Origin of the sequence: Gemmatimonas phototrophica, from assembly GCF_000695095.2 — a bacterium.
GTDB lineage: Bacteria > Gemmatimonadota > Gemmatimonadetes > Gemmatimonadales > Gemmatimonadaceae > Gemmatimonas > Gemmatimonas phototrophica.
The window spans coordinates 1,781,833-2,243,205 of record NZ_CP011454.1; the positions used below are offsets into that span (position 1 = coordinate 1,781,833).

Below are 461,373 nucleotides of genomic sequence, written 5' to 3' on the forward strand. Positions count from 1 at the left end.
CGGGCGTTTCGCGAGAGGCGCAGGATGCCTTTGCGGCCGGCTCGCACGCCAAGGCGGTCGCAGCGCAGCAGGGCGGCAAGTTTGCGGCGGAAATTGTGCCGGTGGAGATCCCCGGTCGCAAAGGCCCCACGGTGGTGGATACCGACGAAGGGCCACGTGCCGACACCACCGCCGACTCGCTCGCCAAGTTGCGGCCGGCCTTCCCGGGCAAGGGCGACAACAGCACGCTGTCGGTGACAGCAGGTAACGCCTCGTCGCTCAATGATGGAGCGGCGGCAGTGGTGGTGACCAGCGAGGCGTACGCCCGCGAGCATGGCCTTACGATTCTCGCCCGCATTACGGCGTATGCCACCGGCGCCGGCGATCCGCGTGACCTGTTCTTTGCGCCCATTACGGCGGTGAAGAATCTCATGGCCAAGGCCGGCACCACCATGGGTGATTACGATCTCATCGAAGCCAACGAAGCCTTTGCCAGCCAGGCGCTGGCTGACGGTCAGGGGCTCGAGTGGGATGCCAGCCGCGTGAACGTGAACGGCGGCGCCATTGCGTTGGGCCATCCCATTGGGGCCAGCGGCACCCGTGTCCTGGTCACGCTGCTGCACGCGCTCATTGACCGCGACCTGCGCACCGGATTGGCCACGCTCTGTCTGGGTGGTGGCGACGCGGTCGCGTTGTCGGTGGAACGGGTTTCCTGATCCGGCGTCACTGGTCGTGAAGGTCGCCGCGCGCGTCCTCTGGCGACTGGGCAGTTTCGCCGTGGCCTGGATCCTCGCCCAGGGGATCTTTGAGTCACTGGCGGCGCCGCTCTTTGCGATGCTGTCGCGCGCGCTGGGTGAGCCCATTCCGCTCTATCCGTTCAGCATGCTGGTGGGGGTGTTGGGGGGCTGCTGGGTGGGCTTTCGATTCATGGACGAGGTGCCGTGGTCGCTCATGGGGCTGGGCGAGGGCGTCTGGCGCCTGCGTCCGGTGGTGGGCGGCGCCCTCGTGGGAACCGCCGCGATCGTGGTGACCGCGGCGGTGCTCTGGATGGCTCGGCAGTTGCGCTTCGAGACGGTGGATGCGCTGGCCTTTGTGGGGGAGAGTTGGAGTGGCACGGCGCTGCGGCTGGCGATCGTGCTGGCACCGGCCGCGCTGTGGGAGGAACTGGCCTTTCGCGGCTACCTGTACGGGGTGGCCGTGGAGGCGACCCCGGAGGGGCAGGGGCCGTGGTTGGCACGTGCGGCCAGCAGTGTGGCGTTTGGTCTGGTGCATCTCACCAATCCCGGCGCTGGTGTTCGCACCACGCTCATCGTGATGCTGGCTGGCTGGTGTCTGTGTCTGGTGCGTGAGCGGGTGGGGCTGCCCGGTGCGTTTACCGCGCACTTCGCCTGGAACTGGGTCATGGCCGCGGTGCTGCATGTGCCGGTCAGCGGGTTGCCCTTCTCCACACCGGGGTACCGAGCCGTCGTCAGTGGACCGGAGTGGTTGACCGGTGGCAGTTGGGGACCGGAAGGCGGACTGGTGGCAGCACTCGTTATGGGCGCCGCCGCGATCTGGTCTGGCAGAACACAACAGCAGGTTCAGACAGCACACCCTTCGTTGATGATCAGGAGCTGAAGCGATATGTCCGAGTCGGTGAATGCCGTGCAGCGCGCGGCGGTGGTGGGAGCGGGGCAGATGGGCAATGGCATTGCCCATGTCTTTGCCGTCAGTGGTCATGACGTGACCATGATTGATGTGAGCGCCGATGCGCTGGCCCGCGGCCGCGACACCATTGCCAAGAATCTCGATCGGCAAGTGAAAAAGGGCGCTCTCGAGTCCAGTGCGGCAGAAAGCGCGTTGGCGCGCATTCACACCGCCACCGCGCTCGACGCCGTTGCCGATGCCCAGATCGTGGTGGAAGCGGCCACGGAACGCACCGACCTCAAGTTCCGCATCTTCGAAGACCTTGATCGACTGGCTCCCGCCGGCGCCATCCTGGCCAGTAACACCAGCTCCATTTCCATCACGGAAATCGCCGCGCGCACCAAGCGCCCCGAACTGGTGATTGGCATGCACTTCATGAACCCCGTGCCGGTCATGCAGCTCGTGGAAGTCATTCGTGGCCTCGCCACGAGCGACGACACCACACAGCAGGTCATGGCGCTGTCGCGCGCGCTGGGCAAGACGCCGGTGGAAGTGAATGATTTCCCGGGCTTCGTGGCCAATCGCATTCTGATGCCCATGATCAACGAGGCCATCTACTGCGTCATGGAAGGGGTGGGGACACCCGACGCCATCGACACGGTCATGAAGCTCGGCATGAACCATCCCATGGGACCGCTGACGCTGGCCGATTTCATTGGCCTCGATACCTGCCTGGCCATTCTGGAAGTGCTGCACGAAGGGCTGGGTGACCCCAAGTACCGCCCGTGTCCGCTGCTGCGGAAGTACGTGGCGGCTGGTTGGTATGGTCGCAAGAGCGGCCGCGGCTTTTACCAGTACTAACGCATGTCACTCATTCAGCTCACCGACACGCAGCGCGACATTCAGCAGCTCGCCCGCGACTATGCGCAGCGTGAGCTCGTAGCGCTGGCGGGCGAACGCGACCGCGAATCCCGCTTCGACCGCGTGATGATCACGCAAATGGCCGAAATGGGTTTTCTCGGCATGCTCATTCCCGAGCAGTACGATGGCCTTGGCCTCGACGCCCAGAGCTATCTGCTGGCGCTCGAAGAAATTGCCGTGGGCGATGCTACGGCGGCGGTCACACTGAGTGTGCACAATTCGCTGCCCACGCAGATGATTCTCAACTTCGGTAACGACGCGCAGCGCGCCCAGTTCCTGCCGCCCATGGCGCGCGGCGAATTGTTGGGCGCCTTTGCGCTTTCGGAACCCGAGGCCGGTTCCGATGCGGCCAGTTTGCGCACGCAGGCAATACGCGATGGCGACAGCTGGGTGCTCAATGGCACCAAGGCGTGGGTGTCGCACGGCAACGAAGCCGGGGTCATTCTGTGCATGGCGCGCACCGATAGCTCCGACGCCCGCAAGGGTACCAAGGGGATCAGCACGTTCATCCTCACCCCCGACCTGCCGGGCTTCCATCTCACCAAGAAAGAAAACAAGATGGGGCTGCGGGCATCGCCCACGCTCCAAATCGTGCTCGACAACTGCCGGGTACCGGCAGACCGTTTGCTGGGCGACGAAGGCAAAGGGCTCACCTACGCGCTGGGCTCCCTCGACCACGGGCGGCTGGGCATTGCCGCGCAGGCCATTGGCATTGCGCGCGCCGCGCTTGAGGCCAGCATCAAGTACGTGGGTGAGCGCAAGCAGTTCGGCAAGAACATCGGCGAGTTTCAGGCCATTCAGTTCAAGATTGCCGATATGGCCACTCGCATTACGGCCTCCCGCACGCTGTTGCATGCCGCGGCGGCCGCCAAAGAGCGCGGTGAGAAGATCACGCGCTTCAGCAGCATGGCGAAGCTCTTTGCCACCGAGACCGCCATGTGGGTCACCACGCAGGCCGTGCAGATTCACGGCGGCTATGGCTACGTGACCGACTACCCCGTCGAGCGCCACATGCGCGACGCCAAGGTGACGGAGATCTACGAAGGCACGTCGGAGATCCAACGCATTGTCATCTCGCGTGAAACGCTGGCCGCTGCGGCGGCCGCCGACGGATCACTCCCCGACTGATCTTTTCGAGTCTTTCATGCATTACTTCGACACCATCGCCGAGATGGGTCATGAGCAGGTGGTTTTCTGCCACGACAAGGCGTCCGGCTATCGCGGCATCATTGCCATTCACGACACCACACTCGGCCCCGCCCTCGGCGGCTGCCGGTTCTGGAACTACGCCTCCGACGAAGAAGCCGTCATTGACGCGCTGAGACTGTCGCGGGGGATGACCTACAAGAACGCCGTGGCCGGGCTCAATCTGGGCGGCGGCAAGTCTGTCATCATTGGCAACAACAAGACGGCGCAGCGCGAGATGCTCTTCCGTGCGCACGGCCGGTTTGTGGATTCGCTGGGCGGCCGGTATGTGACGGCCGAAGACGTGGGCACGACCGTGGAAGACATGGACTTCGTGCATATGGAAACCACCCATGTCACCGGTATCGGTTCCAAGTCGGGCGATCCGTCCAGCGTGACGGCCCGTGGGGTCTTCCGCGCCATCCAGGCTTCGGCCTTCCAGAAGTGGGGGAGCAAGGAGCTCACCGGGCGCACGGTCGCCATTCAGGGGCTGGGGCACGTGGGCTATTATCTGGCGCGCGAACTGCATGTTGCCGGGGCCCGTCTGCTGGTCACGGATATCGATGCCGGTCGCATCGACCGCGTGGTGCAGGAGTTCGGCGCCACCTCGGTGGCGCTCGCCGATATCTACGCCGCCAAAGCGGATATTTTCGCTCCCTGTGCGTTGGGCGGTATCCTCAACGACGACACCATTCCGCAGCTGAGCGTCGAGATCGTTTCGGGCGCGGCCAACAACCAGCTGCTGGAAGACCGTCACGGCGACGAGCTGGAAAGCCGGGGCATTCTGTACGCTCCCGACTATGTGGCCAACGCCGGTGGTGTGATCAACGTGTACAGCGAACTCACCGGCTGGAGCGCCGATCGCTCCCTGCGCAAGGCCGACGAGATTTACGAGACCGTGCTCAGCGTCTTTACCCTGGCCAAAAGCACGGGAATTCCCACGTACAAGGCCGCTGATCGGGTGGCTGAGCAGCGCATTGCCGCGGTTCGCGGTATGATGAGGACGTGGCCGCAGTATCCCAACAAGGAAGCCTGACCCCGGCGCATCCCGCCGTCGGGTGTGATTTTTACACCTCTACGCCCAGTGAGCTGACCCATGGTTGACGTCGCACGCCCCGGAGAGCGCATCCCCATTGCCTCTGACCACGCCGGATTTGAACTCAAGGAACGGCTGCGGGTGGTGCTGGGGGAGCTGGGCTACGAGGTGGAAGACATTGGGACGCACAGCACGGCCAGCACCGACTACCCCGACTATGCGCACCCGCTCTCGCAGCAGGTGAGCGATGGCGCGGTGGATCGCGGCATTCTGCTGTGCGGCACCGGCCTGGGCATGAGCTACGTGGCCAACCGGTATCCGGGGGTCCGCGCGGCGGTGGTGTGGAACCCCGAGATTGCCGGTCTCGCCCGCAAGCACAATGACGCGAACGTTTTGGTGCTCCCGGCGCGTTTCGTTTCAGACGAAGACGCCGTGGCCATTCTCAAGACGTGGCTGGAAACGCCGTTTGAAGGCGGCCGCCATGGCACGCGCGTCAACAAGATCGAACAGACGAACGAACAGAATGGGGCCGAGTCCCCGGGGAGCGCGTCATGAGTGAAGGAGCCAGCGCACACTGGTCGCAGTGGGATCGCCTGCCACCCGGTGATGCGCTGATGGCCGTAGATCCGGACATTGCTCACCTCATTGTTGAGGAAACGCAGCGGCAGAGCGATGGTCTGGAACTGATTGCCAGCGAAAACTTCGTGTCACCGGCCGTCATGGAAGCCGTGGGCTCAACGCTCACCAACAAGTACGCCGAAGGGTTGCCGGGCAAGCGCTACTACGGTGGGTGCGAAGTGGTGGACAAGGTGGAGCAGTTGGCCATCGATCGCGCCAAGCAGCTCTTTCGTGCCGATCATGCCAACGTGCAGCCGCACAGCGGGGCCTCGGCCAACGCGGCGGTGTTCCTCGCGTTCATGAAGCCGGGCGAGACGTTCCTCGGGATGGACCTGTCGCAGGGCGGGCACCTCACGCACGGCTCGCCGGTGAATTTTTCCGGGCTGTTGTACAACGCGGTGTCGTACGGTGTCACGGGCGACGGGCTTATTGACTACGACCATATGCGCGCGCAGGCACGTGAGCATAAGCCCAAGATCATCATTGCCGGATACAGCGCGTATTCGCGAGTGATCGACTGGCAGGCGTTTGCCGATATCGCCAGGGAAGTGGGCGCGCTGTTCTGGGTGGACATGGCGCACTTTGCCGGTCTGGCGGCCACGGGGATGTATCCGTCGCCCGTGCCCTTTGCCGATGTGGTCACCAGCACCACGCACAAGACGCTGCGCGGCCCGCGTGGTGGCATCATTCTGTGCAAGGCGGAGCATGCCAAGGCCATTGATAAGGCCATGTTCCCCGGCATGCAGGGTGGTCCGCTGGAACATGTCATTGCGGGCAAGGCGGTGGCGTTCCACGAGGCATTGCAGCCGTCGTTCACGGCGTATTGCCGGCAGGTGGTGCAGAACGCGCAGGTGCTCGCGCAGGCGCTGGTCGATCGCGGTTATCACATCGTGAGTGGCGGTACCGACAATCACCTCATGCTGGTGGATCTGCGCAACAAGGGACTCACCGGCAAGGTGGCGGAAAAGGTGCTCGACCAGGCGGGCATTACGGTGAACAAGAACACCGTGCCCAACGAAACGCAGTCGCCGTTTATCACGAGCGGTATTCGCATTGGCACGCCGGCCGTCACCACGCGCGGCATGGATGCCGACGCCATGCAACAGATTGCGGCGCTTATTGATCGGGTGCTCAGCGCACCCGACGATGCGGCATCGGTGGAGGCTGTCAAGGCCGATGTCAAGGCGCTCGCCGATCGATTTCCGTTATACCGGGCGGTCTCGCGCGTCTGATTGATGGACGTTCGATAACTCCCTCGCACAGCGTCGGTTCCATGCGGCGCCATCACAAAGCTGTGTGTGGGTGGTGACCGAAGCAGGTTGCGGGCGGCCAACAGGAGTTGTGGCCGCCCGCTTCTGTTTGCAGTATTCACGACGATCAATCGTGGCCGTTCTACTTGAGGAGCAGGATAGCGTGACCGAGCTGGCGTTCCGTGAAGGCATCATGGATCAGATCCGACTGCGTGAGCAGCGGTTCGATGAGCGCGCGTATCTGTTTGTGCTGTCGGCACTCGAGCACAGCCAGACGAAGCTCACGGAACGGCGGCACATCACCGGTCCCGAACTGGCGCACGCCTGTCGCGATCTGGCGTTGCAGCGCTTCGGCGTGATGGCCAAGGTGGTGCTCGACCACTGGGGCATCCGCTCCACGCTCGATATTGGCGACATCGTGTTCACGCTGGTCGATCTCGGCCTGCTTATCAGCCAGCCGCAGGATTCGCGCGACGATTTTTACGGTGTCTTTGACTTCGCGGACGCGTTTGATCGCGAGTATCCGTGGAGTACCACGCACGTCTGATACCTTTCGGTCGCGCCGGTAGACCCCGCTATGCGAGCCCCGCGCGTCACCACCGCCTCCGAGGCCGCCGCGCGCGATCACGCCGCCATTCATGGTGGCACGCCATCGTTCGTTTTGATGCTGCAGGCGGGCACCGTTGCCGCCGCGTATCTGCTGCGGGAGCACGCTGATCGGCTGTCCCATGGCGTAGCGCTTTTTGCCGGCACCGGCAACAACGGCGGCGATGCGTACATCATAGCCGCGCAACTTGCGCGGGCCGGGGTTGCAGCACGTGTGCATGCGGCCTTGCCGCCAAAGAGCGCCGACGCGCATCGCGCCGCGCAGCTGGCCGCGCCGTATCTGGAACACGGGGCCCCCACCGGTCACGAGCGGATCGTGGTGGATGGGTTGCTGGGCACCGGCCACGAGGGGGAGTTCCGCGGCGGGATCTGGGCCGAGTGTGCACGCCTGGCCATGGCGCAGGACGGTGGAGCGCTGGTGGTGGCCCTCGATGTGCCAAGTGGTCTCAACGCCACCACCGGCGACGTGGCGCACGGCAGTGTGGCCGCGGATGTCACGTTGAGCTTTGGCACCTACAAACGTGGGGCCCTGCTGCAGCGCCGTCACTGCGGGCAACTCGTGTTGCTGGATATCGGACTGCACGGCTTTGCCGACGTGCCTGGTCATGTCGATGATGACGCGTGGCGATGGGCGGATGCCCGCCAGGTGCACGAATTGCTGCCCGACATCGCGTGGAACGCCCACAAAGGGACTCGCGGTCGTGTTGGAGTGGCCGGTGGTGATGTGGGCATGGCGGGAGCCATCGTGCTGGCCGCCCGCGCCGCGTTGGCCACCGGGGCCGGGCTGGTACACGCCATTGTTGATGAACCCAGCATTCTCCCGGTGCAGGCGCTGGTCCCGCAGGCGCTGGCGCATCGTTGGCCGGCGTTACCCACCAGTCGCCGCGCCGATGAGCGACCGGAGGGCGTATCGCATCCCACGCCCAGTCAGGCCAACGCCGACCCGCGCTACGATGCCCTGGCTATTGGCCCGGGGCTTGGTCGCGGCAAGCACTCGGCCACCGTGATGCAGCGACTGCTCGATGAGTATCGGGGGACGCCGATGGTGCTCGACGCTGACGCCCTCTGGCTGGCGGCCGATGCGGCCAATGCCCTTGGCACCGACACGGCGAGCATGCTGCGCCACTGGACACGCGATACGGAGCAGGTGGTGTGTACGCCGCACCCCGGGGAGTTCGCGCGCCTGCTGGGAGTCCCTCTCCCCGATGACGTGGAGGAACGGGCCAGACAGCTGCAGCAGTTTGCCACGCGCGCCAATTGTACCGTTTTGCTCAAGGGCACGCCCACGTTGATTGCGGACGCCACCGGTGAGCCGCTCTGGGTGGTGCCGCACGGCACACCCATGCTGGCCACCGGCGGCAGTGGCGATTGCCTGAGCGGCATTATTGCCACGCTGCTCGCGCAGGGTTGCTCTGCCCGAGATGCGGCGGTGGTTGGCGCCACCGTGCACGGCCGCGCCGCCGAAGCGGCCACGGTGCAACTGGGCGGTGTGCGTGGTGGCACGCTGGACGACGTGCTGGCCGCGCTGCCACTCGTTTGGACGGAGCTGGGTCGTGAGCGGGATACCGCTGCCCCCGGCGTGCTGGCGGTGCTGCCGGCCGTCTAGGCTGGTGCACCAGGTACATTGGGGCATGCCAATCCCGCTGCGGTTCGCGCCCCTGTGCGCGCTGCTTGCCGTTTCCTGCGCCCCGCTTCCGCCGGGTGCCGGAGGCAGTGCCATGGGCAACACGGGTAGCGGGAGTTACGCACGTCAGGATGAACGACTGCGCATTGGCAGCTACTCGGTGGTGCAGGGCGTCGCGGTGTCGCGCCGCTACGTGTTTGCCGCCAGCAGCGGCGGCATTGCCATTTACGATCGCTTTCAGGAGCGCTGGCTGCCGCCGCTCACGCGCGACCTGGGGATTGCCGAACAGCAGATCACGGTCATGGCCGGTGACCCGGTTGAAGACGCGCTCTGGTTGGGTGTGCCGGGCGGAGTGCTCATGTATCGTCCGCTTACTGAACAGCTGCAGCGCAGCATCATAACCGGCGTACCGCAGGTCATTGCGTTTGACCGCTCCGGTACGGGCGACGCGCTGGTGCGCAGTGGCGGCCAATGGACGCGGGTCTCACGGGTGGGGATCACCACGCCCATGAGCGGGGCTCCGGCCGCGGCGCAAACCATTGTGCCCCGCACGCTGGGGGATTTGTACGCCCAGTATCCCACGTTGCGCACGCAGCCGCAGATGCTTGTGCGTGCTCAGCAAGCGAATCGTCCGTTGCGGCCTTTCGGACTCCTGGCCGGCGCCGCGTCGCCCGACCGCCTGAGCGAAGTGTGGCTGGGTACCGACGGCGACGGGTTATTTAGACTCGATCCCAATTTCCTGCAGGGCACGTCGCTCCCCTACGGTTTGCTGGAGCCCGGTGTGGGCGCCCTCGCCCCCGCCGCCAACGGTGTCTGGATGGCCGGACTGGGGCAGTCTGAGCGACGGGGCGGGTTGACCTTTGCCACCAGCGACCTGCAGCGCTGGCGCTGGATTGAAGGCACCATCGCCGTGCCAATGATCGGGGTGCGCACCTACGCCATGGCCACGCGCGCGGAACGCGCCTGGCTGGGGACCGACCGTGGTCTCGTGCGGGTCCGCCTCGATGGCAGCAACGAGATCACGTCGTGGACGTTGCTCGATGGCCTGGCGGATGAACGGGTGCTGGCCGTGGCACCGCGAGGCGATGGCGTGTGGGCCGGCACGCTGCGGGGGTTGGTGTATGTGAACGACACCAGCGACAGCAAAGCGCCGCGCACGCGTGGCATTGGCGCGCAATTGCTCAACAACACGCCGGTGTACGCGCTGCAGTTCACCGGTGATACGCTGTGGGTGGGCACCGACGCCGGGTTGTTGGCTATCCCGTCGCCCAATACGGCGGCCGGTGGGTCGCTCATGCGCCCCGACGGCGCCGATCCCGCGCTGCGTCGCGCCATTCGCAGCCTGGCCTGGAGCGACACGGTGCTGCTCGCCGCCACCGACGACGCGGTGCTCGCGCTCGCTCCCAAGGGTGGCGTTGAACCCACACGGGTGCGCGCACTCGATGTGTTGCAGGTGGGGCGTCCGCTGCGCGTTGCCATTGACGAGCGGGCCATGTGGCTGACGGGGACCGACGGGGTCATCATGCAGTCGCGCGTCAGCGGTGCCGTTCGGGTGCTGCGCGTGCCGGTGGATCTGCCAGGGCCGGTGCTCGATGTGCTGGCCCAGCGCGATTGGCTCTTTCTGGCCACACCGCAGGGGCTGGTGCGTTATCGCCGTACCGCCGACGGCCTCGTGCCGTAACGTCACAGAACGATCCATGTTCAATACCCACGGTTCCTCTCCGCACGCGCCCACCGGCAATGTCTCCACCCGTCATGGTTTTCGCGACCATCAGACCATGGGGCAGGGCTCGGAGTTCGACATCATCCGTCAGCTCATGGCCCAGTGGGGCCCGCTGGCCGTCGATATTGGCGACGACGCTGCGGTACTGCCGCCGTTGGCTGCGGGCCGCCGCGTGGTGAGTACCGATGCCTGTGTGGAAGGAGTGCATTTCGTCCGCGAATGGCTCACCCCGTTCGAAGTGGGCGCCCGTGCCGCTGCGGCCGCGTTGAGCGATCTGGCGGCCATGGGAGCGGCCGCCGAATGTGTGCTGGTGGCGCTGGTGGTCCCGCCGTCGTGGGAGTCGGAGCTGGCCGCCGTGGCCGATGGGCTGGGTGATCAGGTGCGTCGCGCCGGCGCGCGCATTGTGGGGGGCAACCTTAGCCGGGGGGCCACCTTTGCGCTCACGCTGACGGTGATTGGGGTGGCCGAGCGCGCGGTGCCGCGGGGCGGAGCACAGGTGGGCGACCTGGTCGTGGTGACTGGGCGTCTGGGTGGCCCCGGTGCCGCGCTGGAGGCCTTTCTTGGCGGTGCCGCACCGTCGGGGTGGGCCCGTGATCGTTTTGCCGCGCCTCAGCCTCGGCTGCGCGAGGGGCAGGCGCTGGCCGACGCCGGCGCATCGGCCATGGTGGATATTTCCGATGGCCTGGCTGCCGACGCACGTCATGTGGGCGCCGCCAGCGGTGTGGTACTGCAACTCGACCCCGCACGGGTACCAGTGGGGCCAGGTGTTTCCCCCGCCAATGCCCTCGTGAGCGGCGAAGAGTACGAACTGCTGGCCACGATAGCGCCGGCTGCTTTTGAGGCCCTGGCGGGGCGCTGGGCGGCCGTGTCGGGGGAGCCGATCACCGTGGTGGGGATCGTCGTGGCGCCAGACGACACCCACTTGCCCCCAAAGTCGCTTCCCGGTCACGATCACTTCACCACGCGTTGATTACGCGCGGCCATCCGGCGACTTTTCAGGGAATGGTCCGGACCGCCCTCACTTTCCTCGCGCTGCTGATCGGGACACTTGTCTTCGGTGGCATCGTGCTGCTCGCGCAGCTGTTTGGCGTGCAGCAGGGGCCCGACAGCATTTACGAAAAGTGCCCGCGCTGGTGGGCGTGGTGGCTGCTCCGCGCCGCCGGCGTCAAGGTGGTGTTGCACGGCGACCAGCAACTCGTGTCGGGGGCACCGCGACTCTACGTGGCCAACCACGTGAGCTGGTTCGACATTCCCGCCATGATTGAAGTGCTGCCGCACTACGGTTTCGTGGCCAAGCGGGAACTTGAAAAAATTCCCATCTTCGGTCCGGCGGCGCGCGGGGTCGGAGTCATCTACATCGACCGCGAGAATCGCAAGGCCGCCTTTGGCGCCTACGAAGACGCGGCCCAGAAAATCCAGCAGGGCAACGCCGTGCTGGTGTATCCCGAAGGCACCCGCGGGGGCAGCTACACACTGCGACCGTTCAAGAAGGGCCCCTTTGTGCTAGCCATTGCCTCCGGTGCGCCAATTGTTCCGGTGGTCATTCACGGCACGATCGAGGTGAATCCGCGCGATGAATTCCGCGCGTCACCCGGTACCGTGCACGTCCACCTGCTGGACCCCATTCCTACGGCTGGACTCACGTACGGCGATCGCGAAGCCCTCGCTGAACAGGTCCGCGAGCGAATGGCGCACTGCCTGAACACTGTCTACGGCGTCGAGCCCGCTCTCGAAGAGCGCGCCTCTCGCCCGCCTGCCGTCGTGGAAGCTCACCCGTCCACCGCCTGAGTCAGCTATTCTGATGTATCTGCTCACTGCCGTCTGTCGTACCTGTCGTCTGCCGTCTTTCCGCTAAGCCCAGCATCCACGCTCCCCATTCCAAATACCATGGCTCCCATCGTCTCCGTCTCCGCCCGCGAAATCCTCGACTCGCGCGGCAATCCCACTGTCGAAGTGGACGTCATTCTCGAGACCGGTGCGGCCGGCCGCGCGGCCGTGCCCAGCGGCGCCAGCACGGGTGAGCGGGAAGCGGTGGAGTTGCGCGACGGTGACGCCGCGCGTTACGGCGGCAAGGGCGTGCTGCAGGCGGTGAACAATGTGAACACCGAAATCGCCGAAGCCCTCGAAGGCATGGATGCCACCGATCAGATCGCCATCGACCGCGCGCTGCTCGATCTCGACGGCACCGAAAACAAGGGCCGCCTGGGAGCCAACGCTACGCTTGGCGTGTCCATGGCCGTGGCGCGTGCCGCCTCCATCGAAGTGGGTCTGCCGTTGTATCGCTACCTCGGCGGCCCCATGGCGCGCACGTTGCCGGTGCCCATGATGAACATCATCAACGGCGGCGCGCACGCGACCAACACCGTGGACTTCCAGGAGTTCATGATCATCCCCGTCGGCACCGATTCGTTTGCCGACGGCCTGCGCATGGGCACGCAAGTGTTCCATCAGCTCAAGAAGGTGCTGGTGGCGCGCAAGCTCTCCACCGGTGTGGGCGATGAAGGCGGTTTCGCTCCCAATCTCGGCAGCGACGAAGACGCGCTCAAGATCATCATCGAAGCCATCGAAGCCGCCGGCTTCACGCCGGGGCAGGACATTGCGCTCGCGCTCGACGTGGCGGCGAGTGAGCTGTACCGCGATGGCCAGTACCACTTCAAGAAGAGCGGCGCCGCGTCACGCTCGCCGGAAGCCATGGCCGAGCTGTACGCCGGCTGGCTGGAGCAGTATCCCATCGTGTCCATCGAAGATGGCATGGCCGAAAACGACTGGAAGGGATGGAAGCATCTCACGGAACTGATCGGGGATCGCTGCCAGCTGGTGGGCGACGACCTGTTCTGCACGAACAGCGAGATCCTGGCCAAGGGCATTGAAGAAGAAGTGGCCAACGCCATTCTGATCAAGGTGAACCAGATCGGCACGCTCACCGAAACGCTGGAAGCCATCGAGCTGGCCAAGAGCGCCGGCTACAACTCCATCATTTCGCACCGCAGCGGCGAAACCGAAGACACGTTCATTGCCGATCTCGCCGTGGCCACGCAGGCGGGGCAGATCAAGACCGGCGCGCCGTCGCGCAGCGACCGTGTGGCCAAGTACAACCAGCTGTTGCGTATCGAAGAGCAGCTCGAGGGCTACGCCGAGTATCCCGGCGGCGCCATCTTCGGCATTTAAGGAGCCCGCACGTGGCAGGGAAAAGTCAGAAGCCCGGTCGCGTGCTGGTCCGGCGCCTCGCCTGGGGCGCCGGTGCGGTGTTCGTCCTCTGGGCCTTGGTGGAGGGGGGCGAATACGGGACCACCGACCTGCTGGCTCAGCGGGAGGAGAAAGCGCAGCTCGAGGCCGATCTCGGGCTGCTGCGTGACACCGTGGCGGCACTTGATGCGACGCTCAAGCAGGTGAGCACCGACGACTTCACGATGGAACGCATTGCGCGTGAAGAGCACGGGTTGGTGAAGAGCGAGAAGGAGTTGCTCTACTGGATTGACGATCCGTCGCAGAAAGCGCGCGCGGACAGCGTGCGGGCCGATAGTACAACCACCGATTGAGTCGGATAGACGCGCTCGGGGTTGACTCTCAGGGTTTGCCGACTAATATCCCAAGACTGCCGCGGGGTGGAGCAGCCTGGTAGCTCGTCGGGCTCATAACCCGAAGGTCGCGGGTTCAAATCCCGCCCCCGCCATAGCATCTGGCCAGTCCGAAAGGGCTGGCCATTTGCGTCCTGAAATTACCGTCACTGCTCGATGGTAACCGTTTTGGGGCTGGGTAGCTCAGCCGGTTAGAGCGCACGACTCATAATCGTGAGGTCGGGAGTTCGAGTCTCCCCCCAGCTATCGCTGCAAAAAATACGAAGTCTCTCATCAGCGGCTGACTCATCACGAGTCAGCCGCTTTTGTGTTGTGACCGTGAGGCGTGGGCTCGGCCGACCACCAACACCTTCGGGGGGAACGCGCCACTGCCAGAAAGGGAGGCCGTCCAACGCCGACGCTGTAACGGTCCGGCTCGCTAAGTGACGGCCCCAGCAGTACTTCCAAAAAAAGTTGGGACGAATTGACGAATGGTCTGGTACTTTTGACTGGCCCGATCGTATGATGTTTGGGTGTTCACAGTATTCAATGTCTGTCCCATTGCAGCATCGCGTCGCGTTCGCGGCGCGAATACCGGGAGAATCTCCTTATGAGTCAAAAACTGCAGGATAGTCCACACCGACTCGGTGTCACCTTTGCCACCGTGGTGGTTCTGGTCGGCATGGCCGTGCTCGTCACCGACATGCTCCGCGGGGCCGCGCCGCGTGATGTGGCAGCCGTGGGCGCCTACACCGCCGGTATTGCAGCGCTTTGCTACGTGGTCGTCCGGCTGGTGGGATGGGCGTTCGCGGAAGCCATGATTACCACACGCGAACACAAGGCCCGCGGCTCCTGACGCGGAGGGCGGTTTCCGCTCACAACGACCGCCGCACGAAAAAGGCCACCCGGTTCCGGGTGGCCTTTGCCATATCATGTGACCGCTCCGGGCCGGTGCTTACTTCGCGCTCCACTCAGCGGAGAGAAATACCGTACCCCACGCAATGGTGAGCTCACCCTTTTGCACACCGGGCGCGGTAGACGGCACGAGCGTAATGCTGAGGCTCTCCATCCCGTGCATGAGCGTGCTGGCCTTGAGCGGAATGCGCGCGTAGTCCTTGGCTATGTCATACGCCGCCACGTTCACCTGCGCGGCCCCGGTGGTTTCCTGCTGCAGAATGAGCGTCCAGCCGGTGGTTTCCGGGAGCAGCTGCGCCACGTAGCGGCCCTTGGCCACGTCCTTGCCGCCAATCACCAGATCGGCGTCGGTGGTGAACAGCGTGGCGGCGTTGGCCCCCAAACGCCACACCTTGCCCATGGGGACCAGGCTGTCGGTGAGCAGCTTGCGGCCACGCAGATGCGGCTGGCCATAATCGATACGCACCAACGCCGGCTTGCCGGCGGCTCGCTGGGCGGCGGTATCGGCAAAGGTGAGCGACATCTCGGCAATGGCACGCGTGCTGGGCGCGGCACGACGGGCGCCGGCCTGGGCAAAGGCCGACGTGGCCGTGAGCGTGAGGGCAACGCCGGCAAGCATCAAGGAGCGCATGGAGAGTGTGGGGCGGGAGGGATATCAGGGAACCGCGCCATGCATCGACACGGTCGAGTTATTGGAGATGCTGAACGTTACGGCCGCAACGCTTCCCGCTGCAGTGCCAACTTCACGGCGGCGTAGGCGTCAATAACCCCGCCGGTACGCGACAGACCGGCAAAAGGCGCCTTCTGCCCGTCGCTTCCGGGCAGCGTAACCGTGAGCCCGGGAAACGTCCGTACCGACTGCACGATGATGTCGCGCACCTCGGTCGGCGTGAGCTTGGGGAAATACGTGAGCAGCAGCGCCGCCACCCCCGACACCACTGGGGCGGCCATGCTGGTGCCGCTTTCGCGCTTCACGCCTCCGCCCGGCGCGGTGCTGAGAATGTCTTCGCCCGGGGCAAAGAGATCCACCTGTTGCTTGCCATAGTTGCTGAAGCTCGTGGCTAACGTGCTCGTGCCCTTCCACGAGCTGGCGCCCACTTCCAGCCACAACGACGCGCGGGCATTCGTACCCAGTGTGGGGGTGGGGAACGACGGCACCACATCGTTGTTCTCCCCATCGTTGCCGGCGGCGTGTACCAGCAGTACCCCCTTGCTCTCGGCGTAGCGCACCGCGCTGTCAACTGAAGCTTTGCGTGGTGAGTACGCCTTGCCGAAGCTCATGTTGATCACCATTGCCCCGTTATCCACGGCATAGCGAATGGCGCGGGCCACATCTTCGTCGCGCTCGTCGCCATCGGGCACGGCGCGCACGGCCATGAGCCGCACGTTGGGGGCAATGCCTTGCACGGCGTTGCCTGCCGTTCGCTCCGCGCCAATGATGCCCGCCACGTGGGTGCCGTGCAGCGCATCGGGGCCGGTGACATCACCGGAGCCCACCACGCCCACGGCGCGTGGATAGTACGTGGTGTCGAGGCCGTACGTGGCCTGGTTCTGGTAGGCCTTGAGCGCGTCGGCAATGGCGTCCTCGCCCAAGCCGTTGGCATCAAGGGAGAGCCACGTCTGTTTGGCGTTCGTCTGCGCCGCGTTGGCCGGCGCGAATGCCACCACCCGCGCCCGCGTGAGCGGCCCCGGGCCCATGGCCTGCGTGAGGACTGCGGTTACCTGTGAAAGGGCGCGCTCGATGTTGCGAATCTGGCTGAGCGTGCCGTTCACTTCGGCGCTCTTTTCGAGATACGTGCTTGCCAATGAATCGCAGCGCGCGGCCGATGGCTTGGCAATGCCACGACCCGCCGCCGTTCCGCGGCAGGCGGCATAGATCCGGGTGAGTTCAAACGTTTCCGCACCAACGGCAGCGCCGGTGGGCGTCACCATCAGGTTCCACCCCCAGACGTCGTCGGTGTAGCCGTTCTTGTCGTCGTCCTGCCCGTTGCCGGCCACTTCGGTGCGGTTCTTCCAGAGGCGCGAGCGCAGTGACACGTGCGCCGTATCAATGCCGCCGTCGATCACCGCCACGATCACTTCGCGCTGCGGGGTGCGTGAACTCAGCAGTTCACGCAGCGCCCGTTCCGAGCCCACACCCAACACGCGGTCGGCGTCGTAATCCAGGCGGTGCCAGTCGGCCCGCGCCGTATCCGGTGCCGTGGGCGTAGGCGTGGGGGCCTGCGGCGGTGGCGCGACCGTAATGGGCGGCTGCTGCACTGGCCGCAACGCCGGCTCCGGCGTGGGCGCAGGGGTCGTGGTCGCGCGAGCACAGGCCGACAGCAGCAGCGCCGCAATCACCAGGCGGGGATAGGACGAAACAGAACGAGCGAGCATGGCACACCGGTACAAGGAAACGTGCAGGCGGGACGAAATGCGGTGATCGAGCTGCCATGGAGTCTGGAGGGCTCCGTGGTATTGGGCAATAACGTACACTGCTGGCGCCGAACGGTGCCGACCGCGAGCATTAGCCATGGCCTTTGTTGCGATGGTATGTGCGGTCACCACCGTGCTCTTTGCGCTGTTGTACCAGCGGGAGCGTGCGCGCCGAAAGGGGCAGGGATTGTTGGGGGCGTGGCCTATTCCGGTCATGCCGCTGCCCCAGCTGTCACCGGTCTTTGCCACCGGTCCCTACGGCCCCACGCGGGAAGCGGAGGTGTCGTTCATTGGGCGCGGGCCGCTGGTGGTCCCCGGTGGCACCAGCGATGGCGAGGCGTGGATTCTGGCCGTGCTGGCCACCAAGGCTTCGCGCTGTTTCGAGTTCGGCACCTGTACCGGCAAGACCGCGTACCTCTGGGCCCGCAACGCGCCGGCGCAGGCGCAGGTGGTCACGCTCACGCTGGCGCCAGAGCAGGCGGCTGCCTACGCGCGGGGGGCCAGCGATACCGACGAAGACACGAAGTTTGCGCTGGCCGAGTCGGCGTTTACCGAGTTTCTGTACAGCGGGACCCCCGAGGCGGCGCGCATTACGCAGGTGTACGGCGACAGCAAGACGTTCGATGAGTCACCGTATGTGGCGTGGGCTGACCTGGTGTTTGTGGACGGGTCGCACGCCGAGTCGTATGTGGAGAGCGATTCGGCCAAGGCCATGCGCATCGTGCGGCCGGGTGGGCTGGTGGTGTGGCACGACTACGCCGGTCCCTCCCATGCTCCCGGGGTGTTCACGGCACTCAACCGGCTGGCACAACGGGTACCGTTGCACCGGGTGGATGGCACCACGTTTGTGGTGTGGCGGGCGCCGGTGGTATGAGACGCGCCGCTGCCGCATGGCGCCTGATGGTTTGCGCCTGGCTCTTGCTGTGTGCTCCTGCTGCTGGGGTTGCACAGAGCGCAGCGAGCGGCACCGTGCGCGGCGTGGTGCAGGCCGCGCCCACCAACGTGGCGCTGCCCTATGCGGTGGTCAGTATTCCATCGCTCAATATCGAGCGCTTCTCGGGCGCCGAGGGTCAATTTCTGCTGTCGGCCGTGCCTGCTGGAACGTATGAACTCATGGTTCGGCGCATCGGCTTTGTACCGCAGCGTCAGCGGATCACGGTTGCGGCCAACAGAACCACCACGCTTTCGATAGCGCTCATTCAGGTGCCGGTCCGGCTCACCGGCATGACCGTGCGCCCCACCGACCCGTGTCGCTTGCCGGGACTCCCCGACAGCAGTCGATTCCCGGAGGTCGCACAGCTGGTGGGGTTGCTGCGCGAAAACGCCGCGACGTATCGCACGCTCGTGCGGCGCTTCCCGTTCGTGTATGCGCAGGTGCGCGCGCTGGGTGAGTACGACGATGGCACCATGGCCGTACGCTCCGTAGACACACTCGCCGTACCGGCGCAGCCGACGGTGCGCTATGAACCTGGGCGGGTGGTGCAATCCACGCGCGGAACGATTGCGCGCGAAACGTTCATGGCGATTCCGTCCATCATCGATCTGGTGGATCCGTCGTTCGTAAACAACCACTGCTTCATCTACGCCGGTGCCTCGGTGCAGGGAAACGAGACGTGGTTCCGATTGGATGTGCGCGCCAGCGAACGGCTGCGGACGCCTGACGTACACGGCGCCTTCTTTCTGGACAGTGCGACGGCGCAGCTGCGGCGCATGGAGCTGGAGCTCAGTCGTCCCGAGCGATTGCCGGCCTCGCTGCGTGGCGTGCGCAGTGTGATTGCGCACAGCACGTTCGTGGAAATCGCGCCGGGGTTGTCGATCTTGGAGTCGGTGTGCGCCATCAACTGGCAGAAGCCCCGGCAGGGCACCCGCGTATTTCATGGCGCCGAGTTGCAGCATACGCTGGCTTGGGAGTTCACCATCGCGCCGCCTGATGTGGAGCGAGTGACCGTTCGCACCGGGCCCCCGTGGCACCCGGCCACGCGGTTGCCGGGGGCGTCTTTGCCCTGTGCCGGAGCTGAGCCATAGGCCAGATTGGGGCCGCGGGGCGATTGGCTATCGAGTGGATGCATTGAAGGGCGTCTTGCGCGACCCATGCTGCTGCCATACGCGGCGAGACACGCCTTGCTGCTGCGCCGCTTGTTTGAGCGTGTGCAACGTATCCCGCGCGTGCGTATACGACGCTTCGTGCGGCACAATGGGCCGCGGATAGTCACGACCAATGTGCATACCGTGCATCTGCTGCATGAGCGGCGGTGCGTCCCAGGGGCGCAGCAGGTCGGCGGTCGGAAGCGCCGAAAGCTCCGGCACCCACCGGCGCACAAAGTCGCCCGCGGCATCATGCTCGGCGGCCTGCTTGATGGGGTTGTAGATGCGGATGGTGTTGATCCCCGTCACACCGGCCTGCATCTGGCACTGCATCCAATGAATGCCCGGCTCGTAATCGGTGAAGGCCCGCGCCAACACCAGCCCCGCCGGGCGCCAGTGCAGCCACAGGTAGTGCGAGGCAAAGCTCATCACCATGGCCCGCATGCGAAAGGTGAGCCACCCGGTGGCGTGTACGCTGCGCATGCAGGCGTCTACCAGCGGATACCCGGTGCGCCCTTCGCGCCAGGCATCCAACCGTTCGGCGTCTGGCTCCAGTGACCACACGTTGTCAAAAATGGGCGCGTACGAACGGTACTCCAGCGCCGGTTCCGACTCGAGCTTTTGTATGAAGTGATCGCGCCACTCGATACGCGAGGCAAAACTCACCAGCGACTGCTGCCAGCGCGCTAGCGTTTCACGTTGCGAGAGGTTGCTCGCTGTGCGACCGAGCCCCTTGAGTTCGTCCCGCAATTGGGCGGCGCGACCGCGTGCGGCCTGATACGCCTCGCGCACCGACAGGGTGCCCCACGTGAGATGCGGGCTGAGGCGGCTACAAGCGTCAATTGCCTCGCTGGGGCTGGACATGGCCACGCGATAATGCTCACCGCGTTCCTGCAGAAAGCTGCCGAGCAAACGCTCGGCGTGGGTGCGGCCGCCGGTCTGACGCTCCACCATGCCAGGCACGTGCATTGGCGGAGTTGAAGCGTTGCGCGGGGCCACGAATTGCTGCGGCACCCGCGAGAGTTCGTCCGCGGTGGCCCCCGTTATGCGCAGCGGGGTCGCGGCACGCGGTGCGCGCACGTGCTGCAGCCATTGTTCGTGCCAGCCGTCTCGCGATGCCAGGCGTCGCACCACGCCGCTTCCCTGGAACTCGTGCATCGCGAGGCCGCGCCGCCTGGCCCAGGCGCGTACGCGCCGGTCGCGCGCGTAGCTCGTGCCGTTACCGCACTCCTCGTGGGCGTAGATCGCGGTAATGGGCAACTGTTCGCACAGTGCCTCAAACACATCGGGCAGAACGCCGTGGGGCTCCAGCAGCGGTGCCCCTCGTTCGGCCAGCGCTACGCGCAATTCCTGCAGGCACTCTTCGACAAAGGCGGCGTGTCGAGGGTCGTGATCGGTGGTGGTGAGCAGCTCGGGTTCATGCACATACACCGGCAGTACACGCCCCGCCGCTGCCGCGGCCGCTAAGGGGGCGTGATCATGAAGGCGAAGGTCTCGTTTGAACCAGAGGAGTTGCAGCACAGCACACCCAGCGGAAGGACGGTGCGGAGCGACGTGATGCGCCCCGACGGATCGAACCGGTATTGCACCAGCTGGGAGGGGCCACTGGCACTGGCCACCTGCAGAATGGCCATCACGCGCGCACGGCTAGCGGCCAGAAACCGGGTGGATCCCCCCGTGCCATGAAGCGCCTGCACCTGTTGCAGGTTCCGCTTGGCGGCCAGCGATGTGCGCTGTACGCCATCATCACGCGGGACGCGTTTGGCGAAGCGCTCTTCGTTGTGCACAAAGAGCTCAAGGGCGGTGGCGTCTCCGTTGGCGTCGTGCACGACGGCCAGCAGCGCCGGGCCGTGCTCGCCCGCGTCGCCCAAGGGGAGCGGGACGACCCACGCCGCTTCGTGCGCCCCCAGGACGAATGCCGGCAACGTCTTACGCAGCTGCTCCCAGTGAATACCCATGGCGAGCAGGTGCCCTTGCACCGTGTCGCGGCCACTGAGCGCGGCGGCGAATCGCGAGTTGCCGGGGATGCTGAGTGTCACGTTGGGGTGCAGGGCAGGGCCCGCTCCATACTGGCGCAGCTGCCGTGCCTGCGCGGCGGACCACGGCATCAGGGCCAGGAGCACCAGTGCGGTGAACGCACGCAGACGCCTGACCCAGGATGTGGTGTACTGATGCGGTGTGAGAGACATCGTATTGTATCAGATAGTGTTACAAATTGAGGTGCGACACATCGTGAAAGGTCCTGCGTTGATGCTCAGGCCACGTGCGCTGATGCGCCGCGACAGCTCCGCACGCGCGTCATGACCTCGCGTGACATGGCGTCGACGGTGACTTCGCCGAGGGTGCGCTTGAGCGCCTCTTCGGCTTCCACGTACAACCCATCCAGGTACGAGGCAATCACCGGCGCTACGGGACACTCGGCGCCTACAGCGCTGGCATGGCGGCCAATGAGCGTGCAGGCGTCGTCCTCGACCGCTTCGTACACTGCCCGCAGCGTGATGTCGCGCGGGTCGCGACTCAGCACGGAGCCGCCGCCCGCGCCACGGCGGGTGTCCACAAGGCCCGCACTTTTGAGCTGCCCCAGCACCCGCCTGATGACCACGGCATTCGTCCCGACGCTCTGCGCCAGTTCGTCGGACGTGGCCCCGCGCCCCTCCTCACGTTCGAGGTAGGAGATCATGCCAAGCACATGGGCGGCGACGGTAAGGCGGGAGTTCATTTTTGAATTGTAACTGTATGGGTGACAAATGGCAAATAGGGATCCGGTTGACCACGGCCACACTCCCGTTCGTCACGGATGCCTTGCGTGGCGGCGCCGAGAAGCGAATCATGCGGGATCAGCCCCTGCCATGGAGGACCAAATGCCGGTGGCCAAATCACGAACTCGCGTAGCGCTGCGCGCCTTTGAATCCACGCGGCGGTTTTCGTGGCACGCGTTGGTGCAGCAGGCGGTGGGGGTGAGCGCCGAGCTGCTCATTGTGGTGGGCTTTGTCGCGGCTGGGTGGCTGGAACGTCGCGCATTGGCGAAGGAGCAGAGCCAGCAAGCCGACGAGTCTGTGTCGTTCTTGGCGCCGTTCCGCCGCTACTCGCCGCCGCCCTCTGAGGAGCGTTTGTCATTCGTCGGGCTGGGGGGCGCCGCTGTTTCCGCCACCGGTGAAGTGGCGGTGCCAACCGATCAGGGCCGTCAACCAGTGGCCGTCTCGCAGCAGGGGGCACAGCTGGTTACGGAAACTTCGCCGACGCCGTCGGAGGTCTCGTCGCCGCAAGCGATGACCGAGATTGAAGTGGACTCCACCGCCGCGCTCGACCCCACGGCCGAAGGGCCAGTGTACCCCAAGGCGCTGATGGACGCCGGCGTGCAGGGAGTGGTGTACGCCCAGTTCATCGTGGACAGCACCGGCTACGCCGACACCCTCACCATGCAGGTCCTGGAGATAGTGGACCCGCAGTTCGTGAGCGCCGTACGCGCCGCCCTGCCGCGCATGAAGTACAAAGCGGCGATGTTTGCGGGCAGGCGCGTAAACCAACTGGTGCAACAGGCGTTTGTTTTTCGGATACAACCGTAACAGCGTAACGGCGTTATGCTAGCCGCGTTATGGGTTATCTGGTTTCCATAACGGTGCAACTTCGTAACGGCGTTATGATAACCGCGTTATGGGTTATCAGGTTACCGAGCAACTGCGGACCGGCGGTACCGCTTACCGCGGTAGCAGTACCCGATAACCCGATAACCCGTGACGCCGTTATCATAACGCCCTTACGCCGTAGCGCTTTTACGCTAACCGGTGGCCCATAACGCGGTTATCATACCGCCGTTACGCTGTGCCAAACCGACCCTCTTCAAAAAGCGAGTCCGCGCGCGTGTCTACTCCTCTCGATTTTCTCGAGCATGCTCAGGCTGAGCTGGCGGCCATGGACTACGACGAAACGGCGACGGGGTTGCCGCGTCGTGAGTTCATGTTCCGCTCCCTCGTAGCGGCGGCGGCCAGCACGTTTGGTGTGCGGGCAGCCGGAGCGCAGTCTCCGCGCGCGTACTTTGACGCGACGGCGAGTGTGTGGAGTACCATGCAACCGCCGGTGCAGCAGTCGGCTGTGCCACTGGGTAATGGCGAGGCGCCGGCATTGCAGTTCATGCCGTACCCCGAGGGGACCGGTGCGCTCATGGAAAAGATGGTCGCCAAGTACGGCGTGAATGCGTTCAAGCGCAGCACGTTTACGGTGGAGCCGTTTACGGGTGCGGTGCCAAGCAATCCGGAAGATCTCGCGTTCCTGCCGGCGCATCGAATTGCGGCGCTGATTAAGGCACGCAAGATCACGTCGCGCCAAATCACCGACATCTACCTCGAGCGCATGGAGCGGCTCAACCCCACGCTCAATTGCGTGGTGACGCTCATGAAGGAGTCGGCGCGCGCCGAGGCGGACGCCATGGACAAGGAGCTTGCCGCCGGCAAGTACCGCGGCCCGTTGCATGGTGTGCCGTACGGTATCAAGGATCTGTTTGCCACGAAGAACGCGCCCACGTCGTGGGGCTCGCCGGATTACAAAGACCAGACGCACGATTACGACGCCGAAATTGTGGTGCGGTTACGCAACGCGGGTGCGGTGTTGCTGGCCAAGCTTGCCACGGGGTTGTACGCACAGAACGACTGGTGGTTTGGCGGGCGCACCAACAATCCGTGGAACACCAACATCGGATCGAGTGGCTCATCTGCCGGGCCAGGCTCGGCCACGGCTGGTGGCGTGGTAGCCTTCTCCATTGGCACCGAAACGCAGGGTTCCATTGTCTCACCGGCCATTCGCAACGGCATCAGCGCGCTGCGTCCAACGTACGGCCGGGTGAGTCGTCATGGTGGCATGGTGCTGAGCTGGTCGCAGGATCGTGTGGGTCCCATGTGTCGCACCGCCGAAGACTGCGCGATGGTGTTCAACGTGCTGCACGGTGTTGACCCCAAAGACGCCAGCACGGTGACCACGCCCTTCACCTTCGATCGCAACATCAAGCTCGCGTCGTTGCGCATTGGCGTGGATCCCAACGCGCCCAAGGAGTTAGTGGAGAAGCTCACGGCGCTGGGCATGACCCCCAAGACCATTGGCGCGCGTCCCACGGTGCCGGGCATGGGGGGTGGTGGACTGAACGCCGAGTATGCCGCGGCCTTTGACAGCTTTGTGCAGAAGAAGGCCAAGGAGTTCAACCTCGATCTCAACGCGCTCCCCGAACGCCCGGCCAGTGGCCCGGGGGCCAACGGTCCGTTTGGCAATACACCGCCGGCGCGTCCCAAGGGCATCAACGAAGGGGAGCCCAACCCCATGGCGGCAGCGGACTGGAACCCCCGCTTTGTTGGCGGGCGCAACACCAAGGCGTTTGACTTCATCAACAATCAGCGTCGTCGGCTCATGCTGGTGCAGAAGTGGGGCGAATTCTTGAAGGACCTCGACGGCTTCATTGGCGCGCCCAATGCCGATATTGGTCCTAACGCGCAAACCGGCCATCCCTGCGCCGTGCTGCCATTCAAGTTTGATGTACCCAACTTTGGTGGCGGCGGACCACGCAACAACGACTCCACGCCCGCGCCCACGTACAAGGCGCAGCCCATTTGTGGCGTGATTACCGGCAACCTGTACAACGACGACATCATTCTGTCGGTGGCGCACCAGTTCCAGAAGGCGACGGACTTTCACGCGCGGCGGCCGGCGCTGTAAGGGCGCCGAAACTGCAGGGACGGAACCGCGTAGGACAGATGACGGCAGCCACACAGATGGCAGTTGGGAGTAGGCGTTCCTCCTCACTGCCGGCTGAGTGGCTGCCGTCTGCCGTTCAGCAGTTCCCAAACCCAGCCACACGATGAATTCCCCCTACGCCCCCATCCCCATCTCCAACGCGCATCGTGACCGGGTCACGCGGCTGTTGTCGGCGGCGTTCGCGAATGATCTGCTGAGCATGGAGCAACTCGACCAGCGGCTGGCGGCGGTATATCGCGCACAGACCCCGGCCGAGTTGCAGCAGCTGCTGATGGATCCCAGCGATCCATCGCGGTCACTGGACGACTGGCAGCGCTACTCCACCACCGACTCGCTGGTCCCCGAGCGCGGGGTCGCCGTGGCCGTGATGGGCGGCTTTGGGGTCAAAGGCGGCTGGATGGTGCCTCGGCATCTCAAAGTGTGGGCCGTCATGGGCGGCGGTGAGCTCGACCTGCGCGAAGCGCGCTTCTCGCCGGGAGTTACGCACATCGAGATTGTCGCCTGCATGGGCGGTGTGGAACTCACGCTCCCCGAAGGCGTGCGTGTGGAGGTCGTGGGCGGAGCGTTCCTGGGCGGTTTTGAGCACAAGGCCGGCACCCCTATTGAAGACCCCGAGGCCCCGGTGGTGCGGGTGAGTGGGGTGGCGATCATGGGAGGCGTGGACATCTCCCGCATGCGGCGCGAATACAAGAACGAGCGGCAGTACCTCGCCGCACTCGCGCGGGCCACGGAGATCCAGCGGGGGCGTTGACGGGTTAGTGTTCCACAGCGAGGCTTTGGGGTAGCGACACCTGCCATCTGGGTGGCTGCCGCCTGCCGTCTTGCTGTGAGCCCTCCACCACCGCCTGCCCCCCGCACCAATGTCCCAGCACCCGCTCCCCAGCCGCCACGCCATGCAGGGCCCCGAGCGCGCGCCGCATCGCGCGTTCTACTATGCCATGGGGCTCACGAGTGAAGAGATCGCTCGGCCGCTGGTCGGAGTGGTCTCCAGCTGGAATGAAGCGGCACCGTGCAACATCTCGCTCAAGCGCCAAGCCGAGGTGGCCAAGCGCGGTGTGATTGCCGGCGGTGGCACACCACGTGAGTTTTGCACCATTACCGTGACCGACGGCATTGCCATGGGTCACGCGGGCATGAAGGCCTCGCTGGTGAGTCGCGAAATCATTGCCGACAGTATCGAACTCACCGTGCGCGGACACTGCTACGACGCGCTGGTGGGCATTGCCGGCTGCGACAAGACGCTCCCCGGCATGATGATGGCCATGGTGCGCCTCGATATTCCAAGCGTGTTCCTCTACGGCGGCTCCATTTTGCCGGGGCGCTACCAGGAGCGCGACGTTACGGTGCTCGATGTATTCGAGGCAGTGGGCTCGTACGCGGCAGGCAACATGTCGCTCGAAGAGCTGACCGCATTGGAGAAGGTTGCGTGCCCCGGCGCCGGCTCCTGCGGCGGACAGTACACCGCCAACAGCATGGCGTATGTGTCAGAGGCCATGGGGCTCGCATTGCCTGGCTCCTCCAGCCCGCCAGCGGCGTACGAAACGCGCGACGTGCACGCCGAGCGTGCCGGTGAAACGGTTATGCGCCTGCTGCGTGAGGGGCTGCGTCCGCGGCAGATCGTGACGCGTCGCGCGCTGGAGAATGCCGCGTCCGTGGTGGCAGCAACGGGTGGCTCAACCAACGCCACGTTGCACTTGCCGGCCATTGCGCACGAAATGGGGATCGACTTCGATCTCTTTGACGTCGCCGAAGTGTTCAAACGCACACCACTCATTGCCGATCTCAAGCCGGGCGGCAAGTATCTCGCGAAAGACGTGCACGACATTGGTGGCGCCACGGTCATTCTCAAGGTGCTGCTGGATGGCGGCTTTTTGCACGGCGATTGCATCACGGTGACGGGTAAGACCATTGCGGAGAATCTGGCCGATGTGGTGTTGCCCAGTGATCAGAAGGTGGTCATGCCCGTCTCGCAGGCTATCTCGCCAACCGGTGGCCTGGTGGGACTGAGCGGCAACCTCGCCCCCGATGGCGCCATCGTGAAGGTGGCGGGGCTATCGCACCTTACGCACAGTGGCCCGGCGCGGGTCTTTGACAGCGAAGAGGCATGCTTTGCCGCCGTCATGGAGCGTCGCTACGAAAAGAACGATGTGCTGGTCATTCGCTACGAGGGGCCGCGCGGTGGCCCGGGCATGCGCGAAATGCTCAGTACCACCAGCGCGATTTACGGGCAGGGCATGGGCGAGCATGTCGCGCTCATTACCGATGGCCGTTTCAGCGGTGCCACACGCGGGCTGTGCATTGGTCATGTAAGCCCCGAGGCCGCCGTTGGTGGACCACTTGCACTGATTCGCGAGGGGGACATCATCGACATTGATGCGGGTGCGGGCACGTTGCACGTGCAGTTGAGCGACGAGGAACTCGCCGCTCGGCGCGCCGAATGGACGCCACGCGCCACGGATTATCAGAGTGGTGCGATCTGGCGCTACGCGCAGACCGTAGGCTCGGCGCGTCACGGCGCCGTGGTGCATCCGGGTGGCAAGGCCGAGACGCATGTGTATGCGGATGCGTGAACACTCGGGTGCGCGCGAGGCGCCCCGGCGACACCGCTCACGCCGTTCGCGAATGCTCTTCGGGGGTGGCCGAGCCCGCGCTGACGCGCGCGCCGGCGTCACCCCCTCAGGGATTCGCTCACTGCCGTGAGCGGCGCCGCCGTGGCTTGCGTCGTGGTGAGCCACGTTGCGGTTTGCCTGAGCGCTTGCGCGCTAGTGCAACAACGCCGGAACTGCCGCAACTGCGCTTCTTCCAACGCGCATCGCGCATACTCTCCGGCGGCCCCGCCGCCCCGGGGAGCGAATCCCTGAGGGGGTGACGCCGGCGCGCGTAAGCGCGCTCGGCCACCCCCGAAGAGCATTCGCGACCGGGGTGGCGGGGCCGCTGAGAGCCACCGCGTGACCTACCGCACGACCCACCGCACGCCCACTGTACGAGCGACCCCCAAGCAATTCAGAATTCCGCGAATGCCAACGCAACTCACCATCGCCTTGTCGCTCGTCTGCACGCTGGTCGCCGCGTACTTCTGGAAGTCGCGGCCACAAAAGCGTTCAGCCGCGCTCTTTCCGCTTGGCATTAGCGCCGTGCTCGGCTCCTCGGTTGCGAAGGACTCAAACGTGTGGTGGTCCATGGCGCTCAGCGTATTGGCCATCGCGCTGTTCCTCACCGCCCTCTGGATGCAAAAGTCCGAGCCAAAGAACTAGCGATGGCACCGCGCGCGCAGAGCGCCGCGCCCAACCAGCACCACGAAACCAGCCCCGGCGGCCCCGCCGCCTCGTGAGCGGATCCCTGAGGGGGGGGCCGCCGGCGCACGTCAGTGCGCTCGGCCACCCCCGAAGAGAGCAGCGAACGGGGTGTGCGGGAGCCACCGGGGAGTCTCGCGCGCATCGAGTCCGCCAGCCACCGAGGCGCCTCGCGCGCACCGAGTCTGCAAGCCGACGTGATTGGCCGTACGTCGGGCGACGTATGGTCGAGACCTCTGGGCGCCGGCATCGTGTGGCACACCCTGCGCGCGCCGACATCTGGAGAGAGGACATATCGTGCCAACAACCATCGGAATTGCCCGAAACGTGTGCAGCCGCGCAGTTGGCGCCTTGCTGCTATTGTCGCTGTGGCGCGCGTCGGAGCTCGAGGCTCAAGTGCGAACCGCCTCAGCGCTGTCGCTGAACGAATCCGCACGGCAAACAGCCGTTGCCCAGCGCGTCGACAGCGCTACTGCAACCTTGCGGCAATTCTCCAATATGCCGGAGACAAACAGTTCACGTGCCCCACTCATCGGAGCCCTGATTGGCAGCACCCTGATGACCGCGTTTGCTGCGGACGAATGCTCACGCCTCGGGTGCATGTCCCCGCTGCCGTTGGTCTTGGCCGCAGGTGCCGGGGCCATGGCGGGTGCCAGTGTGGGGTGGATCGTGAAACGCTTGAGCGCACCACTTCCGGCCGAAGTCCCACCCGGTTCGATGACTCGGCCCGATAACCAACTCGGCGACCTCCCCCAACCGCGCGCGCAAAGCGCCGCGCCTCCATGAGTACGTCACGGAGCAAGCCCCGGCGGCCCCGCCGCCCCGTGAGCGGATCCCTGAGGGGGTGACGCCGGCGCACGTCAGTGCGCTCGGCCACCCCCGAAGAGAGCAGCGAACGGGGTGAGCGGGAGCCACCGGGGCGCCTCGCGCGCACCCACAGCGTCACCCAATCGGCTTCTTGGGCACAAACACGTTCGGCACACCCAGCCGAGACAGCAGCGCGTTGAACTCCGAAAGCTCCTTGTCCTCGAGCCCCTGCAACGTCTTCAGCTGTACATCGAGCTTGCCGCCCAAGTCACTCGTGATCTCCCCGTGCTGACGCGTGGGCGGGTTCGTGCCCTCGAGCACCTGCGCGTTCAACGAGATGAACATCTGATACAGCTTGATCGGATAGTTCAACGTCGCCTGATCTGCCTTGGTGTACACCTCGTAGATCTCGGCGCGCACCGCCTCCAGCTTCTTGCGCAGTGCCGTCGACGCATCGCGCACCTCCTTGGCGTACGCCTGTGAGCTGGCCTGACGCGCGCGTTCATCCAGCTGACGCTGCAGGTCCTGCACGCGCTGCACCGTTTCCGTGATGCTCGTGATGCGCGCGCCCACCGCGTTGGCCGCATCGAACTGCGCCTTGTACTCGGCGGCCGTCATGTTCAAGCGCGGATCCGGCTTTACCGCAAACGCACGCGTAAGCGTATCCTTGCCCACGATGAGCCGTACCGCGTAGTCACCAGGCACCGCCACCGGACCGTCGGTGGAGCCGTCGTCCACAATGGCCCCCGGAATGGTCTTGGGCGCCGGGTAGCTCAGGTCCCAGATGAAGCGGTTCGTGCCGGCGCGTGCATGCACCACCGAATCCGCCGCCTCGTAGCTCAACGCTTCGGCGCGCTGCTCCAGGCGAATCTTGGCGGCAGCGGAATCGGCCGCCGGGTTCCCCGTGCTGTCCTTTCGCGGGGCATCCGCGCTGCTGAACGTACGCACCACCTTGCCCGACGCTTCGAGGAACTGCACCGTGATGGGTGACGACGGCGCGCTCTTGAGCCAGTAGTCCACGCTCACGCCGTACCGCGGGTTGGCGCCGGCGTTGCCGCCGCCACGACCACCGCCCATGCTCGTCCAGCGAATGGCCGAGGCTGGGGCAAACAGGTGCACCGGCTTGGTGGTAATGGAGTCGGCCAGTGTGCGCAGCGGCGAGATGTCATCAAGTGACCAGAAAGCGCGCCCGTGTGTGGCCACAATGAGATCGTTGTCGTGCACGCGAAGGTCACGCACCACGGCCCGCGGCAGGTTGAGCTGCATGGGCTCCCACGCCGCGCCGTCGTTGAACGAGACGTACACGCCCGTTTCCGTTCCGGCAAAGAGCAGGCCGCGGCGTTTGGTATCACTGCGAATGGCGCGTGTATACGAGCCCATGGGAATCCCCGCGTCAATGCGCGTCCACGTGGCTCCGTAATCAGTGGTCCTGTACAGATACGGCGCGAAGTCGTCCTGCTGATACCGATTGGCGGCGACGTACGCTGTGCCGGCATCGAAGGGCGACGCTTCAATGATCGACATGCGCGCGAACGCCCCCATTCCCTTGGGCGTCACGTTGGTCCAGGTGGCACCATTGTCGCGTGACACATGCACCAGGCCGTCGTCGCTTCCTGTCCAGAGCACACCCTTGGCTACCGGCGATTCGGCAAAGGCAAAGATGGTCGCGTACCACTCGGTGCCGGTCATGTCACCGGTTACCGGGCCACCACTGCGCCCCAGTGTGGCCGGGTCATGTCGCGTGAGATCACCCGAGATCTTTTCCCAGCTGCCGCCCTGATTGCGCGAGCGCCAGAGAAACTGCGACGCCGTGTACAGCACGTCGGGGTCGTGCGGCGAGAAGTGAATGGGGAACGTCCACTGAAAACGCTGCGGTACATCAGCGGCGGCCATACCGTCGTAGTTGCCCAGCCACACCGACACATCGCGACGCATGTTCGTCTTCTTGTCGTGACGGGTCAGCTGGCCCATGTAGCAGCCACCAAAGGTCACGTTGGGGTCGCGCGGGTCCACGGCAATGTAGGCGTTTTCACAGCCGGCCACCGGCCACCAGTCGCGCTCCGTAATGCGCCCATTGTCGGAACGGTGCGCAATGTTCACCGACGTGTTGTCCTGCTGCGCGCCCAGAATGCGATACGGCACCGACTGGTCGGTGGTCACGTGGTAGAACTGCGACGTGGGCTGGTTGTCCTGCGAGCTCCACGTGCGCCCACCGTCGAGCGATACCGACGCGCCACCGTCATTGCCGTTGATGAGCCGCTGCGGGTTCTTGGGGTCCACCCACATGATGTGCGTGTCGCCGTGTGGCACCCGCGTGGTGACAAACGTTCGGCCGCCATCAATGCTGCGGCTTACCTGCAGGTTCATCACGTACACGGTGTTTTCGTTCACCGGGTCGGCCGTGATGCTCATGTAGTAGAACGGGCGCACGACAAACTTCTGATCGCTGTTGGTGCGCGTCCAGGTGGCGCCGGCGTTGTCGCTGCGGAATACGCCACCCAATGAGTCCTGCGCTTCAATGTTGGCGTACACGCGCTGGCCATTGGCGGGCGAGACACTCACGCCAATCTTGCCGATGAGCCCCTTGGGCATGCCGGGATTGTAGGTCAGTTCGCTCCAGGTATCGCCACCGTCGGTGCTCTTCCAGAGTCCGCTGCGTCCGGCGCCGGCGTTCATCCCCCAGGGCGTACGCTGGAACTTCCACATTGAGGCGTACAAAATGCGCGGGTTGGTCACATCCAATGACAGGTCGGCGGCGCCGGTGCTGTCGTCGATGAACAGCACCTTCTTCCACGTCGCGCCGCCATCCAGCGTACGAAATACACCGCGATCGGGCGACGGGCCAAAGGCATGACCCAGCGCGGTCACGTACGCCACATCGGGGTTGGTGGGGTGCACCCGCAGACTGGTGATGTGCTGCGTGTTGGCGAGTCCGCGCGGAGTCCACGTGTCACCACCGTCGGTGGTGCGATACACACCCGTGCCGTACGTGATGTCTTCGCGCGGCTTGCCTTCGCCGGTGCCTACCCAAATCACATTCGGGTCACTGGGGGCCACCGTAATGGCGCCCACCGACGAAATGTCGGTCTTGCCATCGGTAATGTTTTCCCACGACTGCCCGGCGTTGCTGGTCTTCCAGACGCCACCGTTCACGGCGCCAAAGTAGAACACCAGCGGACGGGTGGGGTCGCCGGTCACCGCCGTGGAGCGGCCGCCGCGGAAGGGGCCCACCAGGCGCCAGCGCAGCGACTTGAGCGCGTTGTTGGTCTTGGTGCCGTCGGTGTAGAGCGCCGGGTCGTACGTCGGGCGCTCGCCGGCGGACGGGCGGGGGGCGCGCTGGGCGCCAGCAGAGCATGGGACCGTCAGCGCTAACAGTGCCGCGGTCGTAGACAAAGTGGCGCACGCGCCACGGAGCAGAGTGCGGGGAAAGGGCATGCGCTCACGTTGCTCGCCGCGTGCATTGGGTGCAAGATGGAAGCGCTCCCCCCATCCCTATTTGCCGGAGTACCACGCCATGTCGGTTCGGAAGTCCTCGCTGGTGGTCTCGCCCCTCGTGCTGTCCCTGCTTGCTGCGCAGTGGCTCGGCGCGCAGGGTGCCGCGGGCAAGCGCCCCATGACGTTCCTCGATCAGCAGTACCTCAAGAACGCCGGCAGCCCCGCCGTCTCCCCCGACGGCAAGCAGCTGCTGTACACCATCAGCACCCCCGACTGGAAAGAAGCCACCAGCCAGTCGGACATCTGGGTCTCCCCCACCGACCGTGGCGTGGCGGGCACTCGGCAGCTCACCTTTACCACCGCAAAGAACGAAGGCGCCCCCCGCTGGGCCCCCAAGGGAGGCTGGTTCGCCTTTACCAGCAACCGGGAAGCGCCGGCGGCCAATGGCGGGCAGCAGCAGCTGTTTGCCATGCGTGCCGACGGTGGCGAAGCGCGCCGCGTGACCAACGCCCGCGAAGGCGTTTCCAATTACGCCTTTACCAAAGACGGGCAGTGGCTGGTGTACCGCAGCGGCAAGAACGGCGAGGAGCAGCTGTACGCCGTAGCCGTGGCCGCCATTGAGAAGGGCACCCCGCTTGACTCCCTTACGGCCACGCCGCTTACCAAGCACCCCACCGGGGTGGGCGAATGGATCGCGGCCCCCGATTCGCGCCGCATCTATTTCCTCTCGGCCGACACCACTGACACCGACGAAAAGCTGCGCCGCGAGAAGAAGTTCACCGTGAATGTGCGCAACGCCGGCACTCCCACGGTGTCGCTCTGGGCCGTGGAGCTGTCGGGGCCGTCGTACCCTATGTCGCGGCTCACGCGCGACCCCAACATGGCGGTCACCGACTTCACCATCTCCCCCGATGGCCGGTATGTGGGCTTCAATGCGGTGCCCAACGACCGCTACAAGCGCAACATCACCGAAGAGGGGATCTACGCCGACGTCTTCCTGCTGGACACGCAGGGCAACGCCGTTGAGCGGCTCACCACCAACGACGAAACGTCGGAAAGCGGCCTCAGCTTCTCCCCGGACAGCCGTACGATTGCCTTCTCGGCGTCGGACGACATGACGAAGTACAACATGAAGAACCGCCGCGTGTACGTGCGTGACGTGGCCGCCAAGGGCGGGGCGTTCCGCAAGATCGGCGATTGGGATGGCGACCACTCGGTGGGCTTCTGGTCGGCCGACGGCAAGACCATTTACTTCAATACCGGCTTCAAGGCCACGACGCAGCTGTTCGCGCTTGATGTGGCCTCGGGCAAGGTCAAGCCGGTCACCAACGTGCAGGGGGTGGTGAATGTGTCGCAGGACCAGGATACCAAGCGCCTGCTGCTCAACTATCAGGATCCCACGAGCCCGGGGGCCATTTACACGGTGAGCTCCATGCTTGACCTCCCCAAAAAGGCGGCGTGGGTGCAGCTCACCGACGCCAACCCGTGGGTGCGTGAGCAGATCGCGCTCGGCGAAGAGACCGAAGTAACCTGGACCTCAAAGGACGGCAAGCCGGTGGGCGGCGTGCTCGTGAAGCCGGTGGGCTACCAGCCGGGCAAGAAGTATCCGCTGCTGGTCGCCATTCACGGCGGCCCGGCAGCGGCCGATCTGCTGGGCTTCAACGGCGGCTACGGCGCGCAGGCGTACGCAGGGCAGGGGTGGGCGGTGCTCATGCCCAACTACCGCGGCAGCACCAACTACGGCGAAGCGCACAAGAACGGCATCGTGGGCAACTACTTCGATCCGGGCTATCAGGACATCATGACCGGCGTGGACCACCTCATTGCCACCGGCCTGGTGGACAGCACCAAGATGGGCGTGCTGGGGTGGAGCGCTGGTGGTCACTGGAGCAATTGGATTCTCACGCACACCGACCGCTTCAAGGCCATCTCCAGCGGCGCTGGTACCTCCAACTGGATTTCCATGTACGCGCAGTCCGACGTGCAGCGGAACCGCCAGCACTACCTGGGCGACAAGCTGCCGTATGACGACTTTGACGCCTACTGGCGTCAGAGCCCCATCCAGTTCATCCGCAATGCCAAAACGCCCACGATGATTCACGTCGTGGAGGGCGACCCGCGCGTGCCCAGCCCGCAGAGCGTGGAGCTGCACATGGGGCTCAAGCGGGTGGGCGTGCCCACCGAGCTCTACATGTACCCAGGCGCCTCGCACGGTATTCCCGACGCCCGCAACCGCCTCGTAAAGAGCGTATCCGAGCAGGCCTGGATGGACTACTACGTGCTCGGCAAGGGGAACAAGTTCTCCTGGCGCCAGGTGCTGGAGACGCTGGAGGACTCGAAGGCGGAGAAGAAGGTGGATATCAAGGGGAATAACAACTGAGGACTGAGAACTTGAACCGAAAACTGAAAACTTCGACTGAAAACTGAAAACTCCTTTTGCCCCGGGAATCGCCAGAGGGCCGGGAAGTTTTCAGTCGTCAGTTTGAGTGTTCAGTTCTCAGTTGGAGTCTTCAGTCCTCAGTTAAATGCCCCAAACGCAAAACCCACCGTCCGTTACCGGCCGGTGGGTTTCTTGCTTCTCACCGCTCACTTCTCACCCCGCCATCAACCCCGGAAGCGGGCTCGGCGCCGTAAGCGCTTCCTGGGCCGCGGCAATGACCGACGCGGGCAGGGGAGCCCCGCCGGCGCGGCGGGCGGCTTCGACGACCATGCTGAGCGCACGGGCCTGGGCCGCGTAGGCGGCAATGAGGGCGCCGCCTGCGCCGGGGGTGGCCATGATGTCCTGCGCCAGCGAATCGAGTTGCTGGACCAGGGCATGGTTAGGGGTTGTAATGGATGAGTCTGCTCGGTCGGCGCGCGCCTTGGATGCCCCCTTGGCAGTTGCGCTCAGCCCCGGAAAACCCGATGGAGCCAATGCTTCCTGAATGCGGCCATTGGTAGCGGCCAAGGCGGCCAACCGGCGGCGCGCCCCCTGCGACGACTCAAATCCCACGTCAAATCTCCCGAAAGGGCCCCTGAAGAGGACAGGATCGCGCCACTCCTCTTGACAGATGCCTACCTGTTACATAAATGCGACAGTGATAGCGATGCAGAGCACGCGGGAAACCCGCATGCTGTTGTGTTTCTTGTTGTTGGGTCGGTGTTACAGCCGTGTTGGTGCGGTACTTCCTGCAGGACCCCGTTCGAGCTCTCCCTTTATGGAGGCTGGATGCACGTCCTCGTCCCGGTAGCAGATCGAGACCTCGCCGCGCGGGCGCTGGCCGACTTGGCCAGAACCACGCTTGACGAGCATTGGGCCGTCGCCGCCATCCCCACCGAACGTCGGGGATTGCTGCTCGAACGGGCCGATGCGGCCGCGCTGCTCCCTGGAGATGGCCTTGGCGAACCCATAGCCGACGGCCTGGCACTGTTGGGTACGGCGTACGAACTGGCTGCCCTGGGGCAGTTGGATGCGGCGCTCCAGCCCACGCCCAGTGCGGCACGTGATCTGGCGCAGGCGGTGCTGGCGCTGGGAGCCGCCCGGGCCTTCCGGTGCTCCGCCGCGCTCCGCCCCCCCATCGACGATGGGGAGCTGTCCATCAAGTGGGCTCTCAAGCTGGGCGCTCTGGCGCTCGTCTCCCGGCAAACCGAGAGTTACGAACGCTGGTGGGACGCCCGGGCCCACGTTGCTGACGTGGTCAAACGCGCCGCTCACAGGCTCGACGCCGAGCCGTGGGAGCCCTACGCGCGTGGCACCCTGTGGATGGCCTGGCTGGGACTCATGGGAGCCCCGGTGGCTGTCCTTCCCGAGAATGCGGCCGACGAGTTGCCGATGCTCTCGGCCACTCGCAGTCGCCTCGCTGCCTTCCGCGAGCGTCGGGCCGACCACGAAGTCCCCGGAGAGGGACCCGTGCTCAATGCCGTGGCGCTGCGCGCGCGCATGACGGAGTTCGCCATCCGACACCTGGCCGACGCGACGGAACTGCTCACGGTGGCGGTGCTGAGACGGACGCTCCCCGATGTGTCGGCCGAGTTCAAGCTGCACCTGAGTGCGGCTCGCTCCGCGATGGCGGGCGATCATGGGCAGGACGTGCTGCTGGCGTGGTTACAGGCTGCCGGCGTTACGCTGGCAGGCGGCGTGACCGCGCAGCTCGAACTCCCAGGATTCTAGTACGGCCTGACGCGCCCTTGGCGCCACGCCATACCCGGTAGGTGCGACGCCCGGTGCTGCCCACCGGGAACGCCACGCGTCCCCCTCCAAGGGGGATGATGTCGGCCAGCAGGGCGCCGAGCGCCGTCCGGGCCTCCAGGGACGCCTCATCGAGGTCGCCCGGCTCCGCCATCTCTCCGGTGTCGATGCGATACCAGACGACGCCATGGGCGCCTTCGGCTCGCACTACGTACTGATCATCATCCGTCCAGAACGCACTGATCCGGTCGCTGGCGATATCCGTGTGGATAGCAAGGCTTGTGATGGGCGCAAGCTCCATCGGACCGATCGGGGCGTCTACGGCGACGACGTGCATAGTTCTATTCCGTGAGGGGGCAGGAACGTGATCACCGATTTCCCGTTACAAACTGGTTCGTCGATGGGCGGGGATGTTATGACGATTCAGGCGCCCACGCAATACGTGAAATGCGAGCTAAGTTGTTGACAGTATTGTCGATATGTGTGGGAATCGATGTGGAGAACCGGCTAAGTGCCACTCCCGGCACCATCTGGGAGCCGCAGCGGTGTGGAAAAACGGCTTCGTGATGCCGCAATATTTTCTGGCGGAAGGGGGAGGTTTGTCCACATGGAGTGGCCTCACAAAATTGCTCTTTTCTTGTTTGCCAACACGAGTTTTCGGATGACGCGGTCTGTTTCATTGTTCCATTTCTCCTGCTGGCGCACTCGGCCTTCTTGCCCCATAGTGGCGAGTCATCACGCACATCCTCCGGAGCCTCGTCGTGCCCATCGAACCACGCATTGGATTGCTTGTCGGGCGGGAATGGTCCTTCCCCCCCGCATTTATCGACGCCGTCAGCCGCCGCCAGTCGGGGGTCACCGCCGACTACATCAAGCTGGATGCCACACGCATGCAGCAACCCGTGCCGTACACCCTCATCATTGACCGCATCAGTCATGAGGTGGGCTTCTACCGCACCTTCCTCAAGCATGCGGCACGCATGGGCGTCACGGTCGTCAACAACCCGTTCATGTGGTCGGCCGACGACAAGTTCTACGACGCCACCATGGCCATGCAGCTCGGCGTAGCGCACCCCAAAACGATGGTCCTCCCCAACAAGGACTACATCCCGGGGATCTCGCACTCCGAATCGCTGCGCAACCTCTCCTACCCGCTCAACTGGGCCGGCGTCGCAGAACACATCGGCTTCCCCTGCGTACTGAAAGACGCCCATGGCGGCGGCTGGCGCGACGTCTACATCTGCCACTCCATGGAGGAGCTGCTGGCCGCCTACAACAGCAGCGGCCTGCTCACCATGGTCGTGCAGGAGTTCATCAAGTGGGACGCCTACGTCCGCTGCATGGTGCTGGGACGCGACAAAGTCCTCCCCATGCCCTACGACCCGGGGCAGCGGAAGTACATCCCGGACCCCGGGTATCTCGGCAAGGAGCTCGAGGATCGTTGCGTCCGTGACGCGCTGACCCTCTGCCGCGGACTGGGCTACGACATGAACACCGTAGAGTTCGCGGTGAAAGACGGCATTCCCTACGCCATCGACTTCATGAACCCGGCCCCGGACATGGACATCAACTCCCTCACCCCCAGCTATTTCGAGTGGGTGGTGGAGCACATGGCCGACCTGGCTATCACGCTGGCCACCGCGCCCCGCCCCGAGGTCCCCACGGGCCCCATTATCTCGGCACCGCCAGTCCTCACAAAGTAGCAATGTCCACAGACGCCATTTCCCGGTATCACGACACGCTCCAGCAGGGCACGCTGGCAGCCGATTCGGATGCCGTGTTGACACAGCAACTCCGTGATCAGGGGCTCTTCTTCGGAGACCGCCCCCTGTGTGGAGTACTGCGGCCACGCTTTCTGACGCTGGACGAGTACCGGCTCATTGGCCGCGCCTGCGGTCTGGTGGGATCGGCATTCGAAAAGGTGCGGGCGGCCGCCATGGCCGACGCGGCGTTGCGGGCGCAGTTCGGGCTGACAAGCTGGGAAGAGCAGGTGATCCATGCCGATCCCGGCTTCCCGTCGGCCAGCCCTACCTCCCGGCTTGATGCCTTCTATGCCCCGGGGAAAGGCGACAGCGGACTCAAGTTCACGGAGTACAACGCCGAAACGCCGGCCGGCGCCGCCTACAATGACGCGCTGTCCCGCGCCTTTCTGGCGCTGCCGGCCATGCAGGCCTTTACGCGCAGCCATCTGGTGCTCCCCATCCCGGCCGCGGCGGGGGTGATCGACGCGTTGCTGCAAGCCTATTCGGCATGGCGGGGAACGAGCGAAAAACCGTCGGTGTGCATTCTGGATTGGAAGGAAGTCCCCACGTACAGCGAGTTCGTGCTGTTCGAAAAGGAATTCCAGGCCCGCGGGATAGACGTGTTTATTGGCGATCCGCGGGACGCCGAGTACGCCAACGGCCAGCTCACGGTGGCCGGCAAGCGGGTGACGCTCATTTACAAGCGAGTGCTCATCGACGAGCTGGTGACGCGCGCCGGGCTCGATTCTCCGGTGGTGCGGGCTGTCAGAGACGGTGCGGTGTGCATGGTAAACCCGTTTCGCTGCAAGCTCTTACATAAGAAGGCCTCACTTGCTGTGTTAAGTGATGAACGGCAGGCGCCGCTGTTCACCAGCGAGGAGCGGGCGGCCGTCCTGGCGCATGTACCATGGACACGTGTGGTGGAAGCGCGACACACGCAGTATCGCGACAGTGGCGGCGACCATACGGTCGACCTGTTGCCCTTTATCGCCGAGCGTCGGGAAACCATGGTGCTCAAGCCGAACGACGAGTACGGCGGCAAGGGCATTGTGCTGGGCTGGACGGTGGACGACGCCACCTGGCAGGCTGCCATCCAGACAGCCCTTGATGAACCGTATATCGTGCAGGAGCGTGTGGAGGTGCCAAGTGAGCCCTGGCCGGCCATGGTCAATGGCGAGGTGCACATTGGCGACCGCATGCTGGACACGGCCCCGTTCCTCGCGAACGGCACCACCGTGAACGGCTGCCTCACGCGCATTGCCACGGATCCGCTCCTCAACGTCACCGCTGGGGGAGGTTCGAACGTCCCCACTTTCCTTGTAGAGAAGCGTTGATGCCGTCCTCGTATCGCCCGACCATCGGGCTCACCACACAGACGCTGCACTCCATAGACGGCATTCCACCGGCCCTGCCATCGTCGTGGGTCATGAATCAGCGGTACTTTCTGGCGGCTACGGCCGCCGGAGCGGTGCCTTGGATGATCCCGCTGCTCGATGATGATATGGAAACGCTGCGGGCAATCTACGACCGATTGGACGGGGTGCTCATCCCCGGCGGCGTGGATATCAACCCGGCGGAATACGGCGAAGCAGTACGTCCGGAGTGTGGAAATCTCGATCCCGCCCGCGACCGCGTGGAACTGCAATTGGTGCGCTGGGCCATCGAAGAAGGCAAGCCGGTGTTGGGGCTGTGCCGCGGGATGCAGATCATTAACGTGGCGAAGGGCGGTACCATGTGGCAGGACCTGGCATCACAAAAGCCGTCCTTCCACAAGCATGACTTCTTCCCCACGGCCGGCTTCGAGCGCGATCATCTCGCGCACGAAGTGGACGTCGTGCCCGGGACGCGGCTGTCGCATTACCTCGACGGCGCCCGCTGCCCGGTGAACAGCATGCACCACCAGGGCGTGAAAACGCTCGGCCAGGAATTGCAGGTCTCGGCCACCGCCGATGATGGGCTCATTGAAGCCATCGAGACCATGGGTGAGAGTTTTTGCATCGGGGTGCAGTGGCACCCGGAAGTGTTTGAAATGACGGACCCACACACCCGACAGCTGTTTGGCGGCTTCATGGCCGCCGCCGTTGAGTGGTCAACTGCCAACGCTGCGCCCCGTGCGGGCGTGGGGGGATAAATGAAGGGACCCACCCTGACGGTTGGTATCGAGGAAGAGTACCAGATCATCGACCCGGTCACCCGTGACCTGTCACCGGGGTTCGACGCGCTGGTGACCTCCGCGTTTGCCACGGAAGCCGACGTAAAGGCCGAACTGCATCAGTGCCAGGTGGAAATTGGCACGAAGCCGTGTGCCACCATTGCCGAGTTGCGCACGGAACTGGTGAAGCTGCGCAGGCTGACCATCAAGGCGGCCGGTGAACACGGGCTGACCATTGCGTCGGCCGGTACGCATCCGTTCTCCAACTGGATGAACATGGAAATGACGCCCAAGGAGCGATACCTCGGCGTCAAGATGGAGCTTCAGGATCTGGCCCATCGCCTGCTCATTTTTGGGACGCATGTGCATGTGGGCATTGAAGATCCGGAATTTCGCATCGACTGCCTGAACGCCGCGCGGTACATCCTGCCTCACATTCTGTGTTTGTCCACATCCTCGCCGTTCTGGTTTGGGCGCAACACGGGCCTGCATTCTTATAGAAGTATTGTCTTCAAAAACTTCCCACGGACCGGGGTGCCACGCATCCTGAACGGGTGGAGTGATTACGCCGATCTGGTGGATACGCTGGTCAAGACGCACAGCATTCCTGACGGCTCCAAGATCTGGTGGGATGTGCGCCCGCACCATCTGTATCCCACGCTGGAGTTCCGTTGCTGCGACGTGAACACCAAGGTGGACGAGGCGGTGTGCATCGCGGCCATGTTGCAGGCCGTGGTGGCCAAGATGTGGAAGCTGCGGCGCGACAACATGACCTTCCGCGTCTACGCCGCCGATCTCATTGAAGAGAACAAGTGGCGCGCCGTGCGCTACGGCATGGGCGGCAAGCTTATCGACTTCGGCAAGAAGGAAGAGTTGCCCACGTCGGTGCTCATCCGTGAGCTCATTGAGTGGTTCCTGGACGACGTGCTCGATGAATTGGGGACGCGCAAAGAAGTGGAGTACGCCTTCAAGATCATGGAGGAGGGCTCCAGTGCGCAGCGCCAATTGGCGACCTATGCCCGCACGGGCGATTTGCGCGCGGTGGTGGACCAGCTCATTCGGGAAACGGCCGAGGGGGTGTGCGACCCGGTGCTGGGGCCGCCGCTGGATTCACTCGATCAGGCCATCTCGGCGCAGCCGTCGACAGGCCCCACCCCCACGGGGATGCCTGCCGTTCGGGGGCAGTCCATCCCGTAAGCGTCCCGTATCTGCAGCGGGGGGCTCAGGGGTCCTGCGCCAGCCCGCTCAGATATTGGATGGCCGTATTGGCCATGCCGGCCCGGGAGTACACATCGGGTCGGCGATCGGTAATGACCTGGGCAATGACGTCAGCCACCTCTTCCGCGCTTTGGGAGTTGGGCAGCGTGTGCGAGTCCGGACCACCGTGCAGGGCGTTGGCGCCAAACGCCGTGCGCACCACGCCGGGAGACACGAGTGAGAACTGAATGTCAGGGTGCGTTTCCTGCACCTCGGTGCGCATGTTGGCGGTGAGCGCGTTGAGGAAGTGCTTGGAGGCACTATACGCCGACCGGAAAGTGGCCATGGGGACGCGCCCCAGCATGGAAGAGACGTTTACCACATGTCCGCGCCCTACCAGCTGAAAGTGCGGCAATACAGCCTGCATGCCGTACAGCGCACTCTTGACGTTGATGCGAAGCATGTCGTCGAGGTCGTCGTCGGTCAGTGCTGACGGGGCGCGGGTAATGCCGCGGCCCACGTTGTTCACCCACACGTCCAAACGGCTGAACTGGGCCAGGGTCGTCTCCACAATGTCGTCCACCTGATTGCGTACGGTGACGTCGGCCGTGATGGTGACCGTATTCGCGGCGGGCAGGCTGGCCGCCACCTGCCGAAGGGCGTCGGCCCGACGCGCCACCAGCACGAGGCTATGGGTGGGGGCGAGCCGGTGGGCGAGGGCGGCACCAATGCCAGTGCTGGCGCCGGTGATTACCACGACCGGGCGGGCAGGGGGCGTTTGTGAGATCGACATGGCCTGCAAGCTACTCATGCGGGCGCTACGGCGTTTCCCTGACAAGGGCCTCGTAACAAATACGAATGCAACCACAATTGTCGGGATTGTAGGATCACGCATGCGTACTTCTCACATGCTTCCGACACTTCCGGCGCTCTGCAGCGTCCTGAATCTTCGCCGCGCCCTGCGCGTGGCCTTCGCTCCCGTAGTTGGGATGGCTCTGCTTACCGCCTGTGAAGGCGAGGCCGATCCCACCGGCCCTGGCGGGCAGATCCGCGAACCGGCCATCAACGAAGTCATCACCTCGGCGCCGCTCAACGCGAGCAGCAACGATACGCTGGTGTACTTCAGCTTCAATACGGGCACACTCGTATCGCGCACGGCCGACTGGGATCTCGCGTTGCGCCGCTACGAAGTGCGGCTCAATTCGCCCGCCAACGGCGGCACGAAGAACGTGTTGGGCTACGCGCTGGCCAACAATCAGAACGCCACCAACGCCGAAGTGCTGGCGTTCACGCGGGCCGGTACGTTGGCGGCGTTTGATGCGCTGCGCGACGCACAGATTCCCGCGGACAGCCAGTTCGTCACCGATCGTCTGGCGAACAGCCCGCAGGCGCACATTGTGTTGGGCGGTATTCCGGTGGCCAATGCCGCGCAGTTCTGGAAGGTGCGCCTGTCCAACGGACAGTTTGCCGTCATGCGCAACGCGCGCATCAAGTTCACCGGCTTTGTCACCGATACGATTTACATCGAGTCGCGATTGCAGACGGGCAGCACCTTGGGGCCGGTACAGACCGTGGCGGTGGCGCCCGGTGGGACCACGCGCGCGATCAGCCTGACTACCAACGCCGTGGTGACACCGAACGGCTGCAACTGGGATGTGCAGTTCAATCCCGACCAGCGTCAGCTGGCCATTACCGTGAACACGGCGTGCAATGTGGGCACGTTCCCCGGTACGGCCTCGCCCACCTTTGCCGCTGCCACGTCGGCCAGTGATGCGCCGCAGTATGCCGCGTATCTGTCACAGCTGGTGGGGCCCATACCCAACTCCATTCTCGACACCAAGGCCCCGTTCCGATACGACCTCACCGGTCAGCAGCGTTTGCATCCGGCATTCAACACGTATTTCGCCAAGATCGATACGCGGGTGTGGAAGTTCCAGGTGATCGACTACTACAGCAACACGGGCGTCGCCGGCTATCCGACGATTCGCTACTCACGCATTCGATAAATACGTGTTTCCGGTGCTCTTTCGCTGCGCGCAATACGCCCTGCTGACGTGCCTGCTCCTGCTGGTACCGACTGGTGTGCCAGTCCTGGCGCAGGCAGGTACCGGTGCAGTGCAGGGCGTGGTGCTGTCGCGCGGTGATGGAGCGGCCGTTACCTCTGCGGAAGTGCGGCGAGTGGGGAGTACGATGCGGGTCCGCACCGACGACCAGGGGCGGTTCGTCATCACTGCTCGTGTTGGCGATACGTTGCATGTGCGCGTGCTGGGCTTTCGCGAACGTCGGGTGCCGGTGGTGAACACGGACGCCGGCAGCATCCTGCGCGTGATGCTCGAGCCATTGGCCACGGTCCTGCCGGTGTTCACCACCACGATGGGGCAGCGCGTCATTCGCGCCAGCGATTCGCCGCGTAGCGTCACGGTGCTCGACCGCAAAGAGATCGATGCCGTTGCTGCCGTCTCGGCCAATCAACTGTTACGGCAGTTGCCGGGGTTGCAGGAACTCCCCGCACCGCCCAGCAAGACGAGCATTTCCATCCGCGGCTTTGACGACTCGCGCGTGCTCGTGCTGGTGGATGGCGAGCCGGTGGCGGGGTCGCTCATTGAAAGCCGCGACATTGGGCGTTTGAGCACCATTGCCACCGAGCGTATCGAGGTGACCAAGGGCCCAAGCAGTGTGGAGTTTGGCAGTGATGCGCTGGGCGGCGTGATCAACATTGTGCAGGCCGCGCCCACCAAGGCGCTTACGGTAGATGGACTGCTGCGACAGGGCGGTCTTGGTCGTGAAGAAGCCACGCTGGGCATGAGCCAGACCGTGGGACGCGTGGGCTATCGCCTGAATGGCGGCTGGCGGCAGTCGGATCGTGTCACCGGCTACAATGCCGCGGGTTCCACGTTCAACCGCATTTTCGATCTGCGCAGCGACGTGCGCGTAGCGCTCTCCGAGCGCTGGACGGCGCGTCTTGATGTACAGGGATCGCAGGAACGTCAGCGCTTCCCGCTTGATGCGAACTTCAACGGCTTCATTGATAATCGCGGGGCACAGGGCTTTGCCGAAGTGCAGGGGCCGGCCATGGGTGGACGGCTGCGTGCGCGCGCGTTTCAGCAGCGCTTTGTGTATCAGTACCGGCAGTCGCGGGAGCTCCTGCCCATTCGCGGGTCGGCCGATTCGCTGGAGCAGCAGGAACGCCAGGGGCGGTATCTGCTCGCGTACTCCAAGGCGGCGGGCCAGCATGTATTTGATGCCGGCGTGCAGCATTCACGTCGCACGCTCATTGCCCCCACCAAGGTGGATGGTGACAGCGCCAAGGAAAACATTACCGAGGTATTCGCTCGCGATAGCTGGACCGTGGGGCCGGTGCTTCTCACCGCGGGCGCGCGTCACACCTCCAGTACCCTGTGGGGCAGCAGCACCAACCCATCGGTAGGGTTGGCGTGGCAAACCACCTCGGCGTTGCGGTTACGTGGCAATGTGGCGCGCGGCTTTCGTGCTCCCGGGTTCAAGGAAATTCGGTACACATTCTTCAATCCCGCCGGTGGGTACGAGATCATTGGCAACGCCGAATTGCGCCCGGAGAGTTCGGTGAGCGGCAGTGTTGGCGGCACCTGGGCGCCGTCCACGAGTGCATCGCTCGATGTGGAATTGTATCGCAACGACGTGAAGGACCTGGTAGACTGGAGCTTCCGTGGCAACAACGCGGCGGGTTTTCAGCAGTACGCCAATGTGAATGTGGCCGAAGCGCGTACCCAGGGCCTTGAAACCAACGCGCGCATTCTGGTGCTGGGCACCGAACTTACGGCCGGCTACGACTTTCTGCGCGCGCGAAACCTGCTCACGGGTTTGCCACTCACGCGGCGGGCGTCGCATACAGCGCGGCTGCGGGTATCCCGCAGCTTCAACCTGTTGCGTGGTCTGTTGGGCGATCTCTCGGTGCGCTACACCGGCGGCGCGCCGCTCATAGGCATCCCCAGCGGTGCTCCCATTACAGGGCCGTTCTCCACGGAGCAGGGTGTGGTAGGGCAGCAGGGAGCGCTGCTCTCAATGGACGCGCAGTGGCGGCTTCAGCTCACGTCGCGCGCCGAGCTCTCGTTGGGCGGCAACAACCTGCTCGGACAGCGTCCGGCGTTGTGGACGCCGGCGTTTGATCGGCAACTGTTTGTAGGGCTGCACGTGCGGTGGAGCGGGTCGGAGTAGTTTCCGCGGACGTGGTACTGAGGTTCGGGGCTGGCAACGGCTACCGGGACAACATCATGCAGTAGCTCATGCAGTTGTCGCGCCCAACGGGTGCCTAGCTGTTGCGGTAAACCCGGGCCGACCGTTACACCGGCGCCAGCAACGCGCTGTCCTCAGCCCGTGATTGGGTCAGTAACGCACGCGCAGCCGTCTCCGGGAATTCGTGCGGACGTACCTCTTCCCACGCGCCATCGCCGTGCGCCGTGTTGTGCAGTCGCACGACGAGTGCCGTGCTGTCGCCGGCTACGGTGCCTGTGAAGCCAGCGGTGGTCCCGGTACGTCTATGCGTTACCCGCACCTGCCACAACGATGCATCACCACTCGTCTCCACATCGAACGTCGCCAACCGGCTGACCGGTGTGCCCGTCGCTGCACAGGCCATGGCCGCCGCCGCCACGCACAGCGCCTGATCACGGTGGGGCAGTGCTTCGCGCACAAACACGTCGCTCGCACTGGAGGCTCCCGGAATTCCGCTGGTGGCGGCCGACAGCCACTGCACGAAATCGGGCGTCATACGAGCTGCCGCCCCACCCAGCTCAAGACACCGCGCCGCGTAGCGCAGCACCTGTCGCACTTCAATGCGATCCACCTCGTCGAAGAACCACGCACACGAGGTGAACAACCGCAACGTGGCGCGCTGCAACTCCAGCAGCTCCCGCGCGCGCTGCAGCTGCTGGTCATTGCTCCCTTCGCGCAGCTGCGCCCGCGCAAACGTCGCCAGTGCCTCTCCGTCCCGCGCCACCACATCACCGTAGGCATCACGCACCTCCCACGGGTCGTCGCGGAAGAGTGCCGATCCTTCCCGCTCGTACACCTCGTTGGCATGGGCGGCCAGCCGCTCCAGAGCGTGGCGCAACGGCCCTCGCCACTGCTGCAACAACGGCTTGCTGCCATCAAGCCGGCATCCACAATTGCTGCGCCACCGCTCCACGCCATGCGCACAGCTCCACGCCGAGGGCGACACCAAACGAATTTCCTCGGTTGGTGGATGCTGGGCGACCAGCGCCGCGGCGTTCGTGATGCGGGTGCCCGGGACGTGGGCAATCAAGGCCAGCGCTTCAAGCAGCGTGGAGTCGCCCGCCTTGTGATGATGCCCAAACGTTTCGCCGTCCGTCGCCAGGGTCGTACAGCGCGGCGACGTCAGCATGGCGTCACGATACGGCGTGAACCGGTGCGCCAGCGCTTCCGCATTGCGCAGCAATCCCCCAAACGCCACATCACCCGCCAGCGATCCGTCGTACGGCACAATCGTGAGCGTTCGCCCCGATGCGCCACGCCAGCGCACCGGCATGCCGCTGCCGTTGTGCCCCTGTACCTGATACGGCGCGAGGATGGTGAACTGCACGCCTTCCGCCGCAACCGCATCGAGGGTGTCTTCGTCGGCCGCACACTCGGGGAGCCAGATCCCTTCGGCATCACGTCCGAATCGCCGACGGAAATCGCGCAACCCCCAGCGAATTTCGGTGCGCCGTTCACGGGGCGACGCCAACGGCAGGATCACGTGATGGTATGGTGCCGCAATGGCATTGCCATGTCCCCACCGCTTCACACTCGCGGCGTCGCCTTGCTGCATGGCCCGCAGCGTGTCCGGTGCTTCGTTGTCCAGCCACTCGCACAGCGTGGCCCCCACATCAAACGAGCACCACGCGTACAGATTCACCACGCGTGAAATGCCCGCGCGTGCATCCGGATCGCGGGCCGCGGCGCGCGCATCTCGACGGAACGCCTCGGCCTTCGCCAGACGCGCGTAGCACTCGCGGTTGATGCGCGTATTCCAGTCGTGCTCCGGAGCCGCCGACGGTTCCGTCTGTACGACTTCCAGCCACGGATCTTCGCGTGGTGGCTGGTAGAGGTGCTGGTGCACAATGAGCGAATGGGGCTGATGACTCATGTACGCTTCCGGGCAATGTCCGTGGCACGCCGATAGACCTCGGCATATCGCTCCGCCGATCGCTCCCAGCCGAAATCACGACGCATGGCGGTTTTCATGCGCGGCTCCCAGGCCGCCGGATCATGGAACCGCGCCAGCGCTCGCGAGATGGCGTGGTCGAGCGCGCCGGCGTTGAATGCATCAAAGAGAAACCCCGTGGCGTCGTCTTCCACTGTATCGGCAATGCCGCCCACGCGACGACCAATCGGCAACGCGCCGTAGCGCTGCGCTCGCAGCTGCGTAAGCCCACACGGTTCGTACTGCGAAGGCATGAGGAACAGATCGGCGCCCGCCATGAGCCGATGTTCCAGACGATCGGTAAAGTCGAACTGCACCCCCACATTTCGCGGACGTCGGCGGGCCAGTTCACCGAGGGCGCGTTCGTAGCGCGCTTCGCCAGCCCCCAGAAAAACAAACTGCGCGTCGAGATTCCACACGAGATGCGACGCCAGAATGAGATCGAGCCCCTTCTGCGTCACCATGCGCCCCGTGAAGCCAAAGAGCGGCGTGCGGCGACGCTGTGGCAAACCGAACGACCGTTGCAATGCCGCTTTGCAGCGCGCCTTATTGGACGGATCGTCGTCACTGTAGTGGGCCGTGATCTGATCGTCGGTGCTCGGGTCCCAGAGCGTCTGATCAATGCCGTTGATGATGCCGGTAAAGCGATTGCCGAGCCACTGAAACACTTCCTGCAACCCGAAGCCACCATCGGGGGTGCGCAGTTCGGTGGCATGATTGGGACTGACCGTCACCACCATGTCGGCGTGCGTGAGTCCCGCCTTGAGGAAGTTGATGAGGCCATACCACTCTACGTGCCGGAAGGTGAACAGCTCCGGCGGGATGCCGCAGTCGTTGAGCAGCGAGGCCGAGAAGTGGCCCTGATAGCCGCCGTTGTGCACCGTCAGCACCGTGGGCGTGGTGGCAAAGCGTTCGCGCAAATCGGCGTAGCTCCGCATGTACATCAGCGCGAGCGAGGTGTGCCAGTCGTGCGCGTGCACCAGAACCGGGCCCGCTATCAGGCGCGGAATGGCGTCCAGCACGGCGCGGGAGAAGAGGGCAAAGCGGCGCGCATTGTCGGTGTAGTCGCGTCCCCCTTCGCCGTAGAGCCCGCCACGCGAGAAGGCCGACGGGATGTCCACGAACACCACCTTGGGCCCTTTGGGGGCGTGCACTTCCCGGAAGAAGCGCACCTCTTCCGTGCGGAAGCCGAGGCTGACCGGAATGGGGCGGCCCAAGGGGGCCAGATCAGGGGCGTGGTCGCGCACCGTGCGGTAGAGCGGGAGAAACACCACCACATTGGCCCCGCCCTTTACCTGCACATTGGCCAGCCCCATGACCGCTTCAGCTAATCCGCCCGAACGAGCGAAGGGGCTGTATTCGGCCGTGAGATGCACGATGGTTGGCGCACCGGTCCGCGGCGCACGAACGAGGGGCGAGCCCCAACTGGGGGTGGGCATCGATGGGGATGTCATACGTTCAATTCTAACGTCGGGGAACAAGAATCCCGCGCGGTGTCTCGGAAGCACCGGGACACCGCGCGGGATGGTCATGAGGCTGCAGGCACGGAATATCCGGATCCGGCACTCACGCGAGTGGCGGATCGTCCGGCAAGGAGTCGCCGAGAATGGAGGGGGCGTAGTACGCACGAGCGTACTGCTCCACCATGCGACGGGCCGTAAACTGCTGGCCCCCCACCCGGATGGCATGCTTCATCATGGTGAGCCAACGACGCGGCAGTTCGCTCTTGTCGCGATCGTAATAGCGGGGTACCACTTCCTGCTCGAGCAACTCGTACAGACGATTGGCCGTGTTCAGGCCGGCGTCGTCATCCACTTCCGGCTCAATGGCCCACCCGTTGTTGCCTTCGTAGCCTTCTTCCCACCAGCCGTCGATTGTGGAGAGCTGCGGCACGCCGTTGAGGGCGGCCTTCATACCGCTGGTGCCCGACGCTTCGAGGGGCACACGCGGCATGTTCATCCACAGGTCCACACCCTGCACCAGCAAGTGCGCGAGGTGCATGCCGTAGTCTTCCACGAAGGCAACTCGCCCCTCGAACTGCGGATCACGCGTGAACTGATAGACGTTCTGCAGGATCTGCTTGCCCGGCGTGTCCGCCGGGTGCGCCTTGCCGGCAAAGACGATCTGTACCGGGCGCTGCGTGTTGGTCACGAGACGCTTGAGGCGCTCGACATCACGGAAGATGAGGTTGGCGCGCTTGTACGTGGCGAAGCGGCGCGCGAAACCAATGGTGAGCGTATTGGGGTCGAGCAACGTCCCCGCACCCACCAGCTGCGTGGTCTCCATTTCGCGGGCAGCAAAAGCGCGTCGCGCCTCTTCGCGTACCATGCGCATGAAGGTGTTCTTGAGACGCTGGTGCGTGTACCACAGGGTCTCGTCGTCGAGCGTGAGCACCTGTTCCCACAACGCCGGGTCACTGCTGTGACCCCACCCCGGTCCGAGGTGCTCGTCGAGCATCTTCATGATGGGGTTGGACATCCACGTCGCGAGGTGCACGCCGTTGGTGACATGCCCCACCGGAATCGACTCGGCCGGGCGATTGGGCCACAGCGACCGGCTCATCTCGCGGGTGACGATCCCGTGGCGGCGCGACACCGCGTTCACGCGACGCGACAGACGCACCGACGCGGCGGTCATGTGGTACACCCCCGAGCCAGACTCCGGATGATACCCGATGCGCAGAAACGCCTCGGCATCAATGCCCATTTCCTGCCAGTAGCCGTTGGCGCACTGCCGCACTTCGTCGACGGAGAAGTGGTCGTGGCCGGCCGGTACCGGTGTGTGGGTGGTGAAGACGCTGCAGTTACGCACCTGCTTCACCGCATCGGCGTATGACAGTCCGTTGGCGACCAGTTCGCGGGTACGCTCCACCATCATGAACGCCGCGTGTCCTTCGTTGGCATGCCAGGCGGCCGGATCAATACCCAGCGCGCGGAGCGCCCGCACACCGCCTACGCCCAGCAACCATTCCTGACGCAGCCGCATGGCCGGTCCGCCGGAATAGAGCTTGGAGAGCAGAGGACGGTCTTCGGGGTGATTCTCCTCGAGATCGGAATCGAGCAGGTACACCGGCACGCGCCCCACCTGCATCTTCCAGACACGAATGTGAATGTCGCGTCCGAAGGTGTTCACCGTGACGAGGTGGCGGGCACCGTTGCGCCCCGGCAACGGCACCAGCGGCACGCCGTCAAACTCAATGCGGGCGTCGCTGTCTTCCTGCCAGCCATCCACCCGGATGCGCTGATCGAAGTAGCCGTTGCGGTAGAGAATACCTACCGCCACCAGAGGAATGCCCAGATCGGAGGCCGTCTTGAGATGGTCACCGGCCAGCACGCCGAGTCCACCCGAGTAGATGGGCACCGAGTTGTGAATACCGAACTCGGCGCAGAAGTACGCCACTGTGCGGCCCCGGAGTTCGGGGAAGGTGCGGGCGTACCACGTGTGCTCGTCCGAACGCTCCGAGGCGAGCCACTGCATGGCGCGGTCGTAACGCGCACAGAAGACCGGGTCGGTGGCCAGTGTGTCCAGGCGCCCGGGCTCGACGAGCTGCAGCAGGCGAATGGGATTGTGGCGGGTGCGATTCCAGAGGCTTTCGTCGATGGCCTTGAAAAGCGACCGGGCATCACGATTCCAGCTCCAGGCGAGGTTCTGGGCCAGGTGCGCCAGACCAGCCAGGCGTCCGGGGAGGGCCGGGGGGGTCTGGATGAAGGGGATCTGGGGCGCGTCGGCGAGTAATGTCATGAGAAGGGAGCAGTTTTGTTTCTGAAACAGCCTGATCTGAGTTTAGCACCGGTACACAGGAAAGGTATGCCCGTGTACGCGGGTGTGGACAGGGAAAGCGGGCGGGGCTAGTGTCGAATGGTCCCGGTCCGTCCCGCCGAGACACGACTCGCCACTGACTCTTCAATGCCTGCTCGCGCCACCAAATCCTCCCGCCCGGTCAAGAAATCGGCGGTTGACGTCTTCAAGTTTGGCGGGGCGTCGCTGGCCGACGCGTCCGCCGTCCGTCACGCCATTGGCATTATTCTTTCGCCTCGCCCTTCTAGAACTGTTACAGTGGTGTCGGCGTTGGCGGGTGTCACCGATGCGCTGCTGGCCATTGCCGAATGGGCGCGGGTGGGAGACACCAAGGCCGTCGATGTCGCCGTGGACCGGCTCCGCGCCCGGCACCGGGCTGTTGCCGAGGGGATTCTGACCACCCAGCGGGCACGTAAAGCTTTGGTCAAGGAGTTGGATACCGCGTTTGACGAGCTACGCACCCTGGCCCACGGGGTGGCCACCTTGCGCGAACTCACCCCCCGCACGCGCGACTATCTCGTGGCCCGCGGGGAGCAGCTCTCGGCCCAGCTGGTGGTAGCCGGGCTGCTTGGGCGCGGTGCCAAGGCGCAGTATGTGGAGGCTGCCGAACTCATCCGTACGGATGGTGTGTTTGGCAACGCCTTTCCCGATCTGGCGGCGACCGACCGCGTGGTGCGGGAGCGGCTCACGCCGCTGCTCCGACGCAAGGTCTTGCCCGTCATTCCCGGCTTCGTGGGGGGCGGGGCGGAGGGCGCATTGGTGACGCTTGGCCGCGGCGGGAGTGATCTCACCGCCACGGTGCTGGGGCGGTCGCTCAAGGCGCAGCGCATCACGTTGTGGAAGGATGTCCCGGGGCTCATGACCACTGACCCGCGCCTCGTGCCCAGCGCCCGCATTGTGCCGCAACTCAATGTGCGGGAAGCTGCGGAGCTGGCGTATTACGGCGCCAAGGTGCTGCACCCGCGGGCGCTCATTCCGCTGGCGCACATTTCGGTCCCGGTGTTCGTGCGTCCCTTTGCCGACCCCGGCGCCCCCGGTACCGAGATCTCCACGCGTCACACGTTGCAACGGTATCCGGTGAAGGCGCTGAGCATCGTGCGTGGGCAAGCGCTGGTCACGGTCACGGGCAACGGCATGCTTGGTGTGCCAGGAATTGCGGCGCGTACGTTTGCGGCGCTGCAGCAGGCCGGCATCAGTGTCACGCTCATCACGCAGGCGTCGTCGGAGCATTCCATCTCGCTGTGCGTGCCGGCCGAACGCAGTGCCCACGCCCGCGCCGCGCTGGAACAGACGTTCGCCCTTGAGCTGTCGCGTCGAGAGCTGGAAGGGATGGACGTGAAGACGGGCATGGCCACCCTTGCCGTGGTCGGGCTGGGTATGGCCGGATCGCCCGGCATTGCGTCACGCATGTTCACGGCACTCTCCCAATCTGGAGTGAACATCGTGGCCATTGCGCAGGGGTCGAGTGAGCTCAACATCTCCGTGGTCATTGCCGAACGGGATGCGGAAGCGGCCGCGCGCTCGGTGCACGATGAATTTCAGCTGGACAAGATCGGTGGCGGCGGTGTACGCAGCGACGATCGACTTGATGTGGTGCTACTGGGCGTCGGACAGATTGGTCGTGAGTTGCTGCGCATCCTGCCGCGCACCCGACGTCGCGTGAAGCCCACCATTGTGGGGTTGATCGATCGCAGCGGCTATTTGTTTGATCCGGAAGGATTGTCGCCCAAGCAATTACTGGCCGCGGTGGCGCACAAGGAATCCGGTGCGGCGCTGACGTCCATGCCCAACGCTATCCGCGCGAGTGCGCCCGAGGCCGTGGCACAGATTGCCCGTCACGCCCTCTCGAGACCGGTGCTGGTGGATCTCACCGCCGACGAAACGCTCCCTGCCATTCGCAAAGCCCTCGCGGCCGACTGGGACATCGTGCTGGCCAACAAGAAGCCGCTGTCGGCACCGCGTGGCGAAGTGCAGGCGCTGCAGGCGCTGGCCAAGCAGCATGGCGCCCGCATCCTGCACGAGACGACGGTGGGCGCTGGGCTCCCCGTCATGGATAGCTACGCCAAGCTGGTGGAAACCGGTGACAAGGTGTTGCGCGTGGAAGGGTGCACCAGTGGCACGTTGGGGTTTCTGCTCACCGAAATCGGCAAGGGGCGTCCGTTCAGCGAAGCACTCGGCGATGCCATGCGTCTGGGCTACACGGAGCCCGACCCACGCGATGATCTGTCAGGGATGGATGTTGCCCGGAAGGCGCTCATTCTCGCGCGCCTCATTGGCTTTACGGGTGACCTGACCGATGTGACGGTGGAGTCGCTGGTTCCTGAAGCCTTTCGCAGCATGCCGGTGGCGAAGTTCAAGAGCACGCTCACGCAGCAGGACAAGATGTGGGCCGACCGTCAGGGCACGGCCACACGACAGGGACGCGTCCTGCGCTATGTGCTTCGTGCGACGCCCACCGCCGTGAAGGTGGGGCTGCAAGCCGTACCGCCCTCGCATCCGCTGGCCGGATTGCGCGGCACCGACAATCAGATTGTGTTTACGACCATGCGTTATCGTGAGCATCCGCTGGTCATCACCGGGCCGGGCGCCGGTCCGGCGGTCACCGCAGCCGGTGTGCTCAACGACATTCTTCAGCTCACGCCTGCCTGATCATGGCTGTCAACGACACGATCTTTCTGAGCGCACACGAGGCCCCGGGGCAACACAGTGTGCAGCGGTGCGACGACTGTGGGCAGGATCTGCATGAGCGCGATGCCAGCCCCGCTTGTCCGCAGTGCGGGGGGCTGCTGGCCATCATTCATCGGGCGCCGCTCGACATCATGGGGGCGCCGCTCGAACCCAAGGCCATTCACCACACGTTCGCGCAGCATTGCTGCGCCATGCCGATGGGGCATCCATCGGGGGTGTGGCGGTTTGAATCGCTCGTCATGCCCACCGCCGGCGAGGCGATCACCAGTCATCCCGAAGGCAACACCCCGCTCATGACGCGGCGCGTGGTCTCAGAGTGGGCCGGGTGCGACGGGCTGCTGCTCAAGCACGAGGGCTACAACCCCACCGGATCCTTCAAAGACCGCGGGATGACGGTGGGCACCACGCAGGCCGTGCGCACGGGTGCCACCGCCGTAGCCTGTGCGAGCACGGGGAACACCTCGGCCTCGCTGGCCAGCTACGCCGCGCAGGCCGGCATTCCGGGGCTGGTGTTTGTGCCGGCCGGGAAGGTGGCGCTTGGCAAGATGGCGCAAACTCTCGCGTACGGGGCAAAGACGCTGTTGGTCAAAGGAGACTTTGACACCTGTCTGCGTCTGGTACAGGAAGCCTCGCGCGAATTGGGGATCTATCTGCTCAACTCCATCAACCCGTGGCGGGTGGAGGGGCAGAAAACCATCGTGTTCGAAACGCTGCAGCAGCTCGGGTGGGACGCGCCGGATTTCATTGTGCTTCCTGCGGGTAACCTCGGGAACACGGCGGCCTTTGGTAAAGCGCTGCGCGAGGCCAAGGCGCTGGGGCTCATCTCCCGTGTGCCGCGATTGGTATCGGTACAGGCTGCGGGCGCCGCGCCCTTTGCCAAGGGGTTCCGCGACCACTTTGCGCAGCGCTACACCGTGCAGGCCGAAACCATTGCGACGGCCATTCGCATTGGCGATCCGGCCAGTTGGGATCGCGCGGTGCGGGCCATTCGCGAAACCGATGGGCTGGTGCTCAGCGTGACCGACGATGAGATCATCGACGCCAAGGTGCGCATTGATGCCGCTGGTGTTGGCTGTGAGCCGGCCAGTGCCGCCAGCGTCGCCGGGGTACGGCAGCTTGTCCGCGATGGTATCATCCGGTCGGGCGACCGCGTGGTGGCCGTGCTGACCGGACATGTACTCAAGGATCCAGGGATGCTTGTGGAGTTGCATCAGGAGCGGACGGATTTTGCGCAGGCCAACCGGCCCGTGGAGATTGACGCGACCGTCAAGGCGGTCGCCGACATCATTGCTGCATCCAGAGGAGCAGAGGCATGAACGCCGTCAGTCCGCGCCGCACGCTGGTGACCGGCGCCGCCAAGCCGCTTGGGGTAGAGCTGGTCCGTCAGGCCTTGCTGCGTGGCGACAAGGTGTACGCGGCCTGTCGCAATCCGGCACGGGTGCCGGTGCTGGCCGATTTGCGCGCCGAGTTTGGAGGTCTCGAACTTCTCGCGCTCGATCCGGCCGATCCGTCCAGTGTGGCCGATGCCGTACCGGTACTGGAGAGCCTGACCGACTCACTCGATATGCTCATTCTCGGGCCCGCCGAAGCCGGGCCACACGAGACGCTGGCCAGTGCCGAACGCGACGAGCATCTGCAGTCACTCACCGGCACCGGGCTTACGGAGCACTTCCGTCGTCATGCGGTGGCGCCGCTGCTGCTCGTGCGCACGCTGCTCCCCTGGCTGGCCAAGGGTGACAAGGCCCGCGTGCTCGTGATCAGTACGTGGCTCGGGTCGCTTGCCGGAAAAACGCAGGGAGGCGATTACGCGACCTGCGCCAGTGCCGCCGCACTCAACATGCTCACGCGTACCGTGGCGCATGATTTGTCGCAAGAAGGGATCGTGGTGTGTCTGGGCAACCCCGGCAACTACGCCACCTCTCCCGACGGTCCTGCCTTCCGCGTGCCCATCGATGAAGCCGCACTGGGGCTGATCATGCAGACGGAACGCCTGCCGTTGGACCGATCCGGATCGTTTGTGGACTGGACGGGTGCAGAACGTCCGTGGTAGTCCGGTGGTAGTACGGTGATGCGTTTCCGGTGGAAGGCAATGTGGAGTGTGTGTCTGGGTGCGGTAGCGGGGTGCACCGGTAATCCGGCGCCCGCTCCGGCCCCTGTACCTGCTGGCGTTGAGGGGGGGGCTCTTGCCGCCCCACCAACGCCGGTGATGAACGCCGGGTTGGCGATTGTCCCGGTACAGGTGACCTACGTGTTGCGGGCGCTGCGCCCCACGTTGGACTCCATCTTTCCGGTGCGCGACTCCCTGTCGGCGGCGCGCTGCGCCAATGCCGCCGGACTGGTCTGCCATCAGTACGTGTATCGCCGCGACCCATTGCAGCTGCGCGGTGAGGGCAACCGTTTGTTCATCACCACCGAGCTGGCGTTTCGTGCGCGCCTCGGTGTGGTGGGAGGCGCCCGGGTGGCCAGCTGTGGATACGACCCCGAAGCGATGCGGCGCGCGTCGCTGGCCATGAGCACGGCCCTGTACTGGCGCCGCGATTGGCGTATCGGTGCGCAAGACTCCCGGCTCGCCGCCACGCTGCGTGATCCGTGTCTCGTCACCGCCTTTGGTGTAAACGCGACGCGCACGCTGCAGAACGTGGTGGACCGGCAGCTCGAGACCTTCGCCGCCGATGCCGACACGGCCATTCCCGTTGCGGCGGATTTTCGCCCCCTCGCCGATTCCCTGTGGCGGAGTTTTCTCGAGCCCACCGCGCTGGATTCACTGAACAGCCTGTGGCTGCTGCTGGAACCTGAAGCGGTGCGGGTCACGCCGTTCGTTGGCAATGGGATCAACATCACCACGACCATGGTGCTGTACGCGCGGCCGCGGGTGGTGGCCGGTAGCAAACCCGTCGTTCGTCCCCGTCCGTTACCGGCGTTGGCGCTGGGGCAGGCTCCGCGAGACTTCACCGTGCCCGTCACGGTGGAGCTTCCCTTCGCGGAAATGGCGCGCCGCGCGACGCAGCTTCTGGCCGAGGAAACGGCACAGCAATCGGTGAAGATTGATTCCGTCTTCGTGCGTGGAGCAGGGGATACCGTGCTGGTTGATCTGGCGGTGTCCGGTGCGCTCCGTGGACGGCTTGGACTCACCTCGCGTTTGCGATGGGATGCCACGGCGCGTGAACTGCGGCTTGATGATCTGGACTGGACGCTGCAGAGTCGCGGGGCGCTGTCGCGGGTGAAGACCACGTTGGCCACTCCGCTGGTCGCGCTGGCGGTACGCCGCGCCACCAGTGGCGGGCGTGTGCCGCTGGGCGCGCAGCTCGATTCGGTACGGGCCGAATTGCTCTTCAAGCTGAATGGCACGTTGGCCCCCGGCGTGGTTATGGGCAGCAGCGTGCGGGACGTGCAGATTCTGCAGGTAAGTACCACTGCCAGCGCCATCGTGGTGCGGGCGCTCCTGACCGGACAGAGTGGAGTATGGATTCAGTGAAGCGTCAACGGATGTACGCGGGCGCACTCGCCCTGCTGCTGGCGGTCGCGCCGTCGCTCCGCGCCCAATCGCGTCCGGTTGGTCAGGATAGCGTCACGTCGGTGCTCATGCGGCGATTGTCTGCGCTCGCGGCCGACAGCATGGAAGGGCGTCGGGCCGGAACGCCCGGGGGGGCGCGGGCACGTGCCTGGATTATTCGCGAGTTGCAGACCATGGGGGTACAGCCACTTGGCCCCCGTTTCGAAATGCCCTTTGCCCTGCGTATGCGCACGCCGGGTCCGGATTCGGTGGGCACCAACATCGTGGCGCGGATTCCCGGCACCGGTGGCTCGGGCAAGACACTCGTGCTCAGCGCGCATTACGATCACCTGGGCATTCGCAATGGCGAGGTGTTCAACGGCGCCGACGACGACGCCAGTGGCTGCGTGACGTTGCTCATGATTGCCGAACGCCTGCTGGTACAGCCGCCACAGCATGATGTGATTCTGGCGTTCTTCGATGCGGAGGAAGGGGGACTGCAGGGGGCGCGCGCCTTTGTCGCCACCCCGCCGTTGCCGCTGGAGCGTATTGGCGTGAACCTCAACCTCGATATGGTGGCCCGGCAGGATGGGGGGGCACTGTGGGTCTCTGGTACCGCACACTATCCATCACTGCGGCCTGTTGCCGAAGCGGCCGCCAAAGAGAGCCGCATTCCCATTCGGTTTGGTCACGATACGAAAGACCTCAAGCCCGGCGACGACTGGACCAACTCGTCGGATCATGGCGCGTTTCACGCCAAGGGTATTCCGTTTCTGTATCTCGGCGTTGAAGACCATCCGGACTATCACAAGTCGGGGGACGATGCCGACAAGGTGGATCCGACATTCTTTCGGGCGACCATGGAATTTGCCGCCGCCCTCGTGCGACGGCTCGACGACCTGCTGGGGCGCTGACTAGCGGAGACACGCCACGCGCCGCACGTTAGGAGCGATTCTCCCGGTTCGTCCCCTCGAACACCGCTCCTCATGCGCCTCGTTTGCCGCCCACTCCGTGAGGCCGCGATCGCCGCGGCTGTCCTGGTTCCGCAGCTCCTGCGCGCCCAGGCTCCCGAGCCCGTCAAGTTTGCGCGCTACGCGCACGTGGCCAACGACGGGACCATTGCGTTCACCTATCAGGACGATATCTGGCTGGCCAGCGCGGACGGGACGAATCCTCGGCGACTGACGGCCCACGTGGCGCGGGATATTATGCCGCGCTTCTCCCCGGATGGACGCTGGATTGCGTTTACGAGCAATCGATTGGGCAACAACGATGTGTATGTGGTCCCCGCCGCCGGTGGCGAACCGAGGCAGCTCACCTGGCACTCCGGTGATGATCAGGCCCTGTACTGGACCCCTGATGGCCGCGAGATCGTCTTTTCGAGCGCGCACGGGACGCATCCCTTTGGCGCGCCGCTGTATCGGGTAACGCTCGATGGGTCGGCACCGCGTGCGATGTCCATGGATATGGGTCGCGCCGGCATGATCAAGCAGGATGCTACCAAGATTGCCTTCAATCGCACGCTCCCCAGCTATTGGCGCAAGGGATATCGCGGCAACAGCAACGCCGACATTGCCGTGCAGGATCTCAAGACCGGTGAGATCACCGAGCTCACGGACACCAATGTGAAGGCCTATCAGTCGGCTGTGCACGACGTGCATCCCATGTGGGGCGCCGATGGCTTGATTTATTTCGCGTCGGAGCGTGATGGCACCTTCAACATCTGGCGGGTGGCGCCCACAGGCGGTACGCCGCAGCAGGTGACAAAGCACACGGAGGATGGCGTGCAGTTTCCGGCCATTTCTCCCGATGGCCGACGGGTGATCTACGAGAATGACTTCGAGTTGTGGACGCTCGATGTTCCGAACGGAACCCCAAAGAAGCTCGCCATTCAGATGGCGTTCGATCCGAAGGAGAACGACATCGAGCTGATGACGACCACCAACCGGGCGGACGGATTCTCCCCCTCGCCGAACGGCGACTACCTCGCGGTGGACTTTCATGGCGAGGTCATGATCGTGCCCACGGAACCGGGCGTGGGCGAGCGCACGCAAGTGACGAACTCTCCCTGGCGTGAGCGCTCGCAAGTGTACAGCCCAGATGGACGTCGGCTGGCGTACCTCTCCGACGAGTCGGGGGACGAAGAGATCTGGATCTACGATCTCGCCACCGCGCAGCGGCGCAAGCTCACCACGCAGGCGTCCATCAAGGCAGATCTCACCTGGGCCCCCAACTCGCAGAAGCTGGCGTATACCGGCGCCAACCACCTGTGGGAGGTGGACGTGGCCGGCGGTGCCCCGCGCGAGCTGGCCTTCAACCAGGCAGGCGGATTCACCATTGGCACCTATGCCAATGACGGGATGGCCCTGAGCTACATCAAGCGCGACGACGACCAGAACGCCGATGTCTTCGTGTTCGATGTGCGGTCGAAGAAAGCAGTGAACGTGACGCGCAATCCGTTTACTGACGGGAATGGCATGCTCACTCCCGATGGGCGTCACGTGGTGTTCACCTCCACGCGTGATGGTGGGGTGTCTCAACTGTTCGTGGTGTCACTGGCTCGCCTGACCGACGATCCCAACGATCCGCTGGTGCGCGAGCGTCAGCGCCGAGCCACGGGCGGCACGAATGGCGCCCGTGCCGATCGTAGTGACTCCTCGGCGGCCCCCGCGGCCCCCGTGTCGGCGTCCGCCGCGCCCATGCGCATCGACGACGCGGGCATTGAGCGTCGCGCCATGCAGCTCACGCGGGGGACGCTCCCGGTGGGCGCGTTCTTTCTGTCGCGCGATGGGCGGACCATCATGTTCACCGTTGGCGGTGGCGGTGGCCCCGGTGGCGGACAGAATGCCGCACCCGTTGATCCCGAGAATCCCAACGTCGGACTCTTCAGCATGGGCATCGATGGCCAGAACCGGCGGCGTATTGCCGGTGGCATCTATCCAGGTATGGTCCCCACCGCAGACCGTCGCGCCATCTACTTCCGGCGCCCCGCGCGTGCGGGAGAGGCAGGTGCCGCGCCGGGAACGGAGATTGCCAAACTGGTTATTGCCACACCGCAACGCACGGAGCCGGTTGCTTTCACCTTTGGCGTCCGGGTCGATCGGCGCGCCGAATGGAATCAACTCTTCGAAGAGTCGTGGCGCGTGATGAAGTACCGCTTCTACGACGAGAAGATGCACGGTCGCGACTGGGACGCGATCAAGGCACGCTACAAGCCGCTGCTGCGCTATGTCGGGACCAACGAAGATGTCTACGATCTTGCCAACGAAATGATTGGTGAGCTGAACGCATCACACACCGGTGTGAACGGTCCCCCGACGCGCGCCATGCCCCGCGTGTACACCACGCGCTTCCTCGGAGTTGAACTCGAACCGACGGATGCGGGTCGCTATCGCATCGGGCACATCTATCGCGACGGACCTGCCGACAAGGAGTGGTTGGGGCTTGCCACCGGCGACTATGTGCTGGCCATCAACGGGCAGGACGTGAAGTCGGGAGACAACTACTGGAAGATCCTCAGCAACACCGTGAACGAGTACATCCCGCTCACGATCGCGAAGGCTGCCAGCGGTGACGGCGCGCGAACAGTGCGCATCCAGAGTGTTACGTCGCTCACCGACATCAAGTACCAAGAGTGGGTGGAGAACAACCGCGATGCGGTGGAGAAGGACACCAAGGGCGATATCGCCTACGTCCACATTCGCTCCATGGACCAACCATCGCTGGCACGCTTCCGCAATGAGATCGATCGGTTCTCCAACAAGAAGGGGATCATTGTCGACATCCGCTTCAACGGCGGTGGGAATATCGATCAGGAAATCATCGATATTCTGGAGCGGCAACCGTACCAGTTCTGGAACCAGCGCACCGGGGCCCGTACCTGGGGCCGTCGGCCACGGCAGGCTATCGCCGGCCCGAAGGTCATGATGATCAACGCGCGCTCGGGCTCTGACAGCGAGGTCACGCCCATGGCGTTCCGGCAACTTGGACTGGGCCGGATCGTTGGCAATCCCACTGCTGCCGCCGTCATCGCCACCGGCAGCTACGCACTCATCAACGGCGGTACCATCCGGACCCCCGGCTCCCTGGTCATTACCTACGATCCCAGCAAGCCGAACAACTACGGGGTGAATCTCGAGAACCTGGGCGTACCTCCCGATGTCTGGGTGAAGAACACGCCCATGGACGAAATGCAGCGCATCGATCGGGAGCTCAAGACCGCCATCGAAGAAGCGTTGCGCATGCTCAAGGAAAGCCAGCCCCGAAAGATCACCGGCGAGAACTGAAGACCGGCTGTCATTCGGCATGCCGGCAACGACGAAGGGCCGCCCGTTCGAAAACGGGACGGCCCTTCATGATTTCCCTGCCGGCTCGAGGAGACCCTGAACCGGAAGAACCCGTGTTACCGGGCGCCGATCAGGAGATCGCGTGCCCAGGACGAGCCGGCAAAGGGACTGGAACTAGACAAATGATCACCTCCTCGAGATAGGATGAAACATCGGGCGTGAACTACCAACGATAGACCGCCGATCTTGCTACGCCGCCCTTCTGAAACAGCACTCCGGCTGGCTGCCGGGGCCGGATGGTCCGGTCGGTTACGCGGCCGCTCCTCCGCGATGCCAGACATGCTAGGGCACGGACCGCCGAAGAGCAATACCGGAAATGTCCAAATGTCACATTCCTGACCTGTCCCGTCATTTCGGAAGCTGATGGCAGGCCCTGAGTTGAGCGGTTTGTCCCTGCTCACCCTGCAAGACGGTTCCCCAGAGGGAATGCGGGGGCTGGGGTTGCCCCCGAGGTCCTCTCCTCGGCATGATTCGCTCGCATTCCTGTCTTCGAAAGTGCCGGCGCCGGTGCTCCCCCCTCGTCCACTTTGTGACCCTTCCGTCGCACGTTTCTGACCAACTCGGCAACCGCTTCGTTATCGAGCGGGAGCTTGGTCGCGGCGGTATGTCCACGGTGTATCTGGCGCAGGACCGAAAGCTCGGCCGACCGGTCGCCCTGAAGGTGCTGCGCAGCGATATCGCAGTGGAACCGGCCCGTTTTGCGCAGGAAATCCGGGTCACCGCCCAGCTGCAGCACCCGCACATTCTGCCGCTGCTCGACGCCGACGACATAGGCGGATACGCCTACTATGTCATGCCCTACGTTGAGGGCGAATCGCTCCGCGACAAGCTCAAACGTGATGGACGCATGTCGCTGCTCGACGCCGTCCGTTTAGCCAGGGAAGTGGCTGGTGCGCTCGAGCATGCGCACAAGCGCGAGATCGTCCACAGGGACATCAAGCCGGAGAACATCCTGATCTCAGCCGGCCATGCCTTGGTGGCAGATTTCGGCATTGCCCGGATTGCCTCGTCGGCGCCCACCCAGGAGCCGGGCATCACACAGGCCGGGCTGGCCGTCGGCACCCCGGCCTATATGAGTCCCGAGCAATCGCTGGGCGATGAGGTGGATGGGCGGACCGACATCTTCTCCTTAGGGTGTGTGCTGTACGAGATGCTCACCGGCCGGCTCCCCTTTGGTGGCGGGAATGCCATGGGCATGCTGTCGGCAAAAATGTCAGGCGAGGTAACGCCACTCACGCAGTGGCGCGACGACGTCCCGGAGGCGGTGGATGTCGTATTGCAGCGGATGCTGGCGCGCGATCCGGATATGAGGGTGCCGCGAGCGGCCGATGTGGCCTCCGAGCTTGAAGCTGCACTGACTGGTACCGTGCTCACGCCGCTCCCCAAACCGGTCAAGCTTCCGGCCAATGCGGTGGCCGTATTGGCGTTCGCCAGCATGAGTCCCGACACCGGTGATGAGTATCTGGCGGAGGGGATCAGCGAAGCGATCATGCACGGCTTGGCCCGTGTACCCGGGCTGCGCGTCATCGCCCGAACGTCCGCCTTCGCCCTCAAGGGGCAGGCCCTGGATGTCCGCGAGATCGGTGCGCGCCTCAAGGTGCGCCGCGTCGTGGAGGGCAGCGTGCGCCGCGCCGGACAACGGTTGCGGGTGACTGCCAAGCTGATCGACGCCGAGACGGCACACGAAGTGTGGTCGGAGCGTTTCGACCGCACGCTCGATGACGTGTTCGCCCTTGAAGATGATCTGGCAGGCGCAGTGGCAGCGCAGCTGCGGACGTTGCTCATGGCGGAAGAGGGTGAGCGCTTGCCCACGCGCCAGCCTCAGGTGGCGCCCACAACCAGCGTGGCGGCGTACGAGCAGTATCTGAAGGGGCGCTTCTGGTGGGGGCAGCGCACCAAGGCGGCCCTGGAGCGCAGTGTGGAGCATCTGCAGGATGCGCTGCGCATAGACTCCCGCTTTGCGCTGGCCTACGCCGCGCTTGCCGAGTCGTACGCCACCATGGGACTGTATGGCATGGCGGCCCCACACGAAGTGGCGCCTACCGCACGCGAGGCGGCCAATCGCGCGCTGGCCATTGATCCGCATTCGGCCGGCGCGCTGTGCGCCCGCGCCTGTATGCGGGCCTTCTTCGAATGGGACTGGGAAGCGGCCGAGCAGGACTTCAAGGCCGCCATGAGCGCCGATCCGCAGTATCCGACGGCCTACCAGTGGTATGCGAGCACGGTGCTGGTGCCGCTCGGCCGGTTCGCCGAAGCACAGCACATGCTGTCCAAGGCGCACGATCTCGATCCGCTCTCACTGTCCATTGTGGTGAGCCGAGCGGCGGCCGCGTACTACGCGCGTCTGCCCCTCGAGGCCGAACGCTATGCGCGCGAAGCACTCGCCGTCGATGACCGGTTTGCCATGGGACACTTCTTCCTGGGGCTTGCCCTCGAGCAGTCCGGAGCGTTGCCCGATGCGCAGGCTGCCCTGCAGCGCGCGGTGGATCTCTCCGGGAGTGTTGAGGCCATGGCGGCATTGGCCTCCGTGCTGGCGGCGCGCGGGGAGCGTGCCGAGGCGTTGGCGTTGACGCAGGCGCTTGAAGGGCAGGCGCGATCCGAATACGTGTCGCCGGTTTTGCTGGCGCAGATCTCGGTACGCACCGGTGATGTGCAGTCGGCGCTGTGGCATGTGCAGCGGGCCATGGAGTTGCGGGCGGCAGATCTATTGTGGGTCGGGGTTCGCCCCGTATTTGATCAGTTGCGCCGGCACCCCACCTGGACGGGACTCCTGGCCGAGCTCCGGCTTCCTGGTACGGTAGGGCCACTCAGTAGCTAGTTCCGCAGGTTCCCCCCCCACCCGCATTCCCAATGCGCTCCTCTCCTGTGTCTCTGCGCGTCGCCCTCGTGGCGATGGCGTCGCCGTTCGCCGTTGTTGCTCCCGCGTTGCTGGGTGCGCAGGCCGTCCCCCGCAGCGCGACCGGTGCAGCCGCCGTTGCACCGCTCCCCAAAGGACCGCGCGCCATGGTGCTTGGCGACTGGTATCGCGTGGTCAACGTGAGCTCGCCGGCGGTCTCCCCCGACGGTAAGCGTGTGGCGATGACCGTGACGCGTGCGGTGGAAAGCGAAAATCGTCGTCACAGTGAGGTGTGGGTCGTAAACACGGCGGGTGGTGAACCGCAGCGATGGACGGCGCCCAGTACGGAAAGCAGCACCCCGCGGTGGTCACCCGACGGCAAGTACCTGTTCTTCGCGTCAACGCGTGCCGGTGGGCGCGGCAACACGTGGGCCATCCGGTTGGACATGCCCAGTGGCGAAGCGGTGCAGGTACCGGAGTACCCCACCGGGTCCATGCCAACGGACGGTTCGTTCGCCGTGTTTACCGATGCGGCGGTTCCCGCGCCGCAGGTGCCGTCTGCCGATCCGTTCAATACCATGCCGGCCATGGCCCGTCCGCCTTTCGACGCCATTACGCGTCCGGCCGCGGCGGCCCGCTTTGATGGACGTCATGTCGTGGACATGAACTACAAGAACAACGGGACTGGCTTTGTCCCGGGACGGCGCGTGCCGCGCACGTGGCGCCCGCAGCAACTGTTCCGGCAGTCGGTGGGTGATACGAGCAAGAAGCAAATCACGTCCACCGCGTATTCGCATCGTGGCGCGGTGGTGAGCCCCGATGGCAAGTGGGTGGCGTTCATCGCTGATGCGCGCCTCCGTTCCGACAGCGTGGCGGACCTCGAGCGTGATTCGCTCGCGCGGCTGCCGTACGACAAGGTGCGTGATGAAGCCGAGCGCAACGACGCCGACATCTACGTGATTGACGCCAATGGCGGCACGCCACGAAAGGTGATCGACTGGATGGGGGCCGAATCGGCGCTGACGTGGTCTCCCGACGGCAAGTCACTGGCGTTCATCGGGCGTCCGGTGCGTACGAAGAGTGCCCGCATCTATACCGTGAGCGTAGCGGGTGGTGCACCGCGGAATCTGTTGGGTGACTGGCAGTACGAGCCGTCGGATATGGATTGGCTTTCGACGGGGGCGATTCAGTTCACGGCCGACATTGGTGGCCGTTCGGCGTTGTTGCGCGCTGACCTCACGGGCAAGACGGCGCCGAAAGAACTGGTAGGCGGTCGGCGCCAGCTGCGCGGTGCCAGCTACGATGCTGCAGGCAAGATCGTGGCGTATACCGCCACTTCCATGACCAAGCCCACGGAGTTGTTCGTCGCCAATGCTGACGGCACCGGCGAGCGCCAGCTGACGTCATTCAACAAGGATGTCAACGCCGATGTCGTGTGGAGCGATGCCGATCGCTTCACGTACAAGAGCGTGGGCAACATGGAAATTGAAGGCTGGCTCATGAAGCCGTACGGCTACGAGGCCGGCAAGAAGTACCCGATGGTGATCTACATTCACGGCGGTCCGCACTCGGCCTACGGTGAAGGCTGGTTCGACGAGTTCCAGAATCTCGCGGCACAGGGGATGTTCGTGCTCTTCACGAATCCGCGTGGATCAAGCGGCTACGGCGCCGACTTCACCTACAGCACGCGCGGCCGCTGGGGCATGGAAGACTACGACGACCTCATGAAGGCCGTGGATATTGTCGCCGCGCGTCCCGACGTGGACAGCACGCGGATGGGCGCCACGGGCGGCTCCTATGGCGGCTTCATGACCACCTGGATGGCCACCAAGACCACGCGCTTCAAGGCCATTCAGACCGATCGGACCATTACCGACTGGACCTACTGGTACGGCGCCAGCGATGCCCAGGGACTCACCGAATTTGAGTTCTACGGCAAGCCGTGGGACAATCAGGCGCTGTACGATACGCTCTCGCCCATTCGCTACGTGAACAAGGTGAAGACGCCCATGCTCATCGTGCAAAGTGAAGAAGATCACCGCACGCCCATGGGCAGCGCGGAGATCTGGTTCATGTCCCTCAAGAAGCAGGGGGTTCCGGTGGAGCTGGTGCGCTACCCGCGCAGCAATCATGATCTCAGCCGGACCGGAGAACCCTGGCTCCTCGTCGACCGCCTCGGGAGACTGCGGCAATGGTTTTCGCACTGGCTGATTGGGAAAAACTGAGAACTGAGATCGCCGATCTCCGATCTGGACGATGAGAGTGCTGCGACGATCGAAGTGCGATGGATATCGAGGGTGAGAGGCCCGATAACCACGACGATGAGAAGGCCGAGTGCTGACGTCTGCACTGGAAGTGCCCCACACCACCGCAGTTCAACCACGGTGGTGTGGGGCACGGTCGCGCGGACGAAGTGCTCGGACCTCTCAACTCGCTTTCATCGGGCCTCTCACCCTCGATATCCATCGCACTTCGATCGTCGCAACGCTCTCACCTCAACATCACGACTCGGCGGTCGGCGATCTCAGATCCCAGATCTCAGACGGCGAAGCAGTAGAAGAGGCCGTTGCCTCCCGTTGCCTGCAGATTTTTCTGGCCGCAGCCGCGTGAGGGATGTGAGAAGACCCAGCTGGTGGGGTTCACGCCGCCGCCCTGGCGATCGTGATGACCCACGGACGCGCTACCCGTTTCGCCGTTGCTCGTCCAGTTGCTGCAGGTGCTGTCACCGTCGCCCGGTTGCACCCGGCCGTCCAGCGTGGAGCCGGTGAGGATATCGTGCATGTTGGGCGTGTCGCCGCGGCCATTCACCGGCTGGCCCTTTTCCGTGAGGCTGTTGTCCTTGGACAGCTTGTTGGCGTCGCTGTGCAGATCGTCCACGCTGGTGGCGACCACTACACCCTTGGCGTTCTTCCAGGGGCCGGCGCCGATGCGATCGCGCGCATTGATGGCCGTCTTGCCGCCGGCGGCCTGTTGACTGAGGTAGGCGTGCCACGTCTTGCCGCGTACGCCAGCCGCTTCCGCCAGCTTTCCGCAATGCGCGTCGGCTCCGGCGAGCCCACCAAGATTTGCACCGTCCCCGGATCCTGCGCTCGTGATGAAGAACGACATGTCCTGCTGCGCAAAGGTGGGCAGGGCGCGCGTGGCAGGGGCTGCCGCCAATGAGGCGGCTGCGAGAACTACCGGTAGGGTAAGAGCGAACATGGAGCGTCCTCTGGAGTGAAAGGGTTACTTCGGGGAGAGCACAACAACGTCCGCGGTACGGGCCTTTACCGCCGCCGGACTATAGGGCATGGGCACAAAGGTGTTGGCGGCCCAGAGCGAAAACAAATTGGTGTAAAACGGACTGCGGGGATCGCCACTCTGTCCCGGCGTATTGGTGGCGATGGCGCTGTCCCAGTTGGCGAGATCCATCACCACACGCAGGCTGGCGCCATGCGTCTGGTTGTCGGTGTTGCCACTGGCGAGCAGCGTGTTGCCGTTGCCACCGCGCGGTACGGGCCCCGGAGACAGGACCCGCTTGAGGGAGTCGTTCACGAGGGCATCAAGCGGGTGGGCAATGCGCGCGTGGTGCAACCTGGCATCGCCGTAGTGCCACGTACTGATGGTGTCGCCGAAACGACGCCGCAGATCCGACACCGCTTCGTTGAAGGCGCGGAAGAGTATGAAGTTGCGCGCATCCACCGGACGATCCCCCAACAGCGAATCGGGAGCGGTCAGCCATTGGATGGTGCGGGTCAGTGGTACCGAGCGCAGAATGGGGCGCACATCCAGCGGCAACGCGATGTCGGCGGTGTGCGACAGCAGTCGGCGTTCCCACGCCGCGTAAATCGCGCCGGCGCGCGAGGCGGCCGACAGTTCGTAGTTCCACGCCAGCAGGGTATCCCTGGCCGCTTTGGCTAGCGGCGACTTGAGCTCCACCGACTGCAATAGCGGAACCAGTGCGCGGGCCGCGAGCACCGTGGCATCGTGCTGGAGCGCTCCGGAACTCTGCACCGTAGCCGCACGCGTGCTGTCGAGTACTTCCTGCAGTCGATCGTGACGGAACGGTTCCGCCCAGGAGCGCGCCAGCGCATCAAACCGTGTGTACGACGGCGCCACATTGAAGGCGTTCGCGGTACCCACAAACCCACGCGAAGGATTGGTCTCACTCGGCAGCTGCGCGATGGGGAGAAAACCGTCCCACTCGTAGCGGCCATCACCCGGAACCGGCATCAAGCCATCCCAGTTCTTGCGCACCGGGGCAATGCCCGCCGTCTGCCAGCCAATGGTGCCGCTGGTATCGGCCCAGATCCAGTTGAGCGTGGGCATATGCGCATAGGTGAGCGCTGCCTTCGCCTCGCTCCATGTGCGCGCCTGATCGAGACGAAGGCTTGCCAGATACGGCGCGCCCCCCTTTTCCAGCCAGCCGGCGCGCAACGCCACCGCAACATGGCGCGCGCTGTCGACATACAGCACCGGACCATGCCGAGTGTACTGCAAGGCCACCGACTGCGTGGACGCGCCCTTCACGCGCACCGAGTCGCGCAGGGTGGTAAAGGGGACAAACGACTCGCCATACCGGTACGCACTGTTCGTGCTGTTGAGGGCGTACACATACAAATCTTCGGAATCGATGCCGAAGATGGTCAGCCCCCACGCGCCATGCTGATTGTGGCCAATGGCCACGCCGGGAATTCCCGGTTCACCACCGCCAATGACATCCCACCCCGGGGCCTTGAGGTGCACCATGTAGCGCAACGATGGTACCGTGATGCTGCGGTGGGGGTCGTTGGCGACAATAGGCCGACCGCTCGCGGTCTTGCTGCCGCTTATCACCCAGCTGTTGCTTTCCCACCGATCGGCTTCCCGACCGTCGGTGCTGTCCGTTGCGGCGGCCGACGGCTTGCGCCACGACGCCTGGAGTTCGTTCGCGCGAAAGGTTGGCGAATTCCGCGAGCCACTGTATGCCGCCAGCATGCGCGCGTCCGTGGCATCGCCCACCAGCTGGGCAACCAGGGAATCCAGCACCAGCTGCACATTCGCCGGCTGAAAGAGGCGACGACGCTGCACCGCTTCTGCACCTATGGCACGCACCGCGCGTGCCACGTTGCTTTCGTCACTGGCATTGCTGGCCAGGGCGTTATGCCGCGATACCACCACCGCTGGCGTCCACGCGCCCGGCGTGATCCTCAGCGCGGCCAGATCCGGTGGCAGGAGCGTGGGGTCTGTCTTCACCCGCTCCACCCACGCGTTCACTCCGTCCACAAACGCCTGGATAATGGCACCGCCGCGCGGATGATAATGCGCCAACTCGGCCGCCATATCGCCGCGGTATTGCATCAGTCGCGCGGCACGGTCACGCTCCACCCACCTCGCCCCCAGCGCTTCCGCCATCGTGCCGGTTGCCTGCCGACGCCACAGCTCCAGCTGAAAGAGCCGATCGCGGGCCGCGCTGTACCCTTGCGCGAAAAACAGGTCGTGCTCGTTCTGCGCCTCAATGTGCACGATGCCGGCACTGTCACGGGTGAGCGTGACCGGGGCCGTGAGCCCCGACACCAGCACCGCGCCGCGCGCGGCGGGCTGCGCGCCCACAGTGATGGAGGGCGCGTACAGCAACGCGGCACAGAGGAGGAGTGATCGCATGGCGGGTCTTATCCGAGAGGGGATGGCGCAAGTGCGGCGGCAAATTGTGCGACAATCTCACTGGCCGGACGGATGTCATGAATGGCGTCCACACTGCGTCCCGCTTGCCAGTAGTCTCCATTGGCGCCGTCCACACTCGAGCGCTTCAACTGGCGCAGAGACCGCAACGCGTACCAGGTGCGCATCCAGTGTTTTGTCTTGCGCCCCTTGAACAGCAGCCGGGCGACGGGACCAATACTGGTGCCCAGTCGCTGCACGTAGGGGGTGCGGAGCACCGAGACCGGCACGCCGGTGAGGCGTTCGGTGAGCACGACATCGCTGCTGGTGGCCTTCACGATGGCCTCCTTATAGCGCTGGTCCGAATTGCATTCGGTCGTGGCAATGAAGCGTGTGCCCAGCTGCACCCCCGCATACCCCATCTCGAGCAGCAGCCGGAATTGTGCGGGGGAGCCCACGCCACCCGCCGCGACTACGGGCAATCCGAGATCGGCCACTTCATCCAGCAACGCCCGGGCATCGCGCGAGCCCGTGTGCCCGCCCGCTTCGCGGTTCACCGCCACCAGCCCGTCCACACCGCCATCGCGTCCCTTCAGCGCCCACTTCTTCTCGGTGACGTCGTGGTACACCACGCCTCCCGCCGCGTGTACACGTTCGCACACCCATCGCGGGTTGCCGAGGGAGGTCAGAAAGAATCGCACGCCCTCTTCCAGTGCCGTCTCCACCCAGCGCACCATGCGATTGTGATACGTCTTGCTGGAGGCTTCGATGAGGGCGTTGAAGCCAATGGGTGCCCCACCGCTTAATGCGTTGATGCGGCGCAGGCCGTCACGCAGATCGAAGCCATGCACATACATGAGCGAAATGGGCTGCACGACTCCCAGGCCGCCGGCTTTGCTCACCGCCGCCACCAACTCGACGTTGCTGCACGGATACATGGGCCCGCAAATGAGGGGCACCGAAATGTGGGCGTGCCGGGTGAGCGGCGTGTCGGTCAACGATGGTGGGGGCGTCAGGCTCGTCATACGTCAGACCGGTGGAGGAGACAGGCGCCAATGCACCGTGGCCTGTGCCACGATATCGCCCTGTGCATCGGTAATGGTGGCCTGCACATCGTGCGTCAGGTGATCCGATACCGCAGCCGGCACGTCGGCGTGCGTTTCGCACACCAGCCGACCGCGTGCCTTCTTGAGATACGCAATAGACAGCCCCGTCACGATACCGCGGGCGCCCGGCGGAAGCGCCGTCATGAGCGCCACGCCGCTGGTCATTTCGGCCAGATTCACCAGCGCGACAGCGTGAATCGATGCAAGGTGGTTACGGACTGCCCGCCGATCCGCCAGTTCCACCCGGGCATATCCGGGGCGGACGTCGGTATACACTCCTCGCACCGAACCGGTATACGGTGCAGTCTGCCCTACCGCCCAGCTGAAGATCCGCTTGCCGAAGGGCAGAGGGGCAAGGCGTTTCCAGTTGGCAAGCAACTGGCGACCAGGGGAAGGATTAGCGCGAGACACGGCGGCGGGAGGGGAGAAACCCGGAAACAGTCGGGGGACTACAGGAGAGGCTACCCGCCGGGACCCAAACTCGCCACCTTCCCATTGGCCCCGGGGAGCCTCGGCCGACGCGCGCCGTGGCGGCCCCGGCGGAACCGGCAGGGGTACTTCCCCGGTTTACCTCCGGGCGGCGGGCCCGTTCCCGCGCTGTCTCCCTCGACTTCTCTCCGGGTAAGCAATGGTTCCGGCACGTCCGTTCGGTGGTCCTCACAGTCACTCGGTGCCAGCTGTGCACCGCGTCTCCATCGCCCCATGACTATGGTGGACGTGGCCCGCGGCGTGGGTATCGTGCTCCTGGCCATTCAGGTGTGGCTGCTGCTGGTCCTGCTCGTTCGGCTCATGCCGGGCTATTCGCGTCGGCCGCCCATTGCCCCCCGTACCACGCCGCGGACGGATACCACCGTCACCGTTATGGTGACCACGCTGAATGAAGTGAACCGCGTGGCGCCGTGTCTGGAGGGGCTCATGCAGCAGCAGGCTCCGTTACTGGAGGTGCTGGTGGTGGACAGCCGGTCTACTGATGGGACACGGGAACTGGTGCAGGCATTTGCCGACCGTGACCCGCGCATCCGGCTGGTGACCGATGAACCGCTCCCGCCAGGGTGGGTGGGGAAGGTGTGGGCGCTGGAGAACGGCCTGCGAGAAGCCAAAGGCGACTGGGTGCTGGGCATCGATGCCGACACCGTGCCGGCGCCGGGACTCGTGGGCGCCGTGGTCGACGCCGTAGAGCAGGATCGCTACGATGTGGCCAGCTTCTCTCCGCAATTCCGCGATCAAACGGCCGCCGAACGTTTCGTGCAGCCAGCCATGTTGTGTACGCTTGTGTATCGCTGTGGGGCGGCCGGGGCCACGCAGCCGCCACCAGACCGGGTGCTGGCCAACGGTCAGTGCTTCATTGCGCGACGAGACTTGCTGCTCAAGCATGGCGGCTATTCGTGCGCCAAAACGTCTTGGTGCGACGACGTCACACTGGCGCGGCACTTGGCGGCCAACGGCGCCCGCGTGGGCTTTCTCGATGGCTCCAACATCATTCAAGTGCGCTCGTACGCGTCGCTCGGCGAAATGTGGCGCGAGTGGGGACGCAGCTTCGACTTGAAGGACGCCACTCCCATGTGGCGTCGCTGGCTCGATGTGGCACTGGTATGGGCGGTGCAGGGCTTGCCGCTGCCGATTTTACTGGTATTGGGGGCCCTCATCGCCACTGGTGTGGTCAATCCCATGACGTCGCCCAACGCTATGCTCTGGCAGGCGTTACTCCTTGTGAACGGATCCGCGTTGTTTATCCGCCTGTTCATGCTGGTCGCGCTGAGCGGCTCGTATGCCGAACGCGGTCTGAGTTTCTGGCTGTCGTGGCTTTCCGATCTGGCCGCGGCTTGGCGGTTGACGCTCAGTACCGCGAAACGCCCGAAGGCTTGGCGTGGCCGGTCGTTTGAACGTCTTGCCGCGTCGTGACGACATCGCTCGTTGAACGTGACGATCGCGTAATGCGGTGTGGACCCGTCAAGCGAGAACTCTCAACGACCGACACTCTTTCTCTATGAGACTCACGAGATTCACCGACAACGCGTTGCGCTGCCTGATCGTGCTCGGCCTGGAGCCCGAACAGTGCATTACGGTGCAGACCGTTGCCGAGCGCATGAACATGTCGTACGAGCACTTGGTCAAAATCGTGCAACGGCTGGCCGAACTCGGCTACGTCGAAACCGTACGCGGGCGAAATGGTGGTGTCCGTCTGCTTCGACCGGCGCACGAGATCTTTATCGGGAAGCTGGTCAGGGAAACCGAAGAGAACCTTACGCTGGTGGAATGCTTCGATCCGATCAGCAACACCTGCCCCATCGCGCCGGTCTGTGCGCTGTCGGGGGTTCTTGACCAGGCCCTGCAGGCCTTTCTGGCTGTCCTCGAAGACAAGACCTTGGCTGATGCACTTGGACCGCGGGAACAGCTCGTGCCGCTGTTGCGCCAAAACGCGGAAAATCGGAAGGCACAGCAACCTGTCGCTTAGCGGCGTCCAGCCGTTGCACTGAAGGCAAATCCACGGCCGTACGCTCAGGCCGGCGCCGGAAGGGCCGCAAGCACCTGTTGCATGAAGGCAGGCAGGTCCTTCGGCACGCGTGCCGACACAATACGGCCGTCGGTCACCGCCGGGGCATCCACCCAAATGGCGCCGGCATTTTCCAGATCGTCCTTGATGCCCAATGAGCCGGTCATGCGATGGCCTCGCACGATCCCCGCCGAGATGAGGATCCAGGGGCCATGGCAGATACTGGCCACCAGGCCGCCCTGCGCATAGACGCTCCTGACCAGCGACAGCACGTCCGGATCCCGACGCAATTTGTCGGGCGCCCATCCTCCCGGTGCAACAATACCGGCCAGAACGGTCGCATCGAGGTCGCGCACATGCCCGTCGACCGGGCAGGGGTACCCGTGCTTCCCGGTGTACGACGGCGCCCCGGTACCGAGGAGGGGCGACTGAAAGCCCGCTTCCTCGAGCCGCAACTTGGGATACCACACTTCCAGGTCTTCGTATTCCGGACCCACGAGAACCGGAACGATCTGTTTTGAGTTCATAATCGGGAACGGAATGAGTTCAGAAGGCGGCTGACAAGGGGAGTGCGCTGAACGGTATTTGTTCGGGGGGTGGTGCTTGTGTGCGGTGATGCGGTTGGAAACGTGCAGGGAGTGCGCGAAAGTCCGTGCGTTCCTGCTGTTTCGGTTGGGAAACTGTCCTTCCTGTATTACGATTCGTGCTAAATATGCACGGAAACGGTAACGCTCGGCGTCTCGGGCGTCCCACATTCACCGGTATCCCATGAAGCTCATTGTTGCCGTGATCCGGCCGGAAAAACTGGCGGATGTCAAACGTGCCCTGTTTCAGGTGGGCGTCACCGGCATGACGCTCTCGCGTGTCAGTGGACACGGCGGTGAGCGTGATGTGGTGCAGCAGTATCGCGGCGAGTCCGTGGTGTTGGAGTTTCACGAAAAAGTCCGCATCGAAATGGCCTGCTCCGAGGAGTATGTGGAGCGCACGATCCAGGCCATCTGCGACGGCGCCCGCACCGGCGACGTGGGCGATGGAAAGATCTTCGTGCTGCCGCTCGACCATACCGTCCGCATCCGGACCGGCGAGCGGGACAACAATGCCCTGACGGCGGTCAACGCCGATGAGGTTATGCGCCAGACGCAACTCGAAATGCGTGTGCCCACACGGGGAGACTACTGATGCCCTTTGGGAGCTTGTCGGCACTGCCGCTGCTGGCGTCAGTGCAGGAACCGGTCGCGTCCACCGTATCGGCCGGTGATACCGCCTGGGTCCTCATAAGCACCGCGCTGGTCCTGCTTATGGTGCCCGGCCTCGCGTTCTTTTACGGCGGACTGGTTCGCACCAAGAGTGCGCTCAACACGATGCTCATGAGCCTGGGGGCGCTGGGAGTCGTGACGGTACAGTGGGTCCTCTTTGGCTACAGTTTGGCCTTCGGGCCGGGAACGTCGTGGATTGGCGGCTTCGAATGGATTGGGTTCATGGGCGTAACCGGGGCCCCCAATCCCACCTATTCGCCGCTGCTGCCACACCTCTTGTTCGCGGCGTTTCAGGCCATGTTTGCCGGTATCACGGTGGCGCTTTTTTCGGGAGCCATCATCGATCGCATGCGCTTCGTGGCCTATTTGACGTTCGGCGTGCTGTGGACCACGATCATTTATGACCCGCTCGCTCATTGGGTGTGGGGCGACGGCGGTTGGCTGCGTCAGCTCGGCGCGCTCGACTTCGCCGGCGGCACCGTGGTGCATATCTCCGCCGGTACCACGGCCGTCGTGCTCGCGCTGTTCCTCGGCCCCCGTCGGGACTTCAAGCGCATTCCCAATGTGCCCCATAACGTGCCGTTCGCGCTCCTCGGCGCGGGATTGCTGTGGTTCGGCTGGTTCGGTTTCAACGCCGGATCGGCGCTGGCAGCTGACGGCATTGCGGCCAATGCGCTGGTCACCACGCATTCCGCGGCCGCGGCCGGCATGATTACGTGGCTGGTGCTGGAATTGGTGAAAGGAAAGCGCGCCACCGCCGTGGGCGCCGCAACCGGTGCCGTGGTGGGACTGGTCGCCATTACCCCCGCCGCTGGCTTTGTCACGCCGCTTTCTGCGCTCGCCATGGGCGCACTCGCCGCGCCGTTCTCGTTCTTCGCGCTGCATTACCGCCCCAAGACGCGGCTCGATGACACGCTGGACGTCTTCGCCTGCCACGGCGTAGCGGGCATCATGGGCGCCGTCCTCACCGGGGTCTTCGCCAGTAAAACGGTGAATCCCCTTGGCGCCGACGGCCTGCTGCATGGCAATGCGTCGCTGATCGGGGTGCAGGTGCTCGCCGTTGTGGCCACCATCGCGTTCGCCGCCATTGCCAGCACCGGCATCCTGTTCGCCATGCAGGCGGTGATGCCGCTGCGCGTGACGGTCGATGTGGAAGTGCAGGGCATCGATATCTCCGAGCACGGCGAAGAAGCCTACCACGGTGGCGATCTTTCCGATCTCACCGGGCGCAAAACCGCCCTCGGCGATGCCGTGGTGCTCTCGGCCTCGGAGCTTTCTGGTATGCCGCGCGTGGCGTAGGTCGCAGCAACCGAATGCTGGTGATGCGCAAAGTGGCCTGCCTCACGTGAGAGGTGGGCCACTTTGTTTCATGCCGCACGGTCGTTCGGTACCGATATTGACGGCATAGTCGTCCGCGAGGCCGGCCGAAAACAGAAGCCCGCTCCAACGAGGAGCGGGCCATCGATGGTGCTAGCGTAGGGCGGCGAGTCTTAGGACTCGAAGCCGCCCTGCTTCTGCTTGAGCCACGTGAGCGGAATGACAAACAGCGGCGACAGGAACAGGCCGAGCAGGATGTTGATCCAGGTGAGCGCCATGTAGTAGGCGGTCATCCCGAACGAAGCCCAGATAGTGCCGAGGGTGCCGTGCGATTCCACTGTGGTTCTCCGGAAACGAATGATGGCGACGCAGAGCGCCGGAACACGAAAAGAGTAGTCGAGACCCGGCCCCGATGGTAGGGGTTTGGCGCCGCCAGTTGACGCCATGGGGCCACGAGGCTTTTGTGCAAAATGGATCGGCTGCCCCCGGAGTTCCCCACCGACGACATCGCCCCCGGCGACCTGCTGCGCGCCGTACTGGACGTGGCGCTGCAGGGGGTGGATGGCCCGCTCGTGCTGGCCGTCTCCGGCGGACGGGACTCCATGGCCTTGCTGCACGCCATGGCACGCTGGGCGCCCGGGCGCATCGCGGCGGTCGCCACCTTCGATCATGCCACTGGCAGCTACGCCACCGAGGCCGCCAGTCTGGTGGCGGCCCAGGCCCGCCGGCTGGGACTGACCGTGGTGCGGGAACGGGCCCGCGCCACCGGGCGCAGCGAGGCTGCCTGGCGAGACGCCCGTTGGAGCTTCTTGCGCCGGGTGGCTCGCGGCTTCAAGGCCCGGGTGGTTACCGCCCACACGCGTGACGACCAGCTGGAAACCATTGTCATGCGCGCGCTGCGCTCGAGCGGGGCCCGGGGGCTGGCGGCGCTGGCCGCCCCCACCTCGGTGCTGCGTCCCTGGTTGGGCGTGTCGCGGGCCGAACTGGCGCGGTGGGTGGAGAGCGAGGGGCTTTCCTATCTCGAAGACCCCATGAATGCCTCCCGCGACTTCCTGCGCGGGCGGGTCCGGCACGAACTGCTGCCGGCCATTGCCCAGGCCGCGCCGGCATTTGCCGAGGCCATGCTGGCCATCGGGGAGCGAGCGGCCCAGTGGCGGCGGGACGTTGAACGCCATTTGGACAGCTGCGGCGTGTCCCTGAACGCCGATGGCACCCGACTCACCGTCCCCACGCGGGTGCTGGAACAGACGACCGCCGAAGGACAGGCGGTCTTGTGGCCGGCGCTCTGTGCCCGGGTGGGCGTCACGCTCAACGCCAACGGAACCCGGGAAGCGGTCCGGTTTACCATGTCGCGGCGAAGTGGTGCCCATATCAGTCTGGCTGGTGGGGCCACCATCGCTCGGCGCCGCGACGCACGTGGTGAACTGTTCGAGGTGCGTCGGGATGCGCCGCACCACGCGACCTGGACGGTGTACGACGGATCGTCCGATGCGCTGCCACCCCGGTTCGGGCGGTGGCGTTTTCGACGTCTCGGCGTGGAGCCTCTGGCCAAGGATGCCTGGTGCATCGGGTTGCCCGCGGCCACACCGGTCGTCGTCCGGCCATGGAAGGAGGGCGATCGCATCAGAACGGCGGGGGCACCAGCAGGGAGGCGCGTGACTCGGTATTTTACGGAGTCCCGGGTTCCCGTCCTGGATCGCCCCTTCTGGCCGGTGCTGCTGGTGGAGGGGGAGCCCCTGTGGATCCCAGGAGTTTGCCGCGGTCTTGCGGCGCCGTCCCGGCCCGGAAGGCCGGAACTGATTTGGTACCGGTGTGAGCGCGAGTTTGACTGAGAGTTCCAGCCCTTCTGTTGATCCCCGTCTGGACGGCCGAGCCGTCAAGCGCATCGTCTACGACGCTGCCGCCATTGAGCAGCGCGTGCAGGAACTGGGGGCGGACATCACGGCGGCCTACCCCGATGGGGACTTGCTGGTGCTTGGGCTGCTCAAGGGCAGCTTTATCTTTCTGAGTGATCTCGTGCGTCACGTGGCACGGCCGCTGCAGGTGGATTTTCTGGTCGCCTCGTCCTACGGCGATGCCATGGAATCCAGCGGCGTGGTACGTTTGCTCTACGATCCGGAAACGGAATTGGAAGGCAAACACATTCTACTTGTTGAAGACATCGTGGATTCCGGCCGCACGCTCAACCGTCTCATCGAGCTGCTTGGTGAACGGAAGCCGCGCTCGCTGGAGATCTGCACGTTGTTGCACAAGCACATTGCGACTGAGCTCCATCACCCCACGCGGTTCATCGGGTTCGATGCCCCGCACGAATTTCTGGTCGGGTACGGGTTGGATCATGCCGAGAACTTTCGGCACCTGCCGTACGTGGCCAGTCTGCAGTAAGGCGGTTATCCCATGGCACCAAACATGACGCCCTCGCCGAAGAAGCCCACCAACTGGGGCAGAATCTCCAAAACGGTCTCGTTCTGGATTCTGGTTCTCCTCATTCCGGTGGCGTTCCTGTCATACGGCAATGGCCGCGAAGCGGCCGCGCCGGAGATCGGCTATTCCGACTACCGCCAACAGCTGGCCGCCGGCAACATCAAGACGGCCACGTTCACGGACAATGTCCTCAGCGGGCAGTTCAACCAGGAAGTCCGCATTTCCAACCGGCCGGCCAAGAAGTTTACAGTGCGGCTGGTGAACGGCATTGCCCCCAAGGAGCAGGAAGATCTGTACAAGGCCGGCGTCAAGACGGCGGCGGCCGAGCCGCGCGCCAACTTCGGCAGCCTGCTCATCACGATGCTGCCGTACCTGCTGCTCATCGGCTTCTGGATCTTCCTCTTCCGCCAGATGCAGGCCGGTGGCAACAAGGCGTTCTCCTTTGGCAAGTCCAAAGCCAAGCTGCTCAGCGGCGACACCCCCAAGGTGACGTTCGCCGATGTGGCGGGCGCCGATGAAGCCAAGGTCGAACTTCAGGAAATCATCGAATTCCTCAAGGACCCGCAGAAGTTCACCAAGCTGGGTGGCCGTCTGCCCAAGGGTGCGCTGTTGGTAGGGCCGCCGGGTACCGGCAAAACGCTGCTCGCCAAGGCCGTGGCCGGTGAAGCGGGCCGTCCCTTCTTCAGCATGTCGGGCTCCGATTTCGTCGAAATGTTCGTCGGGGTGGGCGCCTCGCGTGTCCGCGACCTGTTCGAACAGGGCAAGGCGCACGCGCCCTGCATCATCTTCATCGACGAAATCGACGCCGTTGGTCGCCATCGTGGCGCCGGTCTTGGCGGTGGTCATGACGAGCGCGAGCAGACGCTCAATCAGTTGCTCGTCGAGATGGACGGCTTCGAGTCCAACGACGGCGTCATCCTGATTGCGGCCACCAACCGGCCGGACGTGCTCGATCCCGCGTTGCTGCGCCCGGGCCGTTTCGACCGCCAGATCGTGGTGGACGCGCCGGACCTCCGTGGTCGCGAGGGCATCCTCAAGGTGCACTTGCGCAACAAGCCCATTGCCGACGACGTGAGCGTCACCTCGCTCGCGCGCGGAACTCCGGGCATGGCTGGTGCCGACCTCGCCAACCTCGTGAACGAAGGCGCACTGCTCGCCGCGCGCAAGAATCACGACAAGATCTTCATGAGCGATCTCGAAGAGGCGAAGGACCGAGTCATGCTGGGCGCCGAGCGCAAGTCGCTGGTCATGAAGGAAGACGAGCGCCGCCTCACGGCCTTCCACGAAGCCGGTCATGCCGTCTGCGCCATGATGGTCTATGGCAACGATCCGCTGCACAAGGTCACCATCGTACCGCGTGGTCGGGCCTTGGGTATCGCCTTCACGTTGCCGGAAGATGATCGTGTGTCCGTCACGCGTGAGCAGCTCGAGGCGCGGTTGGTCATGGCCTACGGTGGGCGTGCCGCCGAAGAAATCGTGTTCGGGCACAACCGGGTGACGACTGGCGCGGCCAGCGACATTCAGCAGGCCACTAACATTGCGCGGCGCTACGTCACGCAGTGGGGACTCTCCGATACCATTGGCCCCATTCTCGTGGGGGACAACGAGCAGGAGCTGTTCCTGGGGCGTGAAATCCAGTCGCGCCGTGAAGTGTCGGAACAGACGGCGCAGCTGGTGGACGCCGAGGTGAAGCGGGTGGCGTTCGAAGCGCACGCTCGCGCCGTGGCGGTGCTGACGGAGCACCGGGCGCTGCTCGATCAGGTGGCCATGAATTTGTTGGAGCGCGAAACCCTCACGCGCGATGACATCCTCGTGCTCAAGGACGGGCGCACGCTGCCACCGCGCACTGGCCCCGATTTCCCGTCGGCACCGGCGGCGCCGCTGGCCCCGCCAGCCGTTCCCACCTCGCGTCCAGTGGTACCGCCGCTCCTGGGCGGCCCTGAGGTCTCGCCGGCGTAAGTTGTCGCCGCGTTGAACGCACCTCGTCGTTTTACCGTGCCGTACCCCATCGTCGCCGCAGTCGTGGCGACGATGGTGCTTTTGGGCATCTATCTGTCCACCGCCGCCCCCGATCTCACGTTTTGGGACGCCACGGAACTCATGGCGGCGGCGCACACGATGGGCATTCCCCATCCCCCCGGCACCCCGCTCTGGGTGTTGGTGGGGAAACTGGCGTCGATGCTCTTCAGCAGCGCCGCTCCGCCACGGGCCATTACCCTGCTGTCGGTGTGGAGTGCGGCGCTCACCGGTGGAGCGGCGGCGTACATGGCGGCCCGCTGGCTCGGCGCGCGAGGCGCGGTGGTGGCTGCCGTAAGTGCCGGCACCATGCTGACCGTCTGGAACAACGCGACCGAAACCGAAGTGTACGCGCTGTCGCTCCTGGTCAGCGTGCTCCTGCTCGTGACCGGGGAGTTCGCCGGGCGCCCCGATACGGACGATCACGAGCGACGCCGCGCCCGGGCCCTCATGGCCTTTGTGTGTGGGTTGGCGGTGCCGCTGCATCTCACCGTGCTCGTGGCGTTGCCGGCAGCCGTGGCGTTCGCCTGGCGCGGACCGCGTCCCGTTTGGCGTGAGGTGGTGGCGTGGGTGGCCCTGGCCGCGTTGGGGCTGTCCGCCATTGCTGTGCTGCCGCTCTTCTCGGCGCAAAATCCCACCCTCGACTCCGGGAATCCCGAGAGCTGGCGGGCGTTGGTGTCGGTGTTGCGGCGCGAACAGTACGCCGTTGCTGGACTCTGGCCGCGTCAGGCGCCCCTCTGGTTGCAGTTGGGGAATGTCTTTCAGTGGTCCGACTGGCAGGTCGCCTACGGACTGCATCCGTTTCCCACGGCTCATCCGGTGCGCACGGCGCTCACGGTGCTTTGGGCGTGGCTGGCGGTACTTGGACTGCGTCGCCTGTGGCGGCATGACCCCCGGGTGGGGCGTGCCATGCTCCTGCTCGTGTTAAGCGCCTCGTTAGGTGTGGCACTGTGGCTCAACATGCGGGCCGGTCCCACCTTTGGCGTGGGACTGCTCCCCAAGGGCACGCCGCATGAGGCGCGGGAGCGCGACTATTTTTTTGTCCTTGCCTTCTGGGGCTGGGGACTGCTCGCGGGAGCGGGGCTGTCCGCCATAGCCAGTGCGCTGGGGCGCCGTCTCCCGGCACCGGTTGCCATGCTCCCACTGGCGCTGGTGGTCGTACCGCTGCTGGCCAATCGTGCCGTGGCCGATCGCTCCAGAGAGCCTGTTGCCTCGCTCCCCCGCACCTACGCCCGGCTCCTGCTTGATGCCGTGCCTCGTCGCGGGGTGCTCTTTGCTGGCGGGGACAACGACAGTTTTCCGCTCTGGTATTTGCAACAGGTGGAAGATTACCGCCCCGACGTCACCGTGATCACGGTCCCGCTGCTCGGAGCACAGTGGTATCGCGAGAGGTTGGCCGCCCAGCAGCTCCTCGAGGTCGCAGCCGTTGCGCGGTGGCCTGGGCAGGGCGCGGTCCTGCGTTCACTCGTGATACACGCGGAGGGTGCCCGACGCGCCGTTCGCGTGAGCACCCTGCTGGAACGGTCGGATCGGCTGCAGCTGGACCCTGGGGGTGGGTGGGCGCTGCAGGGGCTGGTGTATGCGCCCGACCGTCAGCTTGGGGCGGGGCAGACGGGGCTCGATCTGCCAGCCCTGCGGCGGCAGCGCAGCATGGTGCCCATGGGGGCGCTGGCGCCACTTCCCCCCGGTGCCGATCCGGCCGCGCAAACGGCGCAGGAACTGCTGCAGTGCACACAGGTGTTGGGCCCCGCCGACTCGTTACTTGTGTCGGGGTGTGGCGGTGTCTAACCTTATGTGCTATGCCAATTTCCGACCATGTCACGGCCGTGTTGCGGGGGGCCGTTCAGGATGCGGTGGCGGAGGTGCGTACGCGCATCGCCGACGCCCGCGCCCGTGGCGGACATGGACAGGAAGTGACGCTGGTCGCGGTGACCAAAACGCACGGGCCAGAAGCGGTTGAAGCGGCCTATGCCGCGGGTGTCACCGATGTGGGTGAGAACCGCGTGCAGGAAGCGGAGGCCAAGATGGCGCAGGTCACGGTCCCGGTACGTTGGCACCTCATTGGACATCTGCAGCGCAACAAAGCCAGGAACGCTCTGCAATTTTCACTGATCCATGGCATGGACAGTGAGCGGTTGGCGGTCGCGCTCCATGACGAGGCCACCAGGGCTGGGCAGTCGCTGGACGTGTTGGTACAGGTCAACGTGAGTGGCGAGACAAGCAAAAGCGGTGTGGCGCCGGTTGACGTTCCGGCGTTCGCGGAACGGCTGCACCGTCTGCCGGCGCTGCGAGTGCGCGGGGTCATGACCATGGCGCCCTTCGATGCCGACGAGCGGGTGTTGCGCGAGGTGTTCGCCGGCGCTCGCGCCGTTCGCACGGCGCTGCAATCGGCTGGTCATGCGGCGGAGTGGCTGAGTATGGGGATGTCCGGCGATTACGAAATCGCCGTGGAGGAAGGGGCCACGCATGTGCGCCTCGGTACTGTGCTTTTCGGCAGTCGGACCTGACGCACCCGGGATAGCGAATGACCGACGAAAGTCACCAGGGGTTTCATCTCACCGCGCTTGATGCGCGTCGCTACGACTTTGGCAACGCGCTGCGGGGCTATGATCGCGCGCGCGTTGACCAGTTTCGTGAACAGGTCGCCGAAGAACTCGAGCGGTTGGCGCGCGCCAACCAAGAGCTCGACCAGAAGGCGCGCAATTTTCACGAGCAGCTCAAGTCGTTCCGGGAGCGCGACAAGGCGTTGAACGAGGCCCTCGTGAGTGCGCAGCAGCTGCGCGGAGACATCCGCGAGCAGGCCGAGCGCGAGGCGCAGCTCATTGTGCGCGAGGCCCAACAGGAAGCAGACCGTCAATTGCAGTCGGTGCGCGACGAAGTCGCTCGTGCGCAGCAGGAACTGCAGGCCCTCTGGCGTACGCGGCGGTCGTACCTGGCCCAACTGCGCAACCAGCTGGAACGTCAGCTCGCTGAGCTCAGCTCCGCGGAGCAGGAGCCGGTCCCCGATTTCACCACACCGCGAACCGGTTCAGCGGTTGAGCCGGATCCGTCGGTGGTGAGCCAGATCCGTCAGCTGCCGCAACGGAACATGGCGCCAACGCCTTCCTGGCTCGATGCCATCGTGGAGGATGAACAGCGATGAGTGGTGCCGGGAAGGCTCCGCCGGCTTCGCGGCCGCAGCTGCAATACACGCAGGAACACAACGCCGTCGGACTCTCGCATCCTGCCCTCGGGCTGCACGCGCGGGAGCGCATCGCGGCGTGTGCGCAGGCGGTGCGCGCGCGCTTTGCCAAGCCGGTGGAGGCCGCGATCATTCTGGGCACTGGCCTCGGGGGATTGGCCGAGGAAATCCAGGTGGAGCAGGTCATCGACTACAGTGACCTCCCCAACTTTCCGCTCTCCACGGTCGAGTCCCACAAAGGCCGCTTGCTCTGTGGCACGCTGGGCGGGAAAACGATTATCGCCATGCAGGGCCGTTTTCACGCGTACGAGGGCTATTCGCTCCAGCAGGTCACCTTCCCGGTGCGCGTGCTTCGTGCGCTGGGGGCACAGACGCTGATTGTGAGCAACGCGTGCGGTGGGATGCATCCGTTGTGGGCGCCCGGTGATCTCATGCTCATCGCCGATCACATCAATCTGCTGGGCGACAATCCGCTCATCGGTCCGAATGACGAAACACTCGGACCGCGGTTTCCCGATATGTCGGAACCCTACGATGCCGGCCTGCGCACGCTGGCCCGCGCCGTGGCGCTGGAGCATGGGGTCGCGTTGCGCGAAGGCGTCTACGTGGCGGTGCAGGGGCCCAACCTCGAAACGCGCGCCGAGTACCGATTCCTGCGCGGTATCGGGGCCGATGTCGTGGGCATGAGCACGGTGCCGGAAGTCATTGTCGCGGTCCATGGCGGCATGCGGGTACTGGGTCTGTCGATCATCACCGATCAGTGCCTCCCCGATTCGCTCAAGCCAGCCCATCTCCCCGACATCATTGCGGTGGCGAAGGGGGCGGAGCCCAAGCTGTCGGCCGTGGTCAAGGGCGTGCTCGCCCAGCTGTAGCACTTTCTGTTCGTCGCTTTCCTCTTCTGGTGACTATGACGCAGGACGCCGTGCTGTACCCGTTGCTCCCCGAAACCAACGCTGACGCGCTTGAGCGCGGCATTCTCGCGCAGTGGGATACCGAGAAGCTGTTCGAACAATCGCAGGCAGCGCGTGCGAACGCGACGCCGTTCGTATTTTTCGAGGGCCCGCCAACAGCCAACGGACGTCCGGGCATTCACCACGTGTTTGCCCGCACCATCAAGGACCTGTTCTGCCGCCACCGCGCCATGCAGGGGTACTACGTGCCCCGCAAGGCCGGCTGGGATACGCACGGGTTGCCGGTGGAAATCGAGGTCGAAAAGGAGCTCCAGCGCGAAGAGGCGGAGCGGCAGGGCGTTGATCCCAGCGAGATCGCAAAGCTTGGCGGCAAGCAGCTCATCGAGCAGGTGGGCGTGGCGGAGTTCAACCGCCGGTGCCGCGAAAGCGTGTGGAAGTACCGCGGCGAATGGGAGAAGCTGTCGCACCGCACCGCCTATTGGCTCGACTACGACAATCCGTACGTCACGTACTCGCACGATTTCGTGGAGAGTGTGTGGTGGGCGCTACGCACGATGCACGAAAAGAGTTTGCTCGTGCGTGGCCACAAGATTCTGCCGTATTGCGCGCGCTGCGGCACGGCGCTGTCCAGTCACGAGGTGGCGCAGGGCTACGATGACGTCGAAGATCCCAGCGTCTACGTGGCGCTGGATCTGCTCGACGCCAACGGCAATCCGCCCGCCATGCGGCGACGCATCCTGGTGTGGACCACCACCCCCTGGACGCTGGTGTCCAACACCGCGCTGGCGGTGCACCCCGATCTCACCTACGCCGAGCTGCGCAAGAAGTCCGGGGCGGAATTCACCATCATCCTCGCGGAAGCGCGTGTGCCCGGTGTGCTGGGCGGCGACTGGGCCGATCGGTGGGATGTGGTTGGCACCATGAAGGGCACCGACCTGGTCGGGCGTCGTTATCGTCGGCCACTCGACTGGGTCGAGTATCCGGCGGAAGGACAGCACGAAATCATCGTGCCCGAGGAGTTCGTGTCGGCCGAAGATGGCTCCGGCGTGGTGCACATGGCCCCCGCGTTCGGCGCCGACGACTATGCCGCCGGGCAGCGCCACGGGTTGGCGTTCGTGCAGCCGGTCAATGCGCGCGGCGAGTTCGTGGAAGGCACGCCCGAAGTGGCTGGATTGTTCGTGAAGAAGGCCGATGCCCGCATTCTGGAAGTGCTCAAGGAACGGGATGTCCTGTGGAAGGCCAGCCAATTTGTGCACTCATATCCGCACTGCTGGCGCTGCGGCACGCCGCTGCTGTACTACGCGCGCGGCTCGTGGTTTGTGCGCACGACGGCGCTGCGCGACGCGCTGCTCAGCCGCAACGCCAAGGTGAACTGGAATCCCACCGAGGTGGGCACTGGTCGCTTTGGCGAGTGGCTGTCCAACAACGTGGACTGGGCCATCTCGCGCGATCGCTACTGGGGCACGCCGTTGCCGGTGTGGGTCAACGATGAAGATCCGACCGACATCGACGTGATTGGCAGCTATGCCGACCTCGCCGAGCGCATTGGCCGTCCGCTGCCAGAGGATTTCGATCCGCACAAGCCGCACATCGACCAGTACACCTGGCCGGCCAAAAGCGGTACGGGTACCATGCGCCGCGTCCCTGAAGTCATTGATACCTGGTTCGACTCAGGGTCCATGCCCTTCGCGCAGTGGCACTACCCGTTCGAGAACAAGGACATCGTGGCCGCGCAGTTCCCCGCCGACTTCATCTGCGAAGGCGTGGACCAGACGCGCGGGTGGTTCTATTCGCTGCTCGCCATTGCCACCACCCTGGGCGATGCGCTGCCAAACAATGGGCACGACCAGGCCGCACCGTATCGCAACGTGGTGGTGAATGACCTCGTGCTCGACGCGCAGGGACAGAAGATGTCCAAGTCGAAGGGCAACGTGGTCAACCCGTGGGATGTCATGGAGCGCCACGGTGCCGACGCGGTACGGTTGTTCCTCGTGGCCTCGAGCCAGGTGTGGGTGCCGCGGCGCTTCGACGAGAACGCCATTCGCGAAACGGCGGGGCGCTTCCTGCTCACGTTCCGCAACGTCTACAACGGCATCTTCGCGCAGTACGCCAACTTCGGATGGCAGCCCAGCGCGAACGATCCGGTCGTGGCGGAGCGTCCGGCGCTCGATCGCTGGATTCTGTCGCGGCTCACGCGGGTGGAGCGCGAAGTCAACGCACACCTCGACAACTACGACGCCACGCTGGCGGCGCGTCGGGTCATGCAGTTCATGGACGACGATGTGTCCAAGTGGTACGTACGGCAAAGCCGCGCGCGCTTCTACGATGTGGAAAATGCCGACAACCGCGCGGCCTTTGCGACGTTGCATGAAGTACTCACCGTCACGTGCCGGCTGCTGGCGCCGTTTGCCCCGTTCATGACCGACGCGGTGCACCGGGCGCTGACCGGAACTTCGGTGCACCTCGCGCCGTACACGCGTGAGCACCCCACGCCGGTAGACGAAACGCTCGAGACAGCCATGGATGATCTCCGGACGCTGGCCGGGCTGGCGCACGCCGCGCGCGATGTGGCCGACGTGAAGGTGCGTCAGCCACTGCCGTCGCTGCAGTGCGTGGTGCCGGGCAATGTGGAGGCGGTGTCGGCGCTGGGCGGGCTGCTGGCGTCGGAGTTGAACGTGAAACGGGTGGAGTTTGTCACCTCGACCGACGCCCTGGTGTCGCTGGAGGCCAAGGCCAACTTTCGCACGCTGGGCAAGAAGTTCGGGAAGGAAACGCCGCTGGTGGCCGAAGCGGTCACGGCGTTGGCGGCCGATCAGCTGCGTCCGCTGGCGGCCGGGCAGTCCATTACCATCGAGGTTGCCGGGGCTGAGCGCTTGATTGCCCCGGAGGACGTCGCCATCATCCGGCGCGCGTCCGGCGCAGCGGTCGTTCAGGAGAACGGCGGGTACGGGGTCGCCCTCGACCCCACCATTACCCCCGAACTCCGCGAAGAAGGGTTGGCCCGGGAAGTCATCAGCCGGGTGCAGCGCCTTCGCAAGGAAGCGCAGTTGGCGGTCAGCGATCGCATTGTGTTGGCGGTGTCGGGAGATGTTGAGGTGGAAGGCGCCGTGGCTGCTCACCGCAGCCGTATCGCTGAAGAGGTGCTCGCCGCGCGATTGCTGCTCGGCGATGAGGTGGGTTCGCCGCTCTCCGGCACTGGAGACGGCGCCATGTGGACCGCTACGCACGCTGGCGACGTCGATGGACGTTCGATCCGGCTTGCGCTCACCAAGGAAGGGTCGTGATGGCCGAATCGAAGTCTGCGTCGACGAAGGACGCCACCAAGAAGCCCAAACCCATGCCCAAGAAGCAGCTCCAGCACTTCGAGAAGCGGCTGCTCGAAGAGCGGAAGCGCGTGCTCAAGGAGCTCGGCCACCACAGCGATACGCTGGGCCCCAACGGCGAGGCCAGCGAAGGGGACAACAGCGCCTACTCGTTCCACATGGCCGACCAGGGGACTGACGCCATGGAGCGCGAGAAGGCCTTCCTGTTTGCCTCCAAGGAAGGGCGCTTTCTGTTCCACATCGACCAGGCCCTCCGTCGGTTGTACAAGGCGCCGGAAATGTTCGGCAAGTGCCATCAGTGTGGCGAGGAAATCGCATTCGAGCGTCTCGATGCGCTGCCCAACGCCCGGTATTGCATCGCGTGCAAGCAGCGCGAGGAAGACTCGAAGAAGGGATGACGTGAAGGCGATCGTCGCGTTCCCCGTCTTCCTTGTCGTCGTCATTCTCGATCAGATCACCAAGTTGGTGGCCGAGAACACGATGGTCACCGCGGGTACCCCGAAGTCGGTCTTCGGGGAGTGGTTTCGCTTTGCCCTCGTGTACAACCCCGGGGCAGCCTTCGGGCTGAACCTGGGGCCGTACTCGCGGTGGATTTTCATGGGGCTCACCTGTGGCGCGCTGGTGATCCTGGGCAAGTTGTATCAGCAGACGGAAGACGGTGACTTTCGTCGCGTCCTGGCCATTTCGCTGGTGGCGGCCGGCGCAGTCGGAAACGTCATTGACCGCATCCGATCGGAATTCGGTGTCGTGGACTTTATCGATATCGGTTTCGGGACCCATCGCTGGCCTACATTCAATGTGGCCGATATTGCGGTGAGTAGCGGTGCCATCCTGCTCGCCCTCGTCCTCTGGCATGAGGAGCGCCGCGAGATCGCGGCGTTGGAAGCGGCGGCACGCGAAAACGCCGCCTCGTCTGACTCGCGCGACCTCGTTCCCTGATCACTGTGCCGTCATGAAGCCGAACACCCGGGCGCCCATTGCGCGCGCCGCTACCGCCAGCGCCGTCATCAACGATGTGCCTACGGCGCCCATGACCCTGCGGTTCTGGGTGTTGGTGGTCGTGACCGTCGGGCTCGACTTCTTCACCAAGGCGCTGGCCGTGGAGCACCTCGTGCCTCGGCACATGCCCCATCGCATTCTTGGTGATGTGGTGCGCTTTACCTTGGCCTACAACCCGGGGGCGGCCTTTGGCATGCACCTCGGACCTGGCTCCCGGTGGATCTTTGCCGCGCTGAGCATCGTGATTGTCGTCGTCCTCATGCGAGCCACGGCCGACCTCACCCGCATCTCGAAGGTGGCGGCGTTTGGGGTACCGGTGATCGTGGGCGGGGCCATTGGTAACCTGCTCGACCGCATTCGGCTCCGCGAAGGCGTCGTGGATTTCATCGATATCGGCATTGGGTCCGTGCGCTTCTGGACGTTCAACGTGGCCGATACGGCCGTGACCATTGGGGCGGCCTGTCTGGTCATTGCGCTCTGGCATGAAGACAAGGCGCAGCAGGATGTGCTCAAAGCACGGGAAGAGGCCACCTCGTGAGTGCTGGCCTGACGTTCTCGTTCACCGTGGCGGATAACGCCGGTGAGCGGTTGGATCTGCTGGTGGCCCGGCACGGTGACCTGTCGCGCACGCAGGCGGCCACCCTCATTGCCAACGGCACGGTCCTGGTGAATGGGGAGCGGCAGAAGGCCAGCTACCGCGCCGAACCGGAAGATGCGGTCGTGGTCACCGTCCCCCCGCCGCCCGGGCGTGATGTGGTGCCGGAGCAAATTCCGCTCGACATCGTGTACGAGGATGAACACCTCCTCGTGGTCAACAAGGCCGCCGGCATGGTGGTGCATCCGGCTCCGGGCAACTGGTCGGGTACGCTCGTGAACGCCCTGATGGGGCGCGGCGAACCGCTGGCCGAAGGGGGCGGGGAAGACCGGGCCGGGCTGGTGCACCGCCTCGACAAAGACACCTCCGGTCTGCTGGTGGTCGCCAAAACCGACGAGTCGCACCGTATTCTGAGCGGCGCGCTGGCGGCCCGGCAGGTTACCCGGCGCTATGTGGCCGTCTGCTGGGGACACCTGAATGCCGACTCGCTGACGGTGGATAAGCCGATCGCCCGTGATCCGCGAGACCGGACGCGTATGGCAATCGTCCAGACAGGGAAGGCAGCACGTACGGACTTCACACGGCTGGCCCGCTTCGACAGCGTGGACCTGCTGCGCGCGCACCTGCACACCGGGCGTACGCACCAGATCCGCATCCACCTGTCGAGTGTGGGACACCCGGTCATTGGTGATGACACCTATGGCGGGGGCGGGGGGCGCAAACTGGCCGGACTCCCTCCGCGTCGTCATTTCCTGCATGCCGCCTGGCTTCGCTTCAAGCACCCGGTGTCCGGGGCCATTGTCGATCTGCGGTCACCTCTGCCTACGGACTTACGGCAGTCGCTCGCCGCACTCAGTGACATGCCGGAACTCGCCACGCATCAGGACCCGCTCGATGTCTTCGGCTTCTACCATACCGACGAATCCGTCGGAAGCGCCCGCGGGGCGGCTTCCGACTGAGCTCTCCGACGACGACGATGACCACCGGCCGCAATGGCTGGTGGTCGCGTCGGCGGGCGTGTTGTGGGGCATACCCGTTGAGCAGGTTCGTGAGGTCGTCCGCCCGGCCGGCTTGCGCCCGGTCCCCGGATCGCCTGTCATCCAGGCCGGGATCGTCAACGTGCGGGGCGCCATCGTCACAGCCTTGGACCTGCAGGCGCTCCGAACGGGAGAGCGTGCCGTTACGCCGGGATCAATCGTCTTGCTTCAGCACGGGGCCCGGCCAATCGGGCTCGTCGTGGATACCGTGCACGATGTGCGAGGCGCGACGCCGGAGTCTCCGGATGCCCCCGCCGGCGTAACGGTTCTGGACGCGGTCGCGCTCTGCGCGCGGTATCTGCACTCAGCTGAGGAGAGAGCACGGTGAGCAAGACTGTTCTGATCTGCGACGACGCGATCTTCATGCGGACCATGGTGGGGGACATCCTCACACAGGCGGGCTTCGAGATTGTCGGTGAGGCCGAAACGGGGATGCAGGCGGTGGAGAAGTACAAGCACCTGCGCCCTGATCTGGTCACCATGGACATCGTGATGCCCGACATGGGCGGCATTGACGCGGTGCGCGAAATCACGAAGCTCGACCCACAGGCTCGCGTGCTCATGTGCAGCGCCATGGGCCAGCAGGCGTTGGTGGTGGAAGCCATTCAGGCCGGCGCCAAGGATTTTGTTGTGAAGCCGTTCCAGCCGAGCCGGGTGCTGGAAGCGGTGAACCGCGTGCTCGCCGCATAAGAGCGGTTCCCATGGACGCGGCGCGCTATGCGGCGTTGTTTCAGGCCGAGGCGCGCGAGCATCTCGCCGAACTCGACGCCGCGCTGCTCGCGCTGGAGGCGTCGGTGCGCGACGGAGCGGATGCGGTGGTCACCAGTGCGCACGTGGCCACCCTGTTTCGTGGTATGCACACGATCAAGGGCATGGCCGGATCCATGGGCTACACGGCCGTGGAGAAAGTGTCGCACGCCCTCGAGTCCCGGTGCGAGCCACTTCGCAGTGGGGATGAGCCGCTACACGCCGATCTACTGGCCCTGATCTTTGAAGGCACCGATGTGCTGCGCACCGCCATCGATGACGCCGCGCGGGGGGTCGAGACCCCATCCGCCACGATTGGCTCGCTGCTCGTGCGACTACGCCGTCCGGTGTCCACCGGCGCAGCGCCTGTAGGCGGCACACCAAGCGTAGTGTCTGCCGATTCTGCGACACGAGTGGGGATGGCCGATTCGGCACCTGACGTGGCGAACGTGCGGCATGTGGACGTGCGCCTCGTCAGCGATTGTCCGCTGAAGGGTGTGCGGGCCATGCTGGTGCTGGCCAAGCTCGGACCGTTGGGGCAGGTACGCGCCACGCACCCCGAGCAATCCCGCTGGCAGGAGGACGGCTTCGACGGCGTCTTCCGGGTGACGCTGGTGAGCGACGCGGCCGAAGACACCCTCGTACAAGCCGCCATGGCCGCCGGCGATGTGTCACGCGTGCAGGTCCGGTTGCCGGCGCTCACGTCGCAGGTGGCGCGACAGGCGGCCGATGCGGCCAGTGTGCCAGAGGCCACGCGTACCGTGCGCATTGATGCGCGGCGCCTAGATACGCTGCTCGATCTGGTGGGCGAACTGGTCATTACCCGCGACCGGTTGCTGCGGGCCATTGAGGCCGAGGATCATCCCGACCGAGACGTGCAGCGGGCGGCTCGTGATGCGGCCCGCCTGGTGAGTGCCATGCAGGACGAAGTGCTGCAGGCACGACTGCTGCCGGTTGGACAAGTATTTGATCGGTTTCCGCGACTGGTACGCGATGTCTCGCGTGAACTGGGGAAAGACGTGTCTTTCGTCATGGAAGGCCGCGAAATCGAACTGGATCGTTCGCTGCTCGACGCTATTGGCGACCCCATTCTGCACCTGCTGCGGAACGCGCTCGACCATGGCATTGAAGAGCCGGCCGTGCGTGAGGCGGCGGGCAAAGCACCGCGTGGTGAACTCATTCTGCGCGCGGCCCGCGATCGGGCCGCCGTGATCATTCAGGTGCAGGATGACGGACGCGGCATTCATCGCGAGACGGTGCTGCACCGCGCGCTGGAGCAGGGACTGGTGCCACCGGACACCGCGGTGCTCACCGATGAACTGCTGCTGCAGGTCATCGCCCATCCCGGCTTCTCCACCGCCCGACGGGTCACCAACCTCTCCGGTCGCGGCGTGGGAGTGGATGTCGTGAACACGCGCGTGCGCGCGCTGGGCGGTCAACTGGAAATCGAATCCATCGAAGGCCTGGGCACGGTGGTGACGCTGCGGTTGCCGGTCACGCTGGCCATTACCCGTGCGTTGCTGGTGGAGGTCCGCGGCAGCACCTTTGCGCTGCCGGCCACCCATGTGGAAGAGGCCATGGAGTATCACGAATCCCTGCGGGTGCATCACGCCGGTGGGCCTGCCGTCACCATTCGTGACGAAGTTGTTCCGCTCGTGGCGCTCGGTGAACGGTTTGGGCTGGTTCGCTCGTCAACGTTGGAGAACGTGAATGCTTCCGCCCCCGGCAGTGGTGTGGATCAGCATCTCGCAATCGTGGAGGCCGGGGGACGCCGGGTGGCGTTGCTCGTGGATGCCTTGGTAGCACAGCAGGACATTGTCGTGAAGCCGCTCGATGTGGTACGCGGAGCCTCCCCGTGGTTCAGCGGAGCAACCGTGCTGGGTGATGGCAGCCCCGCGCTGATCATTGATGTACCGAGTGTCGTATAAAGCAGTCCCTGTAGTGCAGACTGGTGGTAGGAACGATGGCAGCAAGGGCGAGGAACCACTCATGGCGGAAATGACCATGCAGGACAACGAGGTGGGCCAATCACAGCCCGACGGTGCACCGCGCTCGGTGGTGCGTTCGCTGAAGGGCATTCAGCTGGACGCCTTGCGCGAAATTGCCAACATGGGCGCGGGGCATGCGGCAACAGCGCTCTCGCAGATGACCGGCAGTACGATCATGATCAAGGTGCCGGCCATCAGCGTGGCCAGCATTGAAGAGCTGCCGGCGCAGTTTGCTCCCCATGAGGAGCCCGTGGCAGCCGTCATGATGCACATGCTCGGCGATCTCACCGGACGTACGTTGCTGGTGTTTCCCAAGCCGACGGTCATGCGACTGGCGGAGCTCATGCTGCGACGCCCGGTCGGGTCGTCGGTCGCCTTCAGCGAACTCGAGTCGTCGGCCATCAAGGAAACCGGCAATATTCTGAGTGGTGCGTACATGAACGCGCTAAGTGATTTTCTGGGCATGTTGCTGCTGCCGTCGCCCCCCACGCTGGTGATCGATATGTCCACCGCCGTGCTGGCGAGCGCCTTCGGAGAATTCGCTCCCGATCCCGACTCCGTCCTCTGTGTGGAGAGCGAGTTTCTGTTGCGTGAGACGGATCTCACGCTGCGGGGATTCTTCCTGTTGCTCCCCGATCCGGCGTCGCTGCAGGTCATGCTGCGCGCGCTCCGTCTGGCGTGACGTTCGTCAGACCACGCGGATGAACGCCAGTCAGAACGCTTCCGATGTTGGACTCCTGCGCACGCTGGTCGATCGCATCGACCCGCGTGATCCAGGAGCGTTCAACAATCTGGGGGTGCTGTATCACACGCGCGGCCTGCACGCCGAGGCCGTGGATGCCTTTCTGCGCGCGTTGGCCATTGACCCGCGCATGCGCACGGCCGCACGGAATCTTGAACTGGCTGCCGCGCTGCCCGGCGCCTGCGATGCGCGTCGGCAGCGGCTGGACGAGCGCATTGCGCAGAATCCCGATGATCGGTCTGCCTTGCGCGATCTGGCGCAGCTGACGCGGCTCATTGGCCACACGGCCGATGCCATTCGTCAGCTCGATGCCCTGATCGCCGAAGATCCCGATGACGCGGACGCGCTCTTCGAGCGCGGGCTCATTGAACAACGCGCCGGCGATCTGCGGCGAGCCCAACGCTGGTTTGAGCGCGCCGTCAATGCCGGAACGCTCGGCAACGCCCGGCTGCATCTCGCCGAAGTGCTGTATCAGCGTGGACAGAACGAGCAGGCCATGGAAGTGCTGGATCAGCTGCTTGCGCAGCACCCCGAGCACGCCGATGCGCATCTGCTGCGAGGGTTCGTGCTTGGCGACATGGGGCACCACGAATCCGCCATTGCCGCGTCCCGTCGCGCCGCACAGCTCAACCCGGCGCTGGAAGCGCTGCAGGGCGATCTGGTGATTGAACCCGCGCCGGGCGCCTCGGCTGTCGAAACGCGCGTGCTGTCGGTGGAGCCCGATGGCGCCCTCGCGCGCTACGGTTTGGGACTGGCTTTCCGGCAGCGCGGATACTTTCGCGAGGCCCGGCAGGAGTTCAACCGGGCCTTCGCGCAGGGGGAAGATCCGCGTCTGGTCCAGCACGCCCTCGCGGAACTGGATCTGCTCGATGGCGATTCCACCTCTGCCCGCTCGCGCTACGAAGCGCTGCTCAGCGACGAGGAATCCGCACGCTGCTGGAACGAACATGGTGTCGCGCTGCATCAGGCGGGTGATGTGGCGGCCGCGGCGGACAGCTATCGGCGTTCGTTGCGCATCGATCCGCGCCACGCCATTGCCTACAACAACCTTGGCGTGGCCCTAGCGGATCGCGGTGACAGCACCGCCGCGCGGGAAGCCTTCACGCGCGCGGCCGAATTGGATCCCACCTTGGTCCTGGCCCGACTGAATCTGGCCCGGTGGCAGGCCAGGCATCGCGATCCCATGGCCGCTCTCGCCCTGCTGCGGGAGCTGGCGGAATTTCATCCGGGTGAGGCCGAAGTGTGGCACACGCTGGGGCGTGTGCTGGTGCAGATGCAGCGTCCCGAAGAAGCGCGTGACGCCCTCGTCAAAGCCGTGGAGGTGCGCTCCACGCATGCCGAAGCCCGGTATGCCCTGGCGCAGGTGTTGGAAGCGTTGGGTGACCAGGACGGTGCAGTGCGTGAAACGCAGCAGGCCCTTACGCTGTCCCCCGTCCGCAAGGATGCCCGATTGTCGGTGGGGATCGACCTGCAGCGGGAATGCCCTGACGCCGTAGGCCCCGTTGATTTGCTCAGCCTGTTGGGCGGTACACCGCTCACCGGGGTCGAGCTGGGCGACGACGCGGTGGATCGTCTGTTGCCCGAGCAACCGCATGCCGTCGTCCCCGTTCCGGCACTGGAGGAACGGGTCGCCGCCGCCTGTACTGCGGCCGATGACTTTGCGGTGCGTACGCTGCACGGCGAAGCGGTTGAGCGCTATCGCGATGCGCGCACGCTGCTCGATCAGGCCATGAGTACGGCCCCCGCCGACTCCCTCATGGCCCTCTGGCATCGCGCCGCCCTTGGGGAAGCCCGCTCCTGCTGTCTGCTGCAGAAGGCGGCCGAGGCATTGCCCCTCTTGCGTCGCGTGGTGGCCTGGATGCCGGACGCGCCGGAAGCCCTGGTGCTCTATGCCGCGGCCTTGGCCGATCATGATGGGACGGCGCTGCGCGACGAGGCCCGGAGTGCCTTGCTGCGCATCATGCGACAGGATCTGGAGAGCGCCGCGATGCTGCACTTTGCCGGCGATATCGCGCTGCAGTTGCGTGATGAATCGTTGGCCCTTGGCTTCTATCGCCGGGCGCTGGCCAATGACCCCATGCGCCCCACCCCGCGTGTGGCCATCGCGCGTTTGTTGCGGGAGCGCGGCGATCTGTTGGCGGCCCGTCTCGAACTGGTGGCGGCGCTCACCGCTGTTCCGCACTGGCGCGAGGCCCTCGTGGAGCTCGCGCGGGTGCATCAGGATGCCGGCCGGCATGCGGACGCGCGTCTGGTGCTCGCCGACCATCTGCGCCGCATTCCCACCGATCTCGACGCACTGACCCTGTTGGCCGAAGTTCTCGTGGCCGAAGGGCGTACCGACGACGCGCGGGTGGCCGTGGAGCGATTGCTGCGCCACGACCCCGACCACGCGCCGGCTCTCTGGCTGGACGGTGTGCTGCTCACGGATCAATCGCGTCTGCGCGATGCCATGGCGCGATGGACACGCCTGTCGCAACTCGCGGATGCTGAACCGTATCGCTCGCGGGCACGTGCGGCGCTCGCCCGGGCCCCCCTCGCTCGCGATGCCGAAGAACATGACATCGTGTTTGACCTCGCCATCATCCCCGACGCTCCTTCTCCCGCCGTGCGTGTGGACGAGCCGGTGGTAAACGTCGCGTGAGAGACTGACCATGGCACTCGAAGGCCGACTTCGCGATCTCGCCCTCACCGAGGTGCTGCAGCTGCTCGCGTTGGGGCGCAAAACCGGGGTGCTGCATTGCCACGCCCCATTGCAGGGGCGGCGAGCCCAGATTGCCTTCAACAGCGGCGCCATCATTGACGCCGATGTCGCGGGAGTGGATCGGGTCAACGATCTTGCCGCGCCACGCCGTCGCACGTCGGACCGCACCGCCATGGAAGACGCGGTGCAGGATGTCTTGCTCTGGCGCGACGGTACGTTCCGGTTTGCTCCGGGCGAACGGCCCACGCACGACACCACCGTGCGCCTGGCGGTCGAACCGCTGCTCATGGACGCGGCCATGCGCGCCGAGGTGTGGCGGCACATTGAATCGCGGGTTCCCCATGCCCGCGTCATTCCCGCGTTTGTTGAGGTGGAGCCGCAGCAATTGCCGCTGTTGCGCCTCTCGCCGCCCCAGTGGGAAATCCTTACCTGTGTGGACGGGCAGCGCGATCTGATGGCGCTGGCCACGGCCATGCAGCGCGACGTCACCGAAGTGGCCAAGCTGGTCTTTGATCTCATGGGATCGGGACTCCTGACGCTGCGGGAAGGGCAGACGGCGCCGCGCCAGAACCCCACCCCTCCGGCCACTCCCGCCGTCCCGACGGTCATCCCGGCCCCGCCCGGTACCGATTCGGCGTTCACCCCCGGGAGTGCCACCGCCGTAACGGCGCCGGACCTGTGGATCCCGTCGTTGAGCGGGGGGCTGCCCGCACAGCCCTTTGGCGACCTCGACGAAGACTCGCTCTTTGATCCCATCGCCCTCGGCGTACTCACCCCGGAGGGGCTGCCGAGACAAAACACACCGTGGCCTCCGGCGGCGTCGGTTGCGCCAACCCCCATTGAACCGTCCTTCCCGGGAGAGCAGCAGGAGGTCGTGGCGACGGGTGCCACGCTGACGCAGGATGGACGGATGTTGTGCCAGCAGGGTGACGAACTGGCACGCGCTGGCGATCTTGTGGGAGCGATGGCGCACTGGAACGCGGCCTTGCGGGCACCCGCTCCTTTGCCGAACGCCGAACGCGTTCGCGAGGCGGTGGCCCTGGCTGCTCGATTGCACGCGCTGCTGCACTCCTGAGTCGGGGTGCGGGAACGCATCGTCCAGGAGGAGGACGCGCCGGTGATGTTGCCGGCGTATGGCGAGGGAGAGGAGCGGGCGCATGCCCATTGTCGATCACGCCACACGGCTGATCACCTGCAAGCTGGTCTATTACGGGCCCGGTCGGTCCGGCAAGACGACGAATCTCACGTACCTGCATTCGGCGTTGCCGAGCGGGCAGGTGGGATCACTCACGTCGCTTGCCACCCGTCGCGACCGCACGCTCTTCTTTGACTATCTCCCAGTGGACCTGGGGACCGTGGGGGCGTACAAAGTGCGCTTCCAGCTCTATACCGTCCCCGGGCAGCCGTACTACAAGGCCATCCGGCAGCTCGTGCTGCAGGGCGCTGACGGTGTGGCGTTCGTAGCCGACAGCCAGCGCCACCGGTGGGACGACAACATCGAAAGCCTGCAGGACATGCACGCCAACCTGGCCGAGCACGGGGTTGATGCGCGAGACCTGCCCATCGTCCTGCAATACAACAAGCAGGATCTGCCGCCGTCACTGGCGGCCAGTGTGGCTGATCTCTCGGCGGCGCTCAACTTTCGTGGGGTTCCCGAGTTTGCCGCCGATGCCCTGAACGGGGTTGGGGTGTTTGATTCGCTGCGTTCGCTTGGTCGCAAGGTGCTGCGCCGTCTTGGCGCCGAAGATGGCACACCGGCCGGACAGCGAGCCAATGCCGCGCTGCGCACGCCCGCGTATGCGCCGGCGCTGACGGAGGGATCGTTGGAAGGAGCCGTGGCTGAACCGCAGGGATCCGGAGTGGCTGCGTGAGCACCTCCATGGATCGCACCCTGCGATTCGACACCTTCGTGGTTGGCGCCTCCAATCGACTGGCCGTCTCAGCGGCACGCGCGGTAGCCGAAGCGCCCGGGCAGGCGTACAACCCGCTGTTCATCTACGGCGGGTCCGGGCTCGGCAAGACCCACCTCGTGGCGGCCATTGCACATCGTGCGCGTGAGATGCAGTCGGCGCTGCGCGTACGGTTCTCGTCGGGAGAAGAAGTCGCGGAGCTGTTGCATCAGGCCGTGGCGTCGGGACAGCCGCAGCAGTTCCTCGAAGAGTTCGGTGAGGTGGATCTGCTCATCCTCGACGATGTGCAGTTCCTCACCGGCCAGAAGGAAACGCAGAGCGAACTGCTCCGGCTGTTGAACGTGCTGCTCACCCGTGGACAACAGCTGGTGCTGACCAGTGATCGTCAGCCGTCGGAAATTCCCGATGTGGATCAGCGACTGCTGTCGCGGCTGAGTGGTGGACTGGTCGTGGATGTCGGCGCCCCCGACTTCGAAATGCGCCTGGCCATTCTGCGCAATGTCGCGGGCGATCGACAGGTCGATTTTGGCGACGGCGTGCTCGATGAAGTGGCCCGCTTGCCCTTTGGCAATGTCCGCGAGCTCAAGGGCGCGCTGAACAAGATCACGGCGTATCAGCAACTCGACGGCACGGCGGTGTTGGCCACCGATGTGCGAGCGGTGCTGGGCGTGACCGTCGCACCCCTCCCGCCCACCCCGCCGGATCGCATTCAGGCCATCATTCCCAACGGCACCGACTACGAAGGCTTTCTGGCCGACGTGCTGCACGAGGTCGAGGAGCGGGTGGAGCCGTGGCGCGTCCAGATCGGCGAAGCGATCGCCACGTATCGCCCGGAAGGGTGGAACGTGGGCGTGCTGGAGCGCGCCATGACGCTCCCTCAGGCGCCTGAGGTGGACGGGCTGCTGCGGGCTTATGCCGCGGCCGTCGAGCATATGCGCGGGTTGGAAGCGCAGGCCGCCAGTTTTGACGCGTCATGGCGTGGACACGCCGCCTTCCGGAATGTCGAAGCCATTCCCGCAGCACAGCAGTTGGTGCAGCAGGCGATCGCCTCGGCCTTGCCACTTCCTCAGCCGTCGCCGGGCTTTACCCGCGCCGCCCTGCAGGTTGGCCCGGATAACCAACTCGCCGTGCGCGCCCTCGACGCGGTCGTGGAGCAGCCAGGGAAGGGCTACAATCCCTTGCTGCTGCACGGCCCCGCCGGCAGCGGCAAAACGCATTTTGCCCACGCCATTGGCAACGCGGTCAAAGAACGCTGGCCCCGCCTCGCGGTGGCCTGCGTATCGGCCAAGGTGTTTGTCGAAGAGTATATCGCGGCCATGCAGGAAGGCGGCGTGGAACGGTGGCGTTTGCGCTACCGGCACGCGGATCTGTTCATTCTCGATGACTTGCAGGTGCTCGAAGGCAAGGAACGCACGCAGGAAGAGCTCTTCCACCTCTTCAATCAGCTCGTCGGGCGCAACGCGCAGGTCGTGCTGACCAGCACGCGGGCCCCCAAGGAGATGATGGGGTTGGCCGACCGGTTGCGTTCACGGTTTGAAGGCGGACTCGTGGTGGTGCTGCCGGCCCGCGAGCGTCAGCGCCTGGAGCAGCTGGCCGGACGCACGCCGGGTGAGCCGGACCGATTCTTTGAAGATCAGGAAAAGACCATGTGGCACTGGCCCGACCTGGGCGGGCGCCTCATTGAGGAGTACCGGTAATGGCCATTCGCGGTAATCTCAGCGAAGCGAGCCTCGCCGACGTGCTGCAATTGCTGGCACTCGGGCAGAAAACCGGCTGCCTCAGTATTGCGCGTGACGGCAGCTTCGGGACCATCCATTTCGCGGATGGCCGCGTGGTGCACGCGTCCATCGTGAATCGGCGTGATCGGCTTGGCGATCGCCTCGTGCGCCTTGGCGCCGTCGAGGCGGATGAACTGGCCCGCCTGTCTGCGCGGGTAGGACCACAGGATGATCGTGACCTGGCCAAGGCGCTGCTGGCGGGAGAGCGCATCGACCGTGAGTTGCTCGTTCAGGTCTATCGCACGCAGGTCGAAGAAGCCGTCTACCATCTTTTCAGCTGGTCGCAAGGCACCTTCACCTTCGAGCCGGACGACGAGATTTCGCTGGATACGCCACTCTTTTCCATCAGCGCCGACTCCCTGTTGCTCGAAGGGGCGCGCCGCGTGGATGAGTGGTCGCTGATCGAAAAGAAGGTCCCATCGTTCGATCTCATCTTCGAGGCCGACGCCGCCCGTGTCACTGCACGGGAAGTGCCGCTGTCAGTGGAGCAGGAACGCATCCTGCCGCTGCTCGACGGCACGCACGATGTGCACGCCATCCTTGAACGGTCCGGCCTCAGTGAATTTGATGCCGGCAAGGCGCTCTACGGGCTCCTGTCGGCCGGGTATGCGCAACGCGTCGGACGCAGTGCCGCGCGGCGTCAGCCACCGCCGGAGAGCCGGGTGGCGGAACATCGCAATCTCGGCATTGCCTTCTACAAGACCGGCATGCTCGATGAGGCGTCGCGCGAGTTCCGTCGGGTGCTGGAGCTGCGCGACTCCGACGGGATCTCCCGGTTCTACATCGGACTGGTTCACGCGCGGCGCGGTGAATGGGCCGACGCCGTGAGCACGTTTGCCCGCGCGGCGCAGGAGCCCGACGCCCCCTCGGCGGTGTTGCACAATCTGGCGTTCGCGCTCGAGCGTACCGGCGAGCACGCACAGGCGTCATTGGCACTCGACGAAGCCCTGCGCCGTGCGGCGGGCATGCCGGATCCCCGGCTGGCGCTGTCCCGCGCCACGAGTTTGCTGGAGGCCGGCGATCTGGGCGGTGCCGAAGCCCAGCTGGCCGAGGCTCGGGCACTCTGGGGCGCCCGTCAACCGTCCGCGGCATGGTTTCATGCAGCCGGCCTCGCGGCGGCACTGGGTGGGGACAGCTTGCGTGCGGCGGCACTGCTGGAAGAAGGGCTCGCGGTCTATCCGCACGCCGTGCCGTTGCACAACAATCTGTCGGTGGTGCAGGAGCGGCGCGGGAGCTATGAGCTGGCAGCGCGCACGCTGGAGCATGCCCTGCTCGAAGACGCCAATTGCGCGCACCTGCACAAGAACCTCGGCGACTATCTGTATCGCGCCCAGCGGTACGATGAAGCCTTCGATGCGTTTACGCGAGTGGTCCGCCTGGCGCCGGCGCATGGCCCCGATGTCTATCTCAAGCTGGGCAACATCCACTATCGTCGTGGAGCCCTTGACGCGGCGCACGACGCGTGGGAGCAGGCGCTCGTGCTGGATCCTGAGAATCGGATTGTGAAAGCCAATCTCTCGGCGCTGCCGCGGACCGCGCCAGCTGAGGTGGTCGAAACCGCCATCATTGGCGCGGCCGTCGCGGCCGTGCATGCCGTGGAGACTTCGGGCACCGATGCGGCCGCCGTGCCGACGGCGGCCGAAGGGGACGATGCCATGGCGGCGTTTGGGATGGACGCATGACGACGCTGATCAACGTGCCCATTGCCGATCTCGCGGTGGCCACGGCCGACAGTACGCTGGTGACCACCGGGCTGGGGTCCTGCGTGGCGATCGCGCTGCACGACGCCCGGCAGCAGGTGGGCGCTCTGGCGCACGTGTTGTTGCCGCATGCCGCGCTGTCGTCACAGGCGCCGCGTGAGGGAAAGTTTCCCTCCACCGCTGTGCCGGCCATGCTGGCGCGCATGCGCGCCCTCGGGGCCACCGGGGAGATTCACGCGCGGCTGATTGGCGGGGCATCCATGTTCGGACCGCTGTTGCCGGCCGGCGCCGTGGGACTCGGGGTCCGCAACGTGAAAGCGGCGCGACAGGCCTGCGCCGACCACGCTGTCCCCATCGTTGGTGAAGAGGTTGGCGGGACCATGGGCCGGTCGGTGTATTTCCATGTCGGCACGGGGGCCGTGCAGGTGCGCACGGTGCGAGGTGATCATGTCGAGCTGTGAACCAGGATTCGGTGCCGCCTCTCCTCGCGACCCGCGCCGAACGGTTCTTGTAGTGGACGACAGCGCCTTCATGCGCAAGCTGGTGAGTGAGGTGGTGGAATCCAGCGGTGAGTTTCGCGTCGTGGGGACGGCGCGCGACGGACAGGATGCGCTGAAGCAGGTGGCAACGCTCAATCCCGATCTCGTCACGCTCGATGTGGACATGCCGGGACTCGACGGTCTGGCGGCGCTTGAGTTTCTCATGCGTGACCATCCCCGACCGGTGGTGATGTTGAGTGCCGGTGGTAGCGATGGTGGGGCCGATGCCACTTTGCGCGCCCTTGAACGCGGCGCCGTGGACTTCGTGCGAAAGCCGTCGGGGGCGATCAGTCTCGATCTGGATCTGGTGCAGGAGCAGCTGCTGCAGGCCCTGCGGGCGGCGGCCACGGTGCAGGTGACGTCGCATCCGTTGTTGGCCTCGGGACACACGCCCGCACCACCGCGCGCGGTGCCGGCGCAGATTCCGCTGGCCGGTGCGCCCGCGCGCGTGGTGTGCATTGCCGCGAGTACCGGAGGGCCCGCGGCACTCGCGCAGCTGCTGCCGGCGCTGCCCGCCTGGAACGACACGGCCGTGCTCATTGTGCAGCATATGCCACCGGGCTTTACCGGCAGCTTTGCCCGACGCCTCGATGCCGCGTCAGCCCTCACCGTGCACGAAGCCACCGACGGCGCGCCGTTGCGGGCCGGGCATGCCTACGTCGCGCCGGGCGGGCTGCACCTGCGGGTGCAGGGGCCGCGTGAAGTGCCCCGTCTCGTGCTGAGCAATGATCCCAGCGTATGGGGGGTGCGCCCCGCGGCCGATCCGCTCTTTCACTCCGCCGCGAGCGTCTACGGCGCACAAGCGGTGGGGTTGGTACTCACCGGCATGGGACGCGACGGCGCCGAAGGGTTGCGTGCCATTCGCACGGCGGGCGGGCGTGGCATCGTGCAGGATCATGCGTCGGCCATCGTCCCGGGGATGCCCGATGCGGCCCGCCAGTTGGCCGGCGCCGACGCCGTGGCCTCATTGCAGGACCTGGCAGCGGTCGTGGTCGCGCAGGTGGACGCCTTGCAGCAACGGCCGCCTCTCCAGGAATCCGCATGAGACCCCCCCGGTGACCCACACCTTTCGCTCCATCAGCGGCCTCGCCTCCCGGCGTCGTGCGCGCCCGGCTGTGGAGCGGGCGACCTTTGTGGTGGCGGCCATTGGTGCCTCACGCCTCGCCTTTCCCGTGGAATGGGTGGAGCGGGTGCTGCGCAACACCACGGACAGCGCCGACGCTCCCCTCGCGTACGGGCATCGTGCGCTCACGGTCTGTGATGTGGCCGCGTCCCTCGGCCTGACGGCGGCGCCGGTGCCGTCGGTAACCCGCCGTGTGCTGGTGCTCCGTGATGCCTCGCTCGCCGCCGATGGGTGCGCCGTCCTGGTGGATAGCGTCCATGAGGTCTTCGCGGTGGAAATCGCGCATATTCGCCCGGTGACCGACGGTGCGACGGCCGATATCGCGCGGCACTCCGCCATTCGTGGCGTCTTCGAACGCGACGCACACGAGGTGTGGGTGCTGGATCCGTCACGACTGCTGCGAGAGGTTGCGTGAATCCGCACGACTCGGGGACACCGCGCCACATGCCGGCGCATCAGGCGTATACCCTCGCGGAACGGCTGCAGGCATTGCGGGAGGCCCTCGATCAAGCCTGCCAGGCGCACACGCTGCAGCCCGTCACCCCCGATCAGCGCGAACTGCTCAAGCAGCAGATCATCGCGCTCTTCCGCGAGGCGGACGCCGCGCTGCAGCAGGCGCAGGCCATGAAGGAGGCGGTGAAGGGGCTGGCCGACCAATGGAAGCATCTGGACGGGCGCGGCGTGGGGACCGTTCCCGGCGCGGGTGCCGAGGTGCACCGACCGACGCCGGTGGCGTCAACCACCGTGTCCGCCACGACCGGGCGCGTCGATCATCTGGGCGCCTCCACCTTTCTTGAGAAAGGGTGGAGCAAGCTGGCGCTGCTGGATGCCCCTGGCGCCGAAGCGGCGTTCAGGCGGGCGCTCGACTTGGCCCCGGGGAGCCTCGAAGCGCAGTCGTTGCTGTGCTGGGCGCAGATGCAGCAGGAGAACTACGATGCCGCTCTGCTGACGCTGCAGTCGGTCTTGTCGCTTGATCCCCATAACGCCCTGGCCCACGCAAACCTGGGGTATATCTGCCTCCGGCGGAAAGCGTATGGGGAAGCCATTGAGCACCTCTCCACCGTCATCCGCGCCGACGCCGATCGCCGCGCCGTACTCTACGCCCACCTGTATCTGGGCATGGTGTACCGGGAGCGGGAGATGTACGACGACGCCGAGGCGTTCTTTATGCGCGCTCTGGAACTGGGACCCAACCTGCTGCAGGCGTGGTACGAGCTCGGACGGGCCCGGTGGTTTGCCGGCCGCCCGGATGAGGCGAGGCAGGCGTGGAAAACGGGGAGCGAGGCGAACAAGTTCAGTCCATGGGGCAAACGCTGCGCGGAGGTGCTGCAGATGGTGGAGCAGGGGGGCGCGCCCTCCCGCGAGGGATAGCGCGCGGCGTTTGGCGCATGGTCGCGCGCGGGCTGGGCCTATTCAGTCGTGCCCTGATGTTGCTGGTGGTGGTGGCGGGAGCGGGCGCGGCCCAGCCGTCAACGGCAAGCGGCGTTCGTCTCGATGGCGGCCGGTTTACTGTGGTGGCGCAACCGCGCGACGAACGACTGGCCCGCTCGCTCCTGCAGGAAGCGCAGCGCCGCGACACGTTCCCCGGTCTTCCCCGGCCTCGCGAGCGGGTGCTCATTGCCATCGCGCCCGATGCCCCGACGCTACGCGCCTGGGTTGGCCCCAATGCCCCCGAGTGGGGGGCCGCCTTTGCCTTTCCCGACCAACGCAAGATTGTCATGCAGGGGAGCCGCGCCAATTCCGACGCAGGCGATCCGCGTGTGGTCCTGCGTCATGAACTGGCCCACCTGGCGCTCTACGAAGCCATGGGGCGATTGCCCCCCCGCTGGTTCAACGAAGGCTACGCCAGCGTGGCTGCGGGAGAATGGACGCGGGAACAGGCGTTCGAAACATCGTTGGGTATGGTCTGGCGCACATTGCCAACGCTGGAGCAGCTGGAGCAAGGCTTTGCCGGAGGCGGCATGGAGGCCTCCTGGAGCTACGCCATGGCGCACCGGGTGGTGAGCGAACTGGAGACGCTGGGGGGCCCCGCCGGTCTTGCCAACCTGCTGGCGTATTGGAAGGAGACCGGCTCGCTGGAGAAGGGGATCCGGTCGGCGTATGGCATGACCGGTGACGGCTTCGAGAAGCACTGGCGGGCTCAGACGCGCTCGCGATATGGCGCCCTCGCCTTCGTCACGAACATGTCGTTGATCGTGGGGTTCTTCTCGCTGGTCATGGTGCCGCTCTTCATCCAGCGCCGGCGACGGGACCGCGTCAAGCTCGAGGCCATGCGGGCCGCTGACGCGCAGCAGGAACGTGAAGCCCGCGAGAGCGCCCTGCAGGCCATTCTGGAAGGGGCAACCTGACCGCCGGTCCTTGCCGGACGGGCGCTTTCCTCAGTATCCTCCCGCATGACCTCGAACGACACCCCGCGCTCGCGCCCCCTCCTGTTCTGGGGGCTGGCGGCTGCCTCCCTCCTGCTCGGCTACGTGGACCTTGCCCGTGGCGGCGAGACCATTGCTCCGATCCTGCTGGTCCTGGGGTATTGCGTGTTGGTACCGCTGGCCATTTTCAAGGGCTGACGGCTCGGGGGCTCGCGTTTTCCTACCGATGGCAGGGACCAACCCCCGCCGAAACGTGACAATCCGGTTAAAGTTCGTCTCAATCAGGAACCGTCCCCGCCGCACGATGTAGTTTATTTCAGCGGGCGGTCCTGGCGAGGCGTAACACGGGCGAATAGCTCAGCTGGTTAGAGCACCTGTCTTACACACAGGGGGTCGGGGGTTCGAATCCCTCTTCGCCCATCCCGTCTCCTCGGGGCTGGCAAAAGCTTGCCGACCGCCGCAGGTAGCCGCAGTTTCCCAGCTTCACCCCCCCAGACCCGCGTGACTTCGCCGTCAACGGGTTGTTCCATCCCCCGGGTTTTCCTGTACCACGGCTCAGTTGCGGAGGTTACGACATTGATGTCACGGCATTTCCAGGCGATCGCAGGGATCGGTTTGGCCCTCGGAGGCACGCTGGTGCCCTCGGTGGCTTCGGCCCAGTACAACCGGGTCCCCGATCCGAATGCGAAGCGCGTCATGGTGGCGGTGTTCCGCAGCGGCGAGAAGGGCCTGGGGGTGCAGGCTGCCGACGCGGTACGCTCGCGCATGAACAGCGAGTTCCCGTTCAAGCAAGTCTATGTACTGCCCAAGCAGGACATCACGGCCACGCTTGAAGCCTCAGGCTTCCCGGTAACGGAAGCGCTCGAGCCGCACGACCAGAAGGCTCTCGCCACCCTGCTGCGCGCGGACGAATACGTCACCGGCACGGTGAGCAAGACCGCCACGGGTGTAAAGGTGGAGGCCAGCTTGGTGCTGGCCCGCGACAACTCGCTCGTGCAGCCGCTAGGTACGTATGAGGCCAAGAGCGTCGGTGACGCGTCCAGCCTCATTGCCAAGGAGCTCAAGGAAGCGCGCAAGCAGCTCGAGTTCGAGCAGAAGTGTACCAACGCCGGCCGTCAGGGCCAGTATGACGCCGCGATCGCGGCGGCCAAGGAAGGCATCACGGCCTACCCCAAGGCCACGCTGACGCGCATCTGCTGGGCCAATGTGCTCATCACGCAGAAGGCGCCGGCCGCGCAGCAGCTCGAGATCGCCAAGGAAATCACGAGCATCGATCCCAAGAGCCGTCCGGGTCTCGCCATTCTGGCCCAGTCGTACCGTGACACCAATCAGGGCGACTCGGCGGTCGTGACGCTCACGCGTCTGCTGGCCACTGACCCCAAGAACCCGCGTCTGCAGAAGGACGTGGTGGACGCGCTGGTCGTGCTGGCCAACCCCAAGGTGGCCCGCCCGGTGATCGACGAAGCCGTGCAGGCCAACCCGGGTGACCCGGAACTGCTCAAGCTGCGCTGGTTCATCCTGCTCGCCACCCGCGAGTTCAAGGAAGCCTTTGCGCAGGGCGACGAGCTGGTCAAGCTCGACACGTCCTTCGCTGACACCACGTACTTCATCCGGACGGCGCGCGCCTACACGGCCGACAGCCAGTTCCAGAAGGCGGCGGAGACGGCCGCGAAGGGTGTGGCGAAGTTCCCCACGAATTCGGCGCTGATCTACGAGCAAATCGTCGGACTCCGTGCGGCGGGCCAGAACCAGCAGGCCCTCGAAGCGCTCGACAAGGCCATTGCGGCCAAGCAGCCGGTTGAAGACGCGTCGACGCTCCGCATCACGCTCCTCAAGGACCTTGGCAAGGCCGACGAAGTACTGCCGGCCATCAAGGCGGCCATCGCCGCCGGTGATACCACCTCCAACCTGCGTCTCCTTGCCCTGCAGAGCGGCAATGAGGCGTACCGGAAGGCGGCAGGCAGCAAGAGCCTCGAAGACTTCGCGGTGGCGGTGGATGTGCTCAAGTACGCGGAGTCGGTCGCGCCCAACACCCTGAAGGCGCAGGCGCAGTTCCTGCTCGGCGCCACGTATGTACAGTTCGGACAGGCGAAGCTGTCGGCGGCCGATGCGGCCAAGAGCTGCCCGTTGACCAAGGAAGCCAAGGACTTGTTCGTGGAAGCCCAGATCATGCTGCCGCGTGGTGGCTCGTTCGCCCCGGAACAGATGCGCACCCTCATGGGGGCCGTCATGCAGCTTGATCCTGCCGCGGACGCACGTCTCAAGGTGTACTGCAAGTAATCAGCACCAGCTGGTTAGTACGGGCCCGCCGTCTACGCGACGGCGGGCCCGTTCTTTTTTCACTCGGGAAAATCAGGATGGACCGTTGCGCCATCACATCCGTGCGAGTGTACGGGTAATGCACATTTTTGCACGCGTCGCCATCTGTTGACGCTGCCGTCTGTTTCTCACTATCATGCCCGTCGCGACGCTCTTCTACGCGCCCGTCGAGGCGCCTTTGCCGTATCCATGACGCGCCTGTTCGTTTGCCCAATCCGCGCGTGAGCCCGAATCGAACGCCCTCAGCGGCGCGCGTCGGCGCGTATCACGTTCCCGTGCTGTTGCACGAAATTGAGGATCTGCTCGCCAACGCCTCCACGGTGCTCGACTGCACCCTGGGCGGGGGTGGGCACTCGGCTGCCTTCCTTGAGCGCGGCATGCGGGTAACCGGGGTGGACCGGGACCCGCGGGCGCTGGCCTCTGCGCGTGAGCGGCTGGCCGACTACGAACGGGCTGGGCAGTTCCGGGCCCTGCTTGGCAACTATGCCGATCTCAGCGGGGCCGGCCTGGCCGACGTGGAGAAGTTCGACGGCATTCTGCTGGATCTTGGTGTGTCGTCCCACCAGTTCGACGACCTGTCGCGCGGCTTTTCGTTCCGCGAAGGTGCCCCGCTGGACATGCGTATGGGGACCGACGCCGATCTCGATGCGGCCGAACTGCTCAATACCATCGACGAGGTGGATCTGTCGGCGCTCCTGCGGGCGTACGCCGACGAGCCGCGCGCCGCGCGCATGGCCCGGGAGATCATCCGCCGTCGTGAGAGGCGCCCCTTTGCTACCGCCGACGATCTGGTGGATGCCATTCGGGCCGTTTTGGGACCGCGCAGCGGCGCCCCCGATTTCGCGCGCATCTTTCAGGCCGTGCGTATTGCCGTGAACGATGAACTGGCCGGCCTCGAGCGCGCGCTGCCCGCGCTTCGCGAGCGGCTCACGCCCGGAGGCGTGCTGGCCATCATCTCGTACCACTCGGGTGAAGACCGCTTGGTGAAGAACGCGTTTCGTGACTGGAGCGCCAGCTGCACCTGCCCGCCACGGCTCATGATGTGCGCGTGCCGTGGTGTGCCGCTGGGGGAGACCCTGACGCGGCGTCCCGTCAATGCCACCGATGACGAAGTGGAGTCGAATACGCGCGCCCGCAGTGCCCGCCTCCGTGCGTGGAGGCTGGCCCGTTAATGGCTGCCACGCGCCGCACCAGCACCCGCAAAACGCGAACCCCGCTCAAAGGGCGGGCGCTGGTGGCTATCGGTCTGGCGATTTTTTTCATCATCACTACGGCGATCGTGACGCGGCGTTCGACGGGGATCGAGACGGCGCGGCAATTGGGCCGGTTGCGTGAAGAGCAGCGCACACTCCTGGCGCAGGAAAAGTTCTTTGAAAACGAACTCCGGAAAGCCACCAGTCGCCGCTCAGTGGTGCAGGAAGCGCAGAAGCGTTTGAACATGATTCGCCCCTCCGAAGCGCAGGTACGCTTTCTGGTAGCGCCAGCCGGGAGTGCCGCCGCGCCGGACAGTGTGGAGCAACCATGACCAGCACCGTAGAGCCCGAAGGGCACGCGCTCAGTCGCGGCCGCGCGTCGTTTGTGCATATCACGCTGGTGCTCTTTGCGGCGGCCGTCGTGGCCCGCTCGGCCCAGCTGCAGGTGGTGGAGCATGCACATTGGCAGCAGGAAGCCGAGCGGCAGCATGTGAGGGACGTGGCCGTCACGCCGCCGCGTGGCGCCATCCTGGATGCCACCGGCGTGGTGCTCGTGGAAACACGCGAGCAGATGCACATCGCGGTGGAGCCGCATAACCTTGGCGAGTTCAAGCGCAAAGGGGCAGACGGCAAAACGCGCACGCTTGATTCGCGGACCATTCTGCGCAAGGCGCTGAAGGATTTGCGCGTGCCCGACATGTGGATCAAGCGGTCCTTCGACCGCAAGAAATACAAGTGGGTGGAGATCCCACAGAAGTTTGCCCCCGCCGACGTGCAGCGCCTGCAGAACGTCAAAGGTGTCAAGCTGATCTCCAGTCTCAATCGCATCAACTCCACGCCGCAGGGGCTGGCCGGTATCGTGGGCGTGGCGTCCACGGCCACCGGTGCGCGCAGCGGCTTGGAGAGCGAGTTGGACGAGTTGCTGCGCGGACAGGCCGGACTCGATTCAGTGGTGCGCGATGGCGTCGGCGGTCGGATCGGGTCGCCCATGCTGTCGGCGATCGCGGCGCGACCTGGGCACAACGTTACGCTCACGATCAATCAGCAGCTGCAGGAAATCGCCGAAGAAGCGTTGGCGAATGCGCGCGCGCGCACCGACGCCACCGGCGGTGATGTGCTCATTCTCGATCCGCGGGACGGCGCCGTATTGGCCATTGCCGGTATTCGCAACGGCAAGGCGGCGTATACCGGTAACGGACTCACCGAGGCCTTCGAGCCCGGGTCGGTCATGAAGCCGTTCATCGTGGCGCGGTTGCTCGATTTGCAGCGCGTGACGCCGGATGAGGTGTTTAATACCTACAACGGCAAGTGGAAGCTCGGCCGCAAGGTGTACGACGATACACACAAAGCCGAGCAGATGACGTTGCGTGATGTCGTGCGCTTCTCCAGCAACATCGGCACGGTGCAGGCCTCGCTCAAACTATCGGATGGCGAAGAATACGAGGCGCTTCGCGACTTCGGCTTCGGGGTCCCCACGGGGATCTCCTATCCGTCAGAATCACGCGGCGACGTGAAGCGCCCGCCGTACTCGCAGCTCAATCATGCGCAGATGTCCATTGGGTATGCCATGAGCGCCACGCCGCTGCAGATCGCCACGGCGTATGCCGCGATTGCCAATGGCGGTGAGCTGTTGGAGCCGGCGTTGGTGCGTGAGGTGCGCGACGCCGATGGCAAGCTGGTGCACCGCCACACACGCACCGTGGTGCGCCGCGTCATCTCGACGGAAGTGTCGGAGATCATGCGGGACATGCTCAAGAGCGTGGTGGATAGCGGCACATCTACCGCGGCCGACATGCAGCAGTTTGATGTAGGCGGAAAGTCGGGGACGGCGCGGCGCGTGCGGGACAACGGTCGCGGCTATGAGCTCGGCAAATACAACTCGAGTTTTGCCGGCATGTTTCCGGTGGAGAAGCCGCAGTACGTCATCGTCGCCCGTCTCATCGATCCCCAAGGCACGTACTACGGTGGCTTGGTCTCGGGCACCATGGTGAACGATCTGCTGCAGTCGGCCATTGCCACTCGTGACGCGTCGCTCGACCGCGGCGAACTGGCCCGGCTCGCGCGCCCGGTGCAGGCACCGCTCCCCAAGCCTCGCACTCCCGAACAGCAGCGCATCGCCGAGCGTGACTCGGCGCGCTTCGATTCGCTCAAGGCGCCAGCGCCACCCAAAGTAGAACCCGTGCCCATGCCCTCGCGCATCGTCGTGGACCTGCCTTTTGCTGCGAAGAGTGGGGCACGTCGTAAGATCACATCCGACATACGCACCGTGCCTTCGGTGTACGGATTGTCGGCGCGACAGGCGGCGCGCACTCTGTACGCCGCCGGCTTTCAGGTGAGCGTGGTGGACGGCAGCAGCGTGCGCACCCGTCCCGCTGCGGGGGCTGCGCTCCGCGCGGGATCCACCGTGCAACTCGAGTCTCCCCGGTGATTGCCCAGTGAACAGTGACCAGGCGGCGGACGTGGCCCACGGTGAACCTGTGTCCGTGACCATTCTGCTCGACGCGCTGCGTGAGGCCGGGCTGCTGGTTTCGCACAGCGAGGCGTTGCCCTCTACCCTGAGTGATCTGGTAGACGACAGCCGGCGAGTTCGCGATGGCTCGGCGTTTCTGGCCATCAAGGGTGCTGCGCAGGACGGGCACGCCTGGTTGCCCACCGCACACACCGCCGGGGCCACGTTGGCCATTGTCGAAGATGCCGCGGCAGCCGAAGCGGCCGCGCTCCCTTTTGTGCAGGTGCGCGATGGCCGACGTGCCGCTGCGCTCTGTGCCGCCGCCTTCCACGGCTGGCCGGCGCGTGCGCTCACGTTGGTGGGCGTCACCGGTACCAACGGCAAAACCACCACGGTTGGATTGCTTCGCCACCTGCTCGATGGGCCCGCGCACCGCGCCGCCTCCATTGGCACGCTGGGCGTGCTGCTGGGCAGCGAGGGCACACCCATGCCGGGCGGCGGCGGTCTCACCACGCCCGGGCCGGTGGAGCTGCAACGGTTGTTGCGCGCGCTGGTTAACGCCGGGGTGTCGCGGGTGGCCATGGAAACGTCGTCGCACGCGCTCGATCAGCGCCGCGTGGACGGGCTCACCTTTGCCGCCGCGGTCTTTACCAACCTCACGCGCGATCATCTCGACTACCACGTCACCATGGAGGCGTATCGCGCCGCCAAGTTGCGACTGGTTGGTTTGCTCGCGCGTGATGGCGTCGCCGTCTTCAACGCGGACGATGTGGCCTGGAAGGGCGTGACGCACGCCCCGCGTACCATCACCTTTGGCACGCACGACGCCAGTGCCCAGGTGGCCGCGCGGGATGTGCAGTTCGGGGCCACGGGCAGCCGCTTCCTGCTGGTGACCCCCACGGGAGCCCACCCGGTGGAGCTGCCACTCATTGGCGATTTCAACATCGCCAATGCGCTGGGCGCTGCAGCGGTGGCACTGTCGCTCGGCATGCCGGTGCAGGACATCGCTCAAAAACTGTCGCATGCCCCGCAGGTGCCGGGACGATTGGAACGGCTGCGCACCGCGCCGACCGTACTGCGCGACTATGCGCACACCCCCGATGCCCTCGATCGTGCGCTGCGGGCGGTGCGTCCGTTTACGCGCGAAACGCAGGAGCAGTCCAGCCGCCTGCTTGTGCTCTTTGGCTGTGGCGGCGACCGTGATCGCGGCAAACGACCCGAGATGGGACGCATTGCGGAAGCGCTGGCCGACGTCGCGATTGTCACCAGCGATAATCCGCGCACCGAAGATCCCGAACGAATTCTCGACGATATCGAAGCCGGCATGAGCCGCCGCGATCATCTGCGTATCACCGATCGTCGCGATGCCATTGCGCAGGCGCTGCGACTGGCTGGTCCGCACGATGTGATTGTACTCGCCGGCAAGGGCCACGAGACCTATCAGATTCGTGGGACCATATCGTATCCCTTTGATGAGAGTGAAATCGTGGCCGAGCTGTCACGTGAAATAGCCGCTGAGCGGGAACGCGACGTGCATCGCGATGCCATCGGCGAGGTGGGCTCATGACCAGCGGCTTGAAGGCTGGCACGGCATTCGCGGCCGTACCGGCCGTGACGCCTTCCATGGCGCACCCGTATTGGACGTTCGAGCGGGTAGCACAGGCGCTCGGCACGGGCCCCAGTATGCCCAATGCCCTCGCCGGCGTGAGTACGGATACGCGCCACATCGGACGTGGCGATCTGTTTGTCGCGTTGCGCGGCGAGCACTTTGACGCGCACGATTTTCTCGCCCAGGCCCGTGAGGCCGGCGCCGCCGCGTTTGTGGTGAGCGATGCCACCAAGGCCGTTGGATTGGGGGTCCCCACCTATGTCGTCCCCGACACCCTCGTCGCGCTGGGGCAACTCGCCACCGCGTGGCGCAAGGCGTGGGGGCGCAGCGTCATTGCGGTTGCCGGTTCCAATGGAAAAACCAGCACCAAGGAACTGCTCAAGGCGGCGTTCTCGCGCACGTTTGCCGTGCATGCCACCACGGGCAATCTGAACAACCTCATTGGCGTCCCGCTCACGTTGCTGGCCATCCCCAGCGACGCTGAGGTAGCCATTGTGGAGTTGGGCACCAACACCCCGGGGGAAGTGGCCACCCTGCGCGCCATGACCGCTCCTGATGTCGCGGTGCTCACCAGCATTGGCGAGGAACATCTGGAGGGCCTCGGCGATCTCGCCGGCGTGTTGCGCGAAGAGAGTGATGTGTTTCATGGCGTCACGCTGGCCATCATTCCGGCCGCCCATCCCGAAGTGGAACCACTCGCCCACAGCCGTGCCCGCGCGGTGATCAGCGCCGGGCTGACCGGACAGGGTGTGGTGCCCGAAGCCTGGGGGCTGGACGCCGAAGGACGACCGTGGCTGGATGTGGACGGCACCCGCATTGCGCTGCCACTGCGCGGGGCGCATCAAGCGGCCAACGCCATGCTGGCCATTGCGGCGGCGCAGGCCTGCGGGGTGCCGCTCGCGCAGGCTGCCGAAGGACTGGCCGCCATGCCCGTGCCCAGCATGCGTGGCGTGTGGGAAACATTGGGCTCGGCCACGCTCATCAACGATGCGTACAACGCCAATCCTGCCTCCATGCGCGCCGCCATTGCCTTGCTGGGTGATGTGGGGCAGGGGAGGCAGCGCGTGGCCATTCTCGGGTCCATGCGTGAACTCGGTGCTCAGGCGGCGCAGCAGCATCGCGAGGTGGCACAGGCGGCGCTGGCCTCACCGGCCGATCTCGTCGTTGGCGTTGGCGACTTTGCAGCCGCGTTGACGGAGCTGGCTCCCAACGACCAGCGCGTGGTCGTCAGCAACGACCTTGACGCCCTGTGGCCGCTGCTCGCACCACGACTGCACACGAACGCCGTTATTCTCCTCAAGGCGTCACGAGGAATGCGTCTCGAACGCCTCGTGCCGCAGCTCACCGCCTGGGCCACCGCGTAACCAAACAGCGTGCTCTACTACCTGCTGCAACCGCTCGCACGTGATGGTGGCGTGCTGAACCTGCTCAACTACATCACCTTCCGGGCGACGGCGGCATTCGTCACGGCGCTGTTACTCTGCTTTGTCTTCGGACCGGCCATCATTCGGCGGCTGCAGGCCATGGCGGTGCATCAGGTGGTGCGTGCCGGTACCCCCGACTCCCATGCGGGGAAGGGCACCACGCCCACCATGGGCGGGATCATCATTCTGGTCGCGACGTTTCTCCCGGTGCTGCTCTGGGCGCGTCTCGACAATCGCTACGTGGTGCTGGCGGTCGCCGTGACGGCATGGATGGGAGTCATTGGGTTCCTCGACGACTATCTCAAGCTCAAGCAGAAGCGCGAAGGGCTCAAGAACGAAGGGCTCGTCGAACGGTACAAGCTGGCCGGACAGATCACCTGCGGACTTGGCCTCGGCACGTACCTTCTGCTCGATCCCATCTCGACGCTCCCCGGCGCCAGCACCACGCTGCCGTTCTTCAAATACATCCTGGTCGTGCCGGCCGTGGCGTGGGCCGCCTGGTTGTACATCCCGTGGGTCACGTTCATCCTCACCGGCGTCAGCAACGCGGTGAATCTCACCGATGGCCTGGATGGCTTGTCGTCGGGGCTGGTGGCCATTGCCGTGCTCACGCTGGGCATCTTCGCCTATCTGATTGGGCGCGTCGATACCAGCGCACACCTCCTCATTTTCTATCTGAGAGGGGCCGGTGAGCTCACGGTCTTTTGCGCGGCCATCGTGGGCGCCTGCATAGGGTTTCTGTGGTACAACGCCCATCCGGCGCAGGTGTTCATGGGGGACACCGGCTCATTGGCGCTAGGCGGAGCGGTTGGTGCCGTGGCCATTCTGCTCAAGAGCGAGTTTCTGCTGCTCTTCGTGGGTGCGGTGTTCTTCGCCGAAACGGTGTCGGTCATTCTGCAGCGGACGGTGTTCAAGTATCGCCGACGGAAGTTCGGTCTGGAGTACGCGCAAAAGCACCGGGTGTTTCTTCGCGCGCCGTTGCATCACCACTTCGAGATGAAGGGGTGGCCGGAAACGCAGGTGGTGATCCGCTTCTGGATCATTGGTATTCTGTGCGCCTTTGTGGCGCTCAGCACCCTCAAGCTCCGTTAACGGGGGCACCATGGCGCACTCCCTCGCTCCACACGAAGTCGCCGCCCTCGTGGCGCGTAGACTGGCGGAACGTACCGGCGAATTTGCCGTGATCGGGCTGGGACGCAGTGGCGTCGCCGCGTCACGCCTCCTTCGGAAGGCTGGCATCTCGGTGTACGCCTCCGATGCCTCGGCCACCGACGCCGTGCGCACCACGGCGGCCGAGCTCGAGCGCGATGGGGCCAGCGTGGATGTCGGGCTGCACAATCTCGAGCGCATCGCCCACGCCGCCGTTGTCGTGGTGAGCCCGGGGGTACCGCCGGGCGCGCCGCCTCTGGTCGCGGCGCGAAAGGCCGGGCTGCCTATTGTGAGTGAGGTGGAGGTGGCCCTCCGTCTCATGCCGCAGTTGCGCTACATCGCCACCACGGGCACCAATGGAAAGACCACCACCACCGCGCTCGTCGGCCATCTGCTGCGCGCGCTGGGCCACGATGCCGCGGATGTGGGCAACATTGGTACGCCGGTGTCCGAACTGGCACTGCGTGACGCCCCCCCCACCTGGGCCGCGCTGGAGATGTCGAGTTTCCAGCTGCACGACACCCCGGGCGTCACGCCCGACGTGGGCATCCTCACCACGCTCAGCCCCGATCACCTCGATCGCTACGATAGCGTGACGGAGTACTACGCCGACAAGAAGCTGCTGTTCGCCAATGCCGCCGTGCCATCACGATGGGTCACGACGGCCGACAGCACCGACGTGCACCAGCTGGTGCGTGGCGTGCAGGGGAACTGGTATCACTTCTCCACGCAGCGTAGCGATGTGGATGCGTGGTATGACCGCGATCGCGGTGAGTTGCACGTGCTGGGGGCACCGCTCATGGCGCGTCGCGATGTGGCGCTGGCCGGTGACCACAACGTGGCCAATGTGCTGGCCGCTGTGCTGGCGGTCATGGTGGCCGATACCGAACACCGGACGCCGCATGCACGGGCCGTGCTGGCCAAAGCCGTGCGCGAGTTCCGCGCGCTGGCACATCGGCTCGAGCCGGTGGGGGATCGCCACGGCGTCCTCTGGCTCAACGACTCGAAGGCCACCAACGTGGCGTCCACGCAAGTGGCCATCGATGGCATGACCCGCCCTACCGTGCTGCTGCTCGGAGGACGGCACAAAGGCGAACCGTACACGTCACTGGCCCCGTCGCTGCGTCAGCATGCGCGCGTTGTGGTGGCCTACGGCGAAGCGGGCGCACAAATCGAAGCCGATCTTGCGCCTGCCTTGGGAGATGCCGTGCCGGTGGTGCTCATGCCCATGGGCAGCACCTTTGACCAGGTGGTGTCGCGGGCGCGCTCCCTCGCGAAGGCCGGGGATGCGCTCCTGCTGTCACCGGCGTGCTCGAGCTACGACATGTTCCGCAATTATGAGGAACGCGGGCGCGCTTTTGCGCGCCTTGCCGAGGCGCTGACATGACCGTCATGGGGGCGGATTTCTCATCGGATATGGCGCCGTCGCCGTCGGCGCGCGGGGCAAGTCTGGCCGGCACGCGCGAGCGCTGGCGCATGTCCATTGAGGCCCGGGCGTTGGTGCTGGTCACGGCCGTGCTGGTCACCTTCGGACTGGCGGTGCTGTACAGCGCCAGCGCGCTCGTGGCGGGCAACAGCGGCAGTCCCGGCTACCATTTCGTAGTGCGCCAGGGACTCGGTGTGCTCGTTGGCGCGGTGGCGTTTGCGGTGCTTGCCAAGCTGGATGCCGAGATCTGGCGCCGCTTGGCGTGGCCCATCATGATCATCAGCATTCTCTTGATGATTCTCGTGGTCCTCCCCGGGACCGAAGCCATTACCGGCAAGTTCAACGGCTCTCGCCGCGCGCTGTTTGGTGGCTCCATCCAACCGTCAGAGATTGCCAAGTTTGCCATCCTGGTGTGGACCCCCATGCTGTTGGTGAAGAAGGGGGCACGCGTGAAGGATGTCCGCAAAGGGTTACTGCCATTTGCCGTGGTCATTGGCAGTCTGTGTGTCCTCGCCATCCTCGAGCCCGACTACTCAGTCGCGATGATGTTCTGCTTGCTGATGGCGGTGCTGTTATTTGTTGGCGGGGCGCGTATTGCACACTTCGTTTTCTTCGGCGCGGTGGGAGCCCTGCTGTTGGGCGTGATCATTTCCGACAGTCGGTACGTACGGGAGCGGCTGCGCAGCTTCTCGGCGGGCGAGCAGGCATCAGCCAACCGCAAGAGCCCAACGGGCGACCAGCAGTACCAGTCACTCGTTGCCGTCGGCTCCGGTGGCGTGCTGGGGGTCGGTTTTGGCCAGGGGAATCAACAGCGTGGCTGGCTCCCTCTCGCCTACAACGACTTCATCGGCTCCATCGTCGGCGAAGAGTTTGGCTTTCTCGGGTTGGCGGGCATCACGATACTGTTCGCGCTGTACGGCTGGCTCGGGTTCCGCATTGCTCGCGAGGCTCGAAGTCCCTTTCTCACGCTCGTCGCCGTTGGGTTGACGTTCACCACCGTCTTCACGGCCTGCATCCATTTGGGGGTCGTGATTGGCATGCTGCCCAACACCGGCCTGACGCTGCCATTCGTGAGCTACGGTCGTTCCAACCTGGTCATCACGCTGGCCATGACGGGCATTCTGGTGAACATCGGCAGTGCCCGCGAACGCGTGTATGGTGTGTCGGCCACCGACCCGCTGGTTTCCCCGTCGCTGTGATGCACGGGGCATGAGTACCCGCATCTTCTTTGCTGGTGGAGGGACGGGCGGGCACCTCTATCCGGGGCTCGCCATCGCGCGCGCCATGGTGCGTCTCAATCCGCAGGTCTCCCCGCATTTCATCGGGGCGCGTCGCGGCATTGAACGCGATGTGTTGCCCACCACCGAATTTCCGTACACGCTGCTCGAACTGCACCCGCTGTATCGACAGCAGCCGTGGAACAACTGGAAGACGGTGGCCGGAGCTGTGAGCGCGTGGCGGGCCATCTCCGCGCTCGCTCACGAGCAGCAACCGGCCGCAGTGGTTGGCACCGGTGGCTACGCGGCGGGAGTGGCCCTCGCCTGGGGACGCGCCCACGGTGTGCCCACGATGCTTCACGAACCGGACAGTCATCCGGGGCTCACCACGCGGGCGTTCGCGGGTGGCGCCCGGGCGCTGTACCTCGGGTTTCCGGAAGCAGCCACCCGACTCACGGCTGGCACGCGCACTGACGTGCAGCCACTGGGGTGTCCCATTGAGCCGCCGCCAACGCCACGGATCTCGCGGGCCGAGGCGCGCCGTGTCTGGGATCTGCCCGAGGACGCGTTTGTCGTGCTCGCCTTTGGGGGCAGTCAGGGGGCGCGTGCGCTCAACGAGGTGGTGGCCGCCTGGATTGATCGTGGCTTGCCAGACAACGTGGCCGTTATCTGGGGCACCGGAAAACAGCAGGCCGCCGCGTACCTTGATCGTGAGCGGCACATGGTGCGCGTGCGACCGTATCTGACACCCATTGCGGATGCCTATGCGGCCGCCGATCTGGCGGTGGCCCGCGCTGGTGCCATGTCCATTGCCGAACTGTGTGCGTGGGGCGTTCCACAGTTGCTCATTCCACTTCCCACCGCGGCGCAGGATCATCAATCCCACAATGCGCGCGCCACGGCTGCCGTGGGCGCGGCCCTGCATGTGCCACAAGCGCAATTCAGCGTGGATCTGCTTGACAGCACCGTGCGCGAACTCGTGCGGGATCCGGCGCGGCTACAGGCCATGCGGACCGCTGCCGCCGGGCGCGCGCATCCCGGCGCGGCCGACGCCATTGCGCGGCACATTCTGCAGATCGTGACGTCCCGCTGACCTTCCGGTGACGACTGACGGCGCGCGCTTCTGACGCCGCGCCTTCGTCGCCATATTTCACCGATGGCTCACTCGGACGTCTCCCCCCAGCAGGACTCGCCCTCGCGGTCCGTTCTCCTCGACGCTACGGACCCGCGTCCGGTGCATTTCGTTGGCATTGCCGGCGCCGGCATGAGTGCACTTGCCGAATTGCTCGCACGCCGCGGGGTCATCATCCAGGGGACCGACGCCAATCCCGGCGGGGCACCGGATCTGGCCAAGTATGGCATTACCGTTCGCGAGCACGATGCCGCCATGGTAGCCGCGGCGCGCGCGCTGGTCTATTCGTCAGCCATTCCCGTCTCGCATCCCGAAATGGTGGCCGCGCGCGCGGCCGGCATTCCCGTCATTCGTCGCGCGGAAGCGCTGGCCGATGCGGTGAGTGGCGGTACGCTGGTGGGTATTGCCGGCACGCACGGCAAAACCACCACGACGGTCATGACCACGGAAGCGCTGGTCAGCGCCGGTCACGATCCCACGGGGGTCGTGGGCGGGCGCGTGGGCTTGTGGGGCGGTAACCTGCGGCTGGGTGGCAAAACGTTCGTGGTGGAAGCCGACGAGTATGATCGGTCGTTTCTGGCGCTTGAGCCGGAGGTGGCCGTCGTGTTGAACGTGGAAGCGGATCATCTCGACATCTACCGCGATCTCGACGACATCACGCGCGCGTTCGAGATGTATCTGTCACCGGCCAGGGCGCTGGTGCGCTGTGCCGACGATGCGGGGGCGATGTCGCTGCGCGTGGCATCGAGCCGCGAGGTCATTGCGTATTCCGCCACCGCCCCTGGGACGGCGCCATCGGCGCATGCCGGCGATGCCCGACTGATTGCCGACGCGCTGGTGCTCGATACCGCCGGTTCGCGCTTCACCGTGCGGTTTGACGGCGAAGCGCTGGGCGATGTTCAGTTGGCGGTGCCAGGGGTGCACAATGTGCGCAACGCGCTGGCGGCCATTGGCGCCGGATTGGCGCTCGGGGCGACGGTCCCTGCCATGGCCCCCGGTCTGGCGGCCTTCCGCGGGGTGGAGCGTCGCTTTCAGCGTCTCGGCAGCGAGCGTGGCATTGAGGTGGTGGATGACTACGCGCATCACCCCACCGAAGTGCAGGCCACCATTGCGGCAGCCCGCCATGCCTTCCCTGGGCGCCGATTGGTACTGGCCTTTCAGCCCCATCTCTATTCGCGCACGCGCGACCTGCAGGTGGAATTCGCGGACGCGCTGAGCGCCGCGGATGTGCTGATGCTCTGCGATATCTACGGCGCCCGGGAGCAGCCTGAGCCCGGCGTGACCTCGGCGTTGATTGGCAACCGCGTTTCACCATCTGTCCTGCGCTGGCAGGGGCCTCGCGCCGATGCCGCGGCGGCGGCCTACGGCATGGTCCAGGAAGGCGATGTGGTGGTCACCATGGGCGCCGGCGACATCACCCGTACCGGACCGGAACTGCTCGATCGTTTGCGCGCGACGGCTTCACACCACTGAGTCGCGTGGCCACTCGTACGCTCACTCCCTCCGCCACGACGGCGGACTCATCCAACGATGGCACGCGGCCCCTCTGGTGGCGTGTGCTGCGCCGGGTGCTGTTAGTGGCGCTTGTTGGCGGGGTGCTGGCCAGTCCCTGGTGGGGACCGCGGTGGCTCTCCACCCTCGAGTTCTTCCGGGTTCGGCGAGTGGTGTTCGAAGGCATGCGCTATACGCCCCGCAGTGAGGCCATGGCGTTGCTTAAGGTGGACACCACGCAGTCGGTGTGGCAGCCACTGCCGCCGCTGGCGGGGCGGTTGCAGGACCATCCCCTGGTGCAGAGTGTAACGGTCGAGCGGCAGTTGCCGGGCACCATGCTGGTCCGGGTCGTCGAACGCGAACCCGTGGCGCTGGTGCGTCGCAAGGGAGGGCGGCTGGACCCGGTGGACGGGGCAGGGCACCGCTTGCCCATTGATCCCACCGAGGTGCCCATGGATGTGCCGCTGTCGGTTTCGGCCGACAGTACCCTGATGCACCTCCTGGAGGGGCTCCGGAGCTCCGAACCCGGACTCTTTGCCCGAGTGGAGCGCGCCGACCGGGTCAAATCGGGCACAGCGCCCGATGAATTTCGCATCAAGCTCGACGCATTTGTGGTTCGGACCACCCCCGAGGTGACCGTAGCCCGCTTCAAGGACATATTACCGGTGGAAGCCGACCTCGCGCGCAACCGCCTGCGCGCCGTGGAGCTCGACCTGCGCTTCCGTAACCAGGTGATCGCCAGACAGCCATGACGTCCGAACCCATTGTAGCCGCCCTCGATATTGGCACCGCCCACACCACCGCCCTCGTGGCCGCGGTCCATGGGGATGTGCCGCGTGCGCCGCGGTTGAAGGTGCTCGGCGTGGGCACGACGCGCACCATGGGATTGCGACGCGGTGTCGTGAGTGACATCGAGGAAGCCACCCGCTCCATCCGGCAGGCGGTCGAAGAAGCGTGTCGTGTGGCCGGTGTGCAGCCCGACGGCTTGTATGTGGGCATCGCCGGCGAACATGTGCGGGCCATGTGCTCCACCGGTGTGGTGGCCATCAGCGGCGATGAAATCACGCGCCCCGATGTGGAGCGCGTCAACGAAGTGGCGCGTGCCATGGCCATTCCGCAGGACCGCGAACTGCTGCACGCCATTCCGCAGGAGTATCGCGTGGACAAGGCCGACGGCATTCGTGACCCCGTGGGCATGATCGGAACGCGGCTCGAGACGGAGATGTATCTCGTCACGATCGGCAGCTCGCCGGCCATGAACCTGCGCAAGGCCATCGAACGCGCCGGCTACAAGACGCGCGAGCTGGTGCTCGAGCCGTTGGCCAGTGCATTGGCGGTCCTCACCGAGGAAGAGAAAGAATTGGGGGTCGTGCTGGTGGAACTGGGCGCCGGTACCACCGATCTGGCCATCTTCCACGAAGGAAAAATCCGGCATCTTGGCACCATCCCGTATGGCGGCAACAACGTCACCAGCGATCTGGTGCAGGGGCTGGGCATTACGCAGCACGATGCCGAGCAGCTCAAGGAAGCGTACGGGTGTGCCTACGAGCCGCTCATCGATCCGGAGCAGGTCATCGCCATGCCGGCGTCTGGGTCGCACGGGGAACGCCACATCTCGCGCGAGCTCATGACACACATCATCCATCAGCGCATGGATGAGATCTTCGACAAGGTCGTGCGCGAAGTGCAGCAGGCCGGTTTCAAGGGCAAGCTCAACGCCGGCATTGTGCTGACCGGCGGTGGCGCTTCGCTCGAAGGTATCAACGAACTCGCGGCCGATGTCTTTGGCCTCGGCGTGCGCATTGGCGTACCCGGCGCCAAGCTCGATGGGCTGGTGGAGAACGTTGCCGATCCGCGCTTTGCCACCGTGACCGGACTGGCCTTGTACGGCGCACATCGCGCAGCTCTGGGCGGCGTCGTTTCGCGCCGTACGTCTCTCAGCGGCGGTGGTGGGGTGGACAAGTTCGCGTCACGTGTAAAAACCTGGCTGCAGGACTTTTTCTAGTCGCATCAGCAGGGAGGCCGCCGCCTGCATGCGCCGGCGGCACGTTCGTCTTGACGGTGGTAGCCGAACGCCGGTCCGCAATGTTGCGTAAAGGAGAAGATACTCTTTTCGCACCCATCTACCGGCCCCCGTGTCCACTCTCACTGCCACTCTTCGGCGCTGCGTCACCGGTCTGCTCATTGCCGCGCCGCTCAGTATTCCCGCCCAGCAGCTCACGCTCGATACGCGTGATCCCGCCCAGAAGCAGGATCCCACTTTTGAGCAGAGCATCAAGGAATGGCTGGCCAATGCCAAGCATTCCAGCCCCCTGGTAGATCACCTGCCACTGGTGCCCGGCATTCCTACGCCGCGTGATGTACTCGGCTATCACGTGGGCGCGCCCCGCATCCTCACGTATTACGACAAGCAGCTCGCCTACTATCGTGCACTTGAAAAGGCGACGCCACGCGTCAAGGTCGAAACCATTGGCCGCTCTGACGAAGGACGCGAGCTGGTCGTGGTCTGGATCTCCAGCGAAGCCAACATGCAGAAGGTCGCGCAGAACCGCGCCAACCTGAAGCGCATCGCCGATCCGCGCGGCATGACGGAGGACCAGGTCAAGTCCTTGTTGGCGCAGACCAAGCCGCATTATCACCTCATGGGCGGACTGCACTCGGGAGAAACGGGCCCCTCCGAAACACTCATGGAGCTTGCCTACCGACTTGCTGCTGAGACGTCGCCCATTATCAGTCAGATCCGCGAACAGCTGTATGTCTCCATCACGCCGGCGGCCGATGCCGATGGGCGTGATCGCAACGTCGATTGGTTCCTGCGCAACCTCTCCATGGCGCAGCCTACCGTGACGGCGCAGGCACCGAGTGCGGCGGCGCCCAATGACACCACACGCCGCGCGCCGGCGGCCCCCACCGCTCCCGCTCCGGGTGGCTTTGCGGGCGGACAGGTGCCGTACTGGGGCAAGTACGTGTATCACGACAACAATCGCGACATCAACATCAAGTTGGTGCAGATGCGCGCGATCATTGATTGGTATTTCACCGCGTACCCGCCCATCATGCACGACCTGCATGAAGCGCAGCCGTTGCTCTATACGTACACCGGTGGACCGCCGCAGAACCCCAATCTCGATCCCATTCTGTTCGCCGAACTGCCGTGGTTCGGCAATTGGGAAATGGCGCAGATGACCAAGTGGGGCATGCCCGGCGTGTACACGCACGCCTTCATGGATGGCTGGTCGCCCGGCTATCTCGGCTCGGTGGCGTACAACCACAACGGCCTCATGAAGATGTACGAAACACAGTCGGGGCGAGACCTCGACAGCACCGCGATGGCCAACGCGCGCCGTGGCATGGCGGTGGGGGCGGCTTCTGCGAGTGGTGGTTTTGGCGGGCGCGCTGGTGCCATCCCAACGGGTCGGGGCGGCGCGCAGGATCGCGAGTGGTATCGCGGCAATCCCATTGGCTTCAACGACATTGCCACGTTCACCCGTCGCTCCAACGCCAACTACATGCAGACCGGCGTCATCTCGGCGTTGCAGCTGGCCAGCATGTTCCCGCAAACGGTGCTGGAGAACTTCTACATCAAGACGCGGAACAGCATCGAAGAAGGGAAGAACAAGGCGCCATACGGATTCGTCATCCCGGTGCAGCGCGACATGACGCGCGTGATCGAAATGGTGAACCTGCTGCGGGTGCAGCGGATCGAAATCGGTCAGGCCACGGCACCGGTGAAGGTGGGCAACACCACGTATCCTGCCGGTTCGTACATCATCAAGCGCGATCAGCCGTATGGCCGCCTCGCCAAGAATTTGCTGGAGAAGCAGCAGTATCCTGACGCGCGACTGAACACGTACGACGACAGCGGCTGGAGCATGGGCTTTGCCATGGGCGTCGATGTACTGGAAGTCGGCGACTCCAGCATTCTCAAGACTCCGGTCACCAACGTTGATCGCGCCATTGCCAAGGGGACACTCGCGGGCACCGGTGGCAACACCATTGCCGTGGCGCATCTGGGCAGCAACCACATGGTCACCTTCCGCTATCTCCTGCGCAGCGTGCCCATGAAGGTGGCAGAGCAGGGCTTTGCCGCCGGCGATACCACGTATCCGGCAGGATCGTTCCTTATCGAGGCCAAGCACGCGACGGTGGTACGCAAGCTGGTGGATTCGCTCGGTCTCACGGCGGCATATCTGCCGTCGGTGCCGACCGTGCGAACGCACAATGCCGAGGCGCCACGGGTGGCCATCTATTCGCAGTGGAGCGGCACGCAGAACCTCGGCTGGTATCGGCTCACGTTTGACGAATTCAAGATCCCCTTCACGCTCGTCTACAAGGAGCGGCTGATGCAGGGCAACCTGCGCCGGGATTTCGATGTCATTCTGATGGCCGAGCAAAATCTGTCGAAGACCACGGTGATGCAGGCGCCCGCCGCGCGCCCCGTGCCGTACAAGAAGGACCCCAAGTACCCGTTCCTGGGCATGTACGGCGAGACGGACAACATCACGGGTGGCTTTGGCCAGAAGGGCGTTGATGCCGTAGCCAGCTTCTTAGAGGAAGGCGGCACACTGATCGCCATTGGCGAGAGCGCGCGACTGCCCATCGAGTTTGGCTGGGCGCGCACGGTGGACAAGACCCCGGTGGTGGGGCTCACGGCGCAGCGGCCGCTGGTGGAAGCCACCATTACGCGCCCGGAGCATCCGGTGTTCTACGGGTTCGGCAAGACGACCATTCCCGTGAAGTACGTGGGCGGCACCCCGTTCAAGGTGGGGATCGCGGATGAAGGGAACGTACTGGCGCGCTACGTGGGGGGGGACAAGGCCGTGTTGTCAGGGCTGATGACCGGCGCCGACTCTCTCAGGAGCCGCCCGTTCGCGGTGGATGTACCGCAGGCGGTAAACGGACGTGGTCGGGTGATCCTGTTTGCGAACAACCCCATTTACCGCTGGCAGAACCACGGGGAGTTCAACATGGTCTTCAACAGCCTGATCAACTGGAACGACGTGGTGGGGCCCAAGAAGCCGTAGTTGGGCCGGAGACCGTACCACCCAACACCACAAACCCGAACCGCATAACCCGAAACTGATCAGTTCCGGGTTGTGGGTTCGGGTTTGTGGTTCACGGTTGCATGGCGACCCATCGATTTTTCCGTGGCGCTCTTCCGATGTTCGCCGGCCCACCGACGAACCGCGAAATGCCCCTGTACATCGTGTTCAGACGGCGTTGATCACATCGGGGAATTGTTCACACGGCAATCGCCATGTCAAATGTCACGAACCATCGCGAGTTGCTTTTCTGTGGATAACTATTGGCCGAATTTGTGACGCTCCGGACCGTCGGCAAAAAGCGCCAACTTCAACAAAATCCAGTGCTTGCGCGTGGCAATCGAACGTGTATTCTAGGGGAGCTTCCGTACCACGAACTGCTTCCTCCACATTTGCACATTGGTCAGGAGCGCGGTCCACCAACGCCGGTGGAGCTCGCCGCAACCTGACCGCGAGGCGTCCCCTCACCCCGGATGCCTGCGTCATTCACTCCTTGCGCCGGCCAGCCTGTTTATGGAACTCCCCCGGATGACCTTCGAGTTCGAAGAGAGCGGATCCCAGAACGCTCGCATGAAAGTGGTGGGCGTTGGCGGTGGCGGCGGCAACGCCGTGAACCGCATGATCGAGGAACACCTCGAAGGGGTGGAATTCATCTCGGTCAACACCGACGCGCAGGCCCTCATGAATTCGAAGGCCGACGTCAAGATTCAGATCGGCAAGAAGCTCACGCGTGGTCTCGGTGCCGGTGCCCGTCCTGAAATCGGGCGTCAGGCCATTGAAGAGAACCGCGAAGACACCAAGCGTGTGCTCGGCAATGCCGACCTCGTGTTCATCACCTGCGGCATGGGTGGCGGTACAGGCACGGGCGCCGCACCGGTGGTGTGCCAGCTGGCGCGCGAGGCTGGCGCCCTCACCGTTGGCATCGTGACGCGTCCCTTCCTCTTCGAAGGGCGCAAGCGTATGCGTCAGGCCGAAGAAGGCATCAACGAAATGCGCAAGCATGTGGACACGATGATCATCGTGCCCAACGAGCGCTTGCTGGCGGTCGTGGGCAAGGGCATCCCATTCCACGAAGCCCTCAAGAAGGCCGACGAAGTTCTGCTGCACGCCACGCAGGGCATCTCCGTGCTCATCAGCGAAACGGGTATGGTGAACGTCGACTTCGCCGACGTCCGCACCGTGATGCAGAACGGCGGGTCGGCACTCATGGGCACCGGCATCGGGCGCGGCGAAAACCGCGCCACCGAAGCGGCCCAGCAGGCCATTGCCTCGCCGCTGCTCGACAACGTCTCCATCTCCGGCGCCACGGGCGTGCTGGTCAACATCACCGGCGGTGAGGATCTCACGCTCGGCGAAGTGCACCAGATCAACGACATCGTGCATGACGCCGTGGGCGACGACGCCGAGATCATCTTCGGGGCCGTGCATGAGCCGGCCATGATGGGGGAGATCCGGGTCACGGTCATTGCCACCGGCTTTGATCGCTATTTGCAGGGGACTCAGCCAACGGTAGCGGCCCCGGCTGTCACAAATAGCCCCTACGCCCCTTCCCCCCGGGCCGCGGCTGCCCCACATTCTGATGTTCAGACCGGTGGAGCCAAAGCCCCGTCCGTGTTGCCATTCCCCACCGGCACCCGGCCCGCGGCGAGACCTCCAGTTCCACCAGCTCGTCCTGCCTGGGAAGGGGTGCCCCCGCGCGCCCCGCGTGTTCCACCGACTACCACATCGTCCAGCCCTGAGCTCGACGATATGGAAATCCCGACGTTCATACGGAGACAGATGGATTGACTTCCTCGCGAAAGCTGCTCGTCGCCGCCGGTTGCCTGGGCATCGGAGCGGCTGTTATCGCGCTGGGACGTCCCGTTCAAGAGCGCCCCGCGGCCAGTGTTCTGGCGGCGGGGCCTCGTGTTTCCGTTGCTGCCCGCTGGCGTACCAAGACCGACACTATCCGTCGGGGGGAACCGCTCTCCGCGGCCCTTGAGCGGGCCGGGCTGGCACCGAAAGAGGCCGCTGAAGCCCTGAGTGTCGCCTCCGCGCTCGACCCCACCAAGGTCCGGGCTGGCGCCACCATTACCACCAAGGTGGACCCGGACTCCGGCGCCTCCGAAGTCGTGCTGCAACTGGCCATCGATCGCGTAGTGCGCTTCACGCGCTCGTTCGGCAGTACCTGGGTTGAGAAGGAAGAAAAGCTCCAGTGGACCACGGATACCGTTGTCGTTGGCGGAGTCATCACTTCCAGCCTCACCTCGGCCATTGCCGCCGGCGCGGATGCCTTCCCGGAGCGGCAGCGTACTGAGCTCGCCTATGCCTTGGCCGATATCCTGGAGTACCGCGTCGATCTCAGCCGTGATCTGCAAAAGAACGACTCGGTCCGTGTACTGGTGGAGCGTCAGAGGGCTCCCAACGGCCTTGTTCGTCCGGGCAACATCATTGCCGCTCGCCTGACCGTGGCCGGCAAGCCCGTGGAAACCATGCGCTTCACGCAGGGCACCCGGGTGGCCTATTTCGATGGCGAAGGGAAGTCCATGCGCGCGGCCTTCCTGCGAGCGCCGCTCGCCTTCCGTCGCATTTCCAGTGTGTTCGGCCTCCGGCGCCATCCCATTCTGGGCACCGTGCGCCGGCATCAGGGCATGGACTACGCCGCGGCGTCGGGAACGCCCGTCCGCGCGTTGGGCAACGGCCGCGTGATCTTTGCCGGCTGGAAGGGTGGGTACGGCAAGACCATCGAAATCCGGCACACCAACGGTGTGGTCACCCGCTACGGGCATTTGCGCGCCATCAACGTGCGCTCCGGACAGTCGGTCAGCATCTCGCAAACGGTCGGGCAAGTGGGTACCACCGGGCTGTCCACGGCGCCGCATTTGCACTTCGAAGTGTTGGTGAAAGGCGTGCACAAAGATCCCCGCATTGCCCTGCGCAACGAGACCGGTGAACCGCTCGCCGCCGCACAGCGTAGCACCTTCGCCCAACTCAAGGCCCGGCTGTTCGCCCAGCTCGATCAGCCCGCCGCGGCGACGGCCGTTCGCAGCGGCGCCCAGCGCCCCAGCGGCGACTGATTTACTCCCCGCCGCCTCGCCACGAGCAAATCTCGCTGGCACTGCGTAACAGCACGGGAGTCGTTGCTCCCACCGGTGGGGCAGGAGAATCACCATTCTTCTGCCCCGCGCCCTTTCTCTGGTCCGCGCCCCCTGTGAGCGTTTCTTCGTGATTCGTTGGCTCATTGCCGTAGCCCTTGGCCTGCTGGCGGCGTGGTTCGCCTACGGACGTTCCGTGGGGACGGCACGTTCGCCACAGTCGGCACTGACCTGGTTGCTGGCGCTCCTGCGCGGCGCTGCCGTTACGGTTGTGGCGGCGCTGTTGCTGTCGGCCCCCCTGGGGCGGGCCACCCCGCGGGCGCCGTTGGTGGCCATCGATGTGTCGGCCTCATGGCGACGCGCAGTGGGCGATGAAAGCACCTATGTGCGCACCTGGCGCCAGCAATTGGCCGACTCGGTATTTGCCGGGCTGCCGGGTGATGCGCCCGTGGTCTTCGTGGGCGATTCGCTGCGCGACGCCAGTACCACGGACGCAGCACAGCTTACTCCGCAGGATCTGTCCACACGTTTACGGCCGGCCGTGGACCGTGCCGCCTCGTTGGGACGCAGTTTGGTCCTGGTCACCGACGGCGAAGTCGATGACGCCGACGCCCTGTCTGAAGCGCCTCCGGGATCGCGAGTGCTGCGCCTCGCACACGCGCCACGACGTGACGTTGGGCTGGCCGATCTTGCGGTGCCGGTGTCCGCCACAGGCGCCGACACTATCGCCATCGCCGCCACGGTCGCCGCCGGAGGTGTGGCGACCCCCGACGGTACGCTGCACATCCGTCTTGATGGTACCGAAGTCGCCACCGCTGCCGTCCCGGCGCTGGCGCCCTATGCGAACACCCGTATCGCCATTCCGGTCGTTGTGCCACGCGGCGACCGCACTGCCATCGTGCAGGCGGTCCTCGACATTGCGAGTGATGTGGAGCTGCGGAACGATACGCTCACGGTGGCCATGGATGTGGGTGACAAACCCACCGCCGTGTTTGTTTCCACCGCGCCCGATATCGACGTGCGGGAAGTGCTCACGGTTCTCCGCGGCGCCCTCGATGTGCCCACCCGGGCCTACCTGCGCATCGCACCCAATGTGTGGCGCGTGGAAGGCTCACTCGCCCCGATCAGCGAAGCCGAGGTCAAGGTGCGCGCGGCTGCGGCCGGCATGCTGATCGTGCACGGCGACACCGCCTGGCGACCGGCACCGTCGGCATCGGCGACGACCGCGCGGGCTCTCTGGGTGCCAGCTCCCCCCACCCAGATTGCGCGCGCCGGGGAATTGACGCGCACGCCCGAGTGGTACGCGGCCGCGGCCCCGCCGTCGCCGCTCATGGCGGCGCTTTCGGCCCTGCCGTTTGATTCGTTGCCCCCGGTCACGCTGGCCGGACCGGCGCAGGGTACGGAAACCGTGCTCACCATGCGCCTTGGCAAGCGTGGGGACGCGCAGCCCGCCATCGCGACGCGCGAGGCGGGTGGTACGCGCACCGTGGTCATTTCGGGCTCCGGCTACGCCGGATGGTCGCTGCGGGCCGGCCGCAATCGCGACGCGTTCACGGCGCTGTGGGGGGCTATATTCGACTGGGTCTCCGCTGGTCGTGGCGACCTGCGCGCGGCACGGCCGGTACCGGGAGTGCAGCGCGCTGGTGAGCCGGTGATGTGGCGTCGCGGAGGAGCCGACTCGGTGGTCCCGGTGCGGCTTGCCAGGCGGGCCTCGGCGGGCGCCTCCCGTGATTCCGTGGCGGTACGCTTCGGGACACGCTACGAGGCCACGTCGGCCATGATTCCGGCTGGTGTGTACGATGTGCAGGCAGCAGGGGGGGCCAGTGTGCTGGTGGTCAACGCGTCACGTGAATGGGTGCCCAGAGCGCCCGGCGTGCAGGCGGGGCCGTTGGCGCGAGGCGTCGCCGGCTCTGATGCGCCCCGTCTTGCCGACGCGGGCTGGCCGTTTGTGCTGGCGCTGTTGTTGCTGTGCGCGGAATGGCTCGCGCGTCGCGCCGCAGGGCAGCGTTAACGGCTGACTTTATCGCTTTCTTTCAGGTTGCAGGCATATGGCTCGACTGTTCCGCCGAAAGGATGACGTTCCCAAGCGCTCTCTCTGGCAGCGCATCAAGGACGTGGTGCGCACCGATGTGTCCGTGCTGTTCAAGGGGGTGGACGAAGGCTCCCTCGAGGCACTGGAAACACTGCTCATTGAGAGCGATTTCGGCGTCCCCACCTCGTTGGCGCTGGTGGCCGAAGTGGAGCGTCGCCACAAGCGCGGCGACGTAAAATCGGAAAGCGAGTTTCGCCAGGCGCTCGCCGATGGCGTTGAAGCGGCGCTGCGGAAGGGGAACAGCGACCCGGCGTTGCGTACCAATCCGGGCGGGCCCACCGTGGTGCTGGTGATTGGTGTCAACGGGGCCGGGAAAACCACCTTCATTGGCAAGCTGTCCGCCGCGTTTCGCGCTGAAGGCAAACGCGTGCTGCTGGGCGCCGCCGATACCTTTCGCGCCGGAGCCATTGATCAGTTGCGCGTCTGGTCTGAGCGCGCCGGCGTCGATTTCGTGGGCGGCGCCCCCGGGAGTGATCCGGCCAGCGTGGCGTTCGACGCCGTCGACGCCGGTGTCACCCGCGGGGTGGACGTGATCATCGTCGATACGGCGGGACGGCTGCACACGAGTGACGACCTGATGACGGAGTTGCGCAAGATTCACCGGGTGATTGGCAAACGACTCCCCGACGCGCCGCACGAAATTCTGCTCGTACTCGACGGCACCATCGGTCAGAACGCGCTGTCGCAGGCGCGCACCTTCTCGGCCGCGGTACCCGTGACCGGCATTGTAGTCACCAAACTCGATGGCACGGCCAAGGGGGGCATTGTGGTGGCGGTGCACGAGGCGCTCGACGTGCCCATCAAGTTCGTTGGGCTGGGCGAACAGATCGGCGATCTGGAGCCGTTCGACGCCGGTGATTACGCACGGGAGCTGGTCGAGACGTGACGTTCCGCGGCGACTCGGATGCGCAGGAGCGTCGGCGACGCCCGCCCGCGCGCCCGGCGCCGCGACTGACGTTGGACACCCCGGTTACGTACCTCAAGGGGATCGGATCGGCGCGTGCCACGCTGCTGGCCAAGCTGGGCATTACGATGGCGGGCGATCTGCTGCGGCATGTCCCCCATCGCTACGAAGATGCCACCACGGTCACGCCATTGGCCAATGCGGACGTGGGCGCCGACGTCACCGTACTCGGGCGGGTGATCGCCAAAGGCGTGCTGCCAACCCGCAAAGGGCTGCGTGTCTTCCAGGCGGTGATTCAGGACGCCACCGGCATGCTGGAAATCGCCTGGCCGGGACAGCCGTTTCTCGATCGCACCATCAACAAGGACGACTGGCTGCTGTGCACCGGACCGGTGCGCTTTTTTCACGGACGTCGGCTCCAGCCGCGCGAGTTCGTCAACCTCGGTCCCGAGGAAGAAGGGACCGGTGAAGGGCGAGTGCTGGCGGTCTATCCCGGTACCGAAGGACTGTCCGTTCGCTTGCTGCGGGCCATGGTGCAGCAGCATCTCGATGCGCTGTTGCCACTGGTGCAGGAGCCGCTCCCGCCCGAGGTGCTGCAGGCGGCCGATGTCCCGTCGTTGCGCGATGCCATGCGCATGGTGCATCGACCGACCAGTGTGGCAGAAGCCGTGCGCGGACGTTCGCGGCTGGCCTTCGAAGAACTGCTCTGTGTGCAACTGCTGCATCGTCGGGCCAACATGATGGCGCGTGACGCGCGCGGTGGCCGGCAGTTCACGAACAGGCGGCAACTCACCAGTCAGTTGCGCACGGCGCTCCCCTATACGCTCACGCACGCGCAGGTGCGCGCCATCCGTGAAATTGTGCAGGATATGGAGAGCCCGCGGCGCATGCATCGCCTCTTGCAGGGGGATGTCGGTGCCGGCAAAACGGTGGTGGCGGTATTCAGCGCCCTGCTGGCCATGGAGAACGGGGCGCAGGTGGCACTCATGGCCCCCACGGAACTGCTGGCGGAACAGCACGCGCGCAGTATTGGTACCCTGCTCGCTCCGCTGGGCATTACACCGCTGTTGCTCACCGGGCGACTGCCAGCCGGCGAGAAGCGACTCGCCCTCACGCGATTGGCCAGTCCTGACGCCGTCCTCGTGATCGGCACCCACGCGCTGTTGCAACCGGATGTACGCTTTGGCAATCTGGGGCTCGTCATCATCGATGAGCAGCACCGCTTTGGGGTGGAGCAACGCGCCGTGCTGAGCGGCAAAGGGGAAACACCCGATGTGCTGCTCATGAGTGCGACGCCCATTCCGCGTTCGCTCGCGCTCACCATGTATGGCGATCTCGATGTGAGCGTGCTCGACGAGCGTCCCCCCGGACGGCAGCCCGTTACCACGGTCGTGCGGCCGGAAAGTGGACGCGCCAAGGTGTTCGAGTTTGCCAATACGCAACTCGATGCCGGGCGACAGGTCTACGTGGTGTACCCGCTCATTGAAACAAGCGAGAAGATCGATCTCAAGGCGGCGACAGTCATGTACGAGGCCTTGGTCACCGGTCCATTCGCCGCGCGACAGGTAGCCTTGCTGCACGGGCGATTGCCGGCCGAAGAGCGGGACGCCATTATGCGCCGGTTTGTGCAGGGAGAGGTACAGGTGCTCGTGGCCACAACGGTCATCGAGGTGGGGATTGATGTCGGCAATGCCACCGTCATGATCATTGAGCATCCCGAACGCTTCGGACTTTCGCAATTGCATCAGCTGCGTGGGCGGGTGGGACGGGGCGGCGAACAATCGTATTGTGTGTTGCTGGGAGATGTCGGCACCGAGGCTGCCGAACGCCTGAGCATGTTCGCGTCCACGGAGGATGGATTCGAGATCGCACGCGCCGACCTGCAACTGCGTGGCATGGGCGATCTGTTCGGGGCAAAGCAACACGGGCTACCGGCGTTTCGGATTGCCGATCCGTTGCGGGACGAAGCGCTCAACGAAACCGCGCGAACCGTGGCAGACCGTCTCCTTCGTGACGATCCCTTGCTGGAACTACCCGCGCACCATGCGCTGCGGCACCAGTTGACGGTGGGCTACGCCCGTGCCCTCGAACTCTTTCAGATTGGCTGATCGTCCCAAACCGCCGTGGCTGTTCCGAGCCGCTGTGGCGGTCCGCCCGTGAGCTACGTCACCGCAGAGATCGGCGAACACGTGCGACTCTTCTGTATCGCGAAAGTAGGTGGGACGGGTGGCGGTTGGCTTGTGGTGGTTCGCGGGCGCCGTCGGTAACGTCAGACGACAGGGAGTGCACAACGCGCCGATGCCGGCCGGCTGGCACAGTGGGCGGCACTGAGAGGTCTTGTGACAGCTGGGGCAACACATCGCGTGCGCTCAATCAGCGCGGCGCTCATGGTGGGCATCGCGGGGGTGATGGTGGCCATCGCCTTCGACCGGTGGTACGCGCAGTCGCTCATTGCGCGCGAGGGCGACCGTATTCAGGCGCTGGCCGCGCCCTATACCAAGCAAATCTCCGGCTTTTTTGATCGGCGGGTCAGTCGTCTCGATGCGTTGCGCGCCTTCGTGGAGGCCGAACCCGCCATGCCAAGCCTCAACGCCGATTTCCCGACCTTCGCGGAGGGCTTGAGCAGCGCGGCGTCGGGGGTGCGGGCGTTTCAGCTGGTCCGCAAGGGGCGCATTATGCGCTCGTGGCCCGACTTTGACGATTCGTTGCTGGTGGGCGTGGACCTGTACCAGCACCCCAATCCGGAAGTGTCGGACGGCGTTCGCCGGGCCATGCAGACTCCATCGGTCGTCCTCACAGGGCCCATCAGTCTGCTGCAGGGCGGCGTGGGGTTCATTGCCCGCCAGCAGTTGCGTCCGTTCGGCCCGGAAGGGCCGGACATGGTGGCCATGGTGCTTGACCTGGAGTCGATGATCAGCGAGGCGGCACTGGCCACCATTCCGGCCAGCATCGCCTATGCGCTCCATGATCACCGGGGGCGACTGCTGGTGGGGCGTGACTCCATTGCAGCGCCCATCCGCGTCGTACTCCCTATTGCCGATGTGTCGTGGACGTTGCGAATGGCGCCCGCGGCTGGCTGGCGGGCGGCGGTTGAAACGGAACTCCGCACCACGCGCACGGCCTCCGCACTGCTGTGGGTGATGCTGATGTACATCAGCCTCACCATCATCACCCGCCAGCGGGCGTTGGCGGGGGCCGTGGAAGATCGGACCCGCGAGCTTGAACAGGCCAACGCCGAGTTGCGGCGCGAAGTCGCGGAACGACTGCAGCTCGAAGAGCGGCTGCTCCATTCGCAAAAAATGGAGGCCGTGGGGACGCTGGCCGGCGGAATTGCGCACGATTTCAACAACCTGCTGACGGCCATTACCGGCTTTGCGCAGCTCTCCGACCAGCACTCCGCTGAACTGCAGGAACGCACCCCCAGCGACGATGAGCGCGAACAGCTGCAGGAGCTGCGCACTGATCTCGGGGAAATCCTCAAGGCCGCCGACCGCGCTTCACTGCTCACGTCCCAACTGCTCGCCTTCAGCCGGCGCCAGAAGGTCACACTCGATCGCCATGACGTGAACGGCATCGTGCATGATCTGGAGCGCATGCTGCAGCGGCTCATCGGGGAACGGGTGGATCTGCTCACCGAGGTGGAAGCGGGACCGCTCTGCGTGCTGGTTGACAATGGTCAGCTGTCGCAAGTGCTCATGAATCTGGTGGTCAATGCGCGTGACGCCCTGCCATCGGGGGGCACGGTCCGCATTGCCACCCGCCCACTGCATATCGGGGAGGACCCTGCGGAACCCTTTCGCGCGTTGCCTCCGGGCGAATGGGTGGTGATCGAGGTGCAGGATACCGGCGTTGGCATGTCCCCGGAGATCATGTCCCGCATATTCGAGCCGTTTTTCACCACCAAGCACATCGGCGATGGAACCGGGCTTGGCCTTTCCATGGTGTACGGAATTGTCACGCAGGCCGGAGGGCAGGTGTTCGTGGACAGCACCCCCGGCGTGGGCACGACGGTGTCGGTGGTCCTGCCGCGCATCATGGGCGCCCCGCAACCGGTCGCACTGGAACCGGAAATGTCCCGCCGCTCTGATGGCGAACTGGTACTCGTGGTGGAAGACGAGGCCGGCCTGCGACGACTCGTCGGGGAAATCCTGCGGCGCAAGGGCTTCCGGGTGGAAGTGGCCCCCGATGGTCGCGACGCCCTGGAGCTGCTCACACAGATCGACACCATGCCTGATCTCGTGCTGACGGATGTGGTCATGCCGCGCATGGGTGGATGGGAACTGGCCGCCGCCCTCGAACAGCGGGGGGTCCTGGTGCCGGTGCTGTTCATGTCCGGCTATCAGGATGGCGAGGAGATGCCTGACGATGCCCGGTACACCTACATCGCCAAGCCCTTTACCCCGGATGCCCTGGTGGACCGGGTACGAGCGGCCCTCGGCCTGCCGGTGTAGCCTGCGGCAGTCCCTCCGGCTGCCCTCTGCGTGCATTATTCACCGCAGTCGTACGGGCCCGGTTGGCTGGTAGTGCCGGCGCGCGTCCTTGTCTGTCCGCTCTCACCTGCCGGATCCGTGAACAAGTCCACCACTCGCATTGCCGATCTCAAGCACCATGTAGGTGCCACCGTAACGGTGCGCGCCTGGGTCACTCACCTTCGTTCCAAGGGCAAGCTCGGATTCGCCGTCATGCGCGATGGAACGGGCATCATGCAGGCCGTGGTGGTGAAGGCCGAGGTGTCGGAGGCCGCGTGGGAGTCCTTCACGCAGCTGACGCAGGAAGCGAGTGTCGCACTGGTGGGCGAAGTTCGGGCCGATGCGCGTGCACCCGGTGGCTTTGAAATGGGCGTAAAGGAGCTCACGCTCATTGGGGCGAGTCCGCTCGATTACCCCATTCAGCCCAAGGAACACGGCATCGACTTCCTGCTCGACAACCGCACCTTCTGGCTGCGCAGTCAGCGGCAAGGCGCCATCATGCGCGTGCGACACGAGCTGGAACAGGCCGTGCACGACTTCTTTTATTCCCGGGATTTCATTCGTTGTGACACGCCCATTCTGACGGCCGCCATTGGCGAACGCGCTGGGCTCTTCAGCACCGAATACTTCGAAGAAGGCCCCGCGTACCTTGCGCAGACCGGACAGTTGTACGGCGAAGCGCTCGCGGCATCGCTGGGACGTATCTACACGTTCGGGCCGACGTTCCGCGCCGAAAAGAGCAAGACGCGCCGCCATCTCACCGAGTTCTGGATGATTGAACCGGAAATGGCGTGGTACGACCAGGACGACAACATGGATCTGCAGGAGGACTTCGTCCGCTATCTGGTGGAGCGCGTCCTCGAGCGGCGACAGGAAGAGCTCAAGGTGCTGGAACGTGACACCAGCAAACTGGATTGCGTGTCGCAGCCGTTCATGCGTCTCGACTACGGAGACGCGGTGAAGTTGGCCCAGAGCAAGGGCAGCGATATCACGTGGGGGGACGATTTGGGCGCGCCCGACGAAGCGCTCATTGTAGACGAGTACCAGCGCCCCGTCTTCGTGGTGAATTACCCGAAGGAAGCGAAGGCGTTTTACATGAAGGAAAACCCGGCCGATCCGCGCACGGTGCGCTGCGCCGATCTGCTGGCGCCCGAAGGCCGCGGCGAAATCATTGGCGGGTCACAGCGAGAAGATGACTACGACAAGATTCTCGCCCGCCTGACCCACGAAGGGCTCCCCGTTGAGGCTTACGGCTGGTATCTCGATCTTCGCAAGTACGGGACCTTCACGCATTCCGGCTTCGGCCTCGGCCTTGAGCGCACCATCGCCTGGATTTGCGGCATCGAACATATCCGCGAGTGCATCCCCTTCCCGCGGTTGATGGGGCGGATTGCGCCGTAAAGGTGGCAACTGACAACTGATTACTTGAACTGACTACTGAAAACTCTGACTGAGAACTGACAACTCATCGCGGTGCGGAACGTTGTCAGTTGTGAGTGGGAGTTTTCAGTTGTCAGTTCGAGTTCTCAGTTGTTAGTCCTACTTCTCCCCCCGCTTCACCGCGTCCCAGTACTTGTCCTGCTCCTCCAGCGACAACGCGGTCAACGTGCGGCCATCCGCTGCCGCCAGCCGCTCCATCGTCGCGTAGCGCCGCACGAACTTCGCATTGGTGCGGTCCAGCGCCAGCGCTCCGTGCACCCCGGTCTTGCGGCACAGATTCACGACGGCAAAGAGCAGGTCACCCAGCTCGGCCTCAAAGGCATCGCGGTCTTGTACGGTACCGGTATCGGGATCCACCAACTGTGCCACCTCCTCCACTTCCTCCCGTACTTTGGCGAGGGGGCCCAAGGCATTGTCCCAATCAAAGCCCACCCCCGCAGCGCGATCCTGCAGCCGGTGCGCGCGGTGCAATGACGGGAGCCCCGCCGGCAGCCCCTCCTCAAGCGTGGAGCGATTGGCCTTCTGCGCCTTCATGCTTTCCCACGGCCGCTTGATCCCATCGCCGTACAGGTGCGGATGCCGCGCATGCATCTTGGCGATGAGCGCTCCCGCGACATCCTGCATGGTGAATGCTCCCCGGTCTTCGGCCACGACCGCGTGAAAAAGTACCTGCAGCAGCAGGTCCCCCAACTCGTCGCGCAGCACCGCGTCGTCGCCACCGGCAATGGCGTCATCCACTTCGTGCGCTTCTTCAATCAGATAGGGGCGGAGCGTGGTGTGGGTCTGGACCCGGTCCCAGTCGCAGCGGGCCCGCAGATCCTTCATGAGGGCCAGCGCGTCATCGAGCGAGCGCGGGGCAGGGGAGTTCTCCCCAGTGGGACCTTCGGAAGACGAGGCGTCCATCGTTGTGCGGGCTGCGTGAAAGCGCTTAGGATTGCCGGTATGGCTGCCTCGCCAATATACCCGACCCGCGACGACGATTTCGCTCGCGCCTGGCTCGATGTCGACCTCGGCGCCCTGCGCCACAACGCCGGCGTTCTGCGTGCGCGGGCCGGCGTGCCGTTGCTGCCCATGGTAAAGGCCAATGGCTATGGGGTGGGAGCAGTGGCTGTCGCCCGGGCACTGGGTATGGCCTTTGACGACCAGCCCGCACTCGCCGACGCCCCCTGGGGGCTGGGGATCGCGTCGCTCGACGAAGCGGAACTGCTTCGCGAGGCGGGCTGCCTGGGGCGCATCGTCTGCCTGCAACCCCTGCTGCCCAACGAGTTGGTACGCGCGCACGCGTTGGGGGTTACCCCGGCATTGCATCGCGCCGCCGATATCGCCCGGTGGACCACCCTCGGGGCACCGGAGGCACTGGCGCCCTACCACCTGTCCGTGGATACCGGCATGGCCCGAGCCGGTATTCGGTGGGACGAGGTGGATTCGCTCCGCGATGCCATGCGACAGGCGCCCCCTCAGGGCGTCTTTACACACTTTCACTCCGCCGACGAATCGCTCGCTTCACGCGACGAACAGGACGGCCGTTTTGCCGACGCCCTGGCGGTCTTGCACGATGTCCTCCCCCCTGACGTCCTGCGGCACAGCGACAACAGCGGTGCGATTGCCAGCCGCCACGCCGGGTCACCGGGGCATCTCGCCCGTCCCGGTATTGCCCTCTATGCCGGACTGTTCAGTGAGGAGCTCGGACTGCAGCCGGTGGTGCACCTGCGGGCCCGGATTATCGATCTCCGCGCGGTTCACGAGGGGGAGTCGGTATCTTACGGCGCAACCTGGCGGGCGCCCGGCCCACGCCGGATCGCCACCATTGCCTGCGGCTATGCCGATGGCTATCGGCGGCATCTTTCCAACGCCGGCATGGTACTCATCAACGGAGTGCGCTGTCCGGTCGCGGGACGGGTCACCATGGACATGATCATGGTGGATGTCACCGCCGTGGACTGCGACCTGGGACAGGTGGCTACGCTGCTCGGGTACGACGGACAGGACTGTCTGACCGTCGAAACCGTGGCCGGGCTGGCTGGCGTGTCTCCTTACGAGTTGCTCGTCGGGCTCACTCTGCGGGTACCGGCGGTCTACCATGCCTCCATTCGTTCTTCCATTCCATCCTCGGTCTGAATCGCGCCTCGCATGACAGCAACACCCCCCACCACAGTCTCCGCTGCCGATCCGGCGCTGCGACGGGCCATCATTGTCATTCTTGATGGCGTTGGTTGCGGTGCCGCGCCCGATACCGAGGCCTATGGTGATACCGGGAGCGACACCCTCGGCAACGTGGCGCGGGCGGTAGGGGGGCTCTCGCTCCCGAACCTGCAGCAACTGGGGCTGGGGACGGCAACGGACGTACAGGGGGTCCCTCCCGTCCCCCGTCCGGCCGGTGCCTGCGGGGTCATGTTGCCGCGGTCGGCTGGCAAGGACTCCACCACCGGTCATTGGGAGATCGCCGGTTTGCATCTCGAGATGCCGTTCCCCACCTACCCGAACGGCTTTCCCCCAAGCGTCATCGACGCCTTTGTGCAGGCCACCGGTCGACCGGTGATTGCCAATTGCGTCGCCAGCGGAACGGCCGTGATTGCCGACTGGGCAGAGGAGCAGCAGCGGTCCGGAGCCTGGATTGTGTATACCAGCGCCGATTCGGTCTTTCAGGTGGCCGCTCACGAAGAGTGGATCCCGCTCGAGGAGCTGTACCGGGCCTGTGAAGTGGCCCGCACGCTCCTGGTGGCCCCGCACGATGTCTCCCGGGTCATTGCCCGCCCGTTTCGCGGTACCCCGGGAGCGTGGGCGCGAACTGCCAACCGGCGCGACTACTCCATTCAACCCCCTGGCATCACCCTGCTGGACGTCCTGGAGGCGGCCGGTGTCCCCCGCAGCGGTGTCGGCAAGGTGGACGATCTTTTCGCCGGTCGGGGCATCCGGTCGCGGCATACCCAGGACAACGCTGAAGGCCTGGAGGCCATTCTTCACTGGCTGAATACGGCCCCGCGTGGGTTCTGCTTTGCCAACTTGGTAGATTTCGACCAGCAATTCGGGCATCGCAACGATGTCCCGGGTTTTCAGGGGGCGCTCGAGGCGTTCGATCGAGCGCTCCCTTCACTGCTTACTGCCCTCCGGGAGGACGACCTGCTGTTCATTACGGCTGACCATGGCAACGACCCGACCACGCCGTCAACGGACCACGCGCGCGAGCGCGTACCGCTGCTCGTCGCGGGCGCCCGTGTGCGCGGTGGTTCGCTGGGAACGCGGGACACTTTTTCGGATCTGGGGGCCACGGTGGCCGACTGGTTCGGGCAATCGTGGCGCGGACGCGGCACGTCGTTCCTTCCTGAACTGCTGCACGCGTGACCCCGTTGCCATCACACATCACGCGTCTGCGCGAACTGGCCGATGCGGCCCGCGCCAACGCCTGGGCTCCGTACTCGGAGTTCCCGGTCGGTGCGGCGCTTGAAACCGAAGACGGGCAGGTCTTTGCCGGCTGCAACGTGGAGAACGCCTCGTATCCGGCGGGGACCTGTGCGGAGCGCGTCGCGCTCGGCTCAGCAATCGCGGCCGGTGCGCGGAAGTTTGTGCGCGTAGTGATCACGTCACAGCAGCATGAGCCCACGCCCCCGTGTGGCATTTGTCGTCAGGCGTTGGTGGAATTCGCCCCTGCGCTGGAAATCGTTGCCGTCACGCCCGATGGGCGTGCGGCTCGCTGGTCGCTGGCAGAGTTGCTGCCCGCACCATTCACGCCTGCTTCGCTCGAGAATGTCTGAGCGCGTTCGTTGGTCGTGGTCGCGTCTTCGCGCCCCGTTGCTGGTGTTGTCGATGATCACGGCGTCAGCCGTCACGGCCGCCTGTACCGAAAATCTGGAGGGAGGCGCTGCCTGCCCTTCGCTCTGCCCCGAACAATCGGAGCAGTTCCGCGACACCACGTTCGAGGCTGTTGTCCTCGACACGTCGCTCGGGGGCTATCCCGCTCTCGGACTTGGCACCAATCTCCTGCTCGCCAACCGGCCCGACACGCTGGTCACGCGCGCCATCATGCGGTTTGATCTGCTGACGACCGCATACTTCCCCAACGGCACCGGCGCCCTCGACTCCATCAGTACCGTGGATTCGGTGTTCCTCAAGGTGCCCCTCGACACGACCGGCCGCCTCGGTACCACGCCGGTCACGCTGGAGGTCTACGATGTCGATACCACCGCCAGTGACACCGTCCCGGCGGTTTTACGGGCGCTGTTCCGCCCCGATCGGCTCATTGGATCGCTGACGCTGACGCCCAACGCCACCAGCGACACGATTCGCATTCCGATCAGCAAAACCGTCATGCAGGCCAAGATTGCGGCCAAGAGCCGGTTGCGAGTGGGCATGCGGCTCAGTGGGGCCGGCCAACTGCGGTTGCGGGCCTTTACGTTCGGGGCCGGCAGCACCACGCTGCAGTATGACGCGGCCACCGACACGTCATACCGCCCCATCATTGTCACCGCGGGCACCACGCTGCCCAATGCGCCAGATGATGTGAACCAAGCGTACTCGGTGTACGCCCTTACCGATGTGGGGTCGTTGCCACCGGAGACCACCGGGCTCGTGGTGGGTGGCTATCCGGCCTATCGGACCTACATGCGGTTCAACGTGCCACTGCGCATTACCGATTCCAGCACCATCGTGCGCGCTGACCTGCTGCTCACGCAGCAGCCCAGCCGCTTTGGGAACGTCGCGGATTCTGTCGCTGTCTTTCCGCTCGTGCCCACGACGACATCGGAGATTAGCGACCTCCGGCGCGTGCTGGATCTGGCATCGGAAGGAACGCTTACCGGTATCGACACCACGCGACTGGTGCCTCGCGATAGTGGCCAGAAGGCGCTCAACGTGTTGGCCCTTGCCCGCTCGTGGCGCACGCTGCCTACCAGTGTCCCACGCGCCTTTGCGCTGCGTATTGCGCTGGAAGGTGCGCAGCCGGCGGAGTTGCGGTTCTTCAGTAGTCGCGCGTCTGCCTCGTTGCGTCCCAAGTTGCGCATCACTTACCTGCCGAAGTCGGAGTTTGTCCTGCCATGACGCGCCTCCGCCCGATGAGTTCATCGTTGCGCCGTCCGGCGCTGGCTGTGGCCGGATTGGTAGCGGCCGCGTTGTCAGCGTCGCCCCAGGCTGCTCTGGCCCAAGGGTCTCTGGGAGCGCTCGGATTTGGCTATCCTGTGAACGGCATGAGCACGCGCGCGTCCGGCACCGCCGGCGCGTTTGTCGAGTTTGACGCGCTCACCCCCATCAACCCGTCCGCCATTGGCGGGCTGGGACGCACGGTCCTCAGTGCCCAGGTGGAACCGGAGTATCGCACCCTCACCTTGGGCGCGGTGCGTGAAAAGACGGCGTCGCAGCGCATCCCGCTGATTACCGTGGTCTTTCCGGCCCGTCGTGGTTTTGCGGTGGCGTTCAGCGCTCGCGGTTTTCTCGATCGCTCGTATACCACGACGACGACCGGCTCCGCCGTGATCGATGGCAATACGCTCCCCACCAGCGAAGTGCTCACGATGCGTGGTGCGATCGGTGATATTCGCGGCGCGTTGGGATGGCAGATCAATCCGCGTTTCCGGGTCGGGCTGGGCGGGCACATCTTCACCGGCGACAATACCGCGTCCCGTGAACGAACGTTTGCCGACACGCTGCAGTTCGGCAGTACACTCGATTCCTCCAAGGTCACCTATATCGGCACGGCACTCTCGTTTGGTGGCGAAGCGCGTCTCTTCAGCGGACTGTCGGCCATCCTGTCGTACCGTATGGGCAACGACCTCGATGCGCGCATCCGTGATACGACGCGCGCGAGCGGTGGAGTGCCGACCCGTGTTGGTGGGGCCCTCCGCTACGACGGCATCCCCGGCTCGGTGTTCTCCGTGGGATTCGAGCAGGTCAAGTGGTCGGATATGCAGAGCATTGCCTCCAGTCGCACCGTCGCCAGCGATGCCCAGAACGTCTATGTGGGTGCCGAAGTCGCCGGTCCACGACTGCGCGGCTTTCCGGTCATGGTGCGCGCCGGTTTCTCCCGCAACCAGTTGCCATTCAGCATCTCGGCTGAGCAGGTCACGGAGTCGCGCATCGGTGGTGGCATCGGTATTCCCATTGCCCGTGATGCCGCGTCCATCGACTTTTCGCTGCAACGTGCCAATCGCTCGCTGGGCGGTTCGTCCATTAAGGAGTCGGCGTGGTTGCTCGGTGCCGGCATTCAGATCCGCCCGTAAGGTGATCCCGTCATGACCGTTCCCGTTCTCCACTTCGATGATGCCGTGCCGGTGCCTGGCACGCCCAAGCCCACGGTGTACATCGAGACCTATGGCTGCCAGATGAATGTGGCCGACTCGGAACTGATGTACGGGAAGTTGGCCGCGCATGGGTACGAGCCGGTGGATCTGCCCGACGGCGCCGATGTGATTCTGGTGAACACCTGCGCCATTCGCGAGAATGCCGAAACGCGGGTGATTGGCCGGCTCGGTGAGCTCAAGCGGTTCATGAAACCGGACACCATCGTTGGGGTGACCGGCTGCATGGCGCAGCGCCTCGGACCGCGCGTGCTCGATCAGGCCAAGCATGTGTCGCTCGTGGTGGGGCCGGATGGCTATCGGGCACTGCCGGCGCTCCTCGACGGCGCACGTCGCGGCGAAAAGTTCACCGCCACCGATTTCGATCTCGAAGAGCACTACGAAGATGTGGTGGCTCGCCGGTTTGAAGGGGTCAAGGCGTGGATTCCGGTGCAGCGCGGCTGCGACTACCGGTGCACCTACTGCATTGTGCCCACGACGCGTGGGCCGGAACGCAGTCGCAAGCTCCCTGATGTGGTGCGTGAAGTGCAGCAGGTGGTGGAGCAGGGGCTGTCAGAGGTCGTGTTGCTCGGCCAGACGGTCAACTCCTACACCGATGGCACGCATGATTTTGCGGATCTGTTGCGGGCTGTCGGGGCCGTGGACGGTATTCGGCGCGTTCGCTACACCAGCCCGCATCCCAACGACTTCAGCGACCGGGTGATTGCCGCCATGGCGGAAACGCCCACGGTGTGCGAGCACATTCACCTGCCCATGCAGAGCGGATCCACCAGCATGCTCAAGCGCATGCTGCGTCGGTACAGCCGCGAGGAATACCTCGAGTGCGTGGCCCGCATGCGGGCCGCCATTCCCGGGCTCGCCCTCACCACGGACATCATCGTGGGGTTCCCAGGAGAGACCGACGAGGAATTTGAGGACACGCTGTCGCTGGTGCGCGAAGTGCGCTTCGACGATGCCTTCATGTTCAAGTTCTCACCGCGCGAAGGTACGCCGGCTACGCGGATGCCTCCTGAATGGACCATTCCGGATGCGCTGGTGGCCCAACGGTTCGAACGGCTGGTCGCCACGGTGCGCGGGATTTCGCGTGAGAACAACCTCAAGCGGCTTGGCGATACCACGGAAGTGCTCGTGGAAAAGGTGGCGCGCGATGGTGAGCTGCTGCAGGCCCGTTCCCGTGATTTCAAGACGGTGATGGTGCCCGCCGACTCGGCTCGCATTGGTGATTACCTCACGGTGCAATTGACCGGTACCACTGGCGCCACGTTTACGGGAACGCCGGTCGGCGACAAGAAGGAGCGCGTACCGCTACCCATGGCCACGTTGTAAACGTGAACGCCCGCGCTGCGCGCGCGGGGCATCGGGTGCGCATTCCGGATGACGTGCGCAAGGAATTGATGACAGTCCAACGGCATGCCGCATGCACCATGCAGCATGCCGTTGCTCATTCATGCCGTCGCCTGGTGGTTGGCCGGGCTCTTTGTCGCCGAGTGGCGGCATACGCCTGCGCCGTGGCTGCTGCTGGCGGGAGCGTTGGCGGTGGTGGTGCGGGCGCGGCGCGTGGAGCCGCTGCTGGCCATTGCCGGCATGGTGGTGGCGACGAGTGCGCAGGTGGAGCTCACTCGGTGTCAGGGGCTGTTGCATGCGTCGCTGCAACGGGGAGACACCGTCTGGATCGCGTTGGCGGAAACACACCCGTCGCGTGGTCGCCGGGCTGCTCAGGGGCGAGGGGTCGTGCACGAACGTGTACACGCCCCGCGTTGCCGTGTCCCTGCCACGGTGCAGTGGAGTCCCCTCGACAGCCAACCGCTGCCGGCGGCGGGGAGCACCGCAGGCATTGCCGCTATGTCGCTGCGGACCAACGGTGCGCTGCGGCTCAGCATGGCGAGAACCACGCGTGCCACTGGTGTTCGAAATCCGTGGCGGGCCTGGCAGGCCAGACTTGGTCGCACGATTGACGAGGCGTTCCGGCAACGTGCCCCCCTGGTTCGCGCACTGCTGATTGCGGACCAACGCGGTATCGCGCCTGAACTTCGCGACCTGTATGCCGATGCCGGGTTGGTGCATCTGCTCTCTGTGAGCGGAATGCATGTGGCTATCATCGCCGGCGCCTTGTTGACGCTCGGCGGAGTACTGCGGCTTCCACGCGCCGCCGTGGAGCCGGCTGCGATGCTGCTGGTCGGAGGCTACGTGCTGCTGCTGGGATGTCCGGCTCCCGCCGTGCGCAGCGCCGTCATGCTCGGAGTCATGTCGCTCACCGCCCGCCTGCAGCGCCCCGTGCATGAATGGACCGCGCTGGCCCTCGGCGCTGTCATCCCCACCCTCGATCCGCGCGTGGTGCACGACCTCGGGTGGCAGTTGAGTGTGAGCGGCATGGCCGCCCTGGTCGCTGCGCGTGCCCTCAAGCGGCGCTGGCGACATCAGGCCAGACAGGGGCCATTGTCCCAGCCGTCGCTGACGGGACGGCTGACGAACGGCTGGCGATGGGCGCTCGCGCGCCAGGGGATTGGCGGTTGGATGGTTTCCGAAGTGCTCACCGGGGTCATCGCTACGCTCGTCACGGTACCGGTGATTGCGTGGACTTTTGGCCGAATCAGTCTCATCGCTCCACTGTCCAACCTGGCAGCAGGGCCGGTGGTGGGTGTCATGCAGCCCGCCTTGTTCCTCGCGTTACTCTGGGCGCAACTGGCCCCGCCGGCGCTGGCAAAGTGGTTACCGGATGCGACGCAGCCACTCATGGCGCTCCTCGATCTGATCGCGTCGTACTCGGCGGCAGTGCCCGGCGCCGTCATGCCCGTGGCGCCAACCCTGTGGACGGCCGTGGGAGCGGGGGGAGCAGCGGCCCTGGTGGTACGGGGCACGGCTGATCGGCGAAGCACCCCATGGTACGTGGCGGCTGCCGGGCTGCTGGCCGTCACTCTGTGGGGACCCGTGGTTGCGCGCGGGAGCGGGCAATTGGAACTCCATGTACTTGATGTGGGGCAGGGCGATGCCGTTGCCCTCCGCACCCCGAAGGGGCGCTGGGTGCTCGTTGATGCCGGTCCGCGGTGGAACGGTGGTGATGCCGGACGACGCACGGTCGTGCCGTATGTGCGGCGACTCGGTGGCGAGGTGGCACTCTTTGTCATGACTCATCCGCACGACGATCACGTTGGCGGTGCGGCGTCGGTGGTGCGGGCGCTCGAGGTACCGCGCTGGTGGGAGCCCGCCTTCGTGGCGGCCAGCCCGGGCTACCGCGCGGCGCTTCAGGCGCTGCAGCAGCAGCGCAGTGCCTGGGAACGGGTGCGTCCCGGGGCCGAATTCACACTCGACGGGGTCACGCTCACTGTGCTGGCGCCCGACTCGGCGTGGACGGCCGCGCAATCTGATGCCAATGAATCATCGGTGGTACTCCGTGTCGCCTATGGACGCCACAGCTTCCTGCTCACCGGAGATGCGGAACGGGAGGAAGAGGCATGGATGCTGGCGCACGTGGATCATGCGCTGCTGCAGGCCGATGTACTGAAAGTCGGACATCACGGCAGCCGGACCAGCTCATCCGCGCCATTCCTCGCCGTGGTAGCTCCGCGGCTGGCCATTGCCTCGTTGGGGGCCGGTAACCGGTACGGGCACCCCGCCACGGAAACAGTGGCGGCGCTGCTCCAGCAGGGGGTTCCTCTGTTGCGTACCGATCACGAAGGGACGGTGGTGGTACGCAGCAACGGTGAGCGGCTGGCCGTGCAGGCGGGCGCTGATCACTGGATCATTCCCCCCGCTGCGCGTGTTTGGTGACCAGGTGGACGGCTGGAGCGTGTGTGGATGCTTGTTACATGCGTTTCAGTCGATTTGCCGACGAAAAACCGTGGCGTTGCTCTTGCACGAGCTTGCCCGCACATCACAGCTTTCCGCGCAGCGCACGCGGCGTCACGCAACGGCCGCGGCAAGCGTCTCGCGTTCACCCTTCGGGGGTCCTACCGTGGTCAAGCATACTGCGACGTCGGTCGTCACCATCGAGCGCTTTATCATTGAGCAGGAGCGCATGTTTCCCGAGGCCACCGGCGAACTGTCCGGTATCCTCTACGACATGGCGCTCGCCGGCAAAATGATCGCCAACAAGGTGCGCAGCGCCGGGCTCGCCGACATTCTCGGGGCGACGTCCAATGAGAATGTGCAGGGCGAAGTGCAGCAGAAGCTCGATGTCATCGCCAACGAGATCATCGTCAAGGCGTTCGATCACGGGGGGCGGCTCTGTGCCATGGCGTCTGAGGAAGAGCCCGACATCATCCAGATCCCCGAAGGTTTTCGCAGTGGCAAATATGTGCTGCTGTTCGATCCGCTTGATGGATCATCCAACATCGACGTCAACGTCCCTGTCGGCACCATTTTCTCCGTGTTCCGCAAGATCACTCGCGGGGCGCGCGGCGAAATGGAAGATCTGCTGCAGCCGGGGCGTCGACAGGTGGCGGCGGGCTACATCCTGTACGGCTCGAGCACGATGCTGGTCTACACGACCGGGCAGGGGGCGCACGGATTTACCCTCGACCCATCCATTGGGGAATTCCTGCTTTCGCATCCGAACATCCGCATTCCCGAGCGGGCGCGCTATCTGTCCGTGAATGATGCGTACGAACAGGATTGGCCCGAGCCTACGCGCGCACTCATGCGCCGGTATCGTGGCCTCGACGGACAGAAGAAAGCACTCAACGTGCGCTACGTCGGCTCGTTGGTCGCCGACTTTCATCGCAACCTGCTCGGGGGCGGGGTGTTCTGTTATCCCGCCAACGAAAAAGCCAACCGTGGCAAGTTGCGGTTGCTGTACGAAGCCAATCCGCTGGCGTTCATCGCTGAGCAGGCCGGTGGCCTTGCGACCGACGGCTACGGGAGCATTCTCGATGTCGAGCCCACAGAGTTGCATCAACGCACGCCCCTGTACATCGGCAGCAAGACCGAAGTGGAACTCGTCAACGAATTCCCGCTGCCCAAGTACGTGGCCCCCGGCATTCCCGAACGACGGGGAGCAACCCGGGGCGCGCCGTCCCCGCTGTCAGCGTCCTGAGATTTCACGGCTCGTGACACAGAAGCCCGTCAACTCCATTCGCGAGTTGACGGGCTTCTGTTGTTTGCGCCGGGCATGGCTCAGTTGATCACGTCGGCCGGCTGATCGTTGGCACAGCTCACCGCGGGATTCCAGTCGGCAAACAGGCCGCTGGGATTGTTGCTCGGGACCCAGATGTGCAACACCCAGAGACCGTCGCGGGTGTTCTTGTGGAACGGCAGCCCATGGATGTCCGGTGGCGTCTCGCCCTGCAACGGCACACCCCATTCCACACCAATCAGCCGCTTCCTGCCATTCTGCTGCGTTTCGTACATGAGAATGTTCGGCCGGAGCTCATCTATCACCCCGTTTTTCACCATCTCGAAATTGATGTAGTGCACGCCCTGGCTTCCTGCCCCGGACTTCTCTCGGCAATTGATCACCACGTTCCAGCCTTGCTCCTTCATCGCGTTGGCGTCCTGCATGGTCGTCACGGCATTCCGGAGGCGCCCGAGATACGCCCGTTGCTGCGCCGACAGATTTTTTTCATTGATGATGTTGTGCGTGGCATGGCCAAAAGTCTCCTCCGCTACGGCAGACGGCTCGGTTGCCGCCTCCTTCGTTTCGGTGCAGGCGGCAATGGCAACGACCACAATGGGCACGAGCAACCACGACAGGGCATGATGGGGACGCATGGTGTTCTCCAGTTGGTCAGCACGGGAAAGGGGATGTAGTGTGGGACACACAAGGAGGCGGAAGGCAAACCGGATTTGGCTCATGGCCCATTGCCGGAGGGTCGTCTCCTCGGCGCAGCATGATAGATTCCGGAAATGAGCGAGCGACTCTCCCCTTCCGGCATCCCCATCCCGGCCGTCGTGCGGCCCGGTGACGTGCACACTGACTACGCCCGTGATCTCGGTGATCCCGGACAGTTCCCCTTTACGCGTGGCGTCCAGCCCAGCATGTACCGTGGGCGGCTGTGGACCATGCGACAGTACGCGGGCTTCGGAACCGCCAAAGCGACCAATGAGCGTTTCCGGCTGCTGCTCGATGCCGGTCAGACGGGGCTGTCCGTGGCGTTCGACTTGCCCACGCAAATGGGCATCGATTCGAGCTCGCCGCGGGCCACGGGGGAGGTTGGACGCGTGGGGGTCGCCATCGATACCGTGGACGACATGCACCTGTTGCTCGATGGCATTCCGCTTGACAAGGTCTCCACGAGCATGACCATCAACGCCACGGCCTCCACGCTGCTGGCGATGTATATCGTGGTGGCCGAAGAACGTGGCATCGCACGCGCCGCCCTGTCCGGGACCGTTCAGAACGACATCCTCAAGGAATACATCGCGCGCGGCACCTACATTTATCCGCCCGCGCCCTCGTTGGCGCTCACAGCGGAAATGTTTCGCTTCTGTGCCGCCGAGGTCCCGCAGTGGAATCCCATTTCCATCAGCGGCTACCACATTCGCGAGGCGGGCGCCACCGCTGTCCAGGAAGTGGCGTTCACCTTCGCCGACGCCTTGGCCTATGTGCAGCAGGCGGTCAGTGCCGGACTGGCTGTAGACAGCTTTGCGCCGCGTCTTTCGTTCTTCTTTGCGGCGCACAACGATCTGTTCGAAGAGGTCGCCAAGTTCCGGGCGGCCCGTCGCCTGTGGGCGCGCCTCATGCGAGATCGCTTCGGCGCCAACGATGCCAGCTGTCGCATGCGCTTCCACACGCAGACGGGCGGCGTGACGCTCACCGCACAGCAGCCGCTCAGCAACGTCGTACGTGTCACCGTGCAGGCGCTGGCCGCCACGCTCGGCGGTACCCAGTCGCTGCACACCAACGGCTATGACGAAGCGCTCGCCCTTCCCACAGCGGAAGCCGCCACGCTGGCGCTGCGCACGCAGCAGATCGTGGGCTACGAGTCCGGCATTGCCCAGACCGTGGACCCGCTCGCCGGCAGCTGGTACGTGGAGCAGCTCACCGACACCATCGAAGCCCGCGTAGTCGAACTGCTTAATAAGGTGGACGAACTGGGCGGGGCGGCCGAAGCCATCAAGGCCAGCTTCTTCCAGGAGGAAATTGGCCGGAGCGCCTACGAGTATCAGCTCCGTGTGGAGGCGGGCGAAACCGTGGTGGTGGGCGTGAACAAGTTCGGTGATGGTCAGGAGCCGCCCATTATTCCCGCCCCTGACTTCAAGGAACTCGAGCGTGATCAGGTGGCGCGTCTTGCGGAGGTCCGCGGACAGCGTGACAATGAGGCCGTGCACGCCGCCCTCGCCCGCATCGCCGATGCCGCGCCTGAGTATCTCCCGGCCCACACGGGGCCACGTACCCCGCTCATGCCGCGCATCATTGATGCGGTGCGCCTGCGGGCATCGGTGGGAGAAATCGCCGACACGCTGGAGTCGGTCTGGGGCCGGTACCAGCCGTCCCTGTAATCGACCATGACGCCCGACGCCGCTGACTCCGCTGCTCCCCCGTCGGCCGCACCACGCCCTCTGGCCGTGGTGCGGGCCATGATCGATGCGCTCGATCGCGATCTGATGCAGATCCTTGCCCGTCGCATGGCGCTGGTGGCGGAAGTGGCGGCGTACAAGCGCCAGCATGGCATCAAGATTCGCGATGCGCAGCGGGAGCAGGAGGTCCTGCGTGATCGTCACGAACGCGCGCTGGAACTTGGGCTGCCGGCGGGCGAAATCGAGTCCATCTTTCGGGTCCTCCTCCGCTCCAGTCGGGATCATCAGGCCGCCTTGCGGGCGGAGGTCCCCGCCTCGGAAACGCCGTACACCATCTCCATCATTGGTGGCCACGGAAAGATTGGACGCCTGCTGGCCCGGCTGTTTGGCGATCTCGGGCACCGCCTGCTCATCGTCGATACCGATACCACACTGGAGGCCGCCGAAGCCGCGGCTGCATCCGATGTGACGGTCATCAGTGTCCCGATTGACCGTACCGAGGAGGTCATTCGCGCGGTAGGGCCGCACGTGCGGCCGGATGCCCTGCTCATGGACGTCACGAGCATAAAGTCGGCGCCTATGGAGGCCATGCTGGCCAGCACGACTGGCAGTGTGGTGGGCACCCATCCCATGTTCGGTCCCAATGTGCACACGCTGCAAGGACAACGCGTCGTGGTGTGCCGCGGGCGTGGTGATCGCTGGGCCGATTGGGTGACGCACAGCTTCACCGCACGCGGTCTGGTCATTACCGAAACCACTGCACAGCAGCATGATCGTGCGATGTCGGTGGTGCAGGTGCTGACACATTTCCAGACGCAGGTGCAGGGGCTGACGCTGGCCAGGCTGGGGGTCCCCCTCGCCGAGACCCTTCCTTTCACCTCTCCGGCCTATCTGTTGGAGTTGTATGTGACGGCGCGGCACTTTGCGCAGGACCCGGGACTCTACGGGCCCATCGAAATGCGCAATCCGCGAAGTTCCGACGTCACGGCTGCTTTCGGCACGGCCGTGCAGGAGCTGGCGCAGGTCATTGCCGGAGGGGATCAGGCGGCGTTCACCCGCCTGTTTGAGGAAGTCCGGGCGTTCTTTGGGGACTTTACGGCCGAAGCGTTGGTCCAGTCGAGCTTCCTGATTGATCGCATCGTGGAGCGCAGCTGAATGCGAAGCGGGATCCAATTCATGGCCTGCGTTGTTGTTCTCGCATGAGTCGCACGCAAGGGCGCCTATCGCTCAATCCCCTCCGCTGGTTCCGTCAGATCGAAGACGGACTCTTCCGTTTGGCCGCGGAGGCCGAATACCGGCTCAGGCTGGTGCCGCGAGGCACTCGCATTATCCCCAGCGACTTCGATCGCCGCATGATCCGGATGTTTCTGGTCGTCATGCCCATGCTGGTGGGTTCGCTCTTCATCGATGATCGGCAATTTCGCACGCGACTGCTGGTGCTGGCGTTCGCCGTGGTGTTATTCACGGTTGTGCTGATCTTTGTGCTTGACGCACGTTCTTCCAACTACACGGGCCGGGGCCGTCCATTGCCGACGCCCAAGCCCCGAAAACCGGTTCCGCCTCCCACTCAGCCGCACTGGACGCGTCGTCGTCCGTAGCGGTGATGTTTGCTTTGCCACTCGATTACGAGCGTTACCTATGCGCGCCGTCGGCACCGCACTGACCATCACGTTGATCGCCGCCTCCACGGCATCGCTCATTGCCGCCACGCCCTATGTCCGCCTTTCCCAGGCGAACTGGGTGGCCGCGCTCACCGGCAAGGACGGACGCAAGGTCACGGGGAAGGCCACCGCGGCACCCACCGCAGATGGCACCGGCACGGTAGTGACTGTGTCATTTGAGGGGGATACGCCCGGAGCCACGCGCCCCTGGCACGTACACACCGGCTCCTGCGCAAAGAGTGGCGGTGTCGTGGGCGGGGGGCGTGTCTACACACCGTTGGCCGTTGATGCCAAGGGACAGGCCAGCGGTAAAGCCACGCTGGCGGTGCCGCTGGCCGACACCACCACGTATTACGTGAACATCCACGACAGCGCCGCGGCCATGGGCATCATTGTCGCGTGCGGAGATCTGGCCAAACGGTAGACCGGATGCGCACCGTGCGCTCAAGATCGTCGCGCGCCTGAAGCACTTTCTGACGGAGATCGGGAGCCAACGTTGCATGGCCGGCGAGCCAGGCATCCACCGTCTCCAGTGCGGCGCGGTCAGTTTGCCCGCTCAGCGTCGCCCCCAGCCAACTCCCCAGGAAAAAGATCCGACGGTTGGCCTGAATCCAGGGCAGCGTATCCAACGCCGCCGTCAGGTACGGTCGCGACAGACGCTGCTGCTCCGGATCGTGAAAGCTGCGGAGGCTTGAGGTCACCCACTCCTCGTTCAATGCGGCGTCGCGGAACCAGCGGGAGAACAGATGCGCCTTCGTGGCGCTGTCCGGCTTCGCCGCCGTAGCGACAAACGCCTGGCGTTGCCCCTCGGTCGTTGCATCGCGCTGCGACTCGGCCGCAATCAGTGAGTCCGAGTCGGAGGCGCCGCGGGCGACCAGTCGCGTCACCAGCGACCAGCGGGTAGGCGCACGGACCGCGAGCCCCAGGGCACTGTCGGCCCTCAGCCATCCACGAAGCTGGGCCAGGGCGGCCGGACGTTGCGCGAGGCCGATGTACGCATCGAGGTGGGCCTTGCGCGTGCCGTAGGGGCGCGTCGCATCGCCCGCACCACGCAGCAGGAGTGCCTCCACCTCCGGCAGGATCTCCTCCCGTACCGGTGCCGGACTGTAGCGACTGACTGCCGTCGTAAGGCGCCCTACCAACGTGCCGGCCAATTGCTCATCCCGTTCCGTGGGGAGCGACTGCAGCGCCATACGGACGAAGCGCCCGGGGGCCAGACGTGCCTCGCGCACCAGATCCCACAGCGAGCCCCACAACATCGCCCGCAGAAAGTCGTCGTCAACTGATGCAATCTGCTGCTCAAGCCAGTTCACGCTCATCGTATCGGGCAGCACAATCGCGTAGCCATAGTCCCCTTCGTTGGCATACACGAACGCCGGGGCCTCTCTGCCCACCGCATCACGCACAATGGTGGTATCACCGCGCAGCTCCACGGGGATCTGCACCGGCGGGCGATTCGGATAATGCAACCGTACCTGCATCTTGAGTGGCCACGCGCCGGCGCCGGACAGCGCCGGTTGGGCCGGCCGCTGCACGAGCCGCAATTGCACAATACGGCCGTCGCGCACGTCCAGCTGTTGCTCCACGATGGGCATACCCGGGCGCAGCATCCATTGTTTGCCCCAGGCGGTCAGATCACGACCCGACGCCACCCCGATGCTGGCGAGCAACTCCTGCCAGGTCGCGTTCCCATAGGCATGCTCCCGCAGGAAACGCTGCACGCCACGCTGGAATGCTCGCGCACCCACCAGATACTCAAGCTGCTTGAGCAGTGAAGGCGCCTTGTTGTACACAATGGGCCCATAGTTGCTCTTGGCTTGATCCAGATTGGCCAACGATTGCCACACGGGCGTGGTCCCCGACGTGGCATCTGTTCCGTACGCCGTGGGTTTGTTGCGCAGATAAAAAGTCTTCCACGCATTGGAGCTCGGCTCGAGCGAGGCCTGCATGCGCGCCGCCATGAAGGTGGCAAAGCCTTCCTTGAGCCACAGATCATCGAACCAGCGCATGGTCACGTAATCGCCAAACCACTGGTGCGCCACCTCATGAAACGTGGTGGCTTGCCGCCCCAGCAACTGCGACGTCGTCGGGCGCTCCCGATAGATGAAGCTCTCCTCGTTGTAGAACACCGCGCCCGGGTGCTCCATACCGCCAAACGGGAAGGCCGGAGCGAGCAGGGCATCGTACTTGTCGAATCCGTACGCCACGCCGAAATATTCGCCGAGCCACCGCAATGCCCGCGCATTCATGGCCAGCAGCGTATCCGACTCCGCTTCCTTGGCTCGCGACGCGCGCACGTACAACGACATCGGCACCGGTGCGCCACGCGGCACGATCACGTCGCGTCGCGTGTGCACCTGCCACGGCCCCGCCGCAAAGGCCATGAGATAGGTGCTCAGCGGCTTGGTGTTCGCAAAACGATGCGTGCGACGATCGCCCGCACTGTCCACACCGATCAGGGCCCCGTTGGCCAGAGCCCGCCATCCGCGCGGTGTCGTGAGCGTCAGTTGCAGTCGCGCTTTCAGGTCCGGCTGGTCGAACGACGGGAACAGCAGATTCGCATCCGATGGCACGAGCAGCGTGTACAGATACGTTGCACTGTCCGTTGGATCCGTGGTGCGAATGATGGCGGCACCGGCAGATGCCACCGGGGTCAGGAACTCCACTGTGACCGTATTCCGCCCGGCCCGCAGCAACCCACTCGGCACGGTGATGTGGTGGCGGTTCCAGGCACTGGCGGCCCCAGCCCACGGTCGTCCGTTCACCGCTCCGCCAAGTACGGCAGTTCCCCGGAAGTCGAGGATTACATCGCCCGCGCCCCGCCGCAGAAACGACAGGGTGACGGCGCCGGAGGCGGTATCCGCCGTCCCGACCGTCAACGCCAGATCGTAGCGCACCGCGCTCACCTGGCTGCGCCGACGCGCGGCCAACTCGGCTGACACCCCGGGTCCGGCGAGCCCGCCGGCGGACTGGGCCGGTACCGAAGAAACGGACAGGACACCGGCCAGCATGGCCAGCGACAGCACGAGGAGCATTCGAGAAGTCATCACTGGAATTAGTCCACGAGCAACGCGTCGGCAATCGCCAACCGGACCCTCGATCATCTTACGAAGCGGACCGCTCGTGGAATACCATTTTACCGTGCCGTGCTGCACACTTCATGCGAGCGCCTGTTCGATGCGTCGTTCCCGAGCTGAACCCCGCCCTTTGCCCCACGCCCATGTCGTCGGAAATCCGTCCTGAACACCCGGCTCCTTCGTGCGCCGGATGCGCTCGTGTCGACCGGCGCCAGTTTCTTGCGTCGGCATCGGTCCTTTCGTTGGGCGCGCTGGCCACGGCGGCCTGCGGTGACGGGGTGTTCAGCGGTCCGGAAACGGTGCCGGCGTTTCCTTCCACTCCGTTTACACTCGACCCCCGCACCGTCACCGCGTTGCAGCAGGTGGGAGGGCGCACCGTGGTGCAGAACGGCACCACATCGCCGGTGCTGGTGGAGCGGGTGGGGGCGTCGCAATACCGGGCGCTCTCGCTGGCGTGCCCGCATCGGGGGACGATCGTGAATGTGCAAGCCGACGGGTTTCTCTGCCCCAACCATGGCGCCCGCTTCGCGGCCGACGGTACGTGGCTGGGTGGGCAGGAAACGGTGGACCTCGCGCCTGTTGCCGTACGGGTCAACCCCGATGGCACCCTCAGCATTGGGGGAGCCCCACCACCACCGGCCATCGGGTTGGGAGCCACCTCGGCGGTCTTTGTGACCACGACGACCGGAAACAACCCGGCCGGCCAGACGATAGCGATTTCCAATGCTGGCGGCGGGTCGCTGGGAGGGCTGCAGGTTGGGTTGGCCTACGCCCCCAACCAACGCAGCGGCTGGCTGTCGGTGCAACTCAATCAGGCCACCGCGCCGGCCCTGCTGACCCTGGGGGCCAGCAAAGGCACACTCCCGGCCGGCATCTACAACGCCACCGTTACGGTCAATGCCACTGGCGCGACCAACGGGGCGCAGACCATTGCCGTCTCCTTTCTGGTCCAGGACCCCACAACGCCGGCGTCGCTCCAGCTGTCGGCCACAGCGCTCGCGTTCTCGGCTCCACTGGGCACCGCCCCGGCCGCCCAAACCGTCCAGTGCAGCAATGCCGGCGGAGGCAACGTCACGGGGCTGGCCGCGCAGGTGGCCTACGGCGCCGGTGCCACAGGCTGGCTGAGCGTGACGCTCAACCAGACCACGGCCCCGGCCATCCTCACCGTACGCCCCACCAGCACCTCTCTGTCACCCGGCACATATACCGCTACGGTGACCATTTCGGCCACCGGGCTCGCGCCGCGTACCCTCGCCATTGCGCTGACCGTGACGCCTGGCGGTCTGGTGGTGAACCTGGCCGCCTGGCCCGCCCTGGCCAATGTGGGGGGCGTTGCCGGCAGCGTTGGGAACGTGAACGGCGGACCGGTGGCGGTCGTACGTACTGGCACCAGTAGCTTCAGCGCGTTCTCCATGGTGTGCCCGCATGCCGGCACGACCATCAACGTGGTGAATGGCGCCAGCTTCCGCTGCCCCAACCACGGGGCCCTGTTCAATGCCAGCGGCGACAATCTGCCAAACTCGCCGCAACGCACCGACGACCTCACCCGCCTCACCGTGAGCTACACCCCAGGCGCGTCCACGCTGATCGTGACCTGACCGCGCGAAACCGGGGAGTGGGGGGATTGCCGTGGAAATGCCCCGGCAACCCAATTGAACCCCACCCCCGAATTGGCTATGTTTCGAGGCTGTTTGACCTTAGCCAACTTTCGTAGCCATGCCAACTTACGAGTTTCGCACGCCCGACGGCTCCATCATCGAGCGGATCTTCAAGATCAGCGAAGTCCCTGAATCCGTCGAGTTGCCCGACGGCAGTGTGGCCACACGCATCATCTCCGGTGGTGCCGGCCTGCTGTTCAAGGGCTCCGGGTTCTACATCACCGATTACGGCAAGGACGGCAAAAAGGACCAGCGTCCAGCCGCCCCCGCCTCCAGTGATTCCAAGCCTGCGGCGCCTCCGGCGCCCAAGGCCGAGTGACGCCGGCCGTTGTGCACGCCTCCGTGCATGACGGCCGAGTGCCGTCCTTTCTCTCTCTGAACACTCCGTGACTCAGGCTGACGCCCTGCGTGCCGAACTGGCGCGCGCGGCGCGCACTCTTGGTGCGCCCGACGACGTGTCCCCCATTCTCGAGCGGCCGCGTGATCCGTCGTTCGGCGACTGGGCCACCAACCTCGCCATGACCCTCGCCAAGCCGCTCGGCAAGAAGCCGCGCGACATTGCCGAGGCGCTCATCGCCGCACTCGATATGCCGAGCGTCGGCATTGTGTCGGCGGAGATCGCCGGCCCAGGCTTCGTCAACATCCGCCTCGACGCCGGCTTCCAGGCGCGCGGACTGCTGGCCATCCTCGCTGCCCCCGAACAGTGGGGGCGATTCGATGTCGGACGCGGCGAACGGGTGTGCGTGGAGTTTGTCTCCGCCAATCCCACCGGCCCGCTGCACGTAGGACATGGGCGCCAGGCCGCACTCGGCGATGCGATCAGCACATTGCTGGAATGGACCGGGTGGGCTGTTGACCGCGAGTTCTACTACAACGACGCCGGCGTACAGATCGCCAATCTGGCCAAGAGCACGCAAGCGCGCGTCCGCGAGTTGGCGGGCCAGCCGCTGGTCATTCCCGAAGGCGGTTATCACGGCGAGTACATTCGCGAAATTGCCGAACGCTATGTGCAGGCGCATCCGCACGATGCGGCCGGCAATGATCTTGAGGCCTTGCGCATGTTCGCCGTGGCCGCCCTCCGGCACGAGCAGGATCTCGACCTGCAAGCCTTCGGCGTCAAGTTCGATACGTACTATCTCGAAAGTTCACTGTACACCGACGGCCTGGTGGACAAGACCGTCGAATCCCTGAAGCAGTCGGGATACACCTACGAGGAAGACGGCGCCCTGTTCCTGCGCACCACCGACTTCGGTGATGACAAGGACCGCGTCATGAAGAAGAGCGCCGCCAAGGGCGGCGATTACACCTACTTCGTGCCCGACGTGGCGTACCACGTGACCAAGTGGGAGCGCGGCTACCATCGCGCCATCAACGTGCAGGGGGCCGACCACCACAGCACGACCACGCGTGTACGCGCGGGGTTGCAGGCGCTCAAGGTGGGGATCCCCGAAGGATATCCCGACTACGTGTTGCACCAGATGGTGACCGTCATGCGCGGCGGCGAAGAGGTGAAAATCTCCAAGCGTGCCGGTTCGTATGTCACCGTGCGCGATCTGATTGACGAAGTGGGGCGTGATGCCGTGCGCTATTTCTACCTCATGCGCAAGGGCGACTCGCAGTTGGTGTTTGACGTCGATCTGGCGCGGAGTCAGTCGGAAGAAAATCCGGTGTACTACGTGCAAATGGCGCACGCTCGCATGTGCGGCATCTTCCGCGTTGGCGAAATCGACGCCACGACCGTGACGGGCACCGGCGTGGATCTGGGCGTGCTCAGCGAGCCCGCCGAACAGGAGCTGGTGAAGCAGCTGCTCGACTTTCCGGCGATGGTGAAGGGCGCCGCCGATACGCTGGAGCCGCACCGCATTGCCGGCTGGTTGCTGGAAACCGCCCGCGCGGGGCACACCTGGTACCACAAGCATCACGTCCTCGGGGAACCCGAGGCCATCACGCAGGCGCGCCTGGTACTCGCGCGCGCCACGCAGCTCGGCATCGCCGCCGGCCTGCGCATTCTCGGACTGTCGGCGCCGGAGCGCATGTGAGTTCTGCCTTCAACACCATCAAGAATCCCGTCCTCGTCGTGGGCTCGGTGGCCCTCGACTCGGTCGAGACGCCGTTCGGCAAAGCCGACGAAGTCCTGGGCGGTTCTGGCACGTTCTTCTCGTCCTCGGCGTCGCACTTCACCCCGGTGCAGTTGGTTGGCGTGGTGGGGGACGACTATCCCGTGGAGAAGCTCGAGCCGCTGGCCGCGCGCGGCGTTGATCTCGCCGGCCTCGAAAAGGTGAGTGGCTCCAGCTTCCGCTGGCGAGGCCGCTATCGGCACGACCTCAACTCGGCGGAAACTCTCGAGACGCACCTCGGCGTGTTCTCGCACTTCCGGCCAAACATTCCCGAGCAGTTCCGCAACGCCCCGTTTGTGTTTCTGGCCAACATCGATCCGCGGCTGCAGCTGCAGGTCCTCGAACAGGTCAAGAAGCCGCGTCTGGTGGCCTGCGACACGATGAACTTCTGGATCGAGTCGCGCCGCCCCGAACTGGTGGAGTTGCTCGGTCATGTCGACCTCATCACGCTCAATGATGCCGAAGCGCGCCAGCTCACCGAGCACACCAATCTGGTGAAGGCCGCGCGCTGGATCATGGACAAGGGCCCCAAGTTCGTGCTCATCAAGAAGGGCGAGCACGGTGCCTTCATGTTCACGCGCGACAGCATCTTCTTTGCGCCGGCGTATCCGCTGGAGAACGTGTTCGATCCCACCGGTGCTGGTGACTCGTTTGCCGGTGGCTTCATTGGCTACCTCGCCGCAACCGGCGACCTGAGCGAGAGCAACATGCGCCGCGCCGTCGTGGTGGGGTCGGCCATGGGATCGTTTGCCGTGGAGAAGTTCTCCAACCAGCGGTTGCTCGAAATCACCCGTGCCGACATTGACGCGCGTGTGCAGGAGTTCCGGCAGTTGGTGGCGTTTGACGCGGAGATCGGCGAATGACCGGGGCACCGCTGGACTACCGCAGCGCCGGCGTGGACATCGACGCCGCCGACGACGCGAAAAATCGTTTGGCTAAGCTCGTGCAGAGTACCATGACGTCGGGGGCGCGTGGCGCCTTTGGCGGCTTTGGCGGCATGTTCCGCGTGCCCGAGGGGTACCGCGCACCGTTGCTCGTGGCCAGTGCCGATGGGGTGGGCACCAAGATCAAGATTGCCATCGAAGCTGGTCGCCACGATACCATTGGCCATTGCCTCGTGAATCACTGCACGAACGATATTCTCGTGCAGGGCGCCATCCCGCTCTACTTCCTCGACTACGTGGCGTTCGGCAAGCTTGAGCCGCCCGTAGTGGAAGGCGTGGTGGCAGGTGTCGCTGCCGGCTGTCGCGAGAACGAATGCGCGCTCATCGGCGGTGAGACCGCCGAGATGCCCGGTGTGTATACGCCCCCCGATTACGATCTGGCCGGCTTCATTACCGGCATCGTGGAAGAAGACGCCGTCCTGGGCAGTGCCCGTGTGCAGAACGGCGATGTGCTGGTGGCGCTCGCCGGTGATGGGCTGCACACCAACGGGTATTCGTTGGCTCGCCGCATCATCAGCGATCGGCTCAAGCTGGGGGTGCACGACCTGTTCCCGGGCGCGAATGGCGCGAGCGTGGCCGATGTCATGCTCAAGGTGCACCGCTCGTATCTGCAGTGCCTCAAGCCGGTGCTCGGGCACATTCACGCCATGGCGCACATCACCGGCGGCGGACTGCCCGGCAATCTCAACCGGGCGTTGCCTGAAACACTTGATGCCAGCGTGGACACGTCCACGTGGACCATCCCCAATGAGTTCAGTGTACTCGCGGAGGCGGGGCAGGTGGCCTCGCTCGAGATGTTCCGCGCGTTCAACATGGGGGTGGGTATGGTGGTCATCGTGCCAAAGGAAAACGTGTCACACATCACGTCGCGCGCTGCGGCGTGCGGCATTGCGGCGTGGGAGCTTGGCGCGGTCGTGCCGGGTAGTGGCCGTGTGCGCCTCGACGGGCAGGTGACATGAGGTTCGGCGTGCGAGGCATCGGCGCCGCCGCGCTAGTCGCTACCTCGGTGGCGACACCGCCTGCCCGAGAGCTTGCCGCGCAGACCACAGCGGGTTCCTGCTCCGTCACTGTTGCCGGATTCAACACGTTCTCCGGACCGGATGCGTGCACTAAGGCCCGCGATCTTTTCGCCTTCATCATGCCGCAGGCGGGTGTAGCACTGTCCGGTGGTAATCCCGTCCTGGGAGAAGGCGGCACCATGGGCGGCTGGGGCAAGCGCGCCATCTCGCTTCGCGTGACGGCCGTCGATGGGCAACTGCCCAATAACGCCGTCCCCATTTCGCTGAGCGGCTCGGCCGTTTCGTCAAATTTCGGGGCAACACGGGCGCCCGTGCCGGTACCGTCGGTTGACGCAGCTATTGGCCTATTCGCCGGTATTCCCGCTGGCCTCACCAACGTGGGCGGTGTCGATCTCCTTCTCGGCGCCACGTACTTGCCCAAAGTCGACGAAGAGGAGTTCTCCATCGCGCCGCAAACGTCCAGCTTTGCGCTGTCGTACGGCGTGCGGGTGGGGGCGTTGCAGGAGTCCTCGCTCGTTCCCGGCGTGAGTGTCAGTTATATGCGCCGCAAATTGCCCACGGTGTCGTTAGGCTATGCCTCCAGCAACGACACCATCAGCGTACGCAATCTGGCCGCCACGTCCAACAGTCTTCGCATTGTGGCCAGCAAGCGCGTCGCCATCTTCGGGCTGGCCGCGGGCGTGGGTCGCGACCAGTTGGAGAACACTGCGGGGGTCGAAGCCGTGGTCAACGAAACTGTGCTCGGCGTACCGCAGCGTGGACAGGTAACGCTGAACGCGCTTCGCCAAACGACAACGCGCAATACGGCGTTCGTGAACGCCAGCGTGGGCCTGCTCCTTGCGCGTCTGGTCGGTGAAATCGGGTGGGCGGCCGCCGGCGACAGTGATCCCACCACCAACACCTTCGATGGCCGTGCCGCCAACGCAGGGTATCGGTACGGTTCACTTGGCGTCACTGTTCGATTCTGATCGGTCGCCATCTGGCGATCAACCGCCGCACTCCGAGGCGCACGCGCCGGGCACCACGCCCGACGACGTGCGCTTCATGCGTCAGGCCTTGAGCCTCGCCGATCGTGGGGCGGGGCAGGTCGCCCCCAATCCGCTCGTCGGGGCCGTCATCGTGCGCAATGGCACGGTGATCGGCGAAGGGTGGCACCAGCGCTACGGCGGTCCTCACGCCGAGGTGCACGCGCTTCGCATGGCGGGCGATAAAGCGCGCGGGGCTACCGCGTATGTCAGCCTCGAGCCCTGCAATCACTTGGGGCAAACCGGGCCGTGCACGGAGGCCTTGGTGGCCGCCGGCATTACGCGGGTCGTGTGCGCCACGAGGGACCCCAATCCCAAAGCGGCCGGTGGCATCGAGCGGCTGCGGGCGGCGGGAATCGAGGTGCTGTCGGGAGTCTGCGAAGCCGACGCGCTGTTGCAGAACGCCCCGTTCTTCCACAGCGCCCGTGGAGCCCTATTGCCCTTTGTCACCCTCAAGCTGGCCCTCTCCCTCGACGGGGCCATTGTGGGCGCGTCGCGTCGCCGTGCCTGGCTGACCGGGCCCGAGGCGCAGACGGCCGTGCATGCCCTGCGGGCGTCAGCCGACGCCGTGGCCGTAGGCATTGGCACCGCGCTGGCGGATAACCCCGCCCTGACGGTCCGGCTGGCCCAGGCCCCCCGGGTGGCCCCCGTACGCGTCGTCTTTGACCGCCAGGCACGGCTCCCCGCGACGGGTACGCTGGTGCAGACGGCCCGCGAGACGCCCGTGTATGTCTTGGCCGCCCCCGACGCCCCAGCGGCTCGCACCGACGGCCTCCGCGACGCCGGTGTAACGGTACTGCATGCCGCCGATCTCTCCGCCGGGCTCCAGGCGCTGGGGGCGCAGGGCGTCCGACATCTGTTGGTGGAAGGAGGCGCCCAAATCGCCTCGGCGCTCATGGCCGCCGGTCTCGTACACCACCTGATTATCTTTCAAGCTCCGGTCATTCTGGGGGCAGGGGCTGTTCCGGCCTTTGCCGCACTCCCGGGGCAGGACGCCGATACGGCGCCCCGCCTGCGCGTGCTCGAGCGCCGTGGATACGGCGCCGATCTGATGACCCGTTACGCTGTTTCCGGAGACTGAAGACAGGATGTTTACGGGGCTTGTAGACGACGTTGGGCTCATTGAGCACGTCGCCGACACGCCGGCCGGGCGCGAATTGCGCATCGTCAGCCGGTATACCGACCTTGCAGACGGCGAGAGCATCGCCGTCAACGGGGCCTGTCTCACGGTACGTGAACACGGGATCTCCGCCAGTGGTCGCGGCTGGTTTACCGTGGCCGCGATCGTAACCACCCTGGGGCGCACCACCATCGGCGACTGGGAAACGGGCGGCACGGTGAATCTTGAACGCGCCATGAAGCTCGGCGACCGGCTGGGGGGGCACTTGGTGCTCGGACACGTGGATGGACTTGGCCGCGTGCTCGATACCCGCGACGAAGGCGACGCCTGGCTCATCGATCTGGAATTGCCGGCGTCCATGCGCCCCCTGCTGGTGGACAAGGGCTCCATCGCGGTGAATGGCGTGAGCCTCACCGTGAATGAGCTGCTCCCCACGGGAGTGCAGCTGTCCATTATCGAATACACCAAACAGCACACTACGCTGGGCCTGCTGGCGGCCGGCGCGAATGTGCATGTAGAAGCCGATGTGCTGGCCAAGCATATCGAACGACTGCTGATGCCCTATCTGCGCGCGACCGACGCGCCTACACTGGCCGCAGCACTGACGGAGTTGAAGTGATGACGCAGGATACGGAACCCACTGGCACTGCGCAGGACGCCGAGCCGGTTTTTGGCACGGTCGAACAGGCCCTTGCCGATATTGCCGCCGGAAAGTTTGTCGTGGTGGCCGACGACGAAGATCGCGAAAACGAGGGAGACCTCGTCTGCGGTGCGGAGCTCGTCACGCCGGAAATGGTCAACTTCATGCTCGAAGCCAAAGGCATGATTTGCCTTTCCATGACCAACGAGTTGGCGGACCGGCTGGGCCTCGAAATGCAGGTGGATCACAACACCGAGGCCATGTCCACCGCCTTCACGGTGAGCATTGATGCCGCGGCCAAGTACGGCGTCACCACCGGCATCAGTGCCAGCGATCGGGCCACCACCATTCGCGTGGCCGTCGCTGCCGGCGCCACGCGCGCGGACCTGCGGGTACCTGGCCACATTCACCCTCTGCGCGCCCGCAACGGCGGCGTGCTGCAGCGGGTAGGCCACACCGAAGCGGCCGTCGATATTGCGCGACTCGCCGGCCTGCAGCCGGCCGGCGTGATCTGTGAAATCCTCAACAAGGATGGCACGACCGCGCGTCGCCCGCAGCTCGAGGTGTTCGCCAAGGAACACGGCCTCACCTTCATCACCATCGCGCAGCTGGTGGCCTATCGACTGCAGCACGAACGACTCGTGCATCGCATGGCCGACGCGCGCCTCCCCACCAATTACGGGGACTGGCGCATTGTGGGCTACAAGAACGACGTTGACCACCGGGAACACATCGCCATCGCCTACGGCGATGTAACCGATGGCGAAGACGTGCTGGTGCGCATGCACAGCAAATGTCTCACCGGCGACGTGTTCCATTCCCGCCGCTGCGACTGCGGCTGGCAGCTGGAAACCGCCATGCAGATGATCCAGGCCGAGGGGCGCGGCGTCATCGTGTATCTCGATCAGGAAGGACGCGGCATCGGTCTGCTCAACAAGATCAAGGCCTACGAACTGCAGGACACCGGCGCCGACACCGTCGAAGCCAATGAACAACTCGGCTTCAAACCCGATCTTCGCAATTACGGCATTGGCGCGCAAATTCTGCTCGATCTGGGCGTGCGCTCCATTCGGATTCTGACCAATAACCCGCGCAAGCTCGTGGGGCTCGACGGCTACGGTCTCGTGCTCAAGGATCGTGTGCGTATCGAGGCACCGTCCACCAGTGAGAACGCTTCCTATCTTGAAACCAAGCGCACCAAGCTTGGACACCTCTTCGCCGTCTGAGATCGCCGTGGCTGAATTCAATGGGGATCCCCGCGGGGAAGGCCGACGCATCGTGGTCGTGGCCAGTCGCTTCAACGAAAGCATCACGGTGCCCCTGGCCGAAGGTGCGGTAAGCACGTTGGTCGAGAAAGGCGTTCGCTTCGAGGACATCGATGTGCTCTGGGTGCCGGGCGCGTGGGAATTGCCCGTGGCGGTGCGCCGTGCGCTGGCCTCCGAGAAGTACGACGCGGCCGTGGTGGTGGGCGCGGTCATTCGCGGTGGCACGCCGCACTTTGAGTTTGTGGCCGGGGAAACGGCACGCGGCCTCATGGAGGCCTCTCGCGACTTCGAAGCGCCGGTCACGCTCGGACTGCTGACGACGGATACCATGGAGCAGGCCGAGGAACGGGCCGGCGGTGCGCATGGCAACAAGGGCGTTGATGCGGCGCTGGCGGCACTCGAAGTGCTCGACCTGTTCGACCGTGCCTTTGCCGACGACCGCTTCGGCGAGGATGACGACGCATGAGCAACCTTCGCGACGAAGCGTTCTGGGATGGTCCTTCGCAGGAGCCATTGCTCCCCAGGCAGGGAAAGCGCACGCGTGGCAAGCCAACCACGAAGGCCGAGCGGGTCGAAACGCGCGGGCGCGCGCGGGCGCTGCAGGCCTTGTATGCGGCGGATGTGCGTGGCGATCAGACGGAGCTGCGTCGTATTGCCACCACCGTGTTCGACGACCTCGCCATCGATCCTGACGAGCGGACGTTTGCGTCTCGCATTGTGGCCACGGTGGCCGATCGCGGCGGAGAGCTCGATGCGGCGCTCGCCGAAGTCACGAACAACTGGCGCCTCGAACGGCTCGGTGCCATCGAACGCAGCGTCCTGCGTCTTGCGGCCGCGGAACTCGCCCGCAACGAAGCACCGGTCAAGGTGGTGCTGCAGGAGGCGGTGCACCTCGCGGAACGCTATGGCACCGAACGCAGTGCACGCTTCGTGAACGGCGTGCTCGACGCCTACGCCCGCAAGCTCGGCAAGCTGTGACCGCTGCGGGGAGCAACAGCGCAGGCGTGGCGCCGCGCCGAGATACGGCGAGCGCGCGTCTGCGTATTGCCGTGGTGAATTGGCAATGCCGGGATAATCCCCTGGCTGGTGGGGCGGAAATCCACCTGCACGAGATCTTCGGACGGTTGGCCGCCATGGGGCACGAGGTCGTGCTGCTGTGCGGCGGCTGGCCGGGCTGTCCGCCCCGCGCCACGCTTGATGGCATCGAGGTGCATCGCGTGGGCACCCGGCAGACGTTCCCCTTTCTGGCCCGTCGCTACTGGCACACCCATCTCGCCCCGCGCGGCTTCGATGTGCTGGTGGAAGACATCAATAAGGTGCCGCTGTTCACGCCAACCTGGCGTGCCCCCAAGCTGGTCGCGCTGGTCCCCCACCTCTTTGGTGGAACCGCTTTCCAGGAATTGGCCGCCCCACTCGCCACCGCCGTCTGGCTTTCCGAAAAGCCGCTGCCCTGGTTCTATCGCCGATATGCCTTTGAGGCCATCAGCGAAAGCACCAAGGAAGACCTGGTGCAGCGCGGCATCGCTGCCGACCGGATTCGCGTCATTTTCCCCGGAATCGATAGCCAACACTATACGCCTGATCCCTCCCAAAGGGCGACTCGCCCCACATTTGCGTATCTGGGTCGCCTAAAGAAGTATAAGGGAGTAGATCTTGTCCTCAGGGCCTTTGCCGCCTGCGACGTTCCCGAGGCCACGCTGGAGATTGCCGGAGCTGGCGAGTTTCGCGCCGAGCTTGAGCAATTGGCGGGAACCCTTGGGGTTGCTTCGCGGGTACGGTTTTTAGGACGAATTGACGAGACTGAGAAGTGCGCCTTGCTTCGACGGGCTTGGGCGACGGTTTTCGCATCACCAAAGGAGGGGTGGGGCATTACGAACCTGGAGGCAGCAGCGAGCGGAACTCCGGTGATTGCGTCGAACTCCCCGGGAATTCGTGAGTCCGTGAGGCACGGCGAAACAGGGTTTCTCGTGAAACACGGAGACGTGGCTGCCATGGCTGGTTGCATGCGGCGCCTCAGCGACGAGCGGACGCTCGTCGAACACCTGGGGGCCAATGCACGACGCTTCGCCGAGGGCTTTACCTGGGCGAACGCCGCGAAGGAGACCGAAGCCCACCTCCGTGAGGTGGTGGGAAGGGAGGAAGGTCGCTGATGGAGATCATCCTGCACGCGCACCACGCGGAAGTGACGGAGTCGCTTCGCACCCAGGCCGAATCGGCCATCCGCCGCATTGCGACACGATTGCACCACGTCGCCAATGCCATCGTACGATTTGTCGGTGACGGGCCCACCCGTCGCGTCGAAATCGTGCTCCGCGGAACCCGCCATCGAGAACTCTTCGCCGTGGCCGACGCGCATGCCTTTGCGCCGGCACTCAGCACGGCAGTGCACCGCCTCGAAAGCCAGGTGGCCAGCGTGCGTCGATCCCGCCGGGTACCTCGCAATGGAGATCGCACCGGGTGAGCAAACGCCTGACCGTAGGCATGCTCTACGAGCAAATGAAGGATGTGCTCGAATTGGAGCTGCTCGGCCCGGCCACCGGTCTCGATCGCGAGATCACGAGCCCCGAGGCGTCAAGCCCGGGGCTCGTCCTTGCCGGCTACATCAATCGCTTTCCGTATCAGCGCATTCAGGTGCTCGGCGAAACCGAGATCACCTACCTGCAGTCGCTCGACGAGGCGCAGCGCGCCACCAATCTCGAGCAGTTCTTCGGATTCCCCATCCCCTGCGCGTTCATCACCAAGGCGCTCGAGCCACCTGAGCCACTCATGCGTCTGGCGGATGACGCCGGCATGACGGTGCTCCGCTCGCGTCTCAAGACCGCCGAGTTCTACCGGCTCATCAAACCGTTTCTCGCCGACCAGTTTGCGCCCACCACCACCATGCATGGATCGCTCGCCGACGTGTATGGGGTCGGGTTGTTCTTTACCGGAAAGAGCGGGATCGGGAAATCGGAGTGCGTGCTGGATCTGGTGGAGCGTGGCCATCGGCTGGTGGCCGATGACCTCGTATTCGTGTCGCGCCGTGGCAACGATGTGCTCATCGGCAAGGGCCATGAGCTACAGCGTCATTTTATGGAAATTCGTGGCGTTGGGTTGTTGGATATTCCGGCCATCTTCGGTATCCATGCCGTGCGTCAGCAGAAGCGGCTCGAAGTCGTGGTGGTATTGGAAGAGTGGGATGCCGATGCGCAGGTCGATCGCACCGGACTGGACGTGCAGACCATCGACGTCCTCGGCGTGGAGATCCCCAAGATCACGGTGCATCTCAACCCCGGAAAAAACATCACGGTCATCGCCGAAGTCATCGCCATGAACCATCTCCTGCGCTATTATCGCGGGTACGACACCGCGACCGCGTTCAACGAACGACTGATTGGCCAGATGCGCCGGAAGTCGGACGTGCAGCGCTACCTGCAGGAGGATGACGAGTAGTGTCCGATGGGGTTGAGCAGGAAACGCCAGTGCGAGCAATCGTGGCCGGGCACGGCACTTTTGCCAGTGGTATCATCTCGGCTGTTGACCAGATAACCGGTCGCGGGGGGCAGTTCGTTGCCTTCTCCAACACCGGTCTGGGGCTGGACGATATTCAGGGAACACTGGCGGCGGCGCTTGACGCCAGCCACGCGCGGGTGATCTTCACCGATCTTCCGGCTGGAAGCTGCACCATGGCGGTGCGCCGTATGATTCGTGATCGCCCCGGTGTGCTGTTGGTTACCGGAATCAATCTTTCGTTGCTGCTCGACTTTGCCATGCAGGACGACGCCGATCCCGCGCATGCCGTTCAGGCGGCGCTGGACCGGGGCCGCGCCTCCATGGTCGTGCACGGCGCCTGATCGCCGACGCTGCGTCGCGACCTCCTACCGTTCGCATGCCCATCGCGCTTTATCGTATCGATGATCGTCTCATTCACGGCCAGGTGGTCGTGGGATGGGGGCAACCGCTTGAGCTGGGCTTCATCGTGTTGGTGGACGACGAGGTGGCCTCCAGTGAGTGGGAGCAGGAGCTGTACCGCATGGGCGTCCCGCCTGAGATGGCGGTGTATTTCCACACGGTTGGTGATGCCGCCAACCAGCTGGCCGAGTTTGAGCGCAATCCCAAGCCGGGCATTGTCCTGGTGGGTGACATTGGCACCATGCAGCGCCTTGTCACCGCCTCCGCCGGACAGGTGCGAACCGTAAACGTAGGCGGGGTGCACCATTCTCCCGGACGTGTTGGCCGCTTGCGGTATGTGTTTCTCACGCCGGCCGAGGAAGAAGGCCTGAAGGAGATGGCCGCGCACGGCGTGGATGTCACCGCGCAAGACGTTCCCTCCGCGCGCCCGGTGCCGCTCGCAGAATTGCTGCAATCCAGTCCGGGCGCCTGATGGACGGCCTGGCCTTGCTCGTGGATCTCGTACCGGTGGCGCTGCTGGCAGGCGTGGCGGGACTTGATGTCGTGAGCTTTCCACAGGCCATGATCTCCCGACCTATTGTGGCCGCCACGCTGGGCGGGGCCTTTCTCGGGGCGCCGGAGGCCGGGCTGGTCTGCGGGACGGCCCTTGAATGCCTGGCTCTTGAGGCGCTCCCGGTGGGGGCCTCCCGTTATCCCGAGTGGGGCAGTGCCTCGGTGGTGGCGGGCGCGGTGGCGGCGGTCGGAGCCACGGACTCCTCGTTCCCCGATGTCGGTGCCTTTGCGGTGGCGGTGCTGGTGGGAATCCTCACCGCCTGGGGCGGTGGTTGGACCATGGTCAAGCATCGCCAGCTGATCGCCCGCTTCGCCCGCCCGCGTCTTGGGCAGCTGGCGGCTGGCTCACGGAACACGGTCGTCGGGCTGCAGGTGTTCGGGATGACCGCCGACCTCATGCGTGGGGCCATCATCGGAGCCGTGGTGTACCTGCTGTCGCGCCCGGTCGCCGCCATGGTGAATACCAAATGGACGGTGGACGAAGATCTGTCGCGGGCCATCATTGTGGCCTGTGTGGCGGCGGTGGCCGCGTCGGCGGTCTGGAAGGACTTCCATGCCATTAGCGGCACACGGCGCCTGTTCGTGGCCTCGCTCGCCGTGGGGACACTGCTCGTGGTGGCCGGTGGCTGACGCCGACCTGCATCCGTCCCCCCTCCCTCCGGTCGCTGCCACGCCGGCAACCGGGACGGCACCGGTATTGCCCCTTCACGACGCGGCGCCACTCCCCACAGGCTTGCGCCTTTCCATGCTGCTCCGCTGCATGGCCATCCAGGGCTCGTGGAACTACGAAATTCTGGTGGGCAATGGCGTCGGTTTTTGCGTGGAGCCCGCGCTGCGGCAACTCCCCGGTGGTGTGGATGGGCCGCTCTACAAGGAGGCGTTGGCTCGACAATCCGTCTACTTCAACGCGCACCCGTACCTCGCGTCGCTGGCTATCGGCGCCCTGGCGCGCGCTGAACTGGACCAGGTGCCCCCCGTCCGCATTGAACGGTTCCGCACGGCGCTCTGCGGCCCGCTCGGCAGCGTCGGCGACCGTCTGGTCTGGGCGGCATGGCTCCCGGCGTGCTCCCTCGTGGCGCTGCTGCTCTTCGGCTTTGGCTGGTCCCCGCTTGGAGTCATGGTGGGGTTCCTCTTACTGTACAACATCGGACACCTCGCGCTGCGCGACTGGGGACTCCGGGCCGGCTGGCGTTTCGGTCTGCGGGTTGCCACGGCGCTGGGACATCCGGTGCTTCAGCATGGCCCGCGCTACATTGGTCTGGTGTCGGCCGTACTTGGGGGGCTCGCGCTCCCGCTGGCGGTCCATCGGGCCATTGGTAGTCAGAACCCGTTGTCGCCAATCCCCATGGGAGTAGCGGTTGCTACTCCGGTACTCGCTGTCCTCCTCGTGCGACTGCAAAGCCGTGCCGAGGGATGGCGCGTCGTCCTGTTGTTGCTCGCGGCTTTTGTCCTTTACTCGGTGGTCCGTTAATGGCTGAACGATCCGTCCAAATCGTGAACAAGCATGGGCTGCACGCGCGGCCCGCGGCCGAAATGGTGAAAGCCGCGTCGAAATTCAAGAGCGATATCACCATCTCGCGAGATGATCTCGAGGTGAACGGCAAGAGCATCATGGGCGTCATGATGCTGGCGGCGGAATACGGCGCCACCATCACCCTGCGCGCCGCCGGTCCTGATGCGGACGACGCGCTGGAGGCGCTCTCCGCACTGGTGGCGGCGCGCTTCGGAGAGAGCTGAGTGCTTTCGGTTCTCCGCGGCATTCCCGCGTCGCCGGGGATCGTCGTGGGCCCCGTGCACCTCCTGCGATGGGAGGTGCCGGAGGTGCGTCATCGACTCGTGGATGACAGCAGCATTGAACAGGAAATCGAACGATTCCATGCCGCGGTGGAACGCGCGCGCGAGCGGCTGCGACTGCTGCGTGCCCGCACGGAGGCGCAGGCCGGACCGGAAGAAGCGGCCATCTTCGATGTGCAGCTGTCTATTCTCGATGATGGCGAGCTGACGAACAGCACCATTGCGCTGATCCGGCAGAATCTGGGGGCGGAAAAGGCGTTCGACATCGTGCTGTTGGAGTGGCGCCAGCACTTTGCGCGCTCCAGCGCTCCCATGCTGCGCGAAAAGGTGGGCGACCTCACCGACGTGCACATCCGCGTGCTCTCCATTCTGCTGGATCTGCCCGATCACGATCCGGTGGATGTGCCGCGGGGCAGCAACACCATTCTGGTGACGCACGATCTCACGCCGTCGCTCACCATGCAGCTCGATCGCGAGTGCATTGCCGCCATTGCCACGGAAGCGGGAACTGCCACCGCTCATGTGGCCATCCTCGCCCGTTCGCTTGGACTGCCGGCGGTGGTGGGTCTGCGTAACGCCCTCACCGCGCTGCACGGCGGGGAAATCGTCATTCTCGACGGTGCCGAAGGCACCATGGTGATCTCGCCGTCCGATCACGAAGTGGATGAAGCCCGGCAACGGGTGGCCGAAGAGGAAGGGCGCGCCGACGTCATTCGCGAATTGGCGCTGAGCGAACCCGTCACGCGCGATGGGGTCCGCGTGGTAATCCGCGCCAATGTCGATATTCCCGAAGAGTCCGACTACGGCGCCAGCAGTGGTGCCGAAGGGGTCGGCCTCATGCGCACCGAATTCCTCGTGGTGGGGCGTGCCAGCATGCCCGACGAGGAGGAACAGTATCGTGCCTATACGCGCGTGGTGAAGGCCTTCGCCGGTCAGACGGTCATCATCCGCACGTATGATGTCGGAGGGGACAAGCTTCCCGTGGGAGGCTTCCCGCACGAAGCCAATCCCTTCCTGGGGTGGCGGGCCATTCGCATGTGCCTCGACGAGAGCGAACTGTTCAAGGTGCAGCTGCGGGCCTTGTTGCGGGCTGCGGTACACGGCGATCTGCGCATCATGTTGCCGCTGGTCGTTACGGTGGACGAAGTGCGCGAAACGCGTCAGCTGATCAGCGAATGCATTGATGAACTGGCGGCGCGACGCGTCCCCTTCCGTGATGACGTCCCGCTGGGAGTCATGATTGAAACTCCCGCCGCCGCGGTGGCCTGCGATACGCTGGTCCGCGACGTGGATTTCTTCAGCATCGGTTCCAACGATCTGGTGCAGTACATGCTGGCCGTCGATCGTGGCAACGCCAATCTCGCGCCCCGCTTCACGCCGTTCCATCCTGCCGTACTGCGTCTCATGGCACAGGTGCAGGCCACCGGCGCCGCACATGGCATCGATGTCTGCGTCTGCGGCGAAATGGCGTCGCAGCCGCTCGCCGTCTTCGCCTTGCTCGGCTTGGGGCTGCGCCAGTTGAGCGTGGCGCCGCGGGCCGTCGCTGACGTGAAACGCATCATTCGTGGGGTACGGGCCGAGGTGGCCGCCGACGCCGCCCAAGCCGCCATGGCCTGTAGCACGGCCCGCGAGGCCGAGGTCCTGCTGCGACGGCGCCTTCGGGCCGAGTTGCAGCTCTAGGGGTGTTTCCCCCGGTGGCACCGTGCCCCGGGGCCCCGGAACGGTTGCAGTTGCCCCGATCCTCCCCTAGTCTACCCAAGACTTTGCGAAGTATTCACTTACCCCGAGACCAGCACCCCGTGGCCGATCGTCATCTCTTCACGTCTGAGTCAGTCACCGAAGGACACCCGGACAAGATTGCGGACCAGATCTCTGATGCCGTTCTCGATGCCATCCTGACCGTGGATCCCGCCGCGCGCGTGGCATGCGAGACGCTCGTCACGACCGGCCTCGCTGTCATTGCCGGCGAAATCACGACCACGGCCTACGTGCACTTGCCGGAAATCGTCCGTCAGACCATCGATGGCATTGGCTACAACAATGCGGAATTCGGTTTCGACGCCAAGACGTGTGCCGTGATGAGCACCATCGATCGGCAGTCGCCGGACATCGCGCAGGGTGTGGATACGGGCGGCGCCGGTGATCAGGGAATGATGTTCGGCTATGCCACCGACGAAACGCCGGAGCTCATGCCGTTGCCCATCCAGCTGGCGCATGCGCTCACGCATCAGCTCTCGGTGCTCCGCAAGGACGGCACCTATCCCTGGCTGCGCCCCGACGGCAAGGCACAGGTCTCCGTGGTCTACGAGGGCGACCGTCCAGTGGCTGTGGATACCGTTGTCATTTCCACCCAGCACGACGAAAAGGTGTCCAACACCAAACTCCGTCGCGCCATCCTCGACGACGTCATCCACGCGACCATCCCCGAAGAGTTCATCGCGCGCCGCATGAAGACGCACATCAACCCCACCGGCCGGTTTGTCATTGGCGGCCCACAGGGTGATGCCGGCCTCACGGGGCGCAAGATCATTGTGGACACGTACGGTGGCATGGGGCGTCATGGCGGCGGTGCCTTCAGCGGCAAGGACCCGTCCAAGGTGGATCGCTCGGCCTGCTATGCGGCACGCTGGGTGGCCAAGAACATCGTGGCCGCCAAACTTGCGCGCCGGTGTGAAGTGCAGGTGGCCTACGCCATTGGTGTGGCCGAACCTGTGTCGGTGTACGTGCAGACGTTTGGCACGGGCGCGGTGCCTGATCGTGAAATCGAAGCGGCGGTCAATGCCGTCTTCGACCTGACGCCTCGTGGCATCAGCAAGGCGCTCGACCTGCGCAAGCCCATTTATCAAGCCACGGCCGCCTATGGGCACTTCGGGCGGAAATCCGAAACCATTGGCCGTGGCAAGTCGGCGCGTACCACGTTTACGTGGGAACGCACCGATCGCGTCGCCGCGCTCAAGAAAGCGCTGTAACAGGCGCCCATGGACCTCAACCGACCGCTGGGGCGCCGCCGCCGGATGTTGGCAAGGCGGCGTGCCATGCGGTCGGTTTGCTCCCGTGGCGGGTATTCTCGGTATCCCCACCCGGAGTCCGCATGATGCAGGAAGTCACCGTGGCCCGCCTCGGCCTCGATAGCGCGACGAATTCGTACGTCGTTATCCTGCGCGAAAAGGTGGGCACCCGTGTGCTGCCGATATGGATCGGCAAGCCGGAGGCCGAATCCATTCTCATGCAGATGAATCAACTCAAGCGCGAGCGCCCGCTCACGCACGATCTCTGCAAAGCGCTCATCACCGGACTCGGCGGAACGCTGCGTCGGGTCAGCATTACGCGCGTGGAGAAGAGCACGTACTTCGCGGAGATGCAGCTCGAGGGCGCCAACGGCCTCATTGAGGTCGATGCCCGTCCTTCGGACAGTATCGCCATCGCGCTTCGGCTCGATGCCCCGATCTACGCGCCAGATGCTCTGCTCTCGGTCATGGAGGTGGATGGCGACGACACGTCGCCCACGCCTCAAGAGACTGGGGAGGACGTGCACGGCCTGTCCGCCGAGCAATTGCAGGCTTACCTCGAGAATCTCCGGCCGGAAGACTTCGGCAAGTTCATCCCCTGAGACTCCGTTCACCGTTCCCCGTGCCGAACCTTCGTGCCGTGTTTCGTCTCGTGAAGCATCCGTTGCTCAGCCTGCTCGTCCTCGCCGCTACACTCATGACTGCTGCGGTGGCTGGCGCGCAGACCACCAGTCGTACGGTTGAAGGCCGCGTCCGACGCCCCGTGCGCGAGGGGGCCGACTCCACGGGCATGGGCCCCACCCGCGACGTGTGGGTCACCCTGCATCGGGTTGGCAAGGACACGGCGGGGCCGGTCGATTCGGTACGCAGCGACGCGAACGGTCGGTACCGCTTCACCTACACCCCGTTCGGCAATGCCGACGCGGTCTATTTCGCGTCAACCACCTACGGCGGCATTGCCTATTTCACGGCGCCGCTCAAGACCGCCAAGGCCACTGGCGACGAAACCGAAATCACCGTCTTCGATACCACGTCGCGCACGTTCCCCCTGTCCGTAAAGGGGCGACACCTCATTGTCAGCAAAGCCGACAGTTCCGACAAGCGCACGGTGGTGGAGGTCTTCGAGCTCTCCAACGACAGCCTCGCCACGCTGATCGCGGCGGAAGTACCGAACGCCGCGCCCACCTGGAGTGTGGGAATTCCCGCCGCTGCCGTCGATGTGCGGGCCAACGAAGGCGAAATCTCCCCCGATGCATTTGCGGCACAGAACGGCCGGGTCTCGGTGTTCGCACCGATCGCGCCCGGCGTCAAGCAAGTGGCCTTTTCGTACAAACTACCCAGCAGCAGCTTCCCACTGCGCGTGCGGTCGGAAGCGGGCGCCGTGGTCTTTGAAGTGCTGCTCGAAGAGGCGCAGGGCACCGTGAAAGGGCAGGGCTTCACCTCAGTCGATGCGGTCGCACTTGAAGGGCGCAACTTCCGTCGGTTCCTGTCGCAGGACGTCAAGCCGGACGCCGACGCGGTTATCGAATTGCCGTCCAGCGGGACTCCCGGACGCAATCTCTACATTGCCGGCTTGTTGGTCGCGGTAGGGTTTCTCATGATGCTGGCACTGACGCGCAGCATGCAACGCGCGGCCAGCAAGCGCGGCCAGGTGGTGCCCACGCTGCGGCCGCAGGAGCCGGATACGCCACTCGGAGATCGGCTCGCGCAGGAGATTGCGGCCCTCGATGCCGTCTATGCCCGACAGGATAATCCGTCGGCGGCGGTTACCGCCGCGTATCAAGCACGACGCGCGGAGCTCAAGGCAGCGCTAACGCAAGCGCTTGCTGAAGCCGGGTCCGGACGGTAGGTTCTAATCGTCGCACACAGGGTGCGACGGACAACTGATTTCGAGCACGGGACACGGAAACCGGTGAAAAGCCGGTGCGGCCCCGCCACTGTAACGGGTAACTCTGCGGTCCTCACGGACTGCACAGCAGCGTCACTCAGTTCACCACTGATCGCAAGATTGGGAAGGTGAGTGACGTCGCCCGGAGCCAGGAGACGACCCGCGCTCTCTCTTTGACGAAGACCCTCGAGGGGGGGCTCGTGCAAACGTGACTGCGCGGTCGTGTCATTACCGTCGTCATGGGTGCTCGGGCGTCTTCTCGTGGGAGAGGATGCCCGTTCGTGTTTCCTCACCCACGATTGGTACGCAGGGTGCGTGCGATCCTGCTGCCGGTATTCGGCAGCGTGCTGGTCGCGTGCTCCGGCGATCGTGCCGCGTCGTCCGCCTCACCGGCGGGCGCGTCTGTGGCTGCGCCATCCGTTACCGATGACTTTGGCGCACCACTCCCCACCGATGCGCAGTTCGCCGAGCGCGTCGTATCGCTCAATCCCGCGGCCACCGAGGCAATCTTTGCCATTGGAGCCGAGGCGCGGCTCGTGGGACGTTCCCGATGGGATAAGTATCCGGCTCAGGTGGAGCGCATCCCCGCGCTCGGTGATGGGATTCGCCCGGCGGTCGAAGCAATTCTCGCCGCCCGCCCTACGCTGGTCATTCTGTATGCCACCGCCGAGAACCGCGCGGCGGCTGACGCGCTGACCCGCGCTGGCATACGAACGATCGCCCTGCGCGTCGACCGCATCGCGCAGTTCCACGCACAGTTGCGTGCGTTGGGGGTGGCGCTGGGCGCAACGGCACGCGCGGCTGCCGTCAGCGATTCGGTGCAGCGCACCCTAAATCGAGTGCGAACACTCACAGCACGCGTGACCGATCGCCCCACCGTCGTGTGGCCCGTCTGGAATACCCCGCCCATGGTCATTGGCGGGGGCAGCTACATGGATGAACTGCTGGAGATCGCCGGGGCTCGCAATGTGTTCCATGAGCTCGCGCAGCCTTCACCATCCGTGAGCATGGAAGAGGTCATGGCCCGCAATCCGGCCTACGTGATTGTGAGCGCCACACAGGCCACTGAGCTGGGGCGCAACGACAGCTGGCGGGCGCTGGCCGCCGTGCGCGAACAGCGGTTCATCACGCACGACCCGGTGGTTACCGGGCGTCCGTCCGTGGTCCTTGGGATGGCCGCCGTTCAACTCGCCCGGGCATTGCACCCGGCACTCGCGGATTCCTTGCGTGATCGCTGAATCGGGGGATACCTCCCACAGCGAAAACCGTACCGCCTGGCCATGGGTGCTAGGGGGCGTGCTGTTGGTGCTCGTCGCGATGCTCGGCATCGCGCTCGGCGCCATCGCCTTGCCCGTCGGACAGGTGCTGGATGCCCTCCGGGGCGTTGGGGAGTCATCCACTGTTTCCATCGTGCGCGATTTGCGTCTCCCGCGCGTACTGCTCGCCGCCATCGTGGGGGCGGGGCTCGCCATGAGCGGCGGCGCCTTGCAGGGCACGCTCCGCAATCCCTTGGCCGAACCGTATTTGCTGGGGGTGTCTGGCGGCGCCGCCGTGGGCGCCGTGATGGCCATGGCCTTTGGTGTGGTGGCGCCTGTGCTCATTACGGCCTGCGCCTTCGCGGGCGCTGCTGTAGCCACGCTGGTGGTTACGGCATTGGCACGCACGGTAGGCGGCAGTGGCGACACGCGATTGTTGCTCATGGCCGGGGTGGTCGTGGGGGCCTTTGCCAATGCGGCCATTCTCGTGGCGCTTGCCGACGCACCACCGGAACGACTCCGCGGTGCGCTCTGGTGGATGATGGGCAGTGCCGCCGATGCATCGTGGGGCGCCGTCCTGCGCAGCGGTGCGGCGGTTCTGCTGCTGGGCGGCATTCTGGTGTGGCGCGCGCGCGAACTCGATGTGTTGGCGCTGGGCGCAGAGCCCGCCGCAGCGCTCGGCGTAGACGTGGATCGCGCCTCGCAGCGCACATTTCTGGTGGCCAGTTGGCTGGCCGCCGCCACGGTGGCCGCTGCCGGACTGGTTGGTTTTGTCGGGCTGGTGGTACCCAACCTGGCCCGCGCACTTGGGGCACGACAACACCGCCCCATGATGCTGCTGTCGGCGGTCTACGGCGCCGTGCTGCTGGTGGCGGCCGATCTGCTGGCGCGTACGCTGCGCGCACCGGCCGAGTTGCCGCTCGGGGCCGTGACGGCGCTGGTGGGTGTGCCGTTCTTTCTGTCGCGTCTGCGCAAGGTGGCCGCATGACGGGCGGCGTCTCACCCCTGTCTGGTTCGCCCAGTCATGCCGGTGCCCCATCGCTCGCGTTCCACGCCGTCACGGTGCGCTATCCGCAGCGTGAGGTTGCCGCGCTGTCCAATGTGACGCTCCACGCGCAGCCTGGATGTGTCACGGCCGTCGTGGGCCCCAACGGCAGCGGCAAGAGCAGTCTGGTACGCGCGTTGCTGCGCCGCGTACCGCTGGCTGGCGGTCATATCGAACTGGACGGCGTCAACATCGCGCAGAGCACCGCGCGCGACCTCGCGCAACAGGTGGCCATCGTGCCGCAGCGCGAAGAACCGGTGATGCCCCTGTCGGTGCGCGAGTTCGTATTGCTGGGGCGTCACCCGCGCCGCAGCGCCTTTGGTGGACCCTCGGCCGACGATCGGGCGCACGTCCTCTCCGCGCTCGATCGCGCAGGCATTCTCGACGCCGTGGATCGTCGCACGGACTCGTTGTCGGGGGGCGAGTGGCAACGGGTGCGCATCGCGCGAGCGCTGGCACAGGACACACGCGTATTGGTACTCGATGAGCCCACCACGTTTCTCGATATCGCGCACGAGATGGCGGTCTTTGAACTGGTAGACACGCTCGCCCGTGAAGGGCGTACCGTGTTGCTGGTCAGTCATCAGCTCAATCTTGTCGCGCGCTTCGCTGAGCACATCGTGCTGCTCGACAAGGGACAGGTGGCCGCGGCGGGCACGGTGGATGACGTGATGCGGGGCGATGTCCTGGAAGCCGTGTACGATTGGCCACTGGTTGTCACACGCGATCCGGCCATTGGCGTGCCGGCCCTGTTGCCCCTGCGCGGCCGGGGGCGGTCTCGGTGATCAGCGCCGCGCTCTTCATGCTGCTGCAGGGACCGGCTGCGGACATTGTGCGGGTGTGCGCGCAGGATGCTCGCACTGGCGAGGCGGTGGTAGGGATCAGTGTGCGCGCCGCCGATGGAGCCACGCACACCGCGGCAGGTGCGTGTACCACGGTGCGGGCGGGCGTGGGCACGGCACTGATGATCATGCGGGTGGGGTATCTGCCGCGGCCGGTGGTCCTGAGCGGTAACGGCGTGACGGTGTACGTGATGCTGGTCCCCCGTACGAGTCGTGGTGTGGGGGATTCCCTCGGGTTTGCGGTGCTGGCCACCCAGCGTGTCACTGCCAACGCGCAGGCTGACGCCAATGGCGCGCGCGTGCACGCAACGATCAGTGCGCAGCAGGCGCGCGAGCGCGGCGTGGGCAGTATGAACGGCGTGATCGGATTGCTCCCGTACACGTCGCTCCGTTCGGCGCGCGGAGAATCGGGATTGAGTTTGCGCGGGGCGCGGCGAGAGCAGGTGGTCATCACGCTCGATGGGTTGCCACTCAACGATCCGGCCACCGGCCTGGCCGATGTCTCCGATGTCCCGCTGGTGGCGCTGCAGTCGGCAACGGTATTGCCCGGTGCGGATCCGCTGAGCGCCGGCAGTGGGGCGAGCGGTGGCGTGTTGTCGCTGACCACAGGCGCCCAGCGCACCGTCAGCGTGCGCAGCGGGGCCTTTGGGCAGCGGGTCGCCGAAGGCGCCTGGGCGGGAGTGGTGCAACAGACACGCTGGCACGGGGCACTCTCCCATCGAACGGCGCGCAATGACTTTGCATTCGTAAACGCGGCGGGTGTGCAACCGGTAACGGAAACGCGCATCAACAACGACGAGCGGCGCACGGTCTTCACCGGCGGGTTGGTTAGTGCGCGTACTCAGTGGAACCTGCTGTTCTCCACTGGTGAGCGGGGCATGGTGGGCCCCGCCAATGTGCGCGCATACGACAGTGACCGGTCACTCACCACGCGGCTCATGGTGCGAGGGCAGACGGCTGTTGGGAACAGCATGCTCTCCACGGGCGCACGGGCGTTCATGCTGCGCTACCGTGATCCCGCCAGTCCAACGCGTGATTCACGCGCGACGGCGTGGGCCAGTGATGCCGAGTGGCGTGGAAACGTCGCCGGGGGATCCTGGCGGGTGGGTGGTGGTGCGGATGGACTGACCGCCACGGGCAACGTGCAGCAGCAGCGGGCGCGCGGATTTGCCGCGTGGGGATGGCAACGCCCTGGTGCCGCAGCACAGCGTGTGGACGCTGATGCTGGAGTACGGGTGGACGTGGTGGAACGCAGTGGCGTGCTCCCCACGGCGTCCGTCGGCAGCAGCGTCAGGCTGTCTGGTACACGTAGTGGTTCGGTCGTTCGGCTGGTGTCCCGCGTGGCGCAGGCCGTTCGTGTTCCAACGCTGTACGACTTGTATTTCTCCTCGCCGCAGCGACTGGATGTGCAGGCGCTGTCGCCTGAGCGTGTCCTGCTGGATGCCAGCACGGGGGTACAGGGCGTCTGGCAAACGCCACGGTGGCGCGCCACGGGCGAACTGCAGGCGGTTGCGCGCGACACGCGCGACGCCATTGTCTGGTTCCCCGGCAACTTTGGCTGGAGTCCGGCCAATGTCGGGCGCGAGCGGCTGCGCGGCACAGAGGCGCGTGTTGAACTCAACACACTCGCCCTGTCGCTGGGGGTGTGGCACACCTGGTATCAGCCCACGCTGCGTAGCGGTGGGCTCACCATCCCCACGCCGTACGTCCCGCTGCACAGCGTGGGCGGGCAAGGGCTCTGGCAGCATGGGGCTCACGCGCTCAGTGCCGTAATTCGCTTTCAGGGGCGACGGCCGTTCACGGCCGGTCCTCGAAATCCGCTCTTTGAACTGCCGGCGGTGACGCTGCTCGATGTGGCCATCACCCGCCGTCATCTGTTCACGCACCTCGATGCCCTGTTCTCGGCAGGGCTCGACAATGCCACCAACGTGCGGTGGCAGTCAGTGCGTGGCTTCCCAATGCCCGGGCGCGGCTGGTCCGCCTCGCTCACGTTGCAGCCGCGGCCGTAACCCGCGTCGGCACTTCGGGCGCATGGTTACGCATGCGCACGAGGGCATCTGCAGGACCGTTGTCTCACTCCCCACATCGGCCTTTCGATGATGAAGCAAGGTTTCTCTCTGTCTATTTCACGTCGTACAATCACACTGGTTGGCCTCGTGCTGACCACCGCTCTTGTCGGCGCGTGCGGTAGCGACAATCCGACCACCACAACGCCGCAGCCTCCGCGCGGAATTCTGGTGCTCGATGGATTCATTCAGCCCGGCCTGACTTTTCTTGGCGATACGGGAACCGCCTCCACCAAGCTGGCGCTGGGCCCCTCCACCGAATTTGATGCCGGCGGCTTTACGCTGGAACGCGATACGGTGCTGGCCGTTTCAAGCCGCGGGGCCGGTGACCTGCTGTACATCACTGATGTCCGTGCATCCACGTTTCGTCGCCTGCAGCTCCCGCCCCGCAGTAATCCGTCGCGCGCGCGATTGTTTCGTGGCAGCAATGGTCAGTCGCTCATTGCTGCCGCACTCCGCGATTCAAGCGCCATTGCGCTGGTCGCGGTGACCGGTGCCGGCACGCCGGCCATTACCCGTATTCCCAATGCGGGGCTCTGTCCCACCGACATGTTTCAGTACGACAACGCCACCTGGGTGGTGGATGCCAATGCCAACTGCAAGGCCAACTATGCGGTGCAGGGCGACGTGCGTCTCATTCGCATCCCCAATACGGGCACGACGCGCGACACGATCAACGTGACTGGAATGCGCGGCTCCGGAGCCTCGGCGTTGGTCATCGGCGACGTGGCGTATCTCAGTGCGGGCGGCGACGCGAGCTTTGCGAGCTTCCCGTACACACTACTGGCCACCGGTTCCGTGGCCCGGATTGACCTGCGTAACCGGCGCGTGCAGCTCACACGACAGATGCCCGCCGGCAGCTACGGGGCCGGCACCAAGCTCGGCCTCGATGGCTTCCTGTATGTCTCGCTGTATGAGAATCTCAGCGCCTTTGCTGGACGCATTCTGAAGGTGCGCGCGGACGATCTCTCCTTCGTCACCAACGGCGCCACGCCATTCCTTGATCTCAAGTCGGCCGCTGGTGCCGCGGTAAACTGCGGCAGCGGGCAGGCTGATGCCTTTGGCCGCCTCCATTGCATTCAGAACGGGACCGGATCCGTGACCTCGCTTGTCGTCTTCTCCCCCGCGTTCCAGGAAGTCCGTCGCGTGCTGGCCGGCCAGGGCGGTGTGGATATGGCGCTGCGGCCGTAAGGGCAGCCGCCGCGCGTATGCGGAGCCGTACTCCGGGAGGGCCACGATTCCCTCCCGGAGTGCAAAACGGCCGTGGTTTCCGCCATCGTTCGCCATGCCTTTGCTCCAGACCGACGCCGTCGTGCTGCACGTCGCCGACTACCTCGAGTCCAGCCGCATCCTGCGGCTGGCCACTCGCGATGCCGGGGTGCTCTCCGTCGTCGCGCGGGGGGCCCGGTCGTCCAAGAAGCGCTTTGGCAGCGCCGTCGACCTGTTTGCGGAAGGGCAGGCGCAGCTGCAGCTCAAGCAGGGGCGCGACCTCCACGCCCTCAACAGCTTCGATGTCACACGTGCCCGACCAGCCCTCGCGCTCGACCTCGGGCGCTTCACCGCGGCGAGCACCATCGCGGAGTGCGTGTTGCGGCTGGTGCACGACGAGTCAGCGCCGTCGGTCTATCTGGCGCTTGTTGACAGCTTCGATCGGCTCGCCACGGCCAAACCGCAGAATACGGCCAGCGTGACCTTGGGCGCCCTCTGGCAACTGCTGGGGGAAGTCGGGTACCGCCCCACGATCGATAGCTGTGTCGAATGCCATGAGCCCATCGATCCGGCCAGCGAGGCACGCTTTCATCCTCTGGCCGGCGGCACCTGCTGCGTCCACTGCGCCCGCCGGATCCCTGGTGGCCGACTGCTCCCCCCGGAGGCCCGCGATACCCTGCGCCAGTGGCTCGACGGCGGATTGCCCCCCCTCGCGGATCCTGCCATTCGCGCCCACCAGCGTCTGCTCCGCGAGTTCCTGCACCAGCACCTCCCGGACAATCGCCCGCTCAAGGCATTTCAGCTGTGGGAACAGGGGGGATGGTAGTTTTTAGCTCACGCTACACGTGAAAGACAATGCCGTAAGTGAATGTTTCACAAATGAATACGTCGATTTTTACGGCCTTTAAGCCGTTTTGGACCCCTTCCGGAGGCACGGAATGTTGCTTGACGGCCGGGGTCACGCGTCTATAGCTTCACAATGGATCCAACACCGTGGATCCGCTCTTCTCACCCTGTTACGGAGACGTCGACTCAGAACCTGATTCGTCAGTCGGAGAAGCACCATGAAACGTTCGTGGGGAGCACTGGGTCTGGTGCTCGCTCTCAGCGTGTTCATGCCACGAGTCGCGGAGGCCCAAACGTCGCAAGACGGGAAGGAACGCCGCAATGGAGCAACGCTCGGACAGAACTATCCGAATCCGTTCAATCCTGAGACTCGCATTCCGTTTAGTGTGGGTGATTCACCCACCTGTTCGCAGCCTGGTAAGCAGTACCGTGTCAGCCTGAAGATTTACAACGTCCTTTCGGACGTGGTGGCAACGCCGGTATTGCAGGGTGGAACAAGCGGAGTGGCCGGTGGTCAACCGCTGGAAAAAATAGCCGTTCCGTGTGGTGACTACGTCGCCTATTGGGATGGTAAGGTCCAAGCAACCGGACGGGAGGCCGCCTCAGGCGTGTACCTGTATCGCCTCGAGGTGGATGGCGTGCCGCTGGTGAAGAAGATGATCGTGGTGAAGTAAGCAGTCGCTACACGAGCACCACGAGACCCAAGGAATCAACAGTAAAAGTGGCGCCCCGGGTGGACGGACCCGGAGCGCCATTTTGCTGTCCGTCATTGATTGTGGCGCCATGTGCTGTTGATTCGCATACACAGCTGCGATCCCGCCATTTCGCGGGTGAACGGCCCCTGACACTGCAGCATTGTCACGCGCGTACGGCACCCAAGCGGCACCAGCGTCGCGCTGCCTGCTGCTCTGGCAGTCTTTGTGTGGCACCCCAATTGCCCCGTCTTCCCGGCATGATCAATCCCGACCGCTTAACCGTGAAGAGCGCTGAGGCGCTCAACGACGCTGTGGCCCTCGCCCGCAAGGGCGGCAATCCACTCGTCTACGATCTGCATCTGCTGCTCGCGTTGCTGGCGCAGGACGAAGGCATCGTCGTCCCGGTGCTGCAGCGTGTGGGAGCCAACGTCACCTCCATCCGTACCGCGGCCGAAACCGAGGCCGGGCGCTACTCCAAGCAGAGCGATGCCCAGCCCACCTTCAGCCGCGAGCTCACGCAAGTCGTTGATGCTGCCGAACGGGAAGCCAAGACGCTCGGCGACGAGTTCATTTCCACCGAGCACCTGCTCCTCGCCCTCTCCGACGCCAAGGGACTCGACAGCACCCGCGTCCTCACCAGCGCCGGCGCGCATCGCCAGGCCCTGCTGGACGCACTCAAGCTGGTGCGCGGCGCCCACAAGGTCACCGACCAGTCCCCCGAACAGCAGTACCAGGCGCTGCAGAAGTTCACGCGCGACCTCACGGAATCCGCGCGCAAAGGCAAGCTCGATCCGGTCATTGGACGCGACGAGGAAATCCGGCGCGTCATTCAGGTGCTCTCCCGTCGGACCAAGAACAATCCGGTGCTCATTGGCGAGCCCGGTGTGGGCAAAACGGCTATCGCCGAAGGGCTCGCCCAGCGCATCGTCAGCGGCGACGTCCCGGAAGGACTCAAGAACAAGAAGCTGGTCTCCCTCGATCTCGGCGCCCTGATTGCCGGCGCCAAGTTCCGCGGCGAGTTCGAGGAGCGCCTCAAGTCGGTGCTCAAGGAAATCACCGCCGCCGAAGGGCTGTACATCGTCTTCATCGACGAGCTGCACACCATTGTTGGTGCCGGCAAGGCCGAAGGCAGCATGGATGCGGGCAACATGCTCAAGCCCATGCTCGCTCGCGGCGAACTGCGCGTCGTCGGCGCCACTACGCTCGATGAATACCGCCTGCACGTGGAGAAGGACGCCGCCCTCGAGCGCCGCTTCCAGCCCGTGTACGTGGGTGAGCCAAGCGTCGAAAGCACCATCGCCATTTTGCGCGGCCTCAAGGAGCGCTACGAAGCGCACCACGGCGTGCGCATCACCGACGGCGCCGTGGTCGCTGCGGCCACGCTCTCGAACCGCTACATCGGCGATCGCTTCCTCCCCGACAAGGCCATCGACCTGATCGACGAAGCCTCCAGTCGTCTGCGCATCGAAATCGATTCGGTACCGCAGGAAATCGACGAAGTGGAACGTCGCATCGTGCAGCTCGAAATCGAAAAGGCGGCGCTGCAAAAGGAAACCGACCCGGCGTCACTGGAACGTCGTCAGACGCTCGAGCGTGAACTGGCCGACCGCAAGGAAACGGCCGCCGGGATGCGCGCGCAGTGGCAGCAGGAAAAGGAAACGCTTGGCGCCGTAGGGCGCATCAAGCAGGAAATTGAACAGACGAAGTTCGAGGCCGAGCAGGCGACGCGCAGCGGTGATCTCAACACGGCGGCGGAAATCACCTACGGGCGAATCCCGCAGCTCGAGCGTGACATGAAGGACGCTGAGTCCAAGTTGGCCAGCCATGACGGCCGTCCGCAATTCCTCAAGGAAGAGGTGGCGGCCGACGATATCGCCGAAGTGGTGGCCCGGTGGACCGGCATCCCGGTCACACGCATGCTCGAGTCGGAGCGTGAGCGCCTCACCAAGCTCGAACTGGTACTTGGGACGCGCGTCATTGGGCAGACGGAAGCGGTGAAAGCCGTGTCCAATGCTGTCCGTCGCTCGCGTGCCGGTCTGCAGGACCCCAATCGCCCTATTGGCTCGTTCATCTTCCTCGGCCCTACGGGCGTTGGCAAAACGGAGACGGCCAAGGCGCTCGCCGAATTCCTCTTCGACGACGAGCACGCCATGGTGCGCATCGACATGTCGGAGTACATGGAGAAGCACGCCGTTGCGCGGCTCATTGGCGCCCCACCGGGATACGTAGGCTACGAAGAAGGCGGGCAGCTCACCGAAGCGGTGCGCCGCCGTCCGTATTCGGTCATCCTGTTTGACGAAATCGAAAAGGCGCATCCGGATGTCTTCAACATCCTGCTGCAGCTGCTTGACGACGGTCGGCTCACCGACTCACAGGGGCGCACGGTGGACTTCCGCAACGCGGTGGTCATCATGACGTCCAATGTGGGGAGCCAATACATCCTCGAGCGTGGCCAGAGTGGCGACTCCTGGAAGACGGTGGAGCAGGAGGTGCTCTCGGCGCTACGCGGCGTTTTCAAGCCGGAGTTCCTCAACCGCATTGACGATGTGGTGGTGTTCCACCCGCTCGGCCGCGGCGAAATCGATCATATCGTGGACCTGCAGCTGGGCCATCTCCGCAAGCTGCTCGCCGACCGCAAGCTCACGCTGCGTCTCACCGACGCCGCGCGTCTGCGCCTGGCCGACGAAGGCTACGATCCCGTCTTTGGTGCGCGTCCACTCAAGCGGGCCGTGCAGCGGCTGTTGCAAAACCCGCTCGCGCTGGCGGTGCTCGAAGGGCGCTTCAAGGACGGCGACGTCATTGTGGCCGACATCCAGCCCAATGAAGAGGCGCTGGGCTTTAGTCACGGCGACGCTGCGGACGCTGCGGCGCAGGCCGTCTATGACGCTGCGAATACCAGTGCGGCGCGAATCGACGCCGCACTCGCCGGCGCGTGAGCCAAGGTGGGCGGAGGGGAGTGATTGCCAGCGTGGTGTTACTGTCCACTCTGGGCGCCTGTGGCGGCGAAAGTCCGCCCGGAGCACCCGGAGTGCCAGTTACGCCCGTTCTGCCTCCAGCGGGCCCGATAGGGCCCCTGGTGGCAGGGCAGAGCTATAGCGATGCCGGTGGCTATGTGGAGTTTATTCCGGGCGACGCGCCGCTGATCATCGTGGCCCCGCATGGTGGCACACAATCGCCGGCCGGCCTCCCCGACCGCAACTGCAGCGGCTGCGTGACCGTCAACGATCTCAACACGCAGGAACTCGCACGCGCCATCGTGGACACCTTTCGCGTGCGCACCGGTGCACGCCCCGCGCTCGTGCTCAACCGATTGCATCGCCGGAAGTTTGATGGCAACCGGGCACAGGCCGAAGCCACCGGCGGCACCGCCGCCCTGGCCAATACCTGGACGTGGTGGCACGCCGCCATCGATTCCGCCAAAGCCAACGTTGGTCGCCGCACGACCCGCGGACTGCTCATTGACCTGCATGGACACGGCCACGCGGTGGCTCGACTGGAGTTGGGCTACCTCCTCAACGGCACGGATCTGCGCTCCGGTGATGCCGCTCTCGTGGCCAGCGCCGCAATGGCGCGTACCAGTATTGCCCGACTCTCCGGCGACACCCCGTCGGCACCTGATCGCGGGCTCCCGCTGCTGCGTGGCTCACGCAGCCTGGGGGCCTTCATCACGGCCCGTGGCTACCCCGCGGTGCCGTCGCCGTCCGATCCGGCACCACAGGCAGGGCAGGAGTTTTTTGAAGGCGGATACAACACGGAACGTCACGGGTCGCTCAATGGCGGTGCCGTTGATGCCATCCAGATCGAATGTCATCTCAACGGTGTCCGCGACAGTGAGGCGGCCCGTGCCGCCTTTGCCTCCGCCCTGGTGACGGCGTTGCTGCAGTACCTCGATGTACATTACGGCTGGCGCCCCGCATGACTACGGCCCCTGTTTCGCCCCTCCTGCAGCACGCCATGAGTGAAGCCCTGGCCGAAGCTCAGGAAGCCGCACGCGCCGACGAAGTGCCGGTGGGAGCGGTGCTGATGCACTCGCAAACCGGCGATCTGCTCGTGCGCACGCAGAACCGCATGCGCCGTGATCATGACGGAACCGCACACGCCGAGCTGCTGGCCATTCGTGAAGCGGCCCGGCTGTTGGGAGACCGCTCACTGCTCGACTACACCCTGGTGGTGACGCTGGAGCCGTGTGCCATGTGTGCCGGCGCCATCGTGCTGGGTCGTGTGGGCACGCTGGTCTTTGGCGCCTGGGATGATAAGGCCGGCATGTGCGGCAGCGTGGGCGACGTGGTGCGACACCCCCGTCTCAACCACCGCCCCGAGGTGCGAGGCGGGGTGCTCGAGCAAGAGTGCAGTTCGGTACTGAAGGAATTCTTCGCCACCCGGCGCTGACCGCAGCGAGGGTGGGGCCGGGCAGGCTTTGACCTCGCCCTGATCGCGTGCCACTTTCTGGGCATGCGCTCACTCCCCTCTGCTGCCTCCGCCGGTCTGCTGGCCGGCCTCCTGCTTCTGGCCCCGGCCGCGCACGCGCAGTCGTCGCGTGCGCCCGCCGCCCCGCCGTTTCAGGCGCTGTCCATGTTGGGCGACACCCTTCGCGCCCTCCCGCTCTCGCCAGCCGTTCAAGCGCGCTACGAAGCGCAGTTGGCCACCGCACGACGGGCGTATGTGCGCACGCCCACCAATGTCGACTCCATCATCTGGTACGCTCGCCGGCTGGGCTACCTCGGCAAGCTGCGGGAATCCATCGACATCTACACGCGCGGCATCAGGCTGTATCCCAACAATCCATGGCTCTATCGCCACCGCGGACATCGCTACATCAGCGTGCGCGATTTCGCGTCGGCGGTCACCGATCTCAAGCGCGCCGATGACCTCACGCGCGACAAGCCCGATGAAGTGGAACCCGATGGTCAGCCCAATGCGAAGAACACCCCCATTGGCACGCTGAAATCGAACATCGGCTATCACCTGGCACTCGCGTACTACCTACAGGGCAGCTGGGGAGAGGCGGCGCAGGTGGCGCAGCGCGAAGTGGATGCCGCCACCAACGATGATCGACGCGTTTCCATGGCCCATTGGCTGTACATGTCGCTCCGCCGCGCCGGTCGCACCGCCGATGCTGCCAAGGTGCTGCAGCCCATGCGCCGGAACATGAACATCATTGAGAACCAGGCGTACCACAAACTCATGCTGCTGTACAAAGGGCTGCTCCCCGCCGACTCCGTACTTACTGCAAGCGCGACAGGGGAGCTCTCCGTACAGGACGCCTCGGCCGCCTATGGCGTGGCCAACTGGCATTGGTACAACGGACGTCGCGCCGAAGCCGAAGCGCTGTATCGTCGCATTGTGGACGGCGGACAGTGGGGCGCCTTCGGCACGATTGCCGCCGAGGTGGAACTCTCTCGCTCGCCTAATGGAGCGTCGGCTCGTCGTTGACGTTCCACCCGCAGTTCTGGTGCTAGTATCCCCGCCGCCGGTCCACCGTCCACTTCGGTAACTCGCCCCGCTCAAGGCTCTCTGCACACTCGAGAAATCCTTCAGCGGCGCCGGCAATGGTCGTGAGGCCAGAGATATGCGGAGATACCATCACCCGTGGGTCGTTCCACAGCGGCGATGTAGTGGGCAGCGGTTCGGTGACAAACACATCAAGCGCCGCCGCACGCAGCCAGCCGTTGTCCAACGCGTCGGGAATGGCCGACTCATCTACCACCGCGCCACGCCCGGCGTTCAGCAACACCGCACCACGGCACCGCGACAGCACGTCGCGCGACACCAGTCCGCGACTCTCCGCTGTATCCGGAATGCACAACACAATCCAGTCGGCGTCACCTACGAGTTGAGGTAACTGGTCTACGGTATGCACGGCGGCAAAGGCCGGATGCGTTGCCACGCCGGACCGCGACACGCCGGTGACATGCACCCCCAGCGCGTGCAATGACGCGGCAATGGCCGAGCCGATATCCCCCGTACCTACCAGCACGGCGCGCGTACCGGCCACGCGCGCAATATCACGCGGCGCCCACCGCTGTTCCCGTTGCGCGTCCATCAGCGACACCACCTGCTGTTGAATGGCAAACACCCGCGCCACGGCCCATTCGGCAATCATGGGGCCAAACGATTCCGGCGAACGCGTAAGCAAAAGCGATTCATCCAGCCCCGGGCCCAGCCAGCCATCCACGCCTGCGCCGGTGCTGTGCACCCACTGTACCGATCCCATGTCGCTGGCCGCCGGCGGGCGCTTGAAGCCAATGTAGGTATCCGCCCACGCCAGATCGTCTGTCGTGATCTGAGTGAATGGCGCACCGCGGATCTCCAGCGTGGGGCGAGCGGCGCGCAGCGCGGTCGTAATGTCGGCGTGCGCGTTGGCACCAATCACCACACGCTGTGGTGAAAACGGCAGAGAAAGCGCGAGAGGCATGATCAGGGCAGGGCACGAGAGGGACGGCGGCCGAGTGCATCACCAACGGCGTTGCACGCGAGCACCGTGATAAAAATGAAAAGGCCGGGAAAAATGGCGAGCCAGGGCTCCGAGCTCATGGTGCTCTGCGCCTGATACAACATGTTGCCCCAACTGGCGGTGGGCGGCTGTACGCCAACACCAAAGAAGCTCATGGTGCTTTCCAGTAGAATGGCTCGACCAATGGCCAGCGTGGTGGCTACTGAAGCGGTTGGCACAATGGCCGGCAGAATATGTCGCAGCAACACGCGAACGGGTGTGGCGCCCATGGCGTGGGCCGCCTGCACGAAATCCTGCGTCACTAACGACTGGACGTCGGCCCGTACCACGCGGGCTGTTTCCATCCAGCCGGTAAACGCCACCAGCAGAATGAGGGTGGGCACCCCGGGTTGGACCACCGCCGCCGCCAGCATGAGCAGCGGGAGTCGCGGCACCGAGAGCATCGCGTCGGTGAGGCGCATGAGCAGATCATCCACCCACCCACCGGCAAAGGCGGCGACGCTCCCAATCATCACCCCCAGCCCCGCGCTGGCAAACGCCGAGAGCAGGCCAATGGCCAGCGACACACGGGCACCCAGCAGGACTCGCGTGAGTACGTCGCGCCCCAGTTCATCAGTCCCAAACCAATGCATGCCCGAAGGCGCCGCACGCCGGTTGGCGAGATCAAGCGCATCGGCCGCAAAAGGCGCCACCAGCGGAGCGATGATCGCACCGGCAATAAGGGCCAGCAAAAACAGCAGCGCCGGCGACGGACGGGCGCTGCGGTTCATACCCACGTTCGCGCTCATGCCCCGGCCTCACGCGTGCGTGGATCCAGCCGCTGCACGGCCAGATCCGCCACCAGGTTGAGCAGCAGCACCGCCACCGCACCGCACATGAGAAATGCCATGAGCACGGGATAGTCGCGCTTCACCAATGCCTCGGTGAACAGGCTACCCACTCCTGGCCACGCAAACACACTTTCCGTGACCACGGCGCCAGAGGCCAGCATCGCGGCATCCAGCAACACCACCGTAATGAACGGGGCCACGGCATTGGGAAGCGCATGGCGCAGCACAAGCCGCGCTTCTGAAAACCCCCGCACTCGGGCAGCGCGAATGAATGGAAGCTCCAATGTTTCCCTCATGGCCCGGCGCAGGTAGCGCGACCACGCGGCCCCCTGTACGGCGGCCAGCACCAGCGCCGGCAACATCAGATGGGAAAGGCGATCGGCCAGATCGGTAGCGCCGAATGACTGTCGCCCCGACGACGGCAGCCAGCCGAGTTGAATGGCGAAGACCAGCTGCAGTAATAGCCCGAACCAGAACACCGGCAGCGAAATGCCGGCCGTAGCCGCCACGTTGGTCACACGATCCGCTCCGCGACGTACCGCCGCCACAATGCCTACCGGCAGCGCCAGCAGCAACGCCAGGACACTGGACGCGCCCACCAACTCCATCGTGGCGGGAATGCGCTCCAGCACCCGGTCAATGACGGGCCGTCCGTCGGCGTAGCTATACCCCCAATCGCCGCGCACAAACGCCCCCAGCCAGCGCAGGTACTGCACGCCCACCGGCGCGTCCAGTCCCATCGCTATGCGCAGGCGCGCAATGTCTTCCGGACGAACGTTCGGATTCTCCAGATACGCCGCCAGCGGGCCGCCGGGAACCGCCTGCAGTAGCCCGAACACCAGCACGGAGATGAGCAGCAGCAGCGGAACGCCCTGCATCACCCGCCGGAGAATCAGCCGTCCTGTCACCGCGGGACGATCTCCCACTCGTGCACATTCCAGAAGGGACCGGCGTTGGTTGGGTTGCCGGTAAAGCCCTTCAGCGTGGCCGGTACCGCATCCACCTTCGCGGTGTTGTACAGCACGATCTCCGGCGCCAACTGGGCAATGCGGCGCTGCGCGTCCCGCAGCAACGCGTTGCGCTGGGACTCATCGGCGGTGCGGTCACTCTCGTACAGCAGCGCCGTCAGCGCGGCGTCGTCCACATAGTTGATGTTGCGACCGGCCGGTGGCATCCGGTCGCGGGCAAAAAACAGCGTCAACTCCGGATCGGCACCCATCTGCCACCAATGCAGCATGGCGTCAAAGTCGCCTTTGAACCAGACGCTGCTGATCGAGGTACCATCCAGCAAGCGGATCTGCATATCCACGCCAATGGCCTTGAGCGATTGCTGCAACGACTGGGACACATTCTCGCGAATCGCAAAGCCTGACTGCGTTATGAGCGTGAACGCGAAGGGTTTGCCATCCTTGCTTCGAATACCATTGGCGCCCCGACGCCACCCCGCGGCGTCGAGCAGCGCATTGGCCTTCGCGGTGTCATAGGCGTACCGAGTCACGTTGGGCTCGTAGGCGGGCGACAGCGGCTGAATGGGGCCGTTCACCACATCCACCTGACCATCCAGAATGGTCTTCACCAACAGGTCACGGTCCACGGCATGGGTCAGCGCCTGCCGCACCCGCACATCGGCAAAGGCAGCAAAGTGGCGTTGGTTCAGCGTCACGTGCTCGTACCCATTCCCGACCACCTTGTTGAGGCGCAGCGACGGCAGGGGCGAGAGTTCACGCACCTTGTCCCACGGCAACAGCGCGACCATGTGTACTTCACCCGACTTGAGCAGGTTGATCCGTGTGGTGGTGTTGGCTAGGAACCGGAACAACAGCTGCTTGATCTTCGGCTCTCCGTTGGCGCGCCAGTAGTTCGGCACGGCGTCCAGCAAAATGTATTCGCCGGTCTTCCACTCTTTCACCTTGTACGGACCGGTGCCCAGCGGTGCCCGATTGTAATCGTTGGCCGTATTCAGGTCGCGCCCGTCCAGCACATGCTTGGGCAGCGTACCCCGCACAAACTGCAACTGGTAAGGGGCATATATCTCTTTGTAGTGCACCACCGCGGTGAGCGAATCCGGCGTGTCCACACTGGTGATCCGGTCAAAGCCGTCCACACTCTCCGGCTTCCAGTCGCCCTTGTTGATCGCGTCTACCGTGAATTTCACATCGGCTGACGTATGCGCGCGGCCATCATGCCACTTCACGCCCGGTCGCAACTTCCAGGTGACGTCCATACCACCATCCGGCCGCAACACCACGCCGTTGTTCGCGAGCGTTGGAATCTCTGCGGCCAGTACTGGGACGATCTTCATCTGGGCGTCATTGGTGACCAACCCTTCCACCACGCACGACTCGATATCCTCGAGAATGTGCGTGGCGTACCGGTTCATCGTATCCGGCTCCCGATCGTAACCAATAATCAGCAGGTCGTTGGACGGGCCACTATCGCGCTGGGTGTCCTTGGCACCTCCACACCCCGCGACCGCCAATGCGGTCAGCAGCAGCGTTGATACCGTTTGGCAACGTGGAAGCATACGCATCATCATTCGGCAAGCAGAAGTTTGGCCGCCAGCAACACCGGAATGGCACCGCGGCTCAGCAGCGCATCGTGGAAGCGGCGATACGAAAAGGCGCTACCCTCGCGAGCGCGCACGGCCTCGCGCAAGGCTAGAATGCCCTGCGTGCCGAGCCAGTACATCACCGCCGTCCCGGGGAACATGGAGTTCTTGGTGGTCTCACCGAGGGCCGCTGCGTGCGCCATACCGACCTCCGCCTCGTAATACTCCACGGCGTCGTCGAATGACATCACGCCAGTGTGCAGCGAGATGTCCACAATGGCCCGGGCCAGCATACGCACACGGCTTTGCTGTTCGGACGCTTGCTCAAGCGGCGTCAAAAATCCCAACTCATCCGCCAGTTCAGTGGCGTAACACGCCCACCCCTCGGCCATCGAGCCCCCCTGAAAGAGCCCGATACGACTGGCGCAATCCACTGCCGCCACCGTGCCGATCTTGGAGGTGGAATGCGTGGCCGCATGCCAGTTCTGCACATGATGCCCCAGCGCCCCGTGATGGACCACATGGTTCAGGGTAATGGCGCTGTGATTCCACTGCCGCAGGCGGCGCTCCTGCTCGGCCGCGGGAAGCGAGGCATCAACCGGGGTGACCAGGTACAGATGCTCGTCCCGCGGTTCATACGGTGCCGGAGAGCGATAGAAGAGGAAGTACAGCTGCGGCGCCGCATCGGCAGCCCAGGCCGGAATGGGCGTGTAGCGCAGCGGCCAGGTACCCCACTCCACCAGATCGTGATCGGTGGCAAACTCGCGGCACGCATCCCACTTGTCTGCATAGGCGGCCAGATACCCCGAGGTATCGGGATGATCATCTGCCAGTGCTTCGGCCAGCGCCTCCACACTGCCCGCAATTTCAATGGCCATGGATTCGAACCGCTGCTGCGCTTCCGGCATGTCTTCCTGGGCGCGGCGGAGCAGGGATGCGGCATCATCATCACAGAAGTGCCCACGGCGCAGCAGAATCTCATAGGCCTCTGCGCCAATGGCGGTTGAGGCCGTGTCGTCGAGCGGCTGCGCTCGCAGCCACTGTGCCGTTGCGTCCAGTGCGGCGGCACCAATCTCGCCCGCTTCCAGCACCCACAGCCGAGACGCATCATCGGCCCCGTGCGCGTCGAGCCACATCCCCAGTTTGTGGCGCAGGAGTTCGGCGCCTACCACACACTCCTTAACCGCCCGCTCCACCCACCGCGGCGGCATCGGTTCGGTTATGGCATCGGGAAGGTCACCCAGGAAGCGCGGCATGTCATGCAGCCGCATCGCGATGGAGGCAAATGCATCCTCCACCGGCGTGGGCGGGCGCAACATGAGGCCTATCACGCCAAAGAGCGCCTCGCCAGTCCAGAGTGCCGGGTTCTTGTCGTGAAAGAACTTGCTCTCGAACTCCAGCTGTCGAACGTCCAGACTGGCCCGCGCCAGCTCCGCATCCAGATAGATGGCGTCGACCGCCAGCGTGCCCCAATCCTCCGTCTGCGGGAACGTGTCGTCGAGCGCAATGGTGATCGCTTCAAACTCGTCCTGTTCGTCATCGCGTGCCTCACGAGTCCAGTCCGGCAACTCGTGATCATGCAAACGCATCCCCGTGAACGTGGCATTCACCGGGTGGCGGAAGAAATACTGCTCCAGAAACTGGTCGATCGGCGATCTCACGGCGTGCCATCCGCAGCGAGTGGAATGGAGATCCAGCGTCGCTCCCGATACGACTTCTCCACGGCGTTGATCAGCTCCTGCACATGCGCGCCATCCTCGAAGTTGCCTTCGTTGCCGTCCACATCACCCCGGATTTCGGAGATGAACGAGTGCGTGAGATTGGAATAGAACAACGACCGCCATGACTCGCGCGGGCTGCCACCGGTGGGATAGAAGCGCTGTGGAATCTCCAGCTCCTTGAATTCCACCGAATCTGCGCTCGCGGCCTTCAGTGTTTCCGCAATGCCGTTCTCCTCCACCATGCGGCAGATCAGCGCGCCCTTGCTGCCGTACACGCGTGCCTCGATGCCGGGATAGTTCCCCACCGTCACGAAGCTGGTCTGAATGGATCCAATCGCGCCGTTGGCGAACTCACCAATGAAGATGTCGCCGTCGTCGATGTTCATGCGCATCATCGTGCCGGTCGCGCGCACCATGCGTTCGGGAATGAAGTTCTTCATGGTGCCAACTACCTGCGCAAACCGGCTCCCCATGCAGAGGTGGCCGATATCCATGATGGGCGCCCCATATCCCTCAAGAGAGGAGACGTGAATCTCCCTCTGGTCGGCTGTATGATCTACCTGACGCAGCGGATTCTGCGGATCGAGCCACTGCGAGTTCTGCTCGTAGCCGTTGAAGATGAACGGCTCGCCAATGAACCCTTCGTCGATCAGCGACTTCATGTATCGCATGGCCGGGCTGTACCGGAACGTGAAGCCCAGCTTGGTCTTCAATCCCTTCGACCGCGCCAACGCGGCGGCACGTCGGGTCTCCGTGTAGTCGTAGGCCACCGGCTTTTCGCACAGCACATGCCGACCTGCCTCCAAGGCGGCCCAGCTGAGCGAAAAATGCGTGGCACTTGGCGTGCACACATCAATCGCATCGAGGTCATGGCGCGCAATGAGCTCCTCATGTGACGCGTAGACATGCGGAATGTTGAACTGCTTCGCAAACGCTTCGGCGCGCTCGATGACCGGATCGGCGATCGCCATCACCTTGCATCGCGGGTCACGCGTGTACCCGGGAAGGTGCGCAAACTGGGCCCACGCACCAGCGCCCAGCACACCAACCTGTACCACTGAATCCTTCACCGTCACGGACGCGCTCACTGAATAACTCGTGAAGTATCGCCCGGCAGCATCAGCTGCCGGTGTGCCCAGATGGGGGCAATCCCGTTCTTCATCACACGCTCATGGAAGGCCTTGAGGCTGAAGGCTCCCCCTTCCTTGGCCTGGACATCTCGGCGCAACGTCAGCATGCCACGCTTCCCCAAAAAGTAGCCACCGTACGTCGGATCGTACGTGCCGCGCTCCGCTTCGCGCTTGGCGGCGGGAGCAGCGACATACGCATCCTGCTCAAAGCACCGCTGCGCATCGGCGAGCGTCCAGTCGCCAGCGTGAAGCCGGATCCCAGACAGCAGGCGACACACGCGGGTCAGGGCGTCACTCAGCTGGGCCAACTCGTAGCGCGGATCGCTGTTCTTGTAGCCCTGTTCCACCACCAGCTGCTCCGTATAGTGCGCCCACCCGTCCTGTCCGCTGGACGGCTGCGGAAAGGGGTTCAAGCCAATCCAGATCCGGCGAACCTTGCCCGGCGTTTCCCGCATATGCACCGCATGAAGCCAATGCCCGGGCATGGCTTCGTGCGCCGAGGTAATGGCAATGGAGGCGTAGTTGTATCGCTCCAGCCAGGCCTCCTGCGCCGCCACCGGCTGCGTGGAATCGGCATCGGTGATGTAGTAGAAGCTCTTCACCGGTGGGTTCTCCAGAGGTGGCGACGCGTGCATGGACGCAAAGCCCAACGCAAAAGGCTGTGCCGGCGCCACCACAACCCGTTCACCCTCGGGTACCACGGCGAGGTCTTTCGCGCGCACAAACTGCGTGAGGGAATCCACAATGGCCTGTGTGGTGGCCACGACCTCTCCGCGCTTGGGGTGCGACCGCCGGACAACCAGCCACGTCTGCAAGGGATCCTTCCCCGGCGCCAAGCGCTCCGCCGCCGCCCGGAACTGGGTCTGATACGCCTTGAGTTCCCGTTCACCAAGCGCCACCAACTCCGCCAGCGGCACATCAATCAATTCCTCCGACCGATACCGCTGCGCCACGGCCTCCGCGCCAACTTTCCAGTCGCCCGACGCCGTCGGCAACACATCGCGTTCAAACCACGTGGTATAGGCATCGATCACACGACGCGCCGAGTCGGCCGCGGTCCGCAAGGAGTCCATGAGTGGCGTGCCACGCTCGGTGGCAAATGCCAGATCGAGATCCTTGCCCAGCATGGCTGATGCGTTCTTCATCATCCCCAGCCCCCGTTCCGCAAAAATGCGTGGTGGGTTGCTGATATTCGTGCGAGCCGCCGAGACTAACGCAGGAACGCCGCGGAGCTTTCCCATCACCAACCGCATCCGCACGGGTGGCGGGGCATTTTCCATGGTCATGAGATTGTGTACACCATCGGAGAGCGCCGAGGCGTACAACATGGGGTTGCGTTTCCAGTTGGCGAGCGTTTCCTGTTCCAATAGCCACCCGTCGATCACCCCTTCGAGGATGCGACGGTCCACCCGTTCGTCAGCGGTGAGGCTGCTGCTGTCTAACGATGTCAGAAGGGCACGAGTATTTTTCAGGTCGATGATTTCTTTCGCGATGGCTGCGGCGCTGAAGTCATCCAGCTGATCATCATGCATGTGCAGGCCGTTTCCAGCCGCAATGGACGGATGGCGACGTGCAAATCCATCCAGGTACTCATCGACCGCTGCGGCGAACGAAACGGGGCGCCCCACGGATGTTGCGTCAGCGTCTGGGGCTGGGGTGCACCCGCTGCTCAGTAGGGCCGTGAGCGCGAGAAGGGCAACCGGCAGAGGCCGGTGCAGGAGGCGGCGGGAGTGAAGTGTCATGGCGCGGATAACGTGCCGATTGGGACCGCGTTCGGCAATGTGCAAGGTTGTTACTACTACCAAATGGGCACTGTGTGTTTCCCTTGTCGTCATGCTGAGAACCCTTTCCCGTCAGCGATTGTGTCTGTTCCAGGACCCCTGATCATTTCCTCTGAGCTTCTGGCACGTGCCGCCGAAGAGAACGCGGGGGTGCTGTATATCACGGACCTTGATCACGGCATTGTCTGGGCGAACGCCGCCTTTGTGCGCGCCACGGGATACACCTTGCAGGAAGTCGCCGGCATCAATCCGGGCGCGATCCTTGTAGCCCCCAATACCCCACCGTTGGCCGTCACGCATATTCTCGAGTCCCTCAACCGTGGCGAACGCGTGGCCTCGGAACTCGTCTTCCGGCGCAAGGATGGCTCGTTGTTCAACGCCGCCCTGGCCATCGGACCATTGAAGGATGCGAGTGGGCAGGTCATCGGCTTCCAAACCAATGTGATGGATATCTCAGCGGTCCGTGCCGCTGAACGACGCTTGTCGGGCATCCTGGAAGGGACGCGGGCCGGAACATGGGAGTGGAAGATTCCGACCGGCGAGACCCGCCTCAATGAGCGTTGGGCGGAGATGTTGGGTTACACATTGGACGAGCTGCATCCCATCAGCATTGCCACCTGGAATGCACTTGCACACCCGGATGACCTGCCGCTGTCCACACAATTGCTGGAGCGGCACCTCTCGGGTCAATCACCGCACTACGATTTTGTGTGCCGGATGCGCCACAAGCAGGGGCATTGGGTATGGGTGCACGACCGTGGGCAGGTCATCGAATGGGCAGACGATGGTACGCCGCTCTGGATGGCGGGTACCCACATCGATGTGTCGGAAATGATCCAAACGGCCGAGGCGCTTCGGCAATCGCGTGATCGGGCGCAGCATGTGCTGGATACGGTGCAATCCGTTCTCGTCTCCGTGGATGCCACTGGCTGCGTCACCCAGATCAACCACGCCGGCTGCGAGCTGTTTTCCCTCGACGAATCGCAAATTCTGCGGCGGAACTGGTTTACCGACCTCGGTATCTTCGCGCAGGGTGCCCCGCTGCTGCAGCGATTCCTGAGGGTCATTGGCGGCGGCGTTCCCCTTGCGCCGTGGACCGAACATGTCGTGCTCACCCGCAAGGCCGGTAGCCGCTTGCTTCGCTGGCACCATGTCCTGTTGCGCGACGAAGAGGGGACCGGGATCGGCGTCCTCAGTAGTGGGGAAGACATCACCGAGTTGCGTCTATTGGAGCGCCTGAGTTCTCGGCGGGATCGACTGGAGTCCATTGGGACATTGGCGGGCGGAATCGCGCACGATCTCAACAACGCCTTGTCCCCCGCCGTCATGGGAATGGAGCTCCTGCGGGAAGCGGCGCCCTCCGAAGGGGCCCTGCTGGATCTGATCGATTCCAGTACACAGCGCGCCGCCCAGATGGTTCGCCAATTACTGGCCTATGCCAAAGGAGCCGAAGGAGAACGGCGGTCCGTGGATCTCACCGCATTGATCCAGGAAGTCGAACGTCTCATCCGTACCACGTTCCCCAAGAATCTCGTGATCGCGGTGAACTGTCCGGACGAGATTCCCAACATCCTCGGCGATGCCACGCAGGTGCACCAGATCCTCCTCAACCTCGCGGTGAACGCCCGTGATGCCATGCCGGAAGGTGGCGCACTCGTGATCGAGGTAGAGGTCATGTCGGTTGATGCCGAAGCGGCGTCGCGGGTGAGTACCGCGGCCGTTACCCCCGGGCCATTTGTGCATGTTGCCGTGCGGGACTCGGGTGCCGGAATTGCGGAAGGCGATCTCGATCGCATCTTCGATCCGTTCTTCACGACCAAAGGGCCCGAGCGCGGCACGGGCTTGGGACTGTCCACTGTGCTTGGCATTGTCAAAGGGCATGGCGGCTTCCTTCGCGTGGAAAGCGTGGCCGGGGCCGGAAGTACCTTTCACGTATACCTGCCAGTCCCCGACCAGGTCGCCGACGCTCCACCACCCCTGGCGGTGCGCGAAACATCGGCAAGAGAGCAATTCATTCTCTTCGTGGATGACGAACCGCTGGTCCGGTCCGTCGCGATGCGACTGGCCCAGCGTATAGGTCGCGGCTCCCTCACCGCGAGCTCCGCGAACGAGGCGCTGGCGCTCCTCGCGAAACCCGACCACGGGATCACGACGGTCGTGACCGACCTCCATATGCCTGGCCAGGATGGGCTGTCTCTGACGAGGGAAATCAGGGAACGCTGGCCGGAGCTTCCGGTCGTCATCGTCTCAGGGCTGGTCACGGATGATCTGTGGCAGCAGGTCCGCGCCTTTCCGCGCGTGACGTTGCTTCCTAAGCCATTCTCGGAACAGCAGTTGCGAGCCGCCGTCGAGCTCACGGCCCAACCCGTGCTGGCGGTTACCCCGTAGCGGCGGTCTTCGACCGTGAACGGGCGCAGCCCTTGATCCAGACCTGTTTCACGGTTATGTATCGAGGCTATGAGAGTCCTTCCGCCATTCGGCAGCGGGGCCCTAGGATAGGTGGCCGAGTGGTTGAAGGCACCGGTCTCGAAAACCGGCATACCGGCAACGGTATCGTGAGTTCGAATCTCACCCTGTCCGCTGCACAATTGTTGTTTCTCAAGCGTGAACGCGCCGCCACGGCCTGCCGCGGTGGTGCGTTCCTGCTTCCTGGATGGGTGGCCGAGTGGTTTAAGGCGCACGCCTGGAAAGCGTGTGGGGGTGAAAGCCTCTCGCGAGTTCGAATCTCGCCTCATCCGCTGCAACATGAATCCCCGCGACGGTCTCACCACCGCGCGGGGATTTGTGCTTTCTTCCCGGTCCGCCCCCGAAGGCGGGTGCCCTCCCCAAACGCTGCAGCACCTTACCCCTGCGGATGTTTGCCATGACCAGACGCAACATAGCCCTTGGGATGCTCGCCCTTGCCCTGACGACCAGTACCGGGTTTGCGGCAGGGGTCGTGGTTGGCAATCGTCAGACCGACCGCGTTTACGAACTGCGCACCTATACCACCTTGCCGGGGCGGTTACCCGCCCTTGAGCAACGGTTTGCCAAACACACCATGCAGCTGTTCGAAAAGCATGGGATGCGCAACGAGATGTACTGGATTCCGACCGACAGTGCCTTGCGTACGACAACGCTGATCTACGTCATCTCACACGACAGTCGTGAAGCCGCCGACCGCAGTTGGCGGAACTTCGGGACGGACCCGCAGTGGATTGCCGTGCGCGACGCCAGTGAAGCCGACGGCAAGATTCTCGCCCGGTCCCCCGAGCGCGTCTTCATGCAGCGGACCGCATGGTCACCACCGCGGTAACGCCGCGCGCCGTCGTTTAGGAGAAGAGCACCGACGCCATGCGTCGGCGAGCGCCGCGCACCACCTCGTCATCGTCGATCAGCTGCAGTCCGTCCACCAAGGCGAGGCGTGCCGGACTCTCATCGCTCTTGTCATCGCGGAGCGCGTCCAGCAAGTGCGAAATGCCCTCGTCCGCGCGCCCGTCAAGTAGCGCCTGAGCGCCAAGGCGTATACGGTCCCCGGGGTCGCGGTCATGCACCCGCCGGCGGAGTGAGATGCGCGCACGCGCACGCACCGCCTGCGGACTTCCGTACAGGTCAGCAGGCAGTCCTTCAAGAAGCGTCCCCGCCTCCTGGTCGCCATCCACGTCGAGCAGCGCCACTGCCAGCTCCAGCTGCAGGGGGCTCCGGGTGGGATGCTGCCCCAAGGCGTCGCGAATCTGCGCCACACGTTCGGCGGGCACCTCCGACCATGTGGGCACCTCGCCACCGGCCTCCACACCGTTCTGTCGCAGAAAGGCGCGGATCTTTCCTTCCGGCTGTGCTCCCAGAAAGGTCGCCGTTGCTTTGCCGTCTTTGAAGAGCGCGACCGTAGGAAGCGAAGCGATCTTGAATGCCGATGCCAGCTGCTGTTCCCGGTCAGTATCCACCTTGACCATCAGGAACCCGCCCGCGTACTCCTCCGCGAGCTTCTCAAGCACGGGCCCAAGGGCTCGACAGGGGGCGCACCACGCGGCCCAGAAGTCCACCAGCACCGGCGTGCGGTGTGATGGGGCAAGCACGAGTGCTTCGAACGTTTCGGTGGTGGCGTTTGCAACCCACGCAGAATCAGACACGGATTTTCTCCCCCAGAAAACAATCCCGGTACGGTGTGGCACCGTACCGGGAAAGTTAGTGGGTTGGGCAGGGGTGCGTTACTTGCCGCCGCGAGCCCGACGTTGGGCGTTCCCCATCTCCTCGATGTCTGCCAGCAACTTTTTGGCATCGTACACAATCCCGTCCTTGATGGTGTACTTCACCCCACCATACGTTTCCACCTTCCCCGTCTCGTCATTGAGGCGCTGCCACCCCGTGCCGTAGAGCACCTTGAGATTGGTGAACGGATTCGCATCCACGATCACCAGATCAGCCAGCGCACCGGGCTCTACCACGCCGCGTTCAATCGGCAGTCCCGTCGGCTTGTTGAGCGCCACCGCCGCATGGTACGTGCCGGCCCTGATCGCTTCACCCGGATAGAATCCGGCTTCCTGCAGGAGCTCCAACTCTTCGATGGTCGAAAAGCCCGGCGTGTTCCAGATGAACCCGGCGTCCGAGCTCGCGGTCACACGGCCACCCATGTTCTTGTAGTCATTCAGGAACATCATCCACACGCGATAGAAGTTCTTCCACGCCACTTCATCGGCCGTCGTCCAGTCGTAGAAATACGCGCCGTGGTTTTCGCGATTGGAGAGGTAGAAGTCCCGCTGCGTGGGAATCGTGTACTTCTCGTGCCACGGCGCGTACATCCGGTGATTGACATCGCGCCCCGTAAGGTACGTCGTCATCGTGGGATCGAGCGTCACGTCACGGTCCTTCAGGTTCTTGAGGAAGCGGTTCCACTTCTCACTGCGTGGTGTTACCAGGCTCCACTGCCGCGCCACCTGACCAAACCGCGTCTGCTCATCCTGCAGGTTCGCGTCGAGCGGCCACGGCTGCACCTGGTTGTTGTCGTACATCGATTCAAAGACGCCATAAAAGTGCGTAATGGCTTCCAGTCCCATCGCGGTCGCCACGTCGCCATTCACCTGCGCCACGCCACCCTGTTGCAGGTGCGCCGTCGTGCCCAGCCCCAGCTTCTTCGCTTCGTCGAGGTAGGCCTGCATCAGATCCGGACGCTCGGCTCCCAGCTTGAGACCGTCGGCGCCGTTGGCCTTCGCCCACCGCACCCATTCACGGGCCACGTCCGGGGTACGCGGCGTGCCACGCCCCCATCCCGTGCCGGGGCGCTGGTACACCACGTACCGTGGGGCCGTAATTTCGTTCTTTTCGCTGCGCGCCCGCTCCTTGACGGAATAGTCGAAACTCGCGAATGGCACACCGCGCACCGTCGTAATGCCGTGCGCCAGCCACAGTTTGTTGTAGTACTCACTCTCCGGAGCCTTCTGCTGCGTGCCCTGATGCACATGCAGATCAATCAACCCCGGCATGAGATACATGCCATTCGCGTCGATTTCCTTGGTGGCCCCGGTGGGACGCTTGGCCGGATCGATCTTCACTTTCGGATAGCCAACGCTCACGATCTGGGCAATCCGGTTCCCCTCCACGACCACATCCACCGGTCCGCGCGGGGCGCTGCCGTACCCGTCAATCACATTCACGCCGCGAATGATGAGGCGCTGAAATGGCCCCTCCCCTTCGCGTTTGGCCGGGGCAGGGGCGGGATCTTCCCGTCGCTCACCAGCCAGCCGTGCCTGTACGGCGGGGTCCACGGGAGCGGTTTGGGCCTTCGGACGGGCCTGTGCTGCACTGCTGAACATCGGGAGGGCGAGGAACGCCCCGGTCGCCAGAAGGGGACCGGTAGAACGAAGGAGGGATAATCGGCGCATGGTGGGGATGAGTTGAGGGGGTGGGGGTACCATAGAGATACTGCCAACGTCGCGGATTCGCTGGCGCACCGGCTGAATGGCACGGCCTCGGGGAAATCCTGATGGGGTAAGTATCTGTTTATGTGTAAATGCATATAGAGTGATTATTCCCACATCTCCGATACGAGGAGGGCCCATGCGCCACCCCATTCGATTCTCCCGCGGCACTCGCTCCCTGTGGCCAGCTCTTGGCGTGTTCCTGGCTGCTTGCAATACCACTGCAACCGCCCCGGCCGTGGCTCCGGCGCTGGCCGCCAACGTAGTGGCGGCGATCGACACCACCCTTCAGGATGAACGGCATGCCGAGTCGATCTATCTCCGCGTGCTCGCCGATCACGGCAATGTGCTCCCGTTCTTCAACATTGTGGTCGCCGAACAGCGCCATTCCGCGTCGCTGGAGGCCCTGTTGCGGGGGCGAGGACTGCCGGTCGCCGAAAGTCCGTGGACGCTCGACAACGTGCCGCGTTTTCCCTCCGTACGCGAAGCGTGCGCTGCGGCGGCAACCGCCGAGGTGGATAATGTAGCGCTGTACGACCGGTTCCTTTCCTTCGACCTGCCTGCAGACGTTCGGCAGGTCTTCACAGCCAATCGACGGGCGTCGATCGAGAAACATCTTCCGGCTTTCCAGCTCTGTCGCTGAGGGCTCGGCGGCGCTGGCGAACCGTTCTCCAAAAGGCTGAAGAGGCCGGCAAATGCACGATGGCGGTGGCGGCGGTAGGTTGGGAGATGCCTTCCTACCCCGCTATTCGCACGGCAACATCCGCGCTCCTGATCGGATGGGCCATCGCTTCCCTCGGCCTGCTTCCGGCATCGGCGCGGGCCCAGCGTCGACCGGCATCGACCGGCGTACGCAGCGCTGAGGTGCCCGCGGCGCTGTCGCTCATCAAGGAGGCCGACCTCAAACGCGATCTCTACGCCATGGCCGGCGACGCCATGCGTGGTCGCGAGGCCGGCACACCGGACGAAATGCGCGCCTCCATGTGGGTCGCGGAGCAACTGCGCACCATTGGTGTGAAGCCGGTGGGGGATGACGGCTCCTATTTCCAATGGTTCAACATGATTCGTACCCGTGTCTCCAGCGTCTCGTCGCGAGGCACTCTGGGGAGCGAGCCTATTGAGGTCTGGAAGGATTTCATTCCGCTCGGTGGCTCAGGGGCGGATGTGGCCGGAACCGTCGTGTGGGTGGCCAACAGCGCCGATACGACCATAGATGTGCGCGGAAAGGTCGTGGCGACCGCCATGGTGCCCCCGTCTCCCGCGAGCATTCGCACCACAACCAACAGCGCCGAAGTGCGCTATACGCAGGCCGCCATTGCTGCCACGCAGGCCCGGTTCGCACGCCGTGGCGCCGCCGGGCTCATTCTCGTGGCCGATGCGACCAGTGACATTGCCTTTGATGCCCTGGCCATTCTGCGGGCGCGCGGCACGTATGATGTCGATCGCGCCGCCCGTCGGTTCGCCGCCCAACCCATCCGCGCTGAAGTGCCAGTGCCGGCACGTCAGGCCGGGACGCCCGCCTTCCTCGTGCGCAGCGCCATGGCCTCGCGCCTGCAGGCCTCGCCGGCGGTGGACATTCAGGTGCGCCTCGAACGCTTCGAAACGCCTAGCGTCAACATTGTTGGCGTCATTCGTGGCACGGACCCCAAGCTGCGCGACGAGTACGTCCTCTACAGCTCACACCAGGACCACGACGGGGTGCGCTACAAAATTGAAGGCGACTCGGTGTGGGCCGGTGCCGACGATAATGGCACCGTGAGTGTGGCCCTAATGGCCTCGGCGCGTGCCTTTGCACGGCAGCCGGGAAAACGCTCCATCCTCTTCGTTTACCACGGTGCCGAAGAGCGCGGCTTGCTGGGCAGCCGCTACCACGCGGCCCATCCCGTCGTGCCCCTCAGCAACATCGTCACCGTCCTCAACGGCGACATGATTGGCCGCAACCACCCGGACTCGGCCAGTTTGCTGGGCATCCAGCCACCCCATCGCAATTCGGCAGATCTGGTTGCCATGGCCGTGCGGGCCAATGAGCTCACCGGAAAATTCAAGCTCGATTCCATCTGGGATCGCCCCACGCACCCGGAAGGCTGGTACTTCCGCAGTGATCACGTGCCGTATGCCCGCCTCAATGTACCGGCGGTCATGTACAGCACCAATCTGCACCCCGATTACCACACCCCCCGCGATAAACCCGAGCGCATCAATTATCCGAAGCTCACGCGGATGACGCAGTGGATGTATCTCACCGGCTGGTTTGTCGCCAACGCTCCCAAACGTCCCGCGATCGACGAGGGCTTCAAGCTGGAGCGGTAACTGTCCAGACTGGATTGCCATCGTTCCATTCTTCGGTTCCCCTTCTCCATGTCCGCACCTTCGCACCTATGCCGCCTCGCCGCGGCGTTGCTGCTGCCATGTCTTCTCGGCGGGGCAAACCGCACCGCCATCTCGGACGAGCCCACGATTCGCCGCACCGAGTTCGGCGTACCCCATATCGAGGCCACAACGTTCCGGGGACTGGGCATCGGCCTTGGCTTTGCCCAGGCCGAAGACTACCAGGAGCGCGTCGTCATTTCGTTGTTGCGAGCCAAGGGGTATATGGGGCGCACCTTCGGCAAGGACAGCATGGAGTCGGACTTTGCCGCCATGCGTATCCATGCCCGGGTACAGCAGACATACCACCTGCTCGATGCCGATACGCGGGCCATGTATGATGGGTTCGCCGAAGGGGTCAATCGCTACATCACGGCCAATCGTGGTACCCTCCCGGCATGGGCGCAGCCGGTGTTCCATGGTCATGATGTGGCGGCCGGTGACATCGGTACCGCCAACACCACCGCCGCCCGCAATCTGGTGCTACGGTGGCTGCGTCGGGATTCATTGGCACGGGTCACACCGCCCGAACACGACGCCAGTCGTGAAGAGCCAGACATTGCGGCACGCCCCATTCTTGGCAGCGATGCCGACGTGGGCTCCAATGCGTGGGCGCTGGCTCCCTCGAGGACGACCTCGGGGCGCGCGATCCTCTTGCGGAATCCTCATCTCAACTGGAACGCGGGGTATTGGGAGGCCCACGTCACACTCCCCGGGAAGCTCGACTTCTACGGTGATTTTCGCATTGGCAGCGCCTTCTCCGTTGTTGGAGGATTCAATGCGCAGCTCGGATGGGCGACCACCAACAATGCGACCGATCTCGACGAGGTGTATGAACTGGCGCTCGATGCCACGCAGCCGGATCATTACCTGTTCGATGGGACCAGCGTGCCGGTGCGCTATGACGACGTCGCGGTAGTCTCGCGGGACGGCGACAGCCTGCGCACCACCACGCGGCGATATGCCACCACGCCGCTCGGTCCAGTCATCCATCGCAGCCACGACAAGTTGTACATCGTCCGCGCGGGCCCCGAAGGGGAATACCGTGCCGGTGCGCAGTTTCTGGCCATGATGCGCGCGCAGTCGCTGAAGGAATGGAAGCAGGCACTCGCCATGCGCGCGCGCGCCACATCCAATCTGACCTATGCCGACCGCGCCGGAAACATCCTGACGATCTGGATGGCCACGATTCCGCGATTGCCGCATCCGTCCGGCCACGACTCGGTGCCCATTCCGGCGCGTACTTCGGCGGATATCTGGACCCGGCTTATTACACTCGACTCCCTCCCGCAAACCCAAAATCCGCCGGGAGGGTACGTCCACAATGAGAACGACGCGCCGCATTTTGCCAATCTCCGCGCGCTGCTCGATACGGCTCGCTATCCCGATAATGTGGAGCGCGGCGAACTGCGGCTCCGCAGTCAGCTGGCGCTCCAGCTCATTGCCAACACCCGCAAGTTTTCGCTGGAAGACGTCGTCCGCCAAAAGCACTCCATGCGGATGCTGCTGGCCGATCGTGTCAAGCCGGAGCTGCTGGCGGCGGTGAAACGTTCGCCGGTGGCCACTGACTCCACGGCCATGCTGGCCGTCGCCATCCTGGCGGCGTGGAACAACTCTGTCGCTCCGACCAGCCGCGGCGGTGTCCTTTTCGAGACGTTCTGGCGCCGGTATCTGTTGCAGGCGCGCGATTCCGCTTTTGCCGAAAAGTGGTCGTGGGCGCGGCTCACACAAACGCCGCGAGGGCTCGGCCAGCCGGAGAAAGCGGTTGACGCCCTGCTGTGGGCCATGAACGAAACGACTCGGAAGTTTGGACGCCCTGATGTGGCCTGGGGGGATGTTCACCGGGTCCGGCGCGGTGGCGTGGATGTGCCGGTGGGTGGCTGTAGCGGGGCACTTGGCTGCTTTCGCGTCCTCACCTACGAAGAACAGGCTGATGGCAAGCGGGCGGCCAACAGTGGAGATGGGTGGGTACTGGCCGTGGAGTTCGGTCCTCGCACCCCGCGGGCGTATTCGATCCTTGCCTACGGACAAAGCACCGATCCCAAGTCCCCGCACCATGCCGACCAGGCGGCCATGTTCGCCCGCGGGGAGTTCAAGCCGGTGCGATTCACCGCCAAAGATGTGATTGCTCACACAATCCGGCAGTACACCCCCAGCCCATAATGCCCAAGGCATTTACTTCTGGGCGCTTTTGACGTTCATTTTCCAGACCTTTTCACTTCACTTCAGGGGAGTCACCCACGATGCAGCATCTCGTGCGCCGCTTGCTGGTGCCTGTTCTCGCAACTGCGGCCCTCACGTTGGGCACTTCGCAGGCCAGTGCGTTTGTCGGCCAGCCCAAGGCTGAACTCAAGATTGAAGGTGAACGCGCGCAGGATGGCGCCCGCCTCGTGATCAAGGGGAAGAATTGGCCTGCCAAGTCCAAGCTCAAGATTACCGCTACTCGCGCGCCGGGCGCGCGCAGCCCGCAGGACTTTGGTGTGGTCGATGTCGATGACAAGGGCGAGTTCGTGCTGCGCAAGACGGTCCAGTGCACCACGCAGTCCATGGACGAGGGTACGACGGAAAGCGTGACCTTCACGGCGGCCGAAGAAACGTCGGGAACGAAAGCCACGGCCAAGTCCACCGGTGCGCCCTGGGTCTGCATGTAATCGTTGGCTCGGAGGCCACTCCGTGCGGATCGCCGGGCTGTTGGTCGCCGAAACGATGGTTGTCGCACTAGTTTCTCCACGCGGTGCTCCCCTGCTTGGGGGGCACCGCGTTGCATATCTCCGCTACCCGCCGCCATGCTGGTAATCTTCGTTGCCCCGTTCTTTTCCCCCGCCGCCACGCAAATGATTGAGGCGGCGCTGGCACTGCCTCACATCCGCCTCGCGGTCATTGCCCAACAGGCACTGGAGCAGTTGCCTCCTCATCTCGCCGCCCGCCTGGTAGGGCACTGGCGCGTGAACGATGTCACAGACGCCGGGCAATTGACGTGGGCAGTGAAAGGCCTGTCCGCGGCCCATGGGGCGGTCTCACGCTGTTTCGCCGCCTACGAGCAAACGCAGTGGCCATTGGCGACTGTCCGGGAGCAGCTGGGAATTCCCGGGCTCCCCAGCGAGGCCGCGCAAAACTTCCGCGACAAGGCCCGCATGAAGGACGTCTTGCGTGCCGCCGGCGTGCCCGTTGCCAGACACCAATTGGTTGAGCATGCTCCCGACGCCCGACGATTCGTGGCCGACGTGGGCTTCCCCATTGTCATCAAGCCGCCGGCCGGCGCTGGCGCCAAGGCCACCGAGCGCATAACCGATGCGTCGTCGTTGGAGGCCGCCCTTCAACGCTACGCGCCGTCGCCGCAGGATCCCATGCTCGCCGAGGAATTCCTGCGTGGTACGGAGCATTCGCTGGAAACGGTCACGATCAACGGCGCGCCGGTCTGGCACTCGCTGACACGATACGCTCCGACACCGCTGGACGTCATTGAGAACCCGTGGATCCAATGGACGGTGCTTCTCCCGCGCGACATCGATACCCCCCAGTACGACGACATCAAGGCCATGGGCGACAAGGCGCTCAAGGTACTCGGCATGACCACCGGCGTGTCGCACTGCGAATGGTTCCGGCGCCCCGATGGATCGGTCGCCATCAGTGAAATTGCGGCCCGGCCACCTGGCGCCAACATCACCACCATGGTGTCCCGCGCGAACGACATGGATTTCGTGACTGCCTGGATGCGCCTCATGATCGACGGACGGTTCACGGTTCCCGAGCGCAGGTATGCCGTTGGCACAGCCTACCTGCGAGGACAGGGGCAGGGAATCGTGGCTGCAGTGGAAGGGCTTGATCTCGTTCGGCGCGAGCTGCATCACCTGATCTGCGACGAACGGCTCCCCTATCCGGGGCAGGCGCCCACCGGCAGCTACGAGGGCGAGGGATTCATCATGGTGCGCCACCCCGACACTAGGGTGGTGCAAAACGCCCTGACGCGTATCATCTCCACTGTGAAGGTCATTCTCCGTTAGCCGCGACCACGTTTCGTCGTCGTTCTGCCACCACCGACCCGTCGGCCCTCCAAGTGTCCATATCCAAAACCGTCCTCATGATCACGCCGGGGTTTCCCGGCGAAATGCCCTTGTTCACCCGCGGACTCTCCGAGCAAGGTGCCACGGTGCTGGGGGTGGCCGACGGACCGGCGAGCGATCTGCCCGAACTCGCCCGGCGGCATCTGAGCGACTATTTGCAGGTGCCCGACCTGTTCTCCAACGTGCCGAGTGCCATTGACCAGATCCGTCGCTGGTTGGGGGCTCGCACCCTCGATCGCGTCTGCTGTCTCTGGGAGCCCGGTATTGAACTCGCGGCGCAGATCCGGGAAGCGCTCGACGTGCCGGGGCAAGGGTATGAGCAGTCGCTCAAGTTCCGCAATAAAGACCTCATGAAGCAGGCGCTGGCCGATGGCGGAGTGCGGGTGCCGCACCACGCGGTGGCCAGTACCGCCGCCGAGGTCTGGGCGGCGGCCGAACAGGTGGGTTACCCGCTCATCATCAAGCCCATCGCCGGGGCGGGATCCATGGACACCTTCCGCTGCGATGACGCCAAAGCCGTTGCGGCGGCCATTGCACAGCTGGGGCACATTGAAACGGTGGACGTCGAAGAGTTCATCGACGGCGAAGAGTTCACCTACGACACCATTTGTGCCGGCGGGGACATCAAGTACTTCCACGTTGGTCACTACCGACCGCGTCCGCTCATTGCGCGGACCAACGAGTGGATCTCGCCGCAGACGCTGTCCTACCGCCATCTCGATGATCCGTGGGTGACTGATGGCATTGCCCTCGGCGAACAGGTCATCAAGATCCTTGGCTACGATACCGGATTCACCCATATGGAGTGGTACCGGAAATCCAATGGCGAGGTGGTGTTCGGCGAAATTGGTGCCCGCCCGCCCGGTGCCCGGACCGTGGACCTGATGAACTTTGCCAGCAACGTGGACCTGTTTGCCGGGTGGGCCGAGGCCGAGCTGCACGGCGCCTTCTCCCTGACCGTCGAACGACCGTATAACTGCGCCTGCATTACCAAGCGCGCGCATGGACAGGGGCGTATTCAGCGCATTGAAGGGCTCGATCGCATCAAGAGCCGGTTGGGTGATGCGATCTGCACGATTGATCTGCTCACCCTCGGGTCGCCTCGCCGCGATTGGAAAAGCACCCTGCTGTCCGACGGGTACGTGACGCTGCGTCATCCCGACTGGCAGACATGCAAGGACATGGCGGATTTCGTGGGTACTGATCTCCACTTGTACGCCGGATAACGGATACCGGGGTGGCGGGAACTGCTGGCACGGAAGGTCGATCTGTGGCGTCCGTGCCTCACTCCCGGTGGTTTCGATGCAACGTGTGGCAAGCTCAACCGTTTGCGTGGAAACACATACCGAGTGGTTTCAGAGGGAAAACGGTGATTTGAAGGGTGTTTGGGCCGCGGCACACGCTTTGCCCTACTGGTGTGCGAAGGCCGCGTTGAGGCGGCCGCGATGCATCCCTCTCTGCCGGAACCGTTTTCATGTCGCCCATTCTCGAAGAACCGCCAGTCGATCCCATCCGCGGGTATTTCTCGCAGTTGTGTGTGATGCTCACCGGCATCGCCTCCGGGGTCGTTGAGGCACCGGCCGGGAATGCCCTGCAGTCGCCCACATATCACATGGGTCGCCGCGACGGCTTGCATGTGGTGGTCGCCCACCTCGCGTCCAGTCGCACGCTCAAGGAAGCGGCCGACAAGTGTGTGGCGTTCGGTCGCGGGGTTGAGGAACGGGCGGACTCGCACCCGTATGGCCCTGATTGGTCGCAGGGGTTTGCGCAGGCCACCATGGAGGCCGCGTCCGATATCGCCATGTACGCCGCCACCTCGCATATCCCGCCGGTAGACAAGGCCCGGCTCCGGGCCGCTCGCACCGCCGCGCGTCACCTGTCGCCGCTCCATGGGCTGTGGTCGCCCAAGGCGGCCGGCACCGAACCGCCGCGGTCTCACCACGAGTGGTAAGCTGGCCGCTCTGAAAAATCGCAGTCTCCAGTGGCAGTGAAGTAGGGAAGTGGCGAGCGTCCGGGGGGGCGCTCGCCACTTTGTGTTTCGCCCGGGTCGCGCAACAGTCTCCCGGGGCGCCCGGCCGCTGTTAACTTGTCCGCCATGCCCAACAAGCCCACCACAGTGCTGGACGCACGCGCGCTCGATCGCACGCTGCGCCGCATGGCCGACCAGATCGTTGAACTCAACGCCGGCACCGATAATCTCGTGATCGTCGGTATCCAGCGGCGCGGTGTGCAACTCGCCGAGCGCATCGTGCGCATCATCGAGAGCCAGGAAAAGGTGACGGTCGCTTCCGGCGCTCTCGATATCACGCTCTATCGCGACGACCTGCAGACCGTTGGGCCCCGCCCGGTGGTGGGAGCCACGTCGCTCCCGTGGGCACTCGACGATCAGCGCGTGGTTATCGTCGATGACGTGCTCTATACGGGCCGTACCGTACGCGCGGCGCTCGACGAACTGGCCGATTTCGGACGGCCCTCACGCATTGCGCTCGCGGTGCTCATCGATCGCGGGGGACGCGAACTGCCCATTCACGCGGACATCGTGGGCCGCCGGATAGACGTGGCCGCCGGACAACGCGTCGATGTCTTCATCGAAGAACTCGACGGCCGCGACGAAGTGGAGATTGCCTCCCGCGACGAGGAGGGCTGAGCGTATGGCTGGTCCCCTTGGCAAGGACCTGTTGGGGCTTGCGCCGCTCTCGGCCGACCAGATCCGTCTGGTCCTCGACACCGCGGTGCCGTTCCGGGAAATCTCGGAACGTGCCATCAAGAAAGTCCCCACGCTGCGCGGCGCAACGATCGTGAACCTGTTCTTCGAGGCCTCCACGCGAACCCGTATTTCGTTCGAGTTCGCCGAGAAGCGCCTCAGCGCCGACACCGTCAACGTGGCCTCCGCCGGGTCGAGCGTATCGAAGGGGGAAACGCTCGTCGACACGGCGCGCAATCTCGAAGCGATGAAGATCGACATGGTCGTCGTCCGCCACGGCGGCTCGGGAGCGGCGAAGTTCCTTGCCGAACGCATCGAGTCGAACGTCGTCAATGCCGGTGACGGCACCAACGAACACCCCACGCAGGGGCTGCTCGACATGCTCACGTTGCGTGACCGCTTCGGTGATCTTGCCGGCAAGCGCATCTGCATCGTGGGTGATGTGCTCCATTCGCGCGTGGCGCGCTCCAACATCTGGGGGCTCACCAAGCTTGGCGCACAGGTCGCGGTCTGCGGCCCGCGGTCCTTGCTTCCCAACGCCATCGAACAGATGGGCGTGACGGTCTTCAATCGCATCGAAGAAGCGATCGAATGGGCCGACGCGCTCAACGTGTTGCGTTTGCAACTCGAGCGCATGCAGGCGGGCTACATCCCGTCGCTGCGCGAATACAATCGCGTTTTCGGCGTCACCAGTGCACGACTGGAGAAGGCGTCGCGCGATCTGCTCATCCTCCATCCAGGCCCGATGAATCGTGGCGTGGAAATCGATAGCGACGTGGCCGATGGACCGCACTCGGTGATCCTCGATCAGGTCACGAACGGCGTTGCCGTCCGTATGGCTGTCCTGTACCTGCTTGCCGGTGGCAAGCCTGAACTGGCCGAAGCGGCCAAGAAGGGAGTGGCATAATGGCGTATCCCATCGGGTCACGGGACCTGCTCATTCGTGGTGGTCGCATCATCGACCCGTCGCAAGGCCTCGATGCCGTCGGCGACGTGCTGTTGCGCAATGGTATCGTCGAGGCGTGTGGAGGCACCATCAGCACACCGGACGGCGCCGAGATTCTCGACGCCTCGGGGCTCGTGGTCGCGCCGGGCTTTATCGATGTCCACGTGCACCTGCGCGAACCGGGACGCGAAGATGTCGAAACCGTCGCAAGCGGTGCGCATAGTGCCGTGGCGGGTGGCATTACGGCCGTGTGCTGCATGCCCAACACCAAGCCGGTTACCGACAATCAGGCGGTCGTCGGCTTCGTGAAGCAGAAGGCCGAGCAGGCCGGTTACGCGCGCGTCTATCCGTACGGCGCCATTTCGGTGGGTCAGAAGGGCGAAACACTCGCCGAGATGGCTGAGATGGTCGCCGCCGGTGCCGTCGCGTTCAGTGATGACGGTCGTCCGGTGGAAAGTGCGCAGCTCATGCGCAGCGCGCTCGAATATGCCCGCGCCTTCAACGTGCCCATCGCCGAGCACTGCGAAGACATGACGCTCGCGCGCGGCGGCAGCATGAACGAAGGCATCATGAGCGCGAAGCTCGGGCTCAAGGGTATTCCCGCCGAGGCGGAAGAGATCTACGTCATCCGCGATATCCTGCTCGCGAAGCGCACCGGCGGACACATTCACATGTGCCACCTCAGCACCAAGGGGTCCGTGGAGCTCGTGCGCTGGGGCAAGGAACGCGGCATCAACGTCACGGCGGAAGTGTGCTCGCACCACATCTCGCTCACCGAAGATGCCGTCGACGGCTACAACACCAACGCGAAAATGAATCCGCCGCTGCGCACCGCCGAGGATATCGAAGCGCTGCAGCAGGGGCTCGCCGACGGCACGATCGATCTGCTCGTCACTGATCACGCGCCCCATCACTACGACGAAAAGGAACGTGAGTTCGCCGATGCGCCCAACGGTATCGTGGGGCTCGAGACGGCGCTGGCGGTGAACACGACGTATCTGTTGCACACCGGTATTCTCACGCTGCCGCAGATCGTCGATGCCATGAGCTGCAAGCAGGCGAAAATCTTCCATCTGCCGGGCGGAACGCTCGCTCGGGGCGGCATCGCTGACGTGACCATCTTCGATCCCAATCGCCAGTGGAGTTGCGATCCGAAGGCGTTCAAGTCGAAGGGGCGGAACACCCCGTATGGGGGACATACGTTCACGGGGCAGGCGCGCTATACGATCGTTGCCGGTCGCGTGGTGTACACGGCGTAATGGTGACGGCTCACGGCTGATCACGCCTGAGCTCGTCAGGACGGACCGGTGTGACTTCGGTCACACCGGTTGGCCGCGGCGGAGCAATTGACAACCCCGTGCTGTCACAAAGTGTGCACGGCTGCCATAGTTGAGTACATGACCGCCGCCCTTCACGTGACACCCCTCCGTTCCGCATCGTCCGTTCACGGGATGGCCTGCAGTGAGGGCCTCTCCGAAATCACCCCTCGTTCCTCATGACGGAGTCCAACGTCGTGTCCATCGAAGAAGTGCGCACGCTGGTCGCTGAGCGACAGCGCTATGACGATTGGCTGGCCGCGCTGGAGGCCAAGCGGACCGAAACTCCGCCCCGTGTCTTCGAACGGGTACACGGCGATTACCTCGGCCGCCGACGCGAGGTCATCGTGCGCCTGCAGTCGCACATTGGCGGCTTGTCCGCCATTGGGCATGACCTCGAGCAGCGCCTCAGTGATCTTGAAGCGCGTTTGGCGCTGCATGAGGAAGAACTGGCCGAAGGCATGCTGCGCAATCTGGTCGGAGAATACGACGGCGACCGATGGGACAATGTGCGTCAGGAAATCGAGGCGCGTATCACCGCGCTCGGCGACGAACGAACTACGTTGGCCGTGGAAGTGGCGGATGTGCAGACGCTACTGGCCAGCGCCCGCACGGAGCCGGAGGCGGAACCAGAACCAGACCCCGCGCCTGAGCCGGAACTCCTGGAAACGCCGTCCGCCGATGCGTCCGAGGCGCCCGTGGCCGTTGAGGAGGGCACTGACACCGCCGCCGCCGCCGCTGACTGGCTGGCGGAATCGTCCGCGCCTCAGGATTTTGACCTTGAGGCCGGAACGACCGAGACGCGCGTCGAGACGGACTTCGTGGTGACGGACGTTGTCGCGTACGAAGAATCCGCGCCGCTCCCGGAAGCCACGGCAGAGACGGCGGGGATGCTGGTGGAGACGGTCGAAGGGGCTGCTCGCTCGCCATACGAAGTGGGCACGCCGGCGGCGGCGTTCCTGGCGCAGCCTGACGAAGATTCGCTGTTGGACATCGACGTGTCCGGCATGGTAGACAACCCGATTCCACACAGTGCTCGCCATGAGGACGTGCTTGCGGATGTCGCGGCGCTGTTTGATACGTCGAGCATCACCGCCGTCCCTGAACCCACGCCGTCGCCCGCCGCGCCAGCGAACCCGGCGGAATTCGACGATGCGCTTGCCATGTTTGGCGATGTAAGTGGGGACGCCGATGCCCAATTCCTCAAGTCGCTGGAAGGCATCGAAGCCGATCATGATGCCCCGCCTCAGGGAGGCTCGCGTGTGGATGTCTCCACCACGACCGCCACACCCCCGGCGGCTCCCTCCGGCAACGATCCCTTCGACGATCTCGCCTTCCTGCGCTCGGTCACCGAACCCGGACATTCGGCGGATATCGTGCCTCCCGCCGCACCGTCCATTATGTCGTCAGCGCCGGCGACGTCGGCCCACGAGCCCCAGAAAACCCTGCGCTGCACGGAGTGCGGTACGATGAATCTCCCCACCGAATGGTATTGTGAGCGGTGCGGGGGAGAGTTGGCGGCGTTCTAGCGCCGCCACCTGGCGACGAAGGACAACAAAAAGGCCGGTCTCGCGAAGAGACCGGCCTTTTCTTGAGTGGCAACAGGCACGCGCGCGATTACGCAGCGACAGCCTTGTTGGCCAGCTTCGCGAGCTTGCTCTTCTGGCGAGCAGCAGCGTTCTTGTGGATCAGCCCCTTGCGGGCAGCACGATCAAGCAACGAAACGGCGCTAAGACGGTCATCGGCCGCCGCAGTTGCCGTCTTGGCCTTCTTCACGGCGGTCCGCAGCGCCGAGCGCTGCGCGCGGTTACGCACCGCAGCCGCACGCGACTTCCGCAGATCTTTCTTTGCGGATTGAATATTCGGCACGAAAAACTCCTGAGAACCAGTTGAACAGTGACGTGGAAACCACCCGGCAGACGGATGGAATCCGGCCACGGCGGAACAGACTGGTAAACATAGAAACGACCGGCAGACCAGTCAAGCGGCGGTCGGTAATGGAGTTAGCTCGCCACGGCGATCATCAGTAATGTGGATAACTTTTTGTGTGGAATACTTTTGACATCGCCCCTCTTCCACGCTACCTTCACACTCTGATTTGCTTGCATTCGCGTTTCTGGTGACGGCGTTCGCTGCCACTGACTCTCGCCTCATTTTTTCCCGGCTGCCGCGGTGGATTTCGCCCAGCAACTTGCTCTCGTCGCTCCAGTCTTGCTCTTCTCGATGGTCGCCCACGAGTATGCGCACGGCTATGCGGCGTTCCGGCAAGGGGATATGACCGCGTATCAGCTGGGGCGCCTCACCTGGAACCCCGCCAAGCATATCGACCCCTTCATGACCATCATTTTACCGGTCATGCTGGCGTTTCTTGGAGGCCCCATCTTTGGCGGTGCCAAGCCGGTGCCGGTCAATCCGCGGAACTACCGGCATTATCGTCAGGGCGACATCATCGTGTCTCTCGCCGGCGTGACGGTCAACGTCCTCATTGCGTTTGCGTGTGTTCCGCTCATCATGGGCGTCGGGCTGCTCGGACAGCAGTTTCCAGGAGCTGCGCGGCCGCTGTTCGTTCTGCAACTCATGCTGAACCAGGGCATCATCATCAACCTGGTGCTCGCGGCGTTCAATCTCATTCCCATCCCGCCGCTCGATGGGTCGCATGTATTCAAGTATCTCTTGCCGCCGCGCTGGTCGCTGCAGTATCAGCGCATCGGGGCCGTGGGCTTCCTGCTGTTGTTTGCCTTGCTTTCGTTCGGGCGGCCGTTGGTGAACCTGTGGATGACTCCCGCGTTCGCACTCAACAGTCTCGCTCAGCGGGTGTATATCCCGTACTTGCTGCCCAACCCTTTCGACGCGTGAACCCAGCGTGATCGCACCGAATTTTCGCCCCTTAGAGGCTGAAACGTCGTCGTTCGTCATTGAGCTGAGCCAGTTCACCGGCCCGCTCGACCTGTTGCTGTCGCTAATCCGCGACGAGCAGTTGGACATCTACGATATCCCCATCGCCCGCATTGCCGAGCAGTTCCTGGCGCGCATCAGCACGCTGGGGCTCGACGAAGCCGCCGACTATCTGGAAATGGCGGCCCGCCTGTTGCGCATCAAGGCGCAGATGCTGCTCCCGCGCGCCGACGGCGAAGAGTCCTGGGAAGATCCCCGGGCCGAACTCGTCCGCCGATTGCTCGAGTATCAACAGATGCGCGAAGTGGTGGATCTGCTCGAACGCCGTGGCGAAGAGCGTCGCCACCAGTTCCCGCGTCGCTTCATCCCCATCGCGGCCGACATCACGCCGCTCAACGCGCCGCTGTCGCTCTCCCTTGGTGAGTTGCTCGCCGCCGTCGACCGCGTGCTGCGGACGACCAAGGAACCCAAGATCCACGAAGTCGTACCGCGTGCCCTCGACGTGGCGGGCGCCATGGTCACCGTGCGCGCCGTTCTCGCCATGCGTCGGCATGCCCAGTGGACCGACCTCGTGGGCCGTGATGCGGAGCCGTGGCAGATTCTGTCCGTGCTGCTCGCCTTGCTTGAAATGGCCAAGATGGGTGAACTGCGCATTGCGCAGTCGCGTGCCTTTGCCTCTGTGGAGATCCGTCGTGACGCCATTAGCGAAGCTGCTTGAAGCCGCGCTGTTCGCGGCGCCGCGCCCAATCCCGCTGACGGCACTGGAGGCCCTCGACCAGGAGTCCAGCCCGGCAGCGGTTGCGGCCGCGCTGGACGAACTGCGCGAGCACTACGACGTGGACGGCCACGGGGTTGAACTGGTGGAGCAGGGTGGCGGGTGGCAGATCCTCACCCGGGCGGAATTCGCCGAAGCCATTGAACGGGCCCAGGTGGCCGTGCGCCCCCACAAGCTCTCGGCGGCGGCGCTCGAGACGCTGGCCATTGTGGCGTATCGCCAGCCCATCGGTCGCGCGGAAATCGAGGAAATCCGCGGCGTGGCCGTTGGCTCTGTCCTCAAGTCACTCCACGAGCGCAATCTCATTGATATCGTGGGGCGCAGTGAAGGAATCGGCCGCCCGTTGCTCTATGGCACCACCCCCCAGTTCCTCGAGCAGTTCGCCCTGCGGCACCTCGAAGAACTGCCACGCGCTGACGAACTGGCCATCGCCCTGCGTGGCGCCGGGAACACTGCGGTCGTGCCCGAGTGACGCCCCCGCGTCGTTCCGGCGGAGGCAGCGGCGGTCCTCTCAACAGCAGTGGCGGTCCCCGCAAAAGCTCCGGTACTTCCTCGGGACGCCCTGCGGCGCGCCCGTCGGCGCGGCCGTCGGCCAAATCCGATATCAATCCCGCCTCGCGCAGTAAGCGCGAGGCCACGCGCGGCGGCGATGGTCGCGGTGGCGAATCCCGAGGCAGCGACTCGCGTTCCGGCGAATCGCGAGGGAAGGGGACAGGCAAGGGGCCGCGGAAGGCCCCCCCCCGTCCGCCACGCCCTGCCATGATCCCGGGGGGCGGGCAGTTCATCAACAAGGCTGGCGGGACCGTCAAGGCGCGGAATGAAGGCCCCATGCGCGTGCAGCGCGCCCTCGCTCGTGCCGGTGCCGTCTCGCGGCGAGAGGCCGATCAGGCCGTGGCCGACGGACGGGTGCTGGTAAACGGACAGGTCGCTCTTGTTGGACAGGTCGTCGATCCCGCCCGCGATGTCATTACGCTCGACGGGGCGCCGGTCAAAACACACGTTACGGCGCATCGGTGGATCGTGCTCAACAAGCCGGCCGCCACCATGACCACCCGCAAAGACCCCAGCGGACGCACCACCGTCTTCGATCTCGTGGATGACGTGCCCGGACTGGTCTATGTGGGTCGCCTCGACTTCATGACCGAGGGCGTGTTGCTCCTCACGACCGACGGGACGGCGGCCCATGCCCTCACGCACCCCAGTCGCGAGGTTGAACGCACCTACATCGCCACGGTGCGCGGTGATGCGCTCGCGGCGGCGAAGCGCGCGCGCCAAGGGGTGCAGCTGGAAGATGGCCTGGTCACTCCGCGCGACGTCCAGGCGCATCCGTTGGGGGCCCGTCGCTGGGCCTTCGAGATCACCATCGCCGAGGGCAAGACGCACGAAGTCCGGCGCATCTGCGATGCCCTTGAGCTCGAAGTGGAGCGCCTCATTCGCACCAGCTTCGGCCCCGTACGTCTGGGGAATCTCCCCTCCGGAGAAGCCCGCGCTCTGACGGCCGCCGAACGGACCGTCCTCGACGCCATCATCAGCAAAGAACAGCTGCCGAAGGCGTGACGCCGGTGGGTCTCACCGGGTTGACGGGTGGCCAGGGGCCCACCAGGTAAGGTCCATGGAGCAGACGGAACCTTGCCGGGGTATGGGGAAACAGGCGTGATTCACGCAGTTCTCACTCACAGGAGCAGGTTGACGTGACCACGAGTGTCGCCCCGTCTCAAGACGCGGCTCTGGTACAGGGCGTGCTGCGCGAAGTCGCACGCCGCATCGTTGGGCAGGAATACATGGTGGAGCGGCTGCTTATCAGCCTGCTCACGGGAGGACATGTCCTGCTTGAGGGAGTCCCGGGGCTCGCCAAGACGCTCACCGTCCGCACGCTCGCTGAAACCGTGCGTACCTCGTTCCAGCGCATCCAGTTCACCCCCGACCTGCTCCCGGCCGACGTCGTCGGCACGCAGATCTTTGATCAGCCCACTGGCGAATTCCGCGTCAAGCACGGGCCGATCTTCGCCAACATCATCCTGGCGGACGAAATCAATCGCGCTCCGGCCAAGGTGCAGGCGGCGTTGCTCGAGGCCATGCAAGAAAAGCAGGTCACGATCGGCGGGACCACCTACAAACTGGCGGAGCCGTTCCTCGTGCTCGCCACGCAGAACCCCATCGAGCAGGAAGGCACCTATCCCCTGCCGGAAGCGCAGGTGGATCGCTTCATGATGAAGCTGCGCGTCGGGTATCCCACCAGGGCCGAAGAAAAGGAAATTCTCCGCCGCATGGCTGGCGGGGACAAGGTAGACATCATGCCCGTAGCCTCCCCCGAGGAGCTGCTCGATGCCCGTCGCCGCATCTCCGAGCTCTACATGGACGAACGCATCGTCGACTACATCGTCGAACTGGTGCACGCCACGCGCTTCCCGGCCGACGTGGGCGCTCCCGATCTGCGCCCGCTCATCGAGTTCGGCGCATCACCACGCGCCACGATCGCCCTTGGCCAGGCGGCACGCGCCCACGCCTTCCTGCGCGGACGCGCCTTTGTCACGCCGGACGACGTGAAAAGCATCGCCCCCGATGTGTTGCGCCACCGTGTCCTGACCTCTTTCGAAGCCGATGCCGAAGGCGTGACCAGCGACACGATCGTCGCCCGACTGCTCTCCGTGGTGGAAGCGCCGTGAGGCCGTCACGGTGAGCGTTACGGCGATCGCGCCGGCCGATGTTCTCCGGCAGGTGCGGCGCATCGAAGTGCGCACGCGCCGGCTGGTCGACTCGCGCTTTGCCGGTGAATATCGGTCGCTGTTCAAAGGGCAGGGGATGGAGTTCGCCGAGGTGCGCGAATACCAGCCCGGAGACGAAGTGCGCTCCATCGACTGGAACGTGTCGGCCCGCATGGGCAAACCGTTCGTCAAGCGGTACGTCGAGGAACGCGAACTTACCGTCATGCTGGCCGTCGATCTCTCCGGGTCGGCCCGCTTCGGCACCCGGGCCCGCTTCAAGCACGACCTGGCGATTGAGTTGGCGGGCGTGCTCTCGCTGGCGGCCGTCCGCAACAACGATCGCGTGGGGCTCATGCTCTTCAGCGATCAGGTCGAGCACGCCCTCCCCGCTCGCAAGAGCCGCAAGCACGCATTGCGACTCATTCGCGATCTGTTGTCGGTGCAGCCCAAAGGGCGTGGCACCTCCTTCACCGTTGCGGTAGACCGCCTCATGCGGCTGTTGCCGCACCGTTCGGTGGTGTTTCTCGCCTCCGACTTCATTGCGGCCGACGTGGAAAAGCCGCTCGCCCGCCTCGCGCAACGGCATGATGTCATTGCGGTCACGCTGGAGGATCCCGCCGAGCGCGTGCTCCCCAACGTGGGGGCCGCTCGTCTGGAAGATCCGGAAACGGGCGAGGTCGTGGAGATCGATACCTCGCATCCGGCGGTGCGCTCGGCGTTCGCCCAGCGAATCGCCGCCGATGACGAAGCCCGCCGGAAACTGTTCGGCCGGCTGGGGCTCGACGAAATCATCGTCCACACCGAACACGGCTACGTGGACGCGTTGCTCGCCTTCTTTCGCGCGCGTTCCCGCCGCCCGCACGGTGCGGTTCGCACCGGTCCGCGCGGGGCTATGGGTGATGCCGCACTGGCCGTGGAATCCCGAGCGGTGCCACGTCGATGAGCACCGCCGCGCCGGCGTTCGTGCAACCGCCAGCGACGCCCACGCGCTCCGTTGGCGTGGATACCGTGTTCCTCACGCCGCAGAACGGCGCCAAGGTCCGCGCCGGAACGCTCGTGCAGCCGGACACGGTGGAAGTGGGGGATCCGTTCACCTTCGTCGTCACCGTTGCCGTTCCTGCCAACGCACGTGTGGAATGGCCAACGCTCGCTGATTCGGCTGCCGTCGTCTCCATGCGTGAACCAGTCCGTATCGTGGACGAAGGCACAAAGGTGGCGACGCGCCGTGAACGTGCCATCTACACGCTCAGCGCCTGGGATATCGGTCCGCAGTCATTGAATATGCCGGACGCGATTGTTCACTATGGCAGCACCTCCATGCGTGTCCCGCTCGGGAACGCGCGGGTGTTTGTGCGTACCGTCCTCCCCGGCGACAGCACCCAACACATTCCCAAGCCGGCCCGCGATCTGTTTCCGCGAGTCCTCCCCTGGTGGCAGCAGTGGTGGCCCGCTCTGTTGATCCTCGCTGCGCTCGGCCTGCTCTGGTGGCTGTGGAGACGGCGTCGCCGGGTTGCCGCCGCCCGAACCGTCGTCAGCGCACTCAATCCATACGCCCGGGCCATTCACGAATTCGATCGCCTTGAACGCCTGGGGCTCGCCGATGCCGGAGAAGCCGGTCGGTATGTCGCACTCGCGGTTGATGTCATGCGTCTGTACCTTGCGAGCAGTGAACCGGCAGCCATGTTGTCGCTGACCAGCGGCGAACTGCTCGACGTGCTGGTAAACGATACCCGTATTCCGCGTGATCGGCTGCAATCGCTGTTCGCAGATGTTGACGGCATCAAGTTCGCCGCCCGCACGGTGTCCCCTGTGCGTGCCCGCGAATTGGCGGCCGCTGCGCGGAGCATCGTTGAGCATATTGATCGGGTGGAACGGGAACGCCGAGCTGCGGCCGAGGCGGCGCAACGTGCCGCGGCCGCGGCCGCCACGCGCGAAAAGCAGGATGCCGAAGACAAGGCGCGTCGCGCGTCGCGCGCCTCGCGTGGACCCAAATCAGGCGCCGGCGTATGAACGGCGCGGACTCACTGGGACTGGCCACATGGTGGAGCGAGCAGATCAGCGCCCTCACGCTGTTCGGCCTCAACTTCGGTCACCCCGAATCCCTCGCGCTGCTGGCGTTGCTGCCGCTCTGGTTTCTCTGGCAGCGGAAGCGCGAATCCCAGCGCCGAACGATTCCCTTTTCCCGTGCCGCCGTGCTGGCGGCAGGGCCGCGTCCATCCCTACGCTGGGTGAAGTGGTTGCCGTGGCTCCGGATGCTGGCCATCGCGGGCGTGATCCTCGCCGTGGCACAGCCGCGCTCCGGAGCACGCGCCGAACGGGTGAACAGCGACGGCATCGATATCGCGCTTACCGTCGATATCTCCAGCTCCATGCTTGCGGAGGATTTTCAGCCGCAGAATCGTATGGAAGTTGCCCGGGAAAAGCTCAAGCGCTTCGTGCTGGGACGCAAAACGGACCGGGTGGGACTCATCGCGTTTTCTGGCGAAGCACTCACGCAAGTGCCACTCACCACCGATTACCCGGTGGTGCTGGCGGCCATCGATAACCTGCAGGTCGGTCAGCTCGAAGATGGCACCGCGATCGGCACGGCCATTGCCACCGCCGCGAATCGCCTCCGCAATTCACCGGGACGCTCACGCGTCATGGTGCTACTCACCGATGGTGAAAACAACCGCGGCGCGATTGATCCGCGTACCGCCGCCCAGGCCGCCGGGACCTTCGGGATTCGCATTTACACCATCGGCGTTGGCAGTGAAGGCATGGCCCCCGTCCCCGTAGGACGTGGGCTGTTCGGGCTGCGCTACGAAAATCGCCCGGTTAAGATCGACGAGCCTCTCCTCACGGAAATCGCCAGCAGTACCGGTGGACGGTATTTCCGAGCCAAGGATGCGGCGGCGTTGCAGGCCATTTACGAACAGATCGACCAACTCGAACGCTCGGCGGTCGAAGCGAAAGCCTTCATTCGCTACACCGAGCGATTCCGTTGGCCGCTGCTCTTTGGACTGGCGGCACTCTGTGCCGAACTTTGGCTCCGCGCGCGACGTGGAGTGTTGCCGTGAGGAACGCATGAATCCTCTCGCGCCCCTCACGATTCCTTTGGGGGAGAATCTCCCGCCACTGGTCTTTGATGCGCCGCTATTTCTGATCGCGGCCATCGCGCTGCCCCTGCTGGTCTGGTGGTTGCGTCAGCAGCGTGCTCGGCAACGGGAGACCCGACTGTCCCGCTACGCCGATGCCGCAGCACTCGCCCGGCTGGTGACGGGGCGTGATGCCGGTGAGGGGCGCCGCACGCTGCGCCTGGTCTCCGTTGCGCTCTTGATTGGTCTTGCACTCAGTGGGCCGCGCTGGGGGCTCGCCCGCGGTCCCATGAGCTCGCGCGGGATCGACATGGCCATCGCCATCGACGCGTCGCTTTCCATGATGGCCCCGGACGACAAGCCCAATCGACTGGAACGGGTCAAGCAGGAAGTCCGTCGACTGCGCGCCATGTCGCAGGCCGATCGCGTGGCACTGATTGCGTTTGCCGGACGCAGCTACATTCTTTCGCCGCTGACGGCCGACGATGGGGCGTTGGAGCTGTTCCTGGAGAATCTCGATCCCTCTGTGGTGGGGCAGGCGGGAAGCTCCATTGCCAAGGCCGTGCGACAGGGCACCGAACTGCTTTTGTCCAGTGATGGCAGTGCCGATCGCGCGCTCGTCATCATGACCGACGGCGAATCGTTCGATGCCGTGGAAGACGTGGAGGTTGCGGCGCGTGAAGCGGGTGCCAAGGGGATCAACCTCGTCACCGTGGGCTTCGGCACCATTAATGGGAGCACTATTCCCATTCGGGATGGATCATCAGTGAAGGCCAAGACCGACGACGACGGGAATGTGGTGGTAACGCGCTACTCTCCCGAATTGCTCGAGCGGGCGGCGACGGCGGCTGGCGGCACCTTTATCGCGGCGGATGCCTCGGATAAGGCCTCACGCATTCGCGGCGCGCTGCGTTCGCTGCGCACCGCGCGGCGGCAGGTGGATACGCGGGAAGATCACGTCCCACGTTTCCTCTGGCTGCTCGTGCCTGCGCTGCTGCTGCTCGCCTACGACACATGGCGGCTGGTACGGCGCACGCGGGCCGACCTGAAGGACCGCGGGACGGTCAAGGGCTCCTCGACATCGCCGGCAAGCGCCACGGCAATGACGGCCCTGCTGCTGGCCATCATCCCCAGCACATTTGTCGCCTGTAACAGCGAACCCGATCCTGCCGCGCTGTTCACCGAAGGCCGGGTCGCCGAGGCCATAGCCGCGTATCGAATGATGGTGGCCAAAGGCGATACCAGCGCGCGAACCGTCTACAATCTGGGCACCGCCATTCTCGGCGCCGATTCGTTGAAGGAAGCGGCGGGTCTGCTCGAGGCCGTGCGGAAGAACAGCGACGGCGAAGTGCGCGCCCGCGCGCGTTTCAACGCCGGTCTTGCCGCCCTCAAAATGGGGCGCCAGCCAAACAATCCCGAGGGGGAGCAGGAGCTCGCCGCGGCGCGCGCTGCGTATCGCGCGTTTCTCATGGAACGTCCCGGACACGCCGACGCCAAATGGAACTACGAACTCGCGCTGCGGAAGCAACCCCCGCAAAGCGGTGGCGGCGGCGGTGGGGGCGGCGGGGGCAATGATCAAAACAATGATCAAAAGGACAAGCCCCAGTCCGAAGGAGGGCTCGATCAACGCCAGGCTGACGCGCTGCTGAACAGTGCTGCCCGTGAAGAGAAGGACGTGCAGGGACGCAAGCAGCGGCAAGGGCGTGTCCCGCCGGGCGGGAAAGACTGGTGAACACACGTGTCTCCCGATGCCGGTCGTTCCTGACCCTGGTGTCTGTGGCAACCGCACGCTGCCGCAGCGCCATCGCCATGGCGGTGCTGCTGCCGGTAACGTCGGCACCGATACTGTCGTCACAGCCGTCTCCCACCGCGATCGTTGACCGTATTCGCAGCACGGACGGAAAGCCGATCGACTTCCATGCGGCGGCGTTCCCGGAGTCCGTCTATGTCGGGCAACAGGTCACCTATCAGGTGGCGGTGCTGCTCAGCGATCAGGCGCGCAGTCGGTTGCGACGCAATCCGGAGTTTCTCCCTCCCGAGTTGCGTGGGCTGTTGGCCTACGAGTTGGGCACCCCGCGTCGTGTGCCTGCTCGCAGCTACGGCGGCGGTGTGGCGTATGAAGCGCACGTATTTCAACGGGCGCTGTTTGGGGTCGCCGCTGGTACACTGAAGGTGCCCGCGCCGCAGCTCACCTACAGTTTGCCGCAGTCCTCCAGCTACTTCAGTCGTGAAGAGCGGTTTGTGGTTCGCGCGGAAAGTGCGCAGCTTGTCATCCGGCCGCTTCCCGAAGAGGGGCGGCCATCCGATTTCACGGGGGCCGTTGGTGTCCTGCGAGCATCTACCCGCTTCGATGGCGCCGACGTGCGTGTTGGAGACCCGCTGGTGCTCACGATTCGCATTGAAGGCACTGGCAATGTAAAGCTGTTGCCGCGGCCGGCACTCGAACTGTCGTGGGCGTCCGTGGTGCCGGGCAGCGAGCGGGTCCAGGTGGATACCACCGGCGCGCTGGTGCGCGGCGCGAAGGAGTTCGATTTCATCCTCACGCCAAATCAATCCGGCGCCGTAACCTTGCCCGTGGTACGCTATGCGTACTTCGATCCGTACCGTCGCGCCTACGCCAACGCGGAATCGGCCCCGGCCGATGTTCGCGTGGCTGATGGGAACCTCGCTGCGGGAGCCGAGGCCCCTGAGTCTGATGCGTTGCCACTCCGCACCTGGCAACATCGGGAGACGCGCTCCGTTGCCGAATGGGCTCCACTGTGGCGTATCCTGGGGCTCGTGCTGCTCTTGCTGGCACCAGTGCCGGCGTTGGTGACACTCGTCGCACGCGTTCGCCGGCAACGTGCGGCGCAGAGACCAGACGTGCCGCGCGCCAGCGCGCGTGAGGAGGCCATCGATGACGATTCACCCGCCGGCATGGCCCGACGCACGCGACGCACCATGCTGGCGGAGTTGGCGTTCCGCCTGCACGTCAAAGCTACAGACCTCGTGACGCCAGCCGATGTAGAGCGGGTACTGCGCCGTCGTGGCGTGACACGGGCCACCACGCGCGATGTGATGCTCTTGCTCGATGAGCTGGCCACGCAAGGGTTCGCTGGTCCGTCCGGAACCAATCAGGATCGCCCGTTGGCCCACCAGCGCGCCGAACCCCTCCTGGCGAAAGTCAACGGTGAAGCGGTGACGCATGGCCGCGCGCGGCTCTGGTCCCGGCGCGCCAGGCAGTCCAGCGCGCTGCTCCCTGTGCTTCTGGTGGGACTCGCGATGAGTGGGCCGCTGCATACCCTGCACGCCGCGCCGCTCGCCGTTGTTGACACTACCGCAACCTGCCAGAGTGAGTCTGCGGAAGCCTCCTCCGGATTGGCCGTGCTGGTGGAGGAAGGAATGGCCGCCTATCGGGCCGGACGATTCACCACCGCCGCCCAACGAATGGGGACGGCCGTAGCGATCTGTCCTCGCGACGCCGATCTGCTGCTCAATTGGGGGAACGCGGCCTGGGCCGCCAGCGATACGGTGTCCGCCGTCATGGCCTGGCAGCGCGCTGCGCGCCTTGATCCGCTGGCCGCCGACGCGCAGGAGCGTCTTGCCTTGCTCCCTGCAGGAGCCCGCGGCGGGTTTGCCGAAGTCCCCATGGTTCCGGTTACGGCGCTGGTCATTGCGGGTGCCGTCGCCTGGCTGGTCGGGTGGGTGCTCTTCCTGGTGGCATGGCGTGACCCCAACGGGTCCGGTACCGTGTCGCTCGTGGCCACACTGCTGTTGGCGGCGGCGCTTGCGGCTGGCGGTACGGCATGGTGGGGGCACCGTGCCCTGAGTAGCTCGGGGTTGGCCGTCGTGCGGCGCCCGGAGACGTTGCGGTCAGCCCCCGGATTTGACGCCAACACCGCCGGCGGATTGTCCACCGGCGATCTGGTGCGGATGTCGTCTATGCAGGAAGGGTGGTTCCGCATTGAACACATCGATGGGCGCAGCGGATGGGTACCGGCATCACGCCTGGCGCCACTCGTGGGCGGCACCGCCACCCGATAAGCTTCAGCATGCCGCGCATTGCCATTCTCTCCAGCGCTGTCGCCGACCAGATCGCCGCCGGCGAGGTCGTCGAGCGTCCCGCGTCGGTGGTGAAGGAACTCGTCGAGAATGCCATCGACGCCGGTGCCAGCACCGTGGATATCACCATCGAGGATGGCGGACGCCAGCTGGTACGCATTGCCGATGATGGCTCCGGCATGGATCGTGATGATGCCGTGCTCGCGCTGTCGCGGCACGCGACCTCCAAAATTACGGCGGCCGAGCAACTCGTGGGGGTGCGCAGCTTCGGCTTTCGCGGGGAGGCGCTGCCAGCCATTGCCTCCGTGTCTGAACTGACCATCGAAACCGCACCCGACGATGGCGCCGGCTCGATCGTGAGAGTGGCCGGCGGTATTCTGCAAGAGACCCGCGATATCGCGCGCCGCCGCGGCACCACGGTGTCGGTGCACCGACTGTTTTTCAATACGCCTGCCAGACAGAAATTCCTGCGCAGTGCCCGCAGCGAATGGCGGGGGATTGTTGACACGGTGCAGGCCATCGCGACGTTGCGCCGCGATGTGCATTTCACCCTCCGCCATGATGGCAAGGTCGCGTTCGACCTGCCGGCTGTTGGCACATTGCGTTCGCGTCTCGCGGCGTTGTGGGGCGCTCGGGAGATGGAGCGCTTCGTTGATGTTGACGATGTACAGGGCCCTGTGCATGTCACCGGATTGGCCGAACGTCCCGCCGATGTTGGCACCGCAACGCGCCGGATCCTGCTCATTGTGAATGGGCGCCTGATTCGCGATCACGGTCTGGTTCGCGCTGCCGAGGCGGCCTACAAATCCACGCTGCCGTCTGGCGTGCGACCGTCACTGGTGCTGCAGGTACACGTGCCGGGCGGCGATGTGGATGTGAACGTCCACCCGGCCAAGGCAGAGGTGCGATTTCGCGATCGCTGGCCGATCGAACGGGCGGTGGAACAGGCCGTTCGACGGGCGCTAGGGCTCTTCGATGCCTCCGCCGGCCTTGGTGGATGGCGGACCTGGACGCCGTCCCCTTCGCCCGCGCCCGAGTGGCGTGCGGATCAACACGCCATGGAGCCGGCGGCGCTGCGAACAGCCCCCGCCCTCGACGGCTTGTTTGCCGCCAGACTCGACGGAGACGCCGCCCCGGCGTTCGATACACCACCGTGGGAAACCCACCTCGAAGCAACGGTGGGCGATGGGATGCCGGCCCCAGCTCCAATGGAGGATCCCGCCATCGAGCCGGTAGCGCCCGTCAGCGTCCCGCCGCTTATGCAGTTGCGTCGCATGTACCTCATGTTTGAACACGACGAGGGCGTGGTGCTCATCGACCAGCACTCGGCGCATGAGCGAGTACTGTATGAGCAATTCCTTGGGGTGTTGGAGCGGGGGGAGGCGCCTTCGCAGCGGTTGCTCTTCCCCATGACGCTGCACCTTGGTCCCGATGAGGCCGAGGCCTTTGAGGCCAGTCGCGACCTGTTCAACCGCCTCGGCTTCGATATTGAACATTTCGGCGGGAACACGTTGTTGGTGAACGCGGTCCCCATGCCCCATCCCCGCTTCGATGCGGAGCGCTGCCTACGGGATACACTCGCCGCGATGACCGGCGACCGGAACGCCAGCAGTCATGCCCGGCATGAACGGCTGGCGGCCACGTTTGCCTGCAAAGCCGCCATCAAGGCAGGCGACAGTATGTCACCCGGGGAGATGCGGGCCCTGTTCATCGCGCTGGCCGACACGAAGTTGCCGGCGCACGACGTGCATGGACGCAGTACCATCGTTCGTCTGTCCTGGGATGAGTTGGACCGTCGCTTTGGTCGCAAATAGCGGGACTGCGGCGCGCGCATGACCGTGCCCCTCTGTTGTGTGGTGGGGCCTACGGCCGCCGGAAAGAGTGCCTTGGCCATGGCGCTCGCCGAGGCGCGCCAGCTGGCCATCATCAGTGCCGATTCGCGACAGGTGTATTGCCGCTTCGATATCGGCACGGCAAAACCCACTTCGGCTGAGCGTGCGCGCGTGTCGCATTTCGGGGTGGATGTCGTGTCCCCCACCGAGCGCTATTCCGCGCACCGCTGGGCGCAGTCGGCCGAGCAGTGGATGCAGCAGGCGCACGAAGCTGGGGCGTCGCCGTTGGTGGTGGGCGGAACCGGCCTGTATATCCGGGCTTTGGTCCAACCCCTCGATCCGGTCCCCACACTTGATGCACAGCGGCGCGCGGCACTCGCGCCATGGCTGGCCGCGCTCCCCCTGTGGGAATTGCAGCGGTGGTGTGCGCAGCTCGACCCGTCGCGGGCCCATCTGGGGCGGACTCAACTCCAGCGTGCCGTGGAAACGGCCCTGCTCGATGGGACTCGGTTGAGCGATCGGCTCGGGCAGTCCGACACACCAGCACGACCGGTTCGCTATCTTGTGGTGGATCCGGGGGCTGCACTCGCCACACGAATTGCCGCGCGAGTTGAGGCCATGCTGGCCGCCGGGTTTGTCGAGGAAGTCGAACGTTTGAACCGGGAGATTCCCGCTGACGCACCTGCCTGGAATGCGAGTGGCTACGGGGTCATGCGGGCGGCCGTCGAAGGGACCATGTCACGGGGTGCGGCCATTGAACGGGTCATCATTGAGACACGACAGTACGCCAAGCGTCAGCGCACGTGGTTCCGCCATCAGTTGCCGGCGCCACTGGTGACCGTCGTGAATCCGCTGGAAGACAACGCACTGGATGTGGCGCTCGCATGGTGGGACGCGGCGCAACAGTCCAATGGAGCAGACAGATGAGAATCGGCATCACGTGTTATCCCACTTATGGCGGCTCTGGCGCCGTGGCAACGGAACTGGGCATCGCCCTCGCCGCCCGTGGGCACGAAGTGCACTTCATCACCTACGCACAGCCCTTCCGGCTTCCCAGCTTCCTGCCGCGCGTCTACTTCCACGAAGTAGATGTCGGTCGCTATCCGCTGTTCGAGTATCCGCCCTACGATCTCGCCCTTGCGGTGCGTATGCACGAGGTGGTCCGCGACCACCAGCTCGATATTCTGCACTGTCACTACGCCATTCCACATGCGACCAGCGCGTGGATTGCGCGCTCGATGCTGCGCGAGGAAGGACGTGACGTGAAAGTGGTGACGACGCTGCACGGGACCGACATCACCATCGTGGGGCAGGAACGCTCGTTCTTTACGATCACCAAGTTTTCCATCGAGAAGTCGCACGCGGTAACAGCCGTGTCCGATTACCTGCGAGATGAAACGTACCGGGCCTTCGGGTGTGTGGGCTGTCAGGTCGATGTCATCTACAACTTTATCGATCCCGATCTGTACGATCGTACCCGCCATATCTTCCCGATCCCTGCCGATGTCATCAAGGGGCGGCGGGTCATCATGCACATCTCGAATTTCCGCCCCGTCAAACGGGTGCGCGATATCGTGAAAACGTTTGCCCGCATCAACCTCGACGTCCCTTCAGTACTGGTCATGGTCGGTGACGGGCCGGAGCGCGTGGAGGCCGAGGCCGAAGCACGCGACCTTGGCGTGGCGGAGCACGTGCTGTTCCTGGGAAAGATTGATGCCATCGCGCCCCTGTTGGCAGGAGCCGACCTCTTTCTGCTCACCAGCGACAAGGAATCGTTTGGGCTGAGTGCACTGGAGGCAATGGCCAGCGGGGTGCCGGTCATTGGTGCCCATGCCGGCGGGTTGCCGGAGGTGGTAACCGATGGGGTGACGGGATATCTGCGTTCCGTGGGGGATGTGGATGGCATGGCCAGTGCCGGCATTGCGCTGCTGCGTGACCATGACCGCTGGAAAACCATGAGCGAAGCGGCTGCGGCAGATGCCCGCACGCGATTCAGTGAAGCGGCCATTGTCGCGCAGTATGAAGCCTTATACGAGCGCACCATCGCGCAGCCTTCTACTCTGCACTCTCTCTCCGATTCGCTGTGACGATTTTTCAGGCCATTGTTCTTGGGGTGGTGCAGGGACTTACAGAGCTCCTGCCGGTGTCCAGTTCTGCGCATCTGGCGCTGACACCGTATCTGCTCGGCTGGCAAGATCCCGGGCTCTCGTTCGACGTGGCGCTGCATTTCGGCACGCTGATGGCGCTCGCATGGTACTTCCGGGCGGAATGGGCGGAGATGACCAGAAGCGCGGTCAGCATTCTTCGGCATCGCCGGATTGAGACCATGCACGAACGGCGGCTGGTATTCCTCATGGTGGCCACCGTGCCCGCCGGCGTTGGTGGCTTACTGCTCAATGATCTCGCGAAGACCACGTTCCGATCGCCCTACATCATCGGTACTACGCTCATCGTCTTGGGCATACTCCTGTGGGCGATCGATCGCTGGAGTGTGCGCTCGCGCAGTATTGAGGAGATAACGCTCAAAGACGCCATCGTGGTGGGATGCGCGCAGGTGCTGGCCCTGGTCCCCGGTGTATCCCGTTCGGGATCAACCATCACGGCTGGACGCTTGCTCCACTTGGATCGCCCGAGCGCGGCGCGCTTCAGTTTTCTGATGAGCATGCCCATTACGGTGGCCGCAGTACTCAAGGAGGCTCCGGAGGCGATCCGGGTCGAAGGATTCTCCCTGCCGTTGGTCTTTGGCGTACTGGCTGCCGCCGTCAGCAGCTGGCTCGCCATCACGGTACTCCTGCGCTACGTGAGCAAGCATAGCTTTGGCATCTTCGCCTTGTATCGCGTGCTGTTGGCCGGCGTCGTGTTCTACACGTTGGCCATCCGCGGTCCCTCATGACGCGTCGCGTTCACAGGTAGCCCATGACAGCCCCGTCGCCCGCACTCATTCACCAAGTGGGGCTCGCGCGTCTCGACTACCATGTGCGTGTCACGTCAACCATGGATGTGGCGCACGACCTGGCGGAGCAAGGCGCACCGGCGGGCACACTGGTGCTCGCGGCAGCGCAGGAAACGGGACGCGGGCGCAGCGGCAAGTCATGGATCTCCGAGCCCAATGCCGGTTTGTGGTGCACCCTTGTGGAACGTCCGCTCGATACGCGCGCCCTCGATGTGCTGGCGTTGCGCGTCGGGCTCGCACTTGCCGAGGCGTTGACGCCGCTGGTTGACGATGTGGTGCAACTCAAATGGCCCAACGATGTGCTGGTGGCGTATCGCAAGCTGGCTGGCGTGTTGATCGAAGTGCGCTGGCGTGATGGACGACCCGAGTGGGTTGCCATTGGTGTTGGCATCAATCGGCGCGTTCCACCGACATTTCCCGACGTCGCCTGTGTTCGTGCCGATGTTTCGCGCGACGCGCTCTTGCTTGCCGTGGTCCCCGCGCTGCGACGTGCCGCCGCTGGAGTTGGGCCACTCACCCAGACGGAATGTCAGGCGTGGTCGGCTCGGGATTGTGCGCTGGGGCGCCGAGTCATCGCACCAGCTCTCGGTACGGTCGGCGGCATTACCCCCGATGGCGGGGTCCAGGTTCTGGACCTGCAGGGCTCGGTGCGAGTGCTGCACAGCGGCTCGCTGATCTTCGCGCCGGACGCCTGACGTCGGCCAATTTGGCAGCGAGATCACTGGTTTTGTCGTCTCGAGTGCCACCTCGGCAAACGGGCCTGCCTATCTGGCTTGATGCTAAGCTGTTGATTTTAATGGGTTTAACAGCTTCGTCCGCCGCTTGACGGGACCCCGTTCCCTGTCTAGGTTATACCTCGTTAGCACTCACCTGTGTTGAGTGCTAATCACAGTGAAGCACATCCTACTGTCCGTCCCCTGACACTGTTTGCAGGAGATCACCCGTATGTCCAAGGTCGCGCCGCTCGCGGATCGCGTAGTCGTGAAGCCGCTCGAAGAGGCGGAGCAGATGCGCGGAGGGTTGTACATCCCCGATACCGCCAAGGAAAAGCCGCAGCAGGGTACCGTCGTTGCTGTTGGCCCCGGCCGCTATGAGAAGGACGCCCGCGTCCCGATGGACGTGAAGGCCGGAGACAAGATCCTCTACGGCAAGTACAGCGGCACCGAAGTGACGATCGAGGGCGAGCAGCTGCTCATCCTGCGCGAGTCCGATATTCTCGCCGTCATCAACTGAACCGCACTCCAACCGTAAAGAGCTACCATGGCTGCTAAAGAACTGCATTTCAACACGGAAGCGCGCGCGGCACTCAAGCGTGGCGTTGATCAGCTGGCCGAGGCCGTAAAGGTCACGCTCGGCCCCAAGGGTCGCAATGTCGTCATCGACAAGAAGTTCGGCGCCCCGACGGTCACGAAGGACGGTGTGACGGTCGCCAAGGAAATCGAACTGGCCGATCCGATCGAGAACATGGGCGCGCAGATGGTGAAGGAAGTCGCGACCAAGACCTCCGACCTCGCCGGTGACGGCACCACGACCGCCACGGTCCTCGCCCAGGCGATTTTCCGTGAAGGCCTCAAGAATGTGACCGCCGGTTCCAACCCGATGGCGCTCAAGCGCGGCATCGAGAAGGCCGTCGCGTCGATCGTCGAAGAGCTGAAGCGCATCTCCGTGCCCACCACGGGCAAGAAGGAAATCGCGCAAGTCGGCACGATCTCGGCCAACAACGACCCCGAGATCGGTAACCTCATCGCGGAAGCGATGGAAAAGGTCGGCAAGGACGGCGTCATCACCGTTGAAGAGGCCAAGGGCCTCGAGACGACGCTGGAGACGGTCGACGGTATGCAGTTCGACCGCGGCTACCTCTCGCCGTACTTCGTCACGGATCCGGAAAAGATGGAAGCCGTTCTCGAGAACGCGCTCATCCTGATCCACGACAAGAAGATCTCGGCCATGAAGGACCTCCTCCCGGTCCTCGAGAAGGTGGCGCAGCTCGGCAAGCCCCTCCTCATCATTGCGGAAGACGTCGAAGGCGAAGCCCTCGCCACGCTCGTCGTGAACAAGCTCCGTGGCACGCTGCGCATCGTCGCCGTCAAGGCGCCGGGCTTCGGCGATCGCCGCAAGGCGATGTTGCAGGACATCGCGACGCTCACGAAGGGGCAGGTCATCTCCGACGAAGTCGGCTTCAAGCTTGAGAACGCGGTCCTCACGGACCTCGGTTCGGCCAAGCGCGTTGTGATCGACAAGGACAACACGACGATCATCGACGGCGCTGGCGAGCAGAAGGACATCGAAGGCCGCGTGAAGGAAATCCGCGCCGCCATCGACAAGAGCACGTCGGACTACGATCGTGAGAAGCTCCAGGAGCGTCTCGCGAAGCTAGCCGGTGGCGTGGCCGTCATCAACGTCGGCGCTGCGACCGAAGCCGAAATGAAGGAAAAGAAGGCCCGCGTTGAAGACGCGCTGCACGCCACGCGTGCCGCCGTCGAAGAAGGCATCGTCCCGGGCGGCGGCGTCGCACTCGTGCGCGCGCAGCATGTCCTCAAGGACGTCAAGGTCGCCGAGCGCGACGAGCAGATCGGTGTCGACATCATCCGTCGCGCCATCGAAGAGCCGCTGCGCATGATCGTGCAGAACGCTGGCGGTGAAGGCTCGATCGTGATCGAGAAGATCCGTACGGCCAAGGAAACGAGCTTCGGCTACAACGCCCTCACGGACGTGTACGAAGACCTCGTGCAGGCTGGCGTCATCGACCCGACCAAGGTCACGCGTACGGCCCTCCAGAACGCGGCGTCGATCGCCGGTCTGCTGCTCACGACCGAAGCGCTCATCGTCGAGAAGAAGGACGACAAGCCGGCGGCGCCGGCTGGCGGCCCTGGCATGGGTGGCATGTACTAAGTCGAACGCCTCGCGTTCAACCGTACCACGCCAAACACAACGGGCACCCCAATCGGGGTGCCCGTTTGTGCATTGATTCATTGATTGATTGATTCGCTCAAGCCATTGGCACGACCACGCGCACACGCGCCACGGCCCGCAGCCGTCAGGCCAGTCAGGGCAGTGGAACGACCCTGAACTGGAGGGCAGATGACAAACCCACCGCGTCAGGACGCTGCGACGTTGGACCACCTGCGGTAAAGCGGAGAGAGACCGGCACACCTGGCGTTGGTGTGGAGCCATCGCCGATAGCGAGCCAAGTCCCGCTCACCGGGAGGCCACTACCGTCCGTCGGCCACCAGCTAATCGGTGCCGTCACACCAACCGTGGGAGCCAGTCGCACCTGCAATTGCCAGCCACTGTTGCTGCGCAGCGTCACGGTGGCACGGAAGCACGTCAGGGGGGCACACCGATCAAGCGGGGCACCGCTTTCGGCGAACACCGGCTGTGTCGGTTCAAGCTTGAAAAACGCTCCGATGACCACACTGGTGACGGTCTCTATCGGCAGGGGCGCGCCGGTCGTCAGTCTCGGCGAAGGCTGGCTGACACCAGCGGCCGGGCTCATGGCCGCCCCCACCACCAAGCACACCGTGGCACATGTAGCGCGACGGCGGGAGACAGGGAGCGGGCGTCCGCAGTGCTGGCACACGGACCATCCCTTCACGGGGGACTCACCGAAAAGGAGACAGGGAGCGTGCAGTTCGCCTCCGACACCGGGCCATCTGTGAGCCAGCCCAGACCGACCCGCAAGAATACGTCACGCGGTTGCCCAGTCGTGAATGTTCCACCACTGAACACGGTTGTTGCCGAGAGACTGACCGGTGTCGTCCGCGTCGCGGAGGTCGTTCCCCATTGAATCGTCGAGGCACTCTTGTTGGTGCAGGAACCGGTCAGCGTTGCACTCAGCGCTTGCATTGAGACGCGCCACGGGGCATTCGACTGCACGAGCAACTGAATCGACCCGCTGGCATTGAACATCCCGGCGGTGTAATCGTCCACGCCAAGCTGCCCGCTGGCTGGCGTAAGGGAGAAACTTGTTCCCGGGGTCACCACCAGACGACGCGTGGCCTGAATGGTCGAACTGATATTCACTTCAAGTCGGCAGGACGAATTGTTCGAGGTGCCGGTGACGCAGGTCCCTTGCGCCAAGGATACGCCCCACGGCGTCACGGCGAGCAGCAGCAGCCCAAGCACACGCATCAGCAGAGGGGTCGTGGACACCGGGGCGCGCCTCATTGTGCTCGCGGGCGAGATGCGGGAGACGGACGCTCGATCCGAGATCGAGGGGCTTTCCGCAACCGTCGCGTCGGTGCCGGCGGAGTGCCCGGCTGCATTCGGACTCCAGGCGAGGAGGCATCAAACGTTTTCACACGAATCGGACGCGCCCGCATGCTGATGGTCACCAGCTCAGGCGTATCCGCGCCACCTATATGCACCACCGGCTCAGCGTCGGACATGCTCAACGGTTCCTCGAGTGTCGAGGCGTCGACGCCAATGGTGTACCGGCCACTGGGTAGTGCTTCCAGAACAAACCGTCCCGCCGTGTCGGCGCGGGCATAGAAGAGGCTCCCGACCGTATCGCGGGCAAACACCACGGCATCGGACAGCATCAGCGATCGCAAACGCAAGCTGTCGCTCCCACCCACATACAGGGCGACCCGAACGGGGCGAACAAATCGCAAAGCAACCGGTTCGCCATAGGTCACGTTCTGAGAGGCGGCGAGCAGTCCCACCGGGACAGTTCGTGCATCGAGGGACTGCTCTCGCTCAGCACAGCTGAAGCGTCCGCTATTGTCCGTCTGCAGCAGACGGGTGCCGCAACGGATGACCACGCCTCCCACCCCACGCTCGTTGCGATCGCGGCGGCCGTTGCCATTGTCATCGCGAAAGACCTGATTGCGTGCGCCCGACATCAGGCGTGGGAGCAAGGTGGTGCGATCCACGCGAAGGGTGTACGCCATGGGGGTGCGGCGACCACCCGCAATCATGTTCATGAACGGGTTGCGCTCCGCGGCCAGGGTAATGGAGAGCCCCATTCGCAAATCCACCGTGGCCGCGGCCCGAGCCGACCAAAACGCTGGTCCGCTCGCGCCAATCTGCAGCCGCTGCACCTCGCCTTCAAACGACAATGGCGATGAGAGGCGCGGACGCACCCGCTCGGCACGAATGTGCAGTGACTGCTGCGCTGGAAGATTGCCCGCTGCCGCCGAGAACTGCTGATAGGTCCAGTTGGCCTGCATCGTGCCGTGGGCAGTACCCCGGAGCAACGATACCGAATGATCCAGACGCCACTGCCGCGATTGCGTGTTGAAGGTACTGTCGGCGAGCGCACGGTCGATGCGCGACAGCGACGAACGTGTAATGACTGATGTCCCAAGCAGGGTGTGGGACCACATGCCGCCGCCGCTCACTTCCGTATTTCCCAGGCGCGTGTTTTCTACGGTTGAACGGAAGGTGCCCCCGCGGAGGTCAAGACCTAAGGTCCCGAATCGTGGCAGATCCACGGCAGGAGCCACCGACCACCCGCCGTTGTGCAGCGCACCCAGCAAGGGATTCGCATCACGTTGCCGCCAGCCGTTCACGGCCACAAACCCGCGTGACCCCAACGACCGCGATGCGGCGAGGCTCACCTCGTCTGTGGCCCGCGCGAAGCCGGCAGATCCGCCTGGCGCGTGAAGCACTCGTGCTTCCACAAAGGAGCGCGCGCCGGTGCGCTGGAAGGTGCTGGATACGCCCACGCCGCGCTGCAGACCAGCATCCCGATAGGCAACTTCCGTCTGCAATTGTGATCCACCGGCCTGCCCGATACCGGTCCGCACACCGTACGCCGTCAGGGTCCGACGCGTAAACTCATCATTGAGTCGGCTGCCAAACGCCGAGGCACGGAATCGTGATGAGGTAAAGCCCATCTCGGCACCTTGCAGACGCCCTGCGCCAATGGGGAGCAGGGAAGTGCTCATCGTCGTCCCGAGAGGGCGCAGATCGAAACCGCGGAGTACCAGACCGGCGCGTTCGATCGCCACCGCACCACCCAGTCCCGCCAGGTTGTAACCGCCGAGTTCTGCTTGCGGCACCATGGCGCTACCCGCCTGGATGTGTAACGCCGGGTGCCGAAGCTCAAGAACCGGCGGACCGGTCAACATCCCCGAACGCGCCAGCAGCATCCCACTGGTCCCCGATGCGTCGAGCGCACCGGCATAGCTGAGTCGCCCATTGAGGATCGTGGAATCACTCAAGTTGCCGGCAATCCCAACGGCATAGGCAGTCGCCCCCGGTTGACCAGCGGTGTGGCCACTGATCACCGAGGTGGTGACTCGGGTGCCCGCTTGCTCCCGGGCAAAATCACCCATGACATCCACCTGCAACTGGACCGTCGTGTCCCGCTCCCCGGGGCGCACCAGGCGCACGGGAAGCATGACCAGACCGCTGTTGGCCTGTGCAGGAATCCAGAGGCGCAGCGACACGGGAAGGCTTTGCCCTGGCGCGACGCGCTGGGCGCGACTCGCCGTGCGCACGTCGGCGCGCCAGTTCTGCGGAAGCCCAACGCCAACTGCGGCGAGTTCCTCGACGTTGCCGGCATTGGTCACCCGCAACGCCATCGACGTCCATCGTCCACGCGTGGCCAGCAACGACGTGGCCTCCATGGTAAGGCTGAGCTGGCGCCGGGTTGGCACGTTGAGCTCAATGGGGACCGATGCTGATATGGTACCCACCGAAAACTCCGCCGTGGCCGCGAGCGATCGCCCCGCCGGGGCGCGACGTGACACACGGAACGCCACCAGGATGGCCGTGTCCCGCACCGGGTTGATGCTGCCACTGATGGGACCGAGCACCTGCACATGACGACCGACCACCAGCCGGTAGGAGGCCGACCGCAACGTCATGGCCGCATCCAGGCGCACGGCGGCAGGAATGGGCACCCGAACAACGGTGACCTCTTCACCTTTGGTATCGGCGCGCACTGGGATGGTGCCCGAATCACTGGCCACGCGATATGGCGCCCGCGCGGCGAACGCCTGACCAGCAGACAGGGGCCGCGCCGGGACTGCCGAAACATTCGGGATGCCGTCGGACAATCCCATGGAACTGCGCGTGATACTGCGCGTGACGCTACGCGTGGCAAATGCTGTTTCGGCGTTGTTGCTCCACTGCGCTTGTGCCGCAGAGGCGCTGCCGGCGCAGAGAACGAGCGCGAGGGCAGCACGTTGCCCCAGGAGCCGTACCAGAGGGAAATCGGCCGCGGACATCGTCATCGCCCCTGACGCAACAGGAACCGCATCTCGGTCGACGTCGTACCAATCGGCGTTGTTGCCGGATTCCAGCTCAACGGGCGGCACACCCATACCACAAAGGTGGTGGCGCCGTTGGTTTGCATCAGAACGGGAGCCTGCGAAGCGTTCGGCGAGGAAACGCCCGAAACATCCAGGGGGCAGTCAGCAATCGACGTGGGTGCCGCGCCGCCGATGCGAAGGCGAAGCCCACCTGGCGGTTGCCCTTGTGCACCGAGGGTCACTTGACACGGCGTCCGACCACACTTCAGCACCGATATCGTGAAGCTGCCAAGGACAGCCACGCCATTGGCAAAGTCTGAAGCGGACGGGATTGCTGAAACAGGGGAGTACGTTACGGTGAGACAGCTGTTCGAAATTCCCGCCACGCACGCTTGCGCGTCTGAGACGGAAGGCCGGCCGGCCAGCGCAAACGTGCCCGTCGCTATCGCGACAAGCATGCGGCGCAACGTGACGGGACGGCCGAACACCATGCTCAGCGTACCTCGTGAGTGTACATGCCCGCGGCAATCTCACTGCCGCCGTAGTCCACGACACTGATCAACAGGTACCGCCCCGCCGGTAGCGTGGGCAAAACTGCCGTGGCGTGCATGGTGGCGCCTGGCAGTGCGTACATGGGAGGGAGATCGACCGTCTGCACGAGGCTGTTGTCTTCACGACGAATCTCAATGCGGGCCTTGGTCACGAAATGACGCGCGCCCTTGTTGGCAAAGGCGACAATGGCCACATCCTGATCACGTCCATTCGACTTCGTACGCGCGACCGACAATCCTTCCACTTCGCCATGGAGCGTGAGTCCTTCGGGCGCCACATACACCTTGAGCCCCGAGCGGATGTTGTACAGCAATTGACGCCCATTGGCCTGCGCGCGTGGTGCCGGCGTTTCGACAACCACCAGCGACCAGCATTCCTTGGCCCTCGATGCTGGACCGGTATAATCGATGCGTACGCTTTGTGTTTCCCCAGGCTTGAGCGTCAGCGCCTGCGGAAAGACCTGCAGCGAAGGGGCGCAACTTCCGGGCACGGTACCCGCGGGGAAGAACCGGTTGTTGCCATCGGGGGCTCGATCCCAGTCTTCAAGACGCACTACGGCCTGTGCGGCCGTCTGGCCGTCATTGCGGACGGTCAGGACACCGCTCCGCTGGTCCGTCCCGTCAGGGCGCAGAAACAGATCGAGCTTGTCGATGGCCAGCTGAGCGCTGGCACTGGACGGCACAAGCGCCGTCAGTGCGGCCACCAGAACGAAACGCGGCATGACACGCGACGTACGAAGAGGGGCTGGCGGAGTGAAAGTCATGGGGAAGTGAGCGTAAGGTTCACAGGGAGCGTGTAGGCACCCGGCGGACTGCCGGTCCATTGCCACAGCGTCCGATAGAACAGAGAAATCGTTTGCCCCGCCGTGGCCGGAGCCGCTGTGCCGGACGCGGGCCAAATGGTCGTGGCGCTCGATGAGCTGGTCCACGGACCGCCCGCCGTTCGGGCCCAGCGAAGATCTGCCGACGATTTCGCTGGATTGCTCGACGCGCCGGTGTACTGCCAGGTCGCCGCCGCCGCTTGCACCGTCACCCGGTACGGAGCGTTGGCCAGCACGGTAAGGACTGGACCTGGAGCGTCCTTCAAGCCCGCCGCAAAGTCTGCCGCTGTAAGGGCCGGCACGACGGTGGTGGCCTGACTCAATGACAGGCGAAACACCTCTGGTCGCCCCAGGCGGAGCGTGACCGTCACGGAGCAGGAGGTGCCCCCATTGCAGGCCGCCTGAGCCGATGCGGTGCGCGGAGCGAACGCTCCCAGCACCAGCACCAACCACACAGGGGCAGCAAGGGCGTGCAACATCCTCGACCTATGACGAGTGACGTTCCCCAACAGGAAGCGGGCACCGCACTTCGCGTGCACGATCATGACCGGGCGACCCCGACGACCCGGGCGGCGTCATGCGCGTGTGCGCATGCGCCACCCGGACAATCAGGTCACGGACTGGACAGCGTATAGTTGATCGCCAGCGAGTACGAACCCGGCACGTCGCTGCCCCAGCTGTACAGCACATTGTAGCCAATGTTGACCAGCGAGGCCGAAGTGGCGGCCGTCGACGTGAACACAGTCTGTCCCGCGGTGTTGCTCAGCGTCAGAAAGGTGGACGGGTTGGCCGGCAGGAAAATGCGCAGGTCCGTGGCCGGCTTGGCATAGGGTCCCGACCAGGCGGCGGTGGCCGCCGTTGCCGTTACAGTGACACCGGCGTTGGCACTCACGGTCAATGCCGTGGGGTCCGTGGTGCTCTTGCCACCAGGGGCGCCGAAGTCTTCAGCCGTAGGCGAAGGCAGCGTCGTGGCCGTGGTGATTTCCATGCGCGCCACCCACGGAATCGTGGCCGATACCGTGTTACGGACGAAGCAAGCACTGGCAGCGGCGCTGGGAGTGCCACCAGTGCAGTTGGCGGTATTCGTGGCTTGCGCCTGAGCGGTTCCCGCCAGGACGGTCGACATGGCGACCGCGGCGATGATCCGAGTGACCTTCATCGATCTACTCCGGAAGTAGGGTGTGGTCGGGGGGATTCCCCGTCTGGCTGCCCGGCGTTGGTATGGGGGGGCCGGGAACGTGATAGCCACCTCATAGAAGATCTGCCCCGGTTGTTCGTCACAAAAACTTGAATGCGTAAAAGGTCGTACCCAGCTTCCGGAAAATTGCAGATTCGCGTGATAGCAGTGCCAGCGTTGCTATTGAACAGCCAGCGTCGTCTCCCCACTGTGACGATCATTTCAATCCCGGTCCGGCGCGCCGTTAGTTCGCTAAGTGTATCAATAGCAACAGCTTGCCTACTGTCTGCCTGTCTCCCGTCAACCAGCGAACCCCCCGGTGTCACACCGGTGGAAGGGCAATGGGACGTGTCGGGGCTGTCTGCAAGTGGGGCAGGGGGCACATTTCTGGGGGGCCTCACCCTGCGCAGCACCTCCGCCAGTGGATTTACCGGCTCCTATGACGTCCTGGAAACGTCAGCCCAGGGACAGCAACGACGAGTGGCCGGGCCAGTTGGCGGCCGCATGGCTGGTGCCACGACGGTCGAGTTCGACGTGACGCTCGGCGGCAGTACGCGCCGTCATGTCGCAAGCGTCGTGGGCGATTCGCTGCGGGGCAGTTGGTTCGATGTCGCCACGGCCGGATCCGTGGAATCGTCCGGCTCGTTTCGGGCCATACGAAAAAAGTAGCGCGCCCGTTCGCCGCCGATGGTCTCCGGCAGCGTACCGCTACTGACGAACCAACCGGAATTGCAGGAGCGAGGCGATGTCGAGCTCACTTGGCAGCCGCCCACCTGGTCCTTTGAGTCGTGCACCGTAGAGGGTCACCTCAACCACCTGGGTGCGGGTCGCAGCTCCGCCCTGCAGCACGCTACTCCACACCATTGCGTTGAGATCTGCTACCGGGACGGCCGGAGCATTGATACTGCTGATCGCCAGGGAAAACCCTTGCGGTGGTCCCCACAGCTTGCTCTCCAGGCGCCACGCGGCATTCGCCTTGGCCTGTACCATCACGGAAAAACAGCGCCCTGGTGCGCACTTCGCCCGCTTCGGCGCAATCACCGAAATACCGGCCGTCCGTGCGTCGTGAACGAAGGGCACGGCCATGGAGGCGCTGGAGACTGTCCGAGGCTGGCCTTGCACCTGCTGAACCGGGCGAGACTGGCCCAACAAAGACGCGCCCACCAAGGCGAACGAGACCACCGACACGCCACACACCATCATCACCGCACGGCCATGGCGCATCAGTATGGCTCGACCGTAAAAATGAGAGGGAGCAGGCAGGTTGCGGCAGGTGCGTCGCTGGCCCAATTCAGCCCCACCCGGAAATGCACGGTGCCAGCACCGCCGCCCGTCGGACTCGCCTGGGTGAACAACAACTGGCCTGTGCCGGTACTCGGGAGCGCGTCCGTTGCGGTCGATGTCGTCGTGCCCACGGTAACGGAAGACGCCGGTTTATTGTTGCAGCCGCCAGTCAGGGTCGCAGTTGCGCTGCGCACATAGATGCGGATGTTCGCGTTGGTCCGCCACGTGAGCGTGAGAGGAGACGCCGGAACCGCGAATCCTCGTGCAAAGTCATCGGCCGTGATTATGCCGTTCGCCGGCGCCAGGGCGTACGACGCAGATGGCGCCTCCATCTGTGCCGTCACGGGGATTCTTGCCAGCGGTTCAAAAGTGGCCGAACAGGTGCGCTCACTTTCCTTCGCGAGGACAGTACACGAAATACTTTGCGCTTCGGCCAACGCCGGGAGGAGAAAACACCCGAACACCAGCAGGCGCGTGGCCGCAGGGTGCAAACGTAGAAGTTGGCGAAGAAACCGTCTCATGATTTCGGTGGCATCGGGGCAAGGGTCTTCAGACGCAGGGGACGCGGCCGGACGTCAACAGTGAGCAAGGCTGGTGTCGCTTGCCCGGACACCACGATCTCCGGCGGGGCGCCCACCAGCGTTGCGGGTTCACGCATCGCACCGGGGTCGAAGTCGAGGACGTAATGCCCCGCGGGCAACGCGTCGAAAATAAACCGGCCATCCGTCTCCATCCGCGCTTGCCACCGCGTTCCCTGATCATCGCGCACGCTGAGGATCGCCAGTCGCAATTCACTCGCTGCCAGTCGCGTGGAGTCGGCCGCGGATACCCGCAGCGCGACCACGATCGGCTGGACGTGCTGGAGCGCAACGTCGTGTGGGCCGTCAATGTTCGCAGGGGCGACGAGCCCAAGAGGGACTGTTCGCAAGTCAAGACTGCTGCGCAGATGGCCGGGACAGCTGAACATCCCCTGAAGATCCGTGGTGCTGGCGACCCCGGCGCACTCAATGGCAATGGCTGGAAGCGGTTCATCGCCACCATCAAAGCGTTGATTGCCGTTATGATCGACAAAGACCCGACGCCGCCCGCTGGCCCCGCGCCTGAACTGCGGGAGACGGGCTCGCTGCTCCAGTCGAACGCCATACGTCATGGGCGGTGGGCCACCCGTCAGCAGTCGAAGAAACGGATTGCGATCGGATGTAATCACCACCCGCGTGGTGCCCGGCAGTGGGATCGCCACTTCACTATGCACCATCCATCCGCCAGCCCTGTCGGCCGCCGACAGCGCACGCTGGGCGTCGAGCATGAGTTCCACCGGCCGGTCGAAGAGGTGGGCAATGGTCAGCCGGTCCATCCGGACACTCACGATATCCTGCCGTGCTACCCCCATCGCGATGCCCTGAAAGCCGAGCGCCGCCCACGAGACATCAATCGTACCGCGTGCGTGGCGCACCCCCAGCCTGACCTGATGCTCGCCACGACGCCCGCGCGCATTTCGAATACTGAAGCTGTCAGCCGACGTACGTCGCGCCAGCACGCCGTACGATGTCCGCACCCGGGCGTACCAGATGCCCGTCTGCAGATCCGCACTGATCGCTCCGGTCTGCTCGTCGTTGTGATAGCCAATAGGTCCACTCTGAACGGCAAACGTGGAGCCTCGCAACTCGGCATTGAGAATCCCCCACGACGTGGGCGACCAACTCGGGGTCACAAACCATCCCACGGTTTGCATGCGTCCGATCGCCGAGGCAGCATCATGCTGCAGCCACCCCCCGCTGGCCACCTGCGTAGTGGCTGAAAAACGATGGGAGAGATTGCCGGATGCTTCACTGCCGGCTCTGGCGAAGCGCTGATTCGTCCCGGGTGCATGCACCACGCGCACATCAAACGCCGAGGTCGCCGTCTGCCGTGAGTAGGCGGCCGACGCACCGGCACTTCGTCGATGGCCCTGCACGAATGACGATTGCTCATAGGGCGATCCGGGAAGGGCCAGCGAGCTGCCATCAAGGTTCCCGAGCGACCGCACGGCGGCGGCGGCAGACAATTGCCCGCCGCCGAGGCTCAGGTCAGATCCGTAGAGTGTGAGTGACCTGACGCGTTGCCACATGCGCGCATCATCGACCGCTGCCGCTTCAAGGCCCACTCGGCCACTCCAGACGCCTCGATCCAGATGCGCACCGGCCAATGTCCCGCGGCCGGTGCCCGGCAACCCGTGCATGGCCCGCATCTGGCCAAATGGCACACCACCAAATCCGCCGAGGCGCCAACGCCGACGGTTCCACGATACCTCGCTCCCGTATCCCGCCACGAAGGCTCCCGCGGGATCGCGCAGGCCAACATTCAGCGCGCCCGCGCTGATCCCGCCGGACGGCATCTGGAGCGATAACATCGGAGGCATCGTCAGGAGCCCCGCGCGAGCCAGTCCGAAGGCCGCGGCCTGATCCTGGCTATACCCAAACGTGCCTCGAAGATCGATTTGCACCGAGTCGGTGAGCTGCCCGTGCATTGCGAGACCGTAGCCCGCTGCTGGCGAAGCCGTCGGGGTATGAATCGCCATGCTTGTCAGGTCGACCGTTACCCCCTGCTGAACTTCGGATGGCACCGTGATACTGATGCTCAGCGGGGCCTCCGCCACGACCACCCCTTCGCTGAGCAGGACGACCCGCGAGGGATGGAGGCCAACGGTCGCCCCCGCCGGTATCCGCCAGCGCAACACGGCTTCCTGCGTGCTGCCAGACGGAGCACTCACGAGAGAATCCGTGAGGCTTTTCCATCCGATCGGCAGCCGCAGCCCCAATCGCAGTAACGGCGTGTGATTGCCTTGATTGCTGATGCGGACCCGTACCGAGGCCCAACTGCCGGCGGATACGGCAATGCGCGGTGTTGTCACCACCAGACTCAGTTTGTTCACGCGCGGGACTTCAATGACCACCGCCGTGGTTACGCTTGCCGACGCACTGCGAAAGGTGACCAGTGCCACTTCAGTGCTGCCTGCGTCCTGACGTTGGCTGAGGGCCACGGTCACTGGCACCGACGTGCGACCGCGATCCAGCGGCAGCACACGGTCCAACGCCGGGCCAAGAATTCGGGTGCCGCTGCTTTGCGTTACGCTGTAGCTGATGGCCGCCTGTGCAGAGGCGGCGGCGTCTCCTGGCACAATAGGAACGGGAACGCGCACGACCGCAACACCACCCGGCGCAATGGACGCGGTGATGGGGGCTGTTCGAGTTGGCGCGTCGTCGTTTGGGCGTGCCGCCGTGGCCTCTGTTACCGCGACGTCCGTACGGAACGCGGTCGGACGTTGGGCGTTCAGCTGCGCAGGGAAGGACGCGCACCACAGTGCCATCACACCCAGAAGGACGCGACTCTTCTGCCTGTCGCGCATTTACTCTCTCACCACGCGGAAGTACAGCGTTGGCGTGTATCGGGCGGGCGCGGTGGACCAACCCACCACATAGCAGAGCACAAAACTGGCCTGGCCGCTCGCTCCGCCGTTGATGGCGGTTACGGTGAGCACCGCGGGAAAGGCCGTGCTGGCGAGCGGTGGCGTTGTCGATACCGCCACGGGATTGGTGCAGGCCGCGGCATTGACCCCCCAACGCAGGTCCGTGGCAGAGAGCGTGGACCCACCGGCGGTGACGGAAATGTGCGCGCTGCACGTCCGCGTGCCGCCGCGGCGTTCGCAATTGCTGATCGATGCGGTCATCTGTCGGACCACCGCGATCCCGCTGGAGAGCGCTGTGGCCGTGACCAACGTGTCAATCGCACCACTCACGACGGTGAGGGTTTGTGCGTGAACGGGAACGGCAAAAAACACCGCGGCGGCAAAACTCCACGCGAGGTACCGGGGACGCACGTGCAGATCCCCCAGCAGACGGCAAGCGCGCCGGCGCCACATCACGGACATCAGCGGACCTCGAATTCCCGCTGGGCGGCCGCGTACTCGGCGCCGCCGTAATCGAAAATGGCCAGCACCAGGTAGCGCCCGGGGGGCAAGGCCGCCAGCGACCGACCCACACGCATAGTGGCGCCGGGCAGTGCATACACATCGGGAAGGGTGGCGGATGAGACCACGCTGTTATCATCGCGTCGCACTTCAAGCCGTCCTTGTGCCTTCACTCGACGGGAGCCTTCGTTGCGATACAGTACCGCGACCGTCAGCGAATCCGGTGAGGTCGTGGTGACATCAACAGACACGACATCGCCCCCGCCTTGAGCCCCCGGCGGTGTGACGTAGACTTTAAGGCCCATCCGCATGGTGAAGCGCAGGGCACCTCGTACTTGCGACGGTGCGGACGCGTCCTGCACGACTACCAGGCTGGTGCATTCCCGCTCACGCGCCCCGCCAGTGTATTCAACGCGAACCGTTTGCACTTCCCCAGGCGCCAGACTCAAGGTCCGGGGAAACACCTGCAGGTCGGTGCCGCAGCTCAGCGGCTGACTGCCGAGCGGGAAGAACCGATTGGCGCCATCACCGGCACGATCCCAATCCTCGATCTGCACCATCCCCTGAACCCGCGCCGTACCCGCATTGCGAACGGTCAGCAATCCGGTGCGCGCCTGTGCAGGACCAGTGGGCGCGAGATCAAGTTCGCCACGGTCAATGGAAAGCTGCGCGGTGGCCACGGTCGGCAGGAACACGCACAGCATGGCGACCGTCGTCGGACGCCAAAGCGGAGAGAGCATGAGGGTCAGGGGGCAACCAGTGTGATCTGTATCGGCATGGCGTAGTAACCGGGCGGCGTATCGCCCCAGCGCCACTGCACACGAAATTCCAGCGTCCTCGTTGTTTCCGTGCTCCCAGGCAGCACACCGGCCACAAGCGCCGCCTGACTGCGACCAATCGGTTGCCAGGGAAGACTTGTGGTGCGCCACTCCAGATCACCCACCGGCTTTGACGGATCGGCAAAGGACCCGGTGTACGCCCACTGACTCTCGACAGACGCCAGTTGCAGGGTGAATGCGAAGTTGGCACGGGCCGTCACGGTGGGGCCGGCAACCGATTGGGTTCCGGCCTGAATGACGCTCGCCGTGACCTGACCAACCGAAGTGGTTGGTGAGGACACGGTTAACGTCGCCGCATGAGGCAGGGATACGGTTGCATCAACGGCGATCGTGCAACTGGCGGTGTTCAGCTGCGTGCACGTGCTCTGGGCCCCCACCGGGGGCGCAACCCACAGGGAAACAGCGAGGAGGAGGCGCATCACGCGATGCGCGCCCTCCCCGCGACCCTTCACGGAGCGGTCAGCGTGTAGGTCACCGTGGCGTCATACGTGCCCGGCAAATCCTTCGTCCAGTCATACCGGACCCGGAACCACAACGGCAGTGTCCGCGTGCTGGTCGGCGTCGCCGTCGTGCTGGAAGCACCGGCAATCACCACACCCGACGACAGCGCGACAAAATCCGCCGAATTGTTGGCCGTCGCAATCTCGAGATCGCCCGTAGCCTTCGTGTAGCCGCTGACGGTGTTGAAACCACTGGACGTCGCCGTGATGACGTAGCCGAAATTGCTCTGGACCGTGAGTGTCGGGCCGGTCACGCTGGCCGAGACGCCGGCATCCATGTTCGCCACCGTGGCCGCCGGAAGCGTCACGGACGACGTCGAATGGTTGACGGTCGCGAGATACGGCACGAGGGCCGAAAACGTGTTCGTGACCGCGCAGGCCGTGCTGTTGAAATCGGCCTTCGCGGTTTGGTTGCAGGACGCCGTCAGCGTCTGCGCTTCGAGTGAACCCGCGGCCAGCAACATCGCGGCCGACACCAGGAGGATTCGGGTATGACGCATGTAAAGCAAACTCCGGACTGGTAAGTGAGGGGGGACTTCCACCCATCGTCGGGTGGCAGTCTCGACCGTTGCCAGATCCTTGCCGTTACGGCCGAGTGCGCCACGTGAATGACCGTTCACGATCGCAAATGACTGCCCCGTAACACCTTGTGTAATTAAGAACAGTTCATTTTTCGTCGTGGCACAAAAATTGGCTCTGTTGAATCCACGCAACGGCGTGTTGCGGATACTGTTGGATTAAAGAATACTTCATGTTGTATAGAAGTACCTTAAGTACATGATTGGCAAGCGGTTGTACGGCTGTGTCCGGCTAAAGGCCGAGGGCCAGTTGTGTGGCCGCTGGACGTCCCACCCCGCCATCTGTCCGTACGGGTGAGAGCGGCAGCCTCTGCGGTGCCGCCGACACACTGTCCCTTTTCCACCCGGCCTTGCGTAGTGCATCGCGCGACGCGCCAAGCGCCAGATCCGGTGTGTTGTTGGTCTCGCTCAGGTGCGCCAGCACCACGCCCCGAAGTCCGCGGTGGGCGCAGGCGGCCGCCAAGTGTGCCGCCTCCGCATTGGATAAGTGCCCCTGACCGCCGCTAATCCGTTGCTTCAGCGGCCACGGGTACGGGCCATTGGTCAGCAGGGCGCTGTCATGGTTCGATTCGAGGACCAACAGGTCGAGTCGGTCCAGAAAATCCGATAGGCCATCCGGCACGTGCCCCGCGTCCAGCACGATCCCGGCCCGGGCGCCACTCCGCACATCGGTCAACACCAACGCGCGACAATCAGCGGCATCGTGCGGAACCGGCGCATGTTCCACCGAAAAACCGCACACGGTCGTGGCGCCCCGCTCAGCCAGTGGAACCGTGAGCATGGGCGATCCACTCGCTTGAACGCTGAGTGCCGCCAACGTGGCCGATGTCGCATGGATGGGCCACGACCAGCGGTCACACGCGGCCGCTGCGCCACACGCATGATCCACGTGCTCGTGTGTGAGCAACACCGCGCCCACATCATCCGGAGCCCGCTGCGCGGTTTCAAACCGCTTGGCCAACGTGCGCACGCCAAAACCGGCGTCCACCAGCACGGTGCCTTCACTGCCGTCAATCAGAATGGCATTGCCACGGCTCCCCGACCCCAGCATGGTCACCGTTATCACCGCGCCCCCCACGAGGTCAGAGGCCCCCTCATCGGCGCGTCCACCGTGCGTCACCAACAGCCATGCTATGCAGCTGCTGATACCACGCACGAGCCGTCGGCGACATGTACACCTGCCGGCGGCCCATCATGCGCTCGGCGGCTTCCACAAACTTGTCGGCGGCAAAGACGCCGTACGGCGCCTCGCTGCCCCAGGAGAATGGCGCCACGGCCTTGGGTGGCATGGCGTCAAACACATTGGCGCCCGCTCCCACCACGCACCCGGTGGTCAGGCGTAGGCCTATCCCGGTCTTCGCGTGGTCACCAAAGAGGGTCCCGAGAAACTGCAATTTCGTGTCACGCACACCATCGGGGGTCCACAACGAGACCGTTCCGTACGTGTTCTTGAGGTTACTCGTAATGGTGCCGGCGCCCAGATTGACCCAGCGCCCAAGGACGGAATGCCCGACAAAGCCGTCGTGTCCCTTATTGGCGTGACCCACAAAAATTGAGGCAGAGACTTCACCGTGCACCCGGCACACATCGCCGATGGCGCATCCGGCGATCCGGTCTCCCATGACCGTAGATTGACGCCCCACATAGCACGGTCCAACGATCCGGGTAAACGCCTGCACGACGGAGCCCGCCCGCAAGAGAACGGGACCATTGCTCGTGTCGAACACGGTGTGTGGCTCTACGATGGCGCCGTCTTCGGCAAACACCGGATGGGGGCCAAGGATGGTGGTATCCGTGGCCGACAGTGGCGCGGCACCAAGGCGGGCCGCCAGCAGTGGTATGTCCGAACTCAGGACCGTCTGGAGGTGCGAGATGAGATCCCACACCTCATCCAGCCAGATGCCGGGCAAATTCGCCATCGATCCCGTACTTGGCATCACATCTTCGAGCGAGAACTGCGCATCGCGCAGCTGCTCCAGTGGCACGGGGGCGGCCAGCCGCACGGCGGCCACTCGATGATCGATGGCCATAACCGAGGCAATACTGGAGGCCGTTTGCAGCACCGGCACCGCCCGCGTGTTCACCAGCCAGGTGTTCACCGGCAGCTCGCCGTGGATGCGCGGTGGCGCTTCCCCCTCTTCAAAACCGTCCAAATGCGGAGACGACACGAACCCCTGCGCCGCAGCGCCCAGCAGGTACTGCCAGCGCTCGCGCTGCAGTAACGCGCCGACGCGCATCTCACCCAGAGGACGTGTAGTGGCAAACGGTTCGAAGCGCCGCGCGGGCGCATCATCATACAGCACGATCATCGGTCGCGAACCTCAGGGGGCAGGGCATCGAGCAGGGTTTTGAGGTCGGCGGCTTTGTCGCGTGACGTCACCATGACCAGGCCGCTCCTCGCGACCACCACAAGGTCGTGCACCCCGTACAGCACTACCTGCGTGCCATCGGCGTGCACCACGTTGCCAGTGGCCTGACAGGCCACGCTGGGGCCCAGCATGGCGTTCTCCTGACTGTCGTGCTGGCGCACCCGATGGAGCGCGGCCCACGTCCCGACATCGTCCCAGCCGAACTGCCCCGGCAGCACCAGGACACGCTGGCTGCGCTCCAGCACGCCCACATCAATCGCAATGCTCGTGACCTCGGCAAAGAATCGCGCGAGGTCGCCTTCAGACTGTTCGAGTGCCGGCTGTACTTCCGGGGTGTGCAGCCGGATCTCCTCCAGCAGATCCCCGACGCACCAGACAAAAATCCCCGAATTCCACAGATACCCGTCGGCGACCATGCGTTCAGCCGTGGCGCGGTCCGGCTTTTCGGCAAAGCGGGCGACCCGGCGCACATCGTCACGGACCAGTGCTCCGGGCTGGATATAGCCGAAGCCCGAATCTGGCCGTGACGGGACAATGCCCACCGTCACGAGTGCGCGTTCTGCCAGCGCCACCGTAGCCGCATGGTCCAACGTGGCGCGAAAGGCTGGCACGTCGCCGATGGCCCAGTCCGCATGGGTACACACCATCACCGCATCACTGCCGTCCCGCTGCGCAATGAGTTGCGCGGCCCACGCCAGCGCGGCGCACGTCCCGGCCGGTCGCGGTTCGGCAATCACATTCTCCGGCGGCAGCGACGGGTCGAGGCGCAGGACGGCATCGCGCAGGGAGGCGTTGGTCAGCACCAGCGTCCGTTCCGGTGGCGCCGACGGGCGCAGCCGGTCGATGGTGTCGCACAGCATCGGGGCATCGGTAACCAATGGCAGCAGCTGCTTGGGGCGCTCCGGAGTGGAGAGCGGCCAGAATCGCGAACCCACGCCACCGGCAAGTACCACATTCCAACGAATCATCAGCGCACCCACCCGGGTGTGAATGGAGTCATAGCGCCCCGGCGTCCCCGACGTCGTGTGGCACGACATCCGGGGCGGTGTAGGCGCGAACGCGCGCCAGCAGGCGACGGGGACTGAACGGTTTGGTCATGATTTCGGCGACGCCCAGCGTCTCCACCTCACGCAGCTGCGCGTCTTGTCCGGCCGCAGTCAGCACAATGCAGGGAAGGAGGGCCCAGCGGGCGTCCTGACGCACGATCCGCAAAATGTCGATGCCGGACATACCAGGGAGCATCAAGTCGAGGACCAGCAGCCCAATGGCCGGGTCACGCGCCAGCGTCGACAGTGCTTCCACGCCGTTTTCGGCCAGATGCACCGCGATGCCATCCTGCTCGAGCCGGGTACGGATGATGTTGCCAATGTGTGGCTCGTCGTCCACCACCAAAACGGTCACGGTGGACACGGTAGACTCGGGCATGCGAACGGCCGTGGCGCCGGTCAGACGAGCGCCGCGATCTGAGCGCGATGCCGCCGCAGTTCGTAGAGCAGCGCCGCCAGATTGGCCGTCGGCTGCAGGAGCACCAGCAGATAGACGTCCGCCGAGAGCACCGTCACCACGACGTTGCCGGCGGCGTATTCCAGCACCATCAGGCCGAAATCTCCCCGTTGGGAGGCCAGCCCCATTTCTACGGCCGCGAGGGCCATCGGGGGCACAAAGGCCGCCAGCCCCTCCGGATCAAGCGGTGCCGCGCTGTTCCCGTCTATCAACAGGCCGTCGCGGCCGAGCACGATGGCCGCGTCCACGCCTTCCCGGCGTCGCAGGGCGCTGACCAGATCACGAATGGTGGGCATGGCGGAACGCTGTCCCTCCTGCGGGGTGAAGTCAAGCGAGAACAACGTGTCCGAAGCGCTTGCCCGGACACGAGTTGAGCGGTAACCTCCGCTGCGTGTCGTACGCCGGCGTCCTCGCCGGATCACCTCTGGAAACACCATGGGCACCACCCTGTTTGCTCGTTTGTGCAGCGCGCCCCGCCTCGCTCGGCGCGCTCTATCGTTTGGCCTGGCTGCTGGCGTGGCCGGCGCTCTCGCCGCCTGTGGCGACAACAACAACTTCCTGTCGCCCGCGACATCAGAAAACGCCATCAGGAGCTACAGCATCTGGGCCATAACCGGCACCAGCGCGGCCCTGCCAGCCGCCGTGCAGTTCAGCGCCCAAACCACCGAACGGCCGCAGATTCTGGCCAATGGGTCGGTAAACTTCGAAGTCGCCTTCGATATCACGAGCGACGGCAAGGTGCGCTTCATGCCAGCCCGGTCGTTTGTCCCGCAGCCGCCGGCCGGAGCCCCAACGGTGGGGTTGACCAAGTCCACCTCGGCGTTTTCGGCGGTTTCCCGTGCCCCGGATCGTGGATATACCGACGACTCCACATTGGTGGTCTCTACCAATGAAGTGGTGTTGGTGCGCCTTTCCAGCTCCGGCTGCATTTATGGCGAACCGTATTACGGCAAGGCCATCGTCGACAGCGTTATCGCGGCGGAGCGCCGCATCGTGCTGCGGGCCCTGATCAATCGCAATTGTGGCTACCGGGCGCTCTCCGAAGGCCTTCCCTCGAACTGATTCTTCACTCGGTATGCACGATATTCGGCTGCTGCGGGACCAACTCGAACACCTCCGCGATGGCATGCGCCGCCGCGGGAAGCTGGCGGAACTCGCTTCCCTGCTCGATCGTGCGGAATCGTTGGAAAGAGACCGCCGTGCCGCGATTACGGAGTTGGAAGGGCAACAAGCGCGCCGTAACAAGGTCACGCAGGAAGTCGCCCAGAAGCGAAAGGCTGGTGACGACGCGACTGCCCTGATGGCTGAAGGGCGCGCGATCGGAGAGGCCATTGCGTTGTTGGAGCAGCGCAAGAATGAGGCGGAGGCGGCTGTGCAGGCCATGCTCTACGAGCTGCCCAACATCACGCTCCCCGAGGTCCCCGAGGGGGACGAGTCCCACAATACGGTCGTCAAGTCGTGGGGGGCGCCGCGCCTCGATGCCACGGGCATCATGCCGCATTGGGAAAAGGGGGCCGAGCTGGGCATGCTTGACCTGCCCCGCGGTGCCAAAATCACCGGTTCCGGCTTCATCGTGTATCGCGGTGCCGGGGCCAAGCTGGTCCGGGCGTTGATGAACATGATGCTCGATACGCATACCGAGGAGCACGGCTACGAGGAAGCGTGGGTCCCGTTGGTCGTGAATCGCGCGAGCATGACCGGCACCGGGCAGTTGCCCAAGTTTGAAGACGATATGTACGGCATTCCGGACGAGGAGCTGTTCCTCATTCCTACCGCCGAAGTGCCGGTGACCAATCTCTACCGCGACGAAATTCTCGAAGCCGCCGATCTCCCCAAGGGGCTCTGCGCCTACAGTGCCTGCTTCCGGCGCGAGGCCGGCTCGGCCGGGAAAGACACGCGTGGGCTGTTGCGCGTGCACCAGTTCGACAAGGTGGAACTGGTGCGATACGCCACCCCTGAGAATTCGCGCGAGCAGCTCGAGCTACTCACGCAGCATGCAGAAACAATGCTGGAGCGACTGGAACTGCCCTACCGACGCGTGCTGCTGGCCGCTGGCGACACCGGCTTCTCCAGTGCGATGACGTACGATCTTGAGGTGTACGCCCCCGCGGTCGGGAAATGGCTGGAAGTGTCGAGTTGTAGCGTCTTCACTGATTTTCAGGCCCGGCGGGCCAATATCAGGTACCGTCCCGCCGCTGGTGAGAAACCGCGCTTCGTGCACACCCTGAACGGTTCGGCCCTCGCGTTTTCGCGGATCATTGCGAGCATCCTGGAGCATCACCAGCAGGCAGACGGTTCGGTCCGTATCCCCGAAGCGCTGCAGCCCTATTTCGGACGCGCCGTCCTGCGCTGAGCGCCGGACGCCGCACCGAGTTTCCCCTCCGCCCATTACGCCCCCCTCCTCGATGCGCCGTCGCCGTTGGCCGGTGGTTGCGATGGTGCTGGGCGTCCTCGGGTTGCTCGGCTGGTACGTGGCCTATACCCAGCACGTGGTCACACAGCTCCGAGCGGCTGCCGGTGGCCAGGGGCGCATGTATGCCCGGATCTACGAGGCACTGCAGGATACCAGCCTCAACGCTGATCCAACCATCGCGCTTCTCGACCTCTCGCGGCAGATCCGTGAGTCCGGTTTGCCCCTGGTCCTCACGGACAAGAATGGGCGCGTGTCCGCGACCGCCAACCTCCCTACACATGTAGTGCCGGAGGACAGTGTCAGTTTCTGGCGGTATCTCATGGAACTGGACCGCGAGAATCCCCCTATCGTCGAGCCGGCAGTTGGCGCAGTGCACTTTGGTGACAGTGCCATTGTCAGCGGATTGCGGTACATCCCGCTGTTGCAGGCACTCGGCATCGTTCTGTTGCTCGCGTTCGGCATCTACGCGCTGGTTGAGCGTGGACGAGCGGAGCGGGAGAAGGTCTGGGCCGGAATGGCGCGTGAAGCGGCGCACCAATTGGGTACCCCCTTGTCGGCCCTGGCGGGCTGGATCGAATTACTGGCCGACACGGTGCAGGGTACAACGGCCTCCAGGGCGGTCGAGGGGATGGGGCAGGATCTGCAGCGGCTGGAACGCGTCTCGCACCGGTTTGAGCGCATCGGCCGGCCACCGCGCGATGAACGGGTCGACGCGAGCGAGCTGGTCGAGCGTCTTGCGGGCTACTTCGCGATGCGGGCTCCCACCTTGGCACGGACCGTCACCATTCGTAGCGAGCATCCCGGTGTTCCCGTCATGGTGCGCGGTGATCTGGTCTTGCTCGAGTGGGTATTGGAAGTGCTGATCAAGAACGCCATGGATGCGCTGGGTGGGCGCAACGGTGAAGTCATTGTGTCCGCCACTCCGCTCCCCGAGGGAGGCGCTCGCATCCGGGTGCAGGACGATGGGCCCGGCGTCCCGCGCAAGCTCCGCAAGCGCATTTTCGACGCCGGGTTCACCACCAAAGACCGGGGATGGGGCATCGGACTCTCCCTGGCACGCCGAATTGTCGAAGAAAACCACGATGGACGCCTGATCCTTGCCGAGACCGACCGTGGCGCCGCGTTCGACGTTATCTTGCATGGATGACGACGACGGGTTGGACCGCATCCCTTTTTGACGCCGCGCCCTCCGCGCCAGCGCTCGACCTTGACGCTATTACGCGTGGCCTGAACCCCGGCCAGCGCGAATCAGTCTTTCACGACGACGGGCCAGCTCTGGTGCTGGCCGGTGCCGGTTCCGGCAAAACACGGGTCCTCACCACGCGGATCGCGCGCCTGATTGGGGCGCAGAACGTCGCCCCGCACGAAATTCTGGCGGTCACGTTTACGAACAAGGCCGCTGGTGAAATGCGCGAACGCATTGCCAAGCTGCTCGGGCACGAGCCCAAGGGCATGTGGTGCGGGACCTTCCACTCGCTGGGCGCGCGCATGCTTCGCGGGGTTGCCCCATTGGTCGGTCGCGAACAGAACTTCACGATCTACGACGAAGACGACACGCTGGGCGCCATCAAGCGCGTCATGGAAAAGCGGAAGCTGAGCCCCACGCAGTTCGCGCCCAAGGCCATCATCAGTGCCATCTCCAGTGCCAAGAACGCACTGGTCTCCCCTAACGAGTATGCGCGTACGGCGCGCGATACGTTCACGATGGCGGTTGCTGGGGTGTACAGCGATCTCGAGGTGGCGCTGCAGCAAACCAATGCCGTCACCTTTGACGATCTCCTGGTGCTGCCGGTACGGGCCCTGGAAACCGATCAGCAGCTTCGTGAACACTATCAGCGGCGGTTTCGCTACGTGCTGGTGGACGAATACCAGGATACCAACGCCGCGCAGTACCGCTTCGTGCAACTCATTGGCGGGCTCCACGGGAACGTGATGGTGGTGGGCGACGATGACCAGTCCATCTATGGCTGGCGTGGCGCGGATATCCGGAACATCCTCGATTTCGAGCGGGATTTCCCCGGCGCGCGCATTGTGCGCCTTGAGGAGAATTACCGGTCCACGCCCAACGTATTGGCCCTCGCCAACGCCGTCATTGCCGAGAACACCGAACGCCGCGGCAAGACCTTGCGGGCGACCCGTCCAGAAGGGGAACCGGTGACGCTCATCGAAACACTTGATGAGCGGGACGAAGCCGATTTCATTGCCGAAACCATCCTGACCCGGATGGCCAAATCGGATCTGGCGCGACGCGACTGTGCGGTGCTCTACCGCACGAACGCGCAGTCGCGCGCCATTGAAGACGCCTTCCGCCGACGCAGCATTCCATATCGTCTCGTGGGGGCCGTGCGGTTCTACGACCGTCGCGAAATTCGCGACCTGATGGCGTATCTCAAGTTGGTCGCCAATCCGGCCGACGACGAAGCCTTCCGGCGCGCCGTCAATGTGCCTAAGCGGGGACTCGGCGATGCGACCATTGCGCTGCTGGTGGAAAAGGCGGCACTGGAAGGAAAGCCACTGCTGGAAATCGCCTCGCGCCTCGACGTCATTGCGTCGTTGCGTCCTGCGGCGCGTGGAGCCATCGACGAATTCGTCACGCTGGTGCATCGCCTGCGCGCGGCCGCTGTGGACGCTTCCGTCGATGAACTGCTGCGTGACCTCGTGCAGGCCATTCGGTACGCGGACCATCTGCGGGCAGAGGGTCCGGAAGGGCAGGAGCGCATTGAAAACGTGCGCGAAATGATTGCCGGTGCCGCCGAAGTTGTGGCCGACGAAGGCGGTGAAGTCGGTCTCACGCCGCTGGATCATTTTCTGCAGTCATCGACCCTCGTTGCCGGTATCGACAAGCTCGATCCCAACGCGGATGCCGTGGTGTGCATGACCATGCACAACGCCAAGGGGCTTGAGTTCCCGTTGGTGTTTGTGTGCGGACTGGAGGACGGACTCTTCCCCCTCGCGCGGGCCAGCGAAGACCCCAGCCAGCTCGAAGAAGAGCGGCGTCTGTTTTACGTGGGTATCACGCGCGCCGAGGAAAAGCTGTATCTCACCTGTGCGGAGCAGCGTCGCCGCAACGGAGAGCTCATGGTGTCCATGCCGTCGCGCTTTCTCAAAGTCATTACGCCGTCACTCGCGGAACGAGGCATGACGGCGCGCGCCAAGCACGAAGGCCGTGGCGGGTTCTCGGGGTTGGGGAGTAGTCGCGCTGGTGGCGATGCCAGTTGGGGAAGAACCGGTGGCGGGGCAGGGACCCCGGCACCGCGTCGGAGTGGAGGCCCCTACGGCTCGTCGGCGTACAATGACCGACCGAACAACATCCCCTTCGAAACCGCGCCGCCGGGTGGCTTCAGTGCCCCCAATCGGCGCGACAAGATGCCCAATCCCGAAGACGAATCGCAGGACGCACCCAGCTTCACGCCGGGGGAACGGGTGAAGCATGCGAAGTTCGGCTCCGGAACAATCGCCGAACTCACCGGCAGCGGTCGCGATACCAAGGTGCGCATTGATTTCGACGACGAGGAGATCGGGCGAAAGACGCTCGTGCTCGCTCAGGCCAAGCTGGAAAAGGGGTGGGAGTGATATGTCGGTAACACCGGATGATGTCAGGCACGTGGCCCGATTATCCCGGCTCGGCCTGGAAGAGGACCGCGTTCCTTCGTTGGTGGCGGAGCTCAATGGGATTCTCGGGCACATGGATGTTCTGCAGCAGGTCGACATATCCGCTGTGCCACTCACCGCGCCGTATCACGCGGCGCCGCTGCGCGACGACGCCCTGCCGGCCGACCCATTGCTGCGCACGCGCGAAACCTTTGCGCCCGCAGCGCGTGACGGCTTCTTCCTCGTGCCGCGACTCACCACGCATGGGGCCCTGGAGGCCAAGGTGGCGGAGGACGCATGACCATCGACGCGCTGCGCGCCCACCGTGTCTCCGACGCCTGGAGCGTCTTTGACGCCGTGCAGGCCGGTCCCGACGGACTCAATGCGTTCCTGTCCACCGATCGCACAGCGGTCGGCAACGCCACTGGTTCGCTCGCCGGCGTGCCCGTGGCGGTCAAGGACAATCTGGCAACGCTGCACATGCCTACGACCTGCGGGTCGAAGATCCTTGACGGCTACATCAGTCCGTTTGAAGCCACCGCGGTTCGCAAGCTGCGCGAGGCCGGTGCTGCGATCATCGGCAAGACCAACATGGACGAGTTCGCGATGGGCTCGTCCAATGAGAACAGCGCGTACGGACCGGTGCGCAATCCGGTTGATCGCACGCGCGTGCCGGGGGGCAGTTCCGGCGGCTCGGCCGCCGCGGTGGCCTCCGGGGTCGTCCGCATCGCGTTGGGCTCCGAAACGGGCGGCTCCGTGCGACAGCCAGCGGCCTTCTGCGGCATCGTGGGGATCAAGCCCACGTATGGTCGAGTCAGTCGATATGGGTTGGTGGCGTACGCCTCGTCGCTCGATAACGTGGGAGTCTTCGGTGCGACGGTCCATGAGGCGGCACTCGGACTGCAGGTAATTGCCGGACACGATCGCTTCGATTCCACCAGTGCGAACACCCTCGTGCCTTCACTGGTCCCAGATCTTGGCACCAGTGATCGTCCACTGACGGGGCTCGTGGTGGGCAAGCCGCGGGAGTATTTCCCGGCGTCCCTCGATCCACGCGTGGCGGAACGATGCGAACGCGCACTCGCCTCGTTGGTGGCCTTGGGCGCGGAAGTCCGTGACGTATCGCTGCCCAGTACCGAGTTGGCGATCCCCGTGTATTACATCATCGCGCCGGCCGAAGCCTCCAGTAACCTCGCGCGCTACGATGGCGTGCGGTACGGACATCGTGCGCCGGCGGCGGATCTCGGCACCCTGTACGAGCAAACACGATCGCAGGGCTTTGGTGCCGAAGTCACGCGGCGTATTCTGCTCGGCACGTACGTCCTGAGTGCCGGCTATTACGATGCGTATTACAAGCGGGCACAAGCCGTGCGCTCGCTCATCACGCAGGAGTTTACGCAGGTCTTCGCCAGTGGCGTGCATCTGCTGTTCACGCCAACAGCGCCAACCACGGCGTTTCGTCTCGGCGAAGTCTCTGATCCTTACGAGATGTATCTGAGCGACATCTTTACGGTCACCGCCAACCTGGCGGGCATTCCGGCCATGTCGCTACCGGTCGGTCGTATCGATGGGCTCCCGGTCGGGGGACAATTCATGGCCGCACCGTTTGATGAGGCCACCATGCTTCGGGCAGCGGCCGCACTGGAACGGGTACTTGGGGCGGAGGCACACCAGTGACCAACGCGACTGCGACGACGACCGCGACGAGTGATTGGGAACTCGTCATCGGGTTGGAAGTGCACTGCCAACTCAAGACGCGCAGCAAGATCTTCTGCGGTTGCCACACGTCGTTCGGCGACGCGCCAAACGCGAACACCTGTCCCGTGTGTCTGGGTCTTCCAGGAGCGCTTCCGGTACTGAATGCGCACGCCGTGGAGCTGGCGACGCGCGCGTCGCTGGCGCTGGGGTGCACCGTGCACGAAACGTCGGTCTTTGCACGGAAGAATTACTTCTATCCCGATCTGCCCAAGGGATATCAGATCTCCCAGTTCGATCGGCCGCTGGCAACCGAAGGGGCAATCGTCGTGGGGCACGATGCCGCTGGTATACCACGGGTCATCCGGGTCCATCGGGTGCATATGGAGGAAGACGCGGGCAAGTCGGTGCATGATCGGTTTGCGGACGTCTCGGCCATTGATCTCAATCGTGCCGGTACGCCGCTCGTGGAAATCGTGTCCGAGCCCGATATCCGCAGTGCCGAGGACGCCGTGAGTTACGCGCGACGCCTCAAGCAGATCCTCGAGTATGCCGAAGTCTCCGACGCGAACATGGAAGAAGGGTCACTCCGTGTAGATGTGAACATCTCGGTGCGTCGCCACGGAGAGCAGACCCTCGGCACCAAAACAGAGATCAAGAATCTCAATTCCTTCTCGGCCATCGAGCGCGCCGTGGACATTGAGTTCGTTCGGCAATGCACGGTCCTGGCCGCCGGCGGGATCATCGAACAGCAGACCATGCTGTACGATGACAAGCGTCAGCAGGTCCGGCCTGCACGGAGCAAGGAAGGCAGTCACGACTATCGCTATTTTCCTGAGCCGGATTTGCCGCCATTGCGCCTGTCGGCGGAGTACATCGCCGCGCAGGGCGCCGCGCTGCCGGAGCTTCCTCCGGCACGTCGGGAACGTTTCGTTGCCCAATATGGGCTCGGCCTGACAGAGGTCGAGCAACTGGTTGTCACTCGCGAGTTGGCCGATCGGTTTGAAGCCATGGCGGCAGCGGCCGGTGATGCGCGTCGTGCGGCCAATTGGATGCTGGGCCCCGTGCTCGCGGCTGTGAATGCCTCAGGACAGCCGTTGTCTGCGCATCCCGTCTCACCGGAGCGTCTCGGCGCTTTGATCCGGATGGAAGCGTCCGGTGAACTCTCCAATACGGCGGCCCGTCAGCTCTTCACTATGCTGGAGCAACAGGACGGGGACCCGCTGGAACTGGCACGGGGCGCCGGGCTGCTGCAGGTCCGCGATGACGGGGCCCTCGTGGGCTGGATCGACGAAGTCCTTGCCGAAAACCCTGCGGAGGCCGCCCGTTTTCTCTCCGGCGAAAAAAAGCTGCAGGGCGTGCTGGTCGGCCTCGTCATGAAAAAATCAAAAGGCGCAGCCGACCCCAAGAAGGTCAACCAGCTACTGGGCGCTCGCGCGGACTGAACGGCGGTAACGGCAACTCCGCAGCATGTCGCAGCGGAGTGGTCGGCATGCCGAACATGCGGTCGGCCTCGAGGGCGGCGCGCATGTCGCCGCCTTGCCTTCGGGCGAGGCGGCGCACCTGCTTGGCCTCGCGTAAAGGCTTGTCCCCCGACGGATCAAATCGATACGGCTCGCTTGCGTCCCATCGGTTCAGCAGATCCACCACATAGTCGAACGAGCGGGACAGATATCGTCCAACGTCGGCATCGCTCAGATCCCATCGGCTATTCTCGGACACCAACTGGAAGATGCGCTGCCACGATTCGGTATCCGTGACATAGACCATCCCGCGGAAGATGCGCCGGTTGGTTGGGGTGCCGAACAACGTGGGGCTCAAAATGCGGTCGAGGTGCTGGTCGGCCCGCGAATGATCAAGAGTGAGCAGTTCGCGGGCACGGCGAGGCCACAGATCGCCAATGTGCGTGTCTATTCGGCTCTCCCAATAGCTGTGGCCGAGTGCGGTGGTACTGGACGTGACCGCCAGCTGTCGCGGGACGAAAAAGTTGTGCGCCACGACGTCGGCGGCGAGGTGCGACAAATAGCCCAGCGCAAAGGCCCGCAATGCTGGCGGTTCGGCTTCGTCGTGAATCTCCAGGCCAACGTGCCACGAATGGCAATGCCGGCCGACTTCCGCGTACTTCTTGGCGATGCTCGTGTCGGCGGCAATGGACCCGTACAGGAAATCCGCCGGGAATGCGGCGAGCAGGTCCGCGATGGATGAAGGCACGAGGTGCAAATGGCGAAGGACCGCGTCACCCAGAAAGACGTGGGTTCCTGGCGTCCAAGCCCAGGCCGCCGACGGGAGCATCGCGACGGCTGTTACAGCGACCAGCAGGGCAAGGCCCCATGGAAGCCGCCGACCGTCAGTCACGATCATCCGGATCGCTGGCACCGTCGCCCCGCAAGGGCCGTGTCGGATGTCGCGAGCTGCCCCCGTCATCGCGGGGACGCCGACGTTTCCGACGGCCGCCCGGCAAGCGTGACAGCATTTCGTTGGCCCCCAGCCGGACGCCACGAATCGCCGTCACCGCCGTGATCGCCGTTTCCTCCAGTTCGTCCTGAATCACGTCCAGGACGGCATTCACTTCATCAACCCGCTGTGCCGTGATCTCGGCCGCATCGAGGATGGTGTCCCCTACGGCGGCCGCGGCATCACTCACCACCTGCACATCTCGCTTGACCGTGGCCACCATGTCCCGCGCATCACCGACAATCGCGTTGGCGTTGGCAAGGATGGGGCGGGTATCAGTGGCAATGCGCTCCAGCGACGCATTGAGTTTCTTCACCCCCTCCCGAAGCGCTGCCAGCAGCAGGATGAAGACCACTAGCGCACCAACGGCAAGCAGGAGCACGACGATCTGCAGAATGCCACTCGTCCATTCCAGCACGCCACGATCCGGGATGGTGCGGGCAATGATCGTGTCCGGCAGGCTTACGACCTGCATCAGGGACCACGTCAGGAGCTGGGGCACTGCGCTCACAAGGGCCATACTGTTGATCTAAGGGCTCCCAAGGCTCGTGTCCATGGCGTCGCGTGACTAACCTTGTTGCTCACGCCGTTCGAATCTCGCGCCTCGCCCAGATCATATGTCCGCGGTTCAATACATCGTAGAAGGTGGTCAGCGCCTCCAGGGCACCATTCGCCCTGCGGGCAACAAGAACGCGGCGTTGCCTATCGTTGCGGCAGCATTGATCACGGACCAGCCTGTGCAATTGCACAATGTCCCGCGTATCCGGGACATTGAAACGCTGGTGGAGCTGATCCGCACCACCGGCGCCGACTGCGAGTGGAACGGCGAGAATTCCCTGCGCATCCACGCCCGGGAGGTCCGCGCGGCTGACTTGGATCCGGCCATGTGCGTGCGCATTCGGGCGTCCATCCTGCTGGCCGCCCCGCTGCTGGCACGCTGCGGGACCGTTACGCTGTCCCCGCCGGGAGGCGACGTCATTGGACGTCGTCGTCTGGATACTCACTTCCACGTCTTGCAGGCCCTCGGCGCCACCTACGAGCTCGGCGCCCGGTTCCGCTTTGACACCCCCGGCCTGGTCGGCGCGGACGTCTTCCTCGATGAACCCAGCGTCACGGCCACAGAGAACGCGCTGGTGGCCGCTGTGGCCGCCAAGGGACGCACCATCCTGCGAAATGCCGCCAGCGAGCCGCACGTACAGGATCTGGCCCGGTTCCTCGTCGCCCTCGGGGCTCGCATCGAGGGGATCGGCTCCAACGTGTATACCATCGAGGGGGGGCTGCCGCTCGGCGGTGCGACCCATGAAATCGGACCGGATCACATCGAGGTCGGATCGTTCATCGGCCTCGCGGCGGTTACCCGATCCACCCTGCGCATTGAGCGCGCCGGCGTTGAGCACTTGCGCAGCACGCTCATGGGCTTTGAAAAGCTGGGCATCTCCTGTCAGATCGACGGCGACGACCTGATCGTCCCGGCTGAGCAGTCGCGTCAGATGCAGAACGATCTGGGCGGACACGTGGCCAAGCTGGAAGACCAGCCGTGGCCGGCCTTTCCGGCGGATACCATGTCCATCGCCATTGTGGCCGCGACCCAATGCGAAGGCATGATTCTCTTCCATGAGAAGATGTTCGAGTCGCGCCTCTATTTCACCGACAAGCTGGTGGGGATGGGGGCCCGCATCGTGCTCTGTGATCCGCACCGGGCCATTGTCTCCGGTCCCACCCAATTGCGAGGTGGAACGGTGGAATCCCCGGACATCCGTGCCGGCATGGCCATGTTGCTGGCGGCACTGTGTGCAGACGGCACCAGTGTCATCAATAACGCGCAGCAGATCGAGCGGGGATACGAGCGTATCGAGTCCCGTCTGGGGGCGCTGGGCGCCCGGATCAAGCGCGTGGTTCTGAGCGCGCAGTAACCCCTCCCTTCGTGACCACCGCGGTATTGCCCCGGGCGGAGGAAGTCACTGGCCTCCCTGATTGGATGCGCGGCTGGACTACCACGCGCGCCAACGGGTCGTTTGGGCTGGGCTCCTCCGAGCCAGTCGCCGATGTGATGTCCCGGTGGGGAGCATTGCAGGAGGAGTTGGCCGCCCTCGGGGTCACCCGATTGGCCACGGCCCATCAGGTCCATGGGGCCGAGGTGGCGCAACACCACGGAGACTGGCGGGGCTGGCTCCGGGGGCAGGGCATCGATGGCCATTGGACCGCGACCCCGGGGACAGCGCTGGCGGTGACCGTTGCCGATTGCACGCCCGTGATCGTATGGCACCCCCGCGGAGCGGTGGCCGCCCTTCATGCTGGCTGGCGTGGTACCGCGGCGCGCATTCTGGATCGGGGGCTCGACCTCTTCGAACAGCAAGGGTATGCCCCCGACGAGTGTGGTGTCTTTCTCGGTCCGGCGATCTGCCGTGACTGTTATGAGGTGGGGCCCGAAGTCCTCGACGCCATGTTCGGAACGCTCCACCACGCGAAAGGGTACCTTGACGTCCGGGCGGTGCTGGCGGAGCAGGCCACGGTCCGTCGGGTCGCTTCGGTTCGGACCGCGGACGGGTGCACCAAATGCCACCAGGACCGGTACTTCAGCCATCGCGGCGGCGATGCCGGTCGCATGCTGGGCGTGGTCGCGCTGCTTTAATGGTGGCAACACGCTGCAGATTGTCCGAAGAACGGCCAGTCATCTTGACCCAGCCATAGCCCGTCCATAGCTTGCAAGTCTGAGATGGAACCTCTGGTGACCTCGTCCGCCTAGCGTGGGCGGAAGAAGTGTGGGGATGGCCCCCACACTTTTTTGTTCTCTGGGGGTTACGCGGAGTTCATATTCCAGTGGTGCCGTACGGTGCCTGCTGGTCGCAGTCAGGTTGTCGTTTTGGAGGTCAGCAGGTGGGCGAGTCTATCGAACCCATTGTCACGCGGGAACTTGACGCACTGGGCTTCGATCTGGTCGAGCTGCGTCGGGGGGGCTCAAAGGCTCGTCCTGTGCTGGAGATCCGGATCGATCGCCGGGACGAAGAAAAGGTGACGGTCGACGACTGTGCGCACGCCTCTCGGGCTCTCGAAGCCCGGTTGGAAGCGGATGCGCTGGTTGCCGAGCAGTATGTGTTGGAGGTGTCCTCGCCTGGCGCGGACCGGCCACTTCGGCATGCCGCCGATTGGCGCCGGTTCATTGGTCGTCGGGCGACGGTCACCTGTGCGTTGTTGGCGGGTGGAAAACAGGAAGTCGAGATTCTCGCGCTGGATGGCGAGTCAGGCGCTGAGGTGGCGTTGGTGCGGGACCCGAAGGGGCGGGAAGTACAGGTGCCGCTCCGCGAGGTGTCGCAAGCGCGACTGGCGTTTCACTGGAAACGATAGGGGAGACGGATGGCCGGATCGGCGGAAATTCTCACAGCGTTACGTGAGCTGTCGAATCTGAAGCAGATCACGCGCGAGGAGCTGCACGGGCTTCTCCAGGACGGCATTCTGGCCGCACTGGCCAAGAAGCACGGGGCCAACGTCCAGGCGGAAATCGAAATTGATGAAGTCAAGGGCGCCATTCGCATCGTGCTGCTGAAGACGGTGGTGAATGAAGTCACCGACGAATCTCGTGAAGTAACGCTTGAAGAGGCGCGCTTCATGGATCCGGAATTCCAGGCGGGTGACGTCATGGAAATTCCCGTCGACTTCATGGAGTTCGGCCGCACAGCCGTTCAGGCCGCGAAGCAGCGCATCATTCAGCGCGTGCGCGAAGGCGAGCGGACCCGTATTCGCGATGAATTCGCGGGTCGGGTCGGTGATCTGTTGTCAGGTGAGGTGCAGCAGATCGAGCGCGGAAAGCTCGTGGTCATGCTCAACAAGTTCCGGGAAGCGGAAGCCATTATTCCGTACCGTGAACAGAATCATCGTGAGCATTACCATCAGGGCGAGCCGGTGCGCGCGGTGCTCAAGCGGGTCGAGGACACCCCCAAGGGGCCGCGACTCATTCTGAGCCGGGCCGACGCCCTGTTTGTGCAGGCGCTCTTCAAGCTCGAAGTGCCGGAAATCCAGCAGGGGATCGTGGAGATCAAGGCCGCCGCGCGTGAAGTCGGAAGTCGCACCAAGATTGCCGTCACGTCGCGCGATGACGCCGTCGATCCGGTCGGAGCGTGCGTGGGGCTCAAGGGAGCCCGGGTACAGGCGGTCGTCAACGAACTGGGTGGCGAGCGCATCGATATCGTGCCGTGGTCTCCCGATCCTGAGCGGTTTGCGAAGCTGGCCCTGGCGCCGGCCCGCGTGGCGCGCGTCTTCAGTGATGCCGTGTCACGTACCATTCAGGCCGTCGTTGACGAGGATCAGCTGTCGCTGGCCATCGGACGCAACGGACAGAATGTGCGGCTCGCGTCGGAACTGACCGGCTGGAAGATCGACCTCTACTCAAGCCGTGAATGGCTCGAGAAGGGCGGTGAGGGGCCGTTGTTCGCCCCGCTCCCCGAAGACGAAGCCGAAGCCGATATCCCGCTCACTGAGATCGATGGCCTCGAAACGGCCACGGTGGCGGTGCTGTCGGAAGCGGGTTACAACACGCTGAACGACATTCTCGATCTCAATCGGGACGATCTGCTGCGACTGCCGGGCATCGCGCCTGAAGAGGCAGACCGCATCATGTCGATCATCGATGAACTCACGACCGAAGACGACGAAGGTGGTGTCAGCGCGTGAGTGATGGCGAAACCTTGCCGCCGACTCTCAATGAGGTGATGCGCCGCAAGGTGCTCGGACTCGTAGGGCTCGGCGCGCGTGGTCGCCTGGTGGTGATCGGTGTGGAGCAGACAAAGATCGCGGCGCAGAAGGGCAGTCTGCAGTTGGTATTGGTGGCGCAAGATGTCTCGCGTCACTCGCTCGAAAAGGTGGTGCCGGTCCTCCGGGCCCGGAAAGTCGAGATGGTGGAGTGGCCAAGTGCGGCCGAGTTGGGTGGCGCTGTGGGGCGGGATACCACAGCGACGATAGGGATCGTGGATCAGGCGCTGGCGCGGGGTATCCGTGGCGCCATGGCCGGGGCAACCCCGGCAGGCGACGCGACGCGGGTTTCGCGGTAGGAGGATGGGTTGAGCAAGCTTCGTGTGCATGATATGGCGGGTGAGTTCGGCATCTCAGCTGATGAGGTGATCGCGCTGCTGCGCCAGATGGACGTGCCGGTTCGCAGCCATTTGTCGCTGCTGACCGACGATCAGGTATCCCGTATCCGCGCCCGTTGGGAGCGCGAAAAGCGGGTCCGTGCCGAAAAGGCCCAGCCGGCGCCAGCTGCCGCGCCGCGCCGTCGTCGCACGGGTGCCGCCGAAGCGCCGGCTGCTCCCGAACCGGAAACGGCGGCTCCTGCTCCTGCCGTGCGGCGCCGACGCGCTGCCGACGTCAGCGATCACCACGATCATGATGGCGACGCACATGCTGGTGATGTGCTCCCCGATATCGTGGCTGTGCCTGCGCCCGTCGTCGCCGCGCCCGTCGTCGAGACGCCTGTCGTCGAAGCGCCTGCGCCCGAAATCCCGCGTGTGGTGGCGAAGGCTGTACCTGCACCGGCCCCCGTGCCGGTCGCGGAGACGCCCGCCCCCGTGGTGATGCCGGACATCGTGGCCGTTCCGGTGGCTCCCAAGCCGGAACTCGCGCCCGTTGCCCCGGCGGCTCCTGCCGCTCCTGCCGCCGCACCGGCCGCGCCGGCTCCTGTTGTTGAAGCACCAGTGGCAGCACCGGTCCCGCCGGTGGCTGCACCAGTCGTCGCTGACGTCACCCCCGTAGCAGCCGCGCCGGCCAGCGTCCCGGCGGCACCTGCTGCCCCGGCCGCACCGGCCCCGGCAACGCCTGCTCCAACAGCATCACTGCCAGCCGATCGTCCGCGGCCGCGCCCCGTCGTGCCGGGCGCCCCGCGTCCGCGTCAGGGCGGCGCCCCCAATTTCGGCTCCGCACGCCCCATCGCGTCAGCCGCTCCGGGCGGCGGGTTGTCTCAGGGACAGCGGCGTGATGATCGTCGTCCCGGCGGTCAGGGTGGTCCTGGCCAGCAAGCTGGCGGTGGTAGTGGAGGTGGTGGTGGAGGCGGTGGTGGCCAGCAAGGCGGTGGTCAGCAGGGTGCAGGCACCCAGCAGGGCATGCCGCAGGGCGGCGGTCAGAGCCAGCAGCGTCGCGGCAAGAAGGGCAAGCGTGGCGCGGTAGATCAGGAAGCCGTGTCGGCCAATATCACGAAGACGATGACCGCCATGCGCGGCGCGCCGACTCGTGGTCGCCCCGGTCGTCGCTTCGGTGCCGAAATGCGCGCCGAGGCCGAGGAGCAGCGTCAGATCGCGGCCGAGAAGGAACGCAAGACGGTCCGCGTGAACGAGTTCATCACGGTGTCCGAACTCGCGCAAATCCTCAGCATTTCCGCTACACAAATTGTCGGATTCGCTTTCAAGTCGCTCGGGTTGATGGTCACCATCAACCAGCGCCTCGATTTCGACCAGATCGAACTCATCGCCGGCGAATTCGGCTTCCAGGCCGTCAAGGAAAGCGATTACGCCGCCGACGTCACCGACATGGGCGATGTCGATCTTCCCGAAGATCTGCGTCCCCGCTCGCCCGTCGTCACCATCATGGGTCACGTCGACCATGGTAAGACGTCGCTGCTCGACTACATCCGCAAGGCGAATGTGGTGGCCGGCGAAGCCGGTGGTATCACGCAGCACATCGGCGCGTACCACGTCGAAGTCGCGGGCAAGCGTCTCATCACGTTCCTCGACACCCCCGGCCACGAGGCGTTCACCGCCATGCGTGCCCGTGGTGCCCAGGTCACCGACATCGTCGTCATCGTCATCGCGGCCGACGACCAGGTCATGCCGCAAACGGTCGAAGCGATCTCGCACGCCAAGTCGGCCGGCGTGCCGATCATCATCGCGATCAACAAGGTCGACCTGCCCACGGCCAACATCGAAAAGGTCAAGCAGGATCTCCTCCAGCACGAAGTCGTGCTCGAAGACTTCGGCGGTACAGTGCTCCACTCGCTGATCTCGGCGAAGAAGGGCACCGGTGTCGCCGAGCTCCTCGATCAGATCCTGCTGCAGGCCGATATTCTCGAGCTCAAGGCCAATCCCAACCGTCGTGCCGTCGGCTCGGTGGTCGAAGCCCAGCTCGATCAGGGCAAGGGCCCCGTCGCGACCGTTCTCGTGCAAAACGGTACGCTCAGGGTCGGCGACGACTACATCTGTGGTATCTACTCCGGACGCGTGCGCGCCATGCTCGACGAGCGTGGCAAGCAGGTCAAGGAAGCTGGCCCCGCCATTCCGGTGCAGATCCTCGGCCTTACGGGCGTGCCCATGGCCGGCGATCAACTCCTCGTCGTCGACGATGCGACCGCCGCGCGCGAAATCGCGCAGCGTCGTGAGCGCCTCGACCGTGAAGCCAAGAGCCGTCGCACCACGCGTGGTGTGGTGTCGCTCGAAGACTTCATGTCGCAGGCAGCCGCTGGCCAGAAGCGTCAGCTGCGCCTCGTCATCAAGGCCGACCAGGGCGGTCCGGCGGAAGCACTCGCTGACGCGCTGCAGCAGCTCTCGAACAACGAAGTGCAGGTCGAGATCATCCACCGCGCGGTGGGTGCCATCGCCGAAAGCGACATTCTGCTCGCCAAGGCCGCCGGCGCGATCATCATCGGCTTCCACGTCCGTCCCGACAACAACGCGCGTCAAGCTGCTGAGCGCGAAGGCGTCGACATCAAGCTCTATCGCATCATCTACGAGGCCGTGGCCGATGTGAAGGCCGCCCTCGAAGGCATGCTCCGCCCCGAAGAGCGCGAAGTGGTGTTCGGCGAAGCCGAAGTCCGCGAAACGTTCAAGGTCGCCCGCATCGGCACCATCGCCGGTACGATCGTCCGCTCCGGCATCATCAATCGCAAGGGGCACATCCGCGTCATCCGCGACGGCGTCGAGATCTACCACGGCGCCATCTCTTCGCTGCGTCGTTTCAAGGACGACGTCAACGAAGTCAAGGAAGGCTACGAATGCGGTATCGGCATCGAGAACTTCAACGATCTCAAGATCGGCGACGTGTTCGAGTGCTACCGCACCGAGGAAGTGGCGCGTACGCTCGATCAGGCCTCCAAGGCCTGAGGAGAAATTATGGGCGAACCGCGACGGCCTGACCGCGTCGCCGAAGCCATTCGTGAAGAGGTCGCGACCTTCCTTGCAGAAGGCGCGAAGGACCCACGGATCCGCGCGTTCGTTACCGTCACTGCGGTAGACGTCACGCGCGACCTTCGGCACGCGACGGTCTTTGTCAGCCTCATGGGCGACGAAGCCGACAAGAAGAAAACCGTGGAGGGGTTGGCCAGTGTGGCCACCCACCTCCGGTCCAAGCTGGGCAAATCGCTCCGGCTGCGGTCGGCCCCGGAAATTCACTTCCGGGCCGACGAGAGCGTCGCGCGCGCGTCGCGCATCGAAAGTCTGCTCGCGCAGATTCGCGATGAGCGGGAGCAACAGGAGCCCACGGCGCCGGGCGACGCGACTGGCGACGCCGGCCCGTCCACCGACTGAACGGACGCAGCACCGTGCTGGAATCGCACGACGCGGGGCCCCCGCTGTCGTCTGGCCTCTTGTATGTAGACAAACCGGTCGGCATGTCGTCGCACGATGTCGTTGCCGTCGTGCGACGCGCGGCGCGCACCAGGCGCGTCGGTCACGCGGGAACGTTGGATCCGTTCGCCACCGGGCTGCTCGTGCTTGCGGTGGGGCCGTGCACCCGCCTCCTCCCGTATATCGTCGGTGACCCCAAGGTCTACGAAGCCGACGTGCGTTTCGGCTCGGAAACCGACACCGATGATGCGACCGGTTCGGTTACGGTCACGGCGCCAGCGCCACCCAATGCGCGGCTGTCACACGCCGATGATCCCGTACGGCGGGCCGCCGAAGCCACGCTCACCGGCGCCATTGCACAGATTCCCCCCAGCTATTCTGCCAAGCACGTCGATGGTCAACGGGCCTATGATCTGGCCCGCAAGGGACGCGACGTTTCGCTGGCCCCTGTGCAGGTGCGGGTGGATACTTGGGAATGGCTGGCCGGGGACCACGAGACCCTGCGCACCCGGATCACCTGCGGCGGCGGCACATACATTCGGGCTTTGGCCCGTGATTTGGGACGGGCCCTCGGATCGGCGGCGCACTGCGGGACGTTGCGGCGGATGGCCAGCGGACCGGCCACCGTTGGAGAGGCCGTTTTGCTCGAAGACCTTTCCCCCGGTGCCATTGCTGAGGGGAGGGTTCGGCTGCGATCCCCGCTGTCACTCCTCGGAAACATCGGCCACGAACACCTCGGCGACGACCAACTCACCGATCTCAGGCATGGCCGCGAGGTCGCGGCTTCGCAACCCGGTCACCGGGCAGCATTGCTTCGCGACGGCGTGGTGGTGGCCATCGCGGAACGTTCCGCCCGCAACCGCTGGCAACCACGTGTGGTGATGCTCGGAGACGACGCATGACCGGGCACGAACGGGAGATCGGGCTGCCACTGACCGAGGGCGCGGTCATCACGGTCGGGACGTTCGATGGGGTACATCGTGGACACCAGGATGTACTGGCCACACTGGTACAGCACGCCAACGCCCGTGGATTGCCCAGCGTGGTGGTCACCTTCGATCCGCACCCGCTCGAAGTGGTGAATCCTGCGGCAGCCCCCCCGCTCCTTACGCTGCACCACGAAAAGCTGGCCATGTTTGCGCAAACCGGCGTGTCGTATGTCGCCGTGTTGCCCTTCACCCCGCTGCTCGCGGCGTACGAAGCGGAACGGTTCGTGGATGAGGTGCTTCTCGAGCGGTTTGCGATGCGGGAGTTGCTGGTCGGTCATGATCACGGCTTCGGCCGTGGCCGGCTCGGGGATATTGATGTGCTGCGTGCGCTCGGTGCCGCGCGGCTATTCCGGGTCACCGTCCTGCCGCCTGTGCACACCGCCGATGGACACGCCATCAGTTCGACGGCTATTCGGCGTGCCGTCGCGGGGGGCGATCTGGCCCGTGCGGCGGCCGGTCTCGGCCGCCCCTACAGTGTGTCCGGGCGGGTCGTGCGCGGTGACCAGCGGGGGCGGACCCTTGGCTACCCGACCCTGAATCTCGCCCCGCTCTCCGAGCGAAAACTGCTGCCCCCTGATGGGGTCTACGCGGTTCGGGTTCAGCTCCCGGAAGGGCAATTCGGCGGCATGCTCAACCTCGGACCTCGTCCCACCGTGGGGGATCACGGCCGACGGATTGAGGCGCATGTGTTTGACGCCAGTGCCGACTGGTATGGCGCCCAGGTCCGCGTGGACTTCATCGCGCGCCTCCGTGGCACCCGTCCGTTTCCCGGTCTGGATGCCCTCCGGGCACAGTTGGCCGAGGATGAACGGCACGCGCGCGCCGCGCTGGCTACCGCATAGGCGACCGCGTCCCTAAGTTAAGGGGCTTGGCGCACTTCGCGCCGTTTCTCGCGTCTTCCCCAGACGCGCTGTCATTCCCTTTGGCCACCGGCATCGATGGCGAACTTGAAGTACCGCGTCCTGCTCATTGTGGGACTCTTCGCGGCCTCAGCATGGGCCCTCTTTCCGCGCACCGTCGTCGAACGGGTGAAGCGCGATGGTGTGTTCGTGTATGACACCGTGCGTCGTGTCCCGCTCAAGCGCGGACTCGACTTGCAGGGTGGGATGCACCTGACGCTCGAAGTTGACGAGTCAAAGCAGGCGGTTGCCAATAAGTCCGAGGCACTTGACCGTGCCTTGAAAGTGGTACGTCAGCGTATCGACGAATTCGGCGTGTCTGAGCCGGTGGTTCAGAAAGTCGGCGATGATCGCATCATCGTCGAACTCCCCGGTATCGACGACGCCGAACGCGCACAGTCGGTCGTGCAGAAGTCCGCGTTCCTTGAGTTCCAGATTACCGACGAAACCAGCGCGCTCGAGAAGATCACGCCCCGTTTCGACGAAATTGCCAAGGCCGCGGGAATCTCGGTGGGGGCAGCCTCCGCGGTCGCGACGGCCGGTGCGGATTCGGCCAAGCCCACGACGGTGACCTCGCTGCTCACGCAGAAAGCGGATAGCGGCAAGGACACCACGGCGGCGGCTGGCACGACGGCGGCAGACACCGCGAAGCCGGTCCCGGCGCCGGTCGCTGGCGGCCTGTTCGCATCGAACGTGCAGCCCGGGCAGATCCCCGGTCAGTACATCATCCCCGAAGCGGCTTTCCCGGCCATCGAGCGGGCATTGCAGTTGCCGGCCATTCAGGCCGCGATGCCTCCCGGCAAGGTCATGCGATGGGGTGTGGATTCGCTTGGAACAGGCACCCAGCGCTTCCGCGCGCTGTACGTGCTGGATGCGCGTCCGATCATCACTGGTGAAGTCCTCACCGATGCCCGCCCCAACACCGATCCGGTGGAAGGCAACGTCGTGCAGTTCACCCTCAACAATGAGGGCGCCCGTCGCTTCAAGGTGGAAACGGGCAAGCACGTCAAGGACAACATGGCCATCGTGCTCGACCAGCGCGTGATCACGGCCCCCACGCTGCAGAGCGCGATTGGTCGCAATGGCCAGATCACGCTCGGTGGCGGCACGTTGCAGGCGGCGCAGGACCTCGCCCTGGTACTCCGTGCCGGTGCCTTGCCGGTGCCGCTCAAGGTGGCCGAAGTCCGTCAGATTGGCGCCAGCCTTGGCAACGACTCCATCAACAAGGGCATGATTGCCCTCGTGGTGGCGTTCGCCCTCGTATTGGCCATTATGATCGGGTATTACAAGCTCTCTGGCGTGTTGGCTGCGGCGGCGCTGGTGCTGTACCTCATCTACACGCTCGCCATGCTGGCAGGCTTCAACGCCGTGCTCACGCTCCCTGGTCTCGCTGGGTTCGTGCTCTCCATTGGTATCGCGGTTGACGCGAACGTGCTCATCTTCGAGCGCATTCGTGAAGAAGTCGAAGCGGGCAAGTCCACGCGACTGGCCATCGACGAAGGTTTCCGGCACGCGCTCAGCGCCATTGTCGATACGTCGGCAGCCACCATCCTGTCCGGTATGGTGCTCTATCAGTACGGCACCGGCCCGGTGCGTGGGTTTGCTGTCACTCTTGTCGCTGGCCTCGTGGCCTCGCTGTTCACGGCCCTTTTCGTGAGCAAGACCTTCTTCCTGATCTGGCTCGACCGCGCCCGCGGTTCCCAGTCGCTGAGCATCTGAGGCCGTCATGCTGCGCATTTTTCATAACACCTCGTACGAATTCGTAAAGCACTGGAAGCTGGCGGCCATCCTGACGGCGGCGTTTATCGTCGCGGGCATGGTGACGTTCGGCATCACCGGTGGGGTGAACTACAGCATCGAGTTCACCGGTGGCACGCTCATGCAGGCGCAATTCAAGCAGGCGCCCGATGTGGCCGTGGTGCGAAGCGCGCTCGACAAGGCGGGCATCACGGGTGCCGAAATCCAGCAGTTTGGCGGACCGCTTGAATACACCATCCGCGCGCGGGATGAGAAGCAGGTGGAAGCGCAAGCCGCCGGCGCCGAAGGCATCTCCAAGCAGATCGGTCAGGCGCTCGACCAACAGTTTGGCGCTGGGAATGTGACCATCGTCCGTACGGAAGCGGTGGGGCCCAAGGTCGGGAGCGAGCTGCGTTCCGGCGCAGTGACGGCCATGATCATCGCCTCGCTCTTTACGTTGGTCTATCTTGCCATCCGCTTCGACTGGCGTTTCGGCGCAGCGGCGGTGCTCTCCACGTCACACGACATTCTGGTCACGTTCGCGTTCATCAAGATGTTCGACATCGAAGTGTCGCTCACAGTGGTCGCGGCCATCCTGACGCTGCTGGGCTATTCGGCCAACGACACGATCATCATCTTCGACCGCGTCCGCGAAAATCTGCGCAAGCCGCATAAGGGCATGACGCTCGCCATGCTGCTCGACAAGTCGATCAACGAAACGTTGCCGCGGTCTATCATGACGCACGCCACGACGCTGGCCGCCACGATCGCGCTGCTCCTGCTCGCTGGCGAAGTCATCCGGCCCTTTGCGTGGGTAATGGCGTTCGGTGTGTTCGTCGCGACGTTCTCTTCCATCTACGTCGCCGGTCCGATTCTGCTCTGGATCGAATCGAAGTATCCGCGCACCGATGACAGCGCGACCGCCATGGCCGCGAGGGCCGGCAATACGGCCGCCGCGTCTGCCAGCAAGGGTGGCCGTGGTGCGGAGCGTCTCGCCGCGCGCTGAGTCGCGCGGTGAGTACTTCGGCCCTGCCAATGACCGTAGGGGCGTGGGCTGACAGCCATGTGCATTTGGCCAGCACGGCCTTCACAGATGATGTGGAGGCCGTGATCGAGCGGGCCCGCGCTGCAGGAGCGCGGGCCCTTGTCTGTATCGGTGAGTCCCCGGACGCTGCTACTCGCGCTCGTGCCATTGCGGCGCGGTACCCGGAGCTCGTGTTTCATACGTCCGGCGTACACCCGCACGACGCGGCGCAGTGGGATGACCAGCGGAACCCCGCAGTCATCCGCGAGGCCGTCGCCCTCGGCGCTGTCGCCGTTGGGGAGTGCGGTCTCGACTATCACTACGATCACGCGCCCCGTGATGTGCAGCGCCGCACACTCAACGCGCAGCTGATGCTGGCCGCGGAACTGCAGCGGCCGGTCATCCTGCATACCCGGGACGCTGAAGACGACACGCACGACATGTTGCGTGAAGCGGCGGCGGCCGGAATAGTCGGCGTGCTGCATTGCTACACCGGTTCTGTCGCGCTCGCCGAAGCCGGATTGGCTGCCGGTTGGTATGTGTCGTTCAGCGGGATCGTCACCTTTCGCAACTGGGCCGATCTGGCTCTGCTGCAAATTGTGCCCGATGATCGGCTACTGGTAGAGTCTGACGCGCCGTATCTCGCTCCGATCCCCAATCGCGGCAAACGAAACGAGTCGGCCTGGGTGCCACATACCATTCAACGTCTCGCCGCAGCGCGAGGCACTGATCCGGAAGCGTTGGCCGCGCTCACATTACGCAACACACGCCAATTCTTCACGTTGCCCATCGACTGATGCCACGGCATTGCTCGTACGTTTCCCCACCCTCACTACCCACTGTGTCATGAGCATTGAAACGCTGCACACCGACCATGCCCCGAAGGCGATTGGTCCCTACGCACAAGCGGTAAAGGCCAACGGCTTCCTGTTCACCGCCGGGCAGATTCCCTTGCATCCGGTGAGCATGGAAATCGTGGAAGGCGATGTGGCGGCACAGACAGAGCAGGTGCTGGCGAATCTCTCAGCCGTACTTGCTGAAGCAGGAGTGACCTGGAACGATGTGGTGAAAACCACCTGCTTCCTGCGGACCATGGATGATTTCGTGGCCTTCAACACGGTGTATGCCCGTGTGCTCGGCGAGGCGCGCCCCGCTCGCTCCACCGTGGCCGTCGCTGGCCTGCCGCGCAACGTGAGCGTCGAAGTGGAACTCGTCGCGGCTCTTCCGCTGCGCTGAGGAGTATCACCGGCATGGTTCTGCGCGCGTTCCGGCTCGTTGCTCTTGGCTCGCTCTGTGCTGCCGGTCTTCCCGGCAGTGCACAGGCGCAAGCGACCGACTCCACGCGCGCACGAACCTCGGCCGATTCGGCCAAGAATGCTTCCGGCCCAACGAAGGCAGCGGCGCGAGCGGGGGGATTGCCCGGGCGATTCATCCCACCCATTACGCCGCGACGCGCCTTTCTGCTCTCCGCGGTGCTCCCCGGTTTGGGCCAGTCGCGCCTTGATCGAGGCTCGTCAGGAGCACTGTTTGCCGCGGTGGAGTTGTCGGCGTTGGTGATGGTCCGCCGCAGCAGCGCCGACTTGCGGGAAGCCCGACGCTTTCGCCGTGATTCCTTGCCCGCGACGTTTGTGGTCTCCGGCGAAAGGCTGATCAGCCAGGGATCGTTTGTTACCCGATACGACGAAGATCTCGTGCGGACCCGCCGCCTGCATGTGGAAGATTGGCTCGCCGTGATCGGCTTCAACCATTTGTTCGCTGGAGCCGATGCCTTTGTGGCGGCCCAGCTCTGGGATGTGCCCGTCAAGCTGTCGGCGGCCCCGCTCCGCGGGGGCCCACTCTTCATGGCCACGATCGTCTTCTGAACATCACGCCTGTCATGACACGGGCCGCGTCGCCCACCGCCCCCATTGGCGTGTTCGATTCGGGGCTCGGCGGACTTACCGTGGCCCGGGCGGTGCTTCGGCAGCTGCCGAACGAGTCACTGGTGTACGTCGGCGACAGTGCACGAGTGCCCTACGGCCCCAAGAGCCCGGACACCGTACGTCGTTACGCGCTGCAGATCGGCGAATGGCTGGTGGAGCAGGGAGTGAAATGCGTCGTGGTGGCCTGCAATACCGCTACCGCACATGCACTTGAGGCGCTGCAGGCCGCACTGCCCGTACCGGTGATTGGGGTCATTACCCCTGGGGCACGCGCGGCTGTGCGCACCACCACGCACGGCGCCGTGGGGGTGATTGCGACCAGTGGCACCATTGCCTCGGGGGCCTATGTGAAGGCTCTGCGCGTGGCCGCCCAGGGCACCGACATCCCGCTGGCTGTGCAGGCGGTGGCATGTCCGCTGTTCGTGCCACTGGTGGAAGAGGGGTGGGTGGAGCATCCCGCCACGCGCCTCATTGTGCAGCAGTATCTCGCGCCTCTACGTGCACAGGCGGTAGACACCTTGGTGCTTGGGTGCACGCACTACCCGCTGCTGCGTGATGTCATTGCCGACGAAATGGGGGCAACGGTTGCTTTGATTGATAGCGCCGAGGAAACCGCCGTCGATGTGGTCCGGGTACTCAGCGAAAGCAACCGGCTCGCGCCGGATCACGGCACGCCAGTGCACCGTTTTGTTTCCTCCGATGCGCCGCATCACTTCCTCGTGCTCGGCAGCCGATTCCTAGGACGGCCGCTCAACCACGTCGAGCACCACGTGTTCACCTGAGTCATCCCATTGCCTTCGGGAAATACGTGCATCCTCAATCACGAGATACTGGTGATCGAGGTACCACGCACCGGCATTGCCGTAGACGCCCGCCCCGGCATGGACCAGCGTGGGAACATGAGAATGTCCATGCAGCACCAGGCGAGGGCCATCGGTAGCCGTTAGGGCGGCTGTGGCGACCGCCAGCAGTCCGGCGCCTCCATCACGGGCGCGCCCCTTTCGGCTCGTTTTGGAACTTTGCATGGCAATGCGCGAGGCCAGATCGGGGTGAAGCCACGAGAAGGCGGCATTCGACCACGGGTGTCGCAATACGGTGCGCAGGCGGCGATATGGTGCGTCTTCAACCTCGCGAAGCCCGTCACCGTGGGCCAGAAGCGTGTCCCACGCCCCAATCGGGCCGCGCCACGGGTCGAGGGTGTACCTGGCCCCCGTTTCCCGCTGCAGGGCCTCGCCGCCCCAGCAATCATGGTTGCCACCAATCCATAGCACCGGGATTCCGGCATCATGCAGGTCGGCCAATGCGGCGAGCACCCGAAAACCAATACGGGGCATCGCGTAGCGCCAGGCAAACCAGAAATCGAACAGGTCGCCCATAATCACCACCGACCGCGCCTGGGCGGGAATGTCCCGCAACAAACGGAGCAGCGCCCGCTCTGAATCGAGCGTCGCGACGCCAAGGTGCACGTCGCCAATCACATGGCAGGGAGTCGGGAGCACACCGTCAGTCTAACGCGTCCAGGGCGCGCCGACAAAGGGCGGGCTGGGTGCGTGGAACGCCTCACCGGAGCATTTTTCCCGCATGCCTTCTGAAACCGTTTCCGAATTGCGCGTGCGGTACGCCGAGACCGACCAGATGGGGGTGGTGTACCATGCCAACTACCTCGTGTGGTGTGAGATTGGCCGCACTGACTTCATCCGGTACGCCGGCCGATCCTACGCGGACCTTGAACGCGAAGGGGTGTTGCTGGCGGTCTCCGATGCCTCCCTGCGGTTCCATGCGTCGGCACGTTATGACGATCCCATTCGTGTCCACACGACGATGACGACAGTGGGCTCGCGCGGGATGAGCTTTGCCTATCGCATAGTACGGGCGGATACCGGTGCCCTTCTCGTCTCAGCGGCAACGACACTGGTGTCCATCAATCGGGACGGAAAACTGTGTGCATTGCCGCGCGAGGTACGCCACTGGTTGCAGGCGGCCATGCATCAGGAATCCGAACCATCCGACGTGACCACCATCCTCGCGTCCGACGCGACAGGGCATGCGATATGAGGGAGTTTTTTCGGTTGGTGATCCGCGGGGCGGTCTTGATGGCGGCGGCTACGGGTTGCAGTCAGGCCACGATGCGTGGAACGGACGCATCTGTTCCCCCCGCTCCTCTCAGCGCGGATGCCCGTCTGCTGGAAATGGTCGACCAGCGTCGGCCGGATACCGCGCTGGTGGACCAGTTATTGGCTGATCCGGATCCCGTGCGTCGTGCGCGCACCGCGCTGGCCATTGGGCAAGCACGCATTCAGTTGCGCTATGGGCGCCTGCGTCAGTTGCTGGTGGATGGTGACACCGCGATTGCCGCCAACGCCGCGTATGCGCTTGGTATTGCCCGGGACATCGCGTCGGTTCCGGCGCTGGCGCGTGCGGTGGGTGGTGCACCGGATGCCGTGGCGCGCGAAGCCGCGTGGGCTCTGGGCGAAATGGGGGAAATGGGACGCTCGATCATTACACAAGGGCTCGGCGAAGGCATGGAACGGCCACGGGAACAGAGTCCGGTGGGGAGCCGGGGACCGTCCGTTCGCGCCGCGCTGGTGCTGGCCACCGTGAAGCTGCGAAATGCCCCAATGGCCTTGGTCACCCCATGGTTGGCTGACAGCTCGGAGCAGGTTGTTCGCGCCGCCGCGTATGTGGTGGCGCGTCTTCGCGCGCCCGCCGGCGTGCGTGAAATGCTGGTCGTGCGTGCCCATCCGGATGAAGAAGTGCGACAGCATGTCGCCCGGGCGCTCGCTCGCAGTGCCGCCGGTGATTCGTTGGGGGCACCGGCGCGCGAGGCGCTGCGGGTTTTGCTGCGGGACAGCAGTGAGCGCGTGCGTGTGAATGCGGTGCAGAGTGCCGCCACGTACGGGGCGGCCCTGGCCAATGACATTGAACCGCTGTTCCGTGATCCAGCGAGGAACGTACGAATGGCAACGGCCGAGACGTTCGCTGATGTTGGAGGCCGGGAGATCGCCCGCTGGCAGCGCGCGTGGGATACCGACACCATGTTTGCCGTGCGACGCGTGCTCCTGCAGCAGACGCGTCGGCTGGGAATCCCCATCTTTGAGGGGGTCGAGCAGCAGTGGGCAACCAATACGGACTGGCGTGTTCGTGTGGCCGCATTGGGATCGGGCGAACGGGGGGCGGTTTTCGATAGCAGTCTGGCTCGTCGAATGGTGGCCGATCCTGATGCGCGGGTTCGTCGCACCGCGCGATCCCGAATGGGGATCCGTGATTCGGCGGTGAGTGTGGCGCCTCGATCCTCGGCACCTGTTCCGCGTCCTTTGGCGGAGTACGAACGGCTCGTGCAACGCTATTGGCAGCCTGGTGCCATGCCTCCAACGGCGTGCATCGATACCGAGTACGGGACCATCACGTTACAGTTGTTCGCGCGGGAGGCGCCGCTGGTCGTGGAGGCGTTTACCCGGCTGGCCCAACAGGGCAAGTACCGGAACACGACCTTCCATCGCGTGGTACCAAACTTCGTCGTGCAGGACGGCGACATCACCAATGGCACCGGCGATCCGGAACCCTTTTTCTCACTGCGTGAGAGCTGGTCGCGGCAACGGCACGGCCGTGGTTGCCTGGGGTTGGCCACCGCAGGGCCTGATACGGGTGGAAGTCAGTATTACATGTGCCATTCCACGCAGCCGCACCTTGATGGTGGATACACGGTGTTCGGCCGCGTGGTAGATGGGTTTGACGTGATGGATCGCCTCGTGCAGGGAGACATGATGTTGCAGGTCCGGGTGCCGTGACGTGGTATGCCTTGGGTAGCCGTCGTGGTTCGGCCACCATGGCGATGGCGGGGAGCCTCCTGCTGTCAGCGGGCTGCGCCCCGGCGGCGCGGCCGCTGACGGGTGCGCCAACTCGTGCCGTCTTGCCGCCCTCCGCTATTCCGACGGCGCCCACCGTGCTGCGTTTCACCTGGTCCTACAAAGACGAAACCTTTGAGGCTTCAGGAGACGGCGCTGTCCGCCGACTTGGGCCGGATCGGGCACGACTCGACTTCTTTTTGCGGAACGGGATGGCAGGGGGATACGCCATTCTGGTTGGCGATACGTTGACCATACCAGGGATCGATCTCGTCAAGCGGATGCTGCCCCCTGTGCCGCTGCTCTGGGCGTCACTGGGCCGGCTGGCGTTACCGCCAACGGCGGACACGCTGGCCCGTCAGGATGGTGACACGCTGCGGGCCGATCTGGGGACGCTGCGGGGGCGCGATGCGTCCGGTGCAGACGGGCGCGCCTGGCGTGTGGCCTTCGCCGGAACCCAGCTGGCACGCGTCGATCGCATCGAAGACGGAAAAGTCATTGAGTGGATGACCCGGAGCGTAGGGCAGGACGGCCCGCTCCGTTTGCAGTATGTTCATGAGCGCGGCAAGCGACGTCTCGCTATTGCTGTGACCGATACCACGATTGTCGAGGGCTTCGATGACGCCATCTGGCGCCGCCGCTGAACAGAGGGCTGTGATGGACCGAGAGCGTGTTCGCGGGTCCCGGCGGGCGCTGTTGCGCCAGTCGATGTTTGCTGTTGGTGGGTTGGCCATGTGTGCCGTCACAGGTTGCTATGGCTTCTCGGGTGGCGGTGGGCTGCCGCGCACACTGAAAACGGTCGCGATCCAGCCGTTTGACAATCAGACGGCGGCCCCCGAACTCCAGCGCGAGTTGTTTGAGCAGTTGCGCAACGTCATGCGCGATCGCCTCAATCTTCGGGAAGCCCCTGAGGCGCGGGCCGACCTGGTCGTGCGCGGGACCATCGTCACCTACGACGTCGATCTTCCGCTGGGCGCCTCGGCCGACGGACGGAACACGGCGTCCAATCGCCGGCGTCTGCAGCTGGCCATCGACATCGAGATTGTGGAGTCTGCGACCAGTCGGGTGCTGTTGACGAAGAAGGGGCTGGCGCGTGAAGGGCAATACGCGGAAGGAGGCGAAGCCAGTGGCCGCAAGAATGCGCTGGAAAGCCTCATGACCGACATCGTGGAAGGAGTGCAGTCGCAGTGGTAACGCGTGATGCCCCGCGGTATCCCGTTTCGAAAGTGATGGACTGGGACACCGCCGCGCTCTGGCGCCGAGGCGTGCGCGGAAATGTGGTATTTACCAATGGGGTCTTTGATCTGCTGCACCCCGGACACATTGAAGTGCTCGACATGGCGCGTCGCGAAGGCGCCGCGCTGATTGTCGGTCTCAACAGTGACGCATCGGTGCGACGGCTGAAAGGGCCCACGCGGCCGGTGCGCTCCACCGCCGAACGGGCACTGGTGTTGGCCGGCTTGGAGTCGGTGGATGCGGTCGTGGTCTTCGAGGAGGATACGCCGCTCGAGCTCGTGTGGCGCCTCGAGCCGGATGTCATTGTAAAGGGCGGCGACTATTCGCCGGACACCATTGTCGGGGCAGATGTTGTGACAGCGCGCGGCGGTCGTGTTGTTGTCATTCCGCTCGTGAGCGGTCAATCCACCACCTCCATCATCGAGAAACTTCGTGGCTGATTCTCCAACCACCAGTCGTATCCTGCGCGTCGGACGCGCCAACAGCGATCTGCGCCCGGTGACGCTGGAGCGCGGTGCTGTGCCGTATGCCGAGGGCTCGTGTGTTGTGAGTTTCGGGCGTACGCGTGTGCTGTGTGCCGCGTCGGTGGAAAGCGGCGTGCCAGGCTGGAAGAAAGGGTCGGGTGAGGGATGGGTGACGGCGGAGTATGCCATGTTGCCCCGCGCCACTCGCACGCGCGTGTCGCGTGAACGGTCGCAGGTTGGTGGGCGCACACAGGAAATCCAACGGCTGATCGGTCGAAGTGTGCGAGCCATGCTCGACGGGTTCGCTTTCGGGGAGTTCACCGTCAAGGTGGATTGCGATGTGTTGCAGGCGGATGGAGGGACGCGGACTGCTGCCATCACTGGCGCGTGCGTGGCCGTCGAGGATGCCTTTGCGTGGATGGTGGCAACCGGACGGTTGCCGGTGTCGCCGGTTCGGCGCCGCGTGGCCGCCATCAGTGTGGGGATCATCGACGGCGAACCGCGCCTTGATCTCGACTACGAGGAAGATGTACGTGCGGGGGTGGACATGAACGTCGTGATGAGCAGTGAAGGGCGCTTCGTCGAGGTCCAGGGCACCGGGGAGAACGGGACGTTTGCACGCGAGGAACTCAACGCGCTACTGGATTTGGCGGTGCATGGCATCGGGACTCTCGATGGCATGCAGCAGCAGGTGCTGGCCCAGCCGTTGCCCATGCCTGTCTGATGCCCGGTGTGGAGCGTGTGCCCCTGGTGCTGGCCTCCCGGAGTGCCGGCAAGCTGCGTGAATTGGGGCCGCTGTTGCAGCAGCATGGGTGGCGTGCGCTGACGTTGGACGAGCTTGGCGTGGCCGTCGGCGAGGACGAGGACGGACTGGAAGCCTTTGATACGTTCGAAGCCAATGCCCTGGCGAAAGCCCGGTATTTCGCGGAACGTACAGGGCACGTGGTGTTGGCCGATGATTCGGGGCTGGCGGTGGATGCCCTCGATGGGCGTCCGGGGGTCCATAGCAAGCGCTGGTCGGGAAGCCTGTTGGAAGGGCCGGCGCTGGACGAGGCGAACAACCGGTACCTGCAGGACGCGCTGTTGGAGGCGGCCCAGCGGGGAAGGGCAGAGCGGACGGCACGGTACGTCTGCGCGGCAGCCTGTGTGTGGCCTGGGTTCTCCTGTGTGGAGCTGGGGACAACGGCAGGCATGCTGCTGGATGCGCCGCGCGGCGCCGGTGGCTTTGGCTATGACCCGTATTTTTGGTCCAGCGAACTTGAGATGACGTTTGCGGAGGCGACGCGCGACGCGAAAGCCGTCGTGAGTCACCGGGGGCGTGCGTTCAGAGCGTTGTTCGCGGAAATGGAGAAACTTTCCATGAATTTGCTGTCGCCAGTTGACCCGGGCCCCTGGTCGGGATAACATACCCCGCCGCTGGAAGGCGGTGCTGATGAGCGGGGCGTAGCGTAGCCCGGTATCGCGCCTGCTTTGGGAGCAGGAGGTCGCCGGTTCGAATCCGGCCGCCCCGACTTAGTGTGAGGCAGTTGCAGTCAGGTGCCCGCAAGGGTGACCAAGCGTGTGCAGGCGCCAGTAGCTCAGATGGATAGAGCGGCAGCCTTCTAAGCTGTTGGTCGGGGGTTCGAATCCCTCCTGGCGCGTCAACCGGCCGATGTAGGAACCGCGGATGTAGCATTCCGCACCCTTAGCTCAATGGTAGAGCAGCTGACTCTTAATCAGTAGGTTCTAGGTTCGAGTCCTAGAGGGTGCACTTCGCGGCGGTCGCGAGAGCGACCGCCGCGCTTTTTTTCCGAAAGCGAGCTCATCTGTGAGCTCGCGAGAGGGGGAGAAGGAGGTAGTCTGCATGTCACAGTGTGCAGGGTGTCTGGCTGAAACTTCTTTGAAGTTTTTTTCGCCAAAAGGGTTGCGAAGCCGCAAGGAATGGGCGATTATTGCGACCCTTCGAGTGACTCGGCAGTTTTGAGTTGCTTCGGCGGCCAAGGTTTTTGGGTGGCAGCGGCGCGATCTCTATCGACGCCCGCCAACAAAAAGAAGCGAAAAAGGTGTTGACAAACTCGCTTCAACTTGGTAAGTATATGGGCTGCCACTGAAACGGCGGCAATACAAAAAGATGTAACTTGCGCAGCCCCAAGGGGTTGCGAGCAGTTAGAAAACGCTGTTTGACAATCGAAGATAAGATCGATGGATGTGCGGGGCGGTCTCAATGACCTGCGGCTGATCAGGGCTGCAGCGAGAGATCAACCTGAATTCATTAAGTGATTCCGAGCGATCGCCTTTGGGCGGATCGCGAGGAAGAGCCTATCAAAAGGCTCCAAGAGGTAAAACTATTGGAGAGTTTGATCCTGGCTCAGGACGAACGCTGGCGGCGTGCTTAACACATGCAAGTCACGGGGGCCCGCAAGGGTAACCGGCGAACGGGTGCGTAACACGTGAGCAATCTGCCGTACTCTGGGGGATAGCCGGCCCAACGGCCGGGTAATACCGCATACGCTTGTCGAGTGGCATCGCTTGACAAGGAAACCTCCGGGGGAGTACGAGGAGCTCGCGGCCTATCAGCTAGTTGGTGGGGTAACGGCCTACCAAGGCATTGACGGGTAGCTGGTCTGAGAGGATGGCCAGCCACATTGGGACTGAGATACGGCCCAGACTCCTACGGGAGGCAGCAGTGGGGAATATTGCGCAATGGCCGCAAGGCTGACGCAGCGACGCCGCGTGGGGGATGAAGCATTTCGGTGTGTAAACCCCTGTTGCTCGGGACGAACAAGCCTTTTCGAGGGCTCTGACGGTACCGAGTGAGGAAGCACCGGCTAACTCCGTGCCAGCAGCCGCGGTAATACGGAGGGTGCGAGCGTTGTCCGGAATCACTGGGCGTAAAGGGCGCGTAGGTGGTCTGCTAAGCGTGCGGTGAAAGCCTGGGGCTCAACCCCAGGTCTGCCGTGCGAACTGGTGGACTTGAGCACTGTAGAGGCAGGTGGAATTCCGGGTGTAGCGGTGGAATGCGTAGAGATCCGGAAGAACACCGGTGGCGAAGGCGGCCTGCTGGGCAGTAGCTGACACTGAGGCGCGACAGCGTGGGGAGCAAACAGGATTAGATACCCTGGTAGTCCACGCCGTAAACGATGGGGACTAGGTGCTTGGGGGAGCGACCCCTCGAGTGCCGGCGCTAACGCATTAAGTCCCCCGCCTGGGGAGTACGGCCGCAAGGCTGAAACTCAAAGGAATTGACGGGGGCCCGCACAAGCGGTGGAGCATGTGGTTTAATTCGACGCAACGCGAAGAACCTTACCCAGGCTTGACATGGATGAGAAAGCCTCTGGAAACAGGGGCCCCTCTTCGGAGTTCATTCACAGGTGCTGCATGGCTGTCGTCAGCTCGTGTCGTGAGATGTTGGGTTAAGTCCCGCAACGAGCGCAACCCTTGCCCTTAGTTACCAGCGCGTGATGGCGGGGACTCTAGGGGGACTGCCGGTGCCAAACCGGAGGAAGGTGGGGACGACGTCAAGTCATCATGGTCCTTACGTCTGGGGCTACACACGTGCTACAATGGCTGGTACAGAGGGCTGCGAAGTGGCAACACGGAGCCAATCCCTAAAGCCAGCCTCAGTTCGGATTGTCGTCTGCAACTCGACGGCATGAAGCTGGAATCGCTAGTAATCGTGGATCAGCGACGCCACGGTGAATACGTTCCCGGGCCTTGTACACACCGCCCGTCACGCCATGGAAGCTGTGAGCGCCCGAAGTCGGTGCCGGAACCCGCAAGGGACCAAGCCGCCTAAGGCGAGCGCAGTGACTGGGGCGAAGTCGTAACAAGGTAGCCGTAGGGGAACCTGCGGCTGGATCACCTCCTTTCCGGAGCGACGAGTAGGCCGACCGCGCGAGCGGTGGCAGGCTGAAAGTCCCGGATGATAGTCGTCCGCTCTGCACATCCCGATCTTATTTTTGATTGTTGATTTCCGCCCGGCAACGGGGGGGAATCACGCTATTTGACAACGGACGTGGTAGTGATCGTGGGTACTACTGCATTCTCTGTGGCTACAGGCCAGGGGGGATGCAGCTAGGACGAAGAACCTCAGTGAGACGTAGTAACATGTAGTACCGATTGGCGTCGCAAGACGTCGTCTGTTACACGCTCACTCGTTCAAAATAGCGCGTGCTTTGCTTGAAAGAGGGAAAGAGTCAAGCGAACGAAAGTATGTAGGGGATGCCTGGGCACAGAGAGGCGATGAAGGGCGCGGTAAGCTGCGATAAGCGCGGGGGAGCGGCACACACGCTTTGATCCCGCGATGCCCGAATGGGGAAACCCGGCGTGCCGCGAGGCGCGTCACCACGCAAGTGGAGCGAACCAGGGGAACTGAAACATCTAAGTACCCTGAGGAAGAGAAATCAAACGAGATGCCCTCAGTAGTGGCGAGCGAACGGGGTACAGGCCAAACCGATCTCCTTGTGGGATCGGGGTTGTAGGACCAACGGACGCGGCAGGGAACGGTATTCGAAGTCGCCTGGAACGGCGCGCCAGAGACGGTGATAGCCCGGTAGGAGAAACCTAGTAGTTGTCGTAGTTGAGTTCCTGAGTAACGCCCGACCCGAGTAATCGGGCGTGAACCCGGGGGGACCACCCTCCAAGCCTAAAGACTCCTCTGTGACCGATAGTGGACGAGTACCGTGAGGGACAGGTGAAAAGCACCCCTGTGCGGGGAGTGAAAGAGATCCTGAAACTACATACTTACAAGCGGTAGGAGGCTGGGCGTCGCAAGGCGTCACGGCTGACTGCGTGCCTTTTGCATTATGATCCGGCGAGTTACTCCTCAGATGCGAGGCTAAGGTGCTCAGCACCGGAGCCACAGCGAAAGCGAGTCCTGTCACGAGGGCGCATGAGTATCTGGGGGTACGACCCGAAACCAGGGCGATCTACCCATGAGCAGGGTGAAGCTGAGGTAACACTTAGTGGAGGCCCGAACCGGTGTGGGTTGAAAACCATTCGGATGACTTGTGGGTAGGGGTGAAAGGCCAATCAAGCCTGGAGATAGCTGGTTCTCCCCGAAATCTATTGAGGTAGAGCCTCGAGGCGTATTCGCAGGGGGTAGAGCGACTGGAAGGGCGCGGGGGGTCGTAGACCCTACCAACCCCTACCAAACTCCGAATACCTGACGAACGGACCTCGGGAGGCAGTCGCTGAGCGATAATGTCCAGCGGCGAGAGGGAAAGAACCCAGAACCACAGCTAAGGCCCCGAAGTGGCTGCTGAGTATAGCGAAGGATGTCGTCGTGCAGAGACAACTGGGAGGTTGGCTTAGAAGCAGCCATTCCTTGAAAGAGTGCGTAATAGCTCACCAGTCCAGCGTGATGGCGCCGAGAATGGTCGGGATTAAGCAGCCCGCCGAAGCTTGGTCTTCATACTTTGTATGAGGGGTAGGGGAGCGTTCCCGGTGCGTTGAAGTGGGGGTGGAAACCAACCCATGGAGCGACGGGAAGTGAGGATGCCGGATTAAGTACGCGCAAATGCGGGTGAGAACCCCGCACACCGTAAGCCCAAGGATTCCTGCGCCATGGCAATCAGCGCAGGGTGAGGCGGACCCTAAGGCGAGGCCCCAGAGGCGTAGTCGATGGATAGCCGGTCAAGATTCCGGCCCCATCTTATATCCGTTGAAGCAGTCCGGGACCCTGGAACGAAGCGCGAGCGACTTTGTGGATGGTCGTTCAAGGGCGTAGGCGCAAGCCGAGACCTGAGTACGAGGCAAGGGGGCAACTCCGAGCCAAGTCGTGTGGAGTCAGCAGGCAAGAAAAGCGGACTGGGGAGGGTATGAGATGTCCGTACCGCAAACCGACACAGGTGGGCAAGGCGAGTAGCCTCAGGTGAACGAGTGAAACGTGGTCAAGGAACTCGGCATAATGATCCCGTAACTTCGGAAGAAGGGATGCCTGCTTTGGTAGCCAGCTTCGCGCTGGTCGCTCGAGCAGGCCGCAGAGAATCGGCCCAAGCGACTGTTTAGCAAAAACACAGGTGCGTGCCAAGCCGCGTAAGGCGCCGTATACGCACTGACGCCTGCCCGGTGCCGGAAGGTTAAGGGGAGAGGTTAGGGCGCAAGCCCGAAGCTTTGAGCCGAAGCCCCGGTAAACGGCGGCCGTAACTATAACGGTCCTAAGGTAGCGAAATTCCTTGTCGGGTAAGTTCCGACCTGCACGAATGGCGTAACGACTTGGGCACTGTCTCGACCACGCGCTCGGCGAAATAGCAGTCTCGGTGAGGATTCCGAGTCCCCGCGACAGGACAAAAAGACCCCATGCACCTTTACTGTAGCTTGTCATTGGCGTTTGCATAGGACTGTGTAGCATAGGTGGGAGCCGTTGAGCCGGAGGCGCTAGCTTTCGGGGAGGCATCAGTGAAATACCACCCTGTGCTGTGTGAACGCCTCACCGCGGTCGGCAAACCCGATCCGGGACCGTGGCAGGTGGGCAGTTTGACTGGGGCGGTCGCCTCCGAAAGAGTAACGGAGGCGCGCGAAGGTTGGCTCAGCGCGGTCGGTAATCGCGCTTATAGAGTGTAACGGCAGAAGCCAGCCTGACGGCGAGACCGACGGGTCGAGCCGAGACGAAAGTCGGCCGTAGTGATCCGGTAGCCCGGTGTGGATCGGCTATCGCGCAACGGATAAAAGGTACGCTGGGGATAACAGGCTTATCGCGCCCGAGAGTTCATATCGACGGCGCGGTTTGGCACCTCGATGTCGGCTTGTCACATCCTGGGGCTGGAGAAGGTCCCAAGGGTCCGGCTGTTCGCCGGTTAAAGTGGCACATGAGCTGGGTTCAGAACGTCGTGAGACAGTTCGGTCTGTATCCGTCGTGGGCGTTGGAGAATTGAGGGGAGCGGACTTTAGTACGAGAGGACCGAGTCGGACGATCCGCTCGTGTCCCGGCTGTCACGCCAGTGGCACCGCCGGGTAGCGATGATCGGTGGCGATAACCGCTGAACGCATCTAAGTGGGAAGCGCCCCCCAAGATGAATTCTCCCTGGAGCCTTGAGCTCCCTGAAGGGCCGGAGGAGACGACTCCGTCGATAGGCAGCACGTGGAAGCGTCGCGAGACGTTCCGAGCGCAGCTGTCCTAATCGCCCGTGTGGCTTGACTTACCCCCTTGGGGTTTCCCAAGTGGGGCACAGGAATTCCGCAGAGCACACGCTTGTCATGGATCGGCCTCGCCCGAAAGGCGACCGATCCCCTACGATCACACCACCCCGTTTGTCGAATCCGCGCAACACTTGCGTGCACGATTCGCTGGCGACTAGAGCGTCAGGGCCACACCCGTTCCCATCCCGAACACGGTCGTTAAGCCTGATAGCGCCGATGGTACTCCGGGCGAGAGCTCGCGGGAGAGTAGGCCGTCGCCGGCACCCTTGAGCAGCCCCCGTGGGGAGATCTTCGGATCCCCCCCGGGGGCTGTTTGTTTTTTCCGTTAACCCGCTAGCCTTCACCCCGCTCGTCTCCGCACTCCCCCAATCCCTATGGCATGACCCGAGCAGGTATCGTTACGGTCGCCGGCTTCCCCAACGCCGGCAAATCCACCCTGCTCAATCGCCTGGTGGGGGAAAAGCTCGCCATCACCTCCAACAAACCGCAAAGCACCCGCCATCGCATCGTCGGCCTGCGTACCGAAGGCGAGGCCCAGATGGTCATTCTGGATACTCCCGGCCTGCTGGAGCCCAAGGACACGCTGCACAGCGCCATGCGCAACGCCGCCTTGGCCGCCGTGCGCGATGCGGATGTTCTCGTGCACGTCGTGGATGCCACCTCTCGCATTCCCGATAGCTTCCAGGACGCCGCGAAGCTGGCCGCCGCCCCGCGCGCTGCGCTCATTACCGCGCTCAATAAAGTCGACCTGCTCTCAGCAGAGCAGCGCGAGTCGATTGCCCGTCAGCACCCCGAGGCCGTCTTGATCGCCGCCGCGACCGGGGAAGGCATGGACGACCTGGTGCAAGCCATCACCAAGCGGCTCCCCGTCAGTCCGTATCTCTATCCCGACGACGATATCTCAACGCAGCCCGTTCGTTTCTTCTGTGCCGAGTTCGTCCGCGAAACCGCACTCGAGCAGCTGGGCGATGAATTGCCGCATGCGCTGGCCTGTGAAATCGAGGAGTTCCGCGAAGGCTCGTCTCCGCTGTACATTCGCGCGGTCCTGCATGTTGAACGCGACAGCCAGAAACGCATCGTGATTGGAGCCAACGGACAGCAAATCAAGAAGCTCGGCAAAAGCGCTCGCGAAAAGATCGAGCGCTTCGTCGGCCAGCCCGTGTACCTCGACCTGTGGGTCAAGGTGCTTCCGAATTGGCGAAAGAACCGCAGCGCGGTCCTCCGCCTCGGGTACGGCGAGCCGAACGAGCGCACCTGATCGTGCGAATGTCTCGCCGTCCACCCTCCATGATGGGGTGGCTGCTTCCCGTACTCCTGCTTCTTCTGGCACAAACGGCAACTGCACAAAACGGTGGCCTGTTTTTGCTCGTGCCCTTTGGGGCCCGCGCGGTTGGCCAGGGAGAGGCGGTCGTCGCCGACACGACGCTCGGCACCGAAGGCATGTGGTGGAATGCCGCTGCACTCGCACGACTCCCCAAACGGGAAGTGGCCATTCACCACTCGCAAACGGTGATCGCCACCAGCGATATGGTGACGTACGCCATCCCGTCCAAGGTGCTCGGGACGATGGCCGCGTCGGCGTATCTGGTGAATTACGGCGATCAACAGGCCACGGACGCGCAGACCGGCACGCCCATTGGCACCATTACCAACCGGAACTACCAACTCGCCCTGTCGTACGCGACCCCCATCGGCAAGCGATTCAATGCCGGGCTCACGTACAAGTTCATCATGCTGCGCTTTCAGTGTAGCGGCGTGTGTGGGGCCATTCCGGTGATCAGCGGTTCGACCAGTGCGCTTGATCTGGGCGCGCAGTATACGCTCGCCACGAAGATACCGGTCACGCTCGGGATAGCGGCCCGCAACTTCGGACCGGCATTGCAGGTGAAGGACGCCGAACAGGCTGACCCGCTGCCGAGAGTGATTCAGTTTGGGGCCAGGGCGCGCATACCTGTAAAGTCACTCGAAGCGTCCAAGGCATCGCTCGATGTCTCCGCGGATGTGCTGAGTGCATCCGCGCTGGGCGGCGGCGCCGGCGGGATCGGGTTGGCGTTGGGGTACAGGGAGCAGGCCTTCCTCCGGGCCGGATACAAACTGCAGCGCGGACAGGGCGCGGGGCCTTCTGTCGGGTTCGGCTTTCAGCGCGGAGGCTTTGCAGTGGACATCGCCCGGCGCTTTGATGCCCTGTCCTCCCAGCTGGGGGAGCCTCCCACGTACGTCTCGCTACGGGCCCGCTTCTAATGCGCCCCCGGACATCCCTGCTCGCGCTGGTTGCGGTGGTGAGCGGAACGACGGCGCCCCGAATGGGGGCCCAGAACGCCCCCGTGGCCCTTCAGCATCGGGCAACCGAAGTGGCTGCCAATACCGTAGGCTCCGGCACGATGGCCTCCGGGCTCCAGCCGGCGCTAACGGCAGCGGCGGACCCGCCGCGGGCGCCGTGGTGGGCTCCCGTGGCGTCTGGAGTGGTGCCGGGGGCGGGGCAGTTCGCACTCAGGCAACAGCGGAGTGTCGCTTATCTGGTGGCGGAAGCGTTTCTCGTGGTGCAGTACTTCGCAGCACGACGGGATGGCAATCGCGAACGCGACGCCTATCGGGCGCTGGCGATGAATGTCGCCCGCCAGCCATTTGGGGGTACACAGCCTGGCACCTGGGACTATTACGAGCGCCTGGAGCAATTCCTCGAGAGTGGTGCCTACGATCGTGTACCAGGCGGCGCGCTCGACCCTGAAACAGATCCCGCGACGTACAATGGGTTCCGCTGGCAGTTGGCCCGTGAGACCTATTGGCTCAACCCCAACACAGCACCGGCTGTGGGGAGCAGCGAGTATCAGCGGGCCCTCGATTTTTACCAGCGCAATGCAGTCGGTGAAGCATTCCGGTGGAGCTGGCGGGACGCACAGTTGCAGCAGGACGTCTATGTGCAGACCATCCGAGGGGCCAACCGCAGCTACCAGCGGGCCGTGAACATGCTCGGCGTCGTCGCCGTCAATCACCTCGCCAGCCTGATCGATGCCTATGTGAGCGTGCGCATTCGTCACTTTGGTGGCGCCGGCGTTGGCGTCGGGGGCTATGCCGTGGATGGTGTTCATGCCGGCTACCAGCCCACGTCGGCCTACTCTGGCAATTGGCAGGCAGGAGTACGGCTCGCACCGCGCTGATCGTTGCACTGATCGCCGCGCAGCTGCAGAAGCGCCTGCCCAATGACGGCAGGTTCGCACTTTGTGACGGTCGACACATCGTGCCGAATGGCGGAGTATGATCGTCTGTTTGTTGAGCACCCTTCTGTCCCGGCTTCACGGGAGCGGACGTGCTGAGGGTTCCTGCTGGGCGCCGCGGCCCATACCACCTCACAGATCATGACGCACTCCACCAACGATCAGAACGCCATGCTGTTATCGGCGCGAGATGACGACGCGCCCGCCTGGTTGGCAGCGTGGTGGAGTAGCTATGACGGGATGTGTCAGATCACCCGGGATCCGGTGGTGGTTATGGAGCAGGCGCTGAAAGCGCGCCCCCGTCTCATCGTGATCGACGCGTGCGGCACTGACGAGTGGACGGTCGCCGCCATTGCCGCGTGTCGGCGACTCAAGCGGGACACCTACACCGGAATCGTACCGGTGTACATGATCGTGCCACCGACCGCATTTGCGGACGCGTTTGCCGCAGGAGCCGACGAGGTCGTGCGCGACACGGTGGACGCCGAGGAAGCGTTGGCTCGCCTGACCGCCACGCTTCGGCGGAGCGATCGCGACACGGATGTGCATCCCTCCACCCGGCTACCGGGAGCGAGGGAGATTGAAGCCGAGCTGTCGCGCCGGGTGGCCTCCGGCGAGAAGTTTGCTGCCTGCTATGCCGACCTCGATCATTTCAAGGAGTTCAATGATCGGTATGGGTACCACCACGGCGATCAGGTTATCCGTCTGGTGGCGCGCATCCTGCACGATGTCGTCAAGGGGCTCTGCGTTGAGGAGGGCTTCGTGGGCCATATTGGCGGCGATGACTTCCTCTTCACCATTCCGCTGGCGGCCGTACCGCGGGTCTGCGATGAAGTCGTGCATGTTTTTGACGAATTGATACCGCTGCAGTATTCCGAGCAGGACCGTCGCGTGGGATATTTCTTTGGCAAGGATCGCCGAGGTCAGCTCCATCGGGTGCCGCTCATGACTCTGTCCGTGGGCGTGGTCACCAACCAGCGGCGCCATTTCACGCGCGGAATCGAGGTCAGCGAGTTGGCGACGGAAATGAAGAGCTATGCGAAGACGTTGCCGGGGTCGGTGTGGGCGGTGGATCGTCGTCGGGACGAGCCTGCGTCGGCGATGCAGCCAGGCGCCGAGCCACTCCGGGACCGTGGGGAGAAGCGTTCGTCGGTGGGAGGCGTCTGATGACGGTGTCGTGTCCTGAATGTCGCTCGGTATTCCGGGTTGATCCGGCCAAGGTGCCGGCTACCGGCGTCCGGGCGCGCTGCTCGGTGTGTGGTGGTGTGATCGCGATCGCGGGGGGGACACTCCCGGTCTCGGTGACGCCGGTGGGGGCCAGTACGGCCGTCCCAGCCTTTTCTGGTGGTGTCTCGCGAGCGACGCCCGGAATGGCGACCGCAGCGCCGGCCGCACGTCGGGCGACGCCACTGGCGCCGCAGGTACCAGTGGCGGTGCAGGCGCCCACGCCGGTGCGAGCGACTGGAGCCGTGATGGCCGCGCAGCCGACGCCGGTCAACCTTCACGTGGTTGTCGAACAGGCACAGCCCGGACAGGCGGCCCCGTCGCGCCCTGCCACGCCATTGGCCTCCCCGGCCGTGGCCGCACCGGCGCCAGCCCCAATGGCGGCCCCAGTGGCGTCGCCGGTGACCGTGACCTCCGCCACGCCTTACCCCGTCCCGGCCATGGCGACACCGGCCGCCGGAACGCCGGCTGCGGGCAAGAAGCCCATCAACCCGTTCCTTCGAGCGGACCCCTCGCAGCGCGCCCGCCGCTTGGCGCGGGCGCTGGTGTCTGACCTGGTGGCCTACCATCCGCAGAAGCGCGAGGAAGGGCTACGCGATGGCACACTCCGTCAGCTCTTTCGCGAAGAGATCAAGAAGAGCTACGAGGAATACGTGGAACAGGTTGGGCGCGAGGTGGCCGAATCGGCGCCTCACTTTCAGGAAGCCCTGAACGAAATCCTGGCCGGGGGCCGTCGGCTGTTCTAGCAGGGTGTTGTCGCCCGATACCTCCTGTTTTGCACGTGATACGACTGTTCCGGCGTGAGCAGACCCGATAGCTTCCAAGCATTCGAGGGCAGGTTACGCCGCAGGCAAATCTCGGGCCGCTTTCCCCTGCGGAAGGCGGCTCGTGTCGTACATGGAGAAGCGCATGCAGGATGGCGAACGGATCAAGGTGCTCGCGAAGTCGGACGAACGACTCGCGGACATCCGGAGGTATCTTTGACGTCGAGTCCAAGCGCTCGACGCTGAACAGCTACGAAGAGGAAATGGCTGACGCGGCCTTCTGGAATGATCAGGAGCATGCGCGCGACATTGTGCAGCAGGTAAAGGTCCTCAAGGGGTGGGTCGAACCGGTGGACTCTCTCACCGCGCGCATTGCCAGCGCCCGCGAACTCGATGAGCTGCTGGGGATGGAGCCCGATGTCGCGATGAACGCGGACCTCGATGCCGAAGTGGAACGCATCGTGACCGAACTCGACGCGTTCGAGCTCAAGGGGCTGCTGCGCGGCCGCGATGACTTCCGCGACGCCCAGCTCGAAATCTCGGCTGGCGCCGGCGGGACCGAAGCGCAGGACTGGGCCAGCATGTTGCTACGGCTCTACACGCGCTGGGCGGAACGCAAGGGCTTCGAGTTGGAAATGCTCGACCTGTCTGAAGGCGAAGAAGCCGGCATCAAGGGCGCGGTGCTCGAAATCAAGGGGCAGTACGCGTACGGCTTTCTGCGTCCGGAGTCCGGGGTCCATCGTCTCGTCCGCATCTCGCCGTTCGACTCGCAGGCCCGTCGCCATACGAGCTTTGCGTCGGTGTTCGTGTATCCCGTCGTGAACGAGGAAATCAACATCGAGATCCGCGAAGAAGATCTGCGAATCGATGTGTACCGTGCGTCGGGTGCGGGTGGACAGCACGTCAACAAGACGTCGAGCGCCGTGCGCATTACGCACATGCCGACCGGCATCGTATGTGCTTCGCAGGCGGAACGGTCGCAGTTCAAGAACAAGGCCACGGCCATGAAGCAGCTGAAGAACAAGCTGTACCAGCTCGAGAGCGACAAGTTGGCGGCTGCCAAGGCGCTGCTCGACGCCAATAAGCAGGACGTGTCCTTCGGCAGTCAGATCCGCAGCTACGTCTTCCAGCCCTATACGATGGTCAACGACCACCGCACCGAACTCAAGATCGCCGACGTACAGAAGGTCATGGACGGCGACATCGATCCGTTTATTCAGGCGTACCTCAAGCAGGAGAGCAGCGCCGGTGTGGAAGGGGGGCTGTCGTGAGCGATGAATCGATGAGCAACGGCGTAGATGCCGGAGAGCAGAAGCAGGAACTCAACTTCCTCATGCAGGCGCGTCGCGACAAACTGGATCGCTTGCGCGAGGCGGGCGTCGAGCCGTTTGGCTATTCGTACGCGCGGTCACATACGGCCACCGAGGCCATCGCGGCGCTGGGTGACGCGGATGAAGGGCCGGAAGTAAGCGTGGCCGGCCGTTTGGTCTCCTGGCGCAGTCAGGGGAAGACCGCGTTTGGGCACCTCGCCGACATGGACGGCCGCGTACAGTTGTACTTCCGCAAGGACGAAGTAGGGGACGCGCTCTTTGCCCAGCTGGGTGACTACGATCTTGGCGACTGGATCGGCGTGCGCGGCCACATGATGCGCACGCGCACCGGTGAGGCCACCGTGAAGGTGGCCCACGTCGAAATGCTCTCGAAGTCGCTGCGTCCGCTTCCGCTGGGGAAGGAACAGCTCGTCGATGGGCAGGTGGTTCGCTATTCGGCGTTCAGCGATACGGAGCAGCGCGCGCGTCAGCGCTACGCTGATCTGGCGGTGCACCCGGAGGTTCGGGCGCTGTTCCGCGCCCGTTCGGTACTCACGCGTACCATTCGCTCCCAGCTTGACGCCCTCGGTTATCTCGAAGTGGAAACGCCGGTGTTGCAGCCGCTGTATGGCGGCGCCGCCGCCCGTCCGTTCATCACGCACCACAACACGCTCGACATGCCGCTCTATTTGCGGATTGCCGACGAGTTGTATCTCAAGCGACTCATCGTGGGTGGCTTTGAGCGGGTGTACGAAATTGGCCATGACTTCCGCAACGAAGGCATCGACCGGACGCACAATCCGGAATTCACGATGCTCGAGTTCTACGAAGCGTTTGCGGATTACACCACCATGATGTCCCGTGTGGAATCATTGCTGGTGGGCGCTGCGGAGGCCATTCGCGCCATTCCCATTGTGGGTGAGAAGGTCCCGCATCTGGTCACGCCGTTCCCCCGCATTGAGTGGGTGCCAAGCCTGTCCAAAGCGGCGGGCGCCGATGTGATGGCGATCAGTGATGCGGAGCTGCGCACGCTGGCCGAGCGCATTGGGGTGCCAAAGGTGGCGACGCTCAGCCGGCCCAAAGTGCTGGATGAGATGTTCCAGGCGTTGGTGGAATCGCAGATCGATACGCCCACCTTTGTCGTGGATTATCCCAAGGAACTTTCGCCGCTGGCCAAGCCCAAGCGGGGCGGACCCGAAGGGATCACTGAGCGTTTTGAACTGTTCGCACGCGGGAAAGAGTTGGCCAACGCCTTCTCGGAACTCAACGACCCGATCGATCAGCGCGAGCGCTTTGAGGCGCAAGCGGCCTTGCGTGCCGCCGGCGACGACGAGGCCAGCGGCGTGGACGAGGATTACCTGCGGGCCATGGAGTACGGCATGCCGCCGACTGGCGGGGTCGGGATCGGCATCGATCGCCTGTTCATGTACCTCACCGATACGCAGAATATCCGGGACGTGATTCTGTTCCCCACGATGCGCCCCGAGTGAGCGTGGCAACGTGAGGGAGCTCGAACTCTCGATTGCCTGGCGCTACCTGCGCAGCCGGCGTGGCTCGCGGTTGTTGTCGCTCATCAGCGTCATCGCCATTGGCGGGGTGCTGGTGGGCGTCAGTGCGTTGATTGTGATCATGGGGGTCATGAACGGGTTGCAGCGCGACCTGCGGGAGAAAATTCTCGTGGGGAGTCCCGACCTCCGCGTGTTGCCGTACGGATCGGATATGCGCATGCCCGACTACACGGCATTGTTGACGCGCGTGCGGCAGTCACAGGGAGTCGTAGCAGCGGCGCCGTTTGTTCAGACGCAGGGATTGGTCCGAAATCTCGGCGGGTACATGGTGGGAACGCAGGTGGTGGGCATTGTGCCGTCCGGGCAGCCGGGCGACAACGTGACCACCATTCGTAACCACGCCATTCTCGGCAACTTCTCGTTTGTCCGGGACAGTGTGGCGTTGCCAGGGGCGGTGCTGGGGAAACTGCTGGCGTCCAAACTCAACGCCTTTCCCGGGGACACGGTGGTCCTGCTCGGCGCCGCCGGCCTCGACATGAACGCCTCCACCGGGACGATCATCCCCCGGGCCGACAGTGTGGTGGTGTCAGGTGTCTTTGAGACGGGGATGTACGAATACGATGATTCGTACCTGTACTTGTCGCTAGAAGCCGGTCAACGGTTTGCCGGCTACGGCAACGACGTGACCGGTATTGAAGTCCGGGCCACCGATCGCTGGAGCGCGCCGGCGTTGGCGGATTCGCTGCGGGCGCAGTTGGAGTCGTCGGTCTACATCCGTGATTGGCAGGAGCAGAACCGCTCGCTTTTCCAGGCGCTCAAGCTGGAGAAGTTGGGGATGAGTGTCATTCTGCTGCTGATCGTGGTGGTCGCGGCGTTCAACATTGTGAGTACGCTGACCATGGTGGTTGCCGACAAGACGCGGGAGATCGGCATTCTGCGAGCCATGGGCATGCCCGCGTCATCGATCCGACGGATCTTTCTGTATCAGGGCGTGGTGGTTGGCGCCGTAGGCACTGGCGGCGGTCTGGTACTGGGGCTCGCGGTGGCGCTGCTGCTGGAGAAGTACCGCTTGATTGCGCTGGACCCCAGTGTGTACTTCATCGATCATCTGCCGGTGTCCATTCAGCCGGTGGATGTGCTCATGATCGTGGCCGCCAGCATGCTGATTGCGGCACTGGCCACGCTGTATCCGGCCAAGCAGGCCGCCAAGTTGTACCCCGTCGAGGCGATCCGTCATGAATAGTGACGGCGGGGCACTGGCGGGGGATCCGGTCATCGAGGCGGAGGGGCTCGTTAAGGAGTTCCAGGGCGGTGATGGTGGGATCATTCGCGTTCTGGATGGCGTGTCGATGACGGTCCGCCGTGGTGAAATGGTGGCCATTGTGGGATCCAGTGGGGCCGGAAAGAGCACCCTCCTTCATGTGTTGGGGGCCTTGGAACGCCCGTCTGCCGGTCGCATCCGGTTGACGGGGCAGGCGGTCGAAGGCATGGGCGAAGAGCAACTCGATGCCCTCCGGAACCGCACGGTGGGGTTTGTGTTTCAATTTCATCATCTGCTGCGCGAATTCTCGGCGGTCGAGAATGTCATGATGCCACTGCGGGTGGCGGGGGAAACGGTGCCGAGGGCCCGTGAGCGCGCAATGGCGCTGCTGGAGCGGGTGGGGCTGTCATCGCGGGTACATCACCGGCCAAGCGCGCTGTCGGGTGGTGAGCAGCAACGCACGGCGGTGGCGCGGGCGCTGGCGGCACACCCTGCCGTTTTGCTGGCCGATGAACCAAGTGGCAACCTCGACCGTTATAACGCTGAAGCGTTGCATGACCTGTTTGCCGAACTGGCCCGTGATCAACAACTGGGGTTGGTCGTCGTGACCCACAACCAGTCGCTGGCCGCGCGGGCCGACCGGGCGTTATCGTTGGAAGGAGGACAGTTGGTGGTCTCGGACGTTCACGAGGGGGGCTGATGCTCTGCGACAACTGCAAGGAGCGCGACGCGGTCGTGCACCTGACGCGGATCGTGGACAACGCGGTCACGCAGCTCCATCTGTGCGAAAAGTGTGCGGCCGCCAAGGGCGTGGAGACCACCCTGTCGGTGCCGCAGCACCCGCTGGGTGACATTCTGCAGGCGGTGCAGCAGCAGGCGTCCGCCACCAGCGAAGACGCGGCGGCCTGCGCGTTTTGCGGGGCAACGGCGCGCGACTTCCGTGCGACGGGGCGTCTGGGGTGCCCGCACTGCTACGATGCCATGGAGCAAAGCCTGCGGGAGCTGTTGCGGCGGTTGCACGGCAGTTCGCGGCATGTGGGGCAGCGCTACGACGCGCCGGTGGCGCACATGGTTGACAAACCGGACACGCTGCACGACCTGCGCGATCGTTTGCGGCGGGCGATTGATGGGGAGCAGTTCGAACTCGCCGCGGAGCTCCGCGATCGGATCAAGGCGCTCGAGACGGAGCCGGTATGAGCGAGCCGCGCCCCGGTCTCGATTTGTCGCTGCTGCCGGACGGTGGCGTCCGCTGGCTCGACGCCTCCGGTCCGAACAGTGATGTCGTCATTTCCACCCGCATCCGCCTCGCGCGCAATGTGTCCGGGTACGCCTTCACGGGTCGGGCGCGCGAAGGGGAACGGTTGCGCATGCTGGCCCAGGTCCGGGATGCGTTGTCCGCCGTCCCGTCGCTGAGTGGCAGCCTGCTCCTCCGCTTGGAGGACCTTCCGCTGGTCGACCGCCAGCTCCTGCATGAGCGCCATTTGGTGAGCAAGGAGTTGGCCGGCCTGGACCCGCAGCACCCCGTTCGGTCCGGAGCGGCCGTGTTCCTCGGGGAAGGGGTCGGCTTGCTGGTGAACGAGGAGGATCATCTCCGGCTGCAGGCGCTGCGCAGTGGGTTTGCCGTGGCGCAGGCGTTTGATGGGGTGACTCGACTGGACCGCGAACTGGGGGGGCAGGTGCCGTATGCCTTCCACCGCGAGTTCGGGTATCTCACGGCGTGTCCCACGAACGCGGGCACTGGACTGCGGGCTTCGGTGTTGATCCATCTACCCGGGCTGGTCCTGACCAAGGAAATCGGCAAAGTGCTGGCGGGACTTCAGCAAATGGGGCTCACCTACCGAGGCTTATACGGGGAGGGGAGTGAAGTAGTGGGCAACTTCTTCCAGTTGTCCAACCAGACCACGCTGGGCCGTTCCGAAGAGGAGTTGCAGGACCTGCTGGTCCGTGTTGTGCGCCACGTCATCGAGCGCGAGGAAGAGGCGCGACGTGTACTGGTGCGGGACGCGGGGTATATTATCGAGGACAAGTTGTGGCGCGCGTACGGGACGCTGCGGTATGCCCGCAGTCTCACGTTCGACGAAGCCATGAATTACCTGAGTGGCGTTCGCCTGGCGGTCGGCCTGAAACTGATCACTGGGCTCAGTGTATACACACTCAACAAGCTCCTGATCTTTGCCCAGTCAGCCCATCTCGCTCATCTCGAGGGGAAGGTGCTGACGGATAGCGAGACGAACCTGGCGCGCGCCCGATACGTGCGTCAGGTGTTGCTGAGCGAAGGCAGCGGTGTCGAATGATCCGCTTCCCAACGACCCTGAGGGTGCGATGAACGGCTACAACTTCACCGAGCGGGTGCGGAAAGTCCTGGCGATGGCGCGCGAAGAAGCGGCGCGCCTGCACCACGAATACGTGGGCACCGAGCACATTCTGCTTGGGCTCATCCGCGAGGGTGAGGGTGTTGCGGCAGCAGTGCTGCAAAACCTCAACGTCGATCTCGACGACGTCACGCAGAAAATCGAGGATACGGTGAAGAAGGGGAAGGCGGCGCAAGCCACCGGCCCGGATCTTCCGTATACGTCGCGCGCCAAGAAGGTCCTCGAATTGGCGATGGCTGAAGCGCGCGATCTCAACCACAGCTACGTCGGCACCGAGCATCTGCTCCTTGGTCTGCTCCGTGAGGAGAAGGGGATTGCGGCGCAGGTCCTGACCGACGCCGGGGTCAATCTCGAAGCCGCACGCGCCGAAACGCTCCGCCTGTTGGGCACCGAAATGCCGCAGGGTGGGCCGACGCCGCCGCCGGAAAAGGCGGGCGCAGGCGCGCCGCCATCGGCCGCTCCCGCCAAGGGCGACAAGAAGTCCAAGACGCCGGCGCTCGACCATTTCTGCCGCGATCTCACCCAACTGGCCGCCGAAGGGCAGCTCGATCCCACGATCGGGCGGGCCAAGGAAATTGAGCGTGTCATGGAAGTGCTGTCGCGCCGCAAGAAGAACAATCCCGTGCTCATTGGTGAGCCCGGGGTGGGCAAGACGGCCATCGTGGAAGGGCTGGCCCAGCTGATCGCCAACGGTGAGTGCCCGGAGAACCTGCGTGACAACCGGGTGCTGTCACTGGATATGGCGGCGGTCATTGCCGGCACCAAGTATCGCGGCCAGTTCGAAGAGCGTCTCAAGGCGGTCATGAACGAGATCGCGCAGAACAAGCAGGTCATTCTGTTCATCGACGAACTGCACACCCTGGTTGGCGCGGGAGCGGCTGAAGGCGCCATCGACGCCAGCAACATGCTCAAGCCGGCGCTGGCGCGCGGCGAATTGCAGTGCGTCGGCGCCTCCACGCTGAACGAGTACCGCAAGTACATCGAGAAGGACGGTGCCCTCGAGCGTCGATTCCAGACGGTTGTGGTGGATCCGCCCTCCATCGACGAGACCGTGCAGATCCTGCAGGGACTCAAGAAGAAGTACGAAGATCACCACAAGGTGAACATTCCCGATGAGACGCTGGTGGCAGCGGCGAAACTGTCGGAGCGGTACATCACCGACCGGTTCCTGCCGGACAAGGCGATCGACGTGATCGACGAAGCCGGGGCTCGTGCCCGCCTGGCGGCGCAGGTGCCGCCGGCAGAGGTGGCGGATCTCAAGGAACAGCTCGAGAAGATCAACACCGAGAAGGAAGCGGCCGTCCGCGATCAGAATTTCGAGCGGGCCGCGTCGCTCCGTGACAACGAGCGTGAGTTGCAGGGCGAGATTCGCCGGAAACAGGAAGAGTGGGAGCAGCGCCGGCAGTCGTTCCGCCCCACGCTGGGTGAAGAAGAGATCGCGTTCATTGTCAGCCGGTGGACGGGGATCCCCGTGACCCGTCTGCAGGAAGCCGAGACGGCCCGTCTGCTGCGCATGGAGGATGAACTCCATACGTCGGTGGTGGGACAGGACGAGGCCATCAAGGCGCTCGCCCGCTCCATTCGCCGGAGCCGCGCTGGTCTGAAGGATCCTCGTCGCCCGATTGGCTCCTTCATCTTCTCCGGCCCTACGGGCGTCGGTAAGACGGAGCTGGCGCGGTCGCTGGCCAAGTTCCTGTTCGCCGATGCCTCCGCGCTTATCCGGGTGGATATGAGCGAGTACATGGAGAAGTTCTCGGTCTCCCGGCTCATCGGTGCCCCCCCGGGCTACGTGGGCTACGAAGATTCAGGGACGCTGACCAAGGCCGTTCGCCGGAAGCCGTACAGCGTCATTTTGCTGGACGAAATCGAGAAGGCGCATCCGGATGTCTTCAATATCCTCCTCCAGGTGCTGGATGAGGGTCACCTGACGGACAATTACGGTCGGGTCATCGATTTCAAGAACACCGTGGTGATCATGACGTCCAACGTGGGCGCCAAGGACATCACGCGCGGGAAGTCGCTGGGCTTCGCCACGAACGACGCCCGCGGGGACTTCGAGCGGATTGCCGACAAGGTGAAGGAGGAGATGGGCCGGGTCTTCAACCCGGAGTTCCTCAATCGCCTCGACGACGTGATCGTCTTCCATCCGCTCGGGAAGGATCACATTTCCCAAATCGTATCCATCCTCTTTGCCGACGTGCAGAAGCGCCTGGCGGAGGAGGAGATCACAATCAAGCTGACCCAGGAATCGACCGAGTTCCTCGTCAACCACGGGCACGACGAGCATTACGGTGCCCGTCCGCTGAAGCGGGCCATCCAGCGGTACGTGGAAGACCCGCTTTCCGAGAAGCTGCTCATGGGCGAGTTCTCCCGTGGGGACGAGATCGAGGTGGCCGTGTCGGCCACCGAGAAGGAAAAGCTCGAATTCCGGGTGCTTTCTCCCACGCCGCAGGCGTCCTGACCTTCTCCGGGCAGGCAACGGCTGGCGTAGCTTTCGGTGTCTCACGGCCGGGCCCCCATCGGGGGTCCGGCCGTTTTCCGTTTTTTGGGGTAGATGGGGTCGGCCCTTTCGGTGCGCTCGTTTATATTTCAAGGCTATGCTGAAACGCGTTCCCCAGAATTTTGCCCGGTGGGCGGCCCGCCTCGCGGTCCCCGCTGCATCGGCCCTCTTGTCGGTGGCTTCTCTTGCCGCGCCGCGCCCGCTGGCTGCGCAGGAAGTCGCCGGTCGTTGTACAACCACCGACTCCATCGCCGTTCGTGGCGCGTTGCGGGTGAACGAAGCGCGCATCCGCACGGAAGCCGGACTGACCAAGGGAAACCCGCTCAATTTTCCCACGTTGCAGCGCAGCCTCAAAGCGTTGTACAACATGGGCGAGTTCGACGACGTGCAGATCCTCTGCGATCTTGAGACGGTGCCGGGCAAGGTGCTCACGGTGGTGCAGGTCAAGGAGCGCGCCATTCTCGGTGACATCACGGTGTCGGGCCCCAAGGCCATCTCCGAGCGTTCCATCAAGGACAAGATCGATCTGCTCATCGGCCGAGGCATTGACCCGCTGCAGGTGGCCAAAGCCAAAGCGAAGATCGACTCCGTGTACGAGGGCGCCGGCTATTACCTCGCGCAGGTGACCATCGATTCCACCGTCATGAGCGATGGGCGCATTGCGCTGCATTATCGTATCGACGAAGGACGTCGCCTCGCTATTTCCGCCATCGACATTCTGGGCAATACCTCGGTCCGCGAGAAGTCTGTCGTCGGGGCGATGAAGACCAAACCGGAAGGGTTCTTCTTCTTCCGGAAGGGCGAGTATGACGACGACAAGTACGTTGGGGACTTGGGCGAGCGCATTCCGGCGCTGTACGCCCGGCTCGGCCATGTCGATGCCCGGATTACCAAGGACACGCTCGTCGTCGACCGCACCAAGGGCAAAGGGCTGGTCCAGATCACGGTGGACGAGGGGCCGCAGTTCCGTGTCGGCAGTTTTGAAATTGCCGGTAACCGTCATTTCAATACGGAAGATCTGAAGAAGTTCTATCCGTTTGACGGCAACGAAAACAAGACGTTGACGCAGCGAGCAAAGGGGCTGGTGTTCCGTCGTCCTGAAGCGCCGGAAGGCGTATTCAATCAGGAGAAGTGGGACGCTGCGCTCGAGAAGGTGAACGGAGTGTACCGCGACAATGGGTACCTCTACGCGAGCGTACGGCCCGTGGTGGAGCGCAAGTTTGTCGGCGCCGATTCGGCGCCCACCGCCAACTTGCGCTGGGAAATCGACGAGAAGAATCCGGCCATCGTCAACCGGATCGAAATTGTGGGGAACGACTTCACGTCGGATGACTGTATCCGTCGGCAGATCTTCCTGGTCCCCGGGGGACCCTTCAATCAGCAGTTGCTCATTCGCAGTTACCAGAGCATCGGCAACATGAATTTCTTTGAGCAGCCGATGCCCTTTCCGGACTATCGCCCCATCAACGAGCAGGGCGATGTCGACATCGTGTTCCGTGTGAAGGAGAAGCGGACCGGTTCGGTAAACTTTGGTGCGTCCATGGGCCAGGGTGGTGTGGGTTTTGGTGGCTTCATTGGCTTGGAGCAGCCCAATCTGTTTGGGCTCTGCAAGTCGGGACGGCTGAACTGGCAGTACGGCCGCTTCTTCAATGACTTCACCGCCACGTACACGGATCCGGCCCTCAAGGGCACGCGTCTGTCGGGGGCCCTGAGTGCCTACCGCACGCAATCCCGGTTCATCGTCGGCAACCTCGGGCAGAACATCCGCACCGGTTCCCAGTTCCGCCTTGGACTGCCGACGCCGTGGTCGTACTTCAGCACGGTCGCCGTGTCGTACAATGGTGAAGCGGCCACCTTTACGTCGGGGCAGATTGCCGGCAGTTGCTCGCGGAATTGCTTCCGGTCCAACGTGGGGTTGGAGTACCAGTACGACACGCGCGTGGACATGCCGTTTGCCACGCAGGGGTCGCTGCGCTCCGTGCAGATGGACTTCAGCGGTGGGCCGTTGGGCGGCACGGTGAACTTCCAGCGGCTCACCACCGAAATGCGTGGCTACGCCTTGCTGGGGCAGTTCGGCGGAAGCAACCCCGGGTCGCAGCCCATCAAGCTCACCATGGGAATGACGGCGCGCAGCGGGGTGCTCTTTGGCAACTCCGGTCCGTTCTTCTTCCAGCAGCAGTTTGCCGTGGGCGGTGTGATGTTCGGCCAGCAGCTGCGGGGCTATCCCGAATTCTCCATTACGCCGCAGGGATTCAACCCGAATACCGACCAGTTCCGTTCGGATCCGGCGTCGTTTGGTAATGCCTTTATGACCATGACCGGAGAAATCGGGCTCCGGTTCAACCAGATGTTCTACTTCAACGTCTTCGCTGACGCCGGGAACAACTGGGCCTCCGCCCGACAGATCAATCCCACTCGCCTCTTCCGTTCGGCCGGATTCGGGGTATCTACCGTTACGCCGCTCGGCCCGCTCGGGCTCGATATGGCGTACGGCTTCGACCGGACTACCGTGAACATCACTTCCGGCCGGATTGTGAAGGACCCGCGGTGGCAGTTCCATTTCCGTCTCGGTCAGCTCTTCTAACTCAGGACTACATCATGCGTCTCCTTTCTGTCATCGGCGCTTGCGCGCTCCTCGTTTCCGTGCCGTCGCTCGCGTCGGCCCAGGCCAGCCAGAAGTTCGCGTTCGTCAATTCCCAGGCGCTCCTGCAGAGCGCACCGGGACGGGCGGATGCGGAAGCGTCGTTCGAGAAGGACATGGTGGGCATCCGCACGCAGCTGTCCAAGCTGCAGGATTCGCTCAACACCATGAACGAAGCGTTTGCGAAGGAAGAAGTCTCGCTGTCGCCGGCCGCCAAGGAAGCGCGCCTCAAGACCATGCGGGAGAAGGAACAGGCCTGGGGTGCGCAGGCGCAGAAGCTGCAGGCGCAGGCGCAGGAGCGGCAGGAAGAGTTGATGGCGCCAATCATGGAGAACCTCCGCAAGGTGCTCGACGACGTGCGGATGGATGGTGGCTACAGTTTCATCTTTGACGTCGCGGCGGGTGCATTCATTGTGTCGGCCGACAAGAACCTCGATATCACGGATCGCGTGCTGGCGAAGATGCGCCTGTCCGCCCCGAAGGCGGCGCCCACCCGTCCGGCGCCGGCCGCTGGCCCGACCTCGGCGCCTGCTGGTATCACGAAGAAGCCACCCACGGAGTAATCGCCGCGTGAGCGGCGAGTCACACACCCCGCAGGCAGGCGGCGGTGATGGGCAGACGCCCATCACCGCCGCTGCCGTTGCGGCACAGGTCGGTGGGCGCCTCATTGGTGACCCTGATGTTGCAGTGCGCGGCGTCGCCCCCCTCGATCGTGCCGCCGCATATGAGTTGAGCTTCTTCTCTGACCAGCGTTATGCCGGGTGGTTCGCCGAGTCACACGCCGGTGTGGTTCTGGTGTCTCCGGCCTTTGAGCATGCGCCTGGGCTGCCGTCTACCCGTATCGTGGTGGAGAAGCCCATTGATGCGCTGGTGGGCTTGTTGTCCCGCTTTCATCGCACGGAACCACGGGCGGTCGGGGTCCATGCCACGGCCGTCGTTTCGGCGACCGCCACGATAGGTGCGGACGTGACCATCGATCCGTACGCGGTGATTGGAGAGGGGGTCACCATTGGTCCCCGGAGTTGGATTGGCGCGGGCGCGAAGGTGGGAGCCGGGAGTGTGCTGGGAAGCGACGTGCGCTTGCACGCCAATGCGGTGGTGTATCCGTTCACAGAACTAGGCGACCGTGTCATGCTGCACGCCGGGGCACAGGTTGGCCGGGAAGGCTTTGGCTTCGTACCGCGGCCAACCGGCGTCGTGCGCATTCCTCACGTGGGACGCTGTGTGCTGGAGCAGGACGTGGAAGTGGGGGCCAATAGCTGCGTGGACCGGGGTAGCATCGACGATACCATCATCGGTGCTGGAACGAAGATTGATAATCTCGTGCAGATTGGACACAACGTACGGATCGGTCGCTTCTGCTTCTTCGCGTCGCAAGTGGGGATCGCGGGGTCATCGCGCATTGGCGACGGTGTCCAGATGGGAGGGCAGTCAGGGATGGCGAATCATTTTTCGATCGGCGCGGGTGCCAGCATCGGTGCGCGTGCCGGTGTCATCAGCGACGTTCCGGAGAAAGAGACCTGGTCCGGCTTTCCGGCCCGTCCACATAAGGAGCAAATGCGTTCCCAGGCAGCGCTTGTTCGCCTTGCCCGATTGCTCCGTCCGCTGGAGCGTCTCCTGGCGCGCGACGCGGAGGCTTCAGTGTCCACCGTCTCCCAGGGCCCAGACGTCTCCGCAACGGGAAGCTCGTCGTGATCGCCCGCGCAGGAGCAAGCGACCCGCTTGGTCATCCCGTAACGGGCACGTCGGGGACCGCTGTGCAGGGGATGGGGCGACGCACCATTGCCGGTGAGGCGGTGGTGGAAGGCATCGGCCTGCATCTCGGGCGTCCGTGCCGACTCGTCTTCAAGCCGGCGCCCGCCGGAAGCGGGATCGTGTTTCAGCGTCTTGATCTCCCCGGCACGGCGCCTATTCCTGCGCGCGTGGACGTAGCGGTCGAAGCGGAACGTCGCACCCAGCTTGGGACCGGAGAAGCCGCACTCCACACCGTTGAGCATGTGCTGGCCGCCGTGGGTGGGCTGGAGATTGATGACCTGCTGATCGAGATGGATGGACCGGAACCGCCGATCATGGACGGCAGTGCGGTGCCATTTCTCGACGCGCTCAACAGCGCGGGGCTGACCATCCATTCCGGGCGACCGGAGTGGCTGGTCTTGCGTAAGTCCATCCGGGTGGTGGACGGCGAGAGTGTCTATGAGGCACACCCGTGCTTCGGGTTGAGTCTGGATGTGACCATCGATTTTCCGCATCCGGTCATCGGTGAACAGCGCGGGCAGTATATGGTGACCAGTCGCTCCTTCACGAAGGAACTTGCGGCCGCTCGCACGTTCGGCTTTGTGCACGAAGTTGAGGGGCTGCGAGCCAAGGGACTCATTCAGGGGGCCTCCACCGCCAACGCCATTGTGCTCGATGGCACCGGCGTACTGGAGACTTCTCTGCGTTGGCCGGACGAATTTGTCCGGCACAAGGCCCTCGACTGTGTCGGGGACCTGGTACTTGCGGGCGCGCGTGTGCGGGCCCGCATTGTCGCTCACAAGCCCAGCCACCGTGGCACGGTGGCACTGGTGCGAGCTCTCGTACAACACGCCATTCGGGAAACCGCCGTGTACACAGTCGAAGACATCATGCAGGTGCTGCCGCACCGCTATCCGTTTCTGCTCGTTGATCGCATCCTCGAACTTGAGGAAGGCAAGCGCATTGTCGGCCTCAAGAACGTCACCATCAATGAACCGTTCTTTCAGGGGCACTTCCCGGGGCATCCCATCATGCCGGGCGTGCTGATCATTGAAGCGATGGCGCAGGTGGGTGGCATGTTGCTGATGCGCACCATTGAGGATCCGGGCAGCAAGGTGGTGTACTTCCTGTCACTGGACAACGTGAAGTTCCGTCGTCCGGTCAAGCCCGGTGATCAGCTGCACCTCGAGTTGGAAGTGCTCCAGAAGCGTGGCACCATGTGCAAGATGAAGGGAACGGCCTACGTGGATGGGCAGGTCGTGACTGAGGCCGAGATGGCAGCCATGGTTCGCGATCGATGAGCGCCGGGCCGGATGTCGTGAGCGGAACCCGCGTTCACCCCTCGGCCATCATCGACCCCACCGCACAGCTGGGTGAAGGCGTCGAGATTGGCCCGTGGGCTTTCATTGGGCCGCAATGTACGGTGGGCGACGGAACGCGCATTGCCGCGCGCGCGACGCTGGAGCGGAATGTCCGACTGGGGCAGCGCGTCACCATTGGCGTGGGCGCCGTGCTGGGAGGGGATCCCCAGGACCTCAAGTTTCGCGGGGAAGAAACGTGGGTCGAGGTGGGCGACGACACCACCGTGCGCGAGTATGCCACGATCAATCGCGGCACCGCACATTCGGTGACCACCAGCGTGGGCAGGCACTGCTTCCTGATGAGCTATGTGCACCTGGCGCATGATTGCCATCTGGGCGATCACATCATCATCTCAAACGGGACGCAGCTCGCCGGACACGTCACGGTGGAAGACCGGGCGATCATTTCCGGACTGTGTGCGGTACACCAGTTTGCGCGCATCGGTCGCCATTCGTTCATCGGGGGATGCTCCCGCGTCTCGCAGGATGTGCCGCCCTTTGTGCGGGCCGTTGGGAATCCCATCAAGCTGTTCGGGCTCAACTCCGTCGGGCTTCAGCGGAGTGGCTTTGATGAACCCGTGGTGCGGGAACTCAAGAAGGCTTATCGCCTGTGCTTCCGCTCCGATCTCAATCTGTCTCAGGGCATTGAACGGGCGCGAGCCGAGCTGGACATCATTCCTGACGTGCAGCACTTCCTGGATTTCATCGAGGCCAGCCAGCGCGGTGTGGGCTTCTGACCGGATCACCCCAACGAGTCAGGCATGAACGGCGTCGCTGACAACCAATTGTTTTCGCGGTCCACGTCACCTCGGGTGGGTGTCGTGGGCGCCGGCGGACTGGGCATCCATCATGTGCGCATCCTGCGTGATTTGTGCGGGCAGCGCTTTGTCGGATTTGTTGATGAACATCCTGGACGCGCGTCTCAGGTCGCGGCGCAGTACCAGGTAACCGCGTTTCCGTCGCTCGACCGACTACTCGATGAAGTGGACGCCGTGTCGATTGTGGTGCCCACGACTGCGCACCACGCCGTCGCGTCCGCCGCGCTGGCCCGCGGGAAGCATGTCTTTGTGGAGAAACCCTTCACCGTCACGCTCGCCGAGGCGGATGATCTGCTGCACAAGGCCAGAGCCGCCGGGGTCATCCTGCAGGTGGGACACGTCGAGCGATTCAATCGGGCGGTCCGGGCGGCCATGCCGTTCGTGGATGGCCCACGATTCATCGAGAGCGATCGTCTGGCCCCGTTCAATCCCCGTGGGTCTGATGTCGCGGTCGTACTGGATCTCATGATTCACGATCTCGATCTCGTACACACCTTGGTCGGCGTACCCGTGACCGATGTGCAGGCCATGGGCATTCCGGTCCTGACACCGCAGCTGGATATTGCCAACGCCCGGCTGACGTTTGCCAACGGCGCGGTCGCCAACATTACGGCCAGTCGTGTGTCGCGTGAACGGCTGCGCAAGCTTCGCATTTTTCAGCGGAGCGGTTACCTGTCGCTGGATCTTGCGGCCGGCACCGGCGAGTACTTCCGGTTACGTGGTGACTTTGATCCCATGCTGCTGGCCCGAGCGCCACGGGCGCTGGAAGAGTTTGTGGAACGTGTGGTGCTCGAAGCTCCCGATGGCGAGCCGTTGGTGCTCGAGCTCTCGCAATTCCTCGGTGCCATCATTGGGCGCAATCCGGTCGCGGTGACCGGCGAGGAAGGGCGTGAAGCCCTCGAGGCCGCGCTCCGCATTGTTGCGGCCATTGAGCAGGCACATGCCGTGATGAAAGCCGGGGATGTCGCAGCAGGTGGGGCGCCCGGTGCGTGAAGTGCTGTTCGTCGTTGGAGAGGCCTCCGGCGATTTGCACGCGGGAAAGGTTGCGGAGATTCTTCGCGAACTGGTTCCCGATGTGCACATGGTTGGTGTTGGCGGTGGCCATATGCAGCGGGCAGGGGTGGAACTCTTGGAGGATGTCAAACACCTGGCCGTGATGGGGTTTGTAGAGGTACTTCAGCACGTGCCCAAGCATTGGGCGTTGCTGAAGCGTCTGCGCGCGCGAATTGAAAGCGGTCGGGTCGGGCTTGTGGTGCTGCTCGACTATCCGGGTTTCAATCTGAAGGTGGCCGAGGTTGCCCATCGCGCCGGTGTGCCGGTGTTGTACTACATCACGCCGCAGGTGTGGGCGTGGGGCGCCAAACGCTTACCCACGATTGCCCGTCTGGTCACCAAGGCCGCGCCGATCTTGCCCTTTGAAGAGGCGCTGCTGCGTCAACATGGCGTGGATGCCACATTCGTGGGCCATCCGTTGCTTGATCGGGCCCAGTCACTGCCGTCTGCAAAGGAAGCGCGGCAATCGCTTGGGCTGGCCCCTGATCGACCGGTCCTCGCGGTCTTTCCGGGCAGTCGCAAAGCGGAGATTGCCCGTCACCTGCAATCGTTCGTTGAAGCCGCGCAAGAGGTACAGCGTCGGCGTCCCGATGTGCAGGTGGTCGTGGGCGCGGCACCGACGGTCACGATTCCCCCGGCGGCATGCCCCTTTCCCCTTGTGCAAGGGCCGTCGTTCGTGGCGCAACGCGCCGCCACGGCAGGGCTGCTCAAGAGCGGCACCAATACGCTCGAAGCGGCGGTGGCCGGTTTGCCCCATGTGATCGGCTACAAGACCAGTCCCATCACCTATGCCATCGCCAAACGTGTGGTGAAAATTCCCCATATTGGCTTGGTCAATGTGGTGGCAGGGCGTGAAGTGTCGAAGGAGTTTGTGCAGGATGCATTTGTGCCGGCACGAGTGGCGGATGCGCTGATGCCCTTGTTGGAGATGCAGAGCCCCGAGCGTCAACGGGCCGAAGCGGGATTGGCCGAAGTCCGTGGCAAGCTGGGAACAGCTGGTGCCTCGCGACGGGTGGCTGAGATGATCGTGGGGATGTTGGCGCCATGACGGCGTCCGCCACCGCTGGGACACGCCCCGGAGTGGTTCTGGACTGGAAGACACGTCTGGCGATCACGGTTGGCGGACTCCTGGTCGCGCTGCTCGGGCGCACGTGGCGTGTGCGAACCTACGGTCGTGACGCGCAGCTGCGACCATCGGGCTATGTCGGCCCGGTGGTGTATACGTTGTGGCACGGCCAGATGCTTTCACTGCTCTGGCGGCACACGGTTCGCACAGGCGTGCTGGTGAGTGAACACAAGGACGGCGAAATCATCACGCGCATTCTGGAACAGTTCGGCATGTTCGGCGTGCGTGGCTCTTCTTCGCGTGGCGGAACGCGGGCGTTGCTGGAGGCGGTGCAGGTGGTGAAGGGCGGGACGCACATGGCCTTCACGCCGGACGGACCACGTGGGCCGCGCCATAGCTTTGCGCCGGGGGCCTTAATCCTCGCGCATCGCGCCGCGGTCCCCATTGTCACCATTACGGCCCACGTGGACCGCGTGTGGCGATTCGGCAGTTGGGACGCGTTTGAGCTACCCAAGCCATTTGCCCGAATCACCGTGCTGTATGGCGAGCCACGAGTGGTGCAAGGTGATGATGTGCGTGCTGCGGCCGAACGCGCGGCCGAATTTACGCAGTACATGCATGAGGATCGTGCTCGGGCCGATGTGCTGGCGGCGGGTGGGGCACGCACGAGCGGGACGCCGTCGGCCGCCGTGCCGACCGGTCCCGCCGACAGCTGAGCGTTCGAATGTCCACCGATGCCCGGTTACGCGCCTTCGCGGAGTGGGTATGGTATTCGGGCCGTGCCGGTGCCTCCGCCGTGCGGACAGTGCTGTCTCCCGGCGAATGGGTGTTTACCCGAATCGTGAACGCAAGGAACCGGGCGTTTGATGCCGAGTCGGTTGGCGGTCGAGGCATTCTCTCGTCGCTTCCGGTCTTGTCGGTTGGCAATCTGACCGTCGGGGGGACCGGAAAAACGCCGGTCTCGTCCTGGTTCGCAGCCCGGCTCCGTGCACGCGGCGCGCACCCGGCGCTGATCCTGCGCGGCTACGGCGACGATGAGTGGCGCGTACACCAACTGCTGGTCCCGGGCCTCCCAGTGTTGGCCAATAGGGATCGGCTTCAGGCGATACGGCACGCGCGTCATGATGGTGCCGACTGCGCCGTGCTGGATGACGCCTTTCAGCACCGCCGGGTAGACCGCGTGTCTGACGTGGTTCTGGTGAGCGCCGATCGTTTCACCCCGGATGTGCGCCTGCTCCCCTGTGGGCCCTACCGGGAAGGGCTGGACGCGCTCCGGAGGGCCACGTGCGTGGTGATTACGGCGAAGGCCGCAACCGAGGCCCAGGTGCGCCGGACTGAAGAGGCGGTCGCTCGCGCCGCACCTGATGTCCCACTGGCCGTAGTTCGCCTGGTGCCCGACCGCATTCGTGTGGCGCCCCAGTCGAACCCCGTGCATGGTGTTACTGAAAACGCAGGTTGGGGTGAACCTCTGGTCTGGCTCCGCGACCAGCGCGTGCTGTTGGCGTCTGCCATTGCCGATGCTGACGCGTTTGAACGGCAAGTCGTCGCCTCCGGTGTGCCGGTGGTGAGGCATATTCGCTTCCCTGATCATTACGCCTTCACACCGCATGACGTGGCACAGATGGTCGAGGCAGCGCAGGGGGGCGATGGCGTGCTGTGCACGCTCAAGGATGCCGTCAAACTCGGTCCGCTATGGCCTCGCGCTGCCGCTCCGCTTTGGTATCTTTCACAGACACTCGTGGTTGATCGAGGCGCCGAAGTCCTGGAGCGGGAATGTGACCGGGTTCTGGCGGCGCGCGCAGCCACGGTTCCTACCGCCGGCTGAGCTGGCACCCTAAAACTCCCCGCCCAATGGCCATCGACCTCCTGCGACTTCCGACGGACAGTATTGTTCGGCCGGACAAGGATCGGTTTCTGAACGAAGAGAACCCGTTCGAAGCAATGATGTCCCGCTTCGATCGCGCCGCCGAGTTACTCGATCTGGAACCCGGCATCTACAAGATTCTACGCAATCCGGAGAAGCAGCTCATCGTATCCGTTCCCGTCATGATGGATAACGGGGATGTTGAGGTGTTCACCGGCTATCGCGTGCTGTACAACACGTCACGTGGGCCGGCCAAAGGCGGCATTCGCTTTGACCTCAATGTGACGCTGGAAGAGGTCAAGGCACTGGCGGCATGGATGACGTGGAAGTGCGCCGTGGTGAATCTGCCCTTTGGTGGTGCCAAGGGCGGCGTGATTTGCGATCCGTTGTCCATGAGCGTGGGCGAGTTGGAGCGTGTGACGCGTCGCTATACCAAGGGCATCATTTCGCTGCTCGGTCCCGACACCGACGTCCCGGCGCCCGATGTGAACACGAATGAACGTGTGATGGCGTGGCTGATGGATACGTACTCCATGCATGTGGGGCGTACGGAGAATGCCGTCACCACTGGCAAGCCGGTGGAGATGGGCGGGTCGCTGGGCAGAAAGGAAGCGACGGGTCGCGGCTGCATGCTCGTGACCAAGGAGGCGCTGACCCATCTCGGCATGGACCTGAACGGTGCGACCATTGCCGTGCAGGGTTTCGGCAACGTCGGGTCGATTGCGGCCAGGTTGATGGCGCAGCAGGGCGCCAAGGTCATTGGTATCAGCGATCGCGCCGGCGCGTTCTACAATGCGAAGGGCATCGACATTGATGCGGCCATCAAACACGTGCAGCAGCACCGTTCGTTGGAAGGGTTCACGGGCGGCGATGCCATTGATGCCGAAGAACTGCTGACCCTCGAAGTGGATGTGCTGGTGCCGGCCGCCCTCGAGAACGTCATCACCACCAAGAACGCGCCGAGAATCCGCGCCAAGGTGATTTGCGAGGGGGCCAACGGCCCCACCACGGCGGCTGCCGATCCCATCCTCGACGAAAAGGGGATCTTCGTCATCCCGGACATTCTCGCGAATGCCGGCGGCGTCACGGTGTCGTACTTCGAGTGGGTTCAGGATCGCATGGGCTATTTCTGGAGCGAGGCCATCGTCAACGAGCGGTTGGGCGACATCATGACGCGCAGCTTCGGCGATGTGCTGCAGCTGTCCAAGCAGCATCGCGTAAACATGCGTACGGCGGCGTACATGTTGTCCATCAGCCGAGTGGCCACCGTGCACCGTCTGCGTGGCATCTACGCCTAAGCGGCTCACGCCGTGCGCGTTTCGCTGCTGGTAATCGGCCGGCCTCGCCACGCGGGGCTGGCCGATGCCATTCGGGACTACGAAACCCGGGCGGCCCGCTATTGGCCACTCGATGTGATCGAGGTCAAAGAGGAGCCGGGGCGGGGGCTGAGTGGTGATGTGGTGCGCGAGCGGGAAGGGGAGCGGCTGGCCGAGCGGATCCCCGGTGACACTGTGCTGGTGGCCTGCGACCCGGGCGGGGTGGTGATGGAGTCGGACGCCTTCGCCCGCTGGCTGCAGGACCAGCGGGACGGTGCCCGCAGCGTGGCGTTTGTCATTGGCGGGGCTCATGGACTTGGGACGGCGGTTCGTCAGCGGGCCAATCGACGCCTGTCACTGGCGCCTTGGACGCTCCCGCATGAGGTTGCACGTCTGGTGTTGAGCGAGCAGTTGTATCGGGCCGGGACTATCATGCGTGGAGAGCCGTACCACAAATGATCGTTTCGGCAGCCTTCGTACCCCCTGTTCTTTCGTGATCAATCGCCCGTGACTGTGAGCCAGGTGGACCACGCTACCAGTAGTCCGACGGACGCCCCCGGCGCCCTCCACATTCGCACCGTTTCCCTCGGCGGCAGCGCGCTTTCGCGCGCCGTTCAATCCGGGCAGGTGGGACATGCCTGGTACGCCCCTCGTCCGACGTCGGCTTCCGAATGGGCGGCTCATGCCCGCACTGTTCGGGCATCGCTGGAAGGGACCGATTGGCTGACGGGGCTGGCACCGGCTTTTGCGGCCACCGGATTGGCCGCTGAGCGTCTGGCGCGGGCGGCGGCCGAGGGAGTGGTGGTAACCACGGGGCAACAACCCGGATTGTTCGGGGGGCCCATGTATACGTGGAGCAAGGCCATGAGCGCACTCGCGCTCGCCAATGAGCTGGAGCGCCAGACGGGGATGCCGGTCGCGCCGGTGTTCTGGGCGGCCAGCGACGACGCCGACTGGATGGAGGCGGCCGTCACCAATGTGGCCACCTCCAAGGGGTTGGTGAGCGCGTCGTTGGCGGGCCCGGCAACGGAAGGCGTGGCCATGAGCGACGTGCCCCTGGGGGATCTGCGGCCGGCGCGCGCCGTGCTGGCCGCCGGGTGCGGGTCTGCTGCCCATGCGTCAGTGCTCGAGCTCGTCGATGCCGCCTACGTGCCCCACGCGACCATTGGCGCGGCCTATGTGCAGCTGATGCGGGCCCTGCTGGAACCGTTGGGCATCGCGGTCCTTGATGCGGCGCATCCTGCGTTGCGCCACGCCGCCGATGGATTCCTTCGCCACGCTCTTCGGCAATCTTCGGCCGTGCACGAAGCCCTGCGCGTACGGGTGCAGGAGATCGAGGGGGCGGGCTTTGCACCGCAGGTCGATGTCGTGGATGGGCTGTCGCTCGTGTTCCGCTCACAGATTGCCAGCCAGGGCGATGAACTGCAGCGGGTGCGAGAGAGGGTCCCGGTGGCCGACGCCGCCAGCGTGGCACGCACGGCGGAAGCGGGAACGCTGGGCGCCAATGTCTTGCTGCGTCCGGTCATGGAACGCGCCGTCCTCCCCACGGTGTGTTACCTGGCAGGTCCCGGGGAGTTCGCCTACTTCGCGCAGGTGGCACCGGTTGCGTCGGCGTTGGGGGCGGCCGTGCCGGTGGCGGCGCCACGTTGGGCCTGTGAGCTCATCGAAGAAGAAACGCTGGCGCTGCAAGAGCGGTTGGGGCTGAGCGAGGCATCGCTGCGCGATCCGCACGCGGCCGAGCAGATCGTTGCACGGGCGCAGATGAACGAACACCTGGCGGACACCATGGAACGCCTGCGCGTCACGCTCGAGACGCAGGTGCGGGCGCTTCATGAGTCGTTGGCGGGGGACGACGCGCCCGTGGCGAGCGATGTGGTCCAGGGGCTGGCTCGCGATCTTGCGCACCGATTGGATCGTTTTGAGCGACGGGTGCTTGCCGGTGTGAAACGTCAGGAGACCGAGGTGCTGCGAGACGTGGCTGCGTTGCGCGCCGCGTTGCGTCCACACGGGCAGTCTCCGGAACGCGTCCTGAATCTGGTCCCGCTGCTGGCGCGCTTTGGTCCTGGCGTGTTGCGTCGCATGAGCGAAGCGGCGGAACCACATGCACGGGCGCTGGTGACGGGCACCGCGGCCACGGCATGAGTGAGGCGGGGGGCGGACGCTCGGCGTTCGTCGTTGGTGCGGGCATTCTGATCAGTCGAGTGGTCGGATTGCTGCGAAACACGGCCTTCGCCTATTTCTTTGGCGCCGGTGCTGCCTCTGATGCGTACAACGCCGCGTTCAAGATTCCGAATGCGGTGCGCAACCTCCTTGGAGAAGGCACGCTGTCCGCCGCTTTTGTGCCGGTCTACAGCCGACTGCTTGGGCAGGGAGATGCGGCGGCGGCGCGCGCGCTGGCCAATGCGGTACTGGGCCTGCTGCTGGTCGCCGTGAGCCTGCTGACCTTGGTGGGGATTGCTGGAGCGCCCGTGCTTACAGCCGTCTTGGCCCCGGGGTTTGATCACGAGACCCAACAGCTGGCGACGCGCCTCACACGCGTGCTCTTCCCCATGACGGGCGTCATGGTGCTGAGCGGATGGTGCCTCGGCATTCAGAATTCACATCGGCGCTTCTTCTGGTCGTATGCGAGTGCGGCTCTCTGGTCCGTAGCCCAGATCGTCTTGCTCCTCGTTTGGGGGCCACGCGCGCACGATGCGCAGCAACTGTCGCTGTGGTTGGCCTGGGCCACGCTGGCAGGTGCCCTCTTGCAGGTCGCTGGTCAGATGCCCGAAGTGCTTCGGCTCACCGGTCCCCTGCGCCCTACGCTGAATCGTGCCGCTGAAGGGGTTGGGCAGACGCTGCGCAATATCGTGCCGGTCGTGACCGCGCTCGGTGTGGTACAGATCTCCGGGTTTGTTGATCTGCAAATCGCGTCGTATCTCCCCGCCGGGGCTGCGACCAACATCACCTATGCCAACACGCTGGCGCTGTTGCCGGTGAGTCTGTTTGGCGTGTCGGTGGCCGCTGCCTCACTGCCCGAGTTTTCGCGCGACAGCGGGGCGATGGCCTTGGATGCGCTGCGTGAGCGCCTGCGCGGTGGCTGGCAGCGCATTCTCTTTTATGTGGTGCCGAGTACCATCGTGTTCATCGTCCTCGGTGATTATTGCGTGGGGGTGCTTTATCGCGCGGGGCAGTTCGGTGAAGCCGAGCAGCGTGTGGTGCACGCGGTGCTGGCGGGGTATGCCGTCGGGTTGGTGAGTTTCGGATCGGTCAAGCTGCTGGGCTCGGCGTTCTATGCGCTCCAGGACTATCGCACCCCCCTGCGAGCGTCCGTGGCGAGCATCACGGTGTCGGCGGCGGCGGCCGTGGCCATCGCCGTGCCCCTGCGCGCGTCACCGTATGCCACCGCCGGCATCGCTCTGGCATCGGCGATGGGATCGTATGTGAATCTGGCCGTGCTCGCGCGTGGACTGCGCCGGCGACTGGGAACGTTGTACACGCCGTCCATGTGGATGGGAACGCGACGAATCCTCGTGGCCGCGCTCTGTGCCGCCGTGGTCGGTGGGGGCGCGCGGGTCCTACACACCGCGTTCGCGCCCACGCTGCATGTGAGACTGGCGGCATTCCCCATATTCGCCGCGTTCGCAGTGGCCTACCTGGGCTCGGCGTGGTGGATGGGATCGGCGGAAGCGGCGCGGTGGCTGCGACGAGCGCCTCGTGCATCGAGGCACGGGTGAGGCGCGTATATGTCCACTAACGAGCAGTCGTCGGGAGAGATTGTCGCCTCGGTGTCCATCGATGCGCTGCCGATTCCGGACGATGAGTGGACCCGTGCGGCGCTGGCGCGCGGAATGCCACTCGCCGTTGCGCGACGCCTGCCGCATTTGCCGGAATCGCCCGGGGTGTACTTGTGGAAAGATGCCGACGGAGGTGTGCTGTATGTCGGCAAGGCCAAGCGTCTGCGTTCTCGGGTGCGCAGTTACTGGGCGCAGGATCACACCACCAGTCCCAAGACCCGCGGGTTGCTGCGCAAGGTGCAGGACCTCGATACCATCGTGGTGCCGAGCGAGGCGCATTCGCTCATTCTGGAATCCACGCTAATCAAGGAGTACCGCCCGCGCTTCAACATCGCGTTGCGGGATGACAAGTCGTATCCGTACATCAAGGTCACGGTGCATGAGCCGTTCCCGCGGGTGCTTGTGACGCGTCGGCTGCAGGACGATGGCGCCCGCTATTTTGGTCCGTATACGGATGTCGGGGCCATGCGGCGGGCGCTGAATGTGGTCAAGCGCATCTTTACGGTGCGCTCCTGTCATTACGCATTGCCGCGCGAGGCGCCGGAACGACCGTGCCTCGACTATTTCATCAAGCGGTGCAAAGCGCCGTGTGTCGGCTATCAGGGTACCGGCGAGTATCGCTCGATGATCGACGAGGTCGTGTGGTTCCTCGAGGGGCGCACCGGCGATGTGGTCCGTCATGTGCGGGAGCGCATGATGGAGGCGTCGGAGCGACTGGACTTTGAGCGCGCCGGCGAATTGCGGGATGCGCTGCGACACCTCGAAAAGATGGAAGAACCCACGGTGGTGTTGGAGGTCGAGGGCGGGGATCGTGATGTCGTGGGGTATGCCCGCGATGGCGAGGATGCATGCGTGGTCATCTTGCGCATTCGTGGTGGCAAGTTGTTGGCACGCGAACACCGACTGCTTGAACACGCCGAGGGAGAGGATGATGGTGCCGTGCTTGGCGCCTCATTGGCCCAGTGGTATCGCATGGCCGAGGCCCGTGCGGGTGATCTGCTGGTGCCGTTTGATTTCGAAGACCGGGACGTGCTGGAGGCTTCGCTCGAGGGCACGACCATCCGCGTACCCCAGCGGGGACCACGCCGGGCACTGGTGGACCTGGCGGACAAGAACGCGCAACATCTGCTCGAGGAGTTCAAGCTGGCGTCGCTGGAATCGGAAGAGCGCGCCGCAGATCCCGTGTATGAGCTCCAGCGCGAACTGGGATTACCCCGTCTTCCGCGGTCACTGGTGTGCTTTGATATCTCGCACGCGCAAGGCACCGATGTGGTGGCCAGTGCCGTGTGGTTTGAGAATGCGCGTCCCAAGCGCAGCGAGTACCGCAAGTTCAAGATTCAGATTTTTGAGGGGAATGATGACTTCAAATCCATGCATGAGGTGGTCACGCGCTATTTCAGGCGCCGCATGGATGAGGAAAAGCCGCTTCCGGATCTGGCGGTGATTGACGGCGGCAAAGGACAGTTGGGGGCTGCCCGCGAGGCGCTGACGGCGCTTGGGGTGACCCAGATGGGGCTGATCAGTCTCGCCAAGAAGGATGAAGAAATCTTCCTGCCTGGGCGCAGCGAAAGCGTACGATTGCCGCGGCGCTCGCCGGCCTTGCGCATGTTGCAGCAGGCGCGGGATGAGGCGCACCGGTTTGCGGTGACGTTCCAGCGCCAGAAGCGGGCCGCGCGTACCATCACGTCGGAGCTGCTGAAGATCCCCGGCATCGGCCCCACCAAACGGCGCGCCTTGCTGCATGTTTTTGGCAGTGTGCAAGGGGTCAAGGAAGCCGCCCTCGAGGAGATTGCGCGTGTCCCCGGGTTCGGCGAGTCCACCGCGCGCAAAGTGTTACTCTCGCTTGGGGTGGACCTTCCACTCCCCACGGCGGGCGCTTCTGGTGAAGTGTCCGCCGCCCCACCTGACGATCCGACCCCACCGTCCACCGACGAATGACGACTGCATCCTGGACGCTCCGCTGCTCGGCGTGCGACACGCCAGCCGCCCTTGAGCGCGCTTCCCTGTGCGGCGCCTGCGGACAACCGCTGTTTGCCCGTTACGCGCCCGTTGCCACGACGACGGAGCTGCGCCCCCGGTGGGATATGTGGCGGTATGCGCCCTTCATGCCACTGCTCGAGGGGGAAGCACCGGTCACCCTCGGCGAAGGACTGACGCCGCTGATCGAGTGCCAGCCGTTGGCCGATGCAGTGGGCGTGCGCCGATTGTGGATCAAGGACGAAGCGCAGAATCCGACGGCCTCGTTCAAGGCGCGTGGTATGAGCGCCGCCGTGACCCGCGCCCGGGCTGAAGGCTTTCCGGGGTTGGTGGTGCCGACCGCGGGAAACGCCGGTGCGGCCCTGGCGGCCTACGGAGCCGCGGCCGGTATGAAGGTGCGCGTGTATGCTCCCCGGACGACACCTCGCCCCATTCTCGATACGATCGACGCCATGGGGGCCGAATTGATCCGCATCGACGGCCACATTGGCGACGCGGGAAAGCTGGCCCTCGCGTATGCCGCAGAATCCGGGTACTTCGCGATTTCGACGTTGCGTGAGCCGTATCGCGTGGAAGGCATGAAGACCATGGGCTTCGAAATGGCCGAGCAGCTCGGATGGCGGGTCCCTGACGTGGTCGTCTACCCGACCGGAGGTGGCGAAGGGACGGTTGGGATCTGGAAGGCGTTGCAGGAACTCGCGGCGGGGGGCTGGATTCCCGCCGATCGGGTGCAACCGCAGTATGTGGTGGCGCAGGCGGCCGGCTGTGCGCCCATTGCCCGCGCCTTCGCCGCCGGTGCAGATCGGGCCGAACCCTGGGTCGATCCGGTGACCTACGCCAGCGGGCTGCGTGTCCCGTCGCCCTTGGGTGACCGGGTGCTGCTCCGAGTGCTTCGGGACACCCAGGGCGTTGCTGGTACCGCCACGGAGGAGGCCATTCGCGATTGGACCTTCCGGTTGGCGACCGCCACCGGGATCGACGCCGCCCCGGAAGGGGGATGTGCCCTGTCCGTTCTGCGCGATGCGGTGGTTGCGGGACGCATTGCATCCGATGCCGAGGTCGTGGTGTACAACACGGGCAGTGGCGCGTCGTACCGCGCATGACCGTATCTTTCGCGCGGCAGGTCAGCTCCTGCCGCATTCGACGGATTTTCGAGGAGTAGCGATGAAGGTTTCGATGTGGACGCGCGCCGCCGGCGTGGCATTCTTTTCAATGGTCGGTGGCGCGCTGTCGCCGCTGGCCTCACAGGCCACGTGCAGCGTGAACGATGGTAGCCCGTTTCAGTTGGGCGGCGCCAAGCAGTACGTGATCAAGGCGGCCAGTTCGAGAAACAACGATGAAATTCCCAAGCATCTGGCCAATGCGATTCGGCTGCTGACGGATAGCCCGGAGAAGATCAAGAACGAAGCCGGCCGTCAGTGGCTCCTGCTGCGTGCGTTCGCGCAATTCCGGAGCCAGCACGAAGGTGTGTTTGTGCTGAACCGCGGGGACATGGGGTACACCACCAATCCGAAGGGGTCGCAGAATCTGTTGCTGGCGGTGGACAGCGCCGCATCAGCGCTCGAGAAGATTGCTCCGCAGTGTGCCGAGGCCATCAAGGGCTATCGTCAGCAATTCTACGGCGACGTGTACAACAAGGCGGTGGCGTCGCTGCAGGCCAATCAGGATGACTCGGCCGCGACCTATGCGAACCTGGCGTTGATGGTGTCGCCGGCGGATCCGCGCCCGTGGAACGTGCTGTCCTCGGTGTATGGCAAGCAGAACAAGGTCGACAGCGCCACGATGGCCATGGAACGCATTCTTGCGCTGGCTGGCAGCGATACTCTGTACAAGCGCATCAAGCAGCAGAGCCGATACAACCTAGCCGTCATCAACCTCACCAAGGCAGAAAGTGGGGCAGGGGCGTCCAAGGATGCGGACATCAGCAAGGCGCGCGGGCTGCTGGAGGAATATCTGAAGGAGTCGCCGGGGGAGCCGAATGCGGCTCAGGCGCTCGCCCGCGCGTTGCGGCTGTCCGGCGATACGGCGGCCGTGGCCAACTTGTTCGGAGACATACTGTCTACGCCGGACAAGTTCACCGCGGACCAGCTTTTCGAGGCCGGATCAAACGCTGCAGCCAGCGGTCGCGACGAGGATGCGGTCAAATTGTTCGAAGCCGGTTTCAAGAAGAATCCCAATCACCGGAACGCGCTCTACAACTATGCCAACGCCCTGTTCTCCATGAAGGAGGCAGCCAAGATGGGGCCGGCCGTTCAGCGTCTGATGACGATCGATCCCAACTTCGAACGTGGATGGCGTCTGGTGGCCGGCTACTGGCAGCTGCGCTCGCGGGCGGAAACGGACGCAGCCAAGCGGAAGCCGTTCCAGGATTCCACGTTGTACTATCTCGATAAGCAGTCCAAGGTGAATCCCAAGGTGGACATTGTCGCCTCTGGGGCTGGCCGGACGGGGTATCAGATTCAGGGCTCGGTGTCGAATGGCGGGACGGCTGCGGGCAGCTGGACGATCAAGTTCGAGATTCTGGACGAGGCCGGGGCGGTGGTGGCGACGCGTGAGGTTGCCGTGGGGCCCATTGAGGCCGGCTCGGCGATGACCTTCAGTGTGACGGTAGAAGCGCCCAAAGGTGTGGCCTTCCGATACGCGCCCATCAAGTAAGGCGCGTGGTAGGAAGGTGTTGAAGAACGCCGAAGTCCATGAAATTGATTGACTTCGGGGCTCCCAGTTCGTAGATTTTCTCAGGTGGGCGACGACGCTTCTGTCGTCGCCCGTTTGGTTTACCGGGGGAGGGCCATCGGGCCTCGCCCCCGTTTTCGTCCCGGGTCATGGTTCGCGTCACACACGTCGAGCCGGGAAGTATTGCCGATCAGGTCGGCATCGTTCCCGGTACCGAGCTGCTCGCCATCAACGAACGGCCGTTGGAGGACTTCCTGGATTGGGAGTTTCTGACGGCCGAAGAGTCGTTTGTGGTTTCGGCGCGACAGCCCGACGGCACGGTGGTCGAATACGACATCGAGCGAACGGACGGGGACTCCATGGGCGTGGAGTTGGCGCCCCCCACCGTTCGGCGCTGTGCGAACCGCTGCGAGTTCTGTTTTATCGAAGGACTCCCCAAGGGGCTGCGCAAGGGACTCTATATACGCGACGACGACTACCGGCTGTCGTTTGCCTACGGCAACTTCGCCACGCTGTCGAACGTCAAGGAGCGCGATATCGCGCGCATCCTGGAGTACCGACTGTCTCCGCTGTACGTGTCGGTCCACGCGACCCCGTGGGAAGCACGCAAGGTGCTGCTCAACAATCCACGAGTGCCCAACATCGTAGAACAGCTCACGCGCCTGGCCGATGGCGGTATTCAGTTCCACTGCCAAATGGTCATTGTGCCTGGCATCAACGATGGTGAGGTCTTGGAGCAGTCGCTCACTGATCTCTGGAATCTCGGCGAGGCCGTCATGTCGATCGCCCTCGTTCCGGTTGGTGTCACGCAGTTCTCGCATCTGTACACCGGCAAGCCCATGGATGCCGGGAACGCCGGGGGGCTACTCGACGCGGTGCACCGCTGGGAAGAGCGGGCCCTCGAAGAGCGCGGCGACCGCTGGGTGTTCGGTTCCGATGAACTGTATCTGCTGGCCGGCGAGGAGCTGCCGGATGAAGAGCACTATGGCGAGTTCTCTCAGATCGAGAACGGTGTGGGGGCCGTAACCTCACTCCGGGCCCGGGTACGTGATGGACTGTCGCAACTGCCACGCCTCGATGGCCGCCGCATCGGCGTAGTGACCGGTACATCCATGGTACCGCTCATGCCGGACCTGCTTGCACAGCTTACCGAGGCGACCGGAGCACAGTTCGTGCTCATCCCCACGGAGAATTCGCTGTTCGGGCCCACCACGACCACCGCTGGACTGCTGGTTGGCGCCGACATCCGTCGCGCACTCGCGGAACGGTCTGACCTTGATATGGCGCTCATTCCGGCCGAGTGCATCAACGACAATGGCCTCTTCCTCGACGAAGAGTCGTTCATCGCGGTACGCGAGTCGTTGCCCATGCCGGTATTTCCCTCGTACGACTTCATTGACGCGCTCGTCCCCGAGGGGGATGCGGCGGTCGTTCCCGCCGCCTGATCCGTTCGCATGAGCATTCCCGTCGTAGCAATCGTTGGTCGCCCCAATGTGGGCAAATCACATTTGTTCAACCGCATCATTGGCGAGGCAACGGCCATTGTCAGTGATGAGGCTGGCACCACGCGCGACCGGCACTTTGGGCGCGCCGAGTGGGCCGGTCATGATTTCTGGTTGGTCGATACCGGTGGTCTGGTCGAGGATTCCAACCTGCCCATGGATGTGGCGATCCGCCGCCAGGTGATGGAAGCCATCGAAGAAGCTGATCTCATGCTCTTCGTGTGCGATGCGCGGGTTGGCGTGCACCCCAGCGACGCCCGCATCATGGATCTGTTGCGCAACTCCCAGAAGCCATGGTTGCTGGTCGCCAACAAAGTCGACAATCCCGAGAGCGCCGACTATTTCGAGTTCTATCGGTTGGGGGTCACCGAGGTGTATCCGGTGTCGGCCTCCAACGGCAAAGGATCGGGAGACCTGCTGGACGCGGTCGTTGGCGCCATTCCGGTCACGGACGAGGAAATCCCGGAAGCAATTCGTGTTGCCGTCATTGGTCGCCCCAATGTTGGCAAGTCCAGTTTCGTGAACCGCCTGCTTGGCGAAGACCGACTGGTGGTCCACGACGAATCCGGGACCACGCGAGACGCAATCGACGCGCCCATGCGCTACCACGACAACGAGCTCATTTTCGTCGATACCGCCGGTTTGCGCCGGCAATCCAAGATCGATGACGGGGTGGAGTTCTATTCGTCGCTGCGCACCCGGCGTGCGATCGAATCGTCGGATGTGTGCATCCTGATGATTGATGCCACCGAGGGCATGCAGAATCAGGATCTCAAGATTGCCACGATGGCCTGGGAGGCCGGTCGCGGTCTGATCATGGTGATCAACAAATGGGATCTGTTCGAGGACAAGACCGACAAGAGCGCGGAGAAATTCCGCAAGGATGCGGCCGAAAAAGTGCCGTATTTCAAGTTCGTGCCGTTCCTGTTCACCAGCGCCATTACCGGTCAGCGTGTCACGAAGGCGCTTGATCTCGTGCTCCAGGTTCAGGAGCAGCGCACGCGTCGCATCTCCACCTCCCAGGTGAATGACGCGCTGGAACAGCTGATCGCGCGACTGCAACCTCCGCAGGCCGCGGGGCGCGAAGTGAAGCTCAATTACGCCACACAGGTGGAAGTGTCACCACCAACCATTGCGGTGTTCGGGAATAACCCGGAAGCCATTCCAGAGCATTACATCCGCTACCTGCACAACGGATTCCGGGAAATCTGGGGATTCACCGGCTCACCCTTGCGCATCATTCTGCGGAGAAAGAACAGTTGAGCGGTGTGTCCATGCCACTCTGGACATTCGGTGCGGCGTATCTCGCCGGATCGTTTCCCACGGCGTACATCGTGGGAAAGGCCAATGGCGTGGATCTTCGCACGGTGGGCTCCGGAAATCTCGGCGCGACCAATGTGTTCCGGACGCTCGGTTGGAAGTGGGGACTGCTCGTCTATCTCGTTGATGGCCTGAAAGGACTGCTCCCGACGTTGCTTCTGCCCGGGGCCGTTGGTGCGGCTGGTGGGTGGCCGTGGGGAGTCGCCGTTGGGGTGCTCACCATTCTGGGGCATGTCAAACCCGTTTTCCTCATGGGGAAGGGCGGCGGGAAGGGAGTGGCAACTGCCAGTGGCGTGTTCTTCGCATTGGCACCAGTTGCCGGTGCCTTCGCGGTGCTTGCGTTCGCGCTGGTCGTCTCCCTGACACGCTATGTCTCGCTGGCTTCGCTGGTGGGGGCCGCTGTGTTGCCCGTGGCCATTCTGGTGCAGGCGGGTGCGGTGACGCCCCTGATGCTCGTGAGTCTTGCCATTTCGGCGTTTGTGTTCTGGACGCACCGTGAGAACATCGGGCGTCTCCTCCGTGGTGAAGAACGGCGTATCGGCCGCGGCAGCTCAACGCCGTCCGAAGGATCGCGATCATGACGCCGTGCACCCCCCGCTTTCTGAGGGAGCACCAGTGACGCAAACGCCCATGCGGTGCACCGTGGTTGGCGGTGGTGCCTGGGGAACGGCCATCGCCGATCGGTTGGCACGCAATGGTCTTGCCACAATCCTGTGGGCGCGGGAAACGGACGTCGTGGACGCCGTCAATTCACGTCATGAGAATCCACGGTTTCTCCCCACGATCGCCTTGGCTCCCAATCTGGTGGCGAGTGGCGATATGGCCGCCGCCCTGCACGGAGCGCAACTCGTGGTGTATGCCGCGCCCTCCCATGTGCTACGCACGGTGGTGGCGAGCTGTGCGCAGCACATCGCGCCGGGGGCCGTGTTGTCCGTGGCCACCAAGGGCATTGAGCGGGAAACGCTTGCCCTCATGACCGATGTGGTCGGCGAGGCGGCCCCCGGGCATGCCGTGGTGGCCGTGAGTGGTCCGAGCTTTGCCGCTGAGGTAGCGCAGGGACAGCCGACGGCCGTTGTCGCAGCGTGTGCACACCATGAGGCGGCGAAGCTGGTGCAGTCCGCCATGAGTGCTGCCGCGTTTCGTGTCTACACCAGCGACGACGTGGTGGGGGTGGAGTTGGGGGGCGCTCTCAAGAACGTCATGGCGGTGGCCACGGGGATTCTGGACGGCCTTGGCCTCGGTTTCAACCCGCGAGCGGCCCTCATGACGCGCGGGCTTGCCGAGATGACGCGCTTGGGGGTGGCCCTTGGCGCCAAGAGTGACACCTTCGCCGGATTGGCCGGACTTGGCGATCTGGTGCTTACGTGCACCGGTGCCCTCTCGCGCAATCGCGCTGTGGGCGTGGCCATCGGACAGGGGCAAAGTCTCGAAGAGGCACTCGCCGGAAAGGACAGCGTAGCCGAAGGAGTGCTCAACACGCAGAGTGCCAAGGCACTGGCCGACAAGGTCGGCGTCGAAATGCCCATCGTTGACGCCACCCATCGCATCCTGTTTGACGGATGGTCCCCCCGCGATGCCGTGGCGGAGCTCATGGCGCGTGAACTGCGGCCGGAGCGGGACTGATCGTGGCCGGCGCTCGCGGAGAACTGGTCCAGGAGTTTTACTCCATTGGTGACGTGTGTACGCTCACTGAGCTCAAGCCGCACGTGCTTCGGTACTGGGAGAGTCAGTTCAAGCTCCTCAACCCGGCCAAGAATCGCAGCGGAAATCGCGTCTACTCACGACGCGAGGTGGAACTCATTCTGCTGGTCAAGCACTTGCTGTACACCGAGAAGTACACTATCGACGGCGCGCGTCAGAAGCTCGATGAGCACCGCAAAGGTGGGTCACTTCGTCCGGCCGCGCGAGCCGCACTCGAAGTCGAAGCATTGGAAAGTCTTGAACGTGAGCTGGCCGACCTCCAGGCGCTGCTCGACGATACGCTGCGCTGACCCCATACCGTACCTATGCGCATTCTTCTGAGTAATGACGACGGAATTCTGGCCAAGGGACTGAGCGTGCTGGAGCAGGCCGCCACGCCGTTGGGAGACATTCACGTCGTCGCCCCCGATCGCGAGCAAAGCGCCACGAGCCACTCGCTCACACTGCATCACCCGTTGCGCCCCGTGCGGCTCAGTGAGAAGCGGTGGCAAGTGGACGGCACGCCAACGGATTGTGTGATGTTGGCGTGTGAAGCGCTGCTGGACGAACGTCCGGAATACGTGATCAGCGGCATCAATCACGGCCCCAACATGGGTGAGGATGTGCTGTACAGCGGCACGGTCGCGGCGGCCATGGAAGGGCTTGCCCTGGGTATCCCGGCGATCGCGTTGTCCTTTGGCGGCAGTGTGCTGCGTGCAGATGCCATTCTCGATACGCAGGTCACGCAGATCCGGACGTTGCTTGATCATCTCATGCACCTTCCGCAATTCCCGTCCGATACGTTGTTGAATGTGAACTTGCCAGCGGTCCCGGGAAACGAGATCAAAGGCATCAAGCTCACGCGATTGGGCCGGCGCGTGTTCAGCGACTCCATCACGAAGATGAAGGATCCGTGGGGTCGGGAAATCCTCTGGATCGGTGGTGGCAGCGTGGAGTGGAGCGGCGCGGCCGACAGTGATTTCCGGGCGGTGCACGACGGCTACATCTCGGTCACACCGTTGCACCTCGATCTCACGCATCGGGATGTCCTTAACGCGGCGACGGATTGGTGGCGGGAACCGTAGAGCCGGAATTCCGGGGCCCACGTCGGCGTCTGGTTGAAGCGCTGCAGGACAAGGGGATCAAGGATCTCGCACTCCTGCGCGCCATCGATACCGTGCCGCGGCATCTGTTCGTGCCGTCCACGGTGCGTCACCGCGCCTACGAAGACTCGGCCTTGCCCATTGGAAGTGGGCAGACCATTTCCCAACCGTATGTTCACGCCCGGTCGGTCGAGCAACTCATGCTCACGGGCCAAGAGAAGGTGTTGGAAATCGGCACGGGATCTGCTTATCAGACCGCGTTGCTCTCGCATCTCGCGGCTCAAGTGTTCTCCGTAGAGCGCTACCGTGAGTTGCTCGACAAGGCGCGTCCCATTTTGCAGCAGGCGAATGTGCGCAACGTCTCGCTCTCTTTGGGTGATGGCACGCTCGGATGGCGGGAGTATGCGCCGTACGACGGGATTGTGGTGAGCGCCGGAGCACCACATGTCCCGCAGGCCCTCGAGGACCAACTCGCAGAGGGCGGGCGCCTGCTGATTCCGATCGGCGACAAGGAGGAGCAGATGCTGACCCTGTTCACAAAACGAGCGGGGCGTCTGGAAAGGCGTGACATCACCCCGGTCCGCTTCGTCCCCCTCATTGGGGCGCAGGGTTGGCCGGGATAATTCTCCCCGAGCCGGAATTGCGCCCCGGCTGGCCGTAGTTCATCTTCGCCCACCCGAAGCACGGATGCCTCGGAGGGCGCGCCCCGCGCACCACGGTCCTGATTCCTATGTCCACTCCGTACCAGTCTTCCCTCACCTCGGCCCACGCGCCGGTACTCCGGTCCGCCTTGCCGCCCTACGCGGCACCGGCGCCGGCTACCCCGATGACGGTGGCCATGCCACGGGTACGACCGTTCATCCCGGAGCCATGGCGAACCGCCATGGCAGCGTCAGAGGCGGTGATGGCGGAGGCAGCCGGTGTGGAGTCGATCGGCGCGGAGCCAGTCGTTCCGGTCGTGACGAACCTCATGAGCACGATGGTGGTGCGGGATGAGGAACGGGCCGAAGAGGGCGTGTCCTCGGTCATGGAGGTGCCCGAGCGGATCCCACCGTACCGGCCGCTCCGACCCACGCCGATCATGACGCCGGCCATTCGGACGCCATTGTATATCCCCTCCATCCCTGTGCCGTCGGCACCAGCCGCCATGGTTGACGAAGGGGAAATTGCGCCGCTTTTGTTGACCACGAATGAGTTTGCGGCGCCTCTGGCGTTGCGGCCAACGCTCTCGTCCGTAGACGCAGTGGCCGTCCCCGACCACGATGAGCCAATGGCTGACGCAGTCGGGAACGTCCCGCAAACGGAGCAGGTGGCCCCCGCTCCGGAAGCGGTTACGCCGCCAACGCTCGCGACCGATGGCACGTCGGAGTTGCCCTGGATCGAAGCGTTTCTCGCGGCCACACCGGCGGTACCGATGCGGTCGGTGCCCACCCCACTGGTGAGCCAGATTGTCGAAGCGGCGTCACTGGATACGCTTCCCGACGCAGCCGCGGCTGAACCGCCCGCGGAGGAATGGCCATTACAGGACGCGGCCGAGGAATTCCGTGCCTTGAGTGCACAGATGGACATTCCGGCCACCCCCGCCGAAGCTGATGCGATGGCTCAGGATGCCCTCGCGCCCGACGCGCTGTTTTCGGGGCCCGCCGATCCTGCCCCTCTCCCGGCATGGAGCGACGACGATCTGATGGACATCATGCCCATCCGTCACTCCGGAAAAACGCCCCTCTCCAACCCAGCGGTGCAGGGTGATGGGGATCTGTGGGCCGAGCGCGCACGCAAGGCACAGGAGGAGGCACAGGTGTTCAAAGCAATGGCCGCTGCCCCACCCGCGCCGGAACTGCCGGCGGCAGACGCCACCGCTGAGGAGGCCGCGCACGCGCTCGAAGTGCTTGCTCGTCGCGTCCGGGCGGGAGAATTGATGCTGCCCAGTTACGATCCTCGCATGGGAGAACCGGCTGCCCTGGTCGCGGCCCTCGCGGCACTGCTCGGCGTCCGACTCCGCTGACCTATGGGGGGGCGTCGGTTATAGTTGAGGAATGACGACACCCACCCTCACCGATCGACTGTCCCAGGTCATTCGGGATGTCCCTGACTTCCCCTCTGCCGGAATTCTGTTCAAGGACATCACCCCGGTGCTTGCCGATCCCGCGCTGATGCGCGAGACCCTGAGCAGCATGGCGGAGCCTGTTGTTGGTGCCGGGATCACGCATGTGGTGGCGGTGGAGAGCCGCGGATTTCTCTTCGGGATGCCATTGGCGCTCGAACTCGGCGTGGCCTTCGCGCCCGCCCGGAAGCCAGGAAAACTTCCCTGGCATACCGTACGCGAAGCGTACACGCTGGAATACCGAAGTGATGTCCTTGAGATGCACGAAGACGCGCTCACCCTCGGGATGCCCGGGGCGGGTCGCCCCCGTGTTCTCGTGGTGGATGACGTGCTCGCCACCGGAGGAACAGCGGCGGCCACGTGCCGACTGGTGGAGCGGCTCGGCGGCGAGGTGGTTGCTGTGTCGGTCCTGGTCGAGTTGGGATTTCTGGATGGGCGCAGCCGCTTGCCCGGGCGCCGAGTGGTACCAGTTGTCCGCTACTGAGCCGTCGATCGCCACAAGGAATTGCAGACGGTGCAGGGGACCCGCTGACGGCGGGGGCAACATGTTGTAGAATGTGACTGTTGCTGAACAGCTGTGCGGTGGGGGTATCCTCCATCGCTGGTTCGCCCCCGTAGCTCAGTTGGATAGAGCACTCGTTTCCTAAATGAGGGGTCGCAGGTTCGAACCCTGCCGGGGGCACTCATGAATTCTGTTGCCTACGCACAGCGCGATGTGACACGGCCGGAAAGATGACCCGGAATGGGTGCCTTGCTGCACCGTGATGCGCTATGTTTGAAGGCTACCCGGCAGTTCTCCCTTTTACCGTTGGCAAATCCGTATGGCGCAGGCGACCCGCAACGCAGGTACTTCGGCCGGCTCTTCGGCCTCCCTGAGCGATGACCCGATCGAGTCCGTCTCGACGTGGTTCCAGCTGAACAGCAAGCCGATCCTTATGGCGGTTGGCGGCGTAGCTGTCGCAGCTGCCGCGGTGTTGGTGTACCGCAGCTCCACGGCATCCACCCGTGAAAAGGCATCGGTCGCGTTGTATGCGGCCCAGACCCCGTACGTGCAGGGGAAGCTGCCGGAAGCCCAGAAGGAGTTGGAGAAGGTTGCCACCCGGTATGGAAGCACGGCATCCGGGCAGCAGGCGGCGGTGTTGCTGGCGCAGGTGTTCTTCGAGCAGGGGAAGCCTGACGATGGCATCAAGGCGCTCGAAAAGGCGCTCGGCAGCGCGTCGGCCGACTTCAAGGGGAGTCTCGAATCGCTGATCGCGGCGGGCTACGAGCAGAAGAAAGATCTTGGCAAGGCGGCCGAACATTATGCGAAGGCTGCCGCGGCCTCGACCTTCAAGTCGGACAAGTACGGGTATCAGGCGAGCCAGGCTCGCAGCCTGATGTCGGCTGGCAAGGACGCCGACGCTCGGAAGATCTGGGAAGAATTGGCCAAACTGGATGGCGAGCCAATCCAGCAGGAAGCCAATGTTCGCCTGGGTGAACTGGCCGCCAAGCGGTAAGCAGACGCGAGAACATTGTAAACGTCGGGCGGACAACCTTCGTGGTGTCCGCCCGACGTTTTTTTGTTTTTCCGGATGAAGGGGAGCCGCCGGCGAATTCGGATGAGCTGCAGTCGGTGGCTGTTTGGTAATGCGGACAGGGAAGACGTCAGTATCGTGCCATAAAGATGGCAGTAAATGAACAGTGATTGCGCGAGCATTGTCTGTTTTTATGCGTATAATACATGTTATGTAAACTAGTGTTGGTGGATAACTGTGGGAAAAACTTCCGTGGAAATCATCCGGAAATGTGGGAATGTATCGTAAGTGTATGCTCAACAATACTTTGGGTTTACCGGATTCGTCTGTACCGTCGGTGGCAGCTCACGAATGGCAATACTGTCCACCTGTCCACATGGATTTGCGATCATTTTGGCTGGTTGCCAACACGTGGTCCCTTGGCCCCCCATGGGCACAGTCCGTAACGCATTCGGAAGCTGTTGGTGTGTCGCCATTTCCATCGTCAGACGACAAAAACGGCGCCCTGATGAGCGCCGTTCTATGTATGTGGTCTGGGGAGACATCTGCCCGCCTGGCGAGGAATGTCCCTCCTCTCGATACTCTAGATGTCCTCAATCACACCGCGATATACCACCCGCCCCTCTCCTCGTAACGTGGGCCGGTAGTCCGTTCGCATGCCGGTCTTTGTCGGTGCAGCGGCTGGCAACCGGACCTCCAGGGTTCTCCCGGAGCTGGTGAGGATTCCCACGACCTCCTCCTTGGCGAGACCCCACTCCGCCAACATGACCGCCGTGGCGACCGCGCCCGTCCCGCATGCCAGCGTCTCGCCTTCAACCCCCCGTTCAAAGGTGCGGTATCGCCATTGGCCGTTCGGCAGTGGAGACACCCAATTGACGTTGGTGCCGCTGGGGCCCGTTGCGGGATGCCAGCGGAGTCCGGGACCCCGAACGGCCACATCAATGTTTTCGGCGTTTTCCGTCAGGATGACCAGATGTGGGATGCCGGCGACGACAAAGCCAACCCGTGTTTCGCCGTCTGCCATTGGGACAGCAATGTCGTTGGTCATCTCGTGGACTGGCTGGAAATCAATCTCCGGCAACCCACGCACTCGGCTTGTGATAAGGCCTGCTCCCGTCGTCAGGCGCATCCCATCAGCGCTCGCCAGGCCAATCGCCGCGGACAGTGCCGTTGAGCAAAGCGTGGCGTTTCCGCACAAATCTGCGGGAGTTCCATCGCTGTTGAAATAGTGAATCCGAACATCCGCGTCGCCCGACAGGGGCTCTAGGGCGACTACGCCGTCAGCGCCTATCCCATTATACCTATTGCAGATACGTTGTATTGCCTCAGGTGATGTGACAAGTGAGATCGGGACGGTACGACCGTCGAAAAAGACAAAGTCATTGCCAGAGCCCGTCATCTTGGCAAAGGCGATGCCCCGGAGCGCGTCGGCGAGTGACGACATCAATACTGCCCTGAGATGCCCCACCACCTCAGCCGCCAGACCATCCAGATGGCTTCCCGAACGATGCGCTTGGACATCTTGGATTCACCTTCCGTGCGATCGTGAAACACAATGGGAATCTCCGCAATGCGGAACCCACGCTTCCAAGCCCGAAAGCTCATCTCGATCTGAAAGGCATAGCCGTTGGATCGCACTTTATCGAGCGGAATCGCTTCGAGCACGTGTCGGCGAAAGCACTTGAAGCCGCCGGTCGCATCACCGAGGTGAAGTCCTGTAATGGCACGAGCATAGATGTTTGCACCGTACGACAGCATCAAACGGGTCATCGGCCAGTTCACGACGGTAACCTTGCCATCGCGGTAGCGAGAGCCGAGAACCAGATCCGCATCCTTCACGGCGGCAAGAAACTCCGGAAGGTGGGCGGGATCATGCGAGAAGTCGGCGTCCATCTCAAAGACGTAGGCATAGTCCCGTTCCAGCGCCCACTTGAAGCCAGCCAGATACGCGCGCCCCAGCCCTTCTTTCCCCGCCCGGTGCAGCACATGCACCCGGGAGTCGGCGGCGGCGAGCTGGTCCGCCAGCCGTCCAGTTCCGTCAGGTGAATTGTCGTCGACCACCAACACATCGAGCCGTGGATCCTGTTGGAGGATCAGCGGCACGATGCGCGTGACGTTTTCGCTTTCGTTATAGGTAGGCACGATCACAATGCCCCGCTCTCCTGCAGCGAGGGCACCACGTGCCGGGGTCTTCATACGTGTCATCATGAGGCAGTGTGGGCCGGCAAATGCCGACCCCGACAATTTGGGGTCGAACTCGCCTGGTGCATACTTGCTGATACATACCCCGAACGGCCCTGGGGGAAGCGGTTCGTTCCTGATCAGCTTCCCCCAAACCCGACCGACGGTTCAAAAGTAACGACCAGGCACCCGCAGGTGTTCGTTACGGCCGCCGAAGTCCCGCTCGTTGCGATGGGGACATCAGGAGGAGCCCGATCAGCCCGGGGGCGATTTCCAGCACGGTAAGCCACACGCGAGACGTCGCCCCCAAGATGGCGACATCCCCCTGCCCTGCGGCTCCAATCCCGACCAGAAAGGCACTGATGGCGAGTTCCCGGAAGCCAATCCCTCCTGGCGCAAACAGCACGAGAAAGCCGACCAGGTACGAGGTGGCCCAGACGGCAATGTAGAGCACCGGATCTGTACCGATCCCTGGGGTCACCCCCTGGGCGAACAATCCAAACGCAATGCCGTAGCTGATCCACGAAAACGCATTGATACCGGCAGCGAGCCAGACGGTACGTTTGGACAGATGCTGCTCGGCCAACGGCAGTCCTCGCCAGCGCGCGAAACGGTCAAGGATGGCAGGCAGGACAAAGGGCAATACGGCAACGCCGACCAGAAACGCCACCGCCACTCCAATCGCGACGGCGCGCAGTCCCGGGTAAATCGCATCCAACCCCTGGGCGCCCGTAATAACCGCTACGGCAAATCCCGCCCCAATATTCAGGGATGTCCCAAGAATGGCGGCGCCAGTAGCGGAAAGCCCGGACACCCCTTCACGCGATGCCAGCAGACCAAGGGCGCCAATAGACCAGACCTTCCCAGGGAGGTATCGGCCCAGGTTGGCAATGGTCCAGATACGAACGGCAGCGGGATACGCCAGCGTCCCTCCCCAGCCCGCCAAGAGCATGCGCCAGCTTTGGATGAGCATCGCATAGGTTGCCAGTACGACCACGCTGGCGGCACCGATCCACCCCCACTGCACATCGAGAGCCCGGGCGGACTGCTGCACCTCAGCCCATTGGGTACTGAGCGTGTACCCAATGAAGCAGAAGGTCACGAGGAGCAACAGCCCTCTGAAGGCGGGCGAGCGCAGGGCGCCGGTAATGCTCACGTTCCCCTCGTTTGCTGAGCGACCGCCTCGCCATAAATCTCGAGGTAGCGAGCGGATACCGCCTGCGGTGTGAAGCGAGACAGCATGTCGGCGCGGGCCAGCATACCGAGGCGCTCGACGGTGCTCTCGCTCGCGATGACCTGCGCGATGGCGGAGGCCAGCGCCTGCACATCCCCGGTGGGAACGAGGGTGCCGCCGTGTTCAGGTTGTACAACGTCGATGACGCCGCCGTTGTTGTACGCAATGACCGGGGTGGCACACAGCTGCGCTTCCACCGCGACGAGGCCGAGGCCTTCACCTCGCGACGGCATCACCACGGCACGTGCCGATGGGTACAGCGGAGCGAGCGCTGGCTGAGGAAGTGTGCCATGCCACTGAATGCGACTGTTCAGGCCAAGGTGAGCGGCTTGCTGCTGCAGCGCTTCCCGGTCGGGGCCATCGCCCACGACCTGCAACGTGACGCCGGCCAATGAAGGGAATGCCAGCGCCGCGAGAAGGTCGGCCAGCCCCTTTTGGCTGTTGAGACGGCCCACAAACAGGATGCCCTGCCGCGCGTCAAGATGCGGGAGCGCAAGGAACTGTTGGGCGTCCACCGGCATGGGGGCCACGACAATCGCGCGATCTGGCGCAATGCGCTGGGCGATGTCCTTCAGCCATGTAGACACGGCAGTACGCGCCCCGGCCTGCCCGAGCACACCGCGCATGACCGGGTGCACGAGCGTCTTTTTCTCGGCCAATCGCACATCGGATCCATGCAGCGTGATCACGATGGGGGGATCATCTGGGCGTCGGCCTCCCCACAGGGCGAGCCCCGACGGGAACCACCAATGGACATGGACCACGTCGTACGGATCGCCGGCGCGGCGGGCGTCGTCCACGGCGGTACGGACGGCACGTCGGGTGGCGCGGAGGAGTTGCAGCAAGGCGAGTCGCCCACTCCACGACCCCATGACCGTCTCGGCCATGTTCCCCGTATAGGCGAGGGTCATGCGTTCGTCGCTGGCATAGCGAACGCGTTGAACAGGCACCCCTTCGATGACACTGCTGGGTGCGAGCCCCGCAGCGCCGGGAGCAATGATCTCTACCCGTGCCCCGTGTTGCCGAAGGCCAACGGCGAGGCGGAGGACAAACGAACCGGCGGCATCCCCGGGGAACCGGGGCGCGTTGTGCGTCACAAACAGGACGCGCGGAGCCGCACGCATTGGCGACGCGGAACGTCGCGGCGTCAGGCGTCGTCGCGCACCGTGGCGCGCGCGAGTCCCTGTTCGTCCGTCTCCTGCTGGCCAGCGGCCAGTTCATCCAGCTCGCGGCGCAACTCGCGCACCTCGGAGCGCTGCTGGGCAATCTGTTCGCCCAGAAGACCTGTCGCAAAAAAGATCGAGCCAAGCATGAGGCACGTCTGAATCACGGTCCAAGCCCAACGCTGACCCTGACCGGAGATGAGCAGCCACGCCAGGGCCCCGAATCCAGCGAGTACGCCCAGGGCAAAGAGGGCCACGCCGAGCATCCCGAAGGCGAGCAAGGGCTTCTGACCAAAGCGCAGCTCAAACCAGACGGCAAGCATGTCCAGCACACCGATGGGAATGCGCGACAGGCCAAACTTTGAGCGCCCGGCATGCCGCGGGTACAGCGGAATGGGGACTTCGGTAACCGTAAAGCCCTGCGCGGCGGCCATGACAATCATGTACCGATGAAAATCCGGACGCATGGGCAGTGCGGCCATGATCTCCCGACGGTACGCCTTCACGTTATTGAGATCACGCACCGGCACGTGGAAGAGCGTCCGACTGAGCTTGTTGTAAATGCCCGAGACAAACGCCTTCTCATACTTACCCTGCTTGTATCCGGTTACCATCTCGGACTCGCCGGCGAGAATGGGACCCACCAGGCTTGGGATGTCTTCCGGCTTGAATTGCAGGTCGGCCGGATAAAACACCAGCACCTGACCGCGGGAATGCAGGTACCCGGTACGGAGTGCTTCGGCGATTCCGCGTTGGGCCCGATGGCGGACGGGATGCAGGAAGGGAAATCGCTCCCGCAGCTCCTGCAGCAGCGCCCAACTGCCATCGCTCGACCCGTCGTCCACCACGATGACTTCGTACTGCGCGGACTGCGCACTGATCATCACCTCGCACAACTCGAGGAACAGGGCGAGGTTGCCGGCTTCATCCTTGGCCGGGACGAGCACACTGACGTCCACGAGGGGGCGGTTGCCCGCTCGTGCAGCGACAGGGAAAGGACGGGTGCGAACAGCCATACCAGTGGTGCTGAGGTCAGCGCGAACGGACAGCCGCGATCAGACGCGCTTGCGCATACGCGCGGGGAGTACGCCGAGTTGGTCACGGTACTTGGCCACCGTGCGCCGCGCAATCTGGACGCCAGTCTGCTGCAGAATTTCGACGATGGCCTGATCGGTCAGCGGGTTCTTGGTGTCTTCACCAGCGACCAGCTTTTCAATCTGATCCTTGATGCCTCGGGCAGAAACGTCGTCACCATCAGCGGTTGAGAGCCCGGACGAAAAGAAGAACTTGAGGGGCAAGACTCCACGGGGCGTCTGTACGAATTTTTCGTTCGTTACGCGGCTGACCGTGGATTCATGCATGCCGACGGCCTCGGCGACCTCGCGCAAGGTCAACGGCTTGAGCGCCTGCACCCCTCGCTCAAAGAAATCCTTCTGCCGATCAACGATGTAGTGCATCACCTTGAGCATGGTCTGACGCCGTTGCTCAATTGCCTGGATCATCCAATTGGCGGAATTGAGCTTGCTCGCGATGAAGTCCTTGCTCTCGGTATCGAACTTCTTCTTGTCGCGGGCGATTTCCTGATACGTACGGGAGAGCTTGAGACGCGGAAGGTTGCCGTCGTTCAGGAAGATGTGATACTCGTTGTCGATCTTGTCGACCACGAGATCGGGAATGATGTAATTGTCGCTGCTGGCGCTGAAGCGCAGCCCGGGCTTGGGATCGAGCTTGGCGATCTCGTCGTGCGCACTCTGCACGTCCTGCGCGCTGATTCCGAATCGCTTGGAGAGTTCGCTCCAGCGGTGGGCGATCAGCTCATCAAAGGCCTCTTCCACCAAACGGTACGCCAGTGATTCGCGCTGACCGGCTGCACGCAGCTGCAGCAACAGGCATTCCCTGAGGTCGCGAGCGCCTACGCCGGGGGGATCGAGATCCTGGATGATCTGCAGCATTTCCAGCATCTGCGCGTCCGAGAAACCGGGCGCGTCGGTGTCGAGGTCGCGCTCTTCGGCTTCACGCGTGAGGAGCTCGTTGATACCGCGCTGGATCTCCTCGAGTGGGCACGCCAGATACCCGTCATCGTTGATGTTGCCGACAAATTCGTCGGCAAGAAACGCCTGCAGCGGCGTGAGCTCAATGAGAGACAGCTGCTCGGTCAAGTGATCCGAAAGATCCTTGGTCGCAACCGTCACGGGCTCATACCATTCCCGTTGCTCGTGTTCTTCGCGCTGGCCACCGGTTTCAAAACCATCCAACAGCACGGCTTCCCAATCCACGTCATCGTCACCGGTCTTCTCCGGTTCTGATTCCGTTGTCGTTTCCGGCTCGGCCAGATCCTGAGCTTCCGCCGTGGTGTCTTCGGCATCGGACGAATCGTCGTCTTCGTCCTCAGGCTCCACCAACTCGAGGAAGGGATTGGTGAGCAGTTCCTGTTTGAGATGCTGCTGGAGATCGAGCAGGGGCATGTACAGCAAATCCATCGCCTGATACAGGCGAGGATTGACTTTCAGCTCTTGCCGGAGGCCGGCGTTTTGTTGCAGTCCGGTTTTCATTAGGCCCGTACTCCCTCGTCAGCTTCCGCGAAGCGTGCACGGAGTCGGGCCGACAACGTCGGTCCGAGGTAGATTTCCGCCACGGTGTCGTCAAATACCAGTTCACGAACCGTACCGGATACTTTCACGACGCCATCGTACATAATGTACGCCCGATCGACGATGTCGAGGGTTTGCTCGACATTATGATCACTGATGAGTACGCCGATGCCACGGTGGCGGAGTCCGGCCACGATCTGCTGGATATCGTGCACCGCAATGGGATCGACGCCGGCAAAGGGCTCATCAAGCATCATGAACTTGGGCTGCGTGACCAAGGCGCGCGTGATCTCCAGGCGGCGGCGCTCTCCGCCGGAGAGCTGAAACGCGCGACTGTGTCGCAGGTGCTTGATGCTCAATTCATCCAGCAATGTTTCCAGTCGTTCTTTCCGCTCCGACGCGCTGAGATCCAGCGTTTCGAGGATGGCCAGAATGTTCTGTTCCACCGTGAGCTTGCGGAAGATGGACGGTTCCTGTGACAGGTAGCCGATTCCCTGACGTGCCCTCTCGTACATGGGCATGTTGGTGATGTCGGTTCCGTCGAGGTTGATCTTCCCGGTCTGCGGTGCAATGAGCCCCACGAGCATGTAGAAGGTGGTGGTCTTGCCGGCGCCATTCGGGCCGAGCAGCCCCACGATCTCCCCCTGGGCAACGCGCAGCGCCACGTCATTCACCACGCGACGGCTGCGGTACACCTTTACCAGCCCTTCGGCCGAAAGGACGGACGCATCAGGGGGCACTGCCGCCCTGGGATTCCCCGGCGCCTGCACCGCGCGGTGCTCACCCGTGGCGCGCATTGCCCGTGCCAGTTCGGCACGATGGGGCTGGAGCGCCTGCCAAACCGAAGACACGACACGGACTGCGGGATCGTGATCAGCGTCGTCCACTTCGATGGGTTCAATCACGCCACTGGAAGCCAGACGGGGCAGCAGTGCCGCCAGGAGATGGCTGCGCACCTCGTCCGGGGCGAGGGCACGGCCGTCGCTGTTTTGTTCGATGTACCGGCGAATGACCGCGTGCAGGGGCACGGCTCCGGTCATGTCCGATTCATCGATCACGGCACCCATGATGATCGCGAGTGACCGATCACCGTGAACGGCGCGCTCAACCAGCGACGTCACGTCGTTGGCGGTGGCGGTCGGACGGGGGGCGGGCGAATCGGTCATGGACGGCGACGGGGGGCTGCGGACGGTGGACGAAGGGCGAAGTCGTGAGATTCGGGGGCCTCTCCGCCTGGTGGACGACGGGGGGGCTGTGGTGCGGGGGTACCTGGACGTTCGGGCTGACCACTTCCCTGTCCCCGGCCACCATTCCTATTGGCTTTGGCCGTGGTGGTGTCGGATAGACTATCGGGAGCCGGTTCGAGATACACCCCGGATGCTGCGGAATCTACGCGAACATCACGCACCGTACCCGAATCGAAGTGCACAAAGATTCGGACGCCCCGGACATAGTTGATGGACGGGGGGGCGGTTGGCCCTTTGGAACTCGCAAAATGGAAAAGAGAACTGGCGTTGCCGAGCGCCCGGATCTCCTTCACTTTCGCCCCGCCACTGTCGGACGCGGCTCCCGGAGCTGTGTCCCGTTTTGCGGTTATTAGGCTGTCGAAAAAGGCCAGAATGCTGTCGCCACGCAGCAGATCCTTGTCCTTGGTCCGCATTTTCAGGGTGTCGGGCGTACCAATCGCCATGGCATCGCCAATCGCGCGCACTTCCCGGACGTCCTTATCGACCAGACGAATGCGCATGGAATCGGCCAGTACGTCCTGCTGAGGCGTGGTGGCTTTGGCACGCCCCTTTCCAAAGGCATAGGCCTCCTCAAGCTGTTGCTCCTTGAGGCGCATATCGATGTTTTCGGCGTTCAGCACCAGGTCGGTGCTGGTCGCAATCGCCTTGTGACGTGCCACGATGCGATTGAGTTTCCGCGCGGTGCTGAACATGTCAATCGTATCGCCCACGAGCGTGAATCGCTGCGCGGTATCACGGTTGATGATGCGTGCACTGCGAATGAGCCGGGACAACTCCGACACTTTGTCGAACGCGGCGGAGTCTGACCGGGCGTTGATCTTCTCACGGTCAATTTGCACATCGCCCCACGCCATCAGGAGGGAATCACCGGCGTCCTCAAAGCGATTCGCCGTGACGTAGGTGGGCGGCTGCGGTTTGCCCGCACTGTCCTTCTCAATCAACGTGGCCATGGAGCGCGCGGGAGCAATCAAGCGGGCTTGCGGGCGCTCCGGCGTGCTGCGGAAGTACTCAATACTGGGCCCCGAAAACGTACTGCCCGTGGCTAACTGCGTCGCGACGACATTGCCGTCAGCATACAGTCGTCCTTCTTTGGTGAAGTACGTGGCATGGGTGGCGGTGATCTGCACCTTTTGAGGCTCCTCGTACACCACATTGCCGTAGAGATTCACAATACCCGCGGCCTGGAACTGCTCCGCGCTATCGGCGCGCAGGCGATTGTTCTCTCCCTGACAATGGCCAACGAATCCCCCCCCGATGAACGTGTTGGACACGCTCTCGGAGATGCGACTGTACAACAAACGGGTCTCCGGCGGTGATTCGGAGAAGTCCATGACGCAGGGGCGCGAAACCGCGGGCTTCTTCTTGGCCACCGGCTTCTTGACCGTGTCGGCGGCGACGACCGAATCGGCCTTGGCCTTGAGGGCCGCACTGTCTGCCCCGGGTGCCGCTGGCTTGGCGGGACTCGTGTCTGGCGCCACGACTTTCACACTGTCCGACGGGGGAACGACCGGCGCCGCCTGGGCAGGGGGCGCCGGCCGACGGCTTCCTCGACAGCCCGCTACGCTGGCCGCCACCGCCACCAACGTGAGCAGCACGACCCGACGGGCGCCCGGGGAAAAGCCAGAACGCGTGTCCATCAACGGGTGGGCACCTGGACCGGTGCAATACCCTTGCAGCTCTTGAGGCACTTGAAATTGTTGAGTTTCGGATCCGATTCGAAGCCGATTCCCGACAGTTCGCGCTTGGGTTCGTTCAGGACAAAGGCGGAGTCGGAAAAGAACTGGTTCCGCACTTGATCAAACACCAGCTGCTGGGAGCTGAACCGCTTGCCATCTTCGCGAATCACGACGACGTCTCCCCGGGCCTCCAATCGCTGCAGACGGGAGTTGTACGTGCCGGTTTTTGACGTCAGCACACCATCCTTCACGCCCTGCGCCGTGTAGAATGTCATATTCACCCGGCGCATTTCGAGCCGGGTGCCGTCTTCGTACATGTATGCCGTGTCGGCCAACAGCTCGCCATTGCTGACGCCTCTGTTGGTCAGGACGTGCCGCACGCCAAAGCCCATCTGGTCTGCCGAGTCGGGCATGGCGGAGCGCTGCGCCCGCTTGGTGGTGGCCGGCTTCTTGGGACATGCCGCACCGCCCAACAGCAGCACGCTGATGGCACCATACATCCAGAAACGGGCCGTACGGCCTGGACGCGCGCTCATACCGCGCCGGCGCGCATGAGATCATGCAGGTGCACCACACCCACCAGCTGCCCCGCGGTGTCAATAACCGGCATGGCCATGATGCCGTGTGTTTCCATGCGATGCACTACAGCACTCCCTAATTCGTGATCTTCAGCCAGGCGCGGCGACGTGGACATGACCGCCTCGACGGGAACTGACAGGACATCCTGCTGACGCTCCAACAGGCGTGTCAGATCTCCTGCCGTGACGACCCCGGATACCCGCCCCTGTTCCACAACCACCGCAATTCCCCGGCGTTCCGCCAGCAACACGACGGCCTCACGCATGGTGGCGGTTCGCGCCAGCACCGGAAGCGTTTCTCGCACCATCACATCCGACACCCGCGTCAGCAGGCGGCGCCCGAGGGCACCACCCGGGTGGAGTCGCGCGAAGTCCTCCGCCTGAAATCCTTTGGCCTGCAACACCGCGACCGCCAGCGCATCACCGAGTGCCATGGTGACCGTCGTGCTGGTGGTGGGAGCGAGGTCATGCGGACACGCCTCTTCCCTCACCAGCAAATCCAGCGTGACATCGGACAACCGCGACAACCGCGACGACGGTACCGCGGTCATGGCGATCCGCCTCACGCCCAAGCGCGCCAGCGCCTCGATGAGCCCCAGCAGTTCGTCGCTTTCTCCGCTCTTGGAGATGAGAATGGCCACGTCGTCGGCACCGACAATGCCCAGATCACCATGCACACTCTCCACAGGATGGAGAAACATGGCCGGCGTACCCGTCGAGGTAAACGTGGCGGCCATCTTGCGACCGACCAGCCCCGACTTTCCGACCCCTGCCACGATCACTCGACCTGTACAGGCCGCCAGAAGTCGTACCGCGTGCACAAAGGCGTCCCCCAGTGCGGCTTCACTGGCGCGCAACGCTTCCGCCTCCAGCGCCAGCACACGACGTCCACGCTCGATCAACACGGCGCTGTCGTGCACATCGATTGACCGGGTGGCGGCACTCCCTGATCCGGGACTCACTGCGGCACCTCCGATCCTTCGTGTGCATCCCCACTGCGACTCTTCACATAGCGCTCCACCGCATCCGTCCACTCCCCACGGGCATACAGCAAGGCCTCGGCAAATTCGCGAACGGCACCGTAGCCACCCCGGGCATTGAGGCGCAGGTGAGCAGCCCGGGCGGCTTCTGGCGTACTGTTGCCCACGGCGACGGGCAGCCCGACCGCACGCAGCACCGCCACGTCAGGGAGATCGTCGCCAACAAAGGCGACTTCGTCGAGCTCGACACCCAGATCGGTGCAAAGACGGCGCAGCGCCGGAAGCTTCCGGGCCTGCGGGTCCTGGATGCAGGCATCAACCCGAAGCTCCCGGGCGCGCATGGCCACACTTTCCGAGACACGCCCCGTGATGATCGCCACCTTGAGTCCACAGTCGCGCAGCATGGCCATACCAAGTCCGTCCTGTACATCGTAGCGCTTGAGTTCAAATGGAACGTGCGCGCCATCCCGGGACGCACTTCCCAGATACAAGCCGCCATCTGTCAACACGCCATCCACATCAAATCCAACCAGCTTGATGCGCTTGGCCAGCGCGACATCAAGGCGGGCCGGATGAATCAGGAGGGGAGGGAGCCCTTCGCCACTGGACATCAACGCGTGGACCGATCCCAGATGTCCACCGCACGACGCACCAGATCCGGCAGTGCGTCTAGCGGGATCATGTTCGGGCCATCGCTGGGGGCACGATCCGGTTCCGGATGCGTCTCCAGAAACAATCCTTGGGCGCCGGCGGCGATGGCCGCGAATGTCAGCGGCGGGATAAACTCGCGCGCGCCACCACTGCTGCCACCCTGCCCTTTGCCTGGCTGCTGCACACTGTGGGTTGCATCAAAGATGACGGGGACACCGCACGCTTCGCGCAGTCGCGGAAACGCCCGCATGTCTACGACCAGATCGCCATACCCGAAAAAGGTGCCGCGCTCCGTTACCGCGAGTGCTCCCGTCTCCCGGCCAGCCAGGGCGGCACCGGCCTCCACCTTTCTGACGGCACCCTTCATTCCCTCAGGGTGCATCCACTGGCCCTTCTTCACGTTCACCGCCTTGCCCGTGGCACCTGCGGCAAGGAGCAGATCCGTCTGGCGGCACAGAAAGGCGGGAATCTGCAGAACGTCCACAATTTCCGCGGCGGGCGCACACTGCGCGGCGTCGTGCACATCGGTGAGTATGGGGAGCCCTGTGGCCGCCCGCACGCGTGCCAGCGCCGCCAGCCCCGCTTCCAGCCCAGGACCGCGCACTCCATCCACGTTGGAGCGATTGGCCTTGTCGAAACTGGCCTTGAAGATAATGCCGCCCGGTACGTGCTCGGCGAGCCGAGCCAACGCCTCGCCAACACGCAGATTGAGCGTGTCGTCTTCGAGTTGGCACGGACCGGCAATCAAGAAAAGGCGGTCCGCGGAAAAGAGCGGGAGACTCACCGGACTCACTGGTTGACGTGCGCGAGGTCAGGCGCCTGCGACGCCTCAAGTTCGGCCCGACGACGGCGATCGGAGGCCGCCACAAAGCCGGCAAAGAGCGGATGCGGGCGCAGCGGACGTGACTGCAGCTCAGGATGGAACTGACACCCCACAAACCAGGGATGCGACGGCAGCTCAATCATCTCGACCAGCGAATCATCTGGCGACAACCCACTAAGTCGCATGCCCTGCTCGATGAAGCGCTCGCGATACCGATTGGAGACCTCGTAGCGATGGCGATGCCGTTCACTGACCTCCGCCTGACCATAGATCTCCGCGGCCTTGGAGCCGCGCTGCAAACGGCAGGGGTAAGCGCCGAGTCGCATGGTGCCGCCCTTGTCGGTCACTTCACGCTGCGTGTCCATGAGCGAAATGACCGGGTTGCCGCACTCCGGTGCGAATTCGCTGGAATGGCTATCGGTCAGCCCAAGCACATGGCGCGCGAACTCAATGATGGCCACTTGCATTCCCAGGCAGATACCGAAGAAGGGCAACTGCATTTCGCGCGCTGCGCGAATGGCTTCCACCATGCCTTCCACTCCGCGCACGCCAAACCCGCCTGGCACGAGCAGCCCATGGTACTGTGACAGGATCTCGCGCGCCTTCTCGGCGCTGGTGAACAGATCGCTCGACGTCCACGCCAGTTCCACTCCAACGTCGTTGGCAATGCCGCCATGGATCAACGCTTCCTGGACGCTCTTGTAACTGTCGATGTAGTCGGTGTACTTCCCGACGACGCAGATCTTCACGCGCTCACGCGGATTGGTGATGCGCCCCACCATGGCGCGCCACGCGGAGAGGTCAGGAGCTGGTGCACTGAGGCGCAACCGTTCCATGACCCGTTCGGCAAATCCCTGCTGCTCAAACACCAGCGGGATTTCGTAGATGGTCGGCACATCGGGACTCTCAATGACCGCGCCAAAGTCCACGTTGCAGAAGAGCGCAATTTTGCGCTTGACGTCATCCTGCAGGGGCTTCTCACTGCGGCAAATCAGGAAGTCCGGCTGGATACCGATTTCCATGAGCTCACGCACGGAATGCTGCGTGGGCTTGGTTTTCACCTCGCCGGCAGCCGCGATGTAGGGCACCAAGGTGAGATGCACGAAAATGGCATTCTCCTTGCCCACTTCACGCCGGAACTGACGAATGGCTTCGAGGAACGGCAGCGACTCGATATCGCCAACGGTGCCGCCAATTTCGACCAGCACCACATCGTTGCCCGGAGCGATGCGCTTGACCGCATTCTTGATTTCGTCCGTGATGTGCGGAATGACCTGCACCGTAGAGCCGAGATACTCACCCCGACGTTCCTTGGTGATCACGTTCGAGTAGATCCGGCCCGTGGTGATGTTGTTCGCCTGCGACAAGGGACGATCAAGAAAGCGCTCGTAGTGCCCGAGGTCGAGATCGGTTTCGGCGCCGTCATCGGTCACGAACACTTCACCGTGCTGAAACGGCGACATCGTACCGGGGTCGACGTTGAGGTACGGATCAAGTTTCATCATGGTGACGCGGAACCCGCGTTCCACGAGCAAGCGTCCCAGCGATGCCGCAGCGATGCCCTTGCCGAGTGACGATACGACGCCGCCAGTAACGAAGATGTACTTCGGCGCGGACGTCTGACCGGTCGGAGTGAGCGAAGTGGACATGAGCGGATTCCCGGTGAGGGCAGATATCAGGAACGATGCGTCTCAGGCAGACGCAGTCGGCACGGTGTCGGTATACAGCTGATCCCAGCGCGCGTTGGCGCGCTGCAGGTCGTGTTCGGTGTCGATCCCGCCGTCGGCGCTGGGCACCAGCGCTACGCCAATGGCCAGGCCATGGGCGAGCGGACGCAGTTGCTCAAGGCGTTCGACGAGTTCGAGCGGGTGTGGGGGCCACAGCACCCACTGTTGCAGCGCGGGCCGGGAATACGCATACACCCCCACATGCTGGTGCACGAGTGGGGTGAGGAGCGCGATATCCGAAGGATCACGAAGAAACGGAATGGGTGCCCGTGAAAAATAGAGCGCGAGCCCCTCGTCGGTGCAGACGACTTTCACCACATCCGGCTGCCCAAGCGCCTCCGCAGTGACCGGCACGGCGGCGGTACCAATGGGCGCCCGACCGGCCGCGACCACATGCACCGCACCGGCCAAGGCCTCGCGGGACACAAAGGGCTCGTCCCCTTGTACATTGAGCAGGACATCGAAGGTGGAAAAGTCCGGATGCGCGGCGACTTCAGCCACCCGATCGGTGCCACTGGGATGGTCATGGCGGGTCATGACGACCGGGATACCACGCGACCGGCACGCGTCCTGGACGTCGTCGTGATCGGTCGCTACCACCACATGGTCGGCAACCCCGAGGGCGAACACCCGCTGATAGACCCGGACGACAAGCGGTTCGCCCCCCAGGAGGCGAAGTGGTTTGCGGGGAAGTCGGGTCGCGCCAAGGCGCGCCGGGATCACCGCGAGGACGGCCATTGTCCAGTTTGTGGGGGCGTGGTTGCAGCAAAATTCACGCCAATTAAGATACCCCGTTTGGTGCGCCAAGGCAAACGGGCGCCCGTGCAGTTTTCAGTCTCTCTCAGCTTTCGGCATGCCCACATCGTGGTGGATCGGCTTTAACGCCCTGGTGCTTTTCCTGCTCGCGCTCGACCTCGGGATTTTCAACCGGAAGCCCCATGCCGTTTCGGTCAAGGAAGCCCTCGGCTGGAGCGCGGTCTGGATTACCCTCGCGGTCGGCTTTGGCCTGTGGATTGGTCAGGCCATGGGGCGACAGGCGATGCTGGAGTTTTATGCCGGCTACCTCGTTGAGCAGGCGCTATCAGTAGACAATCTGTTTGTCTTCATCCTGGTGTTCGGCTACTTCCGGATTCCGCAGGAACTGCAGCACCGCGTGCTTTTTTGGGGCATTCTGGGCGCCTTGCTGATGCGCGGCGCCATGATTGGGGCGGGCGCTGTCCTCCTCGCCAAGTTCCACTGGATCATTTACCTCTTTGGCGCGTTTCTGATCTACACCGGTTTCAAAATGGCGTTCGGCGGTGAGAATGAGATTGAACCCGAGCAGAATCCGGTCATCCGGCTGGTCCGCCGCTTCATGCCGCTCACCACGAAGTTCCACGGCGACAAGTTCTTCGTGCGGGAAGCACTGGAGCCCGGTGGCGTCGTGAAACTGGTGGCGACGCCATTGTTTGTCGTGCTGGCACTCGTCGAGACCACCGACGTGGTATTCGCCGTCGATTCCATCCCGGCCATTTTTGGTGTCACCAGGAATCCATTCCTTGTGTACACATCGAATGTGTTTGCCATTCTCGGGCTGCGGTCAATGTATTTCGTTCTGGCCAACATCATCGGCAAGTTTCACTTGCTGAAGTACGGGCTGTCGATCGTGCTGGCCTTTGTGGGCGCCAAAATGTTGTTGTCGGAAATCCAGCCCATCAGCATTGGGGTCTCGCTCGGTCTCGTGGCTGGCGTGCTGATCGGCAGCGTGGTGTTGTCGCTCCTCATCCCGCCCAAGGGTGAGACCCCGACCGAGCACTGACCACGTGCGGTTGATTCCGGCCGGCGGATTGCGCCGGTCTGCAACTACGCCGCGGTTCCCCTACGGAAGGTGCGCGCCATGCGCAGGAAGTTCACCAGCAACGTGCGCCCGTGTTGCGTGAGGATCGATTCCGGGTGGAACTGCACCCCCCACACGGGATGCGCGCGATGCTGCAGCGCGTGAATTTCCGTGGCGTCGTCGGTGGCCGTCGCGGTAACGTGCAGGCAATCGGGGAGCGTCTCACGCTTCACGATCAGCGAGTGGTAGCGCATCACGCCAAAAGGAGACGGGACATCGGCAAAAAGTCCCGTCCCATCGTGGACGAGTTGGGACATCTTGCCGTGCATGACCCGCGAGGCCCGCACCACGTCGCCGCCGTACGCTTCGCCAATGGCCTGATGGCCAAGACACACCCCAAGCAACGGGATCTGTCCACCGTACCGCCTGATCACGTCTACCGAGATCCCGGCCTCCCGTGGTGAACACGGTCCTGGTGATACCACAACGGCGTCCGGTGCCATTTGGCCCACTTCGTCGACCGTCAAACGATCATTGCGGTGGACTTCCAACTCCTCCCCGAGTTCCCCGAAATACTGGACGAGGTTGTACGTGAATGAGTCGTAGTTGTCGATCACCAGCAGCATAAGGCGCTCAGGAACGCGGGTGGAATTGCTTGTGTACGCTACGAAGATACTCACGGTCCACGTGCGTGTAGATCTGGGTGGTGGCAATATCGGCGTGGCCGAGCATCTCCTGCACGGCACGCAGGTCCGCGCCCCCTTCCAGAAGATGCGTGGCGAACGAATGGCGGAGTGTGTGCGGTGACACGGGCTTTTCGATTGCCGCCTGATCCACGTATTTCCGCAGGATTTTCCAGGCGCCCATTCTGGTCAGGGGTTTCCCCTGCCCATTCAGAAACAGGATGCCCTTGCCGTGCCCTCGTTCCAGTACGGGACGCAGCTCGCGGACATACACGGCCACCGCACCAATCGCCGAACGCCCTATGGGAACGAGTCGCTCCTTGCTCCCCTTGCCGAACACGCGGACGAGGCCGTCTTCCAGCAGCACGTCTTTCAGCGCGAGACCAATCCACTCGGAAACCCGGAGCCCTGCCCCATAGGCCAGCTCCAGCATCGCACGATCACGAAAGGCCAGCCGTTCATCGAGCTGTGGCGCGGCCAGGAGGCGCGTCACTTCCTCGACCGACAGGACCTCCGGCAATGTCCGCCAGCGCTGCGGTGAATCCAATCGTTCGGTGGGGTCGCTGTGAACCAACCCTTCTGCCAGCAGAATGCGGAACCACGTCCTTAGCGCGGAGATATTGCGCCGGATGGAGCTGCCCGCCAACCCGAGATCCTTGAGGTGATAGACAAACTCCCGCAAGATCGCCGGTGTAATGGCGGCCGCGCTCGCAATGCCGTGCTCCCGAAGGAACGCGGCACAGCGCAGGACGTCTCGACGGTACGCGTCAATCGTTCGCGGTGAGGCCCCGTCTTCCAAAGCGAGGGCATCTTCGAACGCCTGGAGATGGAAGCCACGTCGCAGCGTCCGCTCCTCTTCACTCATGGGCATCGGGGACATAGTCATGAACGGCGATGCCCGCGCTGCCGACGCCAAAACACAAACGCGACCGCTACGACCACGATGCCGAGGGCAACCAGGCCAAGGGTGCGTTGCTGCCGGGTAATGGCGGCCAGCAACTGGTCGGCGCTGGCGCCCGCCCGGAAGGCCAGCAGGCACACGACTCCGTACCAGACACCCGACGCCAGGGACATCGCAATCGCGGATCGTCCGGCGCCAATGCCAAGCGCGCCCGCCATTGGCGGCACGAGCGCCCGCACCCCGGGGAGAAAGCGGCTGATCACGACCGCTACCATCCCCTGCCTCTGGAACTGCCGGGAGAATTCACCGGCCGCCTGCTCAGTGACAATTGAGGGGAAACGGCGGATGAGCCACGGCAAACCAAAGCGATGCCCAAGGGCGTACATGAGCATCGCGCCACCAACGTTTCCCACCATGGTGGCAGCCCACACGCCGAGCATGGTACCGTTGCCGCGTGCGGCCACAAATGCGCCGAGCGCAATCACGGTATCGGCAGGCAACGGTGGGAAAACGTTCTCGGCGAACGCTGCCACCAAAATGGCGCCGTATAGCAGCGGGTCTGGCAAGCCGGCGAGCCACGCGAGCAGATCGTTCATGACTCACGCATGGATTGAAGTTGCGTCGCAGCGCCGGTCAGGCGCCGTGAATGGTCGCCGTGCACATCACGGCGAGCCCTTCCTCCCGACCGATCCATCCCATGCCTTCGTTCGTCTTGCCCTTCACAAACACCTGATCGTGCGGAATGCGAAGCGCGTCACACAGCACGGCGCGCATGGCCTCACGATGCGGACCGATCTTCGGATGCTGGGTAATGACGGTCACGTCGACGTTGTGCACGCGATAACCGGCGTCCCACAAACGCTCCACCGCCGCCTTCAGCATCACGATCGAATCCTTGCCCTTGTTGGCCGAGTCCGTATCCGGAAACATCTGGCCGATGTCGCCGAACGCCGCCGCACCGAGAATCGCATCGGTGATGGCATGGCAGATGGCATCCCCATCGGAGTGACCGGCACAGTGTACATCCCCGGCAATGTCAATGCCGCCGAGGCGCATGGGCCCACCCTCACCGAAACGATGCGAGTCGTATCCGATGCCCACCCGCGTGTTCACCAACGTCGATGGCGGGATGTCCGTCACGCCGCCACCGTGGCGTGCGCGTCGGACGCTGCGGTGACACCGCTCGAGATGAGCGAATAGTCCTGACGCCGCCGCGCGGGAGTAAACCCGGCGTCGGTGATGAGCCGGTCGAGCTCATGGACAGTGGTGCGGTGTGTGGTGTTGGCCGCCGACACCACGTTCTCCTCGATCATGAGTGAGCCGAAGTCGTTGCAGCCATAGCGCAGGGCCATCTGCCCCACCTTCATGCCCATCGTCACCCAACTGGATTGCAGGTTGGGCACGTTGTCGAGCACAATGCGAGAGATGGCTACCGTACGCAGGTACGTGGTTGCGTCCGTCTTGGGCATGTGAGACATGGTGGGCGTATTTTCCGGCTGCAGCGGCCAGGTGATGAACGCCGTGAAGCCGTTGGTGCGCGCCTGCAGGTCCCGCACCCGCTGCAGATGCTCGATACGCTCCGCCAGCGTTTCGCCAATGCCGTACATCATGGTGACGGACGTTTTCATCCCCTCGTTGTGCGCGAGCTCCATGATTTCCAACCAGCGATCAGCACCTGCCTTCTTGGGCGCTGCAATGTCGCGGACGCGCTGCACCAGAATTTCCCCACCGCCGCCAGGGATGGAATCGAGGCCGGCGGCCTTGAGCTCACGAATGACATCGCGCGCATCCATCCGGAAGCGCGTGGAGAAGAAATCCACTTCGCTGGGCGAGAAGCCGTGAATGTGAATGGGATGATTCGTCTTGATGTAGCGCAGCAGATCGAGGTACCACTCAAACGGGATGTAGGGATTATGCCCACCCTGAATGAGAATCTGGACGCCGCCGAGGGCCTTCGTCTCCTCGATCTTCTCGCCGATCTGCTCGTACGACAGCGTGTACCCTTCCCCGTGTTTGGGGCGGCGATAGAACGCACAAAAGCCGCAGTCCGCCACACATACATTCGTGTAGTTGATATTGCGGTCAACGATGTACGTCACCACACCGTGCGGGTGCTTCTGCTCCCGGATGCGGTCGGCCTCGAGGCCGAGTTCCAGCAACGGAGCGTTGGTGTAGAAATCGAGGATGTCACGCATGACGGATATGCTGGCTCACGGAAAGTCGGTCACGCGGCGGGCAGGAAGGCCAGCGAGCCATCAGGCACGCGGCCGGCCAGAACAAGCCGCCGGAAGAACTCCGTCAGACCCGCGAGATGCGGGTACGACAGTCGATAATCAAGCCCCGCGAAATACTCGCGGCACGCCTCCACCGAAACACCGCTGGCGAGTGCCGCTTGCGCGGAAATTTGCGGCAGATGCTGCAAGCCCCAATCGCGCGAAGCGATCAGTGAGGCGTGCGCGGACAGCGACGCATGGACCGGCGTCCGCCGTTGTGCAACCCACACGGCAAAGACAAAGGGCAAGCCGGTCCACGCCTTCCAGGCCGCTCCCAGGTCTTCCCGGTACGGATACCGCTCCGCCCACATACCACCGCGGCTGGCCGCATCAAACAACTTCAGCGCCGCATCACCGATCACCAGTCGGGCATCATGCGGCTCGTCGTCAAACCGGGCGATATCGCCCATCTCCGCATCACCCGGAACAAACTCCGGACGACACTTCCAGACATGCTCGAACAGCAGTTCGAGCAGATGTACGGAGGTCATGCTGCTCTTGCTCACCACGACGCGACGGCCACCGAGGTCGCGTGCATCCCGCTTGCTGAAAAGCATGACACTGCGCACTGGGCCATCGCTGGTGATCCCCAATTCGGGGAGCAGCAAAAACTGGTGCGCATCCCGCGCATACTCCACCGCGGAGACCACACTGACGTCAATTTCACCGGCAGCCATCAGGCGATTCAGCTGGGTCGGTACACCGTCCACCAATTCGCCTGCCAGCGGCACGATGCCACGTTCAATGGCACTGTAGACCGGGAAACAGTTGATGTACCGAATGCGACCAACTCGCAACGGTGAATGCCCGGTCTCGTCCATGTCAGCTCCCAAGCGGCACGAGTTCATCGGCCGGCGCGGTGATCCCCTCGCCGGTGTCGTCGGGCATGAACTCCCGAATGACCTGATAGAACGAATTGCGTTCCGCGGGGGCTTTCCCGGCCCCGCGGATGAGTTGCAGCAATTGTGGCAGCGTCATCCCCTGCGGGGTGCTGGCACCCACGGCATGATAGATCTTCTCCCGCACCACAGTGCCTTCAATGTCATTCACCCCGAAATGCAGGGCGATTTGCGACAAGGCTGGCGTCACCATGATCCAGTGTGTCTTGATGTGCTCGAAGTTGTCGAGAAACAACCGGCCCACCGCCAGATTGCGCAGATCATCGAAACCGGTGGTGCTGGTACCGGTGCGCCCCAGCGTCTTGCCGAGTTCGTTATCGTCGGGGTGATATGCCAACGGGATGAAGGCCAGGAATCCGCCTGTCTCGTCCTGCAAATCACGCAACATGCTGAGGTGCTGCATCCGATCGTCAATTGTTTCCACATGCCCATAGAGCATGGTGCAGTTGGACCGGATGCCGAGCTGGTGCGCGGTGCGGTGAACGTCGATGTAGTCCATGCCGCCCAACTTCTTGTCGGCAATCTGTTCACGCACGGCGGCGCTGAATGTCTCCGCTCCGCCGCCCGGCAGGGTATCCAGCCCGGCCTCACGGAGCGAGAGCAGTACCTCCTCACGTGTCATCTTTTCGATGCGCGCGAGATGGGCGATTTCCACGGCCGTCAACGCCTTGATGTGCACCTGCGGATGCCGTGCCTTGAGGGCGCGGAACATCGTGCGGTAGTACTCAAGCCCCGCCTGCATATCGAGGCCGCCCACAATGTGAAACTCGCGCGTGATGGTCCCGTCGGCGCGGTCGGACTCGGCCAGCACCTGTTCCAGCGTGTAGCGGTATGCCCCCTCTTCTTTGGGCAAGCGCGCATACCCGCAGAAGACGCAGGTCTTCCGCAGGACGCAGATATTGGTGGGATTGATATGCTGGTTGGCGGCGAACGTCACCCGGTCACCGTGGCGCGCACGGTTGGCCGCATCGGCCATGGCCCCGACTCCCAGAATGTCTGGCGAGGTGTACAACAGGGCACCGTCGGCAACGGTCAAACGCTCTCCCCGGATCAGCTTTTCACCGATGGGGCGCAGCGACGGATCGCGCAGTTTCTCGAGGTCAAACGGGACAGCAAGCGGCATCAGGGCGTACCAAGGCTCCGGCGCGGCGTCACACCGCGCATCACCTCAATGAACGCCCCGATGGCCTTACCCGTGCCAGCGTCGGAGCGCGATCGAGACGTTGTGACCACCAAACCCGGAGCTATTGGAGATCGCGACGTTCACCTGGCGCGCCTTGGGCACGTTGGGGGTGACATCGAGGTCGCACTCCGGATCGGGGGTGCTGTAATTGATCGTGGGTGGAATCATACTGTCCCGCATAGCCAACGCGCACGCAATGAATTCCACGCTCCCCGCCGCGCCCAGCATATGCCCGGTGGCGGACTTGGTGGAACTCACCGACAACTGGTACGCGTGCTCACCGAACACCGCCTTGATCGCCTTGATCTCGTTGGGATCGTTGAGCGGCGTGGATGTGCCGTGCGCGTTGATGTAATCGACATCGGACGGCGCCAATTTGCCATCGGCCAGCGCCTTACGCATGGCCCGCTGCAGCCCTTCGTGCGCGTCCGGCTGCCCGGTCAGGTGATAAGCGTCACCGGTGGCGCCGTAGCCGATCACCTCGCCATAGATCCGGGCCCCGCGCCGCAGGGCGTGCTCGAGTTCTTCGAGCACCACCACCCCTGCCCCTTCGCCGAGCACAAACCCGTCCCGCGTGGCATCGAACGGACGAGAGGCCGTCGCCGGCGAATCGTTCCGCTCCGACAGGGCGGTCATGTTGCCGAAGCCGCCAATCGCCATGGGCAACACGGCTGCTTCTGTCCCGCCAACCAACATGACATCGGCGTCGCCGTACGAAATGGTGCGGAACCCTTCACCGATCGCGTGCGCACTGGTGGCACACGCCGACATGGTGGCATAGTTCGGGCCCTTCGCGTTGAAGCGCATGGACACGATGCCCGCCGCGATGTCGGCGATGTACATCGGGATGAAGAACGGCGAGATCCGCCGGTTCCCCGACTTTATCAGCGTGGAGTGCTGGTCTTCCATGGTGGCCAGCCCACCGATCCCACTGCCAATAATGACGCCGGTCTCCTCGGGAACGTACCCTCCGTTCTCGAAGCCCGCGTCATGCATGGCCTGCACGGCAGCGCCCATCGCATACTGGGTGAACAGATCGGCGCGCTTGGCTTCCTTGCGGTCCATGTACAGGCCCACATCGAAACCCTTCACCTCGCATGCAAACTTCACCTTGAAGTCTGATGCGTCGAACTTGGTGATCAGCGCGCCCCCGGACACACCCCCCAGCAGCGACTGCCAGGTCGTCGACACGTCGTTCCCGACGGCCGTGATCGCCCCAAGACCCGTGACGACGACCCGACGACGCATCAGCCCGTGACCTTCGCCTCGAGGTACGCGATGGCGTCACCTACGGTGCGCAGCTTCTCGGCATCCTCGTCGGGAATATCGATGTTGAATTCCTTCTCGAATTCCATGACCAGTTCGACGATGTCGAGCGAGTCGGCGCCGAGGTCTTCGATGAAGCTCGCTTCGGGGGTGAGCTTCTCGCGCTCAACGCCGAGTTCCTTCTCGATGATGTCCTTGATTTTCGACGCGTTATCCGACATGGGAACGGTTCCTCTGAAGTTGTTAAAGTGAGAATGCGGAACTTAGCCACAGCAAGGCGTCACAGGGAGGGTCTGCGGGGACAAAACCCGCGGAAGTGACCTCCCAGGCGCCGGTTTACATCACCAGGCCGCCGTCCACGACAAAGACCTGCCCAGTTACATAACTGGTCAGGTTGGATGCGAGCACGACCACCATGCCCGCGATATCATCCGGTGTCCCCAAACGCTCCAGGGGGATCCCGGCACTCATGGACGCTCGCGCCTCCGGGGGCATGGCGGCCGTCATATCGGTTTCGATGAAGCCGGGCGCCACGACATTGGCCAGAATGTTCCGCGAGGCCAGTTCCTTGGCGATCGATTTCGTCATCCCGATCAACCCCGCCTTGCTGGCGGCATAATTCGCCTGCCCCTTGTTGCCAATCAGTCCCACCACGCTGGCCACGTTGATGATCCGCCCCCAGCGCCGCTTCATCATCCCACGACTGGCGGCTCGGCAGGTGGCGAAGGCACCGCGCAGATTGGCGTTGATGACGGCATCCCAATCGTCGTCCTTGAGACGCATCATGAGATTGTCCCGGGTCAGGCCGGCGTTGTTGACCAGAATGTCCAATTGGCCAAAATCCTTTTCCACCGCCTCCACCAGGGCCGTGGCCTGCGCAACCTCGGACACATCGGTGGCGTACCCCTTTACCTCGGCTCCGGTCGCGGCCGCAATCTCTGCTGCCGCCGCCTCCGCCTTCGCCTGATCACGGCCAGTCACAGCGACCCGCGCCCCGGCTTTGGCCAGCGCCGTGGCGATGGCTCGCCCGATCCCGCGTGTTGATCCCGTTACCAGGGCCACGCGCCCATTGAGTTCGATCTGCATGCCAGCCGCCATAAAGCGTTGTCCGGTCAGGAGTTCTGAGAGGCCGATTCGAGAAACTTCTCGATGTCCGCCACAGTGCTCACCGTCATGGTGCGCACTGCGGGAGCAATCCGCCGTGCCAATCCGGTCAACACCGCACCACTACCAATCTCCACGAACGTGGCATCCGGATGGCGTTCCGCCAAGGTGCGCATGACGCGCGTCCACTGCACGGGGGCGGTGAGCTGCTGGAGCAGCAGATCACGGGCCTGTTCGGCACTGGCGATGGGTTCGGCGTTCACATTCGCCACAACCGGGACCACCGGGTCGCGCCACGTTTCCGCGCTGAACGCCTCGGCAAGTCCCGCCACGGCGGGGGCCATTAAGGGCGAATGGAATGCGCCACTGACCGGCAAGGGCAAGCACCGCTTGGCGCCGGCCTCCTTCGCCAACTCCATGGCGCGCTCCACGCCGGCAACCTCGCCGGAAATGACCACCTGCTCTTCACTGTTGTAGTTGGCCGGCACCACCAGACCACGCTCGCGACTCGCCTGCGCGCACAAGCCGTCGATGGAGGCCGTCAGTACGCCCAGGATGGCCGCCATGGCTCCCGGACGCTGCACACCTTGCTCGTACATGAGCGTGCCACGCCGGCGCACGATACGGGCGGCGGCGGCAAGATCGAGGGTGCCGGTGACATGGTACGCCGAAAACTCACCCAAAGAGTGCCCGGCGGCGGCCGCCATGCGACCATCCATGGCGCTCCCGATCACCGCCCAAACGGCGGCACTGTGGGCGAGCAACGCCGGCTGCGCGTTCAGAGTACGCGTCAGCTCGTCGGCTGGCCCTTCAAAGGCCAGGGTCGAGAGCGCGGCGCCAACGGCATCATCGACGGCATGAAAGGCATCCCTAGCCGCGGGAAAGGCCTCATAGAGGTCCTTGCCCATGCCAACTTTCTGTGAACCCTGACCGGGGAGCAGGAACACGTATTGCATGGCCATCGCGTTGCTGAAAGGCGGAGGTACGGGAACTGATATAAGCTGGAGGTTACGATCGTGCCGGCCTCAGAACCGGGCGACGATCGACCCCCAGGTAAAGCCGGCGCCAAAGGCGGCAAAGAGCACAGTGCTGCCCTCTTTGATGCGTCCCTGTTCCATGGCGTCGTTCAACGCGATCGGAATGGATGCCGCAGAGGTATTGCCAAACCGGTCCACGTTCACGAACACCTTCTCCATCGGGATGCCGGCGTGCTTTGCCGTTGCTTCGATGATCCGGATATTCGCCTGGTGCGGAATGAGCAGATCCACATCGGCCGCCGTGAGGCGGGCGCTGTCCAGCGCGCGATCGGTAGCCTCGGCCATGGAGCGCACGGCGTGCTTGAACACTTCGCGCCCCGCCATGTGAATGAACTGCCGCTTCCCTACTTCTGGCGAGTACGGCTCGGCACCGCCACCGGCGGGACGCCAGAGCAGTTCCGCGAGGGCTCCGTCGGAACGCATGAAGGTGGACATGATGCCCTTGTCCTTCTTGTCTCCGCGAGCCCGCCGCAACACCGTGGCGCCGGCACCATCGGCGAACAGAATGCAGGTGTTGCGATCGGTCCAGTCAACAATGGCACTGAGCTTTTCAGCGCCAATGACAAGCACGGTGTCAGCCGAACCGCTGGCGATCAGGGAGTCACCGACAATGGCGCCATACAGCCAGCCCGAGCAGGCGGACGCTACGTCGAAGGCAGCGGCGCGCGACGCGCCCAACGCGGTTTGTACTTCAACCGCCTGCGATGGCAACAGGTGATCGGGCGAAGCGGTGCCGCAGACAATTACATCGATTTCGCCGGCGGTGACGCCGGCTTTGGCCATGGCCTGCTGCGATGCCTTGGCGCACAGTGAGGTGAGCGACTCTCCCGGCTCCGCGATATGGCGCTGCCGGATACCGGTGCGCTCAATAATCCACTCGTCGTTGGTTTCGATCCCCATGGCGGCGAGGTCGTTGTTCGTAACGACCTTGGCCGGCACTGCGTGACCAGTGCCGGCGATATACGAGAACGGACGCTTCATGTCGTGATTCCGGAGCCAGTGGTCGCGGGCATCGACTCAGCCAGTCGCCGCCCGATCTGTTCGGTCATCCCCGATTCGTGGGCGCGCAGCGCCACATGGATGGCATTCTTGATCGCCTTGGGGGAACTCTTGCCATGTGAGATGATGGAGACTCCGCGGACGCCCAGCAGCGGCGCGCCGCCGTATTCGTCCACATCAAGTTCCTTCAGCGAACCCGCCACTTCCCGCGCGTCGAGTCCGGCGACTTTGGACACCATGCCGATCAGCATGGGGCCAATGCTTTCGTAGAACTTGAGGAGGATGTTGCCGGTAAACCCATCGCAGACCACCACGTCAATCGGACCGCGGTCGCAGACGCCCTTGGGCAGGTCGCGCCCCTCGACATTGCCGAGAAAGTTGATTCCGGCATGGAGCAGACGCTGGTGGGCTTCCTTCACGGCGAGATTGCCTTTTTCCGGCTCTTCGCCAATGGACAGTAGGCCCACCGCGGGATTGCTCCGGTCGAGCAGTGCCTGCGCGTAGACGGTCCCGATACGGGCGAACTGCACCAGTTCTTCCGGGGCACAGTCGACATTGGCCCCCACATCGAGCACCAGAATGGGCTGCCGAGCGGTAGGGAAAATGGTCCCGATGGCCGGGCGCGTGAGCCCGGTGTGCAGTTTGAGCAACACCAAAGACGCGGCCATCTGCGCGCCGGTATTGCCGGCGGAGACGAACGCGTGTGCCTGGCCTTCGGCGACCCGCTTGATGCCGATGACCATTGAGCTATTGGGTTTTCGACGCAGGGCAGCCGACGGCTTGTCGGTCATGTCCACTACTTCGGGCGCTTCGACGATGGTCAGTCGGTCCCGAACATGAGCGACCGAGGCAAACTCCTCACGGAGTAATCCGTCGAGTTCGGCCTCGATGACGGCCGTTTGGCCGACGAGCTCAATGTGGTGGTCGGGCCCCAGCGCGCTGAGCGCATGGAGGGCGCCCGCGATGGGGGCCCGGGGGGCAAAGTCTCCCCCCATGGCATCCACAGCGATGCGCGCCAAGCTTACGCTTCCTGCGCCGTTACCCGCTGCTCACCCGCATAGTACCCACAGTCCGCGCAAACGCGGTGCGGGCGCTTGGCCGTGCCACACTGCGGGCACGACTGAATCACGATGGCGGGCGCGGTCTTGTGCGTGTTGCGGGCGCGCTTCCGCCGCTTGGATGTACGGCGCTTCGGTACGGCCATGGGATGCTGACCTGACTTTTTGAGACGTAAGAACCGACAAGGGGCTCAGCGCAGATTGCGCAAAGCGTCCCATCGGGGATCAGAGGGTGGAGGACAGGTGCAATCCCCCGTGTTGCGATCGGCACCGCAGGACGGACAGAGTCCCTGGCACTCCTCCCGACACAGCGCAAACGCCGGAACGGCCAACAGCCATTCCTCGCGCAACGCCGGGCGAAGATCGAGTTCCCGTTCGCCTGCAGGGATCAGCACGACATCGTCCTCTTCAGCGACGTCGAGATTCGACTCCGCAAAGAGCAACTGCACATCATCCGACACCTGCGTGGTGACGTCGGTCAGGCACCGCCTGCACGTCGTCTCCGCCATACCTTCAAACCGGCCGCTGAAGTAAAAGCGACCTTGCCCGGCACTGGAGAGGCGGCCAGTCACGTGCACCCCGGGATCAACCGGACGTGAATCACCCTCCCCCCATACGGAATCCGCCCCGTCCAGCAGACTATCGACGCTCTCGGCGCGGGATTCCAACGTGCGGATGTCAAAGCACAGCATAGCCGTGTAACGTAGAGCGCCAGCCCCCGTCACACAAGGGCTGGCGCCGCTTTTTTTCACCCGCACGGCGGCGCCAAGTGACGCCGCCGTGCGGAGTTAGCCAACGGGCCGGGAGAACCGCCCCGCCCGGATCGCCTTACGCAATCACGTCGGCTTCGGCAAAGAAGAACCGCGCCTCACGGGCGGCGTTTTCGTCGGAGTCGGAGGCATGAATGGCGTTCTTCCCCTTCGACTCAGCGTACAGCTTGCGGACGGTGCCTTCGGCGGCCTCAGCCGGGTCGGTCGCGCCAATGGCCGTACGGAGCGAGGCCACCGCGTCGTCCTTCTCAAGGATCAGCGGCATGCAGGGGCCACTGGTCATGAATTCCACCAGTTCGCCGTAGAACGGGCGGGCGGCGTGGACTTCGTAGAACGCGCCGGCCTGGGCCGTCGTCATGTGCATGACGCGGGCCGCCTTTACCGCAAAGCCCTGCTTTTCGAGGAGGGCGACGATGTTGCCCGCGTTGCCCGCGCCAAAGGCGTCAGGCTTGATGATGGTAAGGGTGCGACGACCGGCCATGGTCTGGTGTTGGGCAGAGGGTTGAACGACGGCGCCGGAAAACAGGCGCGGCGGGAGCCAGTGGCCCCCGCCGCGCGGAAGATAACCAACCCGGGCGCTTAGGAAAGCCGCGCCTTGATCAGCTCCACAAAGTCGATCGGACGCTGGGCGACGCCCATGCCCGCCGCCTTGAACGAATCGATCTTCTCCGCCGCCGTCCCGGCCGACCCGGAAATGATCGCGCCCGCATGGCCCATACGGCGGCCTGGCGGGGCGGTCTGACCGGCGATGAAGCCCACGACCGGCTTGGTCATGTGGTTCTTCACGAAATCCGCCGCTTCCTGTTCGTCGGTGCCACCAATTTCGCCCATCATGGCAACGGCCTTGGTGTTCGGATCAGCTTCGAACGCCGCGAGGCAATCGATGAAATTGGTGCCGTTGATCGGGTCACCACCGATGCCGACGCACGTGCTCTGGCCGATGCCGGCCTTGGTCAGCGCGTTCACCACTTCGTACGTCAGCGTGCCGGAGCGGCTCACCACACCCACGGGTCCCGGCGCGCAAATGCGACCCGGAATGATGCCCACCTTGCTCTGCCCCGGCGTAATGAGCCCCGGGCAGTTGGGGCCGAGCAGGCGTGCGCCATGCTCCTTCACGTACGGATACACCTTGGTCATGTCCAAAACGGGCACGCCTTCGGTGATGCACACGATGAACTTCACACCCGCTGCAGCGGCTTCCATGATCGCATCGGCCGCGTACATGGGCGGCACGTAGATCACGGACGTGTTGGCGCCGGTGGCCTGCACGGCATCATACACGGTGTCGAAAATCGGCGCGGTGCCCTCAAACGTCTGGCCACCCTTACCCGGTGTGACGCCGGCCACGACCTGCGTGCCGTATTCGATCATCTGCTTGGCATGGAACGAGCCGTCGCGGCCCGTGATGCCCTGCACCACCAGCTTGGTGCTGTTGTCGATGAAGATGCTCATGCGGCACCTCCCTTGGTGGCAAGTTCCACGGCGCGCTGCACGGCCGAATCCATGTCGCTCGAGGCGGCGAAACCGTTCTCCTCCAGGATCTTCAGGGCGATCTCCTCGTTGGTGCCGGTGAGGCGAATGACAATCGGCACCTTGAGCGGATTCTGCTTGGTGGCGGTCACGATGCCGTTCGCCACGTCGTCGGTGCGCGTGATGCCACCGAAGATGTTGAACAGAATGCACTTCACGTTCGGATCCGACGTGATGATGCGCAGCGCGTTCACGACCTTTTCCGGATTCGACGAACCGCCGATGTCGAGGAAGTTGGCCGGATCGCCGCCGTAGTACTTCACGAGGTCCATCGTGGCCATGGCCAGGCCGGCGCCGTTCACCACGCAGCCCACGTTGCCATCGAGCTTGATGAACGTGAGGTTCGCGTTGCGCGCGTCCACTTCGCTGGGCGCTTCCGACGACTCGTCGCGCAGCGCCGAGATCTCGGGGCGGCGATCGAGTTCATTGTCGTCGATCACCATCTTGCCATCGACGGCAATGAGCTCACCCTGCGGCGTCATCACGAGCGGGTTGATTTCGGCCAGCGAGCAGCCGGCGTTCATGAACGCCGTGTACAACCGCTGCATGATCTTGGCCGCCTGACGCGCCAGCTTCACATCCTTGTACAGAAAGAAGCCCATGCGCATGGCTTCGAAGGGCAGTAGGCCGTAGCGCGTGTCCACCGGATAGTAGAGAATCTTTTCCGGCGTGCTCGCGGCTACTTCTTCGATGTCGATACCACCGGCCGCCGAGACCATGAAGACGGGCTTCTTGGTCGCGCGATCCACGATGATGCCCACGTAGGCTTCGGACCCGATGTCCGCGGCCACGGTGACCAGCACCTTCTCCACCGTGAGATCCTTGATGGTCATCCCGAGAATGGCCTGCGCCTTTTCCTTGGCGGCCTCCGGGGTGGGACAGAACTTCACGCCACCGGCCTTGCCGCGACCGCCGGCATGGACCTGGGCCTTGACCATAACGGCGGTGCCATAGCGCGTGGCAATGGCTTCCGCTTGCTCCGGCGTCGTGGCGACTTCGCCGGGCGGGATCGGCACACCGGCCGCCCGCAACAGCTCTTTCGCCTGATACTCGTGTAGGTTCACGTGGTCTCCACGTTCTGGGGAATGTCAGCGGTTCAATGCTAGGTGGTCGTACCTGTCGTCAACAATACACGTATTGCCAACTGTTCAGGCCCGTCCTGACGGAAAAGTTGCCGTGAACCGGCGACAACTTTCCCGGCCGCAATCACTGCGGCGGTCTACCCAAGGCCCGTCCGAGGCTGTCAAATGCCGCCCCGAACGCGCTCCAGTTTCCTTGTTTCATCGCGTGTCGCATCGCGTCGTACCAACGTGCGGCGACATCATCGGTGCCCTCCCAATCGACCACCGGGGCGGGTGAGCCGGGGAGCAGGCCACCCGACACACGCTCCCCCAACATCGTCAGCGCGTCGGCCAGCGTCGCTCCCGCCCCCACGGCCACCCCATCGGTTACCAACACGCGCGCCAGGACCAGCCGGCCATCACCTCGTGTCAGCTGCACGGTCTGCACGAGCAGCAGGCCGCGCGACGTGACCAGAGGTTCGGCGCGTCCAAGACGTACGCGCGCCTCACGCCGGCCGCTGTCGGCGGGCGCCGGCTGCGCACTGTCACTAAAGGCCCGGAGGCGCTCCAGCAGTGTGGGCCAGCGTTGCCCTCCTGCGGCAGCGGGGCTCCACCACACCATCTGGTCCGCGCCACCGGTGACGGTGGCCACCCCCGCCACGTCGTCATTCGCGGACAGGAGTGCGACACTCCAAGCCAGACGTGTCGTGGCTCCCTGCTCAACGAGAAACGGGGCCGGCTCTCCTCCCGCCAACGCACTGTCCGGGAAATGGCGCTGCTGAGAGCCATCTGCCCGCGAGCCAAAGCGGGCAAAGGTGCGCAGTTGCGCGATCGCCCCGTCGGTTGCCGGGGGGATCGCGGCCAGAAGAGAGAGCGGAAGCGCTGAGGCTGGAGAGTATACCGCCGGCACACGGGCCATCCAGGTGCGCGCGAGGGCATCGGGACGTGGCGCGGCCACCAGGCGCACCCGCCCGGTGCCAGCGTCTACCACCGCGGTGGCGGCACGCTTGAAGTACGAATAGATCCCGCCGGCCACCTGCCATCGCTGGCTGAGCGGATAGCGATCTGACGCGCTGTAAAGATGCAGGATCCAGTAGAGGCGATCCCCGTCGCGGACGGGATACACGTGCGCCCCCTGCACAAACACCGGTGCCAGTCGCCGAATGCGTTCACGCACGTCGCGATGGGTCACCAGCAACGGCGCCCCGCTGACCGAATCGGCTTTGAGCAGGGCCAGGTCGCGCATGGCCCAGGCGTGGGCGAGCCGCGCCTGCGGGGTGTCCAGCATCGCCCCCTGCACCTCCGGAGCGTCCGCGGCATCCAGCAAGCGTGCGCCCTGGACCCCCGGGCCGACAAGCGGCCACGGACCACGCGCGTCTTCGTCGGCGGTACCCCACGGCGCCACGGTGCTGTCGCGCACCACGGGGTGTGTCGCGTCCACGACTGACAGTTTCCACGGTTCCACATCGGACAGTGGCCGAAGAACGCGCAGCGCCGACAGTCGCCCGTTTATCATCGCCCATCCGGGAGCCGCCGCATCGACCAGAGAGGGGGCCGCCGTGCTGCCCTGTGCTACTCCCGGGCGGGGCGCCCCTGAGGCCGCCTCTCCAAGCCCCTGCGCCAGCGTCAGCGCATCCCACAGGCTGGTCCGCTGCGGGAGAGTCGCGGTCCTGGTTGGCACGGGCGCGGCCACGCCCGTGTCTGCAGCCACCAGGCGGATGGCGTCCACATCGAACGCCCGGCGACTGTACAGCGCGCGCGCCGCGACATAATCCCCATCGCGTCGCGCGGGGTCCCCAAGAAGATCGCCGCGCGCCAACACCGCGGGCACCACATGCCGTAGCCCAACAGCCGCGACGAGCACGATCGTCAGGGTCACGAACGCCGCCCGCAAGTGTCCCGCCCACCCGGTTCGCAAAATGATCAGCGCGGCGATGGCCGACCCGTACGACAGGACGGCATCCATGCGCAAGGTGACGCGGTGATCGACCCGCAGGAACAGTCCGTCGGGTCCGCTTCCCTGCAAGAGCAAGTCGAAGCCGTCCAGTCGGTAGCTCCACGCCAGCAGCAGGAGTACCAGCGCGCCGAGTACACTGAGATGCCGACGCACATGATTGGAGGCCGCCAGTCGGCGTCCTTCCAGGCGGAGGGACCGGGTGAGGGCGTACAGGACCAGGACCATGGCCGTGAGCGACACCACATTCACCAGCGACCACACATATAGCGTTTCTTCGAATGGCAGCCAGTAGACGTAGTGGCCGAGATCGCGATCGAAGATCCCTTCAATTTCACCGAACGGCAGCCCGTGGCGGACCAGTGCCAGCGTTTCCCAGTTGGTGAGCGGCACGGCCAGCACCGCGCCAACCAGCAGCGCCAACACAATGGTCACCGACAGGAGTCGTTTGCCGGGGACCATGGCCGTCAGCTCGATATTCGCCACCCGTGAGGGAATGGCCACGGCATGGATGGTCTGCCGAACGGCATGCAGATTCGCAAAGGCAAACAGCGATCCCGCCACCCATGCGCCCCCCTGCAGCAACAGCGTATCGACCACCTGTTCCCAGAACAGCGCCGGTGCACCGATCGACGCGAACCATGCATGATCAACCACCAAAGCCGTGGCCGTGCGCCCCACAAGGAGGAGCACGGCGGCAATGGCCGCACCGATGAGCAGCCAAGCCCGGGCGCCCATGTCAGTGCTTCCGGCGGGTAATCAGAGGGACACGCCCTGTTCGCGCACCCAGCCTTCCATGACCGCGCGAATTTCCTCCAGCCGCTCCGGTGTCCGCGCTTCGTAGCGCGCCACAATCACGGGCTGGGTATTGGAGGCCCGCAACAGCCCCCACCCGTCGCCGAACAGGACACGCACGCCGTCCACGTCGATCACCTCGTACGACGCGGCAAAATGCGACACCGCTTTCGACATGACGGCAAACTTGGTCTCCTCATCCGTATCGATCCGGATTTCCGGCGTGGACACAAACGGGGGGACATCGCTCAGCAGTTCGTCGATCCGCTGTCCGCTATCGGCAACAATGCGCAAGAGCCGCGCCGCCGCGTACAGCGCGTCATCGTGCCCATAGAACCCCTCGGTGAAGAACATATGCCCGGACATTTCCCCGGCAATCGGGGCGTGCATCGCCTTCATCTTGTCCTTGATCAGCGAGTGGCCCGTCTTCCACATCACCGCTGTGCCGCCCGCCTTCTCAATTTCGTCGGTCAACGCCTGCGAACATTTGACGTCGAAGATGATGGGTTGCCCGGTTCCCGTCCGCGCCAGCACATCGCGCGCGTAGAGAATGAGGATATGGTCTCCCCAAATGATGCGGCCGTTCCTGTCCACGACCCCAATGCGATCGGCGTCGCCATCAAACGCCACCCCGAGCTCCGCGTCGCTGGCCTTCACCGCGGCAATGCAGTCTTCGAGATTTTCGGGGACGGTTGGATCGGGATGATGGTTGGGGAACGTGCCATCGCTCTCGGTGAACAGCCCAACGCCGTCAACGCCCAGGGCGGCGAACAGCTGTGGCGCCACGAGGGCGGCTGCCCCATTCCCGCAATCGTACACGATGCGCATGGGACGGCCATCTGCATGCGTGAGTCGACCGATGCGCGTGGCGATGTCCTCGACGTACCGATCAATGACTTCCGCATGCCGGACCTGCCCGTGCCCCGACGGATGCTGCCCGGCTACGATGTACTGATACAGCGTCTGGATGTCGGCCCCGTGCAGGGATGCCGTGCCCAGGCACATCTTGAACCCGTTGTACTCCGGCGGGTTGTGGGAGCCCGTGATCTGGATGCCCCCCACGACATGCTCGTGGTGCAACGCCCAGTAGAGTAACGGCGTAGGCACCACCCCGACATCCACGACATCCACCCCACATTCGGTCAGCCCGCGTACGAGGGCATCACGCAGCGCATTTCCGCTCGGGCGGTTGTCCCGACCCACGGCAACCGCCCCGGAGATTCCGCGAGCAGCCAGCAACGTGGCGTAGCCGCGCCCCAACCCGTACGCGACTTCGTCGGTCAGGTCGGTGCCCACAATACCGCGAACGTCGTACTGCCGGAAAATGGTCTGACTGATGCTCATGCCGTGGCGAACAGGTGGGAAGGAATGGAGGATTCGCGTCGCCGTCTAAACTATCGCTGGAGGCGCAAGCGGGAGCGCTCCCGACGGAGCCGATTCTCAGCGCCTAGGGCCGATCGTCTGGAAACAGGTACCCGGCGGCCTGCACCCGCGGGCCGCCAGGAATTGGCGCGGCGGGGATGAGCGGCGCGACCTGATTGCTGGTCAACGCCTGTCGTGCCAGCTGCACCACGGGGGTGGGATACAACCCGAAGGCGAGCAACGCGACGGCCGTGATGGTGATCAGCGAGCGGAGCGTGGGAGCGCTGGCCGGCACCGGTTGTCCTTCCGGACGCGGGCGCATGAACATGGCCGAAATGACCATCAGGTAATACGCGGCGGAGATGGCGCTGCTGATGACCAGCACCACCGCCAGGATGGTCTGCGGGGAGGACGCCTGCAACGCCGCCTGCAGCACATACCACTTGGCAAAGAAGCCCATCCCACCAACCAGCGGCATGCCAAGAAACGCGAGCAGGTAGACAGCCATCGCTGACGCCAGCCACGGACGTACCAGCCAGAGTCCGGCGATATCGTCCACCGTCGGCGAGGCATCGCGACCGTTGTTGATGGCCACCAGCACGCCGAAGGCGCCCATCGTCGCGAGCGTATAGGACACCATGTAGAACACGATCGCCGTGGTGGCCGGCGCTCCACCCACGACGATGGCGACCAACAAATAGCCCGCGTGGGCGATGCTGGAATAGGCCAACAGGCGCACCAGGTTGCGCTGCGACAGTGCGAACACGTTGCCCACGACCATGGTGACGACCGCCAGCCACCAGAGTCCGGTGTGCCACCGGGCGGCGGCCGATCCCAGCGCCTCAACCATGACCCGGGCGAACACCGCAAACGCGGCGGTCTTCACCGTCGCCGACATGAACGCCGCGATGGGGAGCGGCGCCCCGTCGTATACATCCGGCGTCCAGAGATGAAACGGGGCTGCCGCCACTTTGAATGCAAACCCGACCAACAGCAAGGCCGCCCCCATGACAAAAAGCGGGGTCAGCGTGGGATGCGCGCCAACCCACTGCGCGATGTCCACCAGTCGCGTACTCCCAGTCGCACCGTAGAGCAGTGCGATGCCGTACAGCAGGAATCCTGAGGCCACGGCACCAAGCAGGAAATACTTGACGGCCGACTCTGCCCCCCGCTTGCTGCGCCGATTCACTCCGGCCAGCACGTAGACCGCGAGGGACATGAGTTCGATGCCGAGGAATACGAACATGAGATCTCGAGCCGCCGCCAGCACCATCATGCCAACGGCTGCCAGCAGCACCAGCACCGGAACTTCCGGGCTGAAGGCGCTGCTGCGCTGCTGGTCAGCCTCCATGAGCACCAGCGCCAGCATCGTTCCGAGCAGAATCACCAGGTCAATGGCCCACCGGAACCCATCGCCGGCGATGCGCAGGTCGGCAGTGCCGGACGCGCCGTCTCCCCAGGCGATGACCACTACCAGCCCCACGAGCAGACACAGGACGATGCCGAATCGCGACAGGGTGGAGGTGCGCTCGGCGCCTTCGGCCACGCCGACCTGCTGGCTTTGCGGGTGCCACACGGCGGCCAGAAGCATCACCATCGCACCGCCCGACAGCAGCAGCTCCGGTGCAAGCGCGCGCAGCAGCGCGCCGCCAGACATCAACTCGCTCATCGGTTCAGCGAAACAGGGGGAAGGAGCGTCGGCGCATTCGGACCAAATCGTACCGACTCCACAAGATCACGAGACGCACGTTCAGAACGCTGGAGCACCTGCTGCGGCACAAAGCCCAGATACAGGATGGCGGCCGCGAAGACCGTCATGACGAGTTTCTCCCGCGACGAGAGGTCCGCCATCGCCCCATTGGTACTCACATCAAGCCGCCCGAACAACAGCTCCTGCAATGCGCGCATGCCGTAGGCCGCCGCAAAAATGACCCCACTCGTTGCCACCACCGCCAAGACGGGCAGGTCCGCGTAGGTTCCGAGCAGAATCAGGAACTCCCCGACAAACCCATTGGTCCCGGGCAAGGCAACGGTAGACAGCATCACCAGGGTCAGCATGACGCTGAACCACGGCACCACACGGGCCAGGCCACCAAATGCGCGCATGTCCGTCGTCCCGGTGCGATCCTCCAGCATGCCGGCCATCAGGAACAGCGCACTGGTGGAGACGCCACTGTTGACGATGCTCAAGACGGCGCCCTGGACGCTCTGCTGGGTGAGCGCAAAGCTGCCCAGCATGATGAAGCCAAGGTGGCTGATGGAGCTGTAGGAGATGAGGCGCTTCAGATCGCTCTGCGCCATGGCCATGAGCGCCCCGTAGAGCACCGCGATGACTGACAGCACGAGGATGGTGCCGCGCACCACGTCGTGGGAGGCGGCCGCCGGGAACAGCGGAATGGCAAACCGCAGGATTGCATAGGCTCCCACCTTCAAACCCAGCGTCACGGCCGCGAAGGTGGGCGCCGCACTCTGCGCATCCGGGAGCCACGTGTGGAACGGCACCAGCGCCGACTTTACCGCAAAAGCGGAGAAGAAGGCGAGGAACATGAACAGCTGCGTTCGCGGTGACAGGGCGACGTCGCGCAGTGTATCGAGGTGCAGCGATGTGCCGCCACCAAGATTCCACAGGGCAATGATCGCCACCAGCATGAGCAACGAGCCAACCAGCGTAAACAGCACATAGCGCAAGCTGGCCCGCGAGGTACCCACTGCTCCCCAGACACCCACCAACAGGTAGGTGGGGATGAGCATCAGCTCCCACGCCAGATAGAACAGCAGCAGATCAAGCGTGACGAACACGCCGATCAACCCGGAGGTCAACAGCAGAGCGAGTGCACCAAACGCCGGCGTTCGCGTGCGCACGTTGTTCCATGACCCGAGCAGCGCCAGCGGGGCCACGATCGCGGTCATGAGCACCATGGGGAGCGACAGGCCATCAACGGCCACACTGAACGTCGCGCCCAGATCGGTCAACCAAGGAAGGTCCACCCGTGCCTGCCAACCACGTTCCGAGGCATCGAAGAGGCCCCAGAGGGCGACGGCCAACAGAGCCTCGATCACCAGGGCGCCCAGCGTGAGCACCCGGGCATCGGGACCACCACTTGGCGCTTCCGCACCACTCTCATCCCGGGCGATATCCCGACCCAGCACGCGAACCAAGGCGGCCGCAGCGATGGGCCACAACAGCATTGCCGGAAGCACCCAGCGGTCCACACCCATCGACAACAGGAGTTCTCGCATACGTCAGCTCAGCGTCAGCGCCGCAATGAGTGCCAGCGCGCCTGCCGCCAGCATCCAGGCATACTTGCCTACGTCCCCATCTTGCAGTCGTGCGCCCATGAGCGACGCGGTCCGGGCCAGCAGTGAGCCGCCAGCGCTGAAGCCGCGATCAACCCCACGATCGACCCCACGATCAAGGACCACACTGGCCACCAGTTGCACCGGGCGAACGATGAGGGTGTCGACCAGGGCATCGACACCATACGCCCGGGCCAGCAGACTGGTGTCCACCGGCGAGTCCGTCTTATTGGCCATCGGTTTGCGGTAAAGCACCAGCGAAATCACAATGCCCACCACGGCCACTCCCGTGGCAATCCCTACCAGCATCCACTCGGTGTTGTGCGAGAGGTGGCCCGTGCCGCCCAGGATCTTGGTACTCGCCCCGGTCACCGGCTCCAGCCAATGCTCAAGGGCACCGACCGGTCCGAGCGGGAGGAGCGCCGGAAGATTGAGCCACCCGCCGGCCACGGTGAGGAGCGCGAGTACCAACACCGGGACCGTCATGATGGCGGGCGCCTCGTGGAGCGCTGCACGCTCGGACTCGCCGGTGCGATTCTCGCCGTAGAAGGTGAGCAGCAACATCCGCGTCATGTAAACCGCGGTAAGAAGGGCCGTCAGGACCCCCATGCCGTAGACCATATACAACAGCGACTGCCCAGGAATGCCAAAGAGCGACGCCGTAGCGAGCGGAGATCCCTGAGCCCTCAGGATGACAGACGCGAGGATTTCGTCTTTCGAGAAGAACCCGGACAACGGCGGAATCCCGGCGATCGCCAGTGTTGCCAACGTCATGGCCGTCGCCGTCGCGGGCATGAACTTCGCCAGTCCGCCCATATTGCGGAGGTCCTGGGGGTCGTCGTGGCGATGCGTGTGATGGTAGGCGTGGTGCATGGCATGAATCACTGAGCCAGCCCCGAGAAAGAGTAGCGCCTTGAAGAACGCGTGGGTGACCAGATGGAACACGCCTGCCGTATACGCCCCCGCGCCGACGCCTACGAACATGTACCCCAACTGGGACACGGTGGAATAGGCCAGCACCTTCTTGATGTCCCACTGTCGGAGGGCAATCGTGGCGGCATACAGTGCCGTCAGCGCGCCAACCAAAGTGACGACCAGCGAGGCTTCAGGAGCCCCGGAGAACACGGGGGCCGCACGGGCAACCAGATACACCCCGGCGGTCACCATGGTGGCCGCGTGAATGAGCGCCGAGACGGGCGTTGGGCCCGCCATGGCATCCGGCAACCAGATGTACAACGGCAGCTGGGCACTCTTGCCCACACAGCCTACGAACAGGAACAGCGCAATGGCCAGCACCACCGGCGAGCCGGCCATGGTCGACAAGGCGGCATGCGCTCCCACGAAGTCCAGCGTTTGCGTGGTCGTCCAGATGAGGAACATGGCCACGAGGAAACCGAAGTCACCAACGCGGTTCACCACAAACGCCTTTTTGCCCGCATCCGCGTTGGCTTTTTCGGTGAACCAGAAGCCGATGAGCAGGTACGACGCCAGCCCGACGCCTTCCCAGCCAACAAACATGACCGGGTAACTGCCCCCCAACACCAGCACCAGCATGAATGCGACAAACAGGTTGAGATACGCAAAGTACCGCGCGTATCCCGCGTCATCGCGCATGTAGCCAATGGAGAACAGATGAATCAGTGAGCCAACACCGGTAATGACCAGCACCATCAACATGGAGAGCTGATCCAGCTGCAGGCTCCAGTCCACGGCGAGCGTGCCGGCCACCATCCACTGACCGAGCGTGACCACGACCGGACCAGGAATGCCCACTCGAACACGCATGAACAACACCACGGCCAATGCAAACGCCGCAATGATCACCCCGGGGCCAAGGATGGTCACGACCGGATTGCGCGCGGTCGTCACGACCGTTGAACCGTCCGCGGGCTTGGTCATCAGGGCGATGGCGCCGTTGATCACGAAGCCGAGGATCGGCAGCAGGATCAGGATCGGCAACAAGGTGGCGATCATCCGCGCAGCGTCCGGAGGTTGGAGAGATCCACGGTGCCAAAGTGCCGGAAGATCGAAATGATGATGGCGAGTCCCACCGCCGCTTCGGCCGCCGCGATGGTCATCACCATGACCACGAACACCTGCCCCGTCACGTTATGCATCTTGGCGAACGCCACAAAACTCAGATTGACGGCGTTGAGCATCAGTTCAGCGCACATGAACAGGATGATGGCGTTGCGCCGGGTGAGCACCCCCACGACACCGATCACGAACAGGATCGCCGACACGATAAGGGCTTCGGTGATCATGCCTGTACCCGCTTCTTGGCGAGGAGGACGGCTCCGATCACGGCGACCAACAGGACGAGGCTGGTGAGTTCAAAGGCCACGAGATAGTCCGTAAAGAGCGATGCCGCCACAGGCTCAACAACGTTGTCCGACGCTGGAGACGACGGCACGCGCGGCAGGCGGTTGCGCTGCGCCACCAACAGATTGGCCAGCAAGGCTATGCCCACCAACCCGGCGCCCAATCGGGAGCCGAGGCTGCGAAGATCGGAGATTTCACTGTGCCCGAGGTTGAGCAACATGACGACGAAGACGAACACCACCATGATGGCGCCGGCATAGACCAACACCTGAATCGCGCCGATGAACGGGGCGTCGAGCATGACGTACAGGCCTGCCAACGCGAACATGACGTTTACCAGCCACAACGCCGCCGGCACCGGGTTCTTCCGCGTGACAAACAGCAACGCAGAGGCCACGGCGAGCAGCGAGAACAGGTAAAACTGGAACTCGAAGAATCCGTTCATTCGCCCTTCGGGTCCGCAGGATCCCACAATTCACTGACCGGGTGCGTCTGCGCCATGAGGCGCTCCAGATCGTACACGAAGGACGCCCGGTCGAACTCGGCGTTCTCGTAATGGCGTCCAACATGGATCGCCTCTTCCGGACACACTTCCTGACAGTAGCCGCAGAAGATGCAGCGGAACTCGTCGATTTCGAACACCAGCGGATAGCGATTCCCCTGCTCGTCCTCACCAGGGGTAAGCTTGATGCAATTGGCCGGGCACACCGTCGGGCAGAGGCCACAGGCCACACACTTGGCCTTGCCGTCTTCAGTGGTGAGCATGCGATGGGTGCCCCGCCAGCGCGGCGACAGATCCCATTTCGTTTCCGGATACTCCATCGTCACCTTGTGCGGATCCACGAGGTGCTTGAGCGTCACGGCCATGCCCTTGAGCGTGGCGCGCACGTAGCTCACCCGCTCCAATGGACGTTCCATGACCTTCACGCCGATGGCCATCAGTCAACTCCTTCGGCAATCAGGGTCTGTCCTGCAGTCGCCACGGCTGGCGTCCCGGTTGCAGTGGTGTGCTGCGCCACCAACTGCCGGCGCGACAGATCCAACCCGCGCGCCCGCAGGCGCTCGAGATCCAGCGGCGCCACTCGCGCGCTGGCCGGGCTGATCAACTTCCCGCGGTCGAGCCACGAGAGCAGGATCACGATGAGCACGATATTCAGCGCCAGCAAAGCCAGCGAGAACAGGGGACCGCGAGCTACCCCGAGCATATCCAGCCCCAGTGTCGCCGAGGCGATCACCACGATGTATGCCAGGGCGATGGGCAGCATGACACTCCATCCGAGCGACATGAGCTGATCGTAGCGGAAGCGCGGTACCGTCCAGCGAACCCACATGAATACGAAGATGAAGAAACCGATCTTTGAAATCATCATGAGCAGCGTGGCCACGGTCTTCAGCACCGAGTATGGCCCGGCATTGTCCCACTGCGTGAAGGGGATATCCCATCCGCCGAAGAACATGACGGCGGTCAAACCGCTCACCGTCAGCATGTTGGCATACTCGGCAATGAAGAACATTGAGAACTTCATCCCGCTGTATTCCGTGTGATAGCCGGCCACGAGCTCCGATTCCGCTTCCGGAAGATCGAACGGCAGTCGATTCGTTTCGGCGAAGGCGGCCACGAGGAACGTGAACCACGCGATGGTGAGCGAGAGCACGTTCCAGCCCATGGACGACTGCTGCTGGACGATGGCGCCCAACGACACATTGCCCGCCAGCAGCAACACCGGGATGGTGGACATGCCCATGGCGATCTCATAGGAGATCATCTGCGCACTTGAGCGCAGCCCACCCAGCAAAGCGTACTTGTTGTTGGAGGACCATCCAGCAAGCACAATGCCGTAGACCCCGAGCGATGAAATGGCCAGGGTGAACAAAAATCCAACCGGCAACGGCGCGATGGCCATCTCGATCAAGCCCCACGGCGTGGGGAGCGGGGCCGCAAATGGCAGCACTGCCCACGTCATCATGGCGGGAATGAATGCGAGCGCCGGCGCAATGAGGAAGAGCCATCGATCCGCAAAAGGCGGATTGGTCTCCTCCTTCATGAAGTTCTTGATGCCGTCAGCCACTGGCTGCAGAATACCGCCGGGACCGGCCCGGTTTGGACCACGACGGTCCTGGAACCAGGCGGCCAGCTTCCGTTCCAACAAGGTCAGCAGCGCCACCGTGACCAGGTAGACTCCAAAAAACACCAGAATCTTCACCACGCTCGCGGCCACAAACGTCCCGATGGCGTCCGGAGCCAACTGCGGGTTGGCACGCGGAAACAGTTGAGCCACATCAAGCGCGGCCACGATCGCCAGCGCCGTCATATGGCCGCCCCAGCGGTGGCAGTCTCGGATGCAAGGACCGGCAGCCCGTGCATGCCCAGCGATTCGTAGTCGAGCCCCGCGAACGCCTGATGCGTGGACACCATCGCGGCAAACACATCTGCCGGCAGGTGAAATTCCGCCGCACCGCCGGTCGCAGCCAGCAGATCGGTCAGCACAAACCAGGATGGGCGCGCCACACCGGGCGCGGTCCGTCCCTGCAGGAAGCGCTGCACACGCCCACGCAAATTGGTAAAGGTGCCCTCTTCCTCAACCGTATTCGTGATGGGGAGTACCGCAACCGCGCGTTCGGCAACAGCGGTTGGAATGGTCGTTCCCACAAACACGAGGGAAGACAACGCCGCCAACTCGCTGGGAGTGACGCCATCGAGCGCATCCCCAACTACCAGCAACGCATCATCATGCCGAAGGGCACTGCCCACCGTGGTCACCTCGGCAAAGCCCAGCAGACGCGCCCCGGCCGCGTTGGCCGCACGCTCTTCACGCAGCGCGAGATCGGCTACGCCAGGCAACGGAACCGTCTCGCCGCGCGCGACTCGGAAAACACCTTGTCCATTCAACTGTGCGACCAGTCGCTCCAGCAGGAACAACGCCTCGTTGGACAGGTTCGGCGAGGCCAGCACGACCACACGCTTCCCGGACAACGCGCCCACGGCCGCGGTCACGGCGTCTTCCCAATCGACTTCCGTCAACGTGCCGTTGATGCGAACCAACGGCTGATCGGCACGATCCCGACGCGCGAATTCGCGGTAGGACTGTCGTCCGACTTCGCACATGTAATACTGGTTCACTGCGTCGTTGGGACGCGGCTTCAGGCGGACCGGCACGTTGTCCCGCGTTTCCACCACCGCGTTGCACCCCTGACTGCAGCCGGTGCACACGGTGGGGGCCCGGTCGAGTTCCCAGGCACGGGCCTTGTTCAGGAAATCCTTACTCAGCAAGGCCCCCACGGGACACAGATCAATCACGTTCCCCGCCCATGGGTTGGTGAGATCATGCCCTTCCGCCTTGCCGATAAACGCCCGATCACCGCGCTCAGACACATTGAGCACGGGCTCGTCAGCCACGTCGCTCATGAAGCGAACGCAACGGGTGCACAGGATGCAGCGGTTCTGCACATACAGCACATCACCACCAAAATCCTCCACCGGGTTGAAGCGCTTCGGTTCGCGATACCGCGAATCCGCGCGCCCTTCCGCGAAGGTATAGTCCTGCAGCTCGCACTCACCCGCCTGATCGCAAATCGGACAATCGAGGGGATGGTTGATCAGCAGAAACTCCAGCACTCCCTTGCGCGCTTCCAGCGCTTTGGGTGAATGCACGTGCACCACCTGCCCTTCCATGACCGAAGTGGCACACGCCGGTGCCAGCTTGGGCATCTTCTCCACCTCGACCAGACACATGCGGCACACGCCGGCCACCGGAAGCCCAGGGTGGTAGCAGTAGTGCGGCACGAGCACACCCGCCGTCTTGGCCGCTTCCAGAATGGACATGCCATCTGGTACGGTGACCGGGCGCCCCTCAATGGTGAGTGAGACCATCTTCACGTCTGCCATCGTCCCCTCACGCGGCCGAGGCGCGCAGCGCCCCGGGTACAGTCACCATGGCCGGATTCGCCGCAATCTTCGCTTCGAACTCGTGGCGGAATTTCTTCAGTCCCGACATCACCGGCGTGGCGCAGGAGTCGCTCAGAACGCAGATCGTCTTGCCACTCATGCCATCGGCAATGGACACCAGCGTGTCGAGATCCTCCGCGGTGCCTTCACCGTCGCGAATACGCTCCATGATGCGCGTAATCCACGCCGTGCCTTCGCGGCACTGCGAGCACTGGGCGCAGCTTTCGTGCGCGTAGAAGCGCGTCAGCCGCGCGATCTGCCGGACCATGCACTGCCGATCATCAAAGACGATCGCTCCGCCGGAGCCGAGCATCGTTCCCGCGGCGACCATCCCCTCATAGTCCATGATGGCGCCTTCGGCCTCTTCCCGCGTCAGAATGGGCACCGAAGACCCGCCGGGAATGACGGCCTTAATCTCGCGGCCCGGCAACGGCCCACCGCAGAGGTCGTACAGAAAATCCTTGAACGGAAAGCCCAACGCGACTTCGTAGTTACCAGGGCGCGTGATATTGCCGCACACCGAGAACAACTTCGTGCCGATGCTTTTGGGATTGTCCGGGCGTCCAAACTGCTTGTACCACTCCGCGCCGTTCTTGATGATGTACGGGACGGTGGTGAGGGTTTCGACGTTGTTGATGGTGGTGGGCTTTCCGAAGAGCCCTGCCACCGCCGGGAACGGCGGCTTGATGCGCGGATTGCCACGCCGTCCCTCAAGGGAATTCATGAGCGCGGTTTCTTCGCCGCAGATGTACGCGCCCGCCCCCCGATGCACATGGACGTCCACCTGCTTGCCGCTCCCCATGGCGTTGGCGCCGAGGATGCCGGCCGCATACGCCTCTTCGACCGCGGCGGTGACACGCGCGTACGGTTCGGTGAACTCGCCCCGAATGTAGATGTACGCCGTTTGCGCGTAGATCGCGTGGGCCGCCAGGGCCACCCCTTCCACCAATCCATGGGGCGTCCAGCGCATGATCTCACGATCCTTGAACGTCCCCGGCTCGGACTCGTCGGCGTTGCAGCAGAGGTAATGCGTCTTGCCATCGGGTTTCATGAACGACCACTTCATGCCGGTGGGAAATCCGGCACCGCCACGGCCACGTAGGCCGGAGTCCTTCACGATCGTCTGCAGTTCCTGCGGGTCCGTAAACAACGCTTTCTGCAACGCCTCATACCCGCCGCGCGCCCGCCACCCTTCAAGGGTGCGCGCCTCGGCATCGCCGAAGTACTTCGACAGGATGGGTGTTTCGCGCGGATGAGACGGATGTGGATACCCCATTACTTCAACTCCGCCAGAATGCGTGGCACCGACTCGGGCGTCACGGATTCAATGAAATCGTTGTTGATCATGACCGGCGTGGCAAAGCCACAGGCGCCCAGACATTCCACTTCGATGACCGTGAACCGGCCATCGGCGCTGGTGAGCCCGAGGTCACCGCACCCGGTATGCTCGAGAAAACTCTTGACCACATCTTCCGCACCACAGACGTTGCACGGGGTCGTCGTGCAGACCTGAATGAAGTGCCGGCCGACCGGGTGCTGGTGATACATGGTGTAGAAACTCACCACGCCCTTGATGTAGGCCGGCGTAATGGCGAGCAGCGCCGCAATCTCCTCGATCCCCTTGTCGCTGACCCAGCCGCGCGCATCCTGCAACATCCAGAGCGCCGGCAACAGGGCGGCCTGTTTGGTGGGATAGCGCGAAAGAATGGTATCGAGTTGCGTGCGGGCCTCACCCACGAAAACCGGTTCATGCGGTTCGTCGTGGTGATGGCCATGCGGCGGGGCGGCCACAAGGGCGCCTCCACTGGCGGACGGGCCATGGCTCACCGGTCGATCTCTCCCATCACGATATCGATGCTGGCGTTGATGGCAATCACGTCGGAGAGCAAGTGTCCCTCCACCATCTTCGGAATTGCCGACAGGTTGACGAATGACGGCGGGCGAATACGCCAACGCACCGGCTTGGAGGTCCCGTCACTCACGAAATAGTATCCCTTCTCACCCTTGGGACTTTCCACGGCGACATAGCACTCCCCCGCCGACGGACGCGGGCCTTCCATGACGAGCTTGAAGTGATGGATCATGCTCTCCATCTCGCTCGTGGCTTTGTGCTTCGGCGGCAGGATCAGCCGCGGATCATCGATGTTGATCGGCCCACCCGGCAGCCGCTTGAGCGCCTGCTCGAGAATGCGCACGCTCTGCCGCATCTCTTCCACACGCACCAGGAACCGATCATAGACGTCGCCCTGGGTTCCGACGGGCACATCAAAATCGTAGGTCTCGTAATCGAGATACGGGAAATCCTTGCGCACGTCATACGCCACACCCGAGGCGCGCAGCATGGGGCCGGAGAGCCCCGCGTTGACCGCTTCTTGCGCGTTCATTGCACCAAGTCCCACGGTACGGCCGGCCCAGATGGCATTGGTTTCCAGCATCGCCACGGACTCCTCGAGCGTCTTCGGGAAGCCCTTGAGGAACGCCCGCAGGCCATCGAGCCACCCATCGGGAAGATCCGCCGCCATGCCGCCAACGCGGGTGGCGGTGGTCGTGAGGCGGGCGCCGACCCACCCTTCCAGGAGGTTGTACACGTTCTCGCGCTCCTGATACAGCCACAGGAACGGCGTAAACGCCCCGATGTCCACCGACGTGGTGCCCAGCCAGACCAGATGTGAAATGATGCGGGAGAGCTCCATGAGAATGACCCGCAGCACTTTGGTGCGCTCCGTCATCCCCACCCCGAACAACCGTTCGGCTCCCAGCACGAACGCCACGTTGTTGCCAGGCGAGTTGAGGTAGTCCTCGCGATCGGTCCAGGGAATGATCTGATTGTACTGGCGGTATTCCCCGATCTTTTCGAACCCGCAATGCAGGTAGCCGATGTGCGGAATGCACCGCACGACGGTCTCACCGTCCAGCTCCAACACCAGACGTAACACCCCGTGTGTTGCCGGGTGCTGAGGGCCGATGTTGATGAGCATGTGATCAGCCTCGAGCTCCGGCTCTGGCGCCAGTGCCGGGGTATCCAGCGCGACGGCGCGTCCGCCCTGTGCCACCAACGCGGCGCGAAGCGGCTGCCCCTGTGCATCCAATCCGCTCGTGCCGAGTGCCACCTCAATGGTTCGACGCGCGCTCATTCGCCTTCCTCGGTCTCGCCGTGGGCCGCACGATCGGCAAGACGCCGCTTCATGTCCTCCGGCAAGGAGTCGAAAGCATCGGCGATGCTCAGTTCTTCCATCGAGTAGCGCGCTTCCGGATCAGCGGCGAGTACCTGCTTGAGCTGCTCGGCGCGCGAGAAGCGGCCCCGCAGTGGAAAGTCCTTTCGCAACGGATGCCCTTCCTTGTACTGCTCCCACATAAGCAGCCGCCGAAGATCCGGATGGCCTTCGAACCGGATGCCGAACATGTCATAGCACTCGCGCTCCAGCCAATCAGCGCCCGAATAAATGTCCATGACGCTCGGCACCCACAGGGCTCCACGCTTGGGCAGTTCAACCTTCAGTCGCAGAAAGCGGCGATGCCCCAACGCGCGTAAGTGCCAGACCACTTCCAGTGGGCGTGTCCCGTCACGGTATTCCACCGCGGTGACATCCACGAGATAGTCGTATCGCTCCGACGGTTCGTCGTGCAGGAACCGGACGATGCGGTGGATGGCGTCGCGCGTGACAAAGACCGTCGTCTCGCCCCAGACCACTTCGGTGCGCAGGACGTCGCTACCGAACCGGGCCGTCAGAACGGCCGCGGTCGGATTGGCGGGGGCCCCGTGGCGCGGCACGTTGACCGGCGTCATGGGCATACCGTGCACGTCGGTCGCGACGGCGGCCATGACGTCAGCGGCGGCCGCGGTGACAGGCGGAACCGGGACAGGCGCCGTCACGGTGCCGACCGGGTCTGATGCACGGAGTTGCCGAACGGCTCCGACAGTTCGTCAATTCGCGACGGCGGAATGTACAACTGGCTGGACGGATCCGGCTCAATTTCGACGTGACGCGTACTGTCCTTGAGGCGCTCCTGCATGACCTTCTTCTGAAGCATCATGATGCCATGGATCAGCGCTTCCGGACGCGGTGGGCACCCCGGGACATAGACATCGACGGGAATGATGGTATCGATGCCCTGCACCACGGCATAGTTGTCGAACATGCCACCGGTGGAGGCGCATGCCCCCATGGAGATCACCCACTTCGGCTGCGGCATTTGCTGATAGATGCGTCGAATGACCGGCGCGAGCTTGAGCGGCACCCGCCCCGCGCACAACAGCACATCCGCCTGCCGTGGCGAGTAGCTGAGGCGCTCCATGCCGAAGCGTGCAAGGTCATAGCGGCTGGCGGCCGTGGCCATGAACTCAATGGCACAACAGGCCGTGCCGAAGGGCATGGGCCACAACGAGCCGGCGCGCGCCCAGTTCACGAGAAAATCGAGGCGCGTGGTGATCCAGCCATCCTGTGCGCCCGGATCAACCTGCACCACACGCGATTCGTTGGCGGGGATCAGTCCCACGTCAGCGCTCCCTTCTTCCAGACATAGAGGAATCCGACCACGAGGATCAGAGCAAACACCAGCATCTCGCCGAGTCCAAAGAACGACAGTTGTCCCGTTGGGCAGGCATTGGACACCAGCGGTACCTGGCAGGAGAGCTGCCGGTAATGAACGCCCCACGGGATCATGAACACCGTTTCGATATCGAAGACGATGAACAGCATGGCCACGAGGTAGAACTTCACGGAAAAGCGCTCGCGGGCATCACCCAGCGGGCTGATACCGGACTCGTACGGCTGGGATTTCACCGCGGTGGGCTGCGACTTCGTAGTCAGGTGCGCGATGCCGAGAATCAGCACCGCGTTCAGAATCACAAAGCCCAGGAGCAGCAGAACCGGCAGATAGGTACGTAGCATCGCGGTGCAGCAAGGATCCGACAGATCACGAAGGGGAGTGACTTCGTGAAAGAATTCACAAGTGATGTAGCGGAAGGTACCAACGGGACCAGAATCCCTCAACAGCGTGCGGAATTGTTTTTCCGTGAAGTAACCGTTGAACCTGTTTTGGCAGGCTCCACTAGTCGAGAGTAGACTTAACGAGGAGTTTCGGCGCCAAGCGCGCCGCGCATCATGGACCGGTTGGTCCTAGTGCGTACCGACCAACCCTCTGCTCTCCCACCCCATGGGGCTCTGCTCAGATCGCTGGATCACGCGCATGGCGCGCGAACACGGCATGATCGACCCGTTTGAGGATCGCCAGGTCCGCCAAGGGGTCATCTCCTACGGCGTCAGTTCATACGGCTACGACATGCGGGTGGCGTCCGAATACCGGATCTTCACCAATGTGCTGAGTTCCATTGTCGACCCGAAGCAGTTCGACCCCAAGAGTTTCGTGGAGTTTGAGGGAGACGTCTGCATCGTGCCGCCCAATTCCTTCGCCCTGGCCCGGAGCGTGGAGTATTTCCGCATTCCCCGCAACGTGCTCACCCTGACGGTGGGCAAGAGCACCTATGCCCGATGCGGGATTATCACCAACGTCACGCCCTTCGAGCCCGAATGGGAGGGGTACGTGACGCTCGAGATCTCCAATACGACCCCGTTGCCAGCCAAGATCTATTCGAACGAGGGGATCGCGCAGGTGGTGTTCTTTACCGGCGATGAGGAGCCGGATGTGAGCTACGGAGACAAGAAGGGGAAGTATCAGGGGCAGCATGGAGTGACGCTGCCGCGGATCTGACGCGGCCAGCTGGCGATCGGAGCGCGCCGTGATCCCGGCCTTGCTCCGTTCCTTTGATCTTCGCCGTGACCAGCGCGAAGCGGAGGAAATCCATGAGGCGGTAACCGGTGGAGTTCGTTCCGCCGGTACCAACTTGTGGGTCCTGATGTTCGCCATTCTGGTGGCGTCAATCGGCCTGAATGTCAATTCGACCGCTGTGATCATCGGCGCCATGCTGATTTCGCCGCTCATGGGTCCGATTGTGGCCATCGGATACGGCGCCGGAGTGAATGATTTCGGTTTGATCAAACGCGCGGTGCGCACGTTGGGGCTCTTCGTAGGCATAAGTCTGCTGACGGCGACACTTTACTTCTCGGTCAGTCCACTCTCGCAGGCACAGTCGGAACTGCTGGCGCGGACCACACCAACCGTCTGGGATGTCGCCATTGCCTTCTTTGGGGGGGCGGCGGGGATTGTGGCTCTCACCCGCCGGGAGTTCTCCAACGTGGTGCCCGGTGTGGCAATTGCCACCGCGCTCATGCCGCCCTTGTGCACTGCCGGCTTCGGATTGGCGACGCGCAACCTCGCGTTCTTTGGCGGCGCGTTCTATCTCTTTTCCATCAATGCCGTTTTCATCGCACTCGCCACACTCCTCGTCGTCAAGGTGCTGCGCCTGCCGGCCCGTGCCGATATCGATCCGGTGGTCCGGCGGCGAACACGTCTTCTGATTGGTGGTGCAGTGACGGCGATGCTGGTGCCGAGTGTGTATCTCGCCTGGCAATTGGTTCAGGCGGAATACTTTTCGGCGTCCGCCGCCCGCCTCGTGCGCGAACTCGCGGCGGACGCTCGGTATATCGTGCTTGCGAGCGATATCGATGCCCGTCAACGACGACTCACGCTCACGCTTGGTGGCGATGTCCCGCCGGCTGGACTCGCCGCGCAACTCGCCGCGCAATTGAAGTCGCCAACCGCGCGCACGGCGAGCGTGGACGTCCGATTCCTTGGCAGTTCCACTGCCGCGCTGCAATCATTGCGCGAGGAGCTCACCCAGACAACGCGCGGAGCCACCGCCCAAACCTCCGTGCTGCAGCGGCAGTTGGCGCAATTGCAGGTCGAAGCGTCCAGCGCACAGACTATTCGCAACGAACAGATTGCCTTGCTGGCGGAACTGCGCGCTGAATACCCGGAGGCGAGAACCGTGAACGTGGCCATTGGTGAACAGCGTCGTGTCAGTGACAGCTCCGCCGCCCCCGTGACGGTGGTCCACCTCGACTTCGACAAATCGGTACCCGTAGACGAGACAAGACTGCGGGCACGATTGGCCGCCCGTTTTCCTACACGTCGTCTTGATTTGCTGGTCACCAAAGCCCAGTGATGGCGCTCGCGCTTCGCCGCCCTGCGGCCAGCGGATGAAATCCCGCCCGCGTGGGGATCAGCCGCCGGCGTATACGTAGCGACAGCCCCTGTCTTGCGCCTGCTGCAAGGTGACCACCATCGATGGTACAACTTCGACGCCTGGCAGCAAATTGTCGGTGGCCTCTGCTGCAAAAGCCGCGGTCTGCGCCGAATCACTCCGCGCCGGAGCGGGCAAAAAACGTGAGCCAGACGCGCGGAGCGAGTTGGCACAGGCCAGCAGAATGACCCCCCGGGGAACGAGCGCCGCAACTAACGAGGTGTTGGGGTTCTTCGCAGACGCGACCCCCATCGTCTCCCCTATGGACGGATACTTCGCCCACACGGCATCGTTGAAGAGCCAACCAATGGAGCGGCCGTTGAGTCCCACCACCACGGTACAATCCTGCTCGACGATGCCGTACTGGCGCTGCTGGGAATCGAGAAACGTCTGTGCCCATCGCAGCGCCAGTCCTTCCGTGGGCAAGTGGGAGTGAAAGACAACGCGATGCTTCCCTCTTACACGGGACACCCAGGGGTCCTCAACGAGCGGTCGCTCGACGCCCAGTGCGGTGGAGGGAGCACCAACGCCGACGGCGGCGCCGAGCGCGGCCAGCTTCGACAGGAAACTGCGACGGTCCGGAATCTTCATGGCTTCCTCAGAGAATCAGGGAATACTCGCCGTGCAAGCAAGGGGCGGGGTGTTGGGAGCGAGCGCCCCGCCCGCCGAGCACCATCGGTGGCATAGGCCACGTCGCGCGGCGGATCACTGCGAGGCCAATCCCGTTCCTTGCCTGGATGATCCTGCCGAGGAAGCGACAGCACATAGGCCGCAATATCCGCGGCGTGTTGCGCCGAGAGCGTTATGCTGTGATCGAGGGGCATGTTATACCGCACGAATGTTGCGAACGTAAACTGGCGCGCCATACCGGCCCCAATGGAAAAACTGCGCGGCCCCCACAGAGCGGGACTGACCGCGTCCCCCTGTCCCGTTACACCATGACAGCGGGCACAACTGTTGATATAGTGTACACGGCCGCGCCAACCCTCTCCGGTAAGCTTTACGGTATCCACACCAGAAGGCCGTGCCCGATCACGGAGGGTTTCGATGTACGCGAGCATGTCCCGCATCTCGCGGCCATTCTCCGGCAACATACGTCCTGCCAGGCTGCGGGCAATGCACTCGTTCACCCGTCGGGCCAGGGATTCTGCGTAGCCAGGGCGTGACCGATAGCGGGGATAGCGCAGGGCGGTTCCGCTCCACGGCATGGCCGTCGCCCGTGTACCATTGTCGAGATGGCAGGACATGCAGCGCAGCGCGTTCCCACTGTTGAGCGGCAACGAATCGCGGAACGCGCTCATGATAGCCAGCCCTCGCTCCGGATTGCCCCCAACCCTTGATGGTTGCTGTGCCGGTAACTGGGCGGCACAGAGAAGCGCCATGGTCAGGAGGGAGCCGCTCAGTCTCATACGTTCAATATGCAGGAAGACAGAGAGGGCGCCAGCAGCGATCTGCCAGCGCCCCCCCTTGGAGTATACCGCGCGCGCGAACGCTCAGCCTGAACCGACAGCAGCTCTCGGCTCCTGCCGCTTGGCACTCGCCACGAGATAGTCGCGGTTCATGCGCTTGATGACATCAATGCTGATCTCCTTCGGACAGGCTTCCTGACACTCACCGGCCAGTGTGCAATGTCCGAAGCCTTCCAGATCCATCTGCTCCACCATGGCCAGTGCCCGCTTGTCACGTTCCGGCTGCCCCTGCGGCAGGTGACCAAGATGCGAAATCTTGGCGCCGGTAAACAACGACGCCGAGGCATTGGGACACGCCGCCACACACGCTCCGCACCCGATGCACGCCGCCGAGTCCATGGCTTCATCGAGCACATCCTTGCCGATCAGGATCTCGTTGGCATCGCGGGCACCGCCCGTATTGACCGAGATGTAGCCGCCCGCCTGAATGATGCGATCAAACGAGCCGCGGTTTACGACCAGATCCTTCACGACCGGGAAGGGCGAGGCACGCCACGGTTCCACCGTAATGATGTCGCCGTCCTTGAATGCCCGCATATGCAACTGACAGGTGGCCGCACCCTTCCACGGCCCATGCGCCTGTCCGTTGATCATCATGGCGCACGAGCCGCAGATCCCCTCTCGGCAATCGTGCGAAAACGCCACGGGCTCCTTCCCTTCGAGCGTCAACTGCTCGTTGAGCATGTCGAACATTTCGAGGAACGACATGTCGGGCCCGACACCGTCGAGCGTGTACGTCTCGAGCTTGCCCGGAGCCTGTGAGGCGGGCTGACGCCAGACGTTGAGAGTAAGCTTCATTACTTGTAGCTCCGCGTGGAGAGGTGCACGTTCTCGTACACCAGCGGTTCCTTGTTGAGGATCGGAGTCTTGCCTTCACCGGCGTACTCCCACGCGGCGACATACGCGTAGTCGTCGTCGTTGCGCTTGGCTTCGCCTTCTTCCTGGTATTCGGTGCGGAAGTGACCACCGCACGACTCTTCACGATTCAGCGCGTCACGGCACATCAGTTCACCCAACTCGATGAAGTCGGCCACGCGTCCGGCCTTCTCCAGCGACTGGTTCAGCGAGTCGCCGCTGCCCGGCACGTTCACGTTGCTCCAGAACTCTTCCTTGAGTTGCGGAATCAGTTCCAGCGCCTTCGTCAGACCGGCCCGGTCACGCGCCATTCCGCAGTACTCCCACATGATCTTGCCGAGTTCCTTGTGGAAGGAATCGACCGTCCGCTTGCCCTTGATGCTCAGGAACTTGTTCTGCTGTGCGCGCACAGCGCCTTCGGCTTCGGCGAACGCCGCATGCGACGTGTCAACCTTGGGCAGCTTGGTACCAGCGAGATAATCGCCGATGGTATACGGCAGGACGAAATACCCGTCGGCAAGTCCCTGCATGAGCGCAGAGGCGCCAAGACGATTCGCGCCGTGATCGGAGAAGTTGGCTTCACCTGCCACGTGCAATCCGGGCACCGTACTCATGAGGTTGTAGTCGACCCAGAGGCCGCCCATGGTATAGTGCACCGCCGGGTAAATGCGCATGGGCTGTTCGTACGGATTCTCGTCCGTGATGCGCTGGTACATGTCGAACAAATTGCCGTAGCGTTCGGCGATCGTCTGCCGGCCAAGACGCTTGATCGACTCGGCGAAGTCGAGGTACACGCCGAGCCCGCCTGGCCCGACGCCGCGACCATCGTCGCACGCTTCCTTGGCCGCACGTGACGCGATGTCGCGCGGAGCCAGGTTGCCGAAGCTCGGATACTTTCGCTCGAGGAAGTAATCCCGCTCTGCTTCCGGAATCTGCGCCGGCGGACGATTGTCGCCGCGCTTGAGCGGCACCCAGATACGTCCGTCGTTGCGCAGCGATTCCGACATGAGCGTCAGCTTCGACTGATGCTCACCATGCACCGGAATGCACGTAGGGTGAATCTGCGTGTAGCACGGATTGGCAAACGCCGCCCCCTTCTTGTGCGCGCGCCAGGACGCCGTCACGTTGGAGTACATGGCGTTGGTGCTCAGGTAGAACACGTTTCCGTATCCACCCGTCGCGAGCACGACGGCATCTGCCGCGTGCGAGGTGATCTTGCCGGTCAGCAGGTTGCGCGTGACAATGCCGCGCGCGTGCCCATCGACCACGACCAGATCGAGCATTTCCTCGAAGGTGTGCATTTGCACCTTCTTCGCCGCCACCTGCTTCTCGAGCGCCGAGTACGCGCCGAGCAACAGCTGCTGTCCGGTCTGTCCGCGCGCATAGAACGTGCGCGAGACCTGCGCGCCACCGAACGAGCGGTTGGCGAGCAGTCCGCCGTATTCACGTGCGAAGGGCACCCCTTGCGCCACACACTGGTCGATGATGTTGACCGACACCTGCGCCAGACGGTACACGTTCGCTTCACGCGCGCGGAAGTCGCCGCCCTTGATCGTGTCGTAGAAGAGCCGGCGCACGGAGTCGCCGTCGTTCTGGTAGTTCTTCGCCGCGTTGATGCCACCCTGCGCCGCGATGGAGTGCGCGCGCCGCGGCGAATCGTGAAAGACGAAACACGACACGTTGTAGCCAAGCTCGGACATCGTGGCCGCCGCCGATGCACCGGCGAGACCGGCCCCGACCACAATGACGTGGTGTTTCCGCTTGTTGGCCGGATTCACCAGCTTCATGGAGAACTTGTGTTGATCCCACTTGGACTCAAGGGGACCGCTGGGAATCTTCGGATTCAGATCGAGCATATCAGTGAGTCTCCGCCGCGGCCGTAGGAGAGGGAGCCGCGCTGGCTTCCTGCAGCGCCGGCGCTTCGGGGAAGAGGCCGGCCATGGATGCCACCGGGATGGCAATGAAACCACCGGCTACCACGATGGCGATCAGCAACGCCAGCGTCCGCTTGAGTGGCTGCGTGGACGGGCGGGCGACACCCAGCGTGCGAAAGACCGCCCAGCCGCCGTGATAGAGGTGCAGCCCAAGCGCCGCCATGGCCAGCACGTAGAACGCGGCGACCGCGGGATTGGAAAGCCCGATGCGCACGTTGTTGTACGGGTCCAGGTGCGTGAACTGCGGGTGCACCGTGCCCAGCGTCATGTGCAAGATATGGAAGACGATGAACACCAGCAGCAGCACGCCACCCCAGCGGATGGTTTTGGCCGCAAGCGTGGTGACCTGTGGACGACGCTGTGCATATGCCTGCGGGCGCGCGGCACGCGACATCATGGTGAGCTGATAGGCTGCCAGCGCATGCAGCGCGACGGCGGCTATCAGCCCCAGGCGAATGGCCCACAACAAAGGCATGCTCGTCCGGAGCAGCAGCGCATAATCGTGCATGGCGCCCTGCCCTTTGAACATGAGAAAATTGCCGGACATATGGCCGAGGACGAACAGGATCCCGATGATCCCGGTCACCGCCATCACGATCTTCTTGCCGATCGTGCTCTGCCAGAAACGCGAGAGAGCGTACATAAGCGGGGTGGAAGAAGAAACCGGCGCCTCACCGTGGTGAGCGCGCCGGGTTCGTCAGAATCAGAGAGTGATAACCGACATCGGTTCGCGCACAGCCTGCGCCGACTTCTCGAGCGCCGTGCGCTCGTCGGCCGTCAGTTCGATCTCGAGAATCTTCTCAAGACCGTTCTTGCCGAGCTTGCAGGGCACGCCCAGATACAGGCCGCTCATGCCGTACTCACCGTCCAGCCAAGCCGCACACGGCAGGATCCGCTTGCGGTCATGCACGATGGCGTCCACCATCTCCACGGCACCCGCCGACGGAGCGTAGTAGGCCGAACCGGTCTTGAGGTACTTCACGATTTCGGCGCCGCCGTCGCGCGCACGCTGCACGATGGCCGCCAACTGCTCTTCGCCCATCAACTGGCGGATGGGGATCCCGCTGATGGTGGTGTACGAGATGAGGGGGACCATCGTATCACCATGCCCACCAAGCACCATGGCCTGGATGTCGCGCACCGAGACATCCAACGCTTCCGCGATGAACGACCGGTAGCGGGCCGTGTCGAGCACTCCGGCCATGCCAATGACACGCTCGCGCGGGAAGCCAGTGACTTCCTTGGCGACATAGCACATCACATCGAGCGGGTTGGACACGACGATAACGATGGCGTTCGGCGACGTGGCCTTGATCTGCTCCGAGACCGACTTGACGATGCCGGCGTTGGTGTTCAACAGGTCGTCGCGGGTCATGCCCGGCTTGCGGGCGATGCCAGCCGTGATCACGACAATGTCCGATCCTGCCGTTTCCTCGTACCCGTTGGTGCCAATGACGCGGGTGTCGAAGCCTTCCACCGGCGCCGACTCCCACTGGTCGAGTCCTTTGCCCTGCGGCACACCGTCAACCACATCGACCATTACCACCGTACGACCAAGCGACTTCTCGGCGATGCGCTGCGCCGTAGTGGCGCCCACATTTCCCGCGCCAACGACCGTGATCTTATTGACCATGTTATGCCGGATCTCCGAACGGCTATCGAAGCGAAGTACTGCAACGTTGAGTAGAGGGATCGTCGCGCGATCCGGCGAAAAGAAGCTTAGCCGGTTACTTCAGCGCGACGATCAGGGAGTGTCGTTTGGGCAACATAGAGTGCTGCACACACGCGAGCAATGCGGACGAGACAGTCCGAACGCGACTTTCTTCTGGCCGGGAGTGGATCGCCCTCAGCCGCCGACCTGACTCAGCGCACGAAGCCCGCCTACCTGCATCTGCAGCAGGGCATGTTCCTTCGGCTTCTCCGCCAGCGCCTTGGCAAAAAGCGGCGCCAGGGGATCCCCACGGCGCAGCGCATCGCGCAACACGACTTCGTGGTCGCCAAAGAGACAGGTCCGCAGGCGTCCGTCGGCGGTAAGACGGACACGATTGCAGGTCTCGCAGTACGTGTGCGTCATGGGGGTGATCACGCCGACCGTCCCCGGTGCTCCCTCATAGCGATAGTACACGGCCGGCCCGTTCCCTTTGGCCGGTCCGGCGTCTGCCGCCAACGGTCCGAGCGATCGGACCCTGGTCAGCACTTCCTCGCTCGGTACGACATGGTCCCAGGTCAGCTCGCGTAATTCTCCCACGGGCATGAGCTCGATAAATCGCACATGCCATGGGAATTCTCGCGTAAGCGCGGCGAACTCCGCCAATTCATCATCGTTGATGCCGCGCATGACCACCACATTGATCTTGATGGGCGCAATACCCGCGTCCTGCGCTGCTTTGGCGGCCATCACCAGATCGAACCCAAGATCACGGCGGGCGATCTGCACGACCCGCTCGGCACGAAGCGAATCGGCGCTGATATTCACCCGATCGAGGCCGGCATCCGCCAGAGCTGACGCCATCTGGGGCAACTTCACGCCATTGGTGGAGAGCGCGATATCCTCGATTCCGTCAATCGCCTTCAGCATGCGGATGAGCGAGACGAGATCGGGGCGGATGGTTGGTTCACCGCCGGTAATCCGCAACCGTTTCAGTCCCAATGGCGCGAGCTGCCGAACAATCTCCGCGATTTCCTCGTAACGCAGGATTTCCTGCTTGGGGAGCCACGGCAACCCCTCCACCGGCATGCAATACTGACACCGGAAGTTGCACCGGTCAGTCACGGAGATGCGCAGATACTCAATGCGGCGCCCGAATTGGTCGAGCATCAGCGCGGTACCTCGAGCGGCACTTGTCCGGCGCGAGTGGGATCAACCCATGCGCGCTCACCATCCACGTAGTGCTCACGCTTCCAGATGGGTACGCGCTGCTTGAGCGACTCAATAATCTCCCGGGCCCCGTCCATCGCCGGCCCGCGGTGGGCATGTGCGGCCACGATGGCTACGCTGACCTCGCCGATGCCGAGGGTGCCGATGCGATGCTCAATGGCAACCCGCAATCCCGGGGTCCTGTCGCATACCTCACGAGCGACCGCCGCCAGCTCCGATGCCGCCATGGCTTCATAGGCCTCGTAGTCCATGCCCTGCACCGGGCGGCCGTCATTGAGATCGCGTACGGTACCGAGAAAGACCGAGAGGGCCCCGACGCCCGCAGCCTGTGCCGTACCAATCAGATGGGACACGTCGATCGGGGCGGTGACAATGGCGGCGTGGAGTACGCCGGTAGATGCAGGTGCCACGGGATCAGCCACCGGCGACGGGAGGGATGAGGGCCACTTCGTCGGCCGGATGAATAACCGTTGCCATCTGGGCGAAGGCATGGTTGACGGCGACCAACGGCTTGGCGGGAAGCCGCTCCCCGCCGGGCAATTGCCGGAGGGCCGCCACAAGGTCGGCCACGGCACAGGGTGCAGTGACGGGGACCTCAATCTGGCGGGCACCTAAGGCATCGGCATACGACGCGAACAACAAGACGGAAACGCTCATGTCAAAACAAAGATAGCGCCAAAGCGGGAATCCGGTTCCACCAAGGTCCATTCCGTTGACCATACAAAACGCCCCCAGTACCTGATTCCAGGCAACTGGAGGCGCGTTTGCGGGTCACTGCCGTACCCGCTCAGCTGTCCGAGTCGCCGTAGTCGTCGTCGTCGTCAAGCAGGTGCGCCTCGATGCCGGCAACCATGGCGCGGAGCTCCTTGCTCGGCTTGAACACCGGGACCGGGCGCGCTGACACCTCGACAGGCGACCCGGTCCGGGGGTTTCGGGCCATACGCGTCTTTCGCTGACGGATCTTGAAGGTACCGAAGCCACGGACTTCAATGTTTTTCTGCTCCTGCAGCGCCTCTTTGATGGCGTCCAAGAACGCATCAACAACGCGCGCGCAGTCTTTTTTGGAGATGGTCGGTCCGGCGGTCCGGGCAATACGAGCCGTGACGTTCTCGACCAGATCGGCTTTGGTCATGTGGCGGGCGAAAAGTTTCGGAGCAGAAACGCTGTGGGCACCAAGCAACGGCTCGGTGCCCACGAAGCGAACGTATGGCCTTAGTGCTTATCAGTCAAGCGTTTGGGCCATCTCACCCACGACGATTTCTCAAGGCTACGAGAAACTGGTCGAACAGGGGGACCGCATCGTGTGGGCCAGGAGCCGCCTCAGGGTGATACTGCACCGCAAAGATCGGGAGCCGGGTATGCCGTAGCCCTTCCACCGTGCCATCGTTGAGATTGATGTGGGTCACGGCCAGCTCCGGGGCACCATCCACCCCGTCCGGAGATCCCACGACCGCAAAACCATGGTTCTGGGAGGTGATCAGCACCTGTCCCGTGGCGAGATCCTTCACCGGCTGATTTCCACCGCGATGCCCAAACGGCATTTTGGCCGTGTGGCCACCAAAGGTCAGCCCGAGGAGCTGGTGCCCGAGGCAAATGCCGAACATCGGTACGTTCTGCTCGGCAATCTGGCGAATGGCGGCAGGCGCATACATGACGGCCGCCGGATCTCCCGGTCCGTTGGACAGGAACACGCCATCAGGGTTCATGGCGAGCACGGCATCGGCCGACGTGTCCGATGGCACGACGGTGACGCGCACCCCATGGTCCTCGAAGAGCCGCAGAATGTTGCGCTTGATCCCAAAGTCGTAGGCAACGACATGGTACGGCGCGTCCGGCTTCCCCCAGCTGTATGGCTCGCGGGTGGACACCACAGTCGCCAGATCGAGCCCTTCCATGCTGGGGCAGCTCTCGAGCACCGCGAGCGCCTCACGTGTTGGCGTTTCGCCGACGCCGATCACCCCCTTCATCACCCCGACACTGCGGAGGTGCCGGGTGAGACGACGGGTGTCTACTTCGGTAAGCACCGGAACGCTTGCCTGTTCAAGCCACTCTCGCAGGCCACCCGTGGCCCGCCAGTTGGAATAGGTCGGCGAAAGCTCGCGTACGACCACACCGGCTACCTGAGGGCGGGCGGACTCGGGATCCTCAAGATTGATCCCGTAGTTGCCAATCTGGGGAGCGGTCAGCACCACGATCTGTCCGTTGTAGGACGGATCGGTGAAGACCTCCTGATACCCGGTCATGTTCGTGGTAAAGACCACTTCGGCTACGGTCGGCAGGGTTGGCCCCACCAGTCGACCGTGAAAAAGGGTTCCATCCTCGAGGAGGAGGAACCCCTTGGGCGGCAGCGTGTGCACCGGCCGCCTTACTTCTTGTCGGGCGCCGCCGGTGTGGCCGGGGCAGCCTGCTGGGTAAGAGGAGCGGCCGGCGCTGCGGTGCCGCTGCCGGTGCTTGGCGCCGACGGCGCGGTGGCCGGAGCGGCCAGCTTATCCAGCACCGACTTCGGTGCGACCGAGCGGCTGGACATGATCTGCAGAATGAACGCCAGACCAAGGAAGATTCCGCCGCACCACCAGGACGCCTTCGTGAGCAGATTGCCGGCCTGTCGCGAACCCATGATCGAGTCCGACGAGGAGCTCGCGCCGCCGAAGCTGGCCGCAAGACCGCCGCCCTTGCCCGACTGGAGAAGGACCGCCGCCGCAAGAACGATGGCGTCGAGAATGAGCAGTGTCAGCAGAAACGTGTACATGTCGCGGAGACGGAGTGCCGTGAGGAATAAGGCCGGGGTACAACCCTAGCCTCTGAAAATCACCTGCTGCCCGCCCCAAGACAAGTGCTTGGCAGGCAGCAGGTTGGGTCAGATGGGACAGATCGCCCGGACTCAGGCCCGGACGATGCTCGCCCAACTGTCGGCGTCGAGGGAGGCTCCGCCCACCAACAGCCCGTCCACGTCGGGGGCCGCCAGAAGCTGCGAGGCGTTCCCGCGGTTTACGGATCCCCCGTAGAGAATGGGAATGCCGGCGGCCGCCTTTTCTCCTACGCGGGAAACCAGCGCCCGGCGGAGTACCCCGTGAATCTCGCTGGCGTCGTCTGGCGTGGCCGTGCGCCCCGTCCCAATCGCCCAGACCGGCTCATATGCCAGCATGATCGCGCCCACCTGCACGTCATCCAGCTCTGCAAGCCCTGCGCTCAATTGGCGTTCGACGACTTCAGCCGTCCGCCCCGCTTCTCGCTCTTCAAGTGTTTCCCCGACGCACAGCATGGGAGTGAGCCGCCCCTGGGCAATAAGTGCCATCTTCCGGGTCGTCATGGCATCGGTCTCCCCGAACACATGTCGGCGCTCAGAGTGTCCAACCAGCACCACACGCGCCCCAACATCCCGCGCCATCAGCACGGAGTTTTCACCCGTGAACGCGCCCTGCACTTCCGTGTGGACATTCTGCACACCTACCCAAACCTCCGGACGGTCACGCAGCGCATCCATGACCGTCGTCAACGTGATGGCGGAGGGAAAAAACACCAGCGTCCGTTCGTTCAGCTTTGGTACCTGCGCCAGGAAACGCTGAAAGAAGGCCTTCGCGTCCGTTGGCGTGTGATTGAGTTTCCAGTTGGCCGCGATAACGGGCTTGAGATGCATGTCGGGATCCGAGTGAATGAGCGGTGATCAGCGCGCGTCGAGCGCGCTGACCCCAGGCAAATCTTTGCCTTCCAGAAATTCCAGCGATGCGCCGCCTCCGGTGGACACGTGCGACATCTGTGATTCGAGCCCCGCCTCGGCCACTGCGGCGGCACTGTCGCCGCCGCCAATGATCGTGGTGGCGCCTTTTCCGGTGGCGATGGCCATCGCCTCAGCGACGCCGCGCGTGCCGGCATCAAATGGCGGCTTTTCGAAGACGCCCATGGGACCGTTCCAAAGCACGGTTCGCGCGCTCTCGACCAACTCGCGATACAACGCCGTGCTCTCCGGGCCGATGTCAAACATGGCCTGTCCGGCCGGGATGGCATCACGCCCGACGGCCGATGCCTGCGCACCGGCATCCATGGCCGGCGCGATCGTGGCATCGACAGGAAGGACCAGCTTATCCCCGGCACGTGAGAGCAGATCCTTCGCCATGTCGAGGCGATCAGGCTCCACCAGAGAGTTCCCCGTTTCGAAGCCCATCGCCTTGAAAAACGTGCAGGCCATGGCGCCGCCGATCAGCAGCTTGTCCACCTTCGGCAACAACGCTTCCACCACATCGATCTTCCCCGAAATCTTGGAACCGCCCAGGATGGCCACAAAGGGGCGCTCGGGATGGGCCAGCGCTCCGCCGAGGTACGCCAGCTCCTTCTCCATGAGCAGACCGGCGACGGCCGGACGACAGAACTTCGCCACCCCTGCCGTGCTGGCATGGGCGCGATGGGCCGCGCCAAACGCATCGTTCACATAAAAGTCGCCCAGCTGCGCCAACTGGTAGGACAACGCTTCGTCGTTCTTCTCTTCGCCAGAAAGAAAGCGCGTGTTCTCCAGCAGCAGCACGTCGCCGGGCGCCAGATTCTGCGTTGCCTCCACCGCCCGCTCGCCGACGGTGACGTCGAGAAAGTGCACAGGGCACGACAGCAATTGCTTGAGCCGCGCCGCGACGGGCGCGAGCGAGTACTTCGCCTCTGGCGCGCCCTTGGGGCGACCGAAATGGGCAAGGAGGACGACTGAGGCGCCTCCATCACGCAACGCGTTGATCGTCGGCAGCGCCGCCGTGACCCGGGTGTCATCGGCCACCGCTCCCTGCTCATCGAGGGGAACGTTGAAGTCGACGCGTACCAGGGCGCGTTTGCCCTGGATCTCGGCCGCGGTCAGGTCGCGAATGGTCTTGGTATTCATCGGGAGCAGTTCGGGATGGCGCGCGACCAAGATGGCCATCGCGCGCTGAGAGCAGAACCTGCACAAAGGTCGCAGCGAGAACTACCAGCTCTCGTCTGCGACCTGGGCGTACTGCTGGCGCCGCCCCAACCGGTTTCGGTCGGGGCCAACACCGGGGATAACTCAGAGACGCGAGCCAACGAAGCGGAGCAGATCGACGCAACGCGACGAGTAGCCCCATTCGTTGTCGTACCAGCCGGAGATCTTCACCATGGTGCCGTTGATCACGATGGTGCTGCCCGAGTCGAGGGTGCAGGACATCGGGTTGCCGATGTAGTCCACCGAGACCAGCGGTTCGTCGCTGTATCCCAGCACGCCTTCGAGCGTGCTCTCGGAGGCCGCCTTGAACACTGCGTTGACTTCGTCGCGGGTCACCGGGCGCTCGACAATGCAGGTCAGGTCGGTGAGCGACACGTCAGGCGTGGGCACGCGGACGGCGATACCGTCAATCTTTCCCTTGACCTCGGGAATGACCAACGAGGTCGCTTTGGCAGCTCCCGTCGTGGTGGGAATCATGGACACGGCCGCCGCGCGGGCGCGTCGCAGATCCTTGTGCGGCAGATCGAGAATGCTCTGATCGTTGGTGTAGCTGTGAATCGTGACCATCGAGCCATGCACGAAGCCGAAGTTGTCCCGGATGACCTTGACCATCGGGACGAGGCAGTTGGTCGTGCAGGACGCATTCGAGATGATATGGTGCGACGCGTTGTCGTACTTGTCGCTGTTCACCCCCATCACGATGGTGATGTCCTCATCGGTGGCCGGGGCCGAGATGATGACCTTCTTGGCGCCGCCTTCGATGTGCTTCCGCGCGTCGGACGCCTTGGTGAAGCGGCCCGTGCTCTCCAGCACGATATCCACGCCCAGATCCTTCCACGGCAACTTCGCGGGATCGCGCTCCGCGAGGATCTGGATACGATCACCGTCCACGGTAATGGCATCCGTTTCGTGGCCAACTTCGCCGTCGAACTTGCCATGCACCGAGTCATACTTGAACAGGTGCGCCAGCGTCGCGGTGTCCGTGAGATCGTTGATGGCTACGAAGTCGATGTCGGCCACGCCTTGCTGTTTCGCGGCACGAAGGACCTGGCGGCCGATACGGCCGAAGCCGTTGATGCCAACACGTATACCCATTCGAGTCAGTTCCGGGTGAAGTCTGAGTCAGGAGCGGTACGGTCGCCGGGATCTGGCGCCCGACCGAAGGTCACACAACTGATGATGCGAGCGCCGCCACGCATGAGCGCCTGGACAGCGGCGTTCACCGTCGCGGCGGTGGTAATGACATCGTCCACCAGCACCACGTGCTGGCCACGAAGTCGTTCCTGAAACTGCACTGGCACGACAAACGCCTGTGCAACGTTGCTTGCGCGCTCCGAAGGTGTCAACCGGACCTGCGATGACGTATCGCGCACACGCACCAGCACGTCGGACCAGACGGGCACGCGCCAGAACGGCGCCAACCTGCCGCCCAGCAGAGCCGCCTGATTATAGCCACGCTCGCGTTCGCGCGCGGCGGACAGCGGGATGGGAATTATGGCCGCCCGCTCCTCCCGGACATCCTGCGGCCAATCGAGACGGGCCATCCGACGTGCCATGGGGACGGCCGCACGTGTCCACCCCTGGTACTTGAGCGCGTGCACCAGATCGCCGCCGGTACCGCTATCCATGCGTGCCACCGACCGGACGGCCCGGAGCGCCGGGTCCAGCCGGGGACACCACCGACAGGGTGGAAGGGTCGTGCCAGCCCCAAGCGGCTTGGCGGCACCTGAGGGGCGCTCGCCAGGCAACGGAAGGGTCAGCGACAAGCGAGGATGCCCGCATCGGTCACAGAGCGGGTAGGAAAACGGCACCAATCTGGCCATGCAGGGAGCACAAACGATGCCATCGACATCCGGTCGATGGGGAGAACGACACAACACACACGCGCCCGGCAACAGGAAATCGAGCGCGCCATGGGCCAGTGCACGAGCCACGGGCAAGAGGCGGGACATCCGATGACCGTTCACCAGATCAGCGCTGGCGTCTACCGACTGCCGTTCCACTCACGCGCGCGGTTCGTGTGCCGGGGGCATCGCGTGGCCAAGCGATTGCCACATGGCCCCCCGCGGGGCTGGAGTATTGAACCAGCACTCGAACGCACTGGCGCCCTGCTCCACCAACATCCGCAAGCCGTCCTCTGCGCGCAGGCCACGAGCACGCGCCGCCTGTACCAGCGCGGTTCCCTCCCGGCGATACACCAGATCGAACAGAGCGCTCTGCGCTGAGAGCACGGCGACATCGAGCGGCAGCGGATCATTGACGCGCATCCCCAAAGGGGTCGCATTGATGACCAGCTGCACCGAAGACCAGTGCACCGCGTCAGAGGACGGTTGTGACACCGCCGGCACGCCGGTACGGGAACTCAGGACGTCGGCGTTGTGCACCGAACGCGCGACGACGTGTATGCGACCGTGAACGGCATCAGGTAATTCGCTGATCGCGACCAGCACGGCCGCCGCCGCGCCCCCGGCGCCCAACACCACCACGTCTCCGTGAATCCCTTCAGCGCACAGTGCCCGGATCGTTGCCTTGATCCCATCCACGTCGGTGTTGTGTCCCACAAGGGCTTGCTGCTCCCACCAAAACGTATTGACCGCCCCCGTTCGCTCCGCGCTCGCCGTACGCTGCGCGGCAGCCTCGTAGACCACTCGCTTGTGCGGCATCGTGACGTTGCCACCGGTGTTGCTCTGGAGGCACGCCTCAAGCACAAGGGGAATATCGACCGCGGTCACCTCGCGCGCGGTGTACAGCAGGTCGCGTCCCACCGCGCGCAGTGCCGCGTTCTGAAACAGCGGCGACAATGACTGCGCCACTGGCTGTCCAAGAAGGACCAGGCCGTCCGGCGGTCTCGTGGCCCGAGGTAGACGCATCGTGGTGCTCAGCCCGGGCGCTGGCCAGCCAGCTTCTCGAGAACGGAAGCGATTTCCTGTTCGAGCTCCCGATACGTGTCTCGATACACATCAAGGTCACCGCCAAACGGATCACTGACGGCACGCCCCTCGCCACCGGTAAAGGCAGTGAGCAGGAACGCTCGTCCGGCCCCGCCCATGGCTTCCGCCCGCTCCAGATGGTGCGGGCCCATGGCCAGGATGACGTCGGCGCTCGCGACAATGTCCGGAGACAGCGGTCGCGCCCGATGTCCGGTGATATCCGTGCCATGCTCGAGCGATACCAGCAACGCGCCGTCAGAGGCCGATGAATCCGGCCACGCACTCGTCCCCGCACTGCTGACCGTGATCCCGGCCAGATGGCGGTCGGCGATCATGCGTCGTGCAATCGTTTCGGCGAGTGGGCTCCGGCAGGTATTCCCGGTGCAGACAAACAGCAAATGCATCAGGTATCTCCGAGTAGGTCCGGGACAACCGCGCGCAGTTGCGACGCGGACAGGACACCAGGGCGAATGACCCGGGCGCGTCGTCCTGTACAGTCCACGACTGTGGACGGTTTGGACGGGTCAAGGCGGCCACCGTCCAGCACGTGCAGGAGCCCGCGCCGGATTTCGTCAGGCCATTGGTCAACAATCTCCGATGCTACCATCGCTGGTGGTATCCCGGGACGGTTCGCACTGGTGCTGGTAATAGGTTCACCGTATGCCTGTAGCAGTCGTTGCAGCCCCGGGTGAGGGGTAAAGCGCACAGCGACTCCGCCTTCAGGACCGCGAAGCCGAGCCGGAACCCGCCCCTCGCCGCCCCGCAACACCAGTGTCAGCGGACCGGGCCAGAAGCGGGCCGCGAGATCGGCGCCATACGTGGGCAGATGCAGATCAAGCCGTGCAATCTGCTGCGGGTTGCCAATCAGCAGCAAAAACGGCTTGCCTGGCGGCCGGCCCTTCATGCGCACCAAGGCTTCCACTGATTCGTGATCCACCGCCGTACCAAAACCGTACACCGTCTCCGTGGGATAGGCGAGCACACGCCGCACACTCAGGTGGTGGATGGTCTCTCGAAGCGCCGCTTCAATTTCCACTGGCGACCAGAACGGCACCGTCATCTGCCCCGACTGCCCCTGATGCGGCACGTGCTACTCCACCAGGAGGCTGAGGGCATCGGCGCGCGCAAAGTCCGCCTCCTCGGTGATCTTCATGCCGCGCTCACTCCCACGGACCACGACCACCGGAAAGCCCAGTCGTTCGCACAGCGCCGCATCATCAGTGGCCCCGATGCTATCGCGACGGGCCGCCACGTGCGCCTCTTCGAGCATGACGCGCGGGAAGGCCTGCGGCGTTTGCGCGCGCCACAAATGGGTCCGGTCAACCGTGCGTACGATGCGCCCGTGCTCATCGACTTCCTTGAGCGTGTCAACGACCGGTAATGCCGCCACCGCGCCGTGGCCCTTGCGCGCCTCCGCTATCACCCGATCGATCGTGGCATCCGTGACCAATGGCCGCGCGGCATCGTGCACGACGGCAACCGTGACCTCCTCCGGCAGATCCTCGAGCCCGTTGACGACGCTCTCGTGGCGTTCCCGCCCACCCACGGACACGAGTAATCGATCCACGTCACACTGAAAGAGCCAGGGTGGCGGATCGGCGGCGTATGCCTTGGGTAACACCACGACCACAACGGCCACGTCAGTGCGCGCCATGAACGCCTGCACACTGTGCAACAACGCCGGTTTGCCGGAGACCCACCGGAACTGCTTCAGTTCGGTGCTACCCGTACGGGAGCCAGAGCCCCCCGCCACGATCACGACGCCCACATCGCGGACGACCGTAGGGTCGGTGCGCCCGCTTTCCCCCCGCGAGGCAATGACCGGCGGCGGGATGATACGACGAGGTGATGATAAGGGGGGCACGCCGTGCGTGTCGGCCTCCCCGTCAGATACGTGGTCACTCATGGGCCACTCCAGAAAGGTTCACGCGGCATCCTTGCCGACCGTGCGTTGCAACACCTCGGTCAGCGTACGCACCCCGATCAACCGCATGTCGCCGGGCGCCCGGCGTGGCAACGCCCGATCCGACAGGTACGCCGTGGTCATGCCGAGCTTGGCGGCTTCGGCCAGGCGGCGTTCCACCTGCGACACCGGTCGCACCTCGCCGCCGAGACCGAGCTCCCCCAGAAAGATGGCCTGTGCCGGCAATGGGCGATCCACCACACTCGAGGCAAGCGCCGCGACAATGGCGAGATCAACACTGGGCTCCTGCACACGCATGCCACCAACGATGTTGCAGAAGACATCGAGTTGCGCGCACGAGAACCCGCCGCGCTTGTCGAGCACGGCGAGCAACAGGGCGAGACGCCGCGAATCGATGCCGTTGGCCACGCGTTGCGGCGTACCAAAGCCGGCTTTCGCGGCCAACGCCTGCACTTCCACCAACACGGGACGGGTGCCTTCCATGAGCGCACAGACGGCGCTGCCACTGGCAACATCCCGTCTGTCGCCAAGGAAGAGCGCCGACGGGTTCTCCACCGGGATCAGTCCGGCGCCCACCATGCGAAACACCCCTATCTCATCGACACTGCCGAAGCGATTCTTCGTCGCGCGCAACACCCGGTGGTCGAGGGTCCCATCGCCTTCGAAATACAACACCGTGTCCACGATGTGCTCGAGCGTTTTGGGACCGGCAATGCCGCCGCCTTTGGTCACATGCCCGATGACGAACACCGTGGTGCTCGTATCCTTGGCAAAGCGCATGAGACGGGCGGCACACTCCCGCACCTGCCCCACATTGCCCGGTGCGCCCTCGAGCAGTTCCGTGTGCACGGTTTGGATCGAATCGATGATCAGGCAGTTCACCTTGCGCCCGTTGCCGACCGGCTGCGCCGCGGTCGCCAAGATGGTTTCGAGCGACGTTTCCGTAAGCAGCGAGACGGCACTCGCATCTTCGGCCAGTCGATCTGCCCGCAGTCGCACCTGCAACGCGCTCTCTTCGCCGGATACATACAACGTGGGCTGTCCCGCTGCTTCCAATCGCGCGGCGACTTGCAGCAGCAGGGTGCTCTTGCCTATACCAGGCTCGCCGCCGACCAGCACCATGCTTCCGGGAACAATGCCGCCGCCCAGCACGAAGTCGAATTCGTCGAGCCCCGTGCGCCACCGTGGCGTGTCAGAGGATGTGACCGTCCCCAACGCCACCGTTGCGCCGGCCACACCACCAGCCGCACGCGCCGCCGTGCGCTTGCTCGTGGGTGCGGCCGCCACAACTTCTTCGGCCAGCGTATTCCACGCGCCACAGCTGTCGCATTTCCCTGCCCACTTGGGATACTGCGCACCACACTCCGTGCACGCGTACACGGTCTTCGCTTTGGCCATCAGAACGGGGTACCGCTGAAGTCGTCGTTCCCCCCACCCTTCACGAGCCTGGGCCCGCCAAAGCCGCCGCCACCGCCACCGTACTCGGGCGGCGCTTCGCGCGCCGAGAAGTTGTCGAAGCGCGTGTATTGCTTGTGGTAGAACAGACGCGCACTGCCAATGGGGCCGTTACGCTGCTTGCCGATGATGATCTCGGCGCGTCCTTCGATGGACGGATCTTTGAGTCGGCCATTCTCATCGCGTTCGGCGTACACTTCCTGTCGGAAGATGAACATGATGACGTCGGCGTCCTGCTCAATGGCGCCCGACTCACGAAGATCCGAGAGCTGCGGCCGACCTTTGTCATCGCCGGTACGCTGTTCCGGGGCACGCGAGAGCTGCGACAGCGCCACGACGGGCACGCTGAGTTCCTTGGCCAACGCCTTGAGACCGCGCGAAATCTGCGAGACTTCCTGCTGACGATTCTCCACACCGGCCGGCCCGCTCATGAGCTGCAGGTAGTCCACGATGATGAGCCCAAGGTCGTGTTCCGCCTTGAGGCGTCGCGCTTTGGCGCGCATATCGAGCAGCGTGATACCCGGCGTGTCGTCGATGAAAATGGGTGCATGGCTCAGGATACCAGCGGCCTGCGCCAGACGTGGCATCGATTCGTCGAGCGCCCTACCACCTTTACGCAGCGCCTGGGCGTCAATGAGCGCTTCCGCCGCCAGCATACGTTGGACGAGCGATTCCTTGCTCATTTCGAGCGAGAAGAAAGCAACGGGCACCTTGGCGGTAATCGCGGCGTGCTGCGCGATATTGAGCGTGAAGGCCGTCTTGCCCATGGAGGGGCGCGCCGCCACGATGACCAGATCGGCCGGCTGCAACCCTGACGTCATGTGATCGAGTTCGGTGAAGCCAGTCGGCACCCCGGTGATCGCCTGATCACGCTGGGCCAGCAGCTCCAGCTTCTCCATGGCAGGCCACAGCAGCTCCTTGATGCGCGAGAAGCCTCCCTTCTCCTTGCTTTGGCCCAGCGCGAAGATGCGGGACTCTGCACTGTCGAGCAGATCGCCGGCGGTGATCCGCCCCTCGAAGGCTTCCTGCACGACTTCAGTGCTGACTTCAATCAGTCGGCGCAGCAGCGCCTTTTCCTTCACGATCTTTGCATGGTACTCCACGTTTGCCACCGTGGGCACCGCATCCAACAGGAATGCGAGGTACTCGCGTCCGCCGGCGTGCTCCAGCTCCCCGCGCCGTTCGAGTTCATCGGCGAGCGTGAGCCAGTCCACGACGCTGCCGCGTTCCGTGATGGCCAACATGGCCCGGAACAGGCGACGGTGTCCCTCGCGATAGAACATGGAGTCATCCACGTGCTCGCCGGCGCGCAGAATGGCATCGGCGTCGAGCAGCATGGCGCCCAGGACGGCCTGCTCGGCTTCTTCCGACCAGGGCGGGCGACGCTCCTTGTACGGATCCCGCGCGGTGGTGGGGGCGGTCGGCAGCGGTGAGCCGCCAGCGCCCGGAGAGGTCACAGCAAGACTGGTCATGTCACGTTACTCCGCACCACTGCTGGTGGCGCGCGCAGCATCAAGAATACGACGGGCGAGTTTCACATCTTCCCACGTGGGGCGCTTCCAGGATTCATTCCGCAACAACGCCGCCGGATGATACGTCACGATGAGCGGGACCCCCTGGAAGCGGTGTACCTTGCCGCGCAGCGCACCGATGCCCGTGGTGGTCTGCAACAGCGTCTGTGCCGCGAATCGGCCCAGCGCGAGGATGACCTTCGGTCGCACCAGCTCGATCTGTCGCAGCAAATACGGCTGACAGGCCTGCACTTCGTCGGGCAAGGGGTCGCGATTCCCCGGTGGACGATGCTTCAGCACGTTGCAGATGTACACGTCGTCGCGTGACAGCTGAATGGCGCTGAGGATTTTCGTGAGCAGCTGCCCGGCTTCGCCGACAAACGGCCGTCCCTGCTCATCCTCGTTGGCGCCCGGTGCCTCTCCTACACAGAGGAACTCCGCCTGCGGGTTGCCTTCGCCCGGCACCGCGTGCCTGGCCCCTTTATGCAGACCGCACGCGGTACAGGCGGCGACGTGCTGCACAACGTCCTGCAGCGTTGGCAACGACGCGACGTGCGGCGAGAACTCTGCCACATGCAAGCGCCCAGCTTCCAGCCCGGCCGGAATACCCAGGGCATCAAGCCAGGGGGGGAGCGTCACCTGCACACTGGCAGCGGGGATCCTCGGTGCGTCCGCGGCTTCCGCCGCGGCAACCGGTGGCTTGCGCGACCCGTCGGTGTTTGCCGTCGGTACCGGTGGTACCGCCGGGGTAGCGCCAGGTCGGAGCGCCCCGGCGTTACGTAGCGTAGCGCGCCAGTCCGTGCTGACCTGGTCATCGAAGCGCCGCTCCGGAACGGGAGGCGCCGGCGCCATTGGCGGTACCGCTTTTGGCGCGGCCTCAGTATGGGATGGCGGCGGTTCGTCGAAACCGTCGGGCGGCGCGCCGGTCTCCCGCCCGCGTGACGTGGTCCCGGTGGATGCCCGGGAACGCGTGCTTCCGCCCTGGCGCATTCCGACGAGCTTCAGCACGTCCTCCACGGGTAACCCATCCAGCACGAACTCGGATTCACCGAGTTCGCGTCGCTGTTCGAGATACCGGCGAAGCCGATCCCTGGCGTCCACGATGGCGGGTGGGGTGGAGTTGGTCAGCGCGCGCGGCGGCGCCACGCACAGGGGGAGAGACAACGCGCCGCGCCGGGACCGGAGTCACGGCGCGGCATCTGGTCCTGCAACCTCAGGGGACTCAGGCCGATGGGCGACGCCGCGGGACGACCTTGTAATCGATCTCGCCCGAGGTGAGCTCTTCGAGCGCCCGCGTGGTGAGCTTCTTTTCGTTGATCGAGCGGTCGCGCGGGAACTCGTTCAACACGCGCGCAAACTTCGCGGCGATGAGTACGCTGAGATACTTGTTGGCCGCATGCTTGGCCACTTCCTTCGGAGTAAAAACCTGCATCAGTCGTCCTTGCTGAAGACGTGAATTTCCTGCTCGAGTTGCGCGATGAGCCCCTCGACCTGTGCTTCGACCTCATGGACCCGGTCGTGCCGGAGTCCTTCCGCATCGACGATCGCACTCACCTGATCGACGGCCCGGTCAAGATTGTCGTTGACGACCACATAGTGGTACCGCCCGACTTCTCCCAACTCGGCCCGCGCGTTGCGCAATCGCACCAACAGTCGTTCACGATCCTCACTTTTTCGCGCCGACAGCCGGGCCTTCAGCACCTCGCCTGAAGGGGGCAGCACGAAAATGAGCACCGTATCCGGAAACGCGGTGTGAAACTGCCGCGCCCCCTGCACATCGATGTCCATCAGGACATGGCGCCCGGTGGCCAGTACCCGCTCCACCTCACTGCGCAGTGTCCCATAAAAATTGCCGTGTACCTCGGCCCACTCCGCAAACTCACCGCGGTCGACGGCGGTATGGAACGCGTCCCGGGAGAGGAAACGGTAGTCACGACCATCCACTTCCCCCTCGCGGGGGGCGCGCGTCGTGCAACTGACAGAATAACCCAAATCGGTCCGTCGCTCCAGCAGGCGACGGGCAATTGTGGTTTTGCCACCCCCAGACGGGGCGGACAATATGACCGGAAATGTGCTCACTCGAGATTCTCAACCTGCTCGCGGATTCGTTCCAGCTCTTCCTTGAGCCCAACCACCTCGTGGAGGATCGGGGCGTCAGCGGCTTTGCTACCGGTGGTGTTCGCCTCCCGAAGCATCTCCTGCAGCAGGAAGCCCAATCGCTTGCCGACCGGTTCCCCCTCGGACTCGTTGAGGGTGGCGCGGAACGCCACGATGTGGGACTGGAAGCGGTCCAACTCCTCGGCAACATCCATGCGATCCGCCAACAAGGCGATCTCCTGCGCCAAGCGGACGTCGTCAACAGCGACACCGTCGGCCAGTTCGCGGACCGACTCGCGGAGCCGGTCGCGATGGGCCACAATGCGTGCCGGGGCACGGGCAGCAATGCGCGACAGCGCCCCCTCAATGACCTCCAGACGTTGCCGGAGTACGAGGGCCAGCCGCTCCCCTTCTTCGGCCCGTGCTCGTTGCAACGCGTCCAGCGCCGCGTCGACAATGCCAACCAGTTCCGCCACGGTGCCGGTATCGTCCTCTTCGCGCGGTGCGGCCATCACGTCGGGCATGCGCAGCACACTGGCGAGGTCAACTCCGCCCGATAGGCCATTGGCTTCCACCAACGCCTTCAGCTGCGCAGCCGCGGCGGCAAAGCGCGCTTCATTGATCGCGACCGGGGCATCGGCCATCCGCTCGGCCCGGGCGGTCAGCGTGACGTGGCCGCGTGCGACCTTGAGGCGCATGGCTTCACGTACATCGGACTCCCAGCGCCCAAAGGCCCCGGGCACTTTGATGCTGGGCGAAAAGAAACGGTGGTTGACGGTTCGCACGTCCACCACCACGCGCAGTGCGCCCACCGTTCCTTCCGCCTGGCCATACCCTGTCATGGAGCGAATCATTCCCGAATCATAACCTCGCGGCGGCAGCACGGGGATGCCGACCTCAATTCGAGAACTCCCAGCGAACGCCGTACATCTGAACAGCGGGGGGCATGGTGATCCCGCGAATCTGCTCGTATTGCCCGCCGGTGAGGTTGCGATACTGGTAGAACAGCGTTCCGCGCTGGAGTCGAATTTCCAGCAGGCCGGTGGCCACCTGCGCCGGCTCTGTCGTCCATTTCAGCGGATCTTCGTCTGGCCCATAGAAGAACGGCACGCCGGACCGACTGTCAAAGATCAACCGCGCATTGAAGCCGAACTGCCCTTTGGGGAACTTGCTCCTCCACTCGGAGATGAGCGCAATTTCCGTGCGGATTTGTGTCTTGGGGCGATTGTATTGTGCCGCATCCCAGCTCACGGCCTGCACATCCACGTAGACATCCTTGTACAACCGACCGTTGGCGGAGACCGTGACACCGGTCGCGGGATTGGCGGCAATCACCGACGGCGTGGGGCCCAGCAGCGGCAGCGTTCCGTAGACCGTCGCATCGTCCCGGATCACGCCACCGCCAAACCAGAGTCGTTTGACTTTCACGGCAGCCTCCGCACGCAGCGTGCTGGCCGCTGGCCGCCCCGTGGTGTCGTCGGGTGACCGGCTGCTCCGCCCCACCACGACCGCCAGCCATGGTACTGGCCGCACGCGCGCAAAGAGTTCGGTACGATCGGTGGAGTCCCGACCGTTGCGCTCAACCCACGCACCGGCATCAAGCTTCCACCACTGCGCCTGGGCACGGGCTACCGGTGCTTGTTCAAGGGTGCCCGCGCGGGGACGCAGTCGATTGGTCAGCGACGCGGTCCACCAACTACCGCGATATCCCACCGCGACCACGTGTTGCGTTTGCCCACGGATCGTATCCCCTTCCACGACCACTGTATCACCATCCGTGATGATGGTCGTATCCCTTCCCTGTTGCTTGGTACGGAGCGCGTTCATGATGGCCTGTGACCAGAAGCCCCGGGTCGTGTCGCCATAGCCAACTCGCAGATACCCTTCGCGGCGTTGTCCCTTGAACGACGGCAACGCCAGATAATCCGTCCGTGGCGTGTGGGCGTCTCGTTCGCGACCGATGGAATTGGCAAATCCATCGACGCTCAGCTTGCCGCGTGACCATCCCACGCGTGCATAGAAGGACTGCGACTCGCCATCGCTTCGCAACCGCGTGCTGCCTTCGGTCCCGCCAAATGCCGACACGCGCCCGGACTGTGTCGCAATCTGCTGTCCGCCGAGCTGCAGTACCGCTCCATTCCGCCATCGCCGCGCGAGAAAACCACGAAATGCGTTGGTGTTCAGGTCACCGGTGAAGATGTCCACGCGTGTGGCAGGGGTGATACTCGTAACCGTTTTGGAGCGAAGCCAGACCCGAACCTCCCCAGGCGAGCGTTCGAGCACCACCTCATCGAGGTTCCAGATGGGGACATCGGTGAGGTCGAGCATGCCGCCATTTCTTGGCTCAACCGCATCAAGTTCGACGCCATCGAGAAAGATACGAATACGCGACGCGTCTCCGTTCAATGACGCGCCGTGGAGCCCCGCGAACCAACCGCTGCGGTATGTGGTGATACCCGGAACCCGATCGAGCAGATCGGCAAGATTGATGGCCCCCGATCCCATGATGGAATCGCCGCGCCACCGAAGGCGATCGACCGTCTCCATGTTGCGCGGCGTTTCAAAGCGTGCCAGCGGCGACCGGATGGTATCCCCGGCTTTCACCTTGGCCAGACTGTCAGCCACCTGCCGGGCCCGCGCACGCAACGAAGAATCCGCCTCCGGAGACCTCCGCGCGGCGCCGCTATCCGGCGACGGCACCGGCACGCTGACGCGCACGGAATCGGACTTCCGGAGCGTGTCGGGGCGCACCTGTGCCTGTACGGACGACACGCCGGCGGCAACGAGCGTGACCATCGTCACCAGAGCGACGACGGTCCGCTGCACCCACTGGCGGGCGCACCGCCCTGGCATACGAACGGTCACTGCCGCGCGCGGGCCCGCACGAACTCCACGAAGGTCCCGACGGGTGTCCCCGTGGGCCCCTTCGGAATCCATCCCAGATCACTCTGCGAATAGGCCGTACCGGCGACATCGAGATGGACGAACGGATACCCGTCCACAAACTCCTGCAGGAAGAGCGCCGCGGTGATGGAGCCGGCCGCACGCCCACCGGTGTTCTTCATGTCGGCCACATCACTCTTGATCTGCTCCTTGTACTCATCCCACATGGGCATCGGCCAGCCGGCTTCACCGGCCGCGGCCCCGGCGGCGAGCACTTCGTCGGCGGCAGCCTTGTCGGTACTGAACACCCCCACCGCGTTTGCGCCGAGGCCGATCACAATAGCCCCCGTGAGTGTGGCAGCGTCGATGACGATGGCGGGGTTGTAGCGCTTGGCGAAAACCAACAGGTCGGCCAGCACCAATCGGCCTTCGGCATCGGTGTTGATGATTTCGATGGTCTTGCCGTTGGAGGCACGTACCACATCGCCCGGCTTGACCGCTTCACCCGATGGCATGTTGGTCGTGGACCCGATGATACCGACCACGTTGATCGGCAGCTTCAGACGGCCGATGGTTTCCATCGCACCCATGACGCCGCCGGCCCCGGACATGTCGAACTTCATCCACTCCATCTCCGGTGCCGGCTTGATGGAGATGCCGCCCGTGTCAAAGCAGAGTCCCTTGCCAACGAGCACGACCGGCTGCTGGTCGGCAGGTCCGCCCCGGTACTCCAGCGCCACGAGACGCGGCTCTTGTGAGGTCCCCTGCGCGACACACAGAAATGATCCCATCTGCAGATCGGTCATCTCGCGCCGCCCCAGCACCGTGATGGCCATGCTGTGGCGTAGGGCAATCTCCTGGCCCACTTCGACAAATGTGTCCGGTGTGCAGTAATTGCCCGGCATCTGTCCGAGCCGCTTGGCAATATTCTGCCCTTCACCAATCGCCACACCAGCCTCGAAGGCGGCTCGCACGTCGGCGGTATCGGGTGCCAGTATGGTTACCTGTTCGAGTCGCGCCCGACGATCCTTCTCCGGGGGCTGCGTCTGCAAATCAGGATAGCTCCAGCTGCCGGCCATAGCGCCGATGGCCAGCCCTTCAATGGCGGCCGCATCGACATCGGGCACGTAGAGATGCATGGCGCCGGTGCCCAGCTTCCCCGCCTGCCGAGCGGCAATGGCCGCTGCACGACGCGTCGCGGTGCGAGTCAGAGGGGCGCTGCCACGCCCCACCAGCAATACCCGTTGGGCCCCACCGTCACCACCAACGAGCAAAAGTGTTTCATCCTTGCCGCCCCGGAAATCCCGGCGCGCCAGCGTGCGCGCCAGGGCCCCCTGCAATGACGCATCCACGTCTACCAAGGCATCGATCAACGTTGGGTCGGCGGGGAGGATGATCGCCAGCAACGGAGTCTCAATGGCGGCGGGAGCCAAATGAGCAAGCGAGAACGTGAGCGGCATGAGTCTGGTGCGAAGGGACAGTCACCGACCGGATTCGGTCAGGGATCAGGGCTCGGGGAAGCTAGGCGGCATCGCGTGCGAGCGGCAAGCGCGTGATCACCTCCATGGCCACCCGACGGGAGACGGAGACCGCGAGCAATGTACCCGGAACGACGAAGCCCGATCCCAGACGGGATCGGGCTTCATGCAACTGGGGCGGGTGGACTCGAACCACCAACCGTCCGATTAACAGTCGGATGCTCTGCCATTGAGCTACACCCCATCAATGCTGCTCAGCCCGGCGCATTTCCCGGCGCTGCCCCACTGAGTTCCGTCTGCACCACCCCTACGCGCAACGCACACCACCCGTTGACCCGCACCTTGTGCGCACCCCCCAACTGTTTCGTAAGAGGCGAGCATGCCCAGAGTGGGGGTCGAACCCACATGACCTTGCGGTCGACGGATTTTGAGTCCGTTGCGTCTGCCGATTCCGCCATCTGGGCGCACAAACGGGCGCCAAGAAGACGCCCGCCAGTGAACTCCAAGTGTACATCGATGCGCGTGCTCCCGCTACCACCGGGGCGGGACTTCCTGCGGCATCTTGCGTGATCAGGGAATGCCGGCTGGCGGGCGCCGTCGATACGGCGTACCCGTCCCAGCGGTGGGATTCCCCGAGCTATCCGCCCCCAACCGCCGCCGCTGAAGCTCCTGCATGCCACGGCGCAGCTCGTCTTGCAGGGCGAAATACCGCGCACGCTGCACCGGCGTGAGGAAGCGGGACAACTCCCGCTGCTCCTGTTCCAGCAACTCAAGACGCCGCCGCTCAAGCCGGGGCATTTGCTCCAGCAACTCCACGACCCGCGCTTCATTCGCGCTATCCCCAGCCTGCAACTCTTCACGCATCGCCTGGCGGGCTTGCATTTCATCGCGCCGCAGCACGCGACGTGCCCCTTCGGCCCTCGATGCGACTTCGCGCAGCTTTACCGCCTGCTCATCGGTCAGTTGCAGGCGCTGACGGACCATATTCTCCACCCGCTGCTGAAAGCGCTTTTCGAGCTCCTGGCGGCGCGGATCATCGGCGCGCCTGCCACGAATCTCGCGTGTAGGCGGCTGCCCCGCCGGTGGCCCACTCTGGGCCATCATGAGCGCTGGGCCCAGGGACATCACCGCCACGCCAAGCCAAACTGCGCGACGCAGGGTCATGGTGCGGTCCCCCCACTGGTCGGGGTCATCGGGACGCCGGGTAGCGGTTCCGTGTTTGTTGCTCCATCCCACCGGTCCAAACGGTCCAGCATGCGCTGCAACTCCGCCTCGGTGTAATCGCCCAGATCACCGTACGAAACCGACACATCCGGTGCCTCTGGCCGTACCGAAGCAGCAACGGCAACGGTCTCTGGGTGTGCCTTGCCCGCGAGCTGCGCGGCAACCACTGACGCGCTCTCCCCCACCTGCAGGGTACTGGCCGCCGGCGACTGCACCGTCGTGACTCCGCGCCGTGCCACCAGAATTGATGTCCCGCCGGCAATGACCACGCCGAGCGTCGCCGCCAGGCGCCACACCGACATGCCAAAGACCTGCCCGCGTCCTTTTCGCGAATGCATCGACGGCGGTGACAACGGCCGCTGACTGGTCGCTGCGGACAAGGATCCGGCCTCGCGCACCAGTCGCGGGCCACTGGCGGGGGCCAGCGGCAACGCCGCCACAATTCGTGCGACATCGGGAACGGCCACTCGGGGCCGCGACGCCCGCACCAGGCGGAGCACGGCAAGGTCATCCGCACACCATTGGCACACGGCCACGTGTGACGCAATCCGTGCCGCACCGACGTCGTCGAGCGATTCAGCCACGTAGTCCGGCAACAGATCCTGCAGCTCGGGGCTGCGGCACTCAGTCATGAAGAAACTCCTTCACCGCGCGCATGGCGTTGTGATAATGCACCCGTGCCGCTCCCTCGGTAGATCCGAGGATCTCGGCAATGTCCTTGTAGCTCCGTCCTTCCTGCACCCGCAGCGTGAACACGTCACGCTGCATGCGCGTCAACTGCGCCATCGCACCAGCTACGCGCTGCGCCGCTTCGTCAGCCATCAGTGCGTCGAGCGCGTCAAACCCGCTGGCCGCGTGCGTGTCATCGATCTCCACGTCGTGACCGCGTCGCGCTTGCGCGCGCCGCCGATCAATAACCAGGCGCCGTTCAATCGTGAACAACCAGGTGCGAAGTGAGCTATCGGCACGAAACGTGTCCATCGCGGAAAAGGCCCGGATGAAGGTGTCCTGTACCAGTTCATCCACGTCATCACTGACTCCCAACCGACCGGCGAAACGCGCCAGCGCCTCAGCATGCCGCTCGACAAGTGCCGTTGCAGCCCGCTGGTCGCCCGCCTTCCACTGTTCGATGAGTGCGCCATCAACCGTGGCGTCCTCCTGCTGGGTGGCATCGATCATACGTTCGGAATATTGGACGAGTGGTGTCCCAATGTGTTAAGGCGGTCGAAAAATCAGGCCGGGGGGGGGCCGATTGACCGGCAGTGATTTGCGGGGCAGCTTGACGATCATGCCTCCTTCCCCCCGCCCAATGTCCATTCGCGCACCCGCCATCATCGCCCACCGGGGAGCCTCCCGGGACTTCCGGGAGAACACCATGCGTGCCTTTCAGAGGGCATTGGAGCTTGAGGTGGATGGCATAGAGTTGGACGTTCACGCCACCCGCGACGGGGTACTGGTGGTCCACCATGATGCCTCGCTGCCAATGCACCACGGGGAGGCGGTGGAACGTGTGCCGCTCGTTCGTTTGTCCGCCGCCGAACTGGCCGAGTTCCGACTGCCGAGTGGCGACCCCATCCCGACACTGGACGAGATCTTCCGGGCTGTTGGCGACCGGGCAACCGTCTATGTCGAGGTCAAGGCTCCGAATGTGGAACCCATGGTGGCGGCACTGCTCGACCAGCATCCGGAGGTCCGCAGTGCGGTACACGCCTTTGACCACCGCATTCCGGTCGGTGTTCGTGCCATTCGTCCAGTGACCATGATTGGGCTGTTGAGTGCGTCATACCCCCTTAACGTTCAGGGGGTTATATCGGGGTCGGGCGCCACAATGTTCTGGCAACACGCCGACCTGATCGACGAACGGCTGGTGCAGGCGGTACATGAGGCCGGCTTGCAGATCGTCGCTTGGACGGTTAACAGTGCGCGCCACGCGCGCCAGCTGGCGGCGTGGGGCGTGGATGCCCTGTGTACGGATGTGCCGGACGAAATCAGGACGGCGCTTGCGACGGGTCCGTCGGGGGCGGAGGCGGCGTAGCGGTATCTGGCGCTCCCGCTGGTGGCTCCGTCATTCCGGCGGCTGCCCTGGCAGCGGCCAGCTCCGTTTCCAGCCGCCGCGCATCGGTATCCCGGCTACGGAGCGCGTCGGTGAGACGCTGGCGGGCATCGGCATCGAGCTCTCCTCCCGCCTCTGCGGCGCGAAATATCGCGTATCCCAACGCCTCGGCGGCCTTGTCGGCCTGCTCCCGAGCGCGATAGGCATCGAGGCGCAGCTTGCCCTCGTCGAAGACGTCCTGCGCGGCCTTCCCAGCCTTATCGATGCCCTGTCGGACCTTGTCCCAGATTGCCATGATTTCCTCGTGGGTGATGGATCTAGAGGCACTACGGGGGCACACCCCGTCAGGTTACGAGCCCGGGACGGTGGGAACAAGACAAAGGGGCAGGACACCGACCGGTGCCCTGCCCCTTTGGTGGTACGAAGCGCTTACGCCTCGACCAGCTCCTCGGACGTCTCTTCGACGTACTCGACGGGGACGACGTTGACCTTGTACGCCTTCTTGTTCTTGTGGGCGAACTGCACCACGCCATCAACCAGCGAGTAGATGGTGTAGTCGGTGCCCATACCTACGTTGGCACCCGGGTGCCACTTGGTGCCGCACTGACGCAGGATGATGTTGCCAGCCGTGACGAACTCGCCGCCGTACTTCTTGATGCCGCGGTACTTCGGGTTCGAATCGCGGCCGTTGCGTGAGGAGCCGACGCCCTTCTTATGTGCCATGACGAATACTCCAGTGAGGAAGCGCGCGGGCTACCCGCGCGCCGCCGGCGCTCAGCCGAGGGTGATGTCCTTGATACGAACTTCCGTGAACTTCTGACGGTGGCCCTGCTTGCGCGCGTAATTCTTGCGGCGCTTGAACTTGAAGACGATGATTTTGTCTTCGAGGCCGTGCTTCACGATCTCGGCCGTCACCTTCGCGCCGGCGAGCGTGGGCACGCCCAGGCGGACCTGCGTGCCGTCGGAGCCGATGAGGACGTCGTTGAATTCGACGGCCGTGCCGGCATCACCCAGCAACGAAGGGATCCGAAGGGTCTTGCCCGGCTCAGCACGGAACTGCTTGCCGCCGGTGCGGATGATCGCGTAGCTCATGGTTCTTTCCAGTGATGTGCGTTCCAAACGTAGCCTAGAAGCTTATCAGACCACGGGTTAGCTGTCAACTACCAGCCAGCCCATTTGCTCAGGCAAGTGCGTACTGCTGGGTTACGTCGCGCTGAGCGCCACGAACCACCAACTTGATCTCGTCGGGCTTGAGCAGAGGGTCGTCCCGCAGCTCCAGGGGGAAACCGGCCAATTTTTCCAGCCGTTTCACGAAATCGTGCTCCTGTTCCAGAACATGGAGTGCCACCTCGGGGTGGAGCCGAAGCACCACCGATTCCTTACGGCCCTCGGCGGCCATGCGACGCACGGCCCGCTCGGTACGCCGGACAATGGTTTCCGGGGTAAAGATCCGCCCGCTCCCGGAGCAGGTCGGACAGGCTTCCGTCATACTCTGGTAATGGCTCTGGCGCACCCGCTGGCGGGTCATCTCCACCAACCCCAGATCGGACACGGCAAACGCCTTGGTGCGCGCTCGATCGCGCCCGAGGTGTGTGCGGAGCTCGTGGAGTACCTTGTCGCGGTTGCCCTGCGTCTCCATGTCAATGAAGTCGCAGACGATAATGCCGCCCACGTCCCGCAACCGGAGCTGTCGCGCGATTTCCCGCGCCGCTTCGGTATTGGTTTTGAAGATCGTTTTCTCAGGGTCGCGCTTGCCGGTGTACCGCCCGGAATTCACGTCGATGGACACCAGCGCTTCGGTCTGCTCAATGATGATGTATCCACCGCTGGGCAGATCACACCGTCGCTTGAAGAGATCGCGGATTTCCGTTTCGATCTCTTCCTTGTCGAAGAGCGGGACCGTCTCTTCGTAGAGCTTGACGCGCTCCACGAGTTCCGGCGCAATGCCCTGCAGGTATTCGGTGATCTCGTTGTAGACCTGCTTGGAGTCTACTGAGACCCGCTCCACCTTCGCGCTGAACAAGTCGCGCACCAGCCCGCGCGTGACATTGGTTTCGCGATGCACCAAGGCCGGCGCCCGCAGAAACTGCGTTTTGCGCTTGATCCGCTTCCAGTTGTTCATGAGCGTGTTCAATTCACGCTCGAACGTTTCCTTGGTGGCGTCTTCGGAGACGGTGCGGACGATTACGCCGCCGGAATTGTCAGGGAGCATTTCCCCGACCATGGCGCGCAGCCGCTGCCGTTCGGCGCGCTCATCGATTTTCCGGCTAATACCGACCTTGGACGCAAACGGCATGTACACCAGGAAACGCCCGGCCAGGGACACCTGCGCCGTGACACGCGGCCCCTTGGTGGAAATGGGTTCCTTGGTGATCTGGACCAGGATGTCCTGCCCGCGCTTGAGCAGATCCTGAATGGGACGGACTTCACGGCGACCGCGACGGCCACCGCCGCCGGCACTACCGCCGCCCTGCTCGTCTCCACCCTCGTCCTCATCCTCGTCATCATCGTCGGCCACCTGCGCGTCCTCCACCACCACATCGGCGGCGTGGAGAAACGCGGACTTTTCGGTGCCGATGTTCACGAAGGCGGCCTGAATGCCTGGGAGCACTGCCTCGACCTTGCCGAGATAGACGTCGCCAACCATGCGACGTGCATCCGGCCGATCGACCAGCAACTCCACCAGCTGACCATCCTCCATGATGGCGACGCGCGTTTCACGCGGCGTCGCATTCACCAGGAGCTCTCGCTTCATTAGGACGTGCCGAACACCCAGGGCGGCGGCGACTCCGCTTGACCGAGGGGGACGACGAACACGGTGGACCAACGGAGTGACCGCGCGCGCCAATGGCAGAAGCCCGGCGGCTGCGCACGACCGAACGTCACAAGGCGCCCCCAACCGGCATAACGAGATCGGATCGAACGAGCCACGGCCCGGGTCGCGGACCATCCCGCGCTGGCAGCGGCGGGAGGCGCAGGCCTCGGGAAGTACGTGGTCGCCCGCGATCGACGCGCAGAAGGCGTGTCATGCGGAGGGACGAGTGGGCGGGTCGGTCGGTGGCTCGCTGGCTCCGGCCGGCCCGATCCACAAACGCAAACGGCCCGCGAGTCGCACGGGCCGCCGGCGCCTGAAGCGACGGCTGTGGGTGAACGCCGTAAACTACTGCGGGGTGAGGGTTTCCCGCAACGTCGGCGGCTACGCCATCAACCCTTTCAGCAGGTGTCGGGCAATCACCATGCGCTGGATCTCGCTCGTCCCCTCGCCAATCTCGCAGATCTTGGCGTCGCGCATGAACCGCTCCACCGGATAATCCTTGGTGTAGCCGTAGCCGCCGTGAATCTGGATGGCCTTGATGGTGGCACGCATGGCCATCTCCGAGCAGAATAGCTTGGCCATGGCGGCTTCCTTGCCGAACGGCTTGCCATTCTGGGCCAGCCAAGCGGCGTGGTACACCAGATGGCGCCCAGCCTCGATTTCGGTGGCAATATCGCTCAGCTGGAACTGGATGCCCTGGAAGCTGGCAATGGCGGCGCCGAACTGCTTCCGCACGCTGGCATACTTGAGCGACTCATCGAGTGCTCCCTGGGCGATGCCCAGCGACAACGCGGCAATACCGATACGCCCGGCATCGAGGGTCTTCATGAAGTTGATGAACCCCAACCCTTCGGTGCCAAGAAGGTTTTCCGCCGGGACTTCGACATTATCGAATAACAGCTCCCGGGTGTCGGAGGCCCGCCAGCCCAGCTTGTCCTCCTTCTTTCCGGCCTTGAACCCCTTCATGGGCGCCAGCGAATCGTCGTGCCCAACTCCCAGCACGCGGCAAGCCTCGATGTCCACGCTCTCCTTCGTGAGCACGAAACTCGAAATGCCCTTGGTGCCCTTGGTTGGGTCGGTGACCGCCGTCACGACGAACACCTCGCCCACGCCGGCATGCGTGATGAAACGCTTGCTGCCGTTGAGCAGGTAGTAGCCGTCCTTCTTGACCGCCGTGGTCTTGGTACCGCCCGCATCACTGCCGGCGGCTTCTTCCGTCAGCCCGAAGCCACCAAGTACCTGTCCACTGGCCAGCAGGGGAACGTACTTGGCGATTTGTGCCGGCGTGCCGAAGTTCACGATCGGCGACGTGCCCAACGTGGTATGGGCGCTGATCGTGATGGAGTGTGAGGCACAGACTTTTGCCAGCTCTTCAATCGCGATCATGAAACTGATCGTGTCAAAGCCGGCACCGCCGATGTCTTCGGACCACGGAATACCCAGCAGCCCGAGCTCTCCCATCTTTTTGACATTCTCCCACGGGAACGTGGAAGCATCGTCATGCTGAGAGGCGACTGGCGCCACATGATCGCGAGCGAAGGCACTCACCATATCGCGCACGGCGAGGTGCTGCTCGGAGAAATACAGACTGTCGTCCATCTGAAACGGTCGGGGTAGGAAGAGAATCAGGACCGTGGGCGGGACCGGGATCGCAACGCACGCGGTGTTCGCAACGCACGGACGGACCCGGCAGGACCGAGGCAACGATCACAGGCACCACAATGTTCACGTGCATCGGGGTCACCGAAATAGCGCAGGATGTACGCTCTTCGGCAATGGCGAGTTTGCGCGTAATGTTGCATGGCATCAAGTCGCGCGGTTTCAGTCCGACGACGCCGTTCCAATGCGGACCAGTCCACGGGAAGCCAAGAGGGATCCACGGCGGCAGCCGCAAGGTGGAATCCCGCCCCGGAACGATTCCATGTAACAAACTGCTGCGCTTCCAGCCGTTCAAGAACGGGGACCAATCCTGTCGTCCCACCAAATCCCGGTGGAAGCCCCTCAAGATCAACAGTGACGCCAGTGGCCAGCCCGCCGCGCGTCGCACGCCACAAACTGCGCAACACCTCGCGATCATGATCCCGGCTCCCCTGCAACTCCCGGCCGATACGGGCTGGCGATGCAAGCAGGCGAATCCAGACGCGCCCAGGGAGTGTGGGGGCGGCCGTACAGGCGCCGCTCCCAATCAGCACGCGCAAGGCGGCTGCGACCTGGCGTTCACCCGGACAACCAGCCATCGACCGGGCCAGCCCCTCCGCCGACGCGGCCACGAAGCGGGTCCCGTCGGCTGCACGACGCAATGCGCTCCATGCATCCTCTACCAGACGGCGGGCCGGATTGGCGCTGTCGAGAAAGAAATCGTGGGTGGACCGATCGGTGTGGTGATGCAGCAGCACACACGTACTGGGGTTCCCGTCACGTCCTGCCCGCCCGGCTTCCTGGTAATACGATTCAATGGCGCCGGGCATAGCGTGGTGCACGACCAGACGGACATCAGGCTTGTCGATTCCCATACCAAACGCGCTCGTTGCCACAATCACCCGAGCGCGTTCCTCCATGAACGCATCCTGCGCGCGCTGTCGCAGTGTCGCATCAAGCCCCGCGTGGTACGCGGTGGCCTTGATGCGCCCCCGTACCAACAGCGATGCCAAACGCTCGACGGCTTTACGCGTTGGTGCATACACCACGGCCGGCCCGGATGCCTCGTGCAACCACTGAATGGCCAGCCGGTCTTTGTCCGGCGGCGTTCGTGCCGGTACCACATGATACGTGAGATTGGTTCGGTCAAATCCCGCCACAACGATTGCCGGATCGCTGAGCGTGAGCTGCCGCATGATATCCTCTCGTACGCTGGGCGTTGCGGTCGCGGTCAGTGCAACGGTTTGCGGGTTCCCCAATTGCTCACGCACCTGTGCAATGCGACGGTAACTCGGCCGGAAATCATGTCCCCATTCGCTGATGCAATGCGCCTCGTCCACCGCGAACAGCGCGACCCCGATTCGTGACAGTTGCTGGACCATCCGTCCGGCTTCTGCGCGCTCCGGCGAGAGATACAACAATTTGAGCCGACCTTCGCGTGCCTCAGCAAGGCGATCGGCAACGTCGCTGCGACTCAACGTGCTATTGATGTATGCGGACGCCACTCCCTTCCGACGCAGCGTTTCCACCTGATCCTTCATGAGGGAAATGAGCGGGCTGATGACAATAGTCAGCCCTGCTCGCACCAGAGCCGGCACCTGATAGCAGAGCGACTTTCCCCCGCCGGTAGGCAAGACGACCAACGCGTCGCGGCCTGAGAGCACCGCCTGCACCGCCCGGATTTGCGGCGGGCGAAAATCGGGATATCCGAATTGTTCGCGCAACACGCGGCGCGCGTCGGACAGCGCGCCCAACGATCGATCAGGCAGGGCATAGGGGGGCATACCACACGGTATGGCCCCGCACGTCTTTGAACGAGAGCGCCGTTACGCGCCGCGGATCATGACAACGCGTGCACGGGCACTGCCGTACCCCGGCCGCGTTGTTGGAGATCAGCGTTCGGAAATTCGCTTGCCGGTATCGTGCATCAGGTACGCCACCCCGATGAACAACAGGGCCTTGATCCCCTCCCACACCGCTTTACCGGTACGCCCCTGTTGGATCGCCATGATGGCGTCGTACGTACACCACACCGACATCAAAAGAGGAAGAATCGGTGCCAATCGACGTGCCAGCCCGCCCATATTAGACCGCCCTCGCAAAGTGCCCACGCGTGAACTCACCATTCAGCAACCGACGGGTCGCAAGCAGCGACGGCGCCTCACCGGCAACAAGTGCGTCCAACATCTCGCGATAGGCACGGACGATCTCCTGCACCGGATCCCCCGGAACGTTAAAGACCATCTGGAACCCCCGGATCCCCTGAGCCCACAGCGCCGGCAGGAATTCGGACCCATCGATGGGCCGCGAATGCAGCAGCCGGTTGCGGCAGGCGCTATCCGTTGCGACGGCGAACGTGTATCCCGCGGGATCGGTGAGTGAGACGTTGGTGTGCTTCTGTACGCAAAGATCCCGACAGGTGGTCGGCTCGCGATCAAAGGCGGCGCTCAACACACAATGCTCGATCGTCATGCCTTCCGGGCGACCGTAGACCAGTGCATCGAACCCCCGACCGTCCCATGGCGCAACCAGCTGCCCGAGCTCCTCGGTGGTCAACTCAATGCTGGCCACCAGGCGCTGCGCGCCAAGTTCGAACATCAGCGCCGCGGTATGCTGGTTGAACACGTTGGTCGCGTAGTCGGCAATCACGTCTACGCCGGCAGCACCGAGATCGGCAACCAACCCGAGATGTCCGGTCAGAACGGGCAGCCCGAGCGCGAGCCACTTGTCGAGCCGTCGGCGTTCTTCAGGACGAACAATGGTTGGGGTGCGCAAGCGCAGCGTCACCCCCTGTGCTGCCAGTTCTTCCCGGAGCGTGTTCACCCGGGCGAGCGGCGGAGACGGATGACGGAGAAACGGATCGAGCACGATTTCTGTGGCCCCACCAGCCGCCGCCGCCCGTGCCTGCTCCAGATCATAAACAATGACGCGCAACGCGGGCATGTCCAACGACGGTGCCATCTGGGCACGCGCCGGGATGTTCGACACAGTTTCTTCAATGCGGCTGTCCCGGATGGCGCTGTCGCTCATACGCGCCCAGCCCAACTGCTGCTCCAGCTGTTCGGTGGCATCCTGCCGCACGCGATTGAGCTCACTGACCGGAATGAACAATCCCGGAGCCAGTCCATTGATATCCACCGTGCCCAGTTTGAAGGGCGTGCCCCCCAGACGGCCCAGCTGCTCTCGAAGCTGCGTCATATCGAGGGCCCGTTTGCTCGCTGGAGACAGCGGCACCTCACCGCGTACGGTCAGCTCCACATCGCCGTAGCTCCAGACCGTTTTGATCGGGCCACCGGCGTGTCCGAAGCAGCGCACATCCACGCGAATGAGCCCCACCCGCTCCGGAAGGGGCACATTGGCAAAGGACTGCTGGGATGTTGCCAGCAGGGTGGCGTCGCTGGTCCGCACCACACGCCACCCTTCCGGAACGCGCATGGGCTTGGGGCCACTGCGTACCTGTACAACAAGGCGGTGCACCCCATCGCGCACCTGAAGGGTTCGTACGGAATGCACCGTTCCCCCAAGGGAGGCTGCCGAACCCGCTTCCGGTGCCTCGAAGCCCAGTCCATCGCCCACGGCCAGGGCCCGGGTGACCTCGAGGATCAGGTCACTGCCTTCAGCTCCGGCCACCGTGCCGATCGACAATCCGCGGTTGTCAGGTTGCGTGCGCGTGATGTACTCTCGCCCCTGCCGGCCTCCATACATCCCCCCGGTGTTGCCGCGACTGAAGATCTGCACCAGCGGCTCCACCTCCTCGAGCAGCGGCATGCGACCGGTCTCGCCGCGCGCAATGCCGTCGAGCCACCCACGGTACGCCTTGGTGACGGTGGCGACGTATTCCGGCTTCTTCTTGCGCCCCTCCACCTTGAGGCATCCGACCCCCAGTTTCGCGAGGGCCTCAAGATGATCGTGTGCCGCGAGGTCCTTGGTGGAAATCAGGTAGCCACGATCCAGCTCCTCTCCCGACTGCTCATCATTGAGCGTGTAGTCCTTGCGACATGACTGGGCGCAGGAGCCACGATTGGCTGAGCGCTCGCTGATCATGCCGGACATGAAGCACTGTCCCGAATACGAAATGCACAACGCGCCGTGCACAAACGTTTCGAGGCCCAGTTCGGGGACTTCCTCGCGGATGATGCGGATGTCCTCCAACGTATTTTCGCGCGACAGGACCACGCGCTCCACGCCGAGCGCCTGCATGACCCTGGCCCCGCTGCTGTCGTGCACCGTCATTTGCGTGGAGCCATGCACTTCCAGCTGGGGATACACCTGCTGGATGAGGCGTACGACCCCGAGATCCTGGACGATGGCGGCATCAATGCCCCGGTCAATGCATTCCCCGAGATACCGGAGTGCTTCCGGCAGTTCGTGGGGTTTGATCAGCACATTGAAGGTGAGATAGACCCGGACGCCGCGGGCGTGGGCAATGGCGCAGGCCTGTGCGAGTTCCTCCAGCGAGAGCTGGGCGCCTTCGTCGCGGGCGTTATACATGGACGCCCCGAGGTAGACGGCGTTGGCACCGTTCGCCACCGCGGCTCGGACAGCATCGAGGGTGCCGGCAGGGGCCAGCAGTTCAGGAATTGGGGCAGACCGGGACATTCATGAACACTAACAGGGGGTGGAACCGTGCCGCTGGACAGCACCGGGTCCACCCCCACCGTTATCAGCGCTTGAAGAACCGGAGCAGCAGCGCCAGCCCGACGAAGCCAATGCCCACATAGCGGAGCCATTCGAGCCCGGTCTGCTGGGCAATGGAAAATGCGATGACCCCCAACACGAGCAGGGCAATCCGTACACGAAGAATCACAGTGTCCCCGGTACCCCTGCCGCCTTCGCTTCTGCATCCGGGACATCGATCACCAATCGCAACAAGGCGGTGGAGTACACCTTCCCCTGTGCGTCGGTCTTGAGGGAAAGCGTGCCGCCGCCATCGAGCGCACCGTGCAACAGAAAGTTGAGCGCACCCAGGTTGGGCAGTTCAAACCGCACCACATCGCCGGTGAGTTGGCCGCTGAAATGCGCCGTTACCGCCTCACGCGTCACGTAGCGGTCCAGAAGGGGATACCACTCCGGCCGCAATGCGATGAGCCCTACGTTGGCGGTATCGCCTTTGTCGCCGCTCCGGGCGTGGGCAATATCGAGGAGTTGGATTTTCATCAGCGTTACTCCACGATGGAGACAGCGGTGGACACGGCCCGCTTATCAAGCAGTGCGGGCCAGTAGGCCACGATTTCTTCGACTTTGGGCCGCCCACCGGCAAACCCGGTGACACTGGGAGGGCCGTTGAGCACCAATGGCGCAATCTCGCGCGTAAAGCGCTCCACGGCGGCACGATCGCTGCCACGGACGCCAATGCGATACTGCACCTCGGGGGCCTCACGACCGTCACCCGCCAGTGCGCCATGTGTTGACGTTGCGCCCACAAACTCGCTCAGCACCTGATCAAACTTCAACCCGAGATTGTCGAGCCGTTCGCGCAACACGCGATCTGCCAATTGCGCCTTCTCCATGGCATCCGGCCACGAATACACCAATGAACCCACGGCTTTATAGCCTGCCCGATAGGCGATGGATACCTTGAGAAACGGTGTCGGCGGACCGCCCGTGATCCCATGCACCCGCACGCGATTTTCCCCGTCGGCTGCAACGCGGATGCTGGTGAAGTCGGCCACGACATCCGGCGTGATGTAGGCATGCGGATCGCCCATTTCGTACACCAGCTGCTCGGTAACACTGGGCACGCTCACGCGACCACCCGTACCCGGATGCTTGGTGATCACGAACGAGCCATCGGCGCGCGCTTCGGCGATGGGATATCCCACATTGGCCAGATCGGGAATGTTGCGCCAATCATGGAGGCAGTTGCCGCCACTCGACTGCGCCCCACACTCAAGAATGTGCCCGGCGACAATTCCCGCCGCGAGCGCATTCCAATCGTCTTCGGCCCACCCGAACTCGTGGCGCAGCGGCGCCATGGTGAGCGCGGTATCGGTGCTGCGTCCCGTCACAACGACATTGGCGCCTTGTTGCAAGGCTTCCACAATGGGTGTGGAGCCAATGTAGGCGTTGGCCGACAGCACACGATCGCGGATGTTGGCAAGCGGTTCACCCGTATCCATGTTCTTCAGCTCATGGCCGGCCGCCAGCAACGTGTCCAGACGATCGAGAATGTCGTCGCCGGTCACCACCCCAATGCGAATCTTGCCGCGAACGCCGCTGCGTGATGCCGCCTCGAGAATTGCCTCGGCGCACGCCGTAGGATTCACACCGCCGGCATTGGCAATGACTTTCACGCCACGCTCAGCCACGGCAGGAAACACGCTCTCCATCGCACCGACAAAATCGCGCGCATAGCCCATGCGCGGATCGCGTTCCCGCTGCTTCTGCAGAATGGACATCGTGACTTCGGCGAGGTAGTCGAGCATCAGGTAATCGACTGGCCCGCCCTCCACCTGACGCCGTGGCGCCTCAAGCCAATCCCCCCAAAACCCCTGACCGCTCGCGACGCGAACGATCTTCTCCTGTTGCGACTCCGACATCATTCGCCTCCAACGGTCGGCATCGGCGGCAACACAAAGGCGCCGAGATGTGGACCGCGGTTCTGGTTGGCTGCCCGCAAGGCCATCGCGAGCAGATCACGGGAGTCCTCGGGATACACGATCGTGTCCACGAAGCCACGCGCCGCGGCATACCGCGCGTCAAGTTGTGTTTCGTAATCGACGCGCATGCCCTCGACCGCATCGAGCACCTCACGCGCCGGTTCCTGGCCGGATTTCTTGGCGGCATCGAGCGCTGGACCATGCACGGCCTGAACCGCCGCTTCACCCTCCATGACGGCCATACGTCCGGTTGGCCACGAGAGGATGAAATCCGGATCGAACCCCTGCCCCGCCATGGCGTAGTAACCGGCACCACTGGCGTGATTCACCGTCAGCACGATCTTGGGCACACGCGCACACGCCATGGCCTCTACAAATCGCGCCCCAGCGCGAATGATCCCTTCGTGCTCAGCGTCCGGCCCGACCATGAAGCCCGAGACGTCCTGGACAAACAGAATCGGGATCCCCTGCTTGTCGCACCGCTCAATGAAGTACGCCACCTTCTCGGCACTTTCGGCGTAAATGATGCCACCGAAGCGTGGACGCTCACCCGGCCGGCCTTTGATGAGGCCGCGCTGATTGGCGATGATCCCAACGGGGATGCCTTCAATGTGCGCATCGCCGCAGATCATCTCCTTGGCCAGGTTCGGCTGGAATTCGTCGAGCTTCCCTTCATCCAGCAGCGCCTTGAGCACGGCGCGCATGTCATACGACATCCGATGGTCGGCCGGCAGCACGTCATACAGAGTGGAGGGCGGCTCGGCAGGCGGACGCCAAGCGATCTGTGCGGACTGCTGCGGGCGCGGCAGACGCGCAACCAGCTCGCGCAACTTGTCCAGGCAAGCGGGATCATCGTCGAGCGCGTAGTGCGCCACCCCGGAAATCTCCGTGTGGGTCACGGCACCGCCGAGCGTTTCACCGTCCACGGTCTGCCCCGTGGCACCCTTCACCAGATTGGGACCACCCAGCCCCATGAACGACGTGCCCTTCACCATGAGAATGACATCGCTCAAGGCGGGAAGATACGCCCCTCCCGCAACGCACTGCCCCATCACTGCCGCAAACTGCGGAATGCGGAGGTACCGCCGCATGATGGAATTGTAGTAGAAAATGCGAGCGGCCCCGTACTGACCCGGAAAGACCCCACCCTGATACGGGAGATTGACGCCGGCCGAGTCAACCAGATAGATGATCGGAATACGGCAGCGCATGGCGACTTCCTGCGCACGCAGAATCTTCGTGATCGTTTCCGGCCACCACGAGCCGGCTTTGACGGTGGCATCGTTAGCCACCACCACGACCTCGCGCCCTTCCACCATGGCAATGCCGGTGATGACACCGGCCCCCGGGGCTTGTCCGTCGTACCGGTCGTGCGCCACGAGCAAGCCGATCTCGAGGAATGGTGTGCTCGGATCTGCCAGTCGTTCAACGCGCTCACGCGCGGTGAGTTTTCCCTGCTTGTGCTGCTTCTCGATCTTGTCGGGACCGCCGCCCAGGCGCAGGCGGGCTTCCAGTGCTCGGATGTCGTCGGCGAGCTGGAGGAGTCGACCGCTCACGCGCCTTGCTGTTCGCGCGACGCAAACCATTCGCGGATGTAATCCACGAGGTCCTGCGTGCTGGTACCGGGGCCAAAGAGTCGGGCGACGCCCTGTGCTTGCAGCGAATCCATGTCTTCCTTCGGGATAATCCCCCCGCCGGTGAGCAGGATGTCATCGCGGCCGGCATCGAGCAGCAAGTCGCGGACACGCGGGAAGAGGGTCATGTGCGCACCAGAGAGGATCGACAGACCTACCACGTCCACATCTTCCTGGACAGCGGCCGTGGCGATCATCTCCGGCGTTTGGTGCAGGCCGGTATAAATCACTTCCATGCCAGCATCACGGAGCGCGGCCGCCACTACCTTGGCGCCACGATCGTGACCATCGAGGCCAGGTTTGGCCACCAGCACGCGAATGGGTCGGGTCATCGGTTGGGTAATCGGGAGGAACCTGCAGGCGGTGCCATGGTCCATCGGTCCGAACGCAGAACAACGACGTAACTTACTCAGCCATCCTTGCGGGCCACCAGCAGCATTTCGCTGGAGGTGCGACCAAGCGGGCGTGTGCTCCAGGAATCAAAGGCCTGCTCAACGACCAGCCCCACATCGCGCAGGCGCCTGGCGAGCTCCGACGCGCTGTAGAGTCGTATCCGGTGCGAGCGCTCACCATGTCCCTTTGGACCGCGCCACGTCGAGGTGATTTCGAGGAAGCCGGACAGCGGGTCAAAGGAGCGTTCCTGACCAAACATCGTCCCGTCGGCGCTGCTCCACCAATCCCGGGAAAGAAACTTGGCCATGACACCGTCTCTGGCACCCCCATGCCAAATCAATACGCCGCCGGGCTTGAGAACGCGGGCGAACTGGGACAACACGCGCAGATCGTCATTCGGATCGTCAAAGAATCCGAACGAAGTGAACAGGTTCACGACGGCATCGAACCGTCCCGTCCACCTCCCTGGCAGTTTCCGCATGTCACCCTGCGTATAGCGGAGGGTTCTCCCGGTCCCCCGTTTCCGCGCCACCGCCAGCAGATCGTCGGAGTAATCGAGGGCGTCCACGTCAAAACCGGCCTCTGCCAGGAGATGCGCATGGCGCCCCTGGCCACACGGGCAGTCCAACACCCGGGCGCCAGCGGGGAGTTCGAGTACCTCCATGAGCCGTGCGACCTCGCGCCGATCCTGGGTCAGATCGAAAAGGGGCTCATATTCGTGGAGATACTGCTGGTCAAACTGGGTTGCCCACCAGGGACTGTTCGTCTTCATCCGGAGACGCTAGATACTGGGACGAGCCTGCACAAGCCGCATGCGCCCGGCGTTGGAGCAGATTTTCGCTCCTGCCTCCCGGGCCCGACCTTTATCCGCCGCATCGGGACTGTGCCATTGCCCCTCATTCGCCTCCTGTACTCGAGCCAGGCTGCCGACGGCATGACCTACAGTATTTTGGTAGGGATCATGGCGCACGCGCAGACCAAGAACACGGCACGCGGGATTACCGGCATCCTCTGTTACGGATCTGGGCAGTTCCTCCAGGCGCTCGAAGGCGAGCGCGATGCCGTCAACGCCTTGTACCACGAGATCGCCGCTGATGCCCGACATGGCAGTTGCCAGCTGATGGCCGTGGAAGAGATTGCGCAACGGGCCTTCCCCGAGTGGACCATGAAGGTGGTGAACTGGGAAGATGGCGATAGCGCCCGCCGGCGGGCCATGCTTGAAGCGGACACCGGTTTGTCGGTGTTCTCTCCACAGGACATGGCCGCCGCCCACGCCGCCACATTTCTGGAGCACCTCGCGGAGATGGAACGCGAACTCGGCAGCTGAAGCGCCGAGGTGCCTTACGCCTGAAACACTGCGGCCCCACGTCGGGAGAACACGACGTGGGGCCGAGTGGCGTTCGGGGGCTGTTGGTTGACCTAGAAGAACACGGGCTCACGGTAGGCGCCAAACACATCCTCGAGCGCCGCCCGGATCTCGAAGAGCGTGCAATACGAGCGCGCACAGTCGAGAATGCGCGGCACCACATTCTCCGTCCCCCGCGCCGCCGCGCGCAGCGCTTCGAGATTCCGCGCACAGGCCTCGTTGTCACGGGACGCGCGCAACGCAGCCAGCTGCTCTCGCTGCTCGCGCTCCGCTTCCTGCCCAATACGCAAAATGGGAATAGTGAGTTCGGGCTCGTCGGTGACGAACTCATTGACACCCACCACGATCTTCCGACGCTGTTCGATTTCCCACTGCTGACGCGCCGCACTCTCGGCGATCCGCTTCTGGAACCAACCTTCTTCCAGTCCTTTCACCACACCGCCGATGCCTTCAATCTGTTCGAACAGCCCCTCGGCTTCACGCTCCAGCTGGTCCGTCAGCGCCTCGACGTAGTACGAGCCACCCAGCGGATCCATGACGTTGGGCACCCCGGTTTCGTACGCCAGAATCTGCTGCGAGCGCAGGGCCACTTGAACGGCCCCTTCGGTGGGCAACGACAGCGTTTCGTCCATGGAGTTCGTGTGCAGCGACTGCGTACCGCCAAGGACGGCGGCCAACCCCTGGTACGCGACGCGCACCACGTTATTCATGGGTTGCTGGGCCGTGAGCGTTACGCCCGCTGTTTGCGAGTGGAAACGCATCATCCACGAGCGCGGATTCTTCGCGCCATAGCGCTCCTTGAGGTGCCGAGCCCAGATGCGGCGGGCCGCACGCAGTTTGGCAATTTCCTCGAAGAAGTCGTTGTGGATATCCCAGAAGAACGACAGCCGTGGCGCAAACTCATCTACGTCCAGACCGCGGGCAATCCCGCGCTCCACGTAGGTAAAGCCATCTGCCAGAGTAAAGGCCAATTCCTGCGCCGCAGTGGAGCCGGCTTCGCGGATATGGTAGCCGGAGATGGAGATGGTATTCCAGTTCGGCGTGTTGGAGGCACACCATTCAAAGCCGTCTACGATGAGACGCAGCGCTGGCTCGATGGGAAAGCACCACGCATGCTGCGCCATGTACTCCTTGAGGATGTCATTCTGGACCGTCCCCTGGAGCTTGGAAGAGTCAACACCCTGCTTTTCAGCCGCCGCGATATAGAAGCACAGCAGAATGATCGCCGGGCCGTTGATCGTCATGCTCGTGGACACCTTGTCGAGGGGAATCCCCTCGAACAACGCCTCCATATCGGCCAGCGACGAAATGGCTACGCCACATTTGCCGACCTCCCCTTCCGACCGTACATGATCGCTGTCGTATCCCATAAGCGTCGGGAAGTCGAACGCGACCGATAGACCAGTCTGTCCCTGCGACAAGAGGAACTTGTAGCGCTGGTTGGTCTCACGTGCCGTACCGAATCCGGCAAACTGACGCATGGTCCAGAGTTTGCCGCGATAGCCCGTGGGATGGATCCCGCGGGTAAACGGCCACGCCCCTGGTGTTTCGAACGCCGTTCCGGCGGAGTCTTCCAGGTCCAGTGCCGTATACAGCGGCGGCACCTCGGTCGCCGAGTTGGTAAACGCGATATCGCGCTTCCGCCCGGTATCGTACTGTCCGCGCCACTGCGCCACTTCCTGGCGTAAGGACTCCAGCTCTTCCTGCTGCTGGCGGACAACGTCTTCGAGTTCACGGGTCGAGGTCATGCGCTGGCCCCTGTAGGCATCGGCAGTGGCGCATACGTCGCGCCAGTGAGTAGGTGGGCACTGCGGGCACGCAGCGTATCCGCAACCGCAAACGGAACCAGCGTACCATCTTCCAGTCCATCAAGCTGTGCATCGAGCCACGCCAGTGTTGCGGTGTCCTGCCAGAGCCGCTGGCGCAGTTGCTGTTCAACAACTTCCATCACCCGCTCACGCAATCGAGCCCGACGGCGCTTGCGCAGTTCGCCACTCGCTTCAAGATAACGGAAATGCCGCGCGATGGCGTCGGCGATCTCGGCAATGCCTTCGTTTTGTGCCGCAATGGAACGCAGAACCGGCGGCGTCCACTGTTCTGGGGACTCAAGGTGCGCGGCGGCCCGCGCCGCCCGGGCCGGGTTCATGGCGTCCCGGAGCGCATCCCGATCAGGAATGTTCCGGAGATCTACGCCATGATGTGCCGGAACGTTCTGCGTCGTTGCCCCGGCACGCAGCCCCAGCATGAGCTCAATGTCGTTCCGTAGCCGATCGGCACCGGGACGATCGGCTTTGTTGACGGTAAAGACATCGGCAATTTCCATAACGCCGGCCTTCAACGTCTGAATGGAATCGCCAGACTCGGGCACGAGCACGACGACCGTCGAGTCTGCAGCGCGCGCCACATCCAGTTCACTCTGGCCAACGCCAACCGTTTCGATGATGATCACGTCCATTCCGAAACCATCGAGGACATCGCACACTTCGCGGGTGGCGGTGGCCAGGCCGCCGAGCGAGCCACGGGTGGCCATGGAGCGAATGAACACCCCGGGATCGAGGGCGATTTCCTCCATGCGAATACGGTCGCCGAGGAGCGCCCCGCCGGTAAACGGCGAGGTCGGATCCACGGCCACGATGCCAACGGTCTTCCCTTCGTTTCGATACAAACGGGCCAGCCGGGTGGTGAGCGTGCTCTTCCCGGCGCCTGGCGGGCCGGTCAACCCGATTCGTCGGGCCCGCCCTAGCGAGGCATGCTGGGCGGCGAGAATCTGTTCAAACCCGGCGCGATGATTCTCGACGATGCTGACGGCGCGTGCGAGCGCCGCCGTCTTTCCGGCACGGAACTGTTCCAGTACTCGCGCGATGGCCGCGTCAATCGGTGGTGTCGTCATGCTCATCGCGGATATCGCCAACCAGTTCTTCAAGGAGATCTTCGAGCGTGACCAAGCCCACCACGGTGGTATCGTCGCGCACTATGGCCAACTGCCGTCGGGAGCGCAGGAGTTCAAACAACAGCTCCTTGGCCGGCTTCTCAGGTCGCGCGAACGCCACCGGGCGTATCGCCGGGGTGGACTCCCCACGACGACGGAAGACATCGAACACGTGCAGCATACCGGTGATGTCTTCCGGTGACTCCCGAAAAACCGGGATTCGGCTGTACCCCGCCTGCGCCACCTGCCGGGCCAACTCATCAGGGGGCAATCCCTCACGGAGCATGAACATCTCGCTGCGCGGGGTCATGACGTCATGCACCACCTTGTCACCGAATTGCACCACGCCGGAAATGATGGCCATCTCCTCGGTCGCGCCAATATCGGAGAAAGTCCCATCACGCAGCAACTCTTCGAGCCCGTCGCGGAGTTCCTCCTCACTGGTGAGTACCGGGGGACTCGACACCAGGCGGCGCGCGCCGCTGGCGATGAGATGAAAGGGGGTGAGCAACAAATCGGTCAGCCGAAGCAACGGAACAAAGGCGGGCACCAATTGGGGTGCGAAACGCCGAGCAATGGCCCGCGGCAACAATTGACCAAACACGAGGAGCAACACCAGAAACGCCAGGATATCCCGGACAAACACCCATGCACGAAGGCCGTCGTCCATCGCGATGACCGAGCCCGTGGCAAACACCACGAGCATCGCGGCTGTCCCGGCCGCGTGCACCAGACGCGTGGGGCGCTCGAGATAGCGGGACATGGTCCCGGCTCCACCGGCACGATGCTCAATCCAGTGGCGCAGCCATAGCCGGCTGACGGCGCGTACCGTCGTCGCGGCCATGGTGAACACCGCCAGGATGGCTACCGAGAAGACGATCACCACGCCGCTCACGACGCAACCTCCCCGGCGGTGCCAATCGAGGTCTGGTCTGGTAACCGCTCGAGGTATACCCGTTCAATCTTGCGGCGAATGACCCGCTCCACGATCACCTTGAAGCGACCAATCGTCAGGGTCTCTCCCGCCCGTGGCACGCGCCCCAGGAGCTCCAGAATGAGCCCGCCAACCGTCGAGACATCGTCACGTGTGAAATCGTGTTCCAACGCACTGGACAGGTCGTCCAGCGTGAGGCGACCGGACACCCAGTAGCGTGTCTCTTCCTCACTCTCAACCAGACGCTCCTCGTCATCGTACTCGTCGCGGATCTCGCCCACCAATTCCTCGAGGATATCCTCGATGGTGACCAGTCCCGCCGTGCCGCCGTATTCGTCGGCCACAATGGCGATATGACGTCGCGCCTGACGGAATTCCTTCAGCAGATCGGCAATGCGCTTCGACGAGGGAATGAAGACCGGCGGACGCATCAGGGTCGTCCATCCCCCTTCCGGTTCCTCATCGGCGAGCACTGAGGGCAGCAAATCCTTCACGTAAAGAATGCCCACAATCTCGTCGATGGTTTCCTCGTACACGGGCACTCTGGAATGCTGGATGCTTCGTACTCGATCCAACATCTCCGACCACGGAATATCTCGCTCCACGCCCAGCATATCGACGCGCGGCACCATGACTTCCGCAGCGGAGGTTTCACCGAACTCGAAGACGCCAAGGAGCAGCGCCCGTTCATCCCCCGTTACATCGGTTTCGCTGGTCACCACATCGCGGAACTGCTGTGCTGCCTCCTCGCGACGCTCTTGGGTGGCATCGGACTCGGAGACGACTTCGGCGAAAAGGCCATCCACCCAATTGCCGAGGGCAACGACCGGCGCCAGCACTCGCTCCACAACACGGGTGTAGACGTGCAACCGCTCGGCCGCATTGTCACCAAGGGCATCTCCCAGCACCCGCGCGGCACTCTCCGCGACCAGCACAGTGGCCAGCCCCAGCACCATCAACAGCGCCACCATCGGCAGCGTGGCACGACTGGCGAGATCCAGCGCCACCGCAAGGCCACACCCTGCGGCCAGATGACCAATGACTCGCGCGAAGGCCAGGGCGCGATGGGTCTGTTCTCGCGCCGGGACCGCGCGGGCCACGCTCGGCAATGGGGCGCCAAACCCGCCGCGATCATTCGCCGTGGGAAGAGAGGACTCGGACAACAGGGCGCCGTCCGCGACGGCGGAGAGCGCCGCAACCGCTGCACCAGCGGCCGCAAGCGCCCAGGCTACTGCACTCATGCGTTGGGGGACGGGGTCAGCCAGAAGCGCTTCACCAGCTGCTCCTGACGTCGCCACATGGGCGACGACGTTCGGGCGTCATCTTCAGGGTGTTCCCAGCCGCAGGCGTGCAACGTGCCGTGCACGACCAGTCTGGCCAACTCCTCGCGGATGCCGACGCCATGCTGCCGCGCCTGTATCCGTGCCACGTCGGGGCAAATGTAGATGTCTCCCAGCACACTGCCGGTGGGGTCCGCCCCAAGCGCGAAGGTAATCACGTCGGTGGGCCCCCGATGACCGAGGTGCCGACGGTTCAGCGCGGCCATGGTACGCGCAGAGACAAACGTGATCGAGAGCATCGCCCGCGGTACCTTGAGTGCCCGCAGCACCTGACGGGAGAGTACAACCAGACGTTCGGTCGCCACCGGAATACGCACGCCGTCGCAGGCCACGGCCACAGCACGCGGTTCCGGTTTGGGCAATCGGGCCGGACTCATCCACCACCCGCGGCGTCTTCGTTGTATGCTCGGATGATGTCACGCACCAACCGATGGCGGACAACGTCGGCTTCACTGAAGTAGTGAAATGAAATGCCTTCGATGCCGTGCAAGATCCGTTCAATCTGCATCAGGCCGGAATCCTCACGACGCGGAAGATCCACCTGGGTTTTGTCGCCGGTGATCACGATCTTGGAGTTCACGCCGAGTCGCGTCAGAAACATCTTCATCTGCGCTCCCGTGGCATTCTGCGCTTCGTCGAGGATCACGAAGGAGTCGCCAAGGGTGCGACCACGCATGAAGGCCAGCGGAGCCACTTCGATGGTGCGCGACTCGATGAGCTTCTGGATACGCTCAAAGGGGATCAGATCATCGAGTGCATCGTACAGAGGCCGCAGGTAGGGGTCGATCTTGGCCTGCATATCGCCGGGGAGAAAGCCAAGGCTTTCACCGGCCTCCACCGCCGGCCGCGCGAGCACAATGCGACGCACGCGCTTGCGCATAAGCGCATCTACGGCGGCCGCAACCGCCAAGTAGGTTTTGCCGGTCCCGGCAGGCCCAATACCCACCACGATATCGTGCTCACCGATCTTCTTGAGATACTCGGCCTGCCCTGCCGTCTTGGCCTGCACACCGCGGCGGGAACCTGGCAACACCAGTCCCCCGCTGGTTGCCCCCGGCGTATCTGCCGGCCGTTCGGTGAGCGAGAGCCGCAGCACATCGTCAGCCGACACGCTCTTGCCATCTCGCACCATCGCCACCAACGCCGCGGCAACGCTTTCGGCACGGGCGATGGCCTCGCCGTCGCCCGTTAAGGACAAGTGATCCCCACGCAGTGCCACCCGCGCTCCGGTGGCCCGTTCCAGTTCCTTCAGGTTGCCGTCGTTCACTCCGGCCAGCATCTGCAGATCGGCCCCCTCGACGGATACGCGGGCCGTGACGACCTCCACGCGATCCCCGTTCCGATCCCCCCGGCCGTCGCTGCGTGAGTCACTCACGGGGCGAACCCGGGCGTGCGTCACGTACGGCGATATGCAACTGGGCGAGATCGTCGGCTGGTACCGATACCGGTGCCCCCTCAAAGAGCGAACGGGCCGCCGTGGTCTTGGGGAAAGCAATCACATCGCGTAACGACGGCGCGCCGGAGAGCAGCATTGCAATGCGATCAAACCCGAATGCGATGCCGCCATGCGGCGGTGCGCCGGCACGCAATCCTTCCAGCAGGAAGCCAAAGCGACGTTCCTGTTCCTCCGCATCCCCGATGCCGAGCAATCCAAACATGCGCGACTGGGTGGCGGGATCACTGGTGCGAATACTCCCACCGCCGAGCTCCGTGCCGTTCAGGACGACATCGTACGCCAAGGCGCGCCAGCGGGCGGGCTCGTCGGGGAACGCCGCCATATCTTCCGGATTGGGAGCCGTGAATGGGTGGTGTACCGCGGCCAATGCGCCGGATTCCGGATCCTGTTCAAACATGGGGAAGTCCAACACCCACAGAAACCGCTCGGCCGAGTCGTCGATGAGCTCGAGACGACGTGCACATTCCTGACGCACTCGATCAAGGGCGGGACTGCTGACGCGATCGGCCGCGGCCACGAAGAGTGCGAGATCGCCGTCGTTCAATGCCAAGGCGGCCTTGGCATCCTCGGTAAGGAATTTCGCCAACGGACCGTCGTAGGCCCCGTCCGCCTTGCGCAAGCGCAGCAAACCGCCGGCACCGGCGCCCTTGGCCAACGCTTCCAGTTCATCAACCTGCTTCCGGCTCCAGGCCGCGCCCCCCGGGATCACCACGCCGCGAACACGCGCGCCGCTCGCCAGCGCGTTCGTCGTCACCGCAAAGTCGAGCGCGGCAAACACGGAGCTGTAGTCGCGCAACCGCAGGTCGTAGCGAAGGTCGGGGCGGTCGCAGCCGTAGTTCTCCATGGCATCCGCGTAGGTCATGCGCTCGAACTGCGCCGGCACATTGGCGTGGCCCGCTTCACGCCACATGACGCCGAGCAACCCTTCCGCAAGCGTCATGATATCCGGGCGTTCGATGAACGACGCTTCGATGTCGATCTGAGTGAACTCGGGTTGCCGATCGGCGCGCAAATCCTCGTCGCGGAAGCATCGCGCAATCTGGAAATAGCGGTCGAACCCGCAGCACATGAACAGCTGCTTGTAGATCTGTGGTGACTGCGGCAACGCGTAGAACTCACCGGGATGCACACGGCTGGGCACGAGATAATCGCGCGCGCCTTCCGGTGTGGGCTTGGTGAGGATGGGCGTTTCGAGTTCGAGATACCCGTGGTCCGTGAGATACCGCCGTGAGACCTGCAGCAGGCGGTGGCGCAGGACGAGATTTTCCTGCAGTTCCGGCCGACGAAGATCGAGGTAGCGATGGCGCAGCCGGAGCTCTTCGGCCGGCATCTTTTCGCCTCGCCCACGGGCGACCGGGAGCGCCGGGGTGACCGCCGGTCCCACGATCTTGAGCGAGGTGACACGGATTTCCACTTCGCCGGTCCCCATGTCCGGATTCACCCGCTCAGTCTCACGGGCGACCACTTCCCCTTCACACAGCACCACGGATTCAACACCGACCGCCGCGGCCAGATGCTGCACATCGGCCGCGCACCACGCCGGTCCAAAGGCAAGTTGCACCAGCCCTGTGCGGTCCCGGAGATCAATGAAGACCAACCCGCCGAGATCTCGGCTCCGGTGCACCCACCCGCCAAGCTGGACCGTGCGACCCACATCCGCGCGGCGTAGAAGCCCACATGGATCGGAACGCAGGGTGGTGGACAGCACGGACGATTGTGGCGAGGACGACATCAGGTGTGGTACTCCAAGGGCGAAAACGGGACCGACACCGGTGGGTAAGCCTACCCGGCCGACCGGCGGAAGACACTACGCAAACGTTGAAAAGTAAATGCTTTACGATGGTGTGGGTAGCGATTTTCCTCAGTCGTTTCGCTTGACCTCGACTCTCGGCGCCGTTTAGTCTCCCGTATGCGCCGCATGCTTATCTGCGGGCTTGCCGCGTTTGGCTGGGCTTCAGGGCTCCGCGCGCAGCCGGTACCCGCGCGCGATCTTTGGGAGTTTCCACTCGGAGCCATCTTCGAGCCGCCTGCGCTCGCAAACGAGCCCGGGGCCGGATTGTGGAATCCGGCGACGGTGGCCGTTCCGCCAGGCGAGCGATTCCGGATTGGGGTCGCCTCACTGGCTACGGGGAGTGCCCAGGGTGTCGATGGGCAGCTTCTGGCGGGGGCGTGGCGCCGTCCGTCTGGCAATACCCTGGGTTTTTCCGTTGCCCGCGCGGCAATCAACGGGCTGGTGCGTACCGAATCCGATCCCCAGTCGGTGGGCAACATCGCCTACAACACGACGCTGGTCAGCCTGACGGCGGCCCGCAGTCTGACACCGCACCTGACCGCTGGCCTCGCCGTGCGGTGGCGTAACGGACAGGCCGATCAGGAATCGCGAGATGCGGTCGCGGCCGATCTGGGCGCAGTCCTGCATGATCTACCCTGGCGCAACGCCCGGGTGGCGCTCTCCAGTTTCCTGTGGCGTCCCGGGCGCGAAATAGAAGATCGCCCGGCGGTCCTGATGGCGGCGGATATTCGGATCGCGGGCGCCGCCGAGACCAGACAGGCCCGGATGGGGTACAGCGAGAGTGCGGTCAATCGGGGCGCGCGTGAGCGTGGACCCTATCTCTCGGGACGGTTCGATCGGGTTGAAGCGCGTGCCGGCTATTTCCGCGGCTCGGCTGGCGCCGGTACGGTGTCACGCGTACGCACGGGGCTCGCCTTGTATTATGCACGTTTCGTGGTCGGTATCGCCCGTGAGGAAGGCATCTCGGGGCTTGGTCCCGTGTATCAGTTCACGCTCAGCTCGCTCATCAAGTGACCGAACCCGTCGCCGTGCCGCCGCTCCCAGACCTGCTCGATCTTGAGCCCGATGCAGCCATCGCGCTCCTACGGGCGTGGATGGCCGAGCGCGGTGAGCCCGCCTATCGGGCCACGCAGCTGTTTGGGCGCCTGTGGCAGCGTCCGGTGCGCGCCTTTGACGACATCATGGAGTTGCCCAAAGCGCTTCGTGAATCGCTGGCGCAATCGTTTCGCATCTCGTCGCTGGAACTGGCCACTCGCCAGAAATCGACCGATGGCACCGAAAAGTTTCTGTTCCGGATGCACGATGGGCAGTTGATCGAGACGGTCGCCATTCCCGACGGCGACCGTATGACCTTCTGCATTTCGTCGCAGGCCGGGTGCGCTCTGCAATGTGCGTTCTGTGCCACCGGCGCAATGGGATTTCAGCGCAACCTGACGCCCGCCGAAATTGCCGGGCAGGTGCGGGAGCTGCGTCTACTGAACCCTCCCATTCTTCCCACCAATATTGTGTTCATGGGCATGGGCGAACCGCTGATGAACTGGAAAGCGGTGAGTCCGACGTTAACCCTGCTGAACGACCCACGGGCGCTGGGCATAGGCGCGCGTCATATCACCATTTCCACGGTCGGTGTACTGCCGGGTATCGTGGCATTGTCTGAGCGTGCCGAACAATTCCGCCTGGCCATTTCGATTCACGCGCCCAGCGACGCGCTCCGGAAATCGTTGATGCCGGTGAACACGAAGTATCCGCTAAGTGACGTCATTGAAGCCGCGAAGCGTTTTGATCGACGCGTCACGTTCGAATATGTCATGCTTGGTGGCGTGAATGATCAGCCGGAACATTCGGCGCAACTCGCGCAACTCGCGCGCGATTGTCGTGCGTTCGTGAATCTCATTCCGTTGCACCCCGGCGGATCGATGGGATTTACACCGTCTGGTACCTCGGTCATTACGGCGTTCGCCAAGGCCTTGCGAGCGCGTGGTGTCGAGACCGCCGTTCGCAGAAGCCGCGGCCTTGATATCGCCGCGGCGTGTGGGCAACTACGGACGGAGCGACTTGGCCGTCGGGCGCCAGTCGCCCCCGACGAACACCGTGAGATCGGCGTAGCGTGAACTGTCGGGGGCGGCGATCACCGTCCCCAAGCCCAAGGCTTTCTGCACACGCAGCCCCCACTCCTCGTGGCCCGTGTGTACGGCAATTCTCGTCGAAGCATTTCGCTCCGGCTGGCTGGACAGAAAATCCACGACATCAAAGCCGTACAGGCGCAAATGCTGTGTCGTGCGTCGGGCCAGCCCAGTGACACCGCTGATGTTAACGACGCGGACACGGATCCGGACGTCTCTTGGTGCGCGTGCCGCTGTATCGCTGGGCGCGGCAACCTTCGTCTCGGAAAGTCCTTCGTTCCCCGACACCTCCGGTGTTCGGGTCTGCCACCATGCGATGCCCGCGCCCGCGGCAATCACGCCAATCAGCATGACCGCCACGAGGCCGCGCCAATTCCGCGCCGGTCCATTCCCTGGTGTCGGCGGAAGCGTGGGAATGCCCACGGTCATGCCCACACTCCAAGGTGTCGTGGACTACCGCACCACATTCCATAACTCCACGGTTTCCGGGTTCAGCCCTTTTCCTTCCCGGAGCGTCCACTCGAGTCGCAGGCGAACGACTTGCCGGAACACCGCATCAAAGGCGTCTGGTACCCGATCCGCGAGGAACGCACGATCGGCCTGCATGAACGCGCGCCCCGGCTCGAGAAAGTCGGCCATGTACAGTGCACGACCGGTCTGAGTCCAATGCCGGTTGCCCACCGTGTGCCAGCGGATTGCTTCCAGCACATCGCCACGGGTCTCACCGTGCGCCTCCAGTCGGAGTGCGGCCGCCGGCCCGTGAAGCAAGCCAACGGGACGTTGCAGGTCACCGGTGAATGCCCGCAACGATGCCTCATCGGCGTCACGCAGCGCATCGTGCCACCACCCGGCGTCCCGCCACGCCGTTTGCGTTTGCGCATCGACCCCCATCGCCTCACTCCAGCGGTGCAACAGCGCAACGACGCGCTCGATATGCGCCCGTCGCTTATCGCTGACGATGGCCCATTCGGGCAACCCAGTCATTGCTGCCGTGACGGGCTTAGAGGGCATCCAACGCCGCGCGCAATGACACGGTCAGGGCAATGGCTTCCTCCACACTGTTGCCCGCCGCCCGCACCAGCGCACTCCCGACCACCACGCCATCGCCGAGGCGAGCCGCCGCCTGCGCCTGCTCCGGAGTGGAAATGCCGAATCCGATGCACAGCGGCAGGCTGGTGGAGGCGCGCAACCGAGCCACCGTTTCCGGCAGGTCATCGGCCAAGGCGGCGCGCTCGCCGGTTACGCCCAATCGACTGATCAGGTAGACGAATCCGCCGCCATGGCGACCAATCTCTTCCATGCGCGGCGCTGGCGTGGTGGGAGCAACTAAACGCACGAAATCCAGTCCGCTCGCACCAAACCATTGTTCACGAACGGGATCGGCGCCAACGGGCAGATCCGTGACCAAGACCCCATCCACACCCGCGGCGCGCGCGCGCGCCAAAACCTCCGGGCCCCCGGCGATAATGGGGTTGAGGTAACTGAACAGGACGATGGGCACACCAACGGCCGCCTCACGCACGATGTCCAGCGTGCGCTCCAATGTGATGCCGTGGTCCAGGGCGGTCTGTGAACTCTGCTGGATGACCGGACCGTCTGCCAGAGGATCGGAGAACGGCACTCCCACCTCGATCACATCGGCACCTGCATCGACCAACCCCCGGATGAGCGCCACACTCCGCGCCGGATCCGGGTGGCCGGCCGTGACATAACAGACGAGAGCCTTCCGCCCCGCCGCAGCCAACGCCGCAAAGCGCGCCGTCAGACGGGATGTGGCAGGCGAAAGAGCGTCAGGCGAAGTAGTCACCGATGTTGATGCCATAGCGTTGCGGGTCCTCTGTGCGGATGATCGTCCGTGCAAACTGACCGGTTGTCACCTGCGCCGTAAGGTCCACCAGCGTGGGATCATCGATCAGATTGCCGCGATCGTCCATTAGGATTCGGATGATCGGTCGAGACAATGCCGTGGCATCCGGATTGGCCGCCATGACAATTGCCAATTCAAACGTATCCAGCACAACGACCGTGCCTACGGGATATATCCCCGTAAGGTTGATGAATGCCTTGACCACCACGGGATCAAGCCCGAGGCGCGGGTTGTCGCGCATCCCTCGCAGCACATCCGCGGGCGTCCACGGGGAGTCCTGATAGACGCGCGTTGTGGTCGCGGCATCAAAGCCGTCAGCAACCGAGATGATCTTGCTGTACAGCGACAGCTTCCGCGGCCGCGCGACCTTCGGATAGCCGGACAGGTCGGTGCGCATATGATGCTCGTAGGCCGCCGTCATGGAGCGCCACGGCCGTACGCCGCCGGTGGGCAAGGCGAACATCGCGAGGACGCCCTGCCAGGTATGCGTCTGCAACACGAGGCGCTCCTCCGGCTCCAACTGGCCCCGCTTGTTCAGCAGATCCAGCGGAACACGCGATTTGCCAATGTCATGCAGCAAGGCCGCCAATCCGAGATCGAGCAGCTGAATCTTGGTCAATCCCAATCGTCGTCCAAGCGCCACCGCCAGAATGCAGACATTGACGCTGTGCACGAAGGTGTATTCGTCGAAATCGCGTAACGTCGTCAAACCAATCATGGACGCGGAATCCGTTAGGATGGAATCCACGATGCCCTGCACTGCCCGTTTGACGCGCTTGAGGCCCGGACTGCGTCCGAGCCGCGCTGACGTGATTACTTCCCGGGTGACGTCCAGGGAGCGAACATACGTTTGCCGTGCCTTCTCCTTCGCGTCCAGATCAGTATCGAGATCCTCGTTCTCATCCGTAGACGGGAAGAGTTCGAAGTCGTGCACCTGCGCGGAATCCAGCCGCGATGAAAGTTGTGCGAGTCGGTCTTCTTCAGGGTATTCGAGCGGCGGCGATTGCAGAAACGACAGCAGCACCACCCACGCCCGAGGCTGCGGCTTGTCAAACAGGCCGATTCCACCGATGCCCGCTTCGCGAAACATGCCGAGCAGCGACGCCACGGCTGCATAGTTGTCGAAGGTCAGGCGCAGGCGTGTCTCGTTGACGAAGAGGTAGTCGCCCACTCGCCGTAACGCACACCCACCTTCCGACTCCCGGACCCGATCTGCGGTATTGCCCAGTTCGGCGATCGCCTTCTGAACGGCCGCGTTCTCCACCGGATACAGACGCACCGCGCGAATGGCGCTGTTCATGGCGACGACGAAGGCGCGTGCGGCCTTCTGGCCGCTGGGATCGCCGATTCCGTCCGGCCGGGCCATGGTTCCCGCACTCCCCGGCATGGTCATGTTCCGCCTCGCATGGCGCGGGCCACGGCACTGCGAACCACCACGTCCTTCGTATCGGCGGCCTTTTGCAGTGACGCGACGGCGTTGCGTGTCCCTACGAGACCAAGGGCGCGCGCCGCACAGGCGCGCATTTCCGGCGGCTCCTTGGCTCCCAGTAATCCGCGGGCATTCAGGATACCGTCGAGTTCACCCACACCCGCGTCCCCGCACATACCGCCGAACGCTTCGAACAGCGCCATCTTTTCGCCAAGATCGGCAGCACGGATATCCTTGCGCCTGATGGCATCGAGCAAGCGCGGCAGGGCGCCGGTGTGCTTCCGGGCACCAATGGCCCGGTAGGTTGCCACTCGGACTTCACGGTCGGCGTCATCGATCGAGCGTTCCAGCGACTGCAAGGCCGCTGGGGATCCGATGTCGGCCAGTGCCGTTACCGCCTCCGCACGAAGCTTCGGATCCGCGCCGCGCAGAATTCTTGCCAGTCCCGGCACCGCGGCTGGGGTCGCCAGCTGCGAGACCAACCGCAGCGCTCCGCGCACGACCGTATCCTGCGAGTGCTCCAGCAGCTTGGCCAGTTCGGCCGTGTTGGCCCCCGCCAGACGCAGGGAGGCACGTTCAATGGACGCGCGCGCCGGTGACGACGGCGCGGCGCCGAGCCAGGCCACCAGTGGCTCAAGGGCCGTGGGGCGCAACTCGGCAAACAGGCCCTCAAGCAACGACGCCACCGGGGTGCGGGCGCTTTCGTCGAGCGCATGCAGCAATTGCGCAATGACGTGCGGTTCGCTCAGGCGCGCGGGCAGTTCCCGCAGCCCGTCGGCGACTTTCACATTCACGGACTCCTGACGGGCGGTGGCCGCGGCTTCGCGCAGAGTATAGGCCACCAACTCGTACTCCCCCAACGTCAGACACTCAAGGACCAGCTGGTCGAGGATGGCCAGCGCTTCCAGTTGCGCTTCGGCCTTCGGCTGCAATTCGACGATGTCGAACAGGCTCGCCAGCACCAGCTTTCGCTGATCCTCCGTATACTCACGTTTCAACTCATCCTGCAGATACGCCGCCTCACGCGGCTCCAGAAAGTACAGAGTGGAGTCGAAGTCATCCACGCGCACCAGCCCCGGAGGGCCGTCGCCAGGCGCCTGGGTTTCCGCCGGCGGAACGGCGAGGGGCAGTTCACCAGGCAGCTGACTCGCAACGCCCGGTCGATCCCCTGAGGCCATGACCAAGTCGGTGGCCCCATTGCTCTCGATGTAGCGATAGGTCACGCAGGCCAGGTCAGCCACCCAGAGCATCGTGACGAGATCGTCATCGTCGGTGGATGCGGTGCGTGCCTTGTGGAGGAGCCCCAGTACCGTCTCGATGTCCTCACCCTCAAACCCGGGGAGAAACGACATCGTGCGAATTCCGTCGCGATAGAGGAACCACGGAAGGGATTCGGTGCCCCGCTCGACATCCTGATACACCACCCGCTCCTCGAACATGAACGAGGCTTCGCGCACCTGAATGTCGAGAGGCGATGCATACGGCCAGACTCGCATGAACGCCTGCCTCGCCTGCTCAAGACTCTGGGCGCGGGTCGGGTTGTTCGGCAGATACAACTGAACGGCACGAAGCGCCTTCGCGAATGCGCGCAGCGCATCCTCGACGGCCGAAATCGCCTGCGGCGATATCACTTCTGCTTCATGTGCCGAAACGGTCATACCTCTGGGAGCGTGTATTGGCTGATGGTACCGACATCCTTGTCGCCGCGACCGCTGACGCAGAGCAGCACGGGTTCCTGTTCGGACCACCGACCGGCTTCCCGTTCGATCCACGCCACGGCGTGCGCCGTCTCGAGCGCCGGAATGATACCCTCCAGACGACTGAGCAAGGCCACTCCACGCAACGCATCCGTATCGGTGACCGCGACATACTCGGCCCGACCGCTATCGTGGAGCCAGGCGTGCTCGGGGCCGACGCCGGGATAGTCGAGTCCCGCCGAGATGGAGTGGGCGGGGTGCACCTGACCGGCGGCGTCCTGAAGCAGATAGGAGAGTGATCCGTGCAGCACCCCCGGCGTCCCCTTGGTGATGGAGGCGCTGTGGCGATCGGTATCCAGCCCTTCTCCGGCGGCTTCCACCCCGACCAGTTCCACATCGGGATCCTGCACAAAGCCAGCAAAGATCCCCATGGCGTTTGAGCCACCGCCCACACAAGCCACCACGGTTTTGGGCAACTGCCCCACCTTGGCCAGCATCTGCGCCCGGGCTTCATGGCCAATCACCGACTGGAACTCACGTACCATGCGGGGATACGGCGCCGGACCAACCACGGAGCCGATGATGTAGTGGCTGTCGTTGACGTTCGTGACCCAGTCACGAATCGCTTCCGTGGTGGCGTCTTTCAGTGTGCGGGTACCAGACGTAACCGGCACCACCGTGGCCCCCATGAGGCGCATACGAAAGACATTGAGCGCCTGGCGCTGCATATCTTCCTCGCCCATGTACACCACGCAGGTCAGGCCAAATCGTGCGCAGATGGTCGCCGTGGCCACGCCATGCTGACCGGCACCGGTCTCGGCGATGATGCGCGTCTTCCCCATGCGGCGCGCCAGCATCGCCTGCCCTACCGTATTGTTGATTTTGTGGGCGCCGGTATGATTGAGATCTTCGCGCTTCATCCACACCGGAGCGCCAATGCGCGCGCTGAGACGCGGTGCGAAGGTCAGTGCGGTGGGCCGTCCCACGTACTCCCGCAGCAAACCATCGAGTTCCGCCTGAAACGCGGCATCGTGACGGATCGCCTCGAATGAGGCCTCCAGGTGATCCAGTGCCGGTATGAGGGTTTCCGGCACATATCGACCACCGAAGGGACCGAAACGATCAGTTGTCGCCGTCCCCGCGCTCTCGACCATCGTCATTGCTGCGTCTCCGCGGCGCCACGCACCGCTGTCACGAACTGTTGTACCAGCGCCGGATCCTTCACACCGGGCGCCGCTTCCACACCGGAAGATACGTCGACGACCTGCGGCGAAAGCAACTGGATGGCCTGCGCCACATTTGCGGGCCGCAGCCCTCCGGCCAGAATCAGCTGGACCAACGGAACCTGCTGCCGAAGGGCCTCCACCGCAGCGCGCAGTCCGGACCAATCCAATGCGACTCCGGTCCCTCCCAACTGTCCCACCACATGCGCATCGAGCACGAGATAGCCCGTCGCTCGTGCCAATGCCACCGCATGGCCGGGCAACGTGCTGCCCGCCACCCGGAGCACCGGCCACACCGTCCGCGCCGTTATCTGCGCGAGGTGCGCTACCTCGTCCACTGTTTGGGTCCCGTGCAACTGTATCACATCGAGATCGAGCTCTTGAGCGATGACGCGTATCTCCTCCACCTTCTGCTCGCCAAAGACGGCGACGCGTCGCACGGTGTGACGACGCGGGCCAAGGACGACACGCGCCGCGTCGAGCGAGAGCAATCGCGGGCCGCCGGCGAGAATGCCCCCGAGGAAGGAGGCACCCAGACGCTCGGCATCAGCGGCGTCCGCGGGCCGGGTCAGCCCACAGATTTTGATGGCGGGCGATGACGGGAACGCACCGGAAACCATGTCCGGTCAGCCCGCAATTCGGTCGCGGGCGTCTGCGGCCTGCCGTGGACTGAGGCGCCGGGACACGCCAGCCAATGCCCGGACCTGATCGGCCGGATCGGCGGCGGCGGAGATGGCGCTTCCCACCAGAATGGCATCCGCGCCGGCCTCTGCCGCTGGACCGACATCGGCCACCGTTCGCATTCCGCTTTCGGCGACCGCGATACAGTGCGCCGGAATGCAGGGGATGAGGCCGGGTGCCGTAGCCGGATCAATGACCAGCGTTTCGAGGTTGCGATTGTTGACGCCAATGACCGTCGCGTTCACGGCGAGCGCGCGGTCGAGTTCTCCCAGGTCGCGGATTTCCACCAGAGTGGAGAGGCCGGCTTCGGCGGCGGCGTCGATCATGGTACGCAGTTCCTGCGGAGACAGGGCGCGCACGATGAGCAGGGCGGCAGATGCCCCGGCAGCACGGGCTTCCCAGAGTTGAACGGGGTGTACCAGAAAGTCTTTGCGAATGGCCGGGACGGCGACCGCCCGGGCGACGGCATCCAGATCGGCGAGCGTCCCACCAAAGCGGCTGGGTTCGGTGAGCACCGAGATTGCGGCCGCGCCGCCGGCCACATACGCGGCGGCCTGCGCCGCGGCGTCGAGTCCAGGCGCAATGAGCCCCTTGGAGGGCGAGGCGCGCTTAACCTCCGCGATGACCTGGAGGTGGGGACCACGCAGCGCGCTGGCAAACGGGATGGGCGGCGGCGCATCCAGGGCCCGCGCCCGCAGTTCGCCGAGACTGCCCTGAACGGCGGCGGCCCGGGCATGGGCGTCTTGCGTCAAGGCGCCCAGGGTGCCGCCGGGAAAGGACCATGGGGTCGATGAAAAAAACACTTGCACTTCGGCCTGTCTTCGGTTAGCGTGGCGGGTGGTTGGATTCGGCCTGTTTTCGGGCACGACCAGTCCCCCTCTTCGAGGAGCTACCATGCCGCTTACCAAGCGACAGCGGGAAATTTTGTCGTACCTGTCGGAGTACAACGAAGCCAACGGCTACGCGCCCAGCTTCGAAGAAATCGCCTCGCAGTTCAACTATAACTCGCTGGCTACGGTCCACGAGCATCTCACCAATCTCGAGCGCAAGGGCTACATCAAGCGCTCGTACAACGAGAGTCGTGCCATCGAGATTCTCCCATCGGAGATCTACCAGCGATCGGTAGAGCTTCCGCTGCTTGGTTCGGTGGCGGCCGGTGCGCCGCTGGAAGCGATGCACACGGGCGAAACCATGGCGGTGCCCGATGGGTTCCTGCGAAAGAGCGGGAGTCATTACGTGTTGCGCGTCAAAGGCGACTCCATGATCGAGGAGCAGATCCGCGACGGCGATTACGTGGTCATCAACGACAAACAAGCGGCCGATAACGGGGAAATGGTTATCGCCTTGCTGGACGGGTCGGGGGCGACGGTCAAGCGCTATTATCGGGAGCGGGATGGTCGCATTCGCCTGCAACCAGCCAACGAGACCATGCAGCCCATGTTCGTCCATGAGGATAGCGTGCGCATTCAGGGAATCGTGGTCGGCGTGCTCCGGCGGTACTGAACCGACAACGGGCCAACGCGCCCGCTGTCAGCGTGCGCGCGGCCAGCGGGTGGCCGCCGTGCGCGACGCGGCGCGTAACCGTCCGAGCGCGGCAAACCCTGCCCCGGCGTCGAGCGCGAGGCGTGTGTCGGCAACGGCGTCGGCGAAGCTCATGTCATCCCGGCTCACGTAGCGTGCCGCCGCCGCGTTCAACAGCACGGCGGCACGCGCGCCGGCCGGGCCGTTCCCCTGCAGTACCGCCTCAATGACCTCGGCGTTCTGGGTTGGGTCGCCACCCGCCAAATCTTCCAGATTGACGGCGGGAATGCCGTAGTCCGCCGGGTCAATCATCCAATCGCGCGCCGACCCGTTGGCGATTTCCCGAACATAGGTGGGGCCGAGAGGCGAAATCTCATCGAGCCCGGGCTCACCGTGCACGACCATCGCCCGAACACTCCCCAAGGCGTTGAGCGTATCTGCCAGTAATGCCAGTCGCCCACGTTCGGCAACACCCACCACCTGCCGTCCGGCGCGGGCGGGATTCGCCAACGGGCCCACGATGTTCATCACGGTGGGCACCGCAAGCTCTCGGCGAATGGGCCCCACATGCCGCAGTGCCGGATGCATGAGGGGGGCGAACATGAAAACGATCCCCGCCTCCTCGAGGGTGCTGGCCATGGCTTCGGGGGTCATGTCAACAATCACGCCCAACGCTTCCAGAACATCAGCACTGCCCGACCGCGATGTAAAGGAGCGATTGCCATGCTTGGCCACACGGACGCCCATCCCGGCGGCAAGCAGGGCGGCGGCCGTGGAAATATTAAATGTGGTCAGAGAACCGCCGCCGGTCCCACAGGTATCCACCAGGGACTCCGGCGCCTCGGCAGGCAACACGATCATGGCATCGCGAAGGGCTTGGACCACGCCGGCCACCTCGTCGGCCGTTTCTCCCTTCACGCGCAATCCCATCAGCAATCCCGCAACCTGCACGGGGGAGCCCTCACCGCGCATGATCGCGCCGAATGCTGAACGCAGCGCCTGGGCATCGAGTTGGTCGTGCTGCGCAAGCCGTTTGACAGCGTGCGCCAGTGCTTCACCGGACATCCAGCGTCTCCAGCAGTCGATCAGGAAGCCCGTTGCGTGAGGCGATCAGCGAAATAACGAGCCCCAGCAGGCGCACGCGCTCCACGTCTTCGTCCGTATAAACCCCACGTTGCGCGCGATTGGTGAGGTTGAGCACCCCTACCAATTCCCCGTGATAGACCAGCGGAAAGCTGATAAAGCTCCCGGTGGTAAAGTACTGATCACGGAGCAACGGATGTTGCGCTGCTTCCCGAACGTCTTGCACAAGCAACGGTTCCCGCGCGGCGGCGACGCGCCCGGCGACCCCTTCACCAATGCGAATGCGCATGCCTTCCACGACATTGGGCGCAATCCCGCGGGCCGCGGCCAGGTAGAGATAGTCCGGCTCCGGCGAGCGCAACATCAGCGAACAGCGCTGTGCCTGCATATCGTCACCCACCAGCGCCAGCAGCGCGTCAACCAAACGACGGGCGTCGGTAGTTTCGGCGTCCAGCGTCAGGGCGCGATCCACCAGGTACAATGTGCGCGTCCGCTGCCGAAGCGCCTCGCTCCGCCGATGTAACTCGATATGCGCCTGCTCCAATTGCGACACGGCCGACGTGAGCTGCTGGTCAGCAAGTTCGGCTTTGCGGGCTGCTCGCCGTGCTTCTTCCACAGCGCGCGCGGCTTCCGCCTGAACAGCGATCATTTCGGCCGGATTGATCGCGGGAACCTCTCGCGGCGTATTGCGGACCTCGCGCAGCTCCGCTTCCAAGACACTCAACTTGCGCACGTATTCGCCGTGCACCCGCTGGGTCACGTCTTCGAGTGTGCGTACGGCCTCTTCACGGGCATCCCGTTCAGCCAGCCGCACATAGGCGAGGTCGAACAAGGCAATGGCCGGGGCAAGCCGCTCGGTGGTGCGGGTACCGAAGATCTTCCGAGGCTCATACAGCGCCAGCACGGCGCCCAGCAGTCCCTCCACCTTCACGCCGCGTACGGACAGCACTCCACCCTCCAGCATCGTGGAAAAACCACAGAGCCGGGCATAGTCCGCGGAGCGGTCAGTCACGTCGATAAAGGGACCACCCGCGAGAATTCGCGTGCGCACCGGTTCCGGCAGGTGGTCAAACGTCGTCTCCATGCTACTGCGGACGACTTGCGCCCCCACCGGGGTCAAGCGGTCCCGGAGCATCTCCCGTCGGGCGTCAAACTGGATAAGCGCGAGCGACGCCCCCCGATCCAACTCCGCCAGGCACTCGCCAAGGGCGATGAGGGCGTTGTCGAGGTCGGGGGCCGCCGCAAGGGCATGGGCCAGCGAAGCGAGTGAGCGTGGAGGCATGGTTTGGATGGAGACGTGGAGAAAACGTCATTCGGCGTCTCGGCGCAATGGTTGGGCACCGTGCCCTGGGGTTCAGAGAGCAATTTGGGGGGCGGATCCGGATTTTGTGTGCCGAATGAGTTGAAGCCGACCAGCGAGGTGCCTAGCTTCCTCGCGGCATGGACCCGCGACCGATCCTCCTGGTAACCCAGTACGACGGAGGGCGCTTCGCCGGCTGGCAGCGCCAACCCGTTGCCCGCACCGTTCAGGGCGAAATGGAAGCAGTACTGGGCCGGCTCTGTACGGTACACATTCCGGCCGTCGGGGCGGGACGCACCGACGCCGGCGTTCACGCCCATGGCCAGGGGGTTGGTGTACGGGTCCCGGCCCATTGGACCCCCGAGCGGCTGCGCCGCGCCATGAACTCGCTCCTGCCCGATGATATCTGGGTGGCCGAAGCGACCCGGATGACCCCGGATTTTCATCCCCGGCGGAGCGCAATCGAGCGCCGATATGGTTATCTTGTGGGGACAGACGAATCGGCACGATCGCCCTTCCGTCGGCGTACCGAATGGGCCGTCCCTCGGCCTCTCGATCCGGCGGCGTTACATGCGGAAGCCGCCTGTCTGTTGGGAGAACACACGTTTCGTGCTTTTGCCGTCGCTCACACAGCGCCGGTCGACGATCATCACCGCTGCCTTATTCATCATGCGGCGTGGATACCGCGCGACGGCGGCTGGACGTTTGAAATTGCGGCAAACCGATTTCTCCATCACATGGTGCGTTTTCTGGTTGGAACGATGATCGATGTGGCGCAGGGACGCCGTCCGCGCGGTACCATCGCGCGGTTGCTCGTTGCGTCCACAAACGCCGAGACCGCTCCGCCGGCACCTCCGCACGGTCTCTCGCTCCGTCAGGTCATTTACCCCGCGTCGTGCTACGCGGCAGACGCGTGAGCTCAGCCCTCGTGTCGCGTCGCGCCCTCAAACGCTGATGTCTTCACGCCTCTCAGTCATCGGACTGCTGACCCTCGCCCTGGTGGGTTGCGAGGGGGCCAATCCTTCGCGTTCAGAAGCGCAGTCGCGCACGCTCCCCCCAGCAGCACCACTTCCCGCGGGACCGGTCCCTGCCCAATCCCTCGCCGCGTCGCGACGGACGGCGATCACCACGGCGGTGGAACGGGTGTCCCCGGCGGTCGTGACGGTGCAGACCGAGACCGTGGAACGTATTCCGGTGGATTTCTACGAGTACTTCATGGGCGGTCGTTCGGGCGAACGCCGCAACGCGGGCATCGGTTCGGGATTTGTCGTGCGCGGAGACGGGGTCATTGTGACGAACGCGCACGTGATTGCTGGCGCCACGCGCGTTTCGGTCGCGATGCGCGACGGCACAACTTACGACGCGACCGTCGTGGGGGCTGACGAATCGAATGACCTGGCCGTGGTACGCATCAAAGCCAGGGATTTGCCGGTCGCTCCACTTGGACGTTCGTCCGAGTTGATGGTCGGCGAGTGGACAATTGCCATCGGCAACCCGTTTGGCTTCGTGCTTGGCAATAACGAGCCGAGCGTATCAGTGGGGGTGGTCAGCGCCGTTGGTCGCAATCTGGCAGGGCGCGGTGAAGGCGGTGGCGCCTATATCGACATGATTCAGACCGACGCGGCGATCAATCCCGGCAATTCCGGCGGACCGTTGGTCAACGCCTCCGGCGAGGTGATTGGCGTGAATAGCTCGATCTATTCGCCCAGTGGTGGATCGGTGGGCTTGGGCTTCGCCATTCCCATTGATCGGACTAAGCGGATTGTCGAGGACTTGCTCGAGCATGGGAGTGTGCGGCAGCCTTGGGTCGGCATCCGACTGGAAACGCCCCAGGCGCAGAGTGCCCGCGATGTGGCGAAGTCCGGTGCCATTGTGGCGCGAGTGGTTCCGGGGTCACCGGCCGCGAACGCCGGGGTGCAGACGGGCGATCAGGTCGTCGGCGCCGGAACGCGTCCCGTAAGGAACCCGTTCGACTGGGAGGCGCGCTTGCTCGACCTGCGCGTCGGCGAAACCCTCCCCGTGACGGTGCGACGCGGGGGCCGCGAGATCCGCCTGTCGCTCAAGGTGGCCGAGGCGCCCGAAGTGTCGGCTCGCAAAGTCACGGTGCTCCAGGAGCTGCAGCTGATCACACTTACCGACGCCATCCGACAGGAACGTGGCATCGCGTCGCGTGCAGGCGCGGTGGTGTACCGCGTTTCCGATCGGATCCGTGACGAAATCGGTTTGCAGGAAGGCGATGTGATTGCGCAAGTCGGGCAAACACGCATCAACTCGGCCGAGGCGGCATCCACGGCCATCGATCGCACCGGGGCCCGTGGGCCGGTGTTCCTGGTGTTCGAACGCAATCGCCAGTATTACCAGTCGTCGTTTTACCTCCGCTGATCAGTTGCTGATCGTTTGCCGTTTTCCATTGTCATCGTGCCGTGACCGCTTCCGATAGATCGACCTACCAGTCTCCACTTGCCGACCGTTACGCATCACGGGCCATGCTCACGTTGTGGGGGCCGCAGCTGCGCTATGGCTTGTGGCGTCGGCTGTGGCTGGCGCTGGCCGAGTCCCAACAGGCGTTGGGCATCGCGATTCCCGACGAAGCGATTGCCGCCATGCGGGAGCATTTGGACGACATCGACTTTGAAGTGGTCGCTGGGTACGAGAAGAAGTTCCGGCATGATGTCATGGCGCACGTGCACGCCTTTGGGGATGTCGCGCCTGCAGCGCGCAAGTTCATTCACCTTGGTGCCACCAGCTGTTACGTCACCGACAACGCCGAGTTGATACTGATGCGGCGGGGGCTGATACTCCTGCGCGAGAAGCTGCTCGATGCGCTCGAGGCGCTTGGCGGCTTTGCACGCGAGTGGAAGAACGTGCCGGCCCTTGGCTATACCCACTTGCAGCCGGCGCAGCTGACCACAGTCGGCAAGCGCGCCACGTTGTGGATGCAGGACATCCTACTGGATCTTGAGGATCTGGAATATCGACTGTCGACCATGCCGTTCCGTGGCGTGAAGGGGACCACCGGGACACAGGCCAGTTTCCTGTCGTTGTTCGAAGGCGATCACGCAAAAGTGCGTGAGCTGGACCGGATGGTGTGCGCCAAGATGGAGTTCGCGAGCAGTATTCCGGTGAGCGGACAGACCTACTCCCGGAAGGTGGACGCGCAGGTGCTCGGGGTGGTCGCGGGGATTGCCGCAACGGCGTCGAAATTCTCCGGTGATATCCGCATGCTGCAGGCCTTCGGGGAAATCGAAGAACCGTTTGAGAAGAATCAGATTGGTTCTTCGGCCATGGCCTACAAGCGGAATCCGATGCGTTCGGAGCGCATTGCCGCGTTGGCGCGCTTTGTTCTGTCGCTCGAACCCAACGCGAACCAGACCCACGCGGTGCAGTATTTTGAGCGAACGCTTGATGATTCTGCCAATCGCCGGCTCGCCATTCCCGAATCGTTCCTCGCGACCGACGCCATCCTGGTCCTGTTGCAGAATGTGGTGCGGGGACTCGAGGTCCATCCCGCCCGGATCCGCCGCCGTGTGGAAGACGAACTGCCCTTCATGGCCACGGAAGAGCTGATCGTGCGCTTTGTCCGGGCCGGAGGTGACCGGCAGGAGGCACACGAGATCATCCGCGGGCACAGCATTGATGCGGCGCGGGCCGTGAAGGATGGCGCGCCGAAAAACGACATGCTGGAACGCCTGGCGGCAGATCCTGCCTTCGGACTTCCGCTTGAGGATTTGCAGGCGGTCGCCGACCCAACGCGTTTCGTGGGGCGGTCCCCCGAACAGGTCGTCGAATTTCTCGACGAACATGTTGCCCCGTGGCTCGCTCGTGAGCGCACGGTGACGGAAGTGGAAGAGGTGCGGGTATGAGCGGGGCCACGGTTATGCAGACCGACCTCCCGTTGCCGCTCGTCCGCCGTGGCAAGGTACGTGACGTTTACGAGGTGGATGCCGATCGGTTGCTGCTCGTTACCACAGACCGGATCAGCGCGTTTGACGTGGTCATGCAGGAAGCCATTCCCTACAAGGGGGTCGTGCTCACGCAGTTGACGGCGTGGTGGCTGGAGCAGTTGGCCGACACGCTGGAGCATCACCTGATCACCGCCGACACCAACGCCATCATCGCGGCGGTGCCGGCGCTGGCGCCCTTTCGTGCCACGCTGGCCGGTCGCACCATGCTGACACGCAAGGCCGAGGTGGTGCCCATTGAGTGCG

The 461,373-nt window shown here is 64.2% G+C and carries 404 protein-coding genes, 11 tRNA genes, 3 rRNA genes, 2 pseudogenes and 1 riboswitch (2 of these 421 cut by a window edge); of the genes and pseudogenes, 257 read left to right on the top strand and 163 right to left on the bottom strand.

Annotation, left to right across the window (positions count from 1 at the left end; genetic code table 11):
* The 17 genes from GEMMAAP_RS07395 to GEMMAAP_RS07475 all read left to right on the top strand — a co-directional run.
* On the top strand, positions 1 to 695 hold the 3' portion of the coding sequence (locus tag GEMMAAP_RS07395) for an acetyl-CoA C-acetyltransferase (RefSeq protein ID WP_026850454.1). The gene continues 514 nt to the left of window position 1, outside the view; the window shows 695 of its 1,209 coding nt (coding positions 515–1,209); its start codon lies beyond the left edge, outside the window; its stop codon occupies positions 693 to 695.
* Between the two features lie 16 nt (positions 696 to 711).
* A complete protein-coding gene (locus GEMMAAP_RS07400) occupies positions 712 to 1,596 on the top strand; it encodes a CPBP family intramembrane glutamic endopeptidase (protein WP_053334380.1) in 885 nt (294 codons plus the stop codon).
* A gap of 6 nt (positions 1,597 to 1,602) precedes the next feature.
* A complete protein-coding gene (locus GEMMAAP_RS07405; protein WP_026850455.1) occupies positions 1,603 to 2,466 on the top strand; it encodes a 3-hydroxybutyryl-CoA dehydrogenase in 864 nt (287 codons plus the stop codon).
* Positions 2,467 to 2,469: 3 nt separating this feature from the next.
* Complete coding sequence (locus GEMMAAP_RS07410; RefSeq protein WP_026850456.1) at positions 2,470 to 3,654, top strand: acyl-CoA dehydrogenase; 1,185 nt, start codon at positions 2,470 to 2,472, stop codon at positions 3,652 to 3,654.
* Between the two features lie 16 nt (positions 3,655 to 3,670).
* A complete protein-coding gene (locus tag GEMMAAP_RS07415) occupies positions 3,671 to 4,747 on the top strand; it encodes a Glu/Leu/Phe/Val dehydrogenase dimerization domain-containing protein (protein WP_026850457.1) in 1,077 nt (358 codons plus the stop codon).
* A gap of 60 nt (positions 4,748 to 4,807) precedes the next feature.
* Complete coding sequence (rpiB, locus tag GEMMAAP_RS07420; RefSeq protein ID WP_026850458.1) at positions 4,808 to 5,302, top strand: ribose 5-phosphate isomerase B; 495 nt, start codon at positions 4,808 to 4,810, stop codon at positions 5,300 to 5,302.
* Positions 5,303 to 5,340: 38 nt separating this feature from the next.
* A complete protein-coding gene (locus GEMMAAP_RS07425; protein WP_026850459.1) occupies positions 5,341 to 6,597 on the top strand; it encodes a serine hydroxymethyltransferase in 1,257 nt (418 codons plus the stop codon).
* 151 nt (positions 6,598 to 6,748) lie between these two features.
* Entirely contained in the window at positions 6,749 to 7,162 is a 414-nt protein-coding gene (locus tag GEMMAAP_RS07430; protein ID WP_145979046.1) for a Minf_1886 family protein, read from the top strand.
* A gap of 30 nt (positions 7,163 to 7,192) precedes the next feature.
* Positions 7,193 to 8,827, top strand: coding sequence for a bifunctional ADP-dependent NAD(P)H-hydrate dehydratase/NAD(P)H-hydrate epimerase (locus tag GEMMAAP_RS07435; RefSeq protein ID WP_053334382.1), 1,635 nt, complete (start codon positions 7,193 to 7,195; stop codon positions 8,825 to 8,827).
* 25 nt (positions 8,828 to 8,852) lie between these two features.
* Entirely contained in the window at positions 8,853 to 10,526 is a 1,674-nt protein-coding gene (locus GEMMAAP_RS07440) for a ligand-binding sensor domain-containing protein (protein ID WP_026850460.1), read from the top strand.
* Between the two features lie 16 nt (positions 10,527 to 10,542).
* On the top strand, positions 10,543 to 11,538 hold the full coding sequence (gene thiL, locus GEMMAAP_RS07445; RefSeq protein ID WP_053334383.1) for a thiamine-phosphate kinase: 996 nt from the start codon (positions 10,543 to 10,545) through the stop codon (positions 11,536 to 11,538).
* A gap of 32 nt (positions 11,539 to 11,570) precedes the next feature.
* Complete coding sequence (locus GEMMAAP_RS07450; RefSeq protein WP_053334384.1) at positions 11,571 to 12,356, top strand: lysophospholipid acyltransferase family protein; 786 nt, start codon at positions 11,571 to 11,573, stop codon at positions 12,354 to 12,356.
* A 99-nt stretch (positions 12,357 to 12,455) separates the two neighbouring features.
* Complete coding sequence (gene eno, locus GEMMAAP_RS07455; RefSeq protein ID WP_026850461.1) at positions 12,456 to 13,736, top strand: phosphopyruvate hydratase; 1,281 nt, start codon at positions 12,456 to 12,458, stop codon at positions 13,734 to 13,736.
* Positions 13,737 to 13,747: 11 nt separating this feature from the next.
* Complete coding sequence (locus tag GEMMAAP_RS07460; RefSeq protein WP_026850462.1) at positions 13,748 to 14,107, top strand: FtsB family cell division protein; 360 nt, start codon at positions 13,748 to 13,750, stop codon at positions 14,105 to 14,107.
* Positions 14,108 to 14,167: 60 nt separating this feature from the next.
* A tRNA-Met gene (locus GEMMAAP_RS07465) sits at positions 14,168 to 14,241 on the top strand.
* Positions 14,242 to 14,318: 77 nt separating this feature from the next.
* A tRNA-Met gene (locus GEMMAAP_RS07470) sits at positions 14,319 to 14,392 on the top strand.
* 343 nt (positions 14,393 to 14,735) lie between these two features.
* Positions 14,736 to 14,981 carry a hypothetical protein gene (locus tag GEMMAAP_RS07475; RefSeq protein ID WP_026850463.1) on the top strand — a complete coding sequence of 82 codons (246 nt, stop codon included), beginning with the start codon at positions 14,736 to 14,738 and terminating at the stop codon, positions 14,979 to 14,981.
* 99 nt (positions 14,982 to 15,080) lie between these two features.
* Here the strand turns inward: GEMMAAP_RS07475 and GEMMAAP_RS07480 are convergent, their stop codons facing one another.
* Positions 15,081 to 15,671 (bottom strand): DUF2911 domain-containing protein, encoded by a 591-nt coding sequence (locus tag GEMMAAP_RS07480; RefSeq protein ID WP_053334385.1) that lies wholly within the window; start codon positions 15,669 to 15,671, stop codon positions 15,081 to 15,083.
* A gap of 77 nt (positions 15,672 to 15,748) precedes the next feature.
* Positions 15,749 to 17,416, bottom strand: a complete 1,668-nt coding sequence (locus tag GEMMAAP_RS07485) for a S8 family serine peptidase (protein ID WP_026850464.1) — start codon at positions 17,414 to 17,416, stop codon at positions 15,749 to 15,751.
* Between the two features lie 136 nt (positions 17,417 to 17,552).
* Between GEMMAAP_RS07485 and GEMMAAP_RS07490 the strand changes: the two genes are divergently transcribed.
* Both GEMMAAP_RS07490 and GEMMAAP_RS07495 read left to right on the top strand, forming a co-directional pair.
* Positions 17,553 to 18,329: a class I SAM-dependent methyltransferase gene (locus GEMMAAP_RS07490; protein WP_026850465.1), complete on the top strand. Its 777-nt coding sequence runs from the start codon at positions 17,553 to 17,555 to the stop codon at positions 18,327 to 18,329.
* Positions 18,326 to 19,480, top strand: coding sequence for a carboxypeptidase regulatory-like domain-containing protein (locus tag GEMMAAP_RS07495; protein WP_145979047.1), 1,155 nt, complete (start codon positions 18,326 to 18,328; stop codon positions 19,478 to 19,480). Before GEMMAAP_RS07490 ends, GEMMAAP_RS07495 begins: the two co-directional genes overlap by 4 nt.
* 27 nt (positions 19,481 to 19,507) lie before the next feature.
* Here GEMMAAP_RS07495 and GEMMAAP_RS07500 read toward each other — a convergent pair whose 3' ends face one another.
* The 3 genes from GEMMAAP_RS07500 to GEMMAAP_RS07510 all read right to left on the bottom strand — a co-directional run bounded on the left by GEMMAAP_RS07500 (position 19,508) and on the right by GEMMAAP_RS07510 (position 22,259).
* Positions 19,508 to 21,061, bottom strand: a complete 1,554-nt coding sequence (locus GEMMAAP_RS07500; protein WP_053334386.1) for a cryptochrome/deoxyribodipyrimidine photo-lyase family protein — start codon at positions 21,059 to 21,061, stop codon at positions 19,508 to 19,510.
* Positions 21,004 to 21,729 carry a hypothetical protein gene (locus GEMMAAP_RS07505; protein ID WP_026850467.1) on the bottom strand — a complete coding sequence of 242 codons (726 nt, stop codon included), beginning with the start codon at positions 21,727 to 21,729 and terminating at the stop codon, positions 21,004 to 21,006. The genes GEMMAAP_RS07500 and GEMMAAP_RS07505 overlap by 58 nt, the downstream gene beginning before the upstream one ends.
* A 65-nt stretch (positions 21,730 to 21,794) precedes the next feature.
* Positions 21,795 to 22,259: an Rrf2 family transcriptional regulator gene (locus GEMMAAP_RS07510; protein ID WP_043581366.1), complete on the bottom strand. Its 465-nt coding sequence runs from the start codon at positions 22,257 to 22,259 to the stop codon at positions 21,795 to 21,797.
* Positions 22,260 to 22,407: 148 nt separating this feature from the next.
* On the opposite strand from GEMMAAP_RS07510, the gene GEMMAAP_RS07515 reads away from it, so the two are divergent.
* From GEMMAAP_RS07515 to GEMMAAP_RS07535, 5 genes are all read left to right on the top strand, one after another.
* Entirely contained in the window at positions 22,408 to 23,106 is a 699-nt protein-coding gene (locus tag GEMMAAP_RS07515) for an energy transducer TonB (protein ID WP_158514768.1), read from the top strand.
* A 295-nt stretch (positions 23,107 to 23,401) separates the two neighbouring features.
* On the top strand, positions 23,402 to 25,240 hold the full coding sequence (locus tag GEMMAAP_RS07520) for an amidase (protein WP_145979049.1): 1,839 nt from the start codon (positions 23,402 to 23,404) through the stop codon (positions 25,238 to 25,240).
* Between the two features lie 142 nt (positions 25,241 to 25,382).
* On the top strand, positions 25,383 to 26,030 hold the full coding sequence (locus GEMMAAP_RS07525) for a DUF1707 SHOCT-like domain-containing protein (RefSeq protein ID WP_026850470.1): 648 nt from the start codon (positions 25,383 to 25,385) through the stop codon (positions 26,028 to 26,030).
* Positions 26,031 to 26,139: 109 nt separating this feature from the next.
* Complete coding sequence (ilvD, locus tag GEMMAAP_RS07530) at positions 26,140 to 27,849, top strand: dihydroxy-acid dehydratase (protein ID WP_026850471.1); 1,710 nt, start codon at positions 26,140 to 26,142, stop codon at positions 27,847 to 27,849.
* Positions 27,850 to 28,296: 447 nt separating this feature from the next.
* Positions 28,297 to 28,533, top strand: a complete 237-nt coding sequence (locus tag GEMMAAP_RS07535) for a hypothetical protein (RefSeq protein ID WP_026850472.1) — start codon at positions 28,297 to 28,299, stop codon at positions 28,531 to 28,533.
* Between the two features lie 981 nt (positions 28,534 to 29,514).
* Here GEMMAAP_RS07535 and GEMMAAP_RS07540 read toward each other — a convergent pair.
* Entirely contained in the window at positions 29,515 to 32,814 is a 3,300-nt protein-coding gene (locus tag GEMMAAP_RS07540; RefSeq protein WP_053334388.1) for a WD40/YVTN/BNR-like repeat-containing protein, read from the bottom strand.
* A gap of 79 nt (positions 32,815 to 32,893) precedes the next feature.
* On the opposite strand from GEMMAAP_RS07540, the gene GEMMAAP_RS07545 reads away from it, so the two are divergent.
* The gene (locus GEMMAAP_RS07545; protein WP_026850473.1) at positions 32,894 to 35,194 is read left to right on the top strand and encodes a S9 family peptidase; all 2,301 of its coding nucleotides are present in this window, start codon (positions 32,894 to 32,896) and stop codon (positions 35,192 to 35,194) included.
* Between the two features lie 213 nt (positions 35,195 to 35,407).
* Here GEMMAAP_RS07545 and GEMMAAP_RS07550 read toward each other — a convergent pair whose 3' ends face one another.
* Complete coding sequence (locus tag GEMMAAP_RS07550; RefSeq protein ID WP_026850474.1) at positions 35,408 to 35,806, bottom strand: hypothetical protein; 399 nt, start codon at positions 35,804 to 35,806, stop codon at positions 35,408 to 35,410.
* A gap of 216 nt (positions 35,807 to 36,022) precedes the next feature.
* On the opposite strand from GEMMAAP_RS07550, the gene GEMMAAP_RS07555 reads away from it, so the two are divergent.
* Positions 36,023 to 36,964, top strand: a complete 942-nt coding sequence (locus GEMMAAP_RS07555) for a hypothetical protein (RefSeq protein ID WP_026850475.1) — start codon at positions 36,023 to 36,025, stop codon at positions 36,962 to 36,964.
* Here the strand turns inward: GEMMAAP_RS07555 and GEMMAAP_RS20295 are convergent.
* Positions 36,915 to 37,319, bottom strand: coding sequence for a hypothetical protein (locus GEMMAAP_RS20295; RefSeq protein ID WP_145979050.1), 405 nt, complete (start codon positions 37,317 to 37,319; stop codon positions 36,915 to 36,917). The genes GEMMAAP_RS07555 and GEMMAAP_RS20295 overlap by 50 nt on opposite strands.
* 424 nt (positions 37,320 to 37,743) lie before the next feature.
* Here GEMMAAP_RS20295 and GEMMAAP_RS07560 point away from each other — a divergent pair, with 424 nt between their 5' ends.
* Genes GEMMAAP_RS07560 through GEMMAAP_RS07575 form a run of 4 tightly spaced genes read left to right on the top strand, consistent with a single transcriptional unit; the run spans position 37,744 to position 42,073 of the window.
* Positions 37,744 to 38,685 (top strand): ATP-grasp domain-containing protein, encoded by a 942-nt coding sequence (locus tag GEMMAAP_RS07560; RefSeq protein WP_026850476.1) that lies wholly within the window; start codon positions 37,744 to 37,746, stop codon positions 38,683 to 38,685.
* A gap of 2 nt (positions 38,686 to 38,687) precedes the next feature.
* Positions 38,688 to 40,058, top strand: coding sequence for a circularly permuted type 2 ATP-grasp protein (locus tag GEMMAAP_RS07565; RefSeq protein ID WP_026850477.1), 1,371 nt, complete (start codon positions 38,688 to 38,690; stop codon positions 40,056 to 40,058).
* The gene (locus GEMMAAP_RS07570; protein ID WP_053334389.1) at positions 40,058 to 40,855 is read left to right on the top strand and encodes a gamma-glutamyl-gamma-aminobutyrate hydrolase family protein; all 798 of its coding nucleotides are present in this window, start codon (positions 40,058 to 40,060) and stop codon (positions 40,853 to 40,855) included. The genes GEMMAAP_RS07565 and GEMMAAP_RS07570 overlap by 1 nt, the downstream gene beginning before the upstream one ends.
* Entirely contained in the window at positions 40,856 to 42,073 is a 1,218-nt protein-coding gene (locus GEMMAAP_RS07575) for a carboxylate-amine ligase (RefSeq protein WP_026850478.1), read from the top strand.
* A 25-nt stretch (positions 42,074 to 42,098) separates the two neighbouring features.
* Here GEMMAAP_RS07575 and GEMMAAP_RS07580 read toward each other — a convergent pair whose 3' ends face one another.
* Positions 42,099 to 42,866, bottom strand: a complete 768-nt coding sequence (locus GEMMAAP_RS07580) for an SDR family NAD(P)-dependent oxidoreductase (RefSeq protein ID WP_082821550.1) — start codon at positions 42,864 to 42,866, stop codon at positions 42,099 to 42,101.
* 100 nt (positions 42,867 to 42,966) lie between these two features.
* On the opposite strand from GEMMAAP_RS07580, the gene GEMMAAP_RS07585 reads away from it, so the two are divergent.
* Entirely contained in the window at positions 42,967 to 44,079 is a 1,113-nt protein-coding gene (locus GEMMAAP_RS07585) for an HmuY family protein (RefSeq protein WP_158514769.1), read from the top strand.
* A gap of 13 nt (positions 44,080 to 44,092) precedes the next feature.
* Positions 44,093 to 46,267 (top strand): TonB-dependent receptor, encoded by a 2,175-nt coding sequence (locus tag GEMMAAP_RS07590; RefSeq protein ID WP_158514770.1) that lies wholly within the window; start codon positions 44,093 to 44,095, stop codon positions 46,265 to 46,267.
* A 124-nt stretch (positions 46,268 to 46,391) separates the two neighbouring features.
* On the opposite strand, the gene GEMMAAP_RS07595 is transcribed toward GEMMAAP_RS07590, so the two are convergent.
* From GEMMAAP_RS07595 to glgP, 3 genes are all read right to left on the bottom strand, one after another.
* Positions 46,392 to 48,197: a DUF3536 domain-containing protein gene (locus tag GEMMAAP_RS07595; protein WP_053334391.1), complete on the bottom strand. Its 1,806-nt coding sequence runs from the start codon at positions 48,195 to 48,197 to the stop codon at positions 46,392 to 46,394.
* Positions 48,194 to 49,708: a glycogen synthase gene (locus tag GEMMAAP_RS07600; RefSeq protein WP_158514771.1), complete on the bottom strand. Its 1,515-nt coding sequence runs from the start codon at positions 49,706 to 49,708 to the stop codon at positions 48,194 to 48,196. Before GEMMAAP_RS07600 ends, GEMMAAP_RS07595 begins: the two co-directional genes overlap by 4 nt.
* 112 nt (positions 49,709 to 49,820) lie before the next feature.
* A complete protein-coding gene (gene glgP / locus GEMMAAP_RS07605; protein WP_043581367.1) occupies positions 49,821 to 51,995 on the bottom strand; it encodes an alpha-glucan family phosphorylase in 2,175 nt (724 codons plus the stop codon).
* A gap of 165 nt (positions 51,996 to 52,160) precedes the next feature.
* Between glgP and thrA the strand changes: the two genes are divergently transcribed.
* From thrA to GEMMAAP_RS07645, 8 genes are all read left to right on the top strand, one after another.
* The gene (thrA, locus tag GEMMAAP_RS07610) at positions 52,161 to 54,701 is read left to right on the top strand and encodes a bifunctional aspartate kinase/homoserine dehydrogenase I (protein ID WP_026850483.1); all 2,541 of its coding nucleotides are present in this window, start codon (positions 52,161 to 52,163) and stop codon (positions 54,699 to 54,701) included.
* Positions 54,702 to 54,703: 2 nt separating this feature from the next.
* Positions 54,704 to 56,056 carry a threonine synthase gene (gene thrC / locus GEMMAAP_RS07615; RefSeq protein ID WP_026850484.1) on the top strand — a complete coding sequence of 451 codons (1,353 nt, stop codon included), beginning with the start codon at positions 54,704 to 54,706 and terminating at the stop codon, positions 56,054 to 56,056.
* The gene (locus GEMMAAP_RS07620; protein WP_026850485.1) at positions 56,053 to 56,790 is read left to right on the top strand and encodes an SDR family NAD(P)-dependent oxidoreductase; all 738 of its coding nucleotides are present in this window, start codon (positions 56,053 to 56,055) and stop codon (positions 56,788 to 56,790) included. The genes thrC and GEMMAAP_RS07620 overlap by 4 nt, the downstream gene beginning before the upstream one ends.
* Positions 56,791 to 56,946: 156 nt before the next feature.
* Entirely contained in the window at positions 56,947 to 58,215 is a 1,269-nt protein-coding gene (locus GEMMAAP_RS07625) for a DUF4403 family protein (RefSeq protein ID WP_026850486.1), read from the top strand.
* Positions 58,203 to 59,147, top strand: coding sequence for a M28 family peptidase (locus tag GEMMAAP_RS07630; RefSeq protein WP_082821154.1), 945 nt, complete (start codon positions 58,203 to 58,205; stop codon positions 59,145 to 59,147). Before GEMMAAP_RS07625 ends, GEMMAAP_RS07630 begins: the two co-directional genes overlap by 13 nt.
* Positions 59,148 to 59,219: 72 nt before the next feature.
* Positions 59,220 to 62,519, top strand: coding sequence for a S41 family peptidase (locus GEMMAAP_RS07635; protein ID WP_026850488.1), 3,300 nt, complete (start codon positions 59,220 to 59,222; stop codon positions 62,517 to 62,519).
* Between the two features lie 589 nt (positions 62,520 to 63,108).
* On the top strand, positions 63,109 to 65,397 hold the full coding sequence (locus tag GEMMAAP_RS07640) for a protein kinase domain-containing protein (RefSeq protein ID WP_158514772.1): 2,289 nt from the start codon (positions 63,109 to 63,111) through the stop codon (positions 65,395 to 65,397).
* A gap of 32 nt (positions 65,398 to 65,429) precedes the next feature.
* Positions 65,430 to 67,640, top strand: coding sequence for a S9 family peptidase (locus GEMMAAP_RS07645; protein ID WP_082821156.1), 2,211 nt, complete (start codon positions 65,430 to 65,432; stop codon positions 67,638 to 67,640).
* A 313-nt stretch (positions 67,641 to 67,953) separates the two neighbouring features.
* Here the strand turns inward: GEMMAAP_RS07645 and GEMMAAP_RS07650 are convergent, their stop codons facing one another.
* Genes GEMMAAP_RS07650 through GEMMAAP_RS07665 form a run of 4 tightly spaced genes read right to left on the bottom strand, consistent with a single transcriptional unit; the run spans position 67,954 to position 72,551 of the window.
* On the bottom strand, positions 67,954 to 68,616 hold the full coding sequence (locus GEMMAAP_RS07650) for a hypothetical protein (RefSeq protein WP_026850491.1): 663 nt from the start codon (positions 68,614 to 68,616) through the stop codon (positions 67,954 to 67,956).
* Between the two features lie 24 nt (positions 68,617 to 68,640).
* The gene (locus GEMMAAP_RS07655; protein WP_026850492.1) at positions 68,641 to 71,037 is read right to left on the bottom strand and encodes a penicillin acylase family protein; all 2,397 of its coding nucleotides are present in this window, start codon (positions 71,035 to 71,037) and stop codon (positions 68,641 to 68,643) included.
* A gap of 8 nt (positions 71,038 to 71,045) precedes the next feature.
* The gene (locus tag GEMMAAP_RS07660; RefSeq protein WP_043581369.1) at positions 71,046 to 72,059 is read right to left on the bottom strand and encodes an NAD(P)H-dependent flavin oxidoreductase; all 1,014 of its coding nucleotides are present in this window, start codon (positions 72,057 to 72,059) and stop codon (positions 71,046 to 71,048) included.
* A 3-nt stretch (positions 72,060 to 72,062) separates the two neighbouring features.
* Entirely contained in the window at positions 72,063 to 72,551 is a 489-nt protein-coding gene (locus GEMMAAP_RS07665; protein ID WP_075071459.1) for a hotdog fold domain-containing protein, read from the bottom strand.
* 291 nt (positions 72,552 to 72,842) lie between these two features.
* On the opposite strand from GEMMAAP_RS07665, the gene GEMMAAP_RS07670 reads away from it, so the two are divergent.
* Together GEMMAAP_RS07670 and GEMMAAP_RS07675 are read left to right on the top strand one after the other, a co-directional pair.
* Positions 72,843 to 74,042, top strand: a complete 1,200-nt coding sequence (locus GEMMAAP_RS07670; protein WP_026850494.1) for a glycosyltransferase family 2 protein — start codon at positions 72,843 to 72,845, stop codon at positions 74,040 to 74,042.
* Positions 74,043 to 74,127: 85 nt separating this feature from the next.
* Positions 74,128 to 74,595: an RrF2 family transcriptional regulator gene (locus GEMMAAP_RS07675; protein WP_053334396.1), complete on the top strand. Its 468-nt coding sequence runs from the start codon at positions 74,128 to 74,130 to the stop codon at positions 74,593 to 74,595.
* A 44-nt stretch (positions 74,596 to 74,639) separates the two neighbouring features.
* On the opposite strand, the gene GEMMAAP_RS07680 is transcribed toward GEMMAAP_RS07675, so the two are convergent.
* Positions 74,640 to 75,161: a type 1 glutamine amidotransferase domain-containing protein gene (locus GEMMAAP_RS07680; protein WP_026850495.1), complete on the bottom strand. Its 522-nt coding sequence runs from the start codon at positions 75,159 to 75,161 to the stop codon at positions 74,640 to 74,642.
* Between the two features lie 241 nt (positions 75,162 to 75,402).
* Between GEMMAAP_RS07680 and GEMMAAP_RS07685 the strand changes: the two genes are divergently transcribed.
* The 51 genes from GEMMAAP_RS07685 (at position 75,403) to asnS (ending at position 139,678) form a co-directional block, all read left to right on the top strand.
* The gene (locus tag GEMMAAP_RS07685) at positions 75,403 to 75,813 is read left to right on the top strand and encodes a P-II family nitrogen regulator (RefSeq protein ID WP_053334397.1); all 411 of its coding nucleotides are present in this window, start codon (positions 75,403 to 75,405) and stop codon (positions 75,811 to 75,813) included.
* Entirely contained in the window at positions 75,813 to 77,189 is a 1,377-nt protein-coding gene (locus tag GEMMAAP_RS07690; RefSeq protein ID WP_082821158.1) for an ammonium transporter, read from the top strand. The genes GEMMAAP_RS07685 and GEMMAAP_RS07690 overlap by 1 nt, the downstream gene beginning before the upstream one ends.
* A 488-nt stretch (positions 77,190 to 77,677) precedes the next feature.
* A complete protein-coding gene (gene tilS / locus GEMMAAP_RS07695; protein WP_026850496.1) occupies positions 77,678 to 79,039 on the top strand; it encodes a tRNA lysidine(34) synthetase TilS in 1,362 nt (453 codons plus the stop codon).
* Positions 79,032 to 79,592, top strand: a complete 561-nt coding sequence (gene hpt / locus GEMMAAP_RS07700) for a hypoxanthine phosphoribosyltransferase (RefSeq protein WP_238588192.1) — start codon at positions 79,032 to 79,034, stop codon at positions 79,590 to 79,592. Before tilS ends, hpt begins: the two co-directional genes overlap by 8 nt.
* A gap of 24 nt (positions 79,593 to 79,616) precedes the next feature.
* Positions 79,617 to 81,590, top strand: a complete 1,974-nt coding sequence (ftsH, locus tag GEMMAAP_RS07705) for an ATP-dependent zinc metalloprotease FtsH (RefSeq protein WP_026850498.1) — start codon at positions 79,617 to 79,619, stop codon at positions 81,588 to 81,590.
* A gap of 36 nt (positions 81,591 to 81,626) precedes the next feature.
* Positions 81,627 to 83,435 (top strand): protein O-mannosyl-transferase family, encoded by a 1,809-nt coding sequence (locus tag GEMMAAP_RS07710; protein WP_026850499.1) that lies wholly within the window; start codon positions 81,627 to 81,629, stop codon positions 83,433 to 83,435.
* 11 nt (positions 83,436 to 83,446) lie between these two features.
* Positions 83,447 to 84,154 (top strand): YggS family pyridoxal phosphate-dependent enzyme, encoded by a 708-nt coding sequence (locus GEMMAAP_RS07715; RefSeq protein ID WP_053334398.1) that lies wholly within the window; start codon positions 83,447 to 83,449, stop codon positions 84,152 to 84,154.
* A 17-nt stretch (positions 84,155 to 84,171) separates the two neighbouring features.
* Positions 84,172 to 84,789 (top strand): DivIVA domain-containing protein, encoded by a 618-nt coding sequence (locus tag GEMMAAP_RS07720; protein ID WP_026850501.1) that lies wholly within the window; start codon positions 84,172 to 84,174, stop codon positions 84,787 to 84,789.
* A 92-nt stretch (positions 84,790 to 84,881) separates the two neighbouring features.
* A complete protein-coding gene (locus tag GEMMAAP_RS07725; protein ID WP_026850502.1) occupies positions 84,882 to 85,700 on the top strand; it encodes a purine-nucleoside phosphorylase in 819 nt (272 codons plus the stop codon).
* A 35-nt stretch (positions 85,701 to 85,735) separates the two neighbouring features.
* Positions 85,736 to 89,023, top strand: a complete 3,288-nt coding sequence (ileS, locus tag GEMMAAP_RS07730) for an isoleucine--tRNA ligase (protein WP_053334399.1) — start codon at positions 85,736 to 85,738, stop codon at positions 89,021 to 89,023.
* The gene (locus GEMMAAP_RS07735) at positions 89,023 to 89,460 is read left to right on the top strand and encodes a TraR/DksA family transcriptional regulator (protein WP_053334400.1); all 438 of its coding nucleotides are present in this window, start codon (positions 89,023 to 89,025) and stop codon (positions 89,458 to 89,460) included. Before ileS ends, GEMMAAP_RS07735 begins: the two co-directional genes overlap by 1 nt.
* Before the next feature lies 1 nt (position 89,461).
* Positions 89,462 to 90,001, top strand: coding sequence for a signal peptidase II (gene lspA / locus GEMMAAP_RS07740; protein WP_053334401.1), 540 nt, complete (start codon positions 89,462 to 89,464; stop codon positions 89,999 to 90,001).
* Between the two features lie 13 nt (positions 90,002 to 90,014).
* Positions 90,015 to 90,599 (top strand): signal peptidase II, encoded by a 585-nt coding sequence (gene lspA, locus GEMMAAP_RS07745; RefSeq protein WP_053334402.1) that lies wholly within the window; start codon positions 90,015 to 90,017, stop codon positions 90,597 to 90,599.
* A complete protein-coding gene (locus GEMMAAP_RS07750; protein WP_075071460.1) occupies positions 90,596 to 91,615 on the top strand; it encodes an RluA family pseudouridine synthase in 1,020 nt (339 codons plus the stop codon). Before lspA (GEMMAAP_RS07745) ends, GEMMAAP_RS07750 begins: the two co-directional genes overlap by 4 nt.
* Positions 91,551 to 92,021, top strand: coding sequence for a chemotaxis protein CheW (locus tag GEMMAAP_RS21215; RefSeq protein ID WP_075071461.1), 471 nt, complete (start codon positions 91,551 to 91,553; stop codon positions 92,019 to 92,021). The genes GEMMAAP_RS07750 and GEMMAAP_RS21215 overlap by 65 nt, the downstream gene beginning before the upstream one ends.
* Positions 92,018 to 92,383 carry a response regulator gene (locus tag GEMMAAP_RS07760; protein ID WP_026850504.1) on the top strand — a complete coding sequence of 122 codons (366 nt, stop codon included), beginning with the start codon at positions 92,018 to 92,020 and terminating at the stop codon, positions 92,381 to 92,383. Before GEMMAAP_RS21215 ends, GEMMAAP_RS07760 begins: the two co-directional genes overlap by 4 nt.
* Before the next feature lie 11 nt (positions 92,384 to 92,394).
* Entirely contained in the window at positions 92,395 to 94,368 is a 1,974-nt protein-coding gene (locus GEMMAAP_RS07765) for a chemotaxis protein CheA (RefSeq protein WP_026850505.1), read from the top strand.
* Positions 94,358 to 95,110 (top strand): chemotaxis protein CheC, encoded by a 753-nt coding sequence (locus tag GEMMAAP_RS07770; protein WP_158514773.1) that lies wholly within the window; start codon positions 94,358 to 94,360, stop codon positions 95,108 to 95,110. The genes GEMMAAP_RS07765 and GEMMAAP_RS07770 overlap by 11 nt, the downstream gene beginning before the upstream one ends.
* A 19-nt stretch (positions 95,111 to 95,129) precedes the next feature.
* Positions 95,130 to 97,811, top strand: coding sequence for a tetratricopeptide repeat protein (locus tag GEMMAAP_RS07775; protein WP_026850507.1), 2,682 nt, complete (start codon positions 95,130 to 95,132; stop codon positions 97,809 to 97,811).
* A gap of 10 nt (positions 97,812 to 97,821) precedes the next feature.
* Positions 97,822 to 98,946, top strand: coding sequence for a DUF4388 domain-containing protein (locus GEMMAAP_RS07780; RefSeq protein ID WP_026850508.1), 1,125 nt, complete (start codon positions 97,822 to 97,824; stop codon positions 98,944 to 98,946).
* An 82-nt stretch (positions 98,947 to 99,028) separates the two neighbouring features.
* Complete coding sequence (locus GEMMAAP_RS07785) at positions 99,029 to 99,742, top strand: GTP-binding protein (protein ID WP_053334405.1); 714 nt, start codon at positions 99,029 to 99,031, stop codon at positions 99,740 to 99,742.
* On the top strand, positions 99,739 to 101,478 hold the full coding sequence (locus tag GEMMAAP_RS07790) for a DnaA/Hda family protein (RefSeq protein ID WP_053334406.1): 1,740 nt from the start codon (positions 99,739 to 99,741) through the stop codon (positions 101,476 to 101,478). The genes GEMMAAP_RS07785 and GEMMAAP_RS07790 overlap by 4 nt, the downstream gene beginning before the upstream one ends.
* The gene (locus GEMMAAP_RS07795) at positions 101,478 to 103,241 is read left to right on the top strand and encodes a DUF4388 domain-containing protein (protein WP_026850509.1); all 1,764 of its coding nucleotides are present in this window, start codon (positions 101,478 to 101,480) and stop codon (positions 103,239 to 103,241) included. The genes GEMMAAP_RS07790 and GEMMAAP_RS07795 overlap by 1 nt, the downstream gene beginning before the upstream one ends.
* Positions 103,238 to 103,720, top strand: coding sequence for a chemotaxis protein CheD (locus GEMMAAP_RS07800; protein ID WP_026850510.1), 483 nt, complete (start codon positions 103,238 to 103,240; stop codon positions 103,718 to 103,720). The genes GEMMAAP_RS07795 and GEMMAAP_RS07800 overlap by 4 nt, the downstream gene beginning before the upstream one ends.
* Positions 103,721 to 103,772: 52 nt before the next feature.
* Positions 103,773 to 104,843 carry a chemotaxis-specific protein-glutamate methyltransferase CheB gene (gene cheB / locus GEMMAAP_RS07805; RefSeq protein ID WP_026850511.1) on the top strand — a complete coding sequence of 357 codons (1,071 nt, stop codon included), beginning with the start codon at positions 103,773 to 103,775 and terminating at the stop codon, positions 104,841 to 104,843.
* A gap of 10 nt (positions 104,844 to 104,853) precedes the next feature.
* On the top strand, positions 104,854 to 105,336 hold the full coding sequence (locus GEMMAAP_RS07810; protein WP_026850512.1) for a chemotaxis protein CheW: 483 nt from the start codon (positions 104,854 to 104,856) through the stop codon (positions 105,334 to 105,336).
* Entirely contained in the window at positions 105,333 to 106,292 is a 960-nt protein-coding gene (locus GEMMAAP_RS07815; RefSeq protein WP_145979052.1) for a tetratricopeptide repeat protein, read from the top strand. Before GEMMAAP_RS07810 ends, GEMMAAP_RS07815 begins: the two co-directional genes overlap by 4 nt.
* Positions 106,293 to 106,309: 17 nt before the next feature.
* Positions 106,310 to 107,269, top strand: coding sequence for a peptidase MA family metallohydrolase (locus GEMMAAP_RS07820; protein ID WP_026850514.1), 960 nt, complete (start codon positions 106,310 to 106,312; stop codon positions 107,267 to 107,269).
* 45 nt (positions 107,270 to 107,314) lie between these two features.
* Positions 107,315 to 107,485, top strand: a complete 171-nt coding sequence (locus tag GEMMAAP_RS20520; protein ID WP_158514774.1) for a hypothetical protein — start codon at positions 107,315 to 107,317, stop codon at positions 107,483 to 107,485.
* 148 nt (positions 107,486 to 107,633) lie between these two features.
* Positions 107,634 to 107,707, top strand: a tRNA-Val gene (locus GEMMAAP_RS07825).
* Between the two features lie 159 nt (positions 107,708 to 107,866).
* Entirely contained in the window at positions 107,867 to 109,567 is a 1,701-nt protein-coding gene (locus tag GEMMAAP_RS07830) for a tetratricopeptide repeat protein (protein ID WP_158514775.1), read from the top strand.
* Between the two features lie 260 nt (positions 109,568 to 109,827).
* On the top strand, positions 109,828 to 110,778 hold the full coding sequence (gene rsmH / locus GEMMAAP_RS07835; RefSeq protein ID WP_202969205.1) for a 16S rRNA (cytosine(1402)-N(4))-methyltransferase RsmH: 951 nt from the start codon (positions 109,828 to 109,830) through the stop codon (positions 110,776 to 110,778).
* Positions 110,778 to 111,131 carry a hypothetical protein gene (locus GEMMAAP_RS07840; protein ID WP_026850517.1) on the top strand — a complete coding sequence of 118 codons (354 nt, stop codon included), beginning with the start codon at positions 110,778 to 110,780 and terminating at the stop codon, positions 111,129 to 111,131. The genes rsmH and GEMMAAP_RS07840 overlap by 1 nt, the downstream gene beginning before the upstream one ends.
* Positions 111,128 to 113,227 (top strand): penicillin-binding transpeptidase domain-containing protein, encoded by a 2,100-nt coding sequence (locus GEMMAAP_RS07845; RefSeq protein WP_026850518.1) that lies wholly within the window; start codon positions 111,128 to 111,130, stop codon positions 113,225 to 113,227. The genes GEMMAAP_RS07840 and GEMMAAP_RS07845 overlap by 4 nt, the downstream gene beginning before the upstream one ends.
* Before the next feature lie 49 nt (positions 113,228 to 113,276).
* Positions 113,277 to 114,815: a UDP-N-acetylmuramoyl-L-alanyl-D-glutamate--2,6-diaminopimelate ligase gene (locus GEMMAAP_RS07850; RefSeq protein ID WP_158514776.1), complete on the top strand. Its 1,539-nt coding sequence runs from the start codon at positions 113,277 to 113,279 to the stop codon at positions 114,813 to 114,815.
* The gene (locus GEMMAAP_RS07855; protein ID WP_053334409.1) at positions 114,812 to 116,221 is read left to right on the top strand and encodes a UDP-N-acetylmuramoyl-tripeptide--D-alanyl-D-alanine ligase; all 1,410 of its coding nucleotides are present in this window, start codon (positions 114,812 to 114,814) and stop codon (positions 116,219 to 116,221) included. The genes GEMMAAP_RS07850 and GEMMAAP_RS07855 overlap by 4 nt, the downstream gene beginning before the upstream one ends.
* 9 nt (positions 116,222 to 116,230) lie before the next feature.
* On the top strand, positions 116,231 to 117,373 hold the full coding sequence (gene mraY, locus GEMMAAP_RS07860; protein ID WP_026850519.1) for a phospho-N-acetylmuramoyl-pentapeptide-transferase: 1,143 nt from the start codon (positions 116,231 to 116,233) through the stop codon (positions 117,371 to 117,373).
* Between the two features lie 10 nt (positions 117,374 to 117,383).
* Positions 117,384 to 118,817, top strand: a complete 1,434-nt coding sequence (murD, locus tag GEMMAAP_RS07865) for a UDP-N-acetylmuramoyl-L-alanine--D-glutamate ligase (protein WP_026850520.1) — start codon at positions 117,384 to 117,386, stop codon at positions 118,815 to 118,817.
* A complete protein-coding gene (locus tag GEMMAAP_RS07870; RefSeq protein WP_026850521.1) occupies positions 118,814 to 120,055 on the top strand; it encodes an FtsW/RodA/SpoVE family cell cycle protein in 1,242 nt (413 codons plus the stop codon). Before murD ends, GEMMAAP_RS07870 begins: the two co-directional genes overlap by 4 nt.
* 10 nt (positions 120,056 to 120,065) lie before the next feature.
* The gene (locus GEMMAAP_RS07875) at positions 120,066 to 121,166 is read left to right on the top strand and encodes a UDP-N-acetylglucosamine--N-acetylmuramyl-(pentapeptide) pyrophosphoryl-undecaprenol N-acetylglucosamine transferase (protein ID WP_026850522.1); all 1,101 of its coding nucleotides are present in this window, start codon (positions 120,066 to 120,068) and stop codon (positions 121,164 to 121,166) included.
* A gap of 63 nt (positions 121,167 to 121,229) precedes the next feature.
* A complete protein-coding gene (gene murC, locus GEMMAAP_RS07880; protein ID WP_075071462.1) occupies positions 121,230 to 122,678 on the top strand; it encodes a UDP-N-acetylmuramate--L-alanine ligase in 1,449 nt (482 codons plus the stop codon).
* A gap of 5 nt (positions 122,679 to 122,683) precedes the next feature.
* A complete protein-coding gene (locus tag GEMMAAP_RS07885; protein ID WP_026850524.1) occupies positions 122,684 to 123,448 on the top strand; it encodes a cell division protein FtsQ/DivIB in 765 nt (254 codons plus the stop codon).
* Positions 123,445 to 124,701 (top strand): cell division protein FtsA, encoded by a 1,257-nt coding sequence (gene ftsA / locus GEMMAAP_RS07890; protein ID WP_026850525.1) that lies wholly within the window; start codon positions 123,445 to 123,447, stop codon positions 124,699 to 124,701. Before GEMMAAP_RS07885 ends, ftsA begins: the two co-directional genes overlap by 4 nt.
* Positions 124,702 to 124,831: 130 nt before the next feature.
* Entirely contained in the window at positions 124,832 to 127,720 is a 2,889-nt protein-coding gene (locus tag GEMMAAP_RS07895; RefSeq protein WP_053334410.1) for a M14 family zinc carboxypeptidase, read from the top strand.
* Between the two features lie 531 nt (positions 127,721 to 128,251).
* Positions 128,252 to 129,526 carry a cell division protein FtsZ gene (gene ftsZ / locus GEMMAAP_RS07900; protein ID WP_238588193.1) on the top strand — a complete coding sequence of 425 codons (1,275 nt, stop codon included), beginning with the start codon at positions 128,252 to 128,254 and terminating at the stop codon, positions 129,524 to 129,526.
* On the top strand, positions 129,523 to 130,794 hold the full coding sequence (locus GEMMAAP_RS07905) for a M23 family metallopeptidase (RefSeq protein WP_053334411.1): 1,272 nt from the start codon (positions 129,523 to 129,525) through the stop codon (positions 130,792 to 130,794). Before ftsZ ends, GEMMAAP_RS07905 begins: the two co-directional genes overlap by 4 nt.
* A gap of 148 nt (positions 130,795 to 130,942) precedes the next feature.
* Entirely contained in the window at positions 130,943 to 132,823 is a 1,881-nt protein-coding gene (locus tag GEMMAAP_RS07910; protein ID WP_026850527.1) for a hypothetical protein, read from the top strand.
* A 37-nt stretch (positions 132,824 to 132,860) separates the two neighbouring features.
* The gene (ftsY, locus tag GEMMAAP_RS07915; RefSeq protein WP_026850528.1) at positions 132,861 to 133,790 is read left to right on the top strand and encodes a signal recognition particle-docking protein FtsY; all 930 of its coding nucleotides are present in this window, start codon (positions 132,861 to 132,863) and stop codon (positions 133,788 to 133,790) included.
* Positions 133,787 to 135,916: an ATP-dependent DNA helicase RecG gene (gene recG, locus GEMMAAP_RS07920; RefSeq protein ID WP_053334412.1), complete on the top strand. Its 2,130-nt coding sequence runs from the start codon at positions 133,787 to 133,789 to the stop codon at positions 135,914 to 135,916. The genes ftsY and recG overlap by 4 nt, the downstream gene beginning before the upstream one ends.
* A gap of 255 nt (positions 135,917 to 136,171) precedes the next feature.
* The gene (locus GEMMAAP_RS07925) at positions 136,172 to 138,259 is read left to right on the top strand and encodes a hybrid sensor histidine kinase/response regulator (protein WP_053334413.1); all 2,088 of its coding nucleotides are present in this window, start codon (positions 136,172 to 136,174) and stop codon (positions 138,257 to 138,259) included.
* 117 nt (positions 138,260 to 138,376) lie between these two features.
* Positions 138,377 to 139,678: an asparagine--tRNA ligase gene (gene asnS, locus GEMMAAP_RS07930; protein ID WP_053334414.1), complete on the top strand. Its 1,302-nt coding sequence runs from the start codon at positions 138,377 to 138,379 to the stop codon at positions 139,676 to 139,678.
* Positions 139,679 to 139,816: 138 nt separating this feature from the next.
* On the opposite strand, the gene mazG is transcribed toward asnS, so the two are convergent.
* Positions 139,817 to 140,620, bottom strand: coding sequence for a nucleoside triphosphate pyrophosphohydrolase (gene mazG / locus GEMMAAP_RS07935; RefSeq protein ID WP_075071463.1), 804 nt, complete (start codon positions 140,618 to 140,620; stop codon positions 139,817 to 139,819).
* A gap of 39 nt (positions 140,621 to 140,659) precedes the next feature.
* On the opposite strand from mazG, the gene alr reads away from it, so the two are divergent.
* The 8 genes from alr (at position 140,660) to fbp (ending at position 151,036) form a co-directional block, all read left to right on the top strand.
* Positions 140,660 to 141,835, top strand: coding sequence for an alanine racemase (gene alr / locus GEMMAAP_RS07940; protein WP_026850531.1), 1,176 nt, complete (start codon positions 140,660 to 140,662; stop codon positions 141,833 to 141,835).
* 12 nt (positions 141,836 to 141,847) lie between these two features.
* Positions 141,848 to 143,059 carry a phosphopentomutase gene (locus GEMMAAP_RS07945; RefSeq protein ID WP_053334415.1) on the top strand — a complete coding sequence of 404 codons (1,212 nt, stop codon included), beginning with the start codon at positions 141,848 to 141,850 and terminating at the stop codon, positions 143,057 to 143,059.
* Complete coding sequence (gene cdd, locus GEMMAAP_RS07950) at positions 143,056 to 143,469, top strand: cytidine deaminase (RefSeq protein ID WP_202969206.1); 414 nt, start codon at positions 143,056 to 143,058, stop codon at positions 143,467 to 143,469. The genes GEMMAAP_RS07945 and cdd overlap by 4 nt, the downstream gene beginning before the upstream one ends.
* Positions 143,462 to 144,751 carry a hypothetical protein gene (locus GEMMAAP_RS07955; protein ID WP_026850534.1) on the top strand — a complete coding sequence of 430 codons (1,290 nt, stop codon included), beginning with the start codon at positions 143,462 to 143,464 and terminating at the stop codon, positions 144,749 to 144,751. Before cdd ends, GEMMAAP_RS07955 begins: the two co-directional genes overlap by 8 nt.
* Entirely contained in the window at positions 144,748 to 145,926 is a 1,179-nt protein-coding gene (locus GEMMAAP_RS07960; RefSeq protein ID WP_043581372.1) for a hypothetical protein, read from the top strand. Before GEMMAAP_RS07955 ends, GEMMAAP_RS07960 begins: the two co-directional genes overlap by 4 nt.
* Positions 145,927 to 145,938: 12 nt before the next feature.
* Complete coding sequence (miaB, locus tag GEMMAAP_RS07965; protein WP_053334416.1) at positions 145,939 to 147,330, top strand: tRNA (N6-isopentenyl adenosine(37)-C2)-methylthiotransferase MiaB; 1,392 nt, start codon at positions 145,939 to 145,941, stop codon at positions 147,328 to 147,330.
* A gap of 105 nt (positions 147,331 to 147,435) precedes the next feature.
* A complete protein-coding gene (locus GEMMAAP_RS07970; RefSeq protein WP_026850537.1) occupies positions 147,436 to 149,772 on the top strand; it encodes a DNA internalization-related competence protein ComEC/Rec2 in 2,337 nt (778 codons plus the stop codon).
* 184 nt (positions 149,773 to 149,956) lie between these two features.
* Positions 149,957 to 151,036 (top strand): class 1 fructose-bisphosphatase, encoded by a 1,080-nt coding sequence (fbp, locus tag GEMMAAP_RS07975; protein ID WP_026850538.1) that lies wholly within the window; start codon positions 149,957 to 149,959, stop codon positions 151,034 to 151,036.
* 80 nt (positions 151,037 to 151,116) lie between these two features.
* Here fbp and GEMMAAP_RS07980 read toward each other — a convergent pair whose 3' ends face one another.
* Positions 151,117 to 151,710 carry a hypothetical protein gene (locus GEMMAAP_RS07980; RefSeq protein WP_026850539.1) on the bottom strand — a complete coding sequence of 198 codons (594 nt, stop codon included), beginning with the start codon at positions 151,708 to 151,710 and terminating at the stop codon, positions 151,117 to 151,119.
* A 135-nt stretch (positions 151,711 to 151,845) separates the two neighbouring features.
* Here GEMMAAP_RS07980 and GEMMAAP_RS07985 point away from each other — a divergent pair, with 135 nt between their 5' ends.
* The 4 genes from GEMMAAP_RS07985 to GEMMAAP_RS08000 are packed head-to-tail and all read left to right on the top strand — an operon-like array spanning position 151,846 to position 155,544.
* Entirely contained in the window at positions 151,846 to 153,441 is a 1,596-nt protein-coding gene (locus tag GEMMAAP_RS07985) for an acyl-CoA mutase large subunit family protein (RefSeq protein WP_053334417.1), read from the top strand.
* A gap of 6 nt (positions 153,442 to 153,447) precedes the next feature.
* Entirely contained in the window at positions 153,448 to 154,614 is a 1,167-nt protein-coding gene (gene tyrA / locus GEMMAAP_RS07990; RefSeq protein WP_026850540.1) for a bifunctional chorismate mutase/prephenate dehydrogenase, read from the top strand.
* Between the two features lie 44 nt (positions 154,615 to 154,658).
* The gene (locus tag GEMMAAP_RS07995) at positions 154,659 to 155,057 is read left to right on the top strand and encodes a hypothetical protein (protein ID WP_026850541.1); all 399 of its coding nucleotides are present in this window, start codon (positions 154,659 to 154,661) and stop codon (positions 155,055 to 155,057) included.
* Between the two features lie 40 nt (positions 155,058 to 155,097).
* Positions 155,098 to 155,544 carry a hypothetical protein gene (locus GEMMAAP_RS08000; protein WP_026850542.1) on the top strand — a complete coding sequence of 149 codons (447 nt, stop codon included), beginning with the start codon at positions 155,098 to 155,100 and terminating at the stop codon, positions 155,542 to 155,544.
* Here the strand turns inward: GEMMAAP_RS08000 and GEMMAAP_RS08005 are convergent.
* Positions 155,510 to 158,167 (bottom strand): M1 family metallopeptidase, encoded by a 2,658-nt coding sequence (locus tag GEMMAAP_RS08005; protein WP_026850543.1) that lies wholly within the window; start codon positions 158,165 to 158,167, stop codon positions 155,510 to 155,512. The two genes, GEMMAAP_RS08000 and GEMMAAP_RS08005, sit on opposite strands and share 35 nt — an antisense overlap.
* A 173-nt stretch (positions 158,168 to 158,340) precedes the next feature.
* On the opposite strand from GEMMAAP_RS08005, the gene GEMMAAP_RS08010 reads away from it, so the two are divergent.
* From GEMMAAP_RS08010 to GEMMAAP_RS08175, 34 genes are all read left to right on the top strand, one after another.
* Entirely contained in the window at positions 158,341 to 159,795 is a 1,455-nt protein-coding gene (locus tag GEMMAAP_RS08010) for a Rieske 2Fe-2S domain-containing protein (RefSeq protein WP_158514777.1), read from the top strand.
* Between the two features lie 118 nt (positions 159,796 to 159,913).
* The gene (locus GEMMAAP_RS08015; protein ID WP_026850545.1) at positions 159,914 to 160,174 is read left to right on the top strand and encodes an FmdB family zinc ribbon protein; all 261 of its coding nucleotides are present in this window, start codon (positions 159,914 to 159,916) and stop codon (positions 160,172 to 160,174) included.
* Between the two features lie 67 nt (positions 160,175 to 160,241).
* On the top strand, positions 160,242 to 161,894 hold the full coding sequence (argS, locus tag GEMMAAP_RS08020) for an arginine--tRNA ligase (RefSeq protein WP_043581375.1): 1,653 nt from the start codon (positions 160,242 to 160,244) through the stop codon (positions 161,892 to 161,894).
* Complete coding sequence (locus tag GEMMAAP_RS08025) at positions 161,891 to 162,835, top strand: PfkB family carbohydrate kinase (RefSeq protein ID WP_026850547.1); 945 nt, start codon at positions 161,891 to 161,893, stop codon at positions 162,833 to 162,835. The genes argS and GEMMAAP_RS08025 overlap by 4 nt, the downstream gene beginning before the upstream one ends.
* The gene (purM, locus tag GEMMAAP_RS08030) at positions 162,832 to 163,875 is read left to right on the top strand and encodes a phosphoribosylformylglycinamidine cyclo-ligase (RefSeq protein ID WP_043581377.1); all 1,044 of its coding nucleotides are present in this window, start codon (positions 162,832 to 162,834) and stop codon (positions 163,873 to 163,875) included. Before GEMMAAP_RS08025 ends, purM begins: the two co-directional genes overlap by 4 nt.
* 179 nt (positions 163,876 to 164,054) lie before the next feature.
* Positions 164,055 to 164,903 carry a hypothetical protein gene (locus GEMMAAP_RS08035; RefSeq protein ID WP_026850548.1) on the top strand — a complete coding sequence of 283 codons (849 nt, stop codon included), beginning with the start codon at positions 164,055 to 164,057 and terminating at the stop codon, positions 164,901 to 164,903.
* On the top strand, positions 164,842 to 166,041 hold the full coding sequence (gene ribD / locus GEMMAAP_RS08040) for a bifunctional diaminohydroxyphosphoribosylaminopyrimidine deaminase/5-amino-6-(5-phosphoribosylamino)uracil reductase RibD (RefSeq protein WP_202969207.1): 1,200 nt from the start codon (positions 164,842 to 164,844) through the stop codon (positions 166,039 to 166,041). The genes GEMMAAP_RS08035 and ribD overlap by 62 nt, the downstream gene beginning before the upstream one ends.
* Positions 166,042 to 166,048: 7 nt before the next feature.
* Positions 166,049 to 166,699, top strand: a complete 651-nt coding sequence (locus GEMMAAP_RS08045) for a riboflavin synthase (protein WP_026850550.1) — start codon at positions 166,049 to 166,051, stop codon at positions 166,697 to 166,699.
* Complete coding sequence (locus GEMMAAP_RS08050) at positions 166,699 to 167,946, top strand: bifunctional 3,4-dihydroxy-2-butanone-4-phosphate synthase/GTP cyclohydrolase II (protein ID WP_026850551.1); 1,248 nt, start codon at positions 166,699 to 166,701, stop codon at positions 167,944 to 167,946. The genes GEMMAAP_RS08045 and GEMMAAP_RS08050 overlap by 1 nt, the downstream gene beginning before the upstream one ends.
* A gap of 7 nt (positions 167,947 to 167,953) precedes the next feature.
* A complete protein-coding gene (gene ribH / locus GEMMAAP_RS08055) occupies positions 167,954 to 168,451 on the top strand; it encodes a 6,7-dimethyl-8-ribityllumazine synthase (RefSeq protein ID WP_026850552.1) in 498 nt (165 codons plus the stop codon).
* A complete protein-coding gene (nusB, locus tag GEMMAAP_RS08060) occupies positions 168,448 to 168,963 on the top strand; it encodes a transcription antitermination factor NusB (protein WP_053334418.1) in 516 nt (171 codons plus the stop codon). Before ribH ends, nusB begins: the two co-directional genes overlap by 4 nt.
* A complete protein-coding gene (locus GEMMAAP_RS08065) occupies positions 168,960 to 170,135 on the top strand; it encodes a glycosyltransferase family 4 protein (RefSeq protein ID WP_026850554.1) in 1,176 nt (391 codons plus the stop codon). Before nusB ends, GEMMAAP_RS08065 begins: the two co-directional genes overlap by 4 nt.
* Entirely contained in the window at positions 170,135 to 170,446 is a 312-nt protein-coding gene (locus GEMMAAP_RS08070; protein WP_026850555.1) for an HPF/RaiA family ribosome-associated protein, read from the top strand. The genes GEMMAAP_RS08065 and GEMMAAP_RS08070 overlap by 1 nt, the downstream gene beginning before the upstream one ends.
* Entirely contained in the window at positions 170,443 to 171,417 is a 975-nt protein-coding gene (hprK, locus tag GEMMAAP_RS08075) for an HPr(Ser) kinase/phosphatase (protein WP_026850556.1), read from the top strand. Before GEMMAAP_RS08070 ends, hprK begins: the two co-directional genes overlap by 4 nt.
* A complete protein-coding gene (locus GEMMAAP_RS08080; protein ID WP_026850557.1) occupies positions 171,417 to 171,818 on the top strand; it encodes a PTS sugar transporter subunit IIA in 402 nt (133 codons plus the stop codon). Before hprK ends, GEMMAAP_RS08080 begins: the two co-directional genes overlap by 1 nt.
* 35 nt (positions 171,819 to 171,853) lie before the next feature.
* Complete coding sequence (locus tag GEMMAAP_RS08085; RefSeq protein ID WP_026850558.1) at positions 171,854 to 172,348, top strand: PTS sugar transporter subunit IIB; 495 nt, start codon at positions 171,854 to 171,856, stop codon at positions 172,346 to 172,348.
* Positions 172,348 to 173,058: a PTS sugar transporter subunit IIC gene (locus GEMMAAP_RS08090; protein WP_026850559.1), complete on the top strand. Its 711-nt coding sequence runs from the start codon at positions 172,348 to 172,350 to the stop codon at positions 173,056 to 173,058. Before GEMMAAP_RS08085 ends, GEMMAAP_RS08090 begins: the two co-directional genes overlap by 1 nt.
* Positions 173,051 to 173,899 carry a PTS system mannose/fructose/sorbose family transporter subunit IID gene (locus GEMMAAP_RS08095; RefSeq protein ID WP_158514778.1) on the top strand — a complete coding sequence of 283 codons (849 nt, stop codon included), beginning with the start codon at positions 173,051 to 173,053 and terminating at the stop codon, positions 173,897 to 173,899. The genes GEMMAAP_RS08090 and GEMMAAP_RS08095 overlap by 8 nt, the downstream gene beginning before the upstream one ends.
* Entirely contained in the window at positions 173,899 to 174,165 is a 267-nt protein-coding gene (locus tag GEMMAAP_RS08100; protein ID WP_026850561.1) for an HPr family phosphocarrier protein, read from the top strand. Before GEMMAAP_RS08095 ends, GEMMAAP_RS08100 begins: the two co-directional genes overlap by 1 nt.
* A complete protein-coding gene (gene ptsP / locus GEMMAAP_RS08105; RefSeq protein WP_053334419.1) occupies positions 174,166 to 175,902 on the top strand; it encodes a phosphoenolpyruvate--protein phosphotransferase in 1,737 nt (578 codons plus the stop codon).
* Positions 175,903 to 176,021: 119 nt separating this feature from the next.
* Positions 176,022 to 177,191 carry a methionine adenosyltransferase gene (gene metK / locus GEMMAAP_RS08110; RefSeq protein WP_026850562.1) on the top strand — a complete coding sequence of 390 codons (1,170 nt, stop codon included), beginning with the start codon at positions 176,022 to 176,024 and terminating at the stop codon, positions 177,189 to 177,191.
* Between the two features lie 122 nt (positions 177,192 to 177,313).
* Positions 177,314 to 177,832 (top strand): bifunctional nuclease family protein, encoded by a 519-nt coding sequence (locus tag GEMMAAP_RS08115; RefSeq protein WP_043581381.1) that lies wholly within the window; start codon positions 177,314 to 177,316, stop codon positions 177,830 to 177,832.
* 20 nt (positions 177,833 to 177,852) lie between these two features.
* Positions 177,853 to 179,079, top strand: a complete 1,227-nt coding sequence (locus GEMMAAP_RS08120; RefSeq protein ID WP_026850563.1) for a hypothetical protein — start codon at positions 177,853 to 177,855, stop codon at positions 179,077 to 179,079.
* Positions 179,080 to 179,089: 10 nt separating this feature from the next.
* A riboswitch (cobalamin riboswitch) is annotated at positions 179,090 to 179,296 on the top strand.
* A 133-nt stretch (positions 179,297 to 179,429) separates the two neighbouring features.
* On the top strand, positions 179,430 to 180,356 hold the full coding sequence (locus GEMMAAP_RS08125; RefSeq protein ID WP_026850564.1) for an ABC transporter substrate-binding protein: 927 nt from the start codon (positions 179,430 to 179,432) through the stop codon (positions 180,354 to 180,356).
* Complete coding sequence (locus GEMMAAP_RS08130; RefSeq protein ID WP_053334420.1) at positions 180,346 to 181,362, top strand: FecCD family ABC transporter permease; 1,017 nt, start codon at positions 180,346 to 180,348, stop codon at positions 181,360 to 181,362. The genes GEMMAAP_RS08125 and GEMMAAP_RS08130 overlap by 11 nt, the downstream gene beginning before the upstream one ends.
* The gene (locus GEMMAAP_RS08135) at positions 181,359 to 182,204 is read left to right on the top strand and encodes an ABC transporter ATP-binding protein (protein ID WP_026850566.1); all 846 of its coding nucleotides are present in this window, start codon (positions 181,359 to 181,361) and stop codon (positions 182,202 to 182,204) included. Before GEMMAAP_RS08130 ends, GEMMAAP_RS08135 begins: the two co-directional genes overlap by 4 nt.
* On the top strand, positions 182,201 to 184,270 hold the full coding sequence (locus tag GEMMAAP_RS08140) for a TonB-dependent receptor plug domain-containing protein (RefSeq protein ID WP_026850567.1): 2,070 nt from the start codon (positions 182,201 to 182,203) through the stop codon (positions 184,268 to 184,270). The genes GEMMAAP_RS08135 and GEMMAAP_RS08140 overlap by 4 nt, the downstream gene beginning before the upstream one ends.
* A 147-nt stretch (positions 184,271 to 184,417) precedes the next feature.
* Positions 184,418 to 185,518, top strand: coding sequence for a hypothetical protein (locus GEMMAAP_RS08145; protein WP_145979055.1), 1,101 nt, complete (start codon positions 184,418 to 184,420; stop codon positions 185,516 to 185,518).
* 94 nt (positions 185,519 to 185,612) lie between these two features.
* Positions 185,613 to 186,362, top strand: coding sequence for a DNA repair protein RecO (gene recO / locus GEMMAAP_RS08150; RefSeq protein WP_026850569.1), 750 nt, complete (start codon positions 185,613 to 185,615; stop codon positions 186,360 to 186,362).
* Positions 186,363 to 186,600: 238 nt separating this feature from the next.
* On the top strand, positions 186,601 to 187,056 hold the full coding sequence (locus GEMMAAP_RS08155; protein WP_026850570.1) for a hypothetical protein: 456 nt from the start codon (positions 186,601 to 186,603) through the stop codon (positions 187,054 to 187,056).
* Between the two features lie 278 nt (positions 187,057 to 187,334).
* Positions 187,335 to 190,013, top strand: coding sequence for an ATP-dependent chaperone ClpB (gene clpB, locus GEMMAAP_RS08160; RefSeq protein ID WP_043581383.1), 2,679 nt, complete (start codon positions 187,335 to 187,337; stop codon positions 190,011 to 190,013).
* A 140-nt stretch (positions 190,014 to 190,153) separates the two neighbouring features.
* Positions 190,154 to 190,996 carry a hypothetical protein gene (locus GEMMAAP_RS08165; RefSeq protein WP_053334421.1) on the top strand — a complete coding sequence of 281 codons (843 nt, stop codon included), beginning with the start codon at positions 190,154 to 190,156 and terminating at the stop codon, positions 190,994 to 190,996.
* The gene (tadA, locus tag GEMMAAP_RS08170; protein WP_238588194.1) at positions 190,993 to 191,466 is read left to right on the top strand and encodes a tRNA adenosine(34) deaminase TadA; all 474 of its coding nucleotides are present in this window, start codon (positions 190,993 to 190,995) and stop codon (positions 191,464 to 191,466) included. The genes GEMMAAP_RS08165 and tadA overlap by 4 nt, the downstream gene beginning before the upstream one ends.
* Positions 191,467 to 191,529: 63 nt before the next feature.
* The gene (locus GEMMAAP_RS08175) at positions 191,530 to 192,510 is read left to right on the top strand and encodes a tetratricopeptide repeat protein (RefSeq protein ID WP_053334422.1); all 981 of its coding nucleotides are present in this window, start codon (positions 191,530 to 191,532) and stop codon (positions 192,508 to 192,510) included.
* Positions 192,511 to 192,532: 22 nt separating this feature from the next.
* Here GEMMAAP_RS08175 and GEMMAAP_RS08180 read toward each other — a convergent pair whose 3' ends face one another.
* From GEMMAAP_RS08180 to GEMMAAP_RS08210, 7 genes are read right to left on the bottom strand one after another with little or no spacing between them, the layout of a single operon-like run.
* A complete protein-coding gene (locus tag GEMMAAP_RS08180; protein WP_043581384.1) occupies positions 192,533 to 193,492 on the bottom strand; it encodes a D-2-hydroxyacid dehydrogenase in 960 nt (319 codons plus the stop codon).
* Between the two features lie 2 nt (positions 193,493 to 193,494).
* Positions 193,495 to 194,319 carry an ABC transporter permease gene (locus tag GEMMAAP_RS08185; protein WP_075071464.1) on the bottom strand — a complete coding sequence of 275 codons (825 nt, stop codon included), beginning with the start codon at positions 194,317 to 194,319 and terminating at the stop codon, positions 193,495 to 193,497.
* Positions 194,316 to 195,269 carry an ABC transporter permease gene (locus tag GEMMAAP_RS08190; RefSeq protein ID WP_026850573.1) on the bottom strand — a complete coding sequence of 318 codons (954 nt, stop codon included), beginning with the start codon at positions 195,267 to 195,269 and terminating at the stop codon, positions 194,316 to 194,318. The genes GEMMAAP_RS08185 and GEMMAAP_RS08190 overlap by 4 nt, the downstream gene beginning before the upstream one ends.
* Positions 195,266 to 196,885 carry a peptide ABC transporter substrate-binding protein gene (locus GEMMAAP_RS08195; RefSeq protein WP_158514779.1) on the bottom strand — a complete coding sequence of 540 codons (1,620 nt, stop codon included), beginning with the start codon at positions 196,883 to 196,885 and terminating at the stop codon, positions 195,266 to 195,268. Before GEMMAAP_RS08195 ends, GEMMAAP_RS08190 begins: the two co-directional genes overlap by 4 nt.
* 8 nt (positions 196,886 to 196,893) lie before the next feature.
* Positions 196,894 to 198,570 carry a DUF885 family protein gene (locus GEMMAAP_RS08200; RefSeq protein ID WP_026850575.1) on the bottom strand — a complete coding sequence of 559 codons (1,677 nt, stop codon included), beginning with the start codon at positions 198,568 to 198,570 and terminating at the stop codon, positions 196,894 to 196,896.
* On the bottom strand, positions 198,567 to 199,718 hold the full coding sequence (locus GEMMAAP_RS08205) for a Gfo/Idh/MocA family protein (RefSeq protein ID WP_202969208.1): 1,152 nt from the start codon (positions 199,716 to 199,718) through the stop codon (positions 198,567 to 198,569). The genes GEMMAAP_RS08200 and GEMMAAP_RS08205 overlap by 4 nt, the downstream gene beginning before the upstream one ends.
* The gene (locus GEMMAAP_RS08210) at positions 199,715 to 201,388 is read right to left on the bottom strand and encodes a DUF885 domain-containing protein (protein ID WP_026850577.1); all 1,674 of its coding nucleotides are present in this window, start codon (positions 201,386 to 201,388) and stop codon (positions 199,715 to 199,717) included. The genes GEMMAAP_RS08205 and GEMMAAP_RS08210 overlap by 4 nt, the downstream gene beginning before the upstream one ends.
* Before the next feature lie 177 nt (positions 201,389 to 201,565).
* Between GEMMAAP_RS08210 and GEMMAAP_RS08215 the strand changes: the two genes are divergently transcribed.
* The 4 genes from GEMMAAP_RS08215 (at position 201,566) to GEMMAAP_RS08230 (ending at position 204,836) form a co-directional block, all read left to right on the top strand.
* Entirely contained in the window at positions 201,566 to 203,929 is a 2,364-nt protein-coding gene (locus tag GEMMAAP_RS08215) for a PAS domain-containing hybrid sensor histidine kinase/response regulator (RefSeq protein WP_145979058.1), read from the top strand.
* Between the two features lie 105 nt (positions 203,930 to 204,034).
* Positions 204,035 to 204,121, top strand: a tRNA-Ser gene (locus tag GEMMAAP_RS08220).
* 71 nt (positions 204,122 to 204,192) lie between these two features.
* A tRNA-Ser gene (locus tag GEMMAAP_RS08225) sits at positions 204,193 to 204,279 on the top strand.
* A 125-nt stretch (positions 204,280 to 204,404) separates the two neighbouring features.
* Complete coding sequence (locus GEMMAAP_RS08230) at positions 204,405 to 204,836, top strand: NIPSNAP family protein (RefSeq protein WP_026850578.1); 432 nt, start codon at positions 204,405 to 204,407, stop codon at positions 204,834 to 204,836.
* Positions 204,837 to 204,852: 16 nt separating this feature from the next.
* Here the strand turns inward: GEMMAAP_RS08230 and trxA are convergent, their stop codons facing one another.
* The gene (gene trxA, locus GEMMAAP_RS08235) at positions 204,853 to 205,650 is read right to left on the bottom strand and encodes a thioredoxin (protein WP_026850579.1); all 798 of its coding nucleotides are present in this window, start codon (positions 205,648 to 205,650) and stop codon (positions 204,853 to 204,855) included.
* 78 nt (positions 205,651 to 205,728) lie between these two features.
* On the bottom strand, positions 205,729 to 207,399 hold the full coding sequence (locus GEMMAAP_RS08240; protein WP_202969209.1) for an amidohydrolase family protein: 1,671 nt from the start codon (positions 207,397 to 207,399) through the stop codon (positions 205,729 to 205,731).
* 232 nt (positions 207,400 to 207,631) lie between these two features.
* On the opposite strand from GEMMAAP_RS08240, the gene GEMMAAP_RS08245 reads away from it, so the two are divergent.
* The 11 genes from GEMMAAP_RS08245 to GEMMAAP_RS08295 all read left to right on the top strand — a co-directional run bounded on the left by GEMMAAP_RS08245 (position 207,632) and on the right by GEMMAAP_RS08295 (position 220,361).
* Positions 207,632 to 208,078 (top strand): ferritin family protein, encoded by a 447-nt coding sequence (locus GEMMAAP_RS08245; protein WP_158514781.1) that lies wholly within the window; start codon positions 207,632 to 207,634, stop codon positions 208,076 to 208,078.
* Positions 208,079 to 208,164: 86 nt separating this feature from the next.
* The gene (locus GEMMAAP_RS08250; protein WP_075071636.1) at positions 208,165 to 209,745 is read left to right on the top strand and encodes a M28 family metallopeptidase; all 1,581 of its coding nucleotides are present in this window, start codon (positions 208,165 to 208,167) and stop codon (positions 209,743 to 209,745) included.
* 48 nt (positions 209,746 to 209,793) lie between these two features.
* Positions 209,794 to 211,965 (top strand): penicillin acylase family protein, encoded by a 2,172-nt coding sequence (locus GEMMAAP_RS08255; RefSeq protein WP_082821175.1) that lies wholly within the window; start codon positions 209,794 to 209,796, stop codon positions 211,963 to 211,965.
* Positions 211,966 to 212,072: 107 nt separating this feature from the next.
* Positions 212,073 to 212,453, top strand: coding sequence for a hypothetical protein (locus tag GEMMAAP_RS08260; protein ID WP_158514782.1), 381 nt, complete (start codon positions 212,073 to 212,075; stop codon positions 212,451 to 212,453).
* A 135-nt stretch (positions 212,454 to 212,588) separates the two neighbouring features.
* Positions 212,589 to 213,806, top strand: a complete 1,218-nt coding sequence (locus GEMMAAP_RS08265) for an ATP-grasp domain-containing protein (RefSeq protein ID WP_026850585.1) — start codon at positions 212,589 to 212,591, stop codon at positions 213,804 to 213,806.
* Positions 213,807 to 213,859: 53 nt separating this feature from the next.
* Positions 213,860 to 215,092, top strand: coding sequence for an ATP-grasp domain-containing protein (locus tag GEMMAAP_RS08270; RefSeq protein ID WP_238588195.1), 1,233 nt, complete (start codon positions 213,860 to 213,862; stop codon positions 215,090 to 215,092).
* A gap of 248 nt (positions 215,093 to 215,340) precedes the next feature.
* Positions 215,341 to 215,817, top strand: coding sequence for a hypothetical protein (locus tag GEMMAAP_RS08275; protein WP_026850587.1), 477 nt, complete (start codon positions 215,341 to 215,343; stop codon positions 215,815 to 215,817).
* 144 nt (positions 215,818 to 215,961) lie between these two features.
* Positions 215,962 to 216,513, top strand: coding sequence for a bifunctional pyr operon transcriptional regulator/uracil phosphoribosyltransferase PyrR (pyrR, locus tag GEMMAAP_RS08280; protein WP_026850588.1), 552 nt, complete (start codon positions 215,962 to 215,964; stop codon positions 216,511 to 216,513).
* Positions 216,514 to 216,517: 4 nt separating this feature from the next.
* The gene (locus tag GEMMAAP_RS08285) at positions 216,518 to 217,477 is read left to right on the top strand and encodes an aspartate carbamoyltransferase catalytic subunit (protein ID WP_026850589.1); all 960 of its coding nucleotides are present in this window, start codon (positions 216,518 to 216,520) and stop codon (positions 217,475 to 217,477) included.
* Positions 217,477 to 218,775 carry a dihydroorotase gene (locus GEMMAAP_RS08290; protein ID WP_043581392.1) on the top strand — a complete coding sequence of 433 codons (1,299 nt, stop codon included), beginning with the start codon at positions 217,477 to 217,479 and terminating at the stop codon, positions 218,773 to 218,775. The genes GEMMAAP_RS08285 and GEMMAAP_RS08290 overlap by 1 nt, the downstream gene beginning before the upstream one ends.
* A gap of 236 nt (positions 218,776 to 219,011) precedes the next feature.
* Positions 219,012 to 220,361 carry a zinc finger Ran-binding domain-containing protein gene (locus tag GEMMAAP_RS08295; protein WP_026850591.1) on the top strand — a complete coding sequence of 450 codons (1,350 nt, stop codon included), beginning with the start codon at positions 219,012 to 219,014 and terminating at the stop codon, positions 220,359 to 220,361.
* Between the two features lie 88 nt (positions 220,362 to 220,449).
* On the opposite strand, the gene rpsT is transcribed toward GEMMAAP_RS08295, so the two are convergent.
* Positions 220,450 to 220,701: a 30S ribosomal protein S20 gene (gene rpsT, locus GEMMAAP_RS08300; RefSeq protein WP_026850592.1), complete on the bottom strand. Its 252-nt coding sequence runs from the start codon at positions 220,699 to 220,701 to the stop codon at positions 220,450 to 220,452.
* A 354-nt stretch (positions 220,702 to 221,055) separates the two neighbouring features.
* Between rpsT and GEMMAAP_RS08305 the strand changes: the two genes are divergently transcribed.
* The 17 genes from GEMMAAP_RS08305 to groL all read left to right on the top strand — a co-directional run bounded on the left by GEMMAAP_RS08305 (position 221,056) and on the right by groL (position 240,002).
* Positions 221,056 to 221,688: a site-2 protease family protein gene (locus tag GEMMAAP_RS08305; RefSeq protein ID WP_053334425.1), complete on the top strand. Its 633-nt coding sequence runs from the start codon at positions 221,056 to 221,058 to the stop codon at positions 221,686 to 221,688.
* A 7-nt stretch (positions 221,689 to 221,695) separates the two neighbouring features.
* Positions 221,696 to 222,445: a segregation and condensation protein A gene (locus GEMMAAP_RS20925; RefSeq protein ID WP_053334426.1), complete on the top strand. Its 750-nt coding sequence runs from the start codon at positions 221,696 to 221,698 to the stop codon at positions 222,443 to 222,445.
* The gene (gene scpB / locus GEMMAAP_RS08315; RefSeq protein WP_053334427.1) at positions 222,420 to 222,974 is read left to right on the top strand and encodes an SMC-Scp complex subunit ScpB; all 555 of its coding nucleotides are present in this window, start codon (positions 222,420 to 222,422) and stop codon (positions 222,972 to 222,974) included. The genes GEMMAAP_RS20925 and scpB overlap by 26 nt, the downstream gene beginning before the upstream one ends.
* Positions 222,975 to 223,261: 287 nt before the next feature.
* Positions 223,262 to 224,059, top strand: a complete 798-nt coding sequence (locus GEMMAAP_RS08320; RefSeq protein ID WP_053334428.1) for a pseudouridine synthase — start codon at positions 223,262 to 223,264, stop codon at positions 224,057 to 224,059.
* Between the two features lie 134 nt (positions 224,060 to 224,193).
* A complete protein-coding gene (locus GEMMAAP_RS08325) occupies positions 224,194 to 225,168 on the top strand; it encodes an AAA family ATPase (RefSeq protein WP_026850593.1) in 975 nt (324 codons plus the stop codon).
* Between the two features lie 10 nt (positions 225,169 to 225,178).
* Complete coding sequence (locus GEMMAAP_RS08330; RefSeq protein WP_026850594.1) at positions 225,179 to 226,150, top strand: DUF58 domain-containing protein; 972 nt, start codon at positions 225,179 to 225,181, stop codon at positions 226,148 to 226,150.
* The gene (locus tag GEMMAAP_RS08335) at positions 226,147 to 227,217 is read left to right on the top strand and encodes a hypothetical protein (protein WP_026850595.1); all 1,071 of its coding nucleotides are present in this window, start codon (positions 226,147 to 226,149) and stop codon (positions 227,215 to 227,217) included. Before GEMMAAP_RS08330 ends, GEMMAAP_RS08335 begins: the two co-directional genes overlap by 4 nt.
* Positions 227,214 to 228,266 (top strand): VWA domain-containing protein, encoded by a 1,053-nt coding sequence (locus GEMMAAP_RS08340; RefSeq protein WP_053334429.1) that lies wholly within the window; start codon positions 227,214 to 227,216, stop codon positions 228,264 to 228,266. The genes GEMMAAP_RS08335 and GEMMAAP_RS08340 overlap by 4 nt, the downstream gene beginning before the upstream one ends.
* A gap of 7 nt (positions 228,267 to 228,273) precedes the next feature.
* Positions 228,274 to 230,016, top strand: a complete 1,743-nt coding sequence (locus GEMMAAP_RS08345; RefSeq protein ID WP_158514783.1) for a vWA domain-containing protein — start codon at positions 228,274 to 228,276, stop codon at positions 230,014 to 230,016.
* A 38-nt stretch (positions 230,017 to 230,054) separates the two neighbouring features.
* Positions 230,055 to 232,307, top strand: coding sequence for an SH3 domain-containing protein (locus GEMMAAP_RS08350; protein ID WP_026850597.1), 2,253 nt, complete (start codon positions 230,055 to 230,057; stop codon positions 232,305 to 232,307).
* Positions 232,308 to 232,315: 8 nt separating this feature from the next.
* Positions 232,316 to 234,139 (top strand): DNA mismatch repair endonuclease MutL, encoded by a 1,824-nt coding sequence (gene mutL / locus GEMMAAP_RS08355; protein WP_026850598.1) that lies wholly within the window; start codon positions 232,316 to 232,318, stop codon positions 234,137 to 234,139.
* Between the two features lie 18 nt (positions 234,140 to 234,157).
* Complete coding sequence (miaA, locus tag GEMMAAP_RS08360) at positions 234,158 to 235,084, top strand: tRNA (adenosine(37)-N6)-dimethylallyltransferase MiaA (RefSeq protein ID WP_053334431.1); 927 nt, start codon at positions 234,158 to 234,160, stop codon at positions 235,082 to 235,084.
* Positions 235,081 to 236,244, top strand: coding sequence for an N-acetyl-alpha-D-glucosaminyl L-malate synthase BshA (gene bshA / locus GEMMAAP_RS08365; protein WP_026850599.1), 1,164 nt, complete (start codon positions 235,081 to 235,083; stop codon positions 236,242 to 236,244). The genes miaA and bshA overlap by 4 nt, the downstream gene beginning before the upstream one ends.
* On the top strand, positions 236,241 to 237,050 hold the full coding sequence (gene uppP / locus GEMMAAP_RS08370) for an undecaprenyl-diphosphatase UppP (RefSeq protein WP_026850600.1): 810 nt from the start codon (positions 236,241 to 236,243) through the stop codon (positions 237,048 to 237,050). The genes bshA and uppP overlap by 4 nt, the downstream gene beginning before the upstream one ends.
* A 23-nt stretch (positions 237,051 to 237,073) precedes the next feature.
* Complete coding sequence (locus GEMMAAP_RS08375) at positions 237,074 to 237,805, top strand: biotin--[acetyl-CoA-carboxylase] ligase (RefSeq protein ID WP_053334432.1); 732 nt, start codon at positions 237,074 to 237,076, stop codon at positions 237,803 to 237,805.
* Between the two features lie 250 nt (positions 237,806 to 238,055).
* Positions 238,056 to 238,343 carry a co-chaperone GroES gene (locus GEMMAAP_RS08380; RefSeq protein ID WP_026850601.1) on the top strand — a complete coding sequence of 96 codons (288 nt, stop codon included), beginning with the start codon at positions 238,056 to 238,058 and terminating at the stop codon, positions 238,341 to 238,343.
* Positions 238,344 to 238,370: 27 nt separating this feature from the next.
* Complete coding sequence (groL, locus tag GEMMAAP_RS08385) at positions 238,371 to 240,002, top strand: chaperonin GroEL (RefSeq protein ID WP_026850602.1); 1,632 nt, start codon at positions 238,371 to 238,373, stop codon at positions 240,000 to 240,002.
* Between the two features lie 154 nt (positions 240,003 to 240,156).
* Here groL and GEMMAAP_RS20300 read toward each other — a convergent pair whose 3' ends face one another.
* From GEMMAAP_RS20300 to GEMMAAP_RS20525, 18 genes are all read right to left on the bottom strand, one after another.
* Positions 240,157 to 240,606 (bottom strand): hypothetical protein, encoded by a 450-nt coding sequence (locus GEMMAAP_RS20300; RefSeq protein ID WP_145979061.1) that lies wholly within the window; start codon positions 240,604 to 240,606, stop codon positions 240,157 to 240,159.
* 95 nt (positions 240,607 to 240,701) lie between these two features.
* Complete coding sequence (locus GEMMAAP_RS08390) at positions 240,702 to 241,262, bottom strand: hypothetical protein (protein WP_145979062.1); 561 nt, start codon at positions 241,260 to 241,262, stop codon at positions 240,702 to 240,704.
* Positions 241,263 to 241,273: 11 nt separating this feature from the next.
* Entirely contained in the window at positions 241,274 to 244,384 is a 3,111-nt protein-coding gene (locus GEMMAAP_RS08395) for a COG1470 family protein (RefSeq protein WP_026850604.1), read from the bottom strand.
* A gap of 421 nt (positions 244,385 to 244,805) precedes the next feature.
* Positions 244,806 to 245,585 carry a fimbrial biogenesis chaperone gene (locus GEMMAAP_RS08400; RefSeq protein WP_026850605.1) on the bottom strand — a complete coding sequence of 260 codons (780 nt, stop codon included), beginning with the start codon at positions 245,583 to 245,585 and terminating at the stop codon, positions 244,806 to 244,808.
* 38 nt (positions 245,586 to 245,623) lie between these two features.
* On the bottom strand, positions 245,624 to 246,163 hold the full coding sequence (locus GEMMAAP_RS20305) for a hypothetical protein (RefSeq protein WP_026850606.1): 540 nt from the start codon (positions 246,161 to 246,163) through the stop codon (positions 245,624 to 245,626).
* Between the two features lie 134 nt (positions 246,164 to 246,297).
* Positions 246,298 to 246,843, bottom strand: a complete 546-nt coding sequence (locus tag GEMMAAP_RS08410; protein WP_026850607.1) for a hypothetical protein — start codon at positions 246,841 to 246,843, stop codon at positions 246,298 to 246,300.
* 726 nt (positions 246,844 to 247,569) lie between these two features.
* Positions 247,570 to 248,085: a hypothetical protein gene (locus GEMMAAP_RS08420; RefSeq protein ID WP_026850608.1), complete on the bottom strand. Its 516-nt coding sequence runs from the start codon at positions 248,083 to 248,085 to the stop codon at positions 247,570 to 247,572.
* Positions 248,085 to 248,636: a hypothetical protein gene (locus tag GEMMAAP_RS08425; RefSeq protein WP_026850609.1), complete on the bottom strand. Its 552-nt coding sequence runs from the start codon at positions 248,634 to 248,636 to the stop codon at positions 248,085 to 248,087. The genes GEMMAAP_RS08420 and GEMMAAP_RS08425 overlap by 1 nt, the downstream gene beginning before the upstream one ends.
* Before the next feature lie 26 nt (positions 248,637 to 248,662).
* Entirely contained in the window at positions 248,663 to 251,494 is a 2,832-nt protein-coding gene (locus GEMMAAP_RS08430) for a hypothetical protein (RefSeq protein WP_145979063.1), read from the bottom strand.
* A gap of 36 nt (positions 251,495 to 251,530) precedes the next feature.
* A complete protein-coding gene (locus GEMMAAP_RS08435) occupies positions 251,531 to 252,052 on the bottom strand; it encodes a hypothetical protein (protein ID WP_026850611.1) in 522 nt (173 codons plus the stop codon).
* Positions 252,052 to 252,831: a fimbrial biogenesis chaperone gene (locus GEMMAAP_RS08440; RefSeq protein ID WP_145979064.1), complete on the bottom strand. Its 780-nt coding sequence runs from the start codon at positions 252,829 to 252,831 to the stop codon at positions 252,052 to 252,054. Before GEMMAAP_RS08440 ends, GEMMAAP_RS08435 begins: the two co-directional genes overlap by 1 nt.
* A gap of 5 nt (positions 252,832 to 252,836) precedes the next feature.
* Positions 252,837 to 253,211, bottom strand: coding sequence for a hypothetical protein (locus tag GEMMAAP_RS08445; RefSeq protein WP_145979065.1), 375 nt, complete (start codon positions 253,209 to 253,211; stop codon positions 252,837 to 252,839).
* 167 nt (positions 253,212 to 253,378) lie between these two features.
* Positions 253,379 to 253,930, bottom strand: coding sequence for a hypothetical protein (locus GEMMAAP_RS08450; protein ID WP_026850614.1), 552 nt, complete (start codon positions 253,928 to 253,930; stop codon positions 253,379 to 253,381).
* A gap of 310 nt (positions 253,931 to 254,240) precedes the next feature.
* Positions 254,241 to 255,128, bottom strand: coding sequence for an MBL fold metallo-hydrolase (locus GEMMAAP_RS08455; RefSeq protein ID WP_053334433.1), 888 nt, complete (start codon positions 255,126 to 255,128; stop codon positions 254,241 to 254,243).
* Positions 255,103 to 256,317, bottom strand: coding sequence for a putative sugar nucleotidyl transferase (locus GEMMAAP_RS08460; protein WP_026850615.1), 1,215 nt, complete (start codon positions 256,315 to 256,317; stop codon positions 255,103 to 255,105). The genes GEMMAAP_RS08455 and GEMMAAP_RS08460 overlap by 26 nt, the downstream gene beginning before the upstream one ends.
* On the bottom strand, positions 256,314 to 257,414 hold the full coding sequence (locus GEMMAAP_RS08465; RefSeq protein WP_082821180.1) for a mannose-1-phosphate guanylyltransferase: 1,101 nt from the start codon (positions 257,412 to 257,414) through the stop codon (positions 256,314 to 256,316). Before GEMMAAP_RS08465 ends, GEMMAAP_RS08460 begins: the two co-directional genes overlap by 4 nt.
* Entirely contained in the window at positions 257,374 to 257,802 is a 429-nt protein-coding gene (locus tag GEMMAAP_RS08470; RefSeq protein ID WP_053334434.1) for a response regulator transcription factor, read from the bottom strand. The genes GEMMAAP_RS08465 and GEMMAAP_RS08470 overlap by 41 nt, the downstream gene beginning before the upstream one ends.
* A 20-nt stretch (positions 257,803 to 257,822) precedes the next feature.
* Positions 257,823 to 258,176 (bottom strand): roadblock/LC7 domain-containing protein, encoded by a 354-nt coding sequence (locus GEMMAAP_RS20525; protein WP_026850617.1) that lies wholly within the window; start codon positions 258,174 to 258,176, stop codon positions 257,823 to 257,825.
* A 220-nt stretch (positions 258,177 to 258,396) separates the two neighbouring features.
* On the opposite strand from GEMMAAP_RS20525, the gene GEMMAAP_RS08480 reads away from it, so the two are divergent.
* From GEMMAAP_RS08480 to gatB, 7 genes are read left to right on the top strand one after another with little or no spacing between them, the layout of a single operon-like run.
* Positions 258,397 to 258,942: a hypothetical protein gene (locus GEMMAAP_RS08480; protein ID WP_026850618.1), complete on the top strand. Its 546-nt coding sequence runs from the start codon at positions 258,397 to 258,399 to the stop codon at positions 258,940 to 258,942.
* 13 nt (positions 258,943 to 258,955) lie between these two features.
* The gene (gene serS, locus GEMMAAP_RS08485) at positions 258,956 to 260,233 is read left to right on the top strand and encodes a serine--tRNA ligase (RefSeq protein ID WP_026850619.1); all 1,278 of its coding nucleotides are present in this window, start codon (positions 258,956 to 258,958) and stop codon (positions 260,231 to 260,233) included.
* Between the two features lie 52 nt (positions 260,234 to 260,285).
* Positions 260,286 to 261,440 carry a sensor histidine kinase gene (locus tag GEMMAAP_RS08490; protein ID WP_026850620.1) on the top strand — a complete coding sequence of 385 codons (1,155 nt, stop codon included), beginning with the start codon at positions 260,286 to 260,288 and terminating at the stop codon, positions 261,438 to 261,440.
* Positions 261,437 to 263,866: an ATP-dependent helicase gene (locus GEMMAAP_RS08495; protein WP_026850621.1), complete on the top strand. Its 2,430-nt coding sequence runs from the start codon at positions 261,437 to 261,439 to the stop codon at positions 263,864 to 263,866. The genes GEMMAAP_RS08490 and GEMMAAP_RS08495 overlap by 4 nt, the downstream gene beginning before the upstream one ends.
* Position 263,867: 1 nt before the next feature.
* Positions 263,868 to 264,185 carry an Asp-tRNA(Asn)/Glu-tRNA(Gln) amidotransferase subunit GatC gene (gatC, locus tag GEMMAAP_RS20530; RefSeq protein ID WP_075071466.1) on the top strand — a complete coding sequence of 106 codons (318 nt, stop codon included), beginning with the start codon at positions 263,868 to 263,870 and terminating at the stop codon, positions 264,183 to 264,185.
* Complete coding sequence (gene gatA / locus GEMMAAP_RS08505; protein ID WP_026850622.1) at positions 264,182 to 265,561, top strand: Asp-tRNA(Asn)/Glu-tRNA(Gln) amidotransferase subunit GatA; 1,380 nt, start codon at positions 264,182 to 264,184, stop codon at positions 265,559 to 265,561. The genes gatC and gatA overlap by 4 nt, the downstream gene beginning before the upstream one ends.
* Entirely contained in the window at positions 265,558 to 267,024 is a 1,467-nt protein-coding gene (gene gatB / locus GEMMAAP_RS08510; protein WP_043581405.1) for an Asp-tRNA(Asn)/Glu-tRNA(Gln) amidotransferase subunit GatB, read from the top strand. Before gatA ends, gatB begins: the two co-directional genes overlap by 4 nt.
* Here the strand turns inward: gatB and GEMMAAP_RS08515 are convergent.
* Positions 266,993 to 268,003, bottom strand: a complete 1,011-nt coding sequence (locus tag GEMMAAP_RS08515; RefSeq protein WP_082821185.1) for a zinc dependent phospholipase C family protein — start codon at positions 268,001 to 268,003, stop codon at positions 266,993 to 266,995. The genes gatB and GEMMAAP_RS08515 overlap by 32 nt on opposite strands.
* A complete protein-coding gene (locus GEMMAAP_RS08520) occupies positions 267,927 to 268,553 on the bottom strand; it encodes a DUF948 domain-containing protein (RefSeq protein ID WP_026850624.1) in 627 nt (208 codons plus the stop codon). The genes GEMMAAP_RS08515 and GEMMAAP_RS08520 overlap by 77 nt, the downstream gene beginning before the upstream one ends.
* Positions 268,554 to 268,650: 97 nt before the next feature.
* Here GEMMAAP_RS08520 and murA point away from each other — a divergent pair, with 97 nt between their 5' ends.
* The 15 genes from murA to murI all read left to right on the top strand — a co-directional run bounded on the left by murA (position 268,651) and on the right by murI (position 283,926).
* Complete coding sequence (gene murA / locus GEMMAAP_RS08525; protein ID WP_026850625.1) at positions 268,651 to 269,946, top strand: UDP-N-acetylglucosamine 1-carboxyvinyltransferase; 1,296 nt, start codon at positions 268,651 to 268,653, stop codon at positions 269,944 to 269,946.
* 11 nt (positions 269,947 to 269,957) lie between these two features.
* Positions 269,958 to 270,665 carry a purine nucleoside phosphorylase YfiH/LACC1 family protein gene (locus GEMMAAP_RS08530; RefSeq protein ID WP_053334437.1) on the top strand — a complete coding sequence of 236 codons (708 nt, stop codon included), beginning with the start codon at positions 269,958 to 269,960 and terminating at the stop codon, positions 270,663 to 270,665.
* Positions 270,666 to 270,910: 245 nt separating this feature from the next.
* Entirely contained in the window at positions 270,911 to 271,378 is a 468-nt protein-coding gene (locus tag GEMMAAP_RS08535) for a ribosome maturation factor RimP (RefSeq protein WP_043581407.1), read from the top strand.
* Positions 271,379 to 271,387: 9 nt separating this feature from the next.
* Positions 271,388 to 272,701, top strand: coding sequence for a transcription termination factor NusA (nusA, locus tag GEMMAAP_RS08540; protein ID WP_053334438.1), 1,314 nt, complete (start codon positions 271,388 to 271,390; stop codon positions 272,699 to 272,701).
* A 38-nt stretch (positions 272,702 to 272,739) separates the two neighbouring features.
* Entirely contained in the window at positions 272,740 to 273,078 is a 339-nt protein-coding gene (locus GEMMAAP_RS08545) for a L7Ae/L30e/S12e/Gadd45 family ribosomal protein (RefSeq protein WP_158514787.1), read from the top strand.
* Positions 273,079 to 273,087: 9 nt separating this feature from the next.
* On the top strand, positions 273,088 to 276,111 hold the full coding sequence (gene infB, locus GEMMAAP_RS21055; protein WP_026850627.1) for a translation initiation factor IF-2: 3,024 nt from the start codon (positions 273,088 to 273,090) through the stop codon (positions 276,109 to 276,111).
* A 9-nt stretch (positions 276,112 to 276,120) separates the two neighbouring features.
* A complete protein-coding gene (gene rbfA / locus GEMMAAP_RS08555) occupies positions 276,121 to 276,534 on the top strand; it encodes a 30S ribosome-binding factor RbfA (RefSeq protein ID WP_026850628.1) in 414 nt (137 codons plus the stop codon).
* Between the two features lie 14 nt (positions 276,535 to 276,548).
* The gene (gene truB, locus GEMMAAP_RS08560; RefSeq protein ID WP_145979067.1) at positions 276,549 to 277,475 is read left to right on the top strand and encodes a tRNA pseudouridine(55) synthase TruB; all 927 of its coding nucleotides are present in this window, start codon (positions 276,549 to 276,551) and stop codon (positions 277,473 to 277,475) included.
* A complete protein-coding gene (locus GEMMAAP_RS08565) occupies positions 277,472 to 278,404 on the top strand; it encodes a bifunctional riboflavin kinase/FAD synthetase (RefSeq protein WP_053334440.1) in 933 nt (310 codons plus the stop codon). Before truB ends, GEMMAAP_RS08565 begins: the two co-directional genes overlap by 4 nt.
* Positions 278,405 to 278,500: 96 nt before the next feature.
* Positions 278,501 to 280,180, top strand: coding sequence for a protein translocase subunit SecD (gene secD / locus GEMMAAP_RS08570; protein WP_053334441.1), 1,680 nt, complete (start codon positions 278,501 to 278,503; stop codon positions 280,178 to 280,180).
* A 7-nt stretch (positions 280,181 to 280,187) separates the two neighbouring features.
* Positions 280,188 to 281,204: a protein translocase subunit SecF gene (gene secF / locus GEMMAAP_RS08575; RefSeq protein WP_053334442.1), complete on the top strand. Its 1,017-nt coding sequence runs from the start codon at positions 280,188 to 280,190 to the stop codon at positions 281,202 to 281,204.
* A gap of 8 nt (positions 281,205 to 281,212) precedes the next feature.
* On the top strand, positions 281,213 to 282,019 hold the full coding sequence (locus GEMMAAP_RS08580) for a TatD family hydrolase (RefSeq protein WP_145979068.1): 807 nt from the start codon (positions 281,213 to 281,215) through the stop codon (positions 282,017 to 282,019).
* 49 nt (positions 282,020 to 282,068) lie between these two features.
* Complete coding sequence (locus GEMMAAP_RS08585) at positions 282,069 to 282,458, top strand: RidA family protein (protein ID WP_026850631.1); 390 nt, start codon at positions 282,069 to 282,071, stop codon at positions 282,456 to 282,458.
* A gap of 14 nt (positions 282,459 to 282,472) precedes the next feature.
* Positions 282,473 to 283,084: a hypothetical protein gene (locus GEMMAAP_RS08590; protein ID WP_026850632.1), complete on the top strand. Its 612-nt coding sequence runs from the start codon at positions 282,473 to 282,475 to the stop codon at positions 283,082 to 283,084.
* Between the two features lie 14 nt (positions 283,085 to 283,098).
* Positions 283,099 to 283,926: a glutamate racemase gene (murI, locus tag GEMMAAP_RS08595; RefSeq protein ID WP_026850633.1), complete on the top strand. Its 828-nt coding sequence runs from the start codon at positions 283,099 to 283,101 to the stop codon at positions 283,924 to 283,926.
* Here the strand turns inward: murI and GEMMAAP_RS08600 are convergent.
* The gene (locus tag GEMMAAP_RS08600) at positions 283,882 to 284,643 is read right to left on the bottom strand and encodes a UDP-2,3-diacylglucosamine diphosphatase (protein WP_082821187.1); all 762 of its coding nucleotides are present in this window, start codon (positions 284,641 to 284,643) and stop codon (positions 283,882 to 283,884) included. The two genes, murI and GEMMAAP_RS08600, sit on opposite strands and share 45 nt — an antisense overlap.
* An 82-nt stretch (positions 284,644 to 284,725) precedes the next feature.
* Between GEMMAAP_RS08600 and GEMMAAP_RS08605 the strand changes: the two genes are divergently transcribed.
* The 52 genes from GEMMAAP_RS08605 (at position 284,726) to GEMMAAP_RS08870 (ending at position 339,446) form a co-directional block, all read left to right on the top strand.
* Entirely contained in the window at positions 284,726 to 285,199 is a 474-nt protein-coding gene (locus tag GEMMAAP_RS08605; RefSeq protein WP_053334444.1) for an acyl-CoA thioesterase, read from the top strand.
* Between the two features lie 134 nt (positions 285,200 to 285,333).
* The gene (locus GEMMAAP_RS19980) at positions 285,334 to 286,932 is read left to right on the top strand and encodes a peptidylprolyl isomerase (protein ID WP_158514788.1); all 1,599 of its coding nucleotides are present in this window, start codon (positions 285,334 to 285,336) and stop codon (positions 286,930 to 286,932) included.
* Positions 286,929 to 287,633, top strand: a complete 705-nt coding sequence (locus tag GEMMAAP_RS08625; protein ID WP_026850635.1) for a hypothetical protein — start codon at positions 286,929 to 286,931, stop codon at positions 287,631 to 287,633. The genes GEMMAAP_RS19980 and GEMMAAP_RS08625 overlap by 4 nt, the downstream gene beginning before the upstream one ends.
* Before the next feature lie 13 nt (positions 287,634 to 287,646).
* The gene (gene lptE / locus GEMMAAP_RS08630; RefSeq protein ID WP_158514789.1) at positions 287,647 to 288,183 is read left to right on the top strand and encodes an LPS assembly lipoprotein LptE; all 537 of its coding nucleotides are present in this window, start codon (positions 287,647 to 287,649) and stop codon (positions 288,181 to 288,183) included.
* Positions 288,184 to 288,218: 35 nt separating this feature from the next.
* A complete protein-coding gene (rfaE2, locus tag GEMMAAP_RS08635) occupies positions 288,219 to 288,665 on the top strand; it encodes a D-glycero-beta-D-manno-heptose 1-phosphate adenylyltransferase (RefSeq protein WP_053334445.1) in 447 nt (148 codons plus the stop codon).
* The gene (rph, locus tag GEMMAAP_RS08640; RefSeq protein WP_043581410.1) at positions 288,658 to 289,413 is read left to right on the top strand and encodes a ribonuclease PH; all 756 of its coding nucleotides are present in this window, start codon (positions 288,658 to 288,660) and stop codon (positions 289,411 to 289,413) included. The genes rfaE2 and rph overlap by 8 nt, the downstream gene beginning before the upstream one ends.
* The gene (locus GEMMAAP_RS08645; RefSeq protein WP_043581412.1) at positions 289,413 to 290,093 is read left to right on the top strand and encodes a non-canonical purine NTP pyrophosphatase; all 681 of its coding nucleotides are present in this window, start codon (positions 289,413 to 289,415) and stop codon (positions 290,091 to 290,093) included. The genes rph and GEMMAAP_RS08645 overlap by 1 nt, the downstream gene beginning before the upstream one ends.
* A 33-nt stretch (positions 290,094 to 290,126) precedes the next feature.
* Positions 290,127 to 290,200 (top strand) — tRNA-Pro (locus GEMMAAP_RS08650).
* A 55-nt stretch (positions 290,201 to 290,255) separates the two neighbouring features.
* Positions 290,256 to 290,329 (top strand) — tRNA-Arg (locus GEMMAAP_RS08655).
* A 38-nt stretch (positions 290,330 to 290,367) separates the two neighbouring features.
* A tRNA-Lys gene (locus GEMMAAP_RS08660) sits at positions 290,368 to 290,439 on the top strand.
* A 574-nt stretch (positions 290,440 to 291,013) separates the two neighbouring features.
* Positions 291,014 to 292,537 (top strand): 16S ribosomal RNA (locus GEMMAAP_RS08665).
* A 325-nt stretch (positions 292,538 to 292,862) separates the two neighbouring features.
* Positions 292,863 to 295,810: ribosomal RNA gene (locus GEMMAAP_RS08670) — 23S ribosomal RNA — on the top strand.
* Between the two features lie 144 nt (positions 295,811 to 295,954).
* Positions 295,955 to 296,071 (top strand): 5S ribosomal RNA (rrf, locus tag GEMMAAP_RS08675).
* The 16S, 23S and 5S rRNA genes sit together here, the layout of an rRNA operon.
* Before the next feature lie 116 nt (positions 296,072 to 296,187).
* Complete coding sequence (era, locus tag GEMMAAP_RS08680) at positions 296,188 to 297,066, top strand: GTPase Era (protein WP_026850866.1); 879 nt, start codon at positions 296,188 to 296,190, stop codon at positions 297,064 to 297,066.
* An 8-nt stretch (positions 297,067 to 297,074) separates the two neighbouring features.
* Positions 297,075 to 298,049 (top strand): PorV/PorQ family protein, encoded by a 975-nt coding sequence (locus GEMMAAP_RS08685; RefSeq protein WP_145979069.1) that lies wholly within the window; start codon positions 297,075 to 297,077, stop codon positions 298,047 to 298,049.
* Entirely contained in the window at positions 298,049 to 298,966 is a 918-nt protein-coding gene (locus tag GEMMAAP_RS08690) for a hypothetical protein (RefSeq protein WP_026850864.1), read from the top strand. Before GEMMAAP_RS08685 ends, GEMMAAP_RS08690 begins: the two co-directional genes overlap by 1 nt.
* A gap of 198 nt (positions 298,967 to 299,164) precedes the next feature.
* On the top strand, positions 299,165 to 300,190 hold the full coding sequence (locus GEMMAAP_RS08695) for a GGDEF domain-containing protein (RefSeq protein ID WP_053334553.1): 1,026 nt from the start codon (positions 299,165 to 299,167) through the stop codon (positions 300,188 to 300,190).
* The gene (locus GEMMAAP_RS08700) at positions 300,190 to 300,993 is read left to right on the top strand and encodes a zinc-ribbon domain-containing protein (protein WP_026850863.1); all 804 of its coding nucleotides are present in this window, start codon (positions 300,190 to 300,192) and stop codon (positions 300,991 to 300,993) included. Before GEMMAAP_RS08695 ends, GEMMAAP_RS08700 begins: the two co-directional genes overlap by 1 nt.
* A gap of 163 nt (positions 300,994 to 301,156) precedes the next feature.
* Positions 301,157 to 302,282, top strand: a protein-coding gene (gene prfB / locus GEMMAAP_RS08705) for a peptide chain release factor 2 (RefSeq protein WP_179947321.1) whose coding sequence is annotated in 2 segments (ribosomal slippage) — positions 301,157 to 301,219 and positions 301,221 to 302,282 — 1,125 coding nt in all. Because the reading frame shifts where the segments join, the coding sequence is not laid out codon by codon here.
* A gap of 11 nt (positions 302,283 to 302,293) precedes the next feature.
* Positions 302,294 to 303,811 carry a lysine--tRNA ligase gene (gene lysS, locus GEMMAAP_RS08710; RefSeq protein WP_026850861.1) on the top strand — a complete coding sequence of 506 codons (1,518 nt, stop codon included), beginning with the start codon at positions 302,294 to 302,296 and terminating at the stop codon, positions 303,809 to 303,811.
* 10 nt (positions 303,812 to 303,821) lie between these two features.
* Positions 303,822 to 305,072, top strand: a complete 1,251-nt coding sequence (locus tag GEMMAAP_RS08715; protein WP_026850860.1) for an FtsX-like permease family protein — start codon at positions 303,822 to 303,824, stop codon at positions 305,070 to 305,072.
* Positions 305,065 to 305,790, top strand: a complete 726-nt coding sequence (locus GEMMAAP_RS08720) for an ABC transporter ATP-binding protein (RefSeq protein WP_026850859.1) — start codon at positions 305,065 to 305,067, stop codon at positions 305,788 to 305,790. The genes GEMMAAP_RS08715 and GEMMAAP_RS08720 overlap by 8 nt, the downstream gene beginning before the upstream one ends.
* Complete coding sequence (locus tag GEMMAAP_RS08725; RefSeq protein ID WP_026850858.1) at positions 305,790 to 306,287, top strand: UvrB/UvrC motif-containing protein; 498 nt, start codon at positions 305,790 to 305,792, stop codon at positions 306,285 to 306,287. Before GEMMAAP_RS08720 ends, GEMMAAP_RS08725 begins: the two co-directional genes overlap by 1 nt.
* Positions 306,284 to 307,384 carry a hypothetical protein gene (locus tag GEMMAAP_RS08730; RefSeq protein WP_043581662.1) on the top strand — a complete coding sequence of 367 codons (1,101 nt, stop codon included), beginning with the start codon at positions 306,284 to 306,286 and terminating at the stop codon, positions 307,382 to 307,384. The genes GEMMAAP_RS08725 and GEMMAAP_RS08730 overlap by 4 nt, the downstream gene beginning before the upstream one ends.
* A gap of 28 nt (positions 307,385 to 307,412) precedes the next feature.
* Positions 307,413 to 309,923 (top strand): ATP-dependent Clp protease ATP-binding subunit, encoded by a 2,511-nt coding sequence (locus GEMMAAP_RS08735; RefSeq protein ID WP_026850856.1) that lies wholly within the window; start codon positions 307,413 to 307,415, stop codon positions 309,921 to 309,923.
* A 136-nt stretch (positions 309,924 to 310,059) separates the two neighbouring features.
* Positions 310,060 to 312,546, top strand: coding sequence for an outer membrane protein assembly factor BamA (gene bamA, locus GEMMAAP_RS08740; protein WP_026850855.1), 2,487 nt, complete (start codon positions 310,060 to 310,062; stop codon positions 312,544 to 312,546).
* Positions 312,547 to 312,560: 14 nt separating this feature from the next.
* On the top strand, positions 312,561 to 313,166 hold the full coding sequence (locus tag GEMMAAP_RS08745) for an OmpH/Skp family outer membrane protein (protein WP_082821190.1): 606 nt from the start codon (positions 312,561 to 312,563) through the stop codon (positions 313,164 to 313,166).
* A gap of 7 nt (positions 313,167 to 313,173) precedes the next feature.
* Entirely contained in the window at positions 313,174 to 314,298 is a 1,125-nt protein-coding gene (gene lpxD, locus GEMMAAP_RS08750) for a UDP-3-O-(3-hydroxymyristoyl)glucosamine N-acyltransferase (protein ID WP_053334551.1), read from the top strand.
* Complete coding sequence (locus GEMMAAP_RS08755; RefSeq protein WP_145979070.1) at positions 314,295 to 315,638, top strand: bifunctional UDP-3-O-[3-hydroxymyristoyl] N-acetylglucosamine deacetylase/3-hydroxyacyl-ACP dehydratase; 1,344 nt, start codon at positions 314,295 to 314,297, stop codon at positions 315,636 to 315,638. Before lpxD ends, GEMMAAP_RS08755 begins: the two co-directional genes overlap by 4 nt.
* Positions 315,635 to 316,435 (top strand): acyl-ACP--UDP-N-acetylglucosamine O-acyltransferase, encoded by an 801-nt coding sequence (gene lpxA / locus GEMMAAP_RS08760; RefSeq protein ID WP_026850852.1) that lies wholly within the window; start codon positions 315,635 to 315,637, stop codon positions 316,433 to 316,435. The genes GEMMAAP_RS08755 and lpxA overlap by 4 nt, the downstream gene beginning before the upstream one ends.
* A 24-nt stretch (positions 316,436 to 316,459) precedes the next feature.
* Complete coding sequence (locus GEMMAAP_RS08765) at positions 316,460 to 317,509, top strand: Gfo/Idh/MocA family protein (RefSeq protein ID WP_053334550.1); 1,050 nt, start codon at positions 316,460 to 316,462, stop codon at positions 317,507 to 317,509.
* Entirely contained in the window at positions 317,478 to 318,617 is a 1,140-nt protein-coding gene (lpxB, locus tag GEMMAAP_RS08770) for a lipid-A-disaccharide synthase (protein ID WP_053334549.1), read from the top strand. Before GEMMAAP_RS08765 ends, lpxB begins: the two co-directional genes overlap by 32 nt.
* Positions 318,614 to 319,351, top strand: a complete 738-nt coding sequence (locus GEMMAAP_RS08775) for a lysophospholipid acyltransferase family protein (protein WP_053334548.1) — start codon at positions 318,614 to 318,616, stop codon at positions 319,349 to 319,351. The genes lpxB and GEMMAAP_RS08775 overlap by 4 nt, the downstream gene beginning before the upstream one ends.
* An 8-nt stretch (positions 319,352 to 319,359) precedes the next feature.
* On the top strand, positions 319,360 to 320,460 hold the full coding sequence (locus GEMMAAP_RS08780; RefSeq protein WP_026850849.1) for a tetraacyldisaccharide 4'-kinase: 1,101 nt from the start codon (positions 319,360 to 319,362) through the stop codon (positions 320,458 to 320,460).
* A 26-nt stretch (positions 320,461 to 320,486) separates the two neighbouring features.
* A complete protein-coding gene (locus GEMMAAP_RS20945) occupies positions 320,487 to 321,797 on the top strand; it encodes a Glu/Leu/Phe/Val family dehydrogenase (RefSeq protein WP_043581661.1) in 1,311 nt (436 codons plus the stop codon).
* Positions 321,798 to 321,809: 12 nt separating this feature from the next.
* Positions 321,810 to 322,274 carry a 23S rRNA (pseudouridine(1915)-N(3))-methyltransferase RlmH gene (locus GEMMAAP_RS08790; protein WP_026850847.1) on the top strand — a complete coding sequence of 155 codons (465 nt, stop codon included), beginning with the start codon at positions 321,810 to 321,812 and terminating at the stop codon, positions 322,272 to 322,274.
* A gap of 48 nt (positions 322,275 to 322,322) precedes the next feature.
* On the top strand, positions 322,323 to 323,957 hold the full coding sequence (gene bshC / locus GEMMAAP_RS08795; RefSeq protein ID WP_158514790.1) for a bacillithiol biosynthesis protein BshC: 1,635 nt from the start codon (positions 322,323 to 322,325) through the stop codon (positions 323,955 to 323,957).
* Positions 323,954 to 325,531 (top strand): murein biosynthesis integral membrane protein MurJ, encoded by a 1,578-nt coding sequence (murJ, locus tag GEMMAAP_RS08800; protein ID WP_053334547.1) that lies wholly within the window; start codon positions 323,954 to 323,956, stop codon positions 325,529 to 325,531. The genes bshC and murJ overlap by 4 nt, the downstream gene beginning before the upstream one ends.
* Positions 325,532 to 325,540: 9 nt before the next feature.
* On the top strand, positions 325,541 to 327,529 hold the full coding sequence (gene uvrC, locus GEMMAAP_RS08805; RefSeq protein WP_053334546.1) for an excinuclease ABC subunit UvrC: 1,989 nt from the start codon (positions 325,541 to 325,543) through the stop codon (positions 327,527 to 327,529).
* On the top strand, positions 327,526 to 328,671 hold the full coding sequence (locus GEMMAAP_RS08810) for a threonine synthase (RefSeq protein WP_026850845.1): 1,146 nt from the start codon (positions 327,526 to 327,528) through the stop codon (positions 328,669 to 328,671). Before uvrC ends, GEMMAAP_RS08810 begins: the two co-directional genes overlap by 4 nt.
* A gap of 61 nt (positions 328,672 to 328,732) precedes the next feature.
* Complete coding sequence (locus GEMMAAP_RS08815) at positions 328,733 to 330,223, top strand: FxLYD domain-containing protein (RefSeq protein WP_043581659.1); 1,491 nt, start codon at positions 328,733 to 328,735, stop codon at positions 330,221 to 330,223.
* A 167-nt stretch (positions 330,224 to 330,390) separates the two neighbouring features.
* Positions 330,391 to 331,686 carry a DUF512 domain-containing protein gene (locus GEMMAAP_RS08820; protein ID WP_053334544.1) on the top strand — a complete coding sequence of 432 codons (1,296 nt, stop codon included), beginning with the start codon at positions 330,391 to 330,393 and terminating at the stop codon, positions 331,684 to 331,686.
* A 9-nt stretch (positions 331,687 to 331,695) separates the two neighbouring features.
* A complete protein-coding gene (der, locus tag GEMMAAP_RS08825; protein ID WP_026850843.1) occupies positions 331,696 to 333,006 on the top strand; it encodes a ribosome biogenesis GTPase Der in 1,311 nt (436 codons plus the stop codon).
* Positions 333,007 to 333,017: 11 nt separating this feature from the next.
* Positions 333,018 to 333,644, top strand: a complete 627-nt coding sequence (gene plsY, locus GEMMAAP_RS08830; RefSeq protein WP_043581658.1) for a glycerol-3-phosphate 1-O-acyltransferase PlsY — start codon at positions 333,018 to 333,020, stop codon at positions 333,642 to 333,644.
* A 49-nt stretch (positions 333,645 to 333,693) separates the two neighbouring features.
* A complete protein-coding gene (locus GEMMAAP_RS08835) occupies positions 333,694 to 334,686 on the top strand; it encodes an NAD(P)H-dependent glycerol-3-phosphate dehydrogenase (RefSeq protein WP_026850841.1) in 993 nt (330 codons plus the stop codon).
* A 2-nt stretch (positions 334,687 to 334,688) separates the two neighbouring features.
* Positions 334,689 to 335,054 carry a MerR family transcriptional regulator gene (locus tag GEMMAAP_RS08840; protein ID WP_043581657.1) on the top strand — a complete coding sequence of 122 codons (366 nt, stop codon included), beginning with the start codon at positions 334,689 to 334,691 and terminating at the stop codon, positions 335,052 to 335,054.
* A gap of 15 nt (positions 335,055 to 335,069) precedes the next feature.
* On the top strand, positions 335,070 to 335,828 hold the full coding sequence (gene surE, locus GEMMAAP_RS08845) for a 5'/3'-nucleotidase SurE (protein ID WP_026850839.1): 759 nt from the start codon (positions 335,070 to 335,072) through the stop codon (positions 335,826 to 335,828).
* A complete protein-coding gene (locus tag GEMMAAP_RS08850; protein WP_238588199.1) occupies positions 335,813 to 336,469 on the top strand; it encodes a protein-L-isoaspartate(D-aspartate) O-methyltransferase in 657 nt (218 codons plus the stop codon). The genes surE and GEMMAAP_RS08850 overlap by 16 nt, the downstream gene beginning before the upstream one ends.
* Before the next feature lie 107 nt (positions 336,470 to 336,576).
* The gene (locus tag GEMMAAP_RS08855; RefSeq protein WP_145979071.1) at positions 336,577 to 337,851 is read left to right on the top strand and encodes a hypothetical protein; all 1,275 of its coding nucleotides are present in this window, start codon (positions 336,577 to 336,579) and stop codon (positions 337,849 to 337,851) included.
* Between the two features lie 31 nt (positions 337,852 to 337,882).
* The gene (locus GEMMAAP_RS08860) at positions 337,883 to 338,434 is read left to right on the top strand and encodes an adenine phosphoribosyltransferase (RefSeq protein ID WP_026850836.1); all 552 of its coding nucleotides are present in this window, start codon (positions 337,883 to 337,885) and stop codon (positions 338,432 to 338,434) included.
* A gap of 124 nt (positions 338,435 to 338,558) precedes the next feature.
* Positions 338,559 to 338,632: transfer RNA gene (locus GEMMAAP_RS08865), tRNA-Arg, on the top strand.
* Positions 338,633 to 338,771: 139 nt separating this feature from the next.
* Complete coding sequence (locus GEMMAAP_RS08870; protein ID WP_026850835.1) at positions 338,772 to 339,446, top strand: tetratricopeptide repeat protein; 675 nt, start codon at positions 338,772 to 338,774, stop codon at positions 339,444 to 339,446.
* 601 nt (positions 339,447 to 340,047) lie between these two features.
* Here the strand turns inward: GEMMAAP_RS08870 and dapF are convergent.
* The 14 genes from dapF to kdsB all read right to left on the bottom strand — a co-directional run bounded on the left by dapF (position 340,048) and on the right by kdsB (position 355,053).
* Positions 340,048 to 340,908, bottom strand: a complete 861-nt coding sequence (gene dapF / locus GEMMAAP_RS08875) for a diaminopimelate epimerase (protein ID WP_053334543.1) — start codon at positions 340,906 to 340,908, stop codon at positions 340,048 to 340,050.
* The gene (locus GEMMAAP_RS08880; RefSeq protein ID WP_238588200.1) at positions 340,908 to 341,672 is read right to left on the bottom strand and encodes a polyprenol monophosphomannose synthase; all 765 of its coding nucleotides are present in this window, start codon (positions 341,670 to 341,672) and stop codon (positions 340,908 to 340,910) included. Before GEMMAAP_RS08880 ends, dapF begins: the two co-directional genes overlap by 1 nt.
* A gap of 175 nt (positions 341,673 to 341,847) precedes the next feature.
* Positions 341,848 to 342,801: a lysylphosphatidylglycerol synthase domain-containing protein gene (locus GEMMAAP_RS08885; RefSeq protein WP_026850833.1), complete on the bottom strand. Its 954-nt coding sequence runs from the start codon at positions 342,799 to 342,801 to the stop codon at positions 341,848 to 341,850.
* Entirely contained in the window at positions 342,798 to 344,003 is a 1,206-nt protein-coding gene (locus tag GEMMAAP_RS08890) for a glycosyltransferase (RefSeq protein ID WP_026850832.1), read from the bottom strand. Before GEMMAAP_RS08890 ends, GEMMAAP_RS08885 begins: the two co-directional genes overlap by 4 nt.
* Before the next feature lie 23 nt (positions 344,004 to 344,026).
* On the bottom strand, positions 344,027 to 345,058 hold the full coding sequence (locus GEMMAAP_RS08895; RefSeq protein ID WP_082821193.1) for a glycosyltransferase family 2 protein: 1,032 nt from the start codon (positions 345,056 to 345,058) through the stop codon (positions 344,027 to 344,029).
* A 39-nt stretch (positions 345,059 to 345,097) separates the two neighbouring features.
* Entirely contained in the window at positions 345,098 to 346,594 is a 1,497-nt protein-coding gene (gene rpoN / locus GEMMAAP_RS08900) for an RNA polymerase factor sigma-54 (protein ID WP_043581656.1), read from the bottom strand.
* Positions 346,594 to 347,430, bottom strand: coding sequence for an LPS export ABC transporter ATP-binding protein (gene lptB / locus GEMMAAP_RS21160; protein ID WP_082821557.1), 837 nt, complete (start codon positions 347,428 to 347,430; stop codon positions 346,594 to 346,596). The genes rpoN and lptB overlap by 1 nt, the downstream gene beginning before the upstream one ends.
* Positions 347,431 to 347,795: 365 nt before the next feature.
* Positions 347,796 to 349,517, bottom strand: a complete 1,722-nt coding sequence (locus GEMMAAP_RS08910) for an LptA/OstA family protein (RefSeq protein ID WP_026850830.1) — start codon at positions 349,515 to 349,517, stop codon at positions 347,796 to 347,798.
* A complete protein-coding gene (lptC, locus tag GEMMAAP_RS08915; protein WP_082821194.1) occupies positions 349,517 to 350,092 on the bottom strand; it encodes an LPS export ABC transporter periplasmic protein LptC in 576 nt (191 codons plus the stop codon). The genes GEMMAAP_RS08910 and lptC overlap by 1 nt, the downstream gene beginning before the upstream one ends.
* Complete coding sequence (locus tag GEMMAAP_RS08920; protein WP_053334560.1) at positions 350,089 to 351,060, bottom strand: KpsF/GutQ family sugar-phosphate isomerase; 972 nt, start codon at positions 351,058 to 351,060, stop codon at positions 350,089 to 350,091. Before GEMMAAP_RS08920 ends, lptC begins: the two co-directional genes overlap by 4 nt.
* A 32-nt stretch (positions 351,061 to 351,092) precedes the next feature.
* Entirely contained in the window at positions 351,093 to 351,725 is a 633-nt protein-coding gene (locus GEMMAAP_RS08925) for a KdsC family phosphatase (protein WP_053334541.1), read from the bottom strand.
* Positions 351,725 to 352,558, bottom strand: coding sequence for a 3-deoxy-8-phosphooctulonate synthase (kdsA, locus tag GEMMAAP_RS08930; protein ID WP_026850827.1), 834 nt, complete (start codon positions 352,556 to 352,558; stop codon positions 351,725 to 351,727). The genes GEMMAAP_RS08925 and kdsA overlap by 1 nt, the downstream gene beginning before the upstream one ends.
* Complete coding sequence (gene pyrG, locus GEMMAAP_RS08935) at positions 352,555 to 354,237, bottom strand: CTP synthase (protein WP_026850826.1); 1,683 nt, start codon at positions 354,235 to 354,237, stop codon at positions 352,555 to 352,557. The genes kdsA and pyrG overlap by 4 nt, the downstream gene beginning before the upstream one ends.
* A gap of 42 nt (positions 354,238 to 354,279) precedes the next feature.
* Positions 354,280 to 355,053: a 3-deoxy-manno-octulosonate cytidylyltransferase gene (gene kdsB, locus GEMMAAP_RS08940; RefSeq protein WP_053334540.1), complete on the bottom strand. Its 774-nt coding sequence runs from the start codon at positions 355,051 to 355,053 to the stop codon at positions 354,280 to 354,282.
* Between the two features lie 115 nt (positions 355,054 to 355,168).
* On the opposite strand from kdsB, the gene GEMMAAP_RS08945 reads away from it, so the two are divergent.
* Positions 355,169 to 356,113 carry a TerC family protein gene (locus GEMMAAP_RS08945; protein WP_043581654.1) on the top strand — a complete coding sequence of 315 codons (945 nt, stop codon included), beginning with the start codon at positions 355,169 to 355,171 and terminating at the stop codon, positions 356,111 to 356,113.
* 44 nt (positions 356,114 to 356,157) lie between these two features.
* Here GEMMAAP_RS08945 and GEMMAAP_RS08950 read toward each other — a convergent pair whose 3' ends face one another.
* From GEMMAAP_RS08950 to GEMMAAP_RS09115, 34 genes and pseudogenes are all read right to left on the bottom strand, one after another.
* Positions 356,158 to 356,757: an anthranilate synthase component II gene (locus GEMMAAP_RS08950; RefSeq protein ID WP_026850825.1), complete on the bottom strand. Its 600-nt coding sequence runs from the start codon at positions 356,755 to 356,757 to the stop codon at positions 356,158 to 356,160.
* 7 nt (positions 356,758 to 356,764) lie between these two features.
* On the bottom strand, positions 356,765 to 357,700 hold the full coding sequence (gene xerD, locus GEMMAAP_RS08955; RefSeq protein ID WP_053334539.1) for a site-specific tyrosine recombinase XerD: 936 nt from the start codon (positions 357,698 to 357,700) through the stop codon (positions 356,765 to 356,767).
* Entirely contained in the window at positions 357,697 to 358,311 is a 615-nt protein-coding gene (locus GEMMAAP_RS08960; RefSeq protein ID WP_053334538.1) for a DedA family protein, read from the bottom strand. The genes xerD and GEMMAAP_RS08960 overlap by 4 nt, the downstream gene beginning before the upstream one ends.
* A gap of 37 nt (positions 358,312 to 358,348) precedes the next feature.
* Positions 358,349 to 358,855, bottom strand: coding sequence for a 2-C-methyl-D-erythritol 2,4-cyclodiphosphate synthase (ispF, locus tag GEMMAAP_RS08965; RefSeq protein WP_238588207.1), 507 nt, complete (start codon positions 358,853 to 358,855; stop codon positions 358,349 to 358,351).
* Entirely contained in the window at positions 358,852 to 359,910 is a 1,059-nt protein-coding gene (mqnC, locus tag GEMMAAP_RS08970) for a cyclic dehypoxanthinyl futalosine synthase (RefSeq protein WP_026850822.1), read from the bottom strand. The genes ispF and mqnC overlap by 4 nt, the downstream gene beginning before the upstream one ends.
* A gap of 29 nt (positions 359,911 to 359,939) precedes the next feature.
* On the bottom strand, positions 359,940 to 360,809 hold the full coding sequence (locus GEMMAAP_RS08975) for a menaquinone biosynthesis protein (protein ID WP_026850821.1): 870 nt from the start codon (positions 360,807 to 360,809) through the stop codon (positions 359,940 to 359,942).
* A 1-nt stretch (position 360,810) separates the two neighbouring features.
* Complete coding sequence (locus GEMMAAP_RS08980) at positions 360,811 to 362,010, bottom strand: CofH family radical SAM protein (protein ID WP_075071468.1); 1,200 nt, start codon at positions 362,008 to 362,010, stop codon at positions 360,811 to 360,813.
* A gap of 66 nt (positions 362,011 to 362,076) precedes the next feature.
* Positions 362,077 to 363,318 carry a beta-ketoacyl-ACP synthase II gene (fabF, locus tag GEMMAAP_RS08985; RefSeq protein ID WP_238588208.1) on the bottom strand — a complete coding sequence of 414 codons (1,242 nt, stop codon included), beginning with the start codon at positions 363,316 to 363,318 and terminating at the stop codon, positions 362,077 to 362,079.
* Positions 363,318 to 363,557, bottom strand: coding sequence for an acyl carrier protein (locus GEMMAAP_RS08990; protein ID WP_026850819.1), 240 nt, complete (start codon positions 363,555 to 363,557; stop codon positions 363,318 to 363,320). Before GEMMAAP_RS08990 ends, fabF begins: the two co-directional genes overlap by 1 nt.
* Before the next feature lie 115 nt (positions 363,558 to 363,672).
* Positions 363,673 to 364,434 carry a 3-oxoacyl-[acyl-carrier-protein] reductase gene (fabG, locus tag GEMMAAP_RS08995; protein WP_238588209.1) on the bottom strand — a complete coding sequence of 254 codons (762 nt, stop codon included), beginning with the start codon at positions 364,432 to 364,434 and terminating at the stop codon, positions 363,673 to 363,675.
* A 14-nt stretch (positions 364,435 to 364,448) separates the two neighbouring features.
* A complete protein-coding gene (gene fabD / locus GEMMAAP_RS09000) occupies positions 364,449 to 365,402 on the bottom strand; it encodes an ACP S-malonyltransferase (RefSeq protein WP_053334537.1) in 954 nt (317 codons plus the stop codon).
* Positions 365,403 to 365,465: 63 nt separating this feature from the next.
* Complete coding sequence (locus GEMMAAP_RS09005) at positions 365,466 to 366,458, bottom strand: beta-ketoacyl-ACP synthase III (protein WP_026850816.1); 993 nt, start codon at positions 366,456 to 366,458, stop codon at positions 365,466 to 365,468.
* Positions 366,455 to 367,495, bottom strand: a complete 1,041-nt coding sequence (gene plsX, locus GEMMAAP_RS09010) for a phosphate acyltransferase PlsX (RefSeq protein WP_026850815.1) — start codon at positions 367,493 to 367,495, stop codon at positions 366,455 to 366,457. The genes GEMMAAP_RS09005 and plsX overlap by 4 nt, the downstream gene beginning before the upstream one ends.
* A 2-nt stretch (positions 367,496 to 367,497) precedes the next feature.
* Positions 367,498 to 367,680, bottom strand: coding sequence for a 50S ribosomal protein L32 (gene rpmF / locus GEMMAAP_RS09015; RefSeq protein WP_026850814.1), 183 nt, complete (start codon positions 367,678 to 367,680; stop codon positions 367,498 to 367,500).
* A gap of 45 nt (positions 367,681 to 367,725) precedes the next feature.
* Positions 367,726 to 368,226: a YceD family protein gene (locus GEMMAAP_RS09020; protein ID WP_053334535.1), complete on the bottom strand. Its 501-nt coding sequence runs from the start codon at positions 368,224 to 368,226 to the stop codon at positions 367,726 to 367,728.
* Between the two features lie 136 nt (positions 368,227 to 368,362).
* Positions 368,363 to 368,785 carry a nucleoside-diphosphate kinase gene (gene ndk, locus GEMMAAP_RS09025; protein ID WP_026850813.1) on the bottom strand — a complete coding sequence of 141 codons (423 nt, stop codon included), beginning with the start codon at positions 368,783 to 368,785 and terminating at the stop codon, positions 368,363 to 368,365.
* 98 nt (positions 368,786 to 368,883) lie between these two features.
* Positions 368,884 to 369,756, bottom strand: coding sequence for a succinate--CoA ligase subunit alpha (gene sucD / locus GEMMAAP_RS09030; protein ID WP_026850812.1), 873 nt, complete (start codon positions 369,754 to 369,756; stop codon positions 368,884 to 368,886).
* Positions 369,753 to 370,898 (bottom strand): ADP-forming succinate--CoA ligase subunit beta, encoded by a 1,146-nt coding sequence (sucC, locus tag GEMMAAP_RS09035; protein WP_026850811.1) that lies wholly within the window; start codon positions 370,896 to 370,898, stop codon positions 369,753 to 369,755. Before sucC ends, sucD begins: the two co-directional genes overlap by 4 nt.
* Positions 370,899 to 371,040: 142 nt before the next feature.
* A complete protein-coding gene (locus GEMMAAP_RS09040) occupies positions 371,041 to 373,587 on the bottom strand; it encodes a UPF0182 family protein (protein ID WP_026850810.1) in 2,547 nt (848 codons plus the stop codon).
* A gap of 21 nt (positions 373,588 to 373,608) precedes the next feature.
* Positions 373,609 to 374,988, bottom strand: a complete 1,380-nt coding sequence (locus GEMMAAP_RS09045) for a phosphomannomutase/phosphoglucomutase (RefSeq protein ID WP_179947320.1) — start codon at positions 374,986 to 374,988, stop codon at positions 373,609 to 373,611.
* A gap of 103 nt (positions 374,989 to 375,091) precedes the next feature.
* On the bottom strand, positions 375,092 to 376,675 hold the full coding sequence (locus GEMMAAP_RS09050; RefSeq protein WP_053334534.1) for an NADH-quinone oxidoreductase subunit N: 1,584 nt from the start codon (positions 376,673 to 376,675) through the stop codon (positions 375,092 to 375,094).
* Entirely contained in the window at positions 376,672 to 378,246 is a 1,575-nt protein-coding gene (locus GEMMAAP_RS09055) for a complex I subunit 4 family protein (protein WP_053334533.1), read from the bottom strand. Before GEMMAAP_RS09055 ends, GEMMAAP_RS09050 begins: the two co-directional genes overlap by 4 nt.
* Positions 378,247 to 378,249: 3 nt before the next feature.
* Positions 378,250 to 380,277 (bottom strand): NADH-quinone oxidoreductase subunit L, encoded by a 2,028-nt coding sequence (gene nuoL / locus GEMMAAP_RS09060; RefSeq protein ID WP_026850808.1) that lies wholly within the window; start codon positions 380,275 to 380,277, stop codon positions 378,250 to 378,252.
* A complete protein-coding gene (nuoK, locus tag GEMMAAP_RS09065) occupies positions 380,274 to 380,567 on the bottom strand; it encodes an NADH-quinone oxidoreductase subunit NuoK (RefSeq protein ID WP_026850807.1) in 294 nt (97 codons plus the stop codon). Before nuoK ends, nuoL begins: the two co-directional genes overlap by 4 nt.
* On the bottom strand, positions 380,564 to 381,070 hold the full coding sequence (locus GEMMAAP_RS09070) for an NADH-quinone oxidoreductase subunit J (protein WP_026850806.1): 507 nt from the start codon (positions 381,068 to 381,070) through the stop codon (positions 380,564 to 380,566). Before GEMMAAP_RS09070 ends, nuoK begins: the two co-directional genes overlap by 4 nt.
* Positions 381,067 to 381,564 (bottom strand): NuoI/complex I 23 kDa subunit family protein, encoded by a 498-nt coding sequence (locus GEMMAAP_RS09075; protein WP_238588210.1) that lies wholly within the window; start codon positions 381,562 to 381,564, stop codon positions 381,067 to 381,069. The genes GEMMAAP_RS09070 and GEMMAAP_RS09075 overlap by 4 nt, the downstream gene beginning before the upstream one ends.
* Before the next feature lie 284 nt (positions 381,565 to 381,848).
* A pseudogene (gene nuoH / locus GEMMAAP_RS09080) lies at positions 381,849 to 382,937 on the bottom strand (NADH-quinone oxidoreductase subunit NuoH); the annotation flags it as partial.
* Positions 382,934 to 384,496 (bottom strand): NADH-quinone oxidoreductase subunit G, encoded by a 1,563-nt coding sequence (locus tag GEMMAAP_RS09085; RefSeq protein ID WP_238588228.1) that lies wholly within the window; start codon positions 384,494 to 384,496, stop codon positions 382,934 to 382,936. The pseudogene nuoH and the gene GEMMAAP_RS09085, both read right to left, overlap by 4 nt.
* Before the next feature lie 22 nt (positions 384,497 to 384,518).
* A complete protein-coding gene (gene nuoF / locus GEMMAAP_RS09090; protein WP_026850803.1) occupies positions 384,519 to 385,847 on the bottom strand; it encodes an NADH-quinone oxidoreductase subunit NuoF in 1,329 nt (442 codons plus the stop codon).
* Positions 385,847 to 386,398: an NADH-quinone oxidoreductase subunit NuoE family protein gene (locus GEMMAAP_RS09095; RefSeq protein ID WP_158514791.1), complete on the bottom strand. Its 552-nt coding sequence runs from the start codon at positions 386,396 to 386,398 to the stop codon at positions 385,847 to 385,849. Before GEMMAAP_RS09095 ends, nuoF begins: the two co-directional genes overlap by 1 nt.
* Positions 386,395 to 387,549 carry an NADH dehydrogenase (quinone) subunit D gene (gene nuoD / locus GEMMAAP_RS09100; protein ID WP_043581729.1) on the bottom strand — a complete coding sequence of 385 codons (1,155 nt, stop codon included), beginning with the start codon at positions 387,547 to 387,549 and terminating at the stop codon, positions 386,395 to 386,397. Before nuoD ends, GEMMAAP_RS09095 begins: the two co-directional genes overlap by 4 nt.
* Before the next feature lie 152 nt (positions 387,550 to 387,701).
* Positions 387,702 to 388,445 carry an NADH-quinone oxidoreductase subunit C gene (locus GEMMAAP_RS09105; RefSeq protein ID WP_075071469.1) on the bottom strand — a complete coding sequence of 248 codons (744 nt, stop codon included), beginning with the start codon at positions 388,443 to 388,445 and terminating at the stop codon, positions 387,702 to 387,704.
* Positions 388,442 to 389,035: an NADH-quinone oxidoreductase subunit B gene (locus tag GEMMAAP_RS09110; protein WP_274519058.1), complete on the bottom strand. Its 594-nt coding sequence runs from the start codon at positions 389,033 to 389,035 to the stop codon at positions 388,442 to 388,444. Before GEMMAAP_RS09110 ends, GEMMAAP_RS09105 begins: the two co-directional genes overlap by 4 nt.
* Positions 389,036 to 389,058: 23 nt before the next feature.
* Positions 389,059 to 389,463 carry an NADH-quinone oxidoreductase subunit A gene (locus GEMMAAP_RS09115; RefSeq protein ID WP_026850801.1) on the bottom strand — a complete coding sequence of 135 codons (405 nt, stop codon included), beginning with the start codon at positions 389,461 to 389,463 and terminating at the stop codon, positions 389,059 to 389,061.
* A gap of 265 nt (positions 389,464 to 389,728) precedes the next feature.
* On the opposite strand from GEMMAAP_RS09115, the gene dcd reads away from it, so the two are divergent.
* Entirely contained in the window at positions 389,729 to 390,283 is a 555-nt protein-coding gene (gene dcd, locus GEMMAAP_RS09120) for a dCTP deaminase (protein ID WP_026850800.1), read from the top strand.
* 40 nt (positions 390,284 to 390,323) lie between these two features.
* Entirely contained in the window at positions 390,324 to 391,637 is a 1,314-nt protein-coding gene (locus GEMMAAP_RS09125; protein WP_158514792.1) for a DUF389 domain-containing protein, read from the top strand.
* A gap of 57 nt (positions 391,638 to 391,694) precedes the next feature.
* Here GEMMAAP_RS09125 and GEMMAAP_RS09130 read toward each other — a convergent pair whose 3' ends face one another.
* From GEMMAAP_RS09130 to GEMMAAP_RS09290, 34 genes and pseudogenes are all read right to left on the bottom strand, one after another.
* Complete coding sequence (locus GEMMAAP_RS09130) at positions 391,695 to 392,306, bottom strand: DsrE family protein (protein ID WP_026850799.1); 612 nt, start codon at positions 392,304 to 392,306, stop codon at positions 391,695 to 391,697.
* Positions 392,303 to 393,016, bottom strand: coding sequence for a c-type cytochrome (locus tag GEMMAAP_RS09135; RefSeq protein WP_053334529.1), 714 nt, complete (start codon positions 393,014 to 393,016; stop codon positions 392,303 to 392,305). Before GEMMAAP_RS09135 ends, GEMMAAP_RS09130 begins: the two co-directional genes overlap by 4 nt.
* 192 nt (positions 393,017 to 393,208) lie before the next feature.
* Positions 393,209 to 393,982, bottom strand: a complete 774-nt coding sequence (locus GEMMAAP_RS09140) for a succinate dehydrogenase/fumarate reductase iron-sulfur subunit (protein WP_026850798.1) — start codon at positions 393,980 to 393,982, stop codon at positions 393,209 to 393,211.
* Positions 393,982 to 395,895 carry a fumarate reductase/succinate dehydrogenase flavoprotein subunit gene (locus GEMMAAP_RS09145; RefSeq protein WP_026850797.1) on the bottom strand — a complete coding sequence of 638 codons (1,914 nt, stop codon included), beginning with the start codon at positions 395,893 to 395,895 and terminating at the stop codon, positions 393,982 to 393,984. Before GEMMAAP_RS09145 ends, GEMMAAP_RS09140 begins: the two co-directional genes overlap by 1 nt.
* Before the next feature lies 1 nt (position 395,896).
* Positions 395,897 to 396,616, bottom strand: a complete 720-nt coding sequence (locus GEMMAAP_RS09150; RefSeq protein WP_053334528.1) for a succinate dehydrogenase cytochrome b subunit — start codon at positions 396,614 to 396,616, stop codon at positions 395,897 to 395,899.
* A gap of 60 nt (positions 396,617 to 396,676) precedes the next feature.
* Positions 396,677 to 397,606 carry a malate dehydrogenase gene (gene mdh / locus GEMMAAP_RS09155; protein ID WP_026850796.1) on the bottom strand — a complete coding sequence of 310 codons (930 nt, stop codon included), beginning with the start codon at positions 397,604 to 397,606 and terminating at the stop codon, positions 396,677 to 396,679.
* Positions 397,607 to 397,819: 213 nt separating this feature from the next.
* Positions 397,820 to 398,791, bottom strand: coding sequence for a GTP 3',8-cyclase MoaA (moaA, locus tag GEMMAAP_RS09160; protein WP_026850795.1), 972 nt, complete (start codon positions 398,789 to 398,791; stop codon positions 397,820 to 397,822).
* Complete coding sequence (locus GEMMAAP_RS09165; RefSeq protein WP_158514793.1) at positions 398,791 to 399,261, bottom strand: molybdenum cofactor biosynthesis protein MoaE; 471 nt, start codon at positions 399,259 to 399,261, stop codon at positions 398,791 to 398,793. The genes moaA and GEMMAAP_RS09165 overlap by 1 nt, the downstream gene beginning before the upstream one ends.
* A gap of 4 nt (positions 399,262 to 399,265) precedes the next feature.
* Positions 399,266 to 399,508: a MoaD/ThiS family protein gene (locus tag GEMMAAP_RS09170; RefSeq protein ID WP_026850794.1), complete on the bottom strand. Its 243-nt coding sequence runs from the start codon at positions 399,506 to 399,508 to the stop codon at positions 399,266 to 399,268.
* Between the two features lie 130 nt (positions 399,509 to 399,638).
* The gene (locus GEMMAAP_RS09175) at positions 399,639 to 400,046 is read right to left on the bottom strand and encodes an HU family DNA-binding protein (RefSeq protein WP_238588213.1); all 408 of its coding nucleotides are present in this window, start codon (positions 400,044 to 400,046) and stop codon (positions 399,639 to 399,641) included.
* A gap of 49 nt (positions 400,047 to 400,095) precedes the next feature.
* Complete coding sequence (gene carA / locus GEMMAAP_RS09180) at positions 400,096 to 401,208, bottom strand: glutamine-hydrolyzing carbamoyl-phosphate synthase small subunit (protein WP_026850792.1); 1,113 nt, start codon at positions 401,206 to 401,208, stop codon at positions 400,096 to 400,098.
* A gap of 8 nt (positions 401,209 to 401,216) precedes the next feature.
* Positions 401,217 to 401,600, bottom strand: a complete 384-nt coding sequence (secG, locus tag GEMMAAP_RS09185) for a preprotein translocase subunit SecG (protein WP_043581652.1) — start codon at positions 401,598 to 401,600, stop codon at positions 401,217 to 401,219.
* Between the two features lie 132 nt (positions 401,601 to 401,732).
* The gene (tpiA, locus tag GEMMAAP_RS09190; protein ID WP_026850791.1) at positions 401,733 to 402,488 is read right to left on the bottom strand and encodes a triose-phosphate isomerase; all 756 of its coding nucleotides are present in this window, start codon (positions 402,486 to 402,488) and stop codon (positions 401,733 to 401,735) included.
* 27 nt (positions 402,489 to 402,515) lie between these two features.
* Positions 402,516 to 403,712: a phosphoglycerate kinase gene (locus GEMMAAP_RS09195; RefSeq protein WP_026850790.1), complete on the bottom strand. Its 1,197-nt coding sequence runs from the start codon at positions 403,710 to 403,712 to the stop codon at positions 402,516 to 402,518.
* Between the two features lie 162 nt (positions 403,713 to 403,874).
* A complete protein-coding gene (gene gap, locus GEMMAAP_RS09200) occupies positions 403,875 to 404,885 on the bottom strand; it encodes a type I glyceraldehyde-3-phosphate dehydrogenase (RefSeq protein ID WP_026850789.1) in 1,011 nt (336 codons plus the stop codon).
* A gap of 5 nt (positions 404,886 to 404,890) precedes the next feature.
* Complete coding sequence (locus GEMMAAP_RS19985) at positions 404,891 to 405,556, bottom strand: ComF family protein (protein WP_158514794.1); 666 nt, start codon at positions 405,554 to 405,556, stop codon at positions 404,891 to 404,893.
* Between the two features lie 15 nt (positions 405,557 to 405,571).
* A pseudogene (locus GEMMAAP_RS21220) lies at positions 405,572 to 405,742 on the bottom strand (double zinc ribbon domain-containing protein); the annotation flags it as partial.
* Positions 405,743 to 405,793: 51 nt separating this feature from the next.
* Positions 405,794 to 406,660 (bottom strand): shikimate dehydrogenase family protein, encoded by an 867-nt coding sequence (locus GEMMAAP_RS09210; RefSeq protein WP_075071470.1) that lies wholly within the window; start codon positions 406,658 to 406,660, stop codon positions 405,794 to 405,796.
* An 8-nt stretch (positions 406,661 to 406,668) separates the two neighbouring features.
* A complete protein-coding gene (locus GEMMAAP_RS09215) occupies positions 406,669 to 407,124 on the bottom strand; it encodes a low molecular weight protein arginine phosphatase (protein ID WP_026850788.1) in 456 nt (151 codons plus the stop codon).
* Positions 407,124 to 407,807, bottom strand: a complete 684-nt coding sequence (locus GEMMAAP_RS09220) for an L-threonylcarbamoyladenylate synthase (protein ID WP_145979073.1) — start codon at positions 407,805 to 407,807, stop codon at positions 407,124 to 407,126. The genes GEMMAAP_RS09215 and GEMMAAP_RS09220 overlap by 1 nt, the downstream gene beginning before the upstream one ends.
* 3 nt (positions 407,808 to 407,810) lie before the next feature.
* Positions 407,811 to 408,626, bottom strand: coding sequence for a 2-C-methyl-D-erythritol 4-phosphate cytidylyltransferase (ispD, locus tag GEMMAAP_RS09225; protein ID WP_053334523.1), 816 nt, complete (start codon positions 408,624 to 408,626; stop codon positions 407,811 to 407,813).
* Positions 408,627 to 408,644: 18 nt separating this feature from the next.
* The gene (radA, locus tag GEMMAAP_RS09230) at positions 408,645 to 410,042 is read right to left on the bottom strand and encodes a DNA repair protein RadA (RefSeq protein WP_026850787.1); all 1,398 of its coding nucleotides are present in this window, start codon (positions 410,040 to 410,042) and stop codon (positions 408,645 to 408,647) included.
* A complete protein-coding gene (gene dnaB / locus GEMMAAP_RS09235) occupies positions 410,042 to 411,571 on the bottom strand; it encodes a replicative DNA helicase (protein ID WP_238588215.1) in 1,530 nt (509 codons plus the stop codon). The genes radA and dnaB overlap by 1 nt, the downstream gene beginning before the upstream one ends.
* A gap of 6 nt (positions 411,572 to 411,577) precedes the next feature.
* Positions 411,578 to 412,774, bottom strand: a complete 1,197-nt coding sequence (locus tag GEMMAAP_RS09240) for a uracil-DNA glycosylase (protein WP_202969211.1) — start codon at positions 412,772 to 412,774, stop codon at positions 411,578 to 411,580.
* Positions 412,775 to 412,832: 58 nt separating this feature from the next.
* On the bottom strand, positions 412,833 to 413,042 hold the full coding sequence (locus tag GEMMAAP_RS09245; protein WP_026850785.1) for a DNA-directed RNA polymerase subunit omega: 210 nt from the start codon (positions 413,040 to 413,042) through the stop codon (positions 412,833 to 412,835).
* Complete coding sequence (gene gmk, locus GEMMAAP_RS09250) at positions 413,042 to 413,668, bottom strand: guanylate kinase (RefSeq protein ID WP_238588216.1); 627 nt, start codon at positions 413,666 to 413,668, stop codon at positions 413,042 to 413,044. The genes GEMMAAP_RS09245 and gmk overlap by 1 nt, the downstream gene beginning before the upstream one ends.
* Positions 413,669 to 413,685: 17 nt before the next feature.
* Complete coding sequence (locus tag GEMMAAP_RS09255; RefSeq protein ID WP_026850784.1) at positions 413,686 to 414,561, bottom strand: YicC/YloC family endoribonuclease; 876 nt, start codon at positions 414,559 to 414,561, stop codon at positions 413,686 to 413,688.
* A 43-nt stretch (positions 414,562 to 414,604) separates the two neighbouring features.
* Entirely contained in the window at positions 414,605 to 416,572 is a 1,968-nt protein-coding gene (locus GEMMAAP_RS09260; protein ID WP_158514795.1) for a TonB-dependent receptor, read from the bottom strand.
* Positions 416,569 to 418,050 (bottom strand): leucyl aminopeptidase, encoded by a 1,482-nt coding sequence (locus GEMMAAP_RS09265; protein ID WP_043581649.1) that lies wholly within the window; start codon positions 418,048 to 418,050, stop codon positions 416,569 to 416,571. The genes GEMMAAP_RS09260 and GEMMAAP_RS09265 overlap by 4 nt, the downstream gene beginning before the upstream one ends.
* A 190-nt stretch (positions 418,051 to 418,240) precedes the next feature.
* Positions 418,241 to 418,312, bottom strand: a tRNA-Asn gene (locus GEMMAAP_RS09270).
* Between the two features lie 136 nt (positions 418,313 to 418,448).
* Positions 418,449 to 418,532, bottom strand: a tRNA-Leu gene (locus tag GEMMAAP_RS09275).
* Positions 418,533 to 418,638: 106 nt separating this feature from the next.
* Positions 418,639 to 419,232 (bottom strand): Spy/CpxP family protein refolding chaperone, encoded by a 594-nt coding sequence (locus tag GEMMAAP_RS09280; RefSeq protein WP_026850781.1) that lies wholly within the window; start codon positions 419,230 to 419,232, stop codon positions 418,639 to 418,641.
* Complete coding sequence (locus tag GEMMAAP_RS09285) at positions 419,229 to 419,924, bottom strand: zf-HC2 domain-containing protein (RefSeq protein WP_026850780.1); 696 nt, start codon at positions 419,922 to 419,924, stop codon at positions 419,229 to 419,231. Before GEMMAAP_RS09285 ends, GEMMAAP_RS09280 begins: the two co-directional genes overlap by 4 nt.
* Entirely contained in the window at positions 419,917 to 420,471 is a 555-nt protein-coding gene (locus GEMMAAP_RS09290; RefSeq protein WP_026850779.1) for an RNA polymerase sigma factor, read from the bottom strand. The genes GEMMAAP_RS09285 and GEMMAAP_RS09290 overlap by 8 nt, the downstream gene beginning before the upstream one ends.
* Before the next feature lie 109 nt (positions 420,472 to 420,580).
* Between GEMMAAP_RS09290 and GEMMAAP_RS09295 the strand changes: the two genes are divergently transcribed.
* Positions 420,581 to 421,327, top strand: coding sequence for a glycerophosphodiester phosphodiesterase (locus GEMMAAP_RS09295; RefSeq protein WP_082821201.1), 747 nt, complete (start codon positions 420,581 to 420,583; stop codon positions 421,325 to 421,327).
* Here GEMMAAP_RS09295 and GEMMAAP_RS09300 read toward each other — a convergent pair.
* From GEMMAAP_RS09300 to GEMMAAP_RS09355, 13 genes are all read right to left on the bottom strand, one after another.
* Positions 421,281 to 421,640: a hypothetical protein gene (locus tag GEMMAAP_RS09300; protein ID WP_026850777.1), complete on the bottom strand. Its 360-nt coding sequence runs from the start codon at positions 421,638 to 421,640 to the stop codon at positions 421,281 to 421,283. The two genes, GEMMAAP_RS09295 and GEMMAAP_RS09300, sit on opposite strands and share 47 nt — an antisense overlap.
* A 134-nt stretch (positions 421,641 to 421,774) precedes the next feature.
* A complete protein-coding gene (gene rpmA, locus GEMMAAP_RS09305) occupies positions 421,775 to 422,068 on the bottom strand; it encodes a 50S ribosomal protein L27 (RefSeq protein ID WP_026850776.1) in 294 nt (97 codons plus the stop codon).
* 51 nt (positions 422,069 to 422,119) lie between these two features.
* A complete protein-coding gene (rplU, locus tag GEMMAAP_RS09310; protein WP_026850775.1) occupies positions 422,120 to 422,437 on the bottom strand; it encodes a 50S ribosomal protein L21 in 318 nt (105 codons plus the stop codon).
* 88 nt (positions 422,438 to 422,525) lie between these two features.
* Complete coding sequence (locus tag GEMMAAP_RS09315; protein ID WP_026850774.1) at positions 422,526 to 424,100, bottom strand: Rne/Rng family ribonuclease; 1,575 nt, start codon at positions 424,098 to 424,100, stop codon at positions 422,526 to 422,528.
* A 441-nt stretch (positions 424,101 to 424,541) separates the two neighbouring features.
* Positions 424,542 to 425,759: an acyl-CoA dehydrogenase family protein gene (locus tag GEMMAAP_RS09320; protein ID WP_026850773.1), complete on the bottom strand. Its 1,218-nt coding sequence runs from the start codon at positions 425,757 to 425,759 to the stop codon at positions 424,542 to 424,544.
* Positions 425,760 to 425,785: 26 nt separating this feature from the next.
* Entirely contained in the window at positions 425,786 to 427,582 is a 1,797-nt protein-coding gene (locus GEMMAAP_RS09325) for a RecQ family ATP-dependent DNA helicase (RefSeq protein ID WP_053334521.1), read from the bottom strand.
* Between the two features lie 301 nt (positions 427,583 to 427,883).
* Entirely contained in the window at positions 427,884 to 430,397 is a 2,514-nt protein-coding gene (locus GEMMAAP_RS09330; RefSeq protein ID WP_053334520.1) for a U32 family peptidase, read from the bottom strand.
* Between the two features lie 64 nt (positions 430,398 to 430,461).
* A complete protein-coding gene (locus GEMMAAP_RS20535; protein ID WP_158514796.1) occupies positions 430,462 to 430,605 on the bottom strand; it encodes a hypothetical protein in 144 nt (47 codons plus the stop codon).
* On the bottom strand, positions 430,602 to 430,955 hold the full coding sequence (locus tag GEMMAAP_RS09335) for an AtuA-related protein (RefSeq protein WP_145979075.1): 354 nt from the start codon (positions 430,953 to 430,955) through the stop codon (positions 430,602 to 430,604). The genes GEMMAAP_RS20535 and GEMMAAP_RS09335 overlap by 4 nt, the downstream gene beginning before the upstream one ends.
* Before the next feature lie 5 nt (positions 430,956 to 430,960).
* Positions 430,961 to 432,337, bottom strand: coding sequence for an acyclic terpene utilization AtuA family protein (locus tag GEMMAAP_RS09340; protein WP_043581647.1), 1,377 nt, complete (start codon positions 432,335 to 432,337; stop codon positions 430,961 to 430,963).
* A complete protein-coding gene (locus GEMMAAP_RS09345; RefSeq protein ID WP_082821203.1) occupies positions 432,337 to 433,953 on the bottom strand; it encodes an acyl-CoA carboxylase subunit beta in 1,617 nt (538 codons plus the stop codon). The genes GEMMAAP_RS09340 and GEMMAAP_RS09345 overlap by 1 nt, the downstream gene beginning before the upstream one ends.
* On the bottom strand, positions 433,950 to 434,363 hold the full coding sequence (locus tag GEMMAAP_RS09350; RefSeq protein ID WP_026850769.1) for a cobalamin B12-binding domain-containing protein: 414 nt from the start codon (positions 434,361 to 434,363) through the stop codon (positions 433,950 to 433,952). Before GEMMAAP_RS09350 ends, GEMMAAP_RS09345 begins: the two co-directional genes overlap by 4 nt.
* Positions 434,364 to 434,440: 77 nt before the next feature.
* Entirely contained in the window at positions 434,441 to 435,196 is a 756-nt protein-coding gene (locus tag GEMMAAP_RS09355) for a class I SAM-dependent methyltransferase (protein ID WP_053334519.1), read from the bottom strand.
* 111 nt (positions 435,197 to 435,307) lie between these two features.
* Here GEMMAAP_RS09355 and GEMMAAP_RS20540 point away from each other — a divergent pair, with 111 nt between their 5' ends.
* A complete protein-coding gene (locus GEMMAAP_RS20540; RefSeq protein WP_053334518.1) occupies positions 435,308 to 435,751 on the top strand; it encodes a BLUF domain-containing protein in 444 nt (147 codons plus the stop codon).
* Positions 435,752 to 435,843: 92 nt separating this feature from the next.
* On the opposite strand, the gene GEMMAAP_RS09365 is transcribed toward GEMMAAP_RS20540, so the two are convergent.
* From GEMMAAP_RS09365 to aspS, 7 genes are read right to left on the bottom strand one after another with little or no spacing between them, the layout of a single operon-like run.
* The gene (locus GEMMAAP_RS09365) at positions 435,844 to 437,538 is read right to left on the bottom strand and encodes an acyl-CoA mutase large subunit family protein (protein WP_082821205.1); all 1,695 of its coding nucleotides are present in this window, start codon (positions 437,536 to 437,538) and stop codon (positions 435,844 to 435,846) included.
* Positions 437,535 to 438,680 carry a methylmalonyl Co-A mutase-associated GTPase MeaB gene (meaB, locus tag GEMMAAP_RS09370; RefSeq protein ID WP_238588217.1) on the bottom strand — a complete coding sequence of 382 codons (1,146 nt, stop codon included), beginning with the start codon at positions 438,678 to 438,680 and terminating at the stop codon, positions 437,535 to 437,537. The genes GEMMAAP_RS09365 and meaB overlap by 4 nt, the downstream gene beginning before the upstream one ends.
* Positions 438,661 to 439,614 (bottom strand): CBS domain-containing protein, encoded by a 954-nt coding sequence (locus GEMMAAP_RS09375; protein WP_026850766.1) that lies wholly within the window; start codon positions 439,612 to 439,614, stop codon positions 438,661 to 438,663. The genes meaB and GEMMAAP_RS09375 overlap by 20 nt, the downstream gene beginning before the upstream one ends.
* Complete coding sequence (locus GEMMAAP_RS09380) at positions 439,611 to 440,894, bottom strand: hemolysin family protein (protein WP_053334517.1); 1,284 nt, start codon at positions 440,892 to 440,894, stop codon at positions 439,611 to 439,613. Before GEMMAAP_RS09380 ends, GEMMAAP_RS09375 begins: the two co-directional genes overlap by 4 nt.
* Entirely contained in the window at positions 440,891 to 441,370 is a 480-nt protein-coding gene (gene ybeY, locus GEMMAAP_RS09385) for an rRNA maturation RNase YbeY (protein WP_053334516.1), read from the bottom strand. Before ybeY ends, GEMMAAP_RS09380 begins: the two co-directional genes overlap by 4 nt.
* Positions 441,367 to 442,368 carry a PhoH family protein gene (locus tag GEMMAAP_RS09390; protein ID WP_026850765.1) on the bottom strand — a complete coding sequence of 334 codons (1,002 nt, stop codon included), beginning with the start codon at positions 442,366 to 442,368 and terminating at the stop codon, positions 441,367 to 441,369. The genes ybeY and GEMMAAP_RS09390 overlap by 4 nt, the downstream gene beginning before the upstream one ends.
* Positions 442,361 to 444,181, bottom strand: coding sequence for an aspartate--tRNA ligase (aspS, locus tag GEMMAAP_RS09395; RefSeq protein ID WP_053334515.1), 1,821 nt, complete (start codon positions 444,179 to 444,181; stop codon positions 442,361 to 442,363). The genes GEMMAAP_RS09390 and aspS overlap by 8 nt, the downstream gene beginning before the upstream one ends.
* A gap of 177 nt (positions 444,182 to 444,358) precedes the next feature.
* Here aspS and GEMMAAP_RS09400 point away from each other — a divergent pair, with 177 nt between their 5' ends.
* The gene (locus GEMMAAP_RS09400; protein ID WP_026850763.1) at positions 444,359 to 445,255 is read left to right on the top strand and encodes a hypothetical protein; all 897 of its coding nucleotides are present in this window, start codon (positions 444,359 to 444,361) and stop codon (positions 445,253 to 445,255) included.
* Complete coding sequence (gene rlmN / locus GEMMAAP_RS09405) at positions 445,252 to 446,352, top strand: dual-specificity RNA methyltransferase RlmN (protein ID WP_026850762.1); 1,101 nt, start codon at positions 445,252 to 445,254, stop codon at positions 446,350 to 446,352. The genes GEMMAAP_RS09400 and rlmN overlap by 4 nt, the downstream gene beginning before the upstream one ends.
* Here the strand turns inward: rlmN and GEMMAAP_RS09410 are convergent.
* The 8 genes from GEMMAAP_RS09410 to GEMMAAP_RS09445 are packed head-to-tail and all read right to left on the bottom strand — an operon-like array spanning position 446,281 to position 454,013.
* Positions 446,281 to 446,793: a LytR C-terminal domain-containing protein gene (locus GEMMAAP_RS09410; RefSeq protein ID WP_026850761.1), complete on the bottom strand. Its 513-nt coding sequence runs from the start codon at positions 446,791 to 446,793 to the stop codon at positions 446,281 to 446,283. The two genes, rlmN and GEMMAAP_RS09410, sit on opposite strands and share 72 nt — an antisense overlap.
* 24 nt (positions 446,794 to 446,817) lie before the next feature.
* A complete protein-coding gene (locus tag GEMMAAP_RS09415) occupies positions 446,818 to 447,348 on the bottom strand; it encodes a hypothetical protein (protein ID WP_026850760.1) in 531 nt (176 codons plus the stop codon).
* A 16-nt stretch (positions 447,349 to 447,364) separates the two neighbouring features.
* Positions 447,365 to 448,171, bottom strand: a complete 807-nt coding sequence (trpA, locus tag GEMMAAP_RS09420; RefSeq protein WP_043581708.1) for a tryptophan synthase subunit alpha — start codon at positions 448,169 to 448,171, stop codon at positions 447,365 to 447,367.
* Positions 448,155 to 449,624, bottom strand: coding sequence for an HD-GYP domain-containing protein (locus tag GEMMAAP_RS09425; RefSeq protein WP_026850758.1), 1,470 nt, complete (start codon positions 449,622 to 449,624; stop codon positions 448,155 to 448,157). Before GEMMAAP_RS09425 ends, trpA begins: the two co-directional genes overlap by 17 nt.
* Positions 449,621 to 451,318, bottom strand: coding sequence for a HEAT repeat domain-containing protein (locus GEMMAAP_RS09430; RefSeq protein ID WP_026850757.1), 1,698 nt, complete (start codon positions 451,316 to 451,318; stop codon positions 449,621 to 449,623). The genes GEMMAAP_RS09425 and GEMMAAP_RS09430 overlap by 4 nt, the downstream gene beginning before the upstream one ends.
* Entirely contained in the window at positions 451,315 to 452,517 is a 1,203-nt protein-coding gene (gene trpB / locus GEMMAAP_RS09435; protein WP_053334513.1) for a tryptophan synthase subunit beta, read from the bottom strand. Before trpB ends, GEMMAAP_RS09430 begins: the two co-directional genes overlap by 4 nt.
* Positions 452,514 to 453,200, bottom strand: a complete 687-nt coding sequence (locus tag GEMMAAP_RS09440; RefSeq protein WP_026850755.1) for a phosphoribosylanthranilate isomerase — start codon at positions 453,198 to 453,200, stop codon at positions 452,514 to 452,516. The genes trpB and GEMMAAP_RS09440 overlap by 4 nt, the downstream gene beginning before the upstream one ends.
* Before the next feature lie 6 nt (positions 453,201 to 453,206).
* The gene (locus GEMMAAP_RS09445) at positions 453,207 to 454,013 is read right to left on the bottom strand and encodes an indole-3-glycerol phosphate synthase TrpC (protein ID WP_075071472.1); all 807 of its coding nucleotides are present in this window, start codon (positions 454,011 to 454,013) and stop codon (positions 453,207 to 453,209) included.
* Between the two features lie 142 nt (positions 454,014 to 454,155).
* On the opposite strand from GEMMAAP_RS09445, the gene lexA reads away from it, so the two are divergent.
* The gene (gene lexA, locus GEMMAAP_RS09450; protein WP_026850754.1) at positions 454,156 to 454,764 is read left to right on the top strand and encodes a transcriptional repressor LexA; all 609 of its coding nucleotides are present in this window, start codon (positions 454,156 to 454,158) and stop codon (positions 454,762 to 454,764) included.
* A gap of 27 nt (positions 454,765 to 454,791) precedes the next feature.
* Here lexA and trpD read toward each other — a convergent pair whose 3' ends face one another.
* Together trpD and GEMMAAP_RS09460 are read right to left on the bottom strand one after the other, a co-directional pair.
* Complete coding sequence (gene trpD, locus GEMMAAP_RS09455) at positions 454,792 to 455,847, bottom strand: anthranilate phosphoribosyltransferase (protein WP_026850753.1); 1,056 nt, start codon at positions 455,845 to 455,847, stop codon at positions 454,792 to 454,794.
* Positions 455,837 to 457,147, bottom strand: a complete 1,311-nt coding sequence (locus GEMMAAP_RS09460) for a GAF domain-containing protein (protein ID WP_026850752.1) — start codon at positions 457,145 to 457,147, stop codon at positions 455,837 to 455,839. Before GEMMAAP_RS09460 ends, trpD begins: the two co-directional genes overlap by 11 nt.
* A gap of 158 nt (positions 457,148 to 457,305) precedes the next feature.
* Between GEMMAAP_RS09460 and truA the strand changes: the two genes are divergently transcribed.
* The 4 genes in view from truA to GEMMAAP_RS09480 are tightly spaced (at most 41 nt apart) and all read left to right on the top strand, a layout consistent with a single transcriptional unit that may run on beyond the window.
* Positions 457,306 to 458,082, top strand: a complete 777-nt coding sequence (gene truA / locus GEMMAAP_RS09465) for a tRNA pseudouridine(38-40) synthase TruA (protein WP_053334512.1) — start codon at positions 457,306 to 457,308, stop codon at positions 458,080 to 458,082.
* A gap of 37 nt (positions 458,083 to 458,119) precedes the next feature.
* Positions 458,120 to 459,547, top strand: a complete 1,428-nt coding sequence (locus GEMMAAP_RS09470) for a trypsin-like peptidase domain-containing protein (RefSeq protein ID WP_075071473.1) — start codon at positions 458,120 to 458,122, stop codon at positions 459,545 to 459,547.
* A 41-nt stretch (positions 459,548 to 459,588) separates the two neighbouring features.
* Positions 459,589 to 461,028: an adenylosuccinate lyase gene (purB, locus tag GEMMAAP_RS09475; protein WP_026850751.1), complete on the top strand. Its 1,440-nt coding sequence runs from the start codon at positions 459,589 to 459,591 to the stop codon at positions 461,026 to 461,028.
* Positions 461,025 to 461,373, top strand: partial view of a phosphoribosylaminoimidazolesuccinocarboxamide synthase gene (locus GEMMAAP_RS09480; RefSeq protein ID WP_026850750.1) — the 5' end (the start) only. Its footprint extends 596 nt past the window's final position; only the first 349 of its 945 coding nucleotides appear in the window; the start codon lies at positions 461,025 to 461,027; the stop codon falls past the right edge of the window. The genes purB and GEMMAAP_RS09480 overlap by 4 nt, the downstream gene beginning before the upstream one ends.

What these genes read in the sequence shown, in the direction of transcription:
- GEMMAAP_RS07405 (WP_026850455.1), top strand. Translation starts at nt 1,603, where the DNA reads ATGTCCGAGTCGGTGAATGCCGTGCAGCGCGCGGCGGTGGTGGGAGCG.
- GEMMAAP_RS07410 (WP_026850456.1), top strand. Translation starts at nt 2,470, where the DNA reads ATGTCACTCATTCAGCTCACCGACACGCAGCGCGACATTCAGCAGCTC.
- GEMMAAP_RS07415 (WP_026850457.1), top strand. Translation starts at nt 3,671, where the DNA reads ATGCATTACTTCGACACCATCGCCGAGATGGGTCATGAGCAGGTGGTT.
- rpiB (WP_026850458.1), top strand. Translation starts at nt 4,808, where the DNA reads ATGGTTGACGTCGCACGCCCCGGAGAGCGCATCCCCATTGCCTCTGAC.
- GEMMAAP_RS07435 (WP_053334382.1), top strand. Translation starts at nt 7,193, where the DNA reads ATGCGAGCCCCGCGCGTCACCACCGCCTCCGAGGCCGCCGCGCGCGAT.
- GEMMAAP_RS07440 (WP_026850460.1), top strand. Translation starts at nt 8,853, where the DNA reads ATGCCAATCCCGCTGCGGTTCGCGCCCCTGTGCGCGCTGCTTGCCGTT.
- thiL (WP_053334383.1), top strand. Translation starts at nt 10,543, where the DNA reads ATGTTCAATACCCACGGTTCCTCTCCGCACGCGCCCACCGGCAATGTC.
- GEMMAAP_RS07450 (WP_053334384.1), top strand. Translation starts at nt 11,571, where the DNA reads ATGGTCCGGACCGCCCTCACTTTCCTCGCGCTGCTGATCGGGACACTT.
- eno (WP_026850461.1), top strand. Translation starts at nt 12,456, where the DNA reads ATGGCTCCCATCGTCTCCGTCTCCGCCCGCGAAATCCTCGACTCGCGC.
- GEMMAAP_RS07475 (WP_026850463.1), top strand. Translation starts at nt 14,736, where the DNA reads ATGAGTCAAAAACTGCAGGATAGTCCACACCGACTCGGTGTCACCTTT.
- GEMMAAP_RS07480 (WP_053334385.1), bottom strand. Translation starts at nt 15,671, where the DNA reads ATGCGCTCCTTGATGCTTGCCGGCGTTGCCCTCACGCTCACGGCCACG.
- GEMMAAP_RS07485 (WP_026850464.1), bottom strand. Translation starts at nt 17,416, where the DNA reads ATGCTCGCTCGTTCTGTTTCGTCCTATCCCCGCCTGGTGATTGCGGCG.
- GEMMAAP_RS07490 (WP_026850465.1), top strand. Translation starts at nt 17,553, where the DNA reads ATGGCCTTTGTTGCGATGGTATGTGCGGTCACCACCGTGCTCTTTGCG.
- GEMMAAP_RS07495 (WP_145979047.1), top strand. Translation starts at nt 18,326, where the DNA reads ATGAGACGCGCCGCTGCCGCATGGCGCCTGATGGTTTGCGCCTGGCTC.
- GEMMAAP_RS07505 (WP_026850467.1), bottom strand. Translation starts at nt 21,729, where the DNA reads ATGTCTCTCACACCGCATCAGTACACCACATCCTGGGTCAGGCGTCTG.
- GEMMAAP_RS07510 (WP_043581366.1), bottom strand. Translation starts at nt 22,259, where the DNA reads ATGAACTCCCGCCTTACCGTCGCCGCCCATGTGCTTGGCATGATCTCC.
- GEMMAAP_RS07525 (WP_026850470.1), top strand. Translation starts at nt 25,383, where the DNA reads ATGAATTCCCCCTACGCCCCCATCCCCATCTCCAACGCGCATCGTGAC.
- ilvD (WP_026850471.1), top strand. Translation starts at nt 26,140, where the DNA reads ATGTCCCAGCACCCGCTCCCCAGCCGCCACGCCATGCAGGGCCCCGAG.
- GEMMAAP_RS07535 (WP_026850472.1), top strand. Translation starts at nt 28,297, where the DNA reads ATGCCAACGCAACTCACCATCGCCTTGTCGCTCGTCTGCACGCTGGTC.
- GEMMAAP_RS07540 (WP_053334388.1), bottom strand. Translation starts at nt 32,814, where the DNA reads ATGCCCTTTCCCCGCACTCTGCTCCGTGGCGCGTGCGCCACTTTGTCT.
- GEMMAAP_RS07545 (WP_026850473.1), top strand. Translation starts at nt 32,894, where the DNA reads ATGTCGGTTCGGAAGTCCTCGCTGGTGGTCTCGCCCCTCGTGCTGTCC.
- GEMMAAP_RS07555 (WP_026850475.1), top strand. Translation starts at nt 36,023, where the DNA reads ATGCACGTCCTCGTCCCGGTAGCAGATCGAGACCTCGCCGCGCGGGCG.
- GEMMAAP_RS20295 (WP_145979050.1), bottom strand. Translation starts at nt 37,319, where the DNA reads ATGCACGTCGTCGCCGTAGACGCCCCGATCGGTCCGATGGAGCTTGCG.
- GEMMAAP_RS07565 (WP_026850477.1), top strand. Translation starts at nt 38,688, where the DNA reads ATGTCCACAGACGCCATTTCCCGGTATCACGACACGCTCCAGCAGGGC.
- GEMMAAP_RS07570 (WP_053334389.1), top strand. Translation starts at nt 40,058, where the DNA reads ATGCCGTCCTCGTATCGCCCGACCATCGGGCTCACCACACAGACGCTG.
- GEMMAAP_RS07575 (WP_026850478.1), top strand. Translation starts at nt 40,856, where the DNA reads ATGAAGGGACCCACCCTGACGGTTGGTATCGAGGAAGAGTACCAGATC.
- GEMMAAP_RS07580 (WP_082821550.1), bottom strand. Translation starts at nt 42,866, where the DNA reads ATGTCGATCTCACAAACGCCCCCTGCCCGCCCGGTCGTGGTAATCACC.
- GEMMAAP_RS07585 (WP_158514769.1), top strand. Translation starts at nt 42,967, where the DNA reads ATGCGTACTTCTCACATGCTTCCGACACTTCCGGCGCTCTGCAGCGTC.
- GEMMAAP_RS07595 (WP_053334391.1), bottom strand. Translation starts at nt 48,197, where the DNA reads ATGAGTCATCAGCCCCATTCGCTCATTGTGCACCAGCACCTCTACCAG.
- GEMMAAP_RS07600 (WP_158514771.1), bottom strand. Translation starts at nt 49,708, where the DNA reads ATGACATCCCCATCGATGCCCACCCCCAGTTGGGGCTCGCCCCTCGTT.
- glgP (WP_043581367.1), bottom strand. Translation starts at nt 51,995, where the DNA reads ATGACATTACTCGCCGACGCGCCCCAGATCCCCTTCATCCAGACCCCC.
- thrA (WP_026850483.1), top strand. Translation starts at nt 52,161, where the DNA reads ATGCCTGCTCGCGCCACCAAATCCTCCCGCCCGGTCAAGAAATCGGCG.
- thrC (WP_026850484.1), top strand. Translation starts at nt 54,704, where the DNA reads ATGGCTGTCAACGACACGATCTTTCTGAGCGCACACGAGGCCCCGGGG.
- GEMMAAP_RS07620 (WP_026850485.1), top strand. Translation starts at nt 56,053, where the DNA reads ATGAACGCCGTCAGTCCGCGCCGCACGCTGGTGACCGGCGCCGCCAAG.
- GEMMAAP_RS07625 (WP_026850486.1), top strand. Translation starts at nt 56,947, where the DNA reads ATGAACGCCGGGTTGGCGATTGTCCCGGTACAGGTGACCTACGTGTTG.
- GEMMAAP_RS07630 (WP_082821154.1), top strand. Translation starts at nt 58,203, where the DNA reads ATGGATTCAGTGAAGCGTCAACGGATGTACGCGGGCGCACTCGCCCTG.
- GEMMAAP_RS07635 (WP_026850488.1), top strand. Translation starts at nt 59,220, where the DNA reads ATGCGCCTCGTTTGCCGCCCACTCCGTGAGGCCGCGATCGCCGCGGCT.
- GEMMAAP_RS07645 (WP_082821156.1), top strand. Translation starts at nt 65,430, where the DNA reads ATGCGCTCCTCTCCTGTGTCTCTGCGCGTCGCCCTCGTGGCGATGGCG.
- GEMMAAP_RS07650 (WP_026850491.1), bottom strand. Translation starts at nt 68,616, where the DNA reads ATGTTCGCTCTTACCCTACCGGTAGTTCTCGCAGCCGCCTCATTGGCG.
- GEMMAAP_RS07655 (WP_026850492.1), bottom strand. Translation starts at nt 71,037, where the DNA reads ATGCGATCACTCCTCCTCTGTGCCGCGTTGCTGTACGCGCCCTCCATC.
- GEMMAAP_RS07660 (WP_043581369.1), bottom strand. Translation starts at nt 72,059, where the DNA reads ATGACGAGCCTGACGCCCCCACCATCGTTGACCGACACGCCGCTCACC.
- GEMMAAP_RS07670 (WP_026850494.1), top strand. Translation starts at nt 72,843, where the DNA reads ATGACTATGGTGGACGTGGCCCGCGGCGTGGGTATCGTGCTCCTGGCC.
- GEMMAAP_RS07675 (WP_053334396.1), top strand. Translation starts at nt 74,128, where the DNA reads ATGAGACTCACGAGATTCACCGACAACGCGTTGCGCTGCCTGATCGTG.
- GEMMAAP_RS07680 (WP_026850495.1), bottom strand. Translation starts at nt 75,161, where the DNA reads ATGAACTCAAAACAGATCGTTCCGGTTCTCGTGGGTCCGGAATACGAA.
- GEMMAAP_RS07685 (WP_053334397.1), top strand. Translation starts at nt 75,403, where the DNA reads ATGAAGCTCATTGTTGCCGTGATCCGGCCGGAAAAACTGGCGGATGTC.
- GEMMAAP_RS07690 (WP_082821158.1), top strand. Translation starts at nt 75,813, where the DNA reads ATGCCCTTTGGGAGCTTGTCGGCACTGCCGCTGCTGGCGTCAGTGCAG.
- tilS (WP_026850496.1), top strand. Translation starts at nt 77,678, where the DNA reads ATGGATCGGCTGCCCCCGGAGTTCCCCACCGACGACATCGCCCCCGGC.
- ftsH (WP_026850498.1), top strand. Translation starts at nt 79,617, where the DNA reads ATGACGCCCTCGCCGAAGAAGCCCACCAACTGGGGCAGAATCTCCAAA.
- GEMMAAP_RS07715 (WP_053334398.1), top strand. Translation starts at nt 83,447, where the DNA reads ATGCCAATTTCCGACCATGTCACGGCCGTGTTGCGGGGGGCCGTTCAG.
- GEMMAAP_RS07720 (WP_026850501.1), top strand. Translation starts at nt 84,172, where the DNA reads ATGACCGACGAAAGTCACCAGGGGTTTCATCTCACCGCGCTTGATGCG.
- ileS (WP_053334399.1), top strand. Translation starts at nt 85,736, where the DNA reads ATGACGCAGGACGCCGTGCTGTACCCGTTGCTCCCCGAAACCAACGCT.
- GEMMAAP_RS07735 (WP_053334400.1), top strand. Translation starts at nt 89,023, where the DNA reads ATGGCCGAATCGAAGTCTGCGTCGACGAAGGACGCCACCAAGAAGCCC.
- lspA (WP_053334402.1), top strand. Translation starts at nt 90,015, where the DNA reads ATGAAGCCGAACACCCGGGCGCCCATTGCGCGCGCCGCTACCGCCAGC.
- GEMMAAP_RS21215 (WP_075071461.1), top strand. Translation starts at nt 91,551, where the DNA reads ATGTCTTCGGCTTCTACCATACCGACGAATCCGTCGGAAGCGCCCGCG.
- GEMMAAP_RS07765 (WP_026850505.1), top strand. Translation starts at nt 92,395, where the DNA reads ATGGACGCGGCGCGCTATGCGGCGTTGTTTCAGGCCGAGGCGCGCGAG.
- GEMMAAP_RS07775 (WP_026850507.1), top strand. Translation starts at nt 95,130, where the DNA reads ATGAACGCCAGTCAGAACGCTTCCGATGTTGGACTCCTGCGCACGCTG.
- GEMMAAP_RS07780 (WP_026850508.1), top strand. Translation starts at nt 97,822, where the DNA reads ATGGCACTCGAAGGCCGACTTCGCGATCTCGCCCTCACCGAGGTGCTG.
- GEMMAAP_RS07785 (WP_053334405.1), top strand. Translation starts at nt 99,029, where the DNA reads ATGCCCATTGTCGATCACGCCACACGGCTGATCACCTGCAAGCTGGTC.
- GEMMAAP_RS07795 (WP_026850509.1), top strand. Translation starts at nt 101,478, where the DNA reads ATGGCCATTCGCGGTAATCTCAGCGAAGCGAGCCTCGCCGACGTGCTG.
- GEMMAAP_RS07800 (WP_026850510.1), top strand. Translation starts at nt 103,238, where the DNA reads ATGACGACGCTGATCAACGTGCCCATTGCCGATCTCGCGGTGGCCACG.
- GEMMAAP_RS07820 (WP_026850514.1), top strand. Translation starts at nt 106,310, where the DNA reads ATGGTCGCGCGCGGGCTGGGCCTATTCAGTCGTGCCCTGATGTTGCTG.
- GEMMAAP_RS20520 (WP_158514774.1), top strand. Translation starts at nt 107,315, where the DNA reads ATGACCTCGAACGACACCCCGCGCTCGCGCCCCCTCCTGTTCTGGGGG.
- GEMMAAP_RS07830 (WP_158514775.1), top strand. Translation starts at nt 107,867, where the DNA reads ATGTCACGGCATTTCCAGGCGATCGCAGGGATCGGTTTGGCCCTCGGA.
- GEMMAAP_RS07840 (WP_026850517.1), top strand. Translation starts at nt 110,778, where the DNA reads ATGGCTGCCACGCGCCGCACCAGCACCCGCAAAACGCGAACCCCGCTC.
- GEMMAAP_RS07845 (WP_026850518.1), top strand. Translation starts at nt 111,128, where the DNA reads ATGACCAGCACCGTAGAGCCCGAAGGGCACGCGCTCAGTCGCGGCCGC.
- GEMMAAP_RS07855 (WP_053334409.1), top strand. Translation starts at nt 114,812, where the DNA reads ATGACCAGCGGCTTGAAGGCTGGCACGGCATTCGCGGCCGTACCGGCC.
- murD (WP_026850520.1), top strand. Translation starts at nt 117,384, where the DNA reads ATGGCGCACTCCCTCGCTCCACACGAAGTCGCCGCCCTCGTGGCGCGT.
- GEMMAAP_RS07870 (WP_026850521.1), top strand. Translation starts at nt 118,814, where the DNA reads ATGACCGTCATGGGGGCGGATTTCTCATCGGATATGGCGCCGTCGCCG.
- GEMMAAP_RS07875 (WP_026850522.1), top strand. Translation starts at nt 120,066, where the DNA reads ATGAGTACCCGCATCTTCTTTGCTGGTGGAGGGACGGGCGGGCACCTC.
- murC (WP_075071462.1), top strand. Translation starts at nt 121,230, where the DNA reads ATGGCTCACTCGGACGTCTCCCCCCAGCAGGACTCGCCCTCGCGGTCC.
- ftsA (WP_026850525.1), top strand. Translation starts at nt 123,445, where the DNA reads ATGACGTCCGAACCCATTGTAGCCGCCCTCGATATTGGCACCGCCCAC.
- ftsZ (WP_238588193.1), top strand. Translation starts at nt 128,252, where the DNA reads ATGGAACTCCCCCGGATGACCTTCGAGTTCGAAGAGAGCGGATCCCAG.
- ftsY (WP_026850528.1), top strand. Translation starts at nt 132,861, where the DNA reads ATGGCTCGACTGTTCCGCCGAAAGGATGACGTTCCCAAGCGCTCTCTC.
- mazG (WP_075071463.1), bottom strand. Translation starts at nt 140,620, where the DNA reads ATGGACGCCTCGTCTTCCGAAGGTCCCACTGGGGAGAACTCCCCTGCC.
- alr (WP_026850531.1), top strand. Translation starts at nt 140,660, where the DNA reads ATGGCTGCCTCGCCAATATACCCGACCCGCGACGACGATTTCGCTCGC.
- GEMMAAP_RS07945 (WP_053334415.1), top strand. Translation starts at nt 141,848, where the DNA reads ATGACAGCAACACCCCCCACCACAGTCTCCGCTGCCGATCCGGCGCTG.
- GEMMAAP_RS07955 (WP_026850534.1), top strand. Translation starts at nt 143,462, where the DNA reads ATGTCTGAGCGCGTTCGTTGGTCGTGGTCGCGTCTTCGCGCCCCGTTG.
- GEMMAAP_RS07960 (WP_043581372.1), top strand. Translation starts at nt 144,748, where the DNA reads ATGACGCGCCTCCGCCCGATGAGTTCATCGTTGCGCCGTCCGGCGCTG.
- miaB (WP_053334416.1), top strand. Translation starts at nt 145,939, where the DNA reads ATGACCGTTCCCGTTCTCCACTTCGATGATGCCGTGCCGGTGCCTGGC.
- GEMMAAP_RS07970 (WP_026850537.1), top strand. Translation starts at nt 147,436, where the DNA reads ATGCCGTTGCTCATTCATGCCGTCGCCTGGTGGTTGGCCGGGCTCTTT.
- GEMMAAP_RS07980 (WP_026850539.1), bottom strand. Translation starts at nt 151,710, where the DNA reads ATGCGTCCCCATCATGCCCTGTCGTGGTTGCTCGTGCCCATTGTGGTC.
- GEMMAAP_RS07985 (WP_053334417.1), top strand. Translation starts at nt 151,846, where the DNA reads ATGAGCGAGCGACTCTCCCCTTCCGGCATCCCCATCCCGGCCGTCGTG.
- tyrA (WP_026850540.1), top strand. Translation starts at nt 153,448, where the DNA reads ATGACGCCCGACGCCGCTGACTCCGCTGCTCCCCCGTCGGCCGCACCA.
- GEMMAAP_RS07995 (WP_026850541.1), top strand. Translation starts at nt 154,659, where the DNA reads ATGAGTCGCACGCAAGGGCGCCTATCGCTCAATCCCCTCCGCTGGTTC.
- GEMMAAP_RS08000 (WP_026850542.1), top strand. Translation starts at nt 155,098, where the DNA reads ATGCGCGCCGTCGGCACCGCACTGACCATCACGTTGATCGCCGCCTCC.
- GEMMAAP_RS08005 (WP_026850543.1), bottom strand. Translation starts at nt 158,167, where the DNA reads ATGACTTCTCGAATGCTCCTCGTGCTGTCGCTGGCCATGCTGGCCGGT.
- GEMMAAP_RS08010 (WP_158514777.1), top strand. Translation starts at nt 158,341, where the DNA reads ATGTCGTCGGAAATCCGTCCTGAACACCCGGCTCCTTCGTGCGCCGGA.
- GEMMAAP_RS08015 (WP_026850545.1), top strand. Translation starts at nt 159,914, where the DNA reads ATGCCAACTTACGAGTTTCGCACGCCCGACGGCTCCATCATCGAGCGG.
- purM (WP_043581377.1), top strand. Translation starts at nt 162,832, where the DNA reads ATGACCGGGGCACCGCTGGACTACCGCAGCGCCGGCGTGGACATCGAC.
- GEMMAAP_RS08035 (WP_026850548.1), top strand. Translation starts at nt 164,055, where the DNA reads ATGCCGCAGGCGGGTGTAGCACTGTCCGGTGGTAATCCCGTCCTGGGA.
- ribD (WP_202969207.1), top strand. Translation starts at nt 164,842, where the DNA reads ATGGCCGTGCCGCCAACGCAGGGTATCGGTACGGTTCACTTGGCGTCA.
- GEMMAAP_RS08045 (WP_026850550.1), top strand. Translation starts at nt 166,049, where the DNA reads ATGTTTACGGGGCTTGTAGACGACGTTGGGCTCATTGAGCACGTCGCC.
- GEMMAAP_RS08050 (WP_026850551.1), top strand. Translation starts at nt 166,699, where the DNA reads ATGACGCAGGATACGGAACCCACTGGCACTGCGCAGGACGCCGAGCCG.
- nusB (WP_053334418.1), top strand. Translation starts at nt 168,448, where the DNA reads ATGAGCAACCTTCGCGACGAAGCGTTCTGGGATGGTCCTTCGCAGGAG.
- GEMMAAP_RS08070 (WP_026850555.1), top strand. Translation starts at nt 170,135, where the DNA reads ATGGAGATCATCCTGCACGCGCACCACGCGGAAGTGACGGAGTCGCTT.
- GEMMAAP_RS08085 (WP_026850558.1), top strand. Translation starts at nt 171,854, where the DNA reads ATGCCCATCGCGCTTTATCGTATCGATGATCGTCTCATTCACGGCCAG.
- GEMMAAP_RS08090 (WP_026850559.1), top strand. Translation starts at nt 172,348, where the DNA reads ATGGACGGCCTGGCCTTGCTCGTGGATCTCGTACCGGTGGCGCTGCTG.
- GEMMAAP_RS08100 (WP_026850561.1), top strand. Translation starts at nt 173,899, where the DNA reads ATGGCTGAACGATCCGTCCAAATCGTGAACAAGCATGGGCTGCACGCG.
- GEMMAAP_RS08115 (WP_043581381.1), top strand. Translation starts at nt 177,314, where the DNA reads ATGATGCAGGAAGTCACCGTGGCCCGCCTCGGCCTCGATAGCGCGACG.
- GEMMAAP_RS08135 (WP_026850566.1), top strand. Translation starts at nt 181,359, where the DNA reads ATGACGGGCGGCGTCTCACCCCTGTCTGGTTCGCCCAGTCATGCCGGT.
- recO (WP_026850569.1), top strand. Translation starts at nt 185,613, where the DNA reads ATGCCTTTGCTCCAGACCGACGCCGTCGTGCTGCACGTCGCCGACTAC.
- GEMMAAP_RS08155 (WP_026850570.1), top strand. Translation starts at nt 186,601, where the DNA reads ATGAAACGTTCGTGGGGAGCACTGGGTCTGGTGCTCGCTCTCAGCGTG.
- clpB (WP_043581383.1), top strand. Translation starts at nt 187,335, where the DNA reads ATGATCAATCCCGACCGCTTAACCGTGAAGAGCGCTGAGGCGCTCAAC.
- tadA (WP_238588194.1), top strand. Translation starts at nt 190,993, where the DNA reads ATGACTACGGCCCCTGTTTCGCCCCTCCTGCAGCACGCCATGAGTGAA.
- GEMMAAP_RS08175 (WP_053334422.1), top strand. Translation starts at nt 191,530, where the DNA reads ATGCGCTCACTCCCCTCTGCTGCCTCCGCCGGTCTGCTGGCCGGCCTC.
- GEMMAAP_RS08180 (WP_043581384.1), bottom strand. Translation starts at nt 193,492, where the DNA reads ATGCCTCTCGCGCTTTCTCTGCCGTTTTCACCACAGCGTGTGGTGATT.
- GEMMAAP_RS08185 (WP_075071464.1), bottom strand. Translation starts at nt 194,319, where the DNA reads ATGAGCGCGAACGTGGGTATGAACCGCAGCGCCCGTCCGTCGCCGGCG.
- GEMMAAP_RS08195 (WP_158514779.1), bottom strand. Translation starts at nt 196,885, where the DNA reads ATGCTTCCACGTTGCCAAACGGTATCAACGCTGCTGCTGACCGCATTG.
- GEMMAAP_RS08215 (WP_145979058.1), top strand. Translation starts at nt 201,566, where the DNA reads ATGGGCACTGTGTGTTTCCCTTGTCGTCATGCTGAGAACCCTTTCCCG.
- GEMMAAP_RS08230 (WP_026850578.1), top strand. Translation starts at nt 204,405, where the DNA reads ATGACCAGACGCAACATAGCCCTTGGGATGCTCGCCCTTGCCCTGACG.
- GEMMAAP_RS08240 (WP_202969209.1), bottom strand. Translation starts at nt 207,399, where the DNA reads ATGCGCCGATTATCCCTCCTTCGTTCTACCGGTCCCCTTCTGGCGACC.
- GEMMAAP_RS08250 (WP_075071636.1), top strand. Translation starts at nt 208,165, where the DNA reads ATGCCTTCCTACCCCGCTATTCGCACGGCAACATCCGCGCTCCTGATC.
- GEMMAAP_RS08255 (WP_082821175.1), top strand. Translation starts at nt 209,794, where the DNA reads ATGTCCGCACCTTCGCACCTATGCCGCCTCGCCGCGGCGTTGCTGCTG.
- GEMMAAP_RS08265 (WP_026850585.1), top strand. Translation starts at nt 212,589, where the DNA reads ATGCTGGTAATCTTCGTTGCCCCGTTCTTTTCCCCCGCCGCCACGCAA.
- GEMMAAP_RS08275 (WP_026850587.1), top strand. Translation starts at nt 215,341, where the DNA reads ATGTCGCCCATTCTCGAAGAACCGCCAGTCGATCCCATCCGCGGGTAT.
- pyrR (WP_026850588.1), top strand. Translation starts at nt 215,962, where the DNA reads ATGCCCAACAAGCCCACCACAGTGCTGGACGCACGCGCGCTCGATCGC.
- GEMMAAP_RS08285 (WP_026850589.1), top strand. Translation starts at nt 216,518, where the DNA reads ATGGCTGGTCCCCTTGGCAAGGACCTGTTGGGGCTTGCGCCGCTCTCG.
- GEMMAAP_RS08290 (WP_043581392.1), top strand. Translation starts at nt 217,477, where the DNA reads ATGGCGTATCCCATCGGGTCACGGGACCTGCTCATTCGTGGTGGTCGC.
- GEMMAAP_RS08295 (WP_026850591.1), top strand. Translation starts at nt 219,012, where the DNA reads ATGACGGAGTCCAACGTCGTGTCCATCGAAGAAGTGCGCACGCTGGTC.
- GEMMAAP_RS08305 (WP_053334425.1), top strand. Translation starts at nt 221,056, where the DNA reads ATGGTCGCCCACGAGTATGCGCACGGCTATGCGGCGTTCCGGCAAGGG.
- GEMMAAP_RS08320 (WP_053334428.1), top strand. Translation starts at nt 223,262, where the DNA reads ATGATCCCGGGGGGCGGGCAGTTCATCAACAAGGCTGGCGGGACCGTC.
- GEMMAAP_RS08335 (WP_026850595.1), top strand. Translation starts at nt 226,147, where the DNA reads ATGAGCACCGCCGCGCCGGCGTTCGTGCAACCGCCAGCGACGCCCACG.
- GEMMAAP_RS08340 (WP_053334429.1), top strand. Translation starts at nt 227,214, where the DNA reads ATGAACGGCGCGGACTCACTGGGACTGGCCACATGGTGGAGCGAGCAG.
- GEMMAAP_RS08345 (WP_158514783.1), top strand. Translation starts at nt 228,274, where the DNA reads ATGAATCCTCTCGCGCCCCTCACGATTCCTTTGGGGGAGAATCTCCCG.
- mutL (WP_026850598.1), top strand. Translation starts at nt 232,316, where the DNA reads ATGCCGCGCATTGCCATTCTCTCCAGCGCTGTCGCCGACCAGATCGCC.
- miaA (WP_053334431.1), top strand. Translation starts at nt 234,158, where the DNA reads ATGACCGTGCCCCTCTGTTGTGTGGTGGGGCCTACGGCCGCCGGAAAG.
- bshA (WP_026850599.1), top strand. Translation starts at nt 235,081, where the DNA reads ATGAGAATCGGCATCACGTGTTATCCCACTTATGGCGGCTCTGGCGCC.
- GEMMAAP_RS08375 (WP_053334432.1), top strand. Translation starts at nt 237,074, where the DNA reads ATGACAGCCCCGTCGCCCGCACTCATTCACCAAGTGGGGCTCGCGCGT.
- GEMMAAP_RS08380 (WP_026850601.1), top strand. Translation starts at nt 238,056, where the DNA reads ATGTCCAAGGTCGCGCCGCTCGCGGATCGCGTAGTCGTGAAGCCGCTC.
- groL (WP_026850602.1), top strand. Translation starts at nt 238,371, where the DNA reads ATGGCTGCTAAAGAACTGCATTTCAACACGGAAGCGCGCGCGGCACTC.
- GEMMAAP_RS20300 (WP_145979061.1), bottom strand. Translation starts at nt 240,606, where the DNA reads ATGAGCCCGGCCGCTGGTGTCAGCCAGCCTTCGCCGAGACTGACGACC.
- GEMMAAP_RS08395 (WP_026850604.1), bottom strand. Translation starts at nt 244,384, where the DNA reads ATGGGTGTGCCGCCCGTTGAGCTGGAATCCGGCAACAACGCCGATTGG.
- GEMMAAP_RS08400 (WP_026850605.1), bottom strand. Translation starts at nt 245,585, where the DNA reads ATGCCGCGTTTCGTTCTGGTGGCCGCACTGACGGCGCTTGTGCCGTCC.
- GEMMAAP_RS20305 (WP_026850606.1), bottom strand. Translation starts at nt 246,163, where the DNA reads ATGTTGCACGCCCTTGCTGCCCCTGTGTGGTTGGTGCTGGTGCTGGGA.
- GEMMAAP_RS08410 (WP_026850607.1), bottom strand. Translation starts at nt 246,843, where the DNA reads ATGAAGGTCACTCGGATCATCGCCGCGGTCGCCATGTCGACCGTCCTG.
- GEMMAAP_RS08420 (WP_026850608.1), bottom strand. Translation starts at nt 248,085, where the DNA reads ATGCGCCATGGCCGTGCGGTGATGATGGTGTGTGGCGTGTCGGTGGTC.
- GEMMAAP_RS08435 (WP_026850611.1), bottom strand. Translation starts at nt 252,052, where the DNA reads ATGTCCGTGATGTGGCGCCGGCGCGCTTGCCGTCTGCTGGGGGATCTG.
- GEMMAAP_RS08440 (WP_145979064.1), bottom strand. Translation starts at nt 252,831, where the DNA reads ATGCTCTCTCCGCTTTGGCGTCCGACGACGGTCGCCATGCTGTGCGTG.
- GEMMAAP_RS08450 (WP_026850614.1), bottom strand. Translation starts at nt 253,930, where the DNA reads ATGCGTCATACCCGAATCCTCCTGGTGTCGGCCGCGATGTTGCTGGCC.
- GEMMAAP_RS08460 (WP_026850615.1), bottom strand. Translation starts at nt 256,317, where the DNA reads ATGATCGTGCTGTATGATGATGCGCCCGCGCGGCGCTTCGAACCGTTT.
- GEMMAAP_RS08465 (WP_082821180.1), bottom strand. Translation starts at nt 257,414, where the DNA reads ATGTCGTGCCACACGACGTCGGGGACGCCGGGGCGCTATGACTCCATT.
- GEMMAAP_RS08470 (WP_053334434.1), bottom strand. Translation starts at nt 257,802, where the DNA reads ATGCCCGAGTCTACCGTGTCCACCGTGACCGTTTTGGTGGTGGACGAC.
- GEMMAAP_RS20525 (WP_026850617.1), bottom strand. Translation starts at nt 258,176, where the DNA reads ATGCCCACCATTCGTGATCTGGTCAGCGCCCTGCGACGCCGGGAAGGC.
- serS (WP_026850619.1), top strand. Translation starts at nt 258,956, where the DNA reads ATGCACGATATTCGGCTGCTGCGGGACCAACTCGAACACCTCCGCGAT.
- GEMMAAP_RS08490 (WP_026850620.1), top strand. Translation starts at nt 260,286, where the DNA reads ATGCGCCGTCGCCGTTGGCCGGTGGTTGCGATGGTGCTGGGCGTCCTC.
- GEMMAAP_RS08495 (WP_026850621.1), top strand. Translation starts at nt 261,437, where the DNA reads ATGACGACGACGGGTTGGACCGCATCCCTTTTTGACGCCGCGCCCTCC.
- gatC (WP_075071466.1), top strand. Translation starts at nt 263,868, where the DNA reads ATGTCGGTAACACCGGATGATGTCAGGCACGTGGCCCGATTATCCCGG.
- gatA (WP_026850622.1), top strand. Translation starts at nt 264,182, where the DNA reads ATGACCATCGACGCGCTGCGCGCCCACCGTGTCTCCGACGCCTGGAGC.
- GEMMAAP_RS08515 (WP_082821185.1), bottom strand. Translation starts at nt 268,003, where the DNA reads ATGACGGGGGCAGCTCGCGACATCCGACACGGCCCTTGCGGGGCGACG.
- GEMMAAP_RS08520 (WP_026850624.1), bottom strand. Translation starts at nt 268,553, where the DNA reads ATGGCCCTTGTGAGCGCAGTGCCCCAGCTCCTGACGTGGTCCCTGATG.
- murA (WP_026850625.1), top strand. Translation starts at nt 268,651, where the DNA reads ATGTCCGCGGTTCAATACATCGTAGAAGGTGGTCAGCGCCTCCAGGGC.
- nusA (WP_053334438.1), top strand. Translation starts at nt 271,388, where the DNA reads ATGGCCGGATCGGCGGAAATTCTCACAGCGTTACGTGAGCTGTCGAAT.
- GEMMAAP_RS08545 (WP_158514787.1), top strand. Translation starts at nt 272,740, where the DNA reads ATGCGCCGCAAGGTGCTCGGACTCGTAGGGCTCGGCGCGCGTGGTCGC.
- rbfA (WP_026850628.1), top strand. Translation starts at nt 276,121, where the DNA reads ATGGGCGAACCGCGACGGCCTGACCGCGTCGCCGAAGCCATTCGTGAA.
- GEMMAAP_RS08565 (WP_053334440.1), top strand. Translation starts at nt 277,472, where the DNA reads ATGACCGGGCACGAACGGGAGATCGGGCTGCCACTGACCGAGGGCGCG.
- secD (WP_053334441.1), top strand. Translation starts at nt 278,501, where the DNA reads ATGGCGAACTTGAAGTACCGCGTCCTGCTCATTGTGGGACTCTTCGCG.
- secF (WP_053334442.1), top strand. Translation starts at nt 280,188, where the DNA reads ATGCTGCGCATTTTTCATAACACCTCGTACGAATTCGTAAAGCACTGG.
- GEMMAAP_RS08585 (WP_026850631.1), top strand. Translation starts at nt 282,069, where the DNA reads ATGAGCATTGAAACGCTGCACACCGACCATGCCCCGAAGGCGATTGGT.
- GEMMAAP_RS08590 (WP_026850632.1), top strand. Translation starts at nt 282,473, where the DNA reads ATGGTTCTGCGCGCGTTCCGGCTCGTTGCTCTTGGCTCGCTCTGTGCT.
- murI (WP_026850633.1), top strand. Translation starts at nt 283,099, where the DNA reads ATGACACGGGCCGCGTCGCCCACCGCCCCCATTGGCGTGTTCGATTCG.
- GEMMAAP_RS08605 (WP_053334444.1), top strand. Translation starts at nt 284,726, where the DNA reads ATGCCTTCTGAAACCGTTTCCGAATTGCGCGTGCGGTACGCCGAGACC.
- GEMMAAP_RS19980 (WP_158514788.1), top strand. Translation starts at nt 285,334, where the DNA reads ATGGTCGACCAGCGTCGGCCGGATACCGCGCTGGTGGACCAGTTATTG.
- lptE (WP_158514789.1), top strand. Translation starts at nt 287,647, where the DNA reads ATGGACCGAGAGCGTGTTCGCGGGTCCCGGCGGGCGCTGTTGCGCCAG.
- rfaE2 (WP_053334445.1), top strand. Translation starts at nt 288,219, where the DNA reads ATGGACTGGGACACCGCCGCGCTCTGGCGCCGAGGCGTGCGCGGAAAT.
- GEMMAAP_RS08645 (WP_043581412.1), top strand. Translation starts at nt 289,413, where the DNA reads ATGCCCGGTGTGGAGCGTGTGCCCCTGGTGCTGGCCTCCCGGAGTGCC.
- era (WP_026850866.1), top strand. Translation starts at nt 296,188, where the DNA reads ATGACCCGAGCAGGTATCGTTACGGTCGCCGGCTTCCCCAACGCCGGC.
- GEMMAAP_RS08685 (WP_145979069.1), top strand. Translation starts at nt 297,075, where the DNA reads ATGTCTCGCCGTCCACCCTCCATGATGGGGTGGCTGCTTCCCGTACTC.
- GEMMAAP_RS08690 (WP_026850864.1), top strand. Translation starts at nt 298,049, where the DNA reads ATGCGCCCCCGGACATCCCTGCTCGCGCTGGTTGCGGTGGTGAGCGGA.
- GEMMAAP_RS08695 (WP_053334553.1), top strand. Translation starts at nt 299,165, where the DNA reads ATGACGCACTCCACCAACGATCAGAACGCCATGCTGTTATCGGCGCGA.
- GEMMAAP_RS08700 (WP_026850863.1), top strand. Translation starts at nt 300,190, where the DNA reads ATGACGGTGTCGTGTCCTGAATGTCGCTCGGTATTCCGGGTTGATCCG.
- lysS (WP_026850861.1), top strand. Translation starts at nt 302,294, where the DNA reads ATGAGCAACGGCGTAGATGCCGGAGAGCAGAAGCAGGAACTCAACTTC.
- GEMMAAP_RS08720 (WP_026850859.1), top strand. Translation starts at nt 305,065, where the DNA reads ATGAATAGTGACGGCGGGGCACTGGCGGGGGATCCGGTCATCGAGGCG.
- GEMMAAP_RS08725 (WP_026850858.1), top strand. Translation starts at nt 305,790, where the DNA reads ATGCTCTGCGACAACTGCAAGGAGCGCGACGCGGTCGTGCACCTGACG.
- GEMMAAP_RS08730 (WP_043581662.1), top strand. Translation starts at nt 306,284, where the DNA reads ATGAGCGAGCCGCGCCCCGGTCTCGATTTGTCGCTGCTGCCGGACGGT.
- GEMMAAP_RS08735 (WP_026850856.1), top strand. Translation starts at nt 307,413, where the DNA reads ATGAACGGCTACAACTTCACCGAGCGGGTGCGGAAAGTCCTGGCGATG.
- bamA (WP_026850855.1), top strand. Translation starts at nt 310,060, where the DNA reads ATGCTGAAACGCGTTCCCCAGAATTTTGCCCGGTGGGCGGCCCGCCTC.
- GEMMAAP_RS08745 (WP_082821190.1), top strand. Translation starts at nt 312,561, where the DNA reads ATGCGTCTCCTTTCTGTCATCGGCGCTTGCGCGCTCCTCGTTTCCGTG.
- lpxA (WP_026850852.1), top strand. Translation starts at nt 315,635, where the DNA reads ATGAGCGCCGGGCCGGATGTCGTGAGCGGAACCCGCGTTCACCCCTCG.
- GEMMAAP_RS08765 (WP_053334550.1), top strand. Translation starts at nt 316,460, where the DNA reads ATGAACGGCGTCGCTGACAACCAATTGTTTTCGCGGTCCACGTCACCT.
- lpxB (WP_053334549.1), top strand. Translation starts at nt 317,478, where the DNA reads ATGTCGCAGCAGGTGGGGCGCCCGGTGCGTGAAGTGCTGTTCGTCGTT.
- GEMMAAP_RS08775 (WP_053334548.1), top strand. Translation starts at nt 318,614, where the DNA reads ATGACGGCGTCCGCCACCGCTGGGACACGCCCCGGAGTGGTTCTGGAC.
- GEMMAAP_RS08780 (WP_026850849.1), top strand. Translation starts at nt 319,360, where the DNA reads ATGTCCACCGATGCCCGGTTACGCGCCTTCGCGGAGTGGGTATGGTAT.
- GEMMAAP_RS20945 (WP_043581661.1), top strand. Translation starts at nt 320,487, where the DNA reads ATGGCCATCGACCTCCTGCGACTTCCGACGGACAGTATTGTTCGGCCG.
- murJ (WP_053334547.1), top strand. Translation starts at nt 323,954, where the DNA reads ATGAGTGAGGCGGGGGGCGGACGCTCGGCGTTCGTCGTTGGTGCGGGC.
- uvrC (WP_053334546.1), top strand. Translation starts at nt 325,541, where the DNA reads ATGTCCACTAACGAGCAGTCGTCGGGAGAGATTGTCGCCTCGGTGTCC.
- GEMMAAP_RS08810 (WP_026850845.1), top strand. Translation starts at nt 327,526, where the DNA reads ATGACGACTGCATCCTGGACGCTCCGCTGCTCGGCGTGCGACACGCCA.
- GEMMAAP_RS08815 (WP_043581659.1), top strand. Translation starts at nt 328,733, where the DNA reads ATGAAGGTTTCGATGTGGACGCGCGCCGCCGGCGTGGCATTCTTTTCA.
- GEMMAAP_RS08820 (WP_053334544.1), top strand. Translation starts at nt 330,391, where the DNA reads ATGGTTCGCGTCACACACGTCGAGCCGGGAAGTATTGCCGATCAGGTC.
- der (WP_026850843.1), top strand. Translation starts at nt 331,696, where the DNA reads ATGAGCATTCCCGTCGTAGCAATCGTTGGTCGCCCCAATGTGGGCAAA.
- plsY (WP_043581658.1), top strand. Translation starts at nt 333,018, where the DNA reads ATGCCACTCTGGACATTCGGTGCGGCGTATCTCGCCGGATCGTTTCCC.
- GEMMAAP_RS08835 (WP_026850841.1), top strand. Translation starts at nt 333,694, where the DNA reads ATGCGGTGCACCGTGGTTGGCGGTGGTGCCTGGGGAACGGCCATCGCC.
- surE (WP_026850839.1), top strand. Translation starts at nt 335,070, where the DNA reads ATGCGCATTCTTCTGAGTAATGACGACGGAATTCTGGCCAAGGGACTG.
- GEMMAAP_RS08855 (WP_145979071.1), top strand. Translation starts at nt 336,577, where the DNA reads ATGTCCACTCCGTACCAGTCTTCCCTCACCTCGGCCCACGCGCCGGTA.
- GEMMAAP_RS08860 (WP_026850836.1), top strand. Translation starts at nt 337,883, where the DNA reads ATGACGACACCCACCCTCACCGATCGACTGTCCCAGGTCATTCGGGAT.
- GEMMAAP_RS08870 (WP_026850835.1), top strand. Translation starts at nt 338,772, where the DNA reads ATGGCGCAGGCGACCCGCAACGCAGGTACTTCGGCCGGCTCTTCGGCC.
- dapF (WP_053334543.1), bottom strand. Translation starts at nt 340,908, where the DNA reads ATGTCGTCACTCGCCGACGCGCTCCGGGGCATCGCCTTTGCCAAGATG.
- GEMMAAP_RS08880 (WP_238588200.1), bottom strand. Translation starts at nt 341,672, where the DNA reads ATGATGACACGTATGAAGACCCCGGCACGTGGTGCCCTCGCTGCAGGA.
- GEMMAAP_RS08890 (WP_026850832.1), bottom strand. Translation starts at nt 344,003, where the DNA reads ATGCGTGCGGCTCCGCGCGTCCTGTTTGTGACGCACAACGCGCCCCGG.
- GEMMAAP_RS08895 (WP_082821193.1), bottom strand. Translation starts at nt 345,058, where the DNA reads ATGGCTGTTCGCACCCGTCCTTTCCCTGTCGCTGCACGAGCGGGCAAC.
- rpoN (WP_043581656.1), bottom strand. Translation starts at nt 346,594, where the DNA reads ATGAAAACCGGACTGCAACAAAACGCCGGCCTCCGGCAAGAGCTGAAA.
- lptB (WP_082821557.1), bottom strand. Translation starts at nt 347,430, where the DNA reads ATGCGCGCCACGGGTGAGCACCGCGCGGTGCAGGCGCCGGGGAATCCC.
- GEMMAAP_RS08910 (WP_026850830.1), bottom strand. Translation starts at nt 349,517, where the DNA reads ATGGACACGCGTTCTGGCTTTTCCCCGGGCGCCCGTCGGGTCGTGCTG.
- lptC (WP_082821194.1), bottom strand. Translation starts at nt 350,092, where the DNA reads ATGAGCGCGCGTCCAGGCCGTACGGCCCGTTTCTGGATGTATGGTGCC.
- GEMMAAP_RS08925 (WP_053334541.1), bottom strand. Translation starts at nt 351,725, where the DNA reads ATGTCCAGTGGCGAAGGGCTCCCTCCCCTCCTGATTCATCCGGCCCGC.
- pyrG (WP_026850826.1), bottom strand. Translation starts at nt 354,237, where the DNA reads ATGTCCACTTCGCTCACTCCGACCGGTCAGACGTCCGCGCCGAAGTAC.
- kdsB (WP_053334540.1), bottom strand. Translation starts at nt 355,053, where the DNA reads ATGGCCGTCCTCGCGGTGATCCCGGCGCGCCTTGGCGCGACCCGACTT.
- GEMMAAP_RS08945 (WP_043581654.1), top strand. Translation starts at nt 355,169, where the DNA reads ATGCCCACATCGTGGTGGATCGGCTTTAACGCCCTGGTGCTTTTCCTG.
- GEMMAAP_RS08950 (WP_026850825.1), bottom strand. Translation starts at nt 356,757, where the DNA reads ATGCTGCTGGTGATCGACAACTACGACTCATTCACGTACAACCTCGTC.
- xerD (WP_053334539.1), bottom strand. Translation starts at nt 357,700, where the DNA reads ATGACTATGTCCCCGATGCCCATGAGTGAAGAGGAGCGGACGCTGCGA.
- GEMMAAP_RS08960 (WP_053334538.1), bottom strand. Translation starts at nt 358,311, where the DNA reads ATGAACGATCTGCTCGCGTGGCTCGCCGGCTTGCCAGACCCGCTGCTA.
- mqnC (WP_026850822.1), bottom strand. Translation starts at nt 359,910, where the DNA reads ATGCGTGACATCCTCGATTTCTACACCAACGCTCCGTTGCTGGAACTC.
- GEMMAAP_RS08975 (WP_026850821.1), bottom strand. Translation starts at nt 360,809, where the DNA reads ATGGACGAGACCGGGCATTCACCGTTGCGAGTTGGTCGCATTCGGTAC.
- GEMMAAP_RS08980 (WP_075071468.1), bottom strand. Translation starts at nt 362,010, where the DNA reads ATGCCGCTTGCTGTCCCGTTTGACCTCGAGAAACTGCGCGATCCGTCG.
- fabF (WP_238588208.1), bottom strand. Translation starts at nt 363,318, where the DNA reads ATGCGTCGTCGGGTCGTCGTCACGGGTCTTGGGGCGATCACGGCCGTC.
- GEMMAAP_RS08990 (WP_026850819.1), bottom strand. Translation starts at nt 363,557, where the DNA reads ATGTCGGATAACGCGTCGAAAATCAAGGACATCATCGAGAAGGAACTC.
- fabG (WP_238588209.1), bottom strand. Translation starts at nt 364,434, where the DNA reads ATGGCGGCTGGCATGCAGATCGAACTCAATGGGCGCGTGGCCCTGGTA.
- fabD (WP_053334537.1), bottom strand. Translation starts at nt 365,402, where the DNA reads ATGGCCATGCAATACGTGTTCCTGCTCCCCGGTCAGGGTTCACAGAAA.
- GEMMAAP_RS09005 (WP_026850816.1), bottom strand. Translation starts at nt 366,458, where the DNA reads ATGAAGCGTCCGTTCTCGTATATCGCCGGCACTGGTCACGCAGTGCCG.
- rpmF (WP_026850814.1), bottom strand. Translation starts at nt 367,680, where the DNA reads ATGGCCGTACCGAAGCGCCGTACATCCAAGCGGCGGAAGCGCGCCCGC.
- GEMMAAP_RS09020 (WP_053334535.1), bottom strand. Translation starts at nt 368,226, where the DNA reads ATGCTGTGCTTTGACATCCGCACGTTGGAATCCCGCGCCGAGAGCGTC.
- ndk (WP_026850813.1), bottom strand. Translation starts at nt 368,785, where the DNA reads ATGGCCGGTCGTCGCACCCTTACCATCATCAAGCCTGACGCCTTTGGC.
- sucD (WP_026850812.1), bottom strand. Translation starts at nt 369,756, where the DNA reads ATGAGCATCTTCATCGACAACAGCACCAAGCTGGTGGTGCAGGGCATC.
- GEMMAAP_RS09040 (WP_026850810.1), bottom strand. Translation starts at nt 373,587, where the DNA reads ATGGGCGCCCGGGCTTGGCTGCTCATCGGTGCGGCCATTGCCGCCGTG.
- GEMMAAP_RS09045 (WP_179947320.1), bottom strand. Translation starts at nt 374,988, where the DNA reads ATGAGCATCAGTCAGACCATTTTCCGGCAGTACGACGTTCGCGGTATT.
- GEMMAAP_RS09050 (WP_053334534.1), bottom strand. Translation starts at nt 376,675, where the DNA reads ATGAGCGAGTTGATGTCTGGCGGCGCGCTGCTGCGCGCGCTTGCACCG.
- GEMMAAP_RS09055 (WP_053334533.1), bottom strand. Translation starts at nt 378,246, where the DNA reads ATGCGAGAACTCCTGTTGTCGATGGGTGTGGACCGCTGGGTGCTTCCG.
- nuoL (WP_026850808.1), bottom strand. Translation starts at nt 380,277, where the DNA reads ATGATCGCCACCTTGTTGCCGATCCTGATCCTGCTGCCGATCCTCGGC.
- nuoK (WP_026850807.1), bottom strand. Translation starts at nt 380,567, where the DNA reads ATGATCACCGAAGCCCTTATCGTGTCGGCGATCCTGTTCGTGATCGGT.
- GEMMAAP_RS09070 (WP_026850806.1), bottom strand. Translation starts at nt 381,070, where the DNA reads ATGAACGGATTCTTCGAGTTCCAGTTTTACCTGTTCTCGCTGCTCGCC.
- GEMMAAP_RS09075 (WP_238588210.1), bottom strand. Translation starts at nt 381,564, where the DNA reads ATGGCCATCGGCGTGAAGGTCATGGAACGTCCATTGGAGCGGGTGAGC.
- GEMMAAP_RS09085 (WP_238588228.1), bottom strand. Translation starts at nt 384,496, where the DNA reads ATGGTCTCACTCACCATTGAGGGGCGCCCGGTCACCGTACCAGATGGC.
- nuoF (WP_026850803.1), bottom strand. Translation starts at nt 385,847, where the DNA reads ATGGGGTATCCACATCCGTCTCATCCGCGCGAAACACCCATCCTGTCG.
- nuoD (WP_043581729.1), bottom strand. Translation starts at nt 387,549, where the DNA reads ATGCTCATCAACATCGGCCCTCAGCACCCGGCAACACACGGGGTGTTA.
- GEMMAAP_RS09115 (WP_026850801.1), bottom strand. Translation starts at nt 389,463, where the DNA reads ATGCTACGTACCTATCTGCCGGTTCTGCTGCTCCTGGGCTTTGTGATT.
- dcd (WP_026850800.1), top strand. Translation starts at nt 389,729, where the DNA reads ATGGGGCTCTGCTCAGATCGCTGGATCACGCGCATGGCGCGCGAACAC.
- GEMMAAP_RS09130 (WP_026850799.1), bottom strand. Translation starts at nt 392,306, where the DNA reads ATGAAGATTCCGGACCGTCGCAGTTTCCTGTCGAAGCTGGCCGCGCTC.
- GEMMAAP_RS09135 (WP_053334529.1), bottom strand. Translation starts at nt 393,016, where the DNA reads ATGAGCGCGTTCCGCGATTCGTTGCCGCTCAACAGTGGGAACGCGCTG.
- GEMMAAP_RS09140 (WP_026850798.1), bottom strand. Translation starts at nt 393,982, where the DNA reads ATGAAGCTTACTCTCAACGTCTGGCGTCAGCCCGCCTCACAGGCTCCG.
- GEMMAAP_RS09145 (WP_026850797.1), bottom strand. Translation starts at nt 395,895, where the DNA reads ATGCTCGATCTGAATCCGAAGATTCCCAGCGGTCCCCTTGAGTCCAAG.
- GEMMAAP_RS09150 (WP_053334528.1), bottom strand. Translation starts at nt 396,616, where the DNA reads ATGTACGCTCTCTCGCGTTTCTGGCAGAGCACGATCGGCAAGAAGATC.
- mdh (WP_026850796.1), bottom strand. Translation starts at nt 397,606, where the DNA reads ATGGTCAATAAGATCACGGTCGTTGGCGCGGGAAATGTGGGCGCCACT.
- moaA (WP_026850795.1), bottom strand. Translation starts at nt 398,791, where the DNA reads ATGCTCGACCAATTCGGGCGCCGCATTGAGTATCTGCGCATCTCCGTG.
- GEMMAAP_RS09170 (WP_026850794.1), bottom strand. Translation starts at nt 399,508, where the DNA reads ATGAGCGTTTCCGTCTTGTTGTTCGCGTCGTATGCCGATGCCTTAGGT.
- secG (WP_043581652.1), bottom strand. Translation starts at nt 401,600, where the DNA reads ATGTACACGTTTCTGCTGACACTGCTCATTCTCGACGCCATCGTTCTT.
- tpiA (WP_026850791.1), bottom strand. Translation starts at nt 402,488, where the DNA reads ATGCATCTCAAGCCCGTTATCGCGGCCAACTGGAAACTCAATCACACG.
- GEMMAAP_RS09195 (WP_026850790.1), bottom strand. Translation starts at nt 403,712, where the DNA reads ATGAATACCAAGACCATTCGCGACCTGACCGCGGCCGAGATCCAGGGC.
- gap (WP_026850789.1), bottom strand. Translation starts at nt 404,885, where the DNA reads ATGGGTATACGTGTTGGCATCAACGGCTTCGGCCGTATCGGCCGCCAG.
- GEMMAAP_RS09210 (WP_075071470.1), bottom strand. Translation starts at nt 406,660, where the DNA reads ATGCGTCTACCTCGGGCCACGAGACCGCCGGACGGCCTGGTCCTTCTT.
- GEMMAAP_RS09215 (WP_026850788.1), bottom strand. Translation starts at nt 407,124, where the DNA reads ATGCATTTGCTGTTTGTCTGCACCGGGAATACCTGCCGGAGCCCACTC.
- ispD (WP_053334523.1), bottom strand. Translation starts at nt 408,626, where the DNA reads ATGAGTGACCACGTATCTGACGGGGAGGCCGACACGCACGGCGTGCCC.
- radA (WP_026850787.1), bottom strand. Translation starts at nt 410,042, where the DNA reads ATGGCCAAAGCGAAGACCGTGTACGCGTGCACGGAGTGTGGTGCGCAG.
- dnaB (WP_238588215.1), bottom strand. Translation starts at nt 411,571, where the DNA reads ATGACCAGTCTTGCTGTGACCTCTCCGGGCGCTGGCGGCTCACCGCTG.
- GEMMAAP_RS09245 (WP_026850785.1), bottom strand. Translation starts at nt 413,042, where the DNA reads ATGCAGGTTTTTACTCCGAAGGAAGTGGCCAAGCATGCGGCCAACAAG.
- GEMMAAP_RS09255 (WP_026850784.1), bottom strand. Translation starts at nt 414,561, where the DNA reads ATGATTCGCTCCATGACAGGGTATGGCCAGGCGGAAGGAACGGTGGGC.
- GEMMAAP_RS09265 (WP_043581649.1), bottom strand. Translation starts at nt 418,050, where the DNA reads ATGCCGCTCACGTTCTCGCTTGCTCATTTGGCTCCCGCCGCCATTGAG.
- GEMMAAP_RS09280 (WP_026850781.1), bottom strand. Translation starts at nt 419,232, where the DNA reads ATGACCCTGCGTCGCGCAGTTTGGCTTGGCGTGGCGGTGATGTCCCTG.
- GEMMAAP_RS09285 (WP_026850780.1), bottom strand. Translation starts at nt 419,924, where the DNA reads ATGACTGAGTGCCGCAGCCCCGAGCTGCAGGATCTGTTGCCGGACTAC.
- GEMMAAP_RS09290 (WP_026850779.1), bottom strand. Translation starts at nt 420,471, where the DNA reads ATGATCGATGCCACCCAGCAGGAGGACGCCACGGTTGATGGCGCACTC.
- GEMMAAP_RS09295 (WP_082821201.1), top strand. Translation starts at nt 420,581, where the DNA reads ATGCCTCCTTCCCCCCGCCCAATGTCCATTCGCGCACCCGCCATCATC.
- GEMMAAP_RS09300 (WP_026850777.1), bottom strand. Translation starts at nt 421,640, where the DNA reads ATGGCAATCTGGGACAAGGTCCGACAGGGCATCGATAAGGCTGGGAAG.
- rpmA (WP_026850776.1), bottom strand. Translation starts at nt 422,068, where the DNA reads ATGGCACATAAGAAGGGCGTCGGCTCCTCACGCAACGGCCGCGATTCG.
- rplU (WP_026850775.1), bottom strand. Translation starts at nt 422,437, where the DNA reads ATGAGCTACGCGATCATCCGCACCGGCGGCAAGCAGTTCCGTGCTGAG.
- GEMMAAP_RS09315 (WP_026850774.1), bottom strand. Translation starts at nt 424,100, where the DNA reads ATGAAGCGAGAGCTCCTGGTGAATGCGACGCCGCGTGAAACGCGCGTC.
- GEMMAAP_RS09320 (WP_026850773.1), bottom strand. Translation starts at nt 425,759, where the DNA reads ATGGACGACAGTCTGTATTTCTCCGAGCAGCACCTCGCCGTGCGCGAT.
- GEMMAAP_RS09325 (WP_053334521.1), bottom strand. Translation starts at nt 427,582, where the DNA reads ATGCCCCCCTATGCCCTGCCTGATCGATCGTTGGGCGCGCTGTCCGAC.
- GEMMAAP_RS09330 (WP_053334520.1), bottom strand. Translation starts at nt 430,397, where the DNA reads ATGTCCCGGTCTGCCCCAATTCCTGAACTGCTGGCCCCTGCCGGCACC.
- GEMMAAP_RS09335 (WP_145979075.1), bottom strand. Translation starts at nt 430,955, where the DNA reads ATGAAAATCCAACTCCTCGATATTGCCCACGCCCGGAGCGGCGACAAA.
- GEMMAAP_RS09340 (WP_043581647.1), bottom strand. Translation starts at nt 432,337, where the DNA reads ATGTCGGAGTCGCAACAGGAGAAGATCGTTCGCGTCGCGAGCGGTCAG.
- GEMMAAP_RS09350 (WP_026850769.1), bottom strand. Translation starts at nt 434,363, where the DNA reads ATGACCCGACCCATTCGCGTGCTGGTGGCCAAACCTGGCCTCGATGGT.
- GEMMAAP_RS09355 (WP_053334519.1), bottom strand. Translation starts at nt 435,196, where the DNA reads ATGAAGACGAACAGTCCCTGGTGGGCAACCCAGTTTGACCAGCAGTAT.
- GEMMAAP_RS09365 (WP_082821205.1), bottom strand. Translation starts at nt 437,538, where the DNA reads ATGACCTCGACCCGTGAACTCGAAGACGTTGTCCGCCAGCAGCAGGAA.
- meaB (WP_238588217.1), bottom strand. Translation starts at nt 438,680, where the DNA reads ATGACGACACCACCGATTGACGCGGCCATCGCGCGAGTACTGGAACAG.
- GEMMAAP_RS09380 (WP_053334517.1), bottom strand. Translation starts at nt 440,894, where the DNA reads ATGAGTGCAGTAGCCTGGGCGCTTGCGGCCGCTGGTGCAGCGGTTGCG.
- ybeY (WP_053334516.1), bottom strand. Translation starts at nt 441,370, where the DNA reads ATGAGTCCGGCCCGATTGCCCAAACCGGAACCGCGTGCTGTGGCCGTG.
- aspS (WP_053334515.1), bottom strand. Translation starts at nt 444,181, where the DNA reads ATGTCGTCCTCGCCACAATCGTCCGTGCTGTCCACCACCCTGCGTTCC.
- GEMMAAP_RS09400 (WP_026850763.1), top strand. Translation starts at nt 444,359, where the DNA reads ATGCGCCGCATGCTTATCTGCGGGCTTGCCGCGTTTGGCTGGGCTTCA.
- GEMMAAP_RS09410 (WP_026850761.1), bottom strand. Translation starts at nt 446,793, where the DNA reads ATGACCGTGGGCATTCCCACGCTTCCGCCGACACCAGGGAATGGACCG.
- GEMMAAP_RS09415 (WP_026850760.1), bottom strand. Translation starts at nt 447,348, where the DNA reads ATGACTGGGTTGCCCGAATGGGCCATCGTCAGCGATAAGCGACGGGCG.
- GEMMAAP_RS09425 (WP_026850758.1), bottom strand. Translation starts at nt 449,624, where the DNA reads ATGACCATGCCGGGGAGTGCGGGAACCATGGCCCGGCCGGACGGAATC.
- GEMMAAP_RS09430 (WP_026850757.1), bottom strand. Translation starts at nt 451,318, where the DNA reads ATGACCGTTTCGGCACATGAAGCAGAAGTGATATCGCCGCAGGCGATT.
- trpB (WP_053334513.1), bottom strand. Translation starts at nt 452,517, where the DNA reads ATGACGATGGTCGAGAGCGCGGGGACGGCGACAACTGATCGTTTCGGT.
- GEMMAAP_RS09440 (WP_026850755.1), bottom strand. Translation starts at nt 453,200, where the DNA reads ATGGTTTCCGGTGCGTTCCCGTCATCGCCCGCCATCAAAATCTGTGGG.
- lexA (WP_026850754.1), top strand. Translation starts at nt 454,156, where the DNA reads ATGCCGCTTACCAAGCGACAGCGGGAAATTTTGTCGTACCTGTCGGAG.
- trpD (WP_026850753.1), bottom strand. Translation starts at nt 455,847, where the DNA reads ATGTCCGGTGAAGCACTGGCGCACGCTGTCAAACGGCTTGCGCAGCAC.
- GEMMAAP_RS09460 (WP_026850752.1), bottom strand. Translation starts at nt 457,147, where the DNA reads ATGCCTCCACGCTCACTCGCTTCGCTGGCCCATGCCCTTGCGGCGGCC.
- truA (WP_053334512.1), top strand. Translation starts at nt 457,306, where the DNA reads ATGGACCCGCGACCGATCCTCCTGGTAACCCAGTACGACGGAGGGCGC.
- GEMMAAP_RS09470 (WP_075071473.1), top strand. Translation starts at nt 458,120, where the DNA reads ATGTCTTCACGCCTCTCAGTCATCGGACTGCTGACCCTCGCCCTGGTG.